Here is a 445,949-nt window from a genome sequence, read left to right as displayed (position 1 = left end):
GCCGGGATCGACGGTCGGCGCGATCAAGGCCGCGCTCGGCTTCGAGCCGTCGCCCATCGGCGTCGACGTGTGGCGCGACGGCGAGGTGGTCGTTCGCGACGGCACCGAGTCGGCGATCCTCGACGCGCTCGGCGCAGAGAACGTGATCGTCGTCTCGCCCATCGGCGGGCAGGGGTTCGTCTTCGGTCGCGGGAACCCCCAGCTGTCGCCCGCGGTGATCCGGCAATGTGACGTGCGGATCGTCGCCTCGCGGACGAAACTGGACGACGTGCGCGCGCTCCGCGTCGACACCGACGACCCGGAACTCGACGCCGAACTCGCCGGCTGGGTCCGCGTTCGGGTCGGGAAGTTCGAGACGCGGATGATGAAGATCGCTTAAAAGGTGATGAAGATCACTTAAAAACACCGGCGGGCGCGCCGTGTCTGATACGTGTGCGACCGCGCTACGACGCCCGCGGGCCGACCGTGGCTCTGAAGACCGGACCGACCCGTGGTTCTGAAGACCTTACTGACCCGTAATACCGACTAGTCGCCGCCGGCGGCGAGGAAGACGACTTCACCGATCACTATCGCGCCGACCGCCGCGAGCGGGACGGCGAGGACGCCGCCTCCGAGCCCGTATATCGCGACCCCGACGAGCGCTCCGGCGACGAGCACGGCGAGCCGCGAGACGAGCATCCGCATCGGTTCGGAAAGCGAGTCGTACACGGCTGCCGGTCCCGCTGCACGGATAAAAAGCAGCGGGTAATCGGGGGAGGGCAGCAACACGGCGAAAACCCGCCCATGCGACGGCGTTTTAAATTCGGCCACCTAACCATGTTATATGATGACACAGACGGCCGCTCCGGCCGGGCCGCCCGCAGCGACCGCCGGAGTCGGCAGGGGCAACAGGCTTATTCCCGAACCGAGAGGAGTTACGGACAACCCCCGCGAGGAACCATGAACGAAGTCCAACTCGAAGTGGCGAAGGCGTACCCGAACGACTCGGGGCGCGGAATCGCCCGACTCGACCCCGACACGCTGTTGCATCTCAAGCTCTCGCCCGGCGACATCATCGAGATCGAGGGCGCCGAGACCACCGCCGCGAAGGTCTGGCGTGCGGATCGGCAAGACTGGAACACGGACACCGTCCGGATCGACGGGTTCACGCGACAGAACGCCGATGTCGGCATCGGCGAGCGCGTCACCATCCGGAAGGCGGAAGCCGAGAAGGCCGAGACGCTCGTGCTGGCCCCGCCCGAGGAGGCGTCGGTGCAGTTCGGCTCCGACGCGGCCGGCATGGTCAAACGCCAGATCCTGAAGCGTCCGGTCGTCGAACGCGACATCGTCCCGGTGATGTCCTCGACGAACCACCCGTTCATGCGGTCGCCCGGACAGGCGATCCCGCTGATCGCGGTCGAGACCGAGCCAGACGGCATCTGCATGATAACCGAAGACACCGAAGTCGAGCTCCGCGAGGAGCCGATCTCGGGCTTCGAGAAGACCGGCGGCGGCATCACCTACGAGGACATCGGCGGGCTCCAGTCGGAGATCCAGCGCGTCCGCGAGATGGTCGAGCTGCCGATGAAACACCCGCAGATCTTCTCGAAACTCGGCATTGAGCCGCCGCAGGGCGTCCTCTTACACGGTCCGCCGGGCACCGGGAAGACCCTGCTCGCGAAGGCGGTCGCCAACGAGACGTCGGCGTCGTTCTTCTCGATCGCCGGCCCGGAGATCATCTCGAAGTACTACGGCGAGTCCGAACAGCAGCTCCGAGAGATCTTCGAGGACGCCAAAGAGGAGAGCCCGAGCATCATCTTCATCGACGAACTCGACTCGATCGCCCCCAAACGTGAGGACGTGACCGGCGAGGTCGAGCGCCGCGTCGTCGCCCAGTTGCTGACGATGATGGACGGGCTCGAAACCCGCGGCCAGGTGGTCGTCATCGGCGCGACGAACCGGGTCGACAGCGTCGATCCCGCCCTTCGCCGTCCCGGTCGGTTCGACCGCGAGATCGAGATCGGCGTCCCCGACGAGGTGGGCCGCAAAGAGGTTCTCCAGATCCACACCCGCGGGATGCCGCTCTCGGACGACGTGAGCTTGGACCACCTCGCCGACGAGACGCACGGGTTCGTCGGCGCCGACATCGAGAGCCTGACCAAGGAGGCCGCGATGAAGGCGCTGCGGCGGTACCTCCCCGAGATCGACTTAGACGACGAGGAGGTGCCGCCGAGCCTGATCGACCGGATGATCGTCAAACGCGACGACTTCTCGGGCGCGCTCACGGAGGTCGAGCCCTCCGCGATGCGGGAGGTCCTCGTCGAACTCCCGAAGATATCCTGGGAGGACGTGGGCGGTCTCAGCGAGGCCCAACAGCAGGTCCAGGAGTCGGTCGAGTGGCCGCTCACGACTCCCGAGAAGTTCGACCGGATGGGCGTCGACGCCCCGAAGGGCGTGCTGTTGTACGGCCCGCCGGGGACCGGCAAGACGCTGATGGCGAAGGCGGTCGCCAACGAGACGAACGCCAACTTCATCTCGGTCAGAGGGCCGCAGCTGCTCTCGAAGTGGGTCGGCGAGTCCGAGAAGGCGATCCGGCAGACCTTCCGCAAGGCGCGGCAGGTGAGCCCCACGATCATCTTCTTCGACGAGCTCGACAGCCTCGCGCCGTCGCGCGGTCAGGAGATGGGGAATAACGTCTCCGAGCGCGTCGTCAACCAGCTGTTGACCGAGCTCGACGGGTTAGAGGAGATGGGCGACGTGATGGTCATCGGCGCCACCAACCGGCCCGACATGATCGACCCCGCGCTGCTCCGCTCGGGCCGGTTCGACCGCCTCGTGATGATCGGCCAGCCGGACCAGGGCGGTCGCGAGCAGATCCTCGACATCCACACGCAGGACACGCCGCTCGCGCCCGACGTGAGCCTCCGGGAGATCGCCGAGATCACAGACGGGTACGTCGGCTCCGACCTGGAGGGTATCGCCCGCGAGGCCGCCATCGAGGCGCTGCGCGACGACGACGACGCCGAGGACGTGGAGATGAAGCACTTCCGGCGCGCGCTGGAGTCGGTGCGCCCGACGATCACCGACGACATCCTCGCGTACTACGAGGAGGTCGAAGAGCAGTTCAAGGGCGGCAACGGCAACGCCTTACGCGACACCGGCGGCCGGATCGGGTTCCAGTAGAGCCGGCCTCGTCGCCCGGTCGTCGGGTCGGTCGCTCGGTCTGCAGTTGTCTTTCGCCCCGCCGCCTGTTGTCTCGTTCCGCTTCTTTTAACCCCGCAAGCGACCAACACGGACTATGTCCCAGCCGCGCGTTCCGGGCGGTGACGAGCACACTATCGAGTTGCCCTGCGGTCAGACGATAGCGGCCGGCACGCTGGATTTGGGAATGCGCGAGTACGAGTGTGACTGCGGCGAGACGCACGGAGTCGTGATGGACGTCCACCCGCCCGAGCGGTTCCTCCCCGAGTTCCTCGTCGAGGTCCTCCGTGAGGCCATCGAGACGACGAGCGAGGAGATGCCGGAGTTCGACACCCCGCACCTGCTCGGCGTCGTGTTAGAGGAGTTCCCCGAGGCGGTGACGGCCCACGACGCCAGCGAGAACGCGGACGTGGGGTACGCGATGGTGTGGATCACCGAGTTCGACTCCCGCCGGCTCCACGAGGTCGTCGTCGAACTCGTCGTCGAACTGATGGAACACGCCGTCAGCCACGCCGACGACGACGAGGCGCTCTCGTCGTTCGAAGAGGAGATGGTCGAGTTCGACGTGGCGGCGTTCGTCGACCAGTACCGCGCGGAACGCGATCTCGAGGCCGAGGACCCGTACGCCTGATCGCAGACCGCGGTCCCGGCCGAGACGGCTCGTAGCGCCCGCTGTCTGACAGTTGTCCGACTCTTGTCTCACTGAACGCTATATGTTCGGGTCACCTACGTAAGACGTATGAGAGCCGGTGATTACGACCGGTACGACCGACTCTACGCCGTGCTCGCCGACGCCGACGAGCCGCTGACGGCGCGCGAGATACTCGCGCTCGCCGGCGAATGCGAGGAGATAGACAACCCGCACCGCGTCGCCACCGTGTTGGGTCGGTGGGCCGAGCGCGGCGAGGTCGAGGTCATCGCCGACCACCCGTACCGGTACCGACTGGAGGCGTGACCGTCACGCCGCCGGCAGTGAGACGGGCAGTCAATCCCGTCCGAACCGAAGCGCCCCATCTGCCGGGTCGAGCGTCGCGACCGCGCCAAGCGGCAGCGGAAAGGACGGTTCGGTGTGGCCGAAATCGTAGCCGAAGCCGGCAACTGCGTCGGGCGCGTACCGTTCGAGTTCCCGAGTGACGACGCTGTTCAGTTCGTCGGGGTACGTCTCAGGGTTCGGGTCCCACTCGAGTGTCGGCGCGTTGGTCCGCGGTCGACCGAGTATCACACCATCGAACCGCTCCAACAGCCCGCGTTCGCCCATGGCACGGAGCGTATAGCCAACTTCGCGCGGCGGCGGTACGTCCTCGGACGTCTCCAGCGCGAGGATGCTCCCGTCAAGACGCTCGGGATTTGGAAGGTACCGATCCGTTTGGAGGTGCCATTTTATGATTGCGAAGGTGCCGCCCCAGACCCGGCCGCTGACCGGTTCATCGCCCCCCGCCTCGGGTCCAACCCACGTCTCAGGTGCGGGAGTATCACGCCACTCGCGGGGGTCGCGTGTCTCGAAATCGAACCAGTCGTCGGTCCACTCCGGGGCAGGCTCAACGGGGCCGAGCGACTCCTCGAACAACGCACGCTGGAGATACCGAGCCGTGTAGGAGTGCAGTTCGCCGTCACAAATCACGTCCGGGTGGATGCAGGCCCCGAAGCTGACGATTCCGTGGTTCCACAGGAGCAGCCGGAGGTTGTCGTTGTCACTGTAGCCGAAGAACCGGGTAGGGTTCGCTGCAAGTATATCGCCGTCAAGGTGCCGGAGGACACGGAGCTGGTCGTCGCCGCCAGTGTACGCCATCACAGCGCCGACCGCCGAGTCTGCGAAGGCGTCCTCAATGTCGGCCGCGCGCGCCGCGGGCGATGCCGGTTCGTCGCTGTCCGGAGTTGCGGTTGGGAACACCCGCGTCTCAGCGCCGAGCGCCGCGAGCCGGTCGCGACCGATCTGTAGCTTTGTCTCGTCGGTGGGCCGCGAGGGCGCGACAATCGCGACCACCTGCTCGTCTCCGAGCGGCGGTGGCGTCGTGAACGACATATCGAGTGGGTGGAGCCCCTCGTCGGATAAATAACCCGAACGAATGGTAACTCACTGCACACGCCATGAGACGACATACCTTGCGAAAATCGCAAACTCGTTGCGAGATTCGTATTCTATCGCCGACCTTATTACGATGAGCGTATTCCGTCCGCGTAATGAGCGAGGACCGGACGATACTACTCATCGGCAGCGGACCGATCCAGATCGGACAGGCGGCCGAGTTCGACTACTCCGGCGCACAGGCGTGTCGCGCCCTTCAGGAAGAGGGCGCTCGCGTCGTCTTGGTGAACTCGAACCCCGCGACGATCATGACCGACCCGGAGACCGCCGACCGCGTGTACATCGAGCCGATCACGCCCGAGGCGATTTCGGAGGTCATCCGCATTGAGGAGCCGGACGGCGTCATCGCTGGCCTCGGCGGCCAGACCGGACTCAACGTCACCGCCGAACTCGCCGAGGAGGGAATCTTAGACGAGTACGACGTCGAGGTGATGGGAACGCCGCTCGACACGATTTACGCGACGGAGGACCGCGACCTGTTCCGCCAGCGGATGGAGGGGCTCGGCCAGCCCGTACCGAAATCGACCACCATCTCGCTCGACGAGGGCGAGTCGGTCACCGACTTCGACGAGGACGCCTTCCGCGGCCGCGTACAGGACGCGGTCGACGACGTCGGCGGCCTGCCAGTCATCGCCCGGACGACGTACACCCTCGGCGGCTCCGGCTCCGGGGTCGTCGACGAGTTCGAGGAGCTGGTCGAGCGCGTCCGCAAGGGGCTCCGCCTCTCGCGGAACAGCGAGGTGCTGATCACCGAGTCCATCGCCGGCTGGGTCGAACTGGAGTACGAGGTGATGCGGGACGCCGACGACTCCTGTATCATCATCTGCAACATGGAGAACATCGACCCGATGGGGATCCACACCGGCGAGTCGACGGTCGTCACCCCCTCACAGGTCATTCCGGACGACGGCCACCAGGAGATGCGCGACGCCGCGCTCGAAGTGATCCGCGACCTGGGCATCCAGGGCGGCTGTAACATCCAGTTCGCGTGGCACGACGACGGGACGCCGGGCGGCGAGTACCGCGTGGTGGAAGTGAACCCGCGCGTGTCGCGCTCCTCCGCGCTCGCCTCCAAGGCGACCGGCTACCCCATCGCCCGCGTCACCGCGAAGGTCGCGCTGGGCAAGCGGCTCCACGAGATCGACAACGAGATCACCGGCGAGACGACGGCCGCCTTCGAGCCCGCCATCGACTACGTGGTGACGAAGGTGCCGCGGTGGCCCATCGACAAGTTCGACGACGTGGACTTCGAACTCGGCACGGCGATGAAATCGACCGGCGAGGCGATGTCCATCGGGCGGAACTTCGAGGAGAGCCTCCTGAAGTCGCTCCGGTCGTCCGAGTACGATCCGGCGGTCGACTGGGAGACGCTCGACGACGACACGCTGGAGACCGAGTACGTCGAACGCCCCTCGCCCGACCGCCCGTACGCGATCTTCGAGGCGTTCGACCGGGGGTACTCCGTCGACGAAATCGAGGCGTTGACCGGCATCAAACCCTGGTACCTCGAACGGTTCAAACGCGTCAGCGACACCGCGCAGGCCGCCCAGAACGGCGAGTTCGCGAAGGCGGCGACCACGGGCCACACGAACGCCGAAATCGCCGCCCTCGCCGGCGGCGGCGTCGACGTCGGAACCGTCGAGGAGGACGTCCCCGGCCGGACGTACAAACAGGTCGACACGTGCGCCGGCGAGTTCGCCGCGGAGACGCCGTACTACTACTCGGCCCGCCAGTCCGAGTTCAATCGCGGTCCGTTGAAAGGCGACGCGGCGGCCGGCGAGCTCGTCGTCGACAAGAGCGTCGACAGCGTGGTCGTCGTCGGCGGCGGCCCGATCCGTATCGGGCAGGGCGTCGAGTTCGACTACTGCTCGGTCCACGCGATCCAGGCGCTGCGCGAGCTCGGCATCGAGGCGCACGTGGTCAACAACAACCCCGAGACCGTCTCGACCGACTACGACACCTCGGACGGCCTCTTCTTCGACCCGATCACCGCCGAGGAGGTCGCGGACGTGGCCGAGGCGACCGGCGCGGACGGCGTGATGGTCCAGTTCGGCGGGCAGACCTCGGTGAACATCGGGGAACCGCTCGAAGCCGAACTCGACCGCCGCGGGCTCGACTGCTCGGTGTTGGGGACGAGCGTCGAGGCGATGGACTTAGCCGAGGACCGCGACCGGTTCAACGTCCTGATGGACGAGATGGGCATCGCGCAGCCGAAGGGCGGCACCGCGACGAGCGAGGCGGAAGCACTCGAACTCGCCCACGACATCGGCTACCCCGTCTTAGTGCGCCCCTCCTACGTCCTCGGCGGGCGCGCGATGCGGGTCGTCGAGAGCGACGCCGAATTAGAGGAGTACATCGAGGAGGCGGTTCGGGTCTCGCCCGATAAACCAATCTTGGTCGACCAGTTCCTCGACGACGCGGTCGAACTGGACGTCGACGCCGTTGCCGACGGCGAGGACGTGCTGCTCGGCGGCGTGATGGAACACGTCGAGAGCGCGGGGGTCCACTCCGGCGACTCCGCCTGCATGATCCCGCCGCGCTCGTTGGACGACGAGACCATGGCGCGGGTCCGCGAGGTCACCGAGGACATCGCCCACGCGCTCGACACGGTCGGCCTACTCAACGTCCAGTTGGCGGTGACCGGCGTCGGCGACGACGCCGACAGCGAGGTGTACGTGTTGGAGGCGAACCCGCGCTCCTCGCGGACGGTCCCGTTCGTCTCGAAGGCGACGGGCGTCCCCATCGCGAAACTGGCCGCGAAGGTGATGACCGCCGACCTGTCGCTCGCCGACCTCGACGTCGACGAGCAGATCCCCGAACACCGCAGCGTGAAGGAGGTCGTCCTCCCGTTCGACCGGCTGCCGGGCTCGGACCCGCGGCTCGGCCCGGAGATGAAATCGACCGGCGAAGTGATGGGCACGGCGACCTCGTTCGGCAAGGCCTACGACAAGGCGCAAGACTCCACGGGCAAGCCGATCCCCGAGTCCGGCACCGCCGTCGTCGACCTCTCCGCGGAGGAGTTCCCCGATCCCGGCACCGACGCCGGCGAGGCGCTGGTCGAGGGGTACGCCGAACACTTCGAGTTGAGCGAGGCGACGGACCTCATCGAGGCCGCGAAGCGCGGCGAGATCGATCTTATCATCTCCCGGCAGCGCGAACTGCTCGAAGTCGCCGTCGAAGAGGAGATCACGTACTTCTCGACCGAGGCCTCCGCGACGGCGGCGCTTGAAGCGCTCGACCACGCCGGCGACGACCTCGACGTGATGGCGGTCTCCGACCGGCCGAAGCGCGTCGAGAACTGGGGCGCCGCGGAGTAGTCGCCGTCGCGACTCGGTCGAACGCTCGCTCTTTTTGACTCGTGAGGGCGCCACCCCTCGATTTATAGGGTGTATTTAAGCCAGATGCCGGCGAGTCGTTACAGTGTGACTACACAACTACTCCAGGGAGGCTTGCTCGCCGACCCGGTCGGTTCCGTGGTATCGGTCGTCGTGACCATCGTGACGTTCGTCGTCTCGTTTCTCGTGCTCTACCTCGTTGGGAAGTCGATCCTCGTCAGGACGACCAAAGAGGCGCTGAACCAACGCGACTACTCGCCGGCCATCGTCAGCCTCTCGTCCAGCATCTCGGGGGCGATCGCGCTGTTCGCGGCCGTCGCCATCGCGGCGACCGTGGCCGGGTTCCCGATGATCCTCGGGGCCTTCGCCACCATCTTCGGCGCGCTCGCCTTGGGGTTCGCGTTCGCGGCGAGCGACATCGTCCAGAACTTCGTCGCCGGCGTGTTCATCCTGAAGGACAAACCCTTCGAGATCGGCGATTACATCGAGTGGGACGGTAACGGGGGGATTGTCCGCGAGATCGACCTCCGCGTCTCGAAACTCGACACGTGGGACAACGAACAGCTCACCGTGCCGAACGGCGACCTCGCCAACGCGGTCGTCAAGAACGTGCAGGCCAACGACACCCGGCGGGTCACCGTCGACTTCGGGGTCGACTACGGCACCGACGTGGACCGCGCCCGCGACATTCTCCTCGACGAGGCGGCGAAGATCGACGGCGTCCTCGCCGACCCGGAGCCAGCCGCGCCGCTGACCACGCTCGGCGACTCCGCCATCGTGTTCAACCTCCGGGTGTGGATCGACCCCGCCGAGACCGGCGCCGGCGGCGTCAAACACGCGCTCACGGAGAACGTCATGCACCGCTTCGACGAGGCCGACATCGGGTTCCCGTACCCCCACACCGAACTCGTCGGCTCGCTCGACGTCAACCAGGTCGGTCAGGGCGCGATGGCGGACGACTGACGATTTATAAGGCTTCGAGCGTCGAGCGCTCGACATCGGTCGCCGGCATCGGCTCGCCGCCGTACTCGTCGGTGAACGCGGTCACGTCCCCCTCCTCGCTGAACGGGATCAACTCGGGACCCATTGCCCCGACAACCTCGCTGCGCGCGACGACGGTGAGGGCGGGCATGCGTTCGAACGCCTCGCTTTCGACGTGCGAGGAGAACTGGGTGTCGCCGCCCTCGGTGAACACCTCGTACTCGACCGACGAGTAGTCGGTGAGAAACGCCGCCTCGACCGTCCGCCCCTCGGCCTCGGCGTCGAAGCGATACCGGTACGTACAGGTGCTGCTACAGAACTGCCCCGGTCGCCCGCCCTCCGGCTCGTCGTCCGCGAAGTGGATCTGCCCGACCGGACCGGGGTGGTCCTCGATTATCATCCCGCACTGGTCGCAGGCCCGCTCCCCGTCGAGCGAGACCGGCGTGATCGACGCGTTCTCGCCGCCGGAACAGCCGGCGACGCCGACCGAGAGTCCCGCGGCGGCCCCGGCCAGCAGTCGTCGACGAGAGACGGATCGGTTCGGTAGTTCTGTCATACTTCTCTGTAGGAATTCGTCCGTCTTAGGCCCTCGGGACCGATTCAGCGGTCCGTTCGAGGAACGAACCAAACCGGCTAAACCCCCGGCGACCCAAGCCCTACCGTGACGCGTTTCGACCCGTACGGCGAACTCCCGCGCGCGCTCCGGCTCGCGCTCGTCGCCGCCCTCCTCGTCGCGGTCGTCGCGACGGCGGGCGCGTTCGCCGCCGACCCCGAGTCGGCCGCACCCTCGCCGGTGGCCTACGACGACGTGGTCGAACTCGGGCTCTCCTCGGAGGCGGACGCGCTGATGGCCGGATCGGCGCGCGTTCCCCGGACGCAGGTCTTCTACTCACAGCTGCAGTACGTGGTCGGCTACAACGGCGTCGAGTCGTTCGCGGCCACTCTCGAAGGCGATCGGACCGACCGCCAGTTCGGTTACCCCGTCGCCGCCTACGTCGAGACGTTCGACGAGGCCCGGCCGGGAACGACCGACGCGGGGCTGTTCGCGGCCGAGTTCGCCGGCGAGTGGACGCCGGCCTCTGAGGCGGTCTACGTCGTCGGCAGCGACGCCCGAAGCCCGGCGGGCGAGACGGTCGTGCCCTTCCGCGAGCGCTCGGCGGCCGAGGCGTTCGTCGCCGACCACGGCGGCCGCGTCGTCGACTGGGCGGCGGTCCGGCGCGGGTCGTTCGGCACCGACTCCGCGGCGACGGTCCGGGCGATGGCGCCGGAACGCTGGGCCGCGGCGGACGAGCGGATCGCGGCCGCCGACCGGCGCGCCGACCGGCCGGTCTCGGTCGTCGTCGGGACGGACGCGCCGACGGTCGCGGCGGCGGTCGCGGCGGCCCCGCCGAACACGACGGTCGCCGTCCCGCCGGGCACCTACACCGAGACCGTGACGATCACGAAGTCGATAACGGTCGCCGGCGAGGGCGCGCGGATCAGCGGGAACGGCACCGGGTCGGTGATCACGGTCCGGGCGCCCGACGTGGCGATCACGGGGGTGTCGGTCGACGGGAGCGGGGGGCAGACGCGCGACCCGGAGGCGGCCCGCCAGGAGCGCGACGCCGACGGCGAGGCGTGGGACACGAACATTCAGCTCGGCTACGGCCACGGCGACGCGGGGATTCGCGCGATCGGCGCGCCCGGACTCTTCGTCGACGACGTGCGGATCGACGCGAACGCGAGCGGGCTGCTCCTCCGGGAGGGCTCCGACGCCGTGGTCCGGAATCTCCGCGTCAACGGGACGGATGCGTGGCAGGACGGCTTCATGGGAATCGCGGGGATGCAGTCGCGGGTGACGGTGACCGACAGCACGTTCGAAGGCGGCCGCGACGGTATCTACCTCCACCGCGCCGACGGCTCGGTCGTCAGGAACTCCACGTTCACCGACAACCGGTACGGGACGCATCTCATGTACACGGGCGACGCGTTGATCGCCGACAACACCTTCAGAAACGAGATTTTCGGCGGAATCACCGTGATGACGCGTCCTTCCGGTAACGCAATCGTCGGCAACGACGTGCGGAACTCCAGCGCCGGCCTGCAGGTCTCCGGCACCCGGACGTATCTCGGGTACAACACCCTCGTCGGCAACGAGCTCGGCTTCTCGACCAGCGCTCGCGGCTCGCTGTACGAGCGCAACGTGGCCGCGAACAACGAACTCGGCGCGCGCGCCACCACGGTCGTCCCGTCCAGCCGGATCGTGGAAAACGACTTCGTCGACAACGAGCGACACGCGGCCGCCGGTGCGGGCGCCCTCCGCGTCTGGGCCGACGGCGACCGCGGGAACTACTGGACGGGCGCGAACGTCGGGACCCACGCGCCCGGCGAGCGGGCGTACCGACCGACGGCCCCGGTCGACGCCGCGCTCCACCGCGAGGTCGCCGCGGTCGCGGTTCGTGAGTCTCCCGCCGTCGCGCTCCTCGACCGGCTCCGCGGCACCGTTCCGGGGGCGCGCTCGGGGAGCATCATCGACCCCTCGCCGGCGGTGAGCCCGTACTCCCCGGACCGGGTCGACGCCGCGCTCGCCCCCGACGCGGGGCCGGTTCACGGCGACTGGCGCGAGGCGCTCGCCGAGGCCGACACGAGTGCGGATGGCGGCGACGAGACGGACGGTGACGAGATGGGCGACGGAGACACCGACACCGATGTCATGAACGCACGCGAGACCGACGCGACGGCGACCGGCAGCGACTCCCGACCACCGCGAGCGGACCCGGCGACCACGCCGGCTCGGGGTGAGACGAGTGTCTGAATCCTCCCTCGCGACCCTCACAGAGGTCACTCGTACCTACGGCGGCGTGCCCGTCTTGTCCTCGGTGTCGCTCGCGGTCGACCCCGGCCTCACCGCCGTCGTCGGCCCGAACGGCTCCGGGAAGTCGACGCTGCTTCGAGTGTTGGCCGGCGCGACGGAGCCAACCGCGGGGACGGTTCGCGTGCCCGAGGCGGCGGGCGCGAAGCCGGTCGGCTACCTCCCGCAGCGGGTCCCCTTCCGAGACGGGTTCACGGCCCGCGAGACGCTGGCGTTCTACGCGCGACTCGTCGACGACGACCCCGACGCGGCGCTGGACCGCGTCGGACTCGCCGACGCCGCAGAAAAGCCCGTCGAGGCGCTCTCGGGCGGGATGCGCCGGCTGCTCGGCATCGCGCAGGCCGTCCTCGGCGACCCGTCGCTCGTCGTCCTCGACGAACCGGCGAGCGGCCTCGATCCGGGGATGCGAGAGCGCGCGTTCGGCGCGGCGGCAGACCGGGCCGACGGCGACACGGCGGTCGTCCTCTCCTCGCACGCGCTCGACCTCGTCGACGCTCACGCCGACCACGTCGTGGTGATGCACCGGGGACGCGTCGCCGCCGCGGGGCCGCGCGATGCGGTACTCGACGAGTACGGCGTCGCCGACGTGGGAGCGCTGTATCGGGTCGTCGCCGGCGACGCGAGACGGGGAGCCGGCGCCGCTGACGAGGGCGAGGGCGGCGACGGAACTGACCGAGACGGCGCCAACGCCGAGGAAAGCGCCGGCGAGGAGTCCGACGCGGCGGTCCACGTCACGGGGGTGTCGGACCGATGAGCGCTGCGACCGGCGTCGCGACCGTGTTCCGGCGCGAACTCGCCACGGTCGCCCGAACGCCGGGCTACGGCGTGTTGGCGGTCGGTCTGCTCGTTGCCGTCGGCGGCCTCGTCGCGGCGGGCGGCGGGGGCGCGACCGGGTTCGTGCCGGCGGTCGTCGACCTGCTCCTCCCGACCGAGGCGCTCGTCCCGCTCGCCGCCGTCGTGTTGGGGTATCGTGCGCTGCTCACCGACGGCGCGAGCGGCGAGCTCGCGGTGATCCGGACGTACCCGGTCCGGGTCGGCGAGTACGTCGCCGGCGTGCTGCTGGCGCGGGTCGTCGCGCTCGTGGGGGTCGTGGGCGTCCCGTACGCGGTCGTCGGCGTCGTGGTCTGGCTGACCGCCGCGCCGGACACGGGCATCTTCGCGACCCACTCCGGAATCGACTCGCCGGTGCTGTACCTGCGGTTCCTCGCCTTCGTCCTCCTCTTCGGGGCGGCGTACGTCTCGCTCGCGGCGGCCGTCTCGGCGCTGGCGTCGAGTCGGCGCAGCGCCATCGCGCTCGGCGTCCTCGCGCTCCTCGCCGGGGTCCTCGGCGGCGACCTCCTGTTGCTCCGGTCGCTCGGTGCCGGCGCGCCCGCGTCGACGATACCGGGGTCGCTCGCCGTGACGCCGAACGGGGCGTTCCGCGGGCTCGTCTTCGAACACGTGGTCGGCGTCGCCTTCGCGCCGGCCGGCGGGTTCGTCTCGACGACCCGCGCGGTCGGCGCGCTGGTCGGGTGGACGCTCGTCGGCGCCGTCGCCTCCGGGGTCACGCTGGCGTACGGCCGGCGCGTCGACGCGGCCGTCGAGCGGGTCCGGCGCGGGGTCCGGGACTGACCGCGCGTCACTCCGGGGGCGCGTCGCCGCCGACGGAGCCCGGCGCGTACGCGTACACCGCGTAGAGGACGACCGCGGCGATGAGGAAGTCGAGGCTGTGTTCGAGGAAGTGGTGGACCGGCATCGGCACGACGCCGAGGACGGTGCCCGCGCCCACGACCGAACGTGCGAGGAGCGCGCCGACGGCGACGCTTATCAGGGCGTACTGCGCGCTTCGCCGGCGACGGTACGCGACAAGGCTCACGAGAAAGAGGAGCCCCGTCCCGAGACCGGCGACGAACACGACGGCGAGCAGCGGCAGCGATCCCTCTACGCCCCACGCGCCGGCGGCCGCGGTGACGGGAATCGGGTTCACGCTTCTGAGCTGTACGAGCGCACGCGTCAAGAATACACCCCTCGGCCGTTCTCGCGCGAGGGGAACGCCCGCGACCGCTTTATACGCCGATCCGGTAGCGTGTAGCGACCAGCCATGCCGGACACCAGAGCCCGAGTCCGCCGTCACGTCCGCGACACGCCGGGTGTCCACTTCAACCGGGTGAGCCGCGACCTCGACATCGCCACCGGACAGGCGCAGTACCACCTCCGCCGGCTCGTCCGCGCCGACGAGGTCGCGGTCGAGCGTATCGCCGGCCGGGCTCACTACTTCGACCCCGACTTCGACCCGTGGGAGCGGCGCGCGCTCGCCTTCCTGCGTCGGGAGACGGCGCGTGCGATACTCGTCAGGCTCCACGCCGACGGGCCGACGCGGACGACGACGCTCGTCGAGGAACTCGACTTGGCGCGCAGCACGGTCTCGTGGCACGTCTCGAACCTCGCAGAGAGCGGCATCGTCGAGAAGTCCGACGACCGTCCCATGCGCCTCTCGCTCGCTCGCCCCGAACAGACCGCGGCGCTGCTCGACGAGGTGTCGGCGTCGCTGCCGGACCGGATCGTCGACCGGTTCGTCCGGACCGTCGACAGCCTCTTCGAGTGAGCGACGCGCCTTTTATACCCCCTCGACATCGCGCCCCCGTCGTTCGTCGTTCACACCAGATCCGTTAGGGTCGCCCCACGCGTTCGATCGGCCATGGAGAATCTCGGGGTCGTCGAGTCGCTGGGGAGCCGTCTCGTCCTCGCGACGACGACCTGTGAGCCGAGCGGGAGCATCTACGCCGCCGAGCCGCTGAGCCTCGGCGTCTTCCTCCTCGTCGGCCTCCTCGGGGGCGCTCACTGCCTCGGCATGTGCGGCCCGCTGGTCTCGACGTACGCGGACCGGATGCGCGCAGACGGCGCGGACGGGACGGGCGGCCCTCGCGGGCCGGCGGCGGCGACGACCTCACCGTGCGCCAGGTGCGACAGCACGCGCTGTTCAACCTCGGCCGGACCGCGAGCTACGCCACCATCGGCGGCCTCTTCGGGCTCGCGGGGAGCCTCGCGTTCGTCACCGGGCGAACGGTGACGACGGTCGCCGACGACGTACACGCGCTCACGGGGCTGGTCGTCGGCGCGGCCGTGATGGCCATCGGCGTCCGGTACGCGCTCAAACTGGAGATCCAGCGGATTCCGGTGCCGGGAATCGAGGCGGCGTCCGCCGCCGTCACGCACCGGATCGTTCCCCGCGTCGACGCGTGGGTCGGTGACTGGCGGATCGTCGGCCTCGGGGCTGCACACGGGCTCTTGCCGTGTCCGCTCCTGTACCCGGCGTTTCTGTACGCGTTCGTCCAGGGGAGCGCGCTCGGCGGCGCGGTCGCGCTCGCCGCGCTCGGACTCGGGACCGTCCCGGCGATGTTCCTCTTCGGGACCGTGTTCGGCGCCGTGAGCGTCGAGACGCGGATGCGACTCCATCGGGTCCTCGGCGTCGCCTTCGTCGCGCTCGGGTACATCCCGCTCCAACACGGGCTCGCGACGCTCGGCGTCTCGCTGCCGCACCCGCCGATCCCGTACTACGCTCCGTTATAAACGTCGGCGCTCGAACGCCCCGTTCGACGCCCGCACCAGATTGGTTATGGGCGCGCAGGCCGTCAATTTTCGTATGCGACGACGCGCGCTGCTCGGCGGGATCGCCGCGGCGACGACCGGCGCGACCGCCGGGTGTAGCTCCGTCCTCGGCGACCAGCCGGACGGCGTCGTCCTCGATCCGCAGGAAGACCAGATCGCGGACAGCGAGGACCTCGCGTACCCCGCCTACGGCCAGCGGCTCCCGCCCTTCGAACTACGAGACCCGATCGCCGGGGTCACCATCGACAGCGAGGCGATAGACCGGACCGCGGTCGTGACCGGCATCTTCACCTACTGTCCCGCGGAGTGCGGCATCCTCCTCCGACAGCTCGTCGGGGTCCAACGCCGCGTCGCCGAGGCGGGAATCACCGACGAGACGCTGTTTCTCCCGATCACGTTCGACCCCGAACGCGACGACGAGGCGGCGCTTCGCGACAACGCCGCGTCGCTCGGCGTGAACCTCGAATCGGGGAACTGGCACTACCTCCGCCCCGAGACGCCGGAGCGGGCGAAGACGGTGGTACAGGAGCGACTCGGGATCGGCTTCGAGCGCACGACCGAAAGCGCTCGGCTGCAGGGGTACGACTTCACCCACATCGTCGTCACGCTGCTCGTCAACCCGGACGGGGTCGTCGAGCGCGCGTACCGCGGTGAACGGGTCGACCCCGACCGCGTCGCCGGCGACATCGAGGCGGTCGTCGAAGCGTTCGCCGACGAGTGAGCAGGCACGCGTTCCGGGGGAACAGCCATGACGCCCGACCGCGTACGGCCCCGGTAGTGAACGTCGATATTCTGCTGTACGACGGGTTCGACGAACTGGACGCGATCGGTCCGTACGAGGTGTTCGACTACGCGCTCGGCTACGCCGGCGACCGGCCGGGCCGCGTCCGGTACGTCACCCCCGACGAGCGCGACTCGGTGACCGCGAGCCACGGGACGCGCGTCGGCGTCGACGGGACGCTCCCGGACCCCGAGGACGCGCCGGACCTGCTCGTCGTCCCCGGCGGCGGGTGGACCGACCGCGACGAAACCGCCAGCGCGTGGGCGGAGGCACAGCGGGGCGAGGTCCCGCGCGCGCTCAGCGCTCACCACGCTGCGGGCACCCGAATCGCGGCGGTCTGTACCGGGGCGATGCTGCTCGCTGCGGGCGGCGTCACCGACGGTCGGCGCGCGATCACGCACGCCTCGGCGGTCGAGGAACTCCGTGAGTCGGGCGCGGACGTGGTCGACGCGCGCGTCGTCGACGACGGCGACGTGCTCACCGCCGGCGGGGTGACGTCGGGGATCGATCTGGCGCTTCACCTCGTCGAAGACGCGTTCGGCGCGGCGGTCGCAGACCGCGTCGCGACCGTCATCGAGTACGAGCGGCGCGCTTCGGTCGCGGACGAGAGGTAAAAGGGGCGCTCGCGCCGAAACCGACACCCCGACTCAGTCGTCCGTGCCGTCGTCCGGCAGGGGCGGCGCGTCGTCGACGCTTTCGCCGGCCTCGTTCGTCGTCGTGTCTCCGCTGCCGCTGACCGTGATCACGGTGCAGTCGAGCTCGCCGCGGAGGTACGCGTCGATGTCGGGGTCGGAGAGGAGTTTCTGAACCATGCGCCGCCAGCGCCCGGCCTGTTTCGAGCCGATGACCACCACGTCGGCGCCCTCGGCGATGATCTCTTCGAGGATGGTCTCCTCAACCAAGAACCCGCGCCGGATGACGTATCGAGCGCGGTCCAACCGACCGAGCCGTTTCTCGACGGCGCGTTTGAGGTCTCTCCGGGAGACGCCGCCGGAGTTCTGGTACAGGTCTACGTGGAGGATAGTCAGGTCGGCGTCACGCGCCTCGGCGACGCTGACTGCCTCTCTGAGCGTCGCCTCGGAGTGTGACGACGGGGGAAACCGGACCGGAACCACGACGAGACTCATGTCTACACGGTTGCATGCGGGGGATAAATACGCTGTCGGTGCGCCCGCTTTTGCCCCGGTTTCGGGCGTCACTCGACCGGAGCACCGGTCACAGCCGCGAACTGCGTCGGATCGAACTGCACGGCGCCGACGGTGTCGATCCACGAGAACGCCCGGAGCCGCCCCGCGAGCCCGTGTGAGACCCGGACGATGGCGAACCCGGACCGGTGGTGAACGACGAGTCGGTCGGTGGCGCCGATCACCCCCAGAAGGCCGGTGACGAACGCGTCGTGGTCGACGGCCGCCGGACGCTTCACGAAGAAGAACCCGTCCGCGTCGGGGTCCGGCCCGGTGATGTCGACCGACGCGCCGAACCGCTCCACGATGCTCTTCGGATCCGCGTTGGCCCCCGCCCTCCCGTCGTCGCTCATCGCTCCGCCGTCACCTGCCGCGCCTGCTTGATCCAGCCTTCGGTCCGGCTCGTCGAGGCCCGCGTGATCGCCGAGACGGTCTCCGGGTCGAGCGTCGCGAGGTCGGCGACGGTCTCGACCCCCTCGTCTCGGAGCCGCTCCGCGTACGTCGGACCGATTCCGGAGATCGATTCGAGCGATCGCTCCTCGGCGACCGATTCGAGCCGCCGCTGTAACGCGACGATCTGTTCGGCCGGGATCGACAGCCGCTCGGCGAGTTCGTCGGCGTCGAACCGCAACAGCGATTCGAGGTCCGTGACGCCGGCCCGCTGGAGCCTGTCCGCGACGGCTGGCCCGACCTCCGGGGCGACGGCGACGATCGCCCGGCGGAACGCCTCCATGCGCGCCGTCTCGTCTTCGCCGCGATCGGTCCGGGTCTCGGCTTCGCCGTCGGCAGCCGGGGCGTCTGTCGACTCGGCCGGCGTCTCGTCGTCTGCCGGCGTCTCGTCGTCAGCCGGCGCGTCGGTCGTCTCTTCGTCAGCCGGCGCCTCCTTGCCTGCCGGCGTCTCTTCGTCAGCCGGCGCCTCACCCGCCTCGGCGACGAGGAGGTCGACCGGCGCGTCCGGCTCGGCGACCGCGTACGCGTCCGGGAACTGCTCCACGACGGAACCGGGCGCAGCCGTCGGGTCGGCCACCTGCTCGACCGTCCCGACGCTGAGGCCGGCACCGGCGAGCCGGCGCGCCGCGACCTCGCGGGACTGCCCGCGCACGTCCGGCACGTCCACGTACTCCGCCTCGGGGCGCTCCTCGCGCTCGCGCGGCGCCCGCATCCGGAAGGAGACCTCGCTGAGGTTCGCGGCGACCGACGACTCGTCCAACGAGGGGAGGTGCATCCGAACCCCGTCCTCGGTCTGGGTCAGGTTCGCCTTCAGCGTGAAGTCGACGTCGTCGACGCGGTAGCGCTCGGTCGAGAGGTCGTCGTCGGCCGCCTCCAGCGCCGCGCCGAGGTTCGCGAAGACCGCCTTCGGCTCCAGCGCGGGCCGTTCGGCCTCCAGCTCTCGCACGCGGTCCTGCAGCCGGTCGCGGTCGTCGATCAGCGTCGAGAGGCGGTGATCGAGCGCGTCGCGCTCGGCGCGAACGTCGAGCACGTTGCTCTGGAGCCGGGCGAGCGACTCCTGCTGTTCGGTGATCACGCGCTCGACCGCGGCGCGCTCTACCGTGTCGAACTTCTCGACGTCGACCTGCGGCAGCTCCGTCAGTTGGAACGTCTCCGCGATCCGAGAGAAGTCGCCTCCGGCGACGAATCGGTCGCTCATGGGCGACGGGTCGCCGGCGGTACGGGTGCGATCTTGAGCCGCACCTCGCTCGCGATTTCGGCGTCGATGTCGTACTCGTCGACGGCCCGGCGATTGAGCGGAAGCGCGCTCACGACGGGTTTGTACCCCCGTACCGCGTTCGTCTCCGGATCCCGGATCTCCTCGCCCTCGATGGACAGCGTCAGCTCCAAGTCGGCCTCGACGTCGGCGAAACGGAGCCAGGACGCGTCAAGGTCATACGGGAGGTCGCCGTTCTCGGCGTCGCGTTCGAGCGCTCGCTGTGTGGCCATCGAGCGACGGTCCAGCTCTTCCTGTCCCTCGGCGACCGCGAACGCGACCGAGCGGACGAACTCCGACAGCGGTCGCGCGAGCCACTCGTCAGTCGGCACGGTCGCCTCCGCTGGCGTCGCCCGCCGCTTGCGACGCGTCCGCCCGAACGGGGAGCGGCGTGGGTTCGAGCCGCGCGACCACTCGCGCGTTCGCGTCGGCGCGCCGGTCGAACCGACGGCGGTCGATCACCGACTTCGTGTCCGCGCTGAACTCCGCGGTCTCGTCGCCCGGCCCCTCGGTCACGCTCACGTCGACCTCGACTTCGACCGTCGCGTCGCTGAACCGATAGTGAGCCGGCGAGAAGCCGAGTTCGAGCAGCGAACGGCGCTCTGCGGGCGCGGCGTCCGTACTGACGGTGCCGTCGGCGTCTATCGTCTTCGTCACGGACGGGACGACCTCGACGTCGGTCGCTGCGAGAGACCGGACCGTCTCAGCGGTGTGTGCGTCGAGTGCGGTCTGCGCGTCGGCGACGCCCGCCGCCAACAGAAACACGAGGTCGTCGAACGGAACGTCCGCGACCGTCTGCGTCGGTCGTCGGAGGGCGGTACTTGGCGGCGTGCGGTGATGTGCTCGTAGTGGCATTGGCTGTGTCGGTGGGGTGGTACGGGCGTCGAGAGCGCGGTCGCGGCCCTCGTCGCCGGTCGGTGCGGCCGGATCGCTCACTCTTCGGTCGCAGTGGTGCGGTTGTCGACGGTTTCGACTTCAGGGAAGAGGTACGGCGGGGCCGGAACCGGAACCATCGTCGTCTTCAACTTGCTCGTCCCGTGGACCTCCTTCCCGAACTTGCGGTTGTGGCTCACGTCGGTCTGGATGCTGCCGCCCCACAGGCCGAACCCGGCGTGCGCCTTGGCGCTGACATCGATGTTCGTCTCTCGCTCGGTGGTCGTTTTGATGTCCATCTCAACCTCGATGATGGCTTCCGAGAACTGATAGAACGTCGGGAACAGACCCGCTTGCAGCAACGAGACGTCGATCGCGTCCGCCGAGGAGTACGTAACCTCGCCGCTTGAGTCGATCGTTCGTGTGATCGCGGGAACGACCTCGATCTCTGTCTCCGCGAGCGTCTTCGCCACTTCGACCGAGTTCATGTCTAACTGGTTCTGTGCGTCCGCGATCCCCTGGCCCATGCTGGCCACCATCTCAGGGAACGGTACGTCAAGTAGTTCTTGTCCTACGGACATTCTTAATCATTTATCATAGTAGATATTAAACACGTATGTAATAAATTGGAGACGTTCTTGCCGGTTTTTAATCGACCTCGCGGACGCTAATCGACTGACGCAGGCCAGATGGCCGGTTTCGAAGCCGCCGTTTCGGGGTCCGTCTCGCCGATATCCCTCGGATCGCGGCGGACGGCGGGTCGTGTCGGGCGGCCGCGAGAACGCTTATATAACCCATTTGTGGATACGTACCAATGGACATCGACCCGGACGAGGCCGTCGACGACATGTACCGGCTGTTGACGAGCATCATCGTTCCCCGCCCCATCGGGTGGGTCTCGACGCGGAGCGCCGCCGGCGTCGACAACCTCGCGCCATACAGTTTCTACATGGGTATCATCGAAGCGGAGCCGCCGGTCCTGATGTTCTCGGCCGAGGACCGAGCCGAAGGGATTCAGAAGGACTCGACGCAGAACGTCCTCGAAACGGAGGCGTTCGGTCTCAACTTGGTCACCACGGATTTAGTCGACCAGATGGACCGGACCAGCCAAGGCGTCGACGGCGACACCGACGAGTTCGACCTCGTCGGGTTAGAGCGACGCGAGGCCGACACCGTCGACGTACCCCTCGTCGCCGCCGCCAAGGCGACCATGGAGTGTACGCTTCACGACACCATCTCCATCGGTGATCACACCGTCGTCTTCGGGCGGATCGAACGGATCCACGTCGACGACGCGCTCCTGACCGACGGGAAGATAGATATCCGAAAGGTCGACGCGGTCGGCCGGCTGACCGGGTCGTACTACGCCGAACTGGAGCCGTTCCAGGTCGAGCGCGACTGGCAGTAGTCGGAAATCCGCGCCGCTCCGGGTTCAGTTGTTTGGCTCTGTTGAAATCCTCATTTAGTGATATGTTCTTGGGGCCGTGCTGAATACAGAGGGTGTAGTCAGCAGACGATGGCTGCTAGAGAAGCGCTCATTGAGTAAATCGTCTGCTAGATTATTAACCAAGCCAGTGTATAAAATAGAGTAACAGAAATCGCTAATTTGACAATCAATTAGATACTTTGATATGTATGAAAATATTACCATAATTATGGAATTTCTTCGCTCCATCGGGGTGCGTGGTAATATTGAGAAACCTAGTTGGTATGAGCCAATTAGAACAATCTACTATCATGGTAGTCAATGTAAAAATAACATGAAAGATTTTGCTGATAATGAACAACTTGGACCAGACAAATTGGAGAGCATCGGGTATGTAGAAATTGAGAAGACAGATAGAGATAGCGATGACATGGTTCACATCACTTCGCAAGGAGAGAATGCTCTCAGTCAATTTCGAGATCAGCAATTTAGATATGTAAGCATCAATGTAGTTCAGATAGTCTCTCTTCTGGTTGCTGCGTCTGCTGGCACGGTTTCAATTATTGTCGGACTTGAACTGGGATATATTGGCGCTATCTTTGTTATTCTCGGTCTCGCAGCGATTTATATCGTTGGAGGATTAATGGTTGAAAATTCAATTGAACCAATCTATACTGCCCCTGACGACCCTGATGAATGACGCTCCGAAGACCTGGGCATAAGTGTACGAGATGTGCGTCCTCTACTCAGCAGGCCGTTTGCATCAGCCGTCGAGGATTTCAACAGAGGCAGTTGGTTATAAAACATGCGTCGTGGGGACCAAGCAGAGTTGACGGTGATATCCGTGCGCGGTGGGCTCGTTGTCTCCCATCTACTCCAGTCACGGGAACAGGAGAGAAGTCAAGCCACTAGTGGGACTCCTGACTGCTCACGGTGTTCACAACAGAAGTCCGCCCTCCCCGAATTGAACGCCGGAAGACGTGCTCGCTTCGCTGCGCGCGCCTTCCGAGCCCTCGTTCGCTTCGCTCACGAGGACGGGGGACAACTCGATCTACAGTCGACTACCAATCAACTAAAAAAACAGTCCGCCCTCCCCGAATTGAACGCCGGAAGACGTGCTCGCTTCGCTGCGCGCGCCTTCCGAGCCCTCGTTCGCTTCGCTCACGAGGACGGGGGACAACTCGATCTACAGTCGACTACCAATCAACTAAAAAAACAGTCCGCCCTCCCCGAATTGAACGGGGGACAAGTCGATCTACAGTCGACTGCTCTACCAGGCTGAGCTAAGGGCGGTTACCGAATTCTAGCCGCCGGATCGGACTTAAGGGTTCCCTTTCAACGCGAGTGTGCGTCGGGTTCTCGGGGGTCCAGATCCCACGACCCGGCCGGGACGCGGGCTCCGCGGGCAGCGAGACCCCACACGTGGTTGTTAAGTCGCTCGCGGCGGGAGCGAGGGGCATGGCCGACGGCGACGACAGACAGGCGACGTTCGGGTCCGACGGCAGCTTAGAGACCGACACGACGCCGGACGCGACCGGCGAGAACGACTTCGGAGAGTCAAAGGAGCCGAACGAGACGGACGGCGGGTACAGCCGGTACGTCGTCTCCAGTCTCCTCCAGAAGGCGGTCCGCCGCTCCGACGAGGAGATCGCGGCGTGGGCCGCCTGGGAACTGGCCCGCTCCGGCTACGCGTGGAACCTCTGGGACCGTCTGAACCTCTACGTCGTCGAGGACCTCCGGGCCGGCAGCGAGGTCGCGCTGACGATCGAGCGCTACGAGGAACTCGCCACCGAGCGCTGGGACCCTGCCGAGTGGAAGGGGCGGCTCTGTGCGATCCACGCCGCGCTGGCGGCGGCCCGCGCTCGCTCGACCCGCGAGGCGTCGAACGCCGACGCCTACTTCTCCGCCGTCGCCGAGGTGCGCGCCGAGGCCCGCGAGCGCGGCGAGGAGCCAGCCCACGACTTCCCCGTCGGCGACCTCGAACCGGAGGGCCCCTACGATGCGGTCTTCGACGGGCACACCGGCGAGGGCGCGCGCCGCGACCGCGGCACGCACTTCTTCAAAACCCACGGCGGGCGGGTCGGGCCGGAGGGCGAAGACGAGCAGAGCGCTCGCTGGCAGCGCCTCGCGATGCGCCTCGACGACGAGACCGACTACTCGCCCGCCGACCTCGACCGTGCGGTCGAACCGGTCGATCCCGATAATCCGTGGGGCGAGCCCTCGACCGGTACCGAACGTGGCTCCCCTGACGACGCCGACGACGACGCCGCCGACGCCGACGACGACGCCGACGACGCCGACGACGACGCCGACGACGACGCCGACGCCGACGACCAGACCGATTCCGATCGCACCGGTTCACTCACGGACTTCTCGGAGTAGCCGCCGGCCGCTCGTCGGGCATCGCCGTCTCGATGACCGCTTTCGCCAGTCCTTATCACTGCGAGCCCGTTTCGTTGTGTATGGCAGACGTAGCAATCGTCGGCGGCGGACCGGCCGGACTCAGCGCGGGACTGTTCACGGGCAAGAACGGGCTCGACACCGTCCTGTTCGACACCGACGGCACGTGGATGCACAAGGCTCACCTGTTCAACTATCCCGGAATCGGCTCGGTCGGCGGCAGCGAGTTCCTCGCAACCGCCCGCCAGCAGGTCGACGACTTCGGGGTCACCAGGAATCAGGGCGAGGAGGTCACCGGAGTCGAAGAGCACGGCGACGGCTTCCTCGTGACGACCGAGGCCGACGAGTACGAGGCCGACTACGTCGTGCTGGCGACGGGCGCGAGCCGAGATCTCGCCGAGTCGCTCGGCTGCGAGTTCGACGGCGACCTCGTCGACGTCGGCGTTTCGATGGAGACGAGTGTCGAGGGCGCCTACGCGACCGGCGCGATGGTCCGCGCGGAGGAGTGGCAGGCGGTCATCTCGGCCGGCGACGGCGCTGCCGCGGCCCTCAATATCCTCTCGAACGAGAAGGGCGAGCACTACCACGACTTCGACGTGCCCGACACCGCGACCTCGGTGTTCGGCGGCCTGATCGACGACGAGTAACGCCCGCTCACGGTCACGGGGGTCGTTTTTCTGGACCTACAAAGTAACCCTCGCGCTTCAGCGCTGGAAGGCGGCTGGACCGCTCAGTCGTCAGCGACGCCCACGACGTCGCTGTCCGTCGGATTCGCCCCGCCGTACCGTTCGACGAACGCGTCGAGTTCGGCCGGGTCGTCAGCACCCGGCAGCCGCCGGTCGGCGGTCTCGCACGGCTCGTCGACGCCCAACCGTTCGCAGACGCGGTCGGCCGTCACCTCGGCCATCTCGCGATAGGTGGTGAGCTTTCCGCCGACCACGCTGTAGAGGTTCGGGACGCCTTCGCCGCCGTGGTCGAGCAGCGTGAAGCCGCGAGAGATCCCCCGACGATTTGCGCCCGCCTCCTCGGGCGCGTAGAGGGGACGAACTCCCCACCAGGTCCGGAGTTCCGGCGCGTCGGCGACCGCCGGGAGCATCGCCGCGCACTCCTCGATCGACCGGTCGACCTCCCACGCCGCCTGCTCGTACTCGTCCGGGTCCGAGACGGGGACGCTTGTCGTCCCCAAGACGACTTCGCCGTCGTGCGGCACGACGATGTCGCCGTCGTCGGGGTCCCGACAGCGGTTCAACACCGGCCCGAGCCCGTCGTATTCGACGGAGATCATGACGCCGCGGCTCGGCGCCATCCCGACCTCGACCCCGGCCATGTCGGCGATCTGGTCGGCCCACGCGCCCGTGGCGTTGACGACGTGCTCCGGCTTCAGCGTGGCGTCGACCGACCCGCCAACCCGGACCGCCGAGACGCCGGCCTCGTCGACCTCGATGTCCTCGACCGGGGCGTGCGGGTGGACGGTCGCGCCGTGTCGCTCGGCGTCGGCCGCGTTGGCCGCGACCAACCGGGACGGGTAGATCACCCCGTCGGGGACGCGAAACGCCTCGACGACGTCCTCGGAGAGGCCGGGGACGACCTCCCGAGCCGCGTCCCCGTCGAGCCGCTCGGTCTCGATCCCGATCGCCTCGCAGGCGCATCGCTTCTCCTCGAAGTAGTCGGCGTCGTCGTCCGCGAGCCGGACGAAGAGGCCGCCGGTCTCGCGAACGCACTCGCCGGCGATGGCCTTGAGCGTTCGACTCTCGGTCAGACACTCCGCTGCGCCCGGCGCGTCGGCCTCGGCGTAGCGCGCGCCGCTGTGGAGCAGCCCGTGAGAGCGACCCGAGGTGCCACCGGCGAGCCCGCCCCGGTCGACGAGGGTCACGTCCACGCCGCGGAGCGCGAGGTCACGGGCGATTCCGGCTCCCGTCGCGCCGCCACCGATCACGAGGACCGTCGGATCGTCGGTCACGGGCGGTCACCTCGCCCCCGCGCAACGCGGTCGCTGCGATCACAGTCGCGGCTGGTGAGTTGGTGCGAAATCCCCATACCGTATGGTGGGGCTACACACACTTCAGGCTGCTGTCGGCGGCGGTGACAACCCGCAAAAATCGGCCGTCACGCCCCCTCTCGCGGGGACGGCGGTGTCGTGTCGGCGCCCTCCGGTCTACCGCGAGTCGTCGACGGGTGCCGGGCAGGTGTCGACGCCGAGCAGCGAGTACAGCCCGCAGGTCCCGGTGGCCGCCGTGCCGAGCATCAGTAGTGCGCCGATACCGAGCACCGGCGCCGCAATCGGGGGGAGAGGAAGCCCCGCGCCGCCGGCCAGCGTCAGGAGCGAAAGAGTTCCGAGCACCGCGCCGAGTGCCGTTCGAACGCGCTTGTCCGTTGAACCGACGTTCTGTTGCATGTGTCACAATACGGTACACGACGATAAATACGTTTGCACGGCCGGCCCGGTCGCCCCGGCTCTCTCTTTCTCCGAAGGTACTTTGCTCCGTGTACGAACTGGCGTGTATGGATCTCTCGCAGTCACATGCACTGATCACGGGCGGTGCGGGGCTCATCGGGAGCCACCTCGCGCGCGACCTGCTCGCCCGCGGCGCGACCGTCACCGTCGCCGACGACCTCTCGAAGGGAGACCGCGACCGGGTTCCGTCCGACGCGACGTTCGTGCGGGCGGACCTCACCGAGCCGGACGACGTGGCGCGAGCGCTGACCCCGGACGTCGATGTCGTGTTCCACCTCGCCGCGTACACGGACACGAACTACGACGACGACCGAACGCTGTTCGAGGAGAACACCGAGATGACGTACAATCTCCTCGAACGCATGCAAGAAGTCGATGTCTCGAAGGTGGCGTTTACCTCCTCGTCGACCGTCTACGGCGAGGCCCCGCGACCGACGCCGGAGGATTACGCGCCGCTCGAACCCATCTCCATCTACGGCTCGTCGAAGTTGGCTGACGAGGCGCTGCTCTCGACGTACGCGCACTCCTACGGATTTACCGCCTGGGTGTTCCGGTTCGCCAACATCGTCGGCCCCCACCAGCGCGGCAACGTCATTCCGGACTTCATCGAGAAGCTCCTCGCCGACCCGTCGGAGCTCGAAATCCTCGGCGACGGCCGCCAGGAGAAGTCCTACCTCCACGTCACCGAGTGCGTCGAGGCCATGCAACACGTCGTCGAGAACGCGGACGACGAGTTCAACACGTACAACCTCGGCACGCGCACGACGACCTCGGTCACCGCCATCGCCGACATCGTGAGCGAGGAACTCGACGTCGACCCGACCTACACGTACACGGGCGGCGACCGCGGCTGGACCGGCGACGTACCGAAGATGCGGCTCTCCATCGAGAAACTGTCGGCGCTCGGCTGGGAGCCTGACCGCTCCAGCCACGAGGCGGTTCGCCGCGCGACGCGCGAACTCGCCGCCGAGTTGGTCGACGAGTAGCGGGGGAGTCGGCGCTTACTCGCCCGTCTCGATCGGTGCGCCGATGAGGTTCCCCCACTCGGTCCACGAGCCGTCGTAGTTCCGCACGTCGTCGTAGCCGAGCAGTTCGTGGAGGAGGAACCACTCGATCGACGAGCGCTCGCCGACGCGGCAGTAGGTGATCGTGGACTCGTCGCCGTCGACGCCGGCGTCGGCGTAGAGCTCGCGCAGTTCCTCCGCACTTTTAAACGTGCCATCCTCGTTCAGCGTGGTGCCGATCGGCACGTTACTCGCGCCGGGGATGTGACCGCCGCGCTGGGCCGTCTCGTTGAGCCCTTCGGGGGCGATGACCTCGCCGGAGAACTCCTCGGGCGAGCGCACGTCGACCATCGGGATCCCCTCTTCGATGGCCTTGTCGATGTCGTCTTTGTACGCGCGAACGCTCTCGAAGGGGCCGCGGGCCTCGTACTCGCGCGGCGTGAACTCGGGGGCGTCGGTCGAGAGCGGGTAGTCGTTGTCGACCCAGTACCCCTTCCCCCCGTCGATGACGCGCACGTCGTCGTGGCCGTAGTACTTGTAGATCCAGTAGCCGAACAGCGCGAACCAGTTCGGGACGCGACCGCCGCCGTACACCACGACCGTCGTGTCGGCGTCGACACCGCCCTCGCCGTTTCGCTTCGCGAAGTTCTCCTTCGAGACGATGTCGCGTTCCGTCTCGTCGGTGAACACGGCGTCCCACTCGAAGTTCAGCGCGCCGGGGATGTGCCCCGCGTCGTAAGGGGTGTAGTCCGATTCGTCGGTGACTGTCGGGTTGTTTATCTCGACGAGTCGGAAGTCCGAGTCGTCGTCCTGAAACGCGTCGAGGTTCGATTCGACCCAATCCGCCGTGACGAGTACGTCTGAAGCCATCACCGGTCGTAGGGGCCAAGCCCCCTTTGAAGGTGCGACGATGGCGGTTCTTTCCGGCGCCTCTGACGCCTTCGACGGCGGCTCAAAAGTCAAAATCGCGTTTCTTAGGACCTGTACAGCCGATAAACCGTTCGTCCCCTACCGAATCACCGTCACAGGCACGTCGGCTTTGTCGACGACGCTTTTCGCGACGCTCCCGACGACCTGCTCGCGCTCCTCCGAGAGCCCGCGGTGGCCGACGTAGATGGCGTCGATGGCCTCCTCGGCGGCGTAGTTCGTGAGCGCGTCGGCCGGGCGCCCGGTGAGCAGCTGCGTCTCGATGTCGATCGGTTCGTCGCCGACCGCCTCCTCGGCGACGAGGCGGGCGTTCTCTAAGACCCCTTCTCCGGCCTCGACCGCCGCCGTCTCGCCGGGGAGGATGATCGTCCCGTCGACCAGTTCCGAGTCCGGCGTCAGCACGTGAGCGATCTCCAGCGTCTCGTAGAATGCGACCGCCTGTCGGGCGGCGTACCGGACCGCGTCGTCGCTTTGCGTCGATCCGTCGGTTGCAACAAGGTAGCTCATACGTGGAGATGGCGCGGGAACGCACATAACTTCTGTCCGACGTTCTCGCGTCCTGAAGGCGCGGACCGAGGCGTCGTCACCGGGCTCCGGCTACCGGTTCGGACCCCGGTCCAACCGCGTCGCCGCCGACGCCGTCGGGTCGAACGGGCGAGCGGCTCCCCGCGTGCAGTGGAGTTATTATCGTGAGCGCCCGTGAGGAACCAACGACCGATGCCCTCCATCGCTCGCCGCGACCGGCTGGAATCGCTCGGAGCCGCCGGCTTCCTCCCCGTCCTGTTCGCCAACTTGGTCCCGCTCGGCGGGGTGGTCCGCCTCGGCTGGGACCCCGCGACGCTCGCCGCGGTGTACGCGGTCGAGGCGGTGGTGTCGGTCCCGCTGGCGGGGGCGACGGCGCTGTTCGCGGCCCGAGCGCCCCCGGAGGACCGCGATTCGGGCGTCATCAGCGTCGGCGAGTCGCCGCTGGCGAGCAAACGCGGCGCGGTCCGCCCGGTCGCGTGGCTCCCGCCCGTCTACCCCAGAAACGTCCCCTTCGCGGCGGCCGTCTGCGGCGCGACCGCGTGGCTCGGGCTGTTCGTCGGTGTCGCGTTCTCGCAGGTGTTCGACGTGCCGGCCCTGCTCGCCAGCCCGGAGGTGCTGGCGTCGGCGCTCGCGCTCGTGGCCGGGCAGGCGGTCGACACCGCGGGGGACTACTTCGGCCGGGAGCGGTACGCGGAGACCTCGCCGTACGCGGTCGTCGAGACGCCGGCGAGACGGGGGTTCTTCCTCGTGTTCGCCCTGTTCGCGCTCCCGTCGCTCCACGCCGCCGCGGGCGGGGTCGCCGTCCTCGCCGGGGTCGTCGCCGTCAAACTCGTCGTCGAGTGGTCGGCGTTCCGCGCGACGCACGGCGACGACGGCTCCGCCGGCGGGCGGCTCACCGGCTGGCTCTCGGGCCCCTCCGAGGCGGCCGCCGACCCGGATCCGATCGAGGTCCCCGACGCCGAGCCGGACGCCGAGATACCGGTCCACCGACGGGCCGCGGTCGCGACCGCCGTGCTGCGAACGCTCACCGGGGTCGCCCCGGCCTACGCGACCGGCTTCTTCATCGTGTGGATCGCGGCGTTCGGCCTGTTCGTCGGCGACGCCTCCGGAACCGTCGTCGTCTGGTCCGCGGTCGTCGTCGCCTCGCTGTACCTCGCCGCGCTCGCCGTGAACGTCGCCGGGTTCGCGCTCGCCCACGCGCCGATCGAGTACCGCCGGTACGGGGACCGGCTGATCGCGTACGACGCGTGGCTCGACGAGCCGCAGTGGGCCGCCTCGGTCGACCGGCTCCGCGGAGCGAGCGTGGTTCACACCCGGTTTCCGGACCGCGCCTTCGACGCGCGGACCGTCGAGTTGACCGCCGGGGTCGGCGACGACGAGACGGAGCGCGTCGTCGGGCCGGTCGCCGACGGCGAGCGTCTCGTCTCGGCGTTCGACCTCCCCGTCCGTTCGACCTCCCTGCCGGCGATGGACCGTCGGATCGCCGCGTTCGCCGTCGCGGTCGGGGTCGCCGTCACCGGGGGCGCGGTCGCGTTGATCGCCGGGCCGTGGGGCGATCCGGGGACGACCGTACAGGTCGGCTTCCTGCTCCCCTTCCTCGTCTGGCCGACGCGGTTCCTGTGGCGGCAGGCGTACGTGGAGCCGGAGTAGACGCGACTCTTCCGGGTCGGATCAGTCGTCGATGGGGCGCGCCACCATCTCGCCCCACGACTCGAAGCCGTGGCGGTCGTAGAACGCCCTCGCGCGCTCGTTGGCGGCGTCAACGTCGAGGACCACGCGGTCGAGCGGGAGCGTCTGATCGCCGGCGAGCGCGACGGCGGCGTCCATCAGGTCGTCGGCGACGCCGGTCCCCCGGTGTTCGGGGACGACGTAGAGCTCGTTGATGACGGCGGCGTCCCACACGAACGCGAGGCGCTCGGGGAGGACGAACACGTAGCCGACGACCGCGCGGTCCTGTGTCTCCTCGTCCTCGTCGACCGCGACGGTCACGCATCGGGGGTCGTCGTCGACGCAGCGGTCGACCCACGCGAGCCACGACTCGCGGTAGGCGTCGGTGAGTTTTCCCTCGTAGGTGGCGGCCTTCCCGTCGCCGCCCGTCGAGTCGCCGAGCCCGCGCTCGAAGGCGACTTTGCGCTCGTACAGCGCGTCGGCGTCGGCCGCGGCGTCGTACGGGCGGAGGTCGACGGTCATCGGTCGCCGCCGGGCGAGTGGTCGTCGGGTGTCGCGGCGTCTTCGGCTTCGGCTTCGGCTCCGCCCTCCAGCACGAACTCCGTGAGCGTGGGGACGAACGTCCCGATGTCGGTGACCATGCCGATCGCCTGTGCCGACCCGCGGTCGAGCAGCTGGGTGACCGTGGCGGGGTTGATGTCGACGCAGACGGTCTTGGTCGTCGACGGGAGGCAGTTCCCGGCCGCGACCGAGTGGAGCAGCGTCGCGAGCATCAACACGATGTCGGCGTCGTGGGCCTGGTCCCGGATGGCGTTCTGCGCCTCGACCGCGTCGGTGATCGTGTCGGGCAGGGGTCCGTCGTCTCGGATCGACCCCGCCAACACGGTGTCGACGTCGTTTCGCACGCACTCGTACATCACGCCCTCCGTGATGATGCCGTCGTCGACGGCCGCCTCGATGCCGCCGGCCCGGATGATCTCCGAGATGGTCCAGATGTGGTGTTTGTGCCCCTTCCGCGGGTGTTCGAGCGTCTCCACGTCCATCCCGAGCGACGTGCCGTACAGCGAGCGCTCCAGATCGTGCGTGGCGAACCCGTTGCCGGCCGAAAGCGAGTCGACGTAACCGGCCTCGACCAACTTCGCCAGCGCCTCGCCCGCGCCCGAGTGGATCACGGCCGGACCGGCGACGACCATGACGTTGCCGCCCTCATCGCTCACCCGGCGAAGCTCGCCAGCGACCTCCCGGATCGTCGACTCGGAGGGGCGTTCGGAGGAGACGCCGCCCTGCATGAAGCCGAACGCCCCGCCGGTGCGCGGGCGCTCGGGCGGGTTCACGCGCACGCCCGACTCGTCGGTCGCGACTAAATCCCCCTCCTCGACCGCGTTGAGGACCTTCGTGTAGGCCCGCGGCTCGCCGTCCGGCCCGCCCTCGGGGTCGACGATCAGCGCGCAGTCCATCTCGATCCGCTCGACGTCGATCCACTCGCCGTCGTACAGCACTTCGGTCGGGTGGTTCGTGGTGGAGTAGAAGTCCGGCGGGACGACCTTGTCCGCGGGCGCCGCGATGAGTTCGACGTCGCTCGGGTCCTCTAACACCGCGCCGTTCTGGTGGAGTTCGTGAAGGATCGCTTGGAGGGTCTCCTCGTCGTCGGCCGACACGGCCATGCGGCAGTACGACTCGGCCTCCTCGTTGGTCCCCACGTCGAACTGGTCGACGTCGAAGGAGCCGCCGAGATCCATCACCGCGCCGAAACAGCGCTGCATCGTCCCGCTGTCGATGACGTGCCCCTCGATCTCGACGGTGCGTGAGTAGCTCATGGGGTACGGTTTCGGCGCGCGGAGAAACCCGTTTCCCCTACGGCGAACGTCACCGGGTACCTCGCCGCCGGCTCAGATCAGCCCGAGCGCGGAGAGGATCTGGTTGCCGAAGATCATCATGATTAGGCCGGCGAGCATGACGAGACCGGACGACACCGTGATCGTCCGGACCGCGGCGTGGCGGTCGGAGACCGGCACGCGGCTGATGACCGCCTCCGCGACCATCCGGAGGATGCGCCCGCCGTCGAGCGGGAACGCCGGGAGGCAGTTGAACAGCGCGAGTTGGATGTTGATCCACCCGGTCCAAAAGAGGAGGTTCGCGAGCAGGAACGTCCCGCCGCCGAGGACGGCGAGGGGCCCCTCGACCACGTAGAAGTTCGTCAACACCCCGGTGAACCCCGCGAAGTTGAACGGGAGCCCGAACAGGCTGCCGAGCGGGAGGATGAGCGAGGCGAACACGAGCCCGAGCGGCGAGCCGGTGAGGTTACTGAGCGCGACCCCGCCGGTTCCGCCCTCGCCGCCGTCGCCGCCGAGGAGTTCGAGGTACGTCCCCGCGGGGTACTGCGAGGCGCCGAAGTCGTCGAGCGCGAGCCCGCTGCTGCCGGGGAACACCGTCACGCCGATGAACCCGCCCTCGCGGTTCGGGTGGGGGTCGAGCTCCACGTCGTAGGTGACGCGCTCGTCGGCGGTGTCGTACCCGACGACCTCGACGGTCGTGCCCGGCTCGCGGTCCGCCAGCACGGTCGAGAGCTCGTCGTTGGTCCGGACGCGGTCGCCGTCGATCGACACGATGGTGAGGGGCTCACCGAGGGGCGCGCCCTCGGCGTTGAGCGGTCCACCCTCCTGCACGCCGAGGGCGTACGCGCCGATCGGGATCTCGGCCGTCTCGGACGCGACCGTGGCGTTGGCCGCGCCGTCGGCGTCGACGGTCACCGTCGCGCGCTCCGCGTCGCCGACGGCGTCGAGGAACTCGCGCTCGGTCGAGACGGGCGCGCCGTTGACGGCGGTGATCCCGACGGGGTCCGACTCGATCGTCACGCCGAGGGGGTTCCCGCCGGCGGAGCCGATCACGTGTAACTCGCGGGTCACCGTCACGGTCCGCGTTCCGTCGCCGTCCTCGGCCGTGATCTGCACGGTCTCGCCGGCCGCCGCGAGCGCGGTCTCGAACTCGTCGGGGGTGTCGACCGGCGTGTCGCCGACCGCGACCAGCCGGTCGCCGTGCGTGATGTTCGCCGCGGCGGCGGGCGACTCGGGGGTCACTTCGCCGACCGCGAAGCCGGGCGCCGGGGCGATGGCGCCGACGACCGGCCCGAAGAGGAGGGCGAAGACGACGACGGTGAGGAGCGTGTTCGCGGTGACGCCGGCGGCGAACATCCGGGCGCGAGCGCCGCGAGAGGCCTCCTGCGTCGCCTCCTCGTCCGGCTCGACGAAGGCGCCGACCGGGAGCAGCGCGAAGAAGACCAGCCCCATCGACTCGATGTCTATCCCCTCGACGCGGCACAACAGGCCGTGTGCCCCCTCGTGGATGACCATCGCGATGCCGAGGCCGGCGATGATCTCCGGCGCGACAGAGAGCGGGAGGAAGTCGTTCACGCCGGGGATGATGAGGAAGTTCTGCGGCTGTTGGATCGCCGACGGCTGGACGGTGCGGATCGCGGAGAGCGCCGACGAGAGGATCAGGACGAACGACGCCACCATCGCGACGAGCGCGCCGCCGAGTCCGAGGTTCGCGACGGCCCGCCAGAAGCGACGGGGCGCGGCGATGCGGTTGAGAAACGCTCGGCCGCGGAGCGTGCGAAGGGTCAACACCGGTCCGGAGACGCGGACCGCCTCGGGGAGGACCCCGCGATCCCGAAGCCACATCGCGGCCGCGGAGTAGGCGAGGACCCCTGTGAGGACCAGCAGTAGCGTGTTCCCAGCGAACAGGTCCGTCAGGGCGTTCATGACGAATAGGTCCGTGTCCGTCGGGTGTAAGCCGTTCGGTTGTCAAGACCGGAGCGCGCCGAGTCGTCTCCGCCGGCGCGCGCGGGACCGAGGAGACGAAACGAACCGACGCGCCGGGCGACGCGTCCCGCCGAGAGCCCGCCGCGAACTCAACACCCAAGTACCCCCCGGCCCAACTGCGGGCCATGATGGCGCTCATCGGCTTCGTCTCCCGACTCGTTGGCGATGTCGGCCGGTTCCTCGACATCTTCCTGAACGACCTGATCCTCGGCGCCGGCGACCCGGTGTCCGCGCTGCTCGTCCTCGTCGGACAGGTGCTCCTCATCTCGTCCGTGGCCGTCCTCGGCTACGCGGCGCTCGGCGCCCTCCTCGGTGAAATCGGCGTAACGCTCCCCTCGCTCGGCGGTCGCGGACCAGCCGAGTAACGCGGCGACGCGACGCGCTCGTTTACCTTTTTTAAAAGAACCCGTTCGGCTAGTCGTCGTCAGCGGCCGCGCTCGCTTCGACCGGGGCGCCCGTCTCCGGTGCGTCCGCTCCGATCGCGGTTGCCGCCGCGTCGTCGGGCACGTCGAACTCGTCGAGCGTCGCGAGCAGCGCGTCGGACTGGTCCGACAGCGCGTGGACCCGCCGAGTGACCTCGGAGACGGTCGCCGTCTGCTCCTCGGCCGCGGCCGCGACGGTCTCCGCCTCCGTCGCCGTCTGCTGGCTGACCGAGGAGATGCCGTCGACCATGTCGACGACCTCCTGTGTCGTCCGCGCCTGGTCGTCGGTCGCGTGGCTGATCTCCTGGACCGTCTCGTTGACGGTCGTCACGTCCTCGACGACCTCCTCGAACTCCCGGAGCGTGGACTCGATCGTCTCGACGCCGTCGGACGCCTGCGACTCCATCTCGTCGACGTCGGCGGCGGTCTCCGCGGACGCTCGTTGCACCTCGTCGATGCGGCCGGAGATGGCGGCGGCCTCCTCGCGGGTCTCCTCGGCGAGCGCCTTCACCTCGTCGGCGACGACCGCGAACCCGTCTCCGGAGCCGTCGGCGCGGGCCGCCTCGATGGACGCGTTCAGGGCGAGCAGGTTCGTCTCTTCGGCGATTCCATCGATCACGGAAGCGATCTCGTCGATCTCGCCGATCCGGTCGACCAGGTCCTCCACGGCGGTCGCGGTCTCCGCGATCCGGGCTTCGAGCGCCTCCAACTCCGCTATCGCCTCGACCGCCTCCTCGCGGCCCGCCCGGCCTCGCTCCGCGGCGGTCTCCGCGGTCGACGCCGCCTTGTCGGCCGAGGCCGCGATCTCCTCGACGGTCGCGGAGAGCGTGCTCATCTCGCTCGATACCGCCGCCAGCTCGTCGGTCTGTTCCGCGGCGCCGTCGCTTATCTCCTGGACCGAGCGCGCGACCTCCTCGCTCGCGGCGTCGACCTCGTCCATGCTCGCGCGCACGTCGTCGCTCGCGTCGGCCACGTCGCCGGTGAACGCCGCGACCTCCCCGACGGTCCCCCCGAGCGAGGTCACGAGCCGGTTGTAGTTGGCCACCAGTTCGGCGTACCGCTGCTCGTCGGTCGCGACCTCGCTCTCGTCGATCCGGGCGGTCAGGTCGCCCTCTTGGGCGCGCTCCGCCGCCGCGCCGAAGGCGTCGACGAGGGATTCGAGTTCCGTCGTGTGCGCCTCCAGGTTGTCGGCCATCTCGTCGAGCGAGTCGCCGAACGCGCCCGGCACCGTCTCGTCGAGGACGGGGTCGTCGAACTCCTGGGCGGCGAGCGCCTCGGACTGCGCCGCGACCGTGTTGAGGTACCCCTCGACCTCGGTGAAGGCGTTCACGAGGCTCCCGATCTCGTCCGGCTGGTCGCTGCCGACGAGCCCCGACTCGGCGTCCTCGGCCGAGTCGATCGCGGTGATATCGCCCGCCGCGATCGCGTCGGCGCCCGCTTCGAGTCGCCGGAGCGGGGCCACGAAGTCGCTCCGGACGATGAGCAGGGTGTTGTATATCGCGACGACGGCGCCGACGAAGAGGGCGGCGGAGAGGACGTACGCCAGCGTTCCGGACACGAGAAACTGCGTCAGGAAGATACCGACGGTGACGAGAAACTGGATCCCGACGGCCGTAACGACCTTCCGCTCTATCGACTCGGTGACTCCGAGGCGGTCCATCGTCCCCCACAGGAGGGACTCGTACCGCTGCCGGAGGCCCGACCGCGACTGCTGTGTCGTCGACATATCGGAAACTCGCGGGACCGGGTTAAGAAGTTCCGGCCAGAGTTATCACGCGCGATTCTCGGTTCCCGAACGCCGGGAACGCGACGCCGATTTAAAAGAGCCCGTCGACCGCCTCGGCCGCGAGGTCGACGGCGGCTTCTAGGTCCGGGCCGAGCGGGGAGCCGACCACGAGTCCGTCGGCGTGGTCGGCGACGGCGGCGGCGCGCTCGCGGACGGTCGCCGGGTCGCCGGCCATACAGAACGCGTCGATCATCGCCGGCGTCACGCGCTCGAACGCCGCGGAGAACTCTCCGGCCGAGATGCGATCGCCGATTTCGCCGGCCGCGTCCGGGTCGATCCCGTGCCGGTCCAGCACCGGCGGGGCCGCCCCGCCGACGATGAACGCGACCGGGGGGCGGGCGGCTTCGCGCGCGGCCGCGGCGTCCTCGTCTATCGAGACCGCGGCGTAGGCGATCAGATCGAAGTCGCCGCGGGCGTCGGGGCGGTCGTCGAGCCCGTCGTCAACCTGCTCGCGGGCCCACGCGAGGTCCTTCGGATGCGAGCCGTTGTACAGCAGGCCGTCAGCGTGTTTCGCGGCCATCCGGCACATGTGGGGTCCCTCGCCGCCGACGTGGACGGGGATGTCCGCGCCCTGTGGCGGCTCGTAGTTGAGCCCCGCCTCGCTGGCGTCGAAGGTGCCGTCGTGGTCGACGCGCTCGCCGGCCCACAGCCGCTGAGCCGTCTTGAACGACTCCAAGACGGAGCGGAGCCCGCGCTCGTCTTCGAGTCCGAGGTTCCGGAGCGTCGAGGGGTCGCCGGGACCGAGCCCGAACACGGCCCGCCCCTCGGAGAGCTCGTCGACGGTGGCGACCTTCGAGGCGAGCGTCACCGGGTGGGTCTCGTAGGGGTTGGCGACGCCGGGGCCGAGCCGGACCGAGTCGGTCGCGGTCGCGAGCTGTGAGAGGAACGCCCACGGGTCGCGGTTGTTGTAGTGACACGTCGAGTAGACGGCGTCGTAGCCGGCGCTTTCGGCGCGGACGCCGAGGTCGACGAGGCGGTGCAAGTCGTGTTCGGGGGTGAGTTCGATACCGAGCATGGTTACTCCTGAAACGTCCACTGCCGGAGGGCCTGCCGCACGAAGTCGCCGTCGACCGCGCGGAAGTGGTTGTCCGACCCCTCGTGGTCGCCGAACGCCCAGTCGCGGGCGACGACGACCGGGGTGCCGCCGTCGCCCTCGCCGGCCACGAGGTTCGCCGCCGCGGCGAGTTCGTCGATCACGTTCTGGACGGTGACGCCCATCTCGCGGCCGTCACGGTCTCGCTCGCCGCGCCAGTCGCGGCTCGCGGGGAGCCCGGCCCAGCCGATCGCGACCCCCCGCTGGCCGTGTCTGAAGGGGCGCCCGCAGGTGTCGCTGACGACGACGCGGTCGGCGGCGATTCCCTCTCGGATCGCCTCCGCGCTCGCCGAGGGGCGCTTCGGGAGTAACAACAGGTCGCCGTCGGGGACGTTCGACCGGTCGATCCCCGCGTTGACGCCGATGTGACCGAAGCGGGTCGCCGTGAGGAGGAACGGCGCCTCCATGATGAGCTCCGTCGACTCCTCTAAGACGGCCTGCGCGAACCGGGGGTCCTTCTCTTCGCCGGCGATGTCGGCGAGGCGGTCGGCGATCTCGTTCGCCCGCGGACTCGCCGGGAAGTCGTCGAGGTCGAAGACGCGGCCCTCGGCCTTCGAGACGACCGTGCTGGCGACGACGACCACGTCGTCCTCTCGGAGGTCGACGCGCTCGTCGATCATGGCCGCCAGATCGTCTCCCGCCCGGATCTCTGGCAGGTCCGGGACGGCGAACAGTTCCATACCACACGGTCGGCGGCGACGAGGAAAAACCCCGCCGGTACCGGGCCGGTTTGACGGTTCTTCGGCGTCGCGCCGACCGAGCCGTCGAGTGGGTTCGAATGTGCAATATAGCAATATTTAAACTCAATATTGTGCGTTTCAGAGATTGAAAGCACAGATCAGTTTACGTGTATTAGGTACTAAGTGAAATTACCTTGTTTTAGCCAAATGACTTTATACTGTGAGCGGAGATGATTCGTTGCGATGACCGAACCAGCGACCGACGACGACTCGGAACCGATCGACGTACAGACGCGCGTCCCGCCGAAGCGCGACGCCACCGACCCGTTCGTGACCAGCACGCGAACGCCGTGAACGGGCGGGAGCGACCGCGGCAGCTATTCTTTCGCCGGCTTCGTCCCTCCCGTTTATAAATGACTCCGCAGCTGTCGCTCTCGCGGAATCTGTGCGGCGACGATCGGAAACCCCGCCGGCACCGGCCCAGTGCGGCGCTATTCGGAACCCGCGGTCGGAGCGCTGAGATGGTGTCGCTCCCGAGCTCTGTCGGGGGTGTTACGCCGAAGCCGACGGTCGCGGGGTCACTCTTCGACCGACTGCTCGTCCTCGCTTACACCCTCCCGCCCCGACACCTGTACCGTCAACTCCTCGTCGTGCGCGTCGATGTCGAGGCCCTCCCCGACCGGGAGGACCGGGCAGTCGACCCCGGTCGCCGCGACCCGTTCGATCACCTCTCTCGCGTCGATCTTGCCGTCTCGCACCCCGTCGCGCTCGGTCCGATCGTTCGCGGTCTGTCGGCGGGCGGCGAGCACAGACAGGCGACGCCGCCCGGTGCGGATGCCGCCACGGTCGACAGGAACTCGGGCGACACGCGCTCGACGGGGTTCGTCAGCCCGTTTTGCCGAAGCCGCTGTGAGAGATTCGGCTCGGTCCGCGGCCCGTCCCCGACGAGATAGACCGGAGCGGTCGCTTGGACGAGAAACGGACCGATGGGTCGACCGGCCACTCTGGATAGTGTCGAATCGGGGACGATAGTGATACACTTTCCGGCCGTCGGGTCGGGGGCGTTCAGATACGGATTGAACGGCGAGGCGGTGCGGTCTCAAATGCTCGTCGCAGCCACAGCCTCAATGGTAGATACGAACGCCGTGACGGTCAGCACGGCGTCGAACGCGCCTTTCCTGAGAGAAGATGTCGAACTACCAGTTTCCCGAACTGATCCAGCAACGCCGAACGGAAACCGCTGACGAGTGGCTGAGAGCGTTTGCCTGCACATGAATCAGGTTAGGTGAACACTACAAAAGGATCCGCTGGCTCATTCTTCGTCGTCCGACTTTGGTGGAAAGTCCCGTTCGGCAAGTGCCTCTTTGATTCCGTCCCAGTTGTCGTCGATAATTTCAACACGGTACGGTCTCGACGTGTCATCGACCTCCACCACTCCCTTGTCTTCCAATTGACGCAATCGATTCACTGCGTAGTCAGCCAACGTTGAATCGGGGAACTTCTCTGAGAGATGGCTTCTCAGTTCAGCCGTCGTCCCCTCCCCACCGATCTCTTTTAAACCCTGGTACACTTTATTTTGGCTCATGCCAGTATATCCCACAACTTTGAGTATAAAACTTCGGCAACATTGAGAGACAATAGTCAGTCGCTCGGCTTTGTTGAACTACTCAGAAATTGATAGTTCCTCGCCCTCGATCACTCAGTATAGCACGAGCGGTCACTGCTCGTTAGCGGGAACGGTACCTGTGGGCCTTGTTTGGATGCGGGACAGATTGTGTTCTACAGTCGTTGTCCGACGAACGACATCGGGTAGAGAGCTACTCTTGGAGTGATTCGGCTCTGTTGAAACGCTCAACAAGTGACACATTCTCCTCCGGCTGTGGTCGATACACTCTCTCGATTGCTCACGATATTGCATCGATTTCGTCTTTGAAACGGTAGATGAGTATAACCGCGCCTGTTGAGAGGGCGACTGTACTAATCATTGACCAAGCAAACAGTTCATCAGAATCACCCCCTAACAAAGCGCCTACTGTAACCGCGACGAGGAGAATCGCTATCGTCCCAACACCGCCGACTACACGAACAAATACAGTTTCATTCATATCCTGTCCATCTGTTGAGTGAATTCCGTTCTCTCGTGTATATTCTCTTCGCCGTGCAACTCGCACTCTCCAGCGACCAGCTGTTTCATACAATAACACGTCGGAAAAGAGCATATCAACAGAACCGGATCCAATACGATGATCGGGTAGTTCCGCTCTTCTATCATATACCGCTCTCTGTCAATTTCCTCAGAGCGTTTGAGACGAATATGTTGATTACTCAATACATAACTGTCAATATAACCCCCGCGTTACAATTTCGTGATGACTTCAGACGTTCCAAGCGCAGAAGAGTATGCCCGTGAATTAGCTGAATCGCTTGACAGGCAGCGTTACGCGACGTTAGTGCAGTCTGTTGGTGATCAGTTAAATGGCCGCAAGGACCGTTTCGATAAGTCCGATGTTATCGAGCGGTGTCTAGAGGTGTACACTGACGGGCGGCTTGAATGGGTAGACGACAAGGGGCGGGACTTTGTTGACACAGAACGGGGGTTGGATATTGAATTCAAGTACGAGCAGGACGCTTTGTTTACTAACGTCCGTCAAGATCCACGAGACCCAAATCTTCGGCTGATCAATAATCTCGGTGAGAGAAACCACATCGACCCCGAAGAGTTAGCCGATTTCTTCGTGGTGGGCCAGCAGAATGCAATGGGCGTCATCTCAAAACGGACAATCTTCGATGATAGCCGACCGTCAAAACTCAAGTTTGATGCCGACGTAGTGATGGGCGATTTCTACTTTGAAGACATCGTGATCGTGTTCCACCCGAGTGATCTCGGGGAGGTACGGACGGTCGACGTTGACTACAAAAAACGGAAAATGGAGATGCAAATGGAGCTTATTGAATCGATATCTGCCTCCGGCGCTGGACAGCAGAGGCTCGATTAGGTAGACATTCCCTGTGCGGGGTCGTCGTACTGTTTAATTATCCACGGATAGCCCTCGGAACCATCAAAAACAGCAACTTCGGGCGGAGAAGCTACCCCCCGTTGCTGGAGGAGTACAATTTCCCAACACAGACTCGCAGACTTCAGGTTCAAGATACGCAATCCGACAACAGAGAATAGGACGTGCCGGCCCTAACTACTGAACGACCCGAGCGTTTCCTGCTGGCCGGGCAGCGACTTCGTTTTCAGTCCAGCCGGGTTGTCTCGCACCGTAATCTCACCACGATGGGCAATCAGTATTCGGTCGATCTCGGTGGCTTCACCTTTCGTGTCTCCCCAGATCCGCGACACCTTCTCGTTGTCTGGTACGCGGTCCTCGACGATCCGTCCAACCTCAAAATTCGCCATCGGGGCGACAACCTCCTCAGCCACTTCACGAGCCAAGTTGATCGTTTCCCCGTTCTGATCGACGTCTCCAATAACAAAGGCCGCAACCCCCGTGTCGGGGTCGACCACCTCATCCATGACCTCAAATGTGTCCGTCATGAACTCGAGATACGCCTCAAGATCGAGTTCGTCATCCAGGCGCTGGTCTACCGTATCAGGCTCTTGATTGAGGAACCACAGCCGGATCCAGTTATATAACCCGTATTTCAGCACCTTCAGATACGGAGGCGACGTAAAGACAAGGTCCGCTCGATCAGGTGTCTCCTCAGCGTCGGCCAACGCAGACGGCAGGTCTCTCGCATCTCCGAAGAACGCATGTCCCCGGCGTGCTGGCGGGCCATCGCTGTATATCGTGCGGAGCCGATCGAGCAGTTTCTGAAACACGTCGCGGTCCGGTGGCTCAAGGCCCTCTTTTTCGATGTACTCCGCTACGTACCCCTCAGACATGGAAAATGTGTTTGGCATCGAAACGGAGAGATACTGCCCGCTCTGGCCGTGCATAATGCCTAAAATTAACCCAGTTATGAACGTATCTGCTGGCGACAGACTCAAAATCGTCTCGGGAAAATCAGCGTCGTCCAACCCAAAATTCTGTTTCAGATAAACCAGCTGGCTCAACGTGTTCTCGTGGTACAGCATCTGAATTCGCTGCGGGACGTGATCAATCGTCGGGGGAGTGTACTGTAATCGTAGCTCCTCGATGCGCTCTCTCACCGTAGCCGCTGGGGGCGGTGTCACTTTTGCTCTGTTAAGGACGTAGGCCATCGGGTTCAGGTCATTCCCAATCCCGATGCGCCCGTCTACACAGGCCTGTAGTGGTGTCGTCCCCCGCCCAGCGAACGGGTCGAGAACCACATCGCCCTCAGTAGTTAATTTGTGAATAAAGTAGTGTGGAAGCGATGGGGGAAACATCCCCATATACGAACACATTGGATGGAAACTGTGTTCCCACTTGCGCTTCAGCGAGCGCCATGCGGGTCGAATATCATCGAGGTCGCCCATTGCTTCTACCTCCAGTAGAGCCCTAATGAATCCGACGATGAGTGACATCCTCCCCTGCCTGAACGCGGAGGACTCCCGACCGCAGTTGGGATATGAGGTTCACGTCTCACCACCTCTTGTTGCGCTTGGACTCCGCAGGAGAGGCGATACAGGTGGACTGCGGGCCGTGCCAACCGGCCGGGACTCCTTCTTCATCCAAACCGGGGTGGACTCGGAGCCACCCTGCTCGTGTCGCGTTCGTCTACGTAGATAGAGCAGACCGAGTGCCTCGCGGCTTGACCCCGCGGTACTTCACTCAGCCAGCGATTCGAGTGTTTCAGTAAACACCCGTTTTGCTTCTGCATTTAAATCGCCCACCACTGCCTCTCGGTTCTGCTGTGCAGAGACGACCCCAACGGCGCCCGAGCCCGCTAAGGGATCAAACACCGTGTCACCCTCTCTCGTGAAGTGTTCGAGTAGAACCTTCACGAGCTTGGGTGGTAATCGAGTGGGGTACTTCGGCATTCCTTTGAGATAATTCCGCTTGATTTGGAGTGTCGAGAGATTGGCTTCACCGTCTTGGCAGTGGTCATACGAACACTCGTTTGAGTAATACCAATCATCTCCCTTGACTATCCAATATAACTCATAGACGTTGTGTGCTGGGCGAAGTTTACAATACGGAGCAAAATTGTACGCCCAGTAGAGTTTCCCTTCTAATCTCCACTCTGGATGGTCAAGGACTGCCTGATGAACGAGATGGCTGTTATCCTTTCCCGAAAACACGATTCCTTGCCCTTCCGAATGCGTATTCCGCGCCAGAACGTCCAGGAGAGAACGTATTTTTTCACCGTATGCGTCCGATTCCCACTCAACGTACCCGTCGACGACGCGTGACGTATCTCGGTTGTAGTTACTGGCCTTCCCATCAAACTCAAGCCCGAAGGGCGGATCCGTGATCGCGATATCCGCATTCACGTCGTCCCACTCAGTCATATCACAGAGATTATAAGTAATGTCCGCCGTGATAGGTGACTCACTCATCGTTCTGTCCAACGACGAATTGGTACAAGTGGCTTCTGAAGACAAGCTGTTGCCGGTGCCCGGACCGCCCCAGCGTCGTTCGGCGCGGTCGCCACGGTCGACACCGGCGTTCGTCTGGCTATTACCGATCGGGGTTGCGCTGCTCCTCGCCAGCCTCGCGTACGTCGCAACGAAGATCGATCCGGGACGACCGACCGAGTCTGGATGACCGATCTGAGCATGGACAGTCGAGCGAGTCACTCCGTCTCCGTCGCCGCGAGCGCTATCCGGTGACTGCTCCCGTGGCGGCGAGACCCCACCCGATGGTCGATCCCGCGGCGACGAGCACCATCGTCACCACGGCCGGGAAGGGCTCTTCGTGTCTCGTGAATCGGTAGTAGCCAGGGATGAGTCCAACCATTGGCAGTACGGTCCCGAGCGTGACGACTCGCGGGAACACGGCACCGAGAAACGCGAGCGCGACGGCGAACCCCGCGGCGGCGACAGTTCCGAGGCCGTAGGCCAGCCGGAGTCGACCGGCCGACCACCGCGTCGCGAGCGTTCGCTTCCCGACGGCTGCGTCCGCGCGGCGGTCGGGCCACTGCGTCTCCAAGAGGTTCACGAACACGACGAGCGCGAACGGGACGGTCGCGAGCGCGGCGGCGACGGTGACGCCGCCGGTGACGACCGCAAACCCGTACAATGGCAGCGCGACCCCGCCGAGGACTGCGTTCGTTACTTCACCGAATCCCTTCCACGCAAGCCGGAGCGGCCGTACTGAGTACTGCCAGCCGACGAGCAGTATCGCGACGAGGAGCGCCGCCGGGACCGTTCCCAGCATCTGCCCGCCGACCGGTGCCGCGCCGGCGACCAGCAGCGCGACGCCGACGGCGCCCGACGCGACCGCGGCGCGCAGCGCGAGGGGCCGGGGAAGCCCGCTCTCGACCAGCGCGCCGCTGCCGCCCGAGAACGGCGTTCGGTCGGTGAGCGCGTCCGTCTCGGCGTCAGCGTACTCGTTTGCGTAGTGAACGCTCGCGGCGGTCGGCAGCAGCGCCGCCAGCCCGACCGCGACTACTCCCACCTCCGCCTCCGCGCCTCGACCGAACGCCATCGCGACGCCGAGCGCGTACACGAGTGTAATCAGCGCGAGCTGCGCCGGGCGGGACATCCGCCAGAGCGCGACGAGGGCGACGCGGCGATCCAGCTCGCCGGCCGTGCGCCCGCCGCGCGGTCCGGTTTCACTCACCTCACTCGCCACGCAGCGTCCGGATCTCGTCAAGCAGGTCATCGATTTCCGGGCGATCAGCGGGCATCCGTCCCTCGTAGGTGTACGCGACGGCGGGCTCGCCGGATCGGGTGTCGAGGACCATCGCGACCGGCATCCGGCCCACCAAGTCGTGGAGGGAGCCGAGGACGCCGAACCGCACCGGCTGGTCGTACGCATCGCTCACGTCGGCGTTCGGGTCGGCGAGCAGCGCGAACGGGAGGTCGTACGACTCTTGCCACTCGCTGGCTCGCTCGACGGGTTCCGGGAGGATCGAGACGACGGCGGCGTTCAGTGCCTCGAACTCGTCGTACCGGTCACCGATCGCTTGGACCTGCTTCCGGCAGTTCCCGCAGTGGTAGTCCCGTTGGAACAGCAGCACCACGGCGTCCGTGTCGGAGTCGGCGGCGACTGCGGAGAGTGAGAACGGGTCGGGACCGGCTCCGGCGTTCGACAGTTTAAAATCCGGTACAGCGTCCGGCGTTGAGGACGCGGTCGTGTCGCTCATGGGTGAGGTAGGCGGGGCCACGGCATAATGCCAGGTCGGTCTGGCGCGAGAGATGCCAGACCGCGGTATCTATTGGCACGCGGCGATCGATGTACACTCATGATCGCTCCAGAGCCGACGCCCGAACCGGACTCCGACCGGGCGTCACTCGACGACTCCGGCTCTGCGTCCGTCGCCGCCTCCGCCCCCACTCTCGTCGCGGACTCGCAGCGGTTCCTCCGCGCGGTTCGAGCCCCCGACGATCACGGGCTCACACTCGATACCGTCCGAAGACGGCTCGCCGACGCCTCGCCCGACGAACTGGCCGCGCTCGGTCCCGACGAGCAACTCGCGTTCTGGCTCAACGTCTACAACGCCGCGACGGGGGCCACGCTGCTCGCGGATCCTGAGCGTTTCGAGGACCGTCGTCGATTCTTCGGCGAGTCGATCGTCACCGTCGCCGGGACTGACCTGAGTCTCGATCAGATAGAACACGGGATTCTCCGGGGTTCACAGTGGAAGTACGGGCTCGGCTACGTCCCGAATCCCTTCCCCTCGGCGTTCGTCCGGCGCCACCGCGTCGCCGATCCCGACCCGCGCGTTCACTTCGCGCTCAACTGCGGTGCCGCCTCCTGTCCCGCGGTCGCGGCCTACGACGCCGCCGACGTGGACGACCAGCTCGACCGGTCCGCCGCCTCCTACCTGCAGAGCGGGACCGCCGTCGAAGACGGGACCGCCCGGATCCCTCGCCTCCTCCTGTGGTACCGCGGCGACTTCGGCGGACGGTCGGGTATCTATGCGCTCCTCCGCAAGTACGACGCGATCGACCCTGACTCGATCTCGCGGATCCGCTACCGCGAGTACGACTGGTCGCTCGCGCTCGACGCGTTCCGGACCGAGGAGGGGAGCCGATGATCGTCAACACCCCCGTTTCAAAACATTATTACTATGGTTGGGAATCACACCATGTATGCGTCGCCGCGCCCTCCTCGCGTCCGCCCTGACCGCCGCCTCCGCTGTCACTGCGGGCTGTAGTGCCGTTGCATCGCGCACAAAACACACGAATCCGGTTGTACATACCAGTGACAACCCCCGAGATGACGAGAGGTATCTCGAATTCCAGCAGGACAACACTGAGTTCGCCACTGTGGGCGTTGATCCGAGGTTTGCCCCCTTACCAGCACATTTCCACACGTGGATTTCGCACACCGAGGACACCGAACTGCAATCGCTCACACAGCGGTTCGTGGCACTAGGCGGTGACGGCACTCCGCCACAGCTCTCGCTCCAAGGCCCGTTTATGGGTGACTCCAAACCCCACCCGTCCGTGTCACTATTCCGTGACGGGAGGGCTGCGGTCGTCGAAGTCCATCGGTTCGGTGAACTCGCCAACGAGACCGTGTTTATCGACTTTCCGGTTATTCAATGGCCGGAGTCAGCCCCACGGCTCGTCGTCAAAAGCACCGTCGAACTCGCTCAACCGGGGCTGCTTGACCGAACACACGTCCTTGAGGGACAACTGGAATTCGAGTTCAACGCCGAGACTGAAGGCAGCGACTGAACCGCTAGGCCACCCGATTCGCACCGTTCAGCGACCAGCTGTTTCAGGAGTTAATGTGTCTGAAGAGGGGGATTTCAACAGCTGCTAATGCCCGGCTCTGTTGAAATTTCCCCTCTTCATCAGACATACACACAGATGAAACAGGCGGTCGGTGAGAGCTGCGAAAGAAATAAGATGGACATCGTATCCAAACTACAATTAGTCACGTGTCATCTTACCACCTATGAAGGATCTATACATCTACACCGGCTCATTCGTCGTAATTGGAGCGTCAGTAGGAGGGCCAGCGGTGGGTTCGCTCATCGCTGGCGATCGTCGCATCCCGATACTGCTCATGGCGATCGGCGGAGCTGGAATGCTTGCCACTGCCGGCTACGAATGGCTGCGAACCGACCCAGAGGCGTTTACTGCTCCTGCAATCAGCCTTCTCGCGTTGGCTGGTTCCGCCTGTCTGTGCTTTCTCGGAACCGTACTCTCTGCGATGGGTGGGTTCTGAGTGGCTCGTATTGACCACTGACAGTCAGAGTGTATCAGTTCCTGAGGGTTTCAACAGAGCCGAGCGATTGTTTGATGGGTGAGATGATGACGAACGCGAACCCCAGTCCGATGCCACTACCAATCGCGCGATGAAATTCAACCGGGCCAGAAAAGAATAATGCTTGAACGAAGAGTGAGGCTAAAGCTCCAAGAAAGAATCCAAAGAGAGCATTCTGGCGAGAAGACAAATGGTGGCTATTCATATTTGACTTCACACGATGTCAAGGTATAAACAGCCGTTCTCCGGGTTTTAGTTTTCAATCCGCCGCTCAATACGCAGCTCTCATCAACCGGCTGTTTCGCATGATATTATGTCTGAAAGATAGGGTTTCAACGGAGTCGGGCAGAGAGCAGTTTGAAACCGCACCGCCTCGCCGTTCACTCCGTCTCTGAACGCCGCCGAGTAGGCCGCCGGAAGATACATCATTACAGCTACTAATTACCCGTGTAGAGATGGAAACTCGTGTCAACGAGGACGTAACATGACACAGCAAATTTCTCCCGACCGCGTCGCCGATCACGTCTCCGCGCTGGCAACGGAGATTGAATCGGCGATCGTGTTAGATGAACAGTTCTTAGAAACGATCTTGATCGCAATTCTGGCAGATGGCCACGTCCTGCTGGAGGACGTTCCGGGCACTGGAAAGACAATCACGGCCGAGAGCATTGCCAAGACGATGGGGTTGAGCTTCAGTCGGATCCAGTTCACGCCCGATCTGCTCCCCGCCGATATCACCGGCAGCAACGTCTACAATGACCACGACGGGAGCTTCGAATTCCGAGAAGGCCCGGTGTTTGCCAACGTGTTACTCGCCGACGAGATCAACCGAGCACCCCCAAAGACCCAATCGGCCCTGCTCGAAGCGATGCAAGAGCGGCAGGTAACCGTCGACGGAACTACGTACGACCTCCCGGTTCCGTTCTTCGTGATCGCCACGCAGAATCCGATCGAACAGGAGGGAACATTCGAACTCCCGGAGGCACAGCTTGACCGCTTCCTCGTCAAATCCGCTATCGGCTATCCGGACCGCGATGGGGAGAAGGAGTTGCTCTTCAGACGGCTCGACCGAGACGCGCCCGAACCGAGCGTGTCCCAGACGATCGATCGAGGAACGGCGGCGGCGCTCAGAACCGCACAGGAGTTAGTGACTGTTGACAGAGATCTGGTCGACTACGTCGTCGACATCTGCCGTGCGACGCGGGAGGACGTGCGCGTCGCGACCGGCGTCTCTCCCCGTGGGACGCAGCGACTGCTCGAAGCGTCGCGCGCCGCGGCCGCCTACCATGGGCGCGATTACCTCGTGCCGGACGACATCAAGCGAGTCGCCGCACCCACGCTCGCACACCGACTGGTGTTGACCACAGAAGCGCGAATGGACCGCACCTCGGAGAGACAGATTGTAGATGAGATCCTCAACACCGTCAGCGTCCCTCGCGATACGGACGCGCCGGAAGCGTAGCGCCGGTCGGTTGCGCTATTCGCCCGTGTTGAAATACAAAAGCAGAAGCGCCACGGCGAGTACGAGTAACGGAATCGCGAGGAGCGACAGCGAGGTCGGCGGTGGCGTGAGCGTGCGGGCCGCGTGGTGAAGCCCGAGCGTGAGCGCACAGAATGCGATTCCGACGCCGACGCTGGCCGCGCCGTGAGTTAACTCGGGGGGCTGTAACGTTACGGTCTCCAACTCGGCGGCCAGCGTGTACCCGTACTCGAGGAAGTCCCACGCCAAGAGCGCGGCCACTATTGCGACGAACGCTACGAGCGGTATCGTGCCGTACACCGTTGCAGCAATAATCGAAACGCTGCTCGAAACGAAGACAAGATTTCGATAGACGAGCCAATCCGTCGCGCCCGCCGAGTAGAACCCGCTGTACACGCGAACGCTTAAGAGCAAAACAGTGGTGAGAGCGGCACAGATCCCAACGCCGGCGAGCATAAGCGGTAACAAGAGATCGCTCAGATTCTGCACGATCCGTGTTGAGACCCCAGCGGTCACGATCCACGACTGGAGTTGCGGCCGGTACGCCGGCGCGGTCGCGTAGAGCGAGGCGGTTATCGTCGCAATGAGTATCGTCAGCGAGAGGGTTGGGCTCATCACCCGTCCGGACTGGTCGTACCGGCGTTGGACCCACCCGACTGCAGCCACTGCGGCTCTGAGGATAGGTATCAAGACGATCACGAGGAGCGTCAGCCTCAGCGCTGACTCAGTCGTGACGAACTCACCAAGTCGCTGGCTCGCTTGGACTGCCGAGACGACTCGGGGTTCCTGCTCGGCGAGGGGGATCGCAGAAGCAAACTGACGGAGAAACGCGACCAGGACCAGCGTGCCAGCAAAGAGAAGACGGCGGCTCAACCCTCCGTCGGACGCGTCCGATGATGAGTCATCAGGCCCGTCGTCGGTCTCGACAGTAGCGTCTGCCGGCGCCGCAACCCTGCTGAGTACCGAGTGCAGCGGTATCGAGAAGAGCGTCTGAACGCTTCCAAGCAGGTTGGCAGCGAACGCCGGAATCGCCGCCCACACGAGCAGCACCACCAGGCTCGGGACGGCCTGATCGGCCGCAGCGATTCCGGAGATAACTCGGTCGACGGGGAACTCGAACCCGATGCCCGCGGTGACGCGAGAGACGGCGAACACCGCGCCGCCGGCGAGCGCAAAGAGCACGGCGACGCGTGTCGACCGCATGGCTGCACCGCGGACGTTGGCAGTTTTCGCGGTGCGCGTTGCACTCCCCCACAGCAACCAGAGGCCGATCGCACCGGAGAGCCCGGCCGCGCCGCCCGCCGCAAGCGATACGACTTGGATGAGCGTCGGGCCACCGAGGACGGTCGCAGGCGAGATGTGGACGACTGCCGTCGCCACGACACTGACGCCGAATAGCGGCGCAACGATTACGGATGCGGGCGCGGCAAACCGACGCAAAAAGCTCTCGGTGGCGAGTAGCACAACGCCGAGTAGTGCGACGACCGCCACCGCGGCCGCAATCGTCGGCTCAACGATGGCGAGGGGAAGCAGAATCGCGACAGATCCGACTCCAACGCCGAGCGCTGTCATCGCTCGGGTGGGGTGGCGTTCGGGCCTCATACGGCACCCCCGAAGCGGTGTTCCAGCGCCATTCGGAGTGGCTCCGTCGTATCCCAGTCAAGGACCGTTACTCCGCTTCGTCTGAGGTCGTCAATTCGGAGCGCCCGGTCAGCGAGTAAGATTCGCTGGCCGTCTGTCTCGGCTCGCGGTTGCCGCGGCGAGAGGACGACCACGCTGCGGTCGTACGCGCTGAGCCGTGTCGCCAAGTCGACGATACTGTCGTCCTGAATCGGTGAGATGAGGGTGTACTGAGTGTGGTTCGGAAGGGTTTCGACGAGTTCGTCCGCCACCGCCGTCGGGTCCGGGCGCTTCGTTCCAGCCCCGTCGATCGCAGCGAACAGCCGCCGCAGTGCGAGTCGATGGTCTTCGCCGCTCGACGGCAGCCTGACGTCACTACCGTCGCCGAGGGTCGACACCCCGACCCGATGGTGGGCCTCGAAGAGCATCTCGGCCACCATCTCGGCGGCATACGTCGCGTACTCGGCGTGCGTGAGCCCACTTGGGGCGTACGAAACGTCTGTTCCGGGGCGCCGATCGACAAGGATCTGGACGGTGGCTGCATCCGACTCGCGGTACGTGACGGTCGTCAACTCGCCGCTTCTCGCGAGCCGCCGCCAGTCGATGCGACTCGCCGGGTCGGTCGCGTGGTACTCGCGTGTCGAGTGAAACTCCACACCTGAGCCGCCGCGTGCCGTGTCCAGCATGCCGGTGACCAAACTCGCGTGATTGTCCAGGGCGTACGATTCAGGGCGGACGCGGCAATCGAGCGGACTCTCAACCTGAAGGGTCCGATGCGCGCGTCGAGAGCCGCTTACGTTCCGCGTGATGACGGTGGTCGGCTCAAAGGAGAACGATCCTCGTCGCGACCGGATCGTGTACTCAAACGAGGCGGAGTCGCCGGGCGCGATCGAGAGCCCTGCTCGTGGCGACCCGCTCACCACGGTCAACGATCCGGGGACACCGTCGACGATTCGGAGATCAGGGAGATTCTGCTCGCTTTCGTTGTGAACCGTGAGCGTGACAGTGACCTCTCGGCCAGGCACCGGGTGTGCCGTTTCTAACTCGCGTTCACAGACGACGTTTGGGGGTGTAAACGAGGTGAGTCGGTCGTACAGCACAAACCCGACAATGGGCACGACAAGAAACAGCGCCGCACCGGTCCCGGTCGCGGTGCCTGCCGCGACCGCGAGCAGTCCGACGATGGCTGCACCCTCCGTCCGTCGACCCGTCTCGACGGTCCACTCGTCGTTCATTGTGACCCCTCACTCCGCTGGTTGGTCGATTCAGTCGGGCCAACGTCCGACCCGTCACGATTCCCGCGGCTGACGGTGGAGAGCGTCTCGGTAAGCGCTGCCAGTTCGCTGGTGGCCGCCCGGACGCGACGTTTAAATGTGGCTTCTGGGCGCAGCCAGGCTCGGGCTTGCTCGGTGAGCGTTAGGTCCGGGTTGGTCGCGAAGAGGAGTTCGGCGTTTCGGTCGTCGGTCCACTCCCCCGACGCGAGGAGTTCGCGAGCCGCGGGCGCGGAACAGCCCTCAACCCGCGCCACCGTGGCGATAAGCGTCTCAGTGAGTCCGGGACCGTTCTTCGGTTCCGGAACCGTGCTGCCTGCGCTGTAGAGGTCGTGGTTCTCAACGGCTTCGTCGAAGTCGGTCCCGACCGTCTTCACGGATCGATCGCTTTCGGTCTGTGAGTCGATCCTCACCGGATCTCGCGGGAGCGGACCCGCCGAGGCACGAGCGATCAGACTCAAAAACAGGACGACCCCCGCGGCGCCTAACAGGCTCTTCTCGACGTACTCAGGGGTGTTGACAGTCGCCATTGCATCGGCAGCGACCGTCGGGATCTGTGCTGGTGCAAACACGATCACAGCGCCGGCGACAAGGATTATCGTGCCGAGCGTCGCCGCAGCCGTGCGTATCATTCCTCACCCCCTCGTTCCGAGCGAAGCGATCGCTCAGCGTCCGCGATCGTCTCGGCATCCTCCTGTGACGGTTCTCGGCCGCCGTATCGGAGCGACCTGAACCCGGTCAGAACGCGTTGGACGTGGTGTTCCGGCAGCCCGAGGCCGATCGCGCGTTCGGCAATCTCGGCGGGCGTCAACGTCTGTCGCGGTCGAACGACACCGACCAACCAGTTCCACGCCCGGAAGATGACCACTCGCGGATCGATGGTGGCGTCTTCGCCGTCGTCAGCGTCGGACTCAGATAGACCGGCTTGTGAGGGAGGCGCCGTTTCCTCGGCATCTCGACCACGAAGCCGATACAGCCACGTCTGAGGACCGACAGCGAGCCAGACCACAGTTTCGATGACGCGTGTCACGCCGCGTTGACTCCATTCTCCGATGGTAACGGTGAAAGCCACCGTCTTTCTCGGCAGGTCGGTTAGCACACGCTGACTGCCCGCTACGACGGCGGTGAGGACAGCGTAGAGTGTCGACACCACGCCGCGACCCCCACGAGCAGCTTGCGTTCGGCACCACGCCGCTGCGCGGATGATCGCTGAGAGGGCGAGTCGTGGAATGTTGACAAGCCGTGCGAGCAAGCGCCGGCCACCTGCGACGCCTCTTCGCCCTGCGGCGACCGGATTTGTCAACCGCGTCACTGCCACACCGCCGAGGAGACCGGCCACGATGATTGTGGCCCAAGACCTGATGAGCCCGACGGTGCCAGCCGCGGTGGTGTCGCCGCGTCGGACGAGATATCCCACTTCTCGTGTGGGGGTGAGCGGAATACCGACGGTAGCGGTCCCGTTCTCGTCTGTCGTCGTGTTGGTTCCGGCGGCCCTGACCGTCGCGTCCGCGACAGGACCTCCAGCGGTCGTCGCCATGAGCTGAACCGTCGTCCCTGGGATGGGCAGGCCGGTGGCGGTTACATCGAGTGTCGTGTTTACTTCGAGCGTTTGGCTGCCGCGAACAGCTCCGCGCTCTGCGACGATGTCGACCGTGTCGTCGTAACCAACCGGAACGAGCGCGGTGCCGGTTTCGTTGGTCTCGGCGAGGGCGATGTCATCGACGAGCAGTTCCAGCCCGTCGATAGGTCGGTCATCGATGTGGGCCTCGACCGCGACACGCGCCCCTGCTGGCGGCGACGCCGGCGCGGACAAGGTGACATCCGTCGCGATGGGTGCAGTCGATTTCCCGCTCGCCTCGCCCCGCTCAGCCACGACGGTGACTTCCTCGCTGTACGGGACCGTGATACTTGCAACGCCGGTTTCGTTGGTCCTCGTCTCGAACCCATCGGCGGTCACTGTTGCGTTTTTGACCGGGACGCCGTCGATGCTCGCGGTTACTGTCGTGTCGGCACCTGGATAGAGCGGCGTCTCAGAAAACGTCACGTCGATGTCGGTGGTCAGTGGAATAGCCCCCTCCGTGGCCTGGTAGGCGACGCCACCGGATCCGGCGGCCGCTCGTGGAGTGAGCACGCGAGCGGGGCTCTCAACAGACGCCGTCTCGCTGGCGGAGTCGCTGAATTCGACAGTGAAAACCGTGTCTGTCGGGATCCTGGATATCGGTCCACCGATCGTTGATGTCCCAGTCGCATCGAGGGTGCCGACAACTCCGCCGCTGCCGTCACCGGATCCGAGCCCTCCAGATTCACCGGAGCTCGTGCCATCACCAGCCGATCTGTCGTCAGTCGTCTCTTCTCTGTCGGAGCCCTCACTGCCCTCTTGCCCTTCGGAGCCCTCACTGTCCCCCTGCTCTTCGGACCCCTCGCTATCCTCCTGCTCTTCGGACCCCTCGCTATCCTCCTGCTCTTCGGACCCCTCACTATCCTCCTGCTCTTCTGTCTCGTCGGTAACGTTCTCTTCATCCGGCTCACCGGGTGCGACGTACTCCTCGACAGTCACTTCCAGATTCGCGGTGTAGGGTAGCGTTCCCGTCACCTCGCCGTTTCGGTCGGTGAGTCCCACCACGTCGCCGTTGTAGCTGACGCGATGGTCAACGAGCGGAGCACCGCTCTGAGTGACACGAACCGTCCCGTCAGTTCCTGGAGTCGGGTCGGATAACAACTCTGCCTCCGCATCGACGGGGTTCCAATCGTCGTCCTTCTCGGCGTGGTGTACCGCCCGCTTGACGTCCTCGACCGACGCGGTGTACTCGGTGTTATTCGATCGGACGTCCTCGCGTTCCGGAGGCGTGGGGTCGAACGTAACCCAACCGACGCCCTCGATATACACCTCTACCCACGCGTGTGCCCGGTCAAAAGTCACTTCCTCGACGTTGCCATCGACCTGTCCACGAGCGTAGCCCGTCACATACCGCGCAGGAATACCCTGTGTGCGGAGCATCTCTGTCATCGCCGTCGCAAAGTATTCACAGTACCCACCTTCCAAGTTGAAGAGGAACTCGTCAACGACGTTCTCTCCGGGTTCCGGTGGCGTCAGCGTGTACGCCCGTTCGTTCTTCAGCCAATGCTCGATGGCAACAGCCTTGCCATACGGGGTCGACTGGCCGGCGGTTATCTCGTCGGTCAACCCGTGGACCCGGTCCGGCGTTTCCGCACGAGCCGTCCCGTATCGAGTAACCAAATCTTCATCGTAGTCGTCCCCTGCACCGCTGAGCTCCGCATACGTCCACTCGGGAACGTCGCTCGTCACGGTGAACTGCGTTCCTGCGTCCATCCGCGAAGTACGCTCGAAAGAGCCCTCATCATGCCTGACGACCGAGTCCAGCCCACTGACGGCGACCGGCTGATAAAACGACGGAACGATACTCATCGATTCGACGGCGGTGACCCGGTACCGCTCCCGAGTGGCGTCCCCGGCGTACTCGTACGGTGGGTTGTATCTCGTTGGCTCCGTCGACCGCTCCCAGCCGGTTCCGGTGTACGTGTCGTACGCGTTGGCGCGCCAATACGGTGTTTTAACGGCGCCGTATCGAAGGACACCGGTGTCGTCTCCCGCGGCGGTTCCTTCGCCGCCACCAGGAGACGTTCCGTCAGTGCTATTTTCTCCTTCAGTGCTCGAAGTGCCCGTGGTGTCACCGGGAGATGTCCCGTTAGCGCCGTTCTCACCTTCAATATTCGAATTCCCTTGAACCGTCTCGTTCCGGCCACCGGGAGTAAACGGATTCTCGTCGGACGCCAAACGCTCCACGGCCTCGCTGTCGTACTTCGCCGTGTCAGCGAATGGGTTCGGACCCTCGGCCTGCTGTTTCGTGTCGTCAACTGCCGAGCCGCTCGCTCGGGCGGCATCAAGTGCAGATTGGAACAGTCCGTCGGAGCGAGTCCCGTCTGCGACCGACGACTCAGTTGGACTGCCAATGTCGGGCTGTAACAGCGGCGCAGCCACCACGACAGACGTGAGACAGAGGACGGCAACCAGTACGGAGACGACGCGAGAACTCATTACCGCACGTCCGTCACGTCGGCCTGTCCGTTGTTATGTTCCCTCGGTCCGAGGCTTACACAATTTCGTCGCATCTAGTCTGTTCAGCTCGGAGATGTGTCAGTGTCGGGGATATTTAACTGGTCCCCATCAGGTTGCTTTCGCGACACCTTCGTGTCAGCGGCATCGGTCAGAAGCGACCGGAGGTGGCGGGAACACAGACCGGTATTCCGCCGTGTATGGCAAACGAGACTCGGAGCGGTCCCGTGACGTGGTAAAGACTACTTTCCGTGCTGCCCCGACCCGGATTTACGCCGATCCCCGTTCCCCCGGCCGGGTCCTCCCCGACCGTGCTTCCCGTCGTTTTCGTCCGGTTCTCCGCGGGCGCCGGTGCCCTCAACGCGCGGGAAGGACCCGGCGAGCTCGGGCAGCGACTCGAAGGCGCGGGTCGTCGTCGCCGTCGTCCCCGGTTCGACGGCGAGTTCCGTGCCGTCGGAAAAGGACACCGTCGAGGGCTCGTCGCCCGCGTTGTAGGCGACGTACGTCCGCGTGGTGCCGTCTCTGAACACCGAGTAGAACGCCGTGTCGGCCGTCACGGTCGCGTCGGGGACGCCGACGGCGTCGAGCGTGTGGACCCAGTGGGCCGTGTGGGCGCGCGACTCCCCGAAGTCTCCGGGGGCGTAGTCGCTCTCGTACCAAGCCCGCGCCGCGGCCGGGTCCGAGAGCGCCCGGAACTCCCAGAGGACGTCCGTGTACCACCCGAGGTCGAACGTCTCGCCGCCCCCGTCGTTCTCGCGGAGCGTCGCCCAGTTCGACGCCGCGGCGTCGCGGTTCCACCCGAGGTACAGCGAGTGCCCGCCGACCGGCAGGTAGTTGATCGCGTGGATCGACTCCGGATCCTGATTGAACCAGGTGGCGTACTTGTACCCGCGACCCCACACTATCCCGGCGTAGTCGTACGGCCACTCGTCGGGCAGGTTCTCGTCGCCGACGTCGAACCAGTACTCCAAGGCGGCGTGGACCTCGTGGGTGTAGAGGTAGATGCCCGCGTCGCGGATCGCCTCGTCGCCGGTCAGTTCGCCCCACAACACCATCGCCGCGTAGGCGTTGATCGCCTCCGACGACGACTCCTGGTTACAGCCGGCCGGGAGTTCGCCGCTGCCGGACGCCCACGAATGCCCGGCGTACGGGCTGAAGTTCCGGAGGAACGGGAAGCGGGGGTCGTCGCGGTCGGGGCTCGCGTAGTCGCGGACGAGGAGGTCGACGACACCGCCGTACGCGTCCTCGCTCGCCCACTCCGGGTCGCTCCGCGCCATCTCCGCCGCCGCCTTCACCCAGTAGCCGTAGTGGAAGTGGTGGTCGTTCAGGTCCGCGTCGGCGCCGAACCCCATCGGAGCGCCGTTCAGCGTGCCCCAGTCGTCGTCGTACCAGAAGAGGAACTCCTCGGCCACCTCGCCGTCGGCGTCCGCGGTGAACCACGTCTCCAGCTCCTCGCGGATCGCGTTCTGAAACCGCTCCGCGGCGGCCTCGTCGTCGACCTGCTCGGCGAGCGGCGCCAACTGGAGGAGCCGCTCGAAGTTCTTGCCCGTCCAGTAGGTGCCATCGCCGAGGTCGTCTCGGATCAGCGGGTCGGTCGACGCGGCGCTGTCGACGTGCTCCGAGAGGTCCGGCACGTCCGTCGCGTCCGGGAGGAACGGCAGGATGCCGCGGTAGGGTAGCTCGGTCGTGAACGACGACCCGGCGTGGACCGGCATCTCGCCGCGCGGGGAGACGTACGACCAGTCGCACAGGTCGGCTCCCGTTCGCTTCGCCTGATGCGGATACAGCGCCGTCAGCGTCTCGTCGGCGCCACCGCGTTTCGCGTCGAGGTCGAACTCGTAGTCGGTGACGACCGCCGACCGCTCCGCGTCGTACTCCCACGCGACCGTCGTGTCGGTGACGAAGGCGTACGCGCGGCGGCGGAACTCGTTTAACGTGTTCGGCGTCGCTTCCGGCAGGAGGGCGACGGAGGCGTAGCCTGCACCGTCGAGCGCCGACGAGACGGAGTCGCTCTCGACGCCGTCCCACGAGGCGCCGGGCGGGGCGAACAGCCCGTAGTGGCTGTCGCCGACCGTCACGCCAAGCACGTGGTCGCGCTCGTGCCAGACGGAGACGTCGCCGTCGAACGACACGTCGAGCCCGCCGGCCGCCGTCTCGAAGTAGACGAACGGCGAGCCCTGAACGAGCGTCGCCTCGAGGCTCGCCTCGCCGCCCGTCCGTCGGTAGGTGACGGACCAGTCGCCGTAGTCGGCGACCTCGGCGGGCGCGTCGCCGGCGACGTCGGGGTGCGAGACGGTCAGGTCCGAGTCGATCGGGGCGGTGCTGGCGTCGGGTGACGCCGTGAGTTCCGCGAAGTCGTCCGTCCGGTCGCCCCAGGTGAACGGCGCGTCGCCGACCTGCCACTCGTCCGGATAGGTGACGGCGAGCCCCGACTCGGTGACGCGCGCGGCCAAGGGGTGGATCCAGATGTTCTCCGAGAGGGGACGCCACAGCAGGGTCGTCCACCAGTCGTTCGACGGGTACGGCGCCGAAAGATCGTCCGTGGCGTAGATCGTTCGCGGCGGCGCGCCCGCCGCCGACGGCTGTACCCGTGCGATGCTGCCCGCGCCGACCTGCTCGATGTCGGTGGCGGCCGCGCCGGCGGTGACGCTTCCACCGCCCGCGAGCACGCCGCTCGCGATCAGTCCTTTGAGCCAACTCCGTCTGGTCATGTCCGAACTCGGTACGTCGATCGAGGGGCGAGTGTCGTCCGTCATTGTCCGTGGAGAGTCGGCGGCTCAGCGCCGCCGCGCGAGTTCGCCATCACCTTCTTTCATTAAAAATGTTGTTAGAATTAATTAACATCTGTCTTGTAGGCCGTTACAAGACATATATTTTACATATCCTAGTTCCGCCTCGCGAGTATTCGGACGCGTGTGGAACCTCTTTTGACATCCTCCCCGCGCTGAAGCGCGAGGCTTTCTGCTCGATTCTCCGTAAATCGTGGGAGCAGATCAAATTAAGTCAATCCAGTAGAGAGGGAAGCAGAGATAATGGCGAGTGATCGAGTCACAGTCTCCCTAAATGAAGATACCAAGAGTGCGTTAGAAGAACTGACCGACCAGACCAACGAAAGCCGAAGTGAACTGATCCGTAAGGCGATCGCGTTCTATGCGGCGAACTTCGAATCGGCGAACACAAGCGACAGCGACCATCTTCAGACGTATTATGAGATGCTCTAGACGGGCGAGCACATTCTCTTAGATATCGATCTACTGTACGCACTCTTGAGCCAAGTTGACGACGCCGAGAACGGTAACGGAGAGTTCACCGACATGGTCGACCAAGTAGCCCAATACCACGCACAAGAGTATGCAGAGCGGTTCGACTCGCTGAAGGAAGTCCTCGATTGGCTCTCTCTCTGTGGATTCTTAACCGTCCGACAGACAGAAGAAGGGAGTTTTCACGTGGTCTTTCCCTCCGAGTCGATACGGTCGTTTATGATCCGATTTATTCGCGGTAGTGTGGTGGACCTTCCGTTTGAAATTGAGATCGAAGAAAGTGTCTCGAAGGTGTTTTTGACGGAGCAAGAGGCCTGAGGCCTTCGTATTGGAGCGTGAGCGTTCGTCAAAGTCGGGGTGATCGGCTCTGTTGAAATCCTCAATCGGTGATATGTTCTTGGAGCCGTGCTGAATAGAGGACGCGAATGTGGTACAAGGCGAGGTCGGTCCACGATGCTCTCTACAAGGGATTTGTCGTCATCGCCGACCCATCTTTACCGGAGTTATTTTCGTATATAAATTTCACAAATTTATGTGGCGACAGCCGCCATAGGCAATTTCAGTGACGAGTCCGCAAAATATACTGGACGGAGATATAACCGATTGCGGCTATGACCCCGCTTGCCAATAGGACCGAGGTATAATCGATCCCACCATAGATTTCGAGATACGGCGTAAGGAAGCCGAGGACGGCAAACGTCGCTCCTGCACCGACAAGGGCAGAGTATCTACCCCCGTTTACACCCGTCCAACGGTCTGAGAGCCGAATAACTGTCGTAGTAATGATCGCTCCACCGAGGAGAAGCATCAGAGCACGGAATAAAACCACCAAAATCGCAATATGAAGGTTCTCCCAAGCACCGGATGATAAGACGCCAGTTCGAAGGAGGTATTGGCTGCCGTTGAACTCGATAATCGAGTAGCGAAGTTCGTCCTCTCCCCCTGCACCGTATCTGAATTCTGACGGGAGGTCATGTTCGTAGTAGCCGTCACAAATAAGCACATATTCTTCACACACGGCTGGAGTGTGCGTCAGCGATTCGGCGTTCAGAGTCCGCTCAAACAACACTTGTGCTATCGGGGACAGTTCCTCGTATTCATACGTGATTTGTTCCACGTCGGTCTCCTCACCAAGGTCCAGATTACCGGTGACGTTGTCAGCCTCGCCGGTAACATTCTCTGTCGGGCCTTCTTCGATCTGATGTTTGTAGTTATACGAATTTGGGTCGTGTCCTGGGCTGAAAGTTCCGGGATAAAATGGGAGAGCAACAAGAAGGAGAGCCACCAAGACTGCGAACGCCACAAGACGGGTGTTTTTAACATCCATTAGACAGCTATCGATTCGAGAAGCACCGTATAATCTTTGTGACCGGTGGGCAGGATTCAACCTTACCATGAGATTTGATTGATGTTACGTCGCCCGATACGCCCGTCTGTTGATCAGTGACGCAGCTGAGACCTACCGAAGCAGAGAAGGCGTTGTGCTGTACTCATCCTCTGTATCTCGCACGCCGGTCCTTTCAGTTCCTAAGGATTTCAACAGAGCCACTTTGATAGATGGTTTCAACAAAGCTGTTTATCTCGACTGTAGGATTTGCCGGATATCGTCAACACTTGGCAGTTCAATAAACCAAAGGACTCCAGCAAGAAACAGGCCAAAGTAACTGAGGAGACCTGCTGATAGTCCATATGCAAGGAGATTGTTCGTGTTGATCGGGAGTTGGTAGTACCCTCCTGCTTGAAAAGTCCCGATAAGGGTTATTGCGGTTCCGATAATGGCGGTCAGCACAGAGAGAGCCGCAACCTGTACGTGTAGTTGTTGACGCCACTCAACGACCGTCATCTTATCCTGCTCTGGTTCGACCTCCACGTCTGGAGGTAGAGGCCAATCAGAATCCTCACTGAGCAACCAGTAGATGTTCCCGTTGTTCGCTTGCTCACTCTTGAGCACGTTCCGTTCCTCTAGTTCATCTAACCGGGATCGGACCGTATCCGGACTGACACCACTTCCGAGAGCTGCGTGCATCTGGGCGACAGTATAGAAGGGACGATCTCCAAAAACGAACTCTAGAGCGACATGCCTCTGGGTGAGTTCCATATCGTAACTCCCCGGATCGATACGAGACTCAATATCTTCAGGAAGGTCGCCATCTGGTGTTGTCATCGTAATAAGTTCCCGTTCTACATTCACTGAATGCCGTTCCGCAATCCGTGAATGTCGGTTTTTGTCGCTGCACTAAGTATTTACCTTCCTTCGAGATGATTGATGTCGTCGAAAAAGACCGATGTGTTGGACGAACAGGTTATCAAACATGGCAAAGCAGCGATTCAACAGCTGGCTACCGAGAGCTCACCAATTACTCATGCACTCATCGGCTGTGTCATTGGAATGTTCATTGTTGAGGTATGGATCATGCATACCAACTCGCTAGGTGATCTCGAGGTTGTCGCCAAAGGAATATTCGGTGTGGCTCCTTCTGCTGGGTGGATGCTCTCGCCGTTTCTTCACAACAGCATACCGCATTTCCTCGTGAACATTGCCGGACTCATTCTCCTTGGTGTGCCTTTAGAAAAACACTGGTCGAAAAAACGATATGCCGTCTTCCTGATTGCGGCAGGATATATGGCAACAGTCGGGGGAGGGGTGTTTCTCACCATATTTACCGATCAGCAAATAGCATCCTACGGAGTGAGTGGAGTCGTGTACGCGCTGGCTGGATTTGGACTGATTCACCTACCTCGCAGTCACTGGCCATTTGACTCTTTACAGTGGATCGTAGTGTTGTTTGGAGTTAGTGCGATGCTCTCGGTCGTCGTTGATCCATTTATTGGTCCATACTTCGAGCCAAATTGGATCAATGGTGGGCACCTTGTTGGCTTCGTTATTGGTGTTGTAGCGGGGTGGTTCGGCTGGAACAGCTAATTATACATCCGTTGTTGAGTAGATAGATTGAGAGCGCGAATGTGACAGGAGATGAGAGTCAATCTCCGGAGCTCACCGATGGGACAGTACAGGTTATTCGATTAAAATTTGCTATTTCAAGAGGCGCATTTGGCGTTTTGATATGGTCGGTCCTTGGCGTCTTCATCATTCTCTTTATTCTCTATCCAGTCAAAAATAGGCTTTGAGGCCTTGAGTGCCATTATCAAAACGATCCAGAAACCAGACGCCAAACCAAATACGTAAATTGCTCCCCTATTCACAACTCCAGAAGCAATTACACCCGCGATAGTCCCGATTAGTATATTCTGAAAAAGGTACCACTTGTTCGGTTGACTCGGCTCTGTTGAAATCCTCAGTAGGTGATATGTTCTTGTAGACGTGCTGACTCCACCCTCTGTATCTCGCACGCCAGTCCTATGAGTTCTCAAGGATTTCAACAGAGCCGGGTGATCGATTCTTATGAATTCATACGAACAGCGGACTTCGGCTGGCGTCTGCATACGACTGATGTGCCATGTGCACACGGATCTTAACAAGGCTTTTTGAGGGCTGATCGAACCGTGACACTGCGTATCAGGTTGAAAAATTATGAGCATTACTCAACGACTCAAAGCCATCGGCCCGGGAGCCATGGTCGCAGCGGCGTTCATCGGTCCGGGCACGGTCACGACCGCGAGCGTAACTGGAGCAGAGTTTGGCTACGCACTCCTGTGGACGATCGCCTTCTCGATCATCGCAACGATCGTTTTACAGGAGATGAGTGCACGGCTTGGCCTCGTTTCGGGCGAGGGGCTCGGCGAGGCGCTCAGAGAGCGATTCGATAACCAGATCGTCGAGTACGTGAGTATCTTTCTCGTCGTCGGGGCTATCGGCGTTGGAACCGCTGCATACGAGGCCGGGAACATTCTCGGCGGGGCAGCAGGGCTGGCGACGATCACGGGAGTCAGTTCCACCGTATGGGGCGTCTTGATGGGACTCGTCGCCGGCGCGCTGCTATACACCGGACGGTACAAGCTGATCGAGCGGGCGCTCGTCGGGCTCGTTATCCTCATGGCACTCTCGTTCATTGCATCGGCGATCCTCATCGGTCCCGAGCCCGGTGCGATCGCAGCAGGGTTCGTACCCAGCATTCCGTCCGGCTCGCTGTATCTCATCACTGGCCTCATCGGGACGACGATTGTCGGGTACAACCTGTTTTTGCACGCAAGCAACGTCCAGGAGCGATGGAGTGGTCCCGAGGATCTCGGTCACTCTCGCGTCGACACGGTGCTGTCTATCGCTGTCGGTGGACTGATCACGCTCACGATCATGGTGACCGCGGCTGCGGCGTTTGAACCGGGGACGCAGATTAACGATGTTGGTCAGATGGCCGAACAGCTGCGCCCGCTGGCAGGCCCGTATGCGGAGGTGTTCTTTAGTATCGGATTGTTCGCTGCTGGGTTCACGAGCGCGACGACGGCACCCCTTGCAGGCGCGTGGGCAACCACTGGCGCACTGGGGTGGAACTCCGACATGCAGAGCTCGCGATTCCGTGCAGTCTGGGGCACGATCCTCGGCGTTGGCGTCCTCTCAGTGGTGCTTGGGGGGAGCCCCGTGCAGATCATTGTGTTCGCGCAGGTGGTGAACGGGATTCTCCTCCCGATTGTCGCACTCTTCCTGATTTACGCGATGAATCAGGACGATCTCCTCGGGGAGTATACGAACGGGCCGGTGGCAAACGTGCTCGGTGCTATCGTGACGCTTATCGTTGTTTGGCTCGGTCTTCGAACAATCCTCAGCGTGGCTGGGGTGTTATAAATGGAACGCAGAAAAATCGGCGTTGACGTCGGTGGCACATTCACCGATGTGACACTCTCAGTTGATGGTGAGCTCGTGACCGCCAAGGTCCCGAGCACGGAAGATCAAAGTGAGGGCGTCATTGCCGGGATCGAGAAAGCGTGTGAGGAGGCAGGAATCGAACCCGAGAGCGTAAGCGAGTTCTCTCACGCGATGACCGTCTCAGTCAATGCACTCCTCGAAGAAGACGGCGCAAAGACTGCACTCGTCGCGACCGAAGGGTTCCGGGACGTCTTGGAAATCGGTCGCCAAGATCGGCCATCGCTGTACGATCTCAACGCGGAGAAGCCGACACCACTGGTACCCAGACGCCGCCGTTTCGAGGTGTCTGAGCGGGCATCAACTGATGGGATCGAGCGGCGTGTCGACGAGGATGAAGTCCGGGCGATTGCAGAGGAGATCCGCAACGCGGACGTCGAAGCCGTCGCCATCTCCTTTTTGCACGCCTATGCGCATCCCGAGAACGAAAAGCGGGCCGCTGCCATCTTGCGAGACGAACTCACAGTGCCGGTGTCGGCCTCACACGAGGTGCTCGCCGAATTCCGTGAGTACGAGCGGACGTCCACGACCGCCGTCGATGCGTACGTCCGGCCAGCCATCGATCGATACGTTAGTCACCTCACCGAGCGCACACGCGATCTCGGCGTCCCGCAGCCACGAATCATGCAGGCCAACGGCGGGATCACTGACGCCGACACCGTCAGGCAGAATGCCGTAACGACTGTTCTCTCGGGGCCTGCGGCGGGCGTTGTCGGGGCTAATGCGATGGCGACCGGCGGTACCGACGAACCGGGAGGGCTGGTTACCTTCGACATGGGCGGGACATCGAGTGATGTAAGTCTCGTCCGTGACGGTGCAGTAGAACAGACGACAGAGGGATCGATCAACGAACGACCGATCAAAACGCCGATGGTGGACATCGAGACCGTCGGCGCCGGAGGCGGGTCTATCGCGTGGGTCGACGCGGGTGGCGCGCTTCGGATCGGTCCGCGCTCAGCCGGAGCGGACCCCGGTCCGGCCTGCTATGGCAAGGGAGGCACGGAGCCAACGGTCACAGACGCGAACCTCGTCTTAGGCTATATCGGCGGGAGCACCAGCCTCGGCGGGGAACTATCGCTCGATGAGGAGGCCGCGTACGACGTCCTCTCGGATCTCGCCGACGAAGCGGGTATGGACGGGCCCTTAGAGGCAGCGCGTGGCGTCTACCGTGTCGCGAACGCGAACATGACTCGGGCGATTCGCTCGGTGACCGTGGAGAGAGGGTACGATCCGCGTAAATTCGGCCTCGTTGCGTTCGGCGGTGCGGGGCCCATGCACGCGATTTCGATCGCGGACAGCCTCGACATCGAGCGAGTCGTCATCCCACGCGCCTCTGGCGTGTTATCTGCATACGGTCTGCTCGCAGCCGACGAGAAGCGTACCGCGGTACGGACGTACCAGCGTTCACTCGCCGAGGTCGACCCTAACGACGTTGAGGCCGTATACGAAGAGCTGGCTGAGCAACTACTCACAGAGGTCAGCGACCGGAACGCGGCGGCTGTACAGTACGCTGCAGATCTCAGGTACGCCGGACAGAGCTTCGAACTCGGTGTCGATATCGAGCGACCGTTCGACGCCGCAGACGCCGGTGAACGGTTCGCGGCGGCACACGAGTCAGCATACGGCTACCAGGCGGACGAGCCCGTCGAGCTGGTGAACTGTCGTGTGATGACCACAGTCCCGCGGAGCGCACCGCCACTTGAGTACTCCGGGAGCGGGAGCCCGCAGACGGGGTCCCGCGAGGCGGCGTTCACCGACAGCGTTCACGATACGCCGGTCTACGAGCGGCAACGGTTGCCTCCGAACAGTTCGATCGAGGGCCCCGCAATCGTCGAGGGCGATGAGAGTACGATCGTCATTCCGCCCGCGTGGAGCGTGCGAGTGCGCGACGACGGCGCACTGATCGTCGAGGTGAGAGACGCATGAGCGACGAACACGAAGCGACGACCGAAACGACCCCAGAGATCGATCCGGTGACCCTGGAGATCCTCCGGAATAAACTGGAGAGCGTCGCAACCGAGATGGGTCACGTCCTCATCCGCGGGGCGTACTCTCCGAACATCAAGGAGCGCCAGGACTGCTCAACGGCGCTTTTTGACGCCTCGGGGCGAATGGTCGCACAGGCAGAACACATCCCGGTTCATCTCGGGGCGATGCCCGACGCGGTGGATATCGTTTTACGAAAGGATCCGCAACCGGGCGATGTCTTCATTGTCAACGATCCGTTTGCTGGGGGGACACACCTCCCCGATATCACACTCGTCTCGACGATCGCACCCAACGACGAAATCATCGGGTTCGCGGTGTCGCGGGCACACCATGCCGACGTGGGTGGCAGCGCACCGGGAAGCATGCCGCCCGGAGCACAGGAGGTGTACGAGGAGGGACTCCGACTGCCGGCGGTTCGACTCGTCGATGGCGGCGAACCGAACGAGGCGGTGTACGACCTGATCCGGGCCAACGTCCGGACACCGGACGAGCGCGAAGCAGATCTCCGAGCGCAACGTGCGGCGAACGACCGCGCCGAAGAGCGGATCGGTGAGTTGCTTGCTGAACACGGGTCAACGCTGCTCGACGCCTTCGACGCCGTCATCGAGTATTCCCGCGAACGCGTCGAGGCGGAACTGAGGGATCTCCCGGACGGCACCTACCGGGCACAGGACATCCTCGAAGGCGACGGCGTCACCGATGACGACATTCCGATCACGGTGGCGGTCACCATCGACGGGGCCTCGATCGACGTCGATTTCGCAGGGACCGCAGACCAGGTGGCAGGCAACCTGAACGCGCCGCTGTCTGTCGCAAAGAGCGCGGTCTACTTTGTGGTTCGTGCGATCACCGACCCCGAGATTCCGCCAAATCACGGCTGTTACGAGCCCGTTTCGGTGTCTGCACCCGACGGATCGGTACTCAACCCGCGGCCGCCAGCAGCGGTCGTCGGCGGTAACGTCGAGACCAGCCAGCGCGTCATGGATGTCACGCTGGCGACGCTCGCCGAGGCGGTTCCAGACGCGGTTCCCGCCGGCAGCCAAGGGACCATGAACAACCTCATCATTGGCGATCGGACCGGGGAGTTCACCTACTACGAGACGATCGGCGGCGGGTTCGGGGCTCGCCCCGGAAAAGACGGGATGGACGGCGTACAGGTCGGGATGACCAACACCCTCAACACACCCGTCGAATCGATGGAGACCGAGTACCCACTCTGGGTCGATCGGTATGCGCTGCGCTCGTCGAGTGGCGGTGACGGCCGGTACCGCGGTGGACTGGGTCTCGAACGAACCGTCACCGTCGAGACCGATGCGACCGTGTCACTCCTGACAGAGCGTCGACGAACCGCGCCGGCAGGAGTCAACGGCGGTGAAGATGGCGCAACTGGGCAGAACCTCGTCGACGGCGAGCGTGTCCCCGCGAAGGCCTCTATCGACGTCGAGGCTGGAACGACCGTCTCGATCCGCACGCCTGGGGGCGGCGGACACGGCGACCCTGAGAAACGCGATGCGGCAGCGCGCGAGCGCGATCGGGAGGACGAGAAGGTGGACGACCGATGAGTCGTGTGGGAATCGTCGTTCCCTCCTCGAACACGACCGCCGAGCCAGAGTTTCGTGCGGCGCTTCCCGACGGCTGCACGCTCCACGCCGCGCGGATGCCGCTCGAAGACGTGACCGCGGAGGGTCTCGACGCCATGGCCGACGGCGCCGAACGCGCCGCCTCGCTGCTGTCGCATGCGTCAGTCGACGGTGTCGCGTACGCCTGCACGACCGGGAGCCTCATCCACGGCCCCGGGTTTGATGCAGATCTGGAGTCCAAACTCTCCGAGATTACGGGCGCCCCGGCGGTCGCGACCGCGCTTTCGGTCGTCAGAGCGCTGAACGCACTTGCGGTGAACCGAGTCGCCGTTGCAACGCCGTATGCAGCAGAGTTGGATCGATTAGAGCGCAAATACCTGACGGCGAACGACTTCGAGGTAGTTGCCATCGACGGCCACGGGCTCGTGTCGAACAACGAGATTGGAGAGTTAGACGCCGTCGATGCTGAACAGCACGGTCGAGCGGTCCTTTCTGACGCTCCAGAGGTGGATGCGCTGTTCGTCTCGTGTACAAACTACCGATCGATTCCAGCGCTGGCGTCGCTTGAGGCGGCGTTCGACATACCGGTCATTTCGAGCAACGCAGCGACGATTTGGGATCTGTGTCAGCGGATCGGTATCCAGCCCAATCTGCACATCAAACTCACAACCGTGGACTGACCGCGAACGGGACCGCCGTCGTCAATGTACCAATCGCAAAACGATCGCCGGCTGACGGTGCCAGACCGCCGGTGCTCCGACCCGCGGCGTCATTCGACGCTCATCTGTTGGTTTTGCCAGCAGATGCGAGCCACGCATCGGGCTTCTCAACGGTCGAATTCAGTATTTCCAACGAGATACGAGCCGTACGACAGGCGCGCGATTCCTCCGAGGAATCCGAACTCTGTTTCGCCAAAGAGGTTGATCAGAGCTACTGCTCATATCGAGACCTGAAGGCCGACGATACTCTTGTTTGCACTCATCTTAATCGTGTTATGCTCATGACAACTACTCTCTCGGCCTCTTAGCGGCGGTGTTCAGAGACGGGTTGAACGGTGAGGCGGTGCGGTTTCAACGTGTCTGATGCCCGAACGACCGTCGGTCGGGTGGCGGTCCGCACGTCTTATCACCGAAACCGTCGAACTCCAGCCGTGGACTTACACGTCCGGTACGAGGGCGACGACGACCCAGACAAGTGTACGGCCCGGAAGCTCGCGCGGTTCGACCTCGCGGAGTTGCACCGCTCCGACCGGGCCACGCCCTACGGCGTCGTCTTGAACCCGCACGCCGAGCGCGCGCTCTCGCCGGCCGACGCCGACCGCGCCGCGGAGACGGCCCTCGTCGCGCTCGACTGCTCGTGGGAGTCGGCGGGCGAAAAGACGTTCTCGCTGCCCGGCGAGCACCGCGCGCTGCCGTACCTCGTCGCCGGCAACCCGGTGAACTTCGGTCGACCGATGCAGCTCACGACCGTCGAGGCGTTCGCGGCCGCGCTCGCCATCCTCGGCGACCTCGACCACGCCGAACGGATCATGGCGAAGTTCACCTGGGGAGAGACGTTCCTAGAACTCAACGAGGAGCCGCTCCGCCGGTACGCGGCGTGTGACGACTCCGCCGAAATCGTCGCGATCCAACAGGAGTACCTCGACCGATCGTAGCGTGCGGGCTGACCGGCCCGGCGAGAGGTTCCCGGCCTCGATACCGGCACTGACCGGGGTCGCGACAAGGCTTTTGCCTGAATCGGCCCTATTGGTGAGCGATGGTATCCACAGGCGACGCCGCACCCATGTTCACCGCGACAGTCGGAACGAGCGACCACGAACCGTTCGATCTCGCCGAAGCGGTCGGCGACGGCCCGGTCGTCTTGGCCTTCTTCCCTGGCGCCTTTACGCCCCCCTGCACGAACGAGATGGTGGCGTTCCAAGACCACGCCGACGCCTTCGACGAGGCCGGCGCCACGGTGTACGGCGTCAGCGCCGACTCGCCGTTCTCGCAGGGCGCGTTCCGCGAGGAACACGGTATCGAGTTCGACCTCGTGAGCGACATGGCTGGTGACGCGATCCGCGCGTACGACCTCGAGATCGACATCGCGGACCTGGGACTCCACGGCATCGCCAACCGAGCCGTGTTCGTCATCGACGACGACGGCGAGGTCGTCTTCGACTGGGTCGCCGACGACCCGACGAACGAGCCCGACTACGAGGCGGTCCTCGACGCGGCGCAGTCGGCGTAACGCGCCGGTAGCGACCCACACGGCCGCGCTCGGGACGCGCCGTGCGTCTCGGGCGCTGCGGACGAACGATATTTAAGTAACCGGCGGTCCAAGCCCGCTCGTGCCCTCCAAATCCGGTCGCCCGCCCGGTGAGACGCAGGTTTCGGCCGACCGCGCGACCGACGCCGTCGACAGCGACGCCGCCGCGTCAGCGACCGCCAACAGTGACGCCGCCGACTCCGAACACGCCCCGGTCGAGTGGGGACCGGTGCGGTTCGAGCGCCTGCGATCGCTCGCGCTCGGTGCGAGCGTGACCGTCGCCGGGCTCGTCCTCGCGGCGCTGCTTTTTATCGCCGCCGGCGTCGCCGCCTCGGTGCTCGGGGGCGGTGCCTCCCTGTTTGGAGGTGGCGGCCCGCCGGCGTCGACGTGGGCGCTGCTCGTCCTCCTCCTCGTCGGTGGCCCGGTGTCGCTGCTGTACTGGATCGTGGCGTACGATCAGACCTCCCCGGAACGGCGCAGCGAGTTGCGTTCGCAGTTCGGCGACTACTCGTTCGATCTCTCTGGGCTCCGGCTCGGTTGGGCGCTCGCCGGGGCGGGAGCCGTCCTCGCCGTGCCGGCGGCGGCGATCGCGTCTGAAGCGTTCTCGGCCACGCTGTCGCTGTTCTCCGGGCTCGCCCCGCTGCTCTTCGCGTTCGCCACGCTCTTCCCGTTCCTCGCAGGGTCGCGGGGCACCGAACTGCGACTCGACCCGGCCGCCGAGTCGATAGCGCGGACGCGACTGAGCCACGACCGGACCCAAACCGACGACCTCGGCTCGGTGGTCCGAACGCGGCGACTCGACCTCCCGTGGACCACCGTCTTCCTCCTCGCGTACCGCGGAAACGCGTGGTACCGCTCGACGCCGTGGCTGTTCGTCCCGACCGACCGCGCCGACGCGGTCGACCGACGGCTCGACTGGGTGCTCGAACGCAGCGACGGCCCGGACCGAGCCAGCGTTCCGGAACGGCTCACGCTGGCGGTCGTCGGGTCGTTCTCGCTCGTCGTCGGCCTCCTCCTGGCCGTCGCTGCCGGCGAGGGGGCCGCTGGAGCGGCGCTGGCGCTGTTGACGGCACCGTTTAGCCTCCTCTTTCTCGCCTTGGCGGCCCGGCTGTGACCGTCGACACCGGACGTGTTAGACCCTACCACGCGACTCATATACCGTGGGCCCGTAGCACGAATATGGACTCACAACGTCTGGAGACGGCCCTCAAGTCGGAGTTCGGCGGGACCGAACCCGAGCGCCGGGCGGTCGCTCGGGCGGCCCGCGACCTGGCGGATTCCGGCCGCCCCTCCCGAGACCGCGGCCACGGGCTCACGGTCCCCGGCGTGATCAAGCACCTTGGCGACGCGCCGGACGACTCCTCGCTCGTCGACCGCTGGAACTGGTGGCTGGGCGCGCTCGACGTCGCGTACGGCGGCTACGACGAGTTCACCGTGCGGTTCGTCGAGGGCGACGAGCAGCCGGGGCTCAGGCGGTAGCCGTCGCCCGTGAGCGGTCGGTGCGCCGAGGGGATCTTCCGCCGTGCGGGCCGCTCTCCTTTACTTTCAGTTTCACTCCGCGGATGGCTCGGTTATAGGAGCGCTTCGCCCCTCTATCGATGTATGAGCGCGATAAGCCGCGATCGACCGCAGTACGCGACGGCGACGCGCGTCGACGTGACCGACTGTCGAACCGACCGGATCACCGAGCGCGTGCGACGAAACCGCGTGCGTGGCAGCGAGGTCCACCTCGAACGCCGCGGCGGGCGGACGTTCCTCGTGACGACGCCGACGGAGTGAGCGCTCTCGGCGGTGGCGTCCGCGTCGAACGCCCGCTCCCCCGGAGCGTTCGCTTATAAATGCACGCCGAGCGACGGCGACGGCGCTCGGGGACCTCGGTCAGTCGTCGGCGACGATCTGGTCGGGCGACGGCCCCTGCCCGGACAGTAAACTGTCGAGTCCGACCCCGAGCGCCTCGTCCGTCCGCGCCATCGACTCCTCGCGAGACGCGTCGCTCGCGAGTTCGCGGATAGCGTCGACGTTCTCCGGGACGACGTCCGCCTCCTGGTGGACGTTCTGGAACAGGTACAGGTCCCGCCCCTCGACGCTTATCGACTCCTCCCAGATGCAGTTCTCCCAGAGGTCGCCGCGGCCGCGACCGATGTCGGCCGCGTAGTCTTTCAGGGCGCCCGCGCCGTCGAGACCGGCGCGCTCGGGGATCAGGAACAGCCGCGACTCGCCGCGGAGCAGGTCCCGGACCGCCGCCGTGTCGGGGGCCGCTTCGAGGGTGACGTTGACGCTGTGGGTGTGCATGCCGGTGACCGGCGCCCGCAGGGCGGCCGTGTCGACGTCGACGCTCGGGAGGATCGTGTTCACGTCCGGGCCGTGGTGTGAGGGGACCGTCGCGGGGTCCGGGACCACGTCGTTGATCGGTCCGCGGTCCGTCTCGCTCGGGTCCCCGCCGCGACGGACGAGCGTCACCCGCGCCTTCTCGACGCCGTACGTCTCGTCGAGGGGCGCGAGCAGCCGCGAGAGCCCGGTCGTGTTACAGGAGACGACGCGAAGCGACTCCAGGTCGTCGCGGTCGTCGAGCGGTTCGCTCGCACGGGCGTTGAACGACGCGTCGGCGATGTCGCCGTCCTCGCCGCCCTGGTAGATCGCGGGCGTGTCGTGCGCCTCGTAGGTCGGTCGGTTGCGCTCGCCGATCCCGGCAGGCGCGCAGTCGACCACCAGGTCGACGGCGTCGAGCAGGTCGCCGAGCGACCCGGCGATCTCGAAGCCGGCGTCCGCGAACGCGGCCGGCCGGTCTCCCGTGGCGGCGTACAGATCGTAGCCGCGCCGGACGGCGGTCTCGGCGCCGTAGTCGGGGCTCGTCTTCGTCACGCCGACGAGTTCCATGTCGGACTGGGCCGCGACCGCGTCCGCGACGCGTTTCCCGATCGTCCCGTAGCCGTTGACGCCCACGCGTATCATGGGTGTCGGTCGCTCGGCAGGGGGTATAATTGTTTCGAGAGATGCAACAAGAAATTAACTACGCGGAGAGTAATCGGTCGGTTAATTCGCCCGCAGTGGGCGTGAAACTGAGTTCCGAAATAGAGTAAATAACCGGCGATGCGAAGGACTAACGCCGGGCGTCGCGGATCGACTCGTATGCCGAGCGACCTCACCGCCGCGGCCGAAACCGCCGTCGAACAGTGCCTTGACGTTTCGCCGGGAGAGTCCGTGGTCGTCGTCACCGACGACAAGCGCGAGCCAATCGGCGAGGCGCTGTACGAGGCCGCCAGCGCCGTCACGGCGGACGCGACGATACTCCGCTACCCGCCGGCCGACCAGCACGGCACCGAACCCCCCGCGCCGGTGGCGGCCGCGATGGAAGCGAGCGACGCGTTCCTCGCGCCGACGACGAAGAGCCTGAGTCACACCCGCGCTCGCGGGCGCGCCTGCGACGCCGGGGCGCGCGGGGCGACGCTGCCCGGCATCACCGAGTCCGTGTTCACCACCGGGCTCGACGCCGACTACGCCGCCATCGACGACGCCTGCGACGACGCGCTCGCGGCGGTCGGCGACGCCGACGAGATACGGGTCACGTCGCCCGCGGGCACCGACATCACGTTCGAACTCGGCGACCGCGAGTGGCTCGCCGACACCGGGATGGTCCACGCCCCCGGCGACTTCTCGAATCTCCCCGCCGGCGAGGTGTTCATCGCCCCGGAGAGCGCCACCGGCACCTACGTCGTCGACGGGACGATGATGCCCCACGGCCTGCTCGGAGAGGGCGAAGCACTCGCGTTCGAGGTCGACGACGGTCTCGTCACGTCGGTCAGCGACGAGGCGGTACGCGAGGAGTTGGCGACCGCCGCGGCGTCGGTCGGCGACGCCGCGTACAACCTCGCGGAGCTGGGAATCGGGACCAACGTCGGCGTCGAGGAGCTGGTCGGCTCCGTCCTCTTAGACGAGAAGGCGGCCGGGACGGTCCACATCGCCATCGGCGACAACGCCGGCATCGGCGGCGACACCGACGCCCCGGTCCACCTCGACGGCATCCTCCGGGACCCGACCGTCTACGTCGACGGCGAGGCGATCGAACTGCCGGGCGCGTAAGGCGAGACTCCGGTTTCGGGCCGTGACGTGTTTATAAGCGACGGCCGTCACTCCACCGTCGCGAGCGCGACGCCCGCCACCCCGCGCACGCCGACGACCTGATGCCGCCAGCCGTCGCCGGCGTCGACACAGAGCGTGCCGGCGTCGGTCACCGCCACGGAGACGCCCGGCCCGTAGCCGAGCGCGACCGGCGTCTCCGCGACCGGGAGGTCCGCGACGGTCCACGTCGCTTCGTCCCAGTCGTCGCCGTCGCCGTGGACGAACAGGTCGCCGTCGACGACCGCCATCGCGTGTCCGTCGCCGTCGGCGGCGACCGCGTTCGCGTCGCCCGAGAGCGCCGTCATCCAGCCGTTCCCCAGCCAGTAGACGCCGGCTCCGGTCGCCGCGAGCGGCATGCCCGTGCCGGCCACGTCGCGGGCGTCGTCGAGCCCCACGGCGTCGAGTTCGGCGCGGTCGGCCCCGGTGACCTGATAAATGCCGTCGCCGGCGGCGACGAGGGGGCCGTCTATCGCGCTGGGTTCCGGCACGGTCCCGACCGAGGCGCCCGTCGGTTCACTGTCCCCGTCACCGAGTTCGATGCGGTCGATTTCGCCGGTCTCGCGGGCGACGAGGAACGCGCCGCGATCGACCCCGACCGCGACGAGCGGGTCGGAGCCGACCGGCTCGACGGCGACCGTCTCGAAGGCGAGTTCGTCGCCGACGGGCGCGATTCGGAGGCCCTCGGCGGTCGCGACCCCGAGGATGTCCGGGGCGTCTCGCCGCGGGAGGACCGCGGCGTCGCGGGCCTCGTCGCGCGCGACCATGTCGAACGCGCCGATCTTGTCGGCCGAGAGCGCCACCCTGACGACGCCGCTCTCGGTGGCGACGTACGCGTCGGTGCGGCCCGCCGTCCCGGCGTACACGCGCTTTTCCTCGATCGAGATGTCGTCTTCGGAGGGTGCCATCACCGGGCGTTCGGCCGGGGGTCTCATAAGCCCCCCGCGGCGCTTCGGCGACGCGGAATCCGCCCGCGTCCGGTCGCTCGTTTCGATGCGCATTAGGTCGCCGACCGAGTAGGGGGGATCGTGCAATCGGTCGTCGCCGAACTCGTCGCGGTGCTCGTCGAGGTCGCCCCGCGACTGACCCGGATCGCGGCGTTCATCGCGGCCGGCGTCTTCGCCGCCAACGTCGCCATCGCCTTCGGGTTGGTCCGGTACGTGGCCGGGCTCGCGGGGTGGCTCACGCGGCCGGCGAACCTCCCCGACGAGGTCGGCACCGCCATCCTCACGACCGCGGCGTCGACGACGGCCGGGTACGCCACGCTCGCCGAGTACCGTGAGGCCGGCCTGCTCGACGACCGGGCGACGCTCGTCGCCGTGACGATAAACACGTTCTTCGGGTTCGTCCAGCACGTGTTCACGTACTACATCCCCGTGTTGATCCCGATCTTGGGCGTCGAGATCGGAGTCGTCTACGTCTCCGCGCGCGCCGGCATCGCGCTGGCGATCACCGTCGCGGGCGTCCTCGCCGGCGGCGTCCTGCTCTCCGACCGCAACGTCGACCGCTCCGCGCTCGCCGACGTCGACGCGACCGGTCCGGACGCCGACGACCGGACGAACCGCGAGCGCGTCAGCGAGGCCGCGACGAAGTCCTGGAAGACGCTCCGGCGGATCGTCCCGCGGCTCGCCGTCGTCTACACGCTCGTCATCGCGCTCGTCACCAACGCCGACGTGGAGGCGCTGACGAGCGTCGCCGAGCCGATCACGGGGGTCCTCGGCCTGCCCGGCGCCGCGGTCCCCGTGATCGCCGTCTTCACCCTCGACACCACCGCGGGCGCGGTGACGCTGGCCGGCACGGCCGAGGGAATCTTCACCGTTCGGACCGCCGTGGCGAGCCTGCTCATCGGCGGCATCCTCTCGTTTGCGGTCTCGACGTTCCGGCGCTCGATCCCCTTCCAGTACGGCATCTGGGGCGCCGAGTTCGGGACGAAGGTGATCGCCGTCAACACCGCGTTGAAGCTCCTCTTCATCTCGATCACGGTCGCGCTGCTGCTCGCGCCCGTGTGGTGAGTCGTCGGCGACCGAGACGGCCGCGGCTGTCGGTTGCGCTGGGCGTCAAAAAATCGCACCGCGGAGGCTTCGGGCTTACGCTAAGTCGAACCGGTCGAGCCGCATCACCTTCGTCCACGCGTCGACGAAGTCCTCGACGAACTGCTCGTCGGCGTCGTCGCTCGCGTACACGTCCGCGACGGTGCGGAGCCGGGAGTGCGAGCCGAAGATGAGGTCCAGTCGCGTGGCCTCCCACTCGACCGCACCGCTCTCGCGGTCGACGCCCTCGTACAGTTCGGCGTCGCCTGCGTCGTCGTCCGCGACGGGCACCCACTCGGTTCCCATATCCAGCAGGTTCACGAAGAAGTCGTTCGTCAGCGCGCCGGGCGTCTCCGTGAACACGCCGCGCTCCGTATCCTCGTAGGTGGCGCCGAGCGCGCGCATCCCGCCGACGAGGACCGTCATCTCGCTGACGGACAGATCGAGGAGGTCGGCGTGGTCGACGAGCAGCTCCTCGGGCCGGTGGTCGATGCCGTCGGCGATGTAGTTCCGGAAGCCGTCGACGCGGGGTTCGAGCGCCTCGAAGGAGTCGGCGTCGGTCTGTTCCTGTGAGGCGTCGGTCCGTCCCGGCTCGAACGGGACCGTCACGTCGACCCCGGCGTCGGCGGCCGCCTGCTCGACGGCGGCGTTGCCGCCGAGCACGATCAGGTCGGCGAGCGACACGCGTACGTCGTCGTCGCGCGCGTCGTTGAACTCGGCCTGGACGTCTTCGAGCGTGTCGAGGACCGTCTCCAGCGTCTCCGGCTCGTTAACGTCCCAGTTGCGCTGGGGGTCGAGCCGGATCCGCGCGCCGTTGGCGCCGCCGCGCTTGTCGCTGTCGCGGTACGTCGAGGCGGCGCCCCATGCGGTCTTGACGAGCTGTTGGGTCGTCAGGTCGGTGTCGAGGATCTCGGCTTTGAGCGACTCGATTTCGGCGTCGCCGATCAGGTCGTGGTCGACCTCGGGGATCGGGTCCTGCCAGATCATCTCCTGGTCCGGAACCTCCGGGCCGAGGAACCGCGACGGCGGGCCCATGTCGCGGTGCGTGAGTTTGTACCACGCCTTCGCGAAGTTCATCCCGAACGCCATCGGGTTCTCTCGGAACTCCTCGACGATTTCCTGGTACGCCGGGTCACGCTTTAACGCGATGTCGGTCGTGAGCATCATGGGCGTGACCTGCTCGTCTGCGTCGTGCGCGTCCGGGGCGCTGCCGTGGAGCGACTCGTCGGTCGGCGTCCACTGCCACGCGCCGCCGGGCCCCTTCTCGGGTTCCCACTCGTATTCGAGCAGGTTGTCGAGGTAGCCCATGTCCCACTCGGTGGGGGAGCCGGTCCACGGCCCCTCGATGCCGCTCGTGATGGTGTCGCCGCCCTTGCCGCTGCCGTAGTCGCTCTCCCAACCGAGACCCTGCGCCTCGATGGGTGCCGCCTCCGGCTCTGCGCCGACGTGCTCGTCGGGGTCGTCCGCGCCGTGGACCTTCCCGAACGTGTGCCCGCCGGCGATGAGCGCGGCTGTCTCCTCGTCGTTCATCGCCATGCGGTCGAACGTCTGGCGGATGTTTTTCGCCGACGCCATCGGGTCGGGCTGGCCGTCCGGCCCTTCCGGATTCACGTAGATGAGCCCCATGACGGACGCGCCGAGCCCCGGCTCGATGTCGCCGGGCTCGTCGAACCGCTCTTGGGTGTCCATCTCGGACTCCGGCCCCCAGTAGGCGGAGTCGTCGGGCGCGAAGTCGTCCTCGCGGCCGCCGGCGTAGCCGAACGTCTCGAATCCCATCGACTCGATGGCGACGTTGCCGGCCAAGATCATCAGATCGCCCCACGAGAGTTTGCGCCCGTACTTCTGTTTGATGGGGAGGAGCAGCCGGCGCGCCTTATCGAGGTTCGCGTTGTCCGGCCAGCTGTTTATCGGGGCGAGTCGCTGTCGGCCGCCCGCGGCGCCGCCGCGTCCGTCGGCGGTGCGGTACGTGCCGGCGCTGTGCCACGCCATCCGGATGAAGAGGGGACCGTAGTGGCCGTAGTCGGCCGGCCACCAGTCCTGCGAGGAGGTCATCAGGTCCTCGAGATCCGACTTCACTTCGTCGAGGTCGAGCGACTGGAACGCCTCCGCGTAGTCGAAGTCGTCCGGGTACGGACTGACATCTTGGGCGTTCTGGTCGAGAATTTCGAGGTCCAACTGGTTCGGCCACCAGTCTGTGGTAGTCTGCTTAGACATTCGGGCTCGGCCGATGTTTTCAGCACCGTAAATAAAACCCTGTTCACATCGAGATAATACACACAACTAATACGACTTCTCGTTTTACGATTTACAAAATATCTTTTGAACACTATAAAATCCGCCGGGTATGTTACGCCCGGTGTTCCAGACTCCCCGAGAGAAGCGCCGAGACGGCCGACTCACGTCGGAGACGGTCGGTCGCGGGCGCGACCACGCCGCGCGACGGCGCCGTGGCGCGGACCGACTACCTAAGTTACCGGCGTTAGAGTGGGACGCATGGACTCCGCTCGCTTCCTGTTCGTCTCCGCCGACGCCGCGCTGATCACCGACCTCGCGTGGCAGGTCCACCGCGAGGGCCACGACGTGAAGTACTACATCGAAGCCGAAAGCGACCGCGAGATCGGTGACGGGTTCGTGCCCAAGACCGACGACTGGCGCGCCGAGGTCGACTGGGCCGACGTCGTCGTCTTCGACGACATCTGGGTGGGGTCGGACATCGGGACCGGAGGCCTCGCCGAGGAACTCCGCGAACAGGGGCACGCCGTCGTCGGAGGGACGCCGAACACCGACCACCTCGAAGCAGACCGCGGCTACGCGATGGAGGTCCTCGAAGACCACGGCGTCAACACCGTCGAACACCACATCTTCGACAGTTTCGACGCGGGGATACAACACGTCCAAGCGAACCCCGCCCCGTACGTGATCAAACCGCTCGGCGAAGTCCAGAACGTCAAGCGCTTGCTGTACGTCGGGAACGAAGACGACGGGAGCGACGTCGTCGACGTGCTGAAGGCGTATAAAAAAGCGTGGGGCCATCGGATGAAGGGGTTCCAACTGCAACGCAAAGTCGAGGGCGTCGAGATCGCGATCTGCGGGTTCTTCAACGGCGAGGAGTTCATCGACCAGGTCAACTTCAACTTCGAGCACAAGAAGCTGTTTCCAGGGAACATCGGTCCCTCGACCGGCGAGATGGGGACCTCGATGTTCTGGGCCGGCCAGAACAAACTCTTCGGAGAGACCCTCGGGAAAGTCGAAGGATGGCTCGCCGACGAGGGGTACGTCGGGAGCATCGACATCAACTGTATCGTCAACGAACGCGGGATCTACCCGCTGGAGTTCACCCCGCGATTTGGCTACCCGACCATCGCGCTACAAGAGGAGTCGATCGAGTCGTCCACTGGCGAATTCTTCTACGACCTCGCACACGGCAACGAGCCGGACGTGACCGTTCACAACGGGTATCAGATCGCCGTGCGAGTCGTCTTGCCGCCGTTCCCGTTCGACGACGAGCAGACGTACGACGAGAACTCCCGGAACGCGGCCGTGATGTTCGAGACCGCGCACCGCGAGGGGATTCACCTCGAAGACGTCAAGAACGTGGACGGCCAGTGGCGCGTCGCCGGCGAAAGCGGGATGCCGATCGTCGCGACCGGGAAGGGTGAGACGATGCAGGCCGCCCGCGAGCAGGCGTACGGCCGGATCGACGACATCGTGATGCCGAACCTCTACTACCGGGACGACATCGGCGAGCGATGGATCGACGGCGACGGCGATCGCCTGCTCGCGTGGGGGTACCTCGGGCCGCAGACGGAGTGACGGTCGAGGATCGGGGAGCGGCGGCCGGCGGTAGCGGAGCGGCGGCTGGCGGCCAGCCCGTCCCCGCGCACGGTCCTCGTTGCGAAACCGAGCGGCGGCCCTCCACGACTTTTTAACTGTCCGGGTCCACCACATGCGGTATGGCGAAGTACTCGACGGGCGGTGGCGGCGGCGGCGACGACGGCGACGCCTGTGAGCTCTGCGGGCGCGAGACGACGGATCTTAAGCGAGCGACGGTCGCCGGAGCGAAGCTCCTCGTCTGCTCGTCCTGTAGCCCCCACGACGACGCCGGCAACGCCCCGAGCGGGTCGGGCGGCCGCGGCGGCGGCGGTGGCGGCAGTTCGGGCGGGAGCCCCGGCGGCGCGAGCGCCGGGTCCGGCGGCACGGAGAGCCGCAAAAAGGAGATCGCTCGCAAGCAGGCGAAGATGTACGACTCCGCCACGGGCGACTCCAAACACTGGGAGGAGGGCGGCACCAACTACGAGTCCGACCGGCTCCCGTACCTCGTCTCCGGCTACGGCGACGACGTCGAGGCGGCCCGACAGGACGCCGGGCTCACGACCGAACAGCTCGCCGAGGAACTGGAGATCGACGAGGACGACCTCTTCGCGGTCGAGGACGGACGGGCCGCGACGGCCGGGGTCGGCGGCTCCGTCGTCCGCGCGTTAGAGGAGCGACTCGGCGTCGAAATCGTCGACGAGTAGCCCGGCGGAGCGGCGCGTTCGCCGGCGGCGCTCGCGGTTTTATTCCTCTCGCGGCTGCGCCCGCCAGTCCGGTCGTGAGCCGAAACGACCAATTTCCCGGCGGCCGACCACCGCACAATGAAGGCGATAAAGGACAGCGTTCACGGCCACGTCCGGCTCGGCGAACTCGCGGCCGAACTGGTCGATACGCCCGCCTTTCAGCGGCTGCGACACATCAAACAGCTGTCCACCGTTCGGCTGGTGTACCCCTCCGCGAACCACACCCGCTTCGAGCACTCGCTCGGCGTCTACCACCTCGCTCGCGGCGCGATAGACGGCTTGGGGCTCGACGCCGACACCGCCGCGCACGTCCGGGCGGCGGCGCTCCTGCACGACGTCGGACACGGGCCGTACGGCCACCAGACCGAGGGGATCATCCGCCGGGCGACGGGCCGCGACCACGACGACATCGCGTGGCTCCTCACCGACGGCGACCGCGAGGTGTGTCGCGTCCTCGAACGCAACGGGGTCGACCCGGAGCGCGTCGCCTCGCTGATCGCGGGCGAGGGCGGGCTCGGCGCGCTCGTCTCGGGCGAGCTCGACGTGGACCGGATGGACTACCTCGTGCGCGACGCCCACCACACCGGCGTCCCCTACGGCACGGTCGACACCGGGCGGCTCGTCAACGAACTCCGGCTCGCGGGCGACGCGAGCGACCCGGCGAACGCGGCGCTCGTCCTCGCCGAAGGGAACGTCCCGACCGCCGAGAGCCTGCTCGTCGCTCGCTCGCTGATGAACGCCGTCGTCTACCGCCACCACGTCTCGCGGGTCGCCGGTGCGATGCTCGAACGCGCCTGCGAGCGCTACCTCGAACGGACCGACACCGACGTGCAGTCGTTCCGCCGAATGGCCGACCACGACCTGCTCGTCGCGCTGCGGGAGACGGTGCCGACGCTCGGGACGCGGATCGAGCGACGCGACCTTTATAAACGGGCGGTGTGGGTCGGGTTAGAGGACGTGCCGGCGGGCACCGTCGACGCCGGCCACGACGAGGAGCGCGCGGCCGAACGCGAGATCGCGGCGGCGGTCGGTATCGATCGCGGCGAGGTCGTCGTCGACGTGCCCTCGCGCCCCGGTTTAAAAGAGTCCGGCTCGACGGTCGTCGTCGACGGCGTCCCGCAGCGGCTCGAAGACGCGTCCGAGCTGGTCGCCGGGCTGCGGAGCGCGGAGCGGCGACGCTGGACGCTCGGCGTCTACTGCCCGGCCGAACACGTCGACGCGGTCGGCGAGGCGGCGCGGGACGTGCTCGGACTCCGGACCGCCGGCGCCCGCGCGTAGCGGGTTACTCCTTTTTCGGCGCCGGAACGGCAAGCACCGGGCGGTTGGTCCCCAAGATTACGTCCTGCGTGACGCTGCCGAAGACGGCCTTACCGGTGGGGCGGCGGCGGCGCCCGCAGACGCAGATCGCGTCGGCGTCGACGTCGTCGGCGGCCGCGAGCAGCTCGTCCGCCGGCTCCCCGCTCGCCTCGTGGTGGACGCACTCGATGCCGGCGGCTTCGAGGGCCTCTCGCGCGCGTCGCACCGCCGAGATCTGGTGGACCGACGCGCCTTCGGGGTTCTCCTGGAACACGTGACACAGGTGCGCGCGGACGGAGCCGTCCGTCGTCGGCAGATCCGTGATCGCCTTCGCCTGTGCGACCGCTCGCTCGTCTTCCGCGTTGTCGATGGCTACGAGTACGTCGTACATACCTTGGTTTTGACGTACTGGACGTATAAATCGTCCCAAACGGTCCCGAGGGGTGGCAACGGCGGGGCGAGAGCGCGCGACGGTCGGCGGAGTGAGAGCGCGCGACGGTCGGTGGGCCGAGAGCGCGCGACGGTCCGCGACCCGCGCGGGGCGACAGACACGCACGCGCTTTTATCCCACGCGGTCGAACGCCGACGTATGATCACGGTCAAAGACACCGTCCACGACCACATCGAAATCGACGGTGTCGCCGCGGATCTGGTCGACACCCCCGCCGTCCAGCGGCTCAGACACGTCAAACAGCTCGGCACGGTCCAACTCGCGTACCCCTCCGCGAACCACACGCGCTTCGAGCACTCGCTCGGCGTCTACCACCTCGCCAGCCAGTCGCTCGACCACCTCGGGATCGAGGGCAAACGGGCGGACCGGATCGAGGCCGCGGCCATGCTCCACGACGTTGGTCACGGCCCGTTCAGCCACAACTTGGAGTCGCTCACGCACCGCCGCACCGGGAAGTACCACGACGACGTGGACGAACTGCTCGCGTCCGGCGCGGTCGGCGAGGTGTTGCGCGACCACGACCTCGACCCCGACCGGATCGCCGGGCTGGTCGCCGGCGAGGGGCGGTACGGCGGGCTCGTCTCCGGCGAACTCGACGTGGACCGGATGGATTACCTCGTGCGCGACGCCTACCACACCGGCGTCCCCTACGGCACCATCGACACGGAGCGGTTCGTTCGCGAACTGACCTTCGTCGACGTGGGGACGGGGAGCCGCGAACTCGTCTTAGACGAGGGGAACGTCCAGACGGCGGAGAGTCTCCTCTTAGCGCGCGCGCTGATGAACCCGGTCGTCTACACCCACCACGTCGCGCGCATCTCGAAGGCGATGTTGCGCCGCGCCGCGAGCGACCTCCTTGACGCGACGCCGACCACCGCGGCCGAACTGCGCCGGATGGACGACCACGACTTCCTCGCGGCGATCCGCCGATGCCCCGAGACCGCCGAACTCTCTCGACGCTACGACGAGCGCGACCTCTACAAGCTGGCGGTGTGGGCGGAGTACGACGACGTGCCCGAGCGCGTCCACACGGCCGACCACGACGCCGAGACCGCGCTGGAGCGCGAAATCTCCGAGGAGGCCGGCGTCGCCAGACAGCACGTGATCCTCGACGTGCCGCCCGAGCCGTCGATGCGCGAGTCGACCGCCCGCGTCACGGTCAACGGCGAGGTGCGTCGGTTGGAGCGACAGTCCCCGCTCGTCTCCGCGCTCCGCACCGCCCAGCGCGACCAGTGGCGGCTCGGCGTGTACGCGCCCCGCCCCGCCACCGACCGCGTGGGGCGCGCCGCCGCCGAGGTTCTCGGACTCGACGCCGAGGGGCTCGTCACGGCGGTTCGCGGAGCGATGCCGACGACGCTCGACGAGTTCGGCGACGGCGCGTAACCGGGCGGTCGCGAGGCGGTCGCGGTGTCGGGGGACTGAAGCCGCTCGCGCGCGTACGCGTCAGCAATGGCCACGTTCTCACTCCTGTCCGGGCTCGCGCTCGGGCCGGTCGTCGGACTGCTCGCGACGCTCGCGATGGATCGCGTGATGCCGCGGCTCGAAGAGGGCGCGACCGCGCCGCGCGTCGCCGCGAGCGTCCTCACGGACACCCCCGTCACCCGCGCGCCGCCCCGGCTGGCGACGTGGGTCCACTACGTCGCCGGCGGCGGGTCCGGGCTCCTGTTCGTCGGCCTCGTCGCCGCGATCCAGGCGGCGCTCGGCGTCGGGGCGGTCGTCGCGGTCGCGGTCGCGAGCCCCGTGATGCTCGCGCTGATGGTCGGGTTCTTCGTGGTCGTCCCGCTCCCCCGTGCGCGGGGGATTCCCCGCCAGCGGCTCGGCCGGGTCCGGCGCGACTGGGCGCTCTCCGCGACGGCGTACGTCGTCGCCGCCGCCCTGCTCGTCGCGGTCGCCAGCGCGGCGTAAACTCCCGCGCCAGAGAGAAACGGTTTAGTCGCTGGCTCGTGCCCGAACGGGTATGCACGCGATCACTCGATCCGGGTGGATCGAGGTCATTTCGGGGTCGATGTTTTCGGGGAAGACGGAGGAGTTGCTCCGGCGCTTGCGGCGGTCCGAGATAGCCGGCCAGTCGGTCGCGGTTTATAAGCCCGCCATCGACGACCGATACGGCGAGGCGACGATCGGGACCCACAACGGCCGCCAGTGGAAGGCGACCGTCGTCGACAACGAGGGCGACGGTCCGCTGTCGATCCTCGACGACGACCCGTTCCCCGAAGTGGTCGCCATCGACGAGGCGAACTTCTTCTCCGACGCGCTCGTCGAGGCGTGTAACGCCTTGGCCGACAACGGCACCCGCGTGATCGTCTCGGGGACCGACCAGACGTTCCGCGGCGAGCCGTTCGCACCCCTTCCCGAACTGATGGCGACCGCGGAGTACGTCGACAAACTCCAGGCGATCTGCTCGCAGTGCGGCGAGCCCGCCTCGCGAAATCAGCGGCTCATCGAGGGCGAGCCGGCGCACGTCGACGACCCGACCATCCTCGTCGGCGCCGAGGAGTCCTACGAGGCGCGGTGTCGCGACTGCCACGTGTTACGGACCGGCGACCGCTCGGCGGACGACCGGGCGTACCTCACCGAGGACTGAGCCTCGGTCGTCGCCGGCTACGAGTGCTCGGGGGCCTCGCGGTAGGCCCACAGGTGCCCGTGGCTCTCCGACAGATCGACCGGGCGATACGTCAGGAAGAGGTCCTGGCCGTCGGCGAGGGTGACTCGCTCGTCGTCGACGGGGGTGCCGGCGTCGACGATGCGCTCGATTCGGTCGACGAACAGTTCGGGGTCCTCGAACAGCCCACTCATCTCGACCGCCAGCTGCGCGCAGTCGCGGCCGGTCGCCGTCGCGGGGTCGTCGTCGATCCCGAACAGGTCGTAGAGCCGCTCGTTGACGCGGATGACGCGCCTGTCGGCGTCTTCGACGAGCATCCCCGCCGGAAGGCCGTCGAACACCGCGGCGAGGACGGCGTTCGTCCGTTCGAGCTCCCGTTTCCGGTCCAGCCGGTCGGTCACGTCTTCGAACTGCGAGAAGACGCGGATCACCTCGCCGTCGCCGTCGGTCACCACCTGGTTGTGCCACCGACAGCGGATCGCTTCGCCGTCGGCGCGGACGTTCCTGTTGACGGTCCGGTAGCCGCCCTTGTCGGCGAGGAGGTCGCGCTCGACCGCCGCGACGTGACGGTGGAGCTCCTCGGGGACGAAGCGGAGCCACGTCTCGCCGATCAGTTCCGCCTCGTCGAAGCCGAGGATCGATTCGGCCGCCGGGTTCACGCGGACGATCCGGAACGACTCGTCGTACTCGATGGTGCCGAGTGGCGACTGCTCGATGAACCGCGAGAGCCGCTGCTCGCTCATCTCCAGCGCGGAGCGCGAGCGGGCCTGATCGACCGCGTTTCGGACCCGGTTCGCCAACACCGTGTACTGGTCGGCCGCCGCGCGCTTTTGAATGTAGTCGGTGACGCCGGCGGAGATGGCCTCGCTGGCTATCTCCTCGCTCCCCTTGCCGGTGAAGAGGATGAACGGGACCGTCGAGTCGAGGTCGCGGACGCGTTCGAGGAAGGCGAGCCCGTCCGTCTTCGGCATGTCGTAGTCGCTGACGATACAGTCGATGGCGTCGGACTCGACGGCGTCGAGCGCCGCGTCGACGTCCGTCTCCGACCGGACCTCGAACGCGTCGTCGATCCGCTCTAAGTAGATGGCCACGAGGTCGAGAAAGTCCGGCTCGTCGTCCACGTGGAGGATCCTGACTCCCGACTCACGCTTTCCGTGTAGCGGAAGGGCAGGACCGGACATTGTAACGCGTTAGCACAGGGTGATGGAAATACATTTGGGTGCTACTGCTGAGGCCGCGATTTTGCTGCTAGCAGGCCGCTACATCGAGAATATTACTGTTGGAACGAGTGAGCCAGCGACGGTTGTTGTATTCGCGTGAAACTACCGTACATAAACCCCGCCGAGAGCGGGAGCGAACGATTATATTCCTCCCGTTCGTGAATTCCGTAGTGACGAATTCGAACGAGCGTCCGAGGTATCCGGCGCATCCGGGGTGTGAGACCCGCAGACGGCCGATCGCTCGTACGCACGACTCCGCGGGCGAGAGGGATGACACCTGAGGAGCCACCGCTTCACCTCGGCGCCCCCGTCGACGAAGCGTGGGGAACGCTCCCCGACGGGACGCGAACGGTCCGAGCGGTGCCGGAGAGAGGCGTCGACGGCGACGCGGAGCCGAGCGTCGTCGTCGTCCGCCTGCGAGGCTCCGAGTCGGACGACGACCCCGAAGGCGGCCACAGCAACGGCACCCGACCCGACAGCCACCGCGCGACCGCGCCCGTCGAGGTCGAGGCGATTCGGGCGCGCTACCCGGACACACCGATTCTCACCTATTCCGTTCGCGACGACCCCGACGCCGCCATCGACGCCAGCCGACTGGGCGTCGAGTACGTCTCCGGCCGACGGCTCGCGGCCGACGGCGAGACCCTCGCAGACCGGATCCAGGCGGCGGAACGGCGCGCGGACTCGCCGGCCGGCGGCCGGGCCGACGGGTTCCTCGAACCGTTCGTCCGGATCGTCTCGGACCGGACCACCGACCTCGAAGCGAAGGTCGACGCGCTGCTCGATTTGGGCCGCGACCATCTCGGCCTCTCGATGGGCTACTCCTCGCAGATCGACGCGGATCAGCTCCACGTCCGGCAGTACCGGGACGACACCGGCATCCTCGATTCGCTGGCGGCGGACGACCCAGACGGCGACGGCTCGGTTCCGCTGGAGCTGACGTACTGCCGCCGGACGGTCCAGGGGAACCGAGACGGCGACGGGAGCGCCCCCGCCGTCGCCCAGGACGGTACTGCCGACGCCGGGGGCGACGCCGTGTTCGCGTTCACCGACCCCGAGGCGGCGGGGATGCGCGGCGACCCGGCCTACGAGCAGTTCGGGTTCGGGAGCTACGTCGGCGGGCGCGTCGTCGTCGACGACGAGGTGTTCGGGTCGCTCTGCTTCCTCGACCCGGAGCGACGCGACCGCCCCTTCGACGAGTCCGAGAAGACGTTCGTCGAACTGCTCGCCGCGTGGCTCGGGCGCGCGATCGAACGAGAGCTCGCCCGCGAGGAACAGGCGGCCGCAGTCGAGCGATTCGAGGACACGCTGAAACGGGTCGACGACGCGTTCTTCGCGCTCGATACCGAGTGGCGGTTCACCTACGTCAACGAGAAGGCCGCCGCGCTGCTCGGTCGCGACCCCGACGCGCTGCTCGGCGAGAGCGTCTGGGAGGAGTTCCCGGCTGCGGTCGGGGAGGAGTACGAGACACACTACCGGCGGGCGATGGAGACTCAGGAGTCGGTCTCCTTCGAGACGCGGTACGAGCCGCTGGACCTCTGGACCGAGGTGGCCGCCTACCCGTCTCCGGACGGGCTCTCGGTGTTCTTCGCCGACGCCTCGGAGGGGAAGCGCCGCGAGCGAACCCTCGAACGCCTGCTGGCGACCGTCGAGCGCATCCAGCGCGAGGCCGACACCGAGGGGGTCACGGAGCGACTGGTCGAGGCCGCGGACGAGGTCCTCGGCCACCAGATAAGCGGCGTGCGCCTGTTCGACCCGGACGCCGGGGTGCTCCGACTCGCCGCCACGAGCGAGGGGCTCGGCGAGCGGTTCGCGGCCAGCCGACAGCCGCGACCGCCCGGCGAGGGGATCAGCGGGCGGACCTTCGAGCGGGAAGCGACGCAGGTGTACGGCGACCTCGCCGCGGGAGACGAGTTGACGGCGGGAGACGAGCGCCGCGAGTACCACGGGATGCGCTCGGCGGTCGCGGTCCCGCTCGGGACCCACGGCGTGTTCATCGTCGGGTCCGTCGAGCCGAACGCCTTCGACGAGCGGGACGTCACCGTCCTCGAACTGCTGGCGACCAACGCGGTCGCCACGATGGACACGAACGAGCGTCGCCGCCGGCTACACACGTACGAGGACGCGCTGAAGAACGTCGACGACATGGTGTGTGTCCTCGACGGCGACGGCGTCGTCACGTACGCGACGGCGTCGTTCTCGGCGTGGTTCGGCGCCGGGGGACGGCCGACCGACGACCGGAACCGCGATCCCGCCGACGCGACCGAACCGACCGGAGAAGACGGCGTCACGGGTCGTCGCCTCGACGCGCTCCTCTCCGAGAGCGACGGCGAGGAGATCGCCGACGCGATCGCGTCGCTGTCGGGTGCGGCGGCCGACGGCGACCGGGTCGACGCGACGCGAACGATCGACCTGACGGTCCGCGGCGAGGGCGATTCTCAGCCCAGACACGGCGAGTTGCGGCTGTCGGCGCTGTCGAGACACGCCACCGGCGTCGTCGCGTCGCTGTCGGACGTCACCGACCTCCACCGGACGCGGACTGAACTGGTCACGGAGCGCGACCGCTTCCAGCGGCTGTTCGACCGGATTCCCGACCCGGTGATGGACGTCGTCCTCGGCGACGACGAGACGGTCATCGACGGGATCAACCCGGCGTTCGAGGACCGCTTCGGCGCCGACGCGACCGCCCTCCGGGGACAGACGATCGCCGCGCTCGGAATCCAGGAGCAACGGCTGGAAGACGACGAGCGTCGCCGCGACCCCGGCGGCGAGTCGCTCGACGACCTGGTCCGCGAGCGGGGGTTCGTCACCCGAGAGGTGCGAAGGCGAACCGTCGACGGACCGCGCGACTTCCTCTTCCGCGGGTTCAGCTACGAGGCGGGCGAGACGCGGCGCGCGTTCGGCATCTACACCGACATCACGGAACGGAAGCGCCGCGAGCAGTACGTCCAGATCGTCAACCGGATCCTCCGGCACAACCTCCGGAACGAGCTGAACGTCGTGTTCGGCTTCGCCGGCGAGATAGCCGCGCTGACCGACGACGAAGCGGTCCGCAGCCACGCCCGGCGGATCGAGGCGACCGGGAAGCGACTCGTCGAAGTGGCCGAGGGCGCCGCGACGATCCGGCGCGTGGTCGAAGAAGGGTACGTGACGGATCCGAAGCCGATCGGCGTCCGATCGGTGGTCGACGACGTCGTCCGAAAACACGCGGCGAGGGTCCCGGACGCCGAGATCCGGACGCACGTCCCCGAGGGGGTCTCCGTCCGCGGCGACGACCGCTTCGCGACGGCGCTCGATCACCTCGTGGAGAACGCCGTCGACCACGGCGGCGACGACCCGACGGTCGAGATAACCGCCGTCCACGACCCGGACGCCGGCGTCGTGCGGGTGACGGTCGCCGACGACGGACCGGGGGTCCCCGTCTCGGTTCGCGAAGTGATCACCGGCGAGCGAGAGGTGACCCAGCTACGTCACAACACCGGCGTCGGCCTGTGGATCGTCGCGTGGGTCGTCACGGCGTACGGCGGTGAGATCCGCTTCGACACCGGTATCGACGGCGAGGGAACGGCGGTGACGCTCGCGTTGCCGCCCGCGGAGTGATCGGCTCCCCGTCGAGCGTCGTCGGCTCGCTTCTCAGGCGTCCTCGGCGGCGCCGCTGTCGCCGGGCACCTCATCGACCGGGGCCTCGTCGTCGGCCGTGGCGAGCCCGTACAGGCCGACGAGCGCGCCGAGCACGACGACGACTCCCTCGGCGCGTGCGACGGCGTACACCCACTCGCGGGGCTCCGCCTCGCCGGCGTTCCGGTACAGCGCTTTCGTCCAGACGCGCACGACGGCCCGCGGCGCGACCGTCTCGATCAGTCCTCCGATGCCGGCGACCAACAGCAGTAACGCCTTCATACGCTCCCTTCACCGGGTGTATTTAAAAGCGATGCGGCGCGTCTCACGCCGGGTCGCCCGCCGCGAGATACCGGCGACAGGTCTCGGCCGCCCACGTCCGGACCGGCGGCGCGTCCGACCACAGCAGCGCGGCGAGCCCCGCCCCGTCGAACAGTCCGACGAGCGCCACCTCGTCGGCGAGGACGACGCCGACGGGCGAGTTGCCGTCGTGCCGGTACGCCTCGACCCCGTGGCCGGCGAGGACCGACCGGATGACGGCTCCGCCGGGACCGCCGAACCGGTCCGCCGCATCGCCGGTGAAGACGAGTCGCGCGGTCGCTCCGTCGTCGCGGTCGCCGAGGAGTTCTCCGCCCTTCCCCCCTCCGTCGCCGTCACCCAGCACCCGGCGGGCGAGACCGCGGTCGACGCGGGGGAGGACGCCGACGACGCTCTCCGCGCCGGTGACGAGCGCGGGCAGGCGGGCCGCCGGCCCCGGATCGTCCCCGCGCTCGGCCACCTCGACGGCGAGCGAGTCGGCCGCGCCGTCGCCGACCGCCGCCGAGACCAGTTCCCGAAGCACCGCGCCGGGCGTGTCCGCGTCACTCATCCGTCCGCTCGTCGCTCGGCCCGCGCTCGTCCGGCCGGGGCGGGTAGGTCTGCCGGCCGCCGGTCGACCGCCTGGCGAGCAGTCGCGCGGTCGCGCGGCGGCGGTCGTCCGGCCGCTCTTGGGTCGTCTCGTCGTAGTGGAGGACGGTCAACCCGAGTCCGGCCCGAAGCAGTTCGTTCGCGGCGAACCGGTAGCGGTCGTCGCTCGGCCCCGAGGGGGTCGCGTCGCTCGATCGGAGGTGGCCCTCCACGAACAGGTAGCCGCCGGGCGCGAGCGACTCCCGCAGGTCCGCGAGCCGGTCGAGCGTGTGAAAGAAACTCAAGGTGACGAGCGCGTACGTCTCGGTCGGGAACCCGTACGTCGACACGTCGCCCTGAACCGTCTCGATCCGGTCGCGCAGACCGCGCTCTTCGGCGCGCTCCCGGACGATCGCGAGCCCCTCGCGAGAGGCGTCGAGCGCGTCGACCGAGTAGCCCGCGTCGGCGAGGTAGATCGCGTTGCGCCCGGTGCCGGCCGCGACGTCGAGCGCGCGCCCGTCGGGTATCGCCGGCTCGTACGAGCGTAACACGGCCGACGGCTCCGGGGCGCGGGGGTACTCGCCGGCCGCGAAGCGGGCGTCCCAGTCGGTCATACCGGGGATTGCTTCGCGGCGAGCGTAAACCCCACGACGGTGGAGACCGCAGTATGCGTATGGACGACACCGACGGGTCGGAGCCGGTCGAGGCCGCGCTCGGAGCGCTGTTGACCGAGCGCGAGGAGACGCTCGCGACCGCCGAGTCGCTGACGGGCGGACTCGTCGGGTCGCGAGTGACCGACGTGCCGGGCGCGAGCGCCTACTTCGACCGCGGGTTCGTGACGTACGCGTACGACGCGAAGCGCGAACTGCTCGGGGTGTCCCGCGAGTCGCTCGACGCCGAGGGCGCCGTGAGCGCGACGGTCGCCGAGCAGATGGCGGCCGGCGCCCGCGACCGCGCCGACACGACGTGGGGGGTCGCCACGACGGGTATCGCCGGACCCGGCGGCGGGAGCGCCGAGAAGCCGGTCGGTCTCGTGTACGTCGGGGTGGCCTACGCCGCGCCGTGGGGGACCGAAGCGTCGTTCGTCAGGACGGAGCGTTTCGTCCTCGACGGCGACCGCGGACAGATAAAGGAGAGAGCCGTCGAGGTCGCGCTTGAAGCGCTCGTTCGGGCGATTCGCGAGGTCGCCGCCGCGGAGTGAGGCCGATGCGGGGTCGTCGACACGGGGTCTCCCCGTCGTCGCCCCGTCGTCGCCCCGCCGCCCCCTCGCCGTCGCCCCGCTCCGTCACTCGATGTACGCGTGCCCGACGACCGCGACGATGAGCGCCGCGATGACGATCCACGCGAGGGGTTCGACGGCGAGCAGGCGAATCGGCCGCGCCGCCGACTCGTCGAACCCGAACAGCGCGCCGGCCGAGAGGGCGCCGGCGAGCACGAGCGCGACGACCACGCCGGAGATGCCGAGCAACAGCGTGTCGGTCCGATCCATACCTCGGATCTGCGGTGAACGCATATAAACGGATCTCCGCCGCGCGCGGCGAGAAAAGCCAGGGCAGGGATTTGAACCCCGGAAGTCTCGATTACAAGTCGAGTGCATGAACCGCCCATGCTCCCCTGGCGCAGACTGGCGTACTCGGTCCTCGTATGAGTGCGTGTCGCTTTCCGCGAAGGTGACGGTATGTCACCGTATCGCAATCAGTCGCCCTGGCCGCCGCGCGACGCCGACTCGTCCGGGTCGTCGTCTCCGTCGCCGTCGGTCGGCAGCGGCTTCTGTAACTCGACGCGATGGAGTTCGTACCCGTGTGTCGCGTAGAACTCGCGGGCCCGCTCGTTCGCCGCAAGCGCTTCCAGCGCGACGGTCTCGGCGCCCGACTCGCAGAGGGCGCGCTCGGCCGCGTCCAACAGGTCGCCACCGATTCCCTCGCCGCGCCGCTCGGGGACGACGAAGAGGTTGCTTACGGTTCCGAGCGTCCGGTCGCGCTCGTAGCCGCCGTGTTCGAGGGTGAAACTGACGAACCCGACCGGCTCGTCCCCGTCGCGCGCGAGGAGGAGTTCGCCGGTGACCACCGACCGGGCGACCCACTCGCGGACCGCGCCGCGGTTCCCCGACGCCAAGAGCGTCGAGCCGTGGTCCCGCTGGCTCTCGGCGAGGGCGACCCACAGGTCGGTGGCCGCGTCCACGTCGTCGGCGGTGGCGGGCGTCACGCGGACCTCGTCGCTGTCGGGCATCTGTGAAGGTGTCACCGCGCGGGAGGTTTGAGCCTACCGGCGGCGGGCGGGGCGACCCGCGACGGCGCCGGTGTCGACCGACGCGACCGGGAGCGGCGCGCCGTCACACTTCGCGGCACTCGGGACAGACCGCCTGTCCGTTCGCGGTCACGAGGTCGGGGACGAGCGCGCCGCAGCTCTCGCAGACGCCCTGCGTCGGCGAGCCGGACGCGTCGGTCGCCGCCGCCTCGACCGTCGGGTCGGCGCCGCCGTCCGATCCCAGCATCGCGGGGTCGCCGCGTCGCGGGTCGGCACCGACCGGCTCCTCGCCGAGGGGCTCGCGGGTGGCGTCGCCCGTCCGGGGAGCGCCCGCGGCGAGCGCGTCGCCCGCGGTGACGACGCCGACGGCCTCGTCGTCCTCGACGGCGACGACCACGTCGACGCCTTCGGCGACGAGCCGCTCTTCCACGACGGCCAGCGAGTCGTCCGGCGCAACGGTCGGAAGCGGCGGCCCCATGACGGACCCGACGGTCACTTCCCCTCCCCCGTCGGCGTCAGCGTCGAGGAGGACCTGGAGCGCGTTCCGACAGTCCAGGCGACCGACGGCCTCGCCGCCGCGAAGGACGACGAGGCAGCGCTCCCCCTCGTCGACCAAAAGCGCCGCGGCGTCTCGAAGCGGGTCCGACTCGCTCACGCCGATGAACTCACGATGCATCACGTCGCGAACCGTGGTGTCTGTTCGCATGAGCCGAGATTCCCCGGCAACCGGCTAAAAGCTGCCCCCGACATGATTATATGGATTCCAAGCGTACACGGCGGATCGGTCGAAATACCGCGAAAATCGCGCGGTTTGCACTCGAAACGAGGAGAGAATCCCACGCTTGCCCGGCGAGCGTCTTCCGGTGCTCGTCCGGATTCGCTCGCGAGCCGCAACCGCCGACGAAAAGGAGGCTTCAAACCCTCCGACGCCCCAGCGGGGAGTATGACCATTCCCTCGTTCGTGATCGGGATCGCGGGGGGGACCGGCGCCGGGAAGACGACGGTCTCTCGGCTCGTCACCCGTGATCTCGGCGACAGCGTCACCCGCATTCCCCTCGATAACTACTATCAGGACCTCTCGCACCTCGACTTCGAAGAGCGTCAGTCGGTGAACTACGACCACCCCTCGGCGTTCGAGTGGCCGCTGCTCCGCGAGCACCTCGAGTCGCTGCTGCAGGGGCAGTCCGTCCAGATGCCGCAGTACGACTTCGAGGTTCACAATCGCAAAGCGGAGACGGTCGACGTCGAGCCGACCGACGTCATCGTCCTCGAAGGGATCTTAGCGCTCTACGACGAGGAGATAAACGACATGATGGACCTGCGGCTGTTCGTCGAGACCGACGCGGACGTCCGGATCCTCCGCCGGATCCGCCGCGACGTGATCGACCGCGGCCGCGACCTGGAGGGCGTCATCGACCAGTACCTCTCGACGGTGAAACCGATGCACGAGCAGTTCATCGAACCCTCGAAAAAGCACGCCGACGTGATCATCCCCGAGGGCGCCAACAGCGTCGCGGTGAACCTGTTAGAGGAGAAGCTGCGCGCCGAAGTCGAGGGCGACGCCGTCCGGAGTTGGGAGCGCGGCAGTTTAGAGGAGGAACTGGGCGAAAAGCGCTCGCTCGACATCGACGGCGACGACTGAGCCGAACTGCTATTTATAAGCCATCCGCGGAACCGCGGCAGGAGGTATCCGCTCCGTCGCGACCGGACTCGCCTATCGCCGCCGGCTCGCCACCCGCTCTTCGGCCGTCTCCGCGCTGACGACCTCGTAGAGGATCGCGCGGCCGTCGTCCGCCTTCGGCCGGAGGATTCGACCGAGCCGCTGGGTGAACTCGCGTTCGCTGCCCGACCCCGAGAGGATCACCGCCACGTTCGCGTCGGGCACGTCGACCCCCTCGTCGAGGACGTTCGCGGCGACGACCCGCCCGTACGTGCCCTCGCGGAAGCGCTCCAGTATCTCGCGGCGCTCTTTCGCGCCCGTCTCCGCGGTGATGGCCGGCAGCAGGAATCGCTCGGAGAGCCGGTACACGAGGTCGGTGTGGGCGGTGAAGACGATGACCCGATCGTCGCGGTGTCGGTCGAGGATCGATTCGAGCCGGTCGCGCTTCCGGCTCGCGTTCATCATGATCTCGCGGGCGTCCTGTTTCGCTAAGAGGGCCTCGCGAGCCGCCGGGTCGTTGCCGGACCGCTTGACGAGCTCCAGGTAGTCGCTCCCGCTGGAGAACGTGATCCCCGCGTCGCGGACGTACTCGACGAACGTGCCCTGCTTTTCCTCGTAGCGCTCGCGCTCGTCGGGGGTCAACTCGACTTCGATCCGTCGGATGTCGTAGGGCGCGAGGTGGTCGCCGGCCAGGTCGTCCACGTCGAGCGCGTACACGCGGTCGCCGATCAGCTCCGCGACGGTCTCGTGAGCCCCGTCGGGGCGCTCGAAGGTGGCCGTGAGCCCGAGGCGCGCGGGCGCCGCGAGCAGCCGCGCCACGTCGCGGTACCCCTCGCCGCCGAGGTGGTGGACCTCGTCGAACACGACGAACTCGAAGGCGTCGCCCACGTCTTCCGCCTTTAAATACGCCGAGTCGTACGTCGACACCGTGATCGCCTCCTGTCGCTGCTCGCCGCCGCCGAAGCGGCCGACCGGCACGTCGAACTCCGCGTCGAGCTCCCGCTGCCACTGATCGAGGAGGTCGACCGTGGGCACCACGACGAGCGTCGGCACGCCCAGTTCGACCATCGCGCGGATCGCGATCACGGTCTTGCCGGCCCCGGTGGGGAGTTCGAGCACGCCGCGGTCGTCGGCGTCTCGCCACGCGTCGAGCGCCTCGCGCTGATACTCTCTGAGGTCGTAGTCGGTCGAGAGACCGGCGTCGAGCCCGGCCGCCGCCGCGGCGCGGTCGCTCGCGTCCAGCACGCGGTCGTCGACGCTCACGCCGGCGACCGCCAGCGCTCTGCGGATCGCGGCGTAGCGGTAGGCGGGAGCGCGGCCGGTCGCCGACCGCGGGTCGCGCTCGACGCCCGGAAGCGGCGGCAGCGTCTCGAAGCCGCCGGCGTCGCCCCCGCTCGCGCTCCGGCCGTCCCGCTCGCGCGCGTCGTCGGTGCCGGCCGCGACCCGGATCGTCCCCTCCTCGTAGGTCAGCCGGACGTCCATCGCCCGACGTTGCCGACCGAGTTACAAAGGGGCACCGCCTCCGGTCGCCCCGAGGCCGCTCGTTTGGGCAATGGTTAATTACCGGCTCCGCGGATGTGGGTGATATGGCTCGGACTCCCGACGGCGGTGGTCGGTAAGCGTGGCCGGTATCCTCTTCTGGGCGCTGGTCGTGGTCGCGACGCTCACCAGCCTCGCCACGGCGTGGGCGCTCGGCGCCAACAGCAACTCGCCGCCGTTCGCCCCGGCGATCGGGGCGAACGCCATCTCGACGATGCGGGCGGCGTTCCTGATCGGCATCCTCGCGGCGCTCGGCGCGCTCACGCAGGGCGGCGCCATCTCCGAGACGGTCGGCGCCGGCCTGATAAACGGCGTCCAGATCACGTCGCTGGCGGCGACGGCCGGCCTGCTGACGGCGACCGGGTTCATGGCGTTCGGCGTCTACTCCGGGTACCCCGTCCCGGCGGCGTTCGCGACCACGGGCGCGATGGTCGGCGTCGGCCTCTCGCTCGGCGGCGACCCCGCGGTCGACACGTACCGCCGCATCGTGACCTTCTGGCTGCTCGTCCCGCCCGTCTCCGGGGGGCTCGCCTATCTCACCGCGACGATCCTCCGGCGCGACGACATCCCGGAGACGGTCGGCGTTCCCCTGCTCGCGGCGGTCGTCGGCGGCATCGTCGCCAACGTCAAACTGGGCGTCATCCCGTCGCCGCCCGACGTGAGCCAGAGCTCTATCGCGGGGTTCCTCGCGCGACAGGTCGGGGCCCCGGCGGTCGCCGGCGTCGACCCGGTCACCGTGGCCGTCACGCTGGCCGCCGCCGCCGCGTGGTTCCTGGTCATTCGCCGACGCACGCAGGCGTCGGTCGAGGGGGGCATCCGGTCGTTCCTCATCATCCTCGGGAGCGTCGTCGCGTTCTCCAGCGGCGGCAGCCAGGTCGGGCTGGCGACCGGGCCGTTAGAGAACCTCTACGGGGTCGAACTCGGCTTGCCGAGCATCGTGCTGCTCGCGCTGGGCGCGGCCGGCATCCTCGCCGGCGCGTGGATGGGGGCGCCGAAACTGCTCCAAGCGACCTCCCGCGAGTACGCCCAGCTGGGCGTGAGACGGTCGATCGCCGCGTTGGTCCCCGGATTCATCATCGCGCAGTTGGCCATCGCGCTCGGGATCCCGATCTCGTTTAACAACATCATCATCTCCGGCGTCATCGGCGGCGGGCTCGCCGGCGGCTCGGCGGGCGTCTCGCGCCGGAAAATCGGGATCACGCTCGCCTTCTGGCTCATCACGCTCGTCTCTTCGACGGCGATCGGATTCGGGCTGTATCGGGCCCTCGCCGCGGTCCTCGGCGGGTGACATTCTCCTCGGCGTAAACGGCGGAACCGGCCCGCTACCGGACGACCGTCACCGTCACCGGAGCCTTGCCGACGACGCTCGTCGCGACGGTCCCGAGCAGGCGGCGCGCGATGGTCCCCCGCTCCCCGCTGTGGCCGCCCATAACGACGTGGTCGACGTCGCGGTCGGCGACGTACTCGATGATGGTCTCCGCCGGGTCGCCGGTCTGGACCGCCGTCTCTATCTCGCGGTCGGCGTCGGCGGCGCGTTCGAGCGCCCGGTCGACGAGCCGGTCGGCGCGGTCGCGCGCGGCCCGCCGGCGATCCTCGTCGCCGTCGAGGACGCCGCCCTCGATCATCCCCGCGTCGATCGGCGTCACGACGTTTAAGACGGTTATCCGACAGTCGAACAGCTCGAGCGCCTCGGCGAGCGCCTCGTCTGCGAGCGGCGATCCGTCGAGCGGGACGAGGACGTGCGATGGCGCCATACCTCGCGTTACGGCCCCGGACACAAATCGGCGGTGGTTGCCCGCGGCGCGCGTCGGGGGGCGACTGGGTTTAAAAGTAGGGCTGCGGGCGCCCCGACGACGGCCGTCGCCGCCGAGACCGGCTCACTCCGAGACGGTCGTCTTCACGATGCTCACCGGCGCGGTGGACCGACGCGAGACGCGTTCGGTGACGGAGCCGAGCATCCGGCGGTAGTCGCCAGAGCGCGTCTTCGAGCCCATCACCGTCAGATCCATGTCCTCGTCGTCGATGTAGGCGAGGATCTCCTCGTGGGGGACCCCGTACACCAGTTCGGTCACCGTCTCCACGCCGGCGTCTGCCGCGTGGCTCGCCACCGTGTCGAGCGCCTCGCGCCCGCGCTCTTCGAGCGTCTCGCTGGCGCCCTCCGAGCCGTCGACGAACTCGTCGCCCGAGTAGGCGTTGACGATGTCGCTGTCGACGATATACAGCACGTGAAGGGTCGCGTCGTAGCGTTTGGCCGCGTCGACGGCGTGGTCTATCGCGCGGTCGACGCCTTTGCTGCCGTCTGTCGGCAGGAGGATGCGGTCGTACATGGCCGACACTTCTCCCCGTCGTCCAATAAATTGGTCGCCGTTTCTCGCCCCCGTATCACGCGGTCGACGCTCGGCGCCTCAAACCCTGTCACGCCACGTGTTACCACAACGAAGCGGATGTCGGGGCGACCCGGTTTCCGCAAGCGCTGCCAGAAGAAACGAATTATTAATCGTGTAGGTCGTAGGTCGGGGTATGGCCGAGATAGCCATCGAGTACGCGGCCGGCAGTCGCCTCCGGTCCGAGGCGGAGACCGCCCGACGCCTGATCGACTCGTACCTCGGCGACCGCTCCGATGTCGACGGGATAACCCTCTCGCCCTCCGCCGACTCCGTGTTCTGCGTCAGCGTCGAGGGCGACCGCATCTGGTGTACGAACCCCGGCGAGTGGATCGACGCCATGGAGGCGGTGGCGGCGGCGCGACGCCGGCTCTCCGAGCTGTCGTAGGGCGCTACTCCGGTCGGGTCGCGTGCGACCGCACGAACTCGCGGAGCAGTTTCCCCGCCAGCGCCGCCGCCTGCCCGTCGTCGCGGTCGTTCACCTCGACCACGTCGAACCCGTCAGCGACCGGTGCGACCGCGCGAACGAGGTCGCGGGCCTCCCGCGGCGTGAGCCCGAACGGCTCTTTCGTCCCGGTTCCGGGCGCGAAGCCGGGGTCGAGCCCGTCGATGTCGACCGAGCAGTACACCGACTCGTCGGCGAAGGCGTCGGGGTCGAAGTCGTCGAGCCATCCCCGCGTCTCCTCCGGCGGAACGACCGTCACGTCGGCGGCGGCGGCGCGGTCCCACTCCGCCTCGGAGCCGGTCCGCGCCCCGACGATCACGGCGCGGTCGACGCCGAGGTCGTCGAGCGCGCGGCGCGTGACGCAGGCGTGGCTCAGCGGGTTGCCGTCGTAGGCGTCGCGCAAGTCGAGATGCGCGTCACAGACGACGAGCACGTCCGGACCGACGGCCTCGACGCCGGCGTGCGTGACCGTGTGTTCGCCGCCGAGGAGGAGGGGGACGGCGCCGTCGTAGACGACGCTCCGCAGTTCGGCGGCGAGGTGGTCGAGGTACTCGCGGACGTCGTCCCAGGGGCGCACGTCGCCGGCGTCGGCGACGCCCAGCGCGGAGAAGCGGCTCTCCGTTCGGCGGTCGTAATCGTCGTAGGATTCGGCGAAACGCCGGATGCGGTCCGGTCCGAACCGGGTGCCCGGCTGAAAAGTGGTCGTCGCGTCTAAGGGAGCGCCGACGACCACGTACGAAGCAGCGTCGCGGTCCGTCGTCGCTCCCGGGAACATGGCCTCGACTACCCGACGACCTTCCGCTGGCCCTCGTACTCGAGGTACTCGATGTTGTCGTCGGAGGTGAAGTCCTCGCCCTCGGGGATGCGCATGGTGAACGTCTCGTAGGTGTCTAAGTCCATGACCTGCGCGTCGTTGCCCGACACGGAGACGACCTGGCCCTGCTTCCGCTGGATGATCGGGACCCAGACCTTCGCGTCGACCGGCTGCGAGAGCGAGCGCTTCTTCTCGTCGAAGACGCCCTTGCCCTCGACGCGCGCCTTGGCGCTCCCGTGTTTACCGGGCTTGGCTGTGCTGTAGTGGTTGATCTTGCAAGGCGAGCTGTCCATCATGACGTAGCTGCCCTCCTGAAGTTCGCGAACCTGCTTCTGCTCTCGCGGCATGAGCGCTACTTTCCCCGGCGCGGGTATAAACGGTTTGGAACGGCGGTGCGCGGGGGAAACGAGTCTGGCCGGCGACGCTTCATCGCCCGACTACGGGTCCATCTCGTCGACGTACTCCTCCTCGTCGGCGTTTCCGTCCGGCGGAACGAACTTTCCGGTGATGAGGTAACTGGCGACGAACAGCCCGATGAAGCCGATGCCGACCGCCGCGGTCGTCCGGACGACGAACGGGAAGTTGATCCACCAGAGCGCGCGGTCGGCGACCGCCATCACGACGACCGCGGCGAACAGCGCTTTCTGCTCGTCGGTCGGGTCGCGGACGAACCCGACGATGTCGTTTTTAAGATCACTGAAAAACCCCATCAGGCGCTCACCTCCACGCCGTCGATGACGCGACTCACGCGGTCGAGTCCGGTCCGCAACTCATCCGTGGGAAGCCCGAACCCGATACGGAAGCGGTCGGGGAAGCCGAACAGGGTGCCGGGTGCGAGGACGACGCTCTCCGCCTCGACGACCGTCCGACAGAACGCCTCGGCGTCGTCGAAGCCGTCGGGGACGCTGACGAACCCGTTGACCCCGACCGGGTCGTGCCAGTCGAGCCCATGACGGTCCAGCCAGTCGGCGACGATGGCGCGGTTCGTCGCCGCCAGTTCGCGGTTCTCGCGCAGGATGGCGGGCTCCCGCTCGCCGAGCGCCTGCTTTGCGACGTGCTGGCCGAACAGCGCCGGCGAGATGGTGGTGTAGTCTTTCCACCGCCACGCGCGCTCGACGACGGGCTCCGGACCGGCGATCCAGCCGAACCGGAGGCCGGCGAGCCCGTACGCCTTCGTGAGGCTCGTCGTCGATATCCCGTGAGCGCCGAAGCTCGCGACCGGCGGCTGCGGCGTCTCGGCCAAGAGCCGGTACACCTCGTCACAGAGGAGGTAAGCGTCGTGGTCGGCGGCCACGTCGTACACCGCCCGCATCGTCGCCTCGTCGTGATACCGCCCGGTCGGGTTGTTCGGGTTGTTCACCACGATCACGGCCGTGTCGTCGCGGGCGGCCTCGGCGACCGCGTCGACGTCGAGGCGCCACTCGGGCGGCGTCAACTCGACTCGCGTGACCTCGCCGAACGCCTCTGGGACCGCGTGGAGCGCTTGGTACGTGGGCGTGACGACGACCGCGTGGCTCCCGGAGCCGACGGCCGAGGGCGCGTCCGATTCCCCGCCGACGGCGCCGTCGTCGCCGAGCAGCGAGAGGAACGCGAGGAAGTTCGCCTCCTGTGTCCCGCAGGTGAAGAGGACTTCGTCGGCGCTCCGGCCGTAGCGGTCGCCGACGGACGCGCGGAACTCGGGCTCGCCGTTCGTGGGGATGACGTAGTCGAGTTCGCCGGGGTCCAGGTCGAACCGGCTCGCCTCGAGCGACCGGATACCACTCTCGGCTAACATGATGTCGGCCTCGTGTTCGTACTCCGCGAACCAGCGTTCGAGGCCGAACGGGTCGATGCGCATACTCCTCGTGAGAGTGGCGCGAGGTTAGATGCTACGGTCCCGCGAGGGCGGTCGGTCGACGCGGAGGCACAATGGCTTTCCCACCGCATTGCGATGTGTTCGCATGATACTTTCTCGGTCCCGCGTTCTCGGTGCGCTGCTGCTCGTGGTGGCCGCGCTCGCGGCGGTCGTCCTCGCGGACGTGCTCCGCACCGTCGTCTTCGCGATCACCGTCGCGTACGCGCTCTACCCGGTCCGCCGCCGACTCGTCGAGCGCGGGCTCTCACACCGGCTCGCCGCCGCCGCGTCCACGGTCACCGCGTTCGTCGCCGCGGCGGTCCTCGTGGTGCCGCTCCTGTACGTCCTCTACCGACAGCGGTCGCGGCTGACCGACCTGCTCGGACAGATCCCGGACGTGGTGACGTTCGACGGGTTCGGCTTCGTGGTCCCCGTCGAGGTCGCGCCGGTGGTGGCGTCGGTCCGGCTGGCGGTCCGGGACCTCGCGCTCGCGATCACCGCCGCGGCGCCGCTGTTAGCGCTCGAACTCATCGTCTTCACCATCCTCGTGTACGGGCTCCTCCTCCGCCCGGACGCGGTCGAGAGCGTCGTCTTCGGGGTTGTTCCGGCCGAGTACCGCGACATCCTCCTGCGGCTGCACACCCGGACGCGAACGACGCTCTACTCGATTTACGTCCTCCAGGCGGCCACGGCGGCGGCCACCTTCGTCCTCGGGTTCCTGGTGTTCGCGGCCCTCGGCTACGAGTCGCCGATCCTGCTCGCGGTCATCGCGGGCCTCCTCCAGTTCATCCCCGTCGTCGGTCCGAGCCTGCTCGTCGTCTCGCTGACCGCGGGCGACGTGTTGATCGGCGAGCCGACGCGCGCGGCGCTCGTGTTGGTGTTCGGGCTCCTCGTCGTCTCCTTCGTCCCGGACGCAGTTGGCCGACTGGACGGGCGAGATATCGCCCGGCCTCTACCTCGTCGGGTTCGTCGGCGGCATCCTCACGCTCGGCGCGATCGGCCTCATCGTCGGTCCGCTGGTGGTGGCGCTGCTCCTCGAAGTCCTCCGGATGCTCGCCGAACACGAGGGAGTCGACCCGAGCGGGCCGGACGAATCGCCGCGGTGAACGCGACCGCGCGATCCGACCGCTCCGTCGCGCTCACCGGCACCGCTTTCCGGCTCCCGGCCCTCCACTCACCAACCGATGGTGACGACCGACCCACCCGCGGCGCTCGCCGACGCGCCACACCTCCCTCCGGGACGACTCGAGACCCTCGCCGAGCGCGTTCGCGACGGCCGAGGCGGCTCCGCCGGCGCGTCGCGAACGACGGGCGACCGCGACACCCTGACCGTGAACGCGCCGGCGACGGACGAGCGCATCGGCTCGGTCCCGGCCTGTGACGGCGACGACGTCGACGCCGCGGTCGAGCGAGCGCGGGAGGCCCAGACCGAGTGGGCCGAGACCCCCGCGACCGAGCGCGCGCGAGTCATCGACCGGTTCGGCGACCTCGTCGTCGACCGCCGCGAGGAACTGCTCGACCTCCTCCAAGTCGAGACCGGGAAGTCGCGCCGGACCGCGGTCGAGGAGCTGTTCGACGTCCCCACCGGCTGCGGCTACCTCGCCGAGACCGCGCCCGGCGTCCTCTCCGAGGAGCGCCGGTCCGGGGTCGCACCCGGCGCCACGACGGCGACCGTCACCTACGAGCCGAAGGGCGTCGTGGGCGTGATCTCGCCGTGGAACTACCCGTTGACGCTCTCGATGGGAGACGCCCTGCCCGCCCTCGTCGCGGGCAACGCCGTCGTGCTCAAACCCGACGAGAAGACGCCGTACGGCGCCCTCGCGCTCGCCGAACTGCTTGAGGTCGCCGGGCTGCCCGACGGCCTCTTCCAGGTCGTCACCGGCGACGGCGGGACGGTGGGGCCGGCGCTCGTCGACGCGGTCGACTACGTCGCGTTCACCGGCAGCACGGCGACCGGGCGCGTCGTGGCCGAGCGGGCGGGCCGCAACCTCATCGACTGCTCGCTGGAACTCGGCGGCAACAACCCGCTCGTCGTCCTCGACGACGCCGACGTCGACGAGACGGCCCGCGGCGCGGTACAGGCCTGCTTTTCGAACGCCGGCCAGCTCTGTCTGTCGGCCGAGCGGATCTACGTCGAAGCGCCCGCCTACGACGCGTTCGTCGAGGCGTTCGTCCGCGAGACGGAGCGGCTCACTCTCGGGACCGGCTACGACTACGACGCCTCGGTGGGGTCGCTCATCGACGCCGCCCAGCTCGACCGCGTGACGAGCCACGTCGAGGACGCGCGCGAGCGCGGCGCGACCGTCCTCACCGGCGGCCGCGCTCGTCCCGACGTGGGGCCGTACTGCTACGAACCGACGATTCTCGCCGACGTCGAGCCGGACACGACCGTCGCCTGCGAGGAGACGTTCGGCCCGGTGGTCTCGGTGGCCCCGGTCCCCGACGCCGACGCCGCGATAGCGGCCGCGAACGACTCGCCGTACGGGCTCAACGCGAGCGTGTGGACCGGGGACCGCGAGCGCGGTGCGGCGGTCGCGCGGCAGATCGACTGCGGGACCGTCAACGTCAACGACGCGTTCCTCGCCACGTGGGGCGCCGTCGACGCGCCGATGGGCGGCTTCGGCGACTCCGGACTCGGCCGCCGGCACGGACCCGAGGGGATCCGAAGATACGTCGAGTCGCGCACGGTCGGCGTCTCGCGGGTCGGCCCGCTCACCTTCCCGGACCGGATTCCGACCGACTGGTTCGTCGGGGGCGCCTTCGCGGCGCTCTCGCTCGGGCGGAGAGCGAAGCGCGGCCTCAGAGGAATCAAGCGGCGACTCCGGGGACGCTGACGGGCGCCCGCGACGAGATTTCTCGTCTGTGGCGATCGACCGCCCCTCGTCTGTGGCGATCGACCGCCCCTCGTCTGTGGCGATCGACCGCCCCTCGTCTGTGGCGACCGACTGTCGCCCATCCGTGGCGGTCGATCGCCCGTTGTCCAAAACTATATAGACATATAGCCGACTATTAGAAACGGCTTAAACCCAGTGTCGCCCTCGTACGGGTGACAACACGGCGGCGGTACGTCGCGTCACCACTACCCCAATGAACACGACACCTCAGTTCAGCGACGACGTCGAAGCGCACCACCGGCGACTCGAAACCGACCGCTACGACGACATCTACGTCGTCGGCGACGTCCACGGGAGCCGGTCCGCCCTCGAAACGCTTCTCGCGACGCTCGACCTGTCCGACGACGACCTCGTCGTCTTCGTCGGCGACCTCGTACGAAAGGGGCCGGACAGCCCCGGCGTCGTCGACATCGTCCGCGACGACCCGCGGCTCCTGACGATCCGCGGCAACAACGAACAGAAGGTCGTCCGCGGCGACAAAGACCCCGACTGGCTGCGCGAGGCGGACCGCGAGTACTTCGAGTCGCTTCCCGTCGCCATCTCGTTCGACGACGCGCTCGTCGTCCACGGCGGCGTCGACCCCGAGCGCTCGCTGGAGAGCCACACCGTCGAAGAGCTGTTGACGATGCGGTCGCCCCACGGTGACGGCTACGACGGTCCGTTCTGGTACGACGACTACGACGGCCCCCACCGCGTGTTCTTCGGGCACACGGTTCACGACGTGCCCGTGGAACGCGACCACGCAATCGGGCTGGACACCGGGTGCGTCTACGGCGGGACGCTCACGGCGTACGACTACCGGCGCGACGACTTCGTCGTTATCGACCCGACGGAGACTCACCAGGAGCGATCCGACTCGAAGGTCGTCAGCCCCGCCTGACCTGGCCGCTCCGACTCACTTCTGTACAGCCCCGTACTCGGAGACGAGGCGTTTGCGCGCCCCCGATCGGGTTTTAAAGTATCGACGGTCGCCGTCCGCGGTTCGGACCGCCCAGTCGTACGTCTCGCTGTCGGGTCGGTACCAGCGATCCGCGTGCGCGTCGAACACGGAGTCCGTTTGGTCGCCGTCGTCGCTCTCCTCACCTCCGCCGTCGTCGCTCTCCTCACCTCCGCCGTCGTCGCTCTCCTCACCTCCGCCGTCGTCGCTCTCCTCACCTCCGCCGTCACCGTCACCCCCGTCCGCGTCTGTCGAATCGGTGCCGGCGCCACCGCCGGGCGCGGACTCGACCAACAGGTCTTCGGGGATGATCTCTCGGTCGACCACCATCCCCGTGCCATAGCCGCGGTCGACGGCGGCCTTCGTCGCGTCCATGAGGATCCGCTGGGTGTCTCGCATCGGCTCGTCGCCGGGCGACACCTGCTCGTACGACCCGTCGCTTTGCATCACCCACCGTCGCCGGTTGTCGGTCAGCGACACCTCGAGGATGAAGCGGAGCTGGCGGCGCAGGTCGGTCGCCTCGACGGGCGTGACGGCCTCGACCCGGTAATCGAGGTTCCGCGTCATCCAGTCGGCCGACCCGATGTACCACTCCGGGTCCCCGGCGTTCTCGAAGTAGAATATCCGAGCGTGTTCGAGGAACCGACCGACGATGGAGTGGACCGTGATGTTGTCGCTGAGCCCCTCGATTCCGGGACGGAGCCGGCAGATGTCCCTGACGACGAGGTCGATTTCGACGCCCGCCATCGAGGCGCGGTAGAGTTCGGCGACCATCGACGGGTCTTCGAGCCCGTTCACCTTCACGACCATCCGCGCGGGCCGACCGGCACGGGCGTGGTCGGCCTCGCGTCGAACCATCTCCGTGAAGCGCTCGCGCATCGTCACGGGCGCGATCAGGAGTTTGCGGAACCGGTCGTCGAGCGTCGGCCCGGTGAAGAAGTTGAACACCTTCGTGAGGTCGAGCCCGATGTCGCGGTTGGCGGTCAAGAGCCCGAGATCGGAGTACCCCTTCGCCGTCCCCGAGTGGTAGTTCCCGGTGCCGACGTGGGAGTACAGCCTGACGCCGTCGTCGTCCTGCCTGACGACCAGCGCGGTCTTGGTGTGCGTCTTCAGGCCGACGGTCCCGTAGGCGACGTGGATCCCCTCCTCTTCGAGCTGGCGGACCCATTCGAGGTTGTTCTTCTCGTCGAAGCGGGCCTTGAGCTCGACCATCACCGCCACCTGTTTCCCGTTTTCGGCGGCGTCGATGAGACTCTGGATGACCTTCGAGTCGCTGGCCGTCCGATAGATGGCCGCCTTCACGGCGAGCACGTCCGGGTCGTTCGCCGCCGCGTCGAGGAACTGCTGTACCGTGCCCTCGAACGAGTGGTACGGGTGGTGCGCGAGGAGGTCGCCGCTCCGGATCTCGTCGAAGATGTCCGTCCGCACGTCCGCGTCGTCGCTCACCGTCTGCTCCAGTCGGGGATGTCGCTGGGGGGTCCACGCCGAGCGCTTCAGATCGGGGCGGTCGAGTTCGGTGAGATGGAAGAAGTCCTCGAAGTCGATCGGGCCGGTTCGCTGGAACACCTCTCGGTCGTCCACGTCGAGCTGATCGCGGAGGATCGAGCGCGCCTCGTCCGGCATGTCGGCGTCGACCTCCAGCCGCACGACCGTCGCGAAGCGGCGCTGTTCGAGGACGTCTTCGACCATGTCGATGAGGTCCTCTGCGACCTCCTCGTTCCGTCGCACCTCGGCGTTTCGAGTCACCTTGAACTTCGACACGTCGCGGATGTCGAGGTCGGGCAGGAGGAGATCGATGTTCGCCTCGATCAGGTCCTCGATGAGGACGTGGTCGTTCGTCTCGCCGGGGACCGCGATCAGGCGCGGCCGGTTCGGCGGGATCTTGATCCGCGTGAACGTCGACTCGCCGCCGTCGTCCACCGAGAGCACGGCGAGGGAAAGCGAGAGGTTCGAGATGAACGGGAACGGATGGGCCGGGTCGAACGCTAGCGGCGTCAGCGTCGGGAGGATCGACTCCTCGAAGTACGAGCGCAGTTCGGCGCGGTCGTCGGCCGCGAGCTCTTCGGGGCGCCGGATGCCGACGCCCGCCTCCGCGAGCTCCGGCTTGAGGACCTCCTCCCAGTAGTCCGACTGCTCGCGGAACAGCGGTCGCGCGGCCTCGAGCACCTCGCGCCACTGCTCTTCCGGCGTCCGCCCGTCGGGCGACGTCTCGCTCACGCCGGCGTCCATCTGCTGTTTGAGACCGCCGACCCGCTTCATGAAGAACTCGTCCGTGTTCTTCGTGAAGAACGCGAGGAACCGGAGCCGCTCTAAGGGCGGGTTCCGCTCGTCTAACCCCTCGCGTAACACGCGCTCTTGGAACGCGAGCTCGGAGAGCTCTCGGTTGAGGTAGTACTTCGACGCCGCGGGGTCTCGGTCGCTCACGAGACCACCGTCCGGCGGTCGGACGCGGCCGGTCGACGGCCCGTCGGTCGCTCGCTCCGGTTCGGAGCGAGCGGGGCCGTGGTGTCGGGGGACGGACACCGGAAGCGGTCGACAGGGAACATGCTAATCGGAAGGCCAAGTAGGCACAAATAGCTTTGTTACTCTGTCTACATTTCGATATATACTCATACGTGAGAGTACGTATTTTCCGACGGTTCGGACGGCGCCCCCGACCGCGCGGCGGAGCGCAACGTTTAGCGCACCGCCGGACGCAGTGGCGCGTATGCGCTTCTTCGAGAGGCTCGCGGCCCGGATCGAGTCGACCGACAGCGTCGTCTCCGTCGGGCTCGACCCCGACCCGAGCCGACTCCCCGAGTTCGTCGCCGACGCCGACCTGCCACGGTGGGCGTTCAACCGGCGGATCATCGACGCGACCCACGAACACGCCGCCTGCTACAAGCCGAACGCCGCCTTCTACGAGGACCCCGACGGCTGGCGGGCCCTCCGCGAGACCATCGCCTACGCGCACGGCAAGGACGTGCCAGTCCTCCTCGACGCCAAGCGCGCCGACATCGGCAACACGACCCGGCAGTACGCGGCGGCGCTCGACGACGCCGACGCGATCACGGTGAACCCGTACCTCGGCCGCGACTCGCTCCAGCCGTTCCTCGACCGCGCGGACAAGGGCGTATTCGTCCTCTGTCGCACGTCGAACCCCGGCGGCAGCGACCTGCAGGACCTCGAACTCGCCTCCGGCGAGCCCCTCTACGAGCGCGTCGCTGCGCTCGCGGACGTCTGGAACGGCAACGACAACGTCGGGCTCGTCGTCGGGGCGACGGCGCCCGAGGAGCTGGCCGAGGTCCGCGATATCGTCCCCGAGATCCCGTTTCTCGTCCCCGGCGTGGGCGCGCAGGGCGGCGACGCCGAGGCCGCGGTCGAACACGGGCTCGCCGAGCGCCCGGACGCTGCCGTCGACGTGGGGGTCGTCAACTCATCGCGAGGGATCATCTTCGCCGGCGAGGAGTCGAGCCGCCCCGACGACGAGGGGACGTACTTTGGTGCTGCTGGCGACTCAGCGAAGCGGCTTAAAAAGCGGCTGAATCAACACCGGTAGGCTTCGGTTTGATCACTGTTGGCGGCCCTTCGCACACGACGTACACACTCCGAGAGTGTCGGTCCAGTGGCGGTCGCAGACGGCGCGGCCGCACTGTGGACAGCCGTGACGCGCCGGCGCCGCCTCGCAGATCTGACAGACCCCGGTGCTGCTCATGGGGCCTCTCGGGTCGGGTCGCTTATGAGTGTCGGGGGCGACCCCGGAGTATGCGCCAGTTCGTCGTCATCGCTCACGACGTGCCCACCGACCCGGACGCCGTCTCGCTGTCCGACATTCCCGGTGCGGGCCGACTTGACCTCCTCTGTCGGTGCGTTTCCGCCGGGGTCTTCCTCTCACACGGGATTCGCGAGCAGGTCCGGGTCCACCTCGTCGTCGCCGACGCGTTCACGGTCACGTTCGACGCGGACACGCTCCGGCACCTCCACCCGGACGAACGCAACGTCGCCGCCCGGATCCGGGACGCGCTCGGCGCCGCGGACGACGCCATCGGGCACATGCCGGCTGACGTCTCACCCGGCGTCGAACTCCGCCGGATGGGGGTTACCGCGACGCTCGACCGACTCCTCGACGGTGCGGGCGCTGCCGATCCGACGCTGGTCCAACTCCACGAGGAGGGCGACCCGCTCGTCGACGCCGCCCCGCCGAGCGACCCGGTGTTCGTGCTCTCCGATCACAACGACTTCACCCCCGACGAACGCGACGCGCTCGCGGAGCGTGCGGAGCGCCGAGTGCGGGTCGGGCCGAAGCGCCTCCACGCCGACCACACGATATCCGTCGTCCACAACTGGCTCGACACGGGCGGCTACGCCGACTACTAGCGACACCGGCGTCGAGCGCTTACGGGTTTCGGGCGAGTCGGCGGTGGGGTCCGAGGTCGCCCGTTTCGCCTCGGTGACGCCGTTCTTTTAAGTCGTTACCCGGTCTGCCACTCGATGAGCCGCTCGAATCCGTAGGTGAATCCGAGAAACAGGACCACGAACACGAACCAACGGAAGGCGTCGAAGGTCCCAGTGAACGCGAGGACGTTGAAGATGTACGATAGTGACGCTCCCACGAAAGATGCGAGATACAGGTTCCCTCGGCTTTCCATGCAGGCGCTTCTGCAGATACTGAGTTAATTCTTTGTCAGTGTGCGAGACAAACGAGCATTCGCCGCGAGAAATTTCACGCTTTTTCAACCGCGATTCGATGTGCCAGTAGAGCCGCTCGGCGTGTGCCCCTCGAGTCAGTCACCGTGCCTCGGTGAGGAACTGGGTGCGCTGCAGGACGAACTCATCGGCCAACACCGACACGTCTCCCTATACGAGTCGTCTGGGTGTCGATAGCGTCCGGGTACGCTCAGGCTCCCGGCCCTGGCTTTCGGAAAGGTTAAAAGAACGAACGGCCTTCCTGAGCATGCGGGCCGGTGGGGTAGCTTGGTATCCTTCGGCCTTCGGGTGGCCGTAACCACGATTCAAATTCGTGCCGGCCCACTTCTCCCGCATTTCTACACTGCTGAGCGACTGCCCTCGCACGGCCGTAACCACGTCCACCGCGAGCGAGTCTCGCGTGATTCAATATTCGTGCCGGCCCACTTCTTCCGCATCCGTTTTGGAGCCGACGAAACCGCAACACAGCCTCGGCTCCGACAGCACAGCGCCGTGACGCCGTTCCCACTTTCGGATCCCTAACCCCCGCCTCGTGTGTCGACACCGACGCCCGACGAGCGCGTCCGCAACCGAAACGCACTGGAGTCCCCGTCGCCGAACTGAGCCGTGAACGGCGAGTCGGCGTCGTCGTCGGGCGCGCAGACGGACGAGAGCGGCGCGCCCGTCGAGCGACTCGTCGGCGGCTACACCGGCCGGATGCTGCTCGCCGTCGCGCTCGCGTGGGCCGTCTTGCAGGCCGGCCGGTTCCTCCTCTCGCCGCTGCTGCCGGCTATCATCGCCGATCTCGGCATCACCGAAGCGACCGCGGGGGTCGTCCTCGCGATGTTCAACGGCGTGTACGCCCTGACGCAGTACCCCTCCGGCGAGTACTCCGACCGCTGGTCGCGGGCGACGCTCATCGTCCCCGGACTCGCCACGCTCGTGGTCGGGTTCCTCCTCTTCGGTCTCGTCGGCGGCCTCGCGGGGTTCGCCCTCGCGGCGGTCGTCACCGGCTTCGGAAAGGGGCTCTTTGCCATCCCCTCGCGAGCGTTACTCTCGGACCTGTTCGTCGAGCGTCGCGGCCGGGCGCTCGGCGTCTACGCCGCGGGGACCGATATCGGCGGCCTGCTCGCCGCCGGCCTCGGCGTGCTGGTGCTTTCGGGTGCGGTGTGGCGACTCCCGGCCCTGTCGGTCCTCGGAACGCAGTTTCCCGCGGTGACAGTCGGGTTCACCTCGTGGCGCACGCCCTTCCTGCCGGTGGCGGCCGTGCTCGCGGGGTTCCTCCTGTTGTACGTCGTCTGGACTCGCGACGGCTACCGCGTCGGGAGCCCGTCCCTCGACGTGGTCGGGACCGTACACCGGCTGCTGGCGACTGGTCGCCAGCGGCGGACGCTCCTCGCGTTCGGGCTCTTTTACCTGATGGTCGGCGGTTTCATCAACTTCCTGCCGACGTACCTCGCGCAGGCGAAGGGGTTCTCGGCGGAGCTGGCGAGTGCGGCCTTCGCGCTCGTGTTCATCGTCGGCGCGCTGACGAAACCGGTTGCCGGGGGACTGAGCGACCGCTTCTCGCGCGAGACCATCGCGGTGGCCGGCCTGCTGGTCGCGGCGCTCGCGCTGTCGGTCCTCGTCGTCGCGGACACCCGCGTCGCCGCGCTCGGCGGCATCGCCGTCATGGCGGTCGGCTACAAAACCGAGTTCCCCATCGCCGACGGCGTCATCCTCGATAACGCCCCCGACGACGACCTTGGCGCGGACCTCGGCGCGGCGCGGGCGCTGTTCCTCGCGGCCAACGCGGTCGGTCCGGCGTACGTCGGCGTGGTGGCGACGTACCTGAACTACGCCGTCGCGTTCGGCGGTCTCGTCGCGTGTCTGCTCGTCGCCGCCGGGCTGCTGGCGTGGGACGCCGTCGGCGACGACTGATCGCCGGCGCGCGTCTTCTCGGAGTGCGGTGCGACCGACTGCGTTTCCGCGACGCGGCCACGACCGCTCCGATCCGGTTTTTGACAAGGTTCAAGTCCACCGCTGGCCCCGTGTTACACGAATGAAACTCTTCGCCTCGGCGTCCGACCGGCGGCGAGGACTCCTCGCAGCCGTCGCCGTCGCGCTCGCGTTCGTCGCGCTCTACCTGTTCGTCCGTGAGTACGCGAGTTTCATCACGGACGCCGAGGCCCTCCGACTGTGGCTCCGCCAGTTCGGCGTCCTCGCGCCGCTCGTGTTCGTGGCCATCCAAGCGCTGCAGGTCGTCGTCGCGCCGATTCCCGGCCAGGTCGTCGCGCTCGTCGCGGGCTACCTGTTCGGCTCGTTCTGGGGGACCGTCTACAGCCTCACGGGCGTGCTCATCGGCAGCACCATCGCCTTCTCGCTCGCGAAGCGATACGGTCGCTCGTTCGTCGAAGACGTCATCCACGAAGATGTCGTCTCGCGGTTCGACGAGTTCGTCGACACGGTCGGCGTCCCAGGGCTGTTCGCGTTCGTGATCATCCCCGGCCTCCCGGACGACGCCATCTGCTTTTTAAGTGGTCTCACGAAGTGGCGGCTCCCGACGTTCCTCGCCGTTATCAGCGTCGGTCGACTGCCGGCGTACGTGTTCACGGTGTACGCCGGCGGCGAGCTGGCGAACGGGCGGTTCCTCACGGCCATCGCGCTCATCGCGCTTGTCGTCGTCGCGTCGATAGTCGGCTACTACAAACAAGAGACGGTCAGAAACCTCATCGCTCGCATCGAGCCGCGCCTACCTTTTTAAGCGGAGCCAGGTATCGGCGGGGTCTCAGTCACCCCCACGTCCATCGCTTGTCGAGGACGAACCGGTAGAGCCCGCTGAGGAAGATGGCGACCGCGTTGGCGACGAGGTACATGACGCTCGCCCACTCGACGAGCGCGTACAACACGCCGAGTTGGATCGGAATCGCGGTTCCCCGGACGAGATTCGTCTTGACCAACCCTTCGAGATACTCCATGGTACCCGTGTTCTGGCTCGCCTGAAAGGTCCACGCGTTGTTGAGCACGTACGAGAGAATGATCGTGATCTCGATGGCGATGGTCGCGCCGATCAGGTAGTTCAGGCCGGCCGCGTCGACGAACAGCCAGAGCAGCCCCATCTGTATCCCCGCAGTGACTGCGCCGACGAGGACGAACCGGCGCATCTGCACGGCGATCGGCCCGCTCGTCAGGTCTCGGAGAACGGCCCGTAGCATCACCGATAGCCGAGCGCATCGAGGCGGGCCTCAAGATCCTCGTCGACCGCCTCGTCGTCGCCGCCGCCGGCGGCCTCCACTTCGGTCTGTTTGTCGCGGAGTTCGGCGACGTGGTCGGCGACGACCGGCGCGAACCGCTCGATGACGGCGAGCGCCTCGTCGGAAGGGTCGTCCGACAGGTCTTCCTGCTGGGTCGGGTCGGTGTCCCGGCGGTATAGCTCGGTGGTCTCCGCGTCGACGTTCTCGATGTAGGTCCACGTCTCGTCGCGCACGCTCACGAGGAGGTCGCCGTCGGACAGCGACCGCGGGATCGGCTGTTCGGTCACCTCCTCGCCACGGACGGTGACGGAGACGACCGGCTCCTGGTCCGGCGACTCGTCGTCGGTGACCGCCGGTGCGACCGACTCGCCGCGCCACTCCGACGGGGTGTCGACGCCGAGCAGGTCGGCGACGGTCGGCGGAATCGCGTCGAGTCCGACGTGTTCGGAGACGCGCCGCCCGCCGTCCTCGCCGGGGACGTTCACGATGAGCGGCACGTGGATCAACTCGTCGTAGAGTTTCGGATAGTGTGCGAGGTGGCCGTGTTCCTGGAACTCCTCGCCGTGATCGCCGGCGACGACGATGGCCGTCTCGTCGGCGATGCCGGCCGCTTCGAGCTGATCGAGCAGGCGGCCGACGCTCGCGTCCACCTGTCGCACGGTCGCCTGATACAGGGTCCGAAGCTCCCGTAGCGTCCGTTCGCCGACCTCCCACCCGAGGCTCGTCCGCGTGTGCGCGTGGAGCATCCGGTGGGTGCCGAGAAGGCCGTCGGAGACCTCGCGAATGTACCGGGGCGCGGGGACGTACGGGGTGTGCGTGTCCATGTAGTGGACCCACAGGAAGAACGGCTCGTCGGTGTCGTCGACGAAGTCGGTCGCCGCGTCCTCGACGTCGAACATCCGCGAGGCGTCGAGGAACGGCCGGTCGTCGCTGTCGCCCCGGATCTTCGACCCGAGCCGGCGGAACGGCGACGTGGCGAGTTGGATCCACGCCTCGACCGTCGGGTGCGCCGCGAGGTACCGGCTGTACCGGCTCGACCCCACGCTCGTGACGAACGGTTCGAACTCGTCGAACCCTTCTGGATACCCCCAGTGAGAGGTGAGAAAGCCGTTTGCGGCGTTGAAGCCGCCGGTGGCGAAGCCGGCCTCGGACAGCACCGACGCCAGGGTCTGCGAGCCCTTCACGCCGATATCGGCGTTTCTGGCGAAAACGGGCTCGGAGGCGAGGATCGACGGGAACGAGAAGGGCGTCCAGTTGCCGTTCGCGAACGCCCGGTCGAAGACGGTGCCGTCCGCGGCGAGCGACGAGAGGACCGGCGAGCGACGGCTGTCGTCGTAGGGCGCGATCGAGTCCGCACGGAGCGAGTCGATCGTGACGAGAAGGACGTTCGAGACGGCGCCGTCGGCCGACGGTGCCGCGGTCGACGCGGTGTCTGTTGAGCCCGACGGCTTCGAGGCCGATGCCGCTGTGTCCGAGGTCGACGTGTCCGGTTCCATGTTGTGCGTGAGCGAGTCCTGAGCCCAGTCGCCGGAGGGTGGCCCGACTGGACGCGTCGCGCCGTCGATAACCGGGACGCGGGCGTCGGCCGGGCCGAACGGCCGAGACGAGCCTCCCTGCTCGCCGGGCCGAACGTCGGAGTCGCTAGTTATCTGACCGCGGTCTGCCAGCGTCTTGAGGATTCCGGTTGCGGGGACGACCGGGGATCCGGGCGGCGATGCGGGGGGAACGTACCTATTTGACTTTCGAGAACCCACTGTCACCCATGAGCGATCCGTCCACCGAAGCGAATCCCGACGGCGCGTCCGCCGCGGACCGACGAGCCGGGCTCGAAGCGCTCGACGAGCCGGTGCCGCCCGACGAGATCCCCGAGGGGGTGCCGGGCGAGTCGCGCGCGATCGACGTCGGCGACGTGCGGCTTCACGTCGTCGAGGCCGGCCCCGAAGACGGGAAACTGCTCGTCTTGCTCCACGGCTTCCCCGAGTTCTGGTACGGGTGGCACGAGGTGATCGCGCCGCTCGCGAACGCGGGGTACCGCGTCGTCGTCCCCGACCAGCGCGGCTACAACCTCTCGGCGAAGCCGCCGGCCGTCCGCGACTACCGCATCGACGTGCTCGCGCGCGACGTGGTCGGGTTGATCGACGCCTACGACCGCGAGACCGCCGCCGTGGCCGGCCACGACTGGGGCGCCGCGGTCGGGTGGTGGCTCGCGCTCACCCACCCCGAGCGCGTCTCGGAGTTCGTCGCGGTCAACGTCCCGCACCCGTCCGTCTTCGAGCGCGCGCTCCGGACCTCGTGGGACCAGCGGCTCAAGAGCTGGTACTTCCTCGCGTTCCAGCTTCCGAAGCTCCCCGAGGCCGTCGCCAGCGCCGGGAACTGGCGGCTCGCCGTGCGCGGGCTCAGAGACACGAGCGATCCGGGGACGTTCGGTGACGACGACATCAGGCGCTACCGGCGCGCGTGGAACCGCGACGGGGCCTTCGAGGCGATGGTGAACTGGTACCGGGCCATCGTCCGCGACCGGCCGACGCCGCCGACCGATACCGTCGAGGTCCCGACGCTCGTGATCTGGGGCGCCGAGGACCCGTTCCTCTCGACGCGGCTCGCGGGCGAGAGCGTCGACCGCTGTACCGACGGCCGGCTGATGACGCTCGATACGGCGACGCACTGGGTGGTCCACGAGGAGCCGCACCGCGTCGCCGAGGCCATCGCCGACCACGCCGACCCCCTCCCGCCGGGGATGCGAGACTAGCCGGACCGCCCGTCGCGCGCTGCTCGCGCGGATCCGCCGCCACACACCTTTTATACCGACGGCCGCGACTCACCGATATGACGCTCGACACCTACCCCGCCGTCGACGACCTCGACCCCGATCCGGGAGTCGTCGAGACGGCCGAACTCGTCGTCACCGACGACGTGCTCGTCAAGGCGTTCGTCCTCGGCCCGGACGCCGCCGTCGACCCGCACGAACACGGCGACGCGACCAACGTGTTTCACGTCCTCGAAGGGGAGCCGACGGTCGTGCGCGGCGACGACGAGGAGTCGCTCGCGGCCCCCGCGGTCGTGTTGAACGAACGCGGCACCGTCCACGGCGCCCGCAACGACACCGACGAACGCGCCGTCATCACGGCGAGCCTCTGTCCGCTCCCCTGATGGACGGCGAAATCGACCCCGAGGAGCTGGCGAGCCTCCTCGACGAGGCGGACGCCGACGCTGGCGACGGCACCGACGGCGGCACCGATGCCGGCGAGGCGACAGACGGCCTCCGAATCGTCGACATCCGCGATCAGCGCGCCTTCGACCGCGGTCACCTCCCGGAAAGCGAGTGTATCCCCTTCCCGGAGTTGACCACGCGGATCGCGGAGTTGGAGGGCGCAGACCGGATCGTCACCGTCTGTCCGCACGGCGTCGCCAGCCAGCAGGCGGCTCAGCTCATCGGCAGCTACGCGGGAACCCAAGCGGCGCGCGTCGAGAGCCTCCGCGGCGGTATCGAGGCGTGGCAGCGCGACGCGGGCGAGTTGGTTCCGACGGACGACGCCGAGAGCGCGGACGCGACCGCCGGCGACGCCGACGAAGGCCCCGACGCTCCCTTTTAAATACGCAGCGTCGCGCGCGCTGACGCCGTACGCCTTTTAAATCAGTCACCGTCAGCGCTCTCGTCTCCGCTCGCGTCCGAGCGCGCCCGCGACGGTGAACACCGCGACGAGCGCCGCGATCACGCCGAATCCGGGCGCGCCGTCGGACGAGATCGGCGCCTCGTACGTCACGGTCACCGTCGACGACGCCTCGTCGACGGGGCTGACGACGCGTATCGTCGCGTTCTCCGACCCGCCACCGATCGGTCCGCCGTCGGCACCGACGCGCACGGACCGAGCGATCGTCGTCGTCTCCCCGGCGTCCAGCCGTATCGCGTCGGTCGCGACCGTCTCGCCGTCGACGCGGAAGTCGACGTCGCCGGCGGCGGGGACCCCCGCGTCGTTCTCGACGGTCGCCGTCGCGACGACGCGCCCGCCCGCGTCGACGCGCTCGCGGTTCACCGACACACCGCGGACGAGCGGCTCCGCGGGTTCGGTCACGGACACGGCCACCACCTCGCCGCCGACCCGGACCTCGTAGTCGCCGACCGCGTCGAAGGTGTGCTCGAACCGTTCGACCCGCTCGTCGCCGGCGGCGAGCGTCCCCGAACGACTCGCGACCGTCTCGCCGTCGACCGCGAGCGAGAGGTCGTAACTCCCCGGCGCGCCGCCCGTGTTGGACACGGCGACCGCCGTCGCGAGCGACTCTCCGACGACGAGTTCGACGGGCGCGCGCGACACCGTCCGGTTCCGATACTCGCCGGTCGCTCTGACCCCGTCGTCTGTGAGGGCGTACCCGACCTGCGCGGGCGTCTCGCCGAACGCCGCCGCGTGTGCCTCTCGGTCCCACATCTCGGGAGACTCTCGGGTCGCCGTCAGGCGCTCGGCTTCGGCGCGGATCGCGGCCGCGGTCGCGTCGTCCGTGCCCTCGGCCGCGGCCGCCTCGATCGCATTGAGTATGTCCTCGTTGGTGATCGGCTCGTCGGCCTCGTTCAACTCGCGGACGACCGTCGCCAGCGACGCGGCCCCGTCGGTGGCGGTCCGGAGTCGCCTGTCGATTTCGCCGGCGACGAGCGCCCCCTTCGTGTAGTCGGGGTTCCCCCGCCAGGTGGTCGGATCGGCGAGCACCGCCGAGGCGTCCGGCTCGCGCTCGCCCCTGGCCAGCGTGCGCTCGAACGACGGGAAGTCCGCGGCGCCGCGGGAAAGCGCGAACAGCGCGGCGTAGTGCGTCGCGCTCGCCTCGGTGATCCAGCGACCGCTCGGCGCGGCGCGGTACGCCTGCCGGGTGTGGACGTACTCGTGCGTCCACACGTCCGTCGCCGTGCCCGCCGGCTCCACGTCGCGGACCCACAGGTCCATCTCCCCGGTCTGGAGGCCGCGGACGCCCCACGACACCTCACCGGTGGGGGCGGCGAACGCGACGACCGTCTCGTCGCGGGCGCCCACCGGCAGCGCGACGGACGCGTCGGCGAAGACGTCGAACACCTCGTCGGGAGCGGCGACCAGAGTCGCGGCCGCGGGGACGATCAGGCGGTACCGCTGTCCGGCGGCCTCGCGGGTGTACGCCTCGTGTTCGCCGAGGAACGCCATCGACTGCGAGGCGACCCCCGGTCCGTCGACGACCCGCTCGCGCTCCAACCGGACCTGGCCCTCGCGCTGCCCGGTGTACGTCCACCCGGCGCCGAGACGGGGCGTCTGGACGAGCGCCCACTCGCCGGTGGCGACGAAGCGGTAGGCGCCCTCGCCGGCGAACGGGCCGGGCTGCTCGACGGTCTGGTTCGCGTCGAGGACGTACCTGAGCGACGGATCGGCGGTCTCGCCGTCCCACGCCCACACCGACTCGCCCGGATCGGCGCCGTCGACGGGGTCGAACCCGGTCGCTTCGACCTCGGCGTCGGGGCTCGCGCTGAGCAGCGTCACTTCGAGCTCCGTGACGCGGTCGGGGAGCTCCGCCCGCGTCGTGACGGCGACGGTTCCGGGGGTGCCCGTCTGTGACAGTTCGGTTCGCAGTCGGATCACGTCGGCGTCGTCGTCGGCGGTCTGGGCGACCGAGTCGCCGTCGGCGGTCGCCGCGAACGACTCGACGGACGAGTGCGTCTCGGCGTCGGCGGAACTCGCGCCGACCGCAAGCGGCGCGGCCGCGGCGACCGTCAGCCCGATGACCGCCGCAACGACGAGGAAGGCGACGACGGCCCGACCGTCGGCGACCGATTCCGCCCGTGTCATGCGCCCCGTAGCGCCCGGCGCGGATTAAGCCCTCTTTGTGAGTTCGATGACAGGACTGAGGGGATCGGTGCGTCGACGAGGCTCGCCACGGCGCGCGAACGACTCAGAGCGCGCGAATCCGCGTCGTCCAGAAGTCGCGGAACGCGTCGTCGAGGGCGGCTCGCGGCTTCCCCGTCGCGTCGGAGACGTCGGTGACGTCGGCGTGGGCCCGCACGTCGCCGAGGACGCTGCGCTCGCCGACGACTATCGTCTGGTCGACCGGTTCGTCGCCGGGGTCGGTGAGCGCCGCGGTCACCTTTTTAAGATGGTCGTCGATCTGTCCCTCGCGCCGGCGCTCGAACCGCCCCTGCGAGAACCCGCCTTTCGAGTGGGCCTCCTTGACCTCGGAGGTGAACCCCTCGAAGGCGACCCGCTCGTCGCCCTCGTAGACGCCGAGCGCGAAGGTGTCCGAGCGCACGAGCGCGAAGGCGACTCGCCCGGTCGGACGGAACCACGACTCTTCGAGTCGGAAGCGGTCGCTCCACCGGTCAAAGGGCTCGGGGGGCATCGGGGGCGTCAGCGCCGCGCTCACCGCTCCCGTGTCGTCGGCGATGACGACCGCGGGCGCGGCGCGCCTGACGAGTTCCGTCCGGTCGCCGAACCACGACGCGACGCGCTCGGGCACCGCGTCGGCGTCGGGGACGAAAGCGGTGAGGAGCCCCTCGGGGTCGGCGCTCTCGACCGCCCGAAACCGCCCGAGCGCGTCGGCCAGCCGAGGGCCGCGGGCGTCGCTCACGCGGCGGAACTCGAACGACTCGTCGTCGCCGTCGACGCGTTCGAGGCGGGCTTCCAGCGACTCGATTCGGTGTTCGAGGCGGTTGACGCGCTCCTCGGCGCGCTGGCGGTCGGCGACCGCCTCCGAGCGCCGCTCCTCTTCGGCCTCGGCGCGGCGTTCGAGGTGGTGGTTCGCCTCTTCGAGTTCCTCGATCCGCTCTTTTAACTCGGCGCGCCCGAGCAGCCTGTCGATCATACCCGAAGGGTGACGGCCGCGGCCTAAAAGGTGCGTCCGTGCGACGGCCGGTCGGTGCGTCGGTCGTCGGTCAGGCGTTCACGTGCGGCTCCCACCCCTCCCACCGCAGCAGGGTCTCGGCGCGGTCCGCGTCTGCCAGCAACACGTTCCGCCGGTCCGGGAGGGCGTCGTCCGCGAGCGACCGGGGGATGGCGAGCGTCCCGCTGGGGACCTCGTCGTCGCCGGCGACCGGGATGTGGCTGCCGTCGACTTTCATCACGAGGGGCGCGTCGAGCCGTTCGACGCCGCGGCCGACCGCATAGAGCTGCTCGTTGACGTGTTCGTGGTCGGCCCGCTGGATAACGGCACGGTCGCCGTCGTGGGGCTCGACGTACAGTTCCCCCAGGTAGTATCCGCTCGAGAATCGCTCAAACATACTGTGCATGTTACTGTCTGTCACAGTAATATATAAGCGTTTCTCGCGTGTGACGAATCCCGAGAATTAGCGACGCTGCCGCCGTTGTCGCCTTCCGCGAGTGCGTTTGGCCGTCGCTCGGCGGCGGCTTACGCGTCGTCCGACCGCCTGGCGACCTCGTGGCGACCGAACCCGTAGCGCAGTCGGTTCGCGAGCCGCCGCGAGAACCGCCCCTCGTTCCGCGAGTCGAACCGCTCCGCGAGCGCCTGATAAATGATCGGCACCGGGACCTCCTGTTCGAGCGCCTCCTCGACCGTCCACGTCCCGGTCGATCCGCCGGCGACGTGGTCGGCCACGTCGCCGAGATCCGACCCCTCCTCGCGGAACGCCTCCTCGCAGAGTTCGAGGAGCCACGACCGGATCACGGCGCCGTTGTTCCACGTCCGCGCGACCGACTCCATGTCGAGGTCGTACCGCCCCTCGGAGAGCAGTTCGAACCCCTCGCCGTACGCCTGCATCAGCGCGTACTCGACGCCGTTGTGGACCATCTTCACGTAGTGGCCCGACCCCGACTCGCCCATCCGGTCGTGGCCGTCGGGACCGGTCGCGACCGCGTCGAACACCGGCACGAGCGCCTCGTAGGCCCACTCGGGGCCGCCCACCATCAGCGAGAAGCCCGCCTCGGCGCTGGCGGGGCCGCCGGACGTGCCACAGTCGAGGTACGCGGCGTCGGTCTCCTCGGCGCGCCGCACCGACGCCTGAAACTGCGAGTTCCCGCCGTCGACGACCACGTCGTCGCCGTCGAGGTGCGGTTCCAGGTCCGTGAGCGTGGCGTCGACCGCGTCGCCCGCGGGGACCATGAGCCAGATGCGCTTCTCGGAGCCCAGCCGGTCACAGAGGTCTGCGACCGAGTCAGCGGGCGTCGCGCCCGCCTCCGCCGCGGTCGCCGTCGCCTCCGCCGAGAGGTCGAACGCGACCACGTCGTGGCCCGCGTCGAGCGACCGATTCACCACGATCTGCCCCATCCGCCCGAGTCCGATGACGCCGAGTTCCATGCGCGAGGGGTGGCGACCGGCCGCCGTAGTGGTTCCGGTTCGGTGGTCTGGGGACGACCCCTACTTAAACCCGAAAGGAATGAAGGGGCAGCGGGAGGGACGGGCAGGGCCTTCCGTCGTGCATGGCCAGATTATCGCTGCGGTTCGATTTTCCTCCCGGCTCGTGGCTCGGCGACGTATCGCGAACGCACTCCGGCGCGACGCTTCGAGCGACCGCGACCACGCCGGCCGCAGACGGCGAGGTGACCGCGCTCTCCGTCGCCGGTGCCGACCGCGAAGCGGCGGTGGAGACGCTGCGCGAGCACGACCGCGTCGACCGGGTGGACCTCGTCGACCGAACGGGTCCCGTGACGCGGGTGCGAGTCGTCGCGTCCGCTCCGCTCCAGCACGTCGCGGCCGCGCGGGCGGTCGGGCTCCCCATCGGAGAGTCGGCTGCGGTGACGGACGGGCGGGCGACCCTCGCTGTCGCCGGCGACCGGTCGCGGCTCACCGCGTTCGGGCGGCGACTCACGGACGCGGGCCTGGAGGTTGCGATCGAGGGGAGCACTACCGGCGACGCGCCGGTCCTCACCGACGCACAGTGCGAACTCGTCGTCGACGCCGTCGCGGCCGGCTACTACGACACGCCGCGAGCGTGTACGCTCACGGAGCTCGCAGCCGCTCACGACATCGCGAAATCCACCTGTAGCGAGACCCTCCACCGCGCCGAAGGGCGAGTGATGCGCCGGTTCGTCGCGGGCGACCACGACGACGGCTGCGGCGCCCCTCGCGACCCGGCCGCCGAGCCGAGCGACGCCACCGCGAACGTCGGCGACGACGAGCGCGACGCTGGCCCCGACCGACCCGAGTCGGCCGAGGCCGCCGTCACCGAGCCCTGAGCGCCGCTACGACTCGTCGAGCGCCTGCCACGAGAGCCGCGGGTTCCGCGCGGCGTCGACCTGGTCGATCCGGCTCGACGCCGTGCGGTTCGGCGCGGCGTCGAGCGCCTCGTCGGTGTCGGCGTACGCGAGGTTGAACGCCTCGGCGAGGTCGTCGAGCGACGACTGCCCCTCGATTTCGGTCGGCTCCGTCAACATTGCCTCGGGAACCATCTCCGGCCACTTCGTCGTCGGCGGGTGGACGCCGAAATCGAGCATGCGCTTCGCCACGTCGGCGGCGTCGCGGTCGCCCGCTGTCGCCGCGAACTCGTGGTGGAAGGGGCCGTAGGGCACGTCGAGATCGATCCGTTCCACGAGGTAGTTCGCGTTGAGCACCGCCTTCGCGGCCGCGTCCGCGAGTCCCGCGTCCCCGAGTCGGGCGACGTAGGCGTACGTCTTCACGAGGACGAGCCAGTTGCCGGTGAAGCCGTGTACCTTCCCGATGGTGTGTTCGGGTTCGAAGCGCTCGTAGCCGCTGCCCTCGGTCGCCTCCCGGACCCGCGGCGCCGGGAGGAACTCGGCCAACTCGTCGACGACGCCGACCGGCCCGGCGCCCGGCCCCCGCCGCCGTGCGGGGTCGCGAACGTCTTGTGGACGTTGTAGTGCATCACGTCGAACCCCATGTCGCCGGGGCGACCGCGGCCCAGCAGGGCGTTGAGGTTCGCGCCGTCATAGTAGAGCAGGCCGCCGGCGTCGTGGACGATGTCGGCGATGTCGGCGATGTCGCGCTCGAAGAGCCCCACCGTGTTCGGATTGGTGAGCATGAGCGCCGCCGTGTCGTCGCCGACGGCCGCCTCCAGCGCCTCGACGTCGACGCGCCCGTCGTCGCCGGAGGGGAGTTCGACCACGTCGTAGCCCGCGAGCGCCGCGGTCGCGAAGTTCGTTCCGTGGGCGGAGGCGGGGATCACGACCTCGGACCGGTCGTTACCGTTGTGGTCGTGGTACGCCTTCGCGACCGCGATACCGGTGAACTCGCCGGCCGCGCCGGCGGGCGGCTGGAGGGTGACCGCGTCCATCCCGCCGATCCGCCCGAGGTACTCCTGGAGCCGGTACTGGAGTTCGAGGTTCCCCTGTTCCGACCGCGTCGAGCGGTCCGGGTGGATCGCCGCGTTCGGGTCGGCGGCCACGTCCTCGGTGAACTTCGGGTTGTACTTCATCGTGCAGCTCCCGAGCGGGTACGGCCCCGAGTCGATCGCCCAGTTCATCTGCGAGAGCCGCGTGTAGTGGCGGGCGATCGCCGGCTCGGCGGGCGCCGGCAGAGTGAGCGACTCGCGCGTCAGGTCGTCCGGGAGCGGCGACGACTCCCGCACGTCGACGGTCGTCTCGCCCTTCTCCGAGAGCAGCGGCTCGTGAACCCCGTCCTCGCGGGCGTAATCGGCCTGATCGTGGATCACTCAGATCACCTCCTCGAAGGCGGCGACGAACGCGTCGGTCTGTCCCGCGTTCAGGTCGGTCACGCACACCTGTAGCAGGTGTTCGTCGACGGTGTGGACCGCGAACCCTTCGGTCTCAAGATCGCTCGCGATGGCCGCCGCGGGCTGGTCGACGTGGACGACGAACTCCCGGACGTGGTGGCGGTCGTGAACCGGGGCGACCGCGCCGTCGATCGCGTCGATCCGGTCGGCGAGCGCCGCGGCCTCGGTCACGCAGTCGTTCGCGAGGTCGACGAGACCGTCCGGACCGAGCGTCGCCGCGTGAATCGCGGCGCGGAGCGCGACCCACGCCTGGTTCGTGCAGATGTTGGAGGTCGCCCGCTCTTTCCGGATGTGCTGTTCGCGCGTCTGGAGCGTCAGCGTGAACGCCCGGTCGCCCGCGGCGTCCGTTGCGGCCCCGACGAGCCGACCGGGGACCTGCCGGAGGAACGCGTCGCTGCAGGCGAAGAGGCCGAGCCCCATCCCGTAGGCGGTGGGGAGGCCGAGCGCGCCCGCCTCGCCGACGACCACGTCGGCGCCGACGCTCGCGGGCTCCTGAAGGACGGCCAGCGAGACCGGGTCCGAGCCGAGCGTAAACAGCGCGTCGGCGTCGGCCGCGACCTCGCCGATCGCCGCGAGTCGCTCCTCGATACAGCCGCGAACGGTCGGGTTCTCGGCGTACACCATGACCACGTCGTCGCCGGCGCGGTCGGCGAGGGCGTCGACGTCGGCGTTCCCGTCGGCCATCGGGTACGGCTCTATCGTGAGGCCGGCGCCCGCACAGTAGTTTTCGAGCACGGCGCGTTTCCCCTCGCGAAGCTGTTCGGGGACGAGAACGGTGTCGCCCGTGGTCGAGCGCACGCGGTCGGCGAGCGTCGCCGCCTCGCCAAGCGCGGTCGCGGCGTCGTACATCGAGCAGTTCGCGACGGGCAGCCCGGTCAGCTCCACGAGCATCGACTGGTACTCGAAGAGCGCCTGCAGGAACCCCTGTGACACCTCCGGCTGGTACTGCGTGTAGCTCGTGAGAAACTCCGCGCGGTCGGCGAGGTGGTCCACGACGCTCGGCACGTAGTGGCCGTAGTGGCCTCGCCCGAGGAACTCGACGAGGTCGTCGTTGCGCGCGAAGATCCGCGAACACTCCTCGCGGATCTCCCGCTCCGAGCGCGGCTCGATGCCGAACTCGCCGTCGAACGCGACGGCGTCGGGGATGTCGAACAGCGCCTCCTCGTCGTCGACGCCGATTTCGGCGAGCATCGCCGCGGTCTCGGCGTCGGTGTGGGGCGCGTACGGCGTGCCGTCGGCCCCGCTCATCGGTGCGTCTCGCTCGCGCTGCGGTCGGTCTGTCGTCCGGTCGCCGGTCGTCTGCGGAGAGGTGGCGTGGTCATGCTGGTGTGTCGGCTGGCGGCGCCTGCGCTGAGAGCCGGTTCGTCACGCGATCTGGTCGTCGTACTCGGCGGCGTCGAGCAGCCCCTCGGCGTCGCCGTCCGCGTCGGGGGCGACTTCGAGCAGCCACCCGTCGCCGTACGGGTCCTCGTTGACGAGTTCCGGGCGGTCGAACAGCGTCTCGTTGACGGCGACGACCTCGCCGGACACCGGCGCGTACAGGTCCGAGACCGCCTTGATCGACTCGACGACGCCGAACGCCTCGCCGGCGGTGATCGTGTCACCGACGTCGGGCAGTTCGACGAACACCACGTCGCCGAGTTCGTCCTGCGCGAAGTCGGAGACGCCGACCTGCGCGGTGTCGCCGTCGGTCGTCGCCCACTCGTGCGATTCCAGATACCGTCTGTCGTCGGGAACTTCGAAGCTCATTGGTCGAGGTCGTCGCGGATCGCTCGGAGCCCGGCGCGCAGGCGCGTCGGTGAGAAAGCGGTCGGGCTCGCAACTCGAAGCGCGGTCCGCGACGCATGTACGCGCCCCTTCTGACGACGAGGAAATAAATGGTGTGTTCGCGGCGGTCTCTCCGCCGCCTCAGGTCCACTTGTCAAGACCGGTCTGGACCTGCGATTCCGTGATGCGCTCGAAGCCGCGTTCCACCTCGTCCGCGGCGACGCCCCACTCCTCGACGACGTACTCGCGGGCGGCGTCCACGTCGGGGTCGACTGTGGTGTCCACGGAGACGTCCGTCGCCGGCGGGTTCATGAACAGGTCGCGGATCGCTTCGGCGTTCGGGATCTCGGCGCCCCGCGCGTCGAGGACACCCCACAGGTCGCCGTGTTCGCGCACCGCTTTCACCGCCGTCTTCGGGCCGATACCGCGAACGCCCTCGTTGAAGTCGGTCCCGCAGAGCATCGCGGCGTCGACGAGCCCCTGCCGGTCGAACCCGAGGTCGTCGAGCGTCGCTTCCAGATCCATCAGTTCGGGGTCGCCTTTGCTCGTGAGCTGGCGGAGCGTCGTCGGCGCGCCGAAAAGCAGCGTGTCGTAGTCCTCGCTGCCGGCGTGGTCGACGGTCCCCGCGGCCGCCATCCGTGCGCACTGGGCTTCCCCCTCGGCCGGCGCCTCGACTATCGGCACGTCGAGCAGCCGAAGCAGTTCGCGGGTCGTCTCCTGGATCACGTCGGTGAGCCGCTGCGTGCGCGCCTCCAACCGCGCGGCCTCAACCGAATCGCCGCGTTCCTCCGCGGCCGCCCGTCGCTCCTCGGCCTGCTCGCGCTTCTCGCGGCGGTCGGCGACCTCGTCGGCTTTTAACTCGGTGACCGCTCCGTCGAACACCATCACCGGAATCAGGTCGTGTTCGAAGAACTTCGGGAGCCCTTGGACGACCCCGATCAGGTTCGCGACCTCAACCCCGTCTGCGGTGGTGTACGCCTCCGCGCCGGTCCACTTCACCGTCGTCGTGAGGTATCGGTACAGCCAGTTGTGCGCGTCCACGGCGACGACGCTCCCCTCGACCTCCGCGAAGGGCACGTCTCGGATCGCCGCGAGATCACGCAGGTCCGCGTTTCCCATTGGCTTCGGTTCGCCGTCGCGGCTCTTAAAAGGTCGATTCGCCGAACGGACCACCCACGGCGGGCGGCTCGTCCCCCGAACGGCCCCACGCCTGCCGCCTTGTGGAGCGTTTATGTGTCTGAGCCGAGTATCGACGGTACCGAATGGTCTCGCCGTTCGATGTGCTGGACGTCGACGAAGACGCCGACGATGCGGCCATCGAGCGGGCCTACCGCGAGCGCGTGAAACAGGCACACCCGGATCAGGGCGGGACCGTCGAAGAGTTCCAACTCGTCAGGCGTGCCTACCGCGAACTCGACGAGCGCGACCGGAACGGCGACGGCGACGACGAGAGCGCGGCCGACATCGACCTGTCCGACGACGACGGCGACGCCGACGCGGTCCAGCCGGCCCGCGTCGAGTTCCTCGATTACGAAGTCGTCGACGACTACGGCTGGTCGCTCGACGACGAGGACCTGTTCCGGAAGGCGTCGCACGCCGACCTCGACGGATCGGCGTACGGGCGCCTCCTCGTCCACCCCGACGAGAGCCTGCTCGAGGCGGCCGAGAACCGCGGATTCGGCTGGCCGTTCTCCTGTCGCGGCGGCGCGTGTGCGAACTGCGCCGTCTACCTCGTCGACGGGGAGCTCTCGCAGCCGACGGACCACATCATGCCCGACGAGCTGGCAGAGCGGGGGTTCAGACTCTCCTGTAACGGCTATCCGGTGAGCGACGAGCTACAGATCGTGTTCAACGTCAAACACCTCGCAGAACTCGACGACCTCATTCTCCCGCCGGGACCGTTCACCCGGCGGTAGCCCCGACTCCGTTCGCGGGCGCGTCGCTCTCAGAACGACTCCGCGACGGCCGCGACGACCGCGTCTTCGACCGCGTCGCGCTCGCCGGAGAGGAACTCGATTTTCCCCTCGCGGAGGCCGGCGGTGGCCACGTCGGCGTTCGGCGCCAGTTCGGCCGCGCGCTCGGCCACGGCGCGAACTGACACGTCCGCGTTCGTCCGCACGTACAGCTCGTCGGTGCCGATTCCGACGGTCGCGTAGGCCTCGCCGTTCGCGTTCCGGCGGTGGAGGTCGTCTAACAGGAGCGGGGTCGGCGGGAAGTCGTATCGGTGCGTGTAGCCGTCGGTGTCGAGGACGGCGAACTCGACGCCGTCGACCGCCTCGGTGACGACGTTCTCGGTCGCGGTCTGGATCTCGGTCTCCAGCTTCTCGCGGAACTGCTCGGAGACGTGCGCCGCGAGGTTGCCGCCGTCCTCGAAGAGGAGGTCGGCGACGAGTTCGCGTTTGTCCTGGTACGACTGGTAGTACGCTTCCAGGGCGATCGCCTCGCGCAGTTCCGCGACGCGCTCGGCGTCGTAGCCCGCGTCCCGGGCGAGTTGGACGTAGCGGTCGGGGGTGTCCGCCCAGTAGCTCACCGCCGGGAGGTGCTGGAGGTCCTCGCGCACCGCGTCGTTGACCGCGGAGGCCAGCGACGCGACGAGCGCGCCCGTCGAGAGGTCGGCGTCGACGCCGTCTATCTCGGGCGAGACGAGCGTGTCGACGGCCGTTCGGGTTTCGGGGTCAGCGACCTCGGCGTCGACGACGACCGCGTCCACGCCGTAGACAGACAGCAGGTCGATCCCGTCGGCCGACTCGACCGTCGAACCGGTGCCGACGAGCAGGAACAGGGGGAGCTGTTCGTCGTGGCGGTCGCGGTCCTGCAACATCCGGGTCGCGTCGTTCGTCGCCGCGTTCATCCCGTACACCGGGTCGTCGAGCGGTCGCCGGGTGAAGTAGTGGTACTCGGCGTCGCTCTTGGCGTGTTCCTCGCGGATCAGCGGGAGGACCGCGCGCTCGACCGCGGCGCCGGCGACGTAGCCGTCGGCGGTTGCCGGGTGGCGGACGACGATCGGTCGCGATTCGAGCACCGCACGGCGGATCGCCTCCGCGGCGTCGAGGAGGCCGTCGGCGAGTTCCGCGACCGCTTCGTCGCCTGCGAGGGGCTGAAGCCCCTCGGGTCGGGCCTCGGCGGTGAGCGCCTCGGCGAGCCGGCGGCGGACGGCCTCCGCCTCCTCGCCTTCTAAGAGGACGAGCGCCTCGGACTCGACCTGCACGTCGCCGCGGTGGCTCTCCACGTCGCCGTCGATGCGCACCGCGTCGCCGACCTCGACGTCGGGGTACGCGCGGACGCCCGGCTCGACGAAGGCGGCGACGTCGACGACGCCCGTCTCGTCGCGGACCTCGAAGACGGTGGGGCCCCCCGTCTGTCTGACGCTGACGACCTCGCCGTCGATGCGCGCCGCGTCGCCCACGGCGTCGTCGAGGGTGCCGATTCCGACGCGCTCGCGGTCCTCGTTGAGGGCGTCGTCGGACTCTTCGGCGTCCTCGTCGGCCTCGGTGTCGGCTGCGACCGTCTCCTGAGCGTCGTCGTCACTCGACCCGTCGGCCTCGTCGCCGTCGTCGGTCTCCGCGGCCACCTCGTCGACCGCGGCGGGTTCAGTGGTCGATTCGTCGGCGTCGGTCTCGGCGGTCTCCGAAGCGTCCTCGTCGGCCTCACCGACGTCGGCGGTGGCTTCGGTGTCGGCCTCCGTGCCCGACTCGTCTTCGCCGTCCGCTTCGACCGCCGCGCCGGAGGCGTCCGAGTCGGTCGGCTCGGTCTCCTCGGATTCGGCCTGCTCGGACTCGTCGTCCTCGCCGGGCTGATACTCGGTGTCGCCGTCCTGGACCAACACGCCGCGGAACTCGCGGTCCGCCTGTCGGATCGACCACGCCAGGTCGATGTTGCCGTTGTCGCGCACGCCTTTCACCTGCACGAACACGTCGTCGCCCGGCTCCCAGTCGAGGCTGTCGAGCCGGCGGTCGAGTTCGGACCGGTGGAGGAGCCCGGTCACGCCCGGCGCAAGGTCGACGAACACGCCGAACTCGGCGTAGCCGTCGACGACGCCGCGGTAGAATCGGTTGTCTACGAGCTGATCGGGAGCGTCGCCGCGGAAGTCGAAGACGACGTCCTCTTGGTGTGGATCGCAGATGCGACCGTCGACATCGACGCCACAAATGATACAGGATCCCATTTGAGTACACCGAGAGTCTCGGGCCTAAAACGGTTGTCGAAACCCTCGCGGGAGCGAACTGCCGGACGCCGGCGATTCGCGACCGGCGACTGCGTCACGCAAAGAGCGTCCGGATCGCGGCGACGACGCGATAGCCGACGCCGTAGCCGATGAGGATCGGCGGGACGCCCGCGACGAGCGTCCGAAACGCGGTCGTCCCGTGGACGGTCCGGAAGCCGATCAGAAGCAGGACCGCCGCGTAGGCCCCGCAGGCGATGCGCAGCGCGGGTATCGGCGGGCCGGCCAGCGCGAACGGCGAACTCGCGTACGCGACCACCTGCACCGTCTCGCTCACGCCGCCCCGGTCGCGGAGGGAGAGCCCGTCCCGTAGCTCGACGCTCGCGAGGATCACGGAGAGCGTCGCGACCGCCGCGGTCAGGTGGAGCCCGACCGGCGCGGCCAACACCACCACGAGGAGGAACAGTATCGCCGCGGAGACGGTCTCCGAGACGACCACACCGGGGACGACCGCCGGGTCCGCTGCGATCCAGCCGAGTATGTACGCGGCGGCGACCGCGATCGCGAACGTCAGCGCCGGCGCCTGATCGCCCGGTGCGACGCCGTTCACGAAGAAGCGCCGCGGTCGGATCAACGCCTCCACCCACGCTCGACCGAGCCCGCGCGGTCCGCGTGCGCGCCCTCCGTTCGGGTCCTCGATCCACGATGTCACGAGTTCTCCTTCGGGCGGGTGGATTAACGGGGTTCCGGTTCGCGTCGGTTCGGGCGCGGCGCTCCGGCGCTCACGCGACGTTATCTCGTCTGATAGCCGGCGGACAAACTCTTATACCGCCGCTCGCGGAGTGTCACGCGAATGACTGCGCTCAGGAGCGACGAACGCGGGTTCGCCCCGATCGCCGGATCGGGGATGCTCGTCAGCATCGTCGTCGTGCTCCTCGCGCTCATCGGCGCCGCGGTCGTCGGGATGATCGACGGCGTCGCGCCGCCGGACGCGGAGTTCCAAGTCGAAAACGACGGCACCGAACTCGTCGTCGTGGCCGCCGGCCCGGACCCCGTCGCGGCCGAGGAGCTGTACGTCCGCGGCGAAGACCCCAACGAGGAGGTTCAGTTCGGCGCGTGGCCCGGCGACGGGGTGGTTCGGCCGGGCGACCGGGTGGCGATCCCCAACGCGACGGGGAACGAGAACATCGAGATCGTCTGGGAGCCGGTCGCGTTCGACACCTACGAGAAACTCGGCTCCTACACCGGCGAGGGGTCGGCCATCGAAGCCAACCCCGAACGCGACCCGCTCGGCGCGACCGGGGTCTGACGCGCCGGCAGTTATCGGTTATTTAAAAGCGCAGGCCGCTCTCTCCTCGACACCCTCCCTGCTCCACGGAGAGTCTCCCTACTCCACGGAGACCCACTCCCCGCGCTCGTCGGCGCGCTCGACGGCGTCGAGGAGCCGCTGTACCGCGTACCCCTGCTCGAACGACGGTTCGAACTCGCCGCCCTCGGCGACCGCCGACAGGAACTCGTAGTTTTCGTGGACGAACGTGTGCTCCCACCCGATCACGTGGCCCGGCGGCCACCAGTGGTCGACGTACGGGTCCGTCTCGTCGGTGACGAGAACCGTCTGGTATCCGCGGTCGCCCTCGCGGAGCAGTTCGAGTTCGTTGAGCCGCTCTAAGGAGAACTTCAGGCTCCCCTTCGAGCCGTGGACCTCGATCGTGTGGTCGTTCTTGTGGCCCTCCGCGAACCGGGTCGCCTCGAAGCTCCCCATCGCGCCGGACTCGTAGGCGACCTGCGCGGTGTAGGCGTCGTCGACGGTCACGTCTCGGTACTCGGCGACCTCGCCGGCGTCGTCGTACACCGGCCGCTCGTCGACGAACGTCTGGAGGTGCCCGGAGACGCGGTCGACCCCGCCCACGGCGTCGCCGACGAGGAAGTCGGCGAGGTCGAGCGTGTGTGCGCCCAGGTCGCCGAGCGCGCCGGAGCCCGCCATCTCGGCGTCCATCCGCCACGCCCACGGCGCCTCGGGGTCTGCGAGCCAGTCCTGGAGGTAGCGACCGCGGACCTGTCGGATCTCGCCGAGTTCGCCGTCCTCGATCAGCCCCTTCGCGTACCGTATCGCGGGGACGAACCGATAATTAAAGGCGGTGCCGGCCGGCACGTCGGCGGCGGCCGCGGCGTCGCGCATGGCCGCGGCCTCGTCGAGCGTCGGCGCGAGCGGCTTCTCACAGAGGACCGGGACCCCCGCTTCGAGGGCCGCGATGGACGGCTCCGCGTGGACGTGGTTCGGCCCGAGGTTGTAGAAGACGTCCACCGCGTCGAGCGCTTCCTCCCAGTCGGTCGCGGTGTGCGAGAACCCGAACCGCTCGGCGGCGTCCGCCAGCGCGTCCTCGTCGCGGCCGACGAGCGTGTGGCGATCGATGTCGGGCGCGTCCGGGAAGAACATCGGGAGCCGCGCCATCGCGTTGGCGTGCGCTTTGCCCATGAAGCGATACCCCAGGACGCCGATTTTGAGTGGCTGTGTCATGGTGTGTCCCCCGTCTCACTCCGCCCAGTAGGCGTCGCCCGGCTTCGTCTCGAAGACCGCTCGGTCGAGCACGTCGACCGCCTTCTCTAACCCCTCACGCGAGGAAGTCAGCGAGTCCTCGTGTTCGATGGAGAGTGCGCCCTCGTAGCCGACCATCCGGAGCGTCGAGACGACGTCCTTCCAGTGGCCCTCGTCGTGGCCGTAGCCGATAGAGCGGAACAGCCACGAGCGCTCCGGCTCGTCGGTGTAACTCGTCGTGTCGAGGACGCCTTTCACGCGGGCCTTCGCGTCGTACACCTTCGTGTCCTTCGCGTGGAAGTGGTGGATCGCGTCGTGGTCGCCCAAGAAGCGGATCGCCTCGGTCACGTCGATGCCCTGCCAGTAGAGGTGCGACGGGTCGAAGTTGGCGCCGATCCGCTCGTTCGTCGCCTCCCGCAGCGCGAGCATCCCCGTCGGCTCGTAGACGAGCATGTTCGGGTGCATCTCGATGGCGACGTCGACGCCGTGGTGGTCGGCGTGTTTCGCCAACTCCTGCCAGTACGGGATCGCGACCTCGTCCCACTGGTACTCGTGGGCGTCGGCGTGTTCGCTCGGCCACGGCGCCGTGATCCAGTTTGGCGTCGAGTCCCCGGGCGCGCCGGCGGGGAGCCCGGAGAAGCAGGTGACGGTGTCGACGCCGAGCAGGTCGGCCAGTTCGATCGCCTCGCGGAGCTCGCGGTCGGCCGCCGCGGCGCGCTCCTCGTCCGGGTGGAGCGGGTTGTTGTGGGTCGCCAGCGCGGAGATGCGGAGGTCGTGTTCGTCGAGTGAGTCGAGCAGCGCGTCTCGGGCGGACTCGTCGGCGAGGTGCGCCTCGCGGTCGACGTGGTCTTCGCCCGGCCAGCCGCCGACGCCGAGTTCCACCGCGTCGACGCCGATGGAGTCGAGATACGCGGCCACGTCGTCGAGTGATTCGGCACCCAGCGGAACCGTTAACACACCGATATCCATGTCGGGGATTTGTACAACAGTGTGAATAAGTCTTTACGAAAGAGCGGCACGAGACCGAGCCCCGCCGCGCAGATCTCGGCTGTACGGCCGCGCGACGGCGCCTCGTCACGTCTCGCGAGTCCAGTCAGCCCGCAGACCACATGAGGTTTTAACGGGTGGAGCGCGTATACCGACTATGGGAATTCTCTCTCGCGCCTCCTACGTCATCCGCTCGAAGGTGAACGCCCTCCTCAACCGCGCGGAGGACCCGACGGAGTCGCTCGACTACTCGTACGAACAGATGCGCGACGAGTTACAGGACGTCAAGCAGGGAATCGCCGACCTGACGACACAGAAGAAGCGCTTAGAGATCCAGAAACGAAAGCTCGATGAGAACGTCGAGAAGCACAACCGGCAGGCCCGCGAGGCGGTCCAGCAGGACCGCGACGACCTCGCGCGCAAGGCGCTCGAAAAGAAGAAGTCGAAGATGGCCCAGATAGAGGAGCTGGAGGGCCAGATCGCCGATCTGAGCGACACGCAGGAGCAGCTCGTCGAGAAGAAAAACCGGCTCCAGAACCGCATCGAGGAGTTCCGCACCAAAAAGGAGACGATGAAGGCCCGGTACGAGGCCGCCGAGGCCTCCTCGCGCGTCTCCGAGGCCATGACGGGCGTCGGCGACGAGATGGAGGACGTGAGCCGCTCCATCGAGCGCGCCGAAGAGCGAACCGAAGAGATGGAGGCGCGCGCAGAGGCGATGGACGAACTCGAAGACTCCGGCGCCTTCGAGGACGCGCTCTCGGACAAGGACAGCATCGACCGCGAACTCGAAAGCCTCTCGACGGACAGCGAGGTCAACGCCGAACTGGAGACGCTGAAAGGCGAACTCGGCAAGAGCGACCCCGCAGACGAGGCTCCCGAGGGAAGCAGCGACGAGGAGATAGACGACGAGTTGGCCGACATCGAATCGCAGATCGACGCCGACGACCTCGAAGCCGAACTCGACAGCGACCCCGCAGAGGAGGTCGACGTCGAGCTGGCCGAGTCGGAGTCCGACGCCAACGAGCAGCGGAACTGAGACGCGAGAGCCGGCGGTCGCGCGGGCGTTGTCGAACCGTCTTTTCTACTCCGAGCCGAGCCGCGCGCCGGTCCCCGCGCGTCCCTGCTCGCCGAGTCGGATCTCGCCGCCGTCCATCTCGACTCCCTCGTAGGGGTCGCCGTCGAGCAGGAGCGACCCGTCGAGGTCGGCGTAATCGAGCAGGGGCGCGAGCTGTGCGGCCGCGGCGATCGACGCGTTCGACTCGATCATACAGCCGCACATCACCTCCAACCCGTGAGCGCGCGCGGCGGCGATCATCCGGCGGGCCTCCCGCAGTCCGCCGGTCTTCATCAGCTTGAGGTTCGCGATGTCACAGCGGTCGGCGACCGCCGGAACGTCGGACAGCGTCACGCAGGACTCGTCGGCGGCGATCGGGAGCGCGGAGCGCTCGTAGACGAACTTGAGCCCCTCGGGGTTCGACGCGGCCACCGGCTGCTCGATGAACTCCACCTCGCGGTCGGCGAGCCACTCGCTCTTCGCGACCGCCTCGCGGGGCGTCCACGCCTCGTTGGCGTCGACCCGAACGCGGGCGTCGGGCGCGGCCTCCCGGACCGCCTCGATCAGCTCGCGGTCCCGGTCGGTTCCCAGTTTGATCTTGAGGATCGGGTAGCCCGCCTCGACCGCCGCCGCGGTCTTCTCGCGGACTCGGTCCGTCTCGTCGAGTCCGATCGTGAACGAGGTCGCGGGCGCGGCCGCGGGGTCGAGCCCCCAGAGCCGGTGTAGCGGGACGCCGAGCCGCTTCGACGCGAGGTCGTGAACGGCGATCGACACGGCGGCGCGGGCGGCCGGGTTGTCGGCCACGACCCCCGCCAGTTCGCGCTCGATCTCGGCGATAGCGTGGGGGTCGCCGACGCGCTCGACCGCGTCGAGCAGGGCCGGGAGGACGGCTTCGACCGTGTCCGCGGTCTCGCCGTAGTGGGCCGAGGGGGCCGCGCCGCCGACGCCCGTCATCCCGGCCTCGTCTGCGATCCGGACGATCACGTTCTCGGCGTCGGTCTGGGTCCCCCGAGCGATCGTGAACGGGTCGGCGAGGGGGATCGAGACGCGTTCGAACTCGGTTTCGAGCGTCATTCGGCGCCGAGCCCCGCGTCGACGATTCCGTCCACGATCCGGTCGGCGCCGTCACGGACCGGGTCGGCGGCCGGCGCGCCGAGGTCCGCGGCGAAGTCGTCGACCGCGTCCGCGGCCGTCGCGTCGTCGTCGACGTCCTTGGTGTTGAGCGCGCCGGCGACGACGCTCGCCTCGTTTACCGGCGCCGCGAGTCCCTCGTAGAGGTCGACGTAGTCGGCGAGCGGCGGCAGCGAGAAGGACTCGTAGCCGTGGACCGCCTCGCGACCAGCCGCGTGACAGAGGACGAGACCGTCCGGCATCGCGCCGTGGAGGATCCCGCAGGTGACCGCCGAGTACGCGGGGTGGACGATGCTGCCCTGCCCCTCGACGACGAGGAGGTCGTGGTCGTCGCCGAGTTCGACGAGCATCTCCTCGACCGCGCCCGCGGTGAAGTCGGAGACGACGCGGTCGATCGGGTTCCCCCACCCGGCGATCATGATCCCGGTCTGGCCGGTCGGGACGAACGCGGCGTCGATGCCGCGCTCGCGGGCGGCGGCGACGATTTCGAGCGAGGCCGTCATCTTCCCGACCGAGCAGTCGGTCCCGACGGTCAACACCACGTCGGCGGCCACGTCGCGGGAGGCGCCGCTCGCGACCGTCAGATCGTCGGCCGGCTCGCGGACGTCGACGAGGTCGACGCCGTGCTCGTCGGCCAGCGCCGCGAGTTCCGCGTCTTCGTTTAAGAAGTAGTGGAGCCCGCTCACCACGTCACAGCCGGCCTCGATCGCCGCCTCGACGTCGTCCCGCCACGACTCGTCGAACTCGCCGCCGATCGGCGAGATGCCGATATATAAGGCGTCCACGTCGGCGTCGGCGGCCGCGAGCGCGTCGTCGAAGGAGGCGACGACCGGGGCGTCCGCCACGTCGGGGACGTGGTCGCTGACGCTGTCGCCGGCGGTGTCGCGGTCGAGGACGGCCCGGACGTCTTGGTCGCCGTAGCGCATCACGCCGAGGGCGGTCTTCGCGCGGTCCGGGAACTTCTCGTGAGCAAGGATGACGATCCGTTCGTCGGTCATGTCGAGTCGCTCGCCCCAAGTTCACTTAAAAGAGTCGAGCCGTGGCCGGGCGGCGGTTCGCGGGCGGCGACGGCGACCGCTCAGTCGAGGTCCGGCGACCGCTCAGTCGAGGTCGATCGACACGTCCGACTGCAGTCCGGCCGCCTTCACCGTGTTGTAGAGCAACATCGCGCGGGTCATCGGCCCGACGCCGCCGGGGACGGGCGTGATCGCGCCCGCGACGGCCGTCGCCGACTCGTGTTCCACGTCGCCGACCAGCGCGTACCCCTTGTCGGTGTCCGCGTCGACCCGGTTGATGCCCACGTCGATCACGGTCGCGCCCGGTTTGAGCATCGAGCCGTCGATGAACTCCGGAATCCCGACCGCAGCGATCACGATGTCCGCGCCCGCCACCTTCTGTTCGACATCCGTGGTCCGCGAGTGACAGACCGTCGTGGTCGCGTTGCCGAGCGGCCCCTTCTGGATCAGCAGGTTCGCCATCGGCTTCCCCACGATGTCCGACCGGCCGACGACGACCGCGTCGGCGCCCTCGGTCTCCACGTCGTACGCCGCGAGCAGCTTCTGGACGCCGTGCGGGGTGCAGGGTTTAAACCGGGCGTCGCCGGCGACGAGCCGTCCGACGTTCTCCGGGTGGAAGCCGTCCACGTCCTTCTCGGGGGCGATCCGCCGGAGGACCTGCCGTTTGTCGACGTGGTCGGGGACGGGGAGCTGGACTAAGATGCCGTGGACGTCCTCGCGGGCGTTAAGGTCGTCGATGGTGTCGTACAGCTCCGCGGCCGGCGCGTCGGCGTCGATTTCGACGTGGACGCTCTCGATGCCGACCTCCTCGCAGTCGCGCTGTTTCATCGAGACGTACGTCTCGCTCGCGGGGTCGTCGCTCATCAGTACGGTCGCGAGGCCCGGCGTCACGCCCGCCGCGTCCAGCGTGTCGACGTGTGCGGCCACGTCGTCGCGAACGTCGGCGGCGACCGCCTCGCCGTCGATAATCTGCGTGCCGTCGTCGGCGTCCCGGCCGCTCGTCTCGGTCATACCGAACCGGACGGTGAGGCGATATAAAAACGACGCGGGATCGTGTCTATCTCTCTCCGAGCGGCGATTCAAATACGCAGTAACGTGGATCGACCGACCTCACTCCGGGAACAGTTCGACTTCGCGGTCGACCGCGTCGATCGCGGCGACCTCCTCGGGCGTCAAGTCGATCTCGGCGGCCGCGAGGTTGGCGCGGAGGTGCCGCTCGCTCGACGCCTTCGGGATCGTCACCACGGGGTCTTTCGCGGTCGCCCACGCGATCGCGACCGCCTCGGGCGTCGCGTCGCGCGTCGCCGCGATCTCGGTTACGGCGTCTATCTCCCGGACGCGTCCGCCCGCAAGCGGCGAGTAGGCGACGACGGCGTACCCGTGTTCGCGGGCGTGGTCGAGCAGCTCGGGCCGGTAAAAGAGGGGGTGCAGCTCGGTCTGGTGGGCGGCGAGGGGCGCGTCCAGCGTGCCCAGCGCGCGATCGAGGTCGTCGATCTCGAAGTTGGAGACGCCGACCCGTCCGACGGTCCCCTCGTCGACGAGCCGGTCGAGCGCCGGGAGGGTCGTCGCCGGGTCGTACGGTCCGCGCGGGCGATGGACGTAGAGGAGGTCGAGCGCGTCGACCCCGAGGAGGTCGGCGCTCTCGCGGGCGGTCGGGCCCACGTCCGCCGCGTCGAGGTCGTCGACCCACAGCTTCGTGGCGACGGTCACGCTGTCGCGGGACGCGTCGCTCGCGGCGAGCCCGTCGCCGACGACGGCTTCGTTCCCGTAGATCCGGGCGGTGTCGAGGTGTCGGTAGCCGACGGACAGCGCCGTCGCGATCGTGTCGGGGTCGTCGATTCCCATGGTGCCGAGCCCGACGGGCGGGAGATCCATGGCGACGTTCGGACCGACCGGCTCAAAAGTCGATCGGTGACGCGAGGACGGACTGCACGCGAGGCGGTCGGCGACTCAGAGGCCCGTCTCGGGATCGACGGGCGCCCGGCCGCAGATGCTCACGAGGTCGTGGAGGTCGTCGATCTCGTAGGTCGGCTGACAGGAGAGCTCGGTCGAGCGGCGGTGGGGTCGCCGGACGAACGCCGAGTCGATCCCGGCGTTGTCGGCCGCGAGAACGTCGGACTCGTTGTCGCCGACGAAGATGGCGGTGTCGGCGTCGAGCGCTTCGAGCGCGCGCTCGATGTAGTACGGCGACGGCTTCTTGCGCGAGAGGCTGGCGACGGACGGCTCGCGGCCGTAGGCGACCTCGAACCGCCCGGCGAGACCGAAGTGGTCGAGGAGCGCGTCGACGGTCGCCTGTTGGTTCGAGGAGACGACCCCGAGCGAGGCGTCGAGGTGGCGGAGCGCGTCGACGTCTTCGTACGGCGTCTTCTGCCCGCTCCGCGCCGCCTCCACCTGTGCGACCGAGGCGGTCTCGTCACGGACCCGCCAGAACTCGACGGGGTCGAGCCCGTAGCGCTCGCAGATGTCGGTCAGCGTGGCGGGGTCGACGCCGACGGCGATGTCGTCGACGTGAGCCAGATCCGGATCCTCGACGCCGAGGCTCACGAAGGCGTCCCAGGCGGCTTCCCTGAGGGTGTCGAACGGGGTTCGGCCGATGAGAACCCCGTCGTTGTCGAGGACGACGGCGTCGTACACGCCCCTCTCTCCGTCGGTAACCGTCAAAAGCCTTTCACCGGGGCGATCGGCCGGGGATCCGTCCCGTTTCGACGCGGTGAGCGCGTTCGCGCAGAGGGCCTTGCAAACGTGTGCCGGTCGCTCCTAGGCACGATCTCACAGACGGAGACGGCTCCAGCACTTTCAATACCCGGCGTGTCCAACTCTCAGATTGGACCATGAATATTGTTGATATCGCGGTGCCGGAGTACGTCGAGGTCGACGTCAGCGAACGACTCGCCAAGGTCCGGTCTATCTTCGAGCGCGAGAACCCCAAAGGGATCATCGTCGTCGAGGACGGCGAATACGCCGGCGTCGTCGGCGAGAAACAGCTGATGCGCTCTCGAATGGAGGACGACACCAAGGTGTCGGCCGTCATGAAGTCGGCCCCGTCGGTCGACCGTCACGAGGACATCCGTGAGACCGCTCGGCTCCTCGTCGAGGGCGACGTGAAGATCGCCCCGGTGTACGAAGGCGAGAAGCTCTACGGAATCATCACCGTCGATCAGATCCTCGAGGCCGTCCTCGACAGCCTCGACGCGATCACCGTCGGTCAGGTCGCGACCGACGACGTGATCGGGATCAACGAGAAAGACAGCGTCGGCAGCGCGATCAACCGCCTCCGCGAGAACGGCATCTCGCGGCTGCCCGTCCTCGACGAGTCGGGCCAGCTCGTCGGCGTCGTGACCACCAACGACATCGTCGAGTTCGTCGTCCGCGACCACGAGCGACAGGGCAGCGGCGACCGCGCGGGCGACATCGACCGGATGCTCGACATCCCGGTGTACGACATCATGTCGAGCCCGGTGGTCACCGCGACCGCAGAGGAGACCGCGGAAGCCGTCGTCGGCCGGATGTTCGACAACGACGTCTCCGGGCTGGTCGTCACCCCCGACGACGCCGACATCGTCGCCGGCATGGTGACCAAGACGGACGTGCTGCGCGCGCTCACGTTCACCGAGCAGGACTCGATGGACGTCCAGATCACGAACGTCGAGCTGCTGGACACGACCTCTCGTGAACACGTGGTCGAGTCCATCGAGCAGGTGGCAGACAAGTACGCGGACATGCACGTCATCCACGCGCACGTCCGACTCCACGCGCACAAAGAGAAGCTCCGCGGCACGCCCCTGATCCAGTGTCAGATCCGCCTCCGGACCAACGAGGGGCAGGTCGCGGGCTCCGGCGAGGGGTACGGCGCCGAGCACGCCTTCCACGTCGCGCTCGACAAACTGGAGCGCAACGTCCTCGAAATCAAGGGCGTCAACGCCGACGAGGAGTACCGCGGACAGCTCCTGCACAAACTCGGCGAGCTCTAACTCGGCCGCCAATCGGTCCGAACAGACCGATTCGTCGACTTCGGTCGTCGCCGACCGCGCCGGCGCGGTACCGCGTTCGTTTTTACTTTTTGTGGCCGCCGAGAATATCCGACTCTCACCCCCTGGGTGGCGCGTCTACGCGTCTCCGCCTTCGGCTAGCCCGTCGCCCACGATCCGGAACGTGGCGGTGTCGCCCGCGGGCTTCGACCGGTGCTTTTCCAGCGTGATCCGGCGGTTTCCCCCACGGAACCGGTCGACGCGGGCGATCGCTCCGGTCCAGTGGTTGAGCGTGTTCCCGCCGAGCGCCCGGTCGCGGTCGCTGTCGGGGTCGGTGAACACCTGATTCGTGATGACGACGGCGATGTCGTGGCGCCTCGCGAGCGACAGGAGGTGCGTCACCTGCTTTGCGACCTTGCGAAGCGACTCGCCGCCCTCGGTGTCGCCGGCGCGTTCGAGCCGATAGAAGCCGGTCGCGGAGTCTAACACGATCAGTTCGACCTCGTCGGCGAGCTCCTCGGCGTCGCGGACGGCCTCGCGCTGGTCGGCGAAGTCGTACGCCTCGGAGATAACCAGCCGCGAGGCGATGGTCTCGACCGTCTCGTCGGCGTCGGTCCGCCCTTCGGCCATCTGCTCGAACCGGTCGATAGAGAGCCCCTCGGTGTCGATAAACAGCGCGCGTTCGCCGCCCGACGCGACCGAGACGGCGGCGGCGAGCGCGAGGTTGGTCTTGCCGGCCGCGGGCGGTCCGTACACCTGCGTGACGACCCCGCGCTCGAACCCCCCGCCCAACAGGTCGTCGACCGGCTGACAGCCGGTCGGAATTGGATCGCTCACTACGCCGGCTTCACCCGCGTTCGTATTTAAACGGTCGATCTAGCCGGTCGGCGGGCTCTGCGTGGGCGTCGCTGTGGGGTGGGGGCGTCGCTCGGGAGAATGTGATGGCCGCCGCTCGGAGAGTGTGGTACGTGTGAAAGAAACGGAGATGCCGCCGATCAGATCGATCGGCGACCGAATTCCGAGTTAGTGCATACGGACGCGTCGTCCGCGAGTAGGGGGATTAGTTGCGGACGAGGTTCGTCGCGCGGGGTCCCTTGGGGGACGATTCGATATCGAATTCCACTTCCTGACCCTCCTCGAGGTCCGGGCCGCCGACGTCTTCCATGTGGAAGAACACGTCTTCGTCGTCGTCGAGGTCGCCGTCGTCAGTCGAGATGAAACCGTAGCCGCCAGTGTCGTTGAAGAAATCAACCTTACCGTTTGCCATTGCAAACAAACGTACTGCCCTTTCGGGGATAACGCTTGCGAGGGTCACGGTACCACGACCGTTTCGGTCGGTGATTTCCGGCGTTTAGCGAGTTTGAAGCATCGATACGCCGTCTGAGCCGATCGGTCACCCTCGCGGTCGGTCGCCGTACGCTCGGAGCTGCGCGTTCGCATCGCTCGTGTTCATCGCGTGCCATCAGCCGCGAGGTTAATTTACGAGCGGGCGCAAGAATGTGGTATAAATATGGATCGCCGCCGCTTCCTCCGTTCGCTGGCCGCCACCGGGGCCGCAGCCGGAACGACCGCCCTCGCCGGCTGTGCCGGCGTCCTCGGTGACGATACGACGGTTCTCGACCCGCCGGAGCAGACGCGCGGCGATCCGGTTCACCCGATCCACGGCGAGGAGATGCCCGCCTTCACCGTTCCCGACCCACTCACCGGCGACGACATCTCGGTCGCCGACTACGAGGGCGAGCGCGCGGTGCTGTGGACCTCCTTTTATACCAGCTGCCCCGACGGCGTCTGCCCGGCGTTGATCCTCCGGCTCCGGCGGGTACAGGAGGTCGCCGCCGAGGAGGGGTACGGCGACGAGGCTGCGCTTCTCGCACAAACGTTCGACCCGGAGCGGGACACCGCACCGGTCCTCCGCGAGTACGCGAACCAGCGCGGTGTCGATCTTGACGCCGGCAACTGGCATTTCCTCCGCCCCGAGAGCTACGAGGCGGGCGTGGAGCTGATGGACGATAACTTCGGGCTGAAAATCCAGAAGACGAACGGGGAACAGTACGCGAACCTGGAGTACGCGTTCCCGCACTACGGGCTTATCCTTCTCGTCAACAAGCAGGGCATCGTCGAGCGGGCGTACCCGCGCGGCCCGGCGACGGAAACCGAGCGGATCGTCGACGACTTCCGGCGGGTGGTCACGGCGTGAGGCGTCGGGAACTCGTCGCCGGCCTCGCGAGCGTCGGCGTCCTCGGTGGGGGCGGCGCCGTCGCGTCCGGCGCGATCCAGGTGGGATCGCTTTCGACGAGCGGGCCCGCTGAGAACGGCGGGGGAGCTGCCGGGACCAGCGACGGCGACGAGGCAGGCGGAGAAAATGACGGTGCGTCACCGGTCGACCCAGTTACGCTCCAGACAATCAACGCACCGGGAAGTCGTGACGGCGAGGTGACGCTGCCGGCCCCTAACCGTCCGACCTTCGTCGACTTTTTTGCGACGTGGTGTGGCCCTTGCGAGGAGCAGATGCCGGCGCTTGCGGCCGCACACGAACGACTCGGCGATGAGGTGTTGTTCGTCTCGGTAACGACAGAACCCGTCGGCGAGGTGATAGCCCCAGAGGCCGTGACGGACTGGTGGCGCGAAAACGACGGCGACTGGCTCGTCGCGGCCGACATCTCGGCCGAACTCGCCGCTCGTCTCAGCGTCAGCAGCTACCCCAGCGCCCGAGCCATCGACGCGTCTGGCCGCGTCCGCTGGGCGACCTCGGGAACGCACACGACCGAAGAGTTCGTCGAAGGCATCGAAACCGCCCTCGACCGATGACCGGCGGCGCGTCCAGACCATGACCGACGTGTCGCTCGCGACGAACCTCCCGTTCGCCGTGACTGCCGGCGTTGCCACGTTCTTCTCGCCGTGCGCGTACCCGTTGCTACCGGGGTACGTCGGCTTCTACGTCAACTCCGTCGACGCCGAAAACGCCTCGGTGGCGGGGGCGGGCGCGCGAGGCGTGGCGGCCGCGCTCGGCGTGCTCGCGACGTTCGCGCTGCTCGCCGGCGCGACGGTACAGGTCGGTCAGTCGACGCTCTCGAACATCACGGCCTTCGAGACGCTCGTCGGCGGCCTCCTCGTCGTCTTCGGGCTGCTCGTCGCGTTCGACCGGGCGCCGTCGCTGTCGCTGTCGCTGCCGAAGCGCCGGTCCGGCGTCCTCGGCTTCGGGCTGTTCGGGGCGGGCTACGCCCTCGCCGGGGCCGGCTGTGTCGCGCCCATCTTCCTCGCCGTGGTGGCACGGGCTATCGCGCTGCCGGCCGAGACCGCCGCGCTCGTGGTCGGCGTCTACGCCGGCGTCGTCGCTCTCTTGATGGCCGCGACGACCGTCGCGACGGGCGTCGGTCTCATCAGCAACGCGAACCGGGTGATGGCTCACGCGGGGCTGTTGAAACGCGTCGCCGGCGCGGTGATGGTCGTCGCGGGGGTCGGACAGCTGTACCTCTCGCTCGTCGTCTACTGAGGGCGCCGGCCGCGATCGGGGGCAATCGTGCCGACCCGTGTCTCGCTACCGTCGCTCACAGTCGTGGTTATCCGTTTCGACGTCTTCAGTACCTCCATGACGACTACGCGGCGACGGTACCTCCGAGGGCTCGGCGCCGGTTCGGCGCTGCTCGTCGGGAGCGCGGGGTGTGTCGACCGCGCGCCCGGAGTCGGCGATGGTGGGTCGGACGACGGATCGGGCGATGGTGGGTCGGACGACGGATCGGGCGACAACGGGCTCCCCGGCGACGATTCGACCGACGACGGGGCGGACGGAACCCGACCGAGGGGGACCGGGGGTCCCGGCATCTCGGTCCGGTCGGTCGACGGCCTCGGCGATTTCCCGGTCTCCGTCGCGGTCGCGGTCGTCAACGAGGCGGCGACCGAGTCGTCGCCGCCGCGAATTCGCACGACGCTCACCAACACGAGCGAGGAGCCCGTCACCGTCGGCGAAGGGCGCGCGGCCCACCTCGAGTACGTGTACGACGACACCCGCGCGCTCGTGTGGCTCCCGGCGGCCGATGCGTTTCCGGCCGAGCCGGGGTGCTGGCGGCTCACCGACTCCGTGGTCACCACCGAGGAGTATCGCACGTTCGACCTCGGGCCAGGGGCGACGAGCGAGCGGTCGGTGGACCTGTACGCGACGCCCGGCGAGGACGCCTGCCTCCCGGTGGGTGAGTATCGGTTCCGGACGCCCGTTTCGGTCGGCGGGCCGGACGCCGCGGACGGCTCGTCGGGCGAGTGGGGACTCACGGTCGTCTTAGAGTAGCGACCTCCATCGCCGACCGACCGTGACGCTCGAGGACCGCAAAGATTCATATCCGATAGTGAGAAACTTACTGGCAGCCGAACCGAACGGTTCGGTCCCCGTATATGAACTTAGACCAATTCGCAGCCGAGAACGCACCGACGGAGAGCACAGAACCCTTCCAGCGCGAGAACAGTTATACCCTCGACGTCAACGTCGACGGCACCGTGATGGCGAAGGCCGGATCGATGATCGCTCACACCGGCGACGTGTCGTTCACCGGGAAGGCTTCGGCCGAAGGCGGTATCAAGGGCTTCCTCAAGCAGGCCGCGACCGGTGAGGGAACGCCGATCATGGCCGTCGAGGGGCAGGGCCACGTCTACTTCGCCGACAACGGCAAGAAGGTCCAAGTGATCGAACTCGACGCCGGCGAGGCCATCACGGTCAACGGCGAGGACGTACTGGCGTTCGAGGAGTCGCTCTCGTACGAGATCAACACCATCGACAGCCTCGCCGGATCGTTCGCCGGCGGGTTCAGCAACGTCTACCTCGAAGGTCCCGGCTATCTCGCAATCACCACCCACGGCGACCCGATCGTCTTGGAGACGCCGGTCTCGACCGACCCGAGCGCGACCGTCGCGTGGGGGGGCACGTCTCCGGACGTCGAAGTGAACCGCAGCCTCTCGGACATGGTCGGCCAGGAGTCGGGCGAGCGCTACCAGATGAAGTTCGGCGGGCCCGACGGGTTCGTCGTCGTCCAGCCGTTCGAGGAACTCTAACTGCCGCCGCGCGCGGTTTCGCTCTTCTCAGTCGGCGTGAGCGCCTCCTCGCCGACGGTTATTTGGTTTCGGCCGCCGAGCGCTCGAACGATGGGACTCGTCGACCGTTCCACGCCAGCCGATACGTCGGAGTCCGGCGAGGAGACGACCGAAGCGTCCGAGGGCGACAGCGACGAGCACGGTAGCGACGCGGACGAAGAGCAGTCCGCCGGACCGCTTTCGCGCGCCAGATCGGTCTGTACCGAGGCGGCCGGCGTCGTGGTCGACGCGGTTCTCGACGCGCTATGATATCGGTCACCGACGGCGACCCGCTGTTGATCGCTCACCGCGGCTTCGCCGGCGAGAACCCGGAGAACACCGTCCGGGCGGTCGAGGCGGCGGCGGGTTCCGGCGGCGCCGACTGGGTCGAAATCGACGTGTCTCCCACCGCCGACGGCGACCCGGTCGTCTGCCACGACGCGGCGCTCTCCGGACGTGGCGGGCCGCTCGGAACCCCAGCCGACCGCGGTCTCACCGACGCGACCGGACTCGTCTGGGAGACCGACACCGCGACGGTCACCGCGGCCGAAGTGCTCGACAGCGGCGAGACCGTCCCGCTGCTCGCGACCCTGCTCGACGCGGTTCCCGAGCACGTGGGCGTGAACATCGAACTGAAGTTTCCGGACGGTGGCCCCGTCGGCGATCACGCGGGGGGGACGCTCGATCCCGACGCGCTGGCGGCGCGGCGCGCGGCGTGGCGCCCGTTCGTCGAGCGCGTCCTCGAAACGGCCGAAGCGCGCGACGGCGACCTGCTCGTCTCGTCGTTTCACGAGGGCGCGATCGCCGCGACCCGCGAGGTGTCGAACGTCCCTGTCGCACCGCTGTTTTCGGAGGCGGTCAGCGACGGGTTAAAACTCGCTCGGCGGTACGACGCGGCGGCCGTCCACCCGCCGATAGACGCGGTTCGCGGCACGCCGTTTTTCGACGCCTCGCGGTTCGGCGACGCCGACGTGGTCGCCGCCGCACACGACGCGGGCCGCGCGGTGAACGTCTGGACGGTCGAGACGTGGTACGAGGCTGCGCGCCTCGAGTCGGCCGGCGTCGACGGCGTCATCGCAGACTACTCCGTCGTTTAAAAGGGGTAACCGCGGGCGCGCCTACCGCGCCGCCAGCCACTCCGCGAAGGGGCCGGTGAGGAAGTCGGCGTAGCCGACGATACCGAGGTACAGCGAGACGATGACGACGATGGCGATGGGGACCCGGACGATCCAGATCCACGCGACGCCCAAGCGCCCGAGGTCACCGATTCCCTTCGAGAGCTCCTCGCGGGCGGTGTCGGGGATCACCCAGCCGACGAACACCGCGAGCAGCAGCGAGCCGAGGACGAGCAGGATCCCGTCGGCCAGTTTGTCGTACAGGTTGAGGAAGATCAGGTCGATCGTCACGGGGATTCCGAGGAGGAAGACGGCGACCCCGATGGCGACCGCAGCCGAAATCCGGGTGACGCCCGCCTCGTCGATCAGGTACGAGACGAGCACTTCGAGGATGCTGATAGCCGAGGAGAGCGCCGCGACGCCGACCATCGCGAAGAACACGACGCCGAGGATCCGACCGCCGGGGATGGTGGCGAACGCCGTGGTGAGACTCACGAAGATGGCGCTGGCGCCCGGTCCGCCGGGGTCGATCCCGGCCGTGAAGAGGAACGGGAAGACGACGAATCCGACGATCACGGCGATGAGCGTGTCGAGCGCGACGATCACGCCCGCGTCGGACGCGAGGTTCCGGTCCTCGCCGAGGTAGGAGGCGTAGGTGATCATGACGCCCATCCCGAGCGAGAGCGTGAAGAACGCCTGCCCGGCGGCGGCCGGCAGGATCTCGGTCCAGTTCGCGAGGAGGTATCCGAAGTCGGGCGAGAGGTAGTAGCTGTACGCCGCCGCCGACCCGTCCAGTGTGAACGCGTACGCGGCGAGTCCGATGAGCAGCGCGATGATGGCCGGGACCATCACCTTCACGCTCACTTCGATCCCCTCTCGCACCCCGGCGGCGATGATCCCGATGACGATCGCCATGAACACGGCGTGAAAGAGCAGCGTGTCGAGGCCCGTAGAGACCGTTCCGAACAGCGACGCGGCCGCCTCGGTGCCGCCGAGTGCGTATCCTTCAGTGACTCCGATCAGGGTGTATCGGAGGAACCAGCCGGCGACGACGCTGTAGTAGGAGAGGATGACGAACCCGATCCCGACGAACAGCCAGCCGAGGTAGTTCCAGGCCCCGCTGCCGAGTTCCCGTATCGCGCCGACCGGATTGAGATTAGTGTACCGCCCGATCACGAACTCGACGAGGATCGCCGGGAACCCGATCAGCACTACGAACGCCAAGTAGGTGATCAGAAACGACGATCCGCCGTACTGGCCGGTGATAAATGGGAACCGCCAGATGTTCCCTAACCCGACCGCGCTGCCGACCGCGGCGAGGATGAACCCCGCGCGCGTCGCCCATGTTTCGCGTGCCATGTGTGTGCCGAGTGAATTCCGGTTGCCGCGTAAAAACGTGTCTCTCCGGCGCGCTATCGGCCGATTTATAAATGATCGATCGATCGGTTTTCGGTCGCGAACGCGGTGCGGGCGGCGAGGTCGAGGGCGTGCCCGCCGACGCGACGGACGCCCGCAGCGGGGACCGTGAATTTAATAGCCGAACGGCTACCTCACGGGACATGGAACGCGTAGACGTCGCGATCGTGGGTGGCGGTCCAGCGGGCGCGTCCGCAGCGCACGCGGCCGCGACCGACGGCGCCGACGCCCTCGTCTTAGAAAAGGGAGTCCCCCGAGCGGACCGCGACCGACTCGGCCCCGACTCGACCGACGCCGCCGGCATCCTCGACTACTGGGTCGACATCATGGACATCCACCCCGACGAGTTCGACGACGGGGTCGTCCAACGCGAGTTGAACCGCGCGGAGTTCCGCGGGCCCGACGAGTCGGCCACGCTCACGACGACCGGGATCGACTCCTCGTACGACAAGTTCGGCTACACCTTCCAGCGCGCGCGGTTCGACGACTGGCTCCGCGACCGCGCCGAGGACGCCGGCGCCGAGTACCGCGCCGGGGGGTCAGTTCGCGGCGTCGACACGGACCCGTCCGTCTCGCCCACGAGCGACGACCCGCGCCACACCGTCGAACTCGCTTCGGGCGATGCGATCGGGGCGGACTTCGTCGTGCTCGCGGACGGCCCGCAGCGAACGGTGACGAACAAGGTGTTAGACGAGTACCTGCCCGCGGACGCCGCGGCCTCCGACCGGCTCGCCTCGCGGACGGCGAACCACATCGCCTATCAGGAGTATCGGCGGGTGCCCGAAGACGTGTACGAAGCGGTCAACGACGCCTTGGTGTTCTGGTGGGGCGTGATGCCCGGCGAGACCGCGTACCCGTGGATCTTCCCCAACGACGACCGCGTCTGCCGGATCGGGCTGACGATGCCCATCGGGCTCGACATCGACGACTTCGACCGCGACGCGTACGCGCTGCTCGACGCCGACGACGAGTCCATCCCGCAGGGCGGCGAGTACATCCGCCGGCTCTTGGAGTGGCAGTACGGCGACGAGTACGACATCGAGGAGGACTTCCCGATCGTCGAGACGGCGGGCAAGCGGGACGGGACCGAGACGTACCCGATCTCCTCGACGCGCCCCATCGACTCGCCGACCGAGGTCGGGATCGCCGTCGTCGGCGGCGCCATGGGAACCACCTCCGCCTTCCACGAAGGCGGGGACCACGTCGCGGTCCGCACGGGTGCGATCGCGGGCGAGCTCGCGGCCGCGGGCGACATGGCCCCCTACAACCGACGCTGGAAGGAGACGATCGGCGACGAGGTCGTCCGGAACGTGACGATGGCCGACATGGTCGCCGACTACGACCCCGACGACTGGAACCGGATCATCGGCGCCGCCGACGCGATGCTCGCGGCCGAGACCGGCGGCAGCCTGCTCTCACAGCCGTACCGCTCCGGGTGGGAGTCGGCGAAGCTGTTGCTCGGGTATAAATGGAACAAACGGCGCGTGAAGAAGGACTACGTCGGCATCGACGAAGACGAGTACGTCTACTGAGCGTTCGCGTCCGGCGCGCACCGAGTCACGCGCTCACCGGATGACCGGCGCGGACAGCGCTCGCGGCGCCGTCTCGATGCCGCCGACGTCGACCGGCTCGACCTCGTGTGTCGGCCACTGTCCCGTCTTCGTCAGCGTCTCGGTTCGGTCGGGCGCCACGAGGTGCGTGTCCTCGCTTTTGGTCCCTCGGACGGTCGGGTTCCACGCGTAGCCCATCGGCCACCGGACCGCCTCGTCGCCGTCCGGGTGCGCGAACCACTCGCGGCCCGCGAACCCGGCCGCGCCGCCCTGGTGGTGTTCGCGCCACTCGCCGTCGAAGCCGACCGCGTCGTACGCCGCGCGGATAGCGTCGAACACGTCGCCGGCGGTGTCGGCGTCGGCGGAGTCGGTCAGGTCGCCCGCCGCAGCCGCCTCGGTCGCGGCGAGCGCGGTGGCCTCGACGCGGGCGGCCGCGCGGTGTCGCTCCTCGAACCAGTCCGGTGCGTCGAACGCGACGGTCCGCGTGAGCGAGGCGTACAGCCCCGCCCGCTCGGCGGTGACGGAGACGAGCGCGTAGTCGCCGAGGGATGCGTCGGTCGGAGTGTAGTGGCGGTACTTCCGGGCGCGCTCCGCGCCGCCGACCAACACGACCGGCGTGTCGACGTCGCGGGACGAAAGCGAGATGTCGATGCCGGCCGCGACCTCGTACTCCGGGTCCTCGGGTTCGAGGTTGCGGCAGACGGTCTCGACCGCGGCGGCGGCCTCGCGACCGAGTTCGCGGTAGCGTTCGATGTCGTCGTCGGTCAGCGGCTGTCGGAGTCGACTCCCGTCGACGCGCTCGAACCCCGGCACGCCGAAGTCGGCGGCCGCGGGCGCTGGAGACCGCTCGGCGACGGCGTCGGCCAGCGAGTTCGTGTGCCACGGCGTCGATTCGACGGCGACGGCCTCGGGGAGTTCCTCGTCGGCGAGCCGCTCCGCCTCGATGTTGTCGGTGATCACCTGGAGCGTGCCGTCGTAGCCGGCGGCGGCGATCCCAATGTCCGCGTCGGCGTCGACGACGTTGTCTCCGCCGGTGAGCCACGCGAACCCGTTCGGCTTGGCGAACCAGACCGCTTCGAGCCCGCGCTCGTCGAGGTACGCGTCGAGCCTCTCGGTGCGGGCGGCGAGATCGACCATACGGAAAAACTCTCGCCGAGCCAGTAAAACCGGTCGGAAGCGTTCGCCTCGTCCGGCCGGCGGGCTCGCGGGGCGCGGAATCGACCGACTGCACCCCCGTGCGGGCGACCGAAACGAAAGGTTCAATTACGTCCCCCGGAAACAAAGAGTTGCGTCAGTAAGCCCCTGCGGGTTGGTAGTCTAGTCCGGTTATGACACCTCCTTGACATGGAGGAGGCCGGCAGTTCAAATCTGCCCCAACCCACTTCTTTCCGCTACACTACCATTCTAGTGAGACCGTGTCATCCAGCACGGAGCCGCGTTCGCGTTCCGTTCGCTCTCCACACAAGGTACAAGCCGCTCGTCGCCTAACGGTCCTGTATGTCACTCGCTGACGAACCGGTCGAACACGCCGACGAGGGAGCCGACCCGCTGACCGCCACCGAGTACGCCGAGTACCTCGACGCACTCGGCCCCGCGTGGGAAGTCGTCGACGACCACCACCTCGAAGCCACCTACGAGTTCGACGACTTCGCGGGCGCGTTAGCGTTCACGAACGAGGTTGGCGAGCTCGCCGAGGCCGAGTGGCACCACCCCGACATCCACCTCTCGTGGGGCGAGGTCGGCGTCGAGATGTGGAGCCACGACATCGACGGCCTTCACAAGTCCGACTTCGTGATGGCGGCGCGGATGGACCGGTGCTACGACGCGAGCGACGACTGAGTCGCGGGCCGCAAGCGGCCGAAACCGCGTCGCAGTCTGACGATTTCGCGATTCGTCGACGCCGGCGCTGGCCGGAGTGGACTAACGAACGGCTTTAAACCCCTCCCGACGGAAGAGGTGATAATGAGCGCGAACGTCTTCTTGGTCCCGATTGACCCGGAGAACTTCGATCGAACGGTCCGGTCCGCAGTCGACCTCACCGAGTACGACGACCGTCCGGACCCCCTCGCCGACTTAGACGAGGCCCGACTGTGGGCCGTAAGCGACGACAGCGGGAACGGCTCGACGTTCGAGCGGATGGGCGAGGGCGACCTCGTGCTCTTCTACCACGACGGCGAGTACCTCGCGACCGGCCGCATCGGGACGACCTTCGAAGACGAGTCCCGGTGGGTAAGCAGCACCTTCTGGACGGCGTTCCCGACGACGCGCGTGTACACCGTCACCGACTTCACGGCCGTCTCCGCGCCCAAGCGCGCGGTCAACGCCATCTTCGACTACTCGAAGTCGTACACGCCCGGGTTCATGCGCGTCGCCGACAGTCGCGTGAACGCCGAGCTGTCCTCCATCGAGTCGGCCATCGACCACTACTCGAAGCGGAACGCCTGAACGGGCCGCCTGCGACGGCCACCGGTTTTCTCACGAGAGTACGTTGAAAAACGCCGTGTAGGCCTCGTCGTACCGGTCTGCGACGCGTCCCGGATCGCCGCGCTCGTCGCCGGACAGCGCCGGGAGGGCCGCGGTCGCCAGCGGGTCGATCATCTCCGTGACGGTGCCGGTGTGTTCCTCCAGCGCGCCCTCGCGGGGGCTCCCGGACGCCACCGCGCGCGCCTTGGCGTATCGGTCGCCCGCGTATAGCCGCACCCTGCCGGGGTCGACGACCGCCACTGCGGCGGGTTCGACGGGGCCGTCGTTCGAGAGCGGGCTCGCGATGTCGGCGTACGACTCGACGACGACCGGGACATCGGTCTCCGCGACGCGGTCCGTGAGGCGGTCGAACGCCGGCAGGTAGTCGGCCGCCATCTCGTCGTTGAACGCCGCCACGTCGTCGACGCGGGTCGCCGTCCCGAGCGGGAGCCGGTCGGTGAGCCCCTCGGGCAGGAGGCCCGCCGACTCGGCCGCCCCGTTGACGACGAACCGGACCCCGTCTTCTGTCGTCACTCGGTCGCAGAGGAACGTCCGGTCCGTGTCGCCGAGCATCCCGGTCCGGTCGGGCGTCGGCCGCCAGAGCCGGTGGACGGGGTTGATCCCTTCGGGAGTGATCGCTTCGGGGCGGTCGCGACCGCCGGCCCCTGCGAGCGGTCGCGTGCTCGCGGCCGCGAGGCGTCTCGCGTCTTTCCCGTAGAGCCGCCCAGCGTCGCTCGCGATCCGGTAGTCGTCGTGGTCGTACCAGTAGTCGTTGCCGGCGCGGGGTTTGACGCCCACCGCGTCGCCCGCGCGATCGGCGAGCGCCGACACCAGCCCGGTCGAGAACGTGGTCTTGCCGGCGTCGACGCGGGCGCCGCCGGCGACGAGGACCACCGGCGCGTCGGATCGCGCTCGACTCACGCTGCGTCGTGCGAGTCGCCGTCGGTGTCGCCCTCGACCGCGTGGGGCGCGACGCCGTAGTAGCCGGGACCGTCCTCCGCGAGCGGCTCCGCGATCACGAGGTCGTCGGCGTGGGTCATCACCCACGGGATCGCCCAGTCGATCAGCACCGCCTCGGTGTCGGGGTCGATCTCCGCGTCCGGCTCCAATTCCTGTAGCAACCGCGCAATCTCCGGGACCGTGTACATCTGGTCCGGCGCGAACAGTTCCGCTGGCTCGTAGAAGTCACAGGGGTACGTCGCGTCGAAGGCCGACTTCGGTTCGGGCATGGGCGGCGGTACGGCGGCGGCTCCGTAAACGCTGCCGATACGGTTGCGTGTGGCCACCTCTCGCGGGTGCTGCGGCTCTCGATGTGTGTGGTCGAAAAAATATCGGGGTTCGACGCGCGGCGCGTCCGAGCGAACGCGTTACTCGAAGAGTTCGACGGCCTGTTCGTAGCGGGTCGCGGGCTCGTTCCAGTCGACGACCTCGAAGAAGTTGTCGACGAACTCGCCGCGGGCCGGGCCGTAGTCGTGGTAGTAGGAGTGTTCCCACACGTCCAGCGCGAGGATTGGGTGGCCGCCCCAGATTGCGCCCTGGTCGTGTTTGTCGACCACGACGTTGCGCAGTTGGTTCGAGAACGTGTCGTACACGAGCAGCGCCCAGCCGCTCGCCGCGGAGGCCGCCGCTTCGAACTCGCCTTTCCACGCCTCGTAGGAGCCGAAGTCCTCCTCGATTCGGTCGGCGAGGTCACCGGAGGGTTCGTCGCCGCCCTCCGGGCTCATGTTCTGCCAGAACAGGTCGTGGAGGATGTGCCCCGACGAGTTGTGGGTCACGTTCCGGATCGCACCGCTCGACGAGGAGAAGTCGTGTTCCTCGCGGTTCGCTTCGAGCGTCTCCTCGGCCGCGTTCCAGCCGTTTACGTACCCCTGATGGTGGGTGTCGTGGTGCCATTCGAGCACCTGCTCGGAGATGTGCGGTTCCAGCGCGTCGTACTCGTACGGGAGCGGATCGAGTTCGTAGCTCATCTTTGTATCACCTGTACGTATTGTGTGCCGGAAACCTGTTAAAGATAATGCGCCACGCGGTACCACGCGTCACCCATACTGGGGACGATCGGAACCGACGAGTCGAACGCGCTTGGCTCACCCTGCGGGCAAAATCGGATCCGACCGGCGCACGACGGGACCACCGATTTTTGGTAAAAACGTAACTGAAATACGTTTCGCAAAGCGTCTCGATCGGGGGTCGGGACCTGCGACTCGTTCACAAGATGTCAGATGAAGACGGTGGGACTGGGATTTGAACCCAGGAAGCCGTGAGGCTACCGGTTTTCAAGACCGGCGCAATGGGCCGCTCTGCCATCCCACCACACCCGAATCGTTGGGAGGGTCCGACTAATGGGTGTCGGTGTCGCGTTCATCGGCCCCGCGGAGCCGATAGTGGATCGCGAACACGAGGAGCGCGGCCGCCACCGGCGGGACGACGCCCGAGAGCCGCGGGAGCCCGTACACGGCGGCTATCACCGCGGACTCGGTCGGCTCGCGGAGCTCCGCCGGCGCGGAGATGACCATGCCGAGGTACAGCGAGAACAGGAACAGGAACCCGCCGTACGCGAGGTACCTGTCGTACCCCACCTGCACGGGGTCGCCGCGCCGGTGTCGCCGCGCGACGAAAAGCAGGGGGGCCAAGAGCGGTGCGACCGCGGCGAAGCCGGCGATCACGTACAGCGACCGCGAGAACAGGAACGTCCCGCCCTGCACGTTGGCGGTCTCGGCCATCCAGACGACGAGCGCGAGGGTGACGACCGTCGCGATGAGCGCGGCCGAGAGCGCTCCGATCACGCCGTACACGCGCATGGTCCACGAGTCGGTCTCGCGGATCGCGTAGGGGATCGCCCCGAACACCCCACGGTAGCTGTCTGCCATCGAATCTGCTAGGGGAGACGGCGAATTAAACCCCTCGTCCGCGGTCGATGCGGCGCCGAGCGTGCGGGCCCGACGCGTCGGTTAGACGGTCGACGCCGGCGGACGCTGGTTTTTATACCGCTCGCGGCGACCGACCGGTGTGGGACTGTACGACGCGTACCTCGCCGTTCGCCACCGCCTCCACGACAGCGACCCGCCCGATCACGTCGCGCTCGTCATCACCGAGCGCGACCTCCTCGCCGACGGCGCGTTCGATACCCTCTCGGACGCGCTCGGTTGGGCGGTCGAGTACGGGGCCACGCGAGTCACGGTCTCCGTGTCGGTCCTCGACGCCGCCGTCGTCCCGACGCTCGTCCGCGAGTTGCGGCAGATCGACGCCCCCCGTCCGTTCGCGGTTCACGGCCCGGACGACGCGGCACGGGGCGACACCGATGACACCTCGGCGACCGACGTTCCGATCCGGATCACGGTCGGACTCGGCGGGAAAGCGGAGTTCGCGGCCGCGGTTCGCGAGATCGCCGCCGACGTGGACGCGGGCGCCCTCGATCCGGAGTCGATCGACGCGGCCGACATCTCGGATCGCCTCGTCTTCCCCGAGGAGCCGGACCTCGTGATCAAAACGGGCGCGGAACGGCTCTCCGACTTCGCCATCTGGCAGTCGGTGTACGCCGAACTCTACTTCACCGACGTGAACTGGCGGGACTTCAGGAAGCGCGATTATCTCCGAGCCGTCCTCGATTTTCAGGACCGACAACGGCGGTTCGGGCGGTAGGCGGGCGCTTACCAGACGAACCGGAACAGGAGGGTGAACGTCACCAGCGCACCCACCGTCGAGAGGATCGGAACCACGTTCTGCATCAACACGACCCGTGCGCTCGTGGTCGGATTGAACAGATCCGACGCGGAGGGGATGTCTGACGGGTCGCCCTCGCCGATCGGCCCCGTCTCGTCCGCCTTCAGCGCGCCGACGGAGACCGTCGGCTCCTTCTCGCCTTTGAGGCCCTGTTTGACCGTCACGGTCCGCGTTGCGCGCCCCCAGCCGAGGCCGACGATCGACATCGTCGCGATGATGACGAACGACGCCGGGATCCCCACCGCCGAGAGGCTGATGACGATCCCGGAGGAGACGCAGGCGACGACGATGGCCGCGGTCAGGGGGAGGTCGGTGATGTCGTTGCCGAGCGTGTCGAGCGTCCGGCGCGCGATCGTGAACGCGCCGACAGCGACGGCGGCGCTCCCGAGGAGGATCATCGGCGTCATCTCCACGTTATCGAGCGCGACGAGGGGGGCGATCGCGTTCGCGATGTTCGAGGTCCCGGACGAGAAGGCCATCAGACAGCCGATCGCGATGACGACGATCCCGCCGACGAGTTCGCGCCGCGTCGTGTCCGGGCCGAGGACCGGCTTCGGGACGGTCCCCGAGCGGTCGAACTCGAACAGCGCGCCGTCGGTGCTCTCTATCGCCACCCACCTGTCGATCGCGGGGTAGAAGTACCGGCCGACGACGCCGGAGACCCAAAAGCCGATGATCGGGGCGACGATCCACCAGATCGCGATTTCACCCATCACGGCCCGGTCGAGCGTGCCCGTCGCGAGCCCGAGCCCGGCGATGGCGCCGACGGCCGTCATCGACGTCGACGCCGGCACGCCGGCGAAGTTGCCGACGAACAGCGCGCCGCCGATGAAAAAGAGGACGACGATGCTCGTCTCCAGCGTGAACACGGTGCCGCCGGTGACCAGATCCTCGCCGAGCGTCGTCACGACGCGCTGGCCGAGCGTCCCCGCGCCGATGAAAAAGAAGACGGACATCAGCGCGGCGGCGCCGGACTTCGAGAGCACGTCCGCACCGACAGCGGGCCCGAACGCCGGCCCGGTCGTCGCACCGCCGATGTTGTACCCGACGAACGACGCGACCACGAACCCGACGATGAGCAAGGTCTCGACCATACACGGCGTACGACGGGACACGGCTGGTTAAACGACCGGTCTTGACGCGCTCCGTCGTCCAGAGAACGATCCCCAGAATCGGCCGGCTCGGTTCCTCGGTGGCTCCCGTCAGGCGACCCCCGGAACGAGGGTGAAGAACCCGTACGCCAACAGCGTCGACACCGACGGACCGATGATCCACATCGAGATGTACTTCATGATGGCGCGGGGGTTAAACAGGTCTCCCGCGTCGAGCACCTCCTGAGGCTCTTCCTCGCCGATCGGCGTGGCCGGTTTGCCGGCCGTGTTTTCCGCCGTAATCGCCCCAGGGACGATCTCCGACTCGCCCGTGTGCCGAGTGACGACGTCCCGGACGGTGACCGGGCGGGTCGCGCGACCCCAGCCGATCCCGACGATCGTCATCACCGTCGCCATCACGAGGCTGATCGGGATCCCGATAGACGAGAGGATCGTCGTGATCGTCGACGCCGTGAGCATCACGAACAGCGCTGCGAGCAGGGGAATGTCGCTCAACTCGCCGCCGACGGACTCGATGGTGCGGCGACCGATGGTGAACCCCCCGACGCCGATCGCGACCGTGGCGAGGACGATCGCGGTGTCGTCCGGGAGTCCTCCGACGCCGCTGACGAGCGGCGCGGCCGCGTTCGGGACGTTGCTCGCGCCGGCGCTGAACGACATGTAACAGCCGATGACCATCACGATCGCCGTGCTGATCACCTCAGACCAGGTCGTGTTCGGGCCGAACGCCGGCCTGGGGAGCCCCTCGTCCCGGTCGAGGATGAGGAGCGGACCGTCCGACTTCTCGATTTTGACCCGCTGGTTGACCGCCGGGTAGATGTAGCGGCCGGTGACGCCGCCGATCCAGAATCCGATGACCGGCGTCACGATCCACCACGAGATGATCCCGGAGATGGTCTGGTAGTTGAGCGTGTTCGTCGCCAGGCCGAGGCCGGCTATCGCACCCACGGTCGTCATCGACGTGGGGACGGGCACCCCGAAGATGTTGGCGACGAGGATCCCGAATCCGATGAAAAAGAGGACGGCCACGCCGGCCGAGAGCGTGAGTTCGGTCGTGATGATCCCCTCGCTCAACGTGTCCATCACGTTTCGTCCCACGGTCCAGCCGCCGAGGAAGACGAAGAACGTCATCAGCCCGGCCGCGGTCGTCTTCTTGATGATGTCGGCGCCCACCGGCGGGCCCCACGCGATTCCCGTCGACGATCCCCCGATGTTGAAGCCGACGAACAGGGACGCAACGACGCCGATCGCCAGCACGGTCTCTACCATTGCGTATCGCTACTTGGATCGCCGCAAAATAAGTAGCGTAATGGCTGCGGAACGCGGGGCGGATACCGGAGGTATTTGTTCCGCCCTTGCCTCCGATCAGCCATGCGAACGCTCGTTTTCGACGGTCGGACCGGCGCCGCCGGCGACATGATCTGCGCGGCGCTGATCGCGGCCGGCGCCGACCCCGACGTCCTCTCTGTCGTGACCGACCGACTCCCCGTCCGGTACGACATCGGGGAGACGGAGCGAAACGGGATCCGGGCGACGACCGTCGACGTGCTTCTCGACGGCGACGACGAAAGAGAGGGTGGTGACGGTGCGGAACACAGCCACGAGGGTGGTGACGGTGCGGAACACGGCCACGAGGACGGTGACGCGCACGATAATAGCCATGATCACGCTCACGGCCACGACCACTCGCACGACGACGGTGACGCACACGACCACTCGCACGACGACGGTGACGCACACGGCCACGCCGATCACGCCGAAGGCGCCGGCGTCCACCGAAGCTACCCGGAGGTCGTCGCGCTCGTCGAGTCGATGGGCCTCCCCGAGTCCGTCGAGGCGGTCGCACTGGACGCCTTCGAACGGCTCGGGCGCGCGGAGGCGACGGTCCACGGCACCGACCTCGCGAAGACGCACTTCCACGAGGTCGGCGCCGACGACGCCATCGCCGACGTGGTCGGCGCGGCGCTGCTCCTCCACGACCTCGACCCGGACCGAGTCGTGACGACGCCGGTGGCGACCGGGGGCGGCGAGGTGGCGATGAGCCACGGCGTCTACCCGGTTCCCGCGCCGGCGACGACCGAGGTCGCTGCCGCGGCCGACTTTTCGGTTGTCGGCGGGCCGGTGGAGCGCGAACTGCTCACGCCGACCGGGGCCGCGATACTCGGCGCGGTCGCCGAGGGGGCCGACGCGATTCCGGACCTCTCGGTCGATTCGACGGGGTACGGGGCGGGCGACGCGTCGTTCGACCGCCACCCGAACGTCCTCCGCGTGCTCGTCGGTGAGGGGGGCGACGCGGCCGCTGCGGGCCACGACCGCCCTCACGCAGGCGCGACTCGCGGCGGCGGCGATCTGGTTCACGACGACATCGCCGTCCTCGAAACGAACCTCGACGACGCCGCGCCCGAGGTGCTCGGCGGGCTCCAGGCGACGCTCAAACGCGCCGGCGCACGGGACGTGACGATCGTCCCGACCACGATGAAGAAGTCGCGGCCGGGACACCTCGTGAAGGTGATCTGCAAGCCCGACGACGCCGAGGCGGTCGCGGCGCGGCTCGCCCGCGAGACGGGGACGCTGGGCGTCCGCCAGTCGGGTGCGAGCCACCGGTGGATCGCCGACCGCGAGTTCGAGACCGTCGCGCTCTCGCTCGACGGCGACGACCGCGAGGTGACCGTGAAAGTCGCCGCGACCGTCGACGGCGACATCTACGACGTGAGCGCGGAGTTCGACGACGCCGCCGCGGCCGCCGAGGCGACCGGCGTCCCGATACGGGACGTGGTCCGCCGGGCCGAGCAGGCTGTCTGGGACCGACTCGAAGCCGAGTAGGCCGAGGCGAAACTCGCCGTCAGCCCGGCGGTTCGACGCGCTCGACGCGCTCCGGTTCGACGCCGAACCCGTCCGCGAGGCGGTCGGCGACGGTCTCGGCTGCGCACTCGCCGGGCCGGTCGCCGTGGCGGAGCGAGAGGGTCGCGACCGCCTCGACCGTCGTGTCGTTGAGCCCCGGTTGGAGCCCGACGATCGACAGGTCGTCGACGGCGACCCCGTCGACGCGTTCCAACTGCGCGCGGGCGCCGGCGGCGAGGTCGCCGCTCGCGGTCTGTGAGACGCGAACGGTCATCCGCGCTTCGACGACGTGTGTGTGGATGGCTGCTGCCATGAGACCCTCGCCGCGAGTCGAACGCGGCGCGGACCGGTCCGCGGCCTCGAACGTCAGCCCGCCGTCTGCGGACTCGACGCTCGCGAGGGTGGTGGTCACGCCCGCCGACGGGCGACACAGCGACGGCTGGAGAAGTCGGGGTGTGGTCCGTCCCGCGGGGAACTCCCCAGCCGACGCGCGTCAGGCGGTCGGGCGGACGGACCGTGTCTCCGGAATCCCGTCGCCGCCCCAGCCGAGGGAGTCGCCGCTGACGAGCGCGGCGGACACCGAGGCGGTGGCACGGAAGCGGGTCATACGTGAATTCCGGCGGCGCAACGCGCCGTCGTTCCCTCGATATGTCGGGGAGTTATTAAATCTATGGCGGCAGTGTGTCTCGGTAACAAACAGCATACAAATAGCCGCAGACGCCGACGGGCGGTGACCGCGAATCCCGCGCAGATGACCCACATCGCCCGGTTCCGGCGACGGCGAGACGACAGGCCTATGATGAACGCCCGACCAGTTGCGCGTAAGCAGTCACCGTTATGATCGAGCGAATCCACACGTCGGCCGTCGAACCGGACGCGGACGAGGTCGCCATCGCCGGCCACGTCCACGAAATCCGCGACCTGGGAGGTCTCGTCTTCCTCATCGTGCGCGACCGCGAGGGGCTCATCCAGATCGTATTTAAAGAAGAGCGCGAACCGGACCTGTTCGAGGCCGTCCAAGACGTGGGCGCGGAGGACGTGGTCCGCGTCGTCGGCGAGCCGCTCGAAAGCGATCAGGCGCCCGGCGGCGTCGAAATCGCGCCGACCGAGTACGAGGTCATCGACGAGGCCGACTCCCCGCTCCCGCTTGAGATATCGAAGGACATCGAAGTCGATCTCTCGACCCGGCTCGACAACCGCGCGCTCGACCTGCGCAAGCCGGAGACGCTCGCCGTGTTCACGCTCCGCTCGGAGCTGATGACGGCGATGGAGGAGTGGTTCGACGACGAGGGGTTCGTCGACATCAAGACGCCGCTCATCTCGAAGGGCGGCGCCGAGGGCGGCGCGGAGCTGTTCCCGATCCTCTACTACAACAAGGACGCGTTCCTCTCGCAGAGCCCGCAGCTGTACAAGCAGATGCTGATGGCCTCCGGCTACGAGGCGGTGTACGAGACCGGCACCGCGTTCCGCGCGGAGGACTTCGCGACCTCGCGACACGTCTCCGAAATCGCGATGTTCGACGTCGAACTCGCGTACATCGACGACCACGACGACGTGATGGACGTCCAAGAGGAGTCGCTGCGGTACGCGCTCGAAGCGGTCGCCGAGAACGCCGGGCGTGAGCTCGACCTGCTCGACGTCGACCTGGAAGTTCCCGAAGAGGACTTCCCGCGGATCACCTTCGACGAGGCGCTCGACATCTTAGAGACCGAGTTCGGGCACTTCCCGGACGACCCGACCGACCTCGACACGAAGGGCGAGAAACTCCTCGGCGAACACTTCGAAGAGCAGGGCCACCCCGCGTTCTTCGTCGTCGGCTACCCCGACGAGAAGTTCTACTACATGCAGGACGTCGAGGGCGACGACATCGCCTCTCGGAAGTTCGACCTCATTTATAAGGGTCAGGAGCTCTCCTCCGGCGGCCAGCGTGAACACAACGTCGAGCGCATGGTCGAGGTCATGGAGGCGGAGGGCGTCGAGACGGCCAACTTCGAGTTCTACATCGAGGCGCTCAGCTACGGCACCCCGCCCCACGGCGGCTACGGGCTGGGCATCGACCGGCTCGTCCAGCAGGTCGCCGGGCTCGACAACATCAAAGAGGCGATCATGTTCCCGCGCGACCCGAACCGGCTGGAGCCGTAAGCGGAGCCACCGACACGGAGCGACGTTCGGATCGAACACCCCTCGAAGGGGGCCGCAAGAACTGCGCCGCGGAGTCCGCGGGCGCGGTCGCGCCGGCGTCGTCCCATCGGCTTCTTTTATCAGTTCCTCCGTTGAACGGCCGAAACGTTCGATCCGCCCCGCTGCTTGCGATTAAGCCGCGTTAAATCGGCCACAAATCGGCTAAACGGCGTTGGGCTTTAATAGGGCTAGCGGCCCGAGCCGGAATCGCAATGAACGCACTTCGAACGACACTGACCGTGGCGCTCGCCGCGGCCGTACTGATCGGGACCGGCGCGGTCGCCGACGGCGTGGCCGCCGCGCCCGGACCTGACGCCGCGGGCGACGACGCGGGACCCGTGAGCGACGCGGGGCCGCCGAGTGACCTGCCCGACCAGGTGCCGGACTTCGTCGGGAACATCCTCGACAGCGTGAACGAGTTCCTCGACGGCGGCACCAGCGACCTCGGGAAGACGGTGAGCGACATCGCCGGGACCGACGCCGGCGAGAACGAGACGGCAAGCGACGGGTCGGGTGCGTAAGATGACGGAACACGCGCTCTCACGCCGAACCTATTTAAAAGCGACCGGCGCCGCCGCGCTCGGGACGACCGGCATCGCCGGCTGCGTCGGTCGGGCGACGGGGACGCTCGCGACATCGGTCACCGACCAGCCCGCCGACATCGCCGACTTCGAGTCGCTCGTGGTCACCGTCGAGGGGATCTGGCTCGGTCCCGGGGGCGCCGAGAGCGGCGCGGACGGGAATCAGACGGCCGACGAACCAGACGGGACTGACGAAACCGCAAACGAGACCGACGAGACCGGAGGCGACGGCGGAGAAGGAGACGGCGAAGAAGGCGACGACGAGGAGGCGGCGGGCGGCGAGGGACGCGAATACCACGCGTTCGACGAGCCGCAGGAAGCCGACCTCGTCCAGCTGCAGAACGGTGAGACGCAGCTGGTCGACGAGCGGGAGCTCGCGGTCGGCACCTACCAGTTCCTCCAACTCGACATCTCGAACGTCGAAGGGACCTTGGAGGGCGGCGAGGCAGCCGAAGTCGACCGGCCGGGCGAAGCGCCGTTGACGTTCAACGCCGCGTTCGAGGTCCGCGAGGACACGCGCACGACGTTCACCGCCGACTTCGCGCCGATTCGGCGCGGAAACGGACGGTACCTGCTGCGTCCGGTGCCGAGCGGCATCGAAGTCACCTACGAGGAGTCGGACGAAAGCGAGGAGTCGGACGGAAACGAGGATCCGAGCGGCGACACCGCCGAAAGCGACGGCAACGCGTCGTAGCCGGCGCGCGTCCCCCTCGGTCCCCCGTTGAAGCCGCGGTCGGTGGCTCCCGGCGCGGCTTCGGGGTTAGGGCTGGGTGCGACCCAGGGATCTGGGGACCAGGGGAATGCACGCTCGCGTCGGTCCCCACAGAGGCACACGTCCCGTTCGAACATCCCGCCGCGTCGTGTGCGGCGCGATGTTCGGGTCCGTCGGCGCTCGGCGCCGACGGCCACCACACGCGAACCGATTACGCCGCCGCCGGCGAACGATCTTTTATAAGCGTCCGATACAGCGGGCCGGCGAGCAACAGCAGACCGAGGCCGGCCATCGGCACCACGACCGTCGGGTCGACGGTCAGGGCACCGCCGGCCGCGATTCGGTCCGCGGAGACGCCGATGGCGACGCCGACGACCGCCCACGGGAGTTCGCCGAGCGCCGTGCCGGCGAGCAATGGCCGAAGCCGGACCCCGGACCCGCCGGCGGCGATCGAAACGGCGTCCGAGGGAACCGGGAGCAGTCGCGTCGCGGCGACGCCCCGAACCCCACCGGCGGCGTCCGCGAAGCGCTCGCCCGCGCCACAGAGGCGCTCGGCGATCCGCGAGTCCTCGCGAGCGCGGACGCGTCCGGCCCGTGCGAGCCAGTACGGCGGGAGCGCGGTCACGACCATCGCGGCGACGCCGACCGGGAGCCCGGCCCACCCGTAGCCGAAGCCGGCCGCGACGGCGAGCAGGGTGGTCGGCCACGCGAGCAGGGGTCGGATCGCCGTCAGCGCGAGTATCACGGCGCCGAACCGGAGCGGGTCGTCGGCGAGCCACGACAGCGGCCCGAGGACCGCCGCTGGCGAGACGGCCCACGCGACCGCCACCGAGGCCCCCAGCCCGAGGGCCGCGAGTGCGTACCCGACGAGTCCGGATCGGCCAGTCACGAACGAGGGTGCGCTTTCGGCCGATAAACGCTTTGTGGAGCGCGGCGGTCCGCGAGCGGTTACGACAGCTTCCCGAGCGCCTCGAAGAAGTTGGAGGGCGGGCCCGCGATGCGCATCGGCGGCGAGGTCCGCTCGACGGTCACCTCGACCGGCGCCGAGAGCGTGGCCGTGTTCCGCCCGTCGCTGGCGGCGACGACCGCCTCGACGCCCTCGACCGTCACCGTCACGGTCGCGTCGGCGTCGACCACGAGCGGCGGCATCCCGTCATCGGCCGCCATCTCGTTGACGATGAGCCCGTTCACCGCCGGGTGGACGAGCGGCCCCCGCTCGGAGAGGTTGTACGCGGTCGACCCAGTCGGGGTGGCGACGAGGACGCCGTCGGCGTGACCCCCCGCGTACCGGCTCCCGTTCACCTCGATCTCGTAGTCGATTCCGGCGCCGGGGCCGCGCCGAGCGCTCTGGATCACGATCTCGTTGGCCGCGGGGACCGAGGTCCACTCGTCGGCCTCGGCGGCGAGCCGCGGGGCCTCTCGCACGGCCATCTCGTCGCGCGCGAACGCCTCGACCTCCGCGATGACCGCCTCCACGGCGGTTTCCGGGGAGACCGCGTTGAGAAAGCCCACTTCGCCGAGATTGACCCCGACGATGGGGGTGTCGCCGGCGTTGCGCGCGACGAAGAGGAACGTCCCGTCGCCGCCGACCGCCACCGCGAGGTCGCAGTCGGCGAGCGCCTCGACCGCGCGCCCGGCCGCCGGCTCGCCGAGGGCGGTGGCCGTCTCGGCGTCTACCCAGACGGTTGCGCCGGTGTCGGCGACGGCGTCGCGAACCTCCTCGGCGAGGGCGACCGCGCGCTCGCTTCCCTTCCGCGCCACGATTCCGACTTCCATGCGCCACCGATTCGCCCCGCCGGACAAAAGCGTGCGGACATCTGTTGAGACTCCGGAAAGTTTCAAGCCACCCGCCCACCTTGCCAGAGTCATGCCGACTCCCAACGGCCGGCTGGAACGATGACCGAGGACGACGATTGGTTCGAGCGCGCGTTACAGGACGCCGACGCGGACAGCGACGCGGCCGGAAGCGAGGAGTCGACCGACGAGAGCGACCGCGGCGACGACATCGAGGATATTGGCGACATCGAGGATATCGGCGACACCGACGACGACGGTGCAGCGGGCGGCGACGCCCCCGAGAGCGACGACCAGCCCGCAGACCCATCGGCAGACCCGTTCGGCGGGATCAGAGACGGCGAGCGAGACTCGTCACGGGATGGCGATGGCGAGGACCCCGAACGCGGAGACGGGGAGCCGGCCGCGAACGACGACCCGTTCGGCGGAGCGCAGGGCGGAAGCGACGACCCGTTTGGCGAGGAGCCGGCTACGGGCGAAGAACCGACTACGAGCGAGGAGCCGACTACGGGCGACGAACCGCCTACGGGCGACGAACCGCCTGGAGGCGCCGACCCGTTCGGTGGGGGGTCGTTCGGCGAGGGAGATCCGTTCGGCGACGGGTCGACGCCCGACGACGCGCCGAGTCCGGCCGACGGCCCCGACCAGTTCGACGGGTCGTTCGGCGAGGGCGACCCCTTCGGCGGCGCGCCCGACGCCGACGGAGCGCCCGCCGACATGTCGGCGTCCAGCCCCGGCCCCGGCGGCGGGGGTTCGTTCGGTGGCGGTTCCTCCGACCCGTTCGGCGGCTACCGCGGCACCGCCGGCGGCGACGCCGGCGAGTTCGGCGAGTTCGGCGGGGGCGGCGACGCGTCGGGTTTCGACGTCGACGCCGACGAACTCGACTCGTCGATCGATCGCACAAACGTCGGGGTCGATGGCCTCGACGAGATGATCCTCGGGGGCATCCCGAGTCGCTCGCTGGTGTCTGTCATCGGCGGGGCCGGCACCGGGAAGACGACCTTCGCGCTCCAGTTTCTCAACGAGGCGCTCGAATCCGGCGGGAAAGGCATCTACATCACCCTCGAACAGACCCGCGAGTCGATCCTCTCGACCGCCGAGGAGAAGGGCTGGTCGTTCCGCGACCACGCCGAGGCCGACCGGCTCGCGGTGGTCGCCATCGACCCCATCGAGATGGCGAACTCGCTCGCGTCGATCCGGAACGACCTCATCCGACTCATCGCCGACTTCGGCGCCGACCGACTGGTGCTCGACTCCGTCTCCCTCCTGGAGATGATGTACGACCACCCGGCGAAGCGGCGGTCGGAGGTGTTCGGGTTCACGCGGTCGCTGAAGGAGGCCGGCGTCACGACGCTGCTCACCTCCGAGGCGAGCGAGGAGAACGCGTACGCCTCCAGACACGGCATCGTCGAGTACCTCACCGACGCGGTGTTCGTGTTGCAGTACATCCGCGGGACGGACTTCCGCGAGACGCGGCTCGCCGTCGAAATCCAGAAGATCCGCGACGCGAATCACTCCCGGCAGTCGAAGCCGTACGACATCACCGACACCGGCATCTCGGTGTACGGCCAGGCGAACATCTTCTGACGGGTACGACGGAGGCGACGGGGTGGGGGTACCGCTCACCTATTAGTTAAAAACAGACCCGCGGGTCGCGAGGTTGCTCGCCACAGAAGTGTACCGTCCGGGAATTGAACCCGGGCTATTAGCTTGGGAAGCTAATGTCCTACCACTGGACCAACGGTACTCACACGAACGTACCGAATCGCCACACTTGAACGTAGCGTTTCCCGTGCCGCGAGCCACACGCTTAACTCGCCGCCGACAGAGTCGTCGCCATGCACTCACAGCCGACCGACGGACCACATTCGATCGACCCGGCCGCGGTCGAGCGCGTCCGCGAGCGACGCGCCGAACTCGCCCCGGCGCTCGGGCGGACGTGGACCGACGACCAGCCGCGGCGCTTCCTCACCGACCTCACCGCGCTCGGGAGTCGGATGGCGGGCAGCGAGGGCGAGCGACGAGCCGCCGCGGTCGTCGCCGACGCCTTCGAGCGGGCGGGGCTCGCCGGCGTGGAAACGAGGCCGTTCGAGATGACGGCGTGGGAGCGCGGAGACGCGACGCTCCGGGTGACGACCCCCGACCGCGACGGGACGCCGGCGACCCGCGAGTTCGAGGCCCTCGCGCTGCCCTACTCGCCGAGCGGGAGCGTCGCGGGCGAACTCGTCGACGTGGGGTACGGCACCCCCGCGGAGATAGCCGAGCGCGACGTGGAGGGCCGGATCGCGGTCGCGTCGACGACGACACCGGACGGCGGTCGGTTCGTCCACCGGATGGAGAAGTTCGGGGCTGCGGTCGACGCTGGCGCGGTCGGGTTCGTCTTCCGGAACCACCTCGACGGCCAACTCCCGCCGACGGGGTCGCTGACGTTCGGCGAGGAGGCGGCCGCCGTCGGCGTCGGCGTCTCGAAGGAGACCGGCGCGTGGCTCCGCGAGTACGCGGCCGGCCCCGGCGAGAGCGGGGCGCCCGCCACCGCCGAACTGTCGGTGACGGCGACGACCCGCCCGAGCGAGAGTCAGAACGTGGTCGGGCACGCGGGCCCCGACACCGACGAACGACTGCTCCTCGTCGCCCACTACGACGCACACGATATCGCCGAAGGCGCGCTCGACAACGGCTGCGGGATCGCGACCGTCGCGACCGCCGCGGGGATCCTGACCGAGACCGACCTCCCCATCGGCGTCGACGTGGTGGGGGTCGGCGCCGAGGAGGTCGGGCTGCTCGGCGCGGAGCGGCTGGCCGAGCGGGTCGACCTCGACCGGGTGAAAGGCGTGATCAACGTCGACGGCGCGGGGCGGTTCCGCGACCTCGTGGCGCTTGCTCACACCTCCGAGACGGCGGTCGCCGTCGCCAACGCGGTGGCGTCCGGCACCGACCAGCCGATTGCGGTGGACGAGACGCCACACCCGTTTTCCGACCAGTGGCCGTTCGTCAGGCGGGGCGTGCCGGCGCTCCAACTCCACAGCGACTCGGGAGATCGCGGGCGCGGCTGGGGACACACCCACGCCGACACCCGCGACAAGGTCGACACGCGGAACGTGCGGGAACACGCGATGCTCGTCGCCCTTCTCGTCGCGGAGTTCGCGGCCCCCGAACGGGAGGCGGCCCGGCTCGAACGCGACGCCCTCGTCGCCGCGTTTCGCGAGGCCGACTTCGAGGCCGGGATGCGCGCGGCCGACCTCTGGCCGACGGCCTGGCCGTAGCCGCGCCGCGCGTGAGACCTCGGGCGGCTCACCGGGTCGGCGTCGCCGGCTGCGTTCGCTTGTGGGCCGTGGCGCGGTGGCGCGCGAGCAGGGCCATCACCGTCTCCGCGTCGGCGTCGGCCGACAGTCGCTCGGCGACCGTCTCGGGGGCGAGCCCGCGGTCGACGCCGAGACGGAGCACGGCATCGATCACCTCGTAGGGGGCACCGAGGTCGTCGGCGTCGCGCTGGCCGTGGAGAAAGCCCGCAGTCGGCGGCTTCTCGACCACGAACCCGGGCACGTCGAGCTCGTCGGCGAGCGCGCGGACCTCCGTCTTATATAAGTGCCCGATCGGGAGCAGGTCGGCGGCACCGTCGCCGTGTTTCGTGACGTATCCGAGGAGGCGCTCGCTCCGGTTCGTCGTCCCGCAGACGAGCCGATTCGTCGCGTTGGCGGCGAGGTACGCGAGCGTCATCCGGAGCCGCGCGCTGGCGTTCCCGGACCGGACCGGGTCGTCGTGTGGGGCGAACTGTTCCGGCGTGATCGCACCGAGCTGTGCGGAGAGCGACTGGATGTGGACCGTGTCGTGGTCGATCCCCAGCGCGTCCGCGAGCGCCTCGGCGTCGCGGGCGTGCGGAGCGCCGATCTTGTTACAGGGCAGTATCAGCCCGTGTACGCGGTCGGCGCCGAGCGCCTCGACCGCCAGCGCCGCCGTGACCGTCGAGTCGAGTCCGCCGCTCATGTTGACGATCACCCCGTCAGCGCCGGCGGCGGCGACCGCGTCGTCGAGGAAGGTCCGAATCTCCTCGCGCTCTGTCGCCGGGTCGGCGCCGCTCGGGGGGTCCGCGGGAGCTCGGGCCGCGTCGCGTCGCGGGGTGTCTGTACCTATCGACGCCTCGACCGCCGAGCGCTCGGCGGCCGCCTCCGGCCCGAACGCGGGAGTGGAAGGGTCACTCATCGGTCCGGGCTCCGTCGGGTGGCTGTTGGGGGTCCCGCGCGGCCCGCGGGTCTCCCCGGCCCGTGCGAGTGTCGGTTCGAAAGCTCATGTTCGCCAGTCGCTTCCGAACGAACGGGTAAATACTCGGTGGCGAGATTATTTAAGGAATAACGCATACTTTCGGTGAGAACTGTGAATCTGTCACCAAATGCAGAGTAATCGTATTGAATAGCGACTCAAATCGAGATAGATTGAAACAACCACTAGTAACAGACTCTTTGATTGCAATAGTCTAAAATTATTCTAAATTAGCAGATGCACATCCGGTTTTTGAGCATATTACATGAGGATAAACAATATAAAGACTGACTAAGACAACGTTTATACATCCGTGGCGGCAGTGGTGGCGTATGTCGACGATACAGCTCACGACCAGTCAAAAGCGAGTGCTCACGGCGCTCGTGAACCTCGCGGAGAACCGGGACTGCCCAGTGTCCGGCCGCACCATCGCCGAGTCGATCGACCGCAACCCCGGCACGGTCCGAAACGGGATGCAGAGCCTGCGCAGCATCGGCCTCGTCGAAGGCGTCGCCGGCCCGAAGGGCGGGTACGTGCCGACCGACGCGGCCTACGAGACCCTCGGCGTCGAACGGATGGACGACGCCGAGCGCACGCCCGTCGAGCGCGACGGCGACGTGGTAGACGGCGTCAACGTCGAAGAGATCGACCTCTCGAGCGTCGCGAACCCCGACCTCTGTCGGGCGGAGCTCGTCATCCGCGGGCCGGTCGGCTCGTTCGACCCCGGCGACGAGGTGACCGTCGGGCCGACGCCGGGCGCGGGGCTTCGGCTCTCGGGCGTCGTCGACGCGACGCACATCGACGGCAACACCCTCTTAGTTCGCGTCGAGGGCATGGAGACGCCGAGCGGGGAGCAGGCGGCGTAGCACGCGAGACATCGGGTCTCCCGGCGGTCACTCGCTCTCTTCGTCCGGTGTCCCGATCCGATCGCGGATGGCGCCCGTCGCCGCGGCCGCGTGTCGGGCGGCGCGGTACCGCTCTCCGAAGGCGGCTCGCGCGCTCTCCGCCGCCTCGTCGTCGACCGTGAAGGTCACCCCGTCGTACGCGACGTTCCAGAGCACCAGCGGCGCCGCCGGCGCGGGTCCGACGCCGAGTTCGCCGGGGACCGGCTCGGCCGCGAGCAGGCGCTCGATACGCGACGGGTCGGCGGCGCCGCGACCGACGGCGCGGACCGCGGCGACCAGCCGTCGCACGAGCGCTCGCGGAAACCCGCCGGCGGCGACGTCGATCACGAGGAGGTCGCCCTCGCGGGTCGCGGTCGCGGTCACCTCTCGGACGGTCCCGCGCTCGTCGCTCGTGAGGTTGTGGAAGTCGTGTTCGCCCGAGAGCCGCGCGAGCGCGTCGCGCACGAGGTCATCGTCGACGGCGTGGGGAGCGTCCGCAGGGCCGACCTGCCCGACCGCTGGCGCGTACAGGTGATACCGATACGTCCGCCGGACCGCGTCGTGGGTCGCGTGGAAGCCGTCGGGCGCGTCGGCGGCCGCCCACGCCCGGACGGAACCGGGGAGGTGCCCGTTGAACGCTCGCGGCGTGAACCATTCCGGTGCCTCGAACGCGACGGTCTGGCCGACGGCCGAGACCCCGGCATCCGTCCGCCCGGCCGCGGCGTACCCCGGCGGCGTCGCGTGGGTCGGCCCGTCGCCGCGGTCGACGAGTCCGTGTTTCGCCAGCGCCCGCAGGAGGGTCCCTTCGACGGTCGTCGCGTGGGGCTGTCGCTGAAAGCCAGCGTACTCACGCCCGTCGTACGCGACCCGGAACGCGCGGGTCACCGTCGTCGAGCCGTCGGTCACTCCGCGTCGGCGTCGGCCATCGGTACCGTGACGACCGGGACCGGCGCGACGCGCACCACCTTCTCGGTGACGCTGCCGAGGAGGACCCGCTGGAGCCCCGAGCGAGCGTGGCTCGGCATCACGATGAGGTCGGCGCCCACGTCGTCGACCGTGCGCTTGATGACCTCGACCGGGCGACCGCGCACGACGCTGCCGACCGCTTCCACGCCGGCCGCTTCGAGCGTCGCCGCCACCGCTTCGACCCGTTCTTGCGCCGCCGACTCGACCCGCTCCGCGAACGCGCCGGCCTGCGGTCCGCGGAACGCGTCGGCGGCCGTGTCGACCACGGAGAGGACGTGGACGGTCGCGTCGTACCGGGTCGCGAGGCTCTCGGCGTGGGGAATCGCGTCGTTGCCCTCGCCGTCCGGCGCCACCGGGAGGAGGATGGTGTCGTACATACGCGGGGGTCCGCCCGCCGGGTGCAAAACGATACCGGCCGTCGGCGCTCCGCGCTACAGTCCGAGCGCGTCGAGCAGGTCGAAGCCGACGCCGGCGTAGTCGACGAGTTTGAACCCGAGGTAGATGCCGACGATGGCCACCACACCCGGCAGTTCGGGCGGGGCGGGGATCGGAACGCGGAGGAAGGCGAACAGCGCTCCGACCGTGAGGCCGACGACGAGCGCGGTGCCCGTCAGCGCGAGCGTGGAACTCATATCGGCAGGTCGGCGTCGTCGATTCATAAGGGCGACGTTCCGGTCGCCTCGTCGCGGCGAGACGCGCCCGGCGACTGACCCCTCCGACGCGGGCGGCACACCCGCGGTCGGGCGCCGACGGTCGGGATGGGCAGGGTTTTCAGACGGGCGCTCCTTCGGTGAGATATGGCACGAGAGGTTTCCAACTCCGACAATCCGCAGGTGACGCTCCACACGAATCACGGCGACATCGAGATCGAACTGTTCGCCGACCGCGCCCCGAAGACGGTCGAGAACTTCCTTGGATTGGCCCGTCACGACCCCGCGGCGGACGCGGACCCGGCCCGCGAGACGAACACGTGGGAGGACCCCGAGACCGGCGAGGTCCGCGGCGACTCGCTGTACGCCGGGAACGTCTTCCACCGCATCATCGAGGGCTTCATGATCCAGGGCGGCGACCCGATGCAGAACGGTCGCGGCGGCCCCGGCTACCAGTTCGACGACGAGTTCCACGACGACCTGACCCACGAGGGGCCGGGAATCCTCTCGATGGCCAACTCCGGTCCCGACACGAACGGGTCGCAGTTCTTCATCACGCTGGACGCCACGCCGCACCTCGACGGCAAACACGCCGTCTTCGGGCAGGTCGTCGGCGGGATGGACGTCGTCGAAGAGATCGGTTCGGTGCCGACCGACCGCCGCGACGAACCCCGCGACGCGGTCGAAATCGAGCAGGTCACCGTCGACGAGTAACGCGGTCGCCCCGATCGCAGTTTTTCGCGCCCCGCGACCCGATAGTCGCGACGCTGCCGCCGGAGACGGGTTGAAAAGGGTCCGGGCCGAATGGCGCCCATGGGAATGAAAGGCGGCGGCGACGCGGACCTCCACGAGATCGATCGCTTCGGTCGCGGCGTCGGGTGGATCGCGTACCCCGGCGAGACGATGGAACGGGCGAGCCACGCGGTCGCGGTCCCCAACGAAGAACGCGACACCGACGACGTCTGGGTGTTCGACCCGGTCGACGCCCCCGGTCTCGACGACCTCCTCTCCGAGTTAGGGACCGTCGCCGGCGTCGTGGTCGGCCTCGACCGACACAAACGCGACTGCGCCGAGATAGCGACCCGACACGACGCCCCCGTGTACGTCGCCGACTGGATGACGGGCGTCGCCGACGAACTCGACGCGCCCGTCGAGCGGTTCGGGTCGCGGCTGGCGGACTCCGGGTTCGAGGCGTTCCGGATCCGTGACTCGTCGGTGCCGCCGTGGCAGGAGGTCGGGTTCTTCGACGGGGAGACGCTCATCGTCCCCGAGTCGCTCGGATCCGCCTCGTACTTCCGGGGCGCTCGCGAGCGACTCGGCGTCCACCCAATGCTTCGGCTCACGCCTCCGACCGAGGCGCTCTCCGGGCTGAATCCGGAACAGGTCCGCGTCGGCCACGGCGTCGGGATAAGCGACCGGGCCGCCATCGCCGTCGAGGACGCGCTCTCCGGGTCGCGCCGAAAGGCGCCCGGCCTGTACGCCAAGACGCTGCGGTCGGCGATCGGGATCTGAGCGTGTCGGTGTGTCCGTGATCCACGTCACGCGCGACCTGTTGACCGTGCTGCTCGAACAGGCCGCCGACCGAGACCCGAGCGCGGTGAACCTGGCCCTCTCGGCGACGCGCGCCGGGGCGTTCGAGACCGACACTGGGCTCGACCCGGCGACGCCGGTCGTGACGCACTTTACGCCCGCCGGGGTCGGCGGGTCGGTAAACGCCGTGTTCGGCGTCGACATCGGGACGCCCGTCGGCGGGGGCGGCGCGCGCTTCCTCTCGCATCCGGACGGGTTCCTCGGCGTCTCGAAGACCGACGACCTCGCGGGGGTCGTCCTGGTCGCCGTTCCGCCGTACGACGACGACTCGGTCGCCGCCTTCGACCGCGCCGGCGACGGGGTCGAGTTGGCGGTCCTCGACGCGGCGCCGCCGGAGGAGTCGATCCCGGAGTGAGCCCGGCGTTCGGGCGGTGCGCGCCCGTCGAACCGTGAGCATGGGTTTAAAAAGGCGCGAGTGAGTACCACGCGTCAATGGCAGCACGCCCACCCAGCGGCGGCCCCTCGGAGCCGGACGCCATCGAGTTCGGGATCGCCGTCCTCGACGAGGAGATCGAGGAGGCGGACGTGACGTTTCCGGCGACGGCCGAAGAGCTTCTCGACGCCCTCGGCGACCGCGAGATTCCCTACGACGCCAAGGGCCGGACGATCACCGTCGCCGAGGCGTTAGACGAGGTGCCGCAGACGACATTTAAAAACGAGACCGAACTCCTCGACATGCTGTACCCGGTGTTCGACCGCAAGCGGGGGGAAGGAATCGGGTTCTTCGCGCGCCTGCGGGACGCGCTTCCCTTCTGAGCCGCGTCAGACTTCCATTTCCGCTTCCGACTCGGCCTCGTCCGAGCCGGTGTCGAGCCGCTCGATGATGTCGTTTATCAGGACGACGTCGCCGACGGCGCGAACCCAGCGGTACGGGACGATGACGCCGGTGTTCCTGTCGACGCGGCCGGCGAACAGCTCGTGATTGAGTTCCGCGAGCGCGAGCCCGGTCACCGCCTGCGCGTCCAAATCGAGGCGCACGTCCTCGATTTCGCCGACGAAGACGCCGTTGTTCGAGTACACCTCGCGGCCGACGAGAGACGTTATCTCCTCCGGAGCAGCGTTCATATGCGATACGGTCACGAGCGCGCCTATTAAGCGTTCGTTGTCGAACGACGCTCGTCAGACGCGGGGCGCGAGGGCGGTCACTCCCGCGGCGCGACGAGCTCCACCGGGTGCATCGGCGCCGATCCGAGGAGCGCGTCCAGCTGTTCCCCGCAGGAGGTGCCCGACGCGACGACGGTCCGATCGGTGTCGCCGAACTGCGCTTCGATCGGCTCGCCCACGTCCATGCTGAGCTCGTAGTAGTCGGTCTTGTAGCCGAACGACCCGGCCATCCCGCAACACTCCGTGTCGGAGACGCGCACGTCGTAGCCGAGCCGTTCCATCACGGCCGTCGCGTGTTCGCCCACCCCGATCGTCCGCGCCTGACAGTGCGGGTGGTAGGCGACGCGGTTCCCGGACGCGACCGGCCCCGTGCCCGCCGCGGGCGCCCGGAGCGCCGCCGGGTCGCCGCCGTTCTCTATGAGTCCGAACAGGTACTCCATCACGTCGTAACTGGCGTCTGCGAGCCGCTCGAACGACGACTCCGGGAGGAGCCGCTCGTACTCACTGCGGAACATCGCGAGGTCGCTCGGCTCGATCACCACCACGTCGCGGCCGGCGTCGACGTGCGTCACGAGGCCGGCGTACACGTCCTCCGCCTTCGCCGTCGCGCTCGCGATCATCCCCTGTGACAGCGGGGGCCGACCGCTCCCCGAGACCTCGGGTATCCGGAGGTGGACGCCGAGCGTCTCCAGCGCGCGCACCGCCGCCTTGCCGCGCTCGACGTCGACGTAGTTCGTCGCCGTGTCGGGATAGAGCACGGCGGTCCGTTCCGCCTCCTCGACCGGGACGGCGGCGCCGCCCCGCCCCTCGAACCAGTCGACGAGCGTCTCGCTCGCGAACGCGGGCAGGTCACGCCGCCGGTCGATGCCGGTGACGCGCTCGGTCAGCGCCCGGAGCGGGCCGACGTCGGCGAGTTTGTTCGAGAGCGGCGCGGTGAGGCTCCCCAACTTCGCGACCGTCTCGTAGTTGCCGACGAACCGCGTCCCGAGGTCGAGGCCGGCCGGCTCCTCGTCGGGGACCAGCTCCTCGAACACCCAGTCGGTCTGGCGAGATTTGACCTCACCGCGGTTGACCCGGTCGCGGACGACCGTGTTTATCCACGGGATGTCGATTCCCACCGGACACGCCGGGACGCAGCGCGAGCAGCCGGTACAAAGATCGTTGAACTCCGCGGCGGTGTCGAGCCCCTCGATGCCGGCCTCCCACCCGGTGGCGATACCGCCCGAGTAGGTCTCCCCGCCGAAGGCGTGGCCGCCGACGCTCTGGAAGTTACCGCAGGCGTTCGAGCAGGCGGAACACCGGATGCAGTACAGCGTCTCTTTGAGTTCCTCGTCGTCGCGCATCGACATGCGCCCGTTGTCGATCAAAACGAGGTGGAAGTCGCGGTCCTCGGCGGAGCCGTCGGCGAGTGCGTCCGCGTCGGCCTCGAAGTCGGGGACCGGCGAGTCGACGGGCGGGGTCAGCGTCGAGATGTAGGAGGTCACGTCCTGTCCCGTCCCCGAGCGGCCGATGAGTTCCACGAACGGCGAGAAGTCCTCGACGGTCGGCACGAGCTTCTCGACGCCGGCGACGGCGACGTGGGTGTCCGTGGCCGTCACCGTCTTGCGGGCGTTCCCCTCGCTGGTGACCAAGAGCAATGTCCCCGAGTCGGCCGCGATGAAGTTCGCGCCGGTCATCCCCACGTCGGCGTCCTCGACCAGTTCGCCGAGTCGCTCGCGGGCGAACATGGTGAGTTCCTCCGCGGTCTCCGGCGGATCCTCCGGATCGAACCGCTCCGCGAACAACTCGGCAATCGCCTCGCGGGACTTGTGAATCGCCGGCGCGACGATGTGGGAAGGGGCCTCGTCGGCCACCTGCAACACCCACTCGCCGAGGTCGGTCTCCACTACGTCGACGCCGGCCTCGGCGAGCGCCTCGTTGACCTCTATCTCCTCGGAGGTCATCGACTTCGATTTGACGAGGCGGTCGGCGTCGCGCCGTTCGGCGGTCAGTTCGGTGATGTACTGATTCGCGTCTTCTGCGTCGTCGGCAATATAAACGGTCCCGCCGTTGGCCTCGACGGTCTCGCGCACCTGATCTATCAGATCTGGGAGCCGTTCGATGGCGTCTTCCTTGATGGCGCGCGCCTCGTCTTTCAGCGACTCGTAGTCGTCGAGCCGACCCGTCGACTCGTACCGCCCCTCGTTGAACCCGCGGGTGTTCTCGGCCACCGCGTCGCCCTCGGTCGCCATCAGTTCGCGGATGCGGTCGGCCTTCCCGGCGTCGCTACTCACCGGCGGTCACCTCCTCCTCGTCGGCGGCGTCGTCATCTCGCAACAACACCACGTGGACCGATTTCGGTCCGTGCGCGCCGTGAACGAGCCCGCCCATGTCCGCGGTCGCGCTCGGGCCGGTGGCGAACACCACGTCGACGGCGTCGTCGCGCGCCCGCGGCCCGAGCCAGTCGAAGGCCTGCGGCATATCGGGGACGAGGTCGCGCTCGTGTAAGACGACGACGTGCCGGTCGACGAAGAGGCTGATCGGCTCGGTCCCGGCGGCGTCGGCCTCGACCGCGACGCTCCCGTAGTCGGCGACGCCGAGCGATGCCGCGGTGACGCCGGTGTGCGCCTCCCGGAGGTCGGCAGTCGACGGGTCGGTGGCGACCCGTTCGGGGAGGTCCGCTCCGTCGAGGTCGGCGTCGCCGAGCGCGACGCCGACGGCCGGCTCTCCCGCGGCTGCGTCGATCAGTTCCGCGCAGTCGCTTGCGGAGCCCTCGGAGACCGTCACGCCGAGGTCGTCGAGTCGACGCTTGAACGTCGTTCGGGCGGCGAGTGACATACCAAGTGGTCCGTCGGAGAGTATTTGGTAGTTGCGCCGAGTTCCGAGGCCCGGAAGGTGAGTTCCCAACACTCGACGACTGGGGGAGGTTTTTCACCGTCCGACCGTGAGGAGTTCTCATGGCGACTCACACGCCTGACCCGGACCCGCGGGACCAGGGTGATTTCGATTACACAGGGGGATCGGTCGACCGCCCCGACCTCGTCGAGGCGTTGGACGCGCGCGTCGACGGCGACGTACGGTTCGACGAGTATTCGCGACGACTGTACGCGACCGACGCGTCGGCGTACGAGGTGACGCCCATCGGGGTCGTGATCCCGGAGTCGACCGCCGACGTCGCGGCGGTTCACGAGTACTGTTTCGAGGCGGGGGTTCCGGTGTTGCCCCGTGGCGGCGGCACGTCGCTCGCGGGCCAGACCGTCAGCGAGGCGGTCGTCTTGGACCTCACCGGCTCGATGGACGAGGTACGCTCCACGGACCCGGAGGCGGGCACCGCCACGGCGCAGGCGGGGGCGTACGTCGGCGACCTCAACGCCGCGGTCGAGCCGCACGGGCTGAAGTTCGCGCCCGACCCGGCGTGGCGCGACAAGTCGGCGCTCGGCGGCGCGATCGGGAACAACTCCACCGGCGCTCACTCACTTAAATACGGGAAGACGGACCACTACGTGGAGTCGGCCGAGGTCGTCCTCGCGGACGGGACGGTGACGACGCTGGGGCCGGTCGCGGTCGACGACCTGCGCGAGTCCGCGGACGCGGACGCCGACGAACTCCTGCCGCGGATCCACGCCGAAGTCGTCCGGATTCTCGACGCCGAGGCCGACGCCATCGACGAGCGGTTCCCCGAGATGAAACGCAACGTCTCGGGGTACAACCTCGACCGCCTGCTCGCCGAGCATCGCGGGGAGTACGGAGAAGAAGGCGTCGTCAACCTCGCCCGACTCATGGCCGGCAGCGAGGGGACGCTCGCGACCGTCACCGAGGCGACGGTCTCGCTCGTCGAGATTCCGGACACGAAGGCCGTCGCCCTGTTGACCTACGCGGACCTCCTCGACGCGATGGAGGACGTGGCGCCCATCCTCGATCACGACCCCGCGGCCGTCGAGGTGATGGACGACGTGCTGCTCGGGCTCGCCGCCGACACGCCCGAGTTCGAGGACGTGGTCGGAATGCTCCCCGACGGGACCGACTCGGTCCTGCTCGTCGAGTTCTACGCCGAGAACGACGCGGCGGGCAAACAGAAGGTCGCGGACCTGATCGCGGACCGAGTGGGTGCAGACGGAAGCGGTGCAGCCACCCCTGAAAGCGAGGTCGCCCCCAACGACGGCGCCGCCGAGACGACGAGCCAGCCTCGACGCGCGGTCGACGCGATGGAGGCGCACGAGCCGGCCAAGCGCGACCGCTTCTGGAAGATGCGCAAGGCGGGCCTCCCAATCCTCCTGTCGCGGACCACCGATGAAAAGCACATCTCCTTTATCGAGGACTGCGCGGTCCCGCCCGAACACCTCCCCGAGTACACCCGCGAGTTCCAGGAGATCCTCGAAGACAACGACACCTTCGCGACGTTTTACGCGCACGCCGGACCGGGCGTGCTCCACATCCGGCCGCTGATAAACACGAAGGAGGTCGACGACGTGGAGGCGATGGTCGACATCGCCGACCGCGTCACCGACGCCGTGGTCAGGCTCGGCGGGTCGGTGTCGGGCGAACACGGCGACGGCCGCGCCCGGACGCAGTGGAACCGGAAGCTGTACGGCGACGACCTCTGGGAGTCGTTCCGCGAGCTGAAGACCGCCTTCGACCCCGACTGGCTGCTCAACCCCGGCAACGTCTGCGGCGACGTCGACATGAGCGAGAACCTCCGGTTCGACTCGACCTACGAACACGACGCCGGCTTCGACCCCGCGATGGAGTGGGCGGTCGACAACGGGATGCAGGGGATGATCGAACTCTGTCACGGCTGCGGGGGGTGTCGCGGCCCGCAGGAGACGACGGGCGGCGTGATGTGTCCGACCTACCGCGCCTCCGAAGAGGAGATTCAGGCGACGCGTGGCCGAGCGAACATGCTCCGCGGGGCGATGAGCGGCGAACTCCCTGACGACCCGACCGACGACGAGTTCGTCACCGAGGTGATGGACCTGTGTGTCGGCTGTAAGGGGTGTAAGAAGGACTGCCCGAGCGGCGTCGACATGGCGAAGCTGAAAGCCGAGGTCGAACACGCCCACCACGAGGAACACGGCATCGACCTGCGCACACGGCTCCTCGGGAACTTCGAGAAGCTGGCGCCGCTCGGCTCGCGGCTCGCGCCGCTCTCGAATATCCCCGGTAAACTCCCCGGCGCCGGCGTCCTCGCGGAGAAGGTGCTCGGGATCGCCAAAGAGCGTGAGCTACCGACGTTCGAATCGGAGAGCCTGCGAGACTGGTTCGACGCCCGCGGCGGCGCCCGCGTCCCCCGCGCCGAAGCCGACCGCGACGTGCTGTTGTTCCCCGACGTGTACACCACCTACACGAACCCCGAAGCGGGGAAGGCCGCGGTCCGCGTGTTGGAGGCGACGAACTGCCACGTCGAGATTCCCGACGTGGCCGGCAGCGGCCGCCCTCCGCACTCGAAGGGGATGCTCGACGAGTCGCGCGCGGCGGCCGAAGACGCCGTCGAGACGCTGGCTCCCGACGCGGCCGACGGCTGGGATATCGTCGTCGTCGAGCCGACCGACGCGGTCATGTTACAGACCGACTACCACGACCTCCTCGACGGCGACGCCAGCGACGTGCCCGACGACGACGTGGCGGCGGTCTCCGCGAACACCTACGGCATCATGGAGTACGTCGACGCGTACCGGCTCGACGACGACATCGACTTCGACGCGCCGACCGAGTCGCTCACCTACCACGGGCACTGCCACCAGAAGGCCACGAAGAAGGACCACCACGCGGTCGGCGTCCTCCGACGCGCGGGCTACGGCGTCGACCCGCTCGACTCCTCGTGTTGCGGGATGGCCGGCTCGTTCGGCTACGAGGCCGAACACTACGAGATGAGCAAAGCGATCGGTCGCCTGCTGTTCGACCAGGTCGACGACAGCGACGGCGACGAGGTCGTCGCGCCCGGCGCCTCCTGCCGAAGTCAGCTCAAGGAGCGCGACGGCGACGCCCCAGAGCCGCCGCACCCGGTCGAGAAGCTGGCGGCGGCGCTGGCGTAGGTGTCGGAGACAGTTCCGTAACGGCCGGGCGAACCGCCGGCGTCTCTTCGTACCTCTCTCACTCCGCCCCTCGATCGACGTTCGCGGCGATCACGTTCAGCAGGTACGTGAACACCGGATACGTGACGGCGACCACGGCGAGAAACGCCGGGTCGATCCCGCCGCGATCGGTCAGGAGACCGGTGTACTGTAAGGCGGCGATGGTGGCGACGACGACGGCCGTGTTTCGCGCGTACTCGGAGGGGTCTGGTGCGGGGAACCGCATGTGACGCGTTGGTGTCGGCGCGCACTTGAATCGTTTCGTCAGCCCGGACCGATAGCGTCGCGTTCTCGTTGTCTCCGCCGACCCAACACCCGTTTAAGCCCCTTTCCGGGGCCGCCCTCGATCGGCCAGCCCTTCGTGCGCCACTGCGGCGGCTCGGGGGAGAACTTCGCGCAGGATCCGGAACACTCCCGGGCGGTCGGGAGTTTCTCCTTCGCGGCGCAGTGCGGGACCAGCGCGCGCCCGACCCGCCGCAGTTCGAAGTGTCGGCAGTCGGGGCGCATCGTGTCGTGGAAGGAGCGCCACCCCTTGCCGTAGGCGCGCTCGGCGATTTCGAGCCGAATCGTCTCCGTCTCCGGATCGCGGGCGTCGCCTTCCGGGGGCGCGAGGTCGCTCGGGTGCCACGCCACGCTCGCCGCGTCGGCGTCGACGCCGGCCGAAAAGTCGGTCGCGAGGATGCCGGCCTCGACGGGCATCTCGCGGAGCAGCGCCGGCTCGACGCGCTCGCCCGTCGTCTCGGTCGCGAGCCACGCCTCGTCGGCGAGGGCGGTCTCGACGTCGTGGTCGAGCTGCTCCGCGAGCCGGTCGGCGGCGGAGCGGTCGAGGTCCGGTTTGTTCTCTATCGCGACGATCCGCTCGACCCAGTCCGGATACGGTCGCACGCGGCGGAGTTGGATCCGGTTGTTTCGGCGTCGCTTTTCGATCAGCGACCGGCCCGCCGCGCGGTGGACCGCTTGCCGGACGTAGCGCCATGGGTAGCCGGGGTGCGGGAGCGCGTCGCGGTACCACGCCCACTCGGCGGGCGCGTGGCGGACGACGTGGAGCAGGTCGGAGTCGATGGTCCGCTCGCCGAAGGCGCGCCGCGCTGCGAACGCCGTCGGGTCGACCTCGATCACGACGGTGTCCCAGCGGCGCTCTTTGGTCCCGAGTTGGCGGGCGACGATCGCCGGCCGCGGGCCGGCTCCGGGGTGCCACGCCAGTTCGGCGTACCGACAGACCAGGAGCTCGTAGCCGAACTCGGCGTCCGGAATCACGGTTGTGGTAGTCGGTGACCGCGTAAAAGTGACCGGGGCGGCGCGGGCGGTCGCGGTCCGCCGTGAGCCGACCCGCTCAGACGTACTCGCCGGTCTCGTCGTCTTTTCGCTCGTCGAGGAACTCGTGGGCGTCTTCGAGAATCTCTCTGGGCCCGGTCTGGGTGATCGTGTTGAGCGCCTGGTCGTAGTCGCGCCACTGCAGGTCGCGGTGTTCGTTCGATATCTCGGCGCTCGCCTCGAACGAGCGCGCGATGAACAGGTGGACCGTCTTGTGAATGGTGTTGCCGTTCGCCTCGAACACGTAGTCGTACTCCTCGCGGAAGCCGTCGATCAGCCGGAAATCCTCGATTCCGGCCTCCTCACCGACCTCCCGTATCGCCGTCTGCTGAAGCTCCTCGTCCCCCTCGACCCCGCCTTTGGGGAACTCCCAGTCCCCCGGTCGGCTCTTCAGGAGTAAGTACTCCCGTTCGCCGCGGGTATCGCGGAAGAGGATGGCTCCAGCGCTGGTCGCTTCAACCGTCATTACCGTCCGGTTAGCAACCACCCCTAAAGAGGGTGTCGGAGTCGCGAACGCACCGGGCGTTACGGGCCCGTTCGACCGATCTGCGCCGCGTTAGTCGCGACCGGTGAGAGTTTATACGGGCCGCGCCGCGCTGAATGGAGGCCCTCGGCGTCGGTAGATGCGTTTTTACTCTTTGGGCCACCATCTTCGGACAACCCCCAGCCATGACCTTCGTCACGAAACTCACGTTCGCGTCCGGTGACCGCGACGTGCTCGCCGAGACGGTTCAAGACCTCAAATCGACGCTCGAACGCAAGGGCGCCGAGTGTAAGGGCCCGCACGCCGCCCCGGCCGAGTCCGTTCGCGTCCCGCTTTATAAACGGCTCCGAGCGGGCGACGAGTTCTCGCCGTGGACCTACGACGTTTATAAGCGCCGCATGGAGATCCACGGCGCGGACGACATCGCTCGCGAGGTCGTCGCGCGCGACTTCCCCGACTCGATCCACGTCGAGGTCGAAGTCGACCAGAAGAAGCCGCTCGGCCACCGACGCGACTGACGAGGGTCGGCGCCGCTTCGGACCCGTCCCCGCTCCGGACCCGCCCCCACTCCGGACCCGTCCTCGCTGCACTCGACGGTTCCCGACACGCGATCGTTTAAGCCCGGTCGCGGCCATCCAGTTCCATGAGCGTTCTCGACGACGGCTACCGCACGTTTCGCCGCGACCTACACCGCCACCCGGAGCCCGCGTGGTGCGAGTTCTACACGACCGCACAGATCGTCGCCGCGCTCCGCGAGCGCGACCTCACCGACCTCCACGTCGGCCCCGACGCCCTCGCGACCGAGGACCGACTGAATGTCCCGGACGACGAGACGCTCGCCGAGTGGGAGCAGCGAGCGCGCGACGCGGGCGCCGACCCGGACGTCGTCGACGCGCTCTCCGGCGGATTCACGGGCTGTGTCGCCGTCGCCGAGCGCGGCCCCGGCCCCGTGATCGGCCTCCGAGTCGACATCGACGCGCTCCCCGTCACCGAGTCGGACGCGGACGACCACGCGCCGGCGGCCGACGGATTCCGCTCGGAGCGTGACGGCTACATGCACGCCTGCGGCCACGACGCGCACGCGACGATGGGACTCGGGGCCCTCGACGCGGTGTTAGCGTCCGACTTCTCCGGCACGCTCAAGGTGTTCTTCCAGCCCGGCGAAGAGCAGGTCGCGGGCGGCAAGCCGATGGCCGAGTCCGGCCACCTCGACGACGTGGACTACCTGTACGCGGTCCACGTCGGCTTAGACCACCCGTCGGGCGAGGTCGTCTGCGGCGTCGACGGGTTCCTCGCCGTGCGGCACTTCCTCGCGGAGTTCACCGGAGCGCCGGCACACGCGGGCGCGAGACCGGAGGACGGCCGCAACGCGGTACAGGCGATGGCCGCGGCCGTCCAGAACCTCTACGCGATTCCCCGCCACGCCGACGGGCCGACCCGCGTGAACGCCGGGCTCGTCGGCGGCGGCACGGCGACGAACGTCATCCCCGAGGAGTCGTACATCGAGGGCGAACTCCGCGGGGCGACGACGGCGCTCGCCGACTACATGTCCGACCACGCCGACCGGATCTTGGAGTCGGCCGCCGCGATGCACGACTGCGAGGTCGACATCGCGACGAAAGGAGAGGCGCCGAGCGCGACCAGCGACGCCGCGCTCGCGGGGATCGTCGGCGACGTCGCCGGCGGGGTCGACGGGGTCACGGAGATCGTCGACCGCGACGACCTCGGCGGCTCGGAAGACGCTACCTACCTGATGCGGTCGGTCCAGCGACGCGGCGGGCTCGCCTGCTACGTCGGCGTCGGCACCGACCATCCCGGCGGCCACCACACGAGCACGTTCGACGTGGTCGAGCCCGACATCGCGGTCGGCATCGACGTGCTGGCGGGCGCGATTCGGCGCGTGGCGGAGACTCAGCCGTAAGCGGAGAGCGGTTTATAAGTAACCGGGGGCCGAGCCGAACTCCCGGCTCAGTACTTCGCGTCCGCGCCGGTCGTCTCGTAGATGCGGTCCATGATCGCGTCGCGCTCGCCCGTCCAGTTCGCCATCGCGGCCGGGCTCGTCGGGTACGCGTCGTAGTGGTCGATCAGTTCGTCCGCGAGCGACTTCGTCTGGTAGAAGTTCCGGATCGTCCCCCAGTAGCCGAAGCTCTTGACCGCCGCCTTCAGCTTGAGGCCGAACGACATCGAGGTCGACCCCTCGTACAGCGCCTCCGCGAGCTTCTCGCCCGGCAGCGACGCGAGCAGGCCCATCAGGTCGTCGACGTCCACCGCGGTCGCGAGGACGTTGTACACGTCGAGGCCGGCGTACCGACCGCCGAAGTGGTCCATCACGCGGGTGTTGTACCGCCAGAGGTTCTCCTCGCTCACGTCGCCGTCAGAGACGGCCTTTACCGCCTGCTCGCCGGCGTACTTGCCCGCGTACGCCGCGCCGGCGATCCCCCCGCCGGTCGTCGGGTTGACGTGGCCCGCCGCGTCGCCGACCGCCATGTACCCCGGCGCGACCGCCGAGTCGTACGGGCGGCGGGTCGGGAGCGCGGCGCCGAGTTTGTCTTTGACCTCCGCGCCCTCGAACTCGGGGCGGTTCCTGAGGTCGCGTTTCAGCGCCTCGACGAGCTGCATCGGCTCCTCGTTCATCTGGAAGCCGAGCCCGACGTTGATCTCGGTCGCGGTCCGCGGGAAGTACCAGAGATAGCCCGCGGCGCGGTCGGTGGCTTTGAACACTAAGGCGTCGTCCCACTCGACCGGCTCGGGGACTTCGACTATCTCGCGGTACGCCGAACAGAACTGCGAGTAGCGGACGTTGGTGTCGAACGTCGTCCCGCCGAAGTCGGCTTTGTCCTGTAACAGCGACAGCGACCCGGCCCCGTCGATGACGAGGTCGGCCTCGTACGTGACGGCGTCGCCCTTCCGGGTGGCGCGCAGCCCGGTGACCCGTCCGTCGTCGGCCTGGGTCACGTCGTTGATCACGGTGTCGTAGTGGAAGTCGACGCCGGCGTCTTCCGCGCCCGAGATGACCTGCCGGCCGTACTCCCACCGATCGATGACGGCGAGTTCGCCGGGGACCGGGATTTCGAGGATCGTGTCTTCCTGCGGGATCTCGAAGCGGCCGTGGTCGACGCCGGTGTTGGTGAAGGCCGGCTCCAGTCGCTCCTTCGGGATCGCTTCCGGGAACGCGTCCGCGCCCTTCAGGGCGTCACCGCAGGCGATGTGCCCTGCCTCCTCGGCGTCTTTTCGCTCGACGATGACGACGTCGAGCCCCTCGTTCGCAATCGTCGCAGCCGCGTAACAGCCGGCGGTGCCGGCGCCCGCCACGACGACGTCGTACTCGTCGATGCTCATACCACGTGGCTGGTCGCTCCGGTGGCAAAACTCTTTGTTCCCATTTTGGTCGCCTGTCGGACGACGAGAACCACGGCGGCCCCGGAAAAAGCGGCGGACGAGGGGTGGCCGGGAGGCGGCTACTCTTCGGTGTCGTAGTGCTCGCCGGCCGCCTCCGGAAGCCGGGTCCGACCGACCAGCGCTAAGACGAGAATCACCACGACGAACGGCGTGATCCGGATGAGCTGTCGAGGGATTCCGATCCCCTGCAGCTGCAGGACCGTCTGTACCGCGTCGAGGCCCGCGAACAGCATCGTCGAGAGGAACGCCCCGATGGGGTTGTAGTTCCCGAACAGGTACGCGACGATGGCGATGAACCCTTTTCCGTTGACCATCGTCGGCCCGTTCCCGGTGAACTGCCCGAGGTCGAGCGACAGCGCCGCACCACCCATCCCGGCGAGGACCCCCGATATCAATACCGCCGCGTACCGGACTTGGGTGACGCTCACGCCGGCGGTGTCGAGCGCCTTCGGGTTCTCACCGCTGGCGCGGATCCACCGACCGAACGCCGTCCGCTCGAAGACGTACCACGAGCAGAAGACGGCGGCAAACAGCAGGTACACCGACGGCGACGCCGAGAAGAGCGCGCCGAAGAACGGGAGGTCGGCGAGCACCGGCACCGTGATCGATCCCGTCGTCGGGACGGTCGGCGTGTTCGGGCTGCTGTAGATGACCTGCGAGGCGAACGGGGCGAGCCCGAGCGCGATGAGCCAGACGGCGAGGCCGGCGATGATCTGGTCCGCGCGGAACTTGATCGTCACGACGGCGAACACCCCCGCGAGCAGCGTGCTCGCGATGACCCCGCCGACGAAGCCGAGCCAGACGCCCCCGGTGACTTCCGTGACGTAGACGGCGCCGAACGCCGAGATGATCAGGAGCCCCTCCAGCCCGATGTTGATCACGCCCGACTTCTCGGCGAAGATACCGCCGAGGGCGGCGAACGCGATGGGCACCGAGAGCCGCAGGGCCGACGCGAGCGTGTTCTCGCTCGTGAGGACGCTCGCGAGCGTCCCGGCGAGCGTGTTCGGGAACAGCGCTCCGGCGACCAACAGCGCGAGCACGGCGGCGACCGTCGCCCCCGCGAAGAGCGCGCGCGACGAGTATCGCTCGAAGAACCCGTCGTCCGCGAGGTCGTCGTCGGCCCCGGTCGGCTCGGTGGCGTCACTCATCGGCGCCACCTCCGTTCTCGGTGACCGTCCCGCCGTCGGTCGCGACCGCCTCCGGCTTCGACCCGGCGCCCGGCAGCCCCTTCGCGAGCAGCCGGAAGAACTCCGGCATCGCCACGAACAGGATGATCAGCCCGCGGAGGACCCCGACGAGCTGCGGCGGGACGTCGGTCGCGAACTGCACGACCGTCGTCCCGCTTTTTAAGACGCCGAAAAGCAGCGCGGCGACCCCGACCCCGAGCGGGTTGTTGCCGGCGAGAATCGAGACCGTGATCCCGTCGAAGCCGTACGCCGGGATCCCTGTCTGGAACGTGCCGAGCACCATCATCACGTACATCGCGCCGGCGATGCCACCGAGCGCGCCAGAGAGCGTCAGGCTCGCCACGATGGTGCGTTTCGCGTCGACGCCGCCGTACTCGGCCGCCTCGGGCTGGACGCCGCTCGTGCGCACGTCGTAGCCGAACGCCGTGTGTTCGAGGACGTAGTACAGCGCGGCGATGGCGATGAGCCCGAACGCCAGCGCGACGAGCGAGAAGTTCTGTCGCGCGCCGAAGAGCACGGCCGGGAACTGCGCGAAGTCAGCGAGCGGGACGGTCTGGTTCGCGGCGCTGTCGGGGTCTTTGAACACCCCGCTGACGAGGTACAGCGCGACGCCCGTCGCGATGAAGTTGAGCATGATCGTCGTGATCACCTCGTTGGCGTCGGCGTACGCCTTCAACACGCCCGGCACCGCGCCGTACAGCCCGCCGAACGTGGCGCCGACGAGGATGCCGAAGGGGATCAACACGACGGTGCCGACGACGCCCGAGACGAACGCCGACGCCCAGAGGACGCCGAGCGCGGTCGCCAGCGCGCCGACGACCATCTGGCCCTGCGTCCCGATGTTGAAGATGCCGGCGCGGAACGCGAGCGCGACCGACAGTCCGGTGAACACCAGCAGCGTCGTCTCTCTGAGCGTGACCGCGAACTGGCCGTCAGGCGACCAGCCGCCGCTGAACGGGTCCCCGAGCGCACCGAGGAACAGCCGGTCGAAGACGACGACGGGGTCGTAACAGAATCCGGTGCCGAAGTAGTACACCGCCTCACTGGGCGAACAGGTCGTCATGCGCCCGGCGACGAGGACCAGCACGGCCCCGATGAGGACCGAGAGGACGAGCGCCGCGGAACTGATGAGAATTCGCTCGGTCGCTGACGCGTCGACGAGGCGAGCGAGGGCGTCGCGCGCACGGTCGGCGACGCTCACGCCTGCTCACCGTCCGGAAGGTCGCCCTCGGCGGGCGAGGGGGCGCCCGAGTGGTCGGTCGGTGGATCGGCCGGAGCGCCGTCGCCCGAATCCGGCTGTTCGCCGGCCATCAGCAGGCCGAGTTCCTCTTCGGTCGTCTCGTCGGGGTCGACGACGTCGACGAACTCGCCCTCGTACGCGACGGCGAGTCGGTCGGAGAGCCCCTGGACCTCCTCGAGTTTCGAGGAGACGAGCAGGATCGCGACGCCCTGTTTGCGGAGTTCGAGCAGTCGCTCGTGGATGAACTCGATAGAGCCCACGTCGACGCCGCGGGTCGGGTGCGACGCGACGACGAGTTCGGGGTCGCGTTCGAACTCCCGTCCCACGATGAACTTCTGCTGGTTCCCGCCCGAAAGGGAGTGAGCGTCGGCGTTCGCGTCCGGCGGGCGCACGTCGTACTCGTCGATGATCGCCTCGGCGTGGTCCCGCGTGGCCGCCCAGTCGATGCGGCCGCTGGAGGCGAGTTCGGCGCCGTGTTGGCTCCCCAAGAGCCCGTTCTCGACGAGGTCGAACTCCATCACCAACCCGCGCTCCTGGCGGTCCTCGGGGATGTACGCCATGCCGTCCTCGATGCGCTGTCGCCGCGACGCGGTGGTGACGTCCTCGCCGAGGAAGCGTATCTCGCCGGCATCGGCCTCCTGGAGCCCGGTTATCGCCTCGATGAGCTCTGACTGGCCGTTCCCGTCGACGCCCGCGATGCCGAACACCTCGCCGGCGCGGACATCGAACGAGACGCGGTCGACCGCCCGGACGCCGCGGTCGTCCTCGACGACCACGTCCGAGACTGAGGCGACCACGTCGCCGGTCTCTGCGGCCCCGTGGTCGACGTCCAAGAGGACCTCGCGGCCGACCATCAGTTCGGCCAACTCCTCTTGGCTCGTCGCGTCGGCGTCGACGGCCCCGACCTTCTTGCCGTCTCGGAGGACGGTGATCTCGTCGGCCGACCGCATCGCCTCGCCGAGCTTGTGGGTGATGAAGATGATCGTCTTTCCCTGTGCGGTGAGCTCTTCGAGCACGTCGAACAGCTCCTCGACTTCCTGAGGCGTCAAGACGGCCGTCGGCTCGTCTAAGATGAGCGTGTCGGCGCCGCGGTACAGCGCCTTCAGGATCTCGACGCGCTGTTGTTCGCCGACCGAGATGTCTTCGACGCGGGCGTCGGGGTCGACGTTGAACCCGTAGCGGTCGGCCAGATCGACGACGGCCTCGCGCGCGGCGTCCCGGTCGACCGCGAGACCGCCCCACTTCCGCGGCTCGCTGCCGAGGGTGATGTTCTCGGTGACGGTCATCGGGTCGACGAGCATGAAGTGCTGGTGGATCATCCCGATCCCGGCGTCGATCGCGTCTCGCGGCGAGCGGAACGACCGCGGCTCGCCATCGAGCCGAACCTGCCCCGACGTCGGTTCGTAGAGCCCGTAGAGCACGTTCATCAGCGTCGTCTTGCCGGCGCCGTTCTCGCCGAGGAGCGCGTGGACGGTGCCCCGCTCGACTTCGAGATCGACGTCGTCGTTTGCCACGACTCCGGGAAACCGCTTTGTGATCCCGTCGAGGTGGACGGCTGTGGCCATTGGTCTATTACCTTCTGGTAGAAGCGTGATTGAATATGTTTGGATACGCGGTTCCGGTCGATTCGGAACGGGAATCCGTCCGATCGACCGCGAACGGCGGTTTGGTCGGTCGGCCGCGAACGGCGGTTTGGTCGGTCGGCCGCGAACGGCGATCCGGTCGATCGATCCGAAAACGACGACCGCCCGAGGCTTAGACCTGGGAGGGAACGTCGATGTTGCCGGCGATGATCTCGTCGCGCGCGGTCGCCACCTGGTCGCGGACGTCCTGCGGGAGCTCCGAGCCGAGCTGGTCGCCGAAGACGAGCTCGACACCGTTGCTCTCGAGGCCCAGCGCGATGTTCTCGCCGGCGGGGAACTCGCCGTCGACGGTGGCGTCGATCGCGTTGAACACCGCGGTGTCGACGCGTTTGACCATGCTCGCGAGGATCACGTCGGCGTAGTCGGGACGCGTGACGGACTGGTCGCGGTCGACGCCGATGGCGAACTTGTTCTGTTCCTGCGCGGCCTGGAACACGCCCGTGCCGGTGTTACCCGCGGCGTGGTAGACGATGTCGGCGCCGCTGTTGTACATCGCGTTGGCGGCCTCGCGTCCGCCGGCGGGGTCGTTGAAATCGCCGACGTAGTTGACGCTGACGTCCACGTCGCCGTCGCCGGCAGCGACACCGGCCTCGAAGCCGGCCTGGAACTTCTGGATCAGGCCGGACTCGACGCCGCCGACGAACCCGACGTTCGTGGTGTCGCCCGCGGTCGACCCGCCGCCGGCCGAGAAGTCGCGCGTCGAGAGCAGACTCGCCATCAGGCCGCCGAGGTACGAGCCCTCGTGCTCCTGGAAGACGTAGCTCGCGACGTTGTCGGACTGGACGACCGAGTCGACGATCATGAAGTCCTGGTCGGGGTAGGAGCTCGCCGTCTCCGAGAGGGAGTCGGCCTGGAGGAAGCCGATACAGCACACCAGGTCGTAGTTCGGGTCGCTCGACTCCGCGAACTGCTGCTGGAAGGTGCTGAACTGCGCGACCTCGTCGGGCTGGGACTCCCGGAAGGAAATCCCGAGCTCCTCTTCGGCCTGCAGCGCTCCCTGCTGTGCCTGGTCGTTGAACGAGCCGTCGCCGAGGCCGCCCGTCGCGTAGACCATCCCGATGTTCGCCGCCGCGCTGCTCCCGCCGTCGGAGCCGTCAGACCCGTCCGAGCCATCGGAGCCGTCGGACCCGTCCGAACCGTCGGATCCGTCGGACCCGTCGGAGCCGTCAGACCCGTCCGAACCGTCGCCCGGACCGCCGCTACAGCCGGCGAGGCCGATGAGGCCCGCCGCGCTCGCCGCCTTGATGAACCGCCGCCGATCGAAGTCGGATGCCATGTCACCTACAACGGGGAGGGTGCGCGGCATAAATTCGTCGCTCTCCTCGTCTCGATAATTGCACGTTCGCGTGATACTGCGGAAAAATTGCCGGTTGTTAGCCGGAATCGGCGGAGTTCTATCCCACGTTCATGCTGTGTCAGGATCGATTCGGCTATTCCTCATCGGTGGCCGCCGCCACCGCGTCCGCCACGACGGTTTCGACGTCCGCGACCAGGTCGTCGACCGCGTCGCTCTCGGCGTACACCCGGACGTACGGCTCCGTACCGGAGGGGCGGACGAGCGTCCACGAGGCGTCCGGGAACTCCAGCCGAACCCCGTGGTCGGTGTCGACGGCCGCGTCGGCGAAGGCGTCGGGCAGCGTCGTCGTCAGTCGCTCCATCGCGCCGGCCTTCGCCTCGTCCGGGCAGTCGACGCTCACCTTCCGGTATGGGCGCTCCGTGATCGGGTCACGGAGGTCGTCGAGGCTCGACTCCGCGGTGAGTCGGGAAATGACGGCGGCGGAGGCGACCCCGTCGATCCACTCGCCGAAGCCGACGTGGATGTGTTTCCACGGCTCTGCGGCGAAGACGACGCGGGTGTCCGCGCCCGGGTCGGCGTCCGCCCGCACCGTCGCGATCCCTTCGTGCAGCGCGCCGAGACGGACGCGCTCGACGCGCCCGCCGGCCTGGCGAACGCGCTCGTCGATCCGCCCCGACGCGTTCGGGGTCGTCACGACGACCGGGTCCGCGGCGTCGCTCTCGCGCGTGTACCGCTCGGCGAGCAGCGCGAGGACGGTGTCCTCGTGGACCACCTCACCGTCGGCGTCGACGATCACGATGCGGTCCGAGTCGCCGTCGTGACCGATTCCGAACGCGAACCCCTCGGCGTCGCCGTCTGCAGGTCGCCCCGGCTCCGCGACGCCCTCGTTGGCGTCGGCGATGAACGCGCGGAGGTCGCGGAGCGTCTCGGGGGTGGGTTTGCTCCCGCGACCGGGGAAGTGCCCGTCGACGTTCCCGTTGAGCGTGACGACGTCGGCGCCGAGTTCGCGCAGGACGGTCGGCGTCGCGGGCGCGGACATCCCGTTGCCGCAGTCGACCGCGATCCGGATGCCGTCGAGGTCGGCGCCGAACCCCTCGGCGTACGTCCGGACCGCGTCGAGGTAGTCGTCGAGCGTGTCGACGTTCTCGGACTCGGTCCACGCGTCCCACGCCGCCGGCGGCTCGTCGTTTGCGACACGTTCTTCCACGGCCCGCTCCGCCTCGCGGTCGAACTCGCTGCCGTCCCGGAACAGTTTGATCCCGTTGTCGGTCGGGGGGTTGTGCGAGGCGGTGAGCATCACGCCGTATCGGTCCTGCGAGGCGTACGCCAACGCCGGGGTGGGGAGCCGCCCGGCGCGGAGCACGCGGAGGCCGCCGGACGCAAGGCCGGCCTCCATCGCGGCCGCGATGGCGGGGCCCGTCACGCGCCCGTCGCGGGCGAGCACGATTTCGGGGGTCGCTGCCGCTTCAGTCGCCCGTACCTCGGCCGCGACCGCGCGGCCGACGGCCAGCGCGAGTTCCGGCGTCACTCGCGTCTCGGCGCTCCCGCGGATGCCCGCGGTTCCGAACAAGTCCATACCTCCCGTGTCGGTCGGCGTTCGTTAGAAGTCGTCGGTTGCGGCCGCCGGCGACGCCCCGCCGCGAGGCGACCGGTTCCCCCACACCATTTATAAGCACGCCGGACGCAGCCTCCACGCATGAGCGACCGAACGCGAGCACACGTGTACGTCTCCGGCCGCGTGCAGGGCGTCTACTACCGCGCGACGACCCGCGACACGGCCCAGGAGACGGGCGTCGACGGGTGGGTGCGCAACCTCGACGACGGGCGCGTCGAGGCCGTCTTCGAGGGGCCGGAGAGCGCCGTCGAGGAGATGGTCGCGTGGTGCGAGACGGGGAGCCGCGCCGCCTCGGTCGGCGCGGTGGACGCGACGTACGAGGAGCCGGAGGGGCTCGACGGCTTCGAGGTCCGGTGGTAACTGAAGCGTCAGCCACCCGATCCGCTCTTAAGGATAGGTGTCGAGGCGGGCAACTCGCCGACTCGCTTTTATAAACGGCGGTCGCGACGCCCCTGAGTCGGTCACTCGACGCGGTTCCGCAGTTCCGCGTCCGCGTCGAGTCGGTCGACGTTCTCCGCGAGGATGTCGGCGACGCGGTCGTAGTACTCGGGCGTGTGGCCCGCGTTGTGCGGGGTGATGGTGACGTTACCGAGCCCCCACAGCGGGTGGTCTTCGGGGAGCGGTTCGGGGTCGGTCACGTCGAGCGCGGCGCCGCCGAGCCGGCTCTTCTGTAACGCGGCGACGAGCGCGTCGGTGTCGACGACCGCCCCGCGAGCGATATTTATCAGTACCGCGTTGGCCCGCATCGTCCGGAGCGCGTCGGCGTCGACGAGCCCCCGCGTCGTCTCGGTGAGCGGGCAGGCGAGAACGACGAACTCCGCTTCCGCAATCGCCTCGTGGAACGCGTCGAACCCGTACACCTCGTCCGTGGGACCCTCCTTTTCAGGGGAGTACCGGACGCCGACCGTCTTCACGCCGAACGGCTCCAATCGGTCGACGACCGCCGACCCGATCGCTCCGAGTCCGACGACGGCGACCGTCGAGCCGTACACCTCTCTCGTCTCGTAGCTTCGCCACTCGCGTCGGGCCTGCTGGCGCTGCGCCTGCGGCCACCCGTGGGCGTGCGTGATCATCGATCCGACGACGTGTTCGGCGATGGTCGGCCCGTGGACCCCCGACGCGTTCGTCACGGCGACACACCGGTCCGCGAGCGCTTCGCGGGGGAGGTGGCCGGTGCCGGCGAACACGCACGCGAAGAGCTTCAGGTTCTCGGCGGCGGCGAGTTGCGACTCGTCGATGTGGAGGCCGACCGCGACCCGCGCGGTGGACAGCAGTTCGCGTTCTTCTGCCGGCGTCCGCGCCAGCGCGACGGACCGGTCGGGGAGTCGCTCGCGGATCGCCGCGGCCAGCTCGCTCGCGTCCGCGCCGTGGATCGTCTGTCGCAACACGGCGACGTCTGGGTCGCTCATGGCCGGGCAACTCGCCGCGACGGATAAAAGCGTAGCCGTCTGTCCGCCCGCAGCGCCGAAGTCGTCGCGCCGGACTCTCAGTCGAGCGCCGCGTCGAACGCGCGCTGGAGGTCCGCCTTCATATCGTCGACGTGTTCGATCCCCACCGACACGCGGATGAGTCCGTCCGTGAGCCCGGCCGCGAGTCGCTCCTCGCGCGGAATCGCGGCGTGCGTCATCGCCGCCGGCTGCTCGATCAGGCTCTCGACGCCGCCGAGCGACTCCGCGAGCGTGAACACGTCCGTCTCGCTGACGACCGTCGACGCCTGGTCGAGGGTGCCGTCGAACTCGAACGAGAGCATGCCGCCGAACCCGTCCATCTGCTCGGCCGCGAGGTCGTGGTCGGGGTGGCTCTCCAGTCCGGGGTAGTACACGCGGCTCACGTCGTCGTGGTCTTCCAGCCACTCGGCCAGCTCCATCGCGTTCTCGCAGTGGCGGTCCATGCGAACGGGGAGCGTCTTCGTCCCGCGTAAGACGAGGAAGGCGTCGAAGGGGCCGGGCGTCGCGCCCACCGAGTTCTGGTAGAAGCCGATCCGTTCGTCGAGATCCGCGTCGTCGACGATCAGCGCGCCGCCGATGGTGTCGGAGTGGCCGCCGAGGTACTTCGTCAGCGACTGCGAGACGATGTCGGCGCCGTGTTCGAGCGGGCGCTGGAGGTACGGGGTCGCGAACGTGTTGTCGACCGCACAGAGCGCGTCGTTCGCGTGCGCGATGTCGGCGAGCGCGCCGATGTCGTTGACGTTCATCAGGGGGTTCGTCGGCGTCTCGACCCAGAGGAGGGCCGTCTCCGCGCGCATCGCGTCCCGGACCGCGTCGTGGTCGGTCGTGTCGACGAAACTGGTGTCGATGTCGTACTGCTCGTACACCTGCGTGAGAATTCGATGGGTCCCCCCGTACACGTCGTCGCCGGCGACGACGTGATCGCCGGCCTCCAAGAGGTTTAAGACGGTGTTTATCGCGCCCATTCCCGACGAGAAGCAGCGCGCGTGGCTCCCCGACTCCAGGGAGGCGAGGTTCGCTTCGAGGTCGCTACGGGTCGGGTTCCCCGTTCGGCTGTACTCGTAGCCGCGGTGGTCGCCCGGCCCGTCCTGTTTGTACGTGGAGTTCGCGTGGATGGGCGTCATCAGCGCGCCGGTCTCCGGATCCGGCGCCTGTCCGGCGTGGATCGCGCGGGTTTCGAACCGCCGGTCGTCGTCGCCCTCGGTGGACTCGTCGTCCGTCTCGGTCGCGGGGTGCTCGCTCATACCGGGTCGTCGTCGTCGAGAGAAGTGATTCTTCCCCTTCTCGGGCGAGCGGAGAGACGGGGAGTCCAGCCGGTAGCGGCGTGGGACTGAGAGAAGTGCTCGGTCAGGGATTTGAACCCTGGTCGTCGGCTGTCTTCCAAACCGGCGCGCCGATGCGCCGCGTCTGCCGAAAGGCCAACATGATTGGCCGGACTACACCAACCGAGCGCAAATCAGGATAGTGGAGCATCCAATTTAACTCTTCTCAAGTCGCGGCACCGTGAGAGCCGTCGCCAGGGTCGCGTCTCCCGGTTCGGTCGCGTCGGTAGCGCGCGGTTGAACAGTTAACGTCCGGGTTGATAGGGCACCGCGTCCCCTGTTGTGTATGCACAGTGTGACACGGGACGGCGTTTCCATCGAGTACGCCGTCGACGGACCGGGAGACGGGCCGACGGTGCTGCTCTTGGAGGGGTTGGGGTACGGCCGCTGGATGTGGCGGTGGCTGACCGACGCCCTCGCGGACGAGTACGAGGTGATCCGCCCGGACAACCGCGGCACCGGCGGCTCCGACGTGCCCGAGGGGCCGTACACCGTCCCGGAGATGGCCGCCGATGCGCGGGCGGTCCTCGACGACCACGGCGCCGACCGCGTCCACGTTTGCGGCGCCTCGATGGGCGGGATGATCGCGCAGGAGCTCGCCGTCGCTGACGACCGCGTCGCCTCGCTCGCCCTGCTCTGTACCTCGCCCGGCGGCGACGACGCGGTGGAGACGCCGGCGGCGGTACAGGAACACATCTTCTCGGTGCCGGACGAGTACGGGCCGCGCGAGCGGATCCGCTATCTGATGGAGCCGGCCGTCTCCGACGACTTGTACGAGCGCGAGCCCGACCTCGTCGACCGAATCGTCGACTGGCGGCTCGCGGGCGACGCGACGCCGGCCGGTCGGGAGGCTCAGGCCGCCGCCGTGGCCGCGTTCGACGCGACCGACCAGCTTGACGAAATCGACGTGCCGACGCTGATTCTCCACGGGACCGACGACCGGGTCCTGCCGGTCGCGAACGCCGACCTGCTCGCCGACTACCTCCCGCACGCGACAGTCGAGCGAGTCGACGGCGGACCGCACCTCTTTTTCATCGAGCGACGCGACGCGGTCAACCCTCGAATCCGGTCGTTCCTCGACGAGGTGGCCTGAGATGGTCGGGAACGATCCGCGGGCGACACACGAAGGGAGCGACGGAGCCGGGGAGACCACCGACACCAGACCGCATCCGCACGGTGACCGCGGGTACGACTGGGTGGGATCGCTCTCGGCGCGCCGCGCCCGCCTCTCGCCGGACCGCGTGGCGGTCACGGACACCGCGGCCGGCGAGGAGTACACCTACGCCGACCTCGACGAGCGCGCCAACCGCACCGCCCGGCTCCTCCGCGAGGTCGGCGTCTCGAAGGGAGACCGGGTCGCGGTCGTCTCCCGGAACCGCGTGGAGCTCGTCGACCTGTTCTTCGCGACCGGGAAGGTCGGCGCGGTGCTGGCGCCGCTGTCGCACCGACTCGCCGAGCGCGAACTGGCGGCCGTCTTGGGCGACGTCGACCCCGCGCTCCTGCTGGTCGAGACGCCCTTCGAGGGGGACGTGGTCGACGCCTTAGAGCGCGCCGACGCGGAGCCGCCGGTCCGAGCGATCCCCACCGGCGCGGACAACGCGTGGCGCCCCTACACCGACGACCTTCCCGACGACGGGTCGCCGGTCGAGACGGCCGACGTGTCGCTCGCGGACCCTCGCCTGTTCCTCCACACCGGCGGGTCGACCGGGACGCCGAAGGAGACGGTGATCAGCCACGGCGCGGTCCACTGGAACGCCTTCAACACCATCACGGCGTGGGGGCTCCGCGAGGACGACGTGACGCCGATGGTGTTCCCGATGTTCCACACCGGCGGCTGGAACGTCCTCACGGTCCCGTTCTTCCAGATGGGCGCGCGCATCCTCCTGAGCCCGGAGGTCGACCCCGGCCGCGTCCTCGCCGACGTGGAACGCGAGGGCGCGACGACGCTCGTGGCGGTCCCGGCCGTCCTCCGGATGATGGCGCGCCACGACGACTGGGCGACGACGGACCTCTCGACGCTCCGCTTCGTCAAGAGCGGCGGCGGCCCCTGCCGCGAGAGCGTGATCGACGCGTGGCGTAACCGTGGCGTCGAGATATCGCAAGGGTACGGGCTCACCGAGTGCGGGCCGAACAACTTCGCGATGCCGGACGGCTTCCCGCCGGAGAAGACCAAAAGCGTCGGCGTGCCCGCCGTCGCGGTCGACGCGCGCGTCGTCGACGAGGACGGCCCGGTTCCGGACGGGATCGTCGGCGAACTCGAACTCGCCGGCCCGGCGGCCGCGGACGGCTACTGGAACGCCCCGGCGGAGACCGCGGAGACGTTCGGCGACTGGGTGTCGACGGGCGACCTGGCCCGCGTCGACGCGGACGGCTACTACCACATCGAGGGCCGGAAGAAGAACATGTTCGTCTCCGGCGGCGAGAACGTGTATCCGCCCCGCGTCGAGGACGCGCTCACGGATCACTCTCGAATCGAGGAGGCCGTGGTTATCGGCGTGCCGAGCACGGAGTGGGGCACCGTCGGTAAAGCCGTCCTCGTGGGCGACGAGTCGCTGACGCTCGACGACGTTCGCTCCCATCTCGCCTCCCGCGTCGCGCGGTTCGCGATCCCCAAGTCGCTCGCGTTCGTCGACGAGATGCCCACCGCCGGCCCCTCGAAGATCGACCGGACGGCCGTCGAGGAGCGCTTCGGCGAGTGAGTATTTAAGGAACAACCATTATGTATGTCGGGCGCAATTTCAGCCCATGATTGACGTCACGATGGACATGGAGCAGTTCGACTGCCCGTTCATCGACACCTCCGCCGACCACGACGTCAGCTTCTCCGCGATGCACTGGCAGCTCGACACGGCCGCAGAGCAGCTCGAAACGCGGCTCCTCGTCGAGTCGCCGGACCGCTACGAGTTGGGCGAGGGGCTGTCGATGCTCCGCGACCACGACAACATGGCGGAGTACCGACTGTTCTCGAAGCAGGACGGGACCGCGATCATCCGGACCGTCATCGAGGAGACCAACGCGATGTCGACGATCACCGACCACGGCGGCTACATCACCGGCCCGTTCCGGATCGCGGACGGCTCCGAGCAGTGGCAGGTCGGCTTCGACGACGAGTCGACGACGGAGGCGGCGCTCCACGACTTAGCGAAGGGCAACGAGTTCGTCGTCGAGGACCGCTCGCGGCTGTCGATGGAGTCACTCTTTGACACCATGCGCAACGCCAACGCCGCGTCGACGATGCTCGACGCGTGTCGCGATCTGACCGACGTCGAGCGCGACACGATAGAGACGGCCGCCGACGCCGGGTACTTCGAGTCGCCGCGCGAGGCGACGCTGTCGACGCTCGCCGACGAGTTCGACGTCTCGACGGCGGCCGTCTCGAAGAACATGCGCCGCGGCGAAAAGAAACTGCTCCGCAGCGTCGTGCAGGCGCTCGAACGGATGAACTGAGCCGGACGCACGCGACCCGACCGGCGCCGAATCCTCGGTGGTTGTTAACATCTTAACTCGCCCCCTTTTGTCGGTGGGTCGTGTCGTTCGTAGGTATGCGAGACGCAACCACACGACGATCGTATCTGCGAGGAACTGGCGCCGCGGTCGGAGGGGCCGGCCTGGCCGGACTCGCCGGCTGCTCGGGCAACGGTGGGGACGGCGGCGACGGGAGCGGCGGGAGCGGCGGGAGCGGCGGGAGCGGCGGCGGAAGCGACGGCACCGACGGAAGCGACGGTGGCGGCGACCTCGCCGGTGAGACGATCCGAATCGGGGCGCTGCAGCCGACCTCCGGCGACCTGAAGTACTACGGCCAGATCAGCCTGCAGGGGTTCTACTCCGGGCTGGCGTACAAACACGACCTCGATCCGATCGAGGACGCGACGCCGGGGACGTACACGGTCGACCCCGACGGCGGCCCGACCTACGAGATCATCGTCGAGGACACCGGGTTCAGCCCCGACACGGCCCAGAGCGTCGCGACCGACCTCGTCTTAGAGGAGGACATCGACATCCTGTTCGGGGGTACGTCCTCGGACAGCGCGCGCCGACTCATCGACACCGTCGTCGACGAGACGGACGTGCCCTACCTGATCGGCCCCGCGGCCGACGCCGGCATCACGGTGAACGAGGAGTTCTGTCACCCGCTCGCGTTCCGCGCGAGCGAACACACCGCGATGGACGCGCGGGCGGGCGGGACGTACGTCGCCGAGAACTTCGACATCGACACGGTCGCCGTGTTCGCCTCCGACAACGCGTTCGGACAGAGCGTCGCGAGCAACTACACCGCGGTGTTGGAGGGGCAGGGAGTCGACGTGCTGGAACCGCGGTTCGTCGAGGTCGGCTACTCCGAGTTCGACGGGCTCTTCGAGCAGGCGATGTCGGACGGGGCGACGGGCGTCGTCGGCGGCTTCACGGCGTCGACGCTGCCGCAGTTCCTCACCTCGGCCATCTCCTACGACGTGCAGGTGTTCGGCGGGTTCGCGGCCCTGCTGACGACGCAGCTCATCGGCGGCACCATCGAGTCGGCGCTCGGCGAGGGGTTCACGGAACAGGACATCAAAGACGCCGGGCTCGGCCCCTTCACCAGTCGTTACCACTGGAACCAGTACGAGAACCCGATCAACGACGAGTTCCGGCAGATGCACATCGACGCGTACGGCATCGTCCCCGACCTGTTCAGCGCCGGGACCTTCACCGCCGCCTCGGCGCTCTCGCAGGCCATCTCGGAGTCCGGCTCCACGGACGGGGCCGACGTCGCCGACGCGCTGCGCGGGATGACCGTCGCCGACACGCCGAAGGGCGCGGACGGGTACACGTTCCAATCGCACAACAACCAGGCGGCCTCACAGATGACCGTCGCGTGGCCGGTCCCGACCAGCGACGAGTACGCCGACACCTGGGGCGCGCCGATCATGCCCGGAGAGCCCCTCGAACGGCTCGACGCGGAAGACGTGATGGTCCCCGAAGGGGACGCGAGCTGCTCGCTGTAATGCTGCTAGAGACCGAGGGGCTCACGAAGCGCTTCGGCGGCATCACCGCCGTCGACGGCGTCGACTTCGCGTTAGAGGCCGGCGAACTCTGCTCGATCATCGGGCCGAACGGCGCGGGGAAGACGACGTTCTTCAACCTGCTCACGGGCGTGTTAGAGCCCTCCGACGGCCGCATTCGGTTCACGCCGTCAGCCGGCGACGACACCGGGCAGGCGCGCGCCAGGACGGCTGGCGGCGACGCGGCGCTCGACATCACCGACGCCTCGCCGAACGAGACGGCGCTCGCGGGGATCCACCGCTCGTACCAGATCACGAATCTGTTCCCGACGCTGTCCGTCTTGGAGAACGTCCGCGTCGCCGCGCAGGCGGGGCGCGGGAACGACTCCTGGAAGCTGTGGCGCAACGTGAGAGACTTCGAGGACCACTACGCCGAGGCGACCGAGATACTCGAACGGATCGGGCTGGCGGCCGAGGCCGAGACGGTCACGCAGAACCTGAGCCACGGCGAGAAGCGGAGCCTCGAAATCGGCGTCGCGCTCGCCGGCGACCCCGACCTGCTCCTGCTCGACGAGCCGACGGCCGGCGTGTCGAGCGAGGGCGTCGACGAGGTCGTCGCGCTGATCGAAGACGTAGCCGCGGACCACTCGGTGATGCTCATCGAGCACAACATGGAGGTGGTGATGGACATCTCCGATCGGATCGCGGTCCTCCACCGCGGCGAACTCATCGCCGACGGGCCGCCGGAGGACGTACAGGGCGACGAGGCGGTACAGGAGGCGTACCTCGGCGGGTACGGTCGCGAGGAGTCGGCGGGCGCCGCCGGCGATGCCGGAGCGGACGGTGACGCCGCGGCCGACGGCGGTCGCCGCGTAAGCGCGGGGGGTGACGGACCGTGAGCCTGCTCGAACTCGACGGGATCCACACCTACTACGGCGAGAGCCACATCCTCCAGGGGTTGTCCCTGTCCGTCGAGAAGGGTGAGATCGTCGCGCTCGTCGGCCGAAACGGGGTCGGCAAGACGACCACGCTCCGCACCGCGCTCGGGCTGACGCCGCCCCGCGAGGGAGCGGTTCGGTTCGACGGAACGGACGTGACGGGGATGGAACCCCACGAGATCGCCGCCCGGGGGATGGGGTGGGTGCCCGAAGAGCGTCGCGTGTTCTCACACCTCACAGTCGAGGAGAACCTCCGTGTCGCCGCGCACTCGGTCGCGGACGCCGCCGGGCGGATCGCGGAGGCGTACGAGCTGTTCCCGGCGCTCGATCGGTTCAGCGACAAGGACGCCGGCGACCTGAGCGGCGGCCAACAGCAGATGCTCGCCATCGCTCGCGGGATGCTCGGCGACAACGACCTGCTGCTCGTCGACGAGCCGAGCGAGGGGCTCGCCCCGCAGATCGTCGAGGACGTGGTGGAGGCCCTTCGGGCGGCCTCCGCGGACACGACGATGGTCCTGGTCGAACAGAACTTCCGGCTGGCGATGGATCTCGCCGACCGCTTTTACCTCATCGACCACGGGGTCGTCGTCGAGGAGGGCGAGACCGCCGGCGTCACGAGCGACGACGAACGCATCCGGAGGTATCTCACCGCATGAGCCTCGACGCGTTCGCCGCCGTCCTTCCGCAAGTCGCGCCGCTTCTCGACCAGAGCGTCCTGCTGTCGACGAGCGGCGCCGTCGACAGCGCCCAGACCGCCGCGCGCGTGCTCGCGGAGGGCGTCGGGAAGGGGGCGGTGTACTTCACCATCGCCGTCGGGCTGACCCTTGTCTTCGGCCTGATGGGCGTGCTCAACTTCGCGCACGGCGCGGTCGCGATGGTCGGCGCGTACCTCGGCGGGTTGGTGCTCGTTCTCGTCGTCGGTGCGAACACCGGGACGCTCGCGACGATCCTCGTCTTCTTCGTCGCGTTGGCGGTCGTGTTCGCGGTCACCACCGCGGCCGGCAGCGCCATGGAAGTGGCGCTCATCCGGCCCATCTACGACCGCACGCCCACCTACCAGATCCTGTTGACGTTCGGCGTCTCGCTCATCATCGAGGAGATCGCCCGGATCGTCCTGACGCTCCGCGGGATCCAGCCGGACCCGCAGTGGCAGGCGCCGATGGGCACCGCGCCCGACGTGCTGCTCGGGCGGACCGAACTGCTCGGAATCGGCGTCAGGCGGCTGTACCTCTTCGAGGTCGCGATCGGCGCCGTCGTCGCGGTCGCGGTCTGGGCGTTCCTGACGAAGACGCTGTACGGCCTCTACATCCGTGCGGGAAGCGAGGACACGGAGATGGTGCAGGCGCTCGGCGTGGACGTGCGGCGGGCCTTCACCGTCGTGTTCGGCGTCGGCACCGGCCTCGCCGCGGTCGGCGGGGTGCTGCTGATGTGGGACCCGATCTGGGGGCCGAGCGTTCTGTTGAGCATCGACGTGCTGCTGTACGCGTTCGTCGTCGTCATCATCGGCGGCCTCGGGAGTTTCACCGGGACGCTCGTCGCGGCGGGCATCGTCGGGGTCACCGACTCGGTGACGACGTGGCTGTTCACCACCGGGATCGTCACCTTCCCCGGCCTCTCCGAGGTGACAATCTTCCTCCTGCTCGTGGTGATGCTCATCATCCGCCCGCAGGGGCTGTACGGCATCGAGGAGGTGGGGGGCCATTAGCGACGCGGACGCTCCCGCCGAGGCGCCTCCCGACGCCGACGCGGACCGAGCCGACGCCGAAACGGATCGTGGCGAGACCGAAACGGATCGTGGCGAGACCGAGACGGATCGTGACGAAACCGAGACGGACCGGTCTGACCGCGGCACCCCCGGTCTTCGTGGGTACCTGCGTGACCACGCCGTTCACGCCGCCGTCGTCGTCGGGTTCGTTCTGTACCCGCTCGTGTACGAGGCGCTGCTCGAGACGGGGGCCGCACCGTTCGCGGAGGCGTTCCTCCCCGCGGTCACGTTCATGGTCGTCGTGTTGTACATGGGGCTGTTCGCGATGAGTTTCGACTTCATCAGCGGCTACACCGGCTACCTCTCCTTCGGTCACGCGGCCTTCTTCGGGACCGGCGGCTACTTCGTCGTGCTCGCCGCGAACGGACAGGTTCCGGGCATCCCCGGCGGGACGCCGTTCATGTTCACCCTGCTCTTGGGCGCGGTGCTCGCCGGACTCTTAGCGCTCGTCATCGGGTCGGTCTCGTTCCGGCTCACGGGCGTCTACTTCGCGATGATCACGCTCGGGTTCGCGCAGGTGATCTACGAGCTGATTCGCTCGTGGGGCTACGTCTCGACGAACCCGACCGAGGGGGCGACGGTGAGCGGCGACGCGCTCGCGATCGGCGTCCCCTACGTCGACGCGCTGAGCCTCGACGTGGGGCGGCTCACGGGCGAGAGCGTCGAGAACCTGCTCGGGCTGGGGGTCGACCTGTCGACGACCGTCATCTCGTACTACGCGCTCGGGATCGTGGTCGTCGCCTGCTACTTCGCGATGCAGCGGATTCTCCACTCGCCGTTCGGCCGCGTGATGGTCGCGATCCGCGAAAACGAGGAACGCGCCCGCGCGGTCGGCTACCCGACGTATCGGTTCAAACTGGCCGCGTTCGCCATCAGCGGCTTCTTCGGCGCCATCGCTGGCGGCATCTTCGCGGCCTACTCGCGGTCCGTCGCGCCGGACGGGACCTTCTACTTCCTCGTCACCGCCGACGCGCTGATCACGACGATCATCGGCGGGTTCGGCACCCTCGCGGGGCCCGTGTACGGCACCCTGTTCACGCAGGGGTTAGAGGACGTCCTCTCGACGGAGAGCGGCGGCGTGGCGACGCTGATACGCGAGGGGCTCCCGGCGAGCGTCCTCGAAGCCGACCTGTTCGGGGTGAGCGTGGAGCTGTTCGTCAACACCGCGGTCGACGGGCGCGCCCCGCTGTATCTCGGGATCATCTTCGTGCTGTTCGTGTTGTTCGTCCCGAACGGCATCCTCGGGACGCTTCGCGACCGGCTCGACGGGCCGGTCGGCGAGCGGCTCCCCGAACGGCTCCGGAGGTACCGCCGATGACGGTCGGACTCACCGGACTCGGGACTTACGTCCCGCCGGACCGGATCACCGGCGCGGAGATCGCCGAGATCAGCGGGATTCCGGAGGAAGTCGTCGTCGAGAAGATGGGCGTCGCCGAGAAGCGCGTCTGCGCCCCCGACGAGGACCACGCGACCGACATGGCCGCGGCCGCGGCGCGCACGGCGCTCGCCGACGCCGACGTGGATCCGGAGGCGGTCGATCTCGTCGTGTACCACGGCTCCGAGTTCAAAGACCACGTCGTCTGGTCAGCCGCGGCCGCGATCGCCGAGGCGATCGGCGCCGAGAACGCGTACGCGACGGAGAGTTACACCCTCTGTGCGGGCGCGCCGATCGCGCTCCGGCAGGCGGCCGCCCAGCTCAGCGTCGAGCCGATAGACACCGCCCTGCTCGTCTCCGCGAGCCGCGAAGAGGACCTCGTCGACTACGGAGACGCGGACGCGTCCTTTATGTTCAACTTCGGGAGCGGCGCGAGCGCGTACGTAGTCGAGTCGGAGCCGGGCGACCGCGCCCGAGCGACCGTCCACGCCAGCGCCGCCGAGACCGACGGCTCCTTCGCGGGCGACGTGGTGATGCCCGCCGGCGGCTCGAAGCGACCGGCGAGCGACGAGACGGTTCGCGAGGGGCTCCACACGCTCACCGTTCCCGATCCGGACGGGATGAAAGAGCGGCTGGGACCCGTCTCGCTGCCGGCGTTCTGTTCGGTCGCGGACCAGGCGCTGGAGCGCTCCGGATTCGAGCGCGACGACCTCGATTTCGTCGCGCTCACGCATATGAAACGGTCGTTTCACGAACTCGTCCTCGACGAACTCGGACTCGACCCCGAGCGCGACGGCTACTACCTCGACGAGTACGGACACGTCCAGAGCGTCGATCAGGCGCTCGCCGTCGAGGAGGGGCTGGCCGACGGTCGCCTCGCCGCCGGCGACCTCGTCTGCTTCCTCGCCGCCGGCACCGGGTACACGTGGGCGGCCACCGTGCTTCGGTGGCACGGCTAACCCGCGGTCGGTAGCGAGGGCGACACGACTTTTTGCGCGCGGTGACGCGTGGGTGTATGGTCCGTTTAAAAGAGACGTACAGGCGTCTCGACCGCTGGATCCGCGGGTTCTCTCGCGGGAGTTACGCCCTCCTCGTCGGGGTCGCGGCCGGCCTCAGTTCGCTCGCGGTGAGCGCGCTCCTGGGCTCGCCGGACTGGGTGTTCGCGGTCACGATGTTCGTGACGCTGTCCGCGTTCAACTACTGGTTCGACCCGAACGGCGAGCGATCGTAGGGTCGCTCTCTCAGTGTTAGCGGGCTAAGGAGCGGCCGGTGGCGTCCTCACGCCGCGTCGTGCGGGAGCGACAGCACGGTCGCCTCGCCGTCGAGAACGCGCTCGTCGCGCGCGTCGACGAACACCTCCGTCCGCGCTCGGAGCCGGTCGCCGCCGAGGTGTTCGGTCACCTCGACCGCGGCTCGGACCGTCTCGCCGGGGCGAACCGGGTCCTCGAACGACAGGTCCTGCTGGAGATACACGATGTCCCCCGGCAGCGACGCGAGGGCGGCCGAGACGGCGGCGGCCGCGATCATCCCGTGGGCGACTCGACCGCCGAACATCGTCTCCGCGGCGTACGACTCGTCGAGGTGAATCGGGTTCTCGTCGCCGGAGAGCCCCGCGAACGCGTCGATCGTCTCCGTCGTGACCGCTACCTCGTGGGACGCCGTCTCGCCGACAGTCGCGACTGGCATACCGAACAGGTGGGTCGCCGGCGGCCTCAACCCCGAGGTTCACCCTCGAACGTCGGCGGGACCGCCGTGCGTCCTGTCTCGTGCAGATATATAGAAATATATACCCTCATTACTCCGGTATTAAATTACAGCCCATTCGACATCAACTATTCTTCTATTGCGGCCTCAGTACGGTCTAACCTCGTCTTGGGACGGCTCGTCAGGTGTATATATTTCAGCCAAGTTTATATCGGACGGGCCGTCATACTGCGATATGGAGACGCGAAAAGTGCAAGTCACCGGCGGCTCGACGTACACAGTCTCGATACCGAAGACGTGGGCGACCGACAACGGCGTCGAGGCCGGGACCGAAATCGAGTTCCACCCGGACGGTGACTCGCTTTTCCTCACGCCGCGCTCGGAGGCGGAACGGACCCGCGGGACGCTCGACGTCTCGAATCTCACGGAGCGTGCGCTCACCCGCGCGGTGACGACGATGTACGTCAGCGGCTTCGACGTGATCGAACTGGAGGGCGCCGAGATAACCACCGAACAGCGGTCCACGGTCCGCGAGTCGGTCCAGAGCCTCGTCGGCTTGGAGGTGTTAGAGGAGACCCGCGACCGCGTCGTCATCCGGGACTTACTCGACTCCTCTGAGCTGTCGATCCACAACGCGGTGACGCGGATGCGGCTCATCTCGCTGTCGATGCTCGAAGACGCCATCACCGCGCTGTCCGAGCACGACCACGACATCGCAAACGACGTTATCAGCCGCGACGACGACCTCGACCGACTCTGGCTCGTGGTCTCGCGCATCTTTCGCTCGACCCTCCGAACGCCGAAAGCGGCCGAGGAGCTCGGGCTCCCCCGCGAGGAGTGTTTCGACTACCACTCGAGCGCCCGTCAGCTGGAGCGGATCGGCGACCACGCGACCAAGATCGCTCACCTGACGCTCAACATCGACGAGCCGCTCCCCGACGACGTCGTGGAGGCGGTGAGCGAACTGCACGGTGACGCCGTGGAGGTCATCGACACCGCGATGGACGCGCTGTTCGCCGACGACAACGACGAGGCGACCCGGCTCGCGAACGACGCGCGCACCGGCGTGCGAGCGATCGACGAGCGCGTGCGAGCGATCGACGAACTGCTCCGCGACCTCGATCCGGCCCGCGCGCAGCTGCTCGGCCTGGTCGTCGACTCCGTGCTCCGGTCGGCCGATTACGGCGGCAACATCGCGGAGACGGCGCTTCAGGAAGCCGCGCCGACGCCGTAGTAGAGACGGGTCGTCGTCAGCGTCAGCGAGGGCCGCGTTACCGGGTGAGCGGGTTTTTTGAGCGTCGCCGCCGGAGTTGCTCGTATGCCAGAGATCGAACTCGGCGTGCCGAAAGGGGTCGTCGAGTCGCTGCCCGAGGAGGACGGCACCGCCGAACAGGACATGCGGCGAGCGATCGCCGGGATCCAGTCGCGGCTGAACGACGAGATCGCGGACACCGACGCCAGCGAGGCGGCCGAGGTCGTCGCCGACGCGGTCGAGCGCATGGAGGCGCAGGCGAGCACGTACCACGAGTTCGTCCCGGAACTGCGCGCGTGGGGGCAGTCGCCGATCTACGCGATCGCGTGGCGGAACCTCTACGTCGAACTCATCGGCCAACTGTACGAACAGGAGTGGCTCGCCGACGACCTCGGGCGCGAGCAGAACTTCCGGCTCGTCGAAGACGGGATCCGCCTGTCAGATTTATAAGTACGCTCCCCGCGGAGCGTCCCCGGTGCCGCCCGTTTTTAAGCCGTCCCGGTGCGTTGATCGCCCATGGAACTGGAACTGCGATTCTTTGCGACGTTTCGCGAGGCCGCCGGCGGGAAGACCGTCACCGCGTCGTTCGCGGACGACTCGACCGTCGGCGACGTGCTCCGCGAGTTAGAGGCGGAGTACGAGGGGATGGAGGGGCGTCTGATCGTCGACGGCGACCTCGCGCCACAGATTAACGTCTTAAAAAACGGCCGCGAGGTACTCCACTTGGAGGGGTTAGAGACGACCTTAGACGACGGCGACCGGGTCTCGGTGTTCCCCCCGGTGGCGGGCGGGACATGACGGGCGGGGGAAGCGACGGTGCCGGGAGCGACGGTAACGAGAGCGACAACGACACGCCCGAGGGCGATACACCCGACGGCGATACACCCGAGAGCGACCTCCCGCCGACCGAACCGGGATGGGACCGCGAGACGGTCGCGTATCGGGGCATCTCCCGGCGCTTGGCGGCCCACTACCTCACGAACCTCGGCGGGACCCTCGTCGGCACCGACGACCCCGCGGAGGCGACTCGGGTCGACGGCGACGGCTGGCGGGTCGCACTCAGCGCCGAGACGGTGAACGCCGCCGGCTCCATCTCGCTCACCGAAGTGACCGCGGCGTTCGCGGGCGACCCGGACGCGCTCGCCGCGCTGCTTCCGAAGTACCGGCAGAAGGCGATGCGCGCCGGCGGCTGATGGCCGACGACGACCCCGGTCCGTATCCGATCGAGGGGACGGCGCTCGTGAAGTCGGCCGCGCTCGCGAGCGTCCCCGCCGGACGCCTCCCGGAACTGCTCGCGTGCGTGCAGGCCGACCTCGGGCCGCACCTCGACGACTACCGCAGACGGTACGAGCAGATTGCGGCCACGGCCGACCGCGAGGCGTTCCTCGTCGAACCCGACCACTGGGAGGGGGTGGGCGACCGGCTCGGCCTCTCGGACCGCGAGCGCGACGCGGTCGTCAGAGCCCACGAGGCCGCCGTCGAACGCGTCGGCGGCAGGGAGCGTCGCTCGGAGTTCGAGACCGCGCTGGAGATCCGGTCGGGCGTCGTGATCGGCCTGCCGGACGGCGGCGACGCCGAGTGAGGGGGGCGGTGCCACGGCCCCGGTCGGGCGCCTCGCTTGCAGCCACCGACGCCTTTTCGGCGCCACACGGAGAGTCCGACCCATGCGACTCGCTCGACTGCTCACGCCGGAGGGGCCCGTATCGGGACGCTACGAGGACGGAACGATCGTCACCGACGACGGTCGATACGAGGTCGGTCGCGACGGCCGGCTGCTCCCGCCCTGTGACCCGAGCGCGCTCTACTGCGTCGGCCGCAACTACGCGGCGACGCTCGACCAGATGGAGTACGAGCGCCCCGAGGAGCCGGACTTCTTCATCAAGCCGCCGGCGAGCCTGCTCGCGCACGGCGAGCGGATTCGGTACCCCGACTGGACCGACGAGCTGACCTACGCCGGGGAGTTGGTCGCCGTCGTCGGTGAGCGGTGCCGCGATGTCGCCCCCGACGAGGCCGCCGACGTCGTCCGCGGGTACACCATCATGAACGACGTGGACGCCCTCGACCAGCAGGGGCGGACGGCGCGGAAGGCGTTCGATGGCTCCGCCCCCCTCGGCCCGTGGATCGAGACCGACGTGGACCCGACGAGCCTCGACATCTCGACGACTGTCGGCGGCGAGCAGCGCCAAGACGCCAACACCGAGCTGATGCTGTTCGGCCCGCACGAGATCGTCTCGTACCTCTCGAAGCGGTTCACGTTCGAACCCGGCGACTGTATCGCGTTCGGGAGTCCGGCGAATCCGGGACTCGTCGAGCCGGGCGAGCGGGTGGAGATCACCTACGAGGGGGTCGGGACGCTCTCGAATCAGGTGATCGACGGGGAGTAGCGGCGGCCGCTTTTTAAAAGAGCACGGGGGGTGCGAGAGCCGACGCCTACTCCGGATTCCGCATCGGTTGTCGCTCGCCGTAGGTGAGCGTCCGCCACACCCACTCGACGGGACCGAACCGGAAGCGGCGGAGCCACGCCACCGACAGCGCGATCTGGACCGCCCACACGGCGACGACGAAGCCCAGCAGTTCGACCCGGCTGACGAAGCCGAACAGCCCGAGCCCGTGGCCGTAGAAGACGGTGGTCGCTATCACCGTCTGCAGGAGGTAGTTCGTGAAGGCCGTCCGGCCCACCGCGGCGAGCGCGCGCGTTATCGGTCCGTCCGGCCGACGACGGGTGTACAACATGACGAGTCCGAGGTAGCCGCCGGCGAGGGGGAAACTCCCGACGTAGATGAACTGCCGCCAGACCAGCGCGGCGTCGGCGCTCCAGTCGTTGGCCTCGATGTAGAACACGCCGGCGACCGTGATGGCCAGCCCGACGACGCCGAACGCGACGAGTCGCCGATACAGGGCGGCCGACCGCTCGCCCGTCAACACGCCCCAGCGGTACAGCGCCATGCCGAGCAGCATGGTGCCGCCGATCTGCCAGAAGGACCCGTTGAGTAGGCCGACCGTCTGCCGGCTGAACGACGAGGGGACGCGGTGACTGAGCTGTTGGACCCACCCGCCGCGGTACGCCGCCACCTGCTGGCGGATCGCGGCCTCCGCCGGAGCCCACCCCGACGCGATGGCGTCGCCGCCGATGGTGAACGCGGCGAACAGCTCGACGACCGGCAGGAACGAGAGGAAGACCAGGCTGAGCCCGGCGAGTTTTCGCGCGCTGAAATCGCGGAACGCGACGACGACGAGCGCCGTCACCCCGTACGCGACGAGGATGTCGCCGTACCACAGCAGGTACGCGTGCAGGAGGCCGATGGCGATGAGAATCGCCGTCCGGCGGTAGTGGAGCCGAACCGCGTTCTGGCCTTTCGCCTCTTTGCTGTCGATGAAGAGCAGGATGCCCGCGCCGAACAGCGCCGAGAACAGCGTGATGAACTTGTTTTGCGCGAAGACGTGGGGGATGGCCCACGCCCAGTAGTTCGCGCCGGTGAAGTCGCCGTACACCCTCGGGTTGAGCAGGGTCTGTTCGGGCATCGCGAACACCCAGACGTTGATCAGGAGAATCCCGAGCAGGGCGACCCCGCGAAGCGCGTCGAGGCTGACGATGCGGTCGGCGGGCGGCGTCGGGCCGGCGTCGCTGGTCACGAGTTGGTTCCCGAGACGAGACGCAGGACCGAATAGGTTCGGATACGTCCGCGCGCGCTACCGCGCGTCAGTCGAGCCTGACCGCCTCGCCGCGCTCCGAGGACCGGTAGATGGCGCCGATGACTCGCTGGACCAAAAGCGCCTCGTCGACGGTGTTGATGCTCGGCGCTTCTCCGGCCGCGACAGCGTCGAGGAAGACCCCCTGTTCGGCGGCGTGGCTGTCGCTTCCGCGGACTTCGATTTCGGCGTCCGAGAGGTGGTGCTGTTCGTCGCCGAAGGCGGCCGCCTCGTGGAGCGTGAGCTCGTTGCTCTCGCGGTCGAACGTCGCTCCGGCCTCCGTCCCGCGAATCACGAACTCGTTGTCGGCGGGGCGGTTCGTCGCCCACGCGACTTCGAGCGAAACGGTGTTGCCGTCGGCGTCACGGATAAACGCCGAGGCGGAGTCCTCGACGTCGAACCCCTCGGCGCCCGCGTCCTCGCCCCACATGTTGACGAAGGCGTAGTCGTCGCGCCCGCCGAACTCCGAGCGCGTCTCCCCGGACACCTCGACGACATCGGGGTGGTCGAGGAAGTACAGCGCGAGGTCGATGGCGTGGACGCCGATGTCGATGAGCGCCCCGCCACCGGCGACGTCCTTCGCGGTGAACCACGACCCGCGGCCGGGGACGCCCCGGCGACGGACGTAGTTCGCCTCGACGTGGGTGGTCTCGCCGAACCGCCCCTCGTCTTGGTACTGTTTGACGACCTGTACCGGTTCCGCGAAGCGGTTGTTGAACCCGACCATACAGAACCCCTCGGCGGCGCGGGCGGCCGCGGCGATACGCTCCGCGCTCTCGACCGAGTGCGCCAGCGGCTTCTCCAAGAGCACGTCGAGGCCGGCCTCGAGCGCCGAGACCGCGTACTCCTCGTGGAAGCGGTTCGGCGTCGTGATCAACACGGCGCTACAGGCGTCGTACAGCGCCGACTCGTCCTCGTAGGCGTGGACGCCGAACTCCTCGTGGAACTTGGTCCGCGCGTCCGCATCGATATCCATCCCGCCGACGAGGTTCGCGCCGCGGTCGACGAGCTTGTTCGCGTGGTGGTGGCCGATGCCGCCGAGACCGACGATGCCGACGGCCACGTCGTTCGCGTGAGTCATGGATTGGAGTCACGACGGCCGCTGTTAAGCATCACGCTTCGGTCGGCAGGCGCCGGTCGATCGGGTCCACCGCGCCCGCGTCGTCACGCGGCCGCCGTGACGACCGCGAAGGCCACGTCGACCACCTCGATCAGCCGATCGACGGACTCCGCGCCGGCGCCGACGCCTTCGCTGTCGGTGAGCAGTCGCTCGATGCGGGCCGATTCGCGCGTCCAGAGGAATCGGCCGAGCCCCCAACTCCCCCCGAGAAACACCATCGTCGCGAGGAGCCGGGAGATGAGGACGAGCCGCAAGACGAGCGGGAGCAGCAGCGCGGCCGCCACAGCGGTGACCACGTAGGATATCACCGACGCCGCGGACTGCCCGAGCGCGGGGTCGATGATCCCCGTCCCCGAGAGCAGCATGAATCCGCCCACGCCGACCGCGAGGGTGCCCCACACGAGGGTCGCGAGGAGCCGAACGTGCCCGTTGTACCCCGTGCCGGCACCCTCCGGCATCTCGTCGTGGACCCACGGGTTGCGCATATGTCACGTCGACCGGGGGAGAGTATATAGTTCGCTTCAGATACCCGAAACGCGAGGCGTGAAGCGAACCGGGAGGAGTGCCCGACGCGATGGGCACGACGAGCGACGCGACGCCGAGAGAAACCAATTATAAACGAAACGGCGACGCGTCGGTCAGCGCTCGCGGGTCATCCACTCGCTCGCCTGCGGCTCTGCAGGGTCGGTGACGACTTCGACGAGCGCCGGTCCGTCGACGGCGAGCGCGTCGGCGACCGCCTCGCCGACCGCGTCGCGCTCGGTCACCCGGTCGGCGCGGAGCCCCATTCCGGACGCGACGGCGACGAGGTCCAGGCCGGTCTCCGCCCAGCCGTACGCCCCTCCCGGAAGGTCGTAGGATCGCGACGCCTCCTCGCTGATGATCGCGTAGTCGTCGTTGTTGAACGCGACGACCGTCACGTCGATATCTTCCGCGGCCAGAGTGTGAAGTTCGTGAACGCACATCATGAGCCCGCCGTCGCCGGTGAGCGCCACCACGTCGCGGTCGGGGTTCGCCAGTTTGGCGCCGATGGCGGCGGGGACGCCCGTTCCCATCGTCGCCCACGACCCCGGATTCACGTACCGCGACGGCCCCGACGCGAGGAAGGAGACGAGCGTCCACAGCCGAAACCCGCCCGCGTCGGCGGCGACGACCGCCTCGGCCGGCAGCGCCTCGCGGACCTCGCGGAGGACCTCGACGGATCTGAGGGGGTCGTCGGGGGCGCGCTCGTCCGCGAGCGCCGCGAACCGATCGCGGTCCGCGACCCTGACGGCGGTCGCGCGGTCGGCGCCGGTTACCGCTCGCGACGCCGACGTCGACGCGCTGGCCGAGCCAGCGTCGGCGGCCGGCAGTTCGCCTTCGAGCGCTCGGAGGAACCGGTCCGCGTCGGCGACGATGCCGAGGTCCGTCTCGTAGCCGAAGCCGATGTCGTCGCCGTCGAGGGTGACGTGAACGAGGGTCTCGGGGAGCGACACCGACCACGTGGCGGTCGCGACCGCGTCGAGGTCGGAGCCGACGACCAGTCCGCAGTCCGCGTCGGCGAGGAGGTCGCGGAGTTCGGCGCTCGACCCGCCACAGAGGACGCCCGCGGAGAGGGCGTGCGTCTCCGGGAGCGTCCCTTTTCCTTTATACGTCGTCACGACCGGGGCGTCGAGCCGCTCGGCGACCGCGCGAAGCGAGTCGCTCGCCCCGGCGCGCCGGACGCCGCCGCCGGCGAGGATCACCGGCGAGTCGGCCGCGGCGAGGCGGTCGGTCGCCCGTTCGACCGCGGCCGCGGGCGGGTCGGGCGGGGCCGCCGGCTTCCGATCGCCGACCGCCGGCTGTCGGGTGTGGCTCGCGAGCACGTCCTTCGGGATGCCGACCCGGACGGGCCCTTGTGGGGGCTCACGCGCGACGCGGATCGCCTCCGCGACGGCCGGGACCGCGCCGGCGGGCGAGTCGACCAAGATGTTCTCTTTGACGACCGTGTCGTACGTCTCCGGCGGCGTCTCGTGGATCCCCTCGCCGCCGCGGACCTCGCGTTCGGTCTCCACCGCGAGATGCAAGAGCGGGACGCAGTCGTTCAGGGCGTTCTTCAAGCCGTTCATCGCGTTCATGTCGCCGGGACCGGGGACGACGATAGACGCCGCCATTTCTCCGGACTCGCTGGTTTCGGCGTACCCCCACGCCTGGTGTGTCACCGCGGTCTCGTGGCGCGCGACGACGAAGCGGGCGTCGCGCTCGCCGAGCGCTCTATTTAAGGGAAGCGTCTGCTTGCCGGGGATGCCGAAGGCGGTGTCGATCCCAGCGTCGAGCATGTGGTCAACGACTGCCTCGGCGACGGTGGGGGTGTCGGACGCACTGGGGGCCGTCGGGGACTCGTCGGTGTCCATACCGCGAGGTCGACGGACCGGGAGTTGAAACCTTCGACGGAGGGGGCGGTCGTCGCACGGCGTCGGCGTCGACTGACATCGACCTCGCACGGCGTCGGCGCCGCGGCAGCCTCACTCCGCGACGTTCGTCTCTCGCACCCGGATCCCCTTGCGTGCGAGGTGTCGCATCTGTCGCTGCGCGAAGTCCTCCTCGCTCGACCCGCGGGTCGCGAGGACGTACACGAGCGCCGAGCCGGACGGTCGCATGGTGCGGCCTGCGCGCTGTGAGCCCTGGCGGCGCGAGCCGCCGAGCCCGCTGGCGACGATCGCGACCTCGGCGTTCGGCAGGTCGATCCCCTCGTCGCCGACGCGCGAGACGACGATTGTGTCGACTCCGCTCCCCTTTCCGTCGGGGCCGGCGTCCGCGTCGTTGGGTCCGGCGTCCGCGCCGTCGTCGCGGAACTGTCGGAACAACGCCGCGCGCTCGTGGTGCGGCGTCTCCCCGCTTATAAACGGGACGCCGAGCGCGTCGGCGATGGCCTCCCCCTGATCGAGATACTCGATGAAGACGAGCGCCTTCTTGTCGCGGTGGGCGGCGAGCAGGTACCGGATCTCCTCGATCTTCGCGGGGTTCTCGGCCGCGAGCCGGCGTCGCTCGCGCCCGTCGGCGCTGGCGTACTCGTTGCGAGCCATCTCGTCGCGCCACGGGACGTACCGGATCTCGACTTCCGGTTCTTGCACGAAGCCGGCGTCGAAGAGTTCGTCCCAGTCGGCGCCGATCGGTCGGCCGATCAGGGTGTATATCTCCTCCTCGCTGCCGGTCTCGCGGACCGGCGTGGCCGAGAGGCCGAGGCGGTGTCTGGTCTGTAACTCGGCAGATCTGGAGAAGACCGGCGCCGTGATGTGGTGGCAGTTGTGCGTTAGATAGCCATCTGCGACGAACGTGTGATCCCGTGTCTCGAAGTCATACACCGTCTCAACGCCTTTTTTCGTGACCGATGTGACTTCGACAAGTTGTAAATCTGCGAGCCGATCCAACCGATCTGCATGCGCGGCTGCCTTTCTCCGACAGTCCCGATCGCGTTCACCGATCACTTTCACCGTTCGCTCATTTCCTCGGCCAACCAGTGTATACGCATGACTGGTTGAGACATCTAGTTTGTCGCCGATTTCCGCGTACGTGATGTTACTATCTTCACGCATCGCATTGATTGAGATTGGATCGGTTTGTGCGTATTTTCGAAGCCCCTCAGCGAGGGAACTCAGATGTTGCTGTCCCAAACGGTTCTTCCCGCGAATGACATCACCGATCGTTTGTTTGGAGACGTCGGTCATATCTGCGATCTGTTCATTCGAAAGTTCCACGTCGTCTTTGATCCGTTTTAGATACGTTCCGACGGGAACCCCCGTTGCAGGTGTCTTGCCAACCGATATCCGCTCCGATTTATACTGTAATCTGAATCCGACTTTCTCAGAGAATAACACCCCGTACCGCGAGGCGATCAGTATCCGAAACAGATCGCTGTGCGGAGAGTCTCGGTCAAGGTTGAGACATTTCGACGGGATTCTGAGGTGCTGTAGAAGCAATACGACGTCCTTCGCGAGTCGCTCTGAGATCGTGTTAAGCTGTATTCGTCCCTTCTTGTCAACAGAGCCCTCGGCATCGAATAGTCCCCTCAACAGCGCGCCGACTTGGTCTGGGTGCCATCCGTATGCGTCCCGCGGAACAGTCACTCTCTCCGCCTTACTCCCGGAAGGGATGTCCCACGGAAGTGTATCTGCAAAGCGTTTCGACCACAACGTGAGATCACCTCTACTGTTCTCAAACACCGAGTAGTCGAGTTCGATCCGGTTACACAGATCTTCGAGTATACTGATCTGTTCCCGCTTTTTCCGTGCGAAAGAGAACTTTGCGTGGCCGTGACGATCTCGGTGACCGTCTCCGAGGAACCAGCCGAGCAGTTCGGCAGATGCAAGACTCAACGCGTTTGTCTCCGTATACTTCTTCGACTCTGTTTGCGGCCTTACAATGAAATCACCCTCAGAGACACCTTTTTGCTTCGAGATACGTGCAGAGCCGGGGTCGAAAACGAAGTGAGTGTGCCTCGGAGTCGCCGTTATCGGGTATCCCTGACGTGTTTCGATCCGTTCGACCGGCGCCGTCGATTTATAAATACCCGTGATGGGGGTAAATCGGTACGTGCCACGCTCCCGGTTGAAAGTACGGACCGAGAGATCGATATCTGTCGTCCACCCATCCTCCAGCTCATATCTCTCATCGAGTTCATCGAACGTCGTCCTTCCAGACGGGGTTTCAACGATAGTGTCTCCGGTCAGACACTCGTCGAAGCAGATCAACCCCCACTTCCGCGAGTCGAACAGCGCGCGATGGCGGTCCATCCCGGCGATCTGGTAGGTCGCGATCGTGATCGGTCGGATATCCTTCTGTCCGCCGTGGTACTCGCCGATGTCGGCCGGGTCGACCGTCGAGTGGTCGAGGAGTTCCTCGCGCCACTGGCCCGCGAGTTCGCGGGAGGGGACGAGAATCAAGGTCTCGCCGCCGACCGCGGCGATGGTGGCGATGGCGGCGACGGTCTTGCCGGAGCCGGGCGGCCCGACGTACACCCCGGAGCGCGCGTCGAGGAAGGTCTCGACCCACGTCTCCTGATAGGCCCTGAGGTCGGTCGTCAACTCGACGTCGACCGGGTCGCCCACGTCGAGGTCGCGGTCGTCCTCGACCGGGTAGCCGGCGTCGTAGAGGGCGCGTTTGACGCCGGCGACGGCGTCCTCGTTGACCCACGCCTCCGTCTCGGAGATGGGCGCCCGGAGGTGGTCGTCGTCGAGGTGCTGGTCGGCGACGTTCCCCATCAGACTCTCCGCGGCGGCCTCCAAGACGACGTAGCCGTCCTCGTGGGTATATAACCGGAAGCGGTGCGCGCGGCGCCACTGGTCGCGGATCCACTCTTCGAGGTGGCTGAACCGGCGGGGGAGCACCGACCGGAGGCTCGCGATCAGCGCGTCGGCGTCGTCGAAGGGCGCCGCCCACACGTCCTCCTGTCTGATGCGATAGAGGTACCCGCGAGTGCCGGGGTCGGTCCCCGTGGTGTCGACGAGGTGGGCAAATTGGGAGAGCCGCGCGCGGGTGAACTGCGTCGGGCGGTCGACGACGATTTCGCGCCGATCCGGGAACGCGACCACGCGCTCGCGGGTCGCCAGTCGGCCCCAGTCCCTCGGGAAGAAGACGACCGGGTCGCTCTCGACGTCCAGTCGGTCGACGTCGCCGCGGTCGACGAGCGCACCGAGTGCGTCTCGCGCGGCCGCCTGCGTCGTCCCGAGCCGTCTCGCGACCTCGCTGGCGGTCGCGACCGGACGCTCTTCGGCCTCTAACGCCTCGTGAAAGCGGTCGAGCGAGAGTCCTTTGTCGGGTTCCGCGGCGTCAGAGGCCGGGTCGTCCGCGTCGCCGGCATCGGCCCCGGCCTCGGCGTCCGCAGCGGGTGCGCCGGAATCGTCGGTCATTACGCACGATTCGGCACCGACGCGGAAATGAATAGCGTCCGCGAGCGCGGGCGGACAGCGAGGTCGCTACCGGCCCGTTTGCCCGCCGCGACACCCGCGCTCGGTGATCGCGTCTTTCGAGCGGAATCGGCAGCCGCAGGTCGTACAGCGGACGAACGGCTCTCCGGGCGCCGTTTCGAGCCGGTGGTCGCCGACGACGAAGGGGCGCGTCACGGTCCGAGGGCGGATGCGGTCGGGAATCGGCGTGGACGAGGACTCGCTCAGGGCCGTCCGCACGGCGATGGTGTCGATGTCGACCGGGTCCCAGCGAGGGGTTTCGAGAGCCGCCTCGCGGTCGGCGACCTCCGTCCACCCGGTGACGACGACCGGGGAGTTCGTCTCCGTGTCGCCCACGACGACGACGAACCGGACCCCGCCGTCGACGAGGGCGAACCGCCAGCCGTCCGTCCGGTTCCACCGGAGTTGCCCCCGCCGGATGGCGTCGCTGACGGCCCGCGTCGAGACGTACCGGCCCGGCTGTTCCAGCCGCTCGCGGAAGTGATCGGTGAGCGCGTAGCGTACGGGGTCGCGAACGGGCGGGTCCTCGGCGGTGCGTCCGGTCGGTCGGTCCACCCCCGGCGCCTGCGCCCGCGGCGAGTCCGGACGGTGAGGAAGGGAGTCGGTTCTCTGTGGTGTCCGCCGGCGAGCCCCCGCCGGCGCGGTCGTGGACGCGGTCCGACGCTCCGTCGATCCGGGACGGGGTGACTCGGTGTTCCCCGGCCCGCCCTGTCGGGATGCCACTACCTACTGGTACAGAGTGAACCGTTAAGTTTGTTACGCCGTGTCAGGGGAGTCGGGTCGCGAGCGGGGGGCAACCGGATCGCCGTCGTCCGTGACTCCGAGGCTACTCGTGGCCCGAGACGCGGACCGGCTCGTACGGCGCTTCGAGCCACTCGATATCCGAGTCGGACAGGTCGATGTCGAGCGCTTCGACGGCGTCTTCGAGGTGGTCGACGCTCGACGTGCCGACGATCGGTGCGTCGACCACGTCCTTCCCGGCGACCCACCGGAGCGCGATCTGGGCCATCTCGACGCCCTTCTCGTCGGCGAGCTCCTCGACTCGGCGGTTGATCTCCTCGCCGCCGCCCTCGCGATACGGCCGCCCGAGCGCCGTCTCGTGTTCCCCGCGGACCGTCGCGTCGTCCTGTTCGTAGGGGCGCGCGAGGTAGCCGGCGCCGACGGGGCTCCACGGGAGCATGCCGATCCCCTCGCGCTCGCAGAGCGGAACCATCTCGCGCTCCTCCTCGCGGTACGCGAGGTTGTAGAGGTTCTGCATGGTGACGAACCGGTCGTACCCCTCGCGCTCGCTGGCGTGGAGCGCCGCCGCGAACTGGTGGGCCCACATCGACGAGGCGCCGAGATAGCGGACTTTCCCGCGCCGCACCGCGTCGTCGAGCGCGGCGAGCGTCTCCTCGATGGGCGTCTCGTCGTCCCAGCGGTGGATCTGATACAGATCGATCGTCTCCATCCCGAGTCGGTCGAGGCTGTTCTCCAGTTCCTGTTCGATGGCCTTCCGCGAGAGCCCGCCCGAGTTAGGATTCGTCTCGTCCATCTCGCCGTACACCTTCGTGGCGACGGTGAACCGGTCGCGGTCGTACTCGCCGAGCACGTCGCCGAGGATCGACTCGCTCTCGCCGTTCGAGTAGACGTTCGCGGTGTCGAAGAACGTGATTCCCAGACCGATCGCGCGCTCGATCAGTTCGCGGCCCTCCTCCTCGTCGAGCATCCACTTGTGCTCGCTTCCGAAACTCATACACCCGAGGGCGAGTCGGCTCACGGTCGCGCCGGTGTTCCCGAGCGTCGTGTACTCCATACCGATCTGCCGGCCGTGAGGGTTAAAAATCAGGGCGCTGCGCCTCGCCGGGAGCAACGGGAGCCGCGAACGGCGCGAGTCGCCTACAGCGCGGGAGGCTCGTCGCGCCCGAGCACGATCTCTTGACCCTCGACGTCTTCGAGCGCGGCGACGCGCCCGCCGATGTCGACGCGGCCGGCCTCGGTCTCGACGGTCAGCGACGCGACTTCCTCGGTGTCTTCGAAGGCCAGGTCGACGACGCGGCCGCGGACCGTCACCGAGTCGCCCGTCTCGATGTCGCGCCCCTCGACGGTCGCGTAGAGGTCCTCGTCGCCGAACTCGCGGACGTCTTTCACCGCACGGCGGATCGAGGCGTAGCGACGCGGGAACGGGCGGGCGGCGCCGTCCGCGGCGAGCGTCTCGGCGGTCGTCCACAGGACGGTCCCGAAGAACCCGGAGACGAGGAAGCCGAGCGCGGAGCGGTTGAAGATGACGCCGTAGCGCTCGCGGTCGTCTCTGAGCGCGTCTTGGGTGGCGTATACGGAGTACTCCCCGTCGCCGACGGCGAGGATGGGCGTGGTGATGCCGCGGCGCGCGCGGGCGATGGTCGCGACTTCCAGGTAGTCGAAGTTGTCGGGGTCCGGCGCTCGCGAGGCCGGCGTGACGAGGAGTTCGACGCTGACGCCGGCTTGGACCTTCGCCGCGAGTTCGTCGCGGAAGCGGCGGAGGAGCCCCGGCGTCAGCGAGAGGGCAAGCTCGTACTCGGCGCCCGCGATCACCTCTTCGAGGTACCGGAGGATCGTCGAGCGCGACTTCACGAGCGAGACCGCTTCGGTCTCGCGGGTCGGCGCGGTGTAGCGCGCCTCCAGTTCGTCGACCATCTCCGCGAACGACGAGCGCAGGTCGCCGAACGCGTCGTCGGGGTCGACGGCGACGATCTTCATCGGCCGCGACTCCCGGAGTTCGACGAGCCCGCGGTCAGAGAGGCTGCGGACGGTGTCGTACACGCGCGGCTGCGGGATGTCGGTCCGGTCGGCGATGTCGCTCGCCGTCAGTTCGCCGTGTTCGAGGACGGCGAGGTACGCGTCGATCTCATATTCTCCGAGATTAAATCGGTCCCCGACGCGGTCGAGCGTGTCGCGGAGATCGTCTGTCATACGCTCGCCGAGGTATTCCATCGGTATAGGTTTTTACTATGAGCCGAGTAGCACGCGTTTTCAGAGCCGCGTAATCACGGGCGACCGGCCGCGCGGCCCGTCTCGATCGGGCGCCGGGAGAAACGCTTTTTCGGGTGGGCGACGGCGGGTTGGCTATGGCATCGCCCGAGGTTCCGATCTCGATCGCGGCGCGGCTCACCCGACTCGCCGAGGTGCTCGCGGGCACGGTGGGCTCTGCCGCCGGACGCCTGCTCCTCGTCGTCCTCTCGGTCGCGGTCGGGGTCCTCGCGTCGAAGTTCCTCGTGCGGCTCATCGGGCGCCCAGTCGCCCGCCGCGTGTCGAGACAGAGCGTCGCACAGACGATCGTCAGAGGCGTCCGCGTCGGGACGATCACGGTCTCGCTGCTCGTCGGCCTCTGGGTCGTCGGGTTCCGGTTTGCCGACCTCCTCTTGGGGACGGCGGTCTTCTCGGCCGTGATCGGGATCATCCTCGCGCCGCTCGTCGGGAACTTCATCAACGGCGTGTTCATCCTCGCGGACCAGCCGTTCGAAATCGGCGACATGATCGAGTTAGAGAACGGCACCACCGGGTTCGTCGAGGACATCACGATTCGATACACGAAGATATTCACGCTCGACAACACGTTCCTCGTCGTGCCGAACGGAACGATGCGCGAGCGCGACGTGACGAACTACTCCGCCGAAGACGAGCGGACCCGGCGAACGATCGACGTGTTGGTCACGTACGAAAGCGACATCGACGAGGCCCGACGCCTCATCGAGCGCGCGGCTCGGGACTGTGACGCCGTGATCGACGGCGGTCCCGACATCCGGGTCGGCGTCGCGCGGTACGTGGCCAGCCCCGACTGCCGGCTTCACGAGTTCGGCGACGACGGCGTGCTCCTCCGTCTTCGCTACTGGGTCAAGAAGCCGTACAAGCTCGCGAAGGTGCAGTCGGACGTGAACACGCTGATCCGCGAGCGACTCGCGGACGCCGACGTGGAGATGGCGTACCCGCACCGACATCTGGTGTTCGACGACACGTCGGGCATCGCCCGCGTCGGCGGCCCGGAAGACGGTCGGCCGGAGGGTGAGCGGGCCGGCAGCAAACCCGACGTGACGGGGCGCGGCACCGACACGGCAGAGGACGGCGACCCCGCCGACTCGGCGCCCGCCACGTCGGCACCGAACGACGAGGAGTCGACTGCGGGAGCGAACGGGCCAACCTGACCCGCGCGGTGGTCGGTCGGCTCACGAGCCCCGCACCGTACGCGGTGAATGCCTACGCAGTGAATGCCGCACCTCGGCGCGAGTCGGCGCTGCTCTCGGCTTGGCGCGAGTCGGCGTTACTCTCGACACGACCACAGCCTCCGTTTGTGAACCTGTGTGACGGCGCTGTCAAGCGGATCGGAAGTCTGATAGACCGAGATACCGATTTATAAAGCAGTGAGTGACGAGCCCTCCGAAGACCCGGTCGTGTCGCCTTCGGGGTTCGACGGTGCTGCCAACGATTTAGCCGCCGATCCCGACGCAGTCAGTGTTAACGCCGACACTCTCGATGCCGAAGCTCCCGATGGCGAGGCGACGACGGCCGACGACCCGCCGAGAGTGATGACTGACGGCGGCACCGACGAATCCGATGACGGTTCCGCCGGCGATCACGAAGACGGCTCTGCCGACGGTGGTGAAGGCGATTCTACCGACAGCCCGCAAGACGACTCCGCCGAAGCGCCTGCGGACGATACCCCCGAGCGAGTCGCGGCGGAGTCGATCACAGAGGGCAGCCTGATACGGCCGCTCTTCCATCTCGCGTGGCCCATCGTCGTCATCCAACTGCTACAGGTGATGTACAACGTCGTCGACACGCTGTACCTCGGGCGGCTGTCGGCCGAGGCGGTCGGCGCGATCAGCCTCGCGTTCCCCCTGATATTCCTGCTTATCGCCGTCGCCGGCGGGTTCACGACCGCGGGGGCCATCCTCGTCGCGCAGTACACGGGGGCCAAAGGCGACCGGTCCGCGGGTCTCGTCGCCGGCCAGACCATCTTCACCGTCTCCCTGCTGTCGGTGGTGATCGGGATCGTCGGGTACTTCTACACGCGTCCGGCCTTGGAGCTGCTCCCGAGCGACGCCGACACGGCGGCGACGGTGATTCCGCTCGCGGCCGACTACATGGAGGTCATCTTCGTCGGGATTCCGCTGATGTTCGGCTTCTTCGTCTTCTCCGCGCTGATGCGGGGGTACGGAGACACCCGCACGCCGATGGTGGTGATGCTGGTCTCGGTGCTTTTAAATGTCGTTCTCGACCCGTTCCTCATCTTCGGGTTCGCCGAGAACCCGCTTTTCGGCTGGCTCGCCGGCGTTCCGGTGATCGCGGCGCTCGATCCGGTCGCGCTGCAGTCGACGCTGTTTGCGGCCACCGAGTTCACGGGATACGGGATCGAGGGCGCCGCGATAGCGACGATCTTCTCGCGGGGCGTCGCGACCGCCATCGGCATCTGGGTGCTGTTCGGAACCGACCACGGCCCGGCGGTCACGGTCGGCCATCTCGCTCCGGACCTGTCGTTCATCAGGGACATCGTGCGGCTGGGGCTGCCCTCCAGCGTCGAGCAGACGACCAGCGCGCTCGCGATGATCACGCTAACGGCGATGGTCGTCACGTTCTCGCCGCCGGTGGTCGCGGCGTACGGCCTCGGGAACCGGCTCATCTCGCTGGTCTTCCTCCCCGCGATGGGGCTCGGGCGCGCCATCGATACGATGGTCGGACAGAATCTCGGGGCGGATCGCGCCGACCGCGCGGCGCGTTCGGTCAAGCTCGCGGCGTCGACCGGCGCTGGGGTGATGTTCCTCGTCGCGGTCGTGGCCGTGGCGTTCACGGAGCCGATCGTCGGCGCCTTCATCGGTGACGTGCCGGACGCGCCCGCGACTATCGCGTACGCGGCCGACTACGTGGAGATCCGCTCCGTCGAGTTCGCCTTCATCGGCGTCACACAGGTCATCCTCGGCGCGTTCCGCGGCGCCGGCAACACGAAGACGGCCATGGTGCTATCGATTCTCACCCTCTGGGTCGGACGGGTCGCCAGCGTGGGCTACCTCGTCTTCGTCGCCGGCTGGGGCGAGACGGGCATCTGGGTGGGGATGGCGCTCGGCAACGTGTTGGGCGCGTCCATCGCCGTCGCGTGGTTCGCGCGCGGCACGTGGACCGAGCGGTACATCGACGACCCGGAACCGAGCGTCGGCCCGACGAGCGACGACTGATCTGCCGGCCGTCGAGTCGCGACTAACCTGCTGACCGTCGAGTCGCGACTAACCTGCTGACCGTCGAGCCGCGACTAACCTGCCGGACGAAAGCGGAGCGACGCCGATTTTTATCTGTTTCAGTGGCGGAAGAGGTGGATCGCGTCGTCGTCGCGGAGGAGACAGAATCGCGCGCCGTCGTTCTCCGGAAACGTCGTGCCCGTCTTCTTCGTGGTAAAGAGCCGGTCGAAGGGCGCGTCACACACCGGACAGTCCAGCGATTTGCGGTTCTCCCACAGCCTCGTCGTGCCGGTGTCCTTGAGCTGTTTCAGTTCGTGACGGTGGTCGTGGACGTCGAAGGTGGGCATACGCGTTGGTCTGTGGGACGGTAGTTGAACGTGACTCCGCGCGTATCAGTCGTGATTGCAGCGGGGTGCAGGTCGCTTGTGTTGCGGACTGTGGTTCGATGAGTCGCCGAGCTACAGTTCGTCAGCGGTGAGTTGTGAGCGAACGCGGCCGGCCACGCGCTCCTCGCCGGTCCGAACGTACTCGCCGAGTCCGTCCGCCGCGTCGACGAGCGCGTCCGCCTCGGCCGGCGGCACGTCTCCGGAGAACGCCTCGACGCGCTTCGTCCGGTCGCGGAGGCGTTCGAGGAGCGCTCGCGCAGGGTCGATCCGGGCGTGCGGGTCGTCTCCGGTCACGGAGACCGACGGGCCCTCGCCGTCGGCGTTCGTTCCGAGTTCGTTCTCTGCGCCCGCGTCTGGTTGGTTCGCGTTCGCCTCTTCGGCGTCGGGCGCTTCGAGTTCGTCGAGGAACGCCAGAACGTCGCTCCGGTAGTCGTCGACTGCGTGGACGGCGGCCATCCCGCGCGCCTCGTGGAAGGCGTCCGGGACCGACCCGGCTGGCGGTCGCTCGCCGGCGTCGGCCTCGCCGAGCAGCGTGAGGAGGTACTCGCTGTCGCGGTCGGCCGGGTCGCGCAGGCGGTCGTACAGGTCGACCGCTTCCAACAGTTCGCGGGCCGCGAGATACGTGTCATCGAGGGGGCGGAGCTCGCCGCCGCGGATGAATCCGCGCTTCCGCGTGTACTCGCGGAGGTCGCTTTTCAGATCGTCGACGCCCGCTGTTGGTAGCGTCGCTCTCGCGTCTCCGAACCGGGCTCTGTGGGCGCTGAGATCGAGCGTTATCGCGGCGTCTGTGTGGGTCGACCGCGCCCCGACCCCGACGCTCACGAGACTGCCGCAGTCGGGGCACTCGACGGACCCGACCTCGTAGTACGACCAGCGCGCGCCGCACGCTCGACACTCGCGTTCGCCGCGAACTTTCATGCTGATTCGTTCGGCGCGTTCGTCGTAAAGGGCTGTGGGTCGCGTCCGTGCCGAGTTTCGGGGAGGAACCGCGTGGGTACACTCGACGTCCGGAGCGAGCGGATGAAGAGAAAGTGGCTGTGCGAGGAACATCAGGTGCTGAGAGCCTCGATACGTTCACCGTCTCGATGCATTATTTACGTGTTGGCGGCGACATCGGGGCATGACTTGGCGAACCGCCGCCGCCGTCGACGACGCGGTCGAGGCCACTCGCCGGTTTCTGTTTCCGTTTCGCCCCGTTCGCTGGGGGATACTCGCCTTTCTTCTGTTCGCGATGGCTACCGGCGTGAGCGCCGGCGTGTGGACGTTCGTGGCGGCCGACGTGTTTCTCACAGAACTCGTCGGGAGCGCAGGGACGGGAGAAGCCAGCGTGACCGCCGCGACCCTGCGTCTCGCCGGCGGCGCCGCGGCAGACAGGCTGTCGCTGGCCGTCGCCGTCGTCGCGGGCGGGACCGCGGTGGCGCTCTCGGTCGCGTCGCTAACACTCCGGCTGGTCTTTTACGATGCGCTCGAAACCAGCGATGTTCGGCTGTTCGGTCCGTTCTTCGGGCGGTTTCGACAGGCAATCGGGCTGTTCGTCGCCGTCGTGACGCTCCGGGTCGTCGCCGTCGGAGCGACCGCACTGGCCGCCGTCGTCGGAGTCGTTTCGGCGACGCCGATACGGTGGGCACCGATCGGGTCGCTCGCCGGCGCAACCGAAGCGCTTCCCGTCGGATCGGTAGTCGTTGCTTGGGCCCTGGCGGGCCTCGCCGTTCTCGGGGCGTCGCTCGCGCTCCGGCTCACTTACGAGTTCGTCGTCCCGACGATGGTCGCCGAGGATATCGGTGTCCTCGCCGGCTGGGAGCGGGTCGTGCACGCGGTGTTCACGGAGTGGCGAGAGTCGGTGGCGTACCTCGTGGTTCACTCCTTCGTCGGTCTCGGGTCCACACTCGTCGGAGCGGTCGTCGTCGCTATTCTCGGGATGAGCGTGGCCGCGGCCGGCGGTGTCGCGCTGCTACTCGTCGCGGCCCTTCTGGGCGGTCTCGAGGCGCTGGTCGGGACGACGGTCGGGCTCGTAGTCGGTGGCCTCGTCACGCTCGCTGCGGTGGTGGCGCTTCTGCTTCTGATCGTTCCGGTCGCCGTCCTCACTCGCACGTACGTGATAACGTACGAGGTGGCTGCGCTCGGTGGCATCGATCCGAGCGTGCAGCTGCTCGATGTCGGCAGTGAGACCGCCGCCACCGGCGGGGGAGAGTACGAGACAGACGCCGAAGAGAAAGCGGCCCGCCGCGAGTAGCAGGTCACTCGGCGGTGTGTGGTGCAGGCGTGAGTCTAGCCGAACTCGTGGTTAGACGATAGAGCGGGTACGGTGGCCGACAGTCGAGACAGCGAGCAAACGGCAATTCCGATAGGGGGAAGCGACAACCGGCCTAGTGTGTAGTCGTTGGGAGTCGTTGGGAGTCGTTGGGAGTCGTTGGGAGTCGTTGGGAGTCGTTGCAGGGGTTGACGGGCGGAATCTGCTGTTCTGCGTCCTCGAGTTCCAGGGCGTTGTGACAGGTGCCGGAGTGTGGTGTGGTCTCTTGAGCGGCGTCGCTCGTTCGTCGAACGTCGAGTTACTGTTCGACGGGTTCACATACCTTTTTACTCCGTTACCGAATTGGGAGAGTCATGGGACTGGACGACGACGCGAGAGAGTATCACCGGCAGGATCCGCCGGGAAAGATCGAAATCGAGACCACGAAGCCGACGAACACGCAGCGAGACCTCTCGCTCGCGTACTCGCCGGGCGTCGCGGCACCGTGTCGCGACATCGCTGCTGACCCGGAGTCGGTGTTCGAGTACACCGCGAAGGGGAACCTCGTCGCTGTCGTTTCGAACGGCTCTGCTGTGCTCGGCCTCGGCGACATCGGAGCGTCGGCCTCGAAACCGGTGATGGAGGGGAAAGGCGTCTTGTTCAAGCGCTTCGCCGACATCGACGTGTTCGACATCGAGTTGGACATCAGCGAGGTCGACCCCTTCTGCGAGGCCGTGAAAGCGATGGAACCGACTTTCGGGGGCGTGAACCTCGAGGATATCAAGGCTCCCGAGTGTTTCAAGATCGAAGAGCGACTCCGCGAGGAGATGGACGTTCCCGTGTTCCACGACGACCAACACGGAACGGCGATCATCTCGGGCGCGGCGCTGCTCAACGCGACAGAGATTTCGGGGAAGGACCTGTCCGAAATCGAGATCGTCTTTTCGGGAGCAGGGGCGTCCGCGATCGCGACGGCTCGGTTCTACGTCTCACTCGGCGCGCGCAAAGAGAACATCACGATGTGCGACTCCTCCGGTATCATCACCGAGGACCGCGTCGCGAACGGCGACGTCAACGAATATAAAAGCCAGTTCGTCAGCGACGCGGCAGGCGGCGACCTCGCGGACGCGATGGACGGCGCGGACGTGTTCGTCGGGCTCTCCGTCGGCGGGATTGTCTCTCAAGAGATGGTCCAGTCGATGGCCTCGGACCCGATCATCTTCGCGATGGCGAACCCTGACCCGGAGATCACCTACGAGGACGCCAAAGACGCCCGCGACGACACGGTGATCATGGCGACGGGGCGGTCTGACTACCCGAACATGGTAAACAACGTCCTCGGGTTCCCGTTCCTCTTCCGTGGCGCGCTCGACGTGCGCGCGACAGAGATCAACGAAGAGATGAAGCGTGCGGCCGCCTCGGCGCTTGCGGAGTTGGCTCGAAAGGACGTGCCGGACGCGGTTGTCAAAGCGTACGGCGACGATCCGCTGCAGTTCGGGGCGGATTACGTCATCCCGAAGCCGCTCGACCCCCGCGTGCTCTTCGAGGTCGCTCCGCGCGTCGCGGAAGCGGCGATGGAGTCCGGGTGTGCACGGTCCGAAATCGATCTCGAACAGTACCGAGAGCAGCTGGAGGCGCGTCTCGGGAAGTCGCGCGAGATGATGCGGGTCGTGTTGAACAAGGCGAAAAGCGACCCGAAGCGTATCGCGCTCGCGGAAGGGACCGACGAGAAGATGATCCGTGCGGCCTACCAGCTCTCCGAGCAGGGGATCGCCGAGCCGGTGTTGCTCGGGGACAGCGACGAGATCGCTCGGACCGCAGATCGGCTCGGGCTCTCGTTCCGCCCGGAGGTCGTCGACCCCGACACACGAGACGTTTCGGCGTACGGCGATCAGCTCTACCAACTCCGCAAGCGGAAGGGCATCACCAGTCGAGAGGCGAACGAACTGGTCCGAAGAGACACGAACTACCTCGGGAGCGTCATGGTCAAATCGGGGGATGTCGACGCGATGCTCACGGGATTGACGCATCACTACCCGTCGGCGCTTCGGCCGCCGCTACAGGTCATCGGGTCCGCCGCAGACACGGATACCGTCGCCGGCGTCTACATGCTCACGTTCAAAAATCGGGTCGTGTTCTGTGCCGACACCACGGTCAATCAGTCCCCGGACGCGGAGACGCTCGCAGAGGTCACTCGCCACACGGCCGACCTTGCGCGGCGGTTCAACGTCGAGCCGCGTGCGGCGATGCTCTCGTACTCGAACTTCGGAAGCGTCGACAACGAGGGGACACAGAAGCCGCGTGAGGCGGTCGAAATCCTCCACAACGACGACGACGTCGACTTCCCCGTCGACGGTGAGATGCAGGCCGACACGGCCGTCGTCGACGACATCCTTAACGACACCTACGAGTTCTCGGAACTGGACGAGGCGGCAAACGTGCTGGTCTTCCCCAACCTCGAAGCCGGGAACATCGGGTACAAACTGCTCCAGCGGCTCGGCGGTGCAGAGGCCATCGGTCCGATGCTGGTCGGAATGGACGAACCGGTCCACGTGCTCCAGCGCGGTGACGAGGTCAAAGACATCGTGAACCTCGCCAGCGTGGCTGTCGTTGACGCACAGCAGTAGTAGCGAGGAAGCGACGGAGTTCGGTCGTCGCGTGCGGCAGCGTTCCCTCGGCAGTCTCTCATCTCTGTATTACCGGTCTGTTGATTGTGTGGGAGTGGTGGAGAGACACACCGTGTTTCCGGTGAAATAGGGTTTGGTGGGGGTTGGGTGTGGTTTCGCCGGTTGCGTCGGCTTGGATCTCGGAATTCGTCTATTCCGTACTGAACAACTCTACGCGTTGCTGGTGTTCAATCTAGACTAGCGATAGAAACAACTTTAAACTAGTTTTGAGTACATTCCTCCAAGTCAAAAAGCCCGAGAGATCCATCTCGAAGGCTGTGATTTCACCGGAAATCCGGTCTCCCGGCTTTTGATCGTCGTTCCGTCGGCCGTGTTCGCTGTTTAAATAGCGCTCGTTGCTCGTAATCCGCTCGTCGTTCGAAATAACGTCTGCCGCTTAAATGAGGCCACGTATACTGGTTACTAACTATTGCTCGTTGCTTACTCGCCGCTCATCCGCTGCTCTCCCGTCGCTTTCCCGCTCTCATCTGTCGCTCTCTCGTTCTCGCCCGTCGCTCACCTGCTCTCATGCGTCGCTGGCCCAGCGTTGCCGACTACGTGTTGGTACTCTCAGTTGCGTTCAGTCGGCCCTTCGTCATTTATCCGGTCACCGTACGCGTTCGAAGTTGGTGACACCGCGTTTCCGGTGAATCTGGCTGCTTAGACGCGGCAATATTTCACTCACAGCCCTCAACTCCACGATTCGTCTGGATCTGCTGTGTCGCCTTCTCGCCACCTCTCTACACCCTCCCCCCACACCCCACCCACCCCACACCCCGTTTCACCGGAAACACGGTGTGTGTCCCAACCAACTTCCCACACGACCGAAGCGGAACGCATTTCACCGGAAACGCGGTGTCGATCGCATGGACGCAGCGGACGACCTCTTCACTAGGGAGGACCCGATCTTCGCGAACAAGGAACTCCTCGAGATCAGCCACCTTCCCGGAGAGGGACGGATCGTCGGCCGTGACGACGAGATATCCAACCTCGCGACGGCTGTCAACCCCGCGATCTTCGGACAGAGCCCAAGCAACGTGTTGATCTACGGGAAGACCGGGACCGGGAAGTCGCTCTGTGCAAAGTACGTTTCCAAACGTCTCGTGTCGACGGCGGGCGAGGAGGGCGTCAACGCAACCTTCGCCTACGTCGACTGCGCACAGGACACGACCGAGACGCAGGCCGTCCAGACCATCGCCGACGCGGTGAACGACCCGGACGCCACCGGCATCAACGTCCCGGATAAGGGGCTCTCTACCTCGACGTACTACAAACGGCTCTGGCGGATCCTCGACCAGCGGTACGATGTCGTTCTCATCATCCTCGACGAGATCGACAAACTCGACGACGACGCGATCTTGATGCAGCTGTCTCGGGCCGGTGAGGCCGGGAAGATCACCGACTGCAAACTCGGCGTGGTCGGGATCAGCAACAAGATCCAGTACAAAGACCGCATGGACGAGCGAGTCAAATCCAGCCTCTGTGAACGCGAGTTCGTATTTCCCCCGTACGACGCGAACCAACTTCGCGAGATCATGCAGGCGCGTGCCGACGCGTTCCACGACGACGTGCTTGAACCGTCAACGATCCCGCGCGCCGCCGCGCTCGCCGCACGCGAGCACGGTGACGCCCGCAAAGCGATCGACATCCTCCGTTATGCGGGCGAGATTGCACAGAGCAACGGCGACCCGACGGTCAAAGAGGAGTTCGTCACGCAGGCACGCGAGCGCGCAGAGACAGATCGCTTCCGCGAGCTCATCCGCGGATCGACGCCACACTCCCGGTACGTGTTGCAGGCGCTCGCGTTGCTCTCGCTTTCGAGCGGCCGCCAAGACGGGTTTCGAACCAGTCGCGTGTACGAGATCTACGAGAACATCTGTCGGCAGGAGGGGTCGGACAGCCTCTCGCTTCGCCGCGTTCGAGACCTGCTCAAAGAGCACGCGTTCCTCGACATTATCGAACAGTCCAAACACAGCGGCGGAAGCGCTGAAGGGAGCTACACGAAACACCAGCTGCTGGAGGACCCAAGCGTGGTGAAAGAGGTACTGACTGAAGACGACTCGTAACTCGTGTGAAAACGCGTTCGGCAGTCCCAGACGAATGCGGTTCGACCGGATCCGCTTCCGTCTCTTCCGTTCAACTCCAGTCCGATATCGACCGACTATCCCAGCAGACCGAGCCCTTCGATCCGTTCGACGATCTCTTCGACGGCCTCCTCGGCATCGTCGGTCCGCTTCCCGCCGGTGATGACGATTTTTCCGCTCCCGAAGAGCAAGATCACGACTTCCGGCTCGTCCATCCGGTACACGAGACCGGGGAACTGCTCTGGTTCGTACTCAACGTCTTCGAGGCCAAGTCCGATCGCGAGCGCGTTGAGGTTGAGGTTGTGACCGAGGTCAGCGCTGGAGACGATGTTCTGGACGGTGATTTCCGGATCGTCTTCCACCGGGATCTGCAGCCCGCGGAGCTTCTCGAAGATGATCCCGAGCGCCTCGTGGACATCGTCGATGCTTTTTGCACCCGTGCAGACGATCTTTCCCGACCGGAAGATGAGGGCCGCGGCTTTCGGTTCTTGCGTCCGGTACACGAGACCGGGGAAGTTGTCTGGATTGAAATCCGCACCCGGAAGGTCCTCAGCGAGCGCTTCTAAATCGAGTTCTTGGCCGATCCCCGTCGATGCAACTACGTTCTGGATCTCGATCGAGTCTGCAGGGTTCGTCATCGTTCGCTTTTATATGTGTCCCCCTCCCTTATAAACGCCCGTGGTATAAACAACCGCTGGGACGCCCGCTGTTGTGATAGGGGGTTACGCTGTCGTTGTGACACGACCCTCGTCTGTTTGTGATGCGACGCTCGTCTGTCTCTGCACGAAGTCGCCCACGCGTGGGCGCGAATGCTGTCTCGTTGCGCCCGCCAATTCGTCCTCGTCTCCTTGGTTGAAACGTACACTCACCTTGACGAAACACATGAAAGGAATGTGGTATAAATGGCTGATCTCGCGTGTGCCAGCGATTTGTTCTCTCCGCAGTTAGGTTGAATCTCAGTCCGACAATTTCCTATTCTCGTGTGAACTGCTCTCAATGAAAACGCATGACGTAGCGGCGATAGTTCGACGGGGTTAAATACAACCCGGCATTTGTGATGAATGCGAAGGTCCCCCGGCGTGGGGGACAACGGTCGGCCGCTCCGCGGCCGGTTGAAGCGTTCCGACGTGCTTAAGTGTATAAGCCCGTTCGGTTGAAACGCGAAGAACGCACCGCGGACTCGGGACGTTCAATTCGTTCCGGTTTCGCAGAGTCGGGTTATCCGACTCACCTGAATGAGGATTTCGCCCCCTGCGCTCCGGCGTAAGCGGAAATCTGATGTGAGCCGTGGTAGTTCGGTGTCATCCAGGTCGCTGGGTGAACCGGACACCACATAGACCATGCAATGGTGTTTTGACTTATCGCAAGTCAAAACCCGCCAACACCCCTCTGTACCGGGAATCAGGTACAGAGGTTATACATTCCGGTTGATCCTGCCGGAGGCCATTGCTATTGGGATTCGATTTAGCCATGCTAGTCGTACGAGTTCATACTCGTGGCGAATAGCTCAGTAACACGTGGCCAAACTACCCTTCGGAGCACAATACCCTCGGGAAACTGAGGCTAATAGTGCATACCACAATCCACCTGGAATGAGGATTGTGCCAAACGCTCCGGCGCCGAAGGATGTGGCTGCGGCCGATTAGGTAGACGGTGGGGTAACGGCCCACCGTGCCAATAATCGGTACGGGTCATGAGAGTGAGAACCCGGAGACGGAATCTGAGACAAGATTCCGGGCCCTACGGGGCGCAGCAGGCGCGAAACCTTTACACTGCACGCCAGTGCGATAAGGGAATCCCAAGTGCGCAGGCATAGAGCCTGCGCTTTTGTTCACCGTAGGGAGGTGAACGAATAAGGGCTGGGCAAGACCGGTGCCAGCCGCCGCGGTAATACCGGCAGCCCGAGTGATGGCCGATCTTATTGGGCCTAAAGCGTCCGTAGCTGGCCGCGCAAGTCTATCGGAAAATCCACCCGCCCAACGGGTGGGCGTCCGGTAGAAACTGCGTGGCTTGGGACCGGAAGGCGCGACGGGTACGTCCGGGGTAGGAGTGAAATCCCGTAATCTTGGACGGACCGCCGATGGCGAAAGCACGTCGCGAGGACGGATCCGACAGTGAGGGACGAAAGCCAGGGTCTCGAACCGGATTAGATACCCGGGTAGTCCTGGCCGTAAACAATGTCTGTTAGGTGTGGCTCCCGCTACGAGCGGGTGCTGTGCCGTAGGGAAGCCGCTAAACAGACCGCCTGGGAAGTACGTCCGCAAGGATGAAACTTAAAGGAATTGGCGGGGGAGCACTACAACCGGAGGAGCCTGCGGTTTAATTGGACTCAACGCCGGACATCTCACCAGCATCGACTGTAATAATGACGATCAGGTTGATGACCTTATCCGAGTTTCAGAGAGGAGGTGCATGGCCGCCGTCAGCTCGTACCGTGAGGCGTCCTGTTAAGTCAGGCAACGAGCGAGACCCGCATCCTTACTTGCCAGCAGCACTGCGAAGTGGCTGGGGACAGTAGGGAGACCGCCGTGGCCAACACGGAGGAAGGAACGGGCAACGGTAGGTCAGTATGCCCCGAATGTGCTGGGCAACACGCGGGCTACAATGGTCGAGACAAAGGGTTCCTACTCCGAAAGGAGACGGTAATCTCAGAAACTCGATCGTAGTTCGGATTGTGGGCTGCAACTCGCCCACATGAAGCTGGATTCGGTAGTAATCGCGTGTCACAAGCGCGCGGTGAATACGTCCCTGCTCCTTGCACACACCGCCCGTCAAAGCACCCGAGTGAGGTCCGGATGAGGCTCGTTACACGAGTCGAATCTGGGCTTCGCAAGGGGGCTTAAGTCGTAACAAGGTAGCCGTAGGGGAATCTGCGGCTGGATCACCTCCACCGACCCGAGACTCCCATCCCAGGGAGCTCACCTTACGACCGTTCACCAGAACGGTCACTACTCATGCACGGTCTACCCGTCCGTCCATCCGCCGCCCTGGACACCGACGAACTACCACGGTTCACACTTCCTTCCCACACGGGAAGGTGGGCTCATAGCTCAGCGGTAGAGTGCCTCCTTTGCAAGGAGGATGCCCTGGGTTCGAATCCCAGTGAGTCCATGTCAGCCCCACTCCGAAACCGTCCCCTTAAGTGGGAGACGCGATTCGGAATGGATAGACGACGACCGATGCACCATCTCGGGAAACCGCGGATGGGAAGGGTTCGACGGACACGCTCCATGCCTGGACGTGATCCGATGACGACCGTGTATACGTGCGATCCAGACGTCCACTGAACTCATACGAGTTCGTGGAACGTCAGTGAACCATATACAGTCGGGTGACATCTAGTCACTTGACACCGTCAGTACTCTCTTTTGGAGAGTTGACTGACACACTACTGGCTACTGTGCCAGCTGGTGAATGGCTCGGCTCGAGAGCCGATGAAGGACGTGCCAAGCTGCGAAAAGCTCGTGGGACCCGCATGGAGGGAAAGAACACGAGATATCCGAATCGGAATCCGTTTACAATTGCCACGCGCAATAGGGAACTCCCTGAATTGAAACATCTCAGTAAGGGAAGGAAAAGAACGCAACCGCGATGTCGTCAGTAACCGCGAGTAAAAGCGACACAGCCCAAACCGAAGGTCTTCGGACCAATGTGGTGTTCGGGTTGACAACCAATTCTCGACATTTCATTCGAAGTCTCCTGGAACGGAGCGTGAAACAGGGTGACAACCCCGTAGAATGAGACAGTACAGAAGGCGTCAATACCAGAGTAGCAGGGGTCGGATATCCTCTGTGAACAACTCAGGCATCCCCTGAGAAGGCTAAACACTCCTCGAGACCGATAGCGAACAAGTAGCGTGAGCGAACGCTGAAAAGCACCCCGAGAAGGGCGGTGCAATAGGGCCTGAAATCAGTTGGCGATCGAGCGACAGGGCGTACAAGGCGATTCTTGAAACGACCGAGAAGCGATTCTCTAGTAGGAAAAGAATCGAGCCGGCGTCGTGTCGTGCGTTTTGAAAAACGACCCAGGGAGTGCACTTGATTGGCGAGTCTAACCCGTGAACCGGGGAAGGCGCAGGGAAACCGATACGGCCGCAACACTATGTGTGAGGGCCACCGTGTTCAAGCGCGGGGAGTCAATTGGGTGCGACCCGAAACCAGGCGATCTATACGCAGGCAGGGTGAAGCGTGGCGAAAGCCACGTGGAGGCCCGTTAGAGTTGGTATTCTACAATATCCTCTCGTGATCTGCGCATAGGGGTGAAAGGCCCATCGAGCCTGGCAACAGCTGGTTCCAACCGAAACATGTCGAAGCATGACCTCATCCGAGATAGCCCGCGGGGTAGAGCTACCGATTGGATGACCCGCCTCCGAGAGGAGTCGGCCATCCTGTCGAACTCCAAACCCGCAGGCGTTGTAGACGATGGGAGTCCGGTATGCGGGGTAAGCCTGTGTACCGTGAGGGGAACAACCCAGAGCCGGGTTAAGGTCCCAAAGTGTAGATTAAGTGCGATTCGAAGGTGGTCTCAAGCCCTAAACAGCCGGGAGGTGAGCTTAGAAGCAGCTACCCTCTAAGAAAAGCGTAACAGCTTACCGGCCGAGGTTTGAGGCGCCCAAAATGATCGGGGCTCAAATCTACCACCGAGACCTGGCCGTGCCCTTGACAGGGGCAACCGCGTAGGTTGGCGTACCGTTCGGATGGAAGCTCGGGCGAGAGCTCGCGTGGACCGTTCGGTAACGACAATCCTGGTCACAGTAGCAGCGATAGTCGGGTGAGAACCTCGACGGCCTGATGAGCAAGGGTTCCTCGGCACTGCCACTCAGCCGAGGGTCAGCCGGTCCTAAGATGCACCGTAATTCGACTGCATCAACGGGAAACTGGTTAATATTCCAGTGCCATCGTGCAGTAAACGTCGACGCCGTGTGGAACGCTGAGCCGGGCCTTCGCCCGGTCAAATCGTGGAAACTCGTGGAAGCCGTCACGGCACGAAGCGAGCGAAACGCGAGATAGCGCAAGTCAGCCGTACATAGGGCCCGTGAAAAGACAAGCACGATGTCCGTACCGAGATCCGACACAGGTGCTCTGGCAGCGCAAGCCAAGGCCTGTCGGGAGAACCGACGTTAGGGAATTCGGCAAGTTAGTCCCGTACCTTCGGAAGAAGGGATGCCTGCTCTCTACGGAGCAGGTCGCAGTGACTCGGGCGCTCCGACTGTCTAATAACAACACAGGTGACCGCAAATCCGCAAGGACTCGTACGGTCACTGAATCCTGCCCAGTGCGGGTATCTGAACACCTCGTACAAGAGGACGAAGGACCCGTCAACGGCGGGGGTAACTATGACCCTCTTAAGGTAGCGTAGTACCTTGCCGCTTCAGTAGCGGCTTGCATGAATGGATAAACGAGAGCGCCACTGTCCCAACGTTGGACCCGGTGAACTGTACGTTCCAGTGCGGAGTCTGGAGACCCCCAAGGGGAAGCGAAGACCCTATAGAGCTTTACTGCAGGCTGTCGCTGAGACGTGGTCGCCGATGTGCAGCATAGGTAGGAGTCGTTACACAGGTACCCGCGCTAGCGGGCCACCGAGACGGCATTGAAATACTACCCGTCGGTGACTGCGACTCTCACTCCGGGAGGAGTACACCGGTAGCCGGGCAGTTTGACTGGGGCGGTACGCGCTCGAAAAGATATCGAGCGCGCCCGAAGATCATCTCAGCCGGGTCGGGAATCCGGCGAAGAGCGCAAGAGCACAAGATGGTCTGACAGTGTCATTCCCAACGAGTGACGCTGACGCGAAAGCGTGGTCTAGCGAACCTACGAGGCTCCGGAATGGGGCCCGTAGATGACAGAAAAGCTACCTTAGGGATAACAGAGTCGTCACCCGCAAGAGCACATATCGACCGGGTGGCTTGCTACCTCGATGTCGGTTCCCTCCATCCTGCCCGTGCAGAAGCGGGCAAGGGTGAGGTTGTTCGCCTATTAAAGGAGGTCGTGAGCTGGGTTTAGACCGTCGTGAGACAGGTCGGCTGCTATCTATTGGGGGTGTCAAGGTACTTGACGTGAACGAACGTATAGTACGAGAGGAACTACGTTTGGTCGCCACTGGTGTACCGGTTGTGTGAGAACGCAATGCCGGGTAGCCACGCGACACGGGGTAAGAGCTGAACGCATCTAAGCTCGAAACCCACATGGAAAAGAAGTACCGATGAGGTCACTCGTAGAAGACGAGTTCGATAGACTCGGGATGTACGCACCGAGGCAACGAGGTGTTGAGTCCACGAGCACTAACAGACCGAAGCCACAGTCATACGGCACTGACACCACAGTTCGTATGAGTTCAGGCGGTAACTGGATCGCACGTATACACGGTCGGCCGATCATTCGATCGGAACCACCGACACAGGCGTCTCTCTCCGCGAGATTGCGGGAGAGTCTCGGTTCGAATCCGAGAGTCGGCGTAAAGGCGGCCAGAGCGGTGGGGAAACACCCGTACCCATTCCGAACACGGAAGTTAAGCCCACCAGCGTACCGGGAAGTACTGGAGTGAGCGATCCTCTGGGAACCGCGGTTCGCCGCCTGCCCATTCATACGGGAGTATACTCCCACTCGATTTTTTTCTGGTGACGAGCGACGCGCTCGTCGCTCACACACGACCCCACACACGCACGCGACCGTCTCACCGACATGCGCAACTCTCAATTCTGATACATTCCCCCACACATTTATTCGGGTTGTTCGAGAAATAAAGTTGAATATGCCCGTTCCTGCAGAGTTCGGCGGCAAGTTCGCGGTTCGCGTGTCCAGTCGTGGACGCCCGCGAGTACGCGATGCCGTCACCGAGGAACGGGTCATTTCGCTTTTGTTTGACACCGACATCGAGGAGTGGCGACGCGGATGGAGCCGCACGGTCGGAACCTCTCCCGGCAGGGAAGCGATCATCTCAGCGAACGACTCGACTCGAGGGGCCGACGCGACAACGCAAGTCGTCCCGGATCGGCGACTCGCGTACACCCTCCTCGGATCGAACGCTGATGTCGAACAGATCATCGAGGCAGTCGCCGGACATCTCGGGGACGACTGCGAGTTCGGACTCACCGTACTCATCGACGATGTCGCACCCCTGCTGGTCGGCGCCGGCCGAGAAGCGGTGGAGGCGCTCGTCGACGGATTAGCCGAAACGCTCGACGGCTGCCGCGGGAGCGTCGTGGTCGGGTGTTCGCTCACTGAGTCGACGGCGGCTTCGGTCGCAGCCCTGTTCGACCCCCGAACCGATGTCGATCAAATAGACCACCCTGTCGCCGTCGAACTCGCTGCCCTCCGGCGAGACGACCCGACGACGTTCGGGTATGTTCGTCGCCACTGGTGGGAAGCGCAAGCCGCTATCGAAGGTTGTGAGCGGAACTATCCACAAGCGAAACAGGCGCATACCGGCCTCTCCGACCCCGAAACGACGCCCCGAACGCTGGGAATGACGCTGTCGGGACTGGCCACGCTCGGCGTCCTGGAGACGTGGGGTGAAACCGTCGGCCCAACGCGATACGATCTGACCGCCTACGACCCCGGTCGCATGTGGGCCGTCGGAGCGACGCTTGCGGCCGATCGAACCGATGGCGAACCAACTAACGATTGACAGGACATGTGGTCACGCGGACTGGTTCTCGTCTCCTCCATCGGCGGAATTCGGCGGCGTAAGGTCATGTGAGACGACGGTGCCGTCCGGTTCGAGCGTCACCGTCCCGAGCGTTGCGGTCTCGCCTTCCCGAAAGTTGTCGCTGATCGCTTCGAGTACGCGCTGGCGGTCGAGGTGATCCCAGACCACGGCTGCGACGAGCGATTGGAATGCTTCCGGGTCGGTCCACCCCGAGTCGACGTCGGACGGAACGCCGACGACGACCTGAAACTCTGCCTCGGTGAGGTGGATGCCGACCCCGAACGTATCTGCACACATCGTCGGATATTCGGCCCGCGCTTGCAAAGTCCCGTCGGACGCGGCGACTGCCCGGAACCGATACGCTCGGTTCGACTGTACCGCTTCAGTCGGCCGCCTCTCGAAACCGCTAACGAAAAGTACCCCAGAGAAGAGAGTAGAACGAATGGCGGACGCCCCCCGTGTCTCACCGATCATCGGACTCGTTGTCGCGGTGACCGCAGTGAGTAGCGGGGCGATTCTCGTCCGGCTTAGCGGGGCGCCGAGCTCGATTGCTGCGTTCTACCGCGTACTGTTTACGACCGTTCCGCTAGCGCCCATCGCAGTCTGGCGGTATCGGACGCAACTCGCAGCTATCACGCGCCGCGACCTCGGATTCGCGACGCTGTCCGGCGTGGCGCTCGCGTTGCACTTCGCCGCGTGGTTCGAGAGTCTCGCGTGGACGAGCGTCGCAGCGAGCGTGACGCTCGTCCAGGCCCAACCGGTGTTCGTCGCCCTCGGCGCGTGGCTGCTCTTACGCGAGCGAGTGACGACTCGGATGGCCGTCGGGATCGCGATCGCCGTCGCTGGCATGGTGGCGATGTCACTCGGCGACCTGCTCGGAGGCGTGCTGGTGGGCCCGAGACCGATATACGGCAACGGGCTGGCGCTCTTCGGTGCCGTGATGGCCGCCGGATACGTACTCGCGGGTCGCTCGATTCGCCAACGGGTCGCGCTCGTTCCGTACGTGGTAGTCGTCTATGGGATCTGTACGCTCTCGCTTCTCGCGATCGTCCTACTCGAGGGCCACAGTCTAACGGGCTATCCGCCGACCGAGTGGGCGCTTTTCCTCGGCCTCGCCGTGGGGCCGGGATTGCTGGGCCACACCGTCGTCAACTGGGCGCTCGCCCACCTCGAATCGAGCGTCGTCTCCGTGTCGCTACTCGGAGAACCGGTCGGCGCGACGCTCCTCGCGTTCGTGTTCCTCTCGGAAGCGCCAACGCTCGCGACGCTCGTCGGCGGGGCGGTCGTCCTCGGCGGAATCACGCTCACCGCGACCGGACGCGGGACGTAACCGGTCGACGAGGAGGCGCCTCAGGGGAGAGAAATTCTCGAAGCCGATATTTACGGATGAACCTTCAAATGGCGGCAGCGAAGTGATTCTGTATGCATCGGCGCTCCGCTGTAACCTACGTCGGAGCCGACCCGGAGACGCGAGCGCGCGTGTCGCGTGCGGTAGACGCGGCGTGGGATGGGTCTCGGATTCCCGATTTCCATCCGGTAGAGCCGGAACGGCTACTAACCGCCGCAGACGACCCGGACGACCGGCTCCTTGCCGGAACCGCCGGTATCGTTACAGCGGCTAGTGCGCTCGCAGATTCGGCCGTCGCCGATCGTCTCACAGAAACACCGGACCGCATCCCAGTCATCGTTCTTCTTGAAGGCGTTACGGTCGAATCGTTCCGGCTCGCGGTCCGGGCGGACGCCGACGATGTCGTCGCGGACCCTGACGCTGCGAGCGACCCCCTCGCCGATCGGTTAGCCGCGGTGATAGAACCGGAACAGGTTCGGTTCGGGTCGGACGACGCAAACAGACTCCGTGAAGTCCTGTTAGACTCCGGCTCGACGCTAATGAGCACGCGGTCCGACGAGGTGGACACGAAGATCAGCTGGACGATGGAAAACGTCGGGGAAACCGCCGAACTGGACCGGATCGTCTGTTACCTCCGTGACTCCGACGTGGAGGCGTTCGACCCGTCGTACGCGTGGTGTCCCGACGGGTGTGACCCTCACGTCCGGTCACTCGCCGAGTTTCCGGACGGGGACCGCCTCTCGACGTTCGAGAACGTCGTTCACTCGTCGTCCCCGGCGGAGTCGTCTCCCTGGTCGGCCGCCGAGAGTCGCGAGGCACGCGAGCGGGAGACCGAGCCGCCGGCGACCGTCCACGTGCCTCTCGTCGCCGACTGGGATCTGGTCGGAGTGCTGGCCTTCGAGACCGACGCGTGGCGCGTGTGGACCGACGAGGAGGTCGCCCTCTACCGGACGTTCGCCGATCTCATCGCCTACACCATCGCGCGCAACGACCGTCGACTGGAACTGCGTCGGCGGACGGAACAGCTCGAGCAGTTCAGCGCCGTCGTCTCACACGATCTCAGAAACCCGCTCAACGTGCTCTCGGGCTACCTGGAGATGGTCGAAAGCGAGGTGTCGCCGTCGACGTACGAGCCGATGGATCGTGCGGTGACGCGGATGGAGACGCTTATCGACAACCTCCTCATGTTAGCCAGACGCGGGGAGACGATCGGTGAGACCGAACCGACCTCGGTCGTCGCCGTCGCCGAAGAGGCGTGGCAGACGATCCGCGCGCCGGACGCGACCCTGACGATCGAAGACGACATCGGAAGCGTCCGTGCCGACCCGATCCGCTTCCGACAGGTGTTCGAGAACCTCTTCAGAAACGCTATCGACCACGTCGGCCCCAGCGTCGCCATCGAGATCGGGACGCGAGCCGGCGACTCCGGTGCCGGAATGTACGTCGCCGACGACGGACCAGGGATCGAGCCCGACGTACGCGACTCGCTTTTCGACCCTGGGTTTTCGACCGCCGACAGTTCGGGTATCGGCCTCGCTATCGTCGAACGGATCGTGGACGCACACGGCTGGGACGTCAACGTCAAGAACGACGACGGAGCGGTGTTCGAACTCGACTTCGAGACGGAAGCCGCGGTTTCTCCGGCCTAAGGGCGGACCGTCCCGGCGCCGCCGGCGGATCTACGATTCGAACCGATCGACGGTCCGGCGGTGCCGGTCTCGGAACATACCCTCGAAGCCGACCTTCGCGAACGGTCCCGCCGCGTCGCCCAGCGGACCGAGCGGAAGTCGGTACGCGACGGTATCGACGAGCAGCGTCTCCTCGCCGTCGGCGTAAAACGCGTGTGTGTGTTCCCACGTCCGGAACGGCCCGCCGGACATCTCGTCGACGAACTGAGCGCGGCCGTCCGGCTGACGCTCTCCGTCGGGAACGCGCTCGGTGATCACCGAAGTCCAGCGTTGGCGCGGGCCGACGCCGAACGGCCGCATCGACATCTCGATCCGCGACCCCTCGACGAGGGTCTCCGGATCTACCGCTCCGTCTGGCCCTCTGACCTCCGGAATCTGCAGGTTCATCCACGCGGGCGTGAGTTCACGGAGGCCGTCGATCGTGGAGTGAAACGCCCACACCTCGTCGAGCGGGGCTGGTACGCGGGTCGTCCGGCGATACGTTGGCATACGATTTATACGGTGGCGAGGGGCAAAAACCCCCCTTCGACGGCGATTTGCGGAGCCCACGTCGGTCCCCACCGAAACCCGCATACGCTCGCGGCCCCGCTTGAAGCGTAATGGAACACGGCGCGATCGACATCGCGGATCTGGCCGGCCCGTTCGACCTGCAGGCGACCGTCGAGAGCGGCCAAAGTTACCTCTGGAATCGCGCCGACGGCAAGACGTACGAGGACCTACACGCTCACGGCGGCGACGCGTGGTACGAGACCGTCGTCGACCCGATACCCGGCGTGACCGACGAGCGGATGCCGGTCAGGGTACGACAAACGGGCGGCGTCCACGACGGGACGCTTCACTGGCAGTCGTCGGACGACGTGGTACCCCTCTTGACGCACCTGTTCCGCCTCGACGACGACCTCGATGCGATCCTCGATGCGACCCCCGACCTCCCGCTCCTCGAACGGGCGTACGACGCCTACGAGGGGATGCGGCTCACGCGCGATCCGGTGTTCCCGTGTCTCATCTCGTTTATTTGCTCGGCACAGATGCGCGTCGCGCGAATCCACGGGATGCAGCGCCGCCTCCGAGAGACCTACGGCGACACCCTAACGCTCGACGGGAACGAGTACCGTGCGTTCCCGACACCGGATCAACTCGCGTCACGGACGGAAGAGGAACTCCGCGACCTCTCCTTAGGGTACCGCGCGCCGTACGTCCGCCGGAGCGCGGAGATGGTCGCCTCCGGCGAGGCACACCCCGCGGAGGCGGCGGACCTCCCCTACGAGGAGGCGCGCGAGTCGCTGACGCGGTTCGTGGGCGTCGGCGAGAAGGTCGCGGACTGCGTGCTGTTGTTCTCGCTCGGGTTCCTCGAAGCCGTCCCGCTCGACACCTGGATACGAACGACGATAGAGGAGTACTACCCGGAGTGTGAGGGCGGGAACTACACCGAGACGTCGCGCGCGATCCGCGAGCGGTTTGGGGGTGAGTTTGCGGGCTACGCTCAGACGTACGTCTTCTACTATCTCCGTGCCGGCGGCGAGTAGAGTGAGTGCGGCGACCGTCCACGCCGCGTTCTCACACGCAACGCGGTCGACGGCGTCGTCACTCGGCGAGTAACGGTCAGCGGGAGACAGCGGCGAAGTTCTCAGTCTGCGGTCGGGGCCAGCGGCTCCGACTCGGACTCGTCCATCGGCTCGGTGATTCCTTCAGTCAGTTTAAAAACAGCGGCTTTGTGGTCGGTTTTCGACTTGTGAATCGATGTCGGTTTGACGCCGAGTTCTTCGTAGGCGTCCAGGTCAATGTCTTCGTTCCAGAACTCGCACTGTTTTCGTACTTCTGCGAGGAGGCCGTGAAGATGGATGAGCTCCTGCTTCTTCATGAGTACCCGTTCTTTGCTACCGGAGGTTTATATTATTATCCTGAGCCACGTTACCATGGCTAACCACGAGTTCCCGGTTCTGAGGGCGGAAACGGCTACTTTTGCGTTAACGATCGGGAAGAATCCGCTCGTTCGTGACGGCGGGTCGACTGACGGTTGGTAAAAACAGCGGGTCGTCGGCCTCACGCGTCTTACTCACGCGCGGTCGCCGCGCTACTGGAACTGTTTGACGGCTTCAAGATCGCGTTCGGTCCGCATGAACTCCGTCAGGCGACGCGTCGCGTGACAGTCGGGACAGCTAAAATTCGAGCGCAGTTCCTGTAGGTCTGCGGGATTTGCTTGCCACTCCTTGGTACACTCTGGACAGACGAGTCTGACGAACGCATCCACCATACCCCGGTGTACACTCGCGTAGGTTAAAAACGTACGTGACTGTATGACAAACACGTCGCGTCACGGCGCGGTGCCGACGAATGACCGTCTTCTAGGCGGTCAGCTCCTCGCTCGCTTCGAGGAGCTCCTTGTAGCGGTTCCGGATGGTCACTTCCGAGATGTCGGCGACGTCGCTGACCTCGCTTTGGGTCACTTTCTCGTTCGAGAGCAGCGCGGCCGCGTACACGGCAGAGGCGGCGAGTCCGACCGGAGACTTCCCGCTCGTGATCCCGGCTTCCTTCGCGCTGTCGAGGAGTTCGTGGGCGACGCGCTGGGTCTCCTCCGATAAGTCGAGCCGCGACACGAATCGGGGGACGTAACTGCCGGGGTCGGCGGGCTGGATCTCTAATTTGAGCTCTCGGATCACGTACCGGTACGTCCGGGTGAGTTCCATCTTGTCGACCCGCGAGACCGCGGTGAACTCGTCGAGGCTTCGGGGGTTACCGACCTGTCGGGCGGCGGCGTACAGCGCCGCCGTCGCGACGCCCTCGATGGACCGGCCCGGAAGCAGGTTCTCGCTCAGTGCCCGACGATAGATGACGCTGGCTGTCTCGCGGACGTTGTCCGGGAGGCCGAGCGCCGAGGCCATCCGATCGATCTCGCCGAGCGCCTGTTTCAGGTTGCGCTCCTTCGAGTCGCGGGTGCGGAACCGTTCGTTCCAGGTCCGCAGCCGCTGCATTCGCTGGCGCTGACGGCTTGAAAGCGACTTCCCGTAGGCGTCTTTGTTCTGCCAGCCGATGTTCGTCGAGAGCCCCTTGTCGTGCATCATGTTCGTCGTCGGAGCGCCGACGCGGGATTTGCTGTCGCGCTCGCTCGAATCGAACGCCCGCCACTCCGGCCCGCGGTCGATCCCGTCCTGCTCGACGACGAGGCCGCAGTCGTCACAGACCGTCTCGCCGTGTTCCGTGTCGGTCACGAGGTTGCCTTCACACTCGGGACAGACCGTGCGCTGTTCGTCTCCCGACTCCTGTTCGCTGGTCGTCTCGGTCGATCGGTCCCGCTCCGCCTCGCTGTCGTAGCCGCGTATGTGTGTTTCAGTCATGGTGTTCATGGTGTCGTCACCGATCGAACTCCCGACAGAAATACTGGCGCCGGGCTCGCCGATTAGTTAACAAATAGTAAGTTACGAGAGTATATATATGTTGTGTTATTTCTCAACAATGATATCGTCAATAGCCGTGAGAGCCACTCGAGAAGCCTCGGTGGGTATCTGCGCGATTTTCAGCGGCTTCGATTTTTCGCGCCGATTTCCGTAGAGGTATATAAATAGTCGTGTCGAGGACCTCCCGGCGGTCAGTCCCACGTGATCCACACGAGGAAGATCAGTCCCGCCGTCTGTAGCACGTGAAGCGCCATCATCGCGCGCCACGCGGTCGGCGAGACCGCCTCCGAGGCGAACCACGCGGACAACATCGGGTCGACGAGGTAGATGTACAGCGCAAACGCGTTCTCGCCGAGCAGAAAGACGCCGAACATGGCCAGTCCGAGCGCGTGCTTCGAGCGGAACTGCGCGTAGTTCCGCCCCCACACCCAGACGAGCGCGAGGAGCAAGACGACGTTGACTCCGACCGCGACCCGTGCAACGTCGAACCAGAGACTCATCGTACACCTGCTATCGACGGTGCCGATATAACGGCTTTCCCAAATTCCTTCCGAATACCACCCGCAATGCGGGGGCTTCGTCCCGTCGGCCCGTCAGTCGTCATCTGTTTGCTCCATGATCGTCTCGATTGTGTCCCAGTGGTGGCGCGCTCGGTCGGTCGGGAGGTAGACGGCGCCGTACTCGTCCCCGCTGCGCTCTACCACGTCGTTGTCCATCAGCACGTCGAGGTGATGACGGACCGTTTTGTAATCCAGTTCGAGGTCCTCGGCAAGTTGGTTCGCGTTCCGCGGGCGCTCGTCGAGCGCTCGCAGCAACCGGACGCGATTCGCTCCGCCTCGCGTGCCGGTTAACACGTACCAGAGTGCCGCTTCCATCGTACTTGTGTCGTCGCCACGCAACCTAACTCCACCGCCTCACCACGTGGTGGACCGGACGTGATCGCCGCAATCAACCAAAAGCACTTATTTTTCGCCGCTGTCGGTATCGACGATGTCCCCGTTCCTGCTACAGGGAGGTGCCGGCGCGCTCTTCTTGGTAATCGGCCTCCTCATACTGATCGTACAGCTCGGTATCATCGTCTGGATCTACTCCGACGCCCAACACCGGAGCGACCAACCGGCGTTCCTGTGGGCGCTCGTCGCGTTCTTCGCGCCGCTTCTCGGCCTCGTCTTGTACGTGCTTCTCGGCCGCAACCAATACTGAGTCGCTGCCTGCTCCATATTTAAATACCCCGGAGAGACGACGTCACGCCGACCGTCTCCGCGACGACCCACGCGACGAACAGGAGATACGAGATCAACAGGACCCCTGACTCTCGGCTCGTGAGCGTGAGGTCCGTCCGGAGCGCCGCGAACAACACCACGGTCGCGGCGGTGAGGACGCCGAACATGGGGACGGCAGTCGAGAAGTTCACCTCGACGTTTCCGACGATCAACACCCCGACCGGGATCGCGACCAGCAGGTCGAACGTGTTCGACCCGAGGACGTTCCCGAGGCTCGTCCCGCCCCGCCCTTCGCGGGCCGTGCGCACGCTCACGAGCGTGTCCGGGAGGCTCGTCGCCGCCGCAACCACGGTGATACCGGCGAGGAACTCCGGGACGCCGAACGTCGCCCCGAGCGACTCGACCGACCCGACCAGCCGCTCGACGGCGACGCCGATAACGAGCAGGCCCCCGGCGAGTTTCCCCCACTCGCGGCGAACGTCGATCCCGTCGCGGATCCGGTCTATGGCGGCGTCGCCGACGTCTTGGTACTGAATGAACAGGTAGAGCCCGTACAGGCCCAGCGGGATGGCGGCGACGGGCCGGGTCAACTCACCCACGATCGGGGTCGAGGAGACCGGATAGTAGATGACCGCGAGCGAGAAGGTGACGACCAGCGCCGACACCGCGATCATGTAGAACTGTGCTTCCTTGTAGACGATCTCGCGGCTGGCCTCTAACGGGCGCTCCGAACTGAGCCCGGACAGGCCGGGGATCACGAGCACGTTGAAGATCGCGGAGCCGACGAGCGCGCCGACACCCATATCGAAGACGCCGGTGGCGGCCGTGACGACGACGCTCGCGAACTCCGGAAAACTCGACCCGACGGCGACGACGACCGACCCCTGAACGACGGCCGGGAGCCCGTAGTACCCCGAGAGCGTCTCTGCGGACTCTTCGAGCCAACTGCTCCCGATCCAGATCGCGCCGGTCGCGACGACGATCACGGCCGCGTGGAGCGCCGTGGCCGTCGAGACGAGCCCGCCACCCATCGGACTATCTCACGTGTCGGCCGGCGAGTTCGAACAGTCGGTCGGCGATGTCGTCGTCGAGCGCCTCTCGGCGGACGCGCCACTCCCAGTTGCCGTCGAGCGTTCCCGGCTCGTTGAACCGCGCCTCGCTCCCACGACCGAGCAGGTCCGGCAGGGTCGTCATCGCCAGCACGGCCCCCGAGGCCCACACCTCGTCGATGATCTCCCACTCGGGGGCGCGGTCGCCGTCGGCACCGACGTTGAAGCGGAAACAGTCGCGCTGGCGTTCGGGGAGCGACTCGAAGTAGCCGACCCACGTGTTCGTGTCGTGCGTGGCCGTGTAGCCGACGACGCCCTCCGGGTAGTGCATGGGCTGATACTGGTCTCCTTCCGCACACCAGTCGGCGTACTGCGGCACGCGCATGCCGGGAAAGCCGAACTCCGCCATCAGTTCGTTCATCGCCGGCTCCTCGAAGCCGAGGTCCTCCGCGATGAAGGGGGCCTGCCCTAACTCACGCTCGACGGTCTCGAACAGCGCGCGGCCGGGGCCGTCACACCACTCGCCCGCGGCCGGATCGTCGGCGTCGGCGGGGATCGCCCAGTACTTGACGAACCCGAGGAAGTGGTCGAGCCGAGCCACGTCGGCGAGGTCGAAGAGCCGGCGGAACCGGTCGATCCACCAGTCGTAGTCGCGCTCGGCGAGCCGATCCCAGTCGTAGACGGGGTTGCCCCATCGCTGGCCGTCGTCGCCGGGGTTCGGCGGCACGCCCGCGACCGCGGTGGGGCGGTTCCCCTCGTCGAGCCGGAACGCCTCGGGGTTCGCCCACACGTCGGCGGAGTCGAGCGCGACGTATATGGGCACGTCACCCACGATCGACACGCCCTCGTCGTCGGCGACCGACCGCAACTCGCGCCACTGGCGGTCGAACACCCACTGCACGAACTCGCGGAACCGGATCTCGCCTGCGTGTCGCTCGCGTGCGTCGGCGAGTGCGTCCGGCTCGCGGGTCCGGAGCGGGTCAGGCCAGTCGACCCATGTGGCCTCGTCTCGTTCCGCCGACAGCGCACGGAAGAGCGCGTAATCGTCGAGCCACGACTCGCGCTCGCAGAAGGCGTCGAAGTCGGGGGCCGCGTCGCCGGCGCCGGCCTCGTCGAACCGCTCGAACGCGGTCCGCAAAAGCGGTTCTTTGTACCCGCGGACCGCCTCGTAGTCCACGCGGTCGCTCGGGAAGTCGGGGGCGGGCGTGAGATCGGACTCGTCGAGCCAGCCGTCGTCGACGAGGCCGTCGAGGTCGATCAAGAGCGGATTGCCGGCGAACGCGGAGGGGGACTGGTAGGGGGACTCCCCGGCGGCGCCTATCGTCGGCCCGAGCGGGCAGATCTGCCAGTGGCCGACATCGGCGTCGCCGAGAAACGAGAGGAACTCGCGTGCGCCGTCACCGAGGTCGCCGATACCGTGTCGTCCTGGAAGCGAGGTGACGTGACAGAACACGCCGCCGGAACGGTCGAGTCGCATGGCTCCTCCTGTGACCCCCACCGACTCAAGCGTTGTGACCGGGTGGCGGCTCCGGTGCGTCTCGGCCCCGTGACCGCATCAGTCGTCGTCAGTCGTCGCGAGATTCCGCGCGCCACACGACCGCGTCTGCGGTTTCGAGCCTGACGGGACCGGCGTCGTCGCCGACTTCGACCGCCGTGTCGGGGCCCGCGAGCGCGACGGTCCAGTCGCGTGCCGCTCCGTGTTCGTCTCCGAGACCGAGGTCGTCGCGGACGCCGGTCGGCGACACCTCCACGGGCGTTCCCTCGACGTTGCAGGCGATCAGCAGCGACTCGCCGCCGTCCGGGTCGCGTCTGAGGGCCTGATACACCACGGTCCCCTCGGTCGGGTGCCGATACCCGAACGCCTCGCCGCGACCGTCGTCGATGTCGTCCCGGAGCCACGGCCGGGCCTGCCGGAACTCGCGGACGCGGCGGTCGAACGCGGTCCGCGCGTCGTCCTGCTCGTCTTCCCACCGATCCAAGACGAGGTACTCCGCCACGTCAGCGCTCCACGCGAACGAGAACGCCTGGAGGTCGGCGGCGGTAATGTCGCTGTCGGCGGTCGACAGCGGCGTCCCCTGTACGGACAGCAGTTCAGCGATCATGTCGAGGTCGTACCCGGTCGCGTCGATGAGCGCAGCGAGTTTGGTGACGAATCCCTTGAGTTCCGCGCGCGTCTCGAACCCGAGTCCTTTCAGCCGGGGGAACGCGTCGCCGCCGGCGAACGACCCCTCCGGGACGTGCCAGTCGATCCACGGCGCCTCCTCGGCGACGACCTTCACGTTCCACGTCGGGTCGGTGTCCCGGACGAATCCCCAAGGCGCGCGGTAGTTCGCGTGCAGGAAGTCCATCGGGACGCCCGGCATCGCGACGTGGAACCAGACGAGCGCCGCGGGGCTGTCGTACGCCTCGCGGATCGTCTCCGGCGGCGAGTCGGCGAGGTACGGGTTGATAAGCGCCCCGCCCCAGTCGTCGGTCACCTCGACCTGCGACCCGCGCCGGAGCGTGTCGTGGTTCGCGACGCCGGTGATCCACTGGCTCCCCATCTCGCCGACCTCGCGCATGCGCCACCACTTCGTCGCCCAGAACGTGAGCAGCGCGGGCTTGTTGTGCGCGAACGTCACCGGCGACCACTGGAACGCGTGGGGGTGCTGGTCGATCAGCGTCCGGTACGTCGACGCGAGCTCCCAGTCCTCCCGGGGCCACGGTCGCCCGTCCTCGTAGATCATCCACGGTCTGTACTCGGTCCCGGCGACCTCGTGTGTCACCCGGTCCATCTCCGCGAGGAACGCGTCGTCGTGGACCTGCTCGCCGGTCTCCTCGTCGTGGTACGTGAAGTCCTGTGCGCCGTCGATCCGGATCCCGTCCGCGCCGAAGTTCGCCTTCCGGCGCTGCAGTTCGAGCAGTATCGCGCGCACCACGGGCTGACGGTAGTCCAGGTGGAGCCCGTACATCCCCGGCCCCTCGAAGAAGGGGTCCGGGAGCAGCCCCGAAGCGCCCTCGTCGGCGTGGCCGAGCGCGACGTCGAAGACGACCCGAACGGGGTCGGGCATCGCGTGGCAGGCGGCGATGAAGTCGACGAGCTCGTCGGGGCGTCCCGTCTCCAGTATCGCGGGATTCGCGGCCGAAAAGGCGCTCACGACCACGTCGTACCCCCAGTTCGTCTGGTCCGGTCGCTCGACGCCGACGGTGACGCGCTCCGCGGCGCGCTCGCGGTCGAGCGCCCCGTCCGGGGTCTCGCTTTGGGCCCCGCCGGGGCGCCAGTACCACTGCTCGCCGTACGCCTGCGTGAGCGGCTCGACCGGCATCAACTGGACCGCGTCGTAGCCGGCGTAGTTCCGTTCGTGGGGGGCGAGCGGCTCGTCGCCGCGGAGCTTCTCCCCGATCGCTTCGAAGCGCTCCGCGAGTGCCCCGAGCGACCCTCGATCGGTCGACGTGCCGGGATGGATCTCGAGCATGCTCGTCGCGGGGTCGACCCGCGGGAGCCCGTCGTCTTCGGTCGTCGGGAGCGCCTCGTCGTCACCCCCGAACGAGGCGAAGTGGTCGCGGTCCGCGCGAGTGGCGTTGAGACGCGGCCAGTCGTACGCCTCCGCGGGCGCGAACGCCCCGAACGGGACCGACCGGGCGAGCGGGTCCCGCACCGTCTCCCACTCGCCGTCCGGAGTTCGGTAAATCAACTGATAGAGCGCACCGAGCCGGTCTCTGGTCCCGACCGGGAGTCCCTCGACGGCGACCCAGTGGAACTCGTCGTCGCGCGCGACGGGGACTCGGTCGACGCGGAACTCGACGTCCCGAAGGTCGTCGCAACCGGGGTCGATAGCGCCCGCTGACTCGCTCGCCTCGTCCGCGAGGGGTGTGAACAGCTCGAGCCGCACGTCGTCGAGGGGAACGCCGCGCTCGGTCAGCTCCGGGGTCCAGAAGCCGAACGCGACCCCGTTCGGCGGGTCGGTCGCGGGGTCAGCCTCGTCCGGGCGGATCGGGTGTGCGCCCAGTCGCTCGGCGATGGCTCGGGCGGCACCGAACCGGTCGTCGGCCGCCTCGCGGTCGCGACGCGACTGCTCGACGAGCGCGTCGGTCGCGTCCCGGAGCCGGCCGGGCGCCTCTCTCCCGCTCATTGCTCCCCCGCGCGGACGATGGCGACGTCAGACACGCGAATCCGTTCGGTCCCCTCGCCGTCGACGACCACGCACGACTCGTCGGTCACGAGGTCTCGGGTCGCGTGGTCCGCGTCGACCGCGACGCTCGCCGTCTCGGGCGCGAAGTTGAGGACGACCACCAGCGACTCCTCGTCCGTGTCGCGCCGGAACGCCACCACGTCGTCGGGGTGAACGTCGCCGCTTGCGACGACCGGCTGCTCTGAGAGGTCGCCGCTCGCGACGTGGTAGCCGACGCGCTCTAAGTCGCCCTCGGGGCCGAGCGCGGGGTGAGCGGCCCGGACCGCGAGCAGTCGCTCGTAGCGCTCACGGACCCCCTCGCGGGCGTGGTCCCACGCGATCGCGTCGCGTCGCCCGCGCTGTCCGATCTCCTGGCCCGCGTAGATCATCGGAACGCCGGGGAGCGTGACGATGGCCGCGCCCGCCGCGGCCGCCGCGGCGTCGCCGCACTCGACGCGGTAGCGCGTCTCGTCGTGGTTCTCGATGTACTGGAGGAACTCCGCGTGGTCCGGGAAGCCGATCTCGGTGCGCTTGTCGATCGCATCGACCACCGAGGCCGCGGGGTCGACGCCCCGCCCGATCTGCCGGAGTTGGAAGTACAGCGTCGCGTCGAAGTGAACGTCGAACATCCCCTCGTGGAAGCCGGGGATGTACGGGATCGTCTCGTCCATCAGCAGGAACTCCCGATCGATGTCTTTCACGCGGTCGCGGAGCTCCCGCCAGAACGAGTCCGGCACGGCCCAGGCCATGTCACACCGGAACCCGTCCACGAGCGGCGCCCACTCGTCTATCACGTCGAGGAGGAAGCGCCGAACGTCCAGGTTCTTGTGATTTAAGTTCGCGATCAGTTCCCAGTCGAAGTACGTGCCCGGCTCCCCGGACTCTTGCCACTCGTAGTGATCTCGGTACGGCGATTCGGGGTTCTGATACGCGTCCTCGAACCACTCGTGGTCGCGCGCGGTGTGGTTGGCGACGAAGTCGAACAGGACTCGCATGTCGTGTTCGTGGGCCGTCTCGACTAACGCCTCGTAGTCGTCGCGGTCGCCGAGGTCCGGCGCCACGTCGAAGAAGTCGGTGATGTTGTACCCGTGCGGCTTGCCGTCGTGTTCGAGGACCGGCGTGAGCCACAGCGTGTCGACGCCCATGTCGGCGATCGCCGGAATCCGGTCTGCGATAGCCGCGAACGTGTCGCCCTCCGCCTCGTCGGCGAAGGTCCGGACGTACACCTCGTAGACGGTCGCGTCTTTGGTCCACGCCGGCGGGTCGTTGAGGCGAACCGTCTCGAACTCGGCCGGCGTCGGCCCCTCGACTTCTGCCGCGTCGCGGTCCCGTTCGATAGCGACCGCGTCGGCGACGCTCACTCGCGGCTCCTGTCCGGGCTCCGCCGCCACTGCGGCCCCGTGAACCCGGAGTCGGTCCGGAACTGCGGAGACCGGAACCCGAAGCTCTCGGCCGTCAGCGACGGTTCGGAGCGCGTCTCGCGGGTTCGTCTGCCCCGATTCGATCGCGGCCGCCACGTCTCGGTCGTCGACGACGAAGGACACGCGCAGGTCGTCGGCGTCGAGCGCGGAGCCGGGATTCGGCGCCGGCGTCGCGCGGACGACGACCTCGTCTTCGCCCGCGTCCGCCCGCTCGACGCTCGCGTCGAGCCTGACTCGCGGGCGCCCGACGCCGGCGTCGCCCTGCGTCTCGGCGTATCCCACCGGCGCGTCGTCGGCGATGCGGTTGCGGATCGCCGTCCCGCTGCCGCCCTCGACGTCGACGCCCTCGTAGCTGGAGGGGAACGCACGAATCGTCAGGAGGTGGTCGCCGTCCGGCGCGTCGAGCCCAATGTGGTACCGACCCGGCTCGTCCGGCGTGAACTGGGTTACCGGCTCGCTGCCGACCGTCGCCTCGCTGTTCGGTGGCGCGTCGACGACGCGCCACGCGTACGATCCGCCGGGGTCTGGATCTCTCGGCGCCAACTCTGTCGTCTCTCCTGTCGAGAGAAATCGCGGGGGTCCTGGATGATGCATATGCTCTTCATTAACACCCTGGGTCTTTGGTGTTGCTCCTCGGTCAATGCGACGGGATTCTGAAGCGAAGCGAAGAACCCCGCGTTCGTCAAGGCTTTCACCTCGGGAATCGCAGTGCACCCATGCGACTGCGAACCGCTCTCACGCAACACGAACGTCGGCGCGGCGAGCGCTACCCGGCGGAGCGACCGACGACCGCCGGCGCGTTCACGGGCGACGACGGACGGCTGGTCCACGTCGGACGGAACGGCACCGTCCACGACTGTTCGTACTCCCTTTCCGGTATCGGCGGCGCGGACCGGCTCCGTATGGGGATCACCGCCGGTCGAGGCGTTCGATGGCTCGACGACCTGACGACGACGCGCCAGCACTACGACGGCGACACGCCGCTCGTCGAGACCGAGTACGACGCCGGACGGTACACGATCCACCAGTTCGACCTGGTTGTGAGCGACACCCACCTCACGCACGTCGAACTGCGCGGCGCGCCGCCGGCAGACGCCGAACTGGTCGCCGCCTGTGCGTTCTCGCCCGACATGGTCGAGGGGCGGATCGGCAACCTCGTTCACGAGGGGGCCGGCCCCGACGACGGCAGTGTCGTCGAGGTGTACCACCGAAACGAACACGACTTCCTCACCGCGTCGACCGGCCTGTCGGCCGCACACGGGCAGCGACTCCGGAGCATCTCCGAACTGGCCGGCAAAGGCGGCGAGGAGTTCGGTCACCGCGGCGCCATCGACCAGCGGGGCGAAATCGACCAGCGAGAGGACTCCCGGCTCACGCCCAACGTCGTCGTCCGCGCGCCGTTCGAGCGCGACGGCCGGACGGAGCGCGTCACGCTCGCGAGCCGCGCGGTCCTCGACCGACGTGAGAGCCGCGAGCGCGGCGACGACGCGAAAGACGCGGTCTCCGACGGCCCCAACCGCCAGCGGCGGATCGACGAACTGTCCCGGATCGCGACCGCGTACCCGGACGCCAACGACCTGCGAGAGGCCGCCGAAGGCCGCGGTCCGACGGTCCCCGAGGACACGCCGCGGCGGTCGGTGGTCGCGAGCGACCTCCGCGCCCTCGACTTGCTGACCGCCGAGTCGGGCGCGCGGATCGCGGCCCCGGAGTTCGACCCCTTTTATGCGACCTCCGGTGGCTACGGCTACACGTGGTTCCGCGACGAGGCCGAGGCGTCGCTCGCCCTCCTCGGTGCGAGCGATGAACTCGGCTTGGATGCCGACGAGGAACTGCTCGCGACGGCCTCGTTCTTCTGTCGCACGCAGGACGCCGACGGCTCGTGGCCCCACCGGGTGTGGGCCGACTCCGGAAAGGTGGCTCCCGGCTGGGCGAACGCCCGGATCGAGGGCGCGAACGACACCGCCGGCCCGAACGACCAGCTGGACCAGGCCGCGTCGGTCGTCGCCTTTCTCGCCCGTCTCCGACGAACCGCAGACCTCCCGGCGGAGTGGTGCGACCGGATCGACGACACGCTCGCCGACGCCCTCGCGTTCCTCCACGAGACGACCGAATCCGACGGGCTCCCGAAGCGGTGTCAGAACTGCTGGGAGAACGCGCTCGGTCGGTTCACCCACACCGGCGCGACGTACCTCCGCGCCTTCGCCGCGGCGGCTCGCGCGCCCCTCCCCGACGACGTGCGAGTCGACGCGCTCGCCGCGGCGGACGCCGCCGCCGCCGGCCTCGCCGACCGATGGAACCCGGACACGGAGCGGTTCCCCCAGCGCGCGAGCGAGGAGAGCCGCGACGACCGAGCGGACGCCAGCACGCTCTCGCTCGCGAACGCCGTGACGGAGTACGCGGAGCTCGGAGCCGAACGCGACGAGATCGGTTCCGCGAAAGCGACCCCCGAAGTCGACGTCGACGAGTTCCTCGATCACGTAATAACACACGTGTTGGGGACGATCGACGAACTCCACCGCGAGACCGCCGACATCGAGGGGCTCGTCAGGTTCACCGGCGACGACTGGCGCACTGCCGAGCAGGGCGCGGCGAAGGTCTGGTCGATAGCGACCCTGTGGGGCGCGACGGCCGCCGCCGAACTCGGCGGGTTCGTCCAGGAGCGAGACGGAGACGCGAGCGAACTGTTCGGGGCCGCCCGCGACCTCTACACGCTGTGTGAGCCCGACGGCCCCTTCGTCAACGACGCCGGGCTGATCGCCGAGCAGGCGTTCGACGACGGCGACCTCGACGGCGCGACCCCGATCGCGTGGTCGCACGCCCTCCGCGTCGACGCGACGGTGACGTTGGCGAGACACGGGGCCCTTCCGGTCCCGCACGACGACCCGTTCGGCCCGGCCGACGGGCCCCACTGGACGACCGGCCGGAAGTTCGGCGTCGGGACCCCGGCCGACCACCAGGCCGCCGACCCGGTTCCGGTCTGGTTCACGCTGACCGAGGGGGCGCTGACCGAGGCGCGGTTCCCCCGTATCGACGTGATGAACCTCCGGACGTTCGACTTCCTCGTCGCCGACCCCGACACCGGCTACACGATCCGAACCTTCGACGAGACGAGCCACGTCTCCACCACGGAGACGGTCGAACGGACCACGGAGCCGACCGACGACGACGTTCTCGCGTACACACAGACGATCCGCGAGACCGGTGACAGCCACGGCCACGAGTGGACGCTCACCGTCGAGTACGCCGTCGACACCGAGGGACACGCCATTCTCGCCGACGTGACCTTCGAGGGCGGCCGCGAGTACGACGTGTACGCCGTCGCCGACACCGCCGTCGGGAACGTCGGGACCAACGACCGCGGCCACCGCGTCGAGCGGACGGACGGCTACCACCTGATCGCGCGCAACGAGATCGACGCCGACCGCGACGCGGGCAAACTGGTCGACGAGGACGGCGACCCGTTCGAGGTCGCGCTCGCCGTCGACAGCGCGAGCGGTTTCGAGTGGGCCAGCGCGATGGTCGGCGGCGACGACGTGACCGAAGCGCTCTTCGACGAGGGACAGCGCGACGAGGGCGCTACGGAGGCGACCGGCAACGTCGTGCTCGCCGGACTGCTCGGGAGCGGGACCGAACTGTCGGACACGGTGGCGCTCGGCTTCGCCGAAGGGGCCGACGCGGCCGCCGCGTTCGACGAGGCTCGCGACGCCGTCTCGCGGGGCTTCGAGGCGGTCTCCGAGGCGTACGCCGCGACCTGGCGGGAGTGGCTCGACGACCGGCAGTTCCCCGCCTCCGTGACGGATGACCCGGACCTGGCGACGCAGTACCGATTCGCGCTGATGACGCTCGCAGCCGTCGAAGACAAACGACAGGACGGCGCGGGCATCGCCAGCCCCTCGGTGCCGTGGGGCGAGACCGAGTACGCCGCAGAAAAGCGCGGCTACGGGTACAACTTCGTCTGGTCGCGGGATTTATACCAGGTGTTCACGGCGCTGATAGAGGTCGGCGAAGTCGAGCGCGGGGCCGACGCGCTCGCGTACCTGTACAACACCCAGCAGGACGAAGACGGGTTCCTCCCGCAGAACACCTACATCGACGGGCGGACGCGGTGGGGCGGCGAGCAGATGGACAACATCGCGTTCCCCTCGGTGATGGCGTGGCAGCTCCACGAGCACGGCGTCTCGCCGGGCGACGCCGACTACACGTACGACCAGATGCGTCGCTCGCTCGGCTACATCGCCGTCAACGGCCCCGAGACCGCCCAGGAGCGCTGGGAGGAGGAGGCCGGCTTCTCGCCGTCGAGCATCGCCGCGGAGATCGCCGGCCTCTGCTGTGGGGCCGCCCTCGCCGTCACCGAGGCCGACCGCATCGAGGCGAACCGTATCGAAGCGGACGGGGGCGCCGCCGAGGCCGAGGCGTCGCCCGAGTCGCTCCGCGCCGACGCGCTCGCGTGGCTCGCGCTCGCGGACGACTGGACGGCCCGCGTCGACGAGTGGTGCGCGACTGCGACGGGCACCGAACGCCACGCCGAGACGCCGTACTACGTGCGCGTGACCGCCGACGGGGACCCCGAGTCCGGGCGGCCGCGGACGATCGCGAACGACGGCCCGACCTACGACGAGCGGGAGATCATCGACGGCGGCTTCCTCGAACTGGTCCGCCTCGGGATCAAACCCGCCGACGACGAGGTGGTCCGCAACTCCGTCTCGGTCGTCGACGACTCGATCCGCGTCGACACGCCGTACGGCCCCGGCTGGTACCGATACGTCGGCGACGCGTACGGCGAAATCGCCCGCGGCGATCCGGGCGGTCCCTGGGCCGGGACCGGCGACGGGCGGGGGCGCCTCTGGCCGATCTTCACCGGCGAGCGCGGCGAGTACGAACTGCGCGCCCGCGCCGACGGCCCCGACGGGTTCGGCGGCACCGACGAGGACGCGCTCGAACCGGACGCCCTGCTGGAGACGATGGCCGGCTTCGGCAACTCCGGCCGGATGCTCCCGGAGCAGGTGTGGGACCGCGAACACCCCACCGACTACGGCTGGGAGTTCGGCGAGGGAACCGGGGGGGCGACGCCCCTCGCGTGGTCGATGGCCGGGTTCATCCGGCTCGCACACGGCGTCGACGCCGGCGAACCGGTCGAGACGCCGGCGGTCGTCCGCGACCGATACGTCGAACGCGACCGCACCGCCCCGCCGGAACTGACGGCGACGGATGAACACCAAGACGGCGACGTCGTCATCTCGGGTGAGACCACCGCCGATGCGGTGGCGCTCCACACCGCGGAGGGCTCCACGCTCGCGACGCCGACGGACGGCGAGTACGAGTTCACGCTCGACGCGACGCTCAACGCGAAGACGGTGGTCGTCGCCGCCGCGAACACCGCCGGCGGCGCGGCCGACGGCGACGACACGCTCGGGGCGTTCGCCGACGCCGGCACCGCGGTCGAGCGACTGCGGCTGTAGGCCAACCTCGACGGCGCTCTGTTTTTTTTATGCCGCGGCGTCCGTTTATAAATAGACCCTCGCCGCTCACCCGAGCGCGGTCACGTCGACGTCGATTGACTCGCCGTCGCCGGCTTCGATAGAAACGGTGTCGACCACCGACCCCCGAACCGCCGTCCGCCACGCTTCGACGGCCTCCGTGTGTCGCTCTCTTCGGGTGTCGACGTCGGTGTCGGGGTGGTCCGCCGCCGTCTGATCGACCTCCGGGTACGGCGGTGCGTCGGCGACGAGACTCTGCGGGTCGACGTGGAGCGGCGACGGCTCGGCGGTCGACCCCGATTCGGCACCTCCCTCGTGTTCTGCGGTGGGCTCCGACTCAGACGCCGCCCCCGACCCCGACTCTGACGCTGGCCCCGACCCCGACGCCGGCCCGACGCTGTGGAGGCGCGCCCGCATTCGGCCCGAGAACGGCGGCGTGACGCGAAGCACCACCTCGCGGTCGCTCCGGAGCGTCGCCTCCAGCGCGGTCGCCACGTCATCGCGGTGGACCGCGATCGACCGGAGTCGGTCCGGACCCGCCGATGCGGGCGACTCGTCGTCAGTCATCGCCACCCGACCACTGCGCGTCCGAGAGGGTGCGCTGGACCGCCTCCTCGCCGACCGCGCCGGCGAGGTGTTCGAAGCCGGCCCGAACGCCCCGGTCGCTCGCGTTCGCCACCAGTCGGGAGACGATGAACTCCGGCGTCGACTTCCCGACCGTGCCGAAGCGCGGCTGGTAGTCGACGCGGAGGTCGAGGTCGCTCGTGAGCCCCTCGGCGAAGATGCCGTCGATCCGGGCTGGCTCCGGTAGCGGACTCAGGTCCGCCGCGAGGTGGGTGACGTACACGCCGAGCGCCCCGCGGTCGACGGTGAGAGTCACCAACCCGTTGAGCAGGTCGGCGGCGCGGCCGGGCTCGGTGATCGCCTCGAACTCGTCGACGAGCATCAGCGTCCGCCCGTCCGCGACGAGCGGCGGCACGACCGACTTCAACGTCGACTCCAACACGCCGGCGTTGAACGAGGCGTGTCGGCGGTGGAAGACGACCCGGTCGAACGCGCCGACCTCCGCCTCCTCGGCCGGCACCGGGAGCCCCATCGACGCCAGCAGCGCCACGGCACACAGCGTCTCTAAGAGCGTGGTCTTCCCGCCCGAGTTCGCCCCCGTGAGGACGCTTACCCGGTCGCCGGTCGGGGGCGCGTCGGCGCTCGCCACGCCGGCCGCTCCCGCGAGCGAGTGCGACCCGATCGCGTACGACACCGGCTGGACCTCGCCGCTGATAAACGGGCTCCGGGCGTTCCGGACCGCGATGCCGTCGTCGACGAGCGTGGGCCGGGTCAGGTCCCGCTCGACCGCGAACCGCGCGAGCGAGAGCAGGAACGCGGCGTCCGCCACGGCCCCGACCGCGTCCGCGACGGTGCCGCCTCCCGTCCCGTCGCCGTCGGCCGTGCCGTCCGCCGCCTCCGCCCCGCCGATCCGCTCGCGGATGTCGGCGGCGACGGTCGCCTCGCGCTCCGCGGCCGCCTCCGTGAGTTCCGCGGCCAGGTCCCTGAGCGTGGCCGAGACGAAGTCGGCGGCGTCGAGCGCGTCGTCCGGCGCGACCGATCGCACCGTCGCCGGTTCGACGCCCGTCCGCTGTGCGACGTGGTCTATCGTCGCCGCTTCGAGCGCCTCGAAGTCGCGGACGGAGCCGTCTCGCACCGCGTCGAGCACGTCGAACGCCGAGTTCGCGAGGTCGCGGGCGGCGTCCCGCTGGTCGCGTCGCCGATCCAGTTCCTCGTCCGCGCCGCGCGCGACCTCGATGTCGCCGTCCTCGCCGGCTCGCATCGGATCGATCGCCCCGCGGACATCCGCGAGCGCGTCGGCGGCGTCGCGCAGTTCGGCTCCCGCCAACTCGCCGACGGCCTCGAACGGACCGTCCGTGAGGCCGACCGCCTGCAACGCGACGGCGGTCTCGACGGCGGCTAGGTCCGACCCCTCCGCGGCGTCGTACTCGTCGAACGCGGTGACGACGCGGTCGCGCTCCGCGTCGTCGAGCGCCGCCCACGCGTCGCGCGCCGCGACAATCTCGTCGAGGCGACTCTCGACGGCATCGCTATCGGCGAGCGGGGTCAAAACGCGGATCCGGTCGGCGGCGTGGTCGGTCAGCGCGTGTCCCGCGGCGATCGTGAGGAGGTCGTCGTACACGGAGCGGGCGTCTCCCGTCGCGAGCACGTCCATTCCGGCCTCGCCGTTCGCTCGTCGGAGGATGCGCGTCGCCCGGCCTCGGTGGAGACCGGCGTCGACGAGGGCCCGGACGTCGGCCGACTCGATCGCCGCGACCGCCCGTTCGGTCCCGAGCGACGCGGTGAGCTGCTCGCTCGTCTTCGGACCGATCCCCCAGTAGTCCTCCAGTCGCATACGTCGTGGTGTCGCCCCGGCGTCTTGGCGCTTTCGTCGCCGTCGCGGGGGTTCAGCCCCCGGTCGATCTCCCTGCACGTCTCGCGTCACGACAGGGTTCATGTCGCTTCGTCCCGACGCTCTCCCATGGCGACCGAACTCGCGGAGGGCGTCTGGCGACTCGACTGCCGCGGCGTCAACGCGTATCTCGTCTTCGACGACGTGCCGACCCTCGTCGACGCCGGGACGCCGTGGGACGAGGCCGCGATCCGTACCGGACTCGACGACGCCGGCCTCTCGGTCGAGGACGTGGGGCGCGTGCTGCTCACGCACTACGACCTCGATCACGTCGGGACGTTGGCGGCGATCGCGCCCGACCTCGACGCACCCGTCTACGCCTACGGCTTCGACGCCCAGCTGCTCCGCGGGACACGCTCCCCGCCGCTCCGGAACCACAAGGGCCTGATACAGCGACTCGGCGGGCTCGTTACTGACCTCCCCGATCTCGACGTTGTCGGCCTCCGCGACGGTGAGACGGTCGGGTCGTTCACGGCGTACCACACCCCCGGCCACACGCCGGGTCACGTCGCGTACGTCAGCGCGGAACTCGGGGTCGCCCTGCTTGGCGACCTCGTCTCGGCGTCGGACGGCGACATCGAACCCTCCGGCTGGCTGATCAGTTACGACACGGAAGCAGTCGCGACGAGCGTTCGGGGGCTCGCGACGCACGCCCCGCCGTTCGAAGTCGCCTGCGTCGGACACGGCGACCCGCTCGCGACGGGCGGCGACGAGGCGTTCGCGCGGTTGGCGGCGGAACTGTAGCCGCGTTCAGCGGGACTGGCGGTAGATGAGGTTCCGCTGGATATCGTTCGCGCCCTCGTAGATGACGGGGATCCGCACGTCGCGGTAGACGCGGGCGATCCGGCGGTCCGTGAGATTCGAGCGACCGCCGTGGAGCTTCATGCCCTTCTCGGCGCAGTCGGTGGCCACTTCGGTCGACTTTGTCTTCGCCAGCGCGGCCCAGTAACCCGCGTTGTCGTTGTTCGCGACCTTCTCGCAGGCGCGCCAGTTGAGCGCCCGCGCGGCCTCGAAGCCGATTCGCATATCCGAGATGGTGTGTTGGACGGCCTGGAACTCGTTTATCGTGCGACCGAAGGCGTTGCGGCCGTGCACGAAGTCCTCGGCCTCCTCGATGGCGGCGGCGGCGAGCCCCAGCCCGTGCCCGCCGACGATGACGCGGCCGTGGTTGAAGAAGTCGGCGAGGACGTAGAAGCCGCCGCCCTCGCTGCCGACGACGTTCTCCTCGGGGACGAAGCAGTCCTCGAAGACGATGTGGCCCTGCTTGGAGGCGCGCATACCCATCTTCTCGGGGATGTGTTCGGCCTCGTACCCCTCGCTGTCCGTCTCGACGATGAACAGGGTGTAGTTCGAGTAGCGGTCGTCGCTGTCGCCGGTCTTGGCGTACACCGTGAGCCAGTCGGCCTCGACGGCGTTCCCGACCCAGTACTTCTCGCCGGTGAGTTCGTAGCCGCCCTCGACCTTCTCGGCTTTTGTCGTCATCCCCGCGAGGTCAGAGCCGGTCTCTGGCTCGGAGACGGCGAGTCCCGAGATTTGGTCGTTTTCTGCGACCGGACGGAGATACTCCTCTTTCTGTGCTTCGGTACCGTACTGCTCGACCATCTCGGCGCCGAAACTCGCGAGTTGGAGGGTGAGCGCGATGCCGGCGTCGGCGCGGTAGAACTCCTCGGCGATGGCGAGGATCTGCGCGAGGTCGAACCCCTTTCCGCCGTACTCCTCACCGATGTCTTGGGCGACGAGTCCGGCGTCCATCCCCGCCTCTAACACTTCCCAGGGATAGTCGCCCGACTCGTAGTACTCCTCGGCGTTCGGTGTGATGTACTCTTCCGCGAACTCGCGGGCCTCCGCTTTCACGTCTCTGGCGTGTTCCGGAACAATGCTGTCGTCGAGCAAGTCCATACCCTCCCTGTGGACCCCGTGGTCAAAACGTTCGTGGAACAACGAAAAACACCGGGTGCGTTTATTCGTCGGTCTGGTCGCCCTGCGGCTCCGCGTCTTCGATGTAGGCTGCCGCTTCGCCGTCGCCTTCGCCCTCGTCGGTGGTCGCATCTTCGACGGAGTCGGCGTCCTCGGAGTCGTCGTCGTCGGCCGCCTCGGCCTCCTCCCGAGCTGCGTCTCTCGCAGGCTCGGCCTCGTCGATGCCGACATCTTCGACAGGTCCGGGCTCGTCGCCGTCGACCGATTCCGCTACGTCGCCCTGGTCGTCCGGGTCAGCGGGGTCGGCGGGCTCGAACCCGGCCGTTTCGAGGTCGGCGTCCCCGTTCCGCGGGTCGTGTCCGTGTTCGCGCAGCAGTCGGCGCACCGCCGACCGATCGACGGTGCCAGACACGGTCCGGGGAAGGGAGTCCACGTACCCGACCGTCTTCGGGATCTTAAACCCTGCCAGCCGATCGCGGGCGAACGAGAGGAGTTCCCCTTCGTCGACGACCGGCGGCGCCGGTTCGTCCGCTTCCGATTCCTCGGCGTCCCCCGTCGTCTCGTCGTCCGTCTCAGCCGCATCGGCGTCCGCCTCATCCCCATCGGTGTCCGTCTCGGCCTCATTGTCGCCTGCTCCAGCCCCATCGGCGTCCATCTCACCTTCATCGCCCGTCTCAGCCCCATCGTCACCCGTCTCAACCGCATCGGCGTCCGTCTCTTCGCTCTCGTCGTCGGTCGAGCCGGCTGCCCCCTTCGGCTCGACGCCGTCCACGTCACCGACCGCGAGGAGCGCGCTCACGCGTTCGCCCCACACCTCGTCGTCGAGGCCGACGACCGCGGCGTCCTCGACCGGGGCAAACGTCCGGAGGACCTCGATCACTTCGCCGGGTTCGACGTTCTCGCCGCCGGTGACGATCCGATCGTCGAGGCGGTTGAGGACCGAGAGGAACCCCTCATCGTCGATTTTCCCCACGTCGCCGGTGTGAAGCCCGTGCGGGCCGAACGCCAATCGGTCGAGGGCGTCGCCGTCCGCGTCGTCGCTGCCGGTCTCGACGTAGCCGGGGGTAACCGTCGGCCCGTCGACGACGATCTCGCCGGTCGCTCCGGGCTCTGCCGGCGTCCCGTCTTCGTCGACGATCGTCACGTCGATGCCGAACAGGGGGCGCCCGACGGTGGTGAGTCGGTCCTTAGTCTGTCGGGGCGTCGCGGTCGCGATCTGTGAGGCGGTCTCCGTCATCCCGTAGGTGGGGTACACCGGGACCGAGTAGTCGTGACACCGTTCGAGCAGCTCCTCGGAGGCCGGCGCCCCGCCGAGCAGCACCACGCGGAGGGAGTCGGCGAGGGTGCCGCGTCGGTCCAACATCCGCTTGAGCATGGTCGGCACCAGCGAGATGCCGGTCACGTCGTAACTGTCGATGTCGTCTGCGGTGCCGCCGGGTGCGAACCCCTCTCGCAACACCAGCGTCGTCCCGTACAACGCGGAGCGATACACGGGGGCGAGCCCACCCATGTGGTGGAGCGACAGCGACACGAGCCACCGATCCTCCGGTTCGACCCCCAGTCGGAACGCGGAGGCGACGGCGGAACTGTACACGTTGCCCGCGGTCAGCGGCACCGGCTTGGGGTCGCCCGTCGTTCCGGACGTAAACAGGACACAGAGGTAGTCCGACTCCTCCCAACGCGCGGGCTCGACTGGCTCCGGATCGACGCCGTGGACCGCCGTCACCTCCTCGGCTATCGGCTCGTCGACCGATAACACCGGGACGGAATCGACCGACTCGCACTCCTCGACCGCGCTGAGCGCGACGTCCTCGGTCGGATCGGCGCACACGATGGCGTCGAGGTCGGCCCCCTCCACGCGCTGGGCGAGTTCCCGCCCGGTGAACTCCTCGGCCAACGGGACGAACGTCGCGCCGATCCGCATCGACGCGTGGACGAGCCCGACGGTCCCGACGTACGGCGGCGTGAGGACGCCGAGGCGGTCGCCGGCTTCGATCCCGTGTGCCACGAGGCGCCCGGCGATGTCGGAGACCAACTGATCGAGGTCGGTGTAGGTCCACGCCTCCCCGTCTTCGGCCCGGATCAGCGCGGTGTCGTCCGGCGAGGAGACGACCCGGTGAGATAGCCAGTCCCGCATGGCTGTCACCGCGGACGCGAGTGGCGACTACTCATCGACCGGATGGCGAACCGTCAGTACGGGGACGTCGGAGGTGCGAACGACCCGCTCTGTCACGCTCCCGAGGAGGTACCGGTCGAGGCCCTTCCGCCCGTGGGTCCCCATGACGACCACGTCGATGTCGTTCTCGGCGACGTGGTCGCGGATCGACTGATACGCGGTGCCCGTCGCGACGGTCGTCTCGCAGTCCACGCCGGCGTTCGCGGCGGCCTCGGCGACGCGACGCGTGGCGTTTTCGCCCTCCGCTTCGAGCGCTTCGACGACGATGTCGGAGCCGGCTTCGAGCGTCGAGTACGCCGCCCCGTCGACGACGTAGAGGGCGTGAACGCGCGCGTCGTAGTGCTCCGCGAGGTCGATCGCGTGCTCGATGGCGGCGTCTGATGCGGGACTGCCGTCGGTCGGCACGAGAATTTGAGAGTACATCTACTCACTCGATACGGTTGGTGTCGATTAAAAACCCGATCACAGCGGTTCGGCGTCGCCCCCGGAGTCGGGGTCTCACCCGTAGAACGTCGGTTCACAGCGCACGGTGCGTCTCGGTCGTTCCCGCCGCGTTCGTGTCCGAGTCGCCGCGTCTGCGTTCGAATCGCCGCCGAGGTCAGCGGAAGCCCATCGCTTCGATCTGCTCTTGGTACCGGTTGCGGATGGTGACCTCGGTGACCTGCGCCACGTCGGCGACCTCTCGTTGGGTCTTCTTCTCGTTACAGAGCAGCGAGGCGGCGTAGATCGCCGCCGCCGCGAACCCGGTCGGGGACTTCCCGGAGAGCAGCCCCTGTTCGGCGGAGACGTCGATGATCTCCGTCGCCTTCGACTGGACCTCCTCGCTGAGTTGGAGCGCCGACGCGAACCGGGGGACGAACTGCTTCGGGTCGACCGGCTTCAGTTCCAAGCCGAGCTCCTGTGAGATGTACCGATACGTCCGGCCGATCTCCTTTTGCGGTACGCGCGACACGTCGGCGACCTCGTCGAGCGATCGGGGGATCCCCTCCTGGCGACAGGCGGCGTAGAGGGCGGCGGTCGAGACGCCCTCGATCGATCGCCCGCGGATCAGGTCCTCGTTCAACGCGCGTCGATAGATGACCGAGGCGACTTCTCGGACCGAGCGCGGCACGCCGAGCGCGCTGGCCATCCGGTCGATCTCAGAGAGCGCGAACTGGAGGTTGCGCTCGCCGGCGTCTTTCGTCCGAATCCGCTCTTGCCACTTCCGTAGCCGGTGCATCTGCGACCGCTTCTCCGAGGAGAGCGACCGACCGTAGGCGTCCTTGTCCTTCCAGTCGATGGTCGTCGTCAGCCCCTTGTCGTGCATCGTCTCCGTGATGGGCGCGCCGACGCGGGACTTCGACTGGCGCTCCGAGTGGTTGAACGCCCGCCACTCCGGGCCGCGATCGATGTTCCGCTCGTCTAACACCAAGCCGCAGTCTTCACACACCAGTTCTTGGTCAGCGTCAGTGACGATCTCGGTCGAGTCGCACTCCGGGCAGGAGAGCGTTTCTTCGTCCGATTCTCGCTCTGTCTCCCGCTCCTGTTGGCGCTGGCGGCTCGGACGTTCCATTATAAGGTTTCTGGTTATTGCCGCATTTAAACCTTTGTCCCGATCTGTAACGCCGCTCACGTCGACTGACACCGAGCGGTGGCGACAGAGACGCCGATACGACTTATCGGGCGCTCTCGGCCGCCTTTCACGAGTTCGCGTCGCGTCGCATTTCCCTGTCGGACCACCGACCTGAACACGAAACGTGACCGGTGGCGGCGGTCGGCCTCGCACGCGCGACTGAGCCGCGGTGTCGACTCGTCGCTTTTCGGCTCGCAGGAATAACTACTGAACATACACTAAAACTTATATATTACCGCGGTATATCCTGTGGTATGAGCACGACACAGTCCGGCGGGATCGACGCGGCGCTTCGGGGCTGTCGCCCGGCCGAAGTCGACCCCATCGTCATCGAAGCCGCCGACCTCGAAAGCACCGCACCCGACCACCTCCGCGACGTCAAGGCCGCGCTGTCCGCTCGCGGCTACCAGCCCGCCACCCTCTCCGTCGTCGCGCGATTCGAGGCCGGCGACACCCTCGCGACCCAGCGCGAGGCCGACCGCCTCCGGGAGTTCGTCCGCGCCGCGTCGTTCCTCGGCGCCGGGCGCCTCGAAGTTCGCCTCGACGACGGCGCCGAACCGGACGCCGTCGACTCCGCGCTGTCGGCGCTCGCCGAGCGCGCGCGCCGCGAGGGCGTCGACCTCGCCCGCATCGAGTCCGACTGATCCGATGGCGTCGAAGCGCTCGCTCGCAACCAAACTCGGCGTCGTCGCCGGCTTCGAGGCGCCGAGCGCGGCCCTCGAACAGTACCCGACGCCGCCCGACCTGGCGGCGCACGTCGTCCACCTCGCGGACTTACACGGCGACGTCGACGCCCGCACCGTCCTCGATCTGGGCACCGGAACGGGGATGCTCGCGCTGGCGGCCGCCCTCCGCGGCCCCGCGCGCGTGATCGGTATCGAACTGGACGGAGACGCGCTCGTGACCGCGACCGAAAACCAGCGACGCGTCGCGGCGAGCGCGCCAGTCCACTGGCTGCAAGGCGACGCGACCCGCCTTCCCCTCGACGTGCCAGACCCCGTGACGGTCCTGATGAACCCGCCCTTCGGGGCCCAGGACGGACACCGGAACGCCGACAGGGAGTTCCTCACGACGGCCAGCCGCGTCGCGACCGTCTCCTACTCGGTCCACAACGGCGGGAGCCGCGAGTTCGTGGAGGCGTTCGCGGCCGACAACGGCGGCGAGGTAACCCACGCGTTCGCCGCCGACTTCGCCATCGAGTCGCAGTTCGATCACCACACCGACGACTCCCGCGACATCGACGCGGAGGTGTACCGGATCGAGTGGCGGTAAGTCGGCGACCACGACGACTCACCCTCGTTATCGCCCGTTGCTCGGTACCGTCCCTCTCACCGTCGCCCGTTGCTCCTACCGCCTCTCTCACCGCCGTTCTTCACCCGCTACTGCCTCCCCTCGTAGCGTTCCCGTGTCGCGATCCGAACGCGCGTCTCCCCGCGTTCGGCGAACACCGCGTCGCTTTGGCGAACGAACTCGATCCCTTCGAGCGTCACCGACTCGTTGGTCGCCGGGAGCGCGGCGACTTCGCGGTCGCCGTCGGCGTCGACGCGCAGTTCGAACCCGCCTGCGACGGGGGCGACGGTGACGTTCCGGCCGTCGATCCGGGGGCCGGCCTGAACGGGGTCGCTCACGAACAGGGTCTCGCGCGTGTCGTTGCGCACCGCGTCCACGCGGTACGCCGGGCCGGCGTTTGTCGCGACCCAGCCGACGCGCTGCACCCAGACGGTCTCACGCCAGCCGGTTCCGCCGACATCGACCGCACGATACCCCCAGAACGCGAGGTTCCCCTTCGAGACCGCCGTGGTCCATATCTCCCGGTCGGCGTTGGCCACGATCACCCCCGAGGTGTTGACGCTCGTCGACCGCCCGAACGCCTCGACATCGACGACGCTCACCAGCCGGTCCTCGACGTTCTCCGCGTAGGTCACCTGATACCCGTCGATTTCGATCGGGTCGCCCGGCAGTTCGTCGTCGTCGACGGCGACGAGGTTCGGACCGATTCCCGGTCCGGCGACGACCGCCAGCGCCGAGACGAGCAGGAGGAACCCGACGGCCCCCGGCGTGACGGACCGGACGCTCCCGCGAATCGTGTCCGGCTCCGGCACCGCAACCGCCGACCGGATCGGCTCGTCGCGCCCGGCGACGGCGAGCGCCGCGATGGCCGCCAACGCCGCGAGCAGCCCGAGGCCCACGGCGCGATACAGCTCGTACCGCTCGTTCCCGAGGTACCAGTATATCGCCCAGAGCCGTCGTGACGCACCGAACAGGAGGACCGCACCGAAGACGGCGAGCCCCGCGGTTCGCGACCGTCGACCGGTCGGGTCGCCTGCACCGCGCCGGCGGCGGTACCGAATCAGCCAGCCGGCCGCGAGCACCCCCGCGATCAGCCCGATGGCGTGGCTCTGTACCGCGATGTTCGCCCAGCTCGGCGCGCCGTACGACCCGCTCGCCTCCGCGACGACGACGGGGTTTCGGAGCGTCTCGTAGGTCACGTTCACCAGCGTCGCCCCGGTGAGCGCCGCGACGGTCGAGAGGGGGTAGAAGACGAGCGCGAACCCCCACAGCGCGAACACGACCCCCGAGAAGCCGATCACCGGGCCGAGCGCGAACAGCGACGAGAGGACGGCAAAGGACAGCAGCGAGCCGGGGACGACGACGAACGCTCGAACGTAGGGGTTGGCGGCGAGCGGGCGGTCGCCGGCGGCGAGACCGTCACGGATCGCCGCGAGCGTGGGGAGCGACTCGCGAGCGGCGGCGAGCGTGAGGCGTCCCGACCGCGTCGCGCCGTCTTCCGTCTCGCTCGCCTCGTCGACGCCGCGTCCGTCGGGGAAGTGCCCGAAGGCGTACTCGGCGAGTCCGCCGGCGACGAGCGTCGACAGGAGGTTTCCGGTGATGTGGCTACGACTCGAATGGGCGAGCCCGGCCCAGAACATCCCTTCCGGGTAGAGGTACGACCACGACCGAAACGGGATCACGACGGGTCGATTCGGGTTCTCCAGCCCGCTTTGAACGAACAGGTAGACGGCGATAACCGCGGCGACGGTGACGAGCGTCCCCCAGGGGACGCCGAGGAGGAGCCGCGAGCGAAGCGCGCGAGTCCACGCGCCGCTCGGGCGGTCGGTCCGATAGACGACAGCGAGGGCGGCGACGACGAGGGCGCCGCCGGCGACGAGGTGCGCGACTCCTGACGAGAGCGCCTCCGCGACCATACAGGCCAGCGGGCGGCCGTGCGCTTAAGCGTTCGCGGGGCGCCGACTCAGATCTTGTTTTCGGCGTCGTCGGCCAGCTCTTCCATCCGCTTCCCGACCCGGCCGGCGGGAGAGAACTCGTCTTCGCTCATCGCGCTCGCGAGGGCGTTGCCGAGGACGAATACGGCGTGTTTGTGTTCGCTCTTCGATTTGTGGACGTGAGACGGGTCGACGTCGAGTTCGTCGTACGGGTCGAAAAGCGAGCTGTCCACGGTTTCGTGGTCGCGGAAATGCTCCATGATCGTCACCATCTGTTCGTGGAGTTCGAGCAGCTCGTCTTTGTGCATACCACTGATACGGGGCGTACACCCTTTAAACGTTGTTGAGGGGTATACGCACGGCTCTGCGGTAGTGTGACTACGTGCGTCGGATCGTCGGAGGACACGACCGACGAGCGTCGTCGAAACCACACCGTGAACCGCCGGGGCCGTTCCCGGAGCGTGCAACGACCCGGATTAGAAGACGTACTCGTCTTCGTGGCCCATCATTCCCTCGTCTTCGAACCCGCTGGAGTCCTCGTCGTCTCGCGGCCCGCTCGTCTTAAACGCCTTTATGCCCGTCGACAGGAGCTCTTCGACCGCTTCTTCGCGGTTGAGGAACTCTCCCTGCTCGACCATCTGCGCGATCTGCATCTCCAGATGCTCCGGCACGGTGATCTCTACTTGTGGCATTTCCTGCACGGGAGTAATGGGAATGGGGATATAAATGTGGCGTCGGTGCTACGCTGAATTGAAACCAAATTCGGGTAATCAAATAATGATCGTTTCTATTCTACAAATACCTCTTTTGACAATCAAAACACACGCCAGTTTGCGTATACTTCTCTCCCGAGCATCGACCGCGCCCGTTAGACGCCTGCGAGAGCGACATTGATACGTGACGCCGGCCCGAAGCGGTGGCATGACCGATTCCGGCGCCGACACCGCCGCTGGCACGGACACCGTCGAGGACCTCACGGGGCTCTACCGAGAGTACGGCACCGACCGGCTCCCGCCGGGACAGCGCGAGACGGACCGCTTCCCCGTCCTCTCGAAGAGCGGGACGCCGTCGTGGGACCCGGAGACGTTCGCGTTCGAGGTGTGGGGTGCGGTCGAAAACGCGCTCGACTATTCGCTTGCCGAGTTCCGAGAGCTTCCGTCCGTCACGCAGCGGCAGGACTTTCACTGCGTCACCGGATGGAGCAAGTTCGACTGCACGTTCACCGGCGTCGAGTTCGGCGAACTCGTCGAGCGCGCGGGCGTGCGAGACGAGGCCGATCACGTCATGTTTCACGCGCTCGACGGCTACACGACGAACCTCTCGCTCTCGGAGTGCACCCGCGAGGGCGTCCTCTTCGCGTACGGCTTCGACGACGGGGACCTCCCCGCAGACCACGGCGGTCCGATCCGCGTCGTCACGCCGCACAAGTACGCTTATAAAGGCGCAAAGTGGGTGTCCGGCGTCGAGTTTCTCACCGAAAAGGAGTTGGGCTACTGGGAGCAGCGCGGCTACAGCGACACCGCGAACCCGTGGAACGAGGAGCGGTACAGTTAGGCTCGGCGACGAGCGCCGCCGATACGCGGGATAGTCAAGATAAAGGTTCCTCGCACCCGATCTATCTGTAATGGAACGGGCGCGTTCGTCCCCGGCGTCGACCCTCGTCAGCCGCACGGCCCAGATCGACGCGCCCGGCTTCGCGGCCGCGTTCGACGCGCTCGCCGCCCCGCGAACGACGTGGAACGCCCCCGACGACGCGCTCGTCCTCGGCAGCGGCGCGGCCGCGACCGTCACCGCCAGCGGTCCGGACCGGTTCGCGGCGGTCAGATCCGGCGTGGACGACTTGTTCCACTCCGGCGACGTCCACGCCGGGACCGAGGCCGCCCGCCCGCGCCTGTTCGGCGGTTTCGCCTTCCACGAGGGCGGGTGCGACGGCGATCCGTGGGGACCGTTCCCGGAAGCGCGGTTCGTCCTCCCGCGCGTGCAAGTCACTTTTGCAGACAACGGCACCTGGCTCACGGTGAACGCGGTCGGCGACGACGCCGACCCGGACGCGGTTGAGGAGCGACTCGCCGCCGAGCGCGACCGGATCTCGGGACTTGCGGCGACGGGCGACCGCCCTCCGCGGCCGGGAATCGGCGCCACTCGCCGGACGACGAGCCGCGAGGCGTGGCGCGAGAGCGTCGAGGCCGCGGTCGACCGCATCCGTGGCGGCGACCTTCGGAAAGTCGTCCTCGCGCAGGCGCTCGAAGTGGACCTCGACGCGCCGTTCCCGCGGGCGGCGACGCTCGACCGACTCGCGGTGAAGTACCCGGACTGTCACCGATACTACTTCGAGCCCGACGCCGGCGGGAGCGCCTTCTTCGGCGCGACGCCGGAGCGACTGGTCGCGCTCCGCGGGCGGACCGTCGAGACCGACGCGCTCGCGGGGACGACCGGCCGAGGCGAGACGCCGACCGAAGACGAGTGGCTCGCAGAGGAACTGCTCGCCGACCCGAAGAACGTCCACGAACACGAGCTCGTCGCCGACACGGTTCGCGAACAGCTCGAGCCGTTTGCGGCCTCGATCGCCGCCGGCGAGCGCCGGGTCCGCCGGCTCGCCACGGTACAACACCTTCACACGCCGATCACCGCCGAACTCAACGCGGACCGTCACGTCCTCGACCTCGTCGAGGCGCTCCACCCGACCCCCGCGGTCGGCGGGCTCCCGCCGGACCGCGCGCTCGAAACGATCCACGACACGGAGCCGTTCGACCGCGGCTGGTACGCGGCCCCGGTCGGCTGGATCGACGCCGCCGGCAACGGGGCGTTCGCGGTCGCGATCCGGTCCGCGGTGGCGACCTCGCGCCGCGCGACGCTCTTCGCCGGCGTCGGCCTCGTCGCCGACTCCGAGCCCGACCGCGAGTGGGACGAGGTGCAGCTCAAGTACCGCCCGATCCTCGACGAACTGGAAGAAACGAACTGAGCGGTCGCCGGCGGGTGCGACTACTGGAACATCTTCAGCGGTTCCGCCTGCGAGCTCTCCTGTGTCGCCTCCTGCATCTGCTTTGCGAACGCCTGCTTTGCGTTCCGGATTTCGGTCGCCTTGGTGACGAGTTCGTCGGTCGGCGTCTCTATCCCCGCTATCGGGTCGATCCCCTGGACGAGGAGCGTCCGCGCCGCCTCCGGGTCCGGGAACCTCGGGTCCGACTCGACGACGAGCCCGACCGCGTCGCGGCCACGCTCTAACGACTCCGCGAGCATCGCACCCGTCGGCCCGGAGACGAGCCCCGGCTCGGTCGGTCGGTCGATGTCGGCGCGAGCGAGGGCCTCACCGCCGTCTCCCGTCGCGATGCCGTAGAGGGCGGGTGGTTCCTCGCCCTTCTCGCGGCCGAGCCCGGAGAGGAACACGGGCAACACGTCGTGTTCCGCGAACCACGTGTCGAGGCAGCCGGCGACCTGGGTCGCGGCGTCTGGATTCACCGGCACGTCGCTGCGGAGCGCGACGAGATCGCGGTCGGCGTCGGCGTACAGCCGGACCGGCGTCGTCAGCGACGGGTCCGCCTCGTGGTAGACGGCCACCCGCGGAAGCGCGCTGCAGTGAACGTTGGCGTAGTGGACCATGTCGTGGGCTTCGATCAGGTTGTCCGTGGCGATCTTCCCGACCAACCCGATGCCGGGGAACCCTTCGACCAGCGTCGGCGCGTCCAGCGACACCCCGTCTTCAAGCACTGAGATACTCGCCATACCCCGGCCAACTCCGGCCAGTGACCTAAAGGTAGGGCGGGCACGTCCCGAAACCGACTAACGGGCCGACGCGAAAGGACGGCCATGAATCCGTTAGCGCGGTACGAGCCGCTCGTCGACGACGCGGCGGCGTTCCGCGCGGCCTGTGACCGACCCCTGCCGTCGGTCGTCCGCGTGAACGAGATGGCGGCCTCGCCCGCCCGCGTCCGCGACGCGTTCGACGAGGAGGGCGTGGCGTACGAGCCGGTCGACTGGCACGACGGGCTGTTTCGGCTTCCGGACGGGAACCCCGGCGGCAACTGGCCGTACGTCCACGGCTGGACGCACGGCCAGGAGGAGGTGTCCGTGCTCCCCGGTCTCGCGCTCGACCCGCAACCGGGCGACCGCGTCTGGGACGCCTGCGCGGCGCCCGGCAGCAAGACCACCCAGATCGCCGACGCGATGGACGACCGGGGGACGGTCGTCGCGAACGACAACAACCTCGGGCGGCTCTCCGCGCTCCGGCACAACGCCGAGCGACTGGGGATCACGAACACCATCGTCACGAACCAGGACGCGCGCAACTTCTCGACGAAGCCGCTCGCGTTCGATGAGTTCGACCGGGCCTTGGTCGACGCCCCGTGTTCCTGTGAGGGGACCTGCCGGAAGAACCCGGACGTGGTCGACCAGTGGACGCTCGACCACGTCCACGGCGTCGCCGGGATTCAAAAGGGAATCTTAGCCCGCGCCGTGCAGGCGACCCGCCCCGGCGGAACTGTCGTCTACTCCACCTGCACGTTCGCGCCCGAGGAAAACGAGGCCGTCCTCGATCACGTCCTCGCGGCCGAAGACTGCGAACTCGTTGAGTTCGACCTCCCGGTCGAGACGGTTCCCGGCGTGACGGAGTGGGAAGAGGAGACGTACGACGAGTCGGTGACGCGCGCACACCGCGTGTACCCACACCACAACGACACCGGCGGATTCTTCTGTGCGAAACTGCGCGTCGGCGGCACGGAGGTGGGCGCGTGAGCGACGACGAGACTGAGCCCGCGGGCTCTCCCGACGCCCCCACCAACGACGGCCAGCAGTTCGACCGGCTCCCGGAGACGCCCGCGGACCGCGACGTGGAGGGCCGCGCGAGCCGCAAGGAGGTCTTAGACTGGTGGGACGAGCGGTTCGGCATCGAGCCGAGCGTCTTCGAGACGTACACCTTCTGGGAGAAGGGGGCGGGCAAGGTGTGGATCTTCAACGGGGAGGCGACCGACCCCAGTGCGGTGGAAGCCATCGGCATGACCTTCCTGCGGACGCGACAGGACCACTGGAAGCCGACCAGCCGGGCGGTCACGCGTTTCGGCGCGCGCGCGACGAAAAACGTCGTCGACCTCGACCCCGAGCAGGCCGCTCGGTTCGTGGCCGGCGAGGATCAGGACCTTCCCGAGTGGGACGGCGACTGGGGCTACCTCATCGCGGCCCACGAGGTCGCGGGCGAGTCGGCGCCGATCGGCGTCGGTCTGTACCTCTACGACGAACTGCGCTCCGTGGTTCCGAAGGGGAGCCGGGCGGACCTGCCGGTCGTCGAGTGAGCGGGGCTGCGACGCAAAATACTGTTCACGAGCGTCGTCTATCGGTGGGTGTCCCGATAGAGTTGGCTGTGGGTGAGACGGGACCCTAGATCGACGGGTCCTGTGGCGGCTTGGTCGCGAGGTTACTGATCCCGTACGCCGCCAGCAGGATCAGCCCGAGCAGGATCGTATACGACCGAATGCTCAGACTGAACAGCGTCTCGTGGACGATCTGTCCCTCTCCCGACACCGGGTGGGGGGCTCCGAGCGCCATCTCTAACAGCCCCATCCCAACCGTGCCCAGCAGCAGGAACACGGCGCCGCCGTACAATCCAATCCGTTCCATTGTTGTGAGTTCGCTCATCTGTTGTCACCTTGTTAGCCGATGAAGTACCGCAGCCGCGGATGATTTCGGACGAACGCCGTCTTCGCGAGGTAGGCGTCCACGCCGAGGACGCGGCCGGCGCCGAGCGTCGCGATCATCGCGAAGATCAGCAGCCCGAGTAGGTCGCCGGTGATCACGCCGTGTGCCCACCCGCCCGTCTCGCCGTTGATGAAGTAGAAGAACGTCATCAGGAACGCGCCGAAGAACGCGGCGAGCCGCGTCAGCGCGCCGACGATCAGGCCGAGCCCGATCAGGGTCTGTCCCAGCGGGACCATGATGTTGGTAAACGATAACAGGATCCCGTCCGCGAACAGGGTCACGACGGGGCCGAGGCTCGTCTGGGCCGCCGCGCCGCCGACGAACCACCCCGCGTCGAACGGCCACGCGAGGAATTTATCGAGCCCCGCGTGCAGGAACCACCACCCGACGATCAGTCGCATCACGACGAGCCAGTACGCGAATCGCGACTCCTCGACCGGGAACGATATGTCTCTACCGAGCAACTGCGTTTGAATGTTAGTTACCATGTGTTGCCTCCAAGAAGATAACTCCTCTATCATAATATATAAATATGCTGCCGTTCTCGCCGGTGGGTAATCCGCACCCACCGCACTACTCCTTCCGTCTGACGGTGCCGCCACCGAGCCCCTCCCACTCGACGCGATAGCCGAGAACCGAGAGGAGCGCGCTCGTGTCGTCGATGTCGTACGACTCTAAGGCCGCCTCGACCGCCGACAATTCCACGCCGTCGGTTATCTCGTCGGCGATGCGGTCGAGCACCGCCGGCCGAACGAGCGTCCGGCCCACGCGCTCGTGATCCGGAAACGGGCCGTCTTCGACCGCCGACTCGCTCACGCCGTGTCGGTCCGCCAGCTCACCGACGGTGATCACGTCGTCGTCCGGCTCGAAGGCGTCGGGCAGCGCCGCGGCCGCCTCGGCGACGAACTCTGCCTCGTACTCGCGAAGCACGTCGACGACGTCTTTTACCCGAACCGTGCCGGAGTAGGACACGACTCGGTGGTCGCGGGCGACGATTTCCTCGCCGACGCCGAGGCTCTCGTCGACGGCGACGAGCAGGTCCACGTCCTCCACGTCCGCGAGTTGATCGAGTTTCTTCTCGACGTACTCGGGGGTCCAAAACCCCATCACCTCGAAGAAGAGCCGAAAGTCGGCGTGGTCGTAGTCGAACGCGAAGTCGGGGATCATCACCCGCGCTCCGGTTTCGAGCGGCTCCGGCTCCCGGACCAGCGTCCAGTCGAGATCGAGGCCGCGGAACCGCCCGGCGAAGTCGGCCTCGACCCCGCTGTCGAACGCCGGCTCCACGACCGGCTCGACGCCCGGCACGGTCACGTCGCCGTCGGAGAGGCGCATGGTGCGCTCGCGACCACGGTCGTCGATCGTCGCTGTCAGCTCCCAGTCCGCCGACCCCGCGACGGTCCGGAGCAGCCGCGCGAAGGCGCTCCCGTAGCGACGAGTGCGGGAGAACAGCGCGTCGGGGCCGGTGACGACGAGTTCGCGCCCCTCCGGCGTCGTCTCCACCTCGTACATGAGTCGGAGCCGCTTGACCGCCGAGACGAGCCGCTTGGGGTCGTTCGAGCGCACCCGGACCTCGGTGGCGTCGAAGAGTGCGGTCTGGGCTAACGACAGGTCGTACTGTTCGAGCAAGGCGTCCGGGCCCCACCGCACGTCGGCGTCGACCAGCACCTCGTTCTGCTCGCGGTCGGCGTACAGCGAGCGCTCGACGGCGTCGGGCGTGATCCCGAGGCCGTCGGCGGCGCTCGCAATCGCCATCTCGCGTTCCGTCTCGGTCGCGACGCCGACCGCTTCCGCGGCCTCGAACACGGCTCGTCGGACCCGGCGCGGGGGGACCGGCGCGCGCGTCTCGAAGACGCACTCGCGTTCGACGAGCGCGGCGAGCCCCCGGACGAGCTTGAAGTCGCCGTTCCGAGCGGCCGCGTCGCTCTCTAACGCCTCCAGCGCGTCGTCGACATCGCCGCGCCGCTCGCCGACGTGCGACTCGACGGTCTCTAAGACCGTCGCCGCGAGCGGGCGGTGGTCTCGGGTGGTGAACTGCGGCCGGTAGCCGCCGCCGGCCCGAGAGACGCGCAGGAGGTCCTTCCGGAGCACGGCCGGCGGTAGGAAGCGACCGACCTAAAGCGGGCGGGTTCGGTGCGAGCGCGCTCCGGTGAGCAGCGACACCACCCGCCGCCGAAACACGACACCACCCGTCACCGAAACCGTCGGTCGGGTACCGGTGCGACACGCTTAACTCCGAAACCCGTCGATCGGAGGGTAATGAGTACTGACGCGGCGACCGAGGGGGACGCCGGAAGCGACGGCGACGACGGCGAACCCGAGGCGTTCGTCCGGGCCTGCGAACACCTCGTCGACCGGATTCTCGACGGGGAGATCGGTCGCGACGAGTTGGAATCCGCCAAACTCGACGCCTGTTCCGAGTTCTCTTCGCCGAAGGTGCCGAAGAACACCGAAATCCTCGATCACGCCCCGCAAGAGGCCCGCGACGACGTGATCGAAGTCGTCCAGCGGAAGCCGGTCCGAACCGCGTCCGGCGTCTCTCCGGTCGCGATCATGACCTCCCCGAAGCTGTGTCCGCACGGGAAATGCCTCTACTGTCCGGGCGGGCCGGCCTCGGAGTTCTCCTCGGCGCAGTCGTACACGGGCCACGAGCCCGCCGCGGCCCGCGGCGAGCAGAACGACTACGACCCGTACGGGCAGGTCACGCTCCGACTCGAACAGCTCCGGAAGATCGGCCACCCGGTCGATAAGGTCGAACTCATCCTGATGGGCGGGACGATGACCGCTCGCTCGCACGACTATCAAGAGTGGTTCGTCAAGCGCGCCCTGCAGGCGATGAACGACTATGATCTCGACAAAGAGCCCGAGCCGGCCGAAGGCGAGTCGTTCGCGCCCGCCCCCGAAGAGACCTCCTTCGAGTACCTCGAAGACGTGATCGCGAGAAACGAGACCAACGAGATCCGCAACATCGGGACGACGTTCGAGACGAAACCCGACTGGTGTGACCCCGAACAGATCGACCGAATGCTCGATCTCGGGGGGACCAAAGTCGAGGTCGGCGTCCAGACCACCTACGAGCGGATCAACCGCGAGATGCATCGCGGCCACGGCAACGAGGCCTCGCGCAACGCCAACCGCCGCCTCCGCGACGCCGCGTTCAAAGTCGGCTTCCACATGATGCCCGGTCAGCCGGGGATGACGAAGGAGATGTGTATCGAGGATTTCCGACAGATCTTCGAGAACTCCGACTGGCGGCCGGACTACCTGAAGATCTACCCGACGCTCGTCGTCGAGGGGACGCGGGTGTACGACCGCTGGCGCCGCGAGGAGTTCGAACCGCTCTCGAACGAGGAGGCTGCAGACGTCGTCGCCGAGGCGATGGACCAGATTCCGAAGTACACCCGGCTCCAGCGCGTCCAGCGCGACATTCCGGCCGACTTCATCGAGGGCGGCGTCTGGAAGTCGAACCTCCGGCAGCTCGCCGACCAGCGCGCCGAGGAGAAGGGGATCACCCAGCGGGACATCCGCGCCCGCGAGGTCGGTCACAACGACGCCGACCCGGAGCCCGACGACGTGGAACTCGACGTCATGACCTACGAGGCCGGCGGCGGGACGGAACACTTCATCTCCTTCGAAGACCCCGTTCGGGACCTCCTCGTCGGGTTCTGTCGCCTGCGGTTCCCCTCCTTCGCGCCCGGCCAGCCCGGCGCACCCGGCACCGAAACCGACGCGATCCGCCCCGAACTGGAAGACGCCGCGCTGCTCCGCGAACTCCACGTGTACGGCAGCGAAGTCGCCATCGGCGGCGACGGCGACTGGCAGCATCAGGGGTACGGCCGAAAGCTCCTCGAACGCGCCGAGGAGACCGCCCGCGAGGCCGGCTACCGCAAACTCGCGATCATCTCCGGAATCGGGGCGCGAGAGTACTACCGGACCAAGCTCGGCTACCACCAAGACGGCCCGTACGTCTCGAAGCGGCTCTGAGTGCGTCGCGATTCACCTTCGCTCGCCGAATCAACCGCTGAGCCGAGACGCCTGCGAGCAGCCCTCACCCCGTCTCGACTGCCGCACGCGCGCCACTTCGTCCGGCACCTCGAACGACACCCCTTTTTCCGGGCCGACTGTCTTGTTCGTACATGGACCAGAAGCGGGAGCTGTCGAGCATCGACCTCGCCGCGCTCGTCACCGAGTTGAACCGGTACTCGGGCGCGAAGGTCGACAAGGCGTACCTCTACGACGACGACCTGCTCCGGCTGAAGCTCCGCGACTTCGACCGCGGGCGCGTCGAGTTGCTGATCGAGGTGGGCGATATCAAGCGCGCTCACGTCGCCGACCCGGATCACGTCGCGGACGCGCCGGGCCGGCCGCCGAACTTCGCGAAGATGCTCAGAAACCGGCTCTCCGGGGCCGACTTCGCCGGCGTCGAGCAGTACGAGTTCGACCGGATCCTCACCTTCGAGTTCGAGCGCGACGACGAGAACACGACCCTCGTCGCCGAGCTGTTCGGACAGGGGAACGTCGCCGCGCTCGACGAGACGGGCGAGGTCGTCGGGTCGCTGTCGACGGTTCGGCTCAAATCCCGGACGGTCGCTCCCGGCGCACAGTACGAGTACCCGGCCTCCCGGCTCAACCCGCTCGACGTGAGTCTCGGCGGGTTCACACGGCACATGCGCGACTCGGACAGCGACGTGGTGCGAACGCTCGCCACGCAGCTCAACCTCGGCGGGCTCTACGCCGAGGAGGTGTGTACCCGCGCCGGCGTCGAGAAGGAGACGCCGATCGACGAGGCGACCGACGACCAGTTCCGCGCGCTCCACGAGGCGTTAGAGCGCGTCGGCGAGCGTCTCCGCTCCGGCGACCTCGACCCGCGCGTGTACGAGGAGCGCGTCGACGGCGACGGGGAACGCGACGACGGCGACGCCGACGCCCGCGTCGTTGACGTTACGCCCTTCCCGCTCTCGGAACACGAGGGCCTCCCGAGCGTCGGCTTCGACTCGTTTACCGCCGCCGTCGACGAGTACTTCTATCGGCTCGAACGCGAGGAGAGCGAGTCGGGCGAGGCGCCGGCTGACGCCGGCGCTTCGCGGCCCGACTTCGAAGAGGAGATCGCCAAACAAGAGCGGATCATCGAACAGCAGCGGGGCGCGATCGAAGGGTTCGACGAACAGGCCGACGCCGAACGCGAGCGCGCGGAACTGTTGTACGCGCAGTACGACCTCGTCGACGAGGTCCTCTCGACCGTTCAGGACGCCCGCGAGAACGACGTTCCGTGGGACGACATCGCAGCGACCCTCGATGCGGGCGCGGAACAGGGGATCCCGGCGGCAGAGGCCGTCGTCGACGTCGACGGCGGCGACGGGACGGTGACGGTGGAGCTCACGGGCGAGGGCGACGACGGCGGGCCGACTCGGATCGAACTTGACGCCGGCGCGGGGGTGGAGGTCAACGCCGACCAGCTGTACCAGGAGGCGAAGCGGATCGAGGGGAAAAAGGAGGGCGCACAGGAGGCCATCGAGGCCACTCGCCGAGAGCTCGAAGCGGTCAAAGAGCGGAAAGCCGAGTGGACCGCGGAACAGGCGGAAGCCGACGCCGACGAAGCCGACGCCGACGACGAAGCGGAGTACGAGACGGACTGGCTCTCCCGGTCGTCGATCCCGATCCGGAGCCCGGACGACTGGTTCGACCACTTCCGCTGGTTCCGAACCTCGACCGGGTACCTCGTCATCGGCGGGCGCAACGCCGACCAGAACGAGGAGCTGGTGAAAAAGTACATGGGCAAACACGACCGGTTCTTCCACACGCAGGCGCACGGCGGACCGGTGACGATCTTAAAAGCGTCCGGGCCGTCGGAATCGGCCGACCCGGTCGACTTCTCGGAGGAGACGCTGCGGGAGGCCGCCCAGTTCGCCGTCTCGTACTCCTCGGATTGGAAAGACGGGCGCGGCGCCGGCGACGCGTACATGGTCGAGCCGGACCAGGTGTCGAAGACGCCCGAGAGCGGCGAGTACATCGAGAAGGGAAGTTTCGTCATCCGCGGCGACCGCACGTATTTCGAGGACGTGCCCTGCCGGGTCGCCGTCGGGGTCCAGTGTGAACCCGTCACGCGGGCGCTCGGCGGCCCCCCGTCGGCCATCGTCGATCGGGTGGCGACGAGCGTCACGCTGGAGCCGGGGATGTACGCGCAAAACGACGCCGCGATGATGGTGTACCGCGAGCTGAAGAGCCGGTTCGCCGACACCTCGTTCGTGCGGAAAGTGGCGAGTGCCGACCAGCTCCAGGAGTTCCTGCCGCCGGGCGGCTCGGACATCGTCGACTGAGAGCGACGACCGCCCGATCGCACGCACCGCTCGACCACACGCACCGCCCGCGGTGCCTTTTATACCGATCGTCGCTCGGAGCGCGACCCTTTCATACGTCCGCCCCCGATTCGGCCCATGAGCTTCGAGGCGCTGCCGGACGGTTGGCGGGTGTGGAACGAGGAGCCGAGCGGGCGGGCGATCCTCGTGTACCGCCCGGACGTCTTCGGCGGCGACGACCTCCCGTCCGCGTGTCTGCCGACCATCTACCTGACGAACGGCGCGCGCAACGCCCGCCCCGGATCGGGACAGTACGCGACCGACGAGTGGCACGTCGTCCTCTTCTTAGAGCCCGAGATCGAGGCCGTCTCGGAGACTCACGAGAGCCGCGAGGCCGGCGCGACCGCCGCCGTCGACGTCGCGGAGCGGTTCGCGGGCGGCGAGGTCGACTACCGGGCCGCGTATCAGGTGCCGCGAGAGGCGTATTTCGAGCGGCTCGACGAACACGTCGGCGGCGCGTGAACTCGGGCCGCAGCGCGAAACCGATCCACGTTTCTGTATATAAATAGATATTCAACGGTGGTTTGAACCACGAACACGAGGGTTTTTACCGCCCCCCGCCCCAGCGACGGATATATGCACGCCGGTGGGGACCACACCGCTGACGAGCCGCGAGAGAAGTGCGGCGTCGTCGGCGTTTCGCTCGCTGACCGCGAGGCCGCACGCCCGCTGTACTACGCGCTGTACGCGCTCCAACACCGCGGACAGGAGTCCGCGGGGATCGTCACCCACGACGGGTTCCAACAGCACAGCCACGTCGAGCGTGGACTCGTCGGGGACGCGTTCGACGAGGGGGACTTGGCGTCGCTGTCCGGCGGGACGGGTATCGGTCACGTCCGCTATCCGACCGCCGGGAGTCTCGATAAGAGCTGCGCGCAGCCGTTCTCGGTCTCTTTTAAATCAGGATCGCTCGGTCTCTCGCACAACGGGAACCTCGTCAACGCCGACGCGGTCCGAGAGGAGCTCGCGGCGGCCGGCCACGCGTTCACCTCCGACGGCGACACGGAGGTCATCGCCCACGACCTCGCGCGCAACCTCTTAGAGGAGGACTTGGTTCGCGCCGTCAAACACACCATGCGACGGATCCACGGCTCCTACTCGCTTGCGATCACCCACGACGACACCGTGTTGGGCGTCCGCGACCCGCTCGGGAACCGCCCGCTGTGTCTCGGCAAGATCGACGGCGGCTACGTCATCGCCAGCGAGTCCGCCGCCATCGACACGCTCGACGGGGAGCTAATCAGAGACGTTCGCCCCGGCGAACTCGTCGTGTTGGACCCCGACGGAAGCGGTTACGACACGTATCAGTTGGTCGAGCGCGAGTCGACCGCTCACTGTTTCTTCGAACACGTTTACTTCGCGCGCCCGGACTCCGTGATCGACGAGAACCTGGTCTACGAGGTCCGGCGCAAGCTCGGCCGGAAGCTCTGGGAGGAGTCCGGCGTCGAGTCGGACGTGGTGATGCCCGTCCCCGACTCCGGGCGCGCCTTCGCCTCCGGGTACGCCGACGCGGCCGGCGAGACGACGGCGGCCGGCGAGCCGCGTCCCGACGGTGAGGGCGGCATCGAGTTCGCCGAGGGGCTGATGAAGAACCGCTACGTCGGCCGCACGTTCATCATGCCGACCCAGGACGAGCGCGAGCGCGCCGTCCGGCTGAAGCTCAACCCGATCCGATCGACTGTCGAGGGGAAGTCGGTCACCATCATCGACGACTCGATAGTCCGGGGGACCACCTCGACCCAACTCGTCGATCTGGTCCGCGAGGCCGGCGCCGAGTCGGTCCACCTCCGGATCGGCGCGCCGAAGATCGTCGCGCCCTGTTACTTCGGCATCGACATGGCGACGCGCGACGAACTGATCGCGGCCGACAGGTCCACCGAGGCGATCCGCGAGGAGATCGGCGCGGACTCGCTTTCGTACCTCTCGATCGACGCCGTCGCCGCGGCGCTCGGCGAGAGCCGCGCGGACCTCTGTTTAGGCTGTGTCACCGGTGAGTATCCCTTCGACGTGGAGGGCGAGACGACGGACCGCGACATCGAGAGCGCGGGCCTGGAGTCGACGCCCGCCGACGACTGACCGCGCGGGCCTCGAGTGTCGACCGCTCGTCGCGTATCGGGAACTTAAATACGCGCACGACGGGAGTGGGACGTATGACATCCGACGCCGACGAGACGACGATGAGTCGCCGCGGGCTGTTTCGGGCCGGCGCCGCGGGCGCCGCCGCCGCAACCGGGCTTGCCGCCGGCGCGGGCGGTGCGGCGGCCCAGTACGACGGCTGGCTGAGCGACGTCGACAACTACGACGGCACGCACGACTACACCGGCCAAGACGAGGTCACGGTCGAGGTCGGGGCGGGCGAGAACGGCCTCAAGTTCGGTCCTGCGGCCATTCTCGTCGACCCCGGAACGACGGTCGTCTGGGAGTGGACCGGCGCGGGCGGGAACCACAACGTCGTCGAGAACAACGAGACGTTCAACAGCGGCGACCCGGTCGGCGAGGAGGGGACCACCTTCGAGTACACCTTCAGCGACGCCGCGGAGGGCGACACGTTCAACTACTACTGTACGCCCCACAAGGCGGTCGGAATGAAAGGCGCCGTCGCCATCGGCTCGGTCGACGATACCCTCGTGACGCCCGGCGAGGGCGGGAGCGGTGGCAGCGGCGGGAGCAGCGACGGAAGCGGCGCAAGCGGCGGAAGCGGCGACGGAAGCGACGGCGGCGATGGAAGCAGCGGTTCCGGCGGTCGCGTTCTCAGCGCCGGCGACATCGGGGCGCTCGCGCTCGGGTTCGGGTTCGCCGGCGCGCTGCTGATCCCGCTGTTCTACGCGGCTCACAAGCGCGCTAACAAGGAGTAGCGCCCGCATCCGCCGATTGCGTCCGACCGCGATCGACTCCGTCAGCATCTTCTCGCCCTCAGAACACGTGGTACAGCATCAGGTACACGCCGATCCCCATGGTAAAGGAGATCAGCCAGAGCACCGCGCCGACGAGGCCGACCTGCGCGTGCCGGGTGTGGTACAACTCCGCGTACGGGCGCGTCGCGGCGAGCAACAGCGCGTAGAAGACGAACGGGATACAGACGATCGCGAGCAGAATGTGGATCGCCAGGAAGGGCAGATAGAGGTAGGTGTACGCCGCCTCGGGGCCGGGGAACTCGACGGTCCCGACGAGGATCAGCCGGTAGAGGTAACTGACGAGGAACGCGACGAACAGCGCGAACGACGACAGCATGAACGCGCGGTGGCGGCGGACGTTCCCCCGCGATATCGCGCGCCACCCCAGCAGGATGGTGGCGATGGCGGTCGCGGAGATGACGGCGTTGAGGTGCGGAAGCGCACTGAGGACGCCGTCGCTCGCGCGCGGCAGAATGCCGCTCGGGATGACGCCGCCGACGGCGCCGAACACGAGCGCCAGCGCGGCGACGGACAGCAGCGCGGTCAGCAACGGGACGTTCTCGCGGGCCCACTCGGACATAGGCGAATGGACGAGCGCCATCCCCAAACGCGTGCCGGTTGCGGCGGGCCGGGGCGTTCTGTTCGGGCGTTGGGATCGGTGGCAACGCCCGACACGGCCCGGTCGAATGGAAGGGCTTTTAATTGGGGGAAGGGTACGTGGGAACGCGACAGAACACCGCGAGCGTGGGTAGCCAAGCCAGGCCAACGGCGCAGCGTTGAGGGCGCTGTCCTGTAGAGGTCCGCCGGTTCAAATCCGGTCCCACGCATCGCACGGGGCACACCCCCACGATGCACGGTGTTGTCTCTACGACAGCACCCACGCATAATTCCTTTCGACCGCTACGCGACGAGCGGCGGCTCCGCGATCCGCTCGTTCTGCGGTCGGCGCAGCCCCGACGAACTGCCACCCTTTTAGTCGCGCGCCGCCGGAGTGAGGCGTAATGAGTACGGACGCGACCCCCGAGTACGACCACGAGGAGCTGGGGCTCGTCGCCGGCCTGGAGATCCACCAGCAGCTCGACACGGAGACGAAGCTGTTCTGTGACTCCCCGACGACCGAGCGCGACCCCGAGGAAGCCGACCGTTCGATCACTCGCCGGCTCCACCCGACGAAGAGCGAACTCGGCGAACTCGACGACGCCGCGATGGAGGAGAGCCGCGTCGACCGCGAGTTCACCTACCTCGGCTACGACACCACCTGCCTCGTCGAAGAGGACGACGAGCCGCCCCGTCGCGTCGACGACGAAGCCCTCGCCGTCGCCCTGCAGATCGCCGACCTGCTCGACTTATCCGTGGTCGATCAGGCCCACGTCATGCGCAAGCTCGTCATCGACGGCTCGAACACCTCCGGCTTCCAGCGCTCCATCCTGCTCGGTCAGGAGGGCGAAATCGAGACGAGCGAGGGCCGCGTCTCCATCGCGGACCTCATGCTCGAAGAGGAGTCGGCCAAACGCGTCGAAGAGACCGACGAGGGCGTCGTCTACTCGCTCGACCGGCTCGGCGTGCCGCTCGTCGAAATCGGTACGGGCCCGGACATCCGGAGCCCGGAGGGCGCCCGCGAGGCCGCCGAGCGTATCGGCATGCTGCTCCGCTCGACGGGCGCGGTCAAGCGCGGCCTCGGCACGATCCGACAGGACGTGAACGTCTCCATCGCCGACGGCGCGCGCGTCGAGGTGAAAGGCGTCCAGGACCTCCAAGGCATCGAGGACATCGTCCGCGGCGAGGTCGGCAGACAGGCCGAACTGCTCGACATCCGCGACGAACTCCGCGAGCGCGACGCAAGCGTCGGATCCGTCTCCGACGTGACCGACACCTTCGCCGACACCGAGTCGGGGGTCATCCGCGGCGCGCTCGACTCCGGCGGGAAAGTCACCGCCGTCCCCCTCTTCGGCTTCGACGGCCTCGTCGGCCGCGAAATCCAGCCTGACCGCCGACTGGGGACCGAGTTCTCCGACCACGCGAAGCGCCACGGCGCGGGCGGCATCTTCCACACCGACGAACTCCCGGCCTACGGCGTGACCGAGGCCGAGGTGGCGGCCCTCCGAGACGCGGTCGGTGCCGGCGAGGACGACGCGGTCGCCATCGTGGCCGCCGATCCGGAGACCGCCGACCTCGCCATCGAGGCGGCCGCCGAGCGCGCCGAGACCGCCATCGAGGGCGTCCCCGAAGAGACGCGCGGCGCGAACGACGACGGGACCACGCGCTACCTCCGACCGCTCCCCGGCGCGGCGCGGATGTACCCCGAGACGGACGTGCCGCCGGTCGAGCCCGACCCCTCCGACGTGGAGCGGCCCGAACTCCTCGACGAGAAGGCCGAGCGGTACACCGAGCAGTTCGGGCTCGACGCCGGCCTCGCCAAGCAGGTCGCGTTCGGTCAGCGCTTCCCGCTGTTCGAGACGGCGGTCGACCGCGGCGTCGACCCCACCTTCGCGGCCTCGACGCTGGAGTCGACGACCACGGAGATCCGCAGGGAGGGCGCGCCCGTCGAGAACCTGACCGACGAGCAGTTCCTAGCCCTGTTCGATCTCGTCGAGGACGGCGACCTGGCGAAGGAGGGCGTACCCGAGGTGCTGACGACGCTCGCCGAGACGCCGTCGCTGTCGGCGGCCGAGGCCGTCGAGGAGGCGGGGCTGTCCGGCGTCAGCGAGGCGGAAGTGCGAGACGCCGTCGTCGAGGTCGTCGAGCGCAACGCCGACCAGATCGAAGCCGAGGGGATGGGCGCCTTCTCGGGCCTGATGGGCGAGGCGATGGGCGCGCTCCGCGGGAAAGCGGACGGCGAGGTCGTCTCCGACGTGCTGCGCGAAGAGATCGGCAAGCGGTCGTAACGCGCTCGCGCACCCGGCGACGACCCGATATCTGACGTAGTCGCCCCCGTTCTTTACGTGTCGCGGGACCCTCCTGTCGTGTGAGAGAGTTCAGATGGACGACTCGCCCGCAACCGACCGCTCGACCGACTCGGGTCCACCCGCCGAGACCGACGGCGCGCCCGTCTCGCGCTCGCGCAGCGACCGGGTCTCCGACGCGACGAGCTGGTTCGTCCACGGCGTCGAACTCGCCGCCGCGGCGCTTTTCGCCCTTCTCTTCGGCATCGGCGTCGTCGACCTCGCCCTCCAGATCGCGGAGTCCGTCCCGACCGGGGAGATCACGGACCCGAACGTGGTCATCGGGTTCATCGAGACGGGGCTGCTCCTGTTGATCATCGTCGAGGTGTACCAGACGGTCGTCGCCTACATCGAACAGAGCAACACCCGCCGGATCGTCCGGCTGGTGATCTACACCGGCGTCATCGCCATGGTCCGGAAGGTGATCATCTTCCGCACCACGGAGTACGCCACGCCGCGGGACGCGCTCTTCGCCGCCCTCGCCTACGGAATCGTGATCGTCGGGCTCGTCGCGCTCCTGTACGTCGAGCGGTCGGTCGGCCCGTCGCTCACCGACTGAGGCACCCGGCTACTCGGTCAGCTCCTTGATCAGCGTGTCGAGGTCGTACGTCGCCGGCGCGCGCGACTCGTCGCGCAGGGTGGCGATGGTAAACGTCGAGTTCGTCCGCTCGACCTGCGGGATGGCCTCGAAGTCGCTGATGAGCCGTTCGACGGTGTCCGACGAGGAGAGCCGCGCGAGGACGACGAAATCCGTCTCGCCCATGGTGAAGAAGGCCTCGGTGACCCCTTCGACCGCGAGCAGTTCCTCGGCGAACGCGTCGTAGGGGCCCTCGTAGTCGGCGAGCACCTCGACGATAACGGTGACGCCGAGACCGAGCGCCTCGTGGTCGAAATCGTAGAGGTCGTTTTCGATCACGCCGGCGTCTCGCAAGTTGTTCAGCCGGTAGTGGATCGTCGACACCGGGATGTCGGTCTCCTCGTGAAGCCGCTCCGGACTCCCGGTGCCGAGATCCGAAATCGCCTTCAACAGCCGCACGTCGCGCTCGTCCATGCACCCCATTCGAGTGACGGTTTGTTATATATTACGACCGATATAATTACACAGAGATTCAAGACTTCAGGCTATTTCGAGACGCAGTTGCAAGTAATTCGTATGTATGATTGTTCATTTCCAATCCGCGCCGTTTTCGAAGAATGATTTAACTATCGCCAGAAATTCCAAAGGTTTACTCAATGAATCTGCGGAACGTTATTTCCACGCCCGAATCGATCGTCGCGGCGTTCGTCCTCCTCGCGACGCTGTGGGGCAGTTCCTTCGTCGCCATCGAGGCCGGCCTCCACTACTTTCCCCCGCTTCTGTTCGCCGGGGTCCGATACGCCATCGCCGGCGCCATCGTCTTAGGCTTCGCCGCGGTGACGAGCGGGAGAACCCTCCCCCGCCGCCGCGACGAGTGGCTCGGTATCGCCGTCGCGGGCGCGTTCGTCATCGCGGCCTACCACGGCCTGTTGTACGTCGCCGAACTCCACGTCACGGGCGCGGTCGCCGCCGTGATCGTAAGCCTCTCTCCGGTGTTGACCGCCACGTTCGCGGCGCTCGTCCTCCCGAACGAGCGGCTCGGCCCCGTCGAAATCGGCGGGTTCGCGCTCGGGATCCTCGGCGTCGTCGTGATCGCCGACCCGCTGGGCGCCGGGACCGGCAGCGCCGCCCTGTTTGGGGTCGGCCTCGCGTTCGCGGGCGCCGTCTCGTTCTCGCTCGGCGCGGTGCTGCTCCGCCCGCTCCGGACCGACTTCCCGATCGCCGCGCTCCAGGGCTGGGCGATGGTCGCCGGCGCCGGGGCGCTCTTCGTCGGCGCCGCCGCGCTCGGCGAGTCGCCCGCTGCGATCGTCTGGAACGTCACCTCCGTGGCGTCGCTGTCGTATCTCACCCTGCTGTCCGGCGTCGTCGCCTTCCTCATCTACTTCGCGCTGCTCGACGAGGTCGGGCCGACGCAGCTCCACCTCGTCGGCTACGCGGAGCCGGTCGTCGCCGCGGTCGGCAGTTGGGCGCTGCTCGGCAGCCTGATCGAGGCAGAGGCGCTCGTCGGCTTCGTCGCGATCCTCGCCGGGTTCGCGATGCTCGAACGCCACGAGATCGCCGCGTACGTCGGCGTGGAGAATCCCTTCCGGGCGCACTGACTCCCCGATCCCACTCAGTCGATGTCCGCGGTCAGGCCGGCCCGCAGGTCCCGGCCGAAGTAGTGGCCCACGAGCGCCACCGCCAGTCCGAGGCCGCCGCCGACGGCGAGCAGCGCGAGCCCCCACTGCTGGAGGTAGTCGATACCGATCGGCAGGAACCCGACGCCGAGGACGCTGGCCACCGCGGTCCCCGCGCCGGCCGCCGCGCCGGCGACGCCGAGTTCCGCGTACCGCCGCCCCGAGAACACCACGCCGAGGAGGAACGCGGCGAGGAACACGCCGCCGATGGAGCCGATGGTCCCTCCGATGATCGGGATGGCACCACCCGCGAACACGCCGACGGCGATGGCACCGAGCGCAACCGCGAACGATTTCAGCGAAAACCAGCGCCCGTCGACCCCGATCCGACCCCCGTCGTCTGCCGTCGCGGTCGCTGCGCTCGACCCGGCCGAATCCGCGTCCGCGTCACCCCCGCGCTCGTCGGCCGCGAGGTCGTCGTCGAGGAGGCTATCGAGGTCGTCCGTCACGTCCTCTGTGGACGCCTCGCGTTCCTTGGAGGGTTGCATACCCGAGCGTTCGCCCCTGAGACCTTGTGTCTTGTGCCGCGGTCGACGCGCGAACTCGTCCGTCCGCCCCGATCCGTGCCGTTCGGTAACACGCTTCGTTTCACCGGAAACGCGGTGTCTTCGGCGAGGGGAGTCGCGGCCCGAACTCCGGCCGCTCACCCGTCTCTCCGCTCGCCCGCAGTCCGCTCACGCGCCCTCGTCCGACCGCTCCCGCGACCCCCACACCACCTTCTCCACCAGTTCGACCGTCATGGGTTCCTCGACGGTCACCTGACAGGAGAGCCGCGGGTACCCGAACCGCGCCGCCAGCCGGTCGTGCCAGTGGTCCGGCGGACACTCGTCGCGAATCCGGACGCCGCAGGTCGCACAGAGCCCCCTTCCGCCGCAGTTCAGCCGGCGGGTCGCGGGGGCGTACGGGGACAGGTTCGCGTCGATCAGCACCTGACGGAGCGACGCCCCAGGCTCGACCGACAGCTCCGTCCGGTCGTCGCCGTGGAGGACGGTCAGCGACACGGTCTCGTCGGCGTCTCGGGTCATTCGATCCGACGTTCGGACGCCGGGCACATAGCCCTGTGGCAGCGTCCACCCCCGACGCGCCGCCGACCCGGAACGGCTTTGCGGGTCCGCGCCGACCCCGACGACATGGACACGCGTCGCGCGCTGCTCGACGCTCTCGCCGCCGGCCCCGTCGCCGGCCCCGCCCTCGCCGACGACCTCGACGTGTCGCGGGCGGCGGTCTGGAAGGCGGTGGAATCGCTCCGGGAGGAGGGGTTCGCGGTCGAGTCGACGCCTGACGGCTACGTCGCGCCCGAGGCCCCCGGCTACTCCGCGGCCGGCATCGAGTTCGGGCTCGACGCCCCCTACGAGGTCGAGTACCACGACCGGATCGGGTCGACGAACGAGCGCGCCCGCGAACTGGCGGCAGCAGGGGCCGACGGCATCGCGGTCGTCGCCGACGAGCAGACGGGCAGCCGCGGCCGCTTAGACCGCGAGTGGGTCGCGCCGAGCGGGGGCGTCTGGCTCTCGCTCGCGGTCCGCCCCGACGTGCCGCCGGCCCGCGCTCCCCTGTTCACTCTCGCGGCCGCGGTCGCGACCGCCGAGGCCTGTCGAGACGCCGGCGTCGACGCCCACATCAAGTGGCCGAACGACGTTCTCGTCGGCCACGCTGCGAGCGAGGCCGGCGGTCGGGGCGGTCGCAAGGTCGCCGGGATTCTCACCGAGATGGAGGGAGAGGCCGACCGGGTCTCGTGGCTCGTCGCCGGGGTCGGCGTCAACGCCAACGTCGCGACCGACGCGCTCCCCGCCGACGCGGCCGCCCTCGCGGCCGAGGTAGGCGAACCGATCGACAGGCGACGGTTCGCCGCGACCCTGCTCGAGCGCTTCGCGGCGCTCACCGAGACGCCGGACCGGATGGACCGAATCCTCCCGGCGTGGCGCGAGTTCGCGAGCACGCTGGGGCGCCGGGTCCGCGTCGACACGCCGAGCGGCCCGGTGACGGGCACCGCGGTCGACGTTGAAGCGCCCGGCGCACTCGTCGTGGAGACCGCCGAGGGGACCCGGCGCGTCCACGCCGGCGACTGCGAACACCTGCGCGACGCCGGGGACTAAGCGGAGCGCCGTCGCTTACCCCTCGCTTGCCGCCTCCGCGTCGCCTTCGCCGCTCGGCTTTCGCGTGGGCGACGCGTCGCGTTCGCGGCCGGCCGCTGCGGTGTTCGTCGCACTCGTGGAATCCGTTTCCGTCGCGCTCGCGGGATCCGTTTCCGTCGCGCTCGCGGTCCCGCTCTCGGCCGCCGACTCCTCGCCGGTCAGCCGCACCGTGAGGACGGGTACGGCCGATCCGCGAACCACTTTCTCCGCGACGCTCCCGAGCAGTAGCCGGTTGATCCCACCGCGGCCGTGCGTCCCCATCACGATCAGATCGCAGTCGGTGCGCTCCGCGTAGTCGACGATAGCCGCGCTCGGGGGCCCTTCGACGACCGCCGTTTCGACGTCGATGTCGGTCGCGGCCGCGAACGACGCCACTTCGGCGACCGCCTCGGCCGCGTCGTCCCGGAGCAGGTCGCCGACCCCCTCCCAGGAGCGCTCCATCGGCGTTCCCACGTACCTCGCCGTGTCGACGACGTAGAGGGTGTGAACGGCCGCTCCGTGGAACGACGCGAGGTCGAGGGCGTGTGCGATTGCCCGCCGCCCCTCGGGGGAGCCGTCGGTCGGAACGAGGAGCCGATCGTATAACGCCATTTGCTCACATACACCACGGCACTCCCTACGCATAACTCTTTGCGCGTCTTGCCGGTTCATGTTACGGTCGAATTCGCGGTCTGAGCCGCAAATCGGCGGCAGAGGCGCCGAACAGGCGTATTTAAGCCCTCCGCAGGTGTATACCGTGGTAATGACACCCGAAGTCCGTCTCTCGCGCGTCGAAGCCGAGTTCAACGACCACTCGTTCCCCACCGCCCGCGACGACCTCGCCGAGTCGTGTGCCGACACCACCGTGCTGTTCGCCGACGGCGACGCCGACCTGGGCGAACTGGTGGCCGACATCACACAGGAGCGGTTCGAGAGCGCCGAGGACGCCTACATCGCGCTCCAGAACGTCCTTCCCATCGAGGCGCTCGGCGAGCCCGGACAGTCGGACGGCGACGCCTGATCCGCGCTCGCTCGATTCGACCCGCCTTGCCCCGGCGAGCCCGTTCAGAGGGTCGCCACCCCGTCACCGACCCCCACGCCACGACGCCTCTCGCATCGCTTTTTACCGTGGATCGCACACTGGTGGTAATGAGTTACCGGATCGGTCTCGTCGGCAAGCCCTCGGTGGGGAAGTCGACGTTTTTCAACGCCGCGACGATGAACGACGTGCCCGAGGGCGCGTACCCGTTCACCACCATCGACCCGACCGTCGGCGAGGCGTACGTCCGCGTCGACTGTGCCGCCCCCGAGTTCGACGAGACGTGTACGCCGAGCGTCGGCGTCTGCCGCGAGGGAACCCGCTTCGTCCCCGTAAAACTCGTCGACGTCGCCGGGCTGGTTCCGGGCGCCCACGAGGGACGCGGCCTCGGTAACCAGTTCCTCACCGACCTCAACGAGACGGACGTGTTGATCCACGTCGTCGACTTCTCCGGCAAGACGGACATCGAGGGGGAGACGACTGAAGGCCACGACCCGCGCGAGGACATCGACTTCCTCGAAGAGGAGCTCGACGAGTGGTACCTCGACGTGCTCCGGAAGGGCCTCGAGAAGTTCGAGACGCGCTACCACGGCGCGGACGCGGCCATCGAGGCGGAGCTCGCCGACCAGATGTCGGCGTTCGGCATCGACAAGGACCGCATGAAACAGGTGATCCTCGCGGAGGGGCTCGAACTCGACCCCGAGACGTGGGACGAGACGGACGAGGCGGACCTCGCACGCGAGATCCGCAAGCGCACGAAGCCGATGGTCGTCGCCGCGAACAAGATGGACACGCCGGAAGCGCAGGCGAACTGGGACGAGATCACGGCCGACCCCGACTACGACCACCTCTCTTTCGTCCCGGCGAGCGCTCACGCCGAGAAGGCGCTTAAAAACGCCGACGAGGCCGGCGTCGTCGACTACCGCCCCGGCGAGAGCGAATTCGACGTCGTCGGCGACGTCTCCGGCGAGCAGGCGGCGGGCCTCGATCAGATAGCCGAGTTCGTCGACGAGTACGACGGCACCGGCGTGCAGGGCGCACTCGAAGAAGCCGTCTTCGACGTGCTCGACTGTATCGCCGTCTTCCCCGGCTCCGCGAACGGGAGCAAAGACGAGAAGGGCGTCTTCCGCGACTGCTTTATCCTCCCCGAGGGGTCGACGACCGAGGACTTCGCGTTCCACATCCACTCGGACATCGGCGAGGGGCTCCTCCACGGCACCGACTGCCGGAGCGGTCGGCAGGTCGGCGCGGACCACGAGCTCTCTCACCGCGACGTGATCGAACTGATCTCGACGAAGCAGGCGGCCCCGTAACGCGGCGACCGTTCTCCCTCCTTCAGTCGTCGTTGCGACCGGCGTCCGGCCGCTCCGCCGCCGACCCCACCGGCGTCGCCGAGTCGGGCAGATCCCCGATGTCGAGTCGGTCCAGTAGCTCGGCCGTCGGGCGCCCCTCGCGGTCCCACCCCCGGTACGCGTAGTACCGGTCGAGGAGCGCCTCGAACGCGTCGGGGTCGAGACCGTCTCCCGCCTCGCCGTCGGATTCGTTTTCCCCATCGGTCGCGCGGGTCAGCGCCTCCGGAAGCCCGTCGTCGCTCCGGTCGAACCCCTCTCGCAAATTGTACAGGCGCGTGAGCGTCCACACCCGCTCGCCGAGCGCGCGGAGGTCGGTCGGGTCGCGCTCGTCGCCGAGAGCGGCGAGCCACTCGGCGGCCGCGTCCGGTCCGAAGCTCTCGGCGAGGAAGTCGTCGCCGACGAGACACCAGAGCGCGGCCCGCCGGTCCTGCTCGTCGGCGACGACGGCCGCGCGCTCGGTCGGCGTCCACCTCGGGTCGGCCACCGCCTCGGTCTCGACCGGCCGAGCGCGACGGTGACAGCCGCCCCGGTCGCCCGTGGCGAACGCCAGCGCCATCGTCGCCGCGCCGCGGGGGTCGTACGACGCGAGTTCCAGCCCCTTCACCGTCGGGACGAGGTCGGTCCCGCCGAACCGGGCCGCGGCGGCCGCCACCCCGTCCGCGAGCGCGTCGCCGAGGGGCGTCGACCGGGCCGCGATGTCCTCGATCAGGCGCCGCGCCGCGGTCGCGTCGCCGAACGAGAGGTCGTCGTCGACCTCGCGGTCGCCGGGGGGTATCACGCCGGCGTCGCTCGCGCGAACCGCCCACGCGACGGCGTTCCCGGCGGAGATCACGTCGAGCCCGAGTCGGTCACAGACGCCCCCGAGCGCCGCCACCGCGTCGAAGTCGTCGATCCCGAGCCCCGCCCCGAGCGCGATCGGTGTGCCCCCGCGGGGGACGGTCGTCGCCGTCGCGTCGGCGGGGTCGTCGCTCTCGATTTTCCCCCTCTCGCTCGCGACCCGGAACCCGCCCGGCACCGGGTCGTCGGGGCGCTCGCGACCGACCGCGCGCTCCGTCGCCGCCGCCACCCCGAGCCCCTCGGCCCCGTCGAAGCGCCGGGTCTGCCAGCCGCGGGTCGGCAAGACCCCCGTCTCGTCGCCGAACGCCACCGTCTCCAGCGTGTCGCCGGCGGCGAGCCAGCGCCCGCCGTCGCTGTCGGCGAAGGCTTCCTCGGCGCGCTCCCGGTGCTCGCGGAGCGCGGCCGGGACCGTCGGCGCCGCGTCGCGCGCGACGACGGCTTTGAGCCCCTTCGCGCCCATCACCGCGCCCGCGCCGCCCCGACCGGCGTGGTGGTCCCCGCCGTCGGACGCGATGGTCGCGTACCGGACGCCGGCTTCGCCGGCCGGCCCGACGCAGGCGACCGCGGCGTCCGGGAACCGCGCGTCGGTTTCGGCCGTATCGAGCCCGGAGAGATCGGCCGCGGACTCGATCGTCGCCGTGCCGTCCGCGACCGAGAGGGTCACCGGCTCGTCGCTCGCCCCCTCGATCACGACGCCGAGGTGGCCCCCGAGCGACCCCGCGAGCCGGGCCGCGAACGACCCGCCCCCGTACGAGTCGAGGAACGCGCCCGTGAGCGAGGACTTCGTCACCGCCGCGTAGCGCGGCTCGCCCGGCAACAGCCCCGTCAGCGGTCCCACGAGAAACGCGAGCCGGTTCGCCGATGACGACGGGTCGACGCCCGGCGGCGTCTCGTAGAGGTAGCGGGCGCCGAGCCCCTTTCCGCCGACGTAGCGCGCGAGCCACGCCTCGGGGACCGGCTCGCTGCGCACGCGCTCCGCGGAGAGATCGACGCGCAGCATTCGGTCGGGGACGGACATCGTGACGCACCTCGCGGGCGGGCCGGATTAAACCACCCGTCGGCCCCGACTCGACCCGGAGTCGCTCGGTCGGCCGACTGACCCCTCCCGATCGACCGAATCCACCCGACCGAACTCACCCGACCGACGGCTTTTCGCCGCCGCCGGTCGTGACGGAGAGGCATGGACGATGTCGTCGCCGCCCTCGACGCGGCACGGGGGACGACCTGTCTCGTCGGGGCCGGCGGAAAGAAGACCACGCTCTACGCGCTCGCCGACCGCCTCGACCGGGCCGTGCTCACCGCGACGGTCCGGATCCCGATCTTCGACCGCGAGGTCGCCGCGGTGCGCGTCACCGGCGACCCGGTCGCCGCGCTGGGGGACTTCGACGACCGGGACGCCGCCTTCCCCCTCGGTCTGGTCCCGGAGCGCGAGCGCGACGACCGGTATCGGGGGTACGACCCGTCGGTCGTCGACGATATCGGGGCGGCACACGACGGTCCGGTCCTCGTGAAAGCCGACGGCGCGCGGACGCGACTTTTAAAGGCGCCGAACGAGCGCGAGCCACAGGTTCCGGCCGGCGCCGACCGCGTCGTCCCGGTCGCGAGCGTCGGCGCGGTCGGCGAGCCGTTGACGGCCGAGACCGTCCACCGCCCCGAGCGCGTCGCGGCGCTCACCGACGCCGCGCTCGGCGACGAGATCACGCCCGAACTCGTCGGCCGGGTCCTCGCTCACGAGGACGGCGGACTCCGAGGCGTCCCGGCGGGCGCGACCGTGATTCCCCTCCTGAACGCCGTCGACGACGCGGCCGACGCGGCGGCGGCGCGGACCGTCGCGCGGGTCGTCCGCGAGCGCGCGACCGTGTCGCGAGTCGTCCTCGCTCGGATGATCGACGGGGAGGTCGTCGACGTGATCGAGTGAGACGGAGGGGATGATCTGCGTCCCCGGCGAACGCACTTATAAGCCGCCGCCGCGCCTACCCCGGCGCATGGAACGCACTGTATCGGTCGTGCCGGAGGCGGGCCTCCACGCGCGACCGGCCTCGAAGCTGGTGCAGACGGCGAACCGGTTCGACGCCAGCGTCTCGATCGGTCGCGCGGACGACGGCGACGACGGCCTCGTCCGCGCCGACAGCATGCTCTCCGTGAGCGGGCTGAACGTCGGCCACGGCGAGTCCGTCCGCGTCGTCGCCGAGGGCGCGGACGCGGCCGACGCGCTCGACGCCGTCTGCGACCTACTGACGAGCGAGGTCGACGGAGCGGGCGGAGCGGGCGACGGAGCGGGCGGAGCGGGCGACGGAGCGGGCGGTGAGAGCGATGCCCGATCCGAGGGCGCCGACGGCGGTGACACGCCGTGAGGACGCTCACCGGCGTGGGCAGCACGCCCCTCTCGGGCGTCGGGACCGCGCGCTGGTATCGGCCCGAGGCCGACCTGACGCTCCCCGAGCGCCCCGCCCCCGCGACCGTCGACGGCGACGCCGAGCGCGCCCGGTTCGCCGCGGCCCGCGACGCGGTTCGCGACGACATCCGCGAGGCGCGCGACCGGGCGGCGGCGCGCGTCGGCGAGGAGGAGGCGGCGGTGTTCGAGGCCCACGAGCAGTTCCTCGACGACCCGGAGCTCGTCGACGACATCGAGGCGGCGATGGCCGAGGGGACGCCCGCGCCACACGCCGTGAGCGATCGGTTCGCGGCCGCTATCGAGCAGTTCGAGGCGCTCGACGGGCCGATGGCCGAGCGCGCCGACGACCTGCGAGACGTGCGAGACCGGCTCCTCCGTGCCCTGTTAGACGCCGCGCCGGGGACCGACGTCGCCGACCTCCCGCCGGGAACGGTGCTGTTAGCCGAGCGGCTCACCCCGAGCGACACCGCCGCGCTCGACCCGGCGGCCGTCGCGGGCATCGCGACCGTCACCGGCGGGCGGACCGCCCACGCGGCCATCATCGCGCGGTCGCTCTCGATCCCGGCGGTCGTCGGCGTCGGCGAGTCGCTCCGCGACGTCGACGCCGGAACCGACCTGCTCGTCGACGGGAGCGACGGGCGAGTCGTCGTCGATCCGGACGCGGCGACTCGCGAGCAAGCGGACACGGCGGCGACGACCCCGGTCCCGGACCGCGTGTCGACCGCGGACGGGGTTCCGATCACGGTCGCCGCGAACGTCGGGAGCGAGGCGGAGGTCGCCCCGGCGGCCGAGCGCGGCGCCGACGGAATCGGGCTGTTCCGGACGGAGTTCCTCTTTCTCGACCGCGAGTCGCCCCCGACCGAGGCGGAGCAGTACGAGGCCGTGACGGCCGCGCTGTCGGCGTTCCCCGGCGAGCAGGTCGTGGTCCGGACGCTTGACGTCGGCGGCGACAAGCGGGTGCCGTACCTCGATCTCCCCGCCGAGTCGAACCCCTTCCTCGGGCGTCGCGGGATCCGGCTCTCGCTGGACGACCACCGCGACCTCTTCGAGACGCAGCTGCGGGCGCTCCTGCGCGCGGCGGCCCACGGGGGCGACGCGGACCTCGCAGTCATGTTCCCGCTCGTCTCGCGGATGACGGAGGTCGAGTCGGCGCTCTCGGCGGTCGACGCGGTCGCCGCCGACCTCGAAGCGGAGGGCGTCCCCCACGCGATACCCGACGTGGGAGTGATGGTCGAGACCCCGGCCGCGGTGTTCCTCGCGGGCCGACTGGCGGACGCGGTCGACTTCCTGAGCATCGGGACGAACGACCTCACGCAGTACGTGATGGCCGCCGACCGCGAGAACGACGGGGTCGCCGCGTATCACGACCCGCTTCATCCGGCGGTGTTACGCGCCGTCGACCGGACGACGGCGGCCGCGGCGGAGACCGACGCGTGGGTCGGGATGTGCGGCGAGATGGCCGGCGATCCGGCGCTCACCGAGCTCCTCGTCGCCCTCGGGCTCGACGAGCTCAGCATGAGCGCGGTGACCGTCCCGGCGGTAAAGACCCGAATCCGCCAGATAGACTCGGCGGCGGCGCGGGCCCGCGCCGACGAGGCGCTCGCCTGCGAGACGCGGGCCGAGGTCGTCGACGTGCTGGGGCTCGACCGCGACTGACCGTCGCTCGGGCCGCCCGATCAGAGTTTCTCCAGTCCCCGAGCCGCCTCGGCCTGCTCGCGAACCGAGTCGAGCGTGGCGGCGGGGTCGGTCGCCGCGACGGCCGCGTTGACCGCGCCTTCCAGCACGGGCGCGTCGGCGATGACGGCCTCGGCGTCGCTCAACTCGACGGCGACGTCGGCGTTCATCACCGCGCTGCCGAGGTCGACGAGGACGACCACCCCGTCGCCGTCGTCGGCCGCGTCGATGGCGTCGCCGATGGCGTCCGGGACGGTACCGATCCCGCCCTGTCCGTCGCCGCCGACGGCCTCAATGCGGGTGTCGCCGGCCATCTCGGCGGCGACTTCGACGATGCCCTCAGCCGCCCGCGCGCTGTGCGAGACGACGACGAGCCCGACCATCAGTCGTCCTCCGGCTCGGCGTCGTCCGGGATCGTCGGCGAGGTCGCGTCAACGTCGGGGACCTCAGCGTCCATCTGCTCTGCGACGACTGAGAGCACCTCTTCGAGGATGTAGAGTACGCTCGTCGCGCCGGGGTCTTGGTGTCCGACCGAGCGCCAGCCGAGGTAGGAGGCCCGGCCCTTTTTGGCTCGGATCGGGACGGTGAACGCGACGCCGCGCTCGGCCGCGTCGACCGCCTTCGCGAGCGCTTCGAGCGGCGGGAGGTCGTCCGTCTCGATCGACTTTTTAAACGTGTGGACGGCGGGGGTGAGCGCGTCGACCACCGTCTGGTCGCCCACCGTCGCGTCGCCGCGGTCCTGGACCTTCGCTAAGTAGGTCTCGGCGAACGCGACCGCGCTCTCGGGAGTCAGGCCGTCGTCGAGTTCGGCGCTCGCGAACACGAGCGACCCGCCGAAGAGTGGGCCGGAAGCGCCGCCGACTTCGCTCATGAGCGTCTTGCCGACCGTCTTGCAGACGGTCTGCGCGTCCGGATCGTCGAGGTCGCGGGCGGCGTCGGCCGCCGCGGCCCACCCCCGCGCCATGTTCCCCCCGTGGTCCGCGTCGCCGATGGCCGAGTCGAGTTCGGTCAGGTGGCTGCGCTCCGCCTCGATCCGCGCCGCGACCGCTTCGACGACCGCCACGACGGCGGCGCCGGCGGAATCGCCATCGCTCATCGGGTCCGAGCGAACGCCGGAGTGTCCGCCGGCGCGCCGAGGAGCTCCTTCAGTTCGTCGTCGACGGCACACACGGTGATCGACGCGCCCGCCATGTCGAGTGAGGTCATGTAGTCGCCGACCCACGCGTCCCACGTCTCCAGCCCGTGGTCGCCGAGCAGCTCCTGGAGCCGTCGGTTGACGACGAACAGCTCCATCTGCGGGGTGCCGCCCATCCCGTTGACGATGGTGAGCACCTCCTGTCCATCGTCGAGGTCGAGGTCGTCCAAGACCGCATCAGTCAGCGCCTCGGTTATCTCGTCTGCGCTCATCGTTTCGGTGCGTTCGGTTCCCGGTTCGCCGTGGATCCCGATCCCTAATTCGATCTCGTCGTCGCCCAGATCGAAGGTCGGCTCGCCCTTCTCGGGGGTGACACACGACGTGAGCGCGGTGCCCATCGTGCCCACGTTGTCGATCACCTTCTCGGCGACGCGCTTGACCTCGGCGAGGTCTCCGCCCGCCGCGGCCTTCGCGCCGGCGGCCTTGTGGACGAGGATGGTCCCGCAGACGCCGCGGCGCCCGGAGGTGTACAGCGAGTCCTCGACCGCCACGTCGTCGTCGACGACGACGCTCTCGACCTCGACGCCCTCCATCTCGGCGAGTTCGATGGCGGTCTCGAAGTTCATCACGTCGCCCTCGTAGTTTTTGATGATCGCCAACACGCCGTCGCCGGCGTCGCAGGCGTGGATGAGCGCCTCGAACTCGTCCGCGGTCGGCGAGGAGAACACGTCGCCCGCGGCGGCCCCGTCGAGCATTCCGTCGCCGACGTAGCCCGCGTGGGTCGGCTCGTGACCGCTTCCGCCGCCGGTCACGAGCGCCACCTTCCCCTCGACCGGCCCGTCGCTCCGGACGAGGACCTGCGTGTCCGGGACCCGTCGGACCCGGTCCGGATACGCCGCGGTCATTCCGTCCAGCATCTCGTCGACGACGTCGTCCGGCTCGTTGATCAGTTTTTTCATAATCGTCGTCAATGACACTCTGGCGGCCATTAAAGATATGCCTGCGAGACGGTGTCGACGCGAGACCGGAGCGCCGAAAAATGACTGTCTTCCGAGGGGTCAGCCGTCCAGTTCGGCGACGATCCGCTCGCGAACGTCGCCGGCGTCGACGGGCGCCCACGCCTCGATGTCGTAGGTCACGTCGGCGAGGACCTCCAACCGCGCCGCGTCGTTCGCCCCGATGGCGGCGACCGCGTCGGCGGAGAGGCGCTCGACGACCGCCTCGGCGAGCAGCTCCCGGTCCACGTCGCGGTCGGGCACGTCGAGGATGTGCGGGAGGTCCTCGGCGTCCGCCGGCAGCGAGGGGAACGCCGCCGGGCCGACCGCGAGCGCGACGCCGTCGGCGTCGGCGTCGTCGGTCGGGTCGACCGGCTCCGTCGCGTCGGCGCCGCCCGCAGACTCCGAGAGCGACGCCGGCGGCGCCGGAACGAGGGCGTACTCCGCGACCGCGAGGTCGATGGCGGCGGCGATGGCCGCCTCGTCGATCTCGGCGCGCTGTTTAAAAGCGAGCTCCGAGAGCGCCCGCGACAGCTCTTCGCGGGTGAGCCACTCGAACAGGTCGACGACGCCGGCGAGGTCGGCGCGCGCGGCGACGCTCGGCGCGTCGCTCATCAGTCCTCTCCCGTCCCGGTCTCGGGCGCTTCCTCGGCCGACTGGCGTCGGTCGGACTCTTCCGGCGGGCGCGCGGCCGCGTCGGCGTGCGACTCCCGCGCCGCCGCGAGGTCGGCCTGCGCCGCGTCAGCCACCTCGCTCGGGGTCACGGGCGCGGTTCGCCACGCCGGAAGGCGGGTGTCCGGGCCCGGTTCGCCGAGTGCGTCGGCGTAGGTCTCGACCTGCTCGCGCTCGGCCGCGCGGTCGTAGTCGAGACCGTTGAACGCGGCGTCCGTCTCGTAGCCGCGGATCAGCCGCTCGGCCGCCTCGCGGTAGCGGTCGGCGAGCGCGTCGTACTCGACGGCGACGCCCGCGCCCTCGACGGCTCGGAGGGTCGCCGCGCCGACCGCGCGGCTCATGTCGGCGAGGCCGGTCGGGCCGTCGACGGAGCGGTGGTCGTGTTCGTACCGCCCCAGGTCGACCTGCGCGCTCTCCGCGAAGCCGGCGTGCGCGAACGCCTCGCCCAGCGTGCCGACCTCTAACCCCCACCCGCGCTGGATGCGGCACCGCGAGACGAGGTCGGTCGTCGCCGCGAACTCTCCGGCGAGCGCGTACCGGAACGCGTCGAGATACTCCATGATGCTCGGTTCGCGGCGCTCGGTCGCGTCGCCGAGCGCGCGGACCAGCGGTCGGAAGAACAGCCGGAACAGCCGGCCGTACAGCGAGTTATCCTCGACGCGGGCGTAGTACCCCTTCGAGAACTCGTGATCGTTCGCGAGCGGGAAGAGGAGCCGAGAGACGAAGGCGGGCGAGTACGTCTTGGTGTCGGCGTCGTGGACGACGACGAACTCCTCGTCGAGCGCGCGACCCAACCCGAGCCACACGTCGCGGCCCTTTCCCCGGCTCCCGTCGAGCCCGCGGCTCGCGAGCAGTTCCGTGAGGCGCGGTCCGCCACACCAGAGGGTCTCCACGTCCACGTCGAAGCCGTCGAGCCAGTCGGCGAAGGGGCCGACGCGGTCGGGGGCGGCGCGGAGGGGGACCACGACGCGAGCGGGGTCGACCGTCTCCAGCGCCGTCAGGACCCGGTCGGCCGCGAGCGTCCCGTACTCGCGTTCCGTCATCGGCACGACGACCGCCGCGCGGCCGGTCGGCGCGGCCGGCCGGTGGTCGGTCAACGCGTGGAGGGTCGTCACGCGCTCTTGTACGTACTCCATGTAGCAGTTACCACGGGCGGGACGCCCTAAATAGGTCCGATACCCCCGATCCGTCGCGACCGGTTCGTCGCCGTCGACCGGCGGGGTCAGACCGCGGGCTCCGTCCCCGCCGCGCCGCCCGGCACGCGCCCGACGTACTCCAGTCCGGCGTACGCGAGGACGACGAGCGCGAGGCCGCCGGCGAGCGCCAGGAACACCGCGTCGTAGCCGGCGCCGGCCTCGATGGCCTCGCCGACGACCCACGACCCGGCCGCCTGCATCGTCATCATCCCCGCGGAGAAGACGGCGTACGCCGACGCCCTGGACTCGTCCGGCAGCGACGCGAGCAGGTAGGTGTCCCCCGCCGGAAACAGCATGTGGATGGCAAAGCCGACGACGACGCTGGCGGCGATCACCGCGACCAGCCCGGAGGAGACGACGACGAAGACGGTGCCGAGGATGAACGTCGAGACGATACCGAGGAGATACGGGACGTGCGGGAGCCGGTCGGCGAGGTCCCCGGAGACGAGGAACGCCGGGACGCCGGCGGCGAAGATCACCGTCAGCAGGTTCCGGGCGGTCGTCGGCGGGAGCCCCTTGTCGACCATGTACAGCTCGTAGAAGTTGAACAGGCCCTGCCAGACGAACCCCGTGAGCCCCATCAGCACGACGCCGGCGAGGATCAGCTTCCACTCCGAGAACGCCCCGGCGAGGAAGTCGGTGTCGCTCGTGCCCGCGTCGGGCAGGTCCGTGCGCCGCGCGAGCGCGACGAAGATGGCGGTGGAGGCGGCGGCGACCGCGGCGAGCCCGTAGAACGCGAGCCGCCAGTCGTACCAGAGGGCGACCGTGACCACGGGCGCGGCGGCGACGGCGGCGAGTTGGCTCGCCATGCCGTGGACGCCCATGACGCGGCCGACGCGCCGGGGGAACAGCTCGGCGATGAACGGGTTGGCGGCGACGAAGTAGACGCCGGACGAGAGGCCGATGGCGAACGCGGCGGTCATCAGCGTCGGCACGCCCGGCGCGAGCGCGACGCCGAGCGCGCCGAGCGTCAGCATGGCGCCGGAGACGAGGATGACGAACTGCCGCGAGAACCGCGTGAGTGCCCAGCCCGCCGGGAGCCGCGGGGCCGCAGAGCCCAGCCAGGCGAGCGTGACGATGAGCCCCGCGGTCCCCTCGCCGATGGCGAACTCGGTGATGAACTGTCCCACGAGGGGTGCGAACACCACTCGTGCGAAGTTCACGAGGAAGACCAGCGCACAGAGCGATCCGAACAGCCGAGTCCGTGACACGAGCGGAGTTGACGGCGCCGGGAGACAAGGGTTGCGAAAGCGACGCGTCTGACTGGCGTCGGACGGGGTTTTTATACCGCCACGTGTTCAACTCGGAGTATGAAATCGACGCGGAAGGGCCTTCGCGACGGCGACTTATTTAAGGACACGTACGAGCGACTGAACTGCGCCGAGTGCGAGCAGGTCTTAAAAAAGCAGAACGACCCCGACGAAGTGTTCTCGGTTCGCGTCTGTCCCGAGTGCGGAACGAAGTTCAAAGAGCTCCGCTGACGGCGGCTTCGCGCCGAACTGCCCTCCCCGCAAACCTCCTTTTTGCTACGGCCCGTCGCTTTCACCGCCTCACTCGAACACCGCGTCGAACGCCGACGCGCCGAGCGGGTCGAAGGTTCCGGCCGCGACGTTCTCGCGGAGGTGGTCGAGATCGCTCGCGCCGACGAGCGACGAGGTGACGCCCGGCGCGCTCCGAGCGAAGTTGAGCGCTCGCTGGGCCGGCGTCTCGCCCGCGAGCGCCGCGTCGACCTCGCCCGGGACCGACCCCTCGCTCGCGAGGTCACCCTGGCCGATGCTCGCGCTCGTCACCACGGAGAGGCCGGCCTCGTGGGCGAGTTCGAGGGCGGAGACTCGGTCGCCGTCGTCACCGTCGGGGAGCCGCTGATTCCGGCGCGTGAACGCGTCCGCCATCGCGACGTTGAAGGGCAGTTGGATCGCCTCGAACCCGTGGCCGTCGTCGGCGCCGACCGCTTCGCCGGCGGCCTCGGCCCGCGCGAGGACCTCGGCGAGCGAGAGGTACCGGTCGGCGCCCTCGGGGACGCGAAACGCGTCCCACGTCGCGACGCCGTACGCGCCCACGTCGCCCGCGGCGCGACGCCGTTCGAGCGCCTCGAAGGCGGCCGACAGCTGGTCGTACACCGCCTCGCGGGAGCGGGTCGCGAGCTGCGTCTCCGGATTGTGGATATAAAAGTAGTCGACCGAATCGAGGCCGAGGCGGTCCAGCGAGCGGTCGAGCGACCACTCCAGGTACGCCGGCGCGATCGCGTGTGACCCGCTCGCGAGGGCGTCGGGCGCGACGAGGCCCGGTTCGACGAACCGCTCGCGGACGTACGCGGCGGGGTCGTCCGGTCGCTCGCCGTCGAACGGGAGGAAGCCCCCCTTCGTCGCGACGACGACCGCCTCGCGGTCGACGGGGGACGATCGGACCGCCTCGCCGACGACGCGCTCGGCGCGCCCGCATCGGTAGTTGACGGCGGTGTCGACGTGGTTGATCCCGGATCGGAGCGCGAGTTCGATCGCCTCGCGATAGGCCGCGTCGACGGCGGGCGTGGGGGCGCCGAGGTACGTCCCGAGGCCGATGCTGGAGGCCACGCCCGGCCCGAACCGCCGGAAGTACGTCCGCCCGAAGGCGTCGCCGAACTCGTTGCGGTACCCCCAGAGGGCGTCGCGGGTCGCCATACGCCGCCCCGTACTCGCCTCCCGGATAAAAGTCGCGCGGGCGACGGACAGCGGGCGCCGCGGCAGGCGACTCCCGACAGAACGCGTCAGACGCCCGTATGACGCCGACGCAACGACTATACGTTGCCCGAGAGTTTTTCTGCCAATGGCCTCGCTCACCGATCACCTGTCCGATCTCGTCTCGGACGCAGACGCCGTGTTGCTGTTCTCGCCGACCAGTTCGTTCTTCGATCGGTTCGAGGGCGACGACACGGACGTCGTCGTCGTCGCGCCCGACAACGATGTCGACGCCGAGGTGTTCGTCGAGCTGCCGCTCCCCTTCGACAACGTCAAGGACAGAATTCGGTTCGGCATCGAGGGCGCGATGGACGCCGACCTCGTCTCGGCGGGCGACGAGGTGGTCTGTGTCGCCTCCGTCTTCGACGGGGGTCCGGACAGCGTGATCCGCGTCACCGTCGACGAGACGGTTCACACGGGGATCTACGGCCTCTTCGTCGACTCCCGCGCCGAGCCCAGCGTGATCCGCGACGTGTTCGAGGTCGCCATCGAACTCGGACAGAAGGGACAGAAGGGGAAACCCGTCGGCGCCCTGTTCGTCGTCGGCGACGCGGGGAAGGTGATGAACAAGTCCCGCCCGCTGTCGTACAACCCCTTCGAGAAGTCGCACGTCCACGTCGGCGACCCCATCGTCAACGTCATGTTAAAGGAGTTCTCCCGGCTCGACGGCGCCTTCGTCGTCTCCGACTCGGGGAAGATCGTCTCCGCGTACCGCTACCTCGAACCGGGCGCGGAGGGGGTCGACATCCCGAAGGGGCTCGGCGCGCGCCACATGGCCGGCGGCGCGATCACCCGCGACACGAACGCGACGGCCATCGTCCTCTCGGAGTCCGACGGGCTCGTCCGCGCGTTCAAAGCCGGCGAACTCGTCTTGGAGATCGATCCGGAGGAGTACTGACCCATGTCCGCGGTCCCGACCTCCCTCTCCGGGGTCGTCTCGGCGGTCCCCGAGCGGATCTGGCTCGCGCTCTTGGTCCTCCTCTTCGGACTGGTGGCGGCGTACGTCGTCGGCGTGATCAACCGCCGCCTGCTGACCCGCGCCGGCGTCCCCGACGTGATAGAGGGCACCGCCTTCGAGCGCACCGCCCGCGAGTTCGACACGTCGACCGTGCGGATCCTCGCGAGCCTGTCGAGCTACTTCATCGTCGCGGTCGCCGTCATCGCCGCGATGACCGTCGCCGAGGTCAACTACCTCGAGCAGTTCTGGGCCGGCGTCGCCGCGTTCCTCCCTCGCGTGTTCATCGCGGTCGTCGTCCTCATCGTCGGCGTCGTCATCGGCGACAAAGCCGAACTCCTCGTCGCCGAGCGGCTCCGCGGGATCAAACTCCCGGAACTCGGCGTCCTGCCGCCGATCGTCAAGTACAGCATCGTCTACGTCGCCGCGCTCGTCGCGCTCGGGCAGGTCGGCGTGCAGACGCTCGCGCTGGTCGTGTTGCTGGCGGCGTACGCGTTCGCCGTCGTGTTGTTCGCCGCGCTGGGGCTAAAAGACCTGATCGCCAGCGCGGCCGCCGGCGTCTTCCTCCTGCTCCGCCAGCCGTACGGCATCGGCGACGAGGTGAAAGTCGCCGGCGAGCGCGGCATCGTCCAGGAGGTCGACCTGTTCGTGACGCACATCGAGGCCGCCGGCGAAGACCACGTGATCCCGAACCACTCGGTGTTTCGCGACGGAATCGTACTGATTCGGGACTGACGTCGTTGACAAAACGGGGCCAGACGCGAACTCCCCCGCGTCGCTCCATCCTAACGGCTCCGTTGATACCCCCCTCCAGACACGCGGTGTCTGAAACAGGGGATCGCTGAAGGGCGCGTCTCGGCGGCCGAACACGCGTTCCGATCGGTCACCTGTTCTGTTACTCGTCGCAAAATGGGCCGTCAGTCGTTCGAGAGACACACCGCATCTGCCTCACACTAACTCCCCTCCAAGCCTTACTCCCGATGAGGTTATGTCCGCCCATAGACTGTCTCTCTCGTGCGTCTCTCGTCTCTCGCTGCCCTGATAGGACTGCTACTCGCTAACGTGATACCCATCGTCGGCGTGTTCGCATTCGGGTGGCAGGCGCTTGACCTGCTGTTGCTGTACTGGCTTGAGGCAGCCGTCGTCGGCGTGTTCACCGTGGTTCGGGTGTTGCTGGCCATGGGTGATCCGACCGATACCGGCCTGGGCGCGCTGTTCGGGTTCGACAGATACACCGGGCCCGGCGCCGGGACGAGCAACGCCCGGTTCGGGGCCGTGGCGCTGTTCTGCTTCCAGTACGGACCCCTCTGGGTGATCCACGGTGCAGCGCTCTTCTTGCTCCCGGGGTTCGCCTTCGAGCCGCTTGGCTGGGAGCCGCTGGCCGTGTTGCCGACGCTCCTGCCCGCCGTCGGCGCGATGGCCCTGAGCCACGGGCTCTCCTTTGGTCTGGGCTTTCTCGCTGGTGGCGCCTGGGAGCGTACCGCTCCCGTCGCCCAGGTGTTCGCGGTGTTTCCACGGCTCCTCGTGCTTCACTACGCGGTCCTCATCGGCGGCTTCGGGGCCGTCACCTTGGGGTCCCCGCTGTTCGCGCTCGTCGTGCTCGTCGTCCTCAAGACGGTCGCCGACGTGCTCGTCGAGTACGCCGACCCCCTCCTCCGAGCGGCGTGACGGTCAGGAACCCCACGCGGTCGGGGGGATGACACCCGGCCTCATCACGGCTCTCGCTGTGTCCCCTCGCGCGGCCTCCGAGTCGTCGCGAGAGGCGATGGCCGTCTCGATAGGGCCACCACAACAGAACGCTTGGCTGTCAGGTGTGCGTGTTTTCGTGGCGTTGGTGAACGGCTATATACGCACCACCCCGAAACGATCTCTATGGGACACCCAGGGGAGGTTTCTCTGCCGGAGGCGTTCGACGACCTGGACGTGGGTATCAACCTCCACGACACGAGCGGCGAACGAATTCTCGACTCGAACGCTCGGCTCACCGAACTGTACGGGTATTCGCTCGCGGAGCTCCGAACGATGACCGTCGAAGACTACACGGCGCCCTCGACGCGATTTACGCAGGAGAAGGCGTCCCGTCTGATCGCTCAGGCGGCAGACGGCGATCCCCAGTCGTTCGAGTGGCAGATACAGCGCGCAAACGACGAGTTGCGCTGGATCCAGGTCAATCTCAAGGCGACCGAGATTAGCGGCGTACGGTGCGTCCTTGCCGAAGTACAGGACATCACAGCGTACCGGGCTCGCGAGCGTCGCCTCCGGCTTCTCAGTCGGATCGTCCGACACAACCTCCGGAACAAGACGAACGTGCTCATGGGATACGCCGACCGCATTCGACGGGCCGTCGAGGACGACACGCTCGAACGCGAGATCCAGACGGTCCTCGACATCACCAGCGAGGTGGGCGGACTCAGCGAGTCGGTCAAGCAGATCGAACAGATCGCCGAACCGACCGCGACGGAGCGCTCCCCGACCGACCTTCGAGCGGTGGTCCGCTCGCTCGTCGACGACATCCGGCACGAGTACCCCGACGCCGACATCTCGCTCGAAGCGCCGGAACACGTCTGGGCCATCGCCGACGAAGGAGTTCGCTACGCGGTGGACCACGCGGTGCGAAACGCCATCGAACACAACGACCGCGACGTACGGATGGTGACGGTCAGCGTCGAGTCCTGTCAGCAGAACGGTCACGGACAGATCCACATTCAAGACAACGGGCCACCGATCCCCGACGTCGAGACCGCGGTTCTCGACGAAGACGTGGAGACGACCAGCACGTATCACGGCGCCGGGGTCGGGCTGTGGGTGATGCAGTGGTGCGTCGACTCTCTCGGCGGCGAACTCTCCTTTTCGGAGAACTCCCCTCGGGGGAACGTGGTCAGCATCTCACTCCCCGGAGCCGACGCTTCAGGCGCTGCCGGCTGACATCTGCTCCGTCGCCGGTGTAACCACAACGATTACCCTCGATCGACCCCTTACCATTGTCGTTGTGGACGACGCCATCGAGTGGCTCCGGAACCGCCCCTTTTACGAGGGACAGATCGCGGAGCACCGCCGTTTCCCCGCCCGCGACCCCGCCTACCGCGACGTGGATCTGGCGCCCCGGATGGCCGACGCGCTCGCGAAAGACGGGGTCGACCGGCTCTATCGCCATCAGGCCGACGCGATCGAAGCGGTCCGCGACGGCGACGACGTGGTCCTCGCCACCGAGACGGCGAGCGGGAAGTCGCTGGCGTACACCGTGCCGGCGTTCGAGGCCGCGATGGACCACGGGGGGCGGACCCTCTACATCGGCCCGCAGAACGCCCTGATCGCGGACCAGGAGGAGAGCCTGAGCGACCTCGCGCACGGGCTCGGCTTCGGCAGCGGCGTCTCGGTCGAATCCTACACCGGGCGGCTCTCGCAGTCGGAAAAGCGCGCCGTGCGCGACCGCGAGCCGACGGTCCTCCTCTCGAACCCGGACATGCTCCACTACGCGCTGCTCCCCTACGCGAGCCGGCTCTGGGACTGGTTTTTCGGCTCGTTGGAGTACGTCGTGATCGACGAGGTACACAGCTACCGCGGGGTGTTCGGTTCGCAGGTCGCGCTGACGCTCCGGCGACTCGCACGAACCTGCGAGCAGTTCGGGTCGCGCCCGCAGTTCGTCTGCTGTTCGGCGACGATCAACAATCCGGTCGAACACGTCGCGACCGTGACCGGCCGCGACCCGGAGGGAATCGCGCTCGTCGACGAGGACGCGTCGGGACGCGGCCCGCGCGACTGGGTGTTGTGGAACCCCCCGGAGTACGACGACGACTGGCAGGAGCGCGGGAGCGGTCGCCGAAAGTCGAGCCACACGGAGAGCAAGCGGCTCTTCGTCGACCTCGTGACGGCGGGCCAGCAGACGCTGGCGTTCACCCGCGCCCGACAGACCGCGGAGCAGTACGCGACCGACAGCGCGAGCGACCTGCGCGAGCGGGGCGAACGCGACCTCGCGGCCAACGTCGGCGCGTATCAGGCCGCCCTGAGCGACGACCGCCGCCGCGAAATCGAGGGCGCGCTTCACGCCGGCGACCTCCGGGGCGTCTGGTCGACGAGCGCGCTCGAGCTCGGCGTCGACGTCGGGGGGCTCGACGCCGTCATCCTCGACGGCTACCCCGGCACGCGGATGTCGGCGTATCAGCGCGCGGGGCGCGCCGGTCGCGGCGACGACCCGGCCTTGGTCGTGATGGTCGGCGGCGAAGACCAGCTCGACCAGTACCTGATGCGCACGCCGGCGGACTTCTTCGAGGCCCCGCCAGAAGACGCCATCTGCGACCCTGAGAACGACCGGCTCCTCCCCGGTCACGTCGCCTGCGCGGCCGACGAGCGCTGGCTCTCGCCCGACGACGAGCGGTTCTTCGGCCCCTCGTTCCCCGGCGCGGTCGCGGACCTGACCGATTCGGGCGTCCTCGACAGGCGGGAGGTCGCCGACGGCATCCGCTGGACCCACGCCGGGTCGAAGAGCCCGCAACAGGCCGTGAGCCTGCGGACCGCCGGCGACCGCGAGATCGATCTGGTCGACCGCTCGCGCAACGAGACGATCGCGTCGCTCGGGTTCGGCGACGCGCTCCGGGACGCCCACCCCGGCGCGATCTACCACCAGCAGGGGCGCACCTACGAGGTCACGAGCCTCGACCTCGACCGCGACGTGGCCGAGCTCCAGTCGTCGTGGGCCGACTACTACACCCAGCCGCTCTCCGAGAAGGACATCGTCGTGAACGAGGACCTCGACGAGCGCGCGCTCACGGCGCGGCCCGACGTTCCCGTCCGGTTCGCCGACGTGACGGTCACAGAACAGATCACGGGGTTCGTCCGGAAGGACGCGAAGACCGGCGACTCGCTCGGCGAGTCGGCACTCGACCTGCCGGAGACGACGCTGCGAACGAAGGCGCTGTACTTCCCCGTCCCGGCGGATTTGGAGTCGGAGATGCGTTCTCTCGGCGCGCCCGACGATGCCGACGAGGAGCGGTCAGGCGGCGGCGACCGCGAGGCGGCGACGACGGGCGACGACTGCGATGGGCCGACGACCGACGGCGGAGCGGCCGCGTACGGCAGCGAGTACGCGTTCAACGGGGGTATCCACGCCGCCGAACACGGGATCATCTCGCTTTTTCCCTTCCACCTCCTCTGTGACCGGGCCGACATCGGCGGGATTTCGACGCCGTATCACGGGCACACCGACGGGCCGGCGGTCTTCGTCTACGACGGTCACCCCGGCGGGGTGGGGCTCACGCGCCGCGGCCACCAGCGCATCGAGGAGTTGATGGCTCGCACGGCGACGCTCATCGACACCTGCGACTGCGCGGGCGGGTGCCCGGCCTGCGTCCAGTCGCCTCACTGCGGCAACGCGAACGACCCGCTGGCGAAGGCGCCGGCGGTCCGTCTGCTCGACGCCCTGACGACCGACGAGTGACCGCTCGCCCGCCCCGGCGCGCGGCCTCGGTGGTTTCACGGTGCTCGCGGTCGTACGACGTTCATGGAGTTGTTCTGGCACCGGCGGGACCTCAGAGTGGCCGACAACCTCGGTCTCGCGGCCGCGGCGGGAGCGCGGGACGACGAGCGCGGCCCGGCCGCCCCCGTGTTCGTGTTCGATCCGGACGTACTCGACCACGCGAGCGACGTGCGGGTCCGCCGCCTGCTCGACGGACTCGCGGCGCTCCGAGCCGACTACCGCGAACGCGGCAGCGACCTCCTCGTCGCCCGCGGCGACCCGGAGACGGTGCTGCCGGCGCTCGCGGACGCGCTCGACGCCGACCGGGTCGTCTGGAACCGCGACTACTCGGGGCTCGCCCGCGAGCGAGACGCCGCGGTGAGAACCGCGCTCAACGACGCCGGGGTCGAACGCGAGGCGCACCACGACGCGGTGTTACACACCCCGGACTCGATCCGGACGAACGCGGGCGACCCCTACTCGGTGTACACGTACTACTGGAAGAAGTGGACCGACCGCGAGACCGACCAGCCGGCGCCGACGCCGAAGGCGAGCGACCTCGTCGATGCCGACTCGCTGTCGGCGGCGGTCGAGCGAGTCGAAGACGGCGCCGTGACGGACGGCGGCCTCGCGATCGAGGCCGTCGCCGTCGGTGACGTGCCCGACCCCGCGGCCCTCGGCTTCTCGGAGCCCGAGGCCGAGGTCGGCCCGGCGGGCACCGAGGCGGCCCGCGACCGGCTCTCCGCGTTTCTCGACGAGGCCGTGTTCTCGTACGACGCGGAGCGCGACTACCCGGCCAAAGACGCGACCTCTCGGCTGTCGGCCTTCTTAAAATACGGCGAGATCGGCGTGCGCGAGACGTACGAGGCGACGACGGAGGCGTTGACCGCGGCGGAGGCCCGCGTCGAGGATGCGGGCGACGACGACGACGACGGCGGGCCGGTCGCCGCGGTCGAGGAGTTCCAACAGCAGCTCGCGTGGCGGGAGTTCTACACGCAGGTGCTGTACCACAACCCCGAGGTGGTGACGGCGAACTACAAGGAGTACGAGGAGGGGATCGCGTGGCGCGACGACCCAGAGGAGATCGCGGCGTGGAAGCGCGGCGAGACGGGGTACCCCATCGTCGACGCCGGGATGCGCCAGCTCCGCGAGGAGGCGTTCATGCACAACCGCGTGCGGATGATCGTCGCCTCCTTCCTCACGAAGGACCTGCTCGTCGACTGGCGACACGGCTACGACCACTTCCGCGACCTGCTCGCCGACCACGACACGGCCAACGACAACGGCGGGTGGCAGTGGGCCGCCTCCACCGGAACCGACGCCCAACCCTACTTCCGCATCTTCAACCCGATGACGCAGGGGGAGCGCTACGACCCCGACGCGGCGTATATAAAAGAATACGTCCCAGAACTCCGCGACGTCGACCCGGACCTGATCCACGAGTGGCACGAGCTCTCGCCCACCCAGCGCGCGAACGCGGCGCCGGCGTACCCCGCGCCGATCGTCGACCACTCGGAGCGTCGCGAGGCGGCGCTGGCGATGTACAAGCGAGCGCGCGGCGAGGACCCGGACGAATAACTGTACGCTGTTGATTCGACGGGTAACACCACCAAACTCCCGGCCGTTCGCTTATAAATAGTTGAGTTCGGATCGACGGTGAATACCACTAAAGCCCCAGCCGTTCGCTTATAAATAGTTGAGTTCGGATCGACGGGTAACACCACTAAAGCCCCAGCCGTTCGCTTATAAATAGTTGAGTTCGGATCGACGGGTAACACCACTAAAGCCCCAGCCGTTCGCTTATAAATAGTTGAGTTCGGATCGACGGGTAACACCACCAAAGCCCCAGCCGTGAGACCGGCGTACGCTCGCTTCGTTCCTCGTTCGTTCGCTCCGCTCACTCACTGCGGTGCTTGCGTCGCCTACGCCGGTCTCACGGCTGCCCCTTTGAGTCCCACCCCGACCGCACCGCAGCCTCGGGCCTCCCCACCCTCGTCGGGCGGCCTCCGCGTCGCTCCGACCGCCCGACTCCCTCGCACGCGCTGACTCGCGGCCGCCGCGGGCGACCGCTCGCAGGCGCGCGCCGACCGCATCGCGGTTTCTTTTAAAAGAGCGCCTCGCTCTCGTCGAGGACGTGCGCGGGGCCGCCGACCTCCCACACGTCGGTGTCGATGCCGATTTCGGCGATCCGCGACTCGACCGCATCGACGTGGTCCGCGAGCGTGTTCACGTAGACGGAGGCGCCGGTGTCCGTCGAGAAGTAGACGGGGACGCCTTCTTCGCGGAGTTCGCGGACCGCGTTGAACACCGCGATGGTCTCCGGCTGCCAGTACACCCAGCCCGCGGGACCGGTCATCGTCGTGGCTGTCAGCGACAGCGAGTCGTGCTCGGCCGTCTCGAATATCCGGTCGAAGTCGCCCTCGCGGAGCGCGTCGGTCATCTCGACGAGCTGGTCCTGGACGTGGGCGGTCCGCGCCTGCATCATGTGGCTCGCGGCGGCCTCGCGGTGTGCCTCCTCGGTCTCTTTATAAGCGGGGACGTGCGCGGCGACGATCCGGAGGTCCTCCTCGGGGTCGAACCCGTCCTCGTTCACGCCGGTTTCGAGGCGGTAGGAGCGACAGTCCTCGTCGTTGAGGCCGGCGTCGAGCCGCGAGTACGCGCCCGTCACCGAGCGAGCAGCCGAGGAGGAGCCGCGGCGGGCGACGGTCGAGACCTCGGGGAGCGTCATGTCGAGCCCGGCGGCCTCGACCAAGGCGAGCGCGGCGGCCGCGAAGCCGGACGACGACGAGCCGAAGCCGATGTTCGACGGGAAGGAGTTCTCGCTTTCCAGCCGGACCGCGGCGTCGACCCCGGCCAGCTCGCGAACGTAGTCGACGACCATGTCGATGCGCTCTGCGGCCCGCCCGTCGACTTCCTCGTCGCCGATGACGTAGGTGTCCTCGCTCGCGTCGGGCTGCCACTCGACCGTCGTCGTCGTCGCGGTGGGCGCGGTACAGAGGCTGATGCTGTCGTGGTACGGGAGCCGAAGCTGCTCGTCGCGCATCCCGTGGTACTTGACGAGCCCCTGGATCGGGTGGGCTCGCGCGGTCGCTTTTTCCGTCATACCTCGGGAAGCGTCCGGCGGGGGATTAGTCGTTGCGATGAGTGCGAGCGCGGGCGTGAGCCCAGAGAGTGTGCGCGCGGGTGCGAGCCCGATGAGTGCGGGCACAGGAGTGAGCCGCTGACGGCGACGACAGCTCCACCCTCGTCGAAAGCCTGTCACTTCGGAGCAAATACCTTCATTTGGTCACAGGAAGTACACATTACTCATGGCCACGTCGTGGTGGTTCGTCGGGCTGTTCGCCGTTTCCGGAGCGGTCTGCTTCGCGGCCACGCTCCACGGCTCGCGGTTACGGAACCAAGACGCGAAGCAGGGCCTCCGGTGGCTGCTCGTCATCGTCGGGACGTGGGCGCTCCTGCAGGCGGGCGTGCTCCTCGCCACGCAGGAGCAGACGGCCATCACCCTCTTCACGCTCTCGTTGGTCGTGGGGTTCGCGACGCCGTTCGCGTGGCTGTACTTCGTCTCCGCGTACGCCGGGCTGGAGTACCACCGCCGGCCCGCGTATCGAATCGTCGGTCTCCTCGGGTTCCTCGTCGTCACGATCGAGAAGCTCACCAACCCGATCCACGGCCGGTACTTCTCTGCGACGCTCGAACGGGAGCCCGTCCGACTGCTCGTCGTCGACCACGGGCCGCTGTACGTGGCGACGTTCGTCTTGGCGTACGCCCTCACCGGCGTCGGCTTCTATTTCCTGTACCGGCTGTACCGGGAGTCCGACCAGTCGTCGCTCCCCCTCGCCGCGCTGTTCGCGGCGACCGGGCTGGCGGTCGTCCCGAACCTCCTGGCCCGTACCACCTCGGCGACGCTGCCGCAACTGAGCTACGAACCGCTCGGGGTGGCCGTCTTCGCGGTCGGTGTGGTGTACGTCGTCGACGACACGTTCCGCGCGGTCGAACGGACCGCGACGCGCTCGTTCGTCGAGCGGACCGCCGGCGCCGTCCTCGTGATCGACTCGGACGGCCGCGTGCGGGACCGTAACGACCGCGCCGAAGAGCTGTTTCCGTCGCTCGCGGCCGGCGAGACGCAGATCGAGGCCGTCTCGCTCGCCGTCGCCGAGGCGTATCGGGCGGCGGAGCCGTCGATCGTCGCCGTCGACCCCGGCGGCGAGGGCGAGCGAAGCTACTACGTCGCCGGAGAGTCGCTCGAAATCGGCGGCGAGTCGTTCGGCTGGGCCGTCCTCGTTCAGGACGTGACCGACCGGGAGGACCGGCGCGAGCGGATCGAACGCCACGAGGAACAGCTCAGCGACATGGCGGGCGCCATCGCTCACGAACTGCGGAACGGCGTCGCCGTCGCCGACGGGTACCTCGCGCAGACGATAGATCGGATCGAGTCGGGAGACGAACAGGGGGCCGCCGAGTCGGCCGCGGTGGCGCGGCGGCGGATCGAACAGATCGGCACGGTGATAGAGGACCTTCACACGCTGGCGTACCACGCGCGCGACACCGACGAGTCGGCGTTCGTCTCGCTCACGGACGCGGTCAGGGGCGCAGAGCGCGCCACCGACGTCGACGTAGACGTCCACGTCGAAGGCGCCGGTCGCGTCGTCGCGGTGCCCACGCGTCTCGAACAGTTATTTAAAAACGCGCTCGCGTTCGCCGCCTTCAACGAGGCGGAGACGCTCACGGTGACGGTGACCGACGACGGGTTCGCCGTCGCCGACGACGGGCGCTTCACGGCCGCCGACGGGGGGTCATTGCTCTTCGAGTACGAGAGCGCCGAACCCCGCGCCGACGCCGGGATGTCGCTGCCGAACGTCCGCGCGCTCGCCCGCGTCGAGGGGTGGCGCGTCGCCCTCGACCACGGGTACGAGGAGGGTGTGAGATACGTCGTGCGAGACGCGACGATGGAGTCGCCGTCGGCGTTCGACGAGCCGCCGTCCGCGGCGTCACCCGACGCGTGACCGGCCGGCCGGCGTCGGCGTCGTCTCCGCGTGTTCCCGACAGAGCGACCGAGACGACTGAACGCCAAAAGATTAGACACGTCTAATTTTACGATTAGAGAGACACCCTTTTATCCTTCGGGCGACCACCGATACTCGTTCAGCGTCTATGACGATATCAGGCGACACTCTCAGCGATCTCGAGACTCACGATCTGTTCTGTCTCTCCCTCGACCGGACGAACGCCGCCACCGGGCGGGCCGGCCCGGTCGCACCGACGGCGCGGGCTCCCTCGGACGGTGCGTTCCGATGATCCCGCTCGTGTTACCCCCCGACCTGTTGGGCTCGCCGCTTCAGGAGGTGGCGAACATCCTCATCGGCTCGTGGCGCGAGGGGTTCGTTCAGGTGTCCGGCTTCGTCGGGGCGACCATCCTCCTGTTTAGCCTCGTGCAGTTCAGATACGACGGTCGGATCACGAAGTGGTTAGAGGAGAACGAACGCGCCCAGCCGCTCGCCGGCGCGCTCCTCGGGCTGACGCCGGGCTGTGGCGGGGCGATCATCGCGATGCCGCTGTACATTCGCGGCACGGTCAGCTTCGGGACCGTCGTCGCGGCGCTGGCGGCGACCGCCGGCGACTCGGCGTTCGTCATCCTCGCGCTGGCGCCCGAGGCGGCCATCTACGCCTACGGATTGGCGTTCATCTCGGCGATCCTGTTCGGCTACGCCATCGACTACGGCGGGCTCGGCGTCGGTCGCGTCGACAGGCTGGTCGACCGGATGAGCCGCCCGGTGACCGACGGCGGGTTTTCGACCGCCAACGTCGCCGCCGGCGGTCCGAGCATCCCCGACTACGACGGGCCGGACGGCGACGACAGCGGGGCCCAGTGCCGCCACGGCCACGACCGCGCGAGCGACCTCCCGAGCTACCTGCCGGACTCGCGGCTCCTCGAACGCGTCAGCCACGTCGTCCACGTGCTCTGGTGGATCACCCTCGCCGGCGCGCTCGTCGCCGGCGTGATGTACCTCGCGAAGGGAGCCGTCGAACCAGAGTGGGCCGTCACGGCGACGTACGACGGGCTGTTCACGGTCAGCGGGCTGCTCGGCACGACCCTCTCGTTTTACCTGTACTTCGTCGGACGCCACTACATCGGGCGGAGCGAGGCCGGCCGCGTCCGGGACTCCTTTGCCGACCTGTACGGGACCTTCCGACACGCCGCGATGGAGACCGCGATGGTCACCGTCTGGGTCATCGCCGGCTACCTCCTCTACGAGTACGGCCTGCTCCTCACCGGCGTCGACGTTCAGGGCTTCGCCGCGGCCGCCGGCGCGATGGCGCCTATCGCGGGCGCCATGCTCGGGCTGATTCCCGGCTGTGCCGCCCACATCGTGTTCGCACAGCTGTACGCGATCGAGGAGGCGATCCCGTTCTCGGCGCTCGTCGCGAACGCGATCAGTCAGGACGGCGACGCGCTGTTCCCGCTGATGGCCATCGACATGAAAGCCGCCATCGTGGCGACCATCTACACGACTATCCCCGGCGTGATCACCGGGCTGCTCGTCTACTACTTCTGGCCGTACGCCCAGTTCGGCTTCGGGGTGCTCTGAGATGTACGACCACATCCTCCTCCCCACCGACGGGAGCGACCACTCCACGGCGGCGGCTCGGCAGGCCCTCGGCCTCGCGGAGACGTTCGACGCGACGGTTCACGGCCTGTACGTCGTCGACACCGGGACGAACTGGCTCACGGTCTCGAAGCTCGACGTCGAGGAGAGCCTGCGAGAGGTCAGCGAGGTCGCCGGCGACCGGGCGCTGACGGCGTTCGAAGACCTCGCCGCGGGGTACGACGCCCCGACCCGCACCGAGGTCCGCGAGGGCAGCGTCGACGAGGCGATTCTCGGCTACGCGGCGGACCACGACGTCGACCTCGTGGTGATGGGAACGCACGGTCGGGACAGCGTGGCTCGCCGCGTCGTCGGCAGCGTGGCCGAACGCGTCGTGCGAGGCGCGACGGTCCCCGTGATGACCGTCTCGGCGTCGGCGACCGAGTAACGTCGGCGCACGCGGGCTATTGCGGCCTCTCGCGGGCTGCGCGTGCCACTGTCTTGCCGTGTTGTCACAACACCGGAACGATTATTCCGCCCAGTCGTGTCTAATCAATTATGGATACTACGGACACCCTCCAGTCGACGGTCGGCTTCTCCGAGCGAGCGATAGCCGGGTTCGCGCTCGCGCTCTCCGGGTTTATCGGGTTTATGGGCATTATCACGGCGGAAGTGCTCTACCCGAACTACTCCACCCAGCAGGACATCAGCGACCTCGGCTCGACCCGTCCGCCGAACCCGGTGAGCTTCGAGCCGTCGGCGACCATCTTCAACACGACGATGCTCGTGACCGGCCTGCTGGTGATACTCTCCGCGTACCTCCTCTACCGCGTCGCCGACCGCCGCGGCTTCCCGCTCGCGCTCGCCGTGTTCGGGTTCGGCGCGTTCGGCGTCGGCGTGTTCCCCGGCAACGTGACGCCGTGGCACGGGCTCTTCGCCATGCTCACGTTCTTCGCCGGCGGCATCACCGTCGTCCTCTCGTCGCGGGTCGTCCCCAGGCCCTTCTCGTTCCTCTGTGGGCTCTTCGGCGGCGTCTCCCTCGTCGTCCTTCTCAGCGTGTTGTTTTACGGGATCGTGGTCGGTGGCCCCTCGCCGCTCCAGTTTCTCAGCGCCGGCGGCATCGAGCGCTGGGTCGTCTATCCGCTCATCATCTGGCTGCCCGCGTTCGGCGGGTACCTGCTCGCCGCCGCCGACGAGTCGGCGGGGCGTCCCGCGTCGTAGCGCCGCCGGACGAGACGACCCCGTTCGTACCCTCGCTCGGGTGCGACAGCCGCCGTTTCCCGCGGGTTCCGTTCCCGCGACGACGACGCGATCGAGGGGAACCCTTTTTTACGGGCCGGCGGATACTCCGCGGTATGACCGAGTACACCGTCGAGTTCGTCGGCACCGGCGAGACGATCGAGGTGGCCGACACGGAGACGGTTCTCAGCTCCTGTATCGACGCGGGCATCGCCCAGGAGTACTCCTGCCGCGTCGGGATGTGTCTCGCCTGTTCCGCGGAGATCGTCGAGGGCGAGGTGACCCAGCCGGCGGCTCGCGGGCTCACCGACGAGGAGGCCGACGAGTACGCGCTCACCTGCATGGCGCGGCCGCAGTCCGACCTGAAACTCGACCGCGGCAAGTACCCGCCGAGCATCGAAGACGCGGCGGCGACCGAGGCCGGGGACGCCGACGGCGCGGCGGCCGACGACGACTGATACCCTGCCCGAGCGGTTCGGCTCTCCCGACCGAGCGGCGCGGCTCTTTTAAGCGAATGATGGCCCGTCGACGCTCGATTGGCCATTTATACGTCTTTTATGTATGAGACGGGTGCCGACCTCACGCCTCGAACCCGTTCTCCGCGACGATGGCTCTGACGCCGACGTACGCGACCGCGGCGAGACCGACGTACGCGACCACGAGCGCCGTCGTCGTCGCGTCGGCGCTGTCGATCGCGAGCCGCGCGACCGCGTTCGCCGGCCCGCCCGCCATCGCCGTGGCGCCGCCGAAGAGGACGAGGACGCCGATCGAGTAGAGGAACTGCGCCGCCCGCCGGTCCGGCGCGAGCGCGGAGATGGCGAGCGCCAGCGCGACGACGAGCGTCGTGAGCCCGGTCATCAACGCGAGGATCGAGGGGACGTTGGCCACGGGCGTCCCGTTGAAACGCAACAGCAGCAGCCACAACAGCGCCTGTCCGGGGGCGATCGCGACCGCCGCCAGCGCCTTCCCGTCGACTATCTCCCCGAGCGTGACGGGGGCGACGCGCAGCAGCTCGAAGGTCCCTTCGTCTAGCTCCTCCGTGATCGAGTCCACCACGAGCGACCCCGAGATGAACACGGGCAGGAACACTAACACGGGGATCAACACGGTGTAGGTGAACGTGAAGTACGGGCTGGTGCCGGTGCGCTCGGGGAGCGGCAGCGGCGACTCGCTGAGGTGGTCGGCCCGGTCCGCCCGCTCCTGGCGCTCGTACGTCCGGAGCAGGTCGCGCAGTTGGACGACGATCACCGTCGTCTCGACGGTCGCGTCCGGGGCGGTGACCACCGCCGATATCCGGCCGTCGTCGTTCCGGTTGGCGACCACCACCGCGTCGGCCGCGTTGCGGTCGAAGGCGAGTCGGGCGGCGCCGGCGTCCTCGTAGCGCGTGACGGACGCGCCCTCGACTTCGGCCGCGGCGCGTTCGAGGTCGGCCACCGCGTCGCCGGCGCCGGCCACCTCGACCTCCGCGCCGCCGAGCGAGCCGGGGTCGTACATCGAGACGAGTCCGACGACGAGGAACGACGAGAACGCGGCGATGAACAGCTGAATGCCGATCGCGAGCAGGATCGTCTTCTCCGCGCGCAGCCCCGATAGCTCTCGACCGGCGATCGTCAGCCGGCTGCCGCGACTACGCATAGAGCCGCACCACCCCGAAGTTGTAGGCGGCGTGGATCAACGCCGCCAGCGCCAGCGTCAGGACGTAGTACGTCCGGTTCCGACTCGCGCCCACCGCGGCGAGGACGGTCGTGAACCCGTGGAGCAAAAGCGGCGCGAAGAACAGCCCCGCGATCGCGATCGCCGGGAGCCCTTCGACGCCCGCCACGCTCCCGAAGGCGGCGCGCCCGACGTACAGCTCCGTGAGCCCGACCGCCTGCACGACCGCCGTGGCCTTCTCGGCGAGGAAGAAGCCGACGGCCGACGCGCTCCCGACCGCGACGGCGACGCGGTCGCCGCGGACGAAAGCGCCGCGCTCGAAGCCGGCGTAGAGGTGGACGCTCTTCGCGAACTCCTCGATGAACGCGATGGTGACCAGGAGGACGGGGATCGACACCGTCACCGGGAGCGCGAACAGCAGCGCGACCGCCAACAGCTCGGCGACGAAGACGAACGGGACCGTACAGGCCGTCAGGAACGCGACGGGGGCGAGCGGCCGGAGACGACTCCACAGCGACGTCGCCGGAGGCGTCTCCCCGACCGCCGCGAGCCGGACCGCGAGCGCGTCGAGGAACTTCCGACCGACCGGCTTCTGGGTGAACATGTCCTCCTCGCGGTAGACGCCGAGACCGAGGCCGAAGAGCAGCGCCGCCCCGACCGTCATCGGCCCCGTCGAGAACAGTATCTCGCCGATGCCGACCGGCTCGCCCTGCAGGTCGAAGACGACGAGCGTCAGCGGCGAGACGAGCGCCACCGGCGTGACGTTCGTGAAGATGGCCGGGACGAACGCGTACGTCGTCAGGAGTACGCTCACGCCCACCGTGACGAACGTGAGCTCTTTGAACGACCGCGCGAACATCGCGCCGACGAAGGTGGCTCCGAGGAAGGTCATCGCCACCGGCAGCACGGCGACCACCGAGAGCGCTCCGCCGCCGACGGCGAGGGCGATGAGCGTCGTCACGACCGCCGCGACCGCGACGTACGGGAGGGTCTTCCCCGCGACGATGTCGACCGGCGAGAGCGGCGTCACGAGCAGCGGCTCCCCGCGCCTGTTCGTTCGCTCGTCGAGGATCGAGGAGCCGTACGCCTGGATGAGGAAGTTCATCGGCACGAGGAAGACGAACGCCAAGAGGAGCGAGACGAACGGGAACGGCGGCGATATCGACCCCGGCGACCCAACCGTGTCGGCGCGGAACGCCCCGCCGCCGACCGACGGGACCGCGAGGCCGCCGTCGCCGTCCGCGACGCTCCCGCCCGCGGCGTCGCTGCCGGCGGTGCCGTCACCGCCTGCGCCGCCGTCGTCGCCCCCGCCGTCGCCGCTCCCGCCGCCGCCCGAACCGGACTCTCCATCGCTCCCCCCACCCGCTCCGGAACCGGCGTCGCTATCGTCCCCGAGCGTCGAATCGGTTTCGAGCCCGCTCGTCCGACCGACGTACTGGAGCGTGACGGTGATCGGGAACGCGGCGGTCCGGTTCTCCTCGGCGGCCATCACTCGCTCGTTGTGCGCCGCCACCGCCTCGCGGAAGGCGGCCGCCGCGGCCTCCCCCTTCCTGCTGTTGCTGGCGAGGACGGTCACCGCCTCGGCGGTGTCGGGCGGGCCGCTCGTCACGATGACCAGATCGGCCGTGTCGCCGAGCCGTGCCCGTTGCGCGGGGACGCGCGTGAGCGACGGCTCGGCCTCGACGGCGTCGGCGTACGGGGTGTCGCGGTCGACGCCGACCCGGTACACGTCGCGGTCGACGTCGAGGCCGACGACGCCCGCCGCGACCCCTGCGCCGAGGACGCCGACCGCGACGAGGAGGAGCGCCAGCGCCGCGAGAGCGGTCCGGCGGTCGACGCCGCCGCCCGCCCGCGCCGTCTCCCACCGAGCGACCCGGAGGACGCGCCGGAGCCGGCTCGAAACCCCGCGAATGAGCCGCCGTGACCGACCCGGTCGTTCGCTCACTCGGCCTCCTCCGGCGGCTCGTCGGTCGGTTTCGTCGCGTCCGTCGCGTCGGCCGGTTTCGTCGCGTCCGTCGCATCCCCCGTCCCCTCCTCGGGCTCCGCCGCGCCGCCGGTGTACCGGCCCGGCATGGGCCGCCCGACGATGTCGAGGAACACGTCTTCGAGGCTCGGCTCTCGGCTGCGGATGTCGACGACGCGCCCGCCCGCTTCGGCGGCGGCCTCGCGGACCGCCTCGACCGCGTCCATCGTCGGGACGGTCGTCCGGAATCGGTCACCGACCTCCTCCGGGGCGGCGTCGGCGGCGCCATCGTCCTCGAACAGGGCGGCCAGCGCGTCGGTACGGGCCGGCCGAACGTCGGTGAACACGTGGTAGGCCGTCTCGCCGTGTCGGTCGCGGATGCCGTCGACGCTGCCGCGAGCGACGATGCGCCCCTCGTTCATCACGGCGACCCGGTCGCAGACGGACTCGACGTGATAGAGGTTGTGCGCCGAGAACACCACGGTCTTGCCCGTCTCGCGGAGTTCGCGCGTGAACGCGAGCACGGAGTTCGTCGTCACCGGGTCCAGCCCCGAGGCCGGTTCGTCGTACACCAACACGTCGGGGTCGTTGACGAGCGACCGGGCGATGGCGACCTTCCGTTTCATCCCCTTCGACATGTCGCCGAGGCGGCGCTCGCGGTGGTCGAGTTCGAGCCGGTCGAGTGCGGCCTCGATCCGCTCGTCGGCCGCCTCGCGCGGCACGTCGTACAGGTCGGCGAAAAAGCGGAGATAACTGAGCGGCGTCATCTCCTCGTACAGCGGCGACTCCTCGGGGAGGAACCCCAACTGCCGGCGCATCTCCGGGTCGTCGGAGGCGAAGCCGGCGACCGTGACCTCGCCGTCGGTGGGGTCGATGAGCCCGGCGAGTATCTTGAGCGTGGTCGTCTTGCCGGCGCCGTTCGGGCCGACGATGCCGAACACCTCGCCCTCTTCGACGGAGAAGTCGCTGTCGACGACGGCCGCGAAGTCGCCGTAGGTCTTCCGCAACCCCTCCACCTCGATCATGAATATCGAATGACAGCGCCCCCGTTTAAACCCACCTCCGCGGGTATCACCTCCGAGAACGGACCGCCGGTTCGCGACCGCACACGTCGGTGCCCCGTCCGCCCCGTCCGCCTCGTCCGCCGACCGATCGCCTCGCGTCCGGTGTCAGTCGGTGTACGGCGTCTCGATGTTCGCGTCGCCGCTGATGTAGGCGGTCATCCGCCGGGTGATCCCGTCGAACAGCGTGATGAGCGGCGAGAGAACCCGCTCTGTCAGCCGGATCGGGGACGCGACCCGCAGCGACCACGTCTCGGCGTTCCCCAGCCCGAACGCCTTCGGAACGATCTCGCCGAACACGATCACGAGCACGCTCGTACACGCGGTCGCCACCGCGACCGCGGCGCCGGAGGGTAGGTAACTGGCGACGAGCACGGTCAGGATACTGGAGATGGCGACGTTGACGACGTTGTTTCCGACGAGCAGCGTCACGAGCAGTCGGTGGGGGTCGTCGTGGAGTTCCTTGAGCACGCTCGCTCGCGGGTCGTCCGATCCGATCTGTTGGTCGAACCACTCCGCCGACAGCGAGAAGATGGCCGTTTCAGCGCTCGAAAAGAACGCACTGAGCGCCAAAAGCAGCGTCACCGTCGCGATACCGGTCAACCCGAGTGTGGCTCCGACCATGCGACGTATGCACGAACGAGGTCAAAGAGGGTGTCGACCGGTCAACGGCTCGGGTCGCGTGACAACCGCCGCGGGGCGCACGCCGAGACGCGAGCCGGTCACGAGCGGTGGCTCACGAGCGTCGCTGAGAGGACAGAGAAGGCCAGAAAATCTCGGCGTTCGCTACTCTTCTTCCTCTTCTTCGGTGAGGCCGCGGCCTCGTCGCCAGACTCCTTTCGCCGAGGTGTCGTTCGGTGCTGTGTGCGAGACGTCTTTCATGGTTTTGCGGTCGTCTGCCATCTTGCTACGCCATTTCGCGGATCCCTGTATCAACCCTTCGTGGAATGTGATAATGATACCTGATACCATATAAGGTATTAATATACTTCGGGTTAACTGCGCCGAGTCCGTTGGACGAATCGTGAATTACCGCGCTCAAGCCGGCAGCAAATCGAACGCGCGTTTCGATTCCGACGGCGAGTCGGCGTCGACGGTCGCTCGCGAGGGAACGACGCTCGCGGTGGGACGCGACGTCGCCGTCGGGCCCGCGGTCGCCGCTCGACGTCTCCGCGACACCGCCGCGTGGCCGGCCTGGGGTCCGGCCATCGACGCCGTCGAGAGCGACGACCGCTTCGTCACCCGCGGAACGACGGGTCGCGTCGAAGTCGGCGGCGCGTGGGTCCCGTTTCGGGTCACGGCCTGTACCGGGCGCCGCTGGGACTGGCGGGTCGGCGGCATCCCCGCGACGGGCCACCGGGTCGACCGCTACGCCGGCGACGCCGACCGCAGCCGCGTCGTCATCGAGGTGCCCCTCGTCGCGGCCTGGTAAGTGCCGGTCTGCCGGCGGGCGCTGGACCGATTCGCGCGGCTGGTCGAGTCCGAGCCGAGCGGTCACCCGAGCGACGCCGGCGCGTGAGCGCTGTCGACGGCGGTTCCGCTGGGGTCGTCCGACCCCGCTTCAGTCGCCGCCTTCCGCCGCGAACGGGTTTATCTCCTCGCTGCCCGGCTTTGCCTCGTCGTGGGTGAACCCCGGCCCCTCCGTCGCCAGCTCGAAGACGAGCCCGTCGGGGTCGCTGAAGTAGATGCTCTTGAAGTAGGTCCGGTCTTTCACCTCGGAGACGCGCACGCCCTGATCGCGGAGGTGCGCCTGCCACTCGCGGAGGGTCTCCTCGTCGGCGACGCCGAACGCGAAGTGGTGGCTCGCGCCCGGACCGGGGGCGCCCTGCGAGTTGGGGTACTCGAAGTACGTGACCGTGGTCCCCGGTTCGCCCTCGGGCGTCGACGAGAAGTAGTAGTGGGGCGTCCCCGGATCGTCGTAGTTTTGCGTCCGTTTGACGGTGTGCCAGCCGAGCGCGTCCTCGTAGAACGCGACCGTCTCGTCCATGTCGGTGCAGATGTTCGTCACGTGGTGCAGTCCGGTGGTGGGCGGCGCGTCGGTCATGGTCGTCTGTCCGGTGGTTGCGAGGTCAGTTAGTGATACTGGCGACGAATCGCCGTTCGAACGCCCGAAACGCGGCCGCTCGGTTTAAAAGAGGCCGAGGCCGACCGCGTACGGCCACGCGGTGCCGCCGACGGCGAGCAGCGCAAGCGCGGCGCCCGCGCCGTAGACGTTCTTCAGGAAACCCGTCATCTCGTTTTGCTTCTCCTCGGGGTCGTCGACCGACCAGAAGTCGTGCATGGTCACGGCGGAGACGAGCAGGAAGACGGCGAGCGCGCCGCCGGCGACGACGGGGAACGCCCCGAGGACGACGCCGAGCCCGCCCAAGAGCAGCACGAGACCGGACCCGATCACCGAAACGCGAGGCAACGGGAGCCCCTTGAACTTCGCGTAGCCGGCCATCGCGTCGAGGTCCATGAAGTGGTTCAGTCCCATGAACGCGAGCGTGGCCCCGAACAGGATCCGACCGAGCAGGAAGAGTTCACCCGCGAACGGGGTGTCGATCTGTAGCGGTAGCGTCGTGATTTCTGCTAACATCGTGTAACCACATATACGGACGTAACCTATTTATCGCTTCCCGGACAATTGGGTAAGTAGATAACATCGATGTCCTCACAGGAGCTCTCCGGAGACGACGCGGCGGAAGCGGGCGACACAGAACGCGACTCGACGGCGTCTTCGACCCTTGAGACGCCGTGTCCCGTCGTCGACTCGCTCGAACAGATCGGCTCGCGCTGGCGGCTCGTCGTCCTCCACGAACTGCTGAACGGCGAGTCGCGATTCAACGAACTCAAACGCGAGACCGACGCGAACGCCCGGACCCTCTCGCGCGTGCTCGACGATCTCCAAGAGACCGGCTTCGTCCACCGCCGGTTAGAGGAGGACTCGCCGGTGGCGACCTACTACAGTCTCACCGACAAGGGCGAGTCGCTCGCGCCCGTCTTCGAGGAGATAGAAGGCTGGGCTCACGAGTGGCTCGCGGAGTGTGACGCGTAAGAGCCGGGAACCGCTACTGCCGGTCGTTTCTGATCGAATCTCGGGGGCGTGGCGGCCTATCTAGCTTCCGTCGCCGACGACCCGACCGCGAACACCTGAAAAATCCCTGGCCACTCGTTTATAAGCAGTTGATGCTGACCCGTCGACGAACACCACCAAAGCCCCAGTCGCGAGGACTCGCGCGACTCGCTGCGGTTCTCACTCGGTCGCTTTCGCTCTCTCGTTCCGGTCCTTGCGTCGCCGTGCTTCGTCCTCGCGACTGCCCCTTTGAGTCCACCCGACAGCACCGCAACCACGCCCTCCCCATCCTCGCGGTTCGCGCTCCACGAGCGCTCACCGCTCCCTCGCGCGTGCTGGCTCACGACCGCCGCTTCGCTCCGGTCGCTCACAGGCACGCGCCACCGCGTCGAGTGTTATACCACGGCTCGGCACGGGCAAACGGCGCTCCGCCGGCGAAACGCACAGTACCCTCCGGACCGTACGATTTCGCGTGTACGCCGGACTGAAGAACACCCCCTGTTGCCTGTGCGGTCGCGACGACACCCACACCCGAATCGCGGTGCCCCCGCGGGCGCTCCGCCTCATGGAGAACGGCGACCCGATAGCGTGGCGCGACGTGGTCGGCACGGTGACGCTCCGGTTTTGCGCCGACGACTGGGACCTCGTGAGCGATCTGGCGATCGAGATGGACACGCACCCGCTCTCGCGGTGTAACGCGGCACACGTCTCCTTGGACCTCCGCGAAGACCACGAGGCGCTGCTGTCGGCGACGAAGGCGGAGACCGACCAGACGGAACTGGAGACCCGGCTCGAACGCGAGGCGGAGGCGACGCTCGATTCGGTCGACGACCCCTACACCGAAGAGCGCGACGTGGTCGAGGCGATAGTGGTGTTGCGCGCGCTGGAGGAACTGGGCGTTCGCGACCCGCCGAACGATCCGGTCGCGCCCTGAGGGACGCACCGCTCCCGGTCCGACGCGGTGTTTTAAAAGACTAGTTCGACGCCGAGAACTCCGATTCGCTCACCCGGACGACCACCGTCTCGTCGACCTCGCGGCGGTCGTACGCGGGCGTCTCGCCTTGCGTCCGCCGGACGTAGATCGGATCGACCGGCCGCCCGTCGACGAGCCCGTACACCTTCAGGCGCTGGTCCGTCTCCTCGGGCGGGACGGCCCCGTCGCGCACCTCGCGGGCGAGGTCGCGGGAGAGCCACTCGTCGGCGGAGACGGACGGCTCGCGGACGAGCGCCTCGTCGGCGAAGCGCACGAGGTACCAGTTGAGATCGTTTAAGAGGGAGACGGCCGCGCCGAGACTCACCGTCTCGACGGCGAGGCTGTTCTCGAACGGCTCCTCGATATCGTAGGTCGCGAGCGCGTCGCGAGCCGTCTCGCGAGACAACAGCTCGTAGGTGAGGTTCACGTCGGGGTCGCCGAGGAGACACACCCGCGTCACAGCGAATCTCACTCGGTCGGCCCCCAAATCGGTTGCGGTCGTTTCGCCCGCTCAGAACGTCGACACGTCGCCGTCGATGACGCTCCGGGTCACGTCGGTCACGTCGGCCAGTTCCTCGTCGATGATGGCGACGACCTCGTCTTCGATGTCGGCGATGTCGACGCCGTCCTCGGTGACGAGCTGGGCGTCGGCGACGTGCGGCTCGTCTATCGGCCGCCCGATCTGCGAGAGCAGTCGCACCTGCAGGTCGCGGATCCCGTCGACCTCGCCCGTGACGGACTCGGCGATCCGCGTCGAGAGGAGGTTGTATATCTTCCCGATGTGGTTGACGGGGTTCTTGCCGGAGGTCGCCTCCATCGACATGGGGCGGTTCGGCGTGATGAGCCCGTTGGCGCGGTTCCCGCGGCCCACGGAGCCGTCGTCGCCCTGCTCCGCGGAGGTGCCGGTGACGGTGAGGTAGACGGAGCCCTCCTCGTAGTCGTCGGCGGTGTTGACGTCGACGTTGACCTCGCGGTCGGTGTGCGACTTGGCGAGGTCGGTGACGTACTCGCGGACGCGCTCGACCGCGTCGGCGTAGTCGTCGAGGCCGTCGACGTACTCGTCGACCATCGCGGCCGCGACCGTGATGTCGATCTGGTCGCCCTCGCGTTTGCCCATGATCTTCACGTCCGGCCCCAGTTCGGGGTTCTCGGCGTGGTACGTCGTGTTGAGTTCGCGCTCGGCCTCGTACACGATCGCTTCCGTCTCGGTCAGGGGGGCGTGGCCGACGCCGAAGGAGGTGTCGTTGGCCATCGGCACCTGCTGGGTCTCCTCGCCGAACACGTCCTGGAGGTCGCCCGACCCTTCGCCGAGCCGTACGTCGACGATCACGTCGGTGCCGTACTCCAGTTCGGGGATCGTCTCGGAGAGGTACTCGCGGGCGGCCGCGAGCGCGGTCGAGTCGACCGGGAGCTGTTCGCCCTCGTACTCCTTCGTGGCGCGACCGACGATGAGGACGTAGAGCGGTTCGACGACCTCGCCGCCGCCGTACGCCGGCGCGGCGCGGCCGGCGACCAGCTGCGTCTCGTCGGTGTTGTAGTGGAGCACCTTGCCGACGCGGTCTAAGTACAGCTGCGAGAGCGCCCGCGACACCGACTCCGCGATCCCGTCGCAGATCGAGTCCGGGTGGCCGACGCCCTTCCGCTCGACGATTTCGACCTCCTGGTCTTCGACCGCCCGGCGGTCGAGACGGCTGACCTGTATGTTCCGGTCCATTACGCGCCGATACTTCGTCGGCGACAGTATAACTTGCGGAAACCTCCCGCCGCTAAGTAATGCCCTACAGTTATTTTATAAGCGGTTCCGACGGCGCGGTCCGGAACGTGCCCGCCCTCAGACCGACGCCTCGTACGCGGCCGCCATCACGTCGAGCGCCTCGCGGAGCTCGCTCTCGTCGGTCGCGTACGAGATGCGAGCGTGCCCGTGGCCGTGCTCCCCGAACGCCTCGCCGGGGACGACGACGACGCCGCGGTCGAGACACTCGTCGACGAACCCCTCGGGCACTCGCGGCATCGCGTAGAAGGCGCCCTGCGGCGTCGGGCAGTCGATCCCGATCTCCTCGAAGCCGTCGAGGAGGAGGTCACGCCGGCGCTCGAAGGAGGCGGTCATCTCGTCGACGACCCCGCGGTCGCCCCTGAGGGCGGCCTCGGCGGCGTACTGAGCCGGCGCCGACGCGCAGGCCTGCGCGTACTGGTGGACGCGCAGCATGCGCTCGACGCGCTCCGCCGACCCGTACACCCACCCGAGCCGCCAGCCGGTCATCGAGAACAGCTTCGAGGCCGAGTTGACGACGACGACGTTGTCCGTCTCGGTGAACTCGATCGGGGAGTAGTGTTCGCCGTCGAAGACAGTGTACTCGTACACCTCGTCGGAGAGACAGAGCACGTCGTGTTCGTCGGCGATCCGGGCGAACTCGCGCACGTCCGCCTCGGAGGAGACCGCGCCGGTCGGGTTCCCCGGCGAGTTCACCACGAACGCCTCGGTGTCGTCGGTGATCGCCGCCTCGATGGCCGCGGGGTCGATGGTGAGGTCGTCGCGGAGCGGGACCGGAACCGGCGTCGCCCCGGTCAGTTTCGTCAACGCGTCGTACGAGACGAACCCCGGATCCGGGATCAACACCTCGTCGCCGGCGTCGACGTGGGCCTCCAGGGCGATGTGGAGCGCCTCGCTCCCGCCCGCCGTCGCGATCACGTCGTCCGCGCCGAGGTCGATCCCCTGGTCCGTCCGGTGCTTCTCGGCGATGGCCTCCCGGAGCGACCGCGTCCCTTTGTTCTCGGTGTACGCGTCCGCCTTTCCGGACTCGATGGCGTCGACGGCCGCCTCGCGCGCGTGCGCCGGCGTCGGAAAGTCGGGCTGTCCCAGCCCGAGGTTGATCGCGTCGTCGCCCGCCGCCTCGAACACCTCGCGGATCCCGCTGATGGAGATCCGCTCGACTCGCTCGGAGAAGTTCGGCATACCCGTTCGGGGGCGCCGCCGGGAGTTAGTTCTTGCCACGTCGCGTCCGCTCCCACACCGGCCGCCGCCCGTCGCTCCCCGGCGGGCTCTCGACCCGCCCGTCCTCGTCGACCGGGAGCGCGAACCGCCCGCGGAGGACGCTCAGCACCTCTGTCGGCGTCGCACGGAGCAGCGCGTCGTCGACGGCCCTGAGCCGGAGCCGCGGCCGGCCGTCGCCGACGGGCACTTTGATCGCCTCGATCAGCCCCCGCCGGACCAGCCGCCGTCGGTCGTCGGTGAGGTCCTGTCCGGCGGCGACGCCGACGCGTTCGGCCTCGCGGCGCGTTCCGTCGCCGCCTTCGCGCGCCCCGCCAGCTGGCTGCGTCTCACCGCTTATCCATCGCCTGAGGTCCCACAGCAGGTGATCGTGGCGCGCCGCAAGCGCGACGAGGAGCGTCCGGTCGGTGAGGTCCCCGCTCCGCCCGAGCGCGCCGTACGGCAGCGCGTCGAGCGCCGCCGCCAGGTCGGTCGCGAACCGGTCGTCGAGCGTCTCGGCGGCGGTCGCGAGGAGCCGACTCCGGGCGGGCATCCCCACGGTCGCCGGCGTCGCCGACGCGAATCGGTCCCGGACCGCCCGACCCGCGGCCGCGACTCGCTCCGCTGTCTCCTCGGTCACGAGGGTTCGCGCGCTCGCCGGTCCGGCGACCGCGTCGACGCGGTCGGCCGACGCGAAGCAGGTCCGAGCGCCGCCGAGCGCGCCGGACCGAGGGCCGAGGTCGGCCGCGGTCCGGAGTTCGAGCGATCCCGTCGCAACCGCCTCGGCGACGGCGGTCCCGAGGACGAGCGCTCTGGCGAGCGGTTCGACGGCTCCCGGTCGGCAGGCGACTCGCCAGGTGCCGCCGGTCGTCTCGTCTCTCGCGGCGAGTATCGGTGGAAGCAGCGCCAGGGGAACGCCGACCACAACGACGTCTGACCGCCCGGTCAGCGACGACGCCACCGACTCGGCGAGTCCGTCGTCGAACTCGTCGAGCGCGGCGGCGACCGGGGGCCGACTCGCCGCGTCGCTCGCGCGGTCGCTGTCGGGGGCGTCGTCGCCGGTCGCCGGAGCCATACGCGAAGTGGCGGCGGAATCGGAAAGAACGTTGCGCCGGTGTCCGGCTACGGCCGGCGGCCGAACACGAGGTAGCCGGTGTGGCCGACGCCCGCGGTCGACGGGCGCGAGCCGCGGTCGGAGAAGTCCATCTCGCGTTGGATCGTTTCGAGCGTCTCGACGCCTTCGAGGCCGGCCTCGCGAGCGGCGAGCGCGGCCTCGCGGGTGCCCTCGACGAACGGCGAGTAGACCGCGAGGTTCCCGCCCGAGGCGAGCAGGTCGTTCGCGCGTTCGACGACCGCCGGAGCGTCGCCCGTGTCGAGTGTCAACACGTCGAATGGCTCCTCGTCGGCGAGCGCGTCCAGTTCCTCGGTGAGGTCGCCGGTCCGCACGTCGACGCGGTCGGCCACGCCGGCGGTCGTCATGTTGCCGCGAGCGACGTCGGCGAAGTCGGGATCGATTTCGTAGGTGGTCACGTCGGCGCCGGCGCGACCGAGGTACGCCGCGAGGATGCCGGTGCCGGTGCCGGCGTCGAGAACGCGGTCGCCGCCGGCGACGCCGGTGTGGCCCATCACGAGCCCAACGTCGCGGGGCATCATCGGGGCGCCGGTGCGTTCGAGGTGGTTGAACAGGTCCGGGCCGCGGAGTTCGCGGACCTCGAATTCGGTGCCGAGATGCGTCTCGACGGTGTCTCCGTCAGCGACGTCTTCCGGGACGTCCAAGACGCCGAGGTCGGTGCCGAACTCCTCGCCCGGTTCCAGCAGGTACTCCCGGTCCTCGTGGACCAGCAGGTACGCGGCGTCGGTCACTCCAGATCCGCGATCGCGGCCGCGAGGTCGCCGTCGGCGTCTTCGAGGGCCTCGCGGGCCGTCGACTGCGGGACGCCGGCGCGCTCGGCGACGAGCGCCACGTCCTCGTCGGGGATGCCCGCGTCGTCCGCGGCGGCCTCGTCGTCCGTCGCGCCCTCGACCGCCGAGGGACTCCCGCCGGCGCCGGCGTCGGCGACCGAGTCGGGCGAGCCGACGATCTGGTACGTCTCCTGACCCTGGGCGTCCATCTTCGTCACCTGCGCGCCGTCGAAGACGAGGTCGTCGCCGTCGGCCGTCTCGATGACGACCCGCTCGGCGTCGAGCTCCTCGACGTCGATCCCCATCTGTTTCATCATCTGTTTCATCTTACGCGGGTTCATGCCGCCTCCTCCGAACATACGCGCAGAGTCGGCGTGACGACACAAAAAGGGTGGCGACACGAGACGGGCGTCGGTCGGGGCGCGCGCCGACGCTTTCGCCGCTGTCCGCGACCGACGCGCCAGACCGCGATCACCGCTCCCGGCGAACGCCACCGAGAGAGCGGGGTTCATACGTCCCGGAACACGACAGAAGGTATGTATCTCGCCGACCACACGTGGCCGGAACTGGGGGAGTCGCTGTCGGAGCAGTCCGTCGCGCTCGTCCCGCTCGGCTCCACGGAACAGCACGGCCCGCACCTCCCGCTCGCGACCGACCACCTGATCGCCGAGGGGCTCGCGAGCGCGGCCGCCGAGGCGACCGGCGCCGTCCGAACCCCGACCGTCACCGTCGGCGTCAGCCCGCACCACCGGCAGTTTCCGGGGACGATGTGGGTCGACCCGCCCGAGTTCCGCGACTACGTCGAGTCGTTCACCCGCAACCTCGCGTACCACGGGATCGACCGCGTGATCTTCGTGAACGCCCACGGCGGCAACGTCCAACACCTCCGCGAGGTCGGTCGTCGGCTCCACGAAGACGAGACGGCGTACGCGATAGAGTGGATGTGGGACGAGTCGATCCCGGCGCTCGTCGACGACTTGTTCGAGCACAACGGGCCGCACGCGGGACCGAAAGAGACGGCGATGATCACGCACCTCGCGCCGGATCTGGTCCGAACGGACCGACTGGAAGACGCCCGCGACGACGGCCTCGTCCACCTCGACGAGTCGGACGCGGTCGTCCACGGCGCCCGGACCTTTTACGACGCGGTCGACAACTCCGCCAACGGCGCGTTCGGCGACCCGACCGACGTGACGCCGGAAAAGGCGGAGCGGCTGTTCGAGGCGGCGAGCGACCAACTCGTTCAGTTGGTCGAGTGGCTCGAAGCCCGCGACCGCGACGAACTGTTGCCGAAAGATCGCGTCGCGTAAGCGCGTTACTTAAAAAGCGGGTCGAGGTCGTCGCGGCGCCCGTCGAGAATCTCGAAGCGCTCGTCGCGGCGCCGCTCTAACCATCCTAAGAGCCTCGCGGCCCAGTCGAGTTTCCGCGCCTTCATCGGCCCGACCGCGGGGTCGTCGAAGTCCCACCCCGGAAACACGAGTCGCCCGGCGCCGACGTGGTCCGCGAGGAACGCGGCGCGGTCGCCGTCGGTGAACCCGCCGAGGTTCCGGACCGGGCCGACCGGCGCCGCCTGCGTCGTCGCCAGCGTCGCCGCGTCGTCGAACCGCGGCAGCCACTCGCGGACCGCGGGGATGTTGTCGCCGTGGGCGTGGGCCGCGACCGGGACCCCCTCGCGGGTCAGCGCCGCCGCCGTCTCGGGGTTCTTGTCGAGGTCGGTCACCATACAGTCGACGCCGACGCCGCGGTCGGACAGCACGTCGGCCGCCGTTGAGGCGGCGACGACCACGTCCGCCTCGCGAGCCATGTCGACGTCGTCGACGAGAGTGGGGGCGGCGCCGGCTATCGCGACCGTCTGTCCCCGCCAGTCGCCGAGTCTATCGAGGGTGAACGGCGTCGCGAGGTCGGCGGCGATGTCGCGGGCGCGCTCATCGGCGCCACGGCCGAAGCCGAAGTCGTCGAGAATCGCCTCGTAGACGGGTTCGAACGTCTCGAAGTTCACGCGTCGACCCCCGTGGCCGGGCGGCCGAGCGCCTCGGTGTGGCGCCGGGTCGATCGGGGCCACGGACGGCGCCGCCGCTGGCGGGTGTGAATATGATATGGGCCGGAGTGGCACAGAGTACCCCTACCCGCGTGCCCCTCCGGCGTCCACTGAACTGGTTGTCTACACGACGGCATAAACTTTCTCTTACTTGGAGCCGCCGGCTATCGGTTCGAGCGCGCCGTCGAGCGCGGCTGAAACGTCCGAAACCGCCGATCGCACGTCGTTCAGTCCGTCGGCGGTCCCGACGAGAAGCCCGGTCTCGCCGCCCTCGGAGGCGCCGCCGTCGGTCGCAGAGGCGCTCTCGGGGCCTCACGGGCCGATCCGGCGACGGCGAACGTGGCGCCGACACCCGGCTCGGCGGTCGCCGCCCGGAGCCCGCCGACCGCCTCCTCGGAGAGGCCGCGAATCTCGTACGTTCGAACGACGGTGTCATCGGCGACGGTCGGGTCTGCGGCGAGGCGGTCGAGGTGGCGGTCGGCCTCTCGCACCGTCGTCACGTCGAGTTCCTCGACCGAGACGGCGTCCGTCGCCGGCGTCTTTTTAAACCGGTCGCGGGCGAACGCGGCGCCGATCAGCGCGGCGTCCCGCGTCTCGGCGACGTCGTGGGTGCGGATCACGTGCGCGCCGCGCTCGACGGCCATCGAGGTGGCCGCGAGCGACACCGGAAGCGCCTCCTCGGTGGTCCGGCCGGCGATCGTTTTTAAGAAACTCTTGCGGTTGATCGAGACGAGCAGCGGCCGGCCGTACCCGCGGAACTCCCGCAGGCGGTGGAACGTCTCCTGGTCGTCCTCGTGGGTCTTCGCCTCGGACCAGCCGCCGAACGCGGGGTCGAGAATCGTCTTGTCCGTGAACCCGTTCATCGAGAGCGCCTCGTAGATGTCGTCGACGTCCTCGATGGCTCCCGGCCGCTCTAAGTCGGGAGGCGAGGCCATCTTCGAGACGGCCACGTCGTGTTCGCGGCAGACCCGCGGCATCTCGGGGTCGGCGAACCCGCAGATGTCGTTGACCATGTCGAACCCGCGCGAGAGCGCCGCGTCGGCGACCTCGTGATAGCGGGTCTCGATGGACCAGACGGCGTCGCCGGACGTCGACTCCAGCGTCTCGATGGCGGTGTCGAGCCGTTCGAGCTCTTGGTCGGCCGTGAGGACGTCGAGATCCTTGTTTGCCGATTCGAGGCCGACGTCGACGATGTCTGCGCCCTCGCCGATCAGCTCCTCGTCGACGTACTCGGCGGCTTCGCCCGGATCGTCGTACACGCTGGGGTCGTACGGCGACTCCTCCGAGACGTTGAGCACGCCCATGATCCGGGGCGGATGGTCGTCGCCGATTCCGAGTCCCGCGGCGTCCACGTTTCGCATACGATCAGCACGGGCGCGAGCGACATAAACGGGGGGAGTGCCAAGAGATGACACCACACGATCGACCGAGCGCAAGTCGGAACAGACGGCCGGTCGTCGCCGGCCACCGTGGGGCGATCATCGCCCCCTTCAGCGGCGAACGTGTCAGTGTGAGCCACGACGACAGGCGTCGGGCACGCCTTATTCGGCTCCGCGCCCAAGGTGTCGGATGGACACGAAATCCGAAGATCGACTGCTCAGACTTGCCGTGGCGGCCCTCCTCGCGACCATCGGCGGCGAACTGCTCGGGAGCGACCTGCTGATGACGGCCGCGTTGACCGTCTTCGCGCTCGCGCTCGTGGCCCTCTTTGCGGTCATGAGCGTCGTCCTCGTCGTCGGCGTCGCGCGGGAGTCGGATCTCCCGTCGTTCACTCCAGACCTGGCAGAGAAACCCCGATAGCCGACGCTACAGTTGGAAGGAGAGCGTGTCGCCGACGGCAACGTCGTTGCGTTCGGTCCAGCGATACGGCACCTCAAGCACGTACTGACCGGACCCTGGGTATCGCTGCTCGCTGCCGTCCTCGTCCGGCCCCGGCTTCGGGGCGTTGTGGATCCGGGTTATCGCCCGGTCGGCGTCGACGTAGACGATGTCGATACCGAAGCTCATCTCCGGCATGATGTACGTGAGCGACTCCTGTGGCGCGTCGTAGACGAACAGCATACCGGCGTCGTCCGGCAGCGAGGGGGCGGCGCTCAGTCCCAGAATCCGCTTATCGCGCGTGTCCGCAATCGCGGCGCGCACCGACCCGCGCGCCTCGCCGTCGGCCCCGGTCACCGTCACGGTCGCCGTCTCGTAGTCGGCGTACGTCCCGGCGGGCCACTCCCCCGCGGTTGCGTCGTTCGCGCCGCCACCGCCTTCGTCGCCGTCGCTCGCGCCCTCGCCGTCGGTCCCGTCTCCCGCCGGGGCTCGCCCGCCACAGCCCGCGAGCGCGCCGGCCGACGCGACACCGACCGCCGAGAGGATCCGTCGTCGTCGCATTGGGTCGCGTAGGTCGCCCGGTCGTATAGGCCCCGCGACGGGGGCGTTCGCGCGGAAGGACGCGCTTTTATTCGCGCCACGTGTAACTGGGGCATGGCGAAAGTGAGCGTCGGCCTCCGCGGATGGCGGTTCGACGAGACAGAGATATTCACCGACGACGAGGAGCTAAAGCCCCTCGACGAGATTCCCGAGGAGCCGCGGGAGCGACTCCTCCGACTCGTCAGCCTCGTCGAGGAGCCCTGCGACGTCTGCTACCTCGACCACGGCGAAGCGGAAGTCCACCGCTGTAACCAGGCCGAAATCGTCTACGGTGAGCCGAAAGGCGAGGTCCTGCTCTGTCCGGAACACGAACCGGACCTACTCTACTGGTTCCGCGAGGAGGGCGGAAGCGACCACGTCGGCTCCCTGGAGTTCGGCGACCGCTTCCACGAGTGGGTCGCCGCGGGCAACGAGGCGCCGGACGGGTACGAGTCGGTCGAACACGTCGACGAGGACCCCGACGGCCTCCCGGACCTCCCCGATCAACAGGACATCCAGGAACGCGTCGAACAGGACTTCGAAGGCGACCGGATCGACATCCTCGAACTGGCCGGGAAGTCGGCGGACGAGGGGGACGAACTGGACGAGGACGACCTCGGCGACGTCGACCTCTCGACCGACTACCCGTCGAACCGATGAGCGAGGGAGACGCGGTCGACGGCGACGGCAACACCGACGCCGACGCGGACTCGCGCACCCGCCGCAAACCCGTCGTGGTCGTCGTCGAACCGGAGACGCCCGGCAACGTCGGCACCATCGCGAGAGCGATGAAGAACTTCGGGCTCTCGGACCTCAAACTGGTCGACCCGCCGGCGCTCCCGGAGGACGGCGAGGCGTACGGGTTCGCCGGTCACGCCCGCGAGGACGTCCTCCCGAACGCGGACGAGGTGACCTTCGACGAGGTCGTCGAAAACTACCACACGGTCGGGACGACCGCGATCACCGGCGAGGACGACCAGAGCCACGAGCGGTTCCCGTTTAAGACGCCGGCCGAACTCCGCGAGTCGCTGCGGACCGTGGACGCCCCGACCGCTATCGTCTTCGGGCGGGAAGGGCGCGGACTCAACAACGAGGAGCTGTCGCGCCTCGACGAGGTGTGTTCGATCCCGGCGGACGACGACTACCCCGTCTTGAACCTCGGGCAGGCCGCCACCGTCCTCCTGTACGAACTCCGCGACATCACGGTCGACGAGACGCAGCTCCCCGACACCGCGGTCACCCGCGCTCCCGAACCCGACGTGGAGCGCTTCCACGAGTTCTTCGGCGAGTTCCTCGCGGCCGGCGGCCAGCGCGAACACGTCCGCGAGAAGAACGCGCTGTTGATGCGCCGGCTGCTCGGGCGCGCACACCCGACGGAACGGGAGATCCACTCGCTGCTCGGGACGTTCCGCAAGGCCACGACGAAGCTCGAACACGCCGACCACCTCGCCGCGAAACACGACGAACCGGTGTACCCGCGCGAGTGACCGTGGACGGACTCCCACTCGACCCCGACACCCGCGCCGGCGTTAGGGACGTCTCACCGCTGCTTCTCGGCATCATCCCCTTCGGGCTCGTCGCGGGCATCGCGGCGGTCAACGCCGGACTGGGGTTGGCCGAGGCGGTCGGGCTGTCGGTGATCGTGTTCGCCGGCGCCTCCCAACTCGCCGCTATCGAGCTGCTCGCACAGAACGCCCCGCTCGCGGTCGTGATCGGCACCGCGGTCGTGATCAACGTGCGCATGGTGATGTACTCGGCGTCCATCGCGCCGTACCTGGCGGACTACGGTCGCCGTTTCCGCGCGGGGCTCGCGTATCTCCTCACCGACCAGGCGTACGCCCTCTCGGTCGCTGAGTACGAGCGAACCCCGGACCGGACCCGGTGGCGCTACTACCTCGGCGCGGCCGCGACGCTGTGGATCGTCTGGCAGATCACGACGGTCGTCGGCTTCGTCATCGGCGCGGGGGTGCCGGACGCGTGGGGGCTGACGTTCGCGGTCCCGCTGGTGTTCTTGGCGCTTCTCGTCCCCGCCATGAAGGATCGCCCGACCGTCCTCGCGGCGGTCGTCGGCGGCGCCGTCGCCGTCGCCGCCGCCGGCCTGCCGATGAACCTCGGCCTGCTCACGGGGGCGGTCTCCGGTATCGTCGCGGGTCTCGCGACCGAGGTGATCGGCGGATGACGGGCGGCGCCCTCGTCGGCGGGTCGGTTCGGGTCTGGGTCGCCATCGTCCTCATCGGCGTCACGACCTACGGCTTCCGGCTCTCCTTTATCCACCTGTTCGGGCGGATCGACGAGGTGCCGGACGGGATCAAACGCCCCCTCCGCTACGTGCCGCCGGCGGTGCTGGCGGCGCTCGTCTTCCCGTACCTGATCTCGATAGAGCCGACCGTCGCCGCGACGCTGGCCGACGAGCGACTGATCGCCGGCGTCGCCGCCGGAGTGGTCGCGTGGCGCACGGAGAACGTGTTCGCGACGATCACGGTCGGGATGGCCGCGCTGTGGCTGTTTCGGTTCGTCGTGTTCGCCTGATCGACGCGTCCACGAGGTCGTTTTTAAATGCCTCACTCGCGTTGGCTCGCCGCGCGACGAGCGCGCAGCGCCGCGGCGACGCCAACGAGCACCGCGCAGGCGACCGCGAACGGGACGGCCGTGCCGACGCTCACCAGCCCTCGAACAGGGGGGACGGAGTACGAGAGGCTTGCCGCCGCGAGCAGGGCGTACCCGAACGCGGCGACGCCGAAAAGCGCCGGGCGAAGGCGTCCCGCTCGCCCGTATCGCACCCACGCCGCCGTCCCCGCCACGACGCCCGCGAGGAGTCCCGCGGGGAGCCCGACGATCGCCGAAAACGCGATCCGGGCCGCGAGCAGTTCGGTGAGCAGCCCGCCCACGACGACGGCCGTCGTGATCGCGACGCCGACGGTCGTGAGGTGGCGGCCATTCATGGACTCATCTCACAGGCGGGCTATTTATACTCCCCTCCGGATCGCAGCGCGCTGCTCGGTGTCGCTCAGGCGACGAACTTCAGGAGGTCGTCGCGGTTGTGGTCGTGGAACCGCGTCCGGAGACACTCCTCTAACGCGTCGATGTCGCCGCGCTTCGCACAGATCGGCGCGACGCGGTCGGACCACTGCTGCCAGGGCGGGTAGAGGCCGAGGCGGTCGCAGATCGCGTCGAGCCGCTCGTCGAGGTCGTCGATCTTGTCGGTCTTGTTGACGGCGACGATGGGCTCGACGCCCACGTCCTCTAAGAAGCCGAACATCTCGACGTCGTGGGGGATGTTCCCGCGCTCGGCGTGGCGGTCGATGATGTCGACGGCGGCCTTCCCGTCCATCACGACGACGCCGGCCAGAATCGAGTCGGCGTTGTCTTCGAGGTAGTGAACGATGTTCGTCTTGATCGCCTCGCGGTGCTCCTCTTCGACGCCGGACATGAACCCGAAGCCGGGCAGGTCCGTGAACATGAAGCTCTCGCTGGCCCAGTCGAAGTGGTTCGGCTGCCGGGTGACGCCCGGCTTACCGCCGGTCGAGAAGTCGTGCCCCGTCAGCTCGCGCATCAGCGTGGACTTGCCGACGTTCGAGCGTCCGACGAGGACGACCTCCGCGTCGCGGGCCGGCCGGTCTTCAAACATACCCGTACGTGGGCGAGTGAGCGGTTTAAAAGGCGCGTCGTGAACCGCCGCCGGTCCGGTTCAGAAGGCGGCGTCGTCGCCGACGCTTCCCGCGCTGCCGCCGGCCGGGCCGGCGTCGATGCGGTCGTTCACGCTCGCGAACGCCGCACCGAACATCCGGAACACCGCGACCTGCCCGTAAAACTGGACGAAGGGGACGAGCAGGAGGCCGACGACGGTTATCGAGAGGACCGCGGTGATGATCCACGTGACCACCGCGACGACGATGGGCATCAGCACCGCGACGAGGTACTCCGTGCTGAGAAGCGTCGGCTTCAGCAGGCTCACGTCGAACGCGGCGCTCATCTCGCCGCGGACGGCGTAGGCCGTCAGCCCGGCCGGGACCGCGTAGTAGACCAGAAACAGGACGGGGATGGCCGACAGCGCGAGCAGCACGCCGACCACGCCGATGAGCGCGCCGGCGTCGCCGCCGATTCCGGCGCCCGCGCCGAAGACGGTCGTCACGATGACGCCGTAGATGATCACCGGGACGATGACGTAGGCGAGCGTGATCAACGACCCGACGATACCCTTCACGAGGAGGTCACCCCACTCGTCGAACTCCGGCGGGACCTCGTTGCCGCCGACCGTCTGTTCGAGGACGCGGACGAGGTAGCCGACGACGACGAACGCCGGTAGGAGGAGCACCGAGAGGAACCCCAGCACGCCGCCGATGATGATCCGCCCGATCCAGTCGCCGCGAACCGGATACGAGAGTCCGTCTTCGAGCATGGGTGAATTCACACACATCTGATATATAAACGCCCCGATGGATCGGCTCTCGACCGACGGAGGCGGGGCCGCGGCCGTGGGCTACTTGCCGGGGCGGCCCCACCCTCTGGTATGGACAAACAGACCGCCCGCGAGGCCGTCTGGGACGCGTTCGACGCGGGCGATCAGGCCCGCTTCCCGTTCCCGCCACACGACCGGATCCCCAACTTCGCGGGCGCCGACGCGGCCTGCGAGCGACTGACGGACACCCCGGAGTGGGCCGCCGCCGAGACGCTCAAGTGCAACCCCGACGCGCCCCAACTGCCGGTCCGACGCGCCGCGCTCCGCGCCGGCAAGACGCTGTTCGTCGCTCAGCCGCGACTGCGCGACCCCGACCCGTTCCTCCGGATCGACCCCGACGACCTGGCCCACGCCGACGCCGACGATCCGGACGCGCCGACGGTCGACGACGCCACCACGGTCTCGGGCATCTCGACGCACGGGACCCCCGTCGCTCCCGAGGCGGTCCCCCACGTCGACCTCGTCGTCGCCGGGTCGGTGGGCGTCACGACCGACGGAGACCGGATCGGCAAAGGCGAGGGGTACAGCGACCTCGAGTGGGGTGTCCTCAGCGAACTCGGCGCGGTGAACGACGAGAGGCGGAGCCCCTCGGATGGTCGAGCGAGTCCACACCGGACGAGTCCAGACGACGCGACCACGGTGGCGACCACGGTCCACGAGCTGTCGGTGCTCGACGGGCCCGAGTCGCCGGTCGCCGACGCCCACCGCCTCGAACCCGACCCGCACGACGTGCCCCTCGACCTGGTGGTGACGCCCGAGCGGACGATCCGTCCCGACGCGCCGCGCGAGCGACCGTCCGGCATCGACTGGGACGCGCTCGACGAGGAGAAACTCGCGGCGATTCCGGTGTTACGAGAGCGCGCGCCGGAAAGAGCGTAGGGCGAACGGCGGGAGTCGCGAAGTAAGAAAACGGCGGGACCGACGATTCGTGACGGGGCGGCCGGCTCAGTCGGCTCGCGGCGCCTGCGTCGGCGCCGACTGCGTCGTCCGGTGGTCGGCGACGTGCCCGCACTCCGGACAGACGACTGTGCGCTCGTCGCCCTCGGTGACGATGAGCCACCCGTCAGAGATGGGGTTCTCGAAGCTACACTCCGCACAGAACAGGACCGACTTCTCACGTGAGAGCCGGTGTTCGCTGGCGTCTGCGTTCATACTATACATAACTAACTGGAGGTATAAGGCTCTTGTTCGACCTGATCGTTCGGTATGATCCGCGTTAGCACGACGTTTTATTTCAGAAATCCGCTTATTAGTGATCGATCGTTTGGGTGTGTGCGATATCCGTGATCGCTGTGGTCGGTCGTGAGCCGAGTCGATTGTGAGCCGAGCGCGACTACCGGGCGAGCGGCATGTTGTAACTCGTCTCCTCCGCCATCACGTACTCCCACGTCGCCTCGCACTCGCAGTCGACCTGCGAGAAGACGCTCGGGTCCTGTCGCTTGTCGAAGTCCTTGATCGCGGTCTGGACGCGGTCGTCGCACTCGCCGCAGTTGTGCGCGCCGCGGTCGGAGCCGTGACCGACGGGGTCGGAGACGACGATGGCGTCGACGTCCGCCGTCTCCTCTAAGACGTGCGCGACCGACCAGAGCCACGGCGGGCGGTAGCCGCCCTCGAAGAACAGCTCGTCGACCATCGTGTAGCGCTGGACGTTCGTCGGGTTCATCGAGACGGTGTGACAGCCGTCGACGGCGGCGCAGCGCCGGATGGAGTCGATCATGTCCGCGGCGGCCTCCGGCTCCGCGAGGAAGGGCGGCTTCATCAGGAGGTACGCCTTGATCCCCACGTCGGCGTCGAACTCGGCGTCCGCGGCGTCGGCCTCGGCGCAGGCGTCCTCGAAGTCGGCGAAGTCGAAGTACTTGTTCACGCAGTCGTGGCGCACGCGGTCGGTCGCCGTCTCCAGCCCGACCGCCACGTCGGTCGCGATGCCGTGGTCGGCGAAGTCGCCGATCTTCTCCCGGCTCACGAAGTCGGGGAGCGACTCGACGACGATCCGGTCGCGGTCCGCGAACGTCTCGGCGATGGCGCGGCGCGTCTCCGCGGGCACCTCGCGCTCGTCGAGGAAGGAGCCGGAGGTGTAGATCTTGATGAGTTCGGCGGGGGCGTCCGCGTTCTCCGTCTCGTGGTCGAGACACACGTCGATCTGGTTCAGCAGGGCCTCGTGGCTCACGCTCCCGCCCTCCACGGACTCGGCGACGTAGCCGCACATGGTACAGCCGCCGGCGCGGGCCCACCGGCAGCCGCCGGTGTTCAAGATGATCGTGAGGGAGTTGACGACGCCGTCGGGCGTGTTGTCCTCGTCTATCCACACGCGCGTCGGCTGCGTCGGGTCGTACGTCTCCGAGCGCTCGGCGCGGATGTCGCGCATCACGGCGTTGTGCGCGTCCATTCCGCGCCCCTGCTCGTACGCGTCGGGGCTCGGCTTACTCATTACCGGAGGAAGCGGGCGGGCGCGTAAAGCCGTGTCGTCACGCGCCGTCGGTGTCGTCACGCGTCGTCGGCGCGGCTCGGCGACGCCGTCTCGCGGATCGACCCGCAGCGACGCGCCTCGCCGGTTATTCGGTCTCGTCGTCCTTTTTACCCCGCGTCAGCGCTCGCACGGCCGACCTCGCCCGGACGAGCCCCACGACCCCGACCGCGCCGACCCCGTTGACGGCGGCGTCGCGCCACGCGAAGGACCGCCACGGGATCGGCGCCTGCACGAGTTCGACACCGAACCCGAGGGTGACGGACGCGGCGGCGGCGAGGAGGAGACCCCGCCGTCTCCGACCGAGCGCGCGACTCGCGAGGACCGTCAGGACCGCGTACCCGACCAGATGGAATGGGTCGGTGAGTCCGATTTCGAGTGCTCCGGCGCCGCTTCCACCGGCGGCGCCGTCGCCGGCCACCCACGAAACCGGAATCACCGAGGCGACGAGGAGCGCCAGCGCGAACGCGACGGTCCCCCGCCAGTCGGCGCTGGCGGGACGACCGGTGGTGTCGTCGTCTCGGCGTCGGTCGGCGGGAGACACAGCGCCCGTTCGCCGCGAGGGCAGTTATCGGTCACGGAGGCCGACCGGACCGCCTTCGGGTTCGGGGACTGCACCCGCGTCGCCCACGCCATGAACGCGGACGCCGGGGCGTGTCGACCTGTACGCCGGAACGTACCGGCCTGTGCGCCGGAACGTGTCGATCCGGCGGGGCCGCCGGCCCACCGTAACCGGAAGTCGTTGCGTTCGGAGGTGAACAACTAACCCGATACGGCCCTTCTATAATAAAAGAGCATTACATGACTGAAATGGGCGGCTACAGAGACCGAGTTGCACAGATCGATCTCGGGGACGGTGCGGTCAACTACCACGGGATCGACGACGACGACGCCAAGAAGTACATCGGCGCGCGCGGACTCGGCGTCAAGTACGTCTTCGACGCCGGGCCGGACGTGGACCCGCTGGGACCGGACAACCGGCTGGCGTTCATGACGGGGCCGCTCACCGGCACCCAGACCGTGATGAGCGGCCGGATCGCCGTCGTAACGAAATCCCCGCTCACGGGGACCGTCACCGACTCGCACCACGGCGGCTGGTCCGGTGCGCGCCTCAAGTGGGCCGGCCTCGACGGGATCCTGCTCGACGGCGCGAGCGACGACCCGGTGTACCTCTACGTCGAAGACGGCGACGTCGAGGTACGCGACGCCTCGCACCTCTGGGGCCACGGGGTTCACGACACTATCGACGCGCTCGGCGAGGAAGTCGACGGGAAGGTCGGTCGCGACGTCTCCGTGATGGCCATCGGGCAAGGCGGCGAGAATCAGGTGCGCTACGGCTGTGTCGTCAACGAGGACGACCGCGCCTCGGGCCGCGGCGGCACCGGCGCCGTGATGGGCTCGAAGAACGTGAAAGCGATCGTCGTCAAAAGCGGCACCGACATGCCGAAGCCGTCCGACCCGGAGACGTTCCAGGAAGGGTACCAGCAGGCGATGGAGGTCATCCGCGAGTCCGACGTGACGGCGCCCAACGAGGGCGGGCTCTCCCTGTACGGGACGAACGTCCTGATGAACGCGACGGAGGAGATGGACGGCCTCCCGACGAAGAACGCGAAGTACACCTCGACGGAGGGGTACAGCGAGTCCGAGGGCGTCGACGTCGACTCCGAGCGCGTCTCCGGCGAGAACGTTCGCGAGAACATCCTCGTCGACGAGCCGACCTGTCACTCCTGTCCGGTCGCGTGTAAGAAGGAGGTCGAAGTCAGCGTCACGCACAAAGGCGATGACATGAACGTCCGCACGGAGTCGTACGAGTACGAGTCCGCGTGGGCGCTCGGCCCGAACTCGGGCCACTCCGACCGCGACGAGATCGCGGTGATGCTCGAACGCTGTAACGACCTCGGTATCGACACCATCGAGGCCGGCAACATGATGGCGATGGCGATGGAGATGAGCGAGGAGGGCAAACTCGACGGCGTCGGCCACCTCGACTGGGGCGACTCCGAGACGATGATCGACCTCCTCGACGAGATCGGCCACCGCTCTTCGGACCTCGGTGACCTCCTCGCGGAGGGGCCGGAGCGCGTCGCCGACGCGAAAGACGCACACGGGAACAAACTCTCCGTGAAGGGTCAGACGATGGCCGCCTACGACCCGCGCTGCATGAAGGGGATGGGGATCGCCTACGCGACCTCCAACCGCGGGGCGTGCCACCTGCGCGCGTACACGCCGTCCGCCGAGATCCTCGGCGTCCCGGAGAAGGTCGATCCGTACGAGTGGGAGGGCAAAGGCGAACTCACCGCGACCTTCCAGGACCTGCACGCCGTCTCCGACTCCTTCGACATCTGCAAGTTCAGCGCTTTCGCCGAAGGGATCGAAGAGTACGTGCTCCAGTACAACGGCATGACCGGTCGCGACCTCTCGGAGGACGAGCTGTTCGAGGCCGGCGAGCGCGTGTACACCCTCGAACGCTACTACAACAACCTCGTCGGCTTCGACGGCGCGGACGACACGCTTCCGAACCGCTTCATCGACGGGCACCCGGACGCCATTCCCGGCACGGGCGCCAGCGAGGGCGAGCTGTGTGAGCTCGACCAGATGAAAGCGGAGTACTACGAGGCCCGCGGCTGGGTCGACGGCGTCGTCCCCGACGAGAAGCTCGCCGACCTCGGCATCGACATCGGCCCCGGAACCGGCGTCTCCGCCGGCGACTCCGCGGCTCCCGCCGACGACTGAGCCCCATCGGCTCGGTCACCAGCGTTGTGATTTTTTGACGACCTCGTGAGCGACCGGACCGCGGTCAGCGCGCAGTATCGCTTACGTGTATGGAGACTCTCGCCGGCAACCGTCTACACCGAGAGCCCGCGCTCCGCTGTTTAAAAGTCGGATAGTTAAAACTCGAAGCCGACGGCGTCGCGGTCCGGTCGAATCGGACTCGTCGGGTACGGCGGCGACGCCTCCGGGTCGTTGAACGGTCGAGGCGCCACGTCGTTCGGTCCGTCGGGGTAGAAGAGCGCGGCGAGCGTCTGGATCGCGGTTCGGCCGCTCGCGAGTTCGAACTGCCCGCCCCCGTACAGCTCGATCCCCGCGTCGTCGCAGTACGCGATGGTCTCGAAGAGGGATTCGAGCGTCCCGAACCGCGAGGGCTTGACGTTACACCACCCCGGCTCGACCGGGAGCGATTTCAGGCTCTCCACGCCGTCGACCGGGTAATCGAAGGCGAGGCGGTCGGCCTGCGGCTCGACGAGCGGCGTGGTCTGCGGGGTGAACGCGGGGTCTTCCACGACCGCGGTCGGGAACGCCGCGAACACGTCGCGGTACAGCTCCGGGTCGGCTTCGACGTCGACGTCGGTCCCCTCGTACCAGCCTTTTAAATCGGCGATCCGGACCGCGTCGGTCTCTCTGAGCGCGACGAACACTTCCTCCGGCCAGTCCGGTGTCGGGTCGAGTTTGAACTCCAGCTCGTCGTCGAGTGCGAGCAGTTCCTCGACCCGGTCCGCCGTCGGCGGTTCGCCGTCCAGCCGCGTCGAGACGACGAACCGAACCGGCGAGGGCTCGATCCCGAGACACTCGCCGAGCGACTCCTCGCGCTGGCGGAGCGCCAGGTCGAGCGCGGCGCTCTCGACCGCCCACCGCCGGTAGTTCCGGAAGTACTCCTGTGTCGGCGGCTCGTGAGCAAAGAGGTCGATCTCGTCGAGACGGGCGGACAGTCCGTCGATCGTCCACTCACCCTCGATGTCGATCGGGTCGGTCCCGGCGATCGCGTCGTGGTCGGCCGTCTCGTACGTCACGTCCTCGCCGCGTCCCACGACCCCGTCGCCGGCGAGACGGAACTCCGTCGTCGTCCGTTCGAACCCGCTCGTGGTCTGGGCGGTGTACCGGCGCCGTCCGACCGACTCGATGGTTACCGAAAGATCCGCGACACGCTCGTATGCGCTCATACGCCACACACGGTCTGCGAGAACTTAAGCGCGCGACGCGGACGAACCCGAGCGACGGGCGCAGACACCACGGAAACCCCCCGCGACTCACGCCGCGTTGTCGTCTCCGACGCGGGTCCGGAGGGTGGCGATCCGCGTCCCGAGCGCCCAGAACAGCGGGACCACGGTGAGTACGACCGCACCGGCCGCCGCGACCTGCAGCACGGTCGTCGTGAACCACGGCTCGGCGTCGGCGTACGGGATCGCGGTGTGCGTCACGTCGCCGAGGACGGGGACGAAGTAGTCCATCAGCAGGTCGACCGTGTACCACGCGGTCGCGATGCCGACCGCCTTCAGCGGGAAGTCGGTGATGCGGTGGAGGACGAACGCCTGAAGCACCATCCCCAGGTGGCTGACGAAGAGGAACGCGTACATCGCCGGCCCGGCGCCCGCGAGGAACGCCGGCCAGAAGACGGCGAGGACGTACGGGGTCCAGAGCCCGAGTTTGATGTTCCCGAAGAACGCGAGCGCCGCGAGCGTGTCGTTCGACCGGCCGAGCGCCCACGCCGCGAGCGCGGCCGCGATAAGAAGCGTCGCGCCCGGACTGTCGGGGATGAACGGCCACATCTCGACCGGCAGTTCGCGGAACTGGAAGCGGTAGTACCAGAAGCCGAACGCCGTCCCGACGAGGTTGATGAGGACGATGACCCACGCGAACCGGAAGGCGACGTCTTCCAGCGCCTCCGGAAGCGGAGCGAGCCACCGAGGCAGCGCCTCGCAGTCCGGCGGGTCGCGGCCGAGTGCGCCGACGATGTCCATACGCTCGGCTCGGGCCGCCCAGTCATAGCCGTGGCGGTCGCGGAGCCGGACGTCGAGCCCGTCGAGCGAGCGCGGCAACCGGACGAAAAGGGCTATGGGGCCCCAGCGGGTACTCGGCGGTATGCGCCCGCGAACGCTGCTCGCGCTGCTCCTCGTCGTCCCCCTCGTGGACGCGTTGTTCCTCATCGTCGTCGCGACAGAGCTGGGATGGGCGGTTACCGTCGCGCTCGTCGTGCTGACGGCTATTCTCGGGATGCTGCTGCTGCGCGCCGAGGGGCGCGCGACGCTCGCACGCGTCCAGCGCAAACTGGCTCGCGGCGAGCCACCGACCGACGAACTGCTCGACGGCGGGCTCCTGATCGCCGCCGGCGCGTTCCTGCTCACGCCGGGGCTCGTCACCGACGCCGTCGGGTTCCTGCTCGCCCTACCGCTCTCGCGGGTCCCCATCCGCATGGCGCTGAAAAAGTACGTCGTGATCCCGTACCTCGATCGGGAAACCAACGGCTTCACCACCGGAAACGTCTACATCGGCGGATTCCCCGGTGGCGACGGCAGCGGCGCCGGCGGGGGGTTCACGATGGGCGGCGGTGCCGGCTTCGAGGGCGGCGACTTCGGTGGCGGCGCTCCCGGCCCGGACGCCTCGGAAGGCGACGGGTCGAGCACGACCCGCGACGGCGACCGCTACGACGACGCGGACGACGTGGTCGACGTGGACTTCACCGTCGAGGACGACGAGACGGACCGACGCGACTGACGCCCGCCGCGAGACGCGCTCGCTCCCGGCGACCGCGTTTGCGACGACGACCGAAACCGACTGACGGCGGCCGACTTACGAAAGGAAACCCTTAAAATCCTACCAGCGCAACGCTTGAATGCGCTCACCTGGGCCAATAGCTCAGTCAGGTTGAGCGCTCGGCTGATAACCGGGAGGTCCACGGTTCAAATCCGTGTTGGCCCACCTACAGCGTCCACGGTCTTTGGCCGTGGCGTGTTAGGGGCCGGGAACTCCCCAGCCACCTAACTTCGTTCCGCTAACTGATGAGAAAAAAGTCTGTTCTCCGCCTAGTTGAACCGTTACTATCACGGAGTGTCTTGCCATCCCCGAATGAGGTATAGTTGGCCCTGTTAAAATCTTCTATCGTAGATAGTTTGTAGAGACTATGTTGGGTACAGGACGCAAATCGTCCATAGGATTCTCCGTGATATGGGGCTGATTAGGTAGGTAAATCCGGGTATTTCTACCATTTGTTTGATCTATTCAGGAGTCCAACGCCGATGTCCGATCTTGAATGAGCGCTTGGATTGACTCGATAAACTCCCCGAAGTCTTTGACGACCCCTTCTCGGTTCAATACTTCTTCTGCCATCTTAGGACGCCCTCTACGCTGCTCATCTCCGTACACATACATCGTTCTCAATGTTCCAAGCAGAGAATCCATAGACTCCTGCCTTTCAGGGTCCAAGAACACCTTTGATTGTCGGGCAGTTGATTCAAACGAGGCAAGTGCGTCATTTGCGTCTTCAAGGAATTCATCGGTTACCTCACCGTTTGAGGATTTACTCATGTACTCCTGTGCAATAGCATGGCAATGCTCTGCATCTTCCAGCAGTTGAATCAGCATCTCGGCTTCTTTCTCCAAAATGTGGTCTGCTCTTCGTCGTTTATTTTCCGCTTCTGCGGCAATTCGCTGAGAATTCAGACTACCGAAATACCCGAGAGCAGCGCCACAAAGAGCAGCTGCAGCAGCAATTATTGAACCGATTTGTTGTTCGATGACCATGTTGGAGCCAACAACTTCGCTCAGTAAATTGTTTGCTGTGCAGTAAGATTATGCCAGCCGACCTAGTGAATAGAAATAAAACTAAGAGTAGTGAGCTGAGTAACACACCCTCTATATCTCGCACGCCGGTCCTGTCTGCTCCTATTTACTTCAATAGAGCCTAAGAACGCTTTAGTTGATCATCTATGTTGCGGTGGCGATCATTGTTACTCTTGAGAAAACTATAAATTCCTGATACGAATACTACTGACTGAGCATAATGACTTCTGATGAGGGTTCTCGGGGGTACTTCTACCGATTTATAGACTATACTGTTGGGAAAGAAAATTTGGAGCAAGTACGAGATGATTTCAAATGGATTGCGTACGATAGTATTGAAGCCTTCAAACGGTGGAATCCGTCTAAACAATTCCTAAGGAAGGAAATAAAAAACGCCCATGATAAGGCACGACGGTCAAAGTGGGATCGAATTGGATTTTTCATTGGTATAATCACGTCTTTTTCTGCTTTTATTTCAATCCCATTTAGTGCGTTTCTAACGATTGCTGGCCTACTAATTAGTATCCTAACACTGTTTCGTCGGGTAACTGTGACAATGGTCCTATATGATGACCCATATAGGATCTACGATGATCGCCAACTAAAGTTCGCTTATGCTTGGAATCGCGGAATGAACGGTTGGGCATCATTGCTTGTTATGCCTATTGGTGTTTTAAACAGAATTACTCCCGATGATTACAAACTGAGTCTATGGGTGATTGAGGATATTATCAATAGCGAATACGAGTAAGAGTATCGCGGCTTTGTAAGCTAGGTGAGTTTATAACTCATCAGTGTAGTCTCTCCTCTGTTCGGATTTTTTCCGTTCTGTACGACGGTCATAGTGCTTCTCAAGAACATCTAGACTCACATTCATTCTGTCACTAACGACCTTCTCCGGCACGTCTTCTGACAAGTGGTGAGTGATTGATCCACGGCGTATCGCGTGTGGACTCACGCTCGATGGACAGGTACTCGCCTTGTTATTCTCCATCGCCTCACAGGATTTTATCTCGCGGTCATGAGGACACTCCCCAGTATATTGGCAGGGGCGGGTGATCCGATAGATACTATCTCGGAGAGAAGACTTTGCCGGGCGTCCCTGTCTGGATGTGAACAACGGTTTCCGGTCGTAATCGTCGGCGACCTTATCGCGGTTGTACCTGAGATAGCCATCAAGCGCATCACAGACTTCTGGACTCAAAGCGACATACCGTTCACCGGCTTTCTTATTCTTTAGTCGAGTATCTGTCTTAGGACGATGGTGAAGCTCGACGTACTGCTCCTCGGGATCGTAATCTTCCACGTCGAGGCCGTGAGCAGCGCCAATTCTCATCCCAGTATGCCACAGTAGCTCCACGAGAGCGTGTGTCCGAGTCGAAAATTCGAACTGGCGGAGATATTCGATAAGGCGCTCTGCCGCGCCCTTATCGAGTTTTGCCGTTCGTCGGTCCTCGTTTTTGTCCAACGATGGGATTAGAATCTTATCGTGGGTTCCGGATGCCACCGCGTCGATCTTCTCACACCACCTGATGAACACGCGGAGCGTGGACAGCTGAGTGGATAGCGAGACGTTGTTGAGGTCGCCATCCTCTCGCCGCCACAGTTTGTACCGCTGAAGATCGCGCCCCGTCAGCTCGTTCAGGTTGTCGATCTCGGCGACCTTATCGCACCACTCAACGAAGTGCCCAAGTCGATAATGATGGGCTTGGATGGTCGAATCCGAGACTTCCTGCTTTCGCTGTTCGAGATACATTGCCTTCGCTTCTTCCGGCGTAATAGGTTCGAGGTTGTTCGCGCACATGGGTTTGCGAATCGCAGAGTGGCCGGCTGAGGGTGAGCAGTGGGTGGCATAACCGTCGTGCGTTGCGTTCGGCGCCGAGGGCAGTGAAAACTGCCCGAAGGCGGCGAGGTCCACGCGTTCAAATCCGTGTTGGCCCACCTCAGAAGCGGTCGGCGTTATGCCACCGCGGTTGGGGCCGTACAACTCCCCAGCCACCTAATTTCCGTACTTCCGCTACTTCCAGAGAGGGCCGATTCTCGCTGTCCAAACTACAAACATAGCGACCCCCAGAGCCGTCTCCGGGTTTCCAGCACAGGAGGTGGGGTAGCGTGAGTCTCGGCTACTCCGGGAGCTTCACCGCCGAGAAGGACCGCGAGTTCTTCTGTGACACCTGCGGCGCGCGCTGTACCCGCAGCGTCAACGGCGACCTTGAGTACGGTCATCTGGTCGGCTGCCCGAAGCGTCCTGACGAGTTTCAGATCGGTACCTCAGAGGGCCGTCGGTACCGTCCCGACGAGGGATCCGACGGAGGTGCGTCCGCGTGAGCGACGACGAGTCCGGTCACGCAGAGTCCCTCGCGGAACAACTCCGACTTGCGAAAGAGAACGGAAACCTCCCCGCCGAACTCGCGCACGATCAGGAAGAAGACAACGAGGAGGAGGAAGACGATGTCGAGTGAGCGAGCCACCGCGCCCGGCGTGGGACACGTCGGCCCGCTGCTCTCGGCACGCTGTACGAGCTGCGGGAAGACCTCCGAGAAACGAACCACCGAAATCGTCGGCGACGAATCGAGCGGTTCGTTCCAGCACGTCTGTCACTCGTGCCGCGGTGTCACTTGGTGGAACGTCCTCGACGTCGCCGAACCGTCCGATCGCTCGCGGGGTGACCGATGACGGGGTGTCCACATCCCACCCAGCGTCCCAGCGGTCGCTGCAGGATGTGCGCGATCGAGGCGCAGTTCGGAGGCGTCGATCTCGACGACCTCGGCGAGTACGAGTGCCCCGAATGCGGTGACGAAACGTCCGGCCGCGATGTCGTCTGCTACAGGTGTCGAGGTGGGTCCGCGTGAGCGTCGACGCTCCGAACACTCCCGACGCGACAATCGGGACGCTTCCCGACCCGCGCATCGAGGACCGGGTCGCGCCCCGCCCTGCAGCTCACGGCGCCGCCGCGCAGGCCGTTTTCAACGATGCTGACCGAGACCTCGCACTCTACTCGGCGGTCCACCAGCTGTGGTACGATGTCGTCGGTGACCGTGACGAGGAGCCTGGGATTGCTGCGGAGGTGAATCACGAGGATCTCCCGTGGCTCGATGTTCCGACGTCCGGCCGCGAGTGGGTCGTGAAGCTCACTTCGTCGCGCTGGAAGGCGGGAACCGGCACGGGCGACGACTACTCGGCGTACTACAAGTACGATCTCACCCTTCGCGAACGCGACGAGGACGGTGACCTCCACAAGACGGGACAGGCGTGCTCGCTTCGCGTGATTCCACAGTTCGGCGATCTCAACTACAAGGACGGGAAACCGCTGACGCTGCAGTACGGAGAAGGCTCGCTCGTCCGATGCTCCACGACGTGGGCGGATTCGGCTGCGGAGATCGAGGGTCGGATGCTCGACGTGCTTGAGATCGTTTTAGACGTCGATCGCGGTCGCCTCCTCGCCGATCGAGACGCGGACTCCCGCCGGCTGACGAAGGCCGAGGCGCACCATCGATTCGACATCGGCTGGAAACGGCAGGTCGTAGAGGTCATGGACCAGACTCGTGACCTCATCGCCTACGGCGGGATGTCGGAGGTAGAGGCACACCAGTACCGCGTTCGCGAGGGATACCTGGAGGCGCTTCTCGACGCCGATCGCTGGCATCTCCTCGGATTCGAGCGGACCAGCTACGACATTGAGCTCAAGTGCTACCAAAACGCCGGTTGGTCGGAGATTCCTCGCGAGGATCCGGCGCACCACCCGAAGCTCGAAGCGTCGTTCGCCGGCGTCGACGGTGACGGTGCGCTCCCTCACGTCGACGACTGGGACGAGGTGATGTCCGTGCTCCGGTCGGTCGTCTCCGCCCACTTGGAGTGGGCCGGTGTCAGTCGAGAGGAGCTAGTCGCCGACGACTATCAACCCGGTCCCGCAAGTCCGGAGTATCGCTACTCGCACCCAGGTGGCCGTCGTGAGCAGCTCCGAGAGCGGTACGAGGCCGTCGGGACGGAGATACACCGCGAGGCGCTGAAGGCGAACACGCAGGCCGTCTACGACATCCTGCGCGTCGTCGCGACCGAGTCCGGTGCGTCCTACGACACGCTCGAAGAGCGGACCGGACTCGCTCGTTCGACGATCCGATACCACGTCTCTCGGCTCACGGAGATCGGCGTCTGTGAGAAGGTCTCTAATCCGGTTCTGGTCGTTTTCCCGAGCCTCGCCGTTCTCGACGAGGCTGAGGAGATCCTCCGGCGGATCTACCCCGACGACCAGGTCGACGACATGACGGAACGCGCAGAGGAGCGCCGCGAGCGTCGTGAGAACCGAGACGATCCCAGTTCAGTCGGGGATCAGGAGGAGAGCGACGACCAGGACGACGTCGACGTCGACCGGGATCGTGGTCGCACCCGCTGGGCGTACTTCGAGGACATCTCGCTTGAGCCGCATCAGCTGGCGACCGCGCTCGATCGTGAGTACCTGGACGGTGACGAGGTTCGCGTGAGGACCGATCGGCGAGACTGGGTCGAGTAGCGGCGCTCGACGACACGTGTTCGCGTCGGTCGATAGCCTCGGCTCTCTCTTTGTTCGTGGTTTCAATCGACATCTCGAACCTATCGCGCTCTAATTTGGCAGATCGAGCGTGTCGCCGATGAGAATCTCATGTCGATCCGGCTGTTGAGTCAGTTCTACGGGATTGTGTGCTGAAATTTAAAACATAATGGTTCTTAACTTCTGAGACAGTTCGCGATTCAAATGGTGCTGAGTGGCATCAAATCGGCCGATAGGGCGCTCGCGGTGCGTGGGTAGGTTAGCAGGGGACCCTACGGGTGTAGCCCCTAAGGGGGAGAACAATAACGACCGGAGCCAGAACGGCTCCGGTCTACCGCACCGCACCACACAGCACGTGGAACCTACGAAACAGTCGAGGACGCCCTCTCAGCCGGAAGAGCGCGGGATCGTGGAGGCCGGGACCCCGAGAAAGAACCTTAGCGAATAGCCTTAGGTCGGCTACTCGGTGAGCCGTCCGATCGTCGCATCGACGACCCACTCGCCGACCGCACTCCACACTGTGTCCGCAGCCATCGATAGCTGCGAGGTGATAGCCGACACGTTCGGGTCGATCCACCCGAGCGCTATCGCGACGCCGGCGCCGACGAGCACGACGATCGCGTAGGCAGCGCCGGACGACAGCACGTTCCCGATTAGCCGCCCGATTTTGACGACTTTGAACAGGTAGAGCGCTCCCGCGAGGAGCACAGCCCCCATCATGAGTCGCTGGCCGGCGCCGAGCGCTTCGAGCGCTTCAAGCAGCCAGCTCATCAGTCGGAGCCCTCCTGGTCGTCACCGGAGCCGGAGCGGAACTGCCCGCCGATGATCACCTGCGGGCGGTCGTCGTCCGGGGAGTTGTTCGCGCGGTACTCACGTACCAGTTGTATCGCGGCGTAGCCGCCGATGAGGACCGCGATGAGGAAGGCGTCGGAGTTGACGAACGCTGTAAGGAGGTCGCCTTCGCCGAGGCCTTGGAGCGCGACGACACCGGCGACGGCGACGATGGCGATCCACCGTGCGGTGGTGAACTCGCCGGACTCCCGAAGGAGCCACAGCGAGCCGACGGCGATGCCGCCGACAGCGAGTATCGCGCCCCCCTCCGAGCCGATGGTGAACAGACCTGCCTCTGCAGCCGCGACGACGACAGCGGCGCCGATGGTGCCGGTGAGGAGTCGGTTCTCTCCGACGCTCACCAGCCCGCTACCAACCGCCGAGAGGGCCGACTCGACTCCGGAGCCGACCGTCTCACCGATGCGCGGGATGCGCTCGAACAGGCCGCCAACTCCGGCAGCGATGCCGTCGACCGCTTCTCGCGAGGAATGCGGCCGCGTCCCGGCGACAAACAGCATCCCGACACCACCGAACAGCAAGAGGAGGCTCGGGAGGTTCCCACTCGTGAACGTCGCGAACACGCCGCCGCCCGCACCGCTTGTCGACGCGCTCGGCGGGTCGGTCGGTTCAATCGACACAAACCCGACGTCGTCGCGACTCACTTCGATCGGGTCTGGCTTCTCTGCCGCGCCGAGCTCTGTCCCGGAACCGTCGACGACGGCGTACCACTGGCCATCGGTGCCGGCGACGTACTCGGCGGTCCAGGCGTCACCGACGACACTGGCGGGCTCGACCACGAATTCGGTGTTGGTCGCGTTTGCACTTTCCGGGACGCGGACGCGCATCGAGTTCCGGTCGGGCTCGACACGCGCGGAGAGCGTGTTCAGCGTGAGTTCCGAGCCGCTGGTTGCGTTCGGCGCGTAGAAGCGCTGCGACCCGTCGCTGTACAGTTCGACGTAGTCGCTCTCGGCGCTGTAGCTCTCGTTTTCGGCGTAGGTCACGAGACTCCCCTGCGGTGTCTCGCCGATGCCGAGGTAACTATCCGAGTTCCACGAATCGAGACGGACTCGCGAGTCCAGGTCGAAGCCGACCGGCGTCGCCTCGACGACGGAAATCTCCGCGTTGTGCGCGTCGACGCGAGATCCGACCGACCGCACTTCGACGGTCGTCCCCTCAGGCACCGGGTTCCCTGCGAAGTCGGAGACGTCGACGGTGAGCGTCGTGCCGGAGAGGTTCGCGGCCGACTGCGGAACGCTCGCCCAACTCCCGGTTTCGTTCAGCCGGTATTCGAGCGATCGCATCGACAGCACGGTCCGAGCGTGCGGAACGGTGAGCGTGGCGTTCTCTCGCGGCGTCGTGTACGTCTTCGAGATGTTGTAGCGCTCCGAGAGCGCCTCGCTCTCGTAGTCGACCGTGCGCGGCGATTCGAGGTCGTGGCGGTATTCGAGTTCGACCTGCGGCTCCGGGCCGCTGGTGACCGAGCCGTCGCCGACCTGCACGGTGACGTTGTTCTGTCCGTTCTGGAGCCACGACGGGTTCGCGTCCAGAGAGACCGTCTCGCCGTCCGCGAGCGTGCCGTCGTGTGAAACCGTGTTCCCGTTAACTTCCACGACGGGATCGCGCGTTTCCGCGACAGCTTCATATTCAACACTCCACGACTCGGGCGCGTCTCCGGTGTGTGAAATTGATAATGACGCTTCATCTTCCGGGAGGCTGATCGGCTTCGAGCCACTATCGTCAATCGTTACTGAATCGCCCTGATCTGTCGATATTGTAGTGGTTCCCGTTGGCTGGTAACTACCGTCTATGTTCCAATCATCTATATAATAGCCGTTTATGACCGAAACAGTATCTCCCGGAGACGCGCTGATACCGCTAAACCAAGCACCCCCGGTGTAGCAACCACAACCGCTTTGATAATAACCATCCACCGTCTCCTCTCGGACGGTATTTCCGTTCACCTTCACCCCGGTATCCCGCTCATTTCCCATATTCTCAAGTTGGATGCTAACAGAATATTCAGTATCAGGCCAAGAGTCGGGAATCGTGTATGAATTGCTTGTTATACCGTTATTTGCTTTTGAAACAGTACCCGGCATAGAGACGGACACAGAACCGTTACGCGGAGGCGCGTTTCCTGCTATGTCGATCGTTTTGTCACCTGTCGACGTGCCGTTCTCCGTTACTATTCCGGTGTTTTCCACGCCCGTCAAATTGATCGACACGTCGTTGACGGAGTCTCGCGAGTCCAGTTGGTAGGTGTGCCGCGTGCCGTCGACGGCCGGTTGGTCGCGGATGACAAGTTCACCGCCGAAGGTGACTGTGTTCGTCGAGAACCCGCGAACGTAGAACGCGGCAGAGTCGCCACGCACCTGAATAGCCTCGGTATAGGTGCCGTTCTCCTCGTGAGCGATACGCGCGACGGCCGGAACCTCGCCTTGAGTCCGGTTGAACCACTCTGTCGGCACTGAGACCCACCGACCGTCATGTGTTCGGTCGTCCGAGAGGTTCAGCGCCGGCTCGCCGCCGACAGTCGTCGTCTCGACGCGCATCGTCTGCGAGCCGGCAGAGGCGTGGACGGTCGGACTCTCGTCGTTCTGGAGGTGAGATGTCGGGATGGCGTTCAGTTCGCCGAGCGGACCGCGATCAACGGTGCTGTCGACCTCTTGGAGTTCCGTCCCGTCGGGAGTGACGACAGTCCCTTTGTTCGGTTCGATCTCGTTGTCGTCGGACGGTGCGAGCAGTATCGGTCCGGCGGCCATCGCGACGATGACGACGCCGATCAACCCGACGACTTTCAGCTGCTCGTCGTCGAGGTAGTCGTCGATGTTCATGCCGACCTCCATCCCGCGGGGGGGTGGGGGGCTGGCGCACGCGCGAGCGCGTAAACTCCCGCTCGGCGGGGTTCGGCTCGATTTCGGCGGTTGTTTGAGATCAGTTTCATTTGGCGCTCACTCTCCGAACTTCCGGCGAGATGATGCGGAGCTTCCCCGGAACCTTGTATCGACGAGGAAGGTCGTCCCAGCCGAACTCGGTGTACTGGCCGCTGGTCCAGAACAGACCGCGGCCGAGCTTCCAGGTCGAAGTCATTTCGCTGCTCATCGGCGGTCGAACACCGATGATCTCGTCGCTACCCGTCGGGTTGTCGGTGCCAGAGAGCGTGACTCCCCAGCGCATTTTCTTTCGAATCATCCACGAGATCTCTCTCGGCTTCTGTGTGAGCAGCACGAACGACAGCCCGTTCCGGCGGAAGTCGACGTACTGTTGGCTGACGGCGTCGATTTTTGTCGAGAGACCGCCGTTGTCGTTCGAGGCGTGGTGTTTGAACAGGTTGCTCGCCTCGTCGCAGACCCACGTTGTCCGCATCGAACGCTGCTCGTTGACGTTGTGGTGGACGAGCCAGCTGAACCACCAGTGGCTCGTCGGCGTCACCTCCTCGTCGTCGAGTTCGGGATCGTGTTTCGCTCGGTCAGCTTCCCAGACGCTGGTGTACTCAAGCGGCGGGCACTCCGACGCCTGCCGAGTAATCCGCTCGCAGCCCCGGAACTTCGGGTCGGGGTAGACGACGTGAAAGGCACCCGACATGAGCACGTTGTTGTTGAGGTCGTCGAGGTCGCTGTACCGCTCGACTCGCCAGACGATGTCTTCGAGGTCGACCTCGATCGGCTCGAAGTCCGTCTCGGCGAAGCCTGAATCGTCCTCTGGCGGTGCGAGTTGTACCTTGAACTCGACACCTTCTGGCAGACAGACCACGGCCCACGGGGCAAAGGGGAGCCACTCGGTCCGCTGGGGCGTTCCGCGCCAGACGACGGCCTCGCCGTTGACCTCCATCCAGCGTGCGATAAACGTCGACACACTGGTGGTCTTCCCGCGACCCATCGGCCCGTGAATCAGGGCATCTGAGCCGCCAGTCGTTTCAAGCTCGCTGTCGTCGACGGGCGTGTCCGGGTCGGTCAGGTACTCGAAGACGCCTTTGCGGGCGTCGGAGAGACCGCTGAAGTCCTCGAAGTCGAGCCGGAACCCGTCCATGTCCGATGTGTGGACGATGGCGTCGAGCATCGCCCGCGGGTGGCGAAGCGTGCTGTGTGGCGGTGTCCCTTCGACCGGATCGGGCGTCCGCTCCAGTCGCTTGAGGAGTTTCGGGAACGGCGTCATCTCCATGTGCCGAACCAGGTTCTCGCCGATGCTGTGCCGTCGCTTGTCGTTTTGGACCTCCCGAGTCGCCTCGATACTCGTTGCCTCAAGCCCTGACAGCCACTCGTACAGGTACTCAGGGTCTTTAACGACCTCAAGCATCGAGTCTGCCGAGTCCACCGGGATGTCATCCGGGATGTTTGCAGAGTTGCTCACGATAGGTTCCCTCCAGTAGACGATGCGACTCGCCCGCTCGGCAGCTCCTCGGCGTTCGAGGAGGCCGTTCGGAGCGCACTGTTCCACGCCGGAAGGACATCCTGTGAGAGCATCGAGTCGAGGACCGCGGTCTGCTCGTTCGCGAGCGCTGTCCACCACTGGCTCATCGGGTTGCAGACCGTCGCGGTGAAGTCGCGCGAGAGGTGTCCCGAGGCAGCGTACGCGACTTCATCCGCCCACTCGACCGCGTCCGCCTGCGATTGGACGCCCTCGTCACCGAACGGTTCTCGCAGGGCTCTGTGTTGGTCGATGACGCGCTGGTGGAGCCGCGGGCGCATCGCGATGAAGCGCTGGCGGTCGGTGTGGCGGACGCCGTCCTGATCGTCAGTGAAATCGTTCGACTGCGCTCGGATGACGTCGACAGCTTTCTGAAACGCTGGCGAGAGGACGTCCTGAATGATGCGCGTCCGCTCAGTGCGGGCTTCCGACGGTGACGGCGCCGTGTCTCCACAGATCGCCTCTCGCTTCGCGTGTGAGTCGAGACACGCCGCGACGGTCCACTGGTCGTTGATGAGGTGACTGAACCAGTCGTCCGGCACGCGGCCGACAGAGATCGCAGCCGCGACGTGCGACCACACCAGCAGTTCGTGCCGGCTTTTGAACCCGGAGCGAAGCCGTGCTCGAACGTCTCGCTGCTGCGCCCGAAGCGTGGGGAGCGCGGGAACGTGGGCCGACTCGGCAGTCTGCTCGTCGTCTTCGCGCTGGATCGAGATGATCGATCCGAGCGGATCGGGGGAACTGGCGGAACTAATCGTCCGCCACCCCCGAGTCGGTGTCCGCGTCGATCTCCCACGGTGCCGGGGCGTCGCCGTCGCCGCCATCATCGTCAAAGCCCGAAGCGGCGTCGACATCGTCGGCCATGTCGGTGCCGAACATGTCGTCCATCTTCTCGGCCATCTCCTTTCGCAGCGTCTGAACCGTGGACTGTGCGCGGTCGAGAGCCTGCCAGTCCATGTCCTGAATCTGCTTGTGGAGGTCCTCGAACGTGCGTCGAGCGACGTACTCCTGTCGCTCGGTCGCGACCGTCGCGCGGACGTCGCTGTAGTGGTACGGCGCCGGCTCGACAGACATCTTCCCGTCGACGGCGACTGTTCCGGCGATGAGAACCGGGAGCAGCGCGAGCGTGGAAGCGACGAGTTGCGCGCCGAAGACCGCCATCCCAGCGAAGTAGGCGATTGCGCCACCGCCGACCGCCACACCGAGGAATGACCAGTTGAGCTTCTTCGAGACGTTCGACAGACTCATCGAGATGGCAGCCGGAAGGGCTGCGATGCCGTCGCCCTCCGGCGGGTCCTCAAGCTCGTCGTCCTCGACGTCCACAGTCAGCGACGGCGAGAACGTCAGCGTCGCCGGCGAATGGGTGAGCACCTCATCGCTCGTCGGGTCGACCTCGTACATCCGTTCGAGGTCGGAATCGGCGTCGCCTTCGTCGACCGTCGTCAGGTCCTCTCGGGGGACAGCCGCCGGGTCCGCCCAGTAGCGGGCGATCATGGCGGAGAGGCCCTTCGCGGGGGCGTAGAGCGTCCCGCCGCGGTTGACCACCGTCTTGATCCGGTTCGGAACGAGTCGGCTCGAAGCTGCTTTGTCGCCGGTCGGCGTGACCGCGTTATCGTCGAGGCGTCGCTGGAAGAAGCCCGCCTTCTCCGCGTCGGCGTCTCGGAGCCCGAGCATCAGGATCAGCCCGATAAGCCCGACGACCATCCCAACAACGGCGGGCGCGTTCGCGAGGACGGCCGCGGTCGCGAAGGTCGCGAACCCGGCCGCTCCGATGAAGATCACGCCGGAGAGAACGAGCCAGAAGCCGAGCGGTTTCTGCGCGCCGATCACGATACGGTCGAACACGTGGTCGGCGATCTTCCGGCTGACAAACAGCGAGGCGAGCGCTGGGAGCAGGATGTAAATCCCACCCCAGCGGAACAGGTCGCCCTCAGAATCGACCGTGAACGCCGGTGACTGCGCCAGCGGGTTGCTCTGGTGTTCGAATCGCCAGCGGGCGCCGTCGACGAGTTCGCCGTCGCGCTCAAGCCACATCGACACCTGAACCGTCTCGTCGAAGTGCGGCTGAAGCGAGATGCGCGACGCATCTCGCCCCTTCTCGACGTCGATCCCGACGCGCTGCACCTCCTGTCCGGCCGCGTACGTGCGCTGCTGGCCGTTCGGTCCCGTTGTCGTCTCGGGCGTCCAGTAGACGAGTACAACTTCGTACTCGCCCACAGCCTCGACGTACGCGCTGGTCTCGAAGGTCAGCGTGTTCGTTTCTACTCGCGTCGACGATGTCAGCGGCTTCTTCTGCGAGTTGATGAGCGACAGCGAGGAGTACTTCACGAACGCGCCGCCGGTGCCGAGGCTCCGTTCGGAGTCGATCGTCACGGCCTCGGACGTGCTCGGCGGTTGCTTGCCGCTGCGGCGGAGTTCTTCGATAGTGAACGGTCCGGGTTCTTGCCACGTCGCGTTCCCCTCGGTTTGTGCGAGCCCGTGGGCCTCCACGGCCGCCGTGGCGTCCGTCTGTGGGCTCACGGCGGCGCCGGCCACCGGCACGAGCGCACTCGCGACGAGAAACGCGGCGGTCGCGACGACCCACGCGTGTCTCATCGGGCCTCCTCGTTTGCGTCGCTCTCACCACCGTCCGTCGCCGGTGCCGGAGCGCGTTCAGCCGAATCTCGGCGCTCTAGGTCTTCGAGTCCGACCGGCCGGAACCGCTCGTCGACGCGCTCGTCGATCGGCGGTGCCGCCTCGATCTCGTCGAGGCGCTCCCCGCAGGTCGCACAGAACCGCTCGCCCGTCGCGTTCACCGAGGAGTGGCACCTCGGACACATGTCGTAGCGCGAGAGGTCGCGGAGAGCGTACAGGCAGACTCCAGCACCGGCTCCAGCAACCGCCACAACACCGGCATCAGCGAAGACGCCGAGGGCTGTGACGCCGAGAGCCGCGGAGTAGAGCGCGTACGCCGTCCCACTCGGTGCATCAAGGAACCACTGCCGAACCGTTCGACGAGTAGAGAGCTTCATTCGCCACCTCCGTAGAGGTCCTCGAACACGAGCCAGTTGTTGAACGCGTAGCCACCCACGAATCCGAGAACCGCGACGAACGCGACCGGAAGGCTAGAGACGGCGATTCCGAACACCGCTGCGACGCCCATCATAACTGCCATGAAGGCGTGGTCTCCGCGCTTCTCATGGCGTTTCTCGACTTCGATGAACGGTGCCGAGCGGGTCAGGGAAACGCTCCGAACCTCTGGAGGATCACCCGCTGACATCAGTTGTCATCCTCCGTCGTCAGGTACGATGCGAACATCCACGCGAGAACCGCGACGACACCGACCGCCGCGAGTTCACCCCCGGTGAGTTCGAATCCGAGCCCTTCGAGTGCGATGACGCCAGCGCTGCCGCCGACGAGCCCGCCGACCGCGGCGGCGCCGATCTCCCAGACTGCCGGCCCGAAGTACATCCCGCCGACGAGCCCGCCGGCGCCGAGAACACGCTCGGCGTTCGCGACGCCGAAGATGCGTTTGAACGCCTTCTTCGGGTACATGACGAGATACGCCAGTACATCGGTGTACTCGCCGATGACGTACGCGAAGCCCGCGATGACCATCCACCCGAGGATGGCTTCCATGCTCATCGCCGGCATCTACACCGCCTCCGTTGACCGCTCTGTGCTGTCTGTGTCCGTGAGTTTATGTTTCATGAGTCTTCGATCGAATCTTCGAGGTCGTTGCTCGCGTCCCACAGAAGTTTGATGAGGAGGATGGCGCCGGTGATGACCACCGCCTGCGTCCCCCAGCCCTCCGGGAGCGGACTTGATTCGCCGAGCGTCGTGAACAGCGACGAAATGTAGAACAACTGGTTGATGTTCGTCCACGCGTAGAGCGCAAGGCTGTCGACGAACGGTATGTTGAATACCGCCGCGACAGCCCCGAACAAACCAGTTACCACCGCCGCTGGGCTTTTGAGTGCGTCCGGTGCCATTGTCAGGTTCCGAGTATCCCCGCGAGTCCCGGCACCGCGTCCGCGATGACCAGGATGATTCTCTGGGTCGTCCACGCGAACATGTACACGACTACGACGACCTCTCCAGCCAGGATGATCGGCGCGAGCGGGCCGCCTGCCGATGCGAAGCCTGTCCCCGCGTCGACGAGCCGTGAGAGGAGTCCGAGAAGCCCCGTGCCCTCTATCGCGGACCCGCCGATCGTCGCCCCGATGCTCACCAGCTTCGTGCCGATGAACAGCGGGACGTCTGCGATACCGAACGTGCCGGTGAGACCCGGCTCGTCGCCCTGGAAGACGAACGTGATCAGGTCCAGAACCGTCACGACGACGTTCTCAAGACCGCGAAGTAACGGCGAGAGAATCGCCCCGAGGATGAACCCCTGTGGCGAACTCGCAAAGCGCTTGAGCGTGAGCGGCAGGGTGAATCCGTTGTCGGATCCTCCTGAAGACCCACCCCCTCCGTCAGTAGACGAGGACGCACCGCTCCCGCCATCAGGTGTCGTTCTCACGTTCACCCACCCCCGAACAGCCTCGATGCCGACGCCTGTAGGCCGACCGAGAGGATGTACACGCTCGCGAGCACGATCGCCGTGTTGACTGGCAGCGCGAAGATGCCAAACTGCGCCGAACTGTAGCTGAAGGCGTTTCCGTACGCCGTCGACACGCCGCCAATAACGACGTCTATTACACCGGGGACGTAGTCGAGCGGGACTCCGGGTCCGCTACTCGTCTGAACAGAGCCCTCTAAGAACGCTTCGAACCCGCCAAAAATCGATATCCACGCGCCCGTAACCGCAGACACGACATTTGTTACCCCCGCGACTACGGTCGCGATGATCGAGGTGAGTATCGTTTGGCCGAGTCGGCCCCAATTCACGGGATTCGACACGCTCAGAATCGGGATGTCGCCGGACGTGTCGCCGTTGATGAAACTCAGGAGGCCGTCGCCGCTGCTGCTCACCGGCGAACACCTCGTTGAGCCTGCGGCGACGACGAGCTCATTGGTCGTCCGTCGCCTCCTCGTCGGCCCCGATCACCGGCACGTCGAACGGCAGGCCGGGGAAGAGGTTGCCCGTCTCCTCCTCGTCGAGGAACGTCGCGAGGAGGTACAACGATGCGAGCGCGAGCGCGACCGTCAGTGGGAGCGCGAGGATGCCGGCGATCGTCTCACCGAACACCGCCATAATCGCGTTCTCCGAGATACGCGAGCCCGCCTCGATCAGCGCTGCCGGCCCGGTGAGGAGTCCGTCGAACAGCGTCGAGATCGACTCGCCGGCACCCTCGAACGGCGCCGTCGCGAACTGCGTGATTGCGTTGATGATGTCGACGATCGCGATGAACGGCGACGTGATCAGGCCGACTACCGACGCACTCAGAACGGTCGATGGCTTCCCGCCGTTAGAGAGGTAGCTCGCGATACCGTTCAGCGTATCCACGCCGCCACCGTCCCCAAGCGAGAGGGTAGCCATGTTATCCCTCCAGCGCGTTCTTGAGCGGGTCTAGGAAGCCGGCCACGTAGGCGCCGCCGATGACGACTAAGCCGATGAGGAGGTTGGTGGGCGTGAACAGCCCGCCACCACCAACGCCGGCGAAGGCGCCGCCGCCCCCGGTCGCCTGGTTAACCGTCGTCCCGATCTCGATGTTGTCCGCGGACTCCTCGTCGGAGTCGCTCGCGTCCTCGGTGACGAGGACTCGGTACGAGTCGTACTGCTCCGAGTCAACCGTGAATGTCTGGCGCGCCGTGTCGTTCTCGTCTACCGACGAAATGCTCCCAGAGTCGACCTCAGTCGAGAGGCCGTCAGAGATGCCGTAGACGGTGTAGTTGAGGTTGTCCCCCGAAGTGTTCGTTACTTCGAGGTAGACGCTCTCGGTGTCGCCGTCAACGGTCACTTCCTTGTCCGCGAGTTCAGCGCTGGACTGTGCGACTGCGGGTACCGCCATGGATGTCAACACCGCGAGCGCCAGTAGCGCCGCGAGTCCCGCCTTTTTGATGTTCATGCGCTACCTCCGTAGCCACCGCTACTGCGAATCTGTGTCATTGGATTTCGAAAATGCCCGTTTCCGGCGGGCACGCCGTACTTTTCAGCCAGTTCTTTGTCGAGCGGGTAGCGCCTGCGGAATTTCTTGAGGTACGCTGCGAACGCTTCCGAGACTGCGATCCCTTCCGAGATACGACTCACTCGTCGGCCCCGTGGTTCCGCCAATCTATCCACCGCTCCGCCTCGCTGTCGGGCTCTTTCTGCGAGCCAGTGTCGTCGTCGTTCATACTTTCGACAGCCGAACCGATCCGACGGCTCGACACCTGGATGTCGCGGCGCCGTCGTCTAAATCACAGAAAATTGGGAGGTTTTGGGGGTCTATCTAAGGGATTCTGGTGGGTTCTGCCGATTTATATCCCGACCGACGGGTGAGTACGTATGGGCATTCAGAACCGGTTTGCCGACTGTCGCACCGCACAGGAAGGAGACGGTAGCGTCACCGTGACTATCCCGCGACCGCTCGCCGAGGAGTGGGAGATCGAGCAGGGGGATCAGATTGCATTCTATGCAGAGGAGGGATCAGAGACAGCAGAGATTCGACGGCCGGCGAAGCGCAGCGACCGATAGGCTGTCGCGCTTCTGGCGAAATACACAAGATGTGATAAGGCCAGCGTGCGATATGTGGAGGGTTCGCTCAATAGTGAGTTCCAAGGCTATTTTAGCCAGCAGGATGTAATATAGATAATGTGTAAACAGGATCGTGCGGTTACTCCTGTTATTTCGACCATTCTTATGGTCGCAATTGTGGTTGTACTAGCTGCAACGGCTTCGGTGCTTTTCTTTGATGTTGCAGAGAGTGTTAATGACCCTGCCCCAAATGTTGGAGATACAACCGGTGTATTCGAAGCTGGCGGCGAGCTTGACCAGCAAGTTGTGTCGATCACACACATCGCTGGAGAGGATATTGCCCTTTCTAAATTAGAGATAATCGTTCGTGCTAGTGGCGACAATATGGATGACACACAAGTTCGGTTGGTGAATCTCCCACCCAGCTCTTTAAGCTTTGACGCTGACTCCTACGAGGGTAACGACAAGTTAGCTTCTGGATACGGTGTCACTGATGGAGTTCTATTTGATGACAGTACCACCTGGACTACTGGAAGTAATATCAAATTTCGAATACCAGTAGGGGCAGCAGACTTCCGTAGTCCACCAAATAATACAGGGCCGGAAGCTGACAAACTTGAAGTTGTAATTGTACACACCCCTTCAAAAACGGTTATCTCCGAGAGTACGTTCAGACCATAGTACCAGCAAGGGTTCAATTGGTTTTTTCTAGATCACCGCATTTGCCACTGTATACGCGCGTTGTACTCCGAAGGACGCTGAAACCTATCTCTGGCAGAGGGATTCAGCACTCTGGCCGTTCTTGGATTGGCTCTAACCGGCCCATGGTAATTCTGTGTTTACTCAAAGCCAGCCTCCTCAAATGCTTCATTGACGACCTCAGGCGTCGGCGCGTTCAGGTATGGCTCGATCGCCTGAAACGAGTCCCACCCGCCGACGGTCATGACGACGCGCGGGTTCATGTGACGGTCTACGAGAAGCCGCTGTGCGAAACGGCGCCGGAGATCGTGGCTCGACACGTGGCGGAAGTCCTCGTCACCGGTCGCGTCAGCCGCACGCTCAGCCGTGCGTTTGACCACGGCCCGGACACCGCTTTCGGAGAGATCCACGATCGGCTCGTGGCGGCCGACATCCTCCGAGCGGACGTACCGGTGGATGTCGCCCTCGACCTCTTGCGGGAGGTAGGCGTCGCGAGGCTTCCCGCCGCTCCCGGTCGTGTCCTTCCCCTCTGGCACGCGGAGTCGGAAGTGGTCGCCGTCGGGAGTCCGCTTCACGTGCTTGGGAGTAACCTGCGGGATCTCGAACGCGCGTAGCCCGACGAACCCGCCGAGCTGTATCACGAGGTCGTCGCGGTGACTCCCGGCGGCACGACGGAGCGCCTCGAGGTCGTCGTCCGTGAGCCAACACTTGTACTGGTCCGGTTTCCCGGTTGCCTCTAATCGCATATGAACTTCCAAAAGAAGGTAGCACTTAGTACGGCAGAACCGACGCGGTCTCAGGCGTGATCAGGGGTGGTTTGGGGGGTTCGTTGACGACTTGTTCTAGAAGTCGGCAGTAGCACTATCATTGTTCTAGATTTCACAGCACGTTGGCTCACTCTTCGAAGATCGCGTCTAAATCAAAAGTGACCATTCTTGGATTGGTGATATTCGATCGCGCTTCTTTGATATGTGACTCAAGAGATTCCAATTCTGGTATATCGGATTCAGAGTAGATTTTCAGCAGTATGTAGATTAGCTCCAGAACTAATCCATCAAGATGTGAATGCTGATAGGTGTGATATCCAAGATGGGCTTCATTGTTCCGTTGATCACGAATTATCTCAAGAGTCTTAATCAGGATACCTAGTTGCTCAGAGGGCATTTTTGAGGTGATATCAGCGATTAGTATCTGTTTACAGTCACAGTATGATGGTGTCTTTTTATTCTTCTCCAATATTTTGACAAATTTTTCCGAATCCACTTTGAGATGGACTCCACTCAATAATATCTCGACAGCCACACCATAGGCGATCAGTTCAACGATTGGATCTGGATCACCAAATCTCACCTCTTCTCTAGCCAAATTACTCGCTGCAAAGTCGGCTAATTTGGCACTCCGCTCAAACAACCTTTGATGAGGGGGTGTCTCAATATCTTGGAGTTCTTCCGGAGGTTCATACTCGTCACAGTACCATGCTTTGATTCGCTGATCTCCTAACTCGTGTTTCCTCAGAATACTCTGGTGAATACCATCAAGTATCTGTGTAGGTGATTCGCTTGTCATACGGCCTCAAGTTGATGAAAATAGTACTGTTCTTCTATCTGAATAAATTAGTGGTGTACGGTACGAGGAGACATTGCTAGTTTAAGATTGATCGTCAGAATCTTCGTAGAGATGGGCCAAAGCGGTGTTCTCCGGATCGATCGATTCCACGAATCTCAGCAGCCGTTGTACTCCTGCCGGATTCTCTTCGATGTTGGCGAAGAAGTGGACCATTCCGTGTAACGCCCGGTTTTGCTTATGATAGTCCCATATCTGGAGTTGTGATTCAAGATCCTCATCAGAGAGAACCTGAACACCGGCATCTTCGAGGGTCGCGCGAGCGTCGTCAGTGATTCGACGGCAGATTGCGATCGCGATCGCCGTCGTGTTTCGAGCCACTTGCATCATCGTGCCGAGTTCGGAGTCGACGTTCGAACCGTCGATATCTCTATCCTTGACTTCGACGGAAATCATCAAGTCCGGACCGTAGAACCCGTCTATATCGCCGTATCGATTCTGTCGAGACGATCCTGTACGGACCTTGCTCGCGCGGAGCGACAGATGCGGCCACTCCGCTTTCACGTATCCGTAGCAGAGGGCTTGATACGCGGATCCGCCCTGTTCTTCGGGAGCGCTACGATCGTACTCGGTCAGCACGCGGTGGAACGGGTTTGGGAAGGGCGGCTGTCGCTGCTCGTACTCCTTCGATTCGAGGCGCTCTAATCCCAGATCGAACAGACATTGGGCGGCGACGAATCGCCCTCGGCGAGAGAGGCGGAACGCTCGCTCGAGCATATGATCGTATCGTTCCCACTCTCCCGTGTGGTGGCCCGGAGAACTCGGGAAGTTGGTTCGGCCGAGATCCTCGCGAAACAGGTCGATCAGGTCGTTGTGATACGACCGGATTCCCTCTTTTGTATCTCCCCGCTTGAGGGTCAGAGAGGACTTCGCGGTGCTCTCGTAGCGATCGAGGATATCGCTCCTCCCGATGGACGAGTCGTACCCGTCCAGCCACTCATCCGTGTCGGACAGCTCTTCGGCGAGAATCACGAAGTCGATCGCAAGTCCGAGCGTCCCCTTCGAGCTCTCGAAGTGCCGGCCAGCCTCTTCGAGGAGATCCTCTATTTCCGCTTGCTCGTCTACGGAGATCTCGGCGTCAGCGTCGGTGTAGTCCGCCAGCGTCGAGCCGTCGCCTTCGTATCCCGGTGGGAAGTGCTCGGTGAGGAACGTCCGGATGACATCGTCTTCACGCTCCGTGCGAACCTCAGTCCGGTCGCTCATTTTGGTTATCTGATTGTGAAATAGACAATCATAGAAATGTTTCCATCGACTCGGCGATGGCGAGACCACTGGTAAAGTAACTACAGCGGCAGAATCGGAGCAGACGTTCAGTCCGCGAAGTCGAGGGTGGCCTGTTGAGCGTGACCGCCGATATCAGCCTTCTGCTCTTCAAACTCGTCTATTTCCATGCCACCGCACCGGAGCTTGTAGATGCGCTCCTGTTCGTGTTCGGCGAGTTCCTGTTGATAGACGCTCTGTTTGAGGTAGTAGCCGACTGCCTCCCCGAGGTACGGCGGCACAGCGTTCCCGATTTGCTGTCGGACCGAGACCAGCCCGCCCTCGAACCGGTACGAATCCGGGAACGTCTGTAGTCGAGCACCCTCGCGCGGGGTGAGCCCCCGGTTCTGGAACGGGTGGATACACCGGGCGCTGGAGGGCTTCGACATGTTCGAGGTGATCGCGACGGCGGGCTCCTGAGAGTCGAGCCGAGAGTAGGAGTTGTGGTACCCCGAGGACGGCTGGAGGTCGTCGGGGATCGCGGTCCGGTTCCCTCCGTCAGGAATGTGATCGATCATCTCAACCATGTCCTCCGAGTGGCTCGCCGCCTGGTGATGGGTGAGCTCTGTCGTGTCACCGCGGAGGCCCTCCTGAATCACCGTCTTAGGTTCGGCATCGTACTCGGTGATCTGCTCACCGGGACCAACCTTGGGGAGATCTCCGATTCCGTCGATCACGCCAGGGGTGTCCACAGGGTCGATCTCGAAGCCCTCGAACGGGTGTTCGGTCGCGGACTTCTCGGTCGCGAGGACGAGCAGCCGGTGTCGCTGTTGTGGGACACCGAAGTCAGACGCCTTCACGATCCGGTGGCTCACGTCGTAGCCCATCTGGTCGAACGAATCCTGTACCGCCTCGAGGAACTTTCCGTCAGCAGTGTTCTGCATCCCCCGGACGTTCTCGAACAGCGCGGCCTTCGGGTTCAGCTCGTTAACCCACGAGATGAAGTTGACGAACAGGTGGTTCCGGTCGTCAGACCCGTCGGGGCTCACGACTTCTGAAAAGCCCTGACACGGTGGGCCACCGGCGACGAGGTCGACGCGATCACGACCGACGACATCCTGTACGTCTTGGTTGTCGATATCGCGAATGTCCTGCGTCAAGTCTTCGGGTTCGAGATTGTCTCGGTTGTTCGCGAAGGAGGCACGGGCGTCTGCGTCGACTTCGACCGCGTGAACGAGATCGAAGCCGGCACGCTCGAGACCGACAGACAGCCCGCCGGCGCCGGCAAAGAGATCGACGTAGGTCAGATCCGTGTCTCCCATCTGTATCGAATCTGGCTCCGTACCGTATTTAATCATTGGCTCTACGGCTTCTGTCACCGGTCTCAAGGATCTGTGTTTGGCTCTAAAACCAGGAGGTATCGACTGTCTCCTTCGACTAGGATCATCCGGAACCGTCCGGAACACTCGGGGGTCGGCTTATGTACTCGTACCGAGACCGACTAAGACGTGATACGCGACGGAGACGTGGTACGCAACGGAGCGGTCTTCGAAGAGGGACACTTGCCCGACCCGATCGTCGACCGAAACCGGCACATGAACGAAGTGACAGACGCTCTCGCACCGATCCAAGACGGGTTTCGCGCAGAGAACTGCTTTCTGTTTGGCCCCTCCGGTGTCGGGAAAACGACGGTCGCGAAAGCCGCTGTTCGCGAGCTCCGACGAGAAGTTCTTGATGTCCCCTACGCCTACGTTAACTGCTGGAAGTACTACACCAGAAACGCGGTACTCGACCAGATATCCCACGAACTCGTCGGCGCCGCGATGCCGCGATCGGCCTCAACGAGTCGGCTCATCGACCGCATCAAGGCTGATCTCCACGGGCCGGGCGTCGTCATCCTCGACGAGGTCGATCAGCTCCGCGAGACGAAGGTGCTCTACGACCTCCACGATATCCCCGGACTCTCGTGGATTGGTATCGCAAACCGGGAGGTCGATCTGCTCGCAGACCTCGACGATCGAATCACCTCTCGGATCAGCGTCGCCTACCGCGTTCGGTTCGACACCTACGGCGAGGACGCGATCACGGAGATTCTCTCCCGGCGAGCTCGCGAAGGACTCGGACCGAACGCCGTCGACGAGGACGTGCTTCGGCGCATCGCCCGCCTCTCCGAAGGAGACGCGCGGCAGGCGATCGCGGGGTTGCGTGTCGCGGCGCGGATGGCCTCCCGCGAAGGACTGGCCGCGATTCCGGGGCGACTCGTCGAGGACGCGGTCGCCGACGCCGAACGCGAGGTTCGGCAGAAGACGATCTCGAAGCTGAACACGCATCAGCGTGCGCTGTACGAGGTCCTCGCCGAGGAGGACGGGCTCATCCAGAAAGAGCTGTACGCGCGGTACCAGGAGGCGCACGACGACCCCGTGACGCTGCGGTACCTCCGCGAGAACCATCTGCCGAAGCTGGAGCACTACAACCTCATCGACATCGAGCAGGATCGTGGTTCGAAGCGGTACCACCTTGTCGGTCCCGAAGGCTCCCAGACGAACCCCAGCCCCTGCTGACGAGAACAGTAGCGTGAGGAACGCTATTTTATCCGTAACGGATTCCTTACGACCACATATGGGTGGCGAGAGGATAGACTCCGAAAGCAAGGTCTCGGGGAATCAAGCGAACATTCCTGCCCGCATCCGCCACGAATTGGACATCGACGACGGCGACACGCTCCGCTGGCACATCGAAGGCGACGGCGTTCTTCGCGTCCAAGTCGTCCATCAGCGCACTGGAACGTTCAGCGACTTCAGCGGGTATGACGGAAGTGAGGAGACCGATGTCGCGAGCGAGCACCGTTCTATATCTCACCATCCTAGTGACCCTCCGGAATAGCGTCCGGAAATCGGAGAATTCCCACACAGCTCACGGGTTCCCCGCGTTCGGAACCGTGCGGAACCTCGCGAGTCAGTCTAAACAACGGCCGACGACCAGCGCAGGGTATGGCTTCGAAGCAACCAGCCCACAGCGGCAGCGCGCAGACGAAAGAGTTCGACATCAGTCTCGTCGGCGAGCGGATTCGTGGCCGGAGCCCGAATTACGCTCGCGCCGTCGTCAGCGTCGACGCAAACCACACACTCCGCGTTGAGATCGAAGCGGCGAACGAACTGAACTGGGAGCTCGACGCACGGATGGCTACCGGCTCGCTGGAGATCCTCCGTGCGTTCAACGACGGCAACGGCGTCCCCGACGACGTGATTCCCAACTGGGTCGAGCGCGTCGCCCGCATCGTCGGCGAGCGCCTGGTAGGGGATCGGTGATGGCGGACGCCGTTTTCCCCTACCCCGGTGGGAAGAGTCGCTTCGCGTCGTGGATCCTCGATCAGGTCCCGGAGCACACCTGCTTCGTAGAAGTGTTCGGGGGCGCCGCTGGCGTGCTCGCGAACAAGGACCCGGACACGAGCACGGTCGAAGTGTACAACGACCGCGACGGCGACCTCGTCCAGTTCTTCGAGGTCCTTCGCGACCGCTGCGAGGAACTGGTCGCGTGGCTCGACCGGACGCCGTACTCGCGTGAGCTCCACGGCGAGTGGGCGCACAAGCTCTTCCACGGCTACCGGCCGAGCGACCCGATCGAGCGTGCCGGTCAGTTCTTCTACCTCCGGTACACCCAATGGGGCGGGAAGTACGACGGCCCAGCCGGGTTCGGGACCTCGAAGGTGTCGAGTCGGGCGCTGTCGTACGCGAACAAGGTCGACCGCCTCGACGAGTTCGCCGAGCGGTTCGGGGACGTGGTCGTCGAGAACCTCGACTGGGCGGACGTCTTCGAGAAGTACGACAGCGAGGACACCGTGTTCTACTGCGACCCGCCGTACGTCGGCTACGAGGACTACTACCTCGTGAACACGATCGACCACGAGGCGCTCGTCGACGGGCTCGCGGGACTGGAGGGCGACTGGATCTGCTCGTACGAGGACCTTCCGGGAACGTTCGAGGACGTGTACGTGATCGACCGCGACGAGAAGCGGTTCATCAACAGCGGGAAGCGCGGATCGGCGAAGGACGCGAAAGAGCGGTTGGTGATGAACTTCAAGCCGGAGATGATCTAACTGTCTACAGCAGGGCGTTTTGATTTCCTATCTTTACACAGGCGACAGAAAACCGAGACACCAATGGAGCGGAGCTGACGGCTGCCTCCAGTTTATTTACTCTGTCTACCTGTCAGGTGAGTAGCTGGCACTATCACCTTATGTCATCAAGGATACGGTCCATCACTCGCTCTATGTCATCTTCGTCAAGCCCCTCTAATTGGAGGTTCGTGAGTGCGTGGTTGAACCGACGAGTCGATTCGTCTACGACATCCGAAGGTTCGCCGATCAGTTTCTCAGAACAGACCTTCGCAGCTGGTTCATAGCGTGCGAACCACCGGTCGAATATTTTGTTCGCCAGTGTCTGGTTTGAGAGAACCTCCTCAGTCAGTGTGTAGTCGTCACCCTCGCGAGTGAGTTCAGCAATCCACCAGAGACGGTGGAGTGCGTTTGAGTAAATGTCCGTTCCCGCACCGAGGAACTTCTCTGTCATCGCCTTCTTGCTAGTGAACTCCCATCGATGACGAACGAAGTCCGGGTAACGGACAGTCGCAAGATAGTGCCAAACTCCAGAGTCTGCCGCAACACGCCGAGACATATTCAGCGACGCTCTGACCGCAGGTGCCGCCGCGGCGTCAATTGACGTGTCGAACCGATCGTACGAGCTAACTATTGATTCTAATTCATCATCCAGCTGGCTCAACTGGACCTGCTCGCCCGAGGGCTCAAGTTCAAGATACTCTGCGAGCTCGTCACCCGCGATCACCTGTCCCTTGGTTCCCTTGAGGAACTCTTCCCCGATCAATCGTCGTCCATCAGCAGTCAGTCGGCGTAATGGTTGTTCGCTCATTATATTTGAAGCCCTTCCTCAATGAGGTTGATCAGCTGATCTCGCGGATCAATATAGTCCTGAATCGCTCCGTCCAGTCGTTCCATTAGAACAGCGACCCCCTCTGGATCGTTGAGTTCTTCTCGAAGTTGAATCGACGCCTGCGTGACATCTTCCTCGTCAGTCAAGTCTCGAGCGAAGATATTGAGTACTGCTCTTTCCCAGTCGTGTCGGGGCTCGCCCTCATCATCAACATCCGAAATTGCTCGCACTACAAGCTGGGACCAGACACCTTGCTGAATCTGATCGAGCACAACATCGCGCATTCGAGCTTCCGCACCGACTGAGCCATTTGCGTGGAGTATGTCTACTATACGGCTGTGGTCGCTGTTAATCCAAAGTTTTGGGCTGTCGACCTTCCGGAAGTCTAGGTGGTATAGGCGCTTCTCACCGGGGAGGTGATCATGCTCACTAAACTCGGCCTCTTCACCCTCAATAAGACGACTCCCGCTCTCTTCCTCTTCATCAACGACAACTGTCCACGGTTCACCACTCGCTAGCCTGACGTTTGGAGTCGTCGCAAACTGACCGTCACTATCGCCTTCAAAAGAACGAACAAGAAACGGGAGTAGCTGAACCTTACCCCGGAGATCGTTGCTCTCTAGCGAAATCTCAACTTCATGGACACCTGGGTCAAGACCTCCTTCTGTTTCACTGGTACCCACGTCTACCCGGTCTCTGTAAATGGTTTCTGGGCACCGAACTGCCACATAGAGTTTCCCAGGAGGAGAGGAACGTTCATCCGGCGGATACACGGATTGTACTACGTCTTCGGGGAGATTTACCTCCCCACGGAGCGTAGCGTGCTCCCAAGGATCGCTCTCGTTGATCGCAAGGTCAACTGTTAAATTGTCTTGTTCCTGATCAAGCTCAACCGGTTGCTCGTCTTCTAACTGGTATTCCTCTATTTGAAGTGAGAGCCCATTATCGCGGTACGGGTAGGGGAGAGCAGTCTGACGCAGCTTTTGACTCTTAGAGTCAACCATCACTCGTCACCCCCAAGTCGGACCTCAGCGTCAACTTCCAGTTGAGTCTCACCGACTGAACCGTCGAAGAAGTCCGCGTGACCGATTGAACGAGACGCTCCACGAAACTCTACCCTTCCTACTCCCGGCGAAGCTCTCAGAACCATCGCTCCGTCTTGCTCAACGACGTCTACCCCCTCAACGTCAACCTCGGCCGATTCTAGCGGTACTTGCCGATACTTCGTCCCGTCTTCACCGACTCCAGTAAGAGATATCTGGGCCGTCCAGCCGGAATGGTCGTCCGCCTCGGGTTCCACACTCCCACTGAAACGCCAGCGGTCCCGTTCGAAGAACGCCGTACCGTCCAGTTCAAATGATTTTGAGTTGGCCGGTGAGCTGGAACGACGCCCCTGCCCGTGTATTGGAAACTTCTTCAAGACGTTCTCAGGTAAATTACGATCTCCTCGTCCACCTCGTGAGACGAGGTTCCGAAGCTCCTCCCGGATGTCTGCCTCAAGATTTAGGATTGCCTTCCGATAACCCTGCATATATTGCTCTTTCAGGTTCTCTGTTGAGCGCCACTCGTCATGTTCGGGCGGTTCGGCGAATCGGAGGAATCGGTCAATCTCCTCGTCCGATCTTCGGGGAGCACCAGTTGACCGGGCAGTACCAGCCGCTAAGACTGCGAAAAAGTTCCGGTCCCCGAAAGACACCCGACTCTGGTCGTAGTACTTCACTACCATTCCCGAGCCCCGGAACATAGCGACGTGGTTCCGTAGGGTGGGATCGTCAACAGGCGAAGCTAGGCGAGCTGCGAGCCTGACAGGCCCGCTCTCACTCTGTGTTCCGTCGTCCCTCTTCGGGAGTTCTACCTTGATGTCGCGTCCCGCAACATCGCCGGGGGTCTCAAGTCCCGTCTCGCCGTTGTATCGGTTCGCGTAGGCGTCAACAAACGGCTGTACTGCCGAGTGATTGTCTACGTCAACCTCTGTCGTCTCAGAACCCACCTCCACGTTTACAACGAGATCGTTCCGGTACATTGCGGGCCAGAAATACTTCGCGGCGGCGTCAACGAGCTCTTGTCCGAGACTCTTGAGGCTCGGCGTGCGATCTCGTGCTGGGTCGCGGAACCCTACGACCATCGCGCTAGTACCCGGAGTGGTTGGCCGGTTAACACCGAGCCGCTCGGCTAGTGATTCAGCCGTTGAGCCCCACAACGAGCGAGGCTTGGGGTCTTCCTCCGAGTTGTCGATAGTACAGAGCCAACCTGCTCCTTGGTACTCCGTACCGTCTTCATCCAAGCTGTGCGTCGGAAGCTTTGTCCGGGCAATGAGCCGTTGACGGAATCCCCGTTCGGAAGGTTCGCTTAGATACGAATTGAATACGACAGTAGATGCCCCCGAGAAGGTCCAGAGAACCGACTTGCCGAGGCCATACGACCCACCGGCTGTCTCGTCCTGTTTCTGACTGTAAAGCTCGTCCCGGACGAGCGCTGCGTAGTTCGAGTCCTCATCCCAGTTTCCAGTGAGTCCAGTTGTGTTTCTATCTTCAACGATGAGTATACGAAGAGAGGGATCTTCATCCTCCAACTGCTCCTGAAATTGTTGGAACCCTCGACCTCTATCGGACCTAGCTACGGCACCAATACGGTCTCGTAGCCCGCTCTCCCAATTGATCGCTTCAAGAAACTCATGAAGTTCGTCACCAGAAAGCTCCACCAAGCGGAACGTCACCTCAACCGGCATATCGTTCGGCAGAGCTTGGTCATTCGAGTTTTGCAGGACCTCTCGGACGAAGCTCTCTGTATTATGGTCAACCGCGTGTTTAGTAGGGTCGCCACCGAATCGAGGCGCACTCTGTCCGCCGTCGTAGAAGTGCCACTTCGCTTCTTGCGCAATATTATTCATATCCATGAATCAGCTTACTAATTCTTCGGACGTTGACTCACCGTCTCCGGCCTCATGTCATGATAGATGCTTCGACGTAGCGGGAAATATTGGTCAGTCATGTCTTGTATTGCTAATGTATCGAGGGTGGTATTATCGCGTCGATTTGAGTCGGAGAAATGACTATTATTCTCCCAGGCTCCACAATCTTGAGAGTCCCCGAGAGATCGCACAGAAGATTTAATGTCGCGGTTAAAGAGGATACAGCATGAAAGTATCCGCTGTCGACCTCTTCTGTGGAGCGGGTGGTCTCACTAGAGGCCTCGAGGATGCCGGCGTCGACGTCTCGGTCGGGATTGACGTCGACCCTGAGTGTAAGTATCCGTATGAGGAGAATAATGATGCGGACTTCCGTCTCACGGACATCCGGCCGCTCGCAAAGAACCCGGAGCGGATCGCTGCTCAATTCGAGCGAAACGCTGATGTCCGGATACTCGCCGGTTGTGCCCCCTGTCAGCCGTTCTCACCAATGAACCACGGAGGCGATAGTAGCCAACACGACAAGTATGGGATGCTTGGCGAGTTCCGTGATATTGTAGAGTATGTCCGTCCCGACGTCGTGGTGATGGAGAACGTCTTCGAGGTTCGAAACCACCGACCGTACGAGATCTTTGAACAGACGCTCGAGAGAATGGGATATTCGGTAAATAGCGACGAAGACAAGAACGTCTACTGCCCAGAGTATGGAATCCCTCAGAAGCGGAAACGATGGGTCTTGATCGCTTCGCTTGATGGCACTATTGAACTAGGCGAGCCAGTCACGACAGACGAGTCGGAGTACCCGACCGTACGCGACGCAATTGGCCATCTACCCCCGCTTGAGAACGGTGAAAAAGATCCCGATCGGAAGCTACACCAAGCTCGTGACCTTTCCGAACTGAACGAAGAGCGGATCCGGAACATGAGGCCTGGCGAGGACTGGACCGTGTGGGAAGAAGAGGACAAAGAACACCTGCTACTTGATTGTCATAAGAAGGCCAGCGGGCGTAGCTACAGAGCACCTTACGGGCGGATGTCGCCTGATGAGCCGGCACCGACGATGACAACACAGTTCTACAACTACGGGAGCGGCCGGTTCGGTCACTATGACACCGAACAAGATCGCGCACTCTCGGTTCTCGAGGGCGCGATGATTCAGACCTTCCCCGAAGATTACAAGTTCGTTAAAGACTGGGATGACGCGTCAATTACACGCCTCGGCCGTATGATCGGGAACGCCGTACCTCCGCTGCTCGGCCAGCGTATTGGTGAAGCAATCCTCTCGCACTACGACGCCGGGGAGGAAGCCGTCCCAGAACCATCCATCGCAGACTGATTCGAGAGCTCCCCCGACTCCATGCGAGGGAAATATATTCGCTCCGCATAGAGTTCGGGTAAGATGGCTAGCCCCGGAGTATCTGAAGGCTCGCTACTAGTTCCTATTCGTGCTAAGAGCGTCTTATCTACTTTCGTTAGGGTGAACCCATGAGTGAGTATAGGGACGATGAACGGCCAACTATTCTCCACTGCTTCGCCGACAAGGGGACTGAGTCGGAGGTGCTCTCAAACTTCGGTGACGTCATTCGAGTGAGCATCGATCCTCAAGACACGAACGAGAGTGAGCCGATCGCTGCGGACGCTCATCTCCTGCCTGAGGGTGACGAAGAGAAAGACTGGGGTTTCCCGATTAAGGACGAGGTGACGTTTGACCTCGGCGTCTTCCACCCCGTATGTACCAAGTGGGCAGCGACGACGAGTATCTCAGGGGACCCTGACGAGCACGAGAACATGATTCCGAGTGCTCGTTCTATCGCTCAGGATTACTGCGACCACTACGTCATTGAGAATGTCCCGAAAGCCGAACCACTCCGGGATCCGACAATCCTCAGCGGGCGGATGTTTGGCCTTCCGATAGAGTATGAGCGCGCATTCGAGACTTCCTTCCACGTAGCTTCACCGCCCCGTGAGAGGGCGTTCTTGACCACGAACGGTAGTTCTGACACGACCGAGACCTCGTCGTTCTTCTTCTCAGAGCGGTCAAAGGAGTGGTGGGCGTCAACAAAAGGGTACGACCCAAGGCCATACACCAAGCAACACATGGCCAAGAACACGATCCCCGCACCCTTCATCCAGTACCTGGTCAGAGCGTGGTTAGCGGTCTACGAGGAAGAGCAGGGCGTAACTGAGAATCGTGTCGATTATTCTGACTACGACGAGCGGATGGAAACCAGCCGGCGAGAAGCAGACAATAAACAACTGACCGACTTCGAAGAGTAACCAACTGTGTCTGGAGGCCTTCTTTCACTCTAGATTTGACCATTTCGGGCTGTCTGATGATGTCTTCCTCACATTAAGCGTTCAACCGATCAGTCTCAGGAGATATACCCTTTGAGTTATAGTATGATATAAGACTGAATTACCATAGGCCCTTTGTTAGCCACTTTAGATTGCGCAAAATCCAGCTGGTTCGGTTTTTGAATCGCAACCCTGTTCTGGAGGGTTCTAGCGATATTCTACGAATCAGTGGCTGCGGTTGACTCCTCTACCTCACTGCGGATACTACGAAGGGTCTTTTTCAGATCGGACTTTCGTTGCCCCTCATAGGGGAAGACCGAGCCAGACTTCCTGAAACGCTTGATTGTCTCGTCAATGACGTCGTTGTCTACCAAACTTCCCTCTTCGTCGTCCTCTGCTTCGTCGTACAACACATCAAGTAGAGCCCTCACTGCCGGTTCATATCGGGCCATGGGTGTGTCGAAAACTAGAAGCGAGAATCGTCGCCTGCTGAGTGCGCGCCGGGTGGGTTCGTAATTAACGCTCCCATCATCATTCTCCTCACACGTCAGCTCAGCTATCCACCAGGCTCGCTCAAAAGTACTGGCTTTCCCGTCAAGAGCCCTAGCCTGTGTCCAGAACTTCTCTTTCATCGCCGAAACGCTGTTGAACGCCCATCGATGGTTAACAAACCATGGGAAGTATAATATCGCAAACGCACTCCAGAGCCCCGAATCGGACGCCTCCGCCCGGGTTAGATCAACACAGCGATGAACAACGACAGCCGACTCCGGGTCTGCTTGCGCGGTTTCGGGGGTCGTATCCGACGCGATGGCCCTCAGTTCATCTTCCAGCGTGGCTAAGTCGGCTGTCAGCCCAGTCGATTGGATATGTGGCTCAAGTTCCGTCTGAGGGATGCTGTCGTAATCGCCACGTAGAAACTCATCGTACTTACTGAGCAGACTCTGTGCCCCATCCGCCAGTCTAACCAGCTCCTGTCCATCCTCAAGATCACTGCTAGGATCCCAAACGCTCATCGGCCACCCACCCTCTTTGCGTGGTTATTGACCTGTTCAGCAGGATTTAGTAGCCCCTGGACCGCCTGTTCAATCCGTTCTGTCGCAGCCATGGGACTTTCTTCTAGCTCCTGTTGTAGCGACTCTGCGGCTTTCTGTGGAGACTTATCTTCTCCTTCATACAGGTACTCACTCAACATTTCGAATACCGCTGGTTGCCACTCTGGTGTCCACTCTTTTGAGTCGGAATTATACTCGTCGGCAGCGACCTGGACCATTCTGGTCCATACGGGCGTCATTACTTGATCCCAGATCAACTCGGCCGTGAGATCGTCGTAATTGCTATCTCCGTTCCACACAATATCAACCACCTGGTCATGATCCTCATTGAAATAAAGGACTGGATTGTTTGGATCTCGTTTCAGATCTAGGTAGTACATCCGATCGGCTGGCGGGAACGGCGTTTCGTCGTCTTCATTCTCTCTCTCAAATGATGTCCGCTCAACTTGTAGCACATCGTCGCTCCCCGGATCTTCCTCGGTGATTTCGATCCGACACTCACTACCGTCAGAAAGGAGGGTTCCAGGTTCGGTCGCATAGTCATGGCTCGGTGCCAACCCGAGTGACGATTCAGTTTTTGATTTGAGAGGCTTAGACCGGAGGAGGTAGGGACGGAGAACGAGTCTATCCTCTATATTGTCTGCGGAGATTGTGAGCGTGTCGTCTACCGTTTCAGCACCGACTTCGTGTCCATCGTTCAGGACTGTCCCTGCTCGCGTGTAGGTACTCACACAGTGACCAGCTATGACGACGTCCGCGGGCCCTTTGTCCGGGGGGTCAGCCGCGGTACTTTCTCCGATCTCGGGAAGGACTTCGTTAAGGAGCGAACTTGGGACGTTTACACAGAGGGTGAACTCAATCTCTGACCAACCTTGGTACTCGGTGAGATCAAGTCGTCGGTCGTCTTCCGGCTCGATAGCCTCGTCGCCATCAACCGCATACTCTTCAATCCAGAAATCAAGTTCGCCAAGCGCACAGTGGTGAGGAAATGTCTCGTACTTGAGCGGTCGGTTTAGTTGGATCGTGCTGGACATGTTCAGCTACTCACCTCCACGGAACCATCCGTCAGCTTGAGTCTGGTCTTCGACACATCTCCAAGCCGCGCCCGACGTCCAGGGAGTCGAGCTTCGATACTGTACTCTACATTCTTGACGTCGCCTTGGACCTCTATACGTCCTTTCTCACCGTGTTCTAGGGTTTCCGTTGTGGTCGAACCACTCCCACTCTCCACCTCGGCGTCCACGTCTTCAATGACGACCGTATCAGCCTCTCTGTTGTCCTCAAAGAGTGCGACGATTTCGAAAGTCGTTTCCCATCCGTCGATTGGATTTCCTGCGATCTGTTTCCGTTCGGTATTCGGTCCGATACTGCCAGTAAAATTCCAACTGTTTCCAACGATCTCGTCCTTAATATCCCAGTCAAACAGCGGTGGGATGGTCGGTGTCGGAGGATTTGTACCCCCGTCCTTCGCAAGATCCGAACGCGTTTTGGGCAGTATGTCGCGACCAGGTCGTGTCAGCGACCCCCCTTGGCGTGATTGGTTGTACAGTATCTTCGAGAGACCGTTGCGGAGAATCTTAGTTGAGATGTCGTCAGCCGGCCCTTTCGCGCCATATTCGTACTTCGCGCTCAGCTCGTCATTCTTTTCCCCGTACCAACGGTCATGCATCGGCGGCTCCGCCATCGCCAGAAAGTCGTCAATTGCTTCGTCGGTAGAATCGTGGGACTCCCCTGGTAAAGTGCGCGCTTTCCCTGCTGCGAGGAGAGCGTGGTACTTTCCAGAGTGGCCGAGGTAGTGGCCTGACTTGTACTTCACGACCATGCCCGGACCTCTGAACATGGCTATCTCACCGATTCGCTTAGACGCTGGTCCCTCGGTATCGCTCGGATTAGCTTTCCGGGCGGCGACAGTTACGTGCCCGTCAGACGGTGTAGGGTACTCTTCGTTCTCCTCACACTCGTCTTCCTTCTTGCTGACGATGCTATACTCTTCGTTGGTCTTCGCTACCGTTCCCGGTCCTTTGAACGATTCTGGGGCCTCACGTATCTGATCGTAGCAGGTGACGAACGGAGCGATTCTCTCGTGGTCTTTGATAGTATCTTTCGTGAGTCTTGAGCTGTGACCACACATGTTGATGTCGACTTCTAGATCACCCGCTCGGATTGCCGGCCAAAAGTAGTCCGCAGTTGATTTTTCGAACTCCCGACACAGCTCCTGCGGCGAGGGTTGGTCGTCCATGGCTGGGTCGGCCGGGTCACGGAACCCCGGAATCATGATGGTGGTCCCGTAACTGTCTGGCCGGCCCATCTCAAGATTGTCAGCCAAGTCACTAGCAGCGTCACCCCAGATAGACTCTGGCCGTTGGAGCTCATCACGCTCCATTCCCGACTGGGCGCCGAACCATCCATCGTTCGCGTAGCACTCCCCGTCTGATAGTTCGTGTGTCGGAATGAAACACCGCCCGACCAATCGAGGAGAGGTCTGGCCTTCCATTTCCTTTGCCAAAGTAGAATTGAAGAGGACAGTTTGAAAGCCAGAGGCAACCCAGAGGAGTGTACTTCCCAACCCGTGACGACCGCCTGTACTCCCTCCCTTGTTACTCGCACCTGGGTCACGTATTAGCGCTGCGTAGTCAGAGTCCTGGTCCTCCTCGTTTCCTTGAATCCCTTTGGCGTTCTCCTCTTCTACAATCAGAATCCTGAACGTCCCTCCGTCCTCAAGGTATTCGACGTAATCTGTGAGTCCGTGTCCATCTTGATCCTTCCCAGCGGCCTTTACGTGATCATACAGCTTGTTCCACCGCAACGCCTCTTCGAACACAGTGCGGTCGTCAAACTCATGGAGACGAAACGAGACTTTAACGGGATCGTTTGGATCCTCTCTTGCGTCCGTCGAATTTTGGAGAATTTCTCGGACAAAAGTCTCCAAATCTCGACTGAACGTCTTCTTCTGTATTAATCCCTGTTTTCGGGAGCGACCGCAGGGAACTTCTTCAAACCACCATAGCCCAGCGGAATCCTCATTACCACTTGTGCTCATTAAAATTGACAAACAAACAAACACTAATCAATGTTTGGTTAGGAAATTGGTAATGTTCAGACAAGCAGATAACATGCGAAGGCAAACGATCTGAGCCACAGATTTGCTGTTTCTGCTTCGGTGTTTCTGAAGTAATTGAGAAACTGGTAATTCTGCGTTCTAACATTGAGAACGTACTCGCTTTCAGAACTGTTCAGACCGAGGTCAAGAGATACTCTTGCGGCTACTCAGACGTCGTCGATGGGTTGGTGGATCCCTACTCGTCGCGTATGTCGTCGCCGTGGAGGATACGTACGAGTCGGAGCCCACAGACATCGTCAGACTCGCTCAACGCCGACTCCACGGCGAGGTCCCCCGACTGACGTTTCGGAAGAGGATGTTGACCGTCCCAACGAACTCTTGTTACGTGCTCTGAAGGAAGACAAACTTCTCGCTCTGTTTTGTCGTAGGCGTATCGCTCGGCGACCACGTGGACACCGTGCTCGGCAGTGGAGAGGGTCTTGTCGGGGTTCGGCGTCCACATGTCGGGCAGTTCGACGTCACGAGTCTCGTAGAGGGTCTCGTTAATCAAGAGTGATGTCCTAGACTTGGCAAAATAGTTTTACCGGATAACAAGTCAAGTGTCTGTATGGAAATAACTGAAGTAACAGAATCAAATCATGCACCATCGCTTGAAATTGAGGTTAGGAATGACACTGATGACGGCCAAATTGTGGTAAGATTCGCGTATATTACCCCTCCTAATTCTGGACCAGAGTTGAGGAGATTTTATACAGAACCAAGGAGAATACCTGCGCCTTTAGGCGCAGGATGAATCCGACAATACTCTGCACCAACCACCGTCGATGGCATAACCGGATATTCCACGCTAACCGGCACTATTAACAAAACGGCACACATAACCAGTTATGAAGCCAGAAATGAGTCGAACCATCCGAACCTTCGAGGCCACGATCACGAACCAGCAACAGGTTCGTGACTACCTCGACCAACTCGGATGGGCCGCCTCAAAACTCTGGAACGTCGGTCGCTACTACGCACAAGAACAGTGGGACGAGACGGGCGAGATTCCCGATGACGGGGAACTCAAAGCCGAACTCAAGGGCCACGAACGCTACACGGACTTACATTCTCAATCCAGTCAGCGCGTTCTCGAAGAACTCGCTGAAGCGTTCAACGGCTGGTTCGGAAAGCGTCAGAACGGCGACGACCGTGCCCGACCGCCCGGCTATCGCAAAAGCGGCGATTCCCACCCACGTTCAACCGTGTCGTTCAAATCGGCTGGCTTCAAGCACGATGCACAGTTCAATCGCGTTCGCCTCTCGAAAGGTCGCAACCTCAAAGAACACCGTTCAGACTTCATACTCTGTGAGTATCAGACTCGCCCGGATGTTGACCTAACCGAGTGGGATATTCAACAGGTTCGAGCCGTCCACAAACGCGACAAATGGCGACTGCAATTCGTCTGTCGCACCACGATTGACCCGGAACCGCCGGGTGACGGGGTGGCCGGTGTTGACCTCGGGATTTGCAACTTCGCCGCCGTCTCGTTCGGTGGCGAGTCGGTGTTGTATCCCGGTGGCGCACTCAAAGAGGACGAATACTACTTCACAAAAAAGAAGGCCAAGTGCGACGATTCTTCGTCCCTTGAGGCGACTCGTCTTGACCGGAAGTGGACTGGTCGCCGGACACACTTCTTACACTCCCTCTCGAAAGCGATCGTGGAACAGTGTGTCGAACGAGGTGTCGGGACGCTTGTCGTTGGTGACCTTGGCGGCATTCGTGAGGATGATGAGAGTGGCGAATCTCGTAATTGGGGCGACCACGGCAACCTCGACTTGCACGGGTGGGCGTTCGACCGCTTCACAACGCTTCTCGACTACAAGGCGGAAGCGGAAGGCATCGACGTGGAGTTAGAATCGGAACGCGACACGTCGAAGTCGTGTTCAGCGTGTGGTCACACAGACAAGAATCAGCGCGTTGAACGCGGACTGTACGTCTGTGAGGAGTGCGACACGGTGGCGAACGCGGACGTTAACGGTGCGGAGAATATTCGGCAAAAGGTACTCCCGAGTCTCGCCACGGATGGCGGTGATAGGGATAACGGCTGGTTGGCACAGCCAGCGGTTCACCTGTTCGACCGTAGTGAGGGTATTTTCGCCCCACGAGAACAGGTTGCTAACCGCGAACCGTAATATCCCAACTCAGCGGTGCGGTGCCGTGGGATTCCCGCGTCTTCAGGCGCGGGAGGATGTCAAATTGTGAACTCTGCTTTGGATGATTATTTAAAAGGAGAGGAATTCAAATCGTTGTCTGAAATGGAAGATATAGCCACTGAAGAAGCAAAAAAGCGGGTCAAAAATTCAGAGTTTCTCAATAACTAGGAGACAGTCCGCGTACATCCAATGACGAAGTAGATAATCTTTCTAATTGACTATTTTGCTTCCTCCTCAGACTGTCTGACTCTCACCGACAAATAATGGAAAAACCGAACAGACCAAATGTTGATTTAGTCTTTATTCTGTTAGTACCAGCTCTCTTGTGTATAGTTTATTTTTTAACTCCGATGGCCCTCCAACAGCAACTCGCACTCGCACCAAGCGATCCACAGTGGTACACGGTATTTACGGCCGCGTACTTCCACGCAAGCGCCAGCCACCTCAGCGGCAACCTCTTCAGTTACTTTCTTGCTACGGGCTACACCTCAACATCGCTTCGCGAGCGTTACAGTCCAGGTCGTTTCCGGCGGTCTGGTCGTGACTGTGCTGGCGGTCTCCCTTGTGAACAGAATCAGCCATGAGGCGCTCGTCGCCGGGCTGGCGGGGCTGGAGGGTGACTGTATCTGTTCGTACGAGGACCTGCCGGAGAGGTTCGAGGACGTGTACGTGCTCGACCGCGACGAGAAGCGGTTCATCAACAGCGGGAAACGCGGCGAGGCGAAGGACGCGAAAGAGCGGTTAGTGATGAACTTCGATCCGGAGGGAGTTTGAGACAGTAAGGATGATCTTGAGCTGGAATCGGATCTAAGAAGATACTCTGAAAATCTATACCGCAAATGATTGTTCTTGCTTGTAGGGGCGCAAATATAGCAGTCTAGTACTTTGTGTATTCTTCACACACTTCATCGATATTACTTTCTACTAAATGTAGTGTGAAAAGACCAAGCAAGGGGAGAAGAGCAGATTCACCACCAGCGATCAACATGAGTGTTCCATCACGAACAACGTTCTTTTTCGACCTTGTAGCTTGAGTGAGGGACTGAAGACTATTCTCACCACAAATTATAGGATAATACTGCCTTACTAGAACCTCTACAAAGTCGTCGCCCGGGTACATGAGCCATTCGTGATTGAGTATGGGGTCATTTAGATCGACTACTTTGGCAACACCTCTTGAGGTAGACTGTGAGAATCCACTTGGCAAATCGTTCGATTGTAATTCGTTCAATATCCACTCTGGTTGAGTGTTCCAGACCTCGTTTATTCCAGAATTGAGCTCTGGATGATCTCGCTGAAGATCGATATGTGGGTTATTTTGTAGGTCAAGTGCTGTGACGAAGATCGCCTCTGTAACCCATCCACTTTGATAGTCTTGTTTTATCAGCAATTCTGCGATCTCATTTGCTACGGCCTCAGTCTCCGGATTTCTGTTTACCATGATTTAGAATATCCTTCACTATCTGATATATCATGGGATATACTTCCAATCAATCTCAATCCATCAGAGCCGCTCAATCAAGATTCTTCAATAAATATCTCCAGTTCAGCCCTGTCGTACCCGTACTTCGCCATCACCTGCTCAATCTTCCGAACGCAGTCGTTCGCGGAGAAGTTGGTCTCCACGTACAGATTAGTATCCGGAATCCGCCGAGGCGAGACCAGATCAGACTGCCGGCCCTCCTCCACAAAGTAGCTTCGCGTCCGACCGTCGATCTCGGTAATACGCTCCTGATCATCCACGTCGCGAAGGATCGCCGCGACCCCCACTGTCAGCGCGTCCGCCCAGCTGCCGACGTCGTGCGTCTCGCCGAGGATCTTGATTACCGAGGGCGTCGTACCGGTGTAGTCGTCGACGTCGTCGGACTCGCTCGACGCCGACGCCGCAGCGAGGTCCTCGCGACTGACGTTTTGGAGGAGCATGTTGACCGTCTCGGCGAACTCCTGGTACGCACCCTGGAGGAAGACGAACTTCTCGCTCTGTTTGTCGTAGGCGTAGCGCTCGGCGACCGCGTGGACGCCGCGCTCGGCGGTGGAGAGGGTCTTGTCGGGGTTCGGCGTCCACATGTCGAGCAGTTCGATGTCGCGGTTGCCCCGGCTGTACTGGCGGAGGGTGTTCTCGATATCGGTGGACTTGCCGATCTTGATGTCCATAATTTTGAGCCCGGAGTATTCGAGATGAGAAATCCGAATCGCGTAGACCACGTCGCTCATGGGTGGGTTTTGTGAGAGTGGTCTCTTGAGGGTTTCCTGCATTAGCCTATTAAATTCGGCCCAAGTGTGTCACCTAAAAAAGAGAACGATGGCTAGTCGGTCTCGCAATGTGGGATTCTATCTGTTTATTTCAAATTTTACTAAGTGTGTCTTCGGGGGAAAGAATTATTAGTCGAACATATTATTTGATAGGTATGAAAGCTGGCGTGGTTGGTCTAATCGACGGAAGCTTAGACGATGTCTCGTCGTTCCATAATACGTTTGAGAAGGATGGAACAGAGTTCACACATTCATTCCAAGTTAGGAATACAAACCACACCACGGGTGGTAGAGAGGTAATTAGCGGTCAAGCGGCAACACAAGAGGTGGAAGACGATACGAACATACACATTGACCCAGACACTGGTGATATTAGCGTACAAGATGAACCGTTAAAAAAGGGGAAATACACCGATTTCGTTTTAGTACCCGATGAGTTCGTGGCTGTTGGTAGCGGTCGTGGGACATTTGTGTTCGACATTCTGTCCTACGAACACAGTGTAAATGGCTTGAATAGATCGACGATAGATCTGAATGAGTATGCTGAGAGGTACTATACAGCTGAGAACGTCGACCCTTGGCAGGTAGGATTCTACGGGAATGTTGGAAATGCGGAGAAAGGTGTTGTGTACGGAGAGAATGTATTTTCCGATGATGAGATTGGCGAGGTATTGGAGCGCTCCCAACTGAATCAATTAGGGCTCCAATTTGAGAGAGACGGGCAGATTATCAAGACCACGATGAGCGAAAGCGGCTACGTAGAAATATATCAACCGTCGAACTTTGAATCGGAAGACTACGCAGAGTTTATTCTCAACGACCTAACCTCGTTCATGGAGTGAATAAAAATGAGCACTGAGACAGATACCGAAGCGAAGGAACAGGAAGAGGAAGAAGAGACATTTGAGTATGGCGGTGGTGAATTAGTATTTAATAGTATTATACGAACCGACGTAAAACGAGACGATCCTGAGGGGCTACGAGACCAGATTCTTGATCAACTTCCCGACTTTGAACAAGGAGATCCCGGCCAACAAGGGTCCGGCTCAATTGAACTTAATCTCGAAGAGTTTGCTGAGGAAGAGAATGTACAATTCGACCTACGCGAAGTGGCTGATGATATTTTAGGGATAGAATACAGGTACGAGGAATATCCGAATGAGCCCATTGAGGCCGTGGAATATCGTGATGGAGAACCTCGATATGTGGATGCTTTTCCCCGGAAGACTCGCAGCGTGTTCCTATATTGGGACTACCCGAAGACAATATTTGTACAAGGTGCGCAGACGAGGGTTGACGATGTAGCACCCACTGTTAATAGTTCTCTCAAAAATAAAGTTAGTTTTACATATCACGATTTTGACGAAGAGTTCTTACTTTGGCTCGTACTCAAGGACAAGCACTCGGAAGATCTATCGACCGGCTTAGAAATTGTCGAATTGAATTCAACTGAAATCACTGGAGGAGATCCTGCTGACTTCGGTCGGGACGCAGAGGTGGACGATTCCGACGATATTTCGCAATCATTGCCCATCTTAGCAGGTATCCTGAAAGATATGGACGTTGCCATGTTAGAAGGCGACTTTGCGATTGGAAAGCATAGAGTAAACGCTAAAATATTCGGTGATGGCCGAGTCAGGTTGTATGCGAACCGCGACTTAGGACCATCCACAAAACTGGAGCGTGCGCTTATCTCTATTAAATTCTTAACTGAAATAATGGAAGAATACCGCTCATGGGAAGACCTACCGACTGAAGAGAAATATCCCCACCCACGTTATTTCGAAGACTTACACAACGAAGCAAATGACATGGGGGCAAACTTTGATTTTGACTTTACGCCACTGGTTCACCGGTACGCCGATCTCCGAGGTGAGGATCCTAACTCATACAATCTTGACTTTGAAATCTACGAACCGGATGAGTGACAATGACGCAACCAAGGCAAAATCGTATAGCAGATGAACCCGTAGTGTTAATCAGACGCACTACATGCCAATAGTGGGAATTCGGGAAATCAGTGTTGAAGACAGCTGGGACCCGAGTGACGACACTATTGGTGAATCGTTCACTATCCAGTCCAAAACTACGGAGACTAGAGAAAGAGAGTTTTCGGGATGGCAGTTTGAGGACCAAGATATCACGTCTATTGAATTTGAGTATATCCCTAGTTCGGGGTTTGGTTCAGTCCAACCAACTACTGGCAAAATTGAAATTCGTCCATCATCTGGTTTATTATTCGTTATTTCTGATTCTGGGACAAAAGAAGTCGATCAGGTCATAAGGGATCTCAGAAAGTCCGTTGATGAGAACCTAGCAATCAATAAGAGATTAGTATTGAATAGACAGGTCATATGGCAATTTGTACTAGCAGGAAATCCTCAGAGAATAGACGTAGTTACCCCATTCGGAGGCGTTCAACGGATAGCTCTGGTTGAGGACCCACATAGTAGCGTTGACTTTGAGGATGCCAAAGGCAACTATCCAGTTGATTCTGCCAAGATCGAATTTACGCATGAGTCTGAACCATTCGACGTGCGATACCTTGATGATAAGCTGGATATCGAATCGGATCTATCGGGAGATGTCGAATTTATAATCCAGACTTTTGAGTCTGCGGTGAGATAATGTACAACTCTTCGCCGCTTTGGGAGAGAAGTTATTTTGCTAGAAAATCCCGCCGTTTTTGGAATCACTACTCAGATTCAAACCTTTTTAAGATAACGTCCCCACTTTCATCGGTCTTTTGGATATTTTCCTCAATATTTTCTAGTTACTCAACGCCATTAGCAATCACCGCGGTTGGAACTCTTATTTTACCTGCGTTTTATTATTACTACATGTTTCGCCCATTTAATATAGAAATAGACTGGAAACAACTAACTCCACAAAACAGTACCACGGAGAGAGCTAATTATAGGGGGCGTATCAATGTCGGAGAGGACAAGGCTAGAATCAGAATAACCGCGTTATTTGATACTCATGTTAATGCGTACAGCCTCCAACTCGAATCAGATAATGGGGTAGATATCTATCCCACAAGCGGGAGTCTGCCTAGTGTGGCAGATTATGATGAAGATACAAAAACAATTAGCGCGGATGGTGTTGACAATGCCAAGTTCTTTTTCACCCTAGTTGTTGAGGCTGACGAGGATATGGCAATTCACGATCCTGCTGTACGGATTAAAGACACACACAAATACAGCCAAGGGTTGCTTGAAATACTACCAGATCGGGTCTTAGACCTGTTCAGAAGACACCCAGTGATAATGAGGTTCACACTTCACTGAAGTGGATCTAAGAGGGTCTCAATTTTTAAGATCACTAGGGTCAACCTCTCCCCTGAGATATTTTCGACCAAGATTAGAGATTTGGTATATACCTCGCTCTTGGTCGTAATACTCTATCAGGCCATGATCACGCAAAACAGACACGTGTTCTCGAATCGTTTGGTGTCCCCAGTCTGTGTTCACGGAGATCAATGCCGGAGTGAGTGCCAGTTCATCTTCGTCCCCGTTCGCCAACTTTTCGAGAATATCCCGATCAACGGGTGTCATCCATGAGGCAAGAGGGGGACGCATTATCCTATGAGGCTAATAGGATTATCAATGCGCTTTATTATTTTCATGCGGGTAATCCACAAACCCATTAGTCGTTCTAACAAACTAAACTGTAGGCAAGATTTATACTGCTGACCTACAGAACAGTTTGTATCGGAAGCACTCTCGCGGACCCGTCGCTCCTCGATGGGTCCACTCTGAAAGGATTGCGGACCCCGCTGCTTGGGACAGCGGGTCCGCGTGGGCTTCCGTGATAGAGCACGAAAGCCATGTACGCAATCGCCACCGGGGAGCAAGAATCCCCCGGACTGACGGCAGACGGATCGACCCTGACTGACGAGTACCCGGCAGCGCTCGCGACACTCGTTCGCGCCGACCGCGCGAGCCACGACGTCGCCCAGACCACGCTCCGCGAGTTCCGCGGCGAGGTGGACCTGTACCCCGACCGATGAGCGACGCGAGCGCCCCGTCCGGAACCGCGTTCCGAACCACCGAAACCCGACCACGGCATCGGGAACGCGACCGGCCGGAACCGTTCGGAACGCTCCGGGTCACGCTAAACCACGCGTCGGGCGGACTCCGACGCATGCCGACTCGCACCGACGCGACCAGCACCGCGCGACGACCGACCGATGCCGTCTGAGGACACCACTATGAGCGACGCCCACACCCAGCCGACCGACGAGCCGAACCGTGACGAGACCGCCCGCGACGACACCGCCTGGTACGACCTGCTCGGATTCCAGCGCGACCTCCTCCTGGTCGCCGCCGAAGTGGAAGGCGAGGAACTGCCGAAGGGACTCACCCTGATGGACCGCCTCGAAGCGCGCTACGCGGACCCGATCAACCACGGCCGCCTGTACACCAACCTGAGCGGCCTCGAAGACGAGGGCCTGATCGAGACCGAGGAGATCGACGGACGCACCAACGCCTACCGCGTCACCGACCGCGCCCGCGAGCTGCTCGCTGGACACCGCGACGCGATCGACGACGCACTCGACGCGGGAGGTAAGGACGATGAGTAACCTCGACTGGCCCAGAGGGTGGGACCGGACGCCCGAGTCCGAGCGCGAGCGCAACCGGAGCTTCGAGGCGACGCTCGCGAGGACCACCGAGGACCTCGCGACCGAACTGGATCGAATGGGCGTCGACCACTGGCGCGCGTCGACCGGGAACGGCCACACGAAGTCGAACGGCCTCCCGCTCCACAACGCGAACCCGGACGATCCGGGGTTCGTCCTCCGGTGGAGCGACGACGGCGAGGAGTTCGCCGTCGCCTGCGACGCCTACTCGCGACTCCGCGACAACGTCCGCACCGTCTACAAGTGGGTTCACGAGACCCGCATGCGGGGGAACCGCCCGGTCGAGACCGGTGACTCCGAGTTCGCGGCGGCCCGCCTCCCGCCGGGAGACGCCGACGAGGACGTGATCGTGGCCGGATCTGCTACGAGCAAACCGGCGCACGAGGTTCTCGGCGTCGACGCGTACGCCGCCGATTCCGAGGTGGTCGACGCCTACCACGAGCGCGTCAAGGAGGCGCACCCGGACCACGGCGGATCGGAGGAAGAACTGTATCGCGTTCGCGACGCGAAAGAGGAGATGCTCGGAGGTGACGACGCGTGAGCCCGACCGTCGAGGTCGTCGTGCGACGCAATCGCCACGGTTCCGTGCTGGCGTACGCGGAGCGCGACCGTGCGGCCCGGCTCCTCGCCGACCACCGAAGCGTGCTCCAATCGCTCTACGCGCTCGTGGACCGGCGTTACGGCGCGGACGGCGAGACCGTCGCGCGCCTCGGCGTTTGCGAGGACACCCGCGTCGTCGACGAACTCGATCTTCGCGACCGATTCCGGCGCGACCTCGACGCCGACCGCGCGATCTCGCTCGTCGAGGACCTCCGGTACCACGCCGGCGAGCGCGAACTGGTGGCCTGCGGGGGCGAGCCGAGGGCTGAGATCGATGCGACGACAGACCGCGCCGACAAGCTGGAGGGCTCACGGTGAGCGACGACCTCGATCCCATCACCCCGAGCGCCGCGCTCGACTACTATCTCGACGCGCGCCGCGGTGAGCTCGCCGACGCGACGCTCCGCGACCACGCGTACCGCATCGGGACGTTCGTCGACTGGCTCGAAGACCGGAAACAGGTCGCCAACATGAACGACGTCGACGTCCGGATGGTCCACGAGTGGCGCGTCTGGAAGCGCGAGGACAACGGCGACCACGACCCCTGCAACATGATGACGATGCAGGGGCAGGTCTCGACGGTCAAGCAGTTCCTCTACCGCGTCGCCGACATCAAGGGCGTCCCCGAGACCCTCCCGGACCGTATCCGCGTCCCGTCGCCCTCGAAGGACGAGCAGTCGAACGACACCATCCTCTCCTCGGAGCGCACGAAGGCCATCTTGGAGTACCTCTCCACCTACGAGTACGCGTCCCGCCGGCACGTCACGCTCCTGCTCATGTGGCGCGTCCCGGCCCGGCGCGGGGGCATCCGCGCGCTCGACCTCGGTGACTGGGACTCAGAGGACCGCGCCCTCCAGTTCCGACACCGCCCGCCGTTGACGCCCCTGAAGAACGGCTCCACGAGCGAGCGCGACGTGATTCTGAAAGAGCAGGTCGCCGAGGTCGTCGACGACTACGTCGACGGCCCGCGCATCGACGTGATCGACGACCAGGGGCGCAAGCCGCTCATCACGACGAAACGCGGCCGGCCCGGCGTCTCCACCCTCCAGCGGTGGATCTACTGCGTGACGCGGCCGTGCGTCATCGGCGAGGAGTGCCCCCACGACCGCGATCCCGACGAGTGCGAGGCAATCCCGTCGCAAAAGGCGAGCAAGTGCCCGTCGTCGCGCGCCCCGCACCACGTGCGGACCGGCTCGGTCACGGCGCACCGGACGGCCGGAACGCCTCGACCCGTGATCAGCGATCGCGGCGACGCGTCGGAGGACGTACTCGAAAAGCACTACGACAAGGCCGGCAACCGCGAGCGAGCGCGCCGGCGGCAGGAACACATTCCGGAGGACATCTAACATGTACACGAGCGCAAATACGAGAGAATCGCCCGACCGAAAAGCCAAAACCGTGTTGGCCCACCTACAACGTCCGCGGTCTCTGGCCGTGGCGTATTAGGGGCCGGGAACTCCCCAGCCACCTAATTTCGGTCTTCTACACTCCGAGAGTGACCGCGCTGAGACACGTCTGCGCTCGACCTACCCGCGTGTCGAGTTACGTCTCGGGATCCGGTTCGGCGAGGGCAGCGAGCACGCACTGAACGTTCCGTCGGTTCGCCTTCCAGACGGAGTCGAACAGGGTGCCGACGTAGGGGAGCGAGCCGCCAGCAACGTCGATCGCGATGTTCAGAATCATCCGGAGCAGCGTCGCGTACGAGACGCCAAGCGCGGCGGCCTCGGCGACGAGATACAGCGAGAGTCCGGCGCTGGCTAGGTCGCCAGCGACCGGAAGGACGCCGAGGATGGGGTCGATTCCGACACTGACGTTCGTTCCCGGAATCCGGACGCTCTCGTCGAGGGCGTACGCGACGGCGTCCATCCGACGGAGCGCCGCCGCGTCGACGGTGGCCGGTAACTCCCCGTCGTACGCCACGTCGAACCGCGACTCGAACTGTCCTGCCATACGCCTCGTTCGAGCCCGACGAGCAAAGCCACCGCGGTGTCCCGAGGGGGTTTGGCTCCGAACGTCTCGCGTGTAAGCGTTGGCGCCGAATCGAGCAGCGCACGCAGGGGGCTCACCGATCCGAAACGGACGACACGGGTTTACCGTCGGGGGATCTATCGCGGCCATGGCACAACGCTCCGTCTTCGTTCGCGCGCTGTGGTTCCTGGCTATCGGGTGGTGGGCGACGCCGATCGTCGTCAACACCGCGTGGCTGCTCAACCTCACCGTCGTCCTGCTGCCCATCGGGATCAAGCTCATCAACCTCGTCCCGACGGTGTTGACCCTCGCGGAACCGCGGTCGCTCTCGGAGCCCGAGTCGTCGCGGGGGCAGTCGTCGCTCGTCGTTCGCGGGATCTACTTCCTCTTCGTCGGGTGGTGGCTGAGCCTGCTGTGGGCGAACGTCGCCTCGGCGCTCGCGATCACGGTCGTGGGGCTGCCGGTCGCGATCTGGATGCTCAACCGGCTGCCGTACGTCACCTCGCTGTACCGGTTCCACGGCTGACCGGCGGCTCGGTGCGGTCGAGGACGCTCGACGCCGAAACCACACCAAGGTACGGCCGCCGTTTCATACCCGTTCGGATCTTTGGAAATCCGACTCTTCAGACACATTCTCGCCTGAAGCAGCCGCTCGATGGGAACTGTACATTGAATGTCGAGGATTCCACCGGATCAGAGAGGTGTTCCAATAGTCGTGCGTGATACACCGCGCGTATCCGGCATGTCACTGGTGTCTCCACTACGAGTTACGACAGGGTCTTCGACGTTCATTCCAACAAAGTCGCCGCTTGAAAACCGTGTCTCTCGACTTATTCTCCGAGTGACCCCGACGCTATGGCGGCACGGCGGCTGACGACCGCGTACAGCTCTCGAATGACGACGGCGGCGGCCGCACCGAGAGACCCGAGTGCGGTTGCAACCACGAGTGCGGGGACGGACCAGCTCGGATCGATGATGTAGTCAGGGTTAGCGGCGATGAACGCGAATGCGGTGGTATGTCCCAAGACGACCGCAGCGTTGCCGAGCCACGCGAGCACGATCCCGCGCCAGTACAAGTAAACGAGCGTCGCAATCGGAGTGCCGAACACGGCATACACAAAGGGCTGGTAGGCTGGATACGAGGCGTACAGCCAGAACGTGAACGGGACCGAGAGAACGGCGGCGACAACAATGACGGCGAGCGCTTTGTAGCGGTCCTCTGGCGAGCCGAAGAAGCGTTCTGACACTGAACGCTCGCTCGGCGGCCTCCATCGGCGGAAGACGGACCCAACGACGACGGCGAGAGCGCCGACGGCGAGGCCGAGCCGGATGTGGGTCGGAAGCGTGACACTGAGAACATCGATCTCTAAGATATCTGGCAACGGGCTGAATACCACTCGTGCGAGCGCCGACGCGACTGGTAGGAGAGGCCCCGCTGCGAGCGTGTAGAGTATGGCGCCACCGTGATACTGGACGAGAATAGCGATCGCCGCTGCGGGCAGGTAGAGGATGGCGGCAGCATTGGAGTGACCGATACCACTGATCTCTGGAGTGACCGCGCGGATGGCACTGAATTGGGTGGTCACCTCCGTACTCGCACCGTAGGCCGCGTTCGACCGCCAGTAGGCGGCATAGAGTAGGAATGAGAAGACGAACAGAATAACGAGGGTACCAGCGAGACGGTGGCGGACGTCAGGATTGCCGAGGAGGCCACGGCGGACATCCATAGGTAATTACTACCCGAAGATTCGGTTAAGTGGTTGGATATCAACTGGCTATCCTTTACTGACCACAACCGAGGGTGGAACCTATCACTTGTTGAGGATTTCAACAGACCCACTCGTTCGTAACCGTCTCCTCAGTTGACTGGTCGCTGTGAGTGAGCGATCGGCTGTCCCGAAACCGGCGTCGTGACGCACCGCTCGCGGGGGCGTCGGCGCCTCCGAGCAACGAACTCATGCCGTTCGCGCCACTACCCGCAGTATGACCTCGTACGTCGGCGTCGACTGGGCGTCCCGCGGGTGGCTCGCGGTCGCCATCGAGGACGGCGAGTGGACCGCGCGGATGCACCCTTCGATACATAGCGTCTGGTTCGACCACCGCGACGCGGCGGCGATTCTCGTCGACATCCCAATCGGCCTCCCCGAGTCGGCGCGCCGGGACTGTGACCGAGGCGCGAAGGCGTTTCTCGGCGGGGACCGCGCTCGCAGCGTCTTCTGGACGCCGAGTCGCGCCGCGGTCGAACAGGAGACGTACGACGCGGCCAAGCGGGCGAACCGCGACGCCCGCGGCGACAGCCTCTCCACACAGGCGTGGGGGCTGATCCCGCGGATCCGCGAGGTGGATCGGTTCCTGCGGGACACCGAGGCCGCGCGCGCCGTCGTCGCGGAGTCGCACCCCGAGGTGTGTTACGCCTCGTTCGCCGGCGGGACCGTCGGCTCGAAACACGACGACGACGGCTTACAAGAGCGGCGCGCGATCCTCGAAGCGACGGCGGAGAGTGCGGCGGGCGTCTACGACGAGTTCGTCGAGACCCACATCGAGGGACAGCCCTCGTGGGCGCGTCGCATCGGCGAGTCGAACCGCGACGACCTGCTGGACGCGTCGGTGCTCGCGCTCACCGCGAGCGCGGGAGCCGACTCGTTGAAGCGCACGTTCGACGACCCGGAGACGGACCGGGCGTCGGTCCCGAGGGACGCGGAGGGGCTCCCGATGCAGATCGTGTACGCCGATCCGGAGTCGGTCTCACCGAAGCCTCAGGAGTAACCCGCCCGGCGTCGGCGTCGAGAGCCGGGCGTCAGGCGCTCGCTTCCGCGTCGGCGTCGAGAGCCGGGCGTCAGGCGCTCGCTTCCGCGTCGGCGAGCCGCGTCGCGAGGAACTCGGCGATGGACACGTCGGCGTCCTCGACGAAGCGAGCGACCTCGTCGCCGGCGGGAGACTCGACAACGACGGTCGGAATCAGCTCGATGTCGTACTCGTCGACGCCCTCGCCCTCCTTCCCCTCCGGACTCTTCGTCACGGGGAAGTCCTCGATGCGGTCGTCGGGGACGCCGGCCGCCGCGAGCGCCGCGCCGAACGCCGGCAGCTGTCGCTGACAGTCGATACACCAGTCGCCGCCCCACACCTTGAACCGGTAGTCTGCGGCGCCGAGCGCGTCCAACACGGCGGGGTCGAGGTCGGCGGCGTCGGGAGCCGCGTCGTCGGAATCGGGGTCGAGCGTTTCGAGTGACATGGCCGCTCGTACGCCGGGCACGTTTGTAAACGCCGCGTCGGTGGCAACCGCCCGCCGCCCTGCCGCCCCGCTGCCCCGCCTTGGCCGAGTCCGTCGGGCATTTGAGTGGCGCCGCCCTGGGTCGGACATGAACGAGGATCTGTTGGACACGCTCGGCTCGCCGCTCGTGCGGGTCGACGCCCCGCCCGAGACGACGGTGGCGGCGAAAGTCGAGTCGCGCAATCCGGGCGGCTCGGCCAAGGACCGCCCGGCGCTGTACATGGTCGAGGCGGCCGAGGCGGAGGGCGACCTGACGCCCGGCGACGGCATCGTCGAGCCCACCTCCGGCAACACGGGCATCGGGCTGGCGATGGTCGGCGCGGTGAAGGGGTACGACGTGACGCTCGTGATGCCGGAGGGGAAGTCGGTCGAGCGCCGGCGGCTCATGCGCGCGTACGGCGCCGACGTGGAGCTCGTCGACGGCGACATCTCCGCGGCGAAGGCCCGCGCCGACGCGCTCGAAGCGGAGGGGATGGTCCAGCTCCGCCAGTTCGACAACCCCGCGAACCCGCGAGCGCACTACGAGACCACCGCCTCAGAGATACTCGACCAGGTGGACGGTCGCACCGTGGACGCGCTCGTCGCCGGCGTCGGCACCGGCGGAACCCTCACCGGCATCGGGCGCCGGCTCCGCGAGGCGTTTCCGGACGTGCGCATCGACGCCGTCGAGCCGAGCGACAACGCCGTCCTCTCCGGCGGCGAGCCGGGCGTCGACGACTTTCAGGGCATGGGACCGGGGTTCGTCTCGCCGAACCTCGACACCGACCTGATAGACGAGGTCCACCGCGTCGACATCGCCGACGCCGAGGCCGAGTGCCGCCGCCTCGCCCGCGAGGAGGGGCTGCTCGTCGGGCAGTCGTCGGGCGCCTCCAACCTCGCGGCCAAAGACGTCGCCGCGGAACTCCGAGACGAGGGGGCGTTCGCCGGCGACGAGCCGCTCGTTATCACCGTCTTCTGGGACAGCGGCGAGCGCTACCTCACCGCCGGCACCTTCGACGCGCCGTCGGAGTAGTACGCGGTCGATGCGGTTTACGCACATTTTAACTACTGCGCGGTGACATTCCGCGTATGCGTTCCGCCGCGCCACCCTCCAGGTCGCCAGAACGGTCCGGCCCCCTCGGTCGGCCCACCGATCGAAGCGATCGGCTGCGGCGTCGGAACCGACCGACAGTCACCACCGAAACTCATGTCTTCACGCCCTCCAGCCGACGACCCTGACGAACCGGCAGCCGACGACGACTCGCAGTGGCCGCCCGCCGACTCGACGTCCGCAACGCCCTCGCCGCCGTGGATCGCCCTCGGCGTCGTCGGGCTCGTCGTGGTCGCGGTCGGGTGGTTCTTCCGGCCGTGGCTCCACGGCATCGTGTACACCGTCTACACCACGCCGCTCGTGCTCCTCGGACTCGTCACCGCCGCCGTCGCGGCGTGGGCGACCGCCCGGTCGCGGACCCGCGTCGAGACGGTCGTCAACACGCTCTCCAGCGACGACCACACGGTCACGCCGGTTCGCGTGGGGCTGGTCGTGTTCGTCCTCACCGCCTTCGCGCTGTTGCCCGTCGCCAACGCGGTCGCCGGCGTGACGCTGAGCGACCAGACGATGGGCTCGACCGCCACGGTGGAACGGCTCGACAACGCCGACGCCGACAACCCACGAATCGTGACGCGGGCGGTGGCGGACCGCTACGCGTCCAACACGCTCAACCGACCGCAGTACCGGGTGGGCGAGACGGACATCAGCGTCGTCAACGGGACGCCCTACTGGGCGGCGCCGCTGGCCCCGGACGGGCTGTTCAACACCGTCACGAAGCGACAGGCGGGGACCGTCCTCGTCGACATGACGACGCAGGGGGCGAACGTCCGGTCGGTCGACGGCGAACTCGAGATCGGCGTCGGGACCGCCTTCTACCGCAACTACCGCTGGACGCTCCTGAAGTCACAGGCGTACCTCGTCGACTACGGCGACCCCAAGATGGTCGTCCACGAGGGGACACAGTACATCGTCGTCCCCTACTCGGAGCCGCAGTTCCACCTGACGCCGATCCCGCACACCACGCCGCAGTGGGGCGGCGTCGCCGTCATCGACCCGTCCGGATCGACCGAGCTGCTCTCGCCGGAGGCGGCCGCCGAGAGCCCCGTTCTCGACGACCAACAGCTGTTCCCCGAGGACCTCGCGCTGCGGGCGGTCGGGGCGACGAAGTACCGCAACGGGATCATCAACACCTACACCAGCCACGAAGACGAGATCGAGATCGCCCCGCTGCCGGGCGACGATAACGACCAGCCGTTCTTCGTCCTCTCCGAGTCGGGCCCGCAGTACGTCGTCGCCGTCGAGCCGTACGGCGACGCGCAGGGGCTCCAGGAGCTGTGGACGATCGACGGCCAGACCGGGACCTTCGAGCGGTACGTCCCGGAGGACTCGCTGTTCGGTCCACAGCGCGCCGCAGACCTCGTCAGACAGTCCGCCCCCCAGACCGACTGGGACCGCTTCGACCCGGCCGAACCGATCCTGACGGTCGTCGACGACCGGGAGTACTGGCAGGTCCGGGTCGTCCCCGAAGACAACAGCGGCATCGCCTACGTCGCCTTCGTGGACGCGCGGTCCGGCGACGTCAGGTCGTTCGCCGAGACCGACGCGATCACGCGGTTCCTCGGCGGCGAGACGCCCGCCGAGACGCCCCCGGACTCGGAGTCGAGCGAGGCGACGGAGCGGACGCCCACGGTCGTCATCCAGCGCGTCGCCGCGAACGGGACCGTGCTGGAGACGATGGAGGTGTACGACGACGAGTCCGTCGACATCCGGACGCCGACGAACGCCTCCGCGCCCGCCGGAAACGACACCGCGCAGGCGCTCGCGCCCCGAAGCGGCGTGCGGGCACACCTGCGGTAATCGCGTCGCGGTCAGCGGTTGTCGTCGACGCCTCCTTTTAAACAATAACCGCCGTTTTGGGGGCTGAACGCGGGTCGGCGCCGACACCGACCCGGACGTTGATTACCGTCCGCCCCCCAGATCCGGTGTGAGTACTCACCCCGAGTCGGTCTCCGGTACGTCCGATCCCGGCGCCGACGCCGAGGGCCGGCGGTTCGACGGGCCGTGGCTGCGATTCCTCGCGGTCGCCGCCGTCGGCTGGACGGTCCTCTACGCCGTCGACTGGGCGCTCTTGACCGCCGGCACCCCGGTCGGTGCCGCCGTCGCGTTCGCCCACGGCTACCTCCTCGCGCCGCTCGCGACCGCGGCGGTCCTCCTCGACGCGCTCTCGCTCGCCGAGCGCGGGGTCGCGGAGTTCGGCCTTTTTAAATGGCTCTACGCGCTGGTCGCGCTGTACGCGCCGCCGGTCGCCGTCGTCTACTACGCGCACCGAGAGTGGCTGAAGCCGGGCGAGCCGGATCTGTTGGGAGGGCCGCCGTGACGGACGACGCGCCGGTCGGCAGGGTTCGGAGCCTCGTGACGGCGCCCGAGAGCGGCGCTCCGCCGGAACGACGCGAGTCGGTGACGGTCCACGCAGACGGGGTCGCCGGCGACCGCTACCGCGCCGGCGACGGCACGTTCCAACTCGACGGCTGTGCGGTCACGCTCGTCGCCGCGGAGGCGCTCGACGCGGTCCGGGAAGAGACCGGCATCGACGTCTCCGACGGCCGCCATCGGCGGAACGTCGTCGTCGAGGGGTTCGGCGCCGGGCTGGACGACCTGCTGGACGCCACCGTCGCCGTCGGCGGCGCGCTCCTCCGCCCGACGCGCCGCCGGCCGCCCTGCGCGCACGTCGAGGAACTGGCGGGCGCGGCGGGGCTCGCGGCGGCCCTGCGCAACCGCGGCGGGCTCTGCTGTGACGTGCTCGAAGCCGGCGACGTGGCCGTCGGGGACCGCGTGGCGATCCGGGAGGCCGACCCCCGAACCGCCGGCGCCGAGATCGCAGCGCGCCTTCGGGAGGGACGCGAGTAACGCCGCCCCGACGCGTCCCCGTCGCCGAGCGCCCCTCACGTCGTGTCAACTCGTCGCACGCGACCGGAAACTACGAGTCGGCTCGGGACGACCCATCGTCCGTGTACGACTACCACGTCCACACCAACTACTCCGATGGGACGTTCCTCCGCCGGATGGTGGACGCCGCGGCCGCCGCGGGCCTCGACGGCGTCGGCATCGCCGACCACTGCAACGTCTCGCCGGAGCCGGGCGCGGAGGCGTTTAAAAGGGCGTTCGGGTTCAACCTCGATCTCACCTACGAGCGCCGCCGCGAGGCGATCGAGCGGGTCCGCGAGGACCCGACCGTCGACGTCGACGTGTTCGACGCCGTGGAGATGGACTACGACCCGGACCACGAGGGAGCCATCGCCGAGTTCCTCGACGAGGCGGGGTTCGACTACGCGATCGGCAGCGTCCACGACCTCGACGGCGTGAACGTCCACGCACAGTCGCACTTCGCCGACATGCCGGAGGCGGCGCGGCGCGAACTCGTCGACCGCTACTTCGAGAAACTGGTCGCGCTCGTCGACGCCGAACTGTTCGCGATCGCCGCCCACCCCGACCTGATCGAACGCAACCCGCACCTCCGCGGGTTCGCGACCGCGGACCACTACGCGGCGGTCACGGAGGCGTTCGCGGGCTCGCGGACCGTCCCGGAGATAAACGCCGGACGCCTGCTCGACGACTACGGGGAGTTCCATCCCGCGCCGCCGCTCTTCGACCGGCTCGCCGACGCCGGCCTCCGGATGAGCGTCGGGACCGACAGCCACGAGCCGGGCGTCATCTCCCCGCGGCTCGACGAAATCGAGGCCGAACTGGCGCGGCGCGGGATCGATCCCGTGTCGCCGGCGGAGCTCGCCGACGGGTAGCCGCTGCCGGGGGTCGGCTCCGATGCCCGGCCGATCAGTGAACCGTCCGCTCGTCGTCGGTGTCGATGTCCGCTATCGGGTCGGCGTTGCCGAAGTCGGGCGCGGGCCCGTCGCCCGGCTCGGCCCACACGACGGCGTTGTGGAGCACCCGCCGCACGTCCTCGTCGTGGTAGATCGGGTACGTCTCGTGGCCGGGCCGGAAGTAGAAGACGCGCCCGTTTCCGCGGCGGTAACAGCACCCGGAGCGGAACACCTCGCCGCCGGCGAACCACGAGGTGAACACGAGCGTGTCAGGCGCCGGCACGTCGAACCGCTCGCCGTACATCTCCGTCTCGTCGAGTTCGATGTACTCGCCGATCCCGTCGGCGATCGGGTGGCTCGGCTCGACGGCCCAGAGCCGCTCGGTTTCGGCCGCCTCTCGCCATTTCAGTGAACAGCTGGTGCCCATCAGGCGTTTAAATATCTTCGAGTAGTGCGCGGAGTGAAGCGCCAGCAGCCCCATCCCGTCGAGAACGCGCTCGTGGACGCGGTCGACGACCCTCTCGCGCACCTCGTCGTGGGCGGCGTGGCCCCACCAGACGAGCACGTCGGTGTCGGCCAGGACCGACTCGGTGAGCCCGTGGTCCGGCCCCTCGTCTAAGGTCGCGGTGCGGACCTCGTGGCCGGCCTCGCGGAGCGCGTCCGCGATGACGGCGTGAATGCCGTCGGGGTACACCTCGGCGACCACGTCGCTTTCGCGTTCGTGGCGGTACTCGTTCCAGACCGTAACGCGTGTCATGCGTCGGGTCGTCGCCGAAGCGACTTGTAGGCTCGCCTCCGGAGCGTCTCCGGCTTCGGCTTCCCGACTCGCTCGCGGCCGCCCGTCGCGGCGCCCGGTACCCCGCGCCTCGCGCCGGCCTCACTCACCCGGCCACTTGATCGAACAGCCCCGCGAGGGACGGTCCGGGACCGCGACCGACTCGCCCGCGAGAACGGCGTCGACCGCGTCGCGGACGTAGAACTCGGTCGGCTCGTCGTCGGGGTTCAACGCGTCGTCGAGGCGGCCGTGATACCGCAGGAGGAACTCGTCGCCCTCGCGTCCGAACAGGAACGGGTCGGGGGTACAGACCGCGCCGTACGCGTCGGCGACCGCGCCCGTCTCGTCGCGGAGGTAGGCGTCGTACGCGATAGTGCCGTCGTCGACCCGCTCGCGCATCGTCTCGAAAGAGTCGTCCGGGTACTCGTCGGCGTCGTTCGGATTGATCCCCACGACGGCCAGGTCGTCGTACTCGGCCGCCAGATCGTTTAAGAGGTCGAACTTCGCTTTCGCGTACGGGCAGTGGTTACAGGTGAACACCACCAGCAGCGCGTCCGCCTCGAACGACGCGAGCGAGTGCGTCTCGCCGTCGGTGCCCGGTAGATCGAACGCCGGCGCCGCGTCGCCGCGGTCGAGTTCCGAGTCGGATTCCATCGCGACCATGACTCTCGGTTCCACCGCCGTCCTCAAAACCGTTCCGCGGAGGAACGGCGCTCGACCGGCGTCACAGCGGGGCGAGACGCCGCGGGGTGGAAGTCGCGGCGACTCACCGCCCCGTCCCGACGACTCACCGCCCCATCCCGGCGACTCGCCCCGCGAGAACGGCCCCGAGGTGAGCGACGACGACCGCGGCCACCCAGACCGTCCCCACGACGAGGAGCGCGGTGAGCGCGAGCGACCACCCGCGGGGGAAGCCGATCGCCGCCCGCACCGTCGCGAGCGCGGCGACGGCGACGAGGCTCCCGAGCATCGCGCCGGGGAGAATCACCGCACCGCGGCCGGGGCTGTGGCGGTTCTCGTCGCGAGGCTCGGCGCCTCGGCGAAGCCGAGAGCGACCGTAGGAGCGACTCCGGGACCGACTGCGGGGGTGGGTCCGAGACCGAGCGCGGGAGTGAGTTTGAGACCGACTCCGGGTACTCCCCCGTCCCCGCCGCTCGGTGCGGTCGTCTCGCGAACGCATGGGGGGCGTGGTGTCGGCATCCGGCCTAAACCGTCCCACGCGAGGGCCGCTCGCGCCGAGCCGCCGTCGCCCTCTCGGCGACTCGTGGGTTTTTCTCTCTCGGTGTCGTACGTTGGCTATGGCCACCCGTGAGCCCTCCTACCGGACGCTGCGACTGCTCTGTGCGAACGCGGTCGGGATGGGTGGGTTCGTCCTCGCGTTCGCGGTCGCCGGGGAGTTCGCGGTCGCGCTCGTCGCGGCCCTCATTCTGGCGGCGATCGGGTACGCCGCCTCCAGCGTCGTCGTGGCGTACGCCGCAGTGTGACCGCGATTTGCGGGTGTGCGACGAGTGATCTGCGTCGGTGTGACGGGTGATTCACGGCGTCGTGTCTGAAAATTAGTGTAAGCGATCCAAACAGTTACTACAGATCGGTGTCGATGCGCTAACAGATGGTGACCGGCGACGATTCGGAACTCCCCCTGTCGGCGGGCGACGGCCATACCGGATCGGTTCGAATCCTTCTCGTTCCCGACGACTCCGTCTCCCGCGACCGCGCGGCCGCAGCCATCGAGGCGGGCGCCGATCGGTTCGCCGTCGCGACGGCCACGGACCCGGAAGCGGCCCTCGCGACCGTCGCCGAGGGCGGGATCGACTGCGTCGTCAGCGGCTACGACTTTCCCGAGACGGACGGCGTCGCGCTCCTCCGGGCGGTCCGCGACCGCGCCGGCGACCTCCCCTTCGTGGTCTTCACCGGGCGCGGAAGCGAGGCGATCGCGAGCGAGGCGGTCGCCGCGGGCGCCGACGAGTACCTCCCGGCCGATGGCGACGGCGCGTACGAGAGGCTCGCGTCGCGCGTCGACTGCGCCGTGTCCCAGTCGCGAGCCGAGCGGCGGGTGGCAGAACACGTAGAACGGATGACCGACGCGTTCTGTGGCATCGACGAGTCGTGGCGGCTCACGTACCTCAACGAGCGGGCGCGCGACCTGCTCGACCGCAACGCGGAGTCCCTGCTCGGCGACCGGATATGGGACCTGTTCCCGGAGATTCGCGACACCGAGACCGAGGCCGAGCTCCGCGAGGCGATGTCGACCGGGACGCCGACGACGTTCGACCTCCACGCGGAGCAGTTCGGACGCGACTTCTCGGTCGACGCGTACCCCTCCACCGCCGGCCTCTCCGTCTACTTCCGAGACGTGACCGAGGCGAGAGAGCGGGAGCGCAAACTCCGCGAGCTCTCCGAGCGCTTCCAACTGGCGGCCGAGGGTGCGGCCGTCGGCGTCTGGGACTGGGATCTCACCACCAACGAGGTGCAGTTCGACGACCGGTGGGCCGGGATGTTGGGGTACGACAAATCCGAGATCGATTTCGAACTGTCCGGGTGGGAACGCCGCGTCCACCCCGAGGACATCGACGAGGTGTGGGCGGAGATAGAGGCCCACTTCGCCGGCGAAACGGAGCTGTACCAGTGCGACTACCGCATGGAGACGAAGGGGGGTGACTGGATCTGGATCCGCGACCGCGGCCGCGTCGTCGAGCGCACCGACGAGGGGGAGCCGGTCCGAGCCGTCGGGATCCACATCGACGTGACCGAGGAGAAACAGCGCGCGCGGGAGCGAGAGCGCTACCGGCGGTTCGTCGACGAACTCCCCCACGCCGTCGCGCTGTACGACGCCGACGGGCGGTTCGCGACCGCCAACGAGCGGGTCGCGACGGTGTACGAGTCGACGCGGGCGGAACTCGTCGGCCGCGAGAGCCCGCTGGTCGAGCGACTCCGGGAGCACGGCGACGGGGACCCGTTCGCGGCGCTCGTGGCCGGGGACCGCGAACAGGTGTCCGAGACGGTCGAACTCGATCTCCCCTACCGCGACGATGCGATCGTCGATGCCAGCTTACAGCGGCTCGTCATCGACGGGGAGTTCGACGGCGTCCTGGGTATCGCCCGCGACGTGACCGAAGAGCGTCGCCGACAGCGGGAACTGGAGCGCACCTCAGCCCGGCTGGAGGCGCTGTACGAGGACTCCCCGGACATGGTGAGTATCCACGACGCGTCGGGGACCATCGTGGACGCGAACCCGGTGATCGCCGCAAAACTCGGCTACGACCGCGACGAGGTCGCGGGCATGAGCGTCTGGGACATCGACGAGGAACGGACCCCCGACGACAGCGAGGAAGTCTGGAAGGACCTCGCCATGGGCGAGACGCGGCGGCTGGAGACGACGTTTAAACGCGCCGACGGCACGACGTTCCCCGTCGAGATGCAGATCCGGCGGGTCGACGTGCGCGGCGCCGACCGGTATCTCGCCACCAGCCGCGACATCTCCGAACGGAAGGCGTACGAGCGACGGATCGAACGCGAAAACGAGCGGCTCGACGAGTTCGCCTCCATCGTCTCACACGACCTCCGCAACCCGCTTACCGTCCTCTCCGGGTATCTCCAGCTCGCCCGCGAGACCGGCGAGGACTCGCACTTCGACCGCTGTGAGAGCGCGCTCGACGACATGGACCGACTGATCGAGGACGTGCTCACCCTCGCCCGACAGGGCGACGCGGTCGGCTCCTTCGACCACGTCTCCTTCGACACGTTGGCGACCGGCTTCGAGAGCGACGTGTTCGGCCGGGCCGACGGCGGCACCGACGACGCGGTGGCCGGGCGCGCGAACGGGTCCGGCGAGTACGTCGAGGTCGTCATCGACGCGGACGACGACCTGCTCGCCGACTCCGGCCGGCTGAAGCGACTGCTCCAGAACCTCTTCCGGAACGCCGCCGAGCACGGCGGCGAGGAGGTCGTCGTCGGCGACTTGGAGGGCGGGTTCTACGTCGAAGACGACGGGCCGGGGATCCCCGAGGAGCGACGCGAGACGGTGTTCGAAAGCGGGCACACGACCTCGGAGTCGGGGACCGGCTTCGGACTCGCCATCGTCGAACGCATCGCCGAGGCGCACGGCTGGGAGGTGACGCTGACGGAGGGCGACGCCGGCGGGGCTCGCTTCGAGTTCACGGGCGTCGATCGGCCCTGAGTCGGCCGGCGTGGCCTGCCGATTCGGCCCACCCGACCTCTCCTGGTTCACAGACGTGACTCACGACGGGAGCCTCGAAAAAATCGGTCCGTGCCGCGTCCCGGAGTCTCTCGACCCGCGACTCCGCCTCAGAACGCGCCCGTGTAGACGCTGATGTCGGCGTGGAGTTCCTCGCGGAGCGCGCTGTGGACGTGGCAGATCCCCTCGGCGCGCTCGGCGATGTCGGTCGCGGTCTCGTCGTCGAGGTCGGCTTCGACGTGGACGTCGAAGGCGACGGCGGCGATGTCGTCGTCGTCGTCGAGCTCTGCGGTCGCGTCGATCTGTACCTTCCCAAGCTCCTCCTCGCCGCGCTGGCTTCCGCCGACGCGGAACGCGGGGAGGTAACAGGAGGCGTACGTCGCGATGAGCGCGGCGTTCGGGTTCGGCCCCGTCTCGTCGGTCGCGTCGATCTGCAGGTCGAACTCGCCGACCTGACTCGTGCAGGCGTAGCCTTCCTCGGAAACGGTGGATGTCTCGATGTCTGCCATAGTCGACTGTGTGTTCGACCTCCCACGGCTAAAGGGTGCCGACACGAACCGTCTCTACCGAGAGGCGCCCTGTCGATTGTCGCTCGCGGTCGTCGGGAGGCCTACTCGAGGACGTACGTCTCGTCGCCGTCGAGGACGACGGGTTCGGCCGCGGCGCCAGCTGCTTTCACCTCGTTGACGAACTCCCGCGTGTCGATTTCGATCGGCGGGAACGTGTCGTAGTGCATCGGGAACACCACGTCCGCGCCGACCCAGTCGGCCGCGATGCCGGCGCCCGCGGGCCCCATGGTGAAGTGGTCGCCGGCGGGCAGCGCGGCGGCGTCCGGTTCGAGGTACGGCGCTACCACGTCGACCATCTCGGACATGAGTCCGGTGTCGCCGGCGTGGTAGAACGACGTACAGTCGGCGTCGGACTCCTGTGTGGGCTTTTTGTCGCCGATGACGAAGCCGGCGGGCATCCCGGCGGAGTAGTCCGGGTCGTTTTCGATCCCGTTCGAGTGGTCCGCGCGGACCATCGTCACCCACGCGTCGCCGCACTCGACGGTGCCGCCGATGTTCATGCCGCCGGCCGCGACCGCGTTCTCGTGGCCGAACTCCTCCTGGACGTACGCGGTCAGTTCCGGCGTCGCGACCACCGTTGCCTCCGGGAACTCGGCGGCGTCGGCGATGTGGTCGCCGTGGCCGTGAGTCAAGAGGAGGTAGTCGGGGTCGAGCGCCTCCGGGTCGACGTCGGTCTTCGGGTTGTCGAAGAACGGATCGATCAGAAGCTCCGTGTCGTCGACGACGACGTGCCACGTCGCGTGGCCGTGCCAGGTTAGTTCCATGGTACGGCGAGAAGTTATCGGCGGGCGATAATAAAAGCCGACACCGCGACGCCGGGAGCCGCGGAGAAGACGCGACGATCGGCGGACGACGCGGCGAGACGCAGGCGTTTTCTACCATCGAGCGCGTTTTTAGGTAGTAAATATACATCTGTCCATTTATACCAGTTCTCATCGCAATATCTTCCCACTAGCACAGAGTTAACAGCCAGATCGGTCTACGGACTCCGTGAGAGTGGAGTCACGACATGGTTCGTAACGCGGCCGACGGTCGCAGCGACGGGGGGGCAGCCCCCGACCGTTATCACCATCTCATCGAACACGTCCAAGACGCGGTCGTCGAGTTCGAACTCGTCGACGGTGATCCGATAGTCACCGACGTCAACCGGGCGTTCGTCGAGGTGTTCGGCTACTCGGCCGACGAGATAGCCGGCGAGTCGCTCAACGAGTGGGTCGTGCCCGGCTGGAAGCTCAGCGAGGCCGAACAGCTGGACTCGAACACCGCCTCCGGCGAGGTGAACTACAAACAGGTGACGCGGGAGACCGCGAACGGCCTTCGGGAGTTCCTCTACCGCGGCGTCCCGTACGCCGGGTGCGAGGAGAGCGACGCGGCCGTCGAGGGCGGCTTTGCCGTCTACACCGACCTCACGGAGGTGTCCAGAAACGAGCGCCGGCTGGAGGTGCTGAACCGAATCCTGCGACACAACCTCCGGAACAACGCCAACATCGTGGCCGGGCACACGACGCGACTGCTGGCCGAACTCGACGAGCAGACCGCCGAGTCGACCAGCGTCGCCGCCACCATCGAACGCGCCGCCCACGAACTCGAACGGCTGGCCGAAGAGGCCGGCCACATCCGCCGGATTCTCGACCACCCGGCCGACGAACCGACCGATATCGACCCCGCACCGATGGTCCTGTCGGTGGCCGACGAACACCGCGAGCGAGCCCCGAACGCGGCCGTCGAAGTCGACATCGACGACCCGGGTCAGGTGATGGCCGACACCCGCCTGCGGTACGCGGTCGACAGCCTCGTCGACAACGCCATCGAACACAACCCGAACCCGCAGCCGCGGGTCCGGGTCCGGATCGCGAAGGCCGACGAGGCGCCCGATGAGGCGTCCGGCGAGTGGGTCGCCATCCACGTCGAAGACGACGGGCCGCGGATCCCCGCCGACGAGCGCGACGTGATATTGGACGGCTCGCAGATCACGCCGACCCACCACGGGAGCGGCCTCGGCCTCTGGCTCACGGAGCTGACCGTCGAGACGTTCGGCGGCGCGCTGTCGTTCGGCGAGAGCGACCTCGGCGGCAACGACGTCTCGATCCGGCTGCGTCGCCGGTGAGAATCGGGAGAGGAATTAACAGGCCGCTGTCCGAACGGTCGACGATGCCCTCCGAGCAGCGCGACCCTCCCAGAGCGACCGACCGCTGTCGCGAGTGCGGACTGGCCCTCCCTCCCGACGCGAACTTCTGTCCGGACTGCGGCGCCCCGCGTCGCGGTGGCGACCGCGTGCCCGAGGGCGACGCGAACGCGCGAGACGCGGCGTCCGACGCCGCCGCGCGCAAAACGTTCCGGATCCGGGTCCGCGACCACCTCGACGCGGGCTGGGAGGTGGCCGACGACTACGGGGACCGGGTCGTCCTGGTGAAGCGAGACATCGGCTCGATTCCGGTCCACCTGCTGTTGCTCCTGACGACCAGCGGGGTCGGGAACCTCCTGTACGGCTGGTACAACTACGTCGCGGAGGCCGACACCCGCCGCCTCGCGGTCGGCGAGCGGCCGCCGCCGACCGAGCTGTCCGCGCCCGGCAGCCACGAGGACCCGCTGGTGACGATTTCCGGCTACCTGTTGGCGGGCGTCCTGGTGGCGGTCGGCATCGCCGTCGCGGTCGTCTCCGCCGAACAGGGGTCGCCGCCGGGGGCGCTGTTCGGCGCCGCGTTCGCGGCGGTCGGCGTCGCGATGTCGCCGCCCGCGGAGCGCCGGTTCGCGCGCCGACACCGCGTCACGCGGTTCGGCCGCCTCCGGTCGGTCGACCGCCGCATCACGCCGTCGACGGAGCGAACCGAGGCCCCCTGCGTCGTCTGCGGCGGGGAGTTCGAACGCGGCGTCGTCCGGCGACGGCGCGACGAGACCGTCGTCGCCGGCGTTCCGATCCGGACGCACTCGGTGCGGCGTAACCACTACTGCGCCGACTGCGCCCGTGCGGAGCTGTTCGACGGTGACCCGAGTCGCCGAGGGTCGAACGCCTTCGACCCGGCCGCCCCCGACCTTCGGTTCGACAGGACCGACGCCGAGTCAAAACGGGAGCGAGAGTCGGAGACCGAGCGCTGATCGACGGCCCGTCGGCGCCCTCCGGCACGCCTTTTATCCGGCCGGTCGATGGGTCGCGTATGCATCACGTACGGTTCCGCGATCCGGCCGGCTCGACTCGCGAGGGGACGTACGACCCCGAGCGCGACACCGTCGCCTTCGCCGGCGAGGAGTACGCCCTCGACGACCCCGCTATCGACGTGCTCCCACCAGCGCAGCCGACGAAGATCGTCTGTATCGGCCGGAACTACGCCGACCACGCCGCCGAGCGCGACAGCGAGGTGCCCGACCGCCCGCTCCTCTTCTTAAAGCCGCCGAACGCGCTAGCCGGCCACGGCGACGAGATAACGATCCCCGCGGGGAAAGCGCGGGTCGACTGGGAGGCCGAACTGGCCGTCGTCATCGGCGAGCAGTGTAAGGACGTTCGGGCCGAAGACGCGATGGACGTGGTCGCCGGGTTCACCTGCATGAACGACGTGTCGAACCGCGACGACCAGGACCGCGAACAGAACTGGGTGCGCGGGAAGGCGTTCGACGGCGCCGCGCCGCTCGGCCCGGTCGTGGCGACGCCGGACGAGGTGCCGGCCGACGCGAGCGTCGAACTCCGCGTGAACGGCGAGACGAAGCAGTCCGGGGACCGCTCCCAGCTGTTCTTCGACGTGCCGACGCTGATCGAAGAGATAACCGCCTACCTCACGCTCGAACCGGGCGACGTGATATCGACCGGGACGCCGGCGGGCGTCGGCCCCCTCTCCGACGGCGACACCGTCGAGGTCGACGTCGAGGGCGTCGGCACGCTCGAACACGACGTGCGGGTCCCGTAGGCGGCGGCCGTTCGGGGGACCCGCCGCCCAGCGCGACCGGACACCGGGTTTCCGGTGAACGTTCGTGAGCGAAGCGCCCCCCGCGCTGGCGCTCGCGAGGTGACCGCGACGAGTGAACCATGGGACGAGACGACACCGAACCGAACGCGACCGCTCCGCCCGACTCGGCGACGAGCGACGGCACCGCGACCCACGGATCGGGGGGATCGACGCCGGCCGTCGTCGCGGCCCGATCGGGGGACGAGACGCCGGACACGGCCGAGATTCGCGCGCTGGCGGACGCGGCGGGCTACGCCGTCGTCGGCGAGGTGACCCAGCGGCGCCGCGAGGACCCGACGTACGGGCTCGGTCGCGGCGCGGCCGAGGACCTGATGCGACTCGTCGCCGAGACCGACGCGGCCGCGGTGCTATACGACGGGAGCCTCTCGCCCGGTCAGACCTTCTCGCTCGGGGATCTGCTGCCGACCGGCACCGCGGTGATCGACCGGCCGCGGCTGGTGTTGTCGCTGTTCAGTGCGGCGGCCGACTCGGGGGTCGCCGACCGGCAACTCGAACTGGCGCGGCTTCGGTACGAGCTCCCGCGGATCGAGGAGGCGGCCGCCCGCGATTCGAACGAGCGCGTCTCGCTCCGACCCGAGGGGGACCCGCGCGTCCGCGACATCGAGCGCCGGATCGAGGCCGCCGAGCGCGCGTTAGACCGGATCACCGCCGACCGCGCGAAGCGCAGATCGGAGCGTCGATCCGCCGGGCTCGACCTCGTGTCGCTCGCGGGGTACACGAACGCGGGGAAGTCGACGCTCGCGAGCCGACTCGCCGACGACGGCGACGACGGCCACGGTGGCAACGACACCGCCGAACCGAGCGCCGACGGCGCCCGGCCGTTCGAGACCCTTTCGACGACGACGCGGCGGGCGACCCTCGACGGCCGGCAGGCGGTCGTCACGGACACGGTCGGCTTTCTCGACGGGCTGCCCCACGACGCGATCCGGTCGTTCCGCGCGACCCTCGACGCGGTGCGACGGGCCGACTGCGCGCTGCTCGCCGTCGACGCAAGCGACGACGCCGACGCGGTCCGACGCAAGGTGCACACGTCGCTGTCGGCCATCGAGGCGACCGACGGCCCCGTACTCCCCGTGTTCACGAAGGCCGATCGGGTCGAGGCCGACGCCCTCGCGGCCGCGATGGACACCTACCGGTCGGTCGTGGTCGAACTCGACCGGCAGGAGACGCCGGTCGCGGCCGCGCTCCGGTCGCCGGTCGCGGTCAGCGCGCGCGACGGCACGGGGCTCGCCGCCCTCCGATCGGCGGTCGCCGACGCGCTCCCGACCGCGACGGCCGCGGTGACCGTCTCGAACGGCGGGGAGACGCAGGCGGCGCTGTCGTGGGCGTACGACCGCGGCGTCGTCGCAAGCGTCGAGTACGCGGGCGAGACGGTCGCGATCGAACTCGGCGGGCGGCCGGGGGTCGTGGCCGAGGGACGGCGACGCCTCGCTCGCGCCGACGGTCGCTCGCCGTGACCGGAGCGACCGAAGGTGTCGCCGCCGGCGAGTACGACCACGCTTAAATCCGAGCCTCCCCGACTGGCTCCCATGCAACCACGGGATCTCTCCGATCACTCGCCGTACGTTCCCGGCCGGGGCGTCGAGGAGGTCGCCCGCGACCGCGGGCTCGACCCCGACGACCTGATCAAACTCTCGTCGAACGAGAACCCGCACGGCCCCAGCCCGGCGGCGATCGAGGCGATCCGCGACCACGCCGACCGCGTCCACCAGTACCCGAAGTCGTCGCACACCGACCTCACCGCCAAGATCGCCGACAAGTGGGACGTGACGACCGAGCAGGTGTGGGTCTCGCCGGGCGCCGACGGCTCCATCGACTACTTCGCACGGGCCGCGTTAGCGCCCGGCGACGAGGTCCTCGTCCCCGAACCCGGCTTCGCCTACTACGGGATGTCGGCGCGGTACCACCACGGCGAGGTCTCGACGTACGACCTCGACGCGGCCGACGGCTTCGCGCAGGACGCGGAGACGGTCCTCGGCGCGTACGGCGGCGAGCGGATCGTCTACGTCACCTCCCCGCACAACCCTTCGGGGTCGACGATGCCGCTCGACGAGGTGGAGGCGATCGCGGACGCGACCGCCGAGGAGACGCTCGTCGTCGTCGACGAGGCGTACGGCGAGTTCTCGGACGTCGACAGCGCGATCCCCCTCGTCGACGAGCGCGACGACGTGGCGGTGCTGCGAACGTTCTCGAAGGCGTACGGCCTCGCGGGGCTCCGGATCGGGTACGGCGTCGTCCCGGAGGCGTGGGGCGAGGCGTACGCGAAGGTGAACACGCCGTTCGCCGCGAACGAGCTGGCGTGCCGGGCGGCGCTCGCCGCCCTCGACGACGAGTCGCACGTCGAGGAGTCGGTCGAGTCGGCGCGCTGGGCCCGCGAGTACATTGCCGAGGAACTCGACGCGCCGACCGTCGAGTCGGCCGGCAACTTCGTGCTCGCCGAGGTCGGCGACGCGGAGCGGGTCGCCGAGGCGGCCCAGGAGCGCGGCGTCATCATCCGGGACTGCACCTCGTTCGGGCTCCCGAACCACGTCCGGATCTCGACCGGGACGCGCGAAGAGACCCGCGAGGCGGTCGACCGGCTCAACGAGACGCTCGCCGACCTCGGGCTCGGTGTTCGGGCGTGAGCGAGGGCTCTCCGAGCGGCAAGGACGAGGCCCCGACCCGCGTCGCCGTCACCGGTACCCCCGGAACCGGCAAGTCGACGGCGACGGCCCTGCTCGCAGACGCGTACGACGTGATCCACCTCAACGATCTTATAAAGGAAGACGCGTCGCTCTGGACCGAGCGCGACGCCGAGCGCGACACGCTCGTCGCCGACCTGGACGCGGTGCGCGAGTACCTCGGCGACTGGACGGGCGTGCTCGACTCGCACCTCGCGCACCGGTTCGACGTCGACCGCGTCGTGGTCCTGCGCTGTCACCCGGAGGCGGTCGAGGAACGGCTCCGCGAGCGCGGGGAGCCGGACGCGACCGCGACCGAGAACGCCGAGAGCGAGGCGCTCGACGTGGTTCTCTCGGAGGCCGTCGCCGAACACGGGGTCGAGAACGTCTACGAGATCGACACGACCGACCGCGACCCGGCGGCCGTCGCGGACGAGATCCGCGCCGCCGTCGAGGGCGAGCGCGAGCCGAGCGCGGGGACCGTCGACTTCATGGAGTATATATGAGTCCGCCGCGACGGTCGGATCGGTAGATGACTCTCGACCAGTACCGCTCGGTGGCGGATCGCCTGCTCGGGCCGTGGGTGCGCGCCGCGGCGTGGCTCGGCCTCTCGCCGGACCAGGTGAGCGTCGTCGCCTTCGCGGTCGCGGTCGGCGCGGCCGGCGCGTTCGCGGTCGGCGAGCCCGCGTTCTACGTCCTCGGGGCGATCTGTGTCCTCCTCAACGGCTGGCTCGACCTCGTCGACGGCGCGCTCGCCCGCCACTTGGCGGTCTCTTCTGACGGCGGCGACCTCCTCGATCACGTTCTCGACCGCTACGCGGACATCGCGGTTATCGCCGGTTTCACCGTGGGAATCGGGGCGTATGCACTCGGATTCGCCGCGGTGACCGGCGTGTTGATGACCTCGTACATGGGCACCCAGATACAGGCGGTCGGCATCGGCCGCGAGTACGGCGGGCTGCTCGGCCGCGCCGACCGCCTCGCGCTGATGGGCATCGTCGGGGTCGTCGCCGCCGTCTACTCCGCGCCGATAGTCGTCGGGCTGAACGTCGTCGGACTCCTGCTCGCGCTGTTCGCCGCCGTCGGACACCTCACCGCGCTCCAGCGATTCCTCGGCGCGTGGCGCGATTTATAAATCCGGAGTCGCAGAACCCTCGCTCGCGCCCGTCGCCGACGAGCGAACGTTTAAAAGCGTCCGGCCGGAACGAGCGCGTATGCCCACCTTCGAGCTGAACCTGTCCGACGACGTCTACGCCGAGTTCCAGCAGCTCGCCGATCAGGAGTTCGTCTCCGAAGAGCAGGCCGCAGAGGACCTGATCGCCTCCGGCATCGAGGCGTACAACGTGACCGTCGTCGACGACGACCCGCGCGACGAGATGCTCGACGGCGCCGAAAACAACATGTTCGACACCGCGCAGGATCCGGGGAGCCTCGAAGACGACCGACTGTAACGGCGCTTTTCTCGGTCGCGTATCCGTCAGTACCCCAGTCCCAACAGCCGGTTCGCGAGCAGCGTCGCGAGCCCGAGCGCCATCACGCCGGCGAGCAGCCCGAACGCGGGCGCCCACCCGGTGGCGTCCGACACCGCGCCGACGACGACGCTCCCCGACGCGCCCACGACCATGTAGGCCGTCCGGACGAGACCGAAGCCGGCGCCGCGCTCGGCGTCCGAGAGCAGGTCCATGAACCGCGACTGCAGCGGCGCGCCCCACGACATCGCGAGGCCGACGACGGCGACGCCGACGACCGGGACGACTCGCCCGAGGTCGGCTGCCGCCGTCGCGGCGAGCAGGCCGTAGCCGACGACGCCGGCCGCCATCGTCGCCATCACCGTCGCGTCGCGGCCGATCCGGTCGGATATCGACCCCGTGACCGGCTGGGTCGCCCCGTGGACGAGGAAGTACAGCGAGAAGAGCAACGCCGAGAGCCCGGCCGAGAGGCCGGTCCCGAACTCGAGGAAACTCGGGAGAAACGAGGCGGTCGCCTGCCACGTGAACGCGCCCATCGTCGACAGCGCGGTCGTGTAGAACACCGCCGGCCGGGAGAGGAGTTCGACCAGCGGGCCGACGGCGAAGCGCTCACGGACCTCCTGGTCCGGTCTGCGCGGCTCCGTGGGCCGCACCCGCCACGCGAACAGGGCGAACACCGGCACCGCGACGGCGACGCCGAGGGCGATGCCGGCGCGCCACCCGTATCGCGACCCGACGAAGGCGGCCAGCGGCGGCGCGGCGAGCCCCGCCGCCGGACCGCCGGCCACGTGGACGCCGATGGCGCGGCCGATGTCGTCGAACCGCCGGCTGAGAAACGTCGTCGCCACCGTGTAGTGGAGTCCGGCGCCGGCCCCGAGCAGCACGACGAAGCCGACGAACGCGACGATAGACGGGGACAGCGCGATGAAAAGCGACGCGACCGCGGTCGCGCCGACGGCGGTCAGGATGACGGCGCGTTCGCCGTAGCGGTCGCCGAGGACGCCGGAGGGGAACTGCGCGAGCGCGTAGGCGAGCCACATCCCGGACAGGCCGAGCCCGACCGTCGCGTTTGTGACGCCGAACTCGGTCCGAATCTCCGGGATCAGCGGGCTGATCACCAGCCGCGCGACCATCGTGGCCGTGAACGCGAGCGTACAAAGGGTCAACGCGGTGTGTTTGTACCGCCAGTTCACGACTGACCTAACTCGGGGCTCAAAAAGGGGGTTCCGGTCGCGGCCAGCGAGGCCGGCTGTGGGGTGGTCTCAGACCACGAACTCGATCGGGTACTCGGTCAGGTTCTCGTAGCCGTCCTCGGTGACGACGACGATGTCTTCGATCCGGACGCCGCCGACGTCCGGGTCGTAGAGCCCCGGTTCGACGGTGACCACCTGACCGGGCGTCAGCTCGCCGCCGCCGCTCGCGAGCCGGGGGGCCTCGTGGACGTCGAGTCCCACCCCGTGACCGGTGGAGTGGATGAAGCCGGTCTCCGTCTCGGGGTCGGTCCGGAACGTCGGCTCGCCGGCCGCCCCGTACACCGCACAGGCCGCCGCGTGCACGTCCTCGCCGTCAGCGCCCGGTTCGATCGCGTCGAGCGCGGCGTCGAGCGCGCGCTCGGTGAGGTCGTACCACTCGCGGAGCCGGTCGCCCGGCTCGCCGACGCAGAACGTCCGGGTCATGTCCGCGTTGTACTTCGTCGCCTTCGAGCGCGGGAAGATGTCGACGATGATCGCCTCGTGCGCCCGGAGCGGGCCCGAACCGCGGTCGTGGGGATCGGCCGCCTGTGCGCCGCCGGCGACGATCGTCTGGTCGAGCGCGCAGCCGTGCCGGAGGAGGGTCACCTCGATCTCCTCGGTCACCCGCTCGCTGGTGAGCGGCTCGCCGTCGTGGAGGAGCGTCCCCGGCCCCACGTCGCCGTCGACCGGGGCGTCCTCGCCGGCCACGTCGGCGCCGGCTATCAGCGACTCGGCGGCCCGCATCGCGGCCTCGTTGGCGCGCTGTGCCTCGCGAATCGCCGCAATCTCTTCGTCCGTCTTGACCGCACGGACCTCCCCGAGCCGGTCGTCGGAATCGACGACGACGTCGATACCGCGGTCGCGAAGGGCGTCCGCGGTGCCGACCGGCCCTCGGGGCGGCATCGACACCGACTCCACGCCCTTCTCGCGGACGAACCGGGCGTACATGTCGTTTCGGGCCTCGCGGCCGCCGTATTCGTAGTCGTAGTCGGCGTGGCGGTCGACGGAGTCGGCGGTCGACTCCGTGCGGGCGCGACCGTACTCCAGCCCGCTGACGAGGACGTGTATCTCGCCGTCGGCGTACAGCGTGAGGAAGGGGTCGGGGCCGGTGAACCCCGAGAGGTACAGCTGGTTGGCGTCGTCCTGTGCGGCGTCGATCAGGTAGCCGTCGGTCGCTAAGTCGGCGAGGCGGTCGTCGAGTCGCGTGCGGTTCATACGAAGGGTACTCGATCGGCCCCCAAATCGGTTGTCCTCGCGGCCGTTGCTCCGGCGGTCGCGAGGCGGGACCGACCGCGAAATAGATTTATAGGTGGACGGTGGCTCGGCGGGAGCGCACACCCCGGACGTTTCGGCCCGCTGAAGAACTCGGTACACTCGCGTAAAATCGGGCTCTACGCGCCGATTACCGTGATTCTCTAATCTGATTGTTCGGCCGAAGATTTAAATACATTCGCCGACTACATTGTGGTGAGGAAACCGACCGAAACGCGTTGCTCGGTCACCTCGTTCCCTCCACCTGAATTAACCAATGAGCGAAAACGTTCGAACGTATACGGCGGAGCACGTCGACGAGACAGAGCCCGAGACCGAATCGGCGAACGAGGAGCTGCGCTGCCCGGAGTGTGACGGCCAGCTCGCGACCGACACGGAACACGGCGAGACGGTCTGTGTCGACTGCGGACTCGTCGTTGAGGAAAACGAGATCGACCGCGGGCCGGAGTGGCGCGCGTTCGACTCGAAGGAGAAAGACACCAAGTCGCGCGTCGGCGCCCCGACGACGAACATGATGCACGACAAGGGGCTCTCGACGAACATCGGCTGGCAGGACAAAGACGCCTACGGGAAGTCCCTGTCGAGCCGCCAGCGCGAGAAGATGCAGCGGCTGCGGACCTGGAACGAGCGGTTCCGCACCCGCGACTCGAAGGAGCGCAACCTGAAACAGGCGCTCGGCGAGATCGATCGGATGGCCTCGGCGCTCGGTCTCCCGGACAACGTCCGTGAGACCGCCTCCGTCATCTACCGGCGCGCGCTCGACGAGGACCTGCTCCCCGGTCGCTCCATCGAGGGCGTCTCGACGGCGTCGCTGTACGCCGCCGCCCGGCAGGCGGGGACCCCGCGAAGCCTCGACGAGATCGCGGGCGTCTCGCGGGTGGAGAAAGACGAGATTGCCCGGACCTACCGCTACGTCGTCCGCGAACTCAAGTTAGAGATTCAGCCGGCCGACCCCGGCAGCTACGTCCCCCGGTTCGCCTCCGACCTCGGCCTGTCGGACGAGGCGGAGCGACGGGCGCGCTCGCTGCTCGACACCGCGAAGTCGCAAGGGCTTCACTCGGGGAAATCGCCCGTCGGCCTCGCGGCGGCCGCCGTGTACGCCGCCTCGCTGCTCGTCAACGAGAAGGTGACCCAGAGCGACGTCAGCGACGTCGCCAACATCAGCGAGGTCACCATCCGGAACCGATACCACGAGCTGCTCGAAGCCGAGGACGGCGTCGCGCTGAACTGAATCGGGCTCTCCCCTCGCGGCGCGGTCTCGGCCGTCGTCGTCGCTCGCCGTTTTCTCTCCGTCTTCTCTGTTACCCTTCCGCCCGTCGCCACCCGGCCAGCCGTCGGCTCCCAGAACGCCCAAGCCCGCGCGGGCCCTGCCGTGGATATGGAGACCACTCGCCACTTCACGGCGACCACGTACGTCGTCAACGAGGGCGCGACCGCGCTGCACGCTCACGAACGGCTGGGAATCCGGCTCCCGCCGGGCGGCCACGTCGACCGGGACGAACTGCCCCACGAGGCCGCGCTCCGGGAGGTTCGCGAGGAGACGGGGTTGGAGGCCGAGCTCGTCGCGACCGAGTCGCCGATAACGGGGCCGAACACGCGGGGTATCCCGGAGCCGGCACACCTCATGCTCCACGACATCAACGTCCACGAGGACGGCTCGGTCGGCCACCAGCACATCGACCACCTCTACTACGCGCAGGTCGAGTCGCGAGCGATCGCCCCGAGCGGCGCCGACGAGGCCGACCCGGACGACTGGGAGTGGTACACGCGGGCGGAGCTCGCGGCGAGCGACCTCCAGCCGGACGTGGTCGATCTCGGCCGGGAAGCGATCGCGGCGGTCGGCGGGGCGTAACGGCTGTCTGACAGTCGTCTCACGCTCCGGAAGGTATTTGGGTCGCTGCAGGCGACGTAAACCCAAATGGACGCACAGCGAAGAGCGGAGATAACCGGGTGGGACGCCCAGGAGTTCTCGGACGGGTTCTCCGAGCTCCGGCGCCTCGCCGACCGGGGATTCTCCGGCGCGGTGACGAACGGCACGGGGTGGCTGTTCGTGTTCGAGGGCCGCGTCGTCGGCACCGCCGGCGCCGACCTCGACGCGTTCGCAGACGCCTCGGGGACGATTTATCAGGCGCCGGCCGACGTGCTCCCGGTCTTGTTCGCCATGCAGGAGCGCGGCGGCGAGCCGCGAGCGCAGTACTACACGAACGACACGCCGCTCTCGGAGGCCGACCGAAAGCTCTCGCAGGGCGGGTTCACGGGCTACATCGAACTCTCGGAGAACGTGCTCTCGGGCGACTACTACGTCACGTACACCGCCGGCGAGTCGATGGCGGCGGCGTACGTGGGGAACTCGCGGCGCCTCGAAACCGACGACGACGCCTTCGCGCTCGCCGACGACGAGGTCGGAATTTACACCGTCTACGAAGTCGATCTGGACGTGCGAGAGATTCCGGACGCCGGCGCAGCCGGCGGAGTCGCCTCCGCGGATGAGTCCGACACCGAGGACACGCCGGAGGACGCTTCCGCGGACGATCCGGTGGAACCCGACCCGGTAGAGCCCGACCCGGCGGAACCCGACTCGCCGGCAGACGGCCCTGCCGCCGGCCCGAGCGGCGACTCGGACGACTTCGGTGCCCGCGACGAGGGCGGGGACGCCGAGACGGACGAGGGGCGAGCCGAGGAGCCCGCGACCGATCGACGCCGCGATGACGAACCCGCGACCGACCGGCGCCGCGACGACCGGTCGGCGAACGGGCGACGAGACGACCCGACCGGCGCCGAAGCCGCAGCCGAGACGCCGACAGAACCGGAGCAGTCGGAGTCGCGAGCCGCGACCGCCACGGACGAACGGGACGACCGGGACGAACGGAACGCATCGCGATCGTCTGGCGCGGAGCGGTCGAGCGCGGCCGCGTCCGCGAGCGGTCGTGACGAGTCCGACGCCGACCGCGACCGACCGAGCGACGACGTGTTCTCCGAAGAAGAGCAGTGGCGCGAGCAGAAGTCGATTCCCGCGCTCGACCCGTCCGAGGCGAGCGACCCGCCGGGCCAACGGCGTCGCAGCGAGGCCGACTCGGCGTCCGAGTCGCGGTCGTCGGCCGGGTCGACGGAGTCGCGTCGCTCCGGGTCGCGCGGCCGGAGCGACGACCCCGACGCCGCAGCCGCGGCCGAGTCGCCGTCGCCGGAGCCGCGGTCGACCGAGCGGAGCCGCGAGAACCGCTCGGCCGTCTCACAGCGGTCCGCAGGCGCGGGGCAGACGGCACGCGAGAACGAGCGCGTCGAACGGCTCCAAGCAGAACTCAACGCCGCAGAGCAGAAGCGAGAGTCGCTGAAGGCGGAGCGCGACGAGCTCGCCGCCAGCCGCGACGAGCTCGCGACCGAGGTCGATCGGTTGCAGTCGGAGCTGTCGACGCTCCGCGAGGAGCGCGACCAACTGCAGTCGGAGCTGTCGAGCGCGCGCGACCGGCTCCCGGAGAGCGACCGGAGCATCTCCGCGGCGGAGGCGCGCAGCGGGACCAACCTCTTCGTTAGGTACGAGTCGAAGGGCGGCGCGACGCTCGAAGACGCCCACGACGGCGCCGTCGGTCGCGACGAACTCCGCGAGAACCTCCGCATCGAACACCACACGAGCTTCGAGACGGACGGGCTGGTGGTCGAGGGGCGCCCGTACGAGGAGTTCCTGACGGAGACCATCGAGTACGGCTTCACCCGCTGGCTCGTCGAGGAACTGCCCTTCGAGGTGAGCGGCACCGGCAACGAGGGCGTCCTCAAGGCCCTCTACGACGCGATACCCGAGGTCGACCGCGCGGAGATCGGCGGCTCCGTGTCGATCGCGCTCAGGGAGAACGGCGAGGAGACCCGCGAGCAGCGCTCGTTCGACCTGGTGTTGCGCGACCGCATGGGCAACCCGCTGTTCGTCGCCGACCTCAACGACAGCCGCGACCCGACCCCCGAGGGGACGCTGGAGTCGCTCGTGGGCAACGGTCGCGACATCGCCGAGTCGAACGACCCGTTCGCGGCGACGTTCGCGGTGACGGAGAGCTTCTTCGAGCCGGGCGCGTTAGAGACCGCGAGCGACGCGGTCGGCGGCGGACTGTTCAGCCGGTCGAAGCGGGCGAGTTTCGTGAAACTCTCGCGCAAGCGCGGCTTCCACCTCTGTCTCGTGGAGGCCCGCGACGGCGGCTTCCACATGACCGTCCCCGACCTGTAGTCGGACCTGAGGTGTCGTCGGCGCCGGGAGGGACACGTCGGGAAGGCGCGCTCGGCCGTTCGTCGGACCGTTCGGTTTGTGAGACCCTGCCGTACCGTCACTCGTCGACCGCCGACAGAGACGCTCGAAGCCGGCGGCTCACTCGTCACGCAAAACAGGAACCCGCCACACCTGTGGGTATCCTCGTCAGAGTCGGGCGAACCGCGGGGAAATCACAGCCTGTTCGTCGCGCAAACTCACGCCGGTTCAGTTCTCGAGTTCCGCGGCGTCGTCGATCCGCATGGAACCGAGCTTGTCGACGGTCTCGTCGAGTTTCTCGTCGAGCTCGTCGACGAACTCGTGCGTGCGCTCGGTCGTGATTGCGCCCTGACTGGACGGCTCGATCAGGTTCTCTTCTTCGAGCACGCGCAGGGAGTAGCGAACCTTGTGATGGGGGTATCCCGTCTCGTTCGACATCTTCACGATGCCGATCGGCTCGTTTTCGATGACCATCCGCAGGACTTGGAGGTGACGTTCCAGCATGTCTACCTCCTTCTCTAGTCGATCTATCATGGCACATGTTAACTCGTCATGCCCCCGTTTAAAAGTTGCTGTCGGCGAGTGCCACCGGGTCGCTCGATCCGAACTTTTCACGTGGCAGTAGTTAACGTATTCGATCACGCGGTTCGACTGGCGCGCCCGAACGGCGCCGAACACGGCGCGAAACCACCACGAACAGCGATCGAACCGCGCAAACCCTGCCGCGTTGATGCACGTTCGTGCCGACTCCACGAGGCCGGACCGTAATCGGTTTTACCTCCCGCCAGGAACCACCGGGTCGTATGACACTCACCATCGTCGGCTCCCAGCTGGGAGACGAGGGCAAAGGAGCGCTCGTCGACCGGTGGGGAGGGGACGCGGACGTCGTAGTCCGTTATCAGGGCGGCGACAACGCCGGCCACACCGTCGTCGAGAGCGGCGTCGAGTACAAGCTGTCGCTCGTGCCGAGCGGCGCGGTCAGAGGCACGACCGGGGTCCTCGGAAACGGTTGCGTCGTCAACCCGCGCACGCTGTTCACCGAAATCGACGACCTGCGCGAGCGCGGGCTCGACCCCGACGTGCGGGTCGCCCGCCGGGCGCACGTCATCCTGCCGTACCACCGCGCGCTCGACGGCATCGAAGAGGAGGTCAAGTCGGACGACGACGCCGGTGACGAGGTCGGCACGACCGGCCGCGGCATCGGCCCCACCTACGAGGACAAGGCGGGCCGCCGCGGCATCCGGATCGCCGACCTGCTCGACCCCGACGTGCTCCGCGACAAGCTCGAGTACGCGGTCCCGCAAAAGCGCGCGCTCGTCGAGGACGTGTACGGGCTCGATCTCGGGGACGACGACCGCGCGGAGGCGTTCGACGTCGACGCGCTCCACGAGGAGTACGCCGCCATCGGCGAACGCCTCGCCGACGAGGGGATGACCGTCAACTGCTCTGATTATCTCTACCAACGTCACGAGGCGGGAGACGAGATTCTCTTCGAGGGGGCACAGGGCACCCACATCGACGTCGACCACGGGAACTACCCGTTCGTCACCTCGTCGAACCCGACTGCGGGCGCCGCCGCCGTCGGCTCCGGGCTCGGCGTCACGACGGTCGGCGACGGCGAGGTCGTCGGCATCGTGAAGGCGTACCTCTCGCGCGTCGGCGAGGGACCGCTTCCGACCGAGTTGGACGGCGACGCCGAGGAGGAGGCGCTCGCAGACCACATCCGCGAGAAGGGCGGCGAGTTCGGGACGGTCACGGGGCGCCCGCGCCGGATCGGCTGGCTCGACCTCCCCATGCTGCGCCACGCCGCGCGCGTCTCCGGCTTCACCGGCGTCGCCGTCAACCACGTCGACGTGCTCGCCGGCCTCGACGAACTGAAAGTGTGTACCGCCTACGAGCTCGATGGCGAGACGATCGACACGGTCCCCACCACGACCGACCGCTGGGAGCGCTGCGAGCCCGTGTACGAGACGCTCGACACGTGGGAGCCGTTCGACTCGGCCGCGGTGGCCGAGACCGGATACGACGCGCTCCCCGAGGCGGCCCGCGAGTACCTGGAGTTCGTCGCCGAGGAGATCGACACGCCCGTCTACGCCGTCGGCGTCGGCCCCGACCGCGAGGAGACGGTCGAACTGACGAACCCGTTCGACGAGTAACGCCCGCCGGCCGCCGGCTTTTCGACCGCGCTCAGGGCCGCGGGTCGATCGCGTCCAGCGCCGACACGTCTTCGTCGGTCAGTTCGAGCGTCGCGGCCGCGACGTTCGATTCGAGGTGATCGACGCTCGACGTTCCCGGAATCGGGAGCGTCACGTCGGAGTGATCGAGCAGCCACGCGAGCGCGACCTGCTGGGGCGTGGCGTCGCGCCGGGCGGCGACCTCTTCGAGAACCGCGGCCGGCTCCTCCTCGTCGACCGCGTACAGCGGTCCCCACGGGATGAACCCCACGTCGCGGTCCTCACAGGCGCGCAACACGTCCTCCTCGTCCCGGTTCCCCACGTCGTACCGGTTCTGCACGGTCGCGACGTCGACGATGTCCGCGGCCGTCTCCAGTTGCTCGACGGTGACGTTCGAGAGGCCGACGTGTGCGATCTGGCCCGCGTCTTTCATCTCGGCGAACGCGTGGACCGACTCCGCGAAGTCGGTGTCGGGGTCCGGGCGATGGAACTGGTACAGGTCGATCGTCTCCGTGCCGAGCCGGTCGAGGCTACAGAGGACCTGATTTCGCAGGAAGTCCGGGTCGCCGTGGGGGAGCCAGTCGCCGTCGCGGTTGCGGAGCAGGCCGGCCTTCGAGGCGACGACCACGTCGTCCGGGTCGGAGAGCGCCTCGCCGACGAGCCGTTCCGAGACGCCGGGACCGTAGGAGTCGGCGGTGTCGACGAAGTCGACGCCGAGGTCGACGGCTCGTTCGAGGACCCGCTTGGCCGCCGCCTCGTCGTCGGGGCGGCCGATGATCGACTCGCCGGTGACTCGCATCGCCCCGAATCCGAGGCGGGTGACCGTCAGTTCGCCGCCGATGTCGAACGTGTCGCTCCGGCCGCTCGCGTCTGAAGCCATGGTCGGCCGATGGCGCGCCACGCGGAAAGCGGTGCGGGTGACGGAAGGGCGTGCGTCGGCGCGAGCGACGCCCCGCCCCTCGCGACGCTCGATCGTCTTGCAGGCGTCGCTACTCATAAACCGTCCCCGCGTAATCTGTAGGTATGGATGCCGAGCGCGAGGTACTCGACGTGTTGGCGCGGAACGCCCGCGAAGACATCGACGACATCGCGGCCCAGACGGGCCTCGATGCGGCAGCGGTAGCCGACGCGATCGACTCGCTGGAGGCTGACAACGTAGTTCACGGCTACCAGGCGGTCGTCGACTGGGACCGCGTCGACGAGGGGAAGATCCGCGCGCTCGTCGAGATCAACGTCGAACTCGACCGCGAGACCGGCTACGAGCAGGTCGCCGACCAGATTTCGAAGTTCCCCGCGGTCGACGCGCTCCACCTGGTGTCCGGCGACTACGACTTCGCCGTGGAGGTCCTCGGCGAGACGATGCAAGACGTCTCGCGGTTCATCTCCGAGCAGGTCGCGCCGATGCCGGAGGTCACTCAGACGGTGACCCACTACATCATGGAGACCTACAAGGACGGCGGGATCCGGTTCGAGGACGGCGACGACGACGACCGCCTCTCCGTGTCGCCATGAGGCTGTCCGAGCGCGCTCGCGACCTCCCGGAGTCGGGGATACGGAAGTTCTTCGAGCTCGCCGAGGCGCGCGACGACGTGATCTCGCTGGGCGTCGGCGAGCCGGACTTCTCCGCGCCCTGGGCCGCCCGCACCGCCGCGATCGACTCGCTCGAACGCGGGAAGACCTCCTACACCTCGAACCGCGGGATGGCCGCGCTCCGAGAGCGGATCGCGGACCACCACCAGCGCTACGACCAGTCGTACGACCCCGCCTCGGAGATACTCGTCACGACCGGCGCGAGCGAGGCGGTCGATCTGGCCTTCCGCGCGCTGGTCGACCCCGGCGACACGGTGGCGGTCCACGAGCCGACCTACATCTCCTACGGGCCGGGGATCGAACTGGCCGGCGGCGAGCGGCTGACGGTCCCCACCCGCGCGGCCGACGACTTCGCGCTCACCCGGTCGTCGCTGGAAGCGGCGGGCGCCGCTGACGCGGACTTACTCGTCCTCTGTTACCCGAACAACCCGACCGGCGCGACGATGACGGACGAGGAGCTCGCCGAGGTGGCCGCGTTCTGTCGCGAGAACGACCTCCGGGTGATCGCCGACGAGATATACGCCGCGCTCACCTACGGAACCGACCACGCGTCGATCGCGAACCAACCGGAGATGCGCGAGCGGACCGTCGTCGTCAACGGCTTCTCGAAGGCGTACGCGATGACGGGGCTCCGGCTCGGCTACGCGTTGGGGCCGACCGATGCCATCGACGCGATGAACCGGATCCACCAGTACACCATGCTGTCGGCGCCGACGACTCCCCAGTACGCCGCCATCGAGGCGCTCGACCGGTGCGACGACGAGGTGGCTGAGATGGTCGACGAGTACAACCGCCGCCGCCGGCTGGTCGTCTCCCGGTTCAACGAGATGGGACTCGACACCTTCGAGCCCGGCGGCGCCTTCTACGCCTTCCCCGACTGCGGCGGCGACGACGAGGCGTTCGCCGAGGAACTGCTGGAGGCCCAAGGTGTCGCGGTCGTCCCCGGCTCCGTCTTCGGCGCGGGCGCCGAGGGGCACCTCCGCGTGTCGTACGCGACCTCGATGCGCGAGTTGAAGGAGGCGACCGACCGGATCGCGACGTTCGTCGAGAACCGCTGAGGCGGCGGTCACGCGCGGATTTCGGTCATCCCCTTTTTACCAAGTATACCCAGTACGGGCCTCGAACAACTTCGCGCGGATTGTCGGCCGTTCGCTAACAATTATCACATACTATCGTGATGGTCTCGGCATGGAGTTCCAGTTAACAGACGAACAACGACAGCTCCGCGAGGAGGTACGGAAGTTCGCCGACGAGGAGATCCGGCCGGTCGCGACCGATCACGACGTTGAGGAGTCGTACCCGCACGAGGTGATGGACAAAGCGGCCGAGATGGGGCTGCTCGCGCCCCACGTCCCGGTCGAGTACGGCGGCGTCGGCTACTCCTCGCTCGAAAACGCCATCCTCACCGAGGAGCTGTTCGCCGCCGACCCCGGAATCGGCCTCTGCGTTTCAAGCGCCGGGTTCGGCGCCGAGGCGCTGATGGAGTTCGGCACGGAAGCACAGAAAGAGCGCGTCCTCCCGGAGGTCACCGCGGGCGACGCCGTGATGGGGTCGGCCATCTCGGAGCCGCAGGCCGGATCTGACGTGACGAGCGTGGCGACCCGCGCGGAGAAGGACGGCGACGAGTGGGTGATAAACGGCTCGAAGATGTGGATCACCAACGGGACCGTCGCCGACTACTTCGTCGTCGTCTGCGAGACCGACCCCGACATCGACGACCGCTACTCCGGCTACTCGCAGATCCTCGTCGAGGGCGACCGCGAGGGGCTCAGCCGCGACAAGATAACCGGGAAGCTCGGCATCCGCGCGAGCGACACCGCCGAACTGCGGTTCGACGACGTGAGAGTCCCCGAGGAGAACCTGATCGGCCAGCGCGGGATGGGCTTTCTCCAGCTCATGCAGTTCTTCGACGAGACCCGCACCGCGGTCGCCGCGCAGGGCGTCGGCATCGCCCGCGGCGCCGCCGAGCGCGCGCTGGAGTACGCCGAGGAGCGCGAGCAGTTCGGCCGGTCCATCTCGGACTTCCAAGCGATCAAACACAAGCTCGCGGAGATGCACACGAACACCGAGGCCGCCCGGTGGCTCACCTACCGCTCCGCGTGGGCGGTCGACAACGAGGCGGGCGACCTGACGGCGCTGGCGTCGATGGCCAAGGAGTTCGCCTCGCGGACGGCGGTCGAGGTCGCCGACGAGGCGGTTCAGGTCCACGGCGGCGCTGGCTTCGTCAACGACCACGACGTCGAACGGCTCTACCGCGACGCGAAGATCACCCAGATCTACGAGGGCACCACCGAGATCCAAAAGAACATCATCGCCCGCGAACTGCTCGACGAGGGGGTCTAACGGGGCGGCGGGGCGTTCGGTCGCGCACAACCGGCATATAAAACTACACGCTCCGTGTATGGAACGTATGAGTGAGGATGCAGGTTCCGAGGCGAGCGGCGCGACCCTCGGCACCGAGACGAACCCCGAGGAGCATCTCAAACGCCAGCGGGACGACCTCCAGCTGTTGAATCAGGTGATGCGCCACGACATCCGGAACGACCTCCAACTCGTCGGCGCGTACGCCGAACTCCTCGACGACCACGTCGACGAGGAGGGCAAAGAGTACTTAGAGATAATCAAAAAGAACACCGACAGCGCCGTCTCGCTTACCACGACCGTCCGTGACCTCGCGGAGGTGCTGCTCAGAGAGGAGACCGAGCCGAGCCACATCTCGCTCAGCCGGGTCCTCTCACAGCAGGTCGAAGAGGTCCGATCGGCGTACTCCGAGGCCGTCTTCACCGTCGACGGGTCGTTCCCCGACCGGGAGGTCGTCGCCGACGAGATGCTGAGTTCGGTGTTCCGCAACATCCTCCGGAACGCGATCCAGCACAACGACGAGACGCCGCCGAAGGTGACGGTCTCGGCGAGCGTCGACGAGGCGGCCGACGTCGCCGAGGTACGCATCGCCGACAACGGACCGGGGGTCCCCGAACCACAGCGCGACGAGATATTCGGCAAAGGGGAGAAGGGGCTCGACAGTCCGGGCGCCGGGATCGGACTGTACCTGGTCCGGTCGCTCGTCGAGATATACGGCGGCGACGTGTGGGTCGAGGACAACGAGCCGAAGGGCGCGGTGTTCGTCGTCAGGCTCCCGCTGGCGTAGTCGACGACCGCTTTACAAAATTACCGGCCCGACCCGCGACGCGGTCAGCTCTCGTCGTACTCCATCGCGACCGAGTTGATACAGAAGCGCTTCCCCGTCGGCTCGGGGCCGTCGTCGAACACGTGGCCGAGGTGCGAGTCGCAGTTCGCACAGCGGACCTCGGTGCGGGACATTCCGTGACTCGTGTCGAGCGTCGTCGTCACCGACTCCTCCTCGGCGGCGTAGAAGGCGGGCCAGCCGCAGCCGGACTCGTACTTCGTCTCGGCGTCGAACAGGACGGTGCCACAGCCCCGACACCGGTACTCTCCGTCGTCTGGATGGTGGTCGACGTACTCGCCGGAGAACTTCGCCTCGGTGCCGCTCTCGCGTAACACGCGGTACGCCTCGTCGGAGAGCCGTTCGCGCCACTCCTCGTCGGACAGCGTCTTGGGATCGGCCGGCGGCTGATCGTCGGTCTCGCTCATACCCCACGTACGCGACCCACGCTCAAGGGGGTTGCGGCGGGGCGAGTACCGCGTTCCTGTCACCGTCGCCACAACTGGTATGTGTCTCGGTAGCAACAGACACGTATGGCGCGCGAAATCACGCACGACGCGAAGGGACCGGCCGTCCTCGACGAGTCCGACGCCGGCGACGACGGGGCGCTGTACGTCTGTCAGTGCGGCCTCTCGGACTCGAAGCCGCTCTGTGACGGCTCACACAAGGCGGCCGCCGACGAGACCGACGGTGTCGTTTATAAATACGCGGGCGACGATCCGGACGGCGAGCGCCGCGAAATCGAGGAGATACGGTACGCCGACGACTGACGCGCTCGGGGCGGTCGACCCCCGTTACAGCACGCCCATCGTGTCGAGCCGCTCGGGGAGGTACGTGTCGGTGACGAAGTCGAGCCCGCGGCTCGCGAGCGACTGCTGTTCGGACTTCTTGCCGATGTCGAGTTGGAGTTCGATCTGCTCTTCCCAGTAGTCGGTCTGGAAGCGCGGGTCTTCGAGCTCCGACTCCAAGGCGTTGATGTCGGAGTCGGCCAGCGGGTCGGCCGGCAGGTCGTACTCGACGATGTCCTCGGGCTGGATCCCCACGAACTGCGCTTCCGGCGTCGCGAGGTACTTCGAGAGGTGTGCGGACTTGATCGAGCCGTACGCCACGGAGCCGTAGATCCGGTACGACCACGGGTCGCCGTCGGCGAAGACGGCGATGGGCACGTCCAGTTCGTCGTGGACGCGCTTGGTGATCCGACGGGTCGCCCGCGCCGGCTGGCCTTTTAAGTGAATGACCAGGCAGTTGTACTCCTCGTCGAACCCGTTCTCGACGAGTCGGTCGCGCATCCCGCCGGTCTCGACGGCGAGCGCGAAGTCGATGTCGTCGTCGAGAAACTCGATCATGTCCGGGTTGTTGGGGATCTGATAGCCGCCGGCCCCCACGTCCTCCTGACAGTGGATCTCGCGTTCCCCGCGCCGCGTCTGCTCGCGGATGAGGAGCGGTCCCATCAGAGTCGCGCCGGACTCCTCGGGACGCATGTGGAAGTCCTCGCGGGTGACGCCCGTGACGATCTCCAAGTCCTCGACGAGGTCGTTCGACTCGTCCTGTGAGGAGAACTGCGCCTCGTCGTTGTCCCACGACTCGGAGAGGTAGTACAGCTCACGCAGGGTCGACGAGCGGTCTTCGTCGAGCTGGTTCGCGAGGAACTCGATCGTGTACGCGGCCTTCAGCAGTTTGCGGGCGCCCCGCACCGAGTTGGCGCTGCGGGTCGAGGTGCGGTCGCCGTAGGTCCAGACGCCGCTCTCGGTGTCGTACTGGATGTTGCTCTTCGTTCGCGTCGGCAGTTCCATCTCCGGGATCGTCCCGTCGGCGAACTGGTCGTAGAAGTCCGCGGCCAGGTCGATGAGTTGGTCTCGTGCGTCGCTTTCACTCGTCATTTACGCGTTCACCGTGAGTTTCTCCGTTTCCACGCCGCCGACGCTGACCTCGAAGTCGGCGTCGCCGTCGATCGTGTAGGTCAGTTCCCGCTCGTCGCCCGAGGGCACCTCGGGTTTCCACTGGACGAACCACTCGCCGTCCATGTCGACGACCGTCCCGTCGGAGAGGTCGGTCGGTTCCACGGAGACGATGTCCGTGATATCGAGGTTCTCGGTGACGTCGGAGTGGTTCTCCACGACGAGCGTCACCGTCTCGCCGTTCTGTTCGCGCTCGACGCTGACGTTGTTCATGATCCGCGCCAGCGCGCCGTCGATGTCGGGACGCGGGCGACCCGTGACCTCCGAGACCTTGTCGGCCATCTCGGGGAGGATACGTCCTAACACGTCCTGTTTCTCCCGGCGCTGCTGCATCGAGCGCCGCTTGCTGAGGTACGATTTGAGGTCGCGGGCGGCCTCCCGCACCGCGAGTTCGATCTCGTCTTCGATCGCCGGGACGTTCGCGAGCGCGTCCTTCGACTCGCTCGTGAACGGGACGTTCGTGGAGGCCACGTGGATGCTGATGACGGCCGGCCCGTTCGGGAGCCCCGAGCCGCCGGGCTGGTCTAACCCGTAGTTTCGCCACCCGATCTGTTTGATCACGTCCGTGGTCGCGCAGGCGCCGCGCTGGTAGACCAGCGGGACGCGGTTCGCGAACCGGAGCAGTTCGACCGACCCCTCCGCCGGAATCTCACCGCCGTACGCGATGCCGGCCTCGACGATGAACGGGTCGCCCCCGTGGACCTCCGCGTCGCGGGTCGCCGCCGCGTAGAAGTCGGCGTCGTACTCCTTCCGCAGCCCCGCCTCGACCAGTTCGGCCGTGATCGGCGCGAGGCAGTCGGTCGGCGGCGCGAGGATGTCGGTCGACCGCATCGCTTCGAGCAGGTCGGCCGCGGCGTCGCGGTCGCCCGCAATCGCGTTCACTTTCGGGGGGTCGTCCGGGACCGTCCGGGCCCGCGACCAGAACGCCTCCACGACGTTCTCGCGGGCGGTCTCGCCGAAGGTCGCCTCGTGCTGCTCGCCGACGAAGGTGGCCGCGTCCGCGACGAGGTGTTCGAGGTCGTCGAGCGCGACTCGGAACGCGTCGCCGTCGAGGTTCTCGAAGCGGCGCGCGAGCGCGTCGGCCATCGCCTGGACCGTCGCGTCGTCCTTCCGCGTCGACGTGGCCTCGTCGACGACGGCGTAGGCGTCGGGGACGAGGGGCGACTCCCCGTCGGCGTCCCCGTCGGACTCCTCGTCGTCGCCGGCACCGGTTATCGCCTGCCACGCCGCGTCGACCGCGTTCTCGCGGACGGTCTCGCCGAACGTCTTGCCCGTGTCCGCCGCGACCGTCTCCGCGATGTTCTCGACGATGGTCGCGAGCTCGGCGCGGGAGAGCCGGTCGTTGCTTCCGACCGTCTCCGCGACTCCCTCAGAGAAGGCGGTCGTCGCCGTCTTCCCCTTGTTGGCGACCGCTTCCGCGACCGCGGCCGCCACGTCGCGGTCGCCGTGCGCCTTCGGCGGCGCCCACGCGAGTTCCCGGCCGTAGTAGACGTCACGGAAGTTGTCGATGACCGACTCGGAGGTCTTCTTGCCGACACGGGTGAACTCCTCTTGAAGGAAGCCCGACAGCGAGTACGACTCTGTCGCCTCCAGCATCTTGATCAGCGCGCCGAGTTCGACGCCGTGCGGGTGCGGGCGGATCTCTTCGGTCTCCGCCGGCAGATCGTTGGTCGCGCGCTCGAACTTCAGCGGCTCGTCGAGGCCGGGCTCCCGCAGTTCGATCCGCGCGTGGGGGTTGACGACCGCGGTGTGTTTCACGTAGTCGTGAAGCTGCTGGCGGGCGCGCATGTTCGCCTCCATCTCCAACTCGATCCGGGTGCCGTGGGGGCGGTCCCACGTCGTCTCCTCGTCCGCCTTGATCTCCGGCTCGTTCGTGTCGGTGTCGATGATGAGCTCGAAGTACTGCGCGCGCGACTGCCCCTTGGGCCGTGAGGTGATCTTCGCGGGCTGGCCGGAAGTCAACTGAGAGTACAGTACAGCCGCTGAGATCCCGATTCCCTGCTGGCCACGTGACTGCTCACGGGCGTGAAACCGACTCCCATACAGGAGTTTCCCGAACACTTTCGGGAGCTGTTCTTTGGTGATGCCCGGCCCGTTGTCCTCGATGACGAGCCGGTAGTAATCGCCCACTTCCTCGATCTCGATGTAGATGTCCGGGAGGACGCCGGCCTCCTCGGTCGCGTCGAGCGCGTTGTCGACCGCCTCCTTGACGGCGGTGACGAGCCCGCGGGCGCCCGAGTCGAACCCGAGCATGTGTTTGTTCTTCTCGAAGAACTCGGCGATGGAGATCTCGCGCTGACCCTCGGCCAGCTCCTCCGCGATCCCCTCCTCGTCGCCGATCGTCGACTGGAAGGACGTCATTCAGTGTCTACTCATTTCGCCGAAGCACCTAAAAACGCACCGGCAGCGAGGTGAAAGTGGAGTCGGGCGACAGACGGCGTCTCGGTGGCTCGTTCACGAGCGGCCCGCGGAGGCGGAAACGGTCGATCCCGCCGACAGGTTTCTCCCCGTGACGCCCCTGGTATCGCCCATGACAGACTGGACTGCCGCGGCGATGCCGAACGTAGACGGGAAGACGGTGGTCGTCACCGGCGCGAACAGCGGCCTCGGCTACGAGGGAACGCGCGCGTTCGCCGCGAAGGGCGCCACCGTGGTGATGGCGTGTCGGAACATGGCGCGCGCCGAGCGCGCCGCCGACGAGATCCGGGCCGACGCCGGCGGCGACGTGGCGGGCGCGCTCGACGTGCGCGAGTGCGACCTCGCGTCGCTCGACTCGGTGGCGGCGTTCGCGGACGGACTCGAAGCCGACTACGACGCGGTCGACGTCCTCTGTAACAACGCCGGCGTGATGGCGATCCCCCGGAGCGAGACCGAGGACGGCTTCGAGACGCAGTTCGGCGTCAACCATCTCGGCCACTTCGCGCTCACCGGCCGCCTCCTCCCGCTTTTAAAAGCCGCCGAGGGAGTCGAGGGCGTCGCCCGCGTCGTCACGCAGTCGTCGGGCGCCCACGAGCAGGGCGAGATGGACTTTTCGGACCTCAACTGGGAGCGGTCGTACGGCAAGTGGAAGGCGTACGGCCGGAGCAAGCTCGCGAACCTGCTGTTCGCCTACGAGCTCCAGCGCCGGATCGACGCGGCGGACGACGACCTCGGCGTCCGCAGCATAGCCTGTCACCCCGGCTACACCGACACGAACCTCCAGATGCGGACCGCGGCCGAGAGCGGCAACCCCCTGATGAAAGTAGGCATGAAAGCCGCCAACGCCGTCCTCGGACAGGACGCCGACGTCGGCGCCGAGCCCATGCTGTACGCGGCCACCGCCGACGTCGACGGCGGCGCCTACGTCGAGCCGGGCGGCCTGATGAACATGCGCGGACATCCGACCATCGGTCGGTCGAACGACGCGTCGTACAGCCGTCCCGACGCCGAACGGCTCTGGGAGTACTCGACCGACGCGACCGGCGTCGAGTTCGACTTATAAACAGCCGCCCCCGGAGGCCGCCCTAGTGGAGCGTCCCCTCTCGCACGTGGGCGTCGTGCGCGAACAGCGCGTACCCCACGTCGACCGGCGCGTGCCCGGTCTCCTCTGCAATTTCACGGATCGGCTCGATCATCGTCACGTAGTCGGCGGCGTCGAACGACTCCTTGCGGCCGTCGACGTAGCCGAGACGCTCCAGCGACGCCCACACGCGGGTGTCGACCACCGCGTGGCTGTCGCCGTCGAGCGCCGCCAGCACGCACGATGCGGTCGGCGCCTGAAACCCCGACAGCCCGGTTAGCAGGTGGACGGCGGAGAAGTCGCCCTCGACTGCCCAGACGTTTCGCGTCACCTCGCGGCACCGCGACTCCGGGTTCGTCTCGACGTGGTACGCGCTTCGCGTCGACGACTCGTAGGCAATCTCGTACAGCTGCTCGCGCGTCAGATACCCCTGCGACCGGTACCGGTCGCCGAACGACGCGAGCCGGTCCGGGAGGACGCCCTGCGTCTGGTCGTAGCGATCGAGGTTCTCGGCGACGAAGGCTTCGAGATCGACCGTGGCCATGCTCACCGCTTTCCGCTCGGCGAGTAAAACGTCGGCGCCGCCGCTGAAACCGTCGGCGCCGCCGCTGAAAACGCCAGCGCCGCCGCTGAGACTGTGATATACGCGGAACGCGTTTCGAGAGCGATTCGAGGGGTCGTCGAGGTTACAGCCGGGTGAGGTTCGTCGCGCGCGGCCCCTTGTCCGCCTCCTCGATCTCGAACTCTACTTCCTGTCCCTCTTCGAGGTCCGGGCCGCCGACGTCTTCCATGTGGAAGAACACGTCCTCGTCAGCGTCGTCAGTCTCGATGAATCCGTAGCCGCCAGTGTCGTTAAAGAAGTCGACCTTGCCTGTCGCCATCGCGTCTACTCCCTCTCTCGAATAGGACATAAATGTTGTGTGCGTCCGGCGTTTATCAACGAGAATTCAGTCCGATCCGTGGCTCATCGTCCCTAAACGGGCGCTCGCCGGGAGACGGTCGACGCCGCGCCCGCCGCCGATCCCGGTCGTCCACCGACCGAAACGCCAAGGGCGTTCGGCGCCGACGCTCGGGTATGGCTACCCTCCTCGTCGTCGGCGGCAGCGGGTTTATCGGTCGCGAGGTGTGTCGGCTCGCGGTCCGCGACGGACACGACGTCCGAAGCGTCTCCCGCGGCGGGCGTCCGGCGATCGACGCGCCTTGGGCCGACGCGGTGTCGTGGACCAGCGCCGACCTGTTCCGCCCCGACGCGTGGCGAAGCCGTCTCGACGGCGCCGACGCGGTCGTCCACGCCGTCGGCGCGATAACCGAGTCGCCGACCGAGGGGAAGACCTTCGAGCGCGTCAACGGCGACGCCGCGATCCTCGCGGCCCTCGAAGCCGAGCGCGCCGGCGCCGAGGCGTTCGTGTTCCTCTCGGCGTCGGTGAAACCGCCCGGCGTCAGGAACGCCTACCTCACGGCGAAACGCCGAGCGGAGACCGCGATCGCCGGGCTCGATTTAAAAGCGGTGACGCTTCGTCCCGGTCCCGTGTACGGCTCCCGCGACGCGCCCGGTCCGCGAGCGGTCGACGGGCTCTTCCGACTGGTCGCGTCCGCGCCGCCGATCGCCGACCGGCTCGGCGAACGTCGCCCGCTCGCCGTCGAGACGGTCGCGCGGGCGACCTACCGGACCGCGCTCGACCCCGACGAGTCGCTCCTCGACGTGGCCGACATTCGCGCGCTCGGCACCTGACGGGGTGTCCGGGGAGCGCGCGGATCAGGCCTGTTCTTTCGCCATCGACAGCGACAGGAAGAAGCCGTAGTACGCGGGGATCCCGGCGAGCATGAACATGTACAACACCCACTGCGGGGCGCCGGTGAACAGCCCGTTGTACAGCAGCGAGACGCTCGTCACCCAGACGAGCGCGAACACGAGGTCGTAGAACATCCCGCCGCGGTTCTCGCTGACGTGGCTGCGGAGACGGTCGACGACGGTCTCGGGCTCCGAGTCGTCTGGCTGGGTGGTGTCGGTGTCGGGCATGTGATGCGCGTCGGGCGCCGGGTACGTCGGTATTCTGCAATCGGTCGGTGTGCGGTCGGACGGTCACGAACGGGCGAACGGGTGGCGTCGCCCGCGTTACTCTCCCTCGTAGTCGACCACGAGGATCGGCACGTGCGTCGAGCGCAGCGTGCGCTCGGTGACGCTGCCGAGGAGCGCGCGGCGGATGCCGGCGCGCCCGTGGCTCCCCATCACGATGAGGTCGATGTCGTGGTTGTCGGCGTAGTTGCGTATCAGCTTGTGCGGGCGACCGCCCGCGACGTGCTCGACGACCGAGACGCCGCGTTCGTCGGCGCGCTCGGCCACGACGCCGGTCGCCGCGTCCGCCTGTTCTTTCAGCTCCTCCATCTCGTCGAACCGACCCTGTTTGAGCCGGTCGACCTGCTCGGTGCCGAGGCTGAGGTTCACGGAGTCGATGTCGACGACGTACAGGGCGTGCACCTCCGCGTCGTACTTCTCGGCCAGATCGAGCGCGTGGTCGACGGCGGCCTCTGCGACGTCGCTTCCGTCGGTGGGGACGAGGATTCGTTCGTACATGGATTACGCCTCCGTGTCCGTCTCGTCAGCGGTGGTGCCGCCGTCGGCCGCCATCTCCTCGCCGCCGTCGGCGACGACGTCTTCCGCGCTCTGCTGTTGACCCATCGGCTCGGGGCTGTGACACTGGCGCACCATCCGCTTGGTCTCCAGTGGGGGTTCCGGCGTCGCCATCGAGACGGCGATGGTGACGAGGAACACGAGCGGCGTCCCGATCAGGGCAGCGCCGATCGGCGGGACGTACTGGGCGTAGATCGGGATGAGCGCCTGTCCGGAGCCACCGGCGATGTCGGCGAGGAAGCCGACGTAGGCCGGCAGGACGCTGTTGATGATCGAGGTGAACCACAGCAGCAGGCCGACGGTCATCCCCGCTAAGGCCCCCTGCCGGTTGGTGTTCTCCCACCACAGGCCGAGGAAGAACATCGGGAACAGGACGGTGCCCGCGAGCGAGAACGCGTAGGCGACGAGCTCGCCGATGAGCGCCGGCGGGTTGAACGCGGTCACCGTGACGAGCGCGCCGATGCCGATGATGGTCGCTCGACCGATGAGCACCTGCTGCCGCTGGGTCGCGTCGGGGTTGATGAGTTCGGCGTAGATGTCGTGGGCGACGGCGGAGGAGGCGGTGATGAACAGCCCCGCCGTCGTCGCGATCGCGGCCGCCATCGCGCCGGCGGCGACCAACCCGACGAACCAGGTCGGCAGCTGGGCGAACTGCGCGGCCAGCACGACGATGACGTCGCCCTCCGCGCCGGACATCGCCTGCTCGCCGCTGAACACCGCTTCAGAGGAGATCCCGTTCACGGCGGCGAAGAGGTCGACGCCGAACGCCGCCATCGCGGGCGCGGCCCAGTACAGGAGGAGGATGAAGAACAGCCCCCACACGGTGGACCAGCGGGCGGTCCGCTCGCTTTCGACCGTGTAGAACCGGACCAGGACGTGCGGGAGACCGCACGTCCCGACGATGAGCGAGAACGCCGTGGCGACCCACAGGTAGTAGCTGTTGCCGCCGATGAACGGCTCGCTGAACTGGCGGCCGAGTTCGCTGAACAGGGCGCCGTACTCGATCTGCGGGAGCACGGTCGAGTACCCCTGCGAGAAGCCGACGACGTAGACGCCGGCGAGGAACGCGACGATGAGGATCACGTACTGGACGGCCATGTTCTTCGTCGCGCCCAGCATGCCGGAGAGCGCGAGGTAGCCGACGGTGATGGTCATCATCACGATGATCATCGGGATGATGTCGAGCCCGAACACGTACTGCCCGACCAGCCCCATCCCGCGGGCCTGGCCCACGGAGTAGACGTACGCGATGAGCAGCGTGGTGAACGCGGCCAGCGCGCGCGCCATCGGGGAGTTGAATCGGTCCGCGACGAAGTCCGGCGCGGTGTACTTCCCGAACCGGCGCATCTGGGCCGCGAGGAAGATGAGCAGGACGAAGTAGCCGGTCGTCCAGCCGACGATGAACGCCAGCCCGTAGAAGCCGGCGAGCGCGACCAGCCCCGCGAGCCCGAGGTACGAGGCGGCGGACATCCAGTTGGCGCCGATGGCCATCCCGTTCTCGATGTTGCCGATTCCCCGGCCGGCGACCCACATGCCCTCGGTGTCCGCCACCTTGAACACGAAGCCGATGACCAGGAACGAGGCCATCATCAGGAAGACGATGATCGCCGGGAGGAGTTTAAAGGAAATGTCGAGCGCTTCCGCTTGCAGCGGGACCGTCATTCCTGCTGCCCTCCGTCGGTTGCGGCTGTGGCACCGGAGTCGTCCGGCTCAACGGCGGTGCTGTGGTCGATCCCGTACTTGTCGTCCAACTTGTCGCGCTGGCGGGCGTAGACGGCCGCCAAGATCAGCGCGCCCGTCGGCGCACCGAAGGCGACGAGGAAGTAGTGCCAGGGGAACCCGAGTACCGGCATCGTCGTCGTCATCGTGCCCGGCGCGAGCATCGTCATCGTGACCGGGCCGAAGACGATCACCGCCCAGACGATGAACCCGGTCCAGACGATTCTGAGGTGATCCCGCATGTACGCGGTGCTCGGTTTCAGCAGGTTCACCTCCTCGCTGAGGTAGTCGGTGTTGCTGTGCTTCTGTGCCGCGCTCGCGGTGACGCCGCCGTCGGTGGCCGCGTCGTTCGCTGCGCGTCCCCCATCGGTGGCCGCGTCGTCCGCTGCGCGACCCCCATCGGTGACCGCGTCGTCCGCTGCGCGACCACCGTCGGTAACCGCGTCGTCTTGTTGTGAGCGATTATCTGTCATGTGTTGTGGTGTGTAGTGTCGTGGTCCGTTTGTACGATTTTATCGTGATATTTAATCGCGGTGTCGTGCGCGCCGTCTTTCGTTTCGTGTCTCGAAAACGGCGCCGTCGCGCGGCTACTCGCCCGCCGCCTTCTGCTGGATCTCTTCGACGATCTCCGGGTTCCGGAGGGTGCTGGTGTTACCCAGCTCCTTCCCGTCGGCGATGTTCTCGAGCAGACGCCGCATGATCTTCCCGGACCGCGTCTTCGGCAGGTCCGGCGTGAACACGACCTGCTCCGGTCGGGCGATCGGCCCGATGGCGTCCTCGACGCCGGCGACGATCGCGTCGCGGAGTTCGTCGTTGCCCTCGTAGCCGTCTTCGGTGGTCACGTACGCGTAGACGGCCTCGCCTTTGATGTCGTGGTCCCCACCAACGACCGCGGCCTCCGCGACGCCCTCGACGCCGACGATGGCGGACTCGATTTCCATCGTCCCGAGCCGGTGGCCGGAGACGTTGAGCACGTCGTCGACGCGACCGAGCACGGTGATGTAGCCGTCCTCGTCGATCTTCGCCCCGTCCTCCGGGAAGTACACCCAGTCTTCGGGGTCGTCGCTGTCGGTGTCCGAGTACTCGGCCCAGTACTCGTCGATGTAGCGCTCGTCGTTGTTGTACAGCGTCCGCAGCATGCCGGGCCACGGCTTCTGTACCGTCAGGTAGCCCGCCTTTCCGGGCTCTACTTCATCGCCGAGCGTGTCCAGAATCTGTACGTCGAGGCCCGGAAGCGGCGGTCCGGCCGCTCCCGGTTTCATGTCTTTGACGCCCGGTAGCGTCGTGACCATCATGCCGCCGGTCTCCGTCTGCCACCAGGTGTCGACGATGGGACACTCCTCGTCGCCGATGTGCTGGTAGTACCACTTCCACGCGCGGGGGTTGATCGGCTCGCCGACCGTCCCGAGCAGCCGCAGCGACGAGAGGTCGTGCGCGTCGGGGTACTCCGCGCCCCACTTCATGAACGCGCGGATCGCGGTCGGCGCGGTGTACAGCTGGGTCGCCTCGTACTCCTCGACGATCTCCCAGAGCCGGTCGCGCTCGGGGTGGTCCGGGGTCCCCTCGTACATCATCGTCGTCGTCCCGAGCGAGAGTGGCCCGTAGACGATGTACGAGTGGCCGGTGATCCAGCCGATGTCGGCCGAACAGAAGTACGTGTCATCCGGCTTGATGTCGAGGACCGACTGCGAGGTCCACGACACCCACGAGAGGTAGCCGCCGGTCGTGTGTTTCACGCCCTTCGGCTTCCCCGTCGTCCCC

The 445,949-nt window shown here is 66.9% G+C and carries 438 protein-coding genes, 10 tRNA genes, 3 rRNA genes and 7 pseudogenes (2 of these 458 only partly in view); 222 read left to right on the top strand and 236 right to left on the bottom strand.

All coding sequences use genetic code 11. The features are described 5' to 3' along the window. Positions 1–379, top strand: the 3' portion of a protein-coding gene (locus DOS48_RS22440; protein WP_127117851.1) for an ATP-NAD kinase family protein. The gene continues 722 nt to the left of window position 1, outside the view; only the last 379 of its 1,101 coding nucleotides appear in the window; its start codon lies beyond the left edge, outside the window; its stop codon occupies positions 377–379. Positions 380–525: 146 nt separating this feature from the next. Here the strand turns inward: DOS48_RS22440 and DOS48_RS22435 are convergent, their stop codons facing one another. Continuing rightward, positions 526–708: a hypothetical protein gene (locus DOS48_RS22435; protein ID WP_127117850.1), complete on the bottom strand. Its 183-nt coding sequence runs from the start codon at positions 706–708 to the stop codon at positions 526–528. A 231-nt stretch (positions 709–939) separates the two neighbouring features. On the opposite strand from DOS48_RS22435, the gene DOS48_RS22430 reads away from it, so the two are divergent. The 3 genes from DOS48_RS22430 (at position 940) to DOS48_RS22420 (ending at position 4,135) form a co-directional block, all read left to right on the top strand. Further along, positions 940–3,162: a CDC48 family AAA ATPase gene (locus tag DOS48_RS22430; protein ID WP_127117849.1), complete on the top strand. Its 2,223-nt coding sequence runs from the start codon at positions 940–942 to the stop codon at positions 3,160–3,162. A 115-nt stretch (positions 3,163–3,277) separates the two neighbouring features. Beyond that, positions 3,278–3,811, top strand: coding sequence for a DUF5815 family protein (locus DOS48_RS22425; protein ID WP_127117848.1), 534 nt, complete (start codon positions 3,278–3,280; stop codon positions 3,809–3,811). A gap of 108 nt (positions 3,812–3,919) precedes the next feature. After that, positions 3,920–4,135 carry a hypothetical protein gene (locus DOS48_RS22420; protein ID WP_127117847.1) on the top strand — a complete coding sequence of 72 codons (216 nt, stop codon included), beginning with the start codon at positions 3,920–3,922 and terminating at the stop codon, positions 4,133–4,135. A 30-nt stretch (positions 4,136–4,165) separates the two neighbouring features. Here the strand turns inward: DOS48_RS22420 and DOS48_RS22415 are convergent, their stop codons facing one another. Beyond that, a complete protein-coding gene (locus tag DOS48_RS22415; RefSeq protein ID WP_127117846.1) occupies positions 4,166–5,203 on the bottom strand; it encodes a S66 peptidase family protein in 1,038 nt (345 codons plus the stop codon). A gap of 158 nt (positions 5,204–5,361) precedes the next feature. Here DOS48_RS22415 and carB point away from each other — a divergent pair, with 158 nt between their 5' ends. Both carB and DOS48_RS22405 read left to right on the top strand, forming a co-directional pair. Beyond that, on the top strand, positions 5,362–8,583 hold the full coding sequence (gene carB / locus DOS48_RS22410; RefSeq protein WP_127117845.1) for a carbamoyl-phosphate synthase large subunit: 3,222 nt from the start codon (positions 5,362–5,364) through the stop codon (positions 8,581–8,583). A gap of 105 nt (positions 8,584–8,688) precedes the next feature. Next, positions 8,689–9,564: a mechanosensitive ion channel family protein gene (locus DOS48_RS22405; protein WP_244629323.1), complete on the top strand. Its 876-nt coding sequence runs from the start codon at positions 8,689–8,691 to the stop codon at positions 9,562–9,564. Positions 9,565–9,568: 4 nt separating this feature from the next. Here the strand turns inward: DOS48_RS22405 and DOS48_RS22400 are convergent, their stop codons facing one another. Next, a complete protein-coding gene (locus DOS48_RS22400) occupies positions 9,569–10,138 on the bottom strand; it encodes a nitrous oxide reductase accessory protein NosL (protein ID WP_127117843.1) in 570 nt (189 codons plus the stop codon). A 105-nt stretch (positions 10,139–10,243) separates the two neighbouring features. Here DOS48_RS22400 and DOS48_RS22395 point away from each other — a divergent pair, with 105 nt between their 5' ends. The 3 genes from DOS48_RS22395 to DOS48_RS22385 are packed head-to-tail and all read left to right on the top strand — an operon-like array spanning position 10,244 to position 14,044. Then, entirely contained in the window at positions 10,244–12,376 is a 2,133-nt protein-coding gene (locus tag DOS48_RS22395) for a NosD domain-containing protein (RefSeq protein ID WP_127117842.1), read from the top strand. Next, complete coding sequence (locus tag DOS48_RS22390; protein ID WP_127117841.1) at positions 12,369–13,187, top strand: ABC transporter ATP-binding protein; 819 nt, start codon at positions 12,369–12,371, stop codon at positions 13,185–13,187. The genes DOS48_RS22395 and DOS48_RS22390 overlap by 8 nt, the downstream gene beginning before the upstream one ends. Beyond that, positions 13,184–14,044, top strand: coding sequence for a copper ABC transporter permease (locus tag DOS48_RS22385; RefSeq protein ID WP_127117840.1), 861 nt, complete (start codon positions 13,184–13,186; stop codon positions 14,042–14,044). The genes DOS48_RS22390 and DOS48_RS22385 overlap by 4 nt, the downstream gene beginning before the upstream one ends. Before the next feature lie 7 nt (positions 14,045–14,051). Here the strand turns inward: DOS48_RS22385 and DOS48_RS22380 are convergent, their stop codons facing one another. Then, a complete protein-coding gene (locus tag DOS48_RS22380; RefSeq protein ID WP_127117839.1) occupies positions 14,052–14,399 on the bottom strand; it encodes a hypothetical protein in 348 nt (115 codons plus the stop codon). Between the two features lie 114 nt (positions 14,400–14,513). On the opposite strand from DOS48_RS22380, the gene DOS48_RS22375 reads away from it, so the two are divergent. Beyond that, positions 14,514–15,017, top strand: a complete 504-nt coding sequence (locus DOS48_RS22375) for a helix-turn-helix domain-containing protein (protein WP_127117838.1) — start codon at positions 14,514–14,516, stop codon at positions 15,015–15,017. A gap of 12 nt (positions 15,018–15,029) precedes the next feature. Here DOS48_RS22375 and DOS48_RS29395 read toward each other — a convergent pair whose 3' ends face one another. Further along, positions 15,030–15,254: a hypothetical protein gene (locus DOS48_RS29395; RefSeq protein WP_244629406.1), complete on the bottom strand. Its 225-nt coding sequence runs from the start codon at positions 15,252–15,254 to the stop codon at positions 15,030–15,032. On the opposite strand from DOS48_RS29395, the pseudogene DOS48_RS22370 reads away from it, so the two are divergent. The 3 genes and pseudogenes from DOS48_RS22370 to DOS48_RS22360 all read left to right on the top strand — a co-directional run bounded on the left by DOS48_RS22370 (position 15,189) and on the right by DOS48_RS22360 (position 17,416). Continuing rightward, a pseudogene (locus DOS48_RS22370) lies at positions 15,189–15,982 on the top strand (sulfite exporter TauE/SafE family protein). The gene DOS48_RS29395 and the pseudogene DOS48_RS22370 overlap by 66 nt on opposite strands. Positions 15,983–16,055: 73 nt before the next feature. Beyond that, positions 16,056–16,742 (top strand): SCO family protein, encoded by a 687-nt coding sequence (locus DOS48_RS22365; RefSeq protein WP_127117837.1) that lies wholly within the window; start codon positions 16,056–16,058, stop codon positions 16,740–16,742. A gap of 56 nt (positions 16,743–16,798) precedes the next feature. Further along, positions 16,799–17,416 carry a DJ-1/PfpI family protein gene (locus DOS48_RS22360; protein ID WP_127117836.1) on the top strand — a complete coding sequence of 206 codons (618 nt, stop codon included), beginning with the start codon at positions 16,799–16,801 and terminating at the stop codon, positions 17,414–17,416. A gap of 33 nt (positions 17,417–17,449) precedes the next feature. On the opposite strand, the gene DOS48_RS22355 is transcribed toward DOS48_RS22360, so the two are convergent. From DOS48_RS22355 to DOS48_RS22330, 6 genes are all read right to left on the bottom strand, one after another. Then, complete coding sequence (locus tag DOS48_RS22355; protein WP_127117835.1) at positions 17,450–17,929, bottom strand: universal stress protein; 480 nt, start codon at positions 17,927–17,929, stop codon at positions 17,450–17,452. Between the two features lie 68 nt (positions 17,930–17,997). Then, positions 17,998–18,339 (bottom strand): hypothetical protein, encoded by a 342-nt coding sequence (locus DOS48_RS22350; RefSeq protein WP_127117834.1) that lies wholly within the window; start codon positions 18,337–18,339, stop codon positions 17,998–18,000. Then, positions 18,336–19,634, bottom strand: coding sequence for a DUF4332 domain-containing protein (locus DOS48_RS22345; RefSeq protein WP_127117833.1), 1,299 nt, complete (start codon positions 19,632–19,634; stop codon positions 18,336–18,338). Before DOS48_RS22345 ends, DOS48_RS22350 begins: the two co-directional genes overlap by 4 nt. Next, a complete protein-coding gene (locus tag DOS48_RS22340; protein WP_127117832.1) occupies positions 19,631–20,023 on the bottom strand; it encodes a hypothetical protein in 393 nt (130 codons plus the stop codon). The genes DOS48_RS22345 and DOS48_RS22340 overlap by 4 nt, the downstream gene beginning before the upstream one ends. After that, positions 20,013–20,546, bottom strand: coding sequence for a hypothetical protein (locus DOS48_RS22335; RefSeq protein ID WP_127117831.1), 534 nt, complete (start codon positions 20,544–20,546; stop codon positions 20,013–20,015). The genes DOS48_RS22340 and DOS48_RS22335 overlap by 11 nt, the downstream gene beginning before the upstream one ends. A 77-nt stretch (positions 20,547–20,623) precedes the next feature. After that, a complete protein-coding gene (locus tag DOS48_RS22330; RefSeq protein WP_127117830.1) occupies positions 20,624–21,145 on the bottom strand; it encodes a hypothetical protein in 522 nt (173 codons plus the stop codon). Between the two features lie 233 nt (positions 21,146–21,378). Here DOS48_RS22330 and DOS48_RS22325 point away from each other — a divergent pair, with 233 nt between their 5' ends. Continuing rightward, on the top strand, positions 21,379–21,972 hold the full coding sequence (locus DOS48_RS22325) for a flavin reductase family protein (protein WP_127117829.1): 594 nt from the start codon (positions 21,379–21,381) through the stop codon (positions 21,970–21,972). A gap of 247 nt (positions 21,973–22,219) precedes the next feature. After that, positions 22,220–22,690: a hypothetical protein gene (locus DOS48_RS22320; RefSeq protein WP_127117828.1), complete on the top strand. Its 471-nt coding sequence runs from the start codon at positions 22,220–22,222 to the stop codon at positions 22,688–22,690. 519 nt (positions 22,691–23,209) lie between these two features. Here DOS48_RS22320 and DOS48_RS22315 read toward each other — a convergent pair. Then, positions 23,210–23,283 (bottom strand) — tRNA-Tyr (locus DOS48_RS22315). A gap of 165 nt (positions 23,284–23,448) precedes the next feature. On the opposite strand from DOS48_RS22315, the gene DOS48_RS22310 reads away from it, so the two are divergent. Both DOS48_RS22310 and DOS48_RS22305 read left to right on the top strand, forming a co-directional pair. Continuing rightward, positions 23,449–24,372, top strand: coding sequence for a hypothetical protein (locus tag DOS48_RS22310; protein WP_127117827.1), 924 nt, complete (start codon positions 23,449–23,451; stop codon positions 24,370–24,372). An 80-nt stretch (positions 24,373–24,452) separates the two neighbouring features. Further along, positions 24,453–25,037 (top strand): NAD(P)/FAD-dependent oxidoreductase, encoded by a 585-nt coding sequence (locus DOS48_RS22305; protein ID WP_049911471.1) that lies wholly within the window; start codon positions 24,453–24,455, stop codon positions 25,035–25,037. 83 nt (positions 25,038–25,120) lie between these two features. Here the strand turns inward: DOS48_RS22305 and DOS48_RS22300 are convergent, their stop codons facing one another. Both DOS48_RS22300 and DOS48_RS22295 read right to left on the bottom strand, forming a co-directional pair. After that, positions 25,121–26,350, bottom strand: coding sequence for an FAD-dependent oxidoreductase (locus DOS48_RS22300; protein WP_127117826.1), 1,230 nt, complete (start codon positions 26,348–26,350; stop codon positions 25,121–25,123). Positions 26,351–26,545: 195 nt separating this feature from the next. After that, positions 26,546–26,785 (bottom strand): DUF2892 domain-containing protein, encoded by a 240-nt coding sequence (locus DOS48_RS22295; RefSeq protein ID WP_127117825.1) that lies wholly within the window; start codon positions 26,783–26,785, stop codon positions 26,546–26,548. Positions 26,786–26,892: 107 nt separating this feature from the next. On the opposite strand from DOS48_RS22295, the gene DOS48_RS22290 reads away from it, so the two are divergent. Continuing rightward, on the top strand, positions 26,893–27,831 hold the full coding sequence (locus DOS48_RS22290) for an NAD-dependent epimerase/dehydratase family protein (RefSeq protein ID WP_127117824.1): 939 nt from the start codon (positions 26,893–26,895) through the stop codon (positions 27,829–27,831). A gap of 15 nt (positions 27,832–27,846) precedes the next feature. On the opposite strand, the gene DOS48_RS22285 is transcribed toward DOS48_RS22290, so the two are convergent. Together DOS48_RS22285 and DOS48_RS22280 are read right to left on the bottom strand one after the other, a co-directional pair. Then, positions 27,847–28,719: a sulfurtransferase gene (locus DOS48_RS22285; protein WP_127117823.1), complete on the bottom strand. Its 873-nt coding sequence runs from the start codon at positions 28,717–28,719 to the stop codon at positions 27,847–27,849. Between the two features lie 138 nt (positions 28,720–28,857). Continuing rightward, complete coding sequence (locus tag DOS48_RS22280; RefSeq protein WP_127117822.1) at positions 28,858–29,283, bottom strand: universal stress protein; 426 nt, start codon at positions 29,281–29,283, stop codon at positions 28,858–28,860. Between the two features lie 210 nt (positions 29,284–29,493). On the opposite strand from DOS48_RS22280, the gene DOS48_RS22275 reads away from it, so the two are divergent. After that, complete coding sequence (locus DOS48_RS22275; RefSeq protein WP_127118877.1) at positions 29,494–30,951, top strand: DUF6498-containing protein; 1,458 nt, start codon at positions 29,494–29,496, stop codon at positions 30,949–30,951. Positions 30,952–30,972: 21 nt separating this feature from the next. Here DOS48_RS22275 and DOS48_RS22270 read toward each other — a convergent pair whose 3' ends face one another. From DOS48_RS22270 to DOS48_RS22260, 3 genes are all read right to left on the bottom strand, one after another. Then, complete coding sequence (locus DOS48_RS22270; protein ID WP_127117821.1) at positions 30,973–31,491, bottom strand: GNAT family N-acetyltransferase; 519 nt, start codon at positions 31,489–31,491, stop codon at positions 30,973–30,975. Then, on the bottom strand, positions 31,488–32,786 hold the full coding sequence (locus DOS48_RS22265) for a TIGR00300 family protein (RefSeq protein WP_127117820.1): 1,299 nt from the start codon (positions 32,784–32,786) through the stop codon (positions 31,488–31,490). Before DOS48_RS22265 ends, DOS48_RS22270 begins: the two co-directional genes overlap by 4 nt. Before the next feature lie 72 nt (positions 32,787–32,858). Then, positions 32,859–34,730: a site-2 protease family protein gene (locus DOS48_RS22260; protein ID WP_127117819.1), complete on the bottom strand. Its 1,872-nt coding sequence runs from the start codon at positions 34,728–34,730 to the stop codon at positions 32,859–32,861. A 185-nt stretch (positions 34,731–34,915) separates the two neighbouring features. Between DOS48_RS22260 and DOS48_RS22255 the strand changes: the two genes are divergently transcribed. Beyond that, positions 34,916–35,155 (top strand): hypothetical protein, encoded by a 240-nt coding sequence (locus DOS48_RS22255; protein WP_127117818.1) that lies wholly within the window; start codon positions 34,916–34,918, stop codon positions 35,153–35,155. 49 nt (positions 35,156–35,204) lie between these two features. On the opposite strand, the gene DOS48_RS22250 is transcribed toward DOS48_RS22255, so the two are convergent. The 6 genes from DOS48_RS22250 to DOS48_RS29390 form a co-directional block, all read right to left on the bottom strand. Then, a complete protein-coding gene (locus DOS48_RS22250; protein ID WP_127118876.1) occupies positions 35,205–36,872 on the bottom strand; it encodes a methyl-accepting chemotaxis protein in 1,668 nt (555 codons plus the stop codon). A 157-nt stretch (positions 36,873–37,029) separates the two neighbouring features. Continuing rightward, positions 37,030–38,013, bottom strand: coding sequence for a 5,10-methylenetetrahydromethanopterin reductase (locus DOS48_RS22245; protein WP_127117817.1), 984 nt, complete (start codon positions 38,011–38,013; stop codon positions 37,030–37,032). 2 nt (positions 38,014–38,015) lie between these two features. Further along, complete coding sequence (locus DOS48_RS22240) at positions 38,016–38,771, bottom strand: coenzyme F420-0:L-glutamate ligase (RefSeq protein WP_127117816.1); 756 nt, start codon at positions 38,769–38,771, stop codon at positions 38,016–38,018. A gap of 578 nt (positions 38,772–39,349) precedes the next feature. Further along, positions 39,350–39,580, bottom strand: a complete 231-nt coding sequence (locus DOS48_RS22235; protein ID WP_127117815.1) for a hypothetical protein — start codon at positions 39,578–39,580, stop codon at positions 39,350–39,352. A 503-nt stretch (positions 39,581–40,083) separates the two neighbouring features. Beyond that, positions 40,084–40,356: a hypothetical protein gene (locus tag DOS48_RS22230; protein WP_127117814.1), complete on the bottom strand. Its 273-nt coding sequence runs from the start codon at positions 40,354–40,356 to the stop codon at positions 40,084–40,086. Positions 40,357–40,675: 319 nt separating this feature from the next. After that, a complete protein-coding gene (locus tag DOS48_RS29390; protein ID WP_244629322.1) occupies positions 40,676–40,990 on the bottom strand; it encodes a hypothetical protein in 315 nt (104 codons plus the stop codon). A 150-nt stretch (positions 40,991–41,140) separates the two neighbouring features. Between DOS48_RS29390 and DOS48_RS22220 the strand changes: the two genes are divergently transcribed. Continuing rightward, positions 41,141–41,767, top strand: a complete 627-nt coding sequence (locus DOS48_RS22220; protein WP_127117813.1) for a hypothetical protein — start codon at positions 41,141–41,143, stop codon at positions 41,765–41,767. A 191-nt stretch (positions 41,768–41,958) separates the two neighbouring features. Here the strand turns inward: DOS48_RS22220 and DOS48_RS22215 are convergent, their stop codons facing one another. The 4 genes from DOS48_RS22215 to DOS48_RS22200 all read right to left on the bottom strand — a co-directional run bounded on the left by DOS48_RS22215 (position 41,959) and on the right by DOS48_RS22200 (position 45,989). Then, positions 41,959–43,215, bottom strand: coding sequence for a DNA methyltransferase (locus tag DOS48_RS22215; RefSeq protein ID WP_158283842.1), 1,257 nt, complete (start codon positions 43,213–43,215; stop codon positions 41,959–41,961). A 291-nt stretch (positions 43,216–43,506) separates the two neighbouring features. Next, positions 43,507–44,190 carry a site-specific DNA-methyltransferase gene (locus DOS48_RS22210; RefSeq protein ID WP_168654255.1) on the bottom strand — a complete coding sequence of 228 codons (684 nt, stop codon included), beginning with the start codon at positions 44,188–44,190 and terminating at the stop codon, positions 43,507–43,509. Positions 44,191–44,500: 310 nt separating this feature from the next. Next, positions 44,501–45,463, bottom strand: a complete 963-nt coding sequence (locus DOS48_RS22205; protein WP_244629321.1) for a prenyltransferase — start codon at positions 45,461–45,463, stop codon at positions 44,501–44,503. Between the two features lies 1 nt (position 45,464). Further along, the gene (locus DOS48_RS22200) at positions 45,465–45,989 is read right to left on the bottom strand and encodes a peroxiredoxin (protein ID WP_127117809.1); all 525 of its coding nucleotides are present in this window, start codon (positions 45,987–45,989) and stop codon (positions 45,465–45,467) included. Between the two features lie 99 nt (positions 45,990–46,088). Here DOS48_RS22200 and DOS48_RS22195 point away from each other — a divergent pair, with 99 nt between their 5' ends. The 3 genes from DOS48_RS22195 to DOS48_RS22180 all read left to right on the top strand — a co-directional run bounded on the left by DOS48_RS22195 (position 46,089) and on the right by DOS48_RS22180 (position 49,526). Further along, positions 46,089–46,883 carry a DUF547 domain-containing protein gene (locus tag DOS48_RS22195; protein ID WP_127117808.1) on the top strand — a complete coding sequence of 265 codons (795 nt, stop codon included), beginning with the start codon at positions 46,089–46,091 and terminating at the stop codon, positions 46,881–46,883. 55 nt (positions 46,884–46,938) lie between these two features. Continuing rightward, complete coding sequence (locus tag DOS48_RS22190) at positions 46,939–47,529, top strand: hypothetical protein (RefSeq protein ID WP_127117807.1); 591 nt, start codon at positions 46,939–46,941, stop codon at positions 47,527–47,529. 1,019 nt (positions 47,530–48,548) lie between these two features. After that, on the top strand, positions 48,549–49,526 hold the full coding sequence (locus tag DOS48_RS22180) for a MoxR family ATPase (protein WP_127117805.1): 978 nt from the start codon (positions 48,549–48,551) through the stop codon (positions 49,524–49,526). A 15-nt stretch (positions 49,527–49,541) separates the two neighbouring features. On the opposite strand, the gene DOS48_RS22175 is transcribed toward DOS48_RS22180, so the two are convergent. From DOS48_RS22175 to DOS48_RS22155, 5 genes are all read right to left on the bottom strand, one after another. Next, positions 49,542–51,146: a hypothetical protein gene (locus tag DOS48_RS22175; protein WP_127117804.1), complete on the bottom strand. Its 1,605-nt coding sequence runs from the start codon at positions 51,144–51,146 to the stop codon at positions 49,542–49,544. Next, a complete protein-coding gene (locus DOS48_RS22170) occupies positions 51,143–52,399 on the bottom strand; it encodes a DUF58 domain-containing protein (RefSeq protein WP_127117803.1) in 1,257 nt (418 codons plus the stop codon). The genes DOS48_RS22175 and DOS48_RS22170 overlap by 4 nt, the downstream gene beginning before the upstream one ends. Then, positions 52,396–53,067, bottom strand: coding sequence for a hypothetical protein (locus DOS48_RS22165; RefSeq protein ID WP_127117802.1), 672 nt, complete (start codon positions 53,065–53,067; stop codon positions 52,396–52,398). The genes DOS48_RS22170 and DOS48_RS22165 overlap by 4 nt, the downstream gene beginning before the upstream one ends. Next, positions 53,064–56,492 carry a transglutaminaseTgpA domain-containing protein gene (locus DOS48_RS22160; protein WP_127117801.1) on the bottom strand — a complete coding sequence of 1,143 codons (3,429 nt, stop codon included), beginning with the start codon at positions 56,490–56,492 and terminating at the stop codon, positions 53,064–53,066. The genes DOS48_RS22165 and DOS48_RS22160 overlap by 4 nt, the downstream gene beginning before the upstream one ends. Before the next feature lie 260 nt (positions 56,493–56,752). Next, a complete protein-coding gene (locus DOS48_RS22155) occupies positions 56,753–59,221 on the bottom strand; it encodes a glycosyl hydrolase (RefSeq protein ID WP_244629320.1) in 2,469 nt (822 codons plus the stop codon). Between the two features lie 321 nt (positions 59,222–59,542). Here DOS48_RS22155 and DOS48_RS22150 point away from each other — a divergent pair. After that, positions 59,543–60,088 (top strand): annotated as a pseudogene (locus DOS48_RS22150) (ribbon-helix-helix protein, CopG family). Positions 60,089–60,329: 241 nt separating this feature from the next. Here the strand turns inward: DOS48_RS22150 and DOS48_RS22145 are convergent. Then, positions 60,330–61,097: a hypothetical protein gene (locus tag DOS48_RS22145; RefSeq protein ID WP_127117799.1), complete on the bottom strand. Its 768-nt coding sequence runs from the start codon at positions 61,095–61,097 to the stop codon at positions 60,330–60,332. 249 nt (positions 61,098–61,346) lie between these two features. Beyond that, on the bottom strand, positions 61,347–61,868 hold the full coding sequence (locus tag DOS48_RS22140) for a hypothetical protein (protein ID WP_244629319.1): 522 nt from the start codon (positions 61,866–61,868) through the stop codon (positions 61,347–61,349). A gap of 168 nt (positions 61,869–62,036) precedes the next feature. Between DOS48_RS22140 and DOS48_RS22135 the strand changes: the two genes are divergently transcribed. Continuing rightward, complete coding sequence (locus tag DOS48_RS22135) at positions 62,037–62,693, top strand: rhomboid family intramembrane serine protease (protein WP_127117798.1); 657 nt, start codon at positions 62,037–62,039, stop codon at positions 62,691–62,693. A 116-nt stretch (positions 62,694–62,809) separates the two neighbouring features. On the opposite strand, the gene DOS48_RS22130 is transcribed toward DOS48_RS22135, so the two are convergent. After that, the gene (locus DOS48_RS22130; protein WP_127117797.1) at positions 62,810–63,214 is read right to left on the bottom strand and encodes a hypothetical protein; all 405 of its coding nucleotides are present in this window, start codon (positions 63,212–63,214) and stop codon (positions 62,810–62,812) included. 88 nt (positions 63,215–63,302) lie between these two features. Here DOS48_RS22130 and DOS48_RS22125 point away from each other — a divergent pair, with 88 nt between their 5' ends. The 9 genes from DOS48_RS22125 to DOS48_RS22085 all read left to right on the top strand — a co-directional run bounded on the left by DOS48_RS22125 (position 63,303) and on the right by DOS48_RS22085 (position 72,184). Next, the gene (locus DOS48_RS22125) at positions 63,303–64,511 is read left to right on the top strand and encodes an Nramp family divalent metal transporter (RefSeq protein WP_127117796.1); all 1,209 of its coding nucleotides are present in this window, start codon (positions 63,303–63,305) and stop codon (positions 64,509–64,511) included. Then, entirely contained in the window at positions 64,512–66,515 is a 2,004-nt protein-coding gene (locus DOS48_RS22120; RefSeq protein WP_127117795.1) for a hydantoinase/oxoprolinase family protein, read from the top strand. Next, entirely contained in the window at positions 66,512–68,140 is a 1,629-nt protein-coding gene (locus tag DOS48_RS22115; RefSeq protein ID WP_127117794.1) for a hydantoinase B/oxoprolinase family protein, read from the top strand. The genes DOS48_RS22120 and DOS48_RS22115 overlap by 4 nt, the downstream gene beginning before the upstream one ends. Further along, positions 68,137–68,838, top strand: a complete 702-nt coding sequence (locus DOS48_RS22110) for an aspartate/glutamate racemase family protein (protein WP_127117793.1) — start codon at positions 68,137–68,139, stop codon at positions 68,836–68,838. Before DOS48_RS22115 ends, DOS48_RS22110 begins: the two co-directional genes overlap by 4 nt. Before the next feature lie 470 nt (positions 68,839–69,308). Continuing rightward, entirely contained in the window at positions 69,309–69,812 is a 504-nt protein-coding gene (locus DOS48_RS22105; RefSeq protein WP_127117792.1) for a DUF367 family protein, read from the top strand. A gap of 101 nt (positions 69,813–69,913) precedes the next feature. Then, positions 69,914–70,387 (top strand): redoxin domain-containing protein, encoded by a 474-nt coding sequence (locus tag DOS48_RS22100; RefSeq protein WP_127117791.1) that lies wholly within the window; start codon positions 69,914–69,916, stop codon positions 70,385–70,387. Between the two features lie 100 nt (positions 70,388–70,487). Next, positions 70,488–71,519: a hypothetical protein gene (locus DOS48_RS22095; RefSeq protein WP_127117790.1), complete on the top strand. Its 1,032-nt coding sequence runs from the start codon at positions 70,488–70,490 to the stop codon at positions 71,517–71,519. A 65-nt stretch (positions 71,520–71,584) separates the two neighbouring features. Continuing rightward, positions 71,585–71,884, top strand: a complete 300-nt coding sequence (locus DOS48_RS22090) for a hypothetical protein (RefSeq protein WP_127117789.1) — start codon at positions 71,585–71,587, stop codon at positions 71,882–71,884. 123 nt (positions 71,885–72,007) lie between these two features. Next, a complete protein-coding gene (locus DOS48_RS22085) occupies positions 72,008–72,184 on the top strand; it encodes a hypothetical protein (RefSeq protein ID WP_168654254.1) in 177 nt (58 codons plus the stop codon). Positions 72,185–72,283: 99 nt separating this feature from the next. On the opposite strand, the gene DOS48_RS22080 is transcribed toward DOS48_RS22085, so the two are convergent. Then, the gene (locus DOS48_RS22080; protein WP_127117788.1) at positions 72,284–73,357 is read right to left on the bottom strand and encodes a type II glyceraldehyde-3-phosphate dehydrogenase; all 1,074 of its coding nucleotides are present in this window, start codon (positions 73,355–73,357) and stop codon (positions 72,284–72,286) included. Positions 73,358–73,534: 177 nt separating this feature from the next. Here DOS48_RS22080 and DOS48_RS22075 point away from each other — a divergent pair, with 177 nt between their 5' ends. Beyond that, positions 73,535–74,485 (top strand): aminopeptidase, encoded by a 951-nt coding sequence (locus tag DOS48_RS22075; protein ID WP_127117787.1) that lies wholly within the window; start codon positions 73,535–73,537, stop codon positions 74,483–74,485. Between the two features lie 47 nt (positions 74,486–74,532). Here DOS48_RS22075 and DOS48_RS22070 read toward each other — a convergent pair whose 3' ends face one another. Next, complete coding sequence (locus DOS48_RS22070; RefSeq protein WP_127117786.1) at positions 74,533–75,429, bottom strand: hypothetical protein; 897 nt, start codon at positions 75,427–75,429, stop codon at positions 74,533–74,535. A 120-nt stretch (positions 75,430–75,549) separates the two neighbouring features. Between DOS48_RS22070 and DOS48_RS22065 the strand changes: the two genes are divergently transcribed. Beyond that, positions 75,550–76,533, top strand: coding sequence for a nucleoside recognition protein (locus DOS48_RS22065; RefSeq protein WP_127117785.1), 984 nt, complete (start codon positions 75,550–75,552; stop codon positions 76,531–76,533). A gap of 75 nt (positions 76,534–76,608) precedes the next feature. On the opposite strand, the gene katG is transcribed toward DOS48_RS22065, so the two are convergent. Next, positions 76,609–78,765, bottom strand: coding sequence for a catalase/peroxidase HPI (gene katG, locus DOS48_RS22060; protein ID WP_127117784.1), 2,157 nt, complete (start codon positions 78,763–78,765; stop codon positions 76,609–76,611). A gap of 279 nt (positions 78,766–79,044) precedes the next feature. Between katG and DOS48_RS22055 the strand changes: the two genes are divergently transcribed. The 3 genes from DOS48_RS22055 to DOS48_RS22045 all read left to right on the top strand — a co-directional run bounded on the left by DOS48_RS22055 (position 79,045) and on the right by DOS48_RS22045 (position 82,385). Further along, a complete protein-coding gene (locus tag DOS48_RS22055; protein ID WP_127117783.1) occupies positions 79,045–80,364 on the top strand; it encodes a phosphoribosylamine--glycine ligase in 1,320 nt (439 codons plus the stop codon). Positions 80,365–80,504: 140 nt separating this feature from the next. Continuing rightward, entirely contained in the window at positions 80,505–81,068 is a 564-nt protein-coding gene (locus DOS48_RS22050) for a multiprotein-bridging factor 1 family protein (RefSeq protein WP_127117782.1), read from the top strand. Positions 81,069–81,185: 117 nt separating this feature from the next. Then, positions 81,186–82,385: an HD domain-containing protein gene (locus DOS48_RS22045; protein WP_127117781.1), complete on the top strand. Its 1,200-nt coding sequence runs from the start codon at positions 81,186–81,188 to the stop codon at positions 82,383–82,385. 4 nt (positions 82,386–82,389) lie between these two features. Here DOS48_RS22045 and DOS48_RS22040 read toward each other — a convergent pair whose 3' ends face one another. After that, positions 82,390–82,794, bottom strand: a complete 405-nt coding sequence (locus DOS48_RS22040) for a universal stress protein (protein ID WP_127117780.1) — start codon at positions 82,792–82,794, stop codon at positions 82,390–82,392. A 198-nt stretch (positions 82,795–82,992) separates the two neighbouring features. Here DOS48_RS22040 and DOS48_RS22035 point away from each other — a divergent pair, with 198 nt between their 5' ends. The 3 genes from DOS48_RS22035 to DOS48_RS22025 all read left to right on the top strand — a co-directional run bounded on the left by DOS48_RS22035 (position 82,993) and on the right by DOS48_RS22025 (position 85,438). Continuing rightward, positions 82,993–84,237: an HD domain-containing protein gene (locus DOS48_RS22035; protein WP_127117779.1), complete on the top strand. Its 1,245-nt coding sequence runs from the start codon at positions 82,993–82,995 to the stop codon at positions 84,235–84,237. Positions 84,238–84,303: 66 nt separating this feature from the next. Next, positions 84,304–84,759 (top strand): hypothetical protein, encoded by a 456-nt coding sequence (locus DOS48_RS22030; RefSeq protein ID WP_127117778.1) that lies wholly within the window; start codon positions 84,304–84,306, stop codon positions 84,757–84,759. Between the two features lie 52 nt (positions 84,760–84,811). Further along, on the top strand, positions 84,812–85,438 hold the full coding sequence (locus DOS48_RS22025; protein ID WP_127117777.1) for a thymidine kinase: 627 nt from the start codon (positions 84,812–84,814) through the stop codon (positions 85,436–85,438). A gap of 17 nt (positions 85,439–85,455) precedes the next feature. Here DOS48_RS22025 and DOS48_RS22020 read toward each other — a convergent pair whose 3' ends face one another. Further along, positions 85,456–86,637 (bottom strand): PAS domain S-box protein, encoded by a 1,182-nt coding sequence (locus DOS48_RS22020; protein ID WP_127117776.1) that lies wholly within the window; start codon positions 86,635–86,637, stop codon positions 85,456–85,458. A gap of 309 nt (positions 86,638–86,946) precedes the next feature. Here DOS48_RS22020 and DOS48_RS22015 point away from each other — a divergent pair, with 309 nt between their 5' ends. After that, positions 86,947–90,276, top strand: a complete 3,330-nt coding sequence (locus DOS48_RS22015) for a PAS domain-containing protein (protein WP_127117775.1) — start codon at positions 86,947–86,949, stop codon at positions 90,274–90,276. Between the two features lie 33 nt (positions 90,277–90,309). On the opposite strand, the gene DOS48_RS22010 is transcribed toward DOS48_RS22015, so the two are convergent. Genes DOS48_RS22010 through DOS48_RS22000 form a run of 3 tightly spaced genes read right to left on the bottom strand, consistent with a single transcriptional unit; the run spans position 90,310 to position 91,793 of the window. After that, positions 90,310–90,576, bottom strand: a complete 267-nt coding sequence (locus DOS48_RS22010; protein WP_127117774.1) for a hypothetical protein — start codon at positions 90,574–90,576, stop codon at positions 90,310–90,312. Positions 90,577–90,619: 43 nt separating this feature from the next. Continuing rightward, positions 90,620–91,162, bottom strand: a complete 543-nt coding sequence (locus DOS48_RS22005) for a hypothetical protein (RefSeq protein ID WP_127117773.1) — start codon at positions 91,160–91,162, stop codon at positions 90,620–90,622. Continuing rightward, positions 91,155–91,793 (bottom strand): bifunctional 2-polyprenyl-6-hydroxyphenol methylase/3-demethylubiquinol 3-O-methyltransferase UbiG, encoded by a 639-nt coding sequence (locus DOS48_RS22000; protein ID WP_127117772.1) that lies wholly within the window; start codon positions 91,791–91,793, stop codon positions 91,155–91,157. The genes DOS48_RS22005 and DOS48_RS22000 overlap by 8 nt, the downstream gene beginning before the upstream one ends. A gap of 59 nt (positions 91,794–91,852) precedes the next feature. On the opposite strand from DOS48_RS22000, the gene DOS48_RS21995 reads away from it, so the two are divergent. Beyond that, positions 91,853–92,380, top strand: a complete 528-nt coding sequence (locus DOS48_RS21995) for a CinA family protein (RefSeq protein ID WP_127117771.1) — start codon at positions 91,853–91,855, stop codon at positions 92,378–92,380. A gap of 84 nt (positions 92,381–92,464) precedes the next feature. Here the strand turns inward: DOS48_RS21995 and DOS48_RS21990 are convergent, their stop codons facing one another. The 4 genes from DOS48_RS21990 to DOS48_RS21975 form a co-directional block, all read right to left on the bottom strand. Continuing rightward, entirely contained in the window at positions 92,465–92,668 is a 204-nt protein-coding gene (locus tag DOS48_RS21990) for a hypothetical protein (protein WP_127117770.1), read from the bottom strand. 56 nt (positions 92,669–92,724) lie between these two features. Then, positions 92,725–92,798 (bottom strand) — tRNA-Thr (locus tag DOS48_RS21985). Positions 92,799–92,874: 76 nt separating this feature from the next. Further along, positions 92,875–93,408, bottom strand: coding sequence for a GNAT family N-acetyltransferase (locus tag DOS48_RS21980; protein ID WP_127117769.1), 534 nt, complete (start codon positions 93,406–93,408; stop codon positions 92,875–92,877). Between the two features lie 103 nt (positions 93,409–93,511). Continuing rightward, positions 93,512–94,132, bottom strand: a complete 621-nt coding sequence (locus DOS48_RS21975) for a CBS domain-containing protein (protein ID WP_127117768.1) — start codon at positions 94,130–94,132, stop codon at positions 93,512–93,514. Positions 94,133–94,369: 237 nt separating this feature from the next. Between DOS48_RS21975 and udk the strand changes: the two genes are divergently transcribed. Continuing rightward, positions 94,370–95,068: a uridine kinase gene (udk, locus tag DOS48_RS21970; protein WP_127117767.1), complete on the top strand. Its 699-nt coding sequence runs from the start codon at positions 94,370–94,372 to the stop codon at positions 95,066–95,068. Between the two features lie 72 nt (positions 95,069–95,140). On the opposite strand, the gene DOS48_RS21965 is transcribed toward udk, so the two are convergent. Continuing rightward, positions 95,141–96,568, bottom strand: a complete 1,428-nt coding sequence (locus DOS48_RS21965; RefSeq protein WP_127117766.1) for a DEAD/DEAH box helicase family protein — start codon at positions 96,566–96,568, stop codon at positions 95,141–95,143. 139 nt (positions 96,569–96,707) lie between these two features. Between DOS48_RS21965 and DOS48_RS21960 the strand changes: the two genes are divergently transcribed. Then, positions 96,708–97,913, top strand: a complete 1,206-nt coding sequence (locus DOS48_RS21960) for an inorganic phosphate transporter (RefSeq protein WP_127117765.1) — start codon at positions 96,708–96,710, stop codon at positions 97,911–97,913. Between the two features lie 34 nt (positions 97,914–97,947). Here the strand turns inward: DOS48_RS21960 and DOS48_RS21955 are convergent, their stop codons facing one another. Together DOS48_RS21955 and DOS48_RS21950 are read right to left on the bottom strand one after the other, a co-directional pair. Then, entirely contained in the window at positions 97,948–98,379 is a 432-nt protein-coding gene (locus DOS48_RS21955; RefSeq protein WP_127117764.1) for a universal stress protein, read from the bottom strand. A gap of 123 nt (positions 98,380–98,502) precedes the next feature. After that, positions 98,503–98,952, bottom strand: coding sequence for a universal stress protein (locus DOS48_RS21950; protein WP_127117763.1), 450 nt, complete (start codon positions 98,950–98,952; stop codon positions 98,503–98,505). A gap of 193 nt (positions 98,953–99,145) precedes the next feature. Between DOS48_RS21950 and DOS48_RS21945 the strand changes: the two genes are divergently transcribed. Continuing rightward, the gene (locus DOS48_RS21945; RefSeq protein ID WP_127117762.1) at positions 99,146–99,397 is read left to right on the top strand and encodes a hypothetical protein; all 252 of its coding nucleotides are present in this window, start codon (positions 99,146–99,148) and stop codon (positions 99,395–99,397) included. A 4-nt stretch (positions 99,398–99,401) separates the two neighbouring features. Here the strand turns inward: DOS48_RS21945 and speB are convergent, their stop codons facing one another. From speB to DOS48_RS21925, 4 genes are all read right to left on the bottom strand, one after another. Next, positions 99,402–100,229, bottom strand: a complete 828-nt coding sequence (gene speB / locus DOS48_RS21940; protein WP_127117761.1) for an agmatinase — start codon at positions 100,227–100,229, stop codon at positions 99,402–99,404. Positions 100,230–100,237: 8 nt separating this feature from the next. Next, positions 100,238–100,615, bottom strand: a complete 378-nt coding sequence (locus DOS48_RS21935) for a translation initiation factor IF-5A (RefSeq protein WP_127117760.1) — start codon at positions 100,613–100,615, stop codon at positions 100,238–100,240. 90 nt (positions 100,616–100,705) lie between these two features. After that, entirely contained in the window at positions 100,706–100,978 is a 273-nt protein-coding gene (locus tag DOS48_RS21930) for a hypothetical protein (protein ID WP_127117759.1), read from the bottom strand. After that, the gene (locus DOS48_RS21925; RefSeq protein ID WP_127117758.1) at positions 100,978–102,105 is read right to left on the bottom strand and encodes an aminotransferase class I/II-fold pyridoxal phosphate-dependent enzyme; all 1,128 of its coding nucleotides are present in this window, start codon (positions 102,103–102,105) and stop codon (positions 100,978–100,980) included. The genes DOS48_RS21930 and DOS48_RS21925 overlap by 1 nt, the downstream gene beginning before the upstream one ends. Positions 102,106–102,208: 103 nt before the next feature. Between DOS48_RS21925 and DOS48_RS21920 the strand changes: the two are divergent. The 3 genes and pseudogenes from DOS48_RS21920 (at position 102,209) to DOS48_RS21910 (ending at position 105,876) form a co-directional block, all read left to right on the top strand. Beyond that, positions 102,209–103,208 (top strand): annotated as a pseudogene (locus DOS48_RS21920) (AI-2E family transporter). 78 nt (positions 103,209–103,286) lie between these two features. Then, the gene (locus DOS48_RS21915; RefSeq protein ID WP_127117757.1) at positions 103,287–104,936 is read left to right on the top strand and encodes a succinic semialdehyde dehydrogenase; all 1,650 of its coding nucleotides are present in this window, start codon (positions 103,287–103,289) and stop codon (positions 104,934–104,936) included. Between the two features lie 253 nt (positions 104,937–105,189). Continuing rightward, positions 105,190–105,876: a metallophosphoesterase family protein gene (locus DOS48_RS21910; RefSeq protein ID WP_127117756.1), complete on the top strand. Its 687-nt coding sequence runs from the start codon at positions 105,190–105,192 to the stop codon at positions 105,874–105,876. A 15-nt stretch (positions 105,877–105,891) separates the two neighbouring features. On the opposite strand, the gene ppk1 is transcribed toward DOS48_RS21910, so the two are convergent. Both ppk1 and DOS48_RS29550 read right to left on the bottom strand, forming a co-directional pair. Continuing rightward, a complete protein-coding gene (gene ppk1 / locus DOS48_RS21905; RefSeq protein ID WP_127117755.1) occupies positions 105,892–108,357 on the bottom strand; it encodes a polyphosphate kinase 1 in 2,466 nt (821 codons plus the stop codon). After that, positions 108,354–108,479 (bottom strand): hypothetical protein, encoded by a 126-nt coding sequence (locus DOS48_RS29550; RefSeq protein WP_256370848.1) that lies wholly within the window; start codon positions 108,477–108,479, stop codon positions 108,354–108,356. Before DOS48_RS29550 ends, ppk1 begins: the two co-directional genes overlap by 4 nt. A gap of 161 nt (positions 108,480–108,640) precedes the next feature. On the opposite strand from DOS48_RS29550, the gene pyrF reads away from it, so the two are divergent. Continuing rightward, the gene (gene pyrF, locus DOS48_RS21900; RefSeq protein WP_127117754.1) at positions 108,641–109,471 is read left to right on the top strand and encodes an orotidine-5'-phosphate decarboxylase; all 831 of its coding nucleotides are present in this window, start codon (positions 108,641–108,643) and stop codon (positions 109,469–109,471) included. Between the two features lie 206 nt (positions 109,472–109,677). Further along, positions 109,678–110,289, top strand: coding sequence for a tRNA (pseudouridine(54)-N(1))-methyltransferase TrmY (trmY, locus tag DOS48_RS21895; RefSeq protein ID WP_127117753.1), 612 nt, complete (start codon positions 109,678–109,680; stop codon positions 110,287–110,289). Between the two features lie 95 nt (positions 110,290–110,384). Here trmY and DOS48_RS21890 read toward each other — a convergent pair whose 3' ends face one another. Then, positions 110,385–110,561 carry a hypothetical protein gene (locus DOS48_RS21890; protein WP_168654253.1) on the bottom strand — a complete coding sequence of 59 codons (177 nt, stop codon included), beginning with the start codon at positions 110,559–110,561 and terminating at the stop codon, positions 110,385–110,387. Positions 110,562–110,870: 309 nt separating this feature from the next. Between DOS48_RS21890 and DOS48_RS21885 the strand changes: the two genes are divergently transcribed. The 3 genes from DOS48_RS21885 (at position 110,871) to DOS48_RS21875 (ending at position 113,341) form a co-directional block, all read left to right on the top strand. Then, positions 110,871–110,943 (top strand) — tRNA-Pro (locus tag DOS48_RS21885). Positions 110,944–111,315: 372 nt separating this feature from the next. After that, positions 111,316–112,518 carry an MFS transporter gene (locus DOS48_RS21880; protein ID WP_127118873.1) on the top strand — a complete coding sequence of 401 codons (1,203 nt, stop codon included), beginning with the start codon at positions 111,316–111,318 and terminating at the stop codon, positions 112,516–112,518. Positions 112,519–112,639: 121 nt separating this feature from the next. After that, on the top strand, positions 112,640–113,341 hold the full coding sequence (locus tag DOS48_RS21875) for a TVP38/TMEM64 family protein (protein ID WP_127117752.1): 702 nt from the start codon (positions 112,640–112,642) through the stop codon (positions 113,339–113,341). A 28-nt stretch (positions 113,342–113,369) separates the two neighbouring features. Here the strand turns inward: DOS48_RS21875 and DOS48_RS21870 are convergent, their stop codons facing one another. Both DOS48_RS21870 and DOS48_RS21865 read right to left on the bottom strand, forming a co-directional pair. Next, positions 113,370–113,792: a GtrA family protein gene (locus DOS48_RS21870; RefSeq protein ID WP_127117751.1), complete on the bottom strand. Its 423-nt coding sequence runs from the start codon at positions 113,790–113,792 to the stop codon at positions 113,370–113,372. Then, the gene (locus DOS48_RS21865; protein ID WP_127117750.1) at positions 113,792–115,327 is read right to left on the bottom strand and encodes a sulfatase-like hydrolase/transferase; all 1,536 of its coding nucleotides are present in this window, start codon (positions 115,325–115,327) and stop codon (positions 113,792–113,794) included. Before DOS48_RS21865 ends, DOS48_RS21870 begins: the two co-directional genes overlap by 1 nt. A 266-nt stretch (positions 115,328–115,593) precedes the next feature. On the opposite strand from DOS48_RS21865, the gene DOS48_RS21860 reads away from it, so the two are divergent. The 3 genes from DOS48_RS21860 to DOS48_RS21850 all read left to right on the top strand — a co-directional run bounded on the left by DOS48_RS21860 (position 115,594) and on the right by DOS48_RS21850 (position 117,424). Then, a complete protein-coding gene (locus DOS48_RS21860) occupies positions 115,594–116,580 on the top strand; it encodes an alpha/beta fold hydrolase (protein ID WP_127117749.1) in 987 nt (328 codons plus the stop codon). Between the two features lie 77 nt (positions 116,581–116,657). After that, on the top strand, positions 116,658–116,981 hold the full coding sequence (locus DOS48_RS21855) for a cupin domain-containing protein (RefSeq protein WP_127117748.1): 324 nt from the start codon (positions 116,658–116,660) through the stop codon (positions 116,979–116,981). Next, positions 116,981–117,424 carry a rhodanese-like domain-containing protein gene (locus DOS48_RS21850; protein WP_127117747.1) on the top strand — a complete coding sequence of 148 codons (444 nt, stop codon included), beginning with the start codon at positions 116,981–116,983 and terminating at the stop codon, positions 117,422–117,424. The genes DOS48_RS21855 and DOS48_RS21850 overlap by 1 nt, the downstream gene beginning before the upstream one ends. A 51-nt stretch (positions 117,425–117,475) precedes the next feature. On the opposite strand, the gene DOS48_RS21845 is transcribed toward DOS48_RS21850, so the two are convergent. From DOS48_RS21845 to gnd, 4 genes are all read right to left on the bottom strand, one after another. After that, positions 117,476–119,629, bottom strand: a complete 2,154-nt coding sequence (locus DOS48_RS21845) for a hypothetical protein (protein ID WP_127117746.1) — start codon at positions 119,627–119,629, stop codon at positions 117,476–117,478. 103 nt (positions 119,630–119,732) lie between these two features. After that, on the bottom strand, positions 119,733–120,638 hold the full coding sequence (locus DOS48_RS21840; protein ID WP_127117745.1) for a Vms1/Ankzf1 family peptidyl-tRNA hydrolase: 906 nt from the start codon (positions 120,636–120,638) through the stop codon (positions 119,733–119,735). A gap of 70 nt (positions 120,639–120,708) precedes the next feature. Then, positions 120,709–121,053 carry a DUF5802 family protein gene (locus tag DOS48_RS21835; protein ID WP_127117744.1) on the bottom strand — a complete coding sequence of 115 codons (345 nt, stop codon included), beginning with the start codon at positions 121,051–121,053 and terminating at the stop codon, positions 120,709–120,711. Positions 121,054–121,181: 128 nt separating this feature from the next. Continuing rightward, positions 121,182–122,087 (bottom strand): phosphogluconate dehydrogenase (NAD(+)-dependent, decarboxylating), encoded by a 906-nt coding sequence (gene gnd / locus DOS48_RS21830; protein ID WP_127117743.1) that lies wholly within the window; start codon positions 122,085–122,087, stop codon positions 121,182–121,184. A 122-nt stretch (positions 122,088–122,209) separates the two neighbouring features. On the opposite strand from gnd, the gene DOS48_RS21825 reads away from it, so the two are divergent. Then, on the top strand, positions 122,210–122,965 hold the full coding sequence (locus DOS48_RS21825; RefSeq protein ID WP_127117742.1) for a helix-turn-helix domain-containing protein: 756 nt from the start codon (positions 122,210–122,212) through the stop codon (positions 122,963–122,965). A gap of 6 nt (positions 122,966–122,971) precedes the next feature. Here DOS48_RS21825 and gcvPB read toward each other — a convergent pair. The 4 genes and pseudogenes from gcvPB to fen all read right to left on the bottom strand — a co-directional run bounded on the left by gcvPB (position 122,972) and on the right by fen (position 127,365). Next, positions 122,972–124,398 (bottom strand): annotated as a pseudogene (gcvPB, locus tag DOS48_RS21820) (aminomethyl-transferring glycine dehydrogenase subunit GcvPB). Beyond that, complete coding sequence (gene gcvPA / locus DOS48_RS21815) at positions 124,399–125,727, bottom strand: aminomethyl-transferring glycine dehydrogenase subunit GcvPA (protein ID WP_127117741.1); 1,329 nt, start codon at positions 125,725–125,727, stop codon at positions 124,399–124,401. A 117-nt stretch (positions 125,728–125,844) separates the two neighbouring features. Further along, the gene (gene gcvH, locus DOS48_RS21810) at positions 125,845–126,228 is read right to left on the bottom strand and encodes a glycine cleavage system protein GcvH (RefSeq protein ID WP_127117740.1); all 384 of its coding nucleotides are present in this window, start codon (positions 126,226–126,228) and stop codon (positions 125,845–125,847) included. A gap of 159 nt (positions 126,229–126,387) precedes the next feature. Further along, on the bottom strand, positions 126,388–127,365 hold the full coding sequence (fen, locus tag DOS48_RS21805; protein WP_127117739.1) for a flap endonuclease-1: 978 nt from the start codon (positions 127,363–127,365) through the stop codon (positions 126,388–126,390). Positions 127,366–127,508: 143 nt separating this feature from the next. On the opposite strand from fen, the gene fer reads away from it, so the two are divergent. Then, positions 127,509–128,162 (top strand): ferredoxin Fer, encoded by a 654-nt coding sequence (gene fer / locus DOS48_RS21800; protein WP_127117738.1) that lies wholly within the window; start codon positions 127,509–127,511, stop codon positions 128,160–128,162. Positions 128,163–128,191: 29 nt separating this feature from the next. On the opposite strand, the gene DOS48_RS21795 is transcribed toward fer, so the two are convergent. Both DOS48_RS21795 and DOS48_RS21790 read right to left on the bottom strand, forming a co-directional pair. Next, the gene (locus DOS48_RS21795; protein WP_127117737.1) at positions 128,192–130,411 is read right to left on the bottom strand and encodes an OB-fold nucleic acid binding domain-containing protein; all 2,220 of its coding nucleotides are present in this window, start codon (positions 130,409–130,411) and stop codon (positions 128,192–128,194) included. 94 nt (positions 130,412–130,505) lie between these two features. Then, positions 130,506–131,120 carry a YIP1 family protein gene (locus DOS48_RS21790; RefSeq protein WP_127117736.1) on the bottom strand — a complete coding sequence of 205 codons (615 nt, stop codon included), beginning with the start codon at positions 131,118–131,120 and terminating at the stop codon, positions 130,506–130,508. 141 nt (positions 131,121–131,261) lie between these two features. On the opposite strand from DOS48_RS21790, the gene DOS48_RS21785 reads away from it, so the two are divergent. Beyond that, on the top strand, positions 131,262–131,717 hold the full coding sequence (locus DOS48_RS21785) for a type IV pilin (RefSeq protein ID WP_127117735.1): 456 nt from the start codon (positions 131,262–131,264) through the stop codon (positions 131,715–131,717). Positions 131,718–131,795: 78 nt separating this feature from the next. Here the strand turns inward: DOS48_RS21785 and DOS48_RS21780 are convergent, their stop codons facing one another. Both DOS48_RS21780 and DOS48_RS21775 read right to left on the bottom strand, forming a co-directional pair. Further along, complete coding sequence (locus tag DOS48_RS21780) at positions 131,796–132,926, bottom strand: Gfo/Idh/MocA family protein (RefSeq protein ID WP_127117734.1); 1,131 nt, start codon at positions 132,924–132,926, stop codon at positions 131,796–131,798. 15 nt (positions 132,927–132,941) lie between these two features. Further along, positions 132,942–133,913, bottom strand: coding sequence for a sugar phosphate isomerase/epimerase (locus DOS48_RS21775; RefSeq protein WP_127117733.1), 972 nt, complete (start codon positions 133,911–133,913; stop codon positions 132,942–132,944). A gap of 175 nt (positions 133,914–134,088) precedes the next feature. Between DOS48_RS21775 and DOS48_RS21770 the strand changes: the two genes are divergently transcribed. After that, positions 134,089–134,967 (top strand): PspA/IM30 family protein, encoded by an 879-nt coding sequence (locus tag DOS48_RS21770; RefSeq protein WP_127117732.1) that lies wholly within the window; start codon positions 134,089–134,091, stop codon positions 134,965–134,967. Between the two features lie 45 nt (positions 134,968–135,012). Here DOS48_RS21770 and DOS48_RS21765 read toward each other — a convergent pair whose 3' ends face one another. From DOS48_RS21765 to DOS48_RS21745, 5 genes are all read right to left on the bottom strand, one after another. Next, entirely contained in the window at positions 135,013–136,059 is a 1,047-nt protein-coding gene (locus DOS48_RS21765; RefSeq protein ID WP_127117731.1) for a dipeptide epimerase, read from the bottom strand. Continuing rightward, a complete protein-coding gene (locus DOS48_RS21760; RefSeq protein ID WP_127117730.1) occupies positions 136,056–137,114 on the bottom strand; it encodes a DUF1611 domain-containing protein in 1,059 nt (352 codons plus the stop codon). Before DOS48_RS21760 ends, DOS48_RS21765 begins: the two co-directional genes overlap by 4 nt. A 102-nt stretch (positions 137,115–137,216) precedes the next feature. After that, positions 137,217–138,143 carry a tetrahydrofolate dehydrogenase/cyclohydrolase catalytic domain-containing protein gene (locus DOS48_RS21755; protein ID WP_127117729.1) on the bottom strand — a complete coding sequence of 309 codons (927 nt, stop codon included), beginning with the start codon at positions 138,141–138,143 and terminating at the stop codon, positions 137,217–137,219. Positions 138,144–138,242: 99 nt separating this feature from the next. After that, a complete protein-coding gene (locus tag DOS48_RS21750) occupies positions 138,243–139,007 on the bottom strand; it encodes an aldo/keto reductase (protein WP_127117728.1) in 765 nt (254 codons plus the stop codon). 75 nt (positions 139,008–139,082) lie between these two features. Further along, the gene (locus tag DOS48_RS21745) at positions 139,083–139,766 is read right to left on the bottom strand and encodes an HAD family hydrolase (RefSeq protein ID WP_127117727.1); all 684 of its coding nucleotides are present in this window, start codon (positions 139,764–139,766) and stop codon (positions 139,083–139,085) included. Positions 139,767–139,963: 197 nt separating this feature from the next. On the opposite strand from DOS48_RS21745, the gene DOS48_RS21740 reads away from it, so the two are divergent. Beyond that, on the top strand, positions 139,964–141,103 hold the full coding sequence (locus tag DOS48_RS21740; protein WP_127117726.1) for a CBS domain-containing protein: 1,140 nt from the start codon (positions 139,964–139,966) through the stop codon (positions 141,101–141,103). A gap of 135 nt (positions 141,104–141,238) precedes the next feature. Here the strand turns inward: DOS48_RS21740 and radB are convergent, their stop codons facing one another. Then, positions 141,239–141,937 (bottom strand): DNA repair and recombination protein RadB, encoded by a 699-nt coding sequence (gene radB, locus DOS48_RS21735; protein WP_127117725.1) that lies wholly within the window; start codon positions 141,935–141,937, stop codon positions 141,239–141,241. A 223-nt stretch (positions 141,938–142,160) separates the two neighbouring features. Continuing rightward, a complete protein-coding gene (locus DOS48_RS21730; protein WP_004595330.1) occupies positions 142,161–142,367 on the bottom strand; it encodes a cold-shock protein in 207 nt (68 codons plus the stop codon). A gap of 243 nt (positions 142,368–142,610) precedes the next feature. Between DOS48_RS21730 and DOS48_RS21725 the strand changes: the two genes are divergently transcribed. The 7 genes from DOS48_RS21725 to DOS48_RS21695 all read left to right on the top strand — a co-directional run bounded on the left by DOS48_RS21725 (position 142,611) and on the right by DOS48_RS21695 (position 147,255). Continuing rightward, positions 142,611–143,297: an SCO family protein gene (locus DOS48_RS21725; RefSeq protein ID WP_127117724.1), complete on the top strand. Its 687-nt coding sequence runs from the start codon at positions 142,611–142,613 to the stop codon at positions 143,295–143,297. After that, a complete protein-coding gene (locus tag DOS48_RS21720) occupies positions 143,294–143,908 on the top strand; it encodes a TlpA disulfide reductase family protein (protein ID WP_127117723.1) in 615 nt (204 codons plus the stop codon). Before DOS48_RS21725 ends, DOS48_RS21720 begins: the two co-directional genes overlap by 4 nt. A gap of 19 nt (positions 143,909–143,927) precedes the next feature. Further along, on the top strand, positions 143,928–144,593 hold the full coding sequence (locus DOS48_RS21715; RefSeq protein WP_127117722.1) for a cytochrome c biogenesis protein CcdA: 666 nt from the start codon (positions 143,928–143,930) through the stop codon (positions 144,591–144,593). 96 nt (positions 144,594–144,689) lie between these two features. Continuing rightward, entirely contained in the window at positions 144,690–145,382 is a 693-nt protein-coding gene (locus tag DOS48_RS21710; protein WP_127117721.1) for a hypothetical protein, read from the top strand. 104 nt (positions 145,383–145,486) lie between these two features. After that, complete coding sequence (locus tag DOS48_RS21705) at positions 145,487–146,140, top strand: AIM24 family protein (protein ID WP_127117720.1); 654 nt, start codon at positions 145,487–145,489, stop codon at positions 146,138–146,140. 90 nt (positions 146,141–146,230) lie between these two features. Then, positions 146,231–146,428, top strand: a complete 198-nt coding sequence (locus tag DOS48_RS21700; protein ID WP_127117719.1) for a hypothetical protein — start codon at positions 146,231–146,233, stop codon at positions 146,426–146,428. Further along, positions 146,425–147,255 (top strand): glycerophosphodiester phosphodiesterase, encoded by an 831-nt coding sequence (locus DOS48_RS21695; RefSeq protein ID WP_127117718.1) that lies wholly within the window; start codon positions 146,425–146,427, stop codon positions 147,253–147,255. The genes DOS48_RS21700 and DOS48_RS21695 overlap by 4 nt, the downstream gene beginning before the upstream one ends. Before the next feature lie 21 nt (positions 147,256–147,276). On the opposite strand, the gene DOS48_RS21690 is transcribed toward DOS48_RS21695, so the two are convergent. Beyond that, a complete protein-coding gene (locus DOS48_RS21690) occupies positions 147,277–148,632 on the bottom strand; it encodes a sodium-dependent transporter (protein WP_127117717.1) in 1,356 nt (451 codons plus the stop codon). Between the two features lie 200 nt (positions 148,633–148,832). Between DOS48_RS21690 and DOS48_RS21685 the strand changes: the two genes are divergently transcribed. Then, entirely contained in the window at positions 148,833–150,221 is a 1,389-nt protein-coding gene (locus DOS48_RS21685; protein WP_127117716.1) for an NAD(P)/FAD-dependent oxidoreductase, read from the top strand. Between the two features lie 33 nt (positions 150,222–150,254). Here the strand turns inward: DOS48_RS21685 and DOS48_RS21680 are convergent, their stop codons facing one another. Next, a complete protein-coding gene (locus DOS48_RS21680; RefSeq protein ID WP_127117715.1) occupies positions 150,255–151,376 on the bottom strand; it encodes a Xaa-Pro peptidase family protein in 1,122 nt (373 codons plus the stop codon). 169 nt (positions 151,377–151,545) lie between these two features. Here DOS48_RS21680 and DOS48_RS21675 point away from each other — a divergent pair. The 3 genes from DOS48_RS21675 to DOS48_RS21665 all read left to right on the top strand — a co-directional run bounded on the left by DOS48_RS21675 (position 151,546) and on the right by DOS48_RS21665 (position 152,684). Then, positions 151,546–151,620, top strand: a tRNA-Val gene (locus tag DOS48_RS21675). Positions 151,621–151,736: 116 nt separating this feature from the next. Continuing rightward, positions 151,737–152,078: a 4a-hydroxytetrahydrobiopterin dehydratase gene (locus DOS48_RS21670; protein WP_127117714.1), complete on the top strand. Its 342-nt coding sequence runs from the start codon at positions 151,737–151,739 to the stop codon at positions 152,076–152,078. Positions 152,079–152,201: 123 nt separating this feature from the next. After that, a complete protein-coding gene (locus DOS48_RS21665; RefSeq protein WP_127117713.1) occupies positions 152,202–152,684 on the top strand; it encodes a hypothetical protein in 483 nt (160 codons plus the stop codon). A 30-nt stretch (positions 152,685–152,714) separates the two neighbouring features. On the opposite strand, the gene DOS48_RS21660 is transcribed toward DOS48_RS21665, so the two are convergent. The 5 genes from DOS48_RS21660 to DOS48_RS21640 form a co-directional block, all read right to left on the bottom strand. Then, positions 152,715–153,623, bottom strand: coding sequence for an ATPase (locus DOS48_RS21660; protein WP_127117712.1), 909 nt, complete (start codon positions 153,621–153,623; stop codon positions 152,715–152,717). After that, positions 153,620–153,931 (bottom strand): DUF5827 family protein, encoded by a 312-nt coding sequence (locus DOS48_RS21655; RefSeq protein WP_127117711.1) that lies wholly within the window; start codon positions 153,929–153,931, stop codon positions 153,620–153,622. Before DOS48_RS21655 ends, DOS48_RS21660 begins: the two co-directional genes overlap by 4 nt. A gap of 138 nt (positions 153,932–154,069) precedes the next feature. Beyond that, positions 154,070–154,669 (bottom strand): superoxide dismutase, encoded by a 600-nt coding sequence (sod, locus tag DOS48_RS21650; RefSeq protein WP_127117710.1) that lies wholly within the window; start codon positions 154,667–154,669, stop codon positions 154,070–154,072. 259 nt (positions 154,670–154,928) lie between these two features. Further along, positions 154,929–155,012: transfer RNA gene (locus DOS48_RS21645), tRNA-Ser, on the bottom strand. Positions 155,013–155,038: 26 nt separating this feature from the next. Next, positions 155,039–155,569, bottom strand: a complete 531-nt coding sequence (locus DOS48_RS21640; RefSeq protein WP_127117709.1) for a hypothetical protein — start codon at positions 155,567–155,569, stop codon at positions 155,039–155,041. Positions 155,570–155,708: 139 nt separating this feature from the next. On the opposite strand from DOS48_RS21640, the gene DOS48_RS21635 reads away from it, so the two are divergent. Next, a complete protein-coding gene (locus DOS48_RS21635; RefSeq protein WP_127117708.1) occupies positions 155,709–156,341 on the top strand; it encodes an undecaprenyl diphosphate synthase family protein in 633 nt (210 codons plus the stop codon). Positions 156,342–156,349: 8 nt separating this feature from the next. On the opposite strand, the gene DOS48_RS21630 is transcribed toward DOS48_RS21635, so the two are convergent. Both DOS48_RS21630 and DOS48_RS21625 read right to left on the bottom strand, forming a co-directional pair. Next, the gene (locus DOS48_RS21630) at positions 156,350–157,516 is read right to left on the bottom strand and encodes an inorganic phosphate transporter (RefSeq protein WP_127117707.1); all 1,167 of its coding nucleotides are present in this window, start codon (positions 157,514–157,516) and stop codon (positions 156,350–156,352) included. Between the two features lie 108 nt (positions 157,517–157,624). Beyond that, entirely contained in the window at positions 157,625–158,803 is a 1,179-nt protein-coding gene (locus tag DOS48_RS21625; RefSeq protein WP_127117706.1) for an inorganic phosphate transporter, read from the bottom strand. 102 nt (positions 158,804–158,905) lie between these two features. On the opposite strand from DOS48_RS21625, the gene larC reads away from it, so the two are divergent. Then, positions 158,906–160,357 carry a nickel pincer cofactor biosynthesis protein LarC gene (gene larC / locus DOS48_RS21620; protein ID WP_127117705.1) on the top strand — a complete coding sequence of 484 codons (1,452 nt, stop codon included), beginning with the start codon at positions 158,906–158,908 and terminating at the stop codon, positions 160,355–160,357. 19 nt (positions 160,358–160,376) lie between these two features. Here larC and DOS48_RS21615 read toward each other — a convergent pair whose 3' ends face one another. Next, positions 160,377–160,688, bottom strand: coding sequence for a hypothetical protein (locus DOS48_RS21615; RefSeq protein ID WP_127118872.1), 312 nt, complete (start codon positions 160,686–160,688; stop codon positions 160,377–160,379). Between the two features lie 524 nt (positions 160,689–161,212). Between DOS48_RS21615 and aspS the strand changes: the two genes are divergently transcribed. The 3 genes from aspS to DOS48_RS21600 all read left to right on the top strand — a co-directional run bounded on the left by aspS (position 161,213) and on the right by DOS48_RS21600 (position 163,831). Next, positions 161,213–162,517, top strand: a complete 1,305-nt coding sequence (gene aspS, locus DOS48_RS21610; protein ID WP_127117704.1) for an aspartate--tRNA(Asn) ligase — start codon at positions 161,213–161,215, stop codon at positions 162,515–162,517. Between the two features lie 251 nt (positions 162,518–162,768). Next, entirely contained in the window at positions 162,769–163,077 is a 309-nt protein-coding gene (locus tag DOS48_RS21605) for a hypothetical protein (protein WP_127117703.1), read from the top strand. Between the two features lies 1 nt (position 163,078). Next, positions 163,079–163,831, top strand: a complete 753-nt coding sequence (locus DOS48_RS21600; RefSeq protein ID WP_127117702.1) for a DUF4382 domain-containing protein — start codon at positions 163,079–163,081, stop codon at positions 163,829–163,831. Between the two features lie 229 nt (positions 163,832–164,060). Here the strand turns inward: DOS48_RS21600 and DOS48_RS21595 are convergent, their stop codons facing one another. Further along, positions 164,061–164,738, bottom strand: a complete 678-nt coding sequence (locus DOS48_RS21595; protein ID WP_127117701.1) for a TVP38/TMEM64 family protein — start codon at positions 164,736–164,738, stop codon at positions 164,061–164,063. 59 nt (positions 164,739–164,797) lie between these two features. Next, complete coding sequence (locus DOS48_RS21590; RefSeq protein ID WP_127117700.1) at positions 164,798–165,625, bottom strand: NAD(+)/NADH kinase; 828 nt, start codon at positions 165,623–165,625, stop codon at positions 164,798–164,800. A 120-nt stretch (positions 165,626–165,745) separates the two neighbouring features. Here DOS48_RS21590 and DOS48_RS21585 point away from each other — a divergent pair, with 120 nt between their 5' ends. Beyond that, positions 165,746–167,230, top strand: a complete 1,485-nt coding sequence (locus tag DOS48_RS21585; RefSeq protein WP_127117699.1) for a KaiC domain-containing protein — start codon at positions 165,746–165,748, stop codon at positions 167,228–167,230. Between the two features lie 89 nt (positions 167,231–167,319). Here the strand turns inward: DOS48_RS21585 and DOS48_RS21580 are convergent. Continuing rightward, positions 167,320–167,390 (bottom strand) — tRNA-Gly (locus tag DOS48_RS21580). Positions 167,391–167,481: 91 nt separating this feature from the next. Here DOS48_RS21580 and DOS48_RS21575 point away from each other — a divergent pair. Next, entirely contained in the window at positions 167,482–168,906 is a 1,425-nt protein-coding gene (locus DOS48_RS21575) for a M28 family metallopeptidase (protein ID WP_127117698.1), read from the top strand. 28 nt (positions 168,907–168,934) lie between these two features. Here DOS48_RS21575 and DOS48_RS21570 read toward each other — a convergent pair whose 3' ends face one another. Continuing rightward, positions 168,935–169,843 (bottom strand): NAD+ synthase, encoded by a 909-nt coding sequence (locus tag DOS48_RS21570; protein ID WP_127117697.1) that lies wholly within the window; start codon positions 169,841–169,843, stop codon positions 168,935–168,937. Positions 169,844–170,232: 389 nt separating this feature from the next. Here DOS48_RS21570 and DOS48_RS21565 point away from each other — a divergent pair, with 389 nt between their 5' ends. After that, a complete protein-coding gene (locus DOS48_RS21565) occupies positions 170,233–170,766 on the top strand; it encodes an Rrf2 family transcriptional regulator (RefSeq protein ID WP_127117696.1) in 534 nt (177 codons plus the stop codon). Positions 170,767–170,793: 27 nt separating this feature from the next. Here the strand turns inward: DOS48_RS21565 and truA are convergent, their stop codons facing one another. From truA to DOS48_RS21550, 3 genes are read right to left on the bottom strand one after another with little or no spacing between them, the layout of a single operon-like run. After that, entirely contained in the window at positions 170,794–171,690 is an 897-nt protein-coding gene (truA, locus tag DOS48_RS21560) for a tRNA pseudouridine(38-40) synthase TruA (RefSeq protein ID WP_127117695.1), read from the bottom strand. Beyond that, positions 171,687–172,127, bottom strand: coding sequence for a universal stress protein (locus DOS48_RS21555; RefSeq protein ID WP_127117694.1), 441 nt, complete (start codon positions 172,125–172,127; stop codon positions 171,687–171,689). The genes truA and DOS48_RS21555 overlap by 4 nt, the downstream gene beginning before the upstream one ends. 54 nt (positions 172,128–172,181) lie before the next feature. Next, positions 172,182–172,382 carry a XapX domain-containing protein gene (locus DOS48_RS21550; protein WP_127117693.1) on the bottom strand — a complete coding sequence of 67 codons (201 nt, stop codon included), beginning with the start codon at positions 172,380–172,382 and terminating at the stop codon, positions 172,182–172,184. Positions 172,383–172,547: 165 nt separating this feature from the next. Between DOS48_RS21550 and DOS48_RS21545 the strand changes: the two genes are divergently transcribed. From DOS48_RS21545 to DOS48_RS21530, 4 genes are all read left to right on the top strand, one after another. Beyond that, complete coding sequence (locus DOS48_RS21545) at positions 172,548–173,114, top strand: peptidylprolyl isomerase (protein ID WP_127117692.1); 567 nt, start codon at positions 172,548–172,550, stop codon at positions 173,112–173,114. Positions 173,115–173,213: 99 nt separating this feature from the next. Then, positions 173,214–173,912 (top strand): hypothetical protein, encoded by a 699-nt coding sequence (locus DOS48_RS21540; RefSeq protein WP_394353590.1) that lies wholly within the window; start codon positions 173,214–173,216, stop codon positions 173,910–173,912. A gap of 16 nt (positions 173,913–173,928) precedes the next feature. After that, positions 173,929–174,345, top strand: a complete 417-nt coding sequence (locus tag DOS48_RS21535) for a hypothetical protein (protein ID WP_127117691.1) — start codon at positions 173,929–173,931, stop codon at positions 174,343–174,345. A 77-nt stretch (positions 174,346–174,422) separates the two neighbouring features. Further along, on the top strand, positions 174,423–174,746 hold the full coding sequence (locus DOS48_RS21530) for a hypothetical protein (protein WP_127117690.1): 324 nt from the start codon (positions 174,423–174,425) through the stop codon (positions 174,744–174,746). A 6-nt stretch (positions 174,747–174,752) separates the two neighbouring features. Here the strand turns inward: DOS48_RS21530 and DOS48_RS21525 are convergent, their stop codons facing one another. From DOS48_RS21525 to DOS48_RS21515, 3 genes are all read right to left on the bottom strand, one after another. Next, complete coding sequence (locus DOS48_RS21525) at positions 174,753–175,055, bottom strand: PRC-barrel domain-containing protein (protein WP_127117689.1); 303 nt, start codon at positions 175,053–175,055, stop codon at positions 174,753–174,755. A gap of 77 nt (positions 175,056–175,132) precedes the next feature. After that, positions 175,133–177,325: an LUD domain-containing protein gene (locus DOS48_RS21520; protein WP_127118870.1), complete on the bottom strand. Its 2,193-nt coding sequence runs from the start codon at positions 177,323–177,325 to the stop codon at positions 175,133–175,135. A 34-nt stretch (positions 177,326–177,359) separates the two neighbouring features. Further along, on the bottom strand, positions 177,360–177,911 hold the full coding sequence (locus tag DOS48_RS21515) for an LUD domain-containing protein (RefSeq protein ID WP_127117688.1): 552 nt from the start codon (positions 177,909–177,911) through the stop codon (positions 177,360–177,362). Between the two features lie 119 nt (positions 177,912–178,030). Between DOS48_RS21515 and DOS48_RS21510 the strand changes: the two genes are divergently transcribed. Next, a complete protein-coding gene (locus DOS48_RS21510; protein ID WP_127117687.1) occupies positions 178,031–181,105 on the top strand; it encodes an FAD-binding and (Fe-S)-binding domain-containing protein in 3,075 nt (1,024 codons plus the stop codon). A gap of 58 nt (positions 181,106–181,163) precedes the next feature. On the opposite strand, the gene DOS48_RS21505 is transcribed toward DOS48_RS21510, so the two are convergent. The 3 genes from DOS48_RS21505 to DOS48_RS21495 form a co-directional block, all read right to left on the bottom strand. Further along, positions 181,164–181,370, bottom strand: a complete 207-nt coding sequence (locus tag DOS48_RS21505; protein ID WP_127117686.1) for a hypothetical protein — start codon at positions 181,368–181,370, stop codon at positions 181,164–181,166. A gap of 38 nt (positions 181,371–181,408) precedes the next feature. After that, complete coding sequence (locus DOS48_RS21500) at positions 181,409–182,401, bottom strand: DUF5787 family protein (RefSeq protein ID WP_127117685.1); 993 nt, start codon at positions 182,399–182,401, stop codon at positions 181,409–181,411. 76 nt (positions 182,402–182,477) lie between these two features. Next, positions 182,478–182,924 carry a bis(5'-nucleosyl)-tetraphosphatase gene (locus DOS48_RS21495; protein WP_127117684.1) on the bottom strand — a complete coding sequence of 149 codons (447 nt, stop codon included), beginning with the start codon at positions 182,922–182,924 and terminating at the stop codon, positions 182,478–182,480. 203 nt (positions 182,925–183,127) lie between these two features. On the opposite strand from DOS48_RS21495, the gene DOS48_RS21490 reads away from it, so the two are divergent. After that, entirely contained in the window at positions 183,128–183,460 is a 333-nt protein-coding gene (locus DOS48_RS21490) for an uS10/mL48 family ribosomal protein (RefSeq protein WP_127117683.1), read from the top strand. A gap of 125 nt (positions 183,461–183,585) precedes the next feature. Continuing rightward, complete coding sequence (locus DOS48_RS21485) at positions 183,586–184,863, top strand: amidohydrolase (RefSeq protein ID WP_127117682.1); 1,278 nt, start codon at positions 183,586–183,588, stop codon at positions 184,861–184,863. 47 nt (positions 184,864–184,910) lie between these two features. Here DOS48_RS21485 and DOS48_RS21480 read toward each other — a convergent pair whose 3' ends face one another. The 6 genes from DOS48_RS21480 to DOS48_RS21455 all read right to left on the bottom strand — a co-directional run bounded on the left by DOS48_RS21480 (position 184,911) and on the right by DOS48_RS21455 (position 193,284). Beyond that, positions 184,911–186,281, bottom strand: a complete 1,371-nt coding sequence (locus DOS48_RS21480) for a geranylgeranyl reductase family protein (protein ID WP_127117681.1) — start codon at positions 186,279–186,281, stop codon at positions 184,911–184,913. A 119-nt stretch (positions 186,282–186,400) separates the two neighbouring features. Then, entirely contained in the window at positions 186,401–187,489 is a 1,089-nt protein-coding gene (locus DOS48_RS21475; protein WP_127117680.1) for an ABC transporter permease, read from the bottom strand. Next, positions 187,482–188,729: an ABC transporter permease gene (locus DOS48_RS21470; RefSeq protein ID WP_127117679.1), complete on the bottom strand. Its 1,248-nt coding sequence runs from the start codon at positions 188,727–188,729 to the stop codon at positions 187,482–187,484. The genes DOS48_RS21475 and DOS48_RS21470 overlap by 8 nt, the downstream gene beginning before the upstream one ends. Then, a complete protein-coding gene (locus DOS48_RS21465) occupies positions 188,726–190,333 on the bottom strand; it encodes an ABC transporter ATP-binding protein (RefSeq protein ID WP_127117678.1) in 1,608 nt (535 codons plus the stop codon). The genes DOS48_RS21470 and DOS48_RS21465 overlap by 4 nt, the downstream gene beginning before the upstream one ends. A gap of 190 nt (positions 190,334–190,523) precedes the next feature. After that, positions 190,524–191,687, bottom strand: coding sequence for a BMP family protein (locus tag DOS48_RS21460; protein WP_127117677.1), 1,164 nt, complete (start codon positions 191,685–191,687; stop codon positions 190,524–190,526). A gap of 154 nt (positions 191,688–191,841) precedes the next feature. Next, a complete protein-coding gene (locus DOS48_RS21455) occupies positions 191,842–193,284 on the bottom strand; it encodes a phosphomannomutase (RefSeq protein ID WP_127117676.1) in 1,443 nt (480 codons plus the stop codon). Between the two features lie 120 nt (positions 193,285–193,404). Here DOS48_RS21455 and DOS48_RS21450 point away from each other — a divergent pair, with 120 nt between their 5' ends. Continuing rightward, entirely contained in the window at positions 193,405–193,683 is a 279-nt protein-coding gene (locus DOS48_RS21450) for an acylphosphatase (protein WP_127117675.1), read from the top strand. A 101-nt stretch (positions 193,684–193,784) separates the two neighbouring features. On the opposite strand, the gene DOS48_RS21445 is transcribed toward DOS48_RS21450, so the two are convergent. From DOS48_RS21445 to DOS48_RS21435, 3 genes are all read right to left on the bottom strand, one after another. Continuing rightward, a complete protein-coding gene (locus DOS48_RS21445; RefSeq protein WP_127117674.1) occupies positions 193,785–194,732 on the bottom strand; it encodes a D-2-hydroxyacid dehydrogenase in 948 nt (315 codons plus the stop codon). Between the two features lie 77 nt (positions 194,733–194,809). Then, positions 194,810–196,015: a cystathionine gamma-synthase gene (locus tag DOS48_RS21440; RefSeq protein ID WP_127117673.1), complete on the bottom strand. Its 1,206-nt coding sequence runs from the start codon at positions 196,013–196,015 to the stop codon at positions 194,810–194,812. A 96-nt stretch (positions 196,016–196,111) separates the two neighbouring features. After that, a tRNA-Glu gene (locus DOS48_RS21435) sits at positions 196,112–196,222 on the bottom strand. Positions 196,223–196,379: 157 nt separating this feature from the next. Here DOS48_RS21435 and DOS48_RS21430 point away from each other — a divergent pair. From DOS48_RS21430 to DOS48_RS21385, 10 genes are all read left to right on the top strand, one after another. Further along, positions 196,380–197,186: an alpha/beta fold hydrolase gene (locus tag DOS48_RS21430; RefSeq protein WP_168654252.1), complete on the top strand. Its 807-nt coding sequence runs from the start codon at positions 196,380–196,382 to the stop codon at positions 197,184–197,186. A gap of 1 nt (position 197,187) precedes the next feature. After that, a complete protein-coding gene (locus DOS48_RS21425) occupies positions 197,188–198,792 on the top strand; it encodes an AMP-binding protein (RefSeq protein ID WP_127117672.1) in 1,605 nt (534 codons plus the stop codon). Positions 198,793–198,838: 46 nt separating this feature from the next. Beyond that, positions 198,839–199,540, top strand: coding sequence for a helix-turn-helix domain-containing protein (locus DOS48_RS21420; protein ID WP_127117671.1), 702 nt, complete (start codon positions 198,839–198,841; stop codon positions 199,538–199,540). A 95-nt stretch (positions 199,541–199,635) separates the two neighbouring features. After that, positions 199,636–201,072, top strand: coding sequence for an ABC transporter substrate-binding protein (locus tag DOS48_RS21415; RefSeq protein ID WP_127117670.1), 1,437 nt, complete (start codon positions 199,636–199,638; stop codon positions 201,070–201,072). Continuing rightward, positions 201,072–201,968 (top strand): ABC transporter ATP-binding protein, encoded by an 897-nt coding sequence (locus tag DOS48_RS21410; protein ID WP_127117669.1) that lies wholly within the window; start codon positions 201,072–201,074, stop codon positions 201,966–201,968. The genes DOS48_RS21415 and DOS48_RS21410 overlap by 1 nt, the downstream gene beginning before the upstream one ends. Continuing rightward, positions 201,965–202,663 (top strand): ABC transporter ATP-binding protein, encoded by a 699-nt coding sequence (locus tag DOS48_RS21405; protein ID WP_127117668.1) that lies wholly within the window; start codon positions 201,965–201,967, stop codon positions 202,661–202,663. The genes DOS48_RS21410 and DOS48_RS21405 overlap by 4 nt, the downstream gene beginning before the upstream one ends. Beyond that, complete coding sequence (locus DOS48_RS21400) at positions 202,660–203,712, top strand: branched-chain amino acid ABC transporter permease (protein WP_127117667.1); 1,053 nt, start codon at positions 202,660–202,662, stop codon at positions 203,710–203,712. The genes DOS48_RS21405 and DOS48_RS21400 overlap by 4 nt, the downstream gene beginning before the upstream one ends. A gap of 166 nt (positions 203,713–203,878) precedes the next feature. Continuing rightward, a complete protein-coding gene (locus DOS48_RS21395) occupies positions 203,879–205,090 on the top strand; it encodes a branched-chain amino acid ABC transporter permease (protein ID WP_127117666.1) in 1,212 nt (403 codons plus the stop codon). Then, positions 205,087–206,106 carry a 3-oxoacyl-ACP synthase gene (locus tag DOS48_RS21390; protein ID WP_127117665.1) on the top strand — a complete coding sequence of 340 codons (1,020 nt, stop codon included), beginning with the start codon at positions 205,087–205,089 and terminating at the stop codon, positions 206,104–206,106. The genes DOS48_RS21395 and DOS48_RS21390 overlap by 4 nt, the downstream gene beginning before the upstream one ends. A 56-nt stretch (positions 206,107–206,162) precedes the next feature. Beyond that, on the top strand, positions 206,163–206,378 hold the full coding sequence (locus DOS48_RS21385; RefSeq protein WP_127117664.1) for a hypothetical protein: 216 nt from the start codon (positions 206,163–206,165) through the stop codon (positions 206,376–206,378). Between the two features lie 47 nt (positions 206,379–206,425). On the opposite strand, the gene DOS48_RS21380 is transcribed toward DOS48_RS21385, so the two are convergent. Continuing rightward, entirely contained in the window at positions 206,426–206,833 is a 408-nt protein-coding gene (locus DOS48_RS21380; RefSeq protein WP_127117663.1) for a MaoC/PaaZ C-terminal domain-containing protein, read from the bottom strand. A gap of 253 nt (positions 206,834–207,086) precedes the next feature. On the opposite strand from DOS48_RS21380, the gene DOS48_RS21375 reads away from it, so the two are divergent. The 6 genes from DOS48_RS21375 to DOS48_RS21350 all read left to right on the top strand — a co-directional run bounded on the left by DOS48_RS21375 (position 207,087) and on the right by DOS48_RS21350 (position 210,487). Next, complete coding sequence (locus DOS48_RS21375; RefSeq protein ID WP_127117662.1) at positions 207,087–208,085, top strand: phosphate uptake regulator PhoU; 999 nt, start codon at positions 207,087–207,089, stop codon at positions 208,083–208,085. Positions 208,086–208,169: 84 nt separating this feature from the next. After that, on the top strand, positions 208,170–208,553 hold the full coding sequence (locus tag DOS48_RS21370) for a hypothetical protein (RefSeq protein ID WP_127117661.1): 384 nt from the start codon (positions 208,170–208,172) through the stop codon (positions 208,551–208,553). A 66-nt stretch (positions 208,554–208,619) separates the two neighbouring features. Next, positions 208,620–208,901 carry a ubiquitin-like small modifier protein 1 gene (locus DOS48_RS21365; protein ID WP_127117660.1) on the top strand — a complete coding sequence of 94 codons (282 nt, stop codon included), beginning with the start codon at positions 208,620–208,622 and terminating at the stop codon, positions 208,899–208,901. Further along, the gene (locus tag DOS48_RS21360; RefSeq protein WP_127117659.1) at positions 208,898–209,296 is read left to right on the top strand and encodes a hypothetical protein; all 399 of its coding nucleotides are present in this window, start codon (positions 208,898–208,900) and stop codon (positions 209,294–209,296) included. Before DOS48_RS21365 ends, DOS48_RS21360 begins: the two co-directional genes overlap by 4 nt. After that, positions 209,296–209,685, top strand: a complete 390-nt coding sequence (locus DOS48_RS21355; RefSeq protein WP_127117658.1) for a hypothetical protein — start codon at positions 209,296–209,298, stop codon at positions 209,683–209,685. Before DOS48_RS21360 ends, DOS48_RS21355 begins: the two co-directional genes overlap by 1 nt. An 82-nt stretch (positions 209,686–209,767) precedes the next feature. Beyond that, complete coding sequence (locus tag DOS48_RS21350; protein ID WP_127117657.1) at positions 209,768–210,487, top strand: fumarylacetoacetate hydrolase family protein; 720 nt, start codon at positions 209,768–209,770, stop codon at positions 210,485–210,487. 46 nt (positions 210,488–210,533) lie between these two features. On the opposite strand, the gene DOS48_RS21345 is transcribed toward DOS48_RS21350, so the two are convergent. From DOS48_RS21345 to trmB, 8 genes are all read right to left on the bottom strand, one after another. After that, on the bottom strand, positions 210,534–211,736 hold the full coding sequence (locus tag DOS48_RS21345) for a DUF418 domain-containing protein (protein ID WP_127117656.1): 1,203 nt from the start codon (positions 211,734–211,736) through the stop codon (positions 210,534–210,536). A gap of 67 nt (positions 211,737–211,803) precedes the next feature. Continuing rightward, entirely contained in the window at positions 211,804–212,874 is a 1,071-nt protein-coding gene (locus DOS48_RS21340) for a Gfo/Idh/MocA family protein (RefSeq protein WP_127117655.1), read from the bottom strand. Between the two features lie 83 nt (positions 212,875–212,957). Next, positions 212,958–213,398: a hypothetical protein gene (locus DOS48_RS21335; RefSeq protein ID WP_127117654.1), complete on the bottom strand. Its 441-nt coding sequence runs from the start codon at positions 213,396–213,398 to the stop codon at positions 212,958–212,960. 153 nt (positions 213,399–213,551) lie between these two features. After that, positions 213,552–215,285 (bottom strand): thiamine pyrophosphate-binding protein, encoded by a 1,734-nt coding sequence (locus tag DOS48_RS21330; protein WP_127117653.1) that lies wholly within the window; start codon positions 215,283–215,285, stop codon positions 213,552–213,554. Positions 215,286–215,396: 111 nt separating this feature from the next. Further along, the gene (locus DOS48_RS21325; RefSeq protein ID WP_127117652.1) at positions 215,397–218,780 is read right to left on the bottom strand and encodes a DEAD/DEAH box helicase family protein; all 3,384 of its coding nucleotides are present in this window, start codon (positions 218,778–218,780) and stop codon (positions 215,397–215,399) included. Positions 218,781–218,846: 66 nt separating this feature from the next. After that, positions 218,847–219,560 carry a hypothetical protein gene (locus DOS48_RS21320; RefSeq protein WP_127117651.1) on the bottom strand — a complete coding sequence of 238 codons (714 nt, stop codon included), beginning with the start codon at positions 219,558–219,560 and terminating at the stop codon, positions 218,847–218,849. Between the two features lie 103 nt (positions 219,561–219,663). Further along, entirely contained in the window at positions 219,664–220,632 is a 969-nt protein-coding gene (locus tag DOS48_RS21315) for an aldo/keto reductase (RefSeq protein WP_127117650.1), read from the bottom strand. A gap of 83 nt (positions 220,633–220,715) precedes the next feature. Then, positions 220,716–221,768, bottom strand: coding sequence for an HTH-type sugar sensing transcriptional regulator TrmB (gene trmB / locus DOS48_RS21310; protein ID WP_127117649.1), 1,053 nt, complete (start codon positions 221,766–221,768; stop codon positions 220,716–220,718). A 155-nt stretch (positions 221,769–221,923) separates the two neighbouring features. On the opposite strand from trmB, the gene DOS48_RS21305 reads away from it, so the two are divergent. Then, positions 221,924–222,997: a mechanosensitive ion channel family protein gene (locus tag DOS48_RS21305; RefSeq protein ID WP_244629317.1), complete on the top strand. Its 1,074-nt coding sequence runs from the start codon at positions 221,924–221,926 to the stop codon at positions 222,995–222,997. 381 nt (positions 222,998–223,378) lie between these two features. Then, positions 223,379–225,022 carry an MATE family efflux transporter gene (locus DOS48_RS21300; RefSeq protein ID WP_127118868.1) on the top strand — a complete coding sequence of 548 codons (1,644 nt, stop codon included), beginning with the start codon at positions 223,379–223,381 and terminating at the stop codon, positions 225,020–225,022. 119 nt (positions 225,023–225,141) lie between these two features. Here the strand turns inward: DOS48_RS21300 and DOS48_RS21295 are convergent, their stop codons facing one another. Together DOS48_RS21295 and DOS48_RS21290 are read right to left on the bottom strand one after the other, a co-directional pair. Continuing rightward, entirely contained in the window at positions 225,142–225,369 is a 228-nt protein-coding gene (locus tag DOS48_RS21295) for a flagella cluster protein (protein ID WP_127117647.1), read from the bottom strand. 111 nt (positions 225,370–225,480) lie between these two features. After that, positions 225,481–226,326, bottom strand: coding sequence for a hypothetical protein (locus tag DOS48_RS21290; protein ID WP_127117646.1), 846 nt, complete (start codon positions 226,324–226,326; stop codon positions 225,481–225,483). A gap of 202 nt (positions 226,327–226,528) precedes the next feature. Between DOS48_RS21290 and DOS48_RS21285 the strand changes: the two genes are divergently transcribed. From DOS48_RS21285 to DOS48_RS21275, 3 genes are all read left to right on the top strand, one after another. Continuing rightward, entirely contained in the window at positions 226,529–227,641 is a 1,113-nt protein-coding gene (locus DOS48_RS21285) for a hypothetical protein (protein ID WP_210755375.1), read from the top strand. Between the two features lie 371 nt (positions 227,642–228,012). Continuing rightward, positions 228,013–230,265: an NADP-dependent malic enzyme gene (locus DOS48_RS21280; RefSeq protein WP_127117645.1), complete on the top strand. Its 2,253-nt coding sequence runs from the start codon at positions 228,013–228,015 to the stop codon at positions 230,263–230,265. A 905-nt stretch (positions 230,266–231,170) separates the two neighbouring features. Next, positions 231,171–232,370, top strand: coding sequence for a Cdc6/Cdc18 family protein (locus DOS48_RS21275; RefSeq protein ID WP_127117644.1), 1,200 nt, complete (start codon positions 231,171–231,173; stop codon positions 232,368–232,370). Positions 232,371–232,465: 95 nt separating this feature from the next. Here DOS48_RS21275 and DOS48_RS21270 read toward each other — a convergent pair whose 3' ends face one another. Then, positions 232,466–233,026, bottom strand: a complete 561-nt coding sequence (locus tag DOS48_RS21270; RefSeq protein WP_004046033.1) for a TATA-box-binding protein — start codon at positions 233,024–233,026, stop codon at positions 232,466–232,468. Positions 233,027–233,808: 782 nt separating this feature from the next. Here DOS48_RS21270 and DOS48_RS21265 point away from each other — a divergent pair. From DOS48_RS21265 to DOS48_RS21245, 5 genes are all read left to right on the top strand, one after another. Beyond that, positions 233,809–235,278 (top strand): 16S ribosomal RNA (locus DOS48_RS21265). A 149-nt stretch (positions 235,279–235,427) separates the two neighbouring features. Next, positions 235,428–235,499, top strand: a tRNA-Ala gene (locus DOS48_RS21260). Between the two features lie 275 nt (positions 235,500–235,774). Beyond that, positions 235,775–238,693: ribosomal RNA gene (locus DOS48_RS21255) — 23S ribosomal RNA — on the top strand. 150 nt (positions 238,694–238,843) lie between these two features. Then, positions 238,844–238,965, top strand: a 5S ribosomal RNA gene (gene rrf / locus DOS48_RS21250). The 16S, 23S and 5S rRNA genes sit together here with 1 tRNA gene alongside, the layout of an rRNA operon. Positions 238,966–239,138: 173 nt before the next feature. After that, entirely contained in the window at positions 239,139–240,014 is an 876-nt protein-coding gene (locus DOS48_RS21245) for a hypothetical protein (RefSeq protein ID WP_244629316.1), read from the top strand. 12 nt (positions 240,015–240,026) lie between these two features. Here DOS48_RS21245 and DOS48_RS21240 read toward each other — a convergent pair whose 3' ends face one another. Beyond that, on the bottom strand, positions 240,027–240,332 hold the full coding sequence (locus DOS48_RS21240; protein WP_127117643.1) for a hypothetical protein: 306 nt from the start codon (positions 240,330–240,332) through the stop codon (positions 240,027–240,029). Positions 240,333–240,477: 145 nt separating this feature from the next. Here DOS48_RS21240 and DOS48_RS21235 point away from each other — a divergent pair, with 145 nt between their 5' ends. After that, entirely contained in the window at positions 240,478–241,365 is an 888-nt protein-coding gene (locus DOS48_RS21235; protein WP_127117642.1) for a DMT family transporter, read from the top strand. A gap of 92 nt (positions 241,366–241,457) precedes the next feature. After that, complete coding sequence (locus DOS48_RS21230; RefSeq protein WP_127117641.1) at positions 241,458–243,032, top strand: GAF domain-containing sensor histidine kinase; 1,575 nt, start codon at positions 241,458–241,460, stop codon at positions 243,030–243,032. A gap of 30 nt (positions 243,033–243,062) precedes the next feature. Here DOS48_RS21230 and DOS48_RS21225 read toward each other — a convergent pair whose 3' ends face one another. Further along, entirely contained in the window at positions 243,063–243,560 is a 498-nt protein-coding gene (locus tag DOS48_RS21225) for an SRPBCC family protein (RefSeq protein ID WP_127117640.1), read from the bottom strand. Between the two features lie 110 nt (positions 243,561–243,670). Here DOS48_RS21225 and DOS48_RS21220 point away from each other — a divergent pair, with 110 nt between their 5' ends. Then, positions 243,671–244,597: a DNA-3-methyladenine glycosylase gene (locus DOS48_RS21220; RefSeq protein WP_127117639.1), complete on the top strand. Its 927-nt coding sequence runs from the start codon at positions 243,671–243,673 to the stop codon at positions 244,595–244,597. A gap of 101 nt (positions 244,598–244,698) precedes the next feature. Here the strand turns inward: DOS48_RS21220 and DOS48_RS21215 are convergent, their stop codons facing one another. From DOS48_RS21215 to DOS48_RS21195, 5 genes are all read right to left on the bottom strand, one after another. Beyond that, positions 244,699–244,932, bottom strand: a complete 234-nt coding sequence (locus tag DOS48_RS21215; protein ID WP_127117638.1) for a UPF0058 family protein — start codon at positions 244,930–244,932, stop codon at positions 244,699–244,701. 213 nt (positions 244,933–245,145) lie between these two features. After that, positions 245,146–245,325 (bottom strand): hypothetical protein, encoded by a 180-nt coding sequence (locus DOS48_RS21210; protein ID WP_127117637.1) that lies wholly within the window; start codon positions 245,323–245,325, stop codon positions 245,146–245,148. A 91-nt stretch (positions 245,326–245,416) separates the two neighbouring features. Continuing rightward, positions 245,417–246,406, bottom strand: coding sequence for a transcription initiation factor IIB family protein (locus DOS48_RS21205; RefSeq protein WP_127117636.1), 990 nt, complete (start codon positions 246,404–246,406; stop codon positions 245,417–245,419). Between the two features lie 251 nt (positions 246,407–246,657). Further along, positions 246,658–246,966, bottom strand: coding sequence for a hypothetical protein (locus DOS48_RS21200; protein ID WP_127117635.1), 309 nt, complete (start codon positions 246,964–246,966; stop codon positions 246,658–246,660). A 93-nt stretch (positions 246,967–247,059) separates the two neighbouring features. After that, complete coding sequence (locus DOS48_RS21195) at positions 247,060–247,341, bottom strand: winged helix-turn-helix domain-containing protein (protein ID WP_127117634.1); 282 nt, start codon at positions 247,339–247,341, stop codon at positions 247,060–247,062. Between the two features lie 115 nt (positions 247,342–247,456). On the opposite strand from DOS48_RS21195, the gene DOS48_RS21190 reads away from it, so the two are divergent. After that, complete coding sequence (locus DOS48_RS21190) at positions 247,457–247,669, top strand: PLDc N-terminal domain-containing protein (RefSeq protein WP_127117633.1); 213 nt, start codon at positions 247,457–247,459, stop codon at positions 247,667–247,669. Between the two features lie 19 nt (positions 247,670–247,688). Here DOS48_RS21190 and DOS48_RS21185 read toward each other — a convergent pair whose 3' ends face one another. The 4 genes from DOS48_RS21185 to malA all read right to left on the bottom strand — a co-directional run bounded on the left by DOS48_RS21185 (position 247,689) and on the right by malA (position 254,904). Beyond that, complete coding sequence (locus tag DOS48_RS21185; protein WP_127117632.1) at positions 247,689–248,720, bottom strand: sodium:calcium antiporter; 1,032 nt, start codon at positions 248,718–248,720, stop codon at positions 247,689–247,691. Positions 248,721–248,724: 4 nt separating this feature from the next. Continuing rightward, positions 248,725–250,215: a 4-alpha-glucanotransferase gene (malQ, locus tag DOS48_RS21180; RefSeq protein WP_127117631.1), complete on the bottom strand. Its 1,491-nt coding sequence runs from the start codon at positions 250,213–250,215 to the stop codon at positions 248,725–248,727. Between the two features lie 88 nt (positions 250,216–250,303). Further along, positions 250,304–252,850 carry a glucosylglycerol hydrolase gene (gene gghA, locus DOS48_RS21175; RefSeq protein WP_127117630.1) on the bottom strand — a complete coding sequence of 849 codons (2,547 nt, stop codon included), beginning with the start codon at positions 252,848–252,850 and terminating at the stop codon, positions 250,304–250,306. Then, entirely contained in the window at positions 252,847–254,904 is a 2,058-nt protein-coding gene (gene malA / locus DOS48_RS21170) for an alpha-amylase MalA (protein WP_127117629.1), read from the bottom strand. The genes gghA and malA overlap by 4 nt, the downstream gene beginning before the upstream one ends. 122 nt (positions 254,905–255,026) lie before the next feature. On the opposite strand from malA, the gene DOS48_RS21165 reads away from it, so the two are divergent. Further along, positions 255,027–259,769: a glycoside hydrolase family 15 protein gene (locus DOS48_RS21165; RefSeq protein WP_127117628.1), complete on the top strand. Its 4,743-nt coding sequence runs from the start codon at positions 255,027–255,029 to the stop codon at positions 259,767–259,769. A gap of 66 nt (positions 259,770–259,835) precedes the next feature. Here the strand turns inward: DOS48_RS21165 and DOS48_RS21160 are convergent, their stop codons facing one another. After that, positions 259,836–260,354 carry a hypothetical protein gene (locus DOS48_RS21160; protein ID WP_127117627.1) on the bottom strand — a complete coding sequence of 173 codons (519 nt, stop codon included), beginning with the start codon at positions 260,352–260,354 and terminating at the stop codon, positions 259,836–259,838. Continuing rightward, positions 260,347–262,185, bottom strand: coding sequence for a DNA mismatch repair protein (locus DOS48_RS21155; protein ID WP_127117626.1), 1,839 nt, complete (start codon positions 262,183–262,185; stop codon positions 260,347–260,349). Before DOS48_RS21155 ends, DOS48_RS21160 begins: the two co-directional genes overlap by 8 nt. Positions 262,186–262,311: 126 nt before the next feature. Between DOS48_RS21155 and DOS48_RS21150 the strand changes: the two genes are divergently transcribed. After that, complete coding sequence (locus DOS48_RS21150) at positions 262,312–262,986, top strand: MBL fold metallo-hydrolase (RefSeq protein WP_127117625.1); 675 nt, start codon at positions 262,312–262,314, stop codon at positions 262,984–262,986. A 6-nt stretch (positions 262,987–262,992) separates the two neighbouring features. Here DOS48_RS21150 and DOS48_RS21145 read toward each other — a convergent pair whose 3' ends face one another. From DOS48_RS21145 to DOS48_RS21130, 4 genes are all read right to left on the bottom strand, one after another. After that, a complete protein-coding gene (locus tag DOS48_RS21145; RefSeq protein ID WP_127117624.1) occupies positions 262,993–264,141 on the bottom strand; it encodes an acyl-CoA dehydrogenase family protein in 1,149 nt (382 codons plus the stop codon). 61 nt (positions 264,142–264,202) lie between these two features. Continuing rightward, entirely contained in the window at positions 264,203–266,296 is a 2,094-nt protein-coding gene (locus tag DOS48_RS21140) for an AMP-binding protein (protein ID WP_127117623.1), read from the bottom strand. 27 nt (positions 266,297–266,323) lie between these two features. Continuing rightward, the gene (locus DOS48_RS21135; RefSeq protein ID WP_127117622.1) at positions 266,324–266,758 is read right to left on the bottom strand and encodes a universal stress protein; all 435 of its coding nucleotides are present in this window, start codon (positions 266,756–266,758) and stop codon (positions 266,324–266,326) included. A 175-nt stretch (positions 266,759–266,933) separates the two neighbouring features. Then, positions 266,934–267,887, bottom strand: a complete 954-nt coding sequence (locus DOS48_RS21130) for a transcription initiation factor IIB family protein (protein WP_015910224.1) — start codon at positions 267,885–267,887, stop codon at positions 266,934–266,936. Between the two features lie 314 nt (positions 267,888–268,201). Here DOS48_RS21130 and DOS48_RS21125 point away from each other — a divergent pair, with 314 nt between their 5' ends. Together DOS48_RS21125 and DOS48_RS21120 are read left to right on the top strand one after the other, a co-directional pair. Continuing rightward, on the top strand, positions 268,202–268,591 hold the full coding sequence (locus DOS48_RS21125; RefSeq protein ID WP_127117621.1) for a hypothetical protein: 390 nt from the start codon (positions 268,202–268,204) through the stop codon (positions 268,589–268,591). Positions 268,592–268,595: 4 nt separating this feature from the next. Continuing rightward, positions 268,596–269,219 (top strand): METTL5 family protein, encoded by a 624-nt coding sequence (locus DOS48_RS21120; protein ID WP_127117620.1) that lies wholly within the window; start codon positions 268,596–268,598, stop codon positions 269,217–269,219. Positions 269,220–269,326: 107 nt separating this feature from the next. Here the strand turns inward: DOS48_RS21120 and DOS48_RS21115 are convergent, their stop codons facing one another. The 3 genes from DOS48_RS21115 to DOS48_RS21105 form a co-directional block, all read right to left on the bottom strand. Continuing rightward, positions 269,327–271,153 carry a rhomboid family protein gene (locus DOS48_RS21115; RefSeq protein ID WP_127117619.1) on the bottom strand — a complete coding sequence of 609 codons (1,827 nt, stop codon included), beginning with the start codon at positions 271,151–271,153 and terminating at the stop codon, positions 269,327–269,329. A gap of 47 nt (positions 271,154–271,200) precedes the next feature. Continuing rightward, entirely contained in the window at positions 271,201–271,479 is a 279-nt protein-coding gene (locus DOS48_RS21110; protein ID WP_127117618.1) for a UPF0058 family protein, read from the bottom strand. Between the two features lie 168 nt (positions 271,480–271,647). After that, a complete protein-coding gene (locus DOS48_RS21105) occupies positions 271,648–271,863 on the bottom strand; it encodes a surface glycoprotein precursor (RefSeq protein WP_004045951.1) in 216 nt (71 codons plus the stop codon). A gap of 229 nt (positions 271,864–272,092) precedes the next feature. Between DOS48_RS21105 and DOS48_RS21100 the strand changes: the two genes are divergently transcribed. Next, positions 272,093–272,725: a sulfite oxidase-like oxidoreductase gene (locus DOS48_RS21100; RefSeq protein ID WP_127117617.1), complete on the top strand. Its 633-nt coding sequence runs from the start codon at positions 272,093–272,095 to the stop codon at positions 272,723–272,725. A gap of 70 nt (positions 272,726–272,795) precedes the next feature. After that, on the top strand, positions 272,796–274,133 hold the full coding sequence (locus DOS48_RS21095) for an isochorismate synthase MenF (protein ID WP_127117616.1): 1,338 nt from the start codon (positions 272,796–272,798) through the stop codon (positions 274,131–274,133). 20 nt (positions 274,134–274,153) lie between these two features. Here the strand turns inward: DOS48_RS21095 and DOS48_RS21090 are convergent, their stop codons facing one another. After that, positions 274,154–274,894 (bottom strand): proteasome assembly chaperone family protein, encoded by a 741-nt coding sequence (locus DOS48_RS21090; protein WP_127117615.1) that lies wholly within the window; start codon positions 274,892–274,894, stop codon positions 274,154–274,156. An 84-nt stretch (positions 274,895–274,978) separates the two neighbouring features. On the opposite strand from DOS48_RS21090, the gene DOS48_RS21085 reads away from it, so the two are divergent. Both DOS48_RS21085 and DOS48_RS21080 read left to right on the top strand, forming a co-directional pair. Then, positions 274,979–275,902: an RsmB/NOP family class I SAM-dependent RNA methyltransferase gene (locus tag DOS48_RS21085; protein WP_127117614.1), complete on the top strand. Its 924-nt coding sequence runs from the start codon at positions 274,979–274,981 to the stop codon at positions 275,900–275,902. Continuing rightward, entirely contained in the window at positions 275,899–276,456 is a 558-nt protein-coding gene (locus tag DOS48_RS21080; RefSeq protein ID WP_127117613.1) for a hypothetical protein, read from the top strand. Before DOS48_RS21085 ends, DOS48_RS21080 begins: the two co-directional genes overlap by 4 nt. Positions 276,457–276,541: 85 nt before the next feature. Here DOS48_RS21080 and DOS48_RS21075 read toward each other — a convergent pair whose 3' ends face one another. The 3 genes from DOS48_RS21075 to DOS48_RS21065 form a co-directional block, all read right to left on the bottom strand. Then, the gene (locus DOS48_RS21075) at positions 276,542–276,799 is read right to left on the bottom strand and encodes a hypothetical protein (RefSeq protein WP_226929110.1); all 258 of its coding nucleotides are present in this window, start codon (positions 276,797–276,799) and stop codon (positions 276,542–276,544) included. 14 nt (positions 276,800–276,813) lie between these two features. Further along, a complete protein-coding gene (locus DOS48_RS21070; protein WP_127117612.1) occupies positions 276,814–277,347 on the bottom strand; it encodes a DoxX family protein in 534 nt (177 codons plus the stop codon). 85 nt (positions 277,348–277,432) lie between these two features. Further along, positions 277,433–278,947, bottom strand: a complete 1,515-nt coding sequence (locus DOS48_RS21065) for a DUF790 family protein (protein ID WP_127117611.1) — start codon at positions 278,945–278,947, stop codon at positions 277,433–277,435. Positions 278,948–279,115: 168 nt separating this feature from the next. Here DOS48_RS21065 and DOS48_RS21060 point away from each other — a divergent pair, with 168 nt between their 5' ends. The 5 genes from DOS48_RS21060 to DOS48_RS21040 all read left to right on the top strand — a co-directional run bounded on the left by DOS48_RS21060 (position 279,116) and on the right by DOS48_RS21040 (position 286,067). Further along, the gene (locus DOS48_RS21060; protein ID WP_127117610.1) at positions 279,116–280,840 is read left to right on the top strand and encodes a tRNA uridine(34) 5-carboxymethylaminomethyl modification radical SAM/GNAT enzyme Elp3; all 1,725 of its coding nucleotides are present in this window, start codon (positions 279,116–279,118) and stop codon (positions 280,838–280,840) included. A gap of 152 nt (positions 280,841–280,992) precedes the next feature. Next, complete coding sequence (rqcH, locus tag DOS48_RS21055) at positions 280,993–283,173, top strand: ribosome rescue protein RqcH (protein ID WP_127117609.1); 2,181 nt, start codon at positions 280,993–280,995, stop codon at positions 283,171–283,173. 117 nt (positions 283,174–283,290) lie between these two features. Continuing rightward, complete coding sequence (locus DOS48_RS21050) at positions 283,291–283,674, top strand: DUF5820 family protein (RefSeq protein ID WP_127117608.1); 384 nt, start codon at positions 283,291–283,293, stop codon at positions 283,672–283,674. 114 nt (positions 283,675–283,788) lie between these two features. Next, the gene (gene purF, locus DOS48_RS21045) at positions 283,789–285,288 is read left to right on the top strand and encodes an amidophosphoribosyltransferase (protein WP_127117607.1); all 1,500 of its coding nucleotides are present in this window, start codon (positions 283,789–283,791) and stop codon (positions 285,286–285,288) included. A 74-nt stretch (positions 285,289–285,362) separates the two neighbouring features. Continuing rightward, positions 285,363–286,067 (top strand): halocyanin domain-containing protein, encoded by a 705-nt coding sequence (locus DOS48_RS21040; protein ID WP_127117606.1) that lies wholly within the window; start codon positions 285,363–285,365, stop codon positions 286,065–286,067. Positions 286,068–286,125: 58 nt separating this feature from the next. Here DOS48_RS21040 and DOS48_RS21035 read toward each other — a convergent pair whose 3' ends face one another. Beyond that, on the bottom strand, positions 286,126–286,686 hold the full coding sequence (locus DOS48_RS21035) for a DUF420 domain-containing protein (protein ID WP_127117605.1): 561 nt from the start codon (positions 286,684–286,686) through the stop codon (positions 286,126–286,128). 162 nt (positions 286,687–286,848) lie between these two features. Here DOS48_RS21035 and DOS48_RS21030 point away from each other — a divergent pair. From DOS48_RS21030 to DOS48_RS21020, 3 genes are all read left to right on the top strand, one after another. After that, positions 286,849–286,933 (top strand) — tRNA-Leu (locus DOS48_RS21030). Positions 286,934–287,107: 174 nt separating this feature from the next. Next, a complete protein-coding gene (gene gatE, locus DOS48_RS21025) occupies positions 287,108–288,991 on the top strand; it encodes a Glu-tRNA(Gln) amidotransferase subunit GatE (RefSeq protein ID WP_127117604.1) in 1,884 nt (627 codons plus the stop codon). A 94-nt stretch (positions 288,992–289,085) separates the two neighbouring features. Further along, positions 289,086–289,607, top strand: coding sequence for a phosphate-starvation-inducible PsiE family protein (locus DOS48_RS21020; RefSeq protein WP_127117603.1), 522 nt, complete (start codon positions 289,086–289,088; stop codon positions 289,605–289,607). A gap of 9 nt (positions 289,608–289,616) precedes the next feature. On the opposite strand, the gene DOS48_RS21015 is transcribed toward DOS48_RS21020, so the two are convergent. Continuing rightward, complete coding sequence (locus DOS48_RS21015) at positions 289,617–290,099, bottom strand: Lrp/AsnC family transcriptional regulator (RefSeq protein WP_127117602.1); 483 nt, start codon at positions 290,097–290,099, stop codon at positions 289,617–289,619. Positions 290,100–290,281: 182 nt separating this feature from the next. Here DOS48_RS21015 and DOS48_RS21010 point away from each other — a divergent pair, with 182 nt between their 5' ends. Continuing rightward, complete coding sequence (locus DOS48_RS21010) at positions 290,282–291,223, top strand: DMT family transporter (RefSeq protein WP_127117601.1); 942 nt, start codon at positions 290,282–290,284, stop codon at positions 291,221–291,223. A 14-nt stretch (positions 291,224–291,237) separates the two neighbouring features. Here the strand turns inward: DOS48_RS21010 and DOS48_RS21005 are convergent, their stop codons facing one another. Both DOS48_RS21005 and DOS48_RS21000 read right to left on the bottom strand, forming a co-directional pair. Next, complete coding sequence (locus DOS48_RS21005; protein WP_127117600.1) at positions 291,238–291,789, bottom strand: hypothetical protein; 552 nt, start codon at positions 291,787–291,789, stop codon at positions 291,238–291,240. Between the two features lie 186 nt (positions 291,790–291,975). Continuing rightward, a complete protein-coding gene (locus DOS48_RS21000) occupies positions 291,976–292,326 on the bottom strand; it encodes a 2Fe-2S iron-sulfur cluster-binding protein (protein WP_127117599.1) in 351 nt (116 codons plus the stop codon). A gap of 105 nt (positions 292,327–292,431) precedes the next feature. Here DOS48_RS21000 and DOS48_RS20995 point away from each other — a divergent pair, with 105 nt between their 5' ends. Further along, entirely contained in the window at positions 292,432–293,397 is a 966-nt protein-coding gene (locus tag DOS48_RS20995; RefSeq protein ID WP_127117598.1) for a biotin--[acetyl-CoA-carboxylase] ligase, read from the top strand. A gap of 15 nt (positions 293,398–293,412) precedes the next feature. On the opposite strand, the gene DOS48_RS20990 is transcribed toward DOS48_RS20995, so the two are convergent. Beyond that, positions 293,413–294,027 carry a universal stress protein gene (locus DOS48_RS20990; protein ID WP_127117597.1) on the bottom strand — a complete coding sequence of 205 codons (615 nt, stop codon included), beginning with the start codon at positions 294,025–294,027 and terminating at the stop codon, positions 293,413–293,415. Between the two features lie 151 nt (positions 294,028–294,178). Between DOS48_RS20990 and DOS48_RS20985 the strand changes: the two genes are divergently transcribed. Beyond that, the gene (locus DOS48_RS20985; RefSeq protein WP_127117596.1) at positions 294,179–294,436 is read left to right on the top strand and encodes a hypothetical protein; all 258 of its coding nucleotides are present in this window, start codon (positions 294,179–294,181) and stop codon (positions 294,434–294,436) included. 128 nt (positions 294,437–294,564) lie between these two features. After that, complete coding sequence (locus DOS48_RS20980; RefSeq protein WP_127117595.1) at positions 294,565–295,767, top strand: redox-regulated ATPase YchF; 1,203 nt, start codon at positions 294,565–294,567, stop codon at positions 295,765–295,767. A 22-nt stretch (positions 295,768–295,789) separates the two neighbouring features. Here DOS48_RS20980 and DOS48_RS20975 read toward each other — a convergent pair whose 3' ends face one another. After that, the gene (locus DOS48_RS20975) at positions 295,790–297,661 is read right to left on the bottom strand and encodes an aldehyde ferredoxin oxidoreductase family protein (protein ID WP_127117594.1); all 1,872 of its coding nucleotides are present in this window, start codon (positions 297,659–297,661) and stop codon (positions 295,790–295,792) included. Positions 297,662–297,823: 162 nt separating this feature from the next. Between DOS48_RS20975 and yqeC the strand changes: the two genes are divergently transcribed. The 3 genes and pseudogenes from yqeC (at position 297,824) to ptsP (ending at position 300,694) form a co-directional block, all read left to right on the top strand. Further along, a complete protein-coding gene (gene yqeC, locus DOS48_RS20970; RefSeq protein WP_127117593.1) occupies positions 297,824–298,561 on the top strand; it encodes a selenium cofactor biosynthesis protein YqeC in 738 nt (245 codons plus the stop codon). 67 nt (positions 298,562–298,628) lie between these two features. Continuing rightward, positions 298,629–298,886, top strand: a pseudogene (locus DOS48_RS20965) (HPr family phosphocarrier protein); the annotation flags it as partial. Between the two features lie 107 nt (positions 298,887–298,993). Continuing rightward, positions 298,994–300,694 carry a phosphoenolpyruvate--protein phosphotransferase gene (gene ptsP / locus DOS48_RS20960; RefSeq protein WP_127117591.1) on the top strand — a complete coding sequence of 567 codons (1,701 nt, stop codon included), beginning with the start codon at positions 298,994–298,996 and terminating at the stop codon, positions 300,692–300,694. Between the two features lie 20 nt (positions 300,695–300,714). On the opposite strand, the gene dhaM is transcribed toward ptsP, so the two are convergent. The 6 genes from dhaM to DOS48_RS20930 form a co-directional block, all read right to left on the bottom strand. Beyond that, entirely contained in the window at positions 300,715–301,095 is a 381-nt protein-coding gene (gene dhaM, locus DOS48_RS20955; protein WP_127117590.1) for a dihydroxyacetone kinase phosphoryl donor subunit DhaM, read from the bottom strand. After that, positions 301,095–301,808, bottom strand: coding sequence for a dihydroxyacetone kinase subunit DhaL (dhaL, locus tag DOS48_RS20950; RefSeq protein ID WP_127117589.1), 714 nt, complete (start codon positions 301,806–301,808; stop codon positions 301,095–301,097). Before dhaL ends, dhaM begins: the two co-directional genes overlap by 1 nt. Continuing rightward, positions 301,805–302,806, bottom strand: a complete 1,002-nt coding sequence (gene dhaK, locus DOS48_RS20945) for a dihydroxyacetone kinase subunit DhaK (RefSeq protein ID WP_127117588.1) — start codon at positions 302,804–302,806, stop codon at positions 301,805–301,807. Before dhaK ends, dhaL begins: the two co-directional genes overlap by 4 nt. 99 nt (positions 302,807–302,905) lie before the next feature. Beyond that, positions 302,906–303,457 carry a hypothetical protein gene (locus DOS48_RS20940; RefSeq protein WP_127117587.1) on the bottom strand — a complete coding sequence of 184 codons (552 nt, stop codon included), beginning with the start codon at positions 303,455–303,457 and terminating at the stop codon, positions 302,906–302,908. Further along, positions 303,457–304,650, bottom strand: coding sequence for a glycosyl transferase family 2 (locus DOS48_RS20935; protein ID WP_127117586.1), 1,194 nt, complete (start codon positions 304,648–304,650; stop codon positions 303,457–303,459). The genes DOS48_RS20940 and DOS48_RS20935 overlap by 1 nt, the downstream gene beginning before the upstream one ends. Before the next feature lie 86 nt (positions 304,651–304,736). After that, positions 304,737–305,921 (bottom strand): MFS transporter, encoded by a 1,185-nt coding sequence (locus DOS48_RS20930; protein WP_127117585.1) that lies wholly within the window; start codon positions 305,919–305,921, stop codon positions 304,737–304,739. Positions 305,922–306,020: 99 nt separating this feature from the next. On the opposite strand from DOS48_RS20930, the gene DOS48_RS20925 reads away from it, so the two are divergent. Next, positions 306,021–306,191: an HVO_0758 family zinc finger protein gene (locus tag DOS48_RS20925; protein ID WP_168654251.1), complete on the top strand. Its 171-nt coding sequence runs from the start codon at positions 306,021–306,023 to the stop codon at positions 306,189–306,191. Between the two features lie 69 nt (positions 306,192–306,260). On the opposite strand, the gene DOS48_RS20920 is transcribed toward DOS48_RS20925, so the two are convergent. Continuing rightward, positions 306,261–307,370, bottom strand: coding sequence for an aldo/keto reductase (locus DOS48_RS20920; protein WP_127117584.1), 1,110 nt, complete (start codon positions 307,368–307,370; stop codon positions 306,261–306,263). A gap of 145 nt (positions 307,371–307,515) precedes the next feature. On the opposite strand from DOS48_RS20920, the gene dacZ reads away from it, so the two are divergent. From dacZ to DOS48_RS20890, 6 genes are all read left to right on the top strand, one after another. Beyond that, a complete protein-coding gene (gene dacZ / locus DOS48_RS20915) occupies positions 307,516–308,325 on the top strand; it encodes a diadenylate cyclase DacZ (protein WP_127117583.1) in 810 nt (269 codons plus the stop codon). A gap of 3 nt (positions 308,326–308,328) precedes the next feature. Then, complete coding sequence (locus tag DOS48_RS20910) at positions 308,329–309,117, top strand: mechanosensitive ion channel domain-containing protein (RefSeq protein ID WP_127117582.1); 789 nt, start codon at positions 308,329–308,331, stop codon at positions 309,115–309,117. Positions 309,118–309,396: 279 nt separating this feature from the next. Next, positions 309,397–310,050 carry a DUF6498-containing protein gene (locus tag DOS48_RS20905; protein WP_127117581.1) on the top strand — a complete coding sequence of 218 codons (654 nt, stop codon included), beginning with the start codon at positions 309,397–309,399 and terminating at the stop codon, positions 310,048–310,050. A gap of 204 nt (positions 310,051–310,254) precedes the next feature. Then, a complete protein-coding gene (locus DOS48_RS20900) occupies positions 310,255–311,307 on the top strand; it encodes a PAS domain-containing sensor histidine kinase (RefSeq protein ID WP_127117580.1) in 1,053 nt (350 codons plus the stop codon). Between the two features lie 64 nt (positions 311,308–311,371). Beyond that, on the top strand, positions 311,372–313,816 hold the full coding sequence (locus DOS48_RS20895) for a DEAD/DEAH box helicase (RefSeq protein WP_127117579.1): 2,445 nt from the start codon (positions 311,372–311,374) through the stop codon (positions 313,814–313,816). A gap of 63 nt (positions 313,817–313,879) precedes the next feature. Then, positions 313,880–315,412, top strand: a complete 1,533-nt coding sequence (locus DOS48_RS20890; RefSeq protein ID WP_127117578.1) for a deoxyribodipyrimidine photo-lyase — start codon at positions 313,880–313,882, stop codon at positions 315,410–315,412. Between the two features lie 526 nt (positions 315,413–315,938). Here the strand turns inward: DOS48_RS20890 and mvaD are convergent. Beyond that, entirely contained in the window at positions 315,939–316,937 is a 999-nt protein-coding gene (mvaD, locus tag DOS48_RS20885; protein ID WP_127117577.1) for a phosphomevalonate decarboxylase MvaD, read from the bottom strand. A 205-nt stretch (positions 316,938–317,142) separates the two neighbouring features. On the opposite strand from mvaD, the gene DOS48_RS20880 reads away from it, so the two are divergent. From DOS48_RS20880 to DOS48_RS20860, 5 genes are all read left to right on the top strand, one after another. Beyond that, a complete protein-coding gene (locus DOS48_RS20880) occupies positions 317,143–318,837 on the top strand; it encodes a histidine kinase N-terminal 7TM domain-containing protein (protein ID WP_127117576.1) in 1,695 nt (564 codons plus the stop codon). 288 nt (positions 318,838–319,125) lie between these two features. After that, positions 319,126–320,421 (top strand): putative manganese transporter, encoded by a 1,296-nt coding sequence (locus DOS48_RS20875; RefSeq protein WP_127117575.1) that lies wholly within the window; start codon positions 319,126–319,128, stop codon positions 320,419–320,421. A gap of 1 nt (position 320,422) precedes the next feature. After that, positions 320,423–320,866: a universal stress protein gene (locus DOS48_RS20870; protein ID WP_127117574.1), complete on the top strand. Its 444-nt coding sequence runs from the start codon at positions 320,423–320,425 to the stop codon at positions 320,864–320,866. 110 nt (positions 320,867–320,976) lie between these two features. Then, positions 320,977–321,639, top strand: a complete 663-nt coding sequence (locus tag DOS48_RS20865; protein ID WP_127117573.1) for a DUF998 domain-containing protein — start codon at positions 320,977–320,979, stop codon at positions 321,637–321,639. Between the two features lie 134 nt (positions 321,640–321,773). Then, on the top strand, positions 321,774–322,115 hold the full coding sequence (locus tag DOS48_RS20860; RefSeq protein ID WP_127117572.1) for a 2Fe-2S iron-sulfur cluster-binding protein: 342 nt from the start codon (positions 321,774–321,776) through the stop codon (positions 322,113–322,115). Between the two features lie 121 nt (positions 322,116–322,236). Here the strand turns inward: DOS48_RS20860 and DOS48_RS20855 are convergent, their stop codons facing one another. The 4 genes from DOS48_RS20855 to DOS48_RS20840 all read right to left on the bottom strand — a co-directional run bounded on the left by DOS48_RS20855 (position 322,237) and on the right by DOS48_RS20840 (position 326,958). Continuing rightward, the gene (locus DOS48_RS20855; protein WP_127117571.1) at positions 322,237–323,292 is read right to left on the bottom strand and encodes an ABC transporter permease; all 1,056 of its coding nucleotides are present in this window, start codon (positions 323,290–323,292) and stop codon (positions 322,237–322,239) included. Then, positions 323,285–325,255, bottom strand: a complete 1,971-nt coding sequence (locus tag DOS48_RS20850; RefSeq protein WP_127117570.1) for an ABC transporter permease — start codon at positions 325,253–325,255, stop codon at positions 323,285–323,287. Before DOS48_RS20850 ends, DOS48_RS20855 begins: the two co-directional genes overlap by 8 nt. Next, positions 325,252–326,298 carry an ABC transporter ATP-binding protein gene (locus tag DOS48_RS20845; protein WP_127117569.1) on the bottom strand — a complete coding sequence of 349 codons (1,047 nt, stop codon included), beginning with the start codon at positions 326,296–326,298 and terminating at the stop codon, positions 325,252–325,254. The genes DOS48_RS20850 and DOS48_RS20845 overlap by 4 nt, the downstream gene beginning before the upstream one ends. 144 nt (positions 326,299–326,442) lie before the next feature. Next, positions 326,443–326,958 carry a CNNM domain-containing protein gene (locus tag DOS48_RS20840; RefSeq protein ID WP_127117568.1) on the bottom strand — a complete coding sequence of 172 codons (516 nt, stop codon included), beginning with the start codon at positions 326,956–326,958 and terminating at the stop codon, positions 326,443–326,445. Positions 326,959–327,358: 400 nt separating this feature from the next. On the opposite strand from DOS48_RS20840, the pseudogene DOS48_RS20835 reads away from it, so the two are divergent. Then, positions 327,359–327,763 (top strand): annotated as a pseudogene (locus DOS48_RS20835) (hypothetical protein); the annotation flags it as partial. Between the two features lie 132 nt (positions 327,764–327,895). On the opposite strand, the gene DOS48_RS20830 reads toward DOS48_RS20835, so the two are convergent. Both DOS48_RS20830 and DOS48_RS20825 read right to left on the bottom strand, forming a co-directional pair. Continuing rightward, on the bottom strand, positions 327,896–328,378 hold the full coding sequence (locus DOS48_RS20830; RefSeq protein WP_127117566.1) for a VOC family protein: 483 nt from the start codon (positions 328,376–328,378) through the stop codon (positions 327,896–327,898). A gap of 84 nt (positions 328,379–328,462) precedes the next feature. Beyond that, positions 328,463–328,912, bottom strand: a complete 450-nt coding sequence (locus tag DOS48_RS20825; protein WP_127117565.1) for a DoxX family membrane protein — start codon at positions 328,910–328,912, stop codon at positions 328,463–328,465. 69 nt (positions 328,913–328,981) lie between these two features. Between DOS48_RS20825 and DOS48_RS20820 the strand changes: the two genes are divergently transcribed. After that, the gene (locus DOS48_RS20820; protein ID WP_127117564.1) at positions 328,982–329,371 is read left to right on the top strand and encodes a helix-turn-helix domain-containing protein; all 390 of its coding nucleotides are present in this window, start codon (positions 328,982–328,984) and stop codon (positions 329,369–329,371) included. 56 nt (positions 329,372–329,427) lie between these two features. On the opposite strand, the gene DOS48_RS20815 is transcribed toward DOS48_RS20820, so the two are convergent. Beyond that, on the bottom strand, positions 329,428–329,760 hold the full coding sequence (locus DOS48_RS20815) for a hypothetical protein (protein ID WP_127117563.1): 333 nt from the start codon (positions 329,758–329,760) through the stop codon (positions 329,428–329,430). A gap of 101 nt (positions 329,761–329,861) precedes the next feature. On the opposite strand from DOS48_RS20815, the gene DOS48_RS20810 reads away from it, so the two are divergent. Next, positions 329,862–330,323 carry a hypothetical protein gene (locus DOS48_RS20810; RefSeq protein WP_127117562.1) on the top strand — a complete coding sequence of 154 codons (462 nt, stop codon included), beginning with the start codon at positions 329,862–329,864 and terminating at the stop codon, positions 330,321–330,323. Positions 330,324–330,363: 40 nt separating this feature from the next. Here the strand turns inward: DOS48_RS20810 and DOS48_RS20805 are convergent, their stop codons facing one another. The 6 genes from DOS48_RS20805 to DOS48_RS20780 all read right to left on the bottom strand — a co-directional run bounded on the left by DOS48_RS20805 (position 330,364) and on the right by DOS48_RS20780 (position 335,591). Continuing rightward, positions 330,364–330,822, bottom strand: coding sequence for a DUF5804 family protein (locus DOS48_RS20805; protein ID WP_127117561.1), 459 nt, complete (start codon positions 330,820–330,822; stop codon positions 330,364–330,366). Between the two features lie 51 nt (positions 330,823–330,873). After that, a complete protein-coding gene (locus tag DOS48_RS20800; RefSeq protein WP_127117560.1) occupies positions 330,874–332,076 on the bottom strand; it encodes a methionine adenosyltransferase in 1,203 nt (400 codons plus the stop codon). A gap of 117 nt (positions 332,077–332,193) precedes the next feature. Next, positions 332,194–333,315: a pyridoxal phosphate-dependent aminotransferase gene (locus DOS48_RS20795; protein ID WP_127117559.1), complete on the bottom strand. Its 1,122-nt coding sequence runs from the start codon at positions 333,313–333,315 to the stop codon at positions 332,194–332,196. A gap of 25 nt (positions 333,316–333,340) precedes the next feature. Then, positions 333,341–334,405, bottom strand: a complete 1,065-nt coding sequence (locus tag DOS48_RS20790; protein ID WP_127117558.1) for a DUF5821 family protein — start codon at positions 334,403–334,405, stop codon at positions 333,341–333,343. Positions 334,406–334,452: 47 nt separating this feature from the next. Next, the gene (locus DOS48_RS20785) at positions 334,453–335,193 is read right to left on the bottom strand and encodes a methyltransferase domain-containing protein (RefSeq protein ID WP_127117557.1); all 741 of its coding nucleotides are present in this window, start codon (positions 335,191–335,193) and stop codon (positions 334,453–334,455) included. After that, on the bottom strand, positions 335,190–335,591 hold the full coding sequence (locus DOS48_RS20780) for a nascent polypeptide-associated complex protein (protein WP_127117556.1): 402 nt from the start codon (positions 335,589–335,591) through the stop codon (positions 335,190–335,192). The genes DOS48_RS20785 and DOS48_RS20780 overlap by 4 nt, the downstream gene beginning before the upstream one ends. A 177-nt stretch (positions 335,592–335,768) precedes the next feature. Between DOS48_RS20780 and DOS48_RS20775 the strand changes: the two genes are divergently transcribed. Next, a complete protein-coding gene (locus DOS48_RS20775; RefSeq protein ID WP_127117555.1) occupies positions 335,769–336,542 on the top strand; it encodes a creatininase family protein in 774 nt (257 codons plus the stop codon). 5 nt (positions 336,543–336,547) lie between these two features. Here DOS48_RS20775 and DOS48_RS20770 read toward each other — a convergent pair whose 3' ends face one another. Then, positions 336,548–337,231: a 6-hydroxymethylpterin diphosphokinase MptE-like protein gene (locus DOS48_RS20770; protein WP_127117554.1), complete on the bottom strand. Its 684-nt coding sequence runs from the start codon at positions 337,229–337,231 to the stop codon at positions 336,548–336,550. 186 nt (positions 337,232–337,417) lie between these two features. Beyond that, a pseudogene (gene folP, locus DOS48_RS20765) lies at positions 337,418–338,631 on the bottom strand (dihydropteroate synthase). Between the two features lie 208 nt (positions 338,632–338,839). On the opposite strand from folP, the gene DOS48_RS20760 reads away from it, so the two are divergent. After that, positions 338,840–339,070 carry a hypothetical protein gene (locus tag DOS48_RS20760; RefSeq protein ID WP_127117553.1) on the top strand — a complete coding sequence of 77 codons (231 nt, stop codon included), beginning with the start codon at positions 338,840–338,842 and terminating at the stop codon, positions 339,068–339,070. A 6-nt stretch (positions 339,071–339,076) separates the two neighbouring features. Here DOS48_RS20760 and DOS48_RS20755 read toward each other — a convergent pair whose 3' ends face one another. Next, positions 339,077–339,649, bottom strand: a complete 573-nt coding sequence (locus DOS48_RS20755; RefSeq protein ID WP_127117552.1) for a DUF192 domain-containing protein — start codon at positions 339,647–339,649, stop codon at positions 339,077–339,079. Positions 339,650–339,742: 93 nt separating this feature from the next. Here DOS48_RS20755 and DOS48_RS20750 point away from each other — a divergent pair, with 93 nt between their 5' ends. Genes DOS48_RS20750 through DOS48_RS20735 form a run of 4 tightly spaced genes read left to right on the top strand, consistent with a single transcriptional unit; the run spans position 339,743 to position 342,196 of the window. After that, a complete protein-coding gene (locus DOS48_RS20750; RefSeq protein ID WP_127117551.1) occupies positions 339,743–340,327 on the top strand; it encodes a hypothetical protein in 585 nt (194 codons plus the stop codon). Beyond that, positions 340,324–341,154 carry an RNA methyltransferase gene (locus tag DOS48_RS20745; protein WP_127117550.1) on the top strand — a complete coding sequence of 277 codons (831 nt, stop codon included), beginning with the start codon at positions 340,324–340,326 and terminating at the stop codon, positions 341,152–341,154. The genes DOS48_RS20750 and DOS48_RS20745 overlap by 4 nt, the downstream gene beginning before the upstream one ends. Before the next feature lie 2 nt (positions 341,155–341,156). Then, a complete protein-coding gene (locus DOS48_RS20740) occupies positions 341,157–341,846 on the top strand; it encodes an AzlC family ABC transporter permease (RefSeq protein WP_127117549.1) in 690 nt (229 codons plus the stop codon). After that, positions 341,843–342,196 carry an AzlD domain-containing protein gene (locus DOS48_RS20735; RefSeq protein WP_127117548.1) on the top strand — a complete coding sequence of 118 codons (354 nt, stop codon included), beginning with the start codon at positions 341,843–341,845 and terminating at the stop codon, positions 342,194–342,196. Before DOS48_RS20740 ends, DOS48_RS20735 begins: the two co-directional genes overlap by 4 nt. 32 nt (positions 342,197–342,228) lie before the next feature. Here DOS48_RS20735 and DOS48_RS20730 read toward each other — a convergent pair whose 3' ends face one another. From DOS48_RS20730 to DOS48_RS20720, 3 genes are all read right to left on the bottom strand, one after another. Beyond that, a complete protein-coding gene (locus DOS48_RS20730; protein WP_127117547.1) occupies positions 342,229–342,609 on the bottom strand; it encodes a hypothetical protein in 381 nt (126 codons plus the stop codon). Positions 342,610–342,674: 65 nt separating this feature from the next. After that, positions 342,675–343,295, bottom strand: a complete 621-nt coding sequence (engB, locus tag DOS48_RS20725) for a GTP-binding protein EngB (RefSeq protein WP_127117546.1) — start codon at positions 343,293–343,295, stop codon at positions 342,675–342,677. A gap of 60 nt (positions 343,296–343,355) precedes the next feature. Continuing rightward, complete coding sequence (locus tag DOS48_RS20720) at positions 343,356–344,066, bottom strand: DUF4013 domain-containing protein (RefSeq protein ID WP_127117545.1); 711 nt, start codon at positions 344,064–344,066, stop codon at positions 343,356–343,358. Positions 344,067–344,177: 111 nt separating this feature from the next. On the opposite strand from DOS48_RS20720, the gene DOS48_RS20715 reads away from it, so the two are divergent. Further along, positions 344,178–345,005, top strand: a complete 828-nt coding sequence (locus DOS48_RS20715) for a 5-formyltetrahydrofolate cyclo-ligase (RefSeq protein WP_127117544.1) — start codon at positions 344,178–344,180, stop codon at positions 345,003–345,005. Between the two features lie 66 nt (positions 345,006–345,071). Here DOS48_RS20715 and DOS48_RS20710 read toward each other — a convergent pair whose 3' ends face one another. The 3 genes from DOS48_RS20710 to DOS48_RS20700 all read right to left on the bottom strand — a co-directional run bounded on the left by DOS48_RS20710 (position 345,072) and on the right by DOS48_RS20700 (position 347,134). Then, entirely contained in the window at positions 345,072–345,278 is a 207-nt protein-coding gene (locus DOS48_RS20710) for a hypothetical protein (RefSeq protein WP_127117543.1), read from the bottom strand. 181 nt (positions 345,279–345,459) lie between these two features. After that, on the bottom strand, positions 345,460–346,554 hold the full coding sequence (locus DOS48_RS20705) for an archaeosine biosynthesis radical SAM protein RaSEA (protein WP_127117542.1): 1,095 nt from the start codon (positions 346,552–346,554) through the stop codon (positions 345,460–345,462). A 124-nt stretch (positions 346,555–346,678) separates the two neighbouring features. Continuing rightward, a complete protein-coding gene (locus tag DOS48_RS20700) occupies positions 346,679–347,134 on the bottom strand; it encodes a hypothetical protein (protein WP_127117541.1) in 456 nt (151 codons plus the stop codon). 257 nt (positions 347,135–347,391) lie between these two features. Between DOS48_RS20700 and DOS48_RS20695 the strand changes: the two genes are divergently transcribed. Next, the gene (locus DOS48_RS20695; RefSeq protein ID WP_127117540.1) at positions 347,392–349,323 is read left to right on the top strand and encodes an aldehyde ferredoxin oxidoreductase family protein; all 1,932 of its coding nucleotides are present in this window, start codon (positions 347,392–347,394) and stop codon (positions 349,321–349,323) included. A 155-nt stretch (positions 349,324–349,478) separates the two neighbouring features. Here DOS48_RS20695 and DOS48_RS20690 read toward each other — a convergent pair whose 3' ends face one another. Together DOS48_RS20690 and DOS48_RS20685 are read right to left on the bottom strand one after the other, a co-directional pair. Then, on the bottom strand, positions 349,479–350,528 hold the full coding sequence (locus DOS48_RS20690) for a hypothetical protein (protein WP_127117539.1): 1,050 nt from the start codon (positions 350,526–350,528) through the stop codon (positions 349,479–349,481). 87 nt (positions 350,529–350,615) lie between these two features. Further along, a complete protein-coding gene (locus tag DOS48_RS20685) occupies positions 350,616–351,326 on the bottom strand; it encodes a DUF1405 domain-containing protein (RefSeq protein ID WP_127117538.1) in 711 nt (236 codons plus the stop codon). 121 nt (positions 351,327–351,447) lie between these two features. Between DOS48_RS20685 and DOS48_RS20680 the strand changes: the two genes are divergently transcribed. Both DOS48_RS20680 and DOS48_RS20675 read left to right on the top strand, forming a co-directional pair. Then, positions 351,448–352,080 carry an FxsA family protein gene (locus DOS48_RS20680; protein WP_127117537.1) on the top strand — a complete coding sequence of 211 codons (633 nt, stop codon included), beginning with the start codon at positions 351,448–351,450 and terminating at the stop codon, positions 352,078–352,080. A gap of 130 nt (positions 352,081–352,210) precedes the next feature. Continuing rightward, positions 352,211–352,284: transfer RNA gene (locus DOS48_RS20675), tRNA-Ile, on the top strand. Between the two features lie 300 nt (positions 352,285–352,584). Here the strand turns inward: DOS48_RS20675 and DOS48_RS20670 are convergent. Both DOS48_RS20670 and DOS48_RS20665 read right to left on the bottom strand, forming a co-directional pair. Further along, complete coding sequence (locus DOS48_RS20670; protein ID WP_127117536.1) at positions 352,585–353,106, bottom strand: hypothetical protein; 522 nt, start codon at positions 353,104–353,106, stop codon at positions 352,585–352,587. 820 nt (positions 353,107–353,926) lie between these two features. Next, positions 353,927–355,144, bottom strand: coding sequence for a tyrosine-type recombinase/integrase (locus DOS48_RS20665; protein ID WP_244629315.1), 1,218 nt, complete (start codon positions 355,142–355,144; stop codon positions 353,927–353,929). A gap of 113 nt (positions 355,145–355,257) precedes the next feature. Between DOS48_RS20665 and DOS48_RS20660 the strand changes: the two genes are divergently transcribed. The 4 genes from DOS48_RS20660 (at position 355,258) to DOS48_RS20645 (ending at position 357,655) form a co-directional block, all read left to right on the top strand. Beyond that, complete coding sequence (locus tag DOS48_RS20660) at positions 355,258–355,473, top strand: hypothetical protein (protein WP_127117535.1); 216 nt, start codon at positions 355,258–355,260, stop codon at positions 355,471–355,473. Continuing rightward, positions 355,470–355,607, top strand: a complete 138-nt coding sequence (locus DOS48_RS20655) for a hypothetical protein (protein ID WP_158283841.1) — start codon at positions 355,470–355,472, stop codon at positions 355,605–355,607. Before DOS48_RS20660 ends, DOS48_RS20655 begins: the two co-directional genes overlap by 4 nt. Further along, positions 355,597–355,821: a hypothetical protein gene (locus DOS48_RS20650; protein WP_127117534.1), complete on the top strand. Its 225-nt coding sequence runs from the start codon at positions 355,597–355,599 to the stop codon at positions 355,819–355,821. The genes DOS48_RS20655 and DOS48_RS20650 overlap by 11 nt, the downstream gene beginning before the upstream one ends. A 172-nt stretch (positions 355,822–355,993) precedes the next feature. Further along, positions 355,994–357,655: a winged helix-turn-helix domain-containing protein gene (locus DOS48_RS20645; protein WP_244629314.1), complete on the top strand. Its 1,662-nt coding sequence runs from the start codon at positions 355,994–355,996 to the stop codon at positions 357,653–357,655. A 477-nt stretch (positions 357,656–358,132) separates the two neighbouring features. Here the strand turns inward: DOS48_RS20645 and DOS48_RS20640 are convergent, their stop codons facing one another. Both DOS48_RS20640 and DOS48_RS29385 read right to left on the bottom strand, forming a co-directional pair. Beyond that, positions 358,133–358,444, bottom strand: coding sequence for a hypothetical protein (locus DOS48_RS20640; RefSeq protein WP_127117532.1), 312 nt, complete (start codon positions 358,442–358,444; stop codon positions 358,133–358,135). Further along, positions 358,444–361,056: a hypothetical protein gene (locus tag DOS48_RS29385; RefSeq protein WP_244629313.1), complete on the bottom strand. Its 2,613-nt coding sequence runs from the start codon at positions 361,054–361,056 to the stop codon at positions 358,444–358,446. The genes DOS48_RS20640 and DOS48_RS29385 overlap by 1 nt, the downstream gene beginning before the upstream one ends. A gap of 21 nt (positions 361,057–361,077) precedes the next feature. On the opposite strand from DOS48_RS29385, the gene DOS48_RS20630 reads away from it, so the two are divergent. Beyond that, complete coding sequence (locus tag DOS48_RS20630) at positions 361,078–361,392, top strand: hypothetical protein (protein WP_168654250.1); 315 nt, start codon at positions 361,078–361,080, stop codon at positions 361,390–361,392. A 52-nt stretch (positions 361,393–361,444) separates the two neighbouring features. On the opposite strand, the gene DOS48_RS20625 is transcribed toward DOS48_RS20630, so the two are convergent. From DOS48_RS20625 to DOS48_RS20575, 11 genes are all read right to left on the bottom strand, one after another. Continuing rightward, positions 361,445–362,854 carry a hypothetical protein gene (locus tag DOS48_RS20625; protein ID WP_127118863.1) on the bottom strand — a complete coding sequence of 470 codons (1,410 nt, stop codon included), beginning with the start codon at positions 362,852–362,854 and terminating at the stop codon, positions 361,445–361,447. Beyond that, complete coding sequence (locus DOS48_RS20620; protein WP_244629387.1) at positions 362,851–363,453, bottom strand: hypothetical protein; 603 nt, start codon at positions 363,451–363,453, stop codon at positions 362,851–362,853. Before DOS48_RS20620 ends, DOS48_RS20625 begins: the two co-directional genes overlap by 4 nt. Positions 363,454–363,661: 208 nt before the next feature. After that, a complete protein-coding gene (locus DOS48_RS20615) occupies positions 363,662–365,506 on the bottom strand; it encodes a hypothetical protein (protein WP_127117531.1) in 1,845 nt (614 codons plus the stop codon). Then, a complete protein-coding gene (locus DOS48_RS29380; RefSeq protein WP_244629386.1) occupies positions 365,503–365,922 on the bottom strand; it encodes a zinc ribbon domain-containing protein in 420 nt (139 codons plus the stop codon). The genes DOS48_RS20615 and DOS48_RS29380 overlap by 4 nt, the downstream gene beginning before the upstream one ends. Next, complete coding sequence (locus DOS48_RS20605) at positions 365,919–366,170, bottom strand: hypothetical protein (RefSeq protein ID WP_127117530.1); 252 nt, start codon at positions 366,168–366,170, stop codon at positions 365,919–365,921. The genes DOS48_RS29380 and DOS48_RS20605 overlap by 4 nt, the downstream gene beginning before the upstream one ends. After that, positions 366,170–366,544 carry a hypothetical protein gene (locus DOS48_RS20600; protein ID WP_244629385.1) on the bottom strand — a complete coding sequence of 125 codons (375 nt, stop codon included), beginning with the start codon at positions 366,542–366,544 and terminating at the stop codon, positions 366,170–366,172. The genes DOS48_RS20605 and DOS48_RS20600 overlap by 1 nt, the downstream gene beginning before the upstream one ends. A gap of 53 nt (positions 366,545–366,597) precedes the next feature. After that, on the bottom strand, positions 366,598–366,837 hold the full coding sequence (locus tag DOS48_RS20595) for a hypothetical protein (protein ID WP_244629384.1): 240 nt from the start codon (positions 366,835–366,837) through the stop codon (positions 366,598–366,600). Positions 366,838–366,884: 47 nt separating this feature from the next. Further along, a complete protein-coding gene (locus DOS48_RS20590; RefSeq protein ID WP_244629383.1) occupies positions 366,885–367,412 on the bottom strand; it encodes a hypothetical protein in 528 nt (175 codons plus the stop codon). Positions 367,413–367,414: 2 nt separating this feature from the next. Further along, positions 367,415–367,864, bottom strand: coding sequence for a hypothetical protein (locus tag DOS48_RS20585; RefSeq protein ID WP_127117529.1), 450 nt, complete (start codon positions 367,862–367,864; stop codon positions 367,415–367,417). A 37-nt stretch (positions 367,865–367,901) separates the two neighbouring features. Further along, the gene (locus DOS48_RS20580; protein WP_127117528.1) at positions 367,902–368,372 is read right to left on the bottom strand and encodes a hypothetical protein; all 471 of its coding nucleotides are present in this window, start codon (positions 368,370–368,372) and stop codon (positions 367,902–367,904) included. A gap of 1 nt (position 368,373) precedes the next feature. Further along, positions 368,374–368,901: a hypothetical protein gene (locus tag DOS48_RS20575; RefSeq protein ID WP_210755411.1), complete on the bottom strand. Its 528-nt coding sequence runs from the start codon at positions 368,899–368,901 to the stop codon at positions 368,374–368,376. Positions 368,902–369,320: 419 nt separating this feature from the next. Here DOS48_RS20575 and DOS48_RS20570 point away from each other — a divergent pair, with 419 nt between their 5' ends. Both DOS48_RS20570 and DOS48_RS20565 read left to right on the top strand, forming a co-directional pair. Continuing rightward, positions 369,321–369,509, top strand: coding sequence for an AbrB/MazE/SpoVT family DNA-binding domain-containing protein (locus tag DOS48_RS20570; protein WP_127117527.1), 189 nt, complete (start codon positions 369,321–369,323; stop codon positions 369,507–369,509). A 117-nt stretch (positions 369,510–369,626) separates the two neighbouring features. Continuing rightward, positions 369,627–370,190, top strand: a complete 564-nt coding sequence (locus DOS48_RS20565; RefSeq protein ID WP_127117526.1) for a type IV pilin — start codon at positions 369,627–369,629, stop codon at positions 370,188–370,190. Between the two features lie 158 nt (positions 370,191–370,348). Here DOS48_RS20565 and DOS48_RS20560 read toward each other — a convergent pair whose 3' ends face one another. The 4 genes from DOS48_RS20560 to DOS48_RS20545 form a co-directional block, all read right to left on the bottom strand. Next, entirely contained in the window at positions 370,349–370,954 is a 606-nt protein-coding gene (locus tag DOS48_RS20560) for a site-specific integrase (RefSeq protein WP_127117525.1), read from the bottom strand. A gap of 148 nt (positions 370,955–371,102) precedes the next feature. Next, positions 371,103–371,774 carry a hypothetical protein gene (locus DOS48_RS20555; protein WP_127117524.1) on the bottom strand — a complete coding sequence of 224 codons (672 nt, stop codon included), beginning with the start codon at positions 371,772–371,774 and terminating at the stop codon, positions 371,103–371,105. A gap of 81 nt (positions 371,775–371,855) precedes the next feature. Continuing rightward, a complete protein-coding gene (locus DOS48_RS20550) occupies positions 371,856–373,034 on the bottom strand; it encodes a hypothetical protein (RefSeq protein WP_127117523.1) in 1,179 nt (392 codons plus the stop codon). 107 nt (positions 373,035–373,141) lie between these two features. Then, entirely contained in the window at positions 373,142–374,353 is a 1,212-nt protein-coding gene (locus DOS48_RS20545) for a DNA cytosine methyltransferase (RefSeq protein ID WP_127117522.1), read from the bottom strand. A gap of 240 nt (positions 374,354–374,593) precedes the next feature. Between DOS48_RS20545 and DOS48_RS20540 the strand changes: the two genes are divergently transcribed. The 4 genes from DOS48_RS20540 to DOS48_RS20525 all read left to right on the top strand — a co-directional run bounded on the left by DOS48_RS20540 (position 374,594) and on the right by DOS48_RS20525 (position 377,127). After that, positions 374,594–375,592: a Cdc6/Cdc18 family protein gene (locus DOS48_RS20540; RefSeq protein ID WP_394353606.1), complete on the top strand. Its 999-nt coding sequence runs from the start codon at positions 374,594–374,596 to the stop codon at positions 375,590–375,592. Between the two features lie 58 nt (positions 375,593–375,650). Next, positions 375,651–375,914 (top strand): AbrB/MazE/SpoVT family DNA-binding domain-containing protein, encoded by a 264-nt coding sequence (locus DOS48_RS29375; RefSeq protein ID WP_127117521.1) that lies wholly within the window; start codon positions 375,651–375,653, stop codon positions 375,912–375,914. 107 nt (positions 375,915–376,021) lie between these two features. Then, positions 376,022–376,339 carry a hypothetical protein gene (locus DOS48_RS20530; protein WP_127117520.1) on the top strand — a complete coding sequence of 106 codons (318 nt, stop codon included), beginning with the start codon at positions 376,022–376,024 and terminating at the stop codon, positions 376,337–376,339. Continuing rightward, complete coding sequence (locus DOS48_RS20525; RefSeq protein WP_127117519.1) at positions 376,339–377,127, top strand: DNA adenine methylase; 789 nt, start codon at positions 376,339–376,341, stop codon at positions 377,125–377,127. Before DOS48_RS20530 ends, DOS48_RS20525 begins: the two co-directional genes overlap by 1 nt. Before the next feature lie 133 nt (positions 377,128–377,260). Here the strand turns inward: DOS48_RS20525 and DOS48_RS20520 are convergent, their stop codons facing one another. From DOS48_RS20520 to DOS48_RS20510, 3 genes are read right to left on the bottom strand one after another with little or no spacing between them, the layout of a single operon-like run. Next, positions 377,261–377,956, bottom strand: coding sequence for a DUF6339 family protein (locus DOS48_RS20520; RefSeq protein ID WP_127117518.1), 696 nt, complete (start codon positions 377,954–377,956; stop codon positions 377,261–377,263). Continuing rightward, a complete protein-coding gene (locus DOS48_RS20515) occupies positions 377,956–378,981 on the bottom strand; it encodes a hypothetical protein (protein WP_210755409.1) in 1,026 nt (341 codons plus the stop codon). Before DOS48_RS20515 ends, DOS48_RS20520 begins: the two co-directional genes overlap by 1 nt. Next, a complete protein-coding gene (locus DOS48_RS20510) occupies positions 378,981–380,873 on the bottom strand; it encodes a hypothetical protein (protein ID WP_127117517.1) in 1,893 nt (630 codons plus the stop codon). Before DOS48_RS20510 ends, DOS48_RS20515 begins: the two co-directional genes overlap by 1 nt. A gap of 241 nt (positions 380,874–381,114) precedes the next feature. Here DOS48_RS20510 and DOS48_RS20505 point away from each other — a divergent pair, with 241 nt between their 5' ends. Both DOS48_RS20505 and DOS48_RS20500 read left to right on the top strand, forming a co-directional pair. After that, positions 381,115–382,221 carry a DNA cytosine methyltransferase gene (locus DOS48_RS20505; RefSeq protein WP_127117516.1) on the top strand — a complete coding sequence of 369 codons (1,107 nt, stop codon included), beginning with the start codon at positions 381,115–381,117 and terminating at the stop codon, positions 382,219–382,221. Between the two features lie 149 nt (positions 382,222–382,370). After that, complete coding sequence (locus tag DOS48_RS20500; protein WP_127117515.1) at positions 382,371–383,162, top strand: hypothetical protein; 792 nt, start codon at positions 382,371–382,373, stop codon at positions 383,160–383,162. A gap of 236 nt (positions 383,163–383,398) precedes the next feature. Here the strand turns inward: DOS48_RS20500 and DOS48_RS20495 are convergent, their stop codons facing one another. The 4 genes from DOS48_RS20495 to DOS48_RS20480 form a co-directional block, all read right to left on the bottom strand. Continuing rightward, positions 383,399–384,196 carry a DUF6339 family protein gene (locus DOS48_RS20495; RefSeq protein WP_127117514.1) on the bottom strand — a complete coding sequence of 266 codons (798 nt, stop codon included), beginning with the start codon at positions 384,194–384,196 and terminating at the stop codon, positions 383,399–383,401. After that, on the bottom strand, positions 384,193–385,269 hold the full coding sequence (locus tag DOS48_RS20490; protein ID WP_127117513.1) for a hypothetical protein: 1,077 nt from the start codon (positions 385,267–385,269) through the stop codon (positions 384,193–384,195). Before DOS48_RS20490 ends, DOS48_RS20495 begins: the two co-directional genes overlap by 4 nt. Before the next feature lie 2 nt (positions 385,270–385,271). Next, positions 385,272–387,275 (bottom strand): hypothetical protein, encoded by a 2,004-nt coding sequence (locus tag DOS48_RS20485; protein WP_127117512.1) that lies wholly within the window; start codon positions 387,273–387,275, stop codon positions 385,272–385,274. 256 nt (positions 387,276–387,531) lie between these two features. Further along, positions 387,532–387,846: a hypothetical protein gene (locus DOS48_RS20480; RefSeq protein WP_168654228.1), complete on the bottom strand. Its 315-nt coding sequence runs from the start codon at positions 387,844–387,846 to the stop codon at positions 387,532–387,534. Between the two features lie 57 nt (positions 387,847–387,903). Between DOS48_RS20480 and DOS48_RS20475 the strand changes: the two genes are divergently transcribed. The 3 genes from DOS48_RS20475 (at position 387,904) to DOS48_RS20465 (ending at position 390,265) form a co-directional block, all read left to right on the top strand. Beyond that, a complete protein-coding gene (locus tag DOS48_RS20475) occupies positions 387,904–388,089 on the top strand; it encodes a hypothetical protein (RefSeq protein WP_127117511.1) in 186 nt (61 codons plus the stop codon). Positions 388,090–388,195: 106 nt separating this feature from the next. Then, positions 388,196–389,470 (top strand): RNA-guided endonuclease TnpB family protein, encoded by a 1,275-nt coding sequence (locus DOS48_RS20470; RefSeq protein WP_127118854.1) that lies wholly within the window; start codon positions 388,196–388,198, stop codon positions 389,468–389,470. Positions 389,471–390,031: 561 nt separating this feature from the next. Beyond that, positions 390,032–390,265, top strand: coding sequence for a hypothetical protein (locus DOS48_RS20465; protein ID WP_244629382.1), 234 nt, complete (start codon positions 390,032–390,034; stop codon positions 390,263–390,265). Between the two features lie 103 nt (positions 390,266–390,368). Here DOS48_RS20465 and DOS48_RS20460 read toward each other — a convergent pair whose 3' ends face one another. Beyond that, positions 390,369–390,932, bottom strand: coding sequence for a hypothetical protein (locus tag DOS48_RS20460; protein ID WP_127117510.1), 564 nt, complete (start codon positions 390,930–390,932; stop codon positions 390,369–390,371). 77 nt (positions 390,933–391,009) lie between these two features. Then, positions 391,010–391,705 carry a hypothetical protein gene (locus DOS48_RS20455; RefSeq protein WP_127117509.1) on the bottom strand — a complete coding sequence of 232 codons (696 nt, stop codon included), beginning with the start codon at positions 391,703–391,705 and terminating at the stop codon, positions 391,010–391,012. A gap of 194 nt (positions 391,706–391,899) precedes the next feature. On the opposite strand from DOS48_RS20455, the gene DOS48_RS20450 reads away from it, so the two are divergent. The 9 genes from DOS48_RS20450 (at position 391,900) to DOS48_RS20410 (ending at position 398,332) form a co-directional block, all read left to right on the top strand. Further along, positions 391,900–392,586, top strand: a complete 687-nt coding sequence (locus DOS48_RS20450; RefSeq protein WP_127117508.1) for a hypothetical protein — start codon at positions 391,900–391,902, stop codon at positions 392,584–392,586. Positions 392,587–392,592: 6 nt separating this feature from the next. Next, positions 392,593–393,672 (top strand): hypothetical protein, encoded by a 1,080-nt coding sequence (locus tag DOS48_RS20445; protein ID WP_127117507.1) that lies wholly within the window; start codon positions 392,593–392,595, stop codon positions 393,670–393,672. A gap of 64 nt (positions 393,673–393,736) precedes the next feature. Next, positions 393,737–394,372 carry a hypothetical protein gene (locus tag DOS48_RS20440; RefSeq protein ID WP_127117506.1) on the top strand — a complete coding sequence of 212 codons (636 nt, stop codon included), beginning with the start codon at positions 393,737–393,739 and terminating at the stop codon, positions 394,370–394,372. Then, positions 394,372–395,034 (top strand): hypothetical protein, encoded by a 663-nt coding sequence (locus tag DOS48_RS20435; protein ID WP_127117505.1) that lies wholly within the window; start codon positions 394,372–394,374, stop codon positions 395,032–395,034. The genes DOS48_RS20440 and DOS48_RS20435 overlap by 1 nt, the downstream gene beginning before the upstream one ends. Positions 395,035–395,573: 539 nt before the next feature. Continuing rightward, entirely contained in the window at positions 395,574–395,756 is a 183-nt protein-coding gene (locus tag DOS48_RS20430) for a hypothetical protein (RefSeq protein WP_127117503.1), read from the top strand. Positions 395,757–395,957: 201 nt separating this feature from the next. Further along, positions 395,958–396,329: a helix-turn-helix transcriptional regulator gene (locus DOS48_RS20425; RefSeq protein ID WP_244629381.1), complete on the top strand. Its 372-nt coding sequence runs from the start codon at positions 395,958–395,960 to the stop codon at positions 396,327–396,329. Further along, the gene (locus tag DOS48_RS20420) at positions 396,322–396,927 is read left to right on the top strand and encodes a J domain-containing protein (RefSeq protein WP_127117501.1); all 606 of its coding nucleotides are present in this window, start codon (positions 396,322–396,324) and stop codon (positions 396,925–396,927) included. Before DOS48_RS20425 ends, DOS48_RS20420 begins: the two co-directional genes overlap by 8 nt. Further along, positions 396,924–397,304, top strand: a complete 381-nt coding sequence (locus DOS48_RS20415; protein ID WP_244629380.1) for a hypothetical protein — start codon at positions 396,924–396,926, stop codon at positions 397,302–397,304. Before DOS48_RS20420 ends, DOS48_RS20415 begins: the two co-directional genes overlap by 4 nt. Continuing rightward, complete coding sequence (locus tag DOS48_RS20410) at positions 397,301–398,332, top strand: site-specific integrase (RefSeq protein WP_127117500.1); 1,032 nt, start codon at positions 397,301–397,303, stop codon at positions 398,330–398,332. The genes DOS48_RS20415 and DOS48_RS20410 overlap by 4 nt, the downstream gene beginning before the upstream one ends. Positions 398,333–398,528: 196 nt before the next feature. On the opposite strand, the gene DOS48_RS20405 is transcribed toward DOS48_RS20410, so the two are convergent. Then, entirely contained in the window at positions 398,529–398,936 is a 408-nt protein-coding gene (locus DOS48_RS20405) for a DUF4112 domain-containing protein (RefSeq protein ID WP_127117499.1), read from the bottom strand. 166 nt (positions 398,937–399,102) lie between these two features. Here DOS48_RS20405 and DOS48_RS20400 point away from each other — a divergent pair, with 166 nt between their 5' ends. Next, the gene (locus tag DOS48_RS20400) at positions 399,103–399,480 is read left to right on the top strand and encodes a YccF domain-containing protein (protein ID WP_127117498.1); all 378 of its coding nucleotides are present in this window, start codon (positions 399,103–399,105) and stop codon (positions 399,478–399,480) included. Positions 399,481–399,784: 304 nt separating this feature from the next. On the opposite strand, the gene DOS48_RS20395 is transcribed toward DOS48_RS20400, so the two are convergent. After that, positions 399,785–400,681 carry a hypothetical protein gene (locus tag DOS48_RS20395; RefSeq protein WP_127117497.1) on the bottom strand — a complete coding sequence of 299 codons (897 nt, stop codon included), beginning with the start codon at positions 400,679–400,681 and terminating at the stop codon, positions 399,785–399,787. Between the two features lie 256 nt (positions 400,682–400,937). On the opposite strand from DOS48_RS20395, the gene DOS48_RS20390 reads away from it, so the two are divergent. Next, the gene (locus DOS48_RS20390; protein ID WP_127117496.1) at positions 400,938–401,720 is read left to right on the top strand and encodes a DUF429 domain-containing protein; all 783 of its coding nucleotides are present in this window, start codon (positions 400,938–400,940) and stop codon (positions 401,718–401,720) included. A gap of 70 nt (positions 401,721–401,790) precedes the next feature. Here DOS48_RS20390 and DOS48_RS20385 read toward each other — a convergent pair whose 3' ends face one another. Further along, positions 401,791–402,186 carry a thioredoxin gene (locus DOS48_RS20385; protein ID WP_127117495.1) on the bottom strand — a complete coding sequence of 132 codons (396 nt, stop codon included), beginning with the start codon at positions 402,184–402,186 and terminating at the stop codon, positions 401,791–401,793. A 127-nt stretch (positions 402,187–402,313) separates the two neighbouring features. Here DOS48_RS20385 and DOS48_RS20380 point away from each other — a divergent pair, with 127 nt between their 5' ends. The 5 genes from DOS48_RS20380 to DOS48_RS20360 all read left to right on the top strand — a co-directional run bounded on the left by DOS48_RS20380 (position 402,314) and on the right by DOS48_RS20360 (position 407,052). Then, on the top strand, positions 402,314–403,237 hold the full coding sequence (locus DOS48_RS20380) for a PLP-dependent cysteine synthase family protein (RefSeq protein WP_127117494.1): 924 nt from the start codon (positions 402,314–402,316) through the stop codon (positions 403,235–403,237). 174 nt (positions 403,238–403,411) lie between these two features. Continuing rightward, positions 403,412–405,112 carry a hypothetical protein gene (locus tag DOS48_RS20375; protein ID WP_127117493.1) on the top strand — a complete coding sequence of 567 codons (1,701 nt, stop codon included), beginning with the start codon at positions 403,412–403,414 and terminating at the stop codon, positions 405,110–405,112. Between the two features lie 127 nt (positions 405,113–405,239). Continuing rightward, positions 405,240–405,632 carry a hypothetical protein gene (locus DOS48_RS20370; protein ID WP_127117492.1) on the top strand — a complete coding sequence of 131 codons (393 nt, stop codon included), beginning with the start codon at positions 405,240–405,242 and terminating at the stop codon, positions 405,630–405,632. Further along, the gene (locus tag DOS48_RS20365; RefSeq protein ID WP_244629379.1) at positions 405,629–406,162 is read left to right on the top strand and encodes an MOSC domain-containing protein; all 534 of its coding nucleotides are present in this window, start codon (positions 405,629–405,631) and stop codon (positions 406,160–406,162) included. The genes DOS48_RS20370 and DOS48_RS20365 overlap by 4 nt, the downstream gene beginning before the upstream one ends. Before the next feature lie 101 nt (positions 406,163–406,263). Next, positions 406,264–407,052, top strand: a complete 789-nt coding sequence (locus DOS48_RS20360) for a PHP domain-containing protein (protein WP_127117490.1) — start codon at positions 406,264–406,266, stop codon at positions 407,050–407,052. A gap of 34 nt (positions 407,053–407,086) precedes the next feature. Here DOS48_RS20360 and DOS48_RS20355 read toward each other — a convergent pair whose 3' ends face one another. The 3 genes from DOS48_RS20355 to DOS48_RS20345 form a co-directional block, all read right to left on the bottom strand. Beyond that, a complete protein-coding gene (locus DOS48_RS20355; protein WP_127117489.1) occupies positions 407,087–407,830 on the bottom strand; it encodes a ThuA domain-containing protein in 744 nt (247 codons plus the stop codon). Between the two features lie 120 nt (positions 407,831–407,950). Next, entirely contained in the window at positions 407,951–408,511 is a 561-nt protein-coding gene (locus DOS48_RS20350) for a thioredoxin family protein (protein WP_127117488.1), read from the bottom strand. A gap of 124 nt (positions 408,512–408,635) precedes the next feature. Beyond that, a complete protein-coding gene (locus DOS48_RS20345; protein ID WP_127117487.1) occupies positions 408,636–408,836 on the bottom strand; it encodes a hypothetical protein in 201 nt (66 codons plus the stop codon). A gap of 310 nt (positions 408,837–409,146) precedes the next feature. Between DOS48_RS20345 and DOS48_RS20340 the strand changes: the two genes are divergently transcribed. Both DOS48_RS20340 and DOS48_RS20335 read left to right on the top strand, forming a co-directional pair. Then, entirely contained in the window at positions 409,147–409,332 is a 186-nt protein-coding gene (locus DOS48_RS20340; RefSeq protein ID WP_127117486.1) for a hypothetical protein, read from the top strand. 125 nt (positions 409,333–409,457) lie between these two features. Next, positions 409,458–412,025, top strand: coding sequence for a PAS domain S-box protein (locus tag DOS48_RS20335; RefSeq protein WP_127117485.1), 2,568 nt, complete (start codon positions 409,458–409,460; stop codon positions 412,023–412,025). 128 nt (positions 412,026–412,153) lie between these two features. On the opposite strand, the gene DOS48_RS20330 is transcribed toward DOS48_RS20335, so the two are convergent. Together DOS48_RS20330 and DOS48_RS20325 are read right to left on the bottom strand one after the other, a co-directional pair. Then, positions 412,154–412,552: an OsmC family protein gene (locus tag DOS48_RS20330; protein WP_127117484.1), complete on the bottom strand. Its 399-nt coding sequence runs from the start codon at positions 412,550–412,552 to the stop codon at positions 412,154–412,156. Between the two features lie 101 nt (positions 412,553–412,653). After that, complete coding sequence (locus DOS48_RS20325) at positions 412,654–413,376, bottom strand: metal-dependent hydrolase (protein ID WP_127117483.1); 723 nt, start codon at positions 413,374–413,376, stop codon at positions 412,654–412,656. Positions 413,377–413,621: 245 nt separating this feature from the next. Between DOS48_RS20325 and DOS48_RS20320 the strand changes: the two genes are divergently transcribed. The 8 genes from DOS48_RS20320 (at position 413,622) to DOS48_RS20285 (ending at position 420,682) form a co-directional block, all read left to right on the top strand. Beyond that, positions 413,622–414,719 carry a PAS domain-containing sensor histidine kinase gene (locus tag DOS48_RS20320; protein ID WP_127117482.1) on the top strand — a complete coding sequence of 366 codons (1,098 nt, stop codon included), beginning with the start codon at positions 413,622–413,624 and terminating at the stop codon, positions 414,717–414,719. A 44-nt stretch (positions 414,720–414,763) separates the two neighbouring features. Further along, positions 414,764–415,708 (top strand): zinc ribbon domain-containing protein, encoded by a 945-nt coding sequence (locus DOS48_RS20315; RefSeq protein WP_127117481.1) that lies wholly within the window; start codon positions 414,764–414,766, stop codon positions 415,706–415,708. 59 nt (positions 415,709–415,767) lie between these two features. Then, the gene (locus DOS48_RS20310) at positions 415,768–416,511 is read left to right on the top strand and encodes a fumarylacetoacetate hydrolase family protein (RefSeq protein ID WP_127117480.1); all 744 of its coding nucleotides are present in this window, start codon (positions 415,768–415,770) and stop codon (positions 416,509–416,511) included. Positions 416,512–416,630: 119 nt separating this feature from the next. Next, positions 416,631–418,028, top strand: coding sequence for a GTPase (locus tag DOS48_RS20305; protein ID WP_127117479.1), 1,398 nt, complete (start codon positions 416,631–416,633; stop codon positions 418,026–418,028). 72 nt (positions 418,029–418,100) lie between these two features. Next, positions 418,101–419,195, top strand: a complete 1,095-nt coding sequence (gene hisC, locus DOS48_RS20300; RefSeq protein WP_127117478.1) for a histidinol-phosphate transaminase — start codon at positions 418,101–418,103, stop codon at positions 419,193–419,195. Next, positions 419,192–419,737, top strand: a complete 546-nt coding sequence (locus tag DOS48_RS20295; RefSeq protein WP_127117477.1) for an adenylate kinase family protein — start codon at positions 419,192–419,194, stop codon at positions 419,735–419,737. The genes hisC and DOS48_RS20295 overlap by 4 nt, the downstream gene beginning before the upstream one ends. A 26-nt stretch (positions 419,738–419,763) precedes the next feature. Further along, positions 419,764–420,366 (top strand): CDP-alcohol phosphatidyltransferase family protein, encoded by a 603-nt coding sequence (locus tag DOS48_RS20290; protein WP_127117476.1) that lies wholly within the window; start codon positions 419,764–419,766, stop codon positions 420,364–420,366. Positions 420,367–420,445: 79 nt separating this feature from the next. Further along, on the top strand, positions 420,446–420,682 hold the full coding sequence (locus DOS48_RS20285) for a hypothetical protein (RefSeq protein WP_127117475.1): 237 nt from the start codon (positions 420,446–420,448) through the stop codon (positions 420,680–420,682). Positions 420,683–420,708: 26 nt separating this feature from the next. Here the strand turns inward: DOS48_RS20285 and DOS48_RS20280 are convergent, their stop codons facing one another. Then, complete coding sequence (locus DOS48_RS20280; RefSeq protein ID WP_127117474.1) at positions 420,709–421,893, bottom strand: MFS transporter; 1,185 nt, start codon at positions 421,891–421,893, stop codon at positions 420,709–420,711. A gap of 69 nt (positions 421,894–421,962) precedes the next feature. Beyond that, positions 421,963–423,147: a Xaa-Pro peptidase family protein gene (locus DOS48_RS20275; protein ID WP_127117473.1), complete on the bottom strand. Its 1,185-nt coding sequence runs from the start codon at positions 423,145–423,147 to the stop codon at positions 421,963–421,965. Between the two features lie 313 nt (positions 423,148–423,460). Between DOS48_RS20275 and DOS48_RS20270 the strand changes: the two genes are divergently transcribed. The 3 genes from DOS48_RS20270 to DOS48_RS20260 all read left to right on the top strand — a co-directional run bounded on the left by DOS48_RS20270 (position 423,461) and on the right by DOS48_RS20260 (position 427,414). Further along, positions 423,461–424,435 (top strand): transcription initiation factor IIB family protein, encoded by a 975-nt coding sequence (locus tag DOS48_RS20270; protein ID WP_127117472.1) that lies wholly within the window; start codon positions 423,461–423,463, stop codon positions 424,433–424,435. A gap of 147 nt (positions 424,436–424,582) precedes the next feature. Then, the gene (locus DOS48_RS20265) at positions 424,583–425,056 is read left to right on the top strand and encodes an NUDIX hydrolase (protein WP_127117471.1); all 474 of its coding nucleotides are present in this window, start codon (positions 424,583–424,585) and stop codon (positions 425,054–425,056) included. A 66-nt stretch (positions 425,057–425,122) separates the two neighbouring features. Continuing rightward, complete coding sequence (locus tag DOS48_RS20260) at positions 425,123–427,414, top strand: hypothetical protein (protein WP_127117470.1); 2,292 nt, start codon at positions 425,123–425,125, stop codon at positions 427,412–427,414. A 246-nt stretch (positions 427,415–427,660) separates the two neighbouring features. Here DOS48_RS20260 and DOS48_RS20255 read toward each other — a convergent pair whose 3' ends face one another. Beyond that, entirely contained in the window at positions 427,661–427,966 is a 306-nt protein-coding gene (locus DOS48_RS20255) for a hypothetical protein (RefSeq protein ID WP_004045854.1), read from the bottom strand. Positions 427,967–428,235: 269 nt separating this feature from the next. Here DOS48_RS20255 and DOS48_RS20250 point away from each other — a divergent pair, with 269 nt between their 5' ends. Continuing rightward, complete coding sequence (locus DOS48_RS20250) at positions 428,236–429,588, top strand: adenylosuccinate synthase (protein ID WP_127117469.1); 1,353 nt, start codon at positions 428,236–428,238, stop codon at positions 429,586–429,588. A gap of 31 nt (positions 429,589–429,619) precedes the next feature. On the opposite strand, the gene DOS48_RS20245 is transcribed toward DOS48_RS20250, so the two are convergent. Continuing rightward, on the bottom strand, positions 429,620–430,486 hold the full coding sequence (locus tag DOS48_RS20245) for an aldo/keto reductase (RefSeq protein ID WP_127117468.1): 867 nt from the start codon (positions 430,484–430,486) through the stop codon (positions 429,620–429,622). Between the two features lie 143 nt (positions 430,487–430,629). On the opposite strand from DOS48_RS20245, the gene DOS48_RS20240 reads away from it, so the two are divergent. The 4 genes from DOS48_RS20240 to DOS48_RS20225 all read left to right on the top strand — a co-directional run bounded on the left by DOS48_RS20240 (position 430,630) and on the right by DOS48_RS20225 (position 434,344). Then, entirely contained in the window at positions 430,630–431,118 is a 489-nt protein-coding gene (locus DOS48_RS20240) for an Lrp/AsnC family transcriptional regulator (RefSeq protein WP_127117467.1), read from the top strand. Next, on the top strand, positions 431,115–432,254 hold the full coding sequence (locus tag DOS48_RS20235; protein WP_127117466.1) for a pyridoxal phosphate-dependent aminotransferase: 1,140 nt from the start codon (positions 431,115–431,117) through the stop codon (positions 432,252–432,254). The genes DOS48_RS20240 and DOS48_RS20235 overlap by 4 nt, the downstream gene beginning before the upstream one ends. Before the next feature lie 130 nt (positions 432,255–432,384). Continuing rightward, a complete protein-coding gene (locus DOS48_RS20230; RefSeq protein ID WP_127117465.1) occupies positions 432,385–433,539 on the top strand; it encodes an acyl-CoA dehydrogenase family protein in 1,155 nt (384 codons plus the stop codon). Positions 433,540–433,606: 67 nt separating this feature from the next. Further along, positions 433,607–434,344 carry a sensor histidine kinase KdpD gene (locus DOS48_RS20225; protein WP_127117464.1) on the top strand — a complete coding sequence of 246 codons (738 nt, stop codon included), beginning with the start codon at positions 433,607–433,609 and terminating at the stop codon, positions 434,342–434,344. A gap of 44 nt (positions 434,345–434,388) precedes the next feature. Here the strand turns inward: DOS48_RS20225 and msrB are convergent, their stop codons facing one another. After that, positions 434,389–434,808, bottom strand: a complete 420-nt coding sequence (gene msrB, locus DOS48_RS20220; protein ID WP_127117463.1) for a peptide-methionine (R)-S-oxide reductase MsrB — start codon at positions 434,806–434,808, stop codon at positions 434,389–434,391. 105 nt (positions 434,809–434,913) lie between these two features. On the opposite strand from msrB, the gene DOS48_RS20215 reads away from it, so the two are divergent. After that, entirely contained in the window at positions 434,914–435,150 is a 237-nt protein-coding gene (locus DOS48_RS20215) for a CDGSH iron-sulfur domain-containing protein (RefSeq protein WP_127117462.1), read from the top strand. Between the two features lie 24 nt (positions 435,151–435,174). Here the strand turns inward: DOS48_RS20215 and DOS48_RS20210 are convergent, their stop codons facing one another. Both DOS48_RS20210 and DOS48_RS20205 read right to left on the bottom strand, forming a co-directional pair. Continuing rightward, positions 435,175–436,260, bottom strand: a complete 1,086-nt coding sequence (locus DOS48_RS20210; RefSeq protein ID WP_127117461.1) for a DNA topoisomerase IV subunit A — start codon at positions 436,258–436,260, stop codon at positions 435,175–435,177. Then, positions 436,261–438,699: a DNA topoisomerase VI subunit B gene (locus DOS48_RS20205; RefSeq protein ID WP_127117460.1), complete on the bottom strand. Its 2,439-nt coding sequence runs from the start codon at positions 438,697–438,699 to the stop codon at positions 436,261–436,263. A 169-nt stretch (positions 438,700–438,868) separates the two neighbouring features. Here DOS48_RS20205 and DOS48_RS20200 point away from each other — a divergent pair, with 169 nt between their 5' ends. Beyond that, positions 438,869–439,819 carry an oxidoreductase gene (locus tag DOS48_RS20200; protein WP_127117459.1) on the top strand — a complete coding sequence of 317 codons (951 nt, stop codon included), beginning with the start codon at positions 438,869–438,871 and terminating at the stop codon, positions 439,817–439,819. Between the two features lie 22 nt (positions 439,820–439,841). Here DOS48_RS20200 and DOS48_RS20195 read toward each other — a convergent pair whose 3' ends face one another. Together DOS48_RS20195 and DOS48_RS20190 are read right to left on the bottom strand one after the other, a co-directional pair. Further along, positions 439,842–440,381, bottom strand: coding sequence for a hypothetical protein (locus DOS48_RS20195; protein ID WP_127117458.1), 540 nt, complete (start codon positions 440,379–440,381; stop codon positions 439,842–439,844). 142 nt (positions 440,382–440,523) lie between these two features. Beyond that, a complete protein-coding gene (locus DOS48_RS20190; RefSeq protein ID WP_004045866.1) occupies positions 440,524–440,718 on the bottom strand; it encodes a cold-shock protein in 195 nt (64 codons plus the stop codon). Between the two features lie 194 nt (positions 440,719–440,912). Between DOS48_RS20190 and DOS48_RS20185 the strand changes: the two genes are divergently transcribed. Continuing rightward, positions 440,913–441,569, top strand: coding sequence for an NAD(P)-dependent oxidoreductase (locus DOS48_RS20185; protein ID WP_127117457.1), 657 nt, complete (start codon positions 440,913–440,915; stop codon positions 441,567–441,569). 24 nt (positions 441,570–441,593) lie between these two features. Here DOS48_RS20185 and DOS48_RS20180 read toward each other — a convergent pair whose 3' ends face one another. The 5 genes from DOS48_RS20180 to acs form a co-directional block, all read right to left on the bottom strand. Then, positions 441,594–441,857, bottom strand: coding sequence for a hypothetical protein (locus tag DOS48_RS20180; RefSeq protein WP_127117456.1), 264 nt, complete (start codon positions 441,855–441,857; stop codon positions 441,594–441,596). 96 nt (positions 441,858–441,953) lie between these two features. Beyond that, the gene (locus DOS48_RS20175; protein WP_127117455.1) at positions 441,954–442,412 is read right to left on the bottom strand and encodes a universal stress protein; all 459 of its coding nucleotides are present in this window, start codon (positions 442,410–442,412) and stop codon (positions 441,954–441,956) included. A 3-nt stretch (positions 442,413–442,415) separates the two neighbouring features. After that, on the bottom strand, positions 442,416–444,131 hold the full coding sequence (locus DOS48_RS20170) for a VC_2705 family sodium/solute symporter (protein ID WP_127117454.1): 1,716 nt from the start codon (positions 444,129–444,131) through the stop codon (positions 442,416–442,418). After that, entirely contained in the window at positions 444,128–444,661 is a 534-nt protein-coding gene (locus DOS48_RS20165; protein WP_127117453.1) for a DUF4212 domain-containing protein, read from the bottom strand. The genes DOS48_RS20170 and DOS48_RS20165 overlap by 4 nt, the downstream gene beginning before the upstream one ends. Before the next feature lie 114 nt (positions 444,662–444,775). Next, positions 444,776–445,949 carry the 3' portion of an acetate--CoA ligase gene (gene acs, locus DOS48_RS20160; RefSeq protein ID WP_127117452.1) on the bottom strand. 821 nt of this gene lie beyond the right edge of the window, so only the last 1,174 of its 1,995 coding nucleotides appear in the window; the start codon falls outside the window, past its right edge; it ends in the stop codon at positions 444,776–444,778.

It is taken from the genome of Halorubrum sp. PV6, assembly GCF_003990725.2.
Taxonomy (GTDB): Archaea; Halobacteriota; Halobacteria; order Halobacteriales; family Haloferacaceae; genus Halorubrum.
Note: the sequence above shows the minus strand (reverse complement) of the source record. Positions and strands in the feature narration are given on the sequence as shown.

What these genes read in the sequence shown, in the direction of transcription:
- DOS48_RS22430 (WP_127117849.1), top strand. Translation starts at nt 940, where the DNA reads ATGAACGAAGTCCAACTCGAAGTGGCGAAGGCGTACCCGAACGACTCG.
- DOS48_RS22425 (WP_127117848.1), top strand. Translation starts at nt 3,278, where the DNA reads ATGTCCCAGCCGCGCGTTCCGGGCGGTGACGAGCACACTATCGAGTTG.
- DOS48_RS22420 (WP_127117847.1), top strand. Translation starts at nt 3,920, where the DNA reads ATGAGAGCCGGTGATTACGACCGGTACGACCGACTCTACGCCGTGCTC.
- DOS48_RS22415 (WP_127117846.1), bottom strand. Translation starts at nt 5,203, where the DNA reads ATGTCGTTCACGACGCCACCGCCGCTCGGAGACGAGCAGGTGGTCGCG.
- carB (WP_127117845.1), top strand. Translation starts at nt 5,362, where the DNA reads ATGAGCGAGGACCGGACGATACTACTCATCGGCAGCGGACCGATCCAG.
- DOS48_RS22400 (WP_127117843.1), bottom strand. Translation starts at nt 10,138, where the DNA reads ATGACAGAACTACCGAACCGATCCGTCTCTCGTCGACGACTGCTGGCC.
- DOS48_RS22385 (WP_127117840.1), top strand. Translation starts at nt 13,184, where the DNA reads ATGAGCGCTGCGACCGGCGTCGCGACCGTGTTCCGGCGCGAACTCGCC.
- DOS48_RS22375 (WP_127117838.1), top strand. Translation starts at nt 14,514, where the DNA reads ATGCCGGACACCAGAGCCCGAGTCCGCCGTCACGTCCGCGACACGCCG.
- DOS48_RS22365 (WP_127117837.1), top strand. Translation starts at nt 16,056, where the DNA reads ATGCGACGACGCGCGCTGCTCGGCGGGATCGCCGCGGCGACGACCGGC.
- DOS48_RS22355 (WP_127117835.1), bottom strand. Translation starts at nt 17,929, where the DNA reads ATGAGTCTCGTCGTGGTTCCGGTCCGGTTTCCCCCGTCGTCACACTCC.
- DOS48_RS22350 (WP_127117834.1), bottom strand. Translation starts at nt 18,339, where the DNA reads ATGAGCGACGACGGGAGGGCGGGGGCCAACGCGGATCCGAAGAGCATC.
- DOS48_RS22345 (WP_127117833.1), bottom strand. Translation starts at nt 19,634, where the DNA reads ATGAGCGACCGATTCGTCGCCGGAGGCGACTTCTCTCGGATCGCGGAG.
- DOS48_RS22335 (WP_127117831.1), bottom strand. Translation starts at nt 20,546, where the DNA reads ATGCCACTACGAGCACATCACCGCACGCCGCCAAGTACCGCCCTCCGA.
- DOS48_RS22330 (WP_127117830.1), bottom strand. Translation starts at nt 21,145, where the DNA reads ATGTCCGTAGGACAAGAACTACTTGACGTACCGTTCCCTGAGATGGTG.
- DOS48_RS22325 (WP_127117829.1), top strand. Translation starts at nt 21,379, where the DNA reads ATGGACATCGACCCGGACGAGGCCGTCGACGACATGTACCGGCTGTTG.
- DOS48_RS22320 (WP_127117828.1), top strand. Translation starts at nt 22,220, where the DNA reads ATGGAATTTCTTCGCTCCATCGGGGTGCGTGGTAATATTGAGAAACCT.
- DOS48_RS22310 (WP_127117827.1), top strand. Translation starts at nt 23,449, where the DNA reads ATGGCCGACGGCGACGACAGACAGGCGACGTTCGGGTCCGACGGCAGC.
- DOS48_RS22305 (WP_049911471.1), top strand. Translation starts at nt 24,453, where the DNA reads ATGGCAGACGTAGCAATCGTCGGCGGCGGACCGGCCGGACTCAGCGCG.
- DOS48_RS22295 (WP_127117825.1), bottom strand. Translation starts at nt 26,785, where the DNA reads ATGCAACAGAACGTCGGTTCAACGGACAAGCGCGTTCGAACGGCACTC.
- DOS48_RS22290 (WP_127117824.1), top strand. Translation starts at nt 26,893, where the DNA reads ATGGATCTCTCGCAGTCACATGCACTGATCACGGGCGGTGCGGGGCTC.
- DOS48_RS22285 (WP_127117823.1), bottom strand. Translation starts at nt 28,719, where the DNA reads ATGGCTTCAGACGTACTCGTCACGGCGGATTGGGTCGAATCGAACCTC.
- DOS48_RS22280 (WP_127117822.1), bottom strand. Translation starts at nt 29,283, where the DNA reads ATGAGCTACCTTGTTGCAACCGACGGATCGACGCAAAGCGACGACGCG.
- DOS48_RS22275 (WP_127118877.1), top strand. Translation starts at nt 29,494, where the DNA reads ATGCCCTCCATCGCTCGCCGCGACCGGCTGGAATCGCTCGGAGCCGCC.
- DOS48_RS22270 (WP_127117821.1), bottom strand. Translation starts at nt 31,491, where the DNA reads ATGACCGTCGACCTCCGCCCGTACGACGCCGCGGCCGACGCCGACGCG.
- DOS48_RS22265 (WP_127117820.1), bottom strand. Translation starts at nt 32,786, where the DNA reads ATGAGCTACTCACGCACCGTCGAGATCGAGGGGCACGTCATCGACAGC.
- DOS48_RS22260 (WP_127117819.1), bottom strand. Translation starts at nt 34,730, where the DNA reads ATGAACGCCCTGACGGACCTGTTCGCTGGGAACACGCTACTGCTGGTC.
- DOS48_RS22255 (WP_127117818.1), top strand. Translation starts at nt 34,916, where the DNA reads ATGATGGCGCTCATCGGCTTCGTCTCCCGACTCGTTGGCGATGTCGGC.
- DOS48_RS22250 (WP_127118876.1), bottom strand. Translation starts at nt 36,872, where the DNA reads ATGGACCGCCTCGGAGTCACCGAGTCGATAGAGCGGAAGGTCGTTACG.
- DOS48_RS22245 (WP_127117817.1), bottom strand. Translation starts at nt 38,013, where the DNA reads ATGCTCGGTATCGAACTCACCCCCGAACACGACTTGCACCGCCTCGTC.
- DOS48_RS22240 (WP_127117816.1), bottom strand. Translation starts at nt 38,771, where the DNA reads ATGGAACTGTTCGCCGTCCCGGACCTGCCAGAGATCCGGGCGGGAGAC.
- DOS48_RS22230 (WP_127117814.1), bottom strand. Translation starts at nt 40,356, where the DNA reads ATGAGCCAAAATAAAGTGTACCAGGGTTTAAAAGAGATCGGTGGGGAG.
- DOS48_RS29390 (WP_244629322.1), bottom strand. Translation starts at nt 40,990, where the DNA reads ATGCTCTTTTCCGACGTGTTATTGTATGAAACAGCTGGTCGCTGGAGA.
- DOS48_RS22220 (WP_127117813.1), top strand. Translation starts at nt 41,141, where the DNA reads ATGACTTCAGACGTTCCAAGCGCAGAAGAGTATGCCCGTGAATTAGCT.
- DOS48_RS22215 (WP_158283842.1), bottom strand. Translation starts at nt 43,215, where the DNA reads ATGGGCGACCTCGATGATATTCGACCCGCATGGCGCTCGCTGAAGCGC.
- DOS48_RS22210 (WP_168654255.1), bottom strand. Translation starts at nt 44,190, where the DNA reads ATGACTGAGTGGGACGACGTGAATGCGGATATCGCGATCACGGATCCG.
- DOS48_RS22200 (WP_127117809.1), bottom strand. Translation starts at nt 45,989, where the DNA reads ATGAGCGACACGACCGCGTCCTCAACGCCGGACGCTGTACCGGATTTT.
- DOS48_RS22195 (WP_127117808.1), top strand. Translation starts at nt 46,089, where the DNA reads ATGATCGCTCCAGAGCCGACGCCCGAACCGGACTCCGACCGGGCGTCA.
- DOS48_RS22190 (WP_127117807.1), top strand. Translation starts at nt 46,939, where the DNA reads ATGCGTCGCCGCGCCCTCCTCGCGTCCGCCCTGACCGCCGCCTCCGCT.
- DOS48_RS22180 (WP_127117805.1), top strand. Translation starts at nt 48,549, where the DNA reads ATGACACAGCAAATTTCTCCCGACCGCGTCGCCGATCACGTCTCCGCG.
- DOS48_RS22175 (WP_127117804.1), bottom strand. Translation starts at nt 51,146, where the DNA reads ATGAGGCCCGAACGCCACCCCACCCGAGCGATGACAGCGCTCGGCGTT.
- DOS48_RS22170 (WP_127117803.1), bottom strand. Translation starts at nt 52,399, where the DNA reads ATGAACGACGAGTGGACCGTCGAGACGGGTCGACGGACGGAGGGTGCA.
- DOS48_RS22165 (WP_127117802.1), bottom strand. Translation starts at nt 53,067, where the DNA reads ATGATACGCACGGCTGCGGCGACGCTCGGCACGATAATCCTTGTCGCC.
- DOS48_RS22160 (WP_127117801.1), bottom strand. Translation starts at nt 56,492, where the DNA reads ATGAGTTCTCGCGTCGTCTCCGTACTGGTTGCCGTCCTCTGTCTCACG.
- DOS48_RS22155 (WP_244629320.1), bottom strand. Translation starts at nt 59,221, where the DNA reads ATGACCAGACGGAGTTGGCTCAAAGGACTGATCGCGAGCGGCGTGCTC.
- DOS48_RS22145 (WP_127117799.1), bottom strand. Translation starts at nt 61,097, where the DNA reads ATGGATGTTAAAAACACCCGTCTTGTGGCGTTCGCAGTCTTGGTGGCT.
- DOS48_RS22140 (WP_244629319.1), bottom strand. Translation starts at nt 61,868, where the DNA reads ATGGAACTCACCCAGAGGCATGTCGCTCTAGAGTTCGTTTTTGGAGAT.
- DOS48_RS22135 (WP_127117798.1), top strand. Translation starts at nt 62,037, where the DNA reads ATGTCGTCGAAAAAGACCGATGTGTTGGACGAACAGGTTATCAAACAT.
- DOS48_RS22130 (WP_127117797.1), bottom strand. Translation starts at nt 63,214, where the DNA reads ATGCAGACGCCAGCCGAAGTCCGCTGTTCGTATGAATTCATAAGAATC.
- DOS48_RS22125 (WP_127117796.1), top strand. Translation starts at nt 63,303, where the DNA reads ATGAGCATTACTCAACGACTCAAAGCCATCGGCCCGGGAGCCATGGTC.
- DOS48_RS22120 (WP_127117795.1), top strand. Translation starts at nt 64,512, where the DNA reads ATGGAACGCAGAAAAATCGGCGTTGACGTCGGTGGCACATTCACCGAT.
- DOS48_RS22115 (WP_127117794.1), top strand. Translation starts at nt 66,512, where the DNA reads ATGAGCGACGAACACGAAGCGACGACCGAAACGACCCCAGAGATCGAT.
- DOS48_RS22110 (WP_127117793.1), top strand. Translation starts at nt 68,137, where the DNA reads ATGAGTCGTGTGGGAATCGTCGTTCCCTCCTCGAACACGACCGCCGAG.
- DOS48_RS22100 (WP_127117791.1), top strand. Translation starts at nt 69,914, where the DNA reads ATGGTATCCACAGGCGACGCCGCACCCATGTTCACCGCGACAGTCGGA.
- DOS48_RS22090 (WP_127117789.1), top strand. Translation starts at nt 71,585, where the DNA reads ATGGACTCACAACGTCTGGAGACGGCCCTCAAGTCGGAGTTCGGCGGG.
- DOS48_RS22085 (WP_168654254.1), top strand. Translation starts at nt 72,008, where the DNA reads ATGAGCGCGATAAGCCGCGATCGACCGCAGTACGCGACGGCGACGCGC.
- DOS48_RS22080 (WP_127117788.1), bottom strand. Translation starts at nt 73,357, where the DNA reads ATGATACGCGTGGGCGTCAACGGCTACGGGACGATCGGGAAACGCGTC.
- DOS48_RS22075 (WP_127117787.1), top strand. Translation starts at nt 73,535, where the DNA reads ATGCCGAGCGACCTCACCGCCGCGGCCGAAACCGCCGTCGAACAGTGC.
- DOS48_RS22070 (WP_127117786.1), bottom strand. Translation starts at nt 75,429, where the DNA reads ATGGCACCCTCCGAAGACGACATCTCGATCGAGGAAAAGCGCGTGTAC.
- katG (WP_127117784.1), bottom strand. Translation starts at nt 78,765, where the DNA reads ATGTCTAAGCAGACTACCACAGACTGGTGGCCGAACCAGTTGGACCTC.
- DOS48_RS22055 (WP_127117783.1), top strand. Translation starts at nt 79,045, where the DNA reads ATGGACTCCGCTCGCTTCCTGTTCGTCTCCGCCGACGCCGCGCTGATC.
- DOS48_RS22050 (WP_127117782.1), top strand. Translation starts at nt 80,505, where the DNA reads ATGGCGAAGTACTCGACGGGCGGTGGCGGCGGCGGCGACGACGGCGAC.
- DOS48_RS22045 (WP_127117781.1), top strand. Translation starts at nt 81,186, where the DNA reads ATGAAGGCGATAAAGGACAGCGTTCACGGCCACGTCCGGCTCGGCGAA.
- DOS48_RS22040 (WP_127117780.1), bottom strand. Translation starts at nt 82,794, where the DNA reads ATGTACGACGTACTCGTAGCCATCGACAACGCGGAAGACGAGCGAGCG.
- DOS48_RS22035 (WP_127117779.1), top strand. Translation starts at nt 82,993, where the DNA reads ATGATCACGGTCAAAGACACCGTCCACGACCACATCGAAATCGACGGT.
- DOS48_RS22030 (WP_127117778.1), top strand. Translation starts at nt 84,304, where the DNA reads ATGGCCACGTTCTCACTCCTGTCCGGGCTCGCGCTCGGGCCGGTCGTC.
- DOS48_RS22025 (WP_127117777.1), top strand. Translation starts at nt 84,812, where the DNA reads ATGCACGCGATCACTCGATCCGGGTGGATCGAGGTCATTTCGGGGTCG.
- DOS48_RS22020 (WP_127117776.1), bottom strand. Translation starts at nt 86,637, where the DNA reads ATGTCCGGTCCTGCCCTTCCGCTACACGGAAAGCGTGAGTCGGGAGTC.
- DOS48_RS22015 (WP_127117775.1), top strand. Translation starts at nt 86,947, where the DNA reads ATGACACCTGAGGAGCCACCGCTTCACCTCGGCGCCCCCGTCGACGAA.
- DOS48_RS22010 (WP_127117774.1), bottom strand. Translation starts at nt 90,576, where the DNA reads ATGAAGGCGTTACTGCTGTTGGTCGCCGGCATCGGAGGACTGATCGAG.
- DOS48_RS22005 (WP_127117773.1), bottom strand. Translation starts at nt 91,162, where the DNA reads ATGAGTGACGCGGACACGCCCGGCGCGGTGCTTCGGGAACTGGTCTCG.
- DOS48_RS22000 (WP_127117772.1), bottom strand. Translation starts at nt 91,793, where the DNA reads ATGACCGACTGGGACGCCCGCTTCGCGGCCGGCGAGTACCCCCGCGCC.
- DOS48_RS21995 (WP_127117771.1), top strand. Translation starts at nt 91,853, where the DNA reads ATGGACGACACCGACGGGTCGGAGCCGGTCGAGGCCGCGCTCGGAGCG.
- DOS48_RS21990 (WP_127117770.1), bottom strand. Translation starts at nt 92,668, where the DNA reads ATGGATCGGACCGACACGCTGTTGCTCGGCATCTCCGGCGTGGTCGTC.
- DOS48_RS21980 (WP_127117769.1), bottom strand. Translation starts at nt 93,408, where the DNA reads ATGCCCGACAGCGACGAGGTCCGCGTGACGCCCGCCACCGCCGACGAC.
- DOS48_RS21975 (WP_127117768.1), bottom strand. Translation starts at nt 94,132, where the DNA reads ATGCGAACAGACACCACGGTTCGCGACGTGATGCATCGTGAGTTCATC.
- udk (WP_127117767.1), top strand. Translation starts at nt 94,370, where the DNA reads ATGACCATTCCCTCGTTCGTGATCGGGATCGCGGGGGGGACCGGCGCC.
- DOS48_RS21965 (WP_127117766.1), bottom strand. Translation starts at nt 96,568, where the DNA reads ATGGACGTCCGGCTGACCTACGAGGAGGGGACGATCCGGGTCGCGGCC.
- DOS48_RS21955 (WP_127117764.1), bottom strand. Translation starts at nt 98,379, where the DNA reads ATGGCGCCATCGCACGTCCTCGTCCCGCTCGACGGATCGCCGCTCGCA.
- DOS48_RS21950 (WP_127117763.1), bottom strand. Translation starts at nt 98,952, where the DNA reads ATGTACGACCGCATCCTCCTGCCGACAGACGGCAGCAAAGGCGTCGAC.
- DOS48_RS21945 (WP_127117762.1), top strand. Translation starts at nt 99,146, where the DNA reads ATGGCCGAGATAGCCATCGAGTACGCGGCCGGCAGTCGCCTCCGGTCC.
- speB (WP_127117761.1), bottom strand. Translation starts at nt 100,229, where the DNA reads ATGTTCCCGGGAGCGACGACGGACCGCGACGCTGCTTCGTACGTGGTC.
- DOS48_RS21935 (WP_127117760.1), bottom strand. Translation starts at nt 100,615, where the DNA reads ATGCCGCGAGAGCAGAAGCAGGTTCGCGAACTTCAGGAGGGCAGCTAC.
- DOS48_RS21930 (WP_127117759.1), bottom strand. Translation starts at nt 100,978, where the DNA reads ATGGGGTTTTTCAGTGATCTTAAAAACGACATCGTCGGGTTCGTCCGC.
- DOS48_RS21925 (WP_127117758.1), bottom strand. Translation starts at nt 102,105, where the DNA reads ATGCGCATCGACCCGTTCGGCCTCGAACGCTGGTTCGCGGAGTACGAA.
- DOS48_RS21915 (WP_127117757.1), top strand. Translation starts at nt 103,287, where the DNA reads ATGGTGACGACCGACCCACCCGCGGCGCTCGCCGACGCGCCACACCTC.
- DOS48_RS21910 (WP_127117756.1), top strand. Translation starts at nt 105,190, where the DNA reads ATGAACACGACACCTCAGTTCAGCGACGACGTCGAAGCGCACCACCGG.
- DOS48_RS29550 (WP_256370848.1), bottom strand. Translation starts at nt 108,479, where the DNA reads ATGTTCCCTGTCGACCGCTTCCGGTGTCCGTCCCCCGACACCACGGCC.
- pyrF (WP_127117754.1), top strand. Translation starts at nt 108,641, where the DNA reads ATGCGCTTCTTCGAGAGGCTCGCGGCCCGGATCGAGTCGACCGACAGC.
- trmY (WP_127117753.1), top strand. Translation starts at nt 109,678, where the DNA reads ATGCGCCAGTTCGTCGTCATCGCTCACGACGTGCCCACCGACCCGGAC.
- DOS48_RS21890 (WP_168654253.1), bottom strand. Translation starts at nt 110,561, where the DNA reads ATGGAAAGCCGAGGGAACCTGTATCTCGCATCTTTCGTGGGAGCGTCA.
- DOS48_RS21880 (WP_127118873.1), top strand. Translation starts at nt 111,316, where the DNA reads ATGCTGCTCGCCGTCGCGCTCGCGTGGGCCGTCTTGCAGGCCGGCCGG.
- DOS48_RS21875 (WP_127117752.1), top strand. Translation starts at nt 112,640, where the DNA reads ATGAAACTCTTCGCCTCGGCGTCCGACCGGCGGCGAGGACTCCTCGCA.
- DOS48_RS21870 (WP_127117751.1), bottom strand. Translation starts at nt 113,792, where the DNA reads ATGCTACGGGCCGTTCTCCGAGACCTGACGAGCGGGCCGATCGCCGTG.
- DOS48_RS21865 (WP_127117750.1), bottom strand. Translation starts at nt 115,327, where the DNA reads ATGGAACCGGACACGTCGACCTCGGACACAGCGGCATCGGCCTCGAAG.
- DOS48_RS21860 (WP_127117749.1), top strand. Translation starts at nt 115,594, where the DNA reads ATGAGCGATCCGTCCACCGAAGCGAATCCCGACGGCGCGTCCGCCGCG.
- DOS48_RS21855 (WP_127117748.1), top strand. Translation starts at nt 116,658, where the DNA reads ATGACGCTCGACACCTACCCCGCCGTCGACGACCTCGACCCCGATCCG.
- DOS48_RS21850 (WP_127117747.1), top strand. Translation starts at nt 116,981, where the DNA reads ATGGACGGCGAAATCGACCCCGAGGAGCTGGCGAGCCTCCTCGACGAG.
- DOS48_RS21845 (WP_127117746.1), bottom strand. Translation starts at nt 119,629, where the DNA reads ATGACACGGGCGGAATCGGTCGCCGACGGTCGGGCCGTCGTCGCCTTC.
- DOS48_RS21840 (WP_127117745.1), bottom strand. Translation starts at nt 120,638, where the DNA reads ATGATCGACAGGCTGCTCGGGCGCGCCGAGTTAAAAGAGCGGATCGAG.
- DOS48_RS21835 (WP_127117744.1), bottom strand. Translation starts at nt 121,053, where the DNA reads ATGTTTGAGCGATTCTCGAGCGGATACTACCTGGGGGAACTGTACGTC.
- gnd (WP_127117743.1), bottom strand. Translation starts at nt 122,087, where the DNA reads ATGGAACTCGGCGTCATCGGACTCGGGCGGATGGGGCAGATCGTGGTG.
- DOS48_RS21825 (WP_127117742.1), top strand. Translation starts at nt 122,210, where the DNA reads ATGGCCAGATTATCGCTGCGGTTCGATTTTCCTCCCGGCTCGTGGCTC.
- gcvPA (WP_127117741.1), bottom strand. Translation starts at nt 125,727, where the DNA reads ATGAGCGGGGCCGACGGCACGCCGTACGCGCCCCACACCGACGCCGAG.
- gcvH (WP_127117740.1), bottom strand. Translation starts at nt 126,228, where the DNA reads ATGAGCTTCGAAGTTCCCGACGACAGACGGTATCTGGAATCGCACGAG.
- fen (WP_127117739.1), bottom strand. Translation starts at nt 127,365, where the DNA reads ATGGGAAACGCGGACCTGCGTGATCTCGCGGCGATCCGAGACGTGCCC.
- fer (WP_127117738.1), top strand. Translation starts at nt 127,509, where the DNA reads ATGGTCTCGCCGTTCGATGTGCTGGACGTCGACGAAGACGCCGACGAT.
- DOS48_RS21795 (WP_127117737.1), bottom strand. Translation starts at nt 130,411, where the DNA reads ATGGGATCCTGTATCATTTGTGGCGTCGATGTCGACGGTCGCATCTGC.
- DOS48_RS21785 (WP_127117735.1), top strand. Translation starts at nt 131,262, where the DNA reads ATGACTGCGCTCAGGAGCGACGAACGCGGGTTCGCCCCGATCGCCGGA.
- DOS48_RS21780 (WP_127117734.1), bottom strand. Translation starts at nt 132,926, where the DNA reads ATGACACAGCCACTCAAAATCGGCGTCCTGGGGTATCGCTTCATGGGC.
- DOS48_RS21775 (WP_127117733.1), bottom strand. Translation starts at nt 133,913, where the DNA reads ATGGATATCGGTGTGTTAACGGTTCCGCTGGGTGCCGAATCACTCGAC.
- DOS48_RS21770 (WP_127117732.1), top strand. Translation starts at nt 134,089, where the DNA reads ATGGGAATTCTCTCTCGCGCCTCCTACGTCATCCGCTCGAAGGTGAAC.
- DOS48_RS21765 (WP_127117731.1), bottom strand. Translation starts at nt 136,059, where the DNA reads ATGACGCTCGAAACCGAGTTCGAACGCGTCTCGATCCCCCTCGCCGAC.
- DOS48_RS21760 (WP_127117730.1), bottom strand. Translation starts at nt 137,114, where the DNA reads ATGACCGACGAACGGATCGTCATCCTTGCTCACGAGAAGTTCCCGGAC.
- DOS48_RS21755 (WP_127117729.1), bottom strand. Translation starts at nt 138,143, where the DNA reads ATGACCGAGACGAGCGGCCGGGACGCCGACGACGGCACGCAGATTATC.
- DOS48_RS21750 (WP_127117728.1), bottom strand. Translation starts at nt 139,007, where the DNA reads ATGGATCTCCCGCCCGTCGGGCTCGGCACCATGGGAATCGACGACCCC.
- DOS48_RS21740 (WP_127117726.1), top strand. Translation starts at nt 139,964, where the DNA reads ATGAATATTGTTGATATCGCGGTGCCGGAGTACGTCGAGGTCGACGTC.
- DOS48_RS21730 (WP_004595330.1), bottom strand. Translation starts at nt 142,367, where the DNA reads ATGGCAAACGGTAAGGTTGATTTCTTCAACGACACTGGCGGCTACGGT.
- DOS48_RS21725 (WP_127117724.1), top strand. Translation starts at nt 142,611, where the DNA reads ATGGATCGCCGCCGCTTCCTCCGTTCGCTGGCCGCCACCGGGGCCGCA.
- DOS48_RS21715 (WP_127117722.1), top strand. Translation starts at nt 143,928, where the DNA reads ATGACCGACGTGTCGCTCGCGACGAACCTCCCGTTCGCCGTGACTGCC.
- DOS48_RS21710 (WP_127117721.1), top strand. Translation starts at nt 144,690, where the DNA reads ATGACGACTACGCGGCGACGGTACCTCCGAGGGCTCGGCGCCGGTTCG.
- DOS48_RS21705 (WP_127117720.1), top strand. Translation starts at nt 145,487, where the DNA reads ATGAACTTAGACCAATTCGCAGCCGAGAACGCACCGACGGAGAGCACA.
- DOS48_RS21700 (WP_127117719.1), top strand. Translation starts at nt 146,231, where the DNA reads ATGGGACTCGTCGACCGTTCCACGCCAGCCGATACGTCGGAGTCCGGC.
- DOS48_RS21695 (WP_127117718.1), top strand. Translation starts at nt 146,425, where the DNA reads ATGATATCGGTCACCGACGGCGACCCGCTGTTGATCGCTCACCGCGGC.
- DOS48_RS21690 (WP_127117717.1), bottom strand. Translation starts at nt 148,632, where the DNA reads ATGGCACGCGAAACATGGGCGACGCGCGCGGGGTTCATCCTCGCCGCG.
- DOS48_RS21685 (WP_127117716.1), top strand. Translation starts at nt 148,833, where the DNA reads ATGGAACGCGTAGACGTCGCGATCGTGGGTGGCGGTCCAGCGGGCGCG.
- DOS48_RS21680 (WP_127117715.1), bottom strand. Translation starts at nt 151,376, where the DNA reads ATGGTCGATCTCGCCGCCCGCACCGAGAGGCTCGACGCGTACCTCGAC.
- DOS48_RS21670 (WP_127117714.1), top strand. Translation starts at nt 151,737, where the DNA reads ATGTCACTCGCTGACGAACCGGTCGAACACGCCGACGAGGGAGCCGAC.
- DOS48_RS21665 (WP_127117713.1), top strand. Translation starts at nt 152,202, where the DNA reads ATGAGCGCGAACGTCTTCTTGGTCCCGATTGACCCGGAGAACTTCGAT.
- DOS48_RS21655 (WP_127117711.1), bottom strand. Translation starts at nt 153,931, where the DNA reads ATGCCCGAACCGAAGTCGGCCTTCGACGCGACGTACCCCTGTGACTTC.
- sod (WP_127117710.1), bottom strand. Translation starts at nt 154,669, where the DNA reads ATGAGCTACGAACTCGATCCGCTCCCGTACGAGTACGACGCGCTGGAA.
- DOS48_RS21640 (WP_127117709.1), bottom strand. Translation starts at nt 155,569, where the DNA reads ATGGCAGACAGCTACCGTGGGGTGTTCGGGGCGATCCCCTACGCGATC.
- DOS48_RS21630 (WP_127117707.1), bottom strand. Translation starts at nt 157,516, where the DNA reads ATGGTCGAGACCTTGCTCATCGTCGGGTTCGTGGTCGCGTCGTTCGTC.
- DOS48_RS21625 (WP_127117706.1), bottom strand. Translation starts at nt 158,803, where the DNA reads ATGGTAGAGACCGTGCTGGCGATCGGCGTCGTTGCGTCCCTGTTCGTC.
- larC (WP_127117705.1), top strand. Translation starts at nt 158,906, where the DNA reads ATGCGAACGCTCGTTTTCGACGGTCGGACCGGCGCCGCCGGCGACATG.
- DOS48_RS21615 (WP_127118872.1), bottom strand. Translation starts at nt 160,688, where the DNA reads ATGGCAGCAGCCATCCACACACACGTCGTCGAAGCGCGGATGACCGTT.
- aspS (WP_127117704.1), top strand. Translation starts at nt 161,213, where the DNA reads ATGATCGAGCGAATCCACACGTCGGCCGTCGAACCGGACGCGGACGAG.
- DOS48_RS21605 (WP_127117703.1), top strand. Translation starts at nt 162,769, where the DNA reads ATGAACGCACTTCGAACGACACTGACCGTGGCGCTCGCCGCGGCCGTA.
- DOS48_RS21600 (WP_127117702.1), top strand. Translation starts at nt 163,079, where the DNA reads ATGACGGAACACGCGCTCTCACGCCGAACCTATTTAAAAGCGACCGGC.
- DOS48_RS21590 (WP_127117700.1), bottom strand. Translation starts at nt 165,625, where the DNA reads ATGGAAGTCGGAATCGTGGCGCGGAAGGGAAGCGAGCGCGCGGTCGCC.
- DOS48_RS21585 (WP_127117699.1), top strand. Translation starts at nt 165,746, where the DNA reads ATGACCGAGGACGACGATTGGTTCGAGCGCGCGTTACAGGACGCCGAC.
- DOS48_RS21575 (WP_127117698.1), top strand. Translation starts at nt 167,482, where the DNA reads ATGCACTCACAGCCGACCGACGGACCACATTCGATCGACCCGGCCGCG.
- DOS48_RS21570 (WP_127117697.1), bottom strand. Translation starts at nt 169,843, where the DNA reads ATGAGTGACCCTTCCACTCCCGCGTTCGGGCCGGAGGCGGCCGCCGAG.
- DOS48_RS21565 (WP_127117696.1), top strand. Translation starts at nt 170,233, where the DNA reads ATGTCGACGATACAGCTCACGACCAGTCAAAAGCGAGTGCTCACGGCG.
- DOS48_RS21555 (WP_127117694.1), bottom strand. Translation starts at nt 172,127, where the DNA reads ATGTACGACACCATCCTCCTCCCGGTGGCGCCGGACGGCGAGGGCAAC.
- DOS48_RS21550 (WP_127117693.1), bottom strand. Translation starts at nt 172,382, where the DNA reads ATGAGTTCCACGCTCGCGCTGACGGGCACCGCGCTCGTCGTCGGCCTC.
- DOS48_RS21545 (WP_127117692.1), top strand. Translation starts at nt 172,548, where the DNA reads ATGGCACGAGAGGTTTCCAACTCCGACAATCCGCAGGTGACGCTCCAC.
- DOS48_RS21540 (WP_394353590.1), top strand. Translation starts at nt 173,214, where the DNA reads ATGGGAATGAAAGGCGGCGGCGACGCGGACCTCCACGAGATCGATCGC.
- DOS48_RS21530 (WP_127117690.1), top strand. Translation starts at nt 174,423, where the DNA reads ATGGCAGCACGCCCACCCAGCGGCGGCCCCTCGGAGCCGGACGCCATC.
- DOS48_RS21525 (WP_127117689.1), bottom strand. Translation starts at nt 175,055, where the DNA reads ATGAACGCTGCTCCGGAGGAGATAACGTCTCTCGTCGGCCGCGAGGTG.
- DOS48_RS21520 (WP_127118870.1), bottom strand. Translation starts at nt 177,325, where the DNA reads ATGGCGACCGAGGGCGACGCGGTGGCCGAGAACACCCGCGGGTTCAAC.
- DOS48_RS21515 (WP_127117688.1), bottom strand. Translation starts at nt 177,911, where the DNA reads ATGTCACTCGCCGCCCGAACGACGTTCAAGCGTCGACTCGACGACCTC.
- DOS48_RS21510 (WP_127117687.1), top strand. Translation starts at nt 178,031, where the DNA reads ATGGCGACTCACACGCCTGACCCGGACCCGCGGGACCAGGGTGATTTC.
- DOS48_RS21505 (WP_127117686.1), bottom strand. Translation starts at nt 181,370, where the DNA reads ATGCGGTTCCCCGCACCAGACCCCTCCGAGTACGCGCGAAACACGGCC.
- DOS48_RS21495 (WP_127117684.1), bottom strand. Translation starts at nt 182,924, where the DNA reads ATGACGGTTGAAGCGACCAGCGCTGGAGCCATCCTCTTCCGCGATACC.
- DOS48_RS21490 (WP_127117683.1), top strand. Translation starts at nt 183,128, where the DNA reads ATGACCTTCGTCACGAAACTCACGTTCGCGTCCGGTGACCGCGACGTG.
- DOS48_RS21485 (WP_127117682.1), top strand. Translation starts at nt 183,586, where the DNA reads ATGAGCGTTCTCGACGACGGCTACCGCACGTTTCGCCGCGACCTACAC.
- DOS48_RS21480 (WP_127117681.1), bottom strand. Translation starts at nt 186,281, where the DNA reads ATGAGCATCGACGAGTACGACGTCGTCGTGGCGGGCGCCGGCACCGCC.
- DOS48_RS21475 (WP_127117680.1), bottom strand. Translation starts at nt 187,489, where the DNA reads ATGAGTGACGCCACCGAGCCGACCGGGGCCGACGACGACCTCGCGGAC.
- DOS48_RS21465 (WP_127117678.1), bottom strand. Translation starts at nt 190,333, where the DNA reads ATGGCCACAGCCGTCCACCTCGACGGGATCACAAAGCGGTTTCCCGGA.
- DOS48_RS21460 (WP_127117677.1), bottom strand. Translation starts at nt 191,687, where the DNA reads ATGGCATCCGACTTCGATCGGCGGCGGTTCATCAAGGCGGCGAGCGCG.
- DOS48_RS21455 (WP_127117676.1), bottom strand. Translation starts at nt 193,284, where the DNA reads ATGGACTTGTTCGGAACCGCGGGCATCCGCGGGAGCGCCGAGACGCGA.
- DOS48_RS21450 (WP_127117675.1), top strand. Translation starts at nt 193,405, where the DNA reads ATGAGCGACCGAACGCGAGCACACGTGTACGTCTCCGGCCGCGTGCAG.
- DOS48_RS21445 (WP_127117674.1), bottom strand. Translation starts at nt 194,732, where the DNA reads ATGAGCGACCCAGACGTCGCCGTGTTGCGACAGACGATCCACGGCGCG.
- DOS48_RS21440 (WP_127117673.1), bottom strand. Translation starts at nt 196,015, where the DNA reads ATGAGCGAGCACCCCGCGACCGAGACGGACGACGAGTCCACCGAGGGC.
- DOS48_RS21430 (WP_168654252.1), top strand. Translation starts at nt 196,380, where the DNA reads ATGCACAGTGTGACACGGGACGGCGTTTCCATCGAGTACGCCGTCGAC.
- DOS48_RS21425 (WP_127117672.1), top strand. Translation starts at nt 197,188, where the DNA reads ATGGTCGGGAACGATCCGCGGGCGACACACGAAGGGAGCGACGGAGCC.
- DOS48_RS21420 (WP_127117671.1), top strand. Translation starts at nt 198,839, where the DNA reads ATGATTGACGTCACGATGGACATGGAGCAGTTCGACTGCCCGTTCATC.
- DOS48_RS21415 (WP_127117670.1), top strand. Translation starts at nt 199,636, where the DNA reads ATGCGAGACGCAACCACACGACGATCGTATCTGCGAGGAACTGGCGCC.
- DOS48_RS21410 (WP_127117669.1), top strand. Translation starts at nt 201,072, where the DNA reads ATGCTGCTAGAGACCGAGGGGCTCACGAAGCGCTTCGGCGGCATCACC.
- DOS48_RS21400 (WP_127117667.1), top strand. Translation starts at nt 202,660, where the DNA reads ATGAGCCTCGACGCGTTCGCCGCCGTCCTTCCGCAAGTCGCGCCGCTT.
- DOS48_RS21390 (WP_127117665.1), top strand. Translation starts at nt 205,087, where the DNA reads ATGACGGTCGGACTCACCGGACTCGGGACTTACGTCCCGCCGGACCGG.
- DOS48_RS21385 (WP_127117664.1), top strand. Translation starts at nt 206,163, where the DNA reads ATGGTCCGTTTAAAAGAGACGTACAGGCGTCTCGACCGCTGGATCCGC.
- DOS48_RS21380 (WP_127117663.1), bottom strand. Translation starts at nt 206,833, where the DNA reads ATGCCAGTCGCGACTGTCGGCGAGACGGCGTCCCACGAGGTAGCGGTC.
- DOS48_RS21375 (WP_127117662.1), top strand. Translation starts at nt 207,087, where the DNA reads ATGGAGACGCGAAAAGTGCAAGTCACCGGCGGCTCGACGTACACAGTC.
- DOS48_RS21370 (WP_127117661.1), top strand. Translation starts at nt 208,170, where the DNA reads ATGCCAGAGATCGAACTCGGCGTGCCGAAAGGGGTCGTCGAGTCGCTG.
- DOS48_RS21365 (WP_127117660.1), top strand. Translation starts at nt 208,620, where the DNA reads ATGGAACTGGAACTGCGATTCTTTGCGACGTTTCGCGAGGCCGCCGGC.
- DOS48_RS21360 (WP_127117659.1), top strand. Translation starts at nt 208,898, where the DNA reads ATGACGGGCGGGGGAAGCGACGGTGCCGGGAGCGACGGTAACGAGAGC.
- DOS48_RS21355 (WP_127117658.1), top strand. Translation starts at nt 209,296, where the DNA reads ATGGCCGACGACGACCCCGGTCCGTATCCGATCGAGGGGACGGCGCTC.
- DOS48_RS21350 (WP_127117657.1), top strand. Translation starts at nt 209,768, where the DNA reads ATGCGACTCGCTCGACTGCTCACGCCGGAGGGGCCCGTATCGGGACGC.
- DOS48_RS21340 (WP_127117655.1), bottom strand. Translation starts at nt 212,874, where the DNA reads ATGACTCACGCGAACGACGTGGCCGTCGGCATCGTCGGTCTCGGCGGC.
- DOS48_RS21335 (WP_127117654.1), bottom strand. Translation starts at nt 213,398, where the DNA reads ATGCGCAACCCGTGGGTCCACGACGAGATGCCGGAGGGTGCCGGCACG.
- DOS48_RS21330 (WP_127117653.1), bottom strand. Translation starts at nt 215,285, where the DNA reads ATGGACACCGACGAGTCCCCGACGGCCCCCAGTGCGTCCGACACCCCC.
- DOS48_RS21325 (WP_127117652.1), bottom strand. Translation starts at nt 218,780, where the DNA reads ATGACCGACGATTCCGGCGCACCCGCTGCGGACGCCGAGGCCGGGGCC.
- DOS48_RS21315 (WP_127117650.1), bottom strand. Translation starts at nt 220,632, where the DNA reads ATGGAGTACACGACGCTCGGGAACACCGGCGCGACCGTGAGCCGACTC.
- trmB (WP_127117649.1), bottom strand. Translation starts at nt 221,768, where the DNA reads ATGACAGACGATCTCCGCGACACGCTCGACCGCGTCGGGGACCGATTT.
- DOS48_RS21305 (WP_244629317.1), top strand. Translation starts at nt 221,924, where the DNA reads ATGGCATCGCCCGAGGTTCCGATCTCGATCGCGGCGCGGCTCACCCGA.
- DOS48_RS21300 (WP_127118868.1), top strand. Translation starts at nt 223,379, where the DNA reads ATGACTGACGGCGGCACCGACGAATCCGATGACGGTTCCGCCGGCGAT.
- DOS48_RS21295 (WP_127117647.1), bottom strand. Translation starts at nt 225,369, where the DNA reads ATGCCCACCTTCGACGTCCACGACCACCGTCACGAACTGAAACAGCTC.
- DOS48_RS21290 (WP_127117646.1), bottom strand. Translation starts at nt 226,326, where the DNA reads ATGAAAGTTCGCGGCGAACGCGAGTGTCGAGCGTGCGGCGCGCGCTGG.
- DOS48_RS21285 (WP_210755375.1), top strand. Translation starts at nt 226,529, where the DNA reads ATGACTTGGCGAACCGCCGCCGCCGTCGACGACGCGGTCGAGGCCACT.
- DOS48_RS21280 (WP_127117645.1), top strand. Translation starts at nt 228,013, where the DNA reads ATGGGACTGGACGACGACGCGAGAGAGTATCACCGGCAGGATCCGCCG.
- DOS48_RS21275 (WP_127117644.1), top strand. Translation starts at nt 231,171, where the DNA reads ATGGACGCAGCGGACGACCTCTTCACTAGGGAGGACCCGATCTTCGCG.
- DOS48_RS21270 (WP_004046033.1), bottom strand. Translation starts at nt 233,026, where the DNA reads ATGACGAACCCTGCAGACTCGATCGAGATCCAGAACGTAGTTGCATCG.
- DOS48_RS21245 (WP_244629316.1), top strand. Translation starts at nt 239,139, where the DNA reads ATGCCCGTTCCTGCAGAGTTCGGCGGCAAGTTCGCGGTTCGCGTGTCC.
- DOS48_RS21240 (WP_127117643.1), bottom strand. Translation starts at nt 240,332, where the DNA reads ATGTGTGCAGATACGTTCGGGGTCGGCATCCACCTCACCGAGGCAGAG.
- DOS48_RS21235 (WP_127117642.1), top strand. Translation starts at nt 240,478, where the DNA reads ATGGCGGACGCCCCCCGTGTCTCACCGATCATCGGACTCGTTGTCGCG.
- DOS48_RS21230 (WP_127117641.1), top strand. Translation starts at nt 241,458, where the DNA reads ATGCATCGGCGCTCCGCTGTAACCTACGTCGGAGCCGACCCGGAGACG.
- DOS48_RS21225 (WP_127117640.1), bottom strand. Translation starts at nt 243,560, where the DNA reads ATGCCAACGTATCGCCGGACGACCCGCGTACCAGCCCCGCTCGACGAG.
- DOS48_RS21220 (WP_127117639.1), top strand. Translation starts at nt 243,671, where the DNA reads ATGGAACACGGCGCGATCGACATCGCGGATCTGGCCGGCCCGTTCGAC.
- DOS48_RS21215 (WP_127117638.1), bottom strand. Translation starts at nt 244,932, where the DNA reads ATGAAGAAGCAGGAGCTCATCCATCTTCACGGCCTCCTCGCAGAAGTA.
- DOS48_RS21210 (WP_127117637.1), bottom strand. Translation starts at nt 245,325, where the DNA reads ATGGTGGATGCGTTCGTCAGACTCGTCTGTCCAGAGTGTACCAAGGAG.
- DOS48_RS21205 (WP_127117636.1), bottom strand. Translation starts at nt 246,406, where the DNA reads ATGACTGAAACACACATACGCGGCTACGACAGCGAGGCGGAGCGGGAC.
- DOS48_RS21200 (WP_127117635.1), bottom strand. Translation starts at nt 246,966, where the DNA reads ATGAGTCTCTGGTTCGACGTTGCACGGGTCGCGGTCGGAGTCAACGTC.
- DOS48_RS21195 (WP_127117634.1), bottom strand. Translation starts at nt 247,341, where the DNA reads ATGGAAGCGGCACTCTGGTACGTGTTAACCGGCACGCGAGGCGGAGCG.
- DOS48_RS21190 (WP_127117633.1), top strand. Translation starts at nt 247,457, where the DNA reads ATGTCCCCGTTCCTGCTACAGGGAGGTGCCGGCGCGCTCTTCTTGGTA.
- DOS48_RS21185 (WP_127117632.1), bottom strand. Translation starts at nt 248,720, where the DNA reads ATGGGTGGCGGGCTCGTCTCGACGGCCACGGCGCTCCACGCGGCCGTG.
- malQ (WP_127117631.1), bottom strand. Translation starts at nt 250,215, where the DNA reads ATGCGACTCGACCGTTCCGGCGGCGTGTTCTGTCACGTCACCTCGCTT.
- gghA (WP_127117630.1), bottom strand. Translation starts at nt 252,850, where the DNA reads ATGAGCGGGAGAGAGGCGCCCGGCCGGCTCCGGGACGCGACCGACGCG.
- malA (WP_127117629.1), bottom strand. Translation starts at nt 254,904, where the DNA reads ATGCATCATCCAGGACCCCCGCGATTTCTCTCGACAGGAGAGACGACA.
- DOS48_RS21165 (WP_127117628.1), top strand. Translation starts at nt 255,027, where the DNA reads ATGCGACTGCGAACCGCTCTCACGCAACACGAACGTCGGCGCGGCGAG.
- DOS48_RS21160 (WP_127117627.1), bottom strand. Translation starts at nt 260,354, where the DNA reads ATGACTGACGACGAGTCGCCCGCATCGGCGGGTCCGGACCGACTCCGG.
- DOS48_RS21155 (WP_127117626.1), bottom strand. Translation starts at nt 262,185, where the DNA reads ATGCGACTGGAGGACTACTGGGGGATCGGTCCGAAGACGAGCGAGCAG.
- DOS48_RS21150 (WP_127117625.1), top strand. Translation starts at nt 262,312, where the DNA reads ATGGCGACCGAACTCGCGGAGGGCGTCTGGCGACTCGACTGCCGCGGC.
- DOS48_RS21145 (WP_127117624.1), bottom strand. Translation starts at nt 264,141, where the DNA reads ATGGACTTGCTCGACGACAGCATTGTTCCGGAACACGCCAGAGACGTG.
- DOS48_RS21140 (WP_127117623.1), bottom strand. Translation starts at nt 266,296, where the DNA reads ATGCGGGACTGGCTATCTCACCGGGTCGTCTCCTCGCCGGACGACACC.
- DOS48_RS21135 (WP_127117622.1), bottom strand. Translation starts at nt 266,758, where the DNA reads ATGTACTCTCAAATTCTCGTGCCGACCGACGGCAGTCCCGCATCAGAC.
- DOS48_RS21130 (WP_015910224.1), bottom strand. Translation starts at nt 267,887, where the DNA reads ATGGAACGTCCGAGCCGCCAGCGCCAACAGGAGCGGGAGACAGAGCGA.
- DOS48_RS21125 (WP_127117621.1), top strand. Translation starts at nt 268,202, where the DNA reads ATGAGCACGACACAGTCCGGCGGGATCGACGCGGCGCTTCGGGGCTGT.
- DOS48_RS21120 (WP_127117620.1), top strand. Translation starts at nt 268,596, where the DNA reads ATGGCGTCGAAGCGCTCGCTCGCAACCAAACTCGGCGTCGTCGCCGGC.
- DOS48_RS21115 (WP_127117619.1), bottom strand. Translation starts at nt 271,153, where the DNA reads ATGGTCGCGGAGGCGCTCTCGTCAGGAGTCGCGCACCTCGTCGCCGGC.
- DOS48_RS21110 (WP_127117618.1), bottom strand. Translation starts at nt 271,479, where the DNA reads ATGCACAAAGACGAGCTGCTCGAACTCCACGAACAGATGGTGACGATC.
- DOS48_RS21105 (WP_004045951.1), bottom strand. Translation starts at nt 271,863, where the DNA reads ATGCCACAAGTAGAGATCACCGTGCCGGAGCATCTGGAGATGCAGATC.
- DOS48_RS21100 (WP_127117617.1), top strand. Translation starts at nt 272,093, where the DNA reads ATGACCGATTCCGGCGCCGACACCGCCGCTGGCACGGACACCGTCGAG.
- DOS48_RS21095 (WP_127117616.1), top strand. Translation starts at nt 272,796, where the DNA reads ATGGAACGGGCGCGTTCGTCCCCGGCGTCGACCCTCGTCAGCCGCACG.
- DOS48_RS21090 (WP_127117615.1), bottom strand. Translation starts at nt 274,894, where the DNA reads ATGGCGAGTATCTCAGTGCTTGAAGACGGGGTGTCGCTGGACGCGCCG.
- DOS48_RS21085 (WP_127117614.1), top strand. Translation starts at nt 274,979, where the DNA reads ATGAATCCGTTAGCGCGGTACGAGCCGCTCGTCGACGACGCGGCGGCG.
- DOS48_RS21075 (WP_226929110.1), bottom strand. Translation starts at nt 276,799, where the DNA reads ATGAGCGAACTCACAACAATGGAACGGATTGGATTGTACGGCGGCGCC.
- DOS48_RS21070 (WP_127117612.1), bottom strand. Translation starts at nt 277,347, where the DNA reads ATGGTAACTAACATTCAAACGCAGTTGCTCGGTAGAGACATATCGTTC.
- DOS48_RS21060 (WP_127117610.1), top strand. Translation starts at nt 279,116, where the DNA reads ATGAGTACTGACGCGGCGACCGAGGGGGACGCCGGAAGCGACGGCGAC.
- rqcH (WP_127117609.1), top strand. Translation starts at nt 280,993, where the DNA reads ATGGACCAGAAGCGGGAGCTGTCGAGCATCGACCTCGCCGCGCTCGTC.
- DOS48_RS21050 (WP_127117608.1), top strand. Translation starts at nt 283,291, where the DNA reads ATGAGCTTCGAGGCGCTGCCGGACGGTTGGCGGGTGTGGAACGAGGAG.
- purF (WP_127117607.1), top strand. Translation starts at nt 283,789, where the DNA reads ATGCACGCCGGTGGGGACCACACCGCTGACGAGCCGCGAGAGAAGTGC.
- DOS48_RS21040 (WP_127117606.1), top strand. Translation starts at nt 285,363, where the DNA reads ATGACATCCGACGCCGACGAGACGACGATGAGTCGCCGCGGGCTGTTT.
- DOS48_RS21035 (WP_127117605.1), bottom strand. Translation starts at nt 286,686, where the DNA reads ATGTCCGAGTGGGCCCGCGAGAACGTCCCGTTGCTGACCGCGCTGCTG.
- gatE (WP_127117604.1), top strand. Translation starts at nt 287,108, where the DNA reads ATGAGTACGGACGCGACCCCCGAGTACGACCACGAGGAGCTGGGGCTC.
- DOS48_RS21020 (WP_127117603.1), top strand. Translation starts at nt 289,086, where the DNA reads ATGGACGACTCGCCCGCAACCGACCGCTCGACCGACTCGGGTCCACCC.
- DOS48_RS21015 (WP_127117602.1), bottom strand. Translation starts at nt 290,099, where the DNA reads ATGGACGAGCGCGACGTGCGGCTGTTGAAGGCGATTTCGGATCTCGGC.
- DOS48_RS21010 (WP_127117601.1), top strand. Translation starts at nt 290,282, where the DNA reads ATGAATCTGCGGAACGTTATTTCCACGCCCGAATCGATCGTCGCGGCG.
- DOS48_RS21005 (WP_127117600.1), bottom strand. Translation starts at nt 291,789, where the DNA reads ATGCAACCCTCCAAGGAACGCGAGGCGTCCACAGAGGACGTGACGGAC.
- DOS48_RS21000 (WP_127117599.1), bottom strand. Translation starts at nt 292,326, where the DNA reads ATGACCCGAGACGCCGACGAGACCGTGTCGCTGACCGTCCTCCACGGC.
- DOS48_RS20995 (WP_127117598.1), top strand. Translation starts at nt 292,432, where the DNA reads ATGGACACGCGTCGCGCGCTGCTCGACGCTCTCGCCGCCGGCCCCGTC.
- DOS48_RS20990 (WP_127117597.1), bottom strand. Translation starts at nt 294,027, where the DNA reads ATGGCGTTATACGATCGGCTCCTCGTTCCGACCGACGGCTCCCCCGAG.
- DOS48_RS20985 (WP_127117596.1), top strand. Translation starts at nt 294,179, where the DNA reads ATGACACCCGAAGTCCGTCTCTCGCGCGTCGAAGCCGAGTTCAACGAC.
- DOS48_RS20980 (WP_127117595.1), top strand. Translation starts at nt 294,565, where the DNA reads ATGAGTTACCGGATCGGTCTCGTCGGCAAGCCCTCGGTGGGGAAGTCG.
- DOS48_RS20975 (WP_127117594.1), bottom strand. Translation starts at nt 297,661, where the DNA reads ATGTCCGTCCCCGACCGAATGCTGCGCGTCGATCTCTCCGCGGAGCGC.
- yqeC (WP_127117593.1), top strand. Translation starts at nt 297,824, where the DNA reads ATGGACGATGTCGTCGCCGCCCTCGACGCGGCACGGGGGACGACCTGT.
- dhaM (WP_127117590.1), bottom strand. Translation starts at nt 301,095, where the DNA reads ATGGTCGGGCTCGTCGTCGTCTCGCACAGCGCGCGGGCGGCTGAGGGC.
- dhaL (WP_127117589.1), bottom strand. Translation starts at nt 301,808, where the DNA reads ATGAGCGATGGCGATTCCGCCGGCGCCGCCGTCGTGGCGGTCGTCGAA.
- dhaK (WP_127117588.1), bottom strand. Translation starts at nt 302,806, where the DNA reads ATGAAAAAACTGATCAACGAGCCGGACGACGTCGTCGACGAGATGCTG.
- DOS48_RS20940 (WP_127117587.1), bottom strand. Translation starts at nt 303,457, where the DNA reads ATGAGCGACGCGCCGAGCGTCGCCGCGCGCGCCGACCTCGCCGGCGTC.
- DOS48_RS20935 (WP_127117586.1), bottom strand. Translation starts at nt 304,650, where the DNA reads ATGGAGTACGTACAAGAGCGCGTGACGACCCTCCACGCGTTGACCGAC.
- DOS48_RS20925 (WP_168654251.1), top strand. Translation starts at nt 306,021, where the DNA reads ATGAAATCGACGCGGAAGGGCCTTCGCGACGGCGACTTATTTAAGGAC.
- DOS48_RS20920 (WP_127117584.1), bottom strand. Translation starts at nt 307,370, where the DNA reads ATGGCGACCCGCGACGCCCTCTGGGGGTACCGCAACGAGTTCGGCGAC.
- dacZ (WP_127117583.1), top strand. Translation starts at nt 307,516, where the DNA reads ATGGCCTCGCTCACCGATCACCTGTCCGATCTCGTCTCGGACGCAGAC.
- DOS48_RS20910 (WP_127117582.1), top strand. Translation starts at nt 308,329, where the DNA reads ATGTCCGCGGTCCCGACCTCCCTCTCCGGGGTCGTCTCGGCGGTCCCC.
- DOS48_RS20900 (WP_127117580.1), top strand. Translation starts at nt 310,255, where the DNA reads ATGGGACACCCAGGGGAGGTTTCTCTGCCGGAGGCGTTCGACGACCTG.
- DOS48_RS20890 (WP_127117578.1), top strand. Translation starts at nt 313,880, where the DNA reads ATGGAGTTGTTCTGGCACCGGCGGGACCTCAGAGTGGCCGACAACCTC.
- mvaD (WP_127117577.1), bottom strand. Translation starts at nt 316,937, where the DNA reads ATGACGGAAAAAGCGACCGCGCGAGCCCACCCGATCCAGGGGCTCGTC.
- DOS48_RS20880 (WP_127117576.1), top strand. Translation starts at nt 317,143, where the DNA reads ATGGCCACGTCGTGGTGGTTCGTCGGGCTGTTCGCCGTTTCCGGAGCG.
- DOS48_RS20875 (WP_127117575.1), top strand. Translation starts at nt 319,126, where the DNA reads ATGATCCCGCTCGTGTTACCCCCCGACCTGTTGGGCTCGCCGCTTCAG.
- DOS48_RS20870 (WP_127117574.1), top strand. Translation starts at nt 320,423, where the DNA reads ATGTACGACCACATCCTCCTCCCCACCGACGGGAGCGACCACTCCACG.
- DOS48_RS20865 (WP_127117573.1), top strand. Translation starts at nt 320,977, where the DNA reads ATGGATACTACGGACACCCTCCAGTCGACGGTCGGCTTCTCCGAGCGA.
- DOS48_RS20860 (WP_127117572.1), top strand. Translation starts at nt 321,774, where the DNA reads ATGACCGAGTACACCGTCGAGTTCGTCGGCACCGGCGAGACGATCGAG.
- DOS48_RS20855 (WP_127117571.1), bottom strand. Translation starts at nt 323,292, where the DNA reads ATGCGTAGTCGCGGCAGCCGGCTGACGATCGCCGGTCGAGAGCTATCG.
- DOS48_RS20845 (WP_127117569.1), bottom strand. Translation starts at nt 326,298, where the DNA reads ATGATCGAGGTGGAGGGGTTGCGGAAGACCTACGGCGACTTCGCGGCC.
- DOS48_RS20840 (WP_127117568.1), bottom strand. Translation starts at nt 326,958, where the DNA reads ATGGTCGGAGCCACACTCGGGTTGACCGGTATCGCGACGGTGACGCTG.
- DOS48_RS20830 (WP_127117566.1), bottom strand. Translation starts at nt 328,378, where the DNA reads ATGACCGACGCGCCGCCCACCACCGGACTGCACCACGTGACGAACATC.
- DOS48_RS20825 (WP_127117565.1), bottom strand. Translation starts at nt 328,912, where the DNA reads ATGTTAGCAGAAATCACGACGCTACCGCTACAGATCGACACCCCGTTC.
- DOS48_RS20820 (WP_127117564.1), top strand. Translation starts at nt 328,982, where the DNA reads ATGTCCTCACAGGAGCTCTCCGGAGACGACGCGGCGGAAGCGGGCGAC.
- DOS48_RS20800 (WP_127117560.1), bottom strand. Translation starts at nt 332,076, where the DNA reads ATGGACCGGAACATACAGGTCAGCCGTCTCGACCGCCGGGCGGTCGAA.
- DOS48_RS20795 (WP_127117559.1), bottom strand. Translation starts at nt 333,315, where the DNA reads ATGCCGAACTTCTCCGAGCGAGTCGAGCGGATCTCCATCAGCGGGATC.
- DOS48_RS20790 (WP_127117558.1), bottom strand. Translation starts at nt 334,405, where the DNA reads ATGGCTCCGGCGACCGGCGACGACGCCCCCGACAGCGACCGCGCGAGC.
- DOS48_RS20780 (WP_127117556.1), bottom strand. Translation starts at nt 335,591, where the DNA reads ATGTTCGGAGGAGGCGGCATGAACCCGCGTAAGATGAAACAGATGATG.
- DOS48_RS20775 (WP_127117555.1), top strand. Translation starts at nt 335,769, where the DNA reads ATGTATCTCGCCGACCACACGTGGCCGGAACTGGGGGAGTCGCTGTCG.
- DOS48_RS20760 (WP_127117553.1), top strand. Translation starts at nt 338,840, where the DNA reads ATGGACACGAAATCCGAAGATCGACTGCTCAGACTTGCCGTGGCGGCC.
- DOS48_RS20755 (WP_127117552.1), bottom strand. Translation starts at nt 339,649, where the DNA reads ATGCGACGACGACGGATCCTCTCGGCGGTCGGTGTCGCGTCGGCCGGC.
- DOS48_RS20750 (WP_127117551.1), top strand. Translation starts at nt 339,743, where the DNA reads ATGGCGAAAGTGAGCGTCGGCCTCCGCGGATGGCGGTTCGACGAGACA.
- DOS48_RS20745 (WP_127117550.1), top strand. Translation starts at nt 340,324, where the DNA reads ATGAGCGAGGGAGACGCGGTCGACGGCGACGGCAACACCGACGCCGAC.
- DOS48_RS20735 (WP_127117548.1), top strand. Translation starts at nt 341,843, where the DNA reads ATGACGGGCGGCGCCCTCGTCGGCGGGTCGGTTCGGGTCTGGGTCGCC.
- DOS48_RS20730 (WP_127117547.1), bottom strand. Translation starts at nt 342,609, where the DNA reads ATGAATGGCCGCCACCTCACGACCGTCGGCGTCGCGATCACGACGGCC.
- engB (WP_127117546.1), bottom strand. Translation starts at nt 343,295, where the DNA reads ATGTTTGAAGACCGGCCGGCCCGCGACGCGGAGGTCGTCCTCGTCGGA.
- DOS48_RS20720 (WP_127117545.1), bottom strand. Translation starts at nt 344,066, where the DNA reads ATGCTCGAAGACGGACTCTCGTATCCGGTTCGCGGCGACTGGATCGGG.
- DOS48_RS20715 (WP_127117544.1), top strand. Translation starts at nt 344,178, where the DNA reads ATGGACAAACAGACCGCCCGCGAGGCCGTCTGGGACGCGTTCGACGCG.
- DOS48_RS20710 (WP_127117543.1), bottom strand. Translation starts at nt 345,278, where the DNA reads ATGAACGCAGACGCCAGCGAACACCGGCTCTCACGTGAGAAGTCGGTC.
- DOS48_RS20705 (WP_127117542.1), bottom strand. Translation starts at nt 346,554, where the DNA reads ATGAGTAAGCCGAGCCCCGACGCGTACGAGCAGGGGCGCGGAATGGAC.
- DOS48_RS20695 (WP_127117540.1), top strand. Translation starts at nt 347,392, where the DNA reads ATGACTGAAATGGGCGGCTACAGAGACCGAGTTGCACAGATCGATCTC.
- DOS48_RS20690 (WP_127117539.1), bottom strand. Translation starts at nt 350,528, where the DNA reads ATGAGCGCATACGAGCGTGTCGCGGATCTTTCGGTAACCATCGAGTCG.
- DOS48_RS20685 (WP_127117538.1), bottom strand. Translation starts at nt 351,326, where the DNA reads ATGGACATCGTCGGCGCACTCGGCCGCGACCCGCCGGACTGCGAGGCG.
- DOS48_RS20680 (WP_127117537.1), top strand. Translation starts at nt 351,448, where the DNA reads ATGCGCCCGCGAACGCTGCTCGCGCTGCTCCTCGTCGTCCCCCTCGTG.
- DOS48_RS20670 (WP_127117536.1), bottom strand. Translation starts at nt 353,106, where the DNA reads ATGGTCATCGAACAACAAATCGGTTCAATAATTGCTGCTGCAGCTGCT.
- DOS48_RS20650 (WP_127117534.1), top strand. Translation starts at nt 355,597, where the DNA reads ATGTCGAGTGAGCGAGCCACCGCGCCCGGCGTGGGACACGTCGGCCCG.
- DOS48_RS20640 (WP_127117532.1), bottom strand. Translation starts at nt 358,444, where the DNA reads ATGAGCTGGCTGCTTGAAGCGCTCGAAGCGCTCGGCGCCGGCCAGCGA.
- DOS48_RS29385 (WP_244629313.1), bottom strand. Translation starts at nt 361,056, where the DNA reads ATGCGCGTCGAGACGACGACTGTCGGCGGCGAGCCGGCGCTGAACCTC.
- DOS48_RS20615 (WP_127117531.1), bottom strand. Translation starts at nt 365,506, where the DNA reads ATGAGACACGCGTGGGTCGTCGCGACCGCCGCGTTTCTCGTCGCGAGT.
- DOS48_RS29380 (WP_244629386.1), bottom strand. Translation starts at nt 365,922, where the DNA reads ATGAAGCTCTCTACTCGTCGAACGGTTCGGCAGTGGTTCCTTGATGCA.
- DOS48_RS20605 (WP_127117530.1), bottom strand. Translation starts at nt 366,170, where the DNA reads ATGTCAGCGGGTGATCCTCCAGAGGTTCGGAGCGTTTCCCTGACCCGC.
- DOS48_RS20600 (WP_244629385.1), bottom strand. Translation starts at nt 366,544, where the DNA reads ATGCCGGCGATGAGCATGGAAGCCATCCTCGGGTGGATGGTCATCGCG.
- DOS48_RS20580 (WP_127117528.1), bottom strand. Translation starts at nt 368,372, where the DNA reads ATGGCTACCCTCTCGCTTGGGGACGGTGGCGGCGTGGATACGCTGAAC.
- DOS48_RS20575 (WP_210755411.1), bottom strand. Translation starts at nt 368,901, where the DNA reads ATGAACATCAAAAAGGCGGGACTCGCGGCGCTACTGGCGCTCGCGGTG.
- DOS48_RS20570 (WP_127117527.1), top strand. Translation starts at nt 369,321, where the DNA reads ATGGGCATTCAGAACCGGTTTGCCGACTGTCGCACCGCACAGGAAGGA.
- DOS48_RS20565 (WP_127117526.1), top strand. Translation starts at nt 369,627, where the DNA reads ATGTGTAAACAGGATCGTGCGGTTACTCCTGTTATTTCGACCATTCTT.
- DOS48_RS20560 (WP_127117525.1), bottom strand. Translation starts at nt 370,954, where the DNA reads ATGCGATTAGAGGCAACCGGGAAACCGGACCAGTACAAGTGTTGGCTC.
- DOS48_RS20555 (WP_127117524.1), bottom strand. Translation starts at nt 371,774, where the DNA reads ATGACAAGCGAATCACCTACACAGATACTTGATGGTATTCACCAGAGT.
- DOS48_RS20550 (WP_127117523.1), bottom strand. Translation starts at nt 373,034, where the DNA reads ATGAGCGACCGGACTGAGGTTCGCACGGAGCGTGAAGACGATGTCATC.
- DOS48_RS20545 (WP_127117522.1), bottom strand. Translation starts at nt 374,353, where the DNA reads ATGGGAGACACGGATCTGACCTACGTCGATCTCTTTGCCGGCGCCGGC.
- DOS48_RS29375 (WP_127117521.1), top strand. Translation starts at nt 375,651, where the DNA reads ATGGGTGGCGAGAGGATAGACTCCGAAAGCAAGGTCTCGGGGAATCAA.
- DOS48_RS20530 (WP_127117520.1), top strand. Translation starts at nt 376,022, where the DNA reads ATGGCTTCGAAGCAACCAGCCCACAGCGGCAGCGCGCAGACGAAAGAG.
- DOS48_RS20525 (WP_127117519.1), top strand. Translation starts at nt 376,339, where the DNA reads ATGGCGGACGCCGTTTTCCCCTACCCCGGTGGGAAGAGTCGCTTCGCG.
- DOS48_RS20520 (WP_127117518.1), bottom strand. Translation starts at nt 377,956, where the DNA reads ATGAGCGAACAACCATTACGCCGACTGACTGCTGATGGACGACGATTG.
- DOS48_RS20515 (WP_210755409.1), bottom strand. Translation starts at nt 378,981, where the DNA reads ATGGTTGACTCTAAGAGTCAAAAGCTGCGTCAGACTGCTCTCCCCTAC.
- DOS48_RS20510 (WP_127117517.1), bottom strand. Translation starts at nt 380,873, where the DNA reads ATGGATATGAATAATATTGCGCAAGAAGCGAAGTGGCACTTCTACGAC.
- DOS48_RS20505 (WP_127117516.1), top strand. Translation starts at nt 381,115, where the DNA reads ATGAAAGTATCCGCTGTCGACCTCTTCTGTGGAGCGGGTGGTCTCACT.
- DOS48_RS20500 (WP_127117515.1), top strand. Translation starts at nt 382,371, where the DNA reads ATGAGTGAGTATAGGGACGATGAACGGCCAACTATTCTCCACTGCTTC.
- DOS48_RS20495 (WP_127117514.1), bottom strand. Translation starts at nt 384,196, where the DNA reads ATGAGCGTTTGGGATCCTAGCAGTGATCTTGAGGATGGACAGGAGCTG.
- DOS48_RS20490 (WP_127117513.1), bottom strand. Translation starts at nt 385,269, where the DNA reads ATGTCCAGCACGATCCAACTAAACCGACCGCTCAAGTACGAGACATTT.
- DOS48_RS20485 (WP_127117512.1), bottom strand. Translation starts at nt 387,275, where the DNA reads ATGAGCACAAGTGGTAATGAGGATTCCGCTGGGCTATGGTGGTTTGAA.
- DOS48_RS20475 (WP_127117511.1), top strand. Translation starts at nt 387,904, where the DNA reads ATGGAAATAACTGAAGTAACAGAATCAAATCATGCACCATCGCTTGAA.
- DOS48_RS20470 (WP_127118854.1), top strand. Translation starts at nt 388,196, where the DNA reads ATGAGTCGAACCATCCGAACCTTCGAGGCCACGATCACGAACCAGCAA.
- DOS48_RS20460 (WP_127117510.1), bottom strand. Translation starts at nt 390,932, where the DNA reads ATGGTAAACAGAAATCCGGAGACTGAGGCCGTAGCAAATGAGATCGCA.
- DOS48_RS20455 (WP_127117509.1), bottom strand. Translation starts at nt 391,705, where the DNA reads ATGAGCGACGTGGTCTACGCGATTCGGATTTCTCATCTCGAATACTCC.
- DOS48_RS20450 (WP_127117508.1), top strand. Translation starts at nt 391,900, where the DNA reads ATGAAAGCTGGCGTGGTTGGTCTAATCGACGGAAGCTTAGACGATGTC.
- DOS48_RS20445 (WP_127117507.1), top strand. Translation starts at nt 392,593, where the DNA reads ATGAGCACTGAGACAGATACCGAAGCGAAGGAACAGGAAGAGGAAGAA.
- DOS48_RS20440 (WP_127117506.1), top strand. Translation starts at nt 393,737, where the DNA reads ATGCCAATAGTGGGAATTCGGGAAATCAGTGTTGAAGACAGCTGGGAC.
- DOS48_RS20435 (WP_127117505.1), top strand. Translation starts at nt 394,372, where the DNA reads ATGTACAACTCTTCGCCGCTTTGGGAGAGAAGTTATTTTGCTAGAAAA.
- DOS48_RS20430 (WP_127117503.1), top strand. Translation starts at nt 395,574, where the DNA reads ATGTACGCAATCGCCACCGGGGAGCAAGAATCCCCCGGACTGACGGCA.
- DOS48_RS20425 (WP_244629381.1), top strand. Translation starts at nt 395,958, where the DNA reads ATGAGCGACGCCCACACCCAGCCGACCGACGAGCCGAACCGTGACGAG.
- DOS48_RS20420 (WP_127117501.1), top strand. Translation starts at nt 396,322, where the DNA reads ATGAGTAACCTCGACTGGCCCAGAGGGTGGGACCGGACGCCCGAGTCC.
- DOS48_RS20405 (WP_127117499.1), bottom strand. Translation starts at nt 398,936, where the DNA reads ATGGCAGGACAGTTCGAGTCGCGGTTCGACGTGGCGTACGACGGGGAG.
- DOS48_RS20400 (WP_127117498.1), top strand. Translation starts at nt 399,103, where the DNA reads ATGGCACAACGCTCCGTCTTCGTTCGCGCGCTGTGGTTCCTGGCTATC.
- DOS48_RS20395 (WP_127117497.1), bottom strand. Translation starts at nt 400,681, where the DNA reads ATGGATGTCCGCCGTGGCCTCCTCGGCAATCCTGACGTCCGCCACCGT.
- DOS48_RS20390 (WP_127117496.1), top strand. Translation starts at nt 400,938, where the DNA reads ATGACCTCGTACGTCGGCGTCGACTGGGCGTCCCGCGGGTGGCTCGCG.
- DOS48_RS20385 (WP_127117495.1), bottom strand. Translation starts at nt 402,186, where the DNA reads ATGTCACTCGAAACGCTCGACCCCGATTCCGACGACGCGGCTCCCGAC.
- DOS48_RS20380 (WP_127117494.1), top strand. Translation starts at nt 402,314, where the DNA reads ATGAACGAGGATCTGTTGGACACGCTCGGCTCGCCGCTCGTGCGGGTC.
- DOS48_RS20375 (WP_127117493.1), top strand. Translation starts at nt 403,412, where the DNA reads ATGTCTTCACGCCCTCCAGCCGACGACCCTGACGAACCGGCAGCCGAC.
- DOS48_RS20355 (WP_127117489.1), bottom strand. Translation starts at nt 407,830, where the DNA reads ATGACACGCGTTACGGTCTGGAACGAGTACCGCCACGAACGCGAAAGC.
- DOS48_RS20350 (WP_127117488.1), bottom strand. Translation starts at nt 408,511, where the DNA reads ATGGTCGCGATGGAATCCGACTCGGAACTCGACCGCGGCGACGCGGCG.
- DOS48_RS20340 (WP_127117486.1), top strand. Translation starts at nt 409,147, where the DNA reads ATGGCCACCCGTGAGCCCTCCTACCGGACGCTGCGACTGCTCTGTGCG.
- DOS48_RS20335 (WP_127117485.1), top strand. Translation starts at nt 409,458, where the DNA reads ATGGTGACCGGCGACGATTCGGAACTCCCCCTGTCGGCGGGCGACGGC.
- DOS48_RS20330 (WP_127117484.1), bottom strand. Translation starts at nt 412,552, where the DNA reads ATGGCAGACATCGAGACATCCACCGTTTCCGAGGAAGGCTACGCCTGC.
- DOS48_RS20325 (WP_127117483.1), bottom strand. Translation starts at nt 413,376, where the DNA reads ATGGAACTAACCTGGCACGGCCACGCGACGTGGCACGTCGTCGTCGAC.
- DOS48_RS20320 (WP_127117482.1), top strand. Translation starts at nt 413,622, where the DNA reads ATGGTTCGTAACGCGGCCGACGGTCGCAGCGACGGGGGGGCAGCCCCC.
- DOS48_RS20315 (WP_127117481.1), top strand. Translation starts at nt 414,764, where the DNA reads ATGCCCTCCGAGCAGCGCGACCCTCCCAGAGCGACCGACCGCTGTCGC.
- DOS48_RS20310 (WP_127117480.1), top strand. Translation starts at nt 415,768, where the DNA reads ATGCATCACGTACGGTTCCGCGATCCGGCCGGCTCGACTCGCGAGGGG.
- DOS48_RS20305 (WP_127117479.1), top strand. Translation starts at nt 416,631, where the DNA reads ATGGGACGAGACGACACCGAACCGAACGCGACCGCTCCGCCCGACTCG.
- hisC (WP_127117478.1), top strand. Translation starts at nt 418,101, where the DNA reads ATGCAACCACGGGATCTCTCCGATCACTCGCCGTACGTTCCCGGCCGG.
- DOS48_RS20290 (WP_127117476.1), top strand. Translation starts at nt 419,764, where the DNA reads ATGACTCTCGACCAGTACCGCTCGGTGGCGGATCGCCTGCTCGGGCCG.
- DOS48_RS20285 (WP_127117475.1), top strand. Translation starts at nt 420,446, where the DNA reads ATGCCCACCTTCGAGCTGAACCTGTCCGACGACGTCTACGCCGAGTTC.
- DOS48_RS20275 (WP_127117473.1), bottom strand. Translation starts at nt 423,147, where the DNA reads ATGAACCGCACGCGACTCGACGACCGCCTCGCCGACTTAGCGACCGAC.
- DOS48_RS20270 (WP_127117472.1), top strand. Translation starts at nt 423,461, where the DNA reads ATGAGCGAAAACGTTCGAACGTATACGGCGGAGCACGTCGACGAGACA.
- DOS48_RS20265 (WP_127117471.1), top strand. Translation starts at nt 424,583, where the DNA reads ATGGAGACCACTCGCCACTTCACGGCGACCACGTACGTCGTCAACGAG.
- DOS48_RS20260 (WP_127117470.1), top strand. Translation starts at nt 425,123, where the DNA reads ATGGACGCACAGCGAAGAGCGGAGATAACCGGGTGGGACGCCCAGGAG.
- DOS48_RS20255 (WP_004045854.1), bottom strand. Translation starts at nt 427,966, where the DNA reads ATGATAGATCGACTAGAGAAGGAGGTAGACATGCTGGAACGTCACCTC.
- DOS48_RS20250 (WP_127117469.1), top strand. Translation starts at nt 428,236, where the DNA reads ATGACACTCACCATCGTCGGCTCCCAGCTGGGAGACGAGGGCAAAGGA.
- DOS48_RS20245 (WP_127117468.1), bottom strand. Translation starts at nt 430,486, where the DNA reads ATGGCTTCAGACGCGAGCGGCCGGAGCGACACGTTCGACATCGGCGGC.
- DOS48_RS20240 (WP_127117467.1), top strand. Translation starts at nt 430,630, where the DNA reads ATGGATGCCGAGCGCGAGGTACTCGACGTGTTGGCGCGGAACGCCCGC.
- DOS48_RS20235 (WP_127117466.1), top strand. Translation starts at nt 431,115, where the DNA reads ATGAGGCTGTCCGAGCGCGCTCGCGACCTCCCGGAGTCGGGGATACGG.
- DOS48_RS20230 (WP_127117465.1), top strand. Translation starts at nt 432,385, where the DNA reads ATGGAGTTCCAGTTAACAGACGAACAACGACAGCTCCGCGAGGAGGTA.
- DOS48_RS20225 (WP_127117464.1), top strand. Translation starts at nt 433,607, where the DNA reads ATGAGTGAGGATGCAGGTTCCGAGGCGAGCGGCGCGACCCTCGGCACC.
- msrB (WP_127117463.1), bottom strand. Translation starts at nt 434,808, where the DNA reads ATGAGCGAGACCGACGATCAGCCGCCGGCCGATCCCAAGACGCTGTCC.
- DOS48_RS20215 (WP_127117462.1), top strand. Translation starts at nt 434,914, where the DNA reads ATGGCGCGCGAAATCACGCACGACGCGAAGGGACCGGCCGTCCTCGAC.
- DOS48_RS20210 (WP_127117461.1), bottom strand. Translation starts at nt 436,260, where the DNA reads ATGACGAGTGAAAGCGACGCACGAGACCAACTCATCGACCTGGCCGCG.
- DOS48_RS20205 (WP_127117460.1), bottom strand. Translation starts at nt 438,699, where the DNA reads ATGACGTCCTTCCAGTCGACGATCGGCGACGAGGAGGGGATCGCGGAG.
- DOS48_RS20200 (WP_127117459.1), top strand. Translation starts at nt 438,869, where the DNA reads ATGACAGACTGGACTGCCGCGGCGATGCCGAACGTAGACGGGAAGACG.
- DOS48_RS20195 (WP_127117458.1), bottom strand. Translation starts at nt 440,381, where the DNA reads ATGGCCACGGTCGATCTCGAAGCCTTCGTCGCCGAGAACCTCGATCGC.
- DOS48_RS20190 (WP_004045866.1), bottom strand. Translation starts at nt 440,718, where the DNA reads ATGGCGACAGGCAAGGTCGACTTCTTTAACGACACTGGCGGCTACGGA.
- DOS48_RS20185 (WP_127117457.1), top strand. Translation starts at nt 440,913, where the DNA reads ATGGCTACCCTCCTCGTCGTCGGCGGCAGCGGGTTTATCGGTCGCGAG.
- DOS48_RS20180 (WP_127117456.1), bottom strand. Translation starts at nt 441,857, where the DNA reads ATGCCCGACACCGACACCACCCAGCCAGACGACTCGGAGCCCGAGACC.
- DOS48_RS20175 (WP_127117455.1), bottom strand. Translation starts at nt 442,412, where the DNA reads ATGTACGAACGAATCCTCGTCCCCACCGACGGAAGCGACGTCGCAGAG.
- DOS48_RS20170 (WP_127117454.1), bottom strand. Translation starts at nt 444,131, where the DNA reads ATGACGGTCCCGCTGCAAGCGGAAGCGCTCGACATTTCCTTTAAACTC.
- DOS48_RS20165 (WP_127117453.1), bottom strand. Translation starts at nt 444,661, where the DNA reads ATGACAGATAATCGCTCACAACAAGACGACGCGGTTACCGACGGTGGT.